Raw genomic sequence first — 436,754 nt, forward strand, 5'->3', positions numbered from 1 at the left:
CGAACCGGATGGCCTGGTGGGGGCCGACGGTGACGGTCTCGCTCTCCTCGGTTGGCTCGGACCGGTACTCGAAGGTCGCCTCGCCCTCGACGACGTAGAACACCTCCTCCTGGTCGAGGTGAGCGTGCAGGCCCCCGGAGAAGGCCTCGCCGGGGTCCAGCACGTAGCGGTTGAGGGCCACGTCGGTCGTCCCGAGCGGGTCCGCGAGGCCGCGGCGGTCGACGTCGCCGCCCATCGACTGCGGTTCGACATCGTCGACGGAGACTCGCTCCATATCGATCCCCACGGACACGCGCGGCAAAAGCGCGGTCCCGAAACAGTTCCGCCCGTACGCCGAAACCGGATCGTTTGAGACCCCCGCCGCGCAATCCCCGCGTGATGCTGATCGCGTTCGACTTCGACGGGACGCTCTCGGACTCCGAGATGACGGTGCTGCTGGGCCGGCAGAACGGCACCGCGGAGGACATGGCCGACATCACGGAGCGGGCGATGAACGACGAGATCGAGTACGCGGAGAGCCTGCGCCAGCGGTGTGCGCTGCTGGAGGGACTCCCCGACGAGCAGGCACGGGCCGCCTTCGACCAGGTCGAACTGCGTCCCGGGGCCGCCGAGGTCGTCGCGGCGCTGCGGGAGGCGGGCCACTTCGTCGCCGTCCTCACCGGCGGGTTCGAGCGGGGCGTCGAGGCGGCGCTGGCGAAGGCGGGGGTCGAGGTCGACGCCGTCGTCGCGAACCGCCTGCCCGTCGCCGACGGCCGCCTCACCGGCGACGTCGAGGGGCCGCTCATCGAGGGGACGAAAGACGACGCGCTGGAGGTCGCCACGGCCGTCGTCGGCGAGGACCGCGCGGACACGGTCGCCGTCGGCGACGGCGCGAACGACCTGCCGATGCTGGAGGTCGCCGGGCTGGCGGTCGGCTTCGACCCGAAGCCGGCCGTCGAGCCGGCGTGTGACGCGACCGTCTCGACGATGGCTGAACTGCAGGAGCTGCTGGAGACCGAGGGCGTCCTGTGACCTAGTTCGGTCCCGGGTCGGCGTCGTCGCGGGTGTACAGCGAGTGGACGAGCAGCGCGAACCCGACCGCCGTCAGCGCCCGCTGGAGGAGGACGCCGTCGGCGAAGCGCCACCCCAGCAGCTGGTGGACGCCCCCGCCGAACAGGAGCCCGAGGGTGACGAGGCCGAACCCGAGCGCGAACCGGTGCATCACGCGCGATCCGGTGCGGCGGGCCGCCCGGTAGGCGAGGTGGGTGATCACGCCGCCGAGCGCGAGCACGACGGCGCTGGCGATCACCACGAGCATCGTCACGAGTGCGGGGTCCATACTCTCTGTGTCTCTCGATAGCGGTTCGGCGTCGGCGGGTCCGACGCCGGGCGGTGCGGTCGGTGCGGCGCTCAGCCGAGGACGGTGCGCAGCCACGCGTTGTTCTTCACGACGTCGAGTTTCTCGATGTAGGCGTCGACGCCGAGGATGCGGCCCGCGCCGATGGCCCCGAGGCCGAACAGCAGCGCCGCGTAGACGACGTGGTCGTCGATGACCCAGCCGTGGGCCAGCGGGAGGCCGGCCAGCAGGCCGCCCTGAAGCGCCGCCGCCCAGAACATCATCATCATGACCGCGCCCCAGAACGCGTTCCAGCGCACGAAGGCACCGATCATCAGTCCGATGCCGGTCAGGGTGAGCCCCCACATCACGAGGATGTCGACGATCGGGCTCCCGGCCATCGCGCCCCACATCCCCATGAAGGGGTTCCCCTCGGGGATGGCGTTGGCGAGGTAACCGGCCGCCGTCCAGTTGTTCTCCGGGTTGGCGTCGAGGTAGGTGATGAGCTTCGTGAGCCCGCCCTGGAGCAGGACCCAGCCCATCGTCAGGCGCAGCGAGAGGATGGCGTAGCCGATCCAGCGCTCGGAGTATTCGAAGTCGGTCTCGCGACCGAACAGTGCGGCTTCGAGTTGTCGGGTGGTGGTTGACATAGGCGTTCCCTCACACGTAGTAGTCGGTGTGGACACCTATTGAAACGACGACAGTATTCCCGTAAACCGAGAATCGAACGTGTTCGGGGCCGTCGGCGTTCTCGGGGGGTGAGAAACGCCCGCCGGGACGGTCCGTCGGCCCTACCGGGGTGGGGTCGTGTGCGGATCGGTCGTGAGCCGCGACTCAGTTCGTCGCCCGCTCGATAGCCTGGTCGAGGTCCGCCACGATGTCCTCGACGGCCTCGGTCCCGACCGAGAGCCGGACCATGTCGTCGGTGACGCCGGCGGCGGCCTGCTCCTCGTCGGTGAGCTGCTGGTGGGTCGTCGAGGCGGGGTGGATGACCAGCGTCTTCGCGTCGCCGACGTTCGCGAGCAGGCTGGCGATCTCCGTGGACTCGACGGTCGTGCGGGCGGCGTCGTACCCCTCCGCCAGCCCGAACGTGATCATCCCGCCGTAGCCGCCGTCGAGGTACTCGCTGGCGACGTCGTGGGTCTCGTGGTCGTCGAGGCCGGGGTAGGTGACCCAGGAGACCTCGGGGTGGTCCGCGAGGTGCTCCGCGACGGCCATCGCGTTCTCGCAGTGGCGGTCCATCCGCGAGGGCAGCGTCTCCAGGCCCTGCATCGTCTGCCAGGCGTCGAAGGGGGACTGCTGGCAGCCGAGGTCGCGGAGCCCGCGGGCGATGGCGGCGTAGGTGAACGCGGCCTCGCCGAACCGCTCGCGGAAGTTCACGCCGTGGTAGGCGGGGTTGTCGCCGCCGATCTCGGGGTACTTCTCGGCGTACTCGTCCCAGGGGAAGGAACCGCCGTCGACCAGCACCCCGCCGACGGTCGTCCCGTGGCCGTGGATCCACTTCGTCGTGGAGTTCCAGACCAGGTCCGCGCCGTGCTCGATGGGGTTACAGAGGTACGGCGTCGCGAACGTGTTGTCGACGAAGAGGGGAGCCCCGTTCTCGTGGGCGATGTCGGCCAGCCGTTCGAGGTCCGGGGTCACCAGCGCGGGATTGCCGATGGTCTCGCAGTGGACGTAGGCGGTGTCCTCGTCGATGGCCTCCTCGTAGGCCTCGTAGTCCAGCGTGTCGACGAAGCGGGTCTCGACGCCGTTCCGGGGCGCGGTGTGGGTGTAGTAGGTGTAGGTCCCGCCGTACAGCGAGGAGGCGGTGACGACGTTGTCGCCCACGTCCGCGAGCAGGAAGGTGGCGAGGTTCAGCGACGCCATCCCGGAGGCGGTCGCGACCGCGCCGACCCCGCCCTCCAGGGCCGCCAGCCGCTCCTGTAGCTGGGCGACGGTGGGGTTCATCAGCCGCGAGTAGATGTGCCCGGGCTTCTCCAGGGCGAACTGGGCGGCGGCGTCTTCGGCGTCCTCGAAGACGTAGGAGGTGGTCTGGTAGATGGGCGGTGCGCGGGCGCGGGCCTCCGCGTCCGGCTGTTCCTGTCCGACGTGGAGCGCGTCCGTCTCGAATCCGTGGTCGTCGCTCATACGTCCGGCCCGTGGCGCGCCGACGCCTTAACTCTCGGTCACACCGGCGAAGGCGGCCCGGGGTCCGGGATAGCGGCGAATATCGGGTGCGCTCCCGAACGGGTTCGGGTCGAGGTCACGCCTCCCTGGACCCGGCGAACGACTGGTCCCGGGCGACCACCGTCTCGGGGTCGAACCGGATCAGCCCGTAGCCGTCGCCGTCGACCGCCCGGAACCGCTCGTCCCAGGCCTCGCGGTCCGGGCCGAGGTACTCGGTCAGGAGCCGCCCGGCGCGCGCGGGGTCGTACGGCTCCAGCGACGCGGTCCCGCGCATCCCGACGTGTTCGACCCGCCCCGTCGCCGGGTCGAAGTCGACGACGCCCAGCGCCGACCGCGGGAACTCGCGGACCCGGTCGGGGTACGACCGGTCGGCCTCCTGGGCGATGAGCCACACCTGCTCGTCTTCCCACAGGAACCACAGCGGCGACAGCCGCGGGCCGGCGTCCGAGGTCTGACCGAGGAAGCAAAACAGCGGCCGCGCGAGGAACTCGTCCAGCGACGGGTCGAGCGTGTTCTCGACGACGTGCATAGCGGGCGGTCGATCGCCGGGAAGAAATAGGTTCCAGTCGAAACTGGGGGAGAGATGGCACGTAACCGGTATTCCGCACTCGAAACAGAGGGGCAAGCGGTACGTACCGGGCGAGCAGTCGTGGTCCCGGCTACGTGAACTTCCGGACGGTCATGTCCAGCGTGTCGAGGTCGAGGATCGGCGCGTAGCCGGCGTCGGGGTCGATGTTGACCGACTTCTGGAACTCCGTCTGGGCCTGCCAGCAGCCCGAGTTCAGCGCCAGGACGTTGTGGTACTTCCCCCAGCCGAGCTTGTGGACGTGGCCCGTGTGGAACACGTCGGGGACCTCCTCCATCACGAGGTAGTCCCGGTCCTCCGGGGCCAGGCGGGTGTGGCCGCCGTACTGCGGGGCGACGTGGCGTTTCTTCAGGAGCTGGTACATCGCCTTGTGCGGCTCGTCGTAGCTCGCCTCCTCGTCCGGGAGCTCGGCGATGACCTCGTCCAGCGAGACGCCGTGGTACATCAGGATGGTGACGCCCTCGACGGTCACCCGGGCGGGGTTCGAGTGGACCTGCGCGTCGTGGGCGGTCATGATGTCCCGGAGCTCCTCGTCGAAGCCGGGCTGGGGCTCGGCCAGCCTGACGGCGTCGTGGTTGCCCGGGATCATCCGGATCTCCATGTCGCCCGGGACCTCCTTGAGGAACTCGGAGAACGCCTCGTACTGCTCGTAGATGTCGACGATGTCCAGCTCCTCGTCCTGGTCCGGGTAGACGCCGACGCCCTCGACCATGTCGCCGGCGACGAGGAGGTACTCGACGGCCTCGGCCTCGGGCGTGTGGAGCCAGTCGGCGAAGCGGTGCCAGGCCGCCTCCATGAACTCCTGGCTGCCGACGTGGACGTCCGAGATGAGCGCGGCCTGGACGTGGCGGTCGGCCGTCGACGGCGAGTGGGTCCGGGGGACGTCCGGGAAGTACAGCGAGTCGACGAACAGGATGCCGCCGTCGTCGGCCAGGGTCCCGTCGACGGCGATCACCTCGTCCAGCAGGAGCAGCTGGACGAGGTCCGCGATGGGGCGGTCCTTCATCACCAGACAGGGGAAGGTCCCGTTGGTGTCCTCCAGTTCGACGAGCCAGTGGCCGCCGGCCGTCGACCGGATGTCCGAGACCATCCCGATCAGCGCCGCCTCGCTGCCGCCGCCCATCGCCTCGATGGCGTCGGTCGGCCGGTGGTTCACCCGTCCCCGCAGGGTCTTCGAGAGCTTCTCGTAGCGGTCCCGGAACACGGAGACGAAGTCGCTGTACTCCCCGGTCCCCGTCGAGTGGCCGGTCATGTCGTTGGCCACCTCGATGGCCCGCTTCGAGGGATCGGTGTCGCGAGACCCCCCTGTTTCGACTGGAACGCCCCCGTCCACGTCCCCCGAGTTGTGGTCGCTCGTTCCAGGTGAAACAGAGGGGTCTCGGTCCGCGTCCGGCTCCGGGCCAGCGGCAGTCGCCGTCCGGCCGTTCCCGGCCGTCGACCCGGCTCCGGCACGGGGTTCGCCGTCGTCCAGGGCCGAGTCGACGTGGTCGGCGGTGAGCTTCAGCGCCGACTCGGGCATCGTTTCCAGTGCGCGCTCCAGCGCCGCCGCCGGGTCCGGCGCGTCGGCCAGCCGAGTCACCGCGGCACGTTCGGCGTTGTAGCCGCGGCTGGCGAGTTCGCGGACGATACGAGCCGGCGTCTCCAGCGGCACGTTCGATACTCCGCCCCGGCGGGCAAAAGGATAGCGAACCCGGGCGCTCGCCACGGGGAGCCGACAGCACAACGTTGATTGGCCGGCTCCGACTAATCGGGGTAGGAATGTCGGGCGACGATCGCGAGCCGGGCCGCGACGACGACGGGCCGGGTCTCCTCGTGTACGTGACGGACGTGGTGGGCAGTGCCGGTGCGGTTGTGCTCGTCGGGCTCCTGCTGTTCTCGGTCAGCGGCGTCTGGCCCCCGCTGGTCGCCATCGAGAGCCCGAGTATGGACCCGCACATCGAGAAGGGCGACCTCGTGTTCGTGATGGAAGAGGAGCGGTTCCCCGGCCGGAACGCGACCCACGGCGTCGTCACCGCCCATCGGGGCGGGCAGTACGTGCGGTTCAGCCAGCCCGGGGACGTGATCGTCTACGCCCCCGACGGGATGCGACAGCGGACACCGATCATCCACCGCGCGATGTTCTACGTCGAGGACGGCGAGAACTGGGTCGACCGCGCGAACCCCGAGTACCTGGGCGCGGCCGAGAGCTGTGAGGCGGTCCGGACGTGTCCGGCTCCCCACGCCGGCTTCATCACCAAGGGGGACAACAACGGGAACTACGATCAGGTCGGTTCTAACCCGATCAGCGGGGTCGTCCGCCCCGCCTGGGTCGTCGGCACCGCCGAGTGGCGCGTCCCCGTCCTCGGTCAGATCCGCCTCGGGTGGAACCGAGCCGCCGCTGAACCGACCGGACAGTCGACCGAGAGTGTGAACTCGACGGGCGAAAACGCGACCGCGCCCTAGTTGTCGAAGCGGGCCTGGACGAACGGCTGGACATCGTCGATGTCGCCGAGTCTGGAGTCCGACAGCAGGACTGCCTCGGTCTCCTCGGTCGGGACCGACAGCGAGATCTCCTTGGTCCGGCCGTACCGGCCCTTCGAGACGACGACGGCGTTGACGATGCCCAGCATATCCAGCTCCGAGATCAGGTCGGTGACCCGGCGCTGGGTCAACACGTCGGCGTCGATCTCCTCACAGAGGTTCTTGTAGATGTTGTACACCTCGCCGGTGTTGATGTTGCGCACGCCGTTTTTCTCCAGGAGGATGATCGCGAACAGGACGATCTTCGACTGTGTGGGGAGGGTGCGGACCACCTCGACCACCCGATCGAGCTCGATCTTCTCCTGGGCCTGCCGGACGTGGTCCTCCTGGACCTGTTCTGTCTGGTCGCGCTCGGCGAGTTCGCCGGCGGTCCGGAGGAGGTCAAGCGCCCGGCGCGCGTCCCCGTGTTCCTGTGCGGCGAAGGCCGCACACAGCGGGATGACGTCCTCGGAGAGGGCCTCCCCCTTGAACGCCACGTCCGAGCGGGCCTGCAGGATGTCCCGGAGCTGGTTCGCGTCGTAGGGCGGGAAGACGATCTCCTCCTCGCCGAGGCTGGACTTGACCCGGGGATCGAGGAAGTCGGTGAACTTCAGGTCGTTGGAGATCCCCATAATCGACACCCGGGAGTTCTCCAGCTCGGAGTTCATCCGCGAGAGGTTGTACAGCGTGTCGTCACCCGACTTCTCGACGAGCTTGTCGATCTCGTCGAGCATGATGACGACGACGCGCTCGTGGTAGTCGACGGCGTCGAAGAAGGAGGAGTACACCCGGTCGGTCGGCCACCCGGTCATCGGAACCTCCTCGAAGTCGGCCTTGTCCGCCTCCAGCGAGTCGATCTCGTCCTCGACGGCCGCGATCGAGTCGAACTCCGCGTCGTCGAGCGCGCTCGCGTCCTCGCGTGCGCGGGAGAGCAGGTCCTCGAGTTCGGCGACGCGCTCGTCGATGACCTCGGCGTTCTTGTCGATGAACTTGTTCGCGAGCTGCGCGAGGACGCGGTACTGGGTGTCGGTCACCTCGCAGTTGATGTACTCGACCTCGCAGGGGACCTCGTACTTCTGGGAGGTCGTCTCCAGTTCCTCGCTGACGAACTTCGCGCTGGCCGTCTTCCCCGTCCCGGTCTTCCCGTAGATGAGGATGTTCGAGGGGGTGTCCCCGCGGAGGGCGGTGACGAGGATGGTGGCCATATTGTTGATCTGCTCCTCGCGGTGGGGGAGCTTGCGTGGCGTGTAGGAGGGTCGGAGCACCTCCTTGTTCTCGAAGATCGGCTCCCCTTCGAGGAGGTCGTCGAACAGCCCCCGAGAGGCCTCGTCGGACTCCCCGCTGTCGCCGGTGTCCAGGTTGTCGAGGACGACGTCGTCGAGCCCCGGCGAGGTATCCGAGTCGACACGCCCGTCGGTCGAGAGGTCGTAGCTCTCGCTCTCTCGCGCGTCTCTCCCGCCGCCGTCGTCGTCGCTTGGGTCTGTCATGTTCGGATGGCAACCCCCCCGTTTCGAGTGGAGCGAAGCGAACGCACCGGAAGAGCGGGCCCGAGCACTGCGTTCGTGCCGTCGCTGACGGGCAACGACGCTCACCGGTGCGTCCAGTTGAACCACATGAACCCGTGGGTGATTCGATATTAAGTATTTCGGTCGTCCAGCGACGCGTCGACCCGAACCGGAGGTGGGGAGCCCGTCACACCCGTCCGGTCACACCGCCGGGGAGTCGCGCCGAGTCGGACACGGCGGGGGAGTGGTGCGTGACGAGTGGGGAGTGTCCCGTTCGACGGGAACTGGGGGTGGGTTCGTCGAGAGGTGGGGACGAGCGAGCGGGGTGGAGCGGGATCGTCGCCGCGACGATACGGTTCGAGGGGCGAGTCTGACCCCCGGACCGGGTGGACCCCCCACCCCCTTCGTTTCGGGTGGAACGACACAAGAGGGTGGGCGGGGGGTCGACAGCGATGCGGTGTCGCGTCTAGTAGCGGAATCTTTATTACCCGATACGTTAAACCAAAGCCGCACTAGATAAAACCAATATTTTGTGGTGTGTACTGTACGCTAGTCTAGCGAGAGGACAGCTCTAGACGGACTACACTCTAGTTTCGCTCGCGCTATCCGGTCGGTCCGGACACCGCTCGACGGGGGATCCACGCCCCTCGACTCCCGTGGGTGGTCCGACTCCAGTTGAAACGAAGGGGTGGGGGGCATCCCGTCCGTCCGCGACCCAACGAGATGATCCCCAACCGGAGAGGGGTCACGCCTCATCCACCGACGGGGACGACCCCTCCCTCGCGGGCCGGAACGGGGGCCGATGTTCCACGCCCCGGCTCCCCAGTCTCCGTCAGGTAGCGACACGGCCCCGGTTTCGACTCGACGCGAATCGGTCCGACCGGCCCCACGCTCGCCGGCTCGCGGCTCGTCGCCACTTCCTCTCACGACAGAAACATAATGAAAAAGATAGGTGTCTGACGTACGCTTAAGTGAATTCGCCTATCTTCTACGGGCAGAAGCCGCCACACCGGAAATCGGCGGCTGGAGGATAGGATGGGACTGCTCACAAACCTCAAAGATAGCATTTCGCGGGCAGCATCGACGCTGTTCTCCGAGGACGATCCCAAGCGGATCGGCATCTACGGGCCGCCCAACGCGGGCAAGACGACGCTGGCGAACCGTATCGCGCGTGACTGGACGGGCGACGCCGTCGGCCCGGAGAGTCACGTGCCCCACGAGACGCGCCGCGCACGTCGGAAGGAGAACGTCGAGATCGAACGCGACGGGAAGACCGTTACCATCGACATCGTCGACACTCCCGGGGTGACGACGAAGGTCGACTACACCGAGTTCCTCGACCACGACATGGAGAAAGACGACGCCGTTCGGCGGTCGCGCGAGGCCACCGAGGGGGTCGCGGAGGCGATGCACTGGCTCCGCGAGGACGTCGACGGCGTCATCTACGTCCTGGACTCGGCGAACGACCCGTTCACCCAGGTCAACACGATGCTCATCGGCATCATCGAGAGTCAGGACCTCCCGGTGTTGATCCTCGCCAACAAGATCGACCTGGAGGACTCGTCGGTCCAGCGCATCCGCAACGCCTTCCCACAGCACGAGACCATCCCGCTCTCCGCGCTCGAGGGCGACAACATGGACGAGGTCTACGACAAGATCGCGGAGTACTTCGGGTGAACCATGGCTGAAGTCAAAGGACCAGACGACGGCGTCCAGATCGACCTCATCAGCGGTGCCCGGATGGACGGGATGACCTCGATGGAGAAGATCCGGATGATCCTCGACGGGGTCCGGGACGGCGACATCGTCATCCTCGAGGAGGGCCTCTCGCCGGACGAGGAGTCGAAGCTCATCGAGGTGACGATGACCGAGATCAGCCCCGACGAGTTCAACGGCATCGAGATCGAGACCTACCCGCGGTCCGAGACCTCGGACACGAGCATCCTCGACCGCATTATGGGCACGGAGTCGACCAAGAAGCTCACCGTGATCGGGCCGGCGAACCAGATCGAGACCCTCCACAAGGACGAGAACCTCATCAGCGCCCTCGTCTCCCGGAAATAATGCCCCACCAGTGTACGAACTGCGGTCGCGCGTTCGACGACGGGTCCAAGGAGATGCTGTCGGGCTGCCCGGACTGTGGCGGCAACAAGTTCCAGTTCCAGCCCGACGGCGTCGACGAGACGCCGGACCCGGACGCGGAACCGCCCGAGCCACCGGAGCCACCGGGTGGCGACAGCACCGTCGCCCGGACCGTCGGCAAGACGGCCGCGACGGTCCGTGACATCGTCGGCGGCGGCGACGACCCGACGGCCGGCGTCGACGCCGATCCCGGCCAGGCCGGCGAGACCGCGACAGCCGAGGGAGTCGAGGCAGGCACGGCCGACACCGAGGACGCCGCACAGGCCAGCGCTCGCGGTGAGATGGTCGGGCCGGAGGAACTCCCCACCGACGTGTCGACGGACGCGGACCACAGCTTCCAGCCGGTCGAGTCGACCGACGTGGACGAGGCCCCCGACGCCCCCGACGCCGACACGCCCGACGGGGCGGACGGGACCGCCGAGGCCGACCGCCCCGACCTCCAGGAACTCCGCGAGGAGCTCAACGACCAGTTCGAGTCGATCAAGGTGGTCGAACCGGGCCAGTACGAACTGAACCTGATGGAGCTGTACGACCGCGAGGAGTACATCGTCGCGCTGGAGGAGGACGGCCGCTACTCCATCCAGGTGCCCGAGACCATCCGGGAGTAGCGCCCGCCCGTTCCCGCTCCGAGAGAAGCCGGCACAACCGTTATATAACACGCCGTAGATGATTCGCGTAGAACGATGTCTCGCCGAGACTCATCTTCGCACGCACGGCTGGAAGAGTGGGCGTCGCTGCTCGGCGACAGCATCGCCGACGAGCGCGTCGAGACGGGCGACGGGTTCGACTGGAACGCACAGTCGGAGAACAACTGAGGCGGACCGACGCACGGGACTCCGTCCGGCGGGAGCGCCCGCCGTTGGAGCCGCTCACTCGATCTCGTCGTACTGCTCGGAGAGCTTCTCGGCGGCCTCGGCCATCAGCTCCTGCTCGTAGTCGTCGAGGTCCCACTCGACGATCTCCTCGACGCCGTCGGAGCCGAGTTTCACGGGGACGCCGAAGGCGGTGTCCTCGTGGCCGAACTCGCCCTGGAGCTTGACGGAGGCGGGCAGCACCTCGCCCGTGTCCCGGACGATGGCCTCGACCATGTGTGCGACCCCGCGAGCGGGGCCCCACTCGGTCGCGCCCTTGCGCTCGATGACGTCCATCGCCGACTCCTGGAGGTCGCCGAGGATCTCCTCGCGCTCGTCCTCGGAGAACGCGGGGTCGCGGCCGTCGACGCGGACCTTCGAGAAGACGGGCACCTGTGCGTCGCCGTGCTCGCCGAGGATGGTCGCCTCGACGTTCTGGGTCGGGGCGTCGAACCGCTCGGAGAGGACGTAGCGGAACCGCGCGGAGTCCAGCCGGCCGCCGAAGCCGATGACCTGCTCTCGCGAGCGGTCGCCGGCCTCGTAGAGGTGGCGGTTCAGCAGGTCGACGGGGTTGGACGTGGTCAGCGAGACGTAGTCGTCGTTGTGCTCGTCCAGCGAGGACTGGATGTCCTCCATGATGGGCGCGTTGTCGCCCGCGAGGTCGATGCGGGTCTGTCCGGGCTGGCGGGGGATGCCGGCCGTGATGACGACGACGTCCGAGCCGGCGGTGTCCTCGTAGCCGCCCTGGCGGACCGTCGTGTTCGAGTCGTAGGCGACGCCGTGGTTGGTGTCGGCGGCCTGTCCGACGGTGTCTTCCTCCTTGTCGGGGATGTCGACGAAGACGACCTCGTCGGCGATGTCCCGGAGCGCGATGTTGTAGCCTGCGGCGGCACCGACCGTTCCGGCGGCACCGACCACGCTTACCTTTGTCATAGCGTTCGCAACGGGACCCGCGCGAACGTTAAACGTGTCGAAACCCCACACACCGGGCCTGGCGTGGTCGGCCCGATACCCGTAAACGGTTTTCGCGGCGACGGCGTTTGGACGGATATGAGCGACTTCGACAAGGAGGCCGAACGCGAGAAACTCCGCGAGAAGTTCGAGAAAGAGGAGGACAAGCGCGCCGCCACCGAGCAGATGAGCGAGCTGCTCCTGAAGGGGGCGACGATGACCAACGCCCACTGCTCGGACTGTGGCGACCCGGTCTTCCGGTACGACGGCCAGGAGTTCTGCCCGTCCTGTCAGAAACCGGTCGCCCGCGATCAGGGGGAGTCGGGCGACGCCGACGACGAGAGCTCGGACGACGCCGACGACGAGCAGATCCAGGTCGCCGACCCAAGCGACCAGGCCCGCGTCCAGTTCGGCGGGCAGGACCAGTCGGCCGACGCCGAGGCGGGCGGCCCGGCCGACGACGACACAGGACAGGTCGACGCGAACGCCGATCGCTCCGACGAGCAGGCGACGGCCCCCGACCCCTCCACCGGGGCCGACCCGTCCCGGCAGGTCCCGTCGGCGGACCCCGAACACACTCCAGACGAAATTAGGGGTGGAGAGACGAACCAACGACCCGAGCGCGAGCGACAGCCCGATCGACGGTCCGAAACCGCCGATCGAGCGTCCGAACCGCGTCGTGAGACCGAACCCGCTCCCGAACGCACCCCCTCTGTTTCACCTCGAACGTCCGACGACGCCGACGCGGCGCTGGCGGAGGCGGAGTCGCTGCTCGCCGAGACGGTCCGCCGGTTCGCCGAGCGGGCGGCGGCCACGGACGACCCCCGTCGGGCGCGCGAACACCTCGCCGCGGCACGCGAGGCGGCGGACGCGCTGGACGCGACCCGGTTCTAGCTGTCAGCGCCGATCTCCCCGGACGGGTCGGCGGTCTCGCCGTCCCGCCGTGCGTCAACGCGGGCCAGCAGCGAGTCGATCGTCGGGGCGTCCCGTGGGGTCGGCTCGTCGTGGCGGGGGACGATCCGGAGCCGATCGTCCACGCACTCGAAGACGGCGACGCCGGGGAGCCGCGGGAGCGTCCGCCGGACCGACCGGAAGGCGTCGAACTCGTCCGGCGTGCCGCCGTCGGCGATCTCGACCCGGGGGTCGGCGAGCATCGGGAACGGGAGATCGTACCGCCGGTTCCAGACGAGCGCCCGCCCGCGGACGTCGGGCAGGACGGGGACGACCTCGATCCCGCGGGCCGCGAACTCGTCGTAGCGATCCGACAGGTCCTCGACGAGCGCGCGGGAGCGCGGACAGTAGTGGTTCCGTAGCAGGACCGCGATCACGTGGTCGTGCTCCCGCGCGAGGTCCGCCGACCCGAGGACCTCGCGGCCGGCTCCGACGTTGTGCAGGTCGAACTCGACGCCTCGATCGGTCTCTGGTTCCCGCTCGTCCACGTCGGCCACCCGGCGAAAACTCAGTTGTACCACTTCATCAAACTTTCCGTCGGCCCGCGTCAGGGCTCGTAGTCCGACCCGACGACCGATCGGATGCGGTCGGCGGTCACCTCGCCGATCCCCTCGACGCCGAGCAGGTCCGCCTCGTCCGCGGTCATCACCGCCTCGACGCTGCCGAAGTGGTCGAGCAGACTGCGTGCGGTGACGGGACCGACCTCCGCGACGCTCGCCACCACGTACTCCTGTTGTTCGGCCAGGGTCTTGGACTGTTTCTCCCCGTGGACGCTGACCTCCCGGTCCCCCTCGTCCTGTTCGCGCTCGGCGATGACCGCGAGGAGGTCGGCCGTCTCGGCCTCGCCCTCGGTCCGGAGGACGCTGGCGCCGAAATCGACCGACAGGGCGGCCAGCGCACCGTCGATGGCCTTCCGGTGGACGTTCCGGCGGCCGTAGAGGTCCCCGCCCTCGACGACGACGACGGGGCGGGCGTAGTGGCGGGTGGCGTCGCCGACCTGCTCGAACATCGACCGGTCGCCGCCGGTCAGCGTGTCGAGGAAGTCCGCGACCGTCTTCCGCTCGACGACCACCCGGTCCGAGAGGACGTAGTCGCCCACCGCCAGCGTCTCCAGTCGGGTCTCGATCCCCTCGCGGGTCGAGAGGTCCCGGGCGATCGTCGAGTCCAGCTCCCGCTGGTCGGCGACGATCTCGACGGCGTCCGCGCCGTCACCGGCGGTCGCGACGGTGCCGTCGGACTCGTCGCCGCCCCCGGCGGCCACGTCCTCGCCGGCGAAGTCGGCGAGCCCGGCCTGCCCGTCGTCGCCCCCGGTTTCAACTGGAGCGGCGGCCGACCCACCGGTGTCGCCGCCGTCCCCGCCACCCTCGCCGCCCGCCGATCCGGACCCGGCTCCACCGGAACCGGTCCCCTGGCCGTCCTCGTACTCGGCGAGGCCGGTCTGTTCCAGCCGCGCTTCGAGGTCGCCGGCGACGCTCTTGAGGTTCTGGAGCTCCTGTCGCATCCGCTTCTGGTCGTTGCGGGCCTTCCAGAAGTAGGCCTCGTCGCGGGTGTCCTCGGCCAGCAGGACCACCACGCGGCCCTCGGCCTGGCGGCCGGTCCGGCCCTTCCGCTGGATGGCCCGGATCGCGGTGGGGACGGGCTCGTAGAACAGCACGAGGTCGACCTCGGGGACGTCCAGCCCCTCCTCGGCGACCGAGGTCGAGACCAGCACCTCGAACTCCCCGTTCCGGAACCGATCCAGGGTCTCCTGTTGCTCGGTCTGGGTCATCCCCTCGCTGCCCTCGGTGTCGCTCTGGCCGACGAACTTCTCCGTGTCGAAGTGCCCGTCCAGGAAGTCCACCAGCGTCTCGGCGGTGTCCCGGGATTCGGTGAAGACGATGACCCGCTCGCCGTTCTCGATGCCCAGCGTCTCCGCGAGCAACATCCTGGTCTGCCGGAACTTCGGGTGGAGGTCGTCGTACTCCTCGGCGCGACGCATCGCCTCCCGGATCTTCGGTTCGCTGACGAGCCGCTGGTCGGCCTTCGAGGCCCCCGACGAGCGGGCGGCCTCCTTCAGGCGCTCGAAGTACCGCCGCAGGGACTCGACGCTCTGGGTCTCGACGTACGTCACCGCAGTCCGGAGTTTGCGGATCTCCGCCAGCAGGCTCATCCCCTGGTAGCCCTCGCTCTGGTCGTTGTCCATCAGCTGCCGGAGGTCGGCCTGGATGCGCTGGATCTCCCGCTCGGAGAGGTCCGGCGAGGACTTGTTCGTCACGCCCAGCTCGCGCAACTGGTCCAGCCGGTCCGCGACGACCTCGTTGATCGCGTCCCGGATCTCCAGGACCACCTCGGGCAGTTCGACGCGCTTCCAGTCGACGCTGGTGTCGTGGGTGTACTCGGCCACGTCGGCGTCGTCCTCGGTCATCACCGCCACCTCCGAGAGGCCGAGGTTCTCACAGACCTCCAGGATGGCCTCCTCGTCGTCGCCCGGCGAGGCGCTCATCCCCGTCGCCAGCGGGTCCGCGGCGTCGGCGTGGTAGCGGTCGGCGATGTAGTTGTAGGCGTAGTCGCCGGTCGCGCGGTGACACTCGTCGAAGGTGCAGTGGGTCACCTCGGCGAGGTCGATCCGGTTGCCCACGAGGTCGTTCTCGACGACCTGGGGCGTCGCCATCACGATCCTCGCGTCGTCCCACAGTTCCGCCCGGTCGTCCGGTCGGACCTCGCCGGTGAACACCACGACGTCGTCGTCGGGGACCTCCAGGGCCGCGCGGTAGAACTCGGCGTGTTGCTGGACGAGCGGCTTCGTCGGCGCGAGCAGCAGGGACTTGCCCCCGACGGCGTCCAGTCGCCGGGCGGTCACGAGCAGCGAGACGGTCGTCTTGCCCAGTCCCGTCGGGAGACAGACCAGCGTGTGCCCGCCGGCGGCGGTGTCGGCGAGTTCGACCTGGTAGCGGCGGTCCTCGAGGAACCCTTCGGTCAGCAGGGGGTGGTCGAGCGCGTCGCCGCTCCCGGTGTCAGTCGTCGCCATCGGCGTGTCGTTGGCCCCGCCGGCGGTTAAGGGTTCAGGTACCACGGCGGAACTGAAACGGCGGGCCTCGGCCCCGCTCAGACGCGGTCGTCGGCTCGCGGGCGACCGGCTACGCCGGGGCCGTCACGTTCGCCAGCACGGTCACGCCGACCCACATCGCGACCGCGGAGAACACCGGGATCGAGAAGTTGTCGTCGACCACGAACCCGCGCACCGTCGGCTTGACGCCGTCGGCGAAGGTGGCCGCCACGCCCCCGAGGACCGCCGCGGCGGGCGGGACGAACGGCGCGGCCAAAAGCGTACAGACGCCGAACATCGCGAGCAACACCCACGTCTGCTTGACCGCGCTGGCGTCCGCGGACCCCAGCAGGCCGCTGATGGGGTCCCCGATCGCGAGCATCAGCATCGCGGGGACCGCGATCGCCGTGTCGAACCCCGGCAACCCGACGGCGGCGGCGACCAGCCCCATCCCGACCATGTACAGCGCGTAGCCGGCGGGGTTGTCCTGTTCGTACTCGCGGGTCAGCCGGTCGTAGATGGCCCAGTCGAGCCCGACGAAGAGGCGGGCGTACTCGAGGGCGACGGCCACGACGACACACACGAACATGAACCACTGGACGACCCGCCAGGTGACGAGGTCGGGGGCGAGCAGGTGCGAGAGGGGGACCGTCGCCCCCGTGGCGTGGACGAGTCGCCGCGCGACCTCGTCGGCCATCTTACAGGTCGTCGAAGGTTGTGTCGCCCTCGGTCAGGCCCTCGATGGTCTCGGCCAGCCCGTCGATGGAGACCCGTCGCTGGTCGGTCGAGTCACGCTCCCGGAGCGTGACCGTGTCCTCCTCCAAGCTCTCGTAGTCGACGGTCACGCAGTAGGGGGTCCCGATCTCGTCCTGCCGGCGGTAGCGCCGGCCGATCGCACCGGAGTCGTCGTAGGTGACCGCGTGGCCGGCCGTCCGGAGTGCCTCGGCGATCTCCCGTGCGTAGTCGTCCAGCCCGTCCTTGTCCATCAGCGGGAAGACGCCGACGGTGGTGGGGGCCTGCTCGGGCGGCAGGTCGAGGTAGGTCCGCTCCTCGCCGTCGACCTCGTCGACGGTGTAGGCGTGGGCGAGCACGGTGTAGACCAGCCGGCCGACGCCGAAGGAGGGTTCGACGACGTGGGGCCGGACGTGCTCGCCGCTCTCGGTGACCTCCTCGACGGCGAAGTTCGTCTGCTCGACGGGGACGGTGTAGGGCTCGCCGTCGACCTCGACGGTCACCTCGTTGGCGTCGAAGGCTCCCGGCTCGCGCTCGGCCAGCGCTTCGAGCGCGTCGGCCACGTCCCCGGCCGCGCCGCCGAACTCCGGGCCGAGGTAGCTCATGTCCGGATCGACGGTCGGCCGCTCGACGGTGACCGGCTCGTCGTACTGCTTGAAGACGGTGTAGTCCTCGCCGGAGTGGGCGGCGTGCTTGTCGAGGTCGTAGCTCCCCCGGTAGGCAAAGCCCGTCACCTCGATCCAGTCGCCGTCGACCTCGCTCTCGGCGTCCCAGCAGTCGGAGGCGTAGTGGGAGAGTTCGCCCGGCAGGTGCTGGCGGAAGCGGAACCGGTCCATGTCGACGCCGATCCGCTCGTACCACCCCTTCGCGACGCCCAGGTAGTAGGCGACCCAGTCGCTGGCGACGACGCCCTCGTCGACCGCCTCGCGGACCGTCAGGTGCCGGACTCCCTCCCCGTCGGCCTGCTGGGCCTCGCCGGAGTACAGCGGCAGGGTCACGTCGGCCACCTCCGCCAGCGGCGGCTCGTCGTCCTCGGGGTCGACGAAGTGCTCCAGCTCGGCCTGTGTGAACTCGCGCACGCGCACGAGGGACTTCCGCGGGGAGATCTCGTTGCGGTAGGCCTTCCCGATCTGGGCGACGCCGAAGGGCAGTTGGTTGCGGGCGTACTCCGAGAGCTGCGGGAACTCGACGAAGATCCCCTGTGCGGTCTCGGGCCGCAGGTAGCCCGGCGAGGAGGTGCCCGGGCCGATGTTCGTCTCGAACATGAGGTTGAAGTTGTCCACCGGTTCGCCGGCCAGCGACGCGCCACAGGAGGGACAGCCGACGTCGTGCTCGGCGATGATCTCCATCACCTCCTCGTTGGGCAGGGACTCGGCCTCCTCGACGTCGGTGTTGTCCTCGACGACGTGGTCGGCGCGGTGGGTCGCGCCACACTCGCCGCACTCGATTATCATGTCGTCGAAGGTGTCGAGGTGGCCCGACGCCTCGAAGACGGGCTCGGGCATCACGTCCGGGGCGGAGATCTCCTGGTGGCCCTCGCGGACGACGAAGCGGTCGCGCCAGGCCTCCTCGACGTTGTCCTTCAGCGCCGCGCCCTGTGGGCCGTAGGTCCAGAAGCCGGCGGCACCGCCGTAGGCCTCCGCGGCGGGGAAGTAGAAGCCCCGCCGCTTGGCGAGTTCGGTGAGCCGCTCGCCCTCGCTCATAGGGCCTCCAGCAGGTCCACGTCCCGGACGATGCCGTCGAGTTCGTCGCCCGCGACCAGCGGGATCTGTTCGATGTCGTGCTCGATCATCAGCTGGGCGGCCTCCTTGGCGGTGCGGCGCTTGCTGACGGTCACGACCTCGTCGGTCATGAACTCGCCGACCGGTTCCACGGGGATCTCGACGTTGCGCGTGGGCATGTAGCGGCCGCCGACGGCCTTGATCCCCTCCCACGCCCAGTCGTCGTCCTCGCCGGCGATGGAGTCGCCGGTGTCGTCCTCGCCCTCGACGACGCGGGCCACCTCGATGATGTCGACCTCGGTGAGCATCCCCGTCATCTCGCCGTGGTCGTCCAGGACGACGCCGTAGGGGACCTCGGCGTGGGCCAGTTCCCGCTCGGCGACGGGCAGGGGCGTCCCGCTGTACGTACAGTTGATGTCGCTGCGGGCGAGTCCGCCGACCTCGCTGTCGCCGTTGACCTCCCCGTTGGCGATCGCCAGCACGACGTCGGTGACGGTGACGATCCCGTCCAGCTCGTCGTTCACGACCGGGAGCCGGCGCTCGTTCTCGGACAGCATCAGCTGAGCGGCCTCCTGGATGGAGGCGTCCTCGCCGATGGTCGGGACCTCCTCGACGAGCAGGGCGAGCTGGTCCTCGTCGGGCTGGTCGATCAGCGCGTCCCGGGAGATGAGTCCCCGGAACTCCTCGCCGTCGTCGGTCCGCTTGATAACGGGGACGGAGGAGAACGCCCGCTCTTGGAGGTACTCCAGCACGTCGTCGCGGGTGCCCGGAATCTCGACGGTGACGACTTCCGAGCGCGGCGTCATAGCGTCTGCGACGTTCATATTGGCAGAACGTCCTGCCCGCACCTACTAAGTCCTTAACATCCGGCCCCCGAAGCCGACTGCGCGCGGACGGACGGCCAGCCGCTGGGGTCGCCGGATCTGTCACTCACTTCCTCACAAATCGTATAAGTGACTTCACATTTTAATGCGTCCGGCGGCCGACGCGAAACTTGCCACCGTCTGCGGATTCCGCTATTTTTATATTGGGGTGATACATATTGTCAAGCATGGAGCCGGACAGTGTCGCCCCAGTGGAGATCGGCACGGACGCCGAAGTCATGGCGTCCGTCGAAGAAGGCGAGACGGACACCCTCATCATCGCGGACGTGTCCACCGACGACGCCTATCTCACACTCCCGCTCTCGGAGGCGGCCGCGCTGCCGGAGTGGCGCTAGTGGGTCTCGACCCACAGTCGGCCTAGCTTGGTCAGTCGCGTCTCGTACTGCCCACCGGAGTCCTCGCGGCGGAGGAACCCCTTCGCCTCCAGCCGCTCGACGTTGTACTGGACCTTGCTCCGGAGGGACTCGTCCGGGTCGTCGCCGCGCGCCCGGGCGAGTTCGCGGGCCAGCGCCGACGTCGACTCGGTCGCGCCCGCCTCGCCCAGCACCGCGAGCAGTTCCCGCTCGAACGGCCGGAGCTCCGCCAGCGGGGCCGCCGGCAGTTCGACGTAGCGCTGGCCGTCGATCTCGCGAGCGCCCGCGGTGATCCCGCGCTCCCGCACCGTCTCCAGCAGGGCCTCGATCTCGTCGGCCCGCTCGGCGGGGTCCCCGCCCTCGCCCCGGAGGAACTCCAGTTCCGCCTCCAGTTCCCGGAGCATATTGGTCGTGAGGTACGCCTCCGGCGGGACGTAGTAGACGTGGACCCGATCCCGTAGCTCGGGGCGCTCGTTGACGATGGTGTTTGCCGCCGTCGCGAACGCGAAGGAGACGGTCCGGGGCATCGAGGAGATGTTGATCCACACCTCGGCGTCGTCGACGTGCTTTCGGACCGCCCGGTAGGCGGTCTTGTAGGCGTTCTCGTAGTCGTGGACGCTCTCGATGAACGCCGTCTCGACCTCCGCGCCCAGCACCGTCTCGAACGTGTACTCCAGCCGGTGGAACATCCGCTCGGCGAGGTCCGCCACCGCCCGGTCGTCGCTGTGGCGACGCGCCCGGTACAGCACGACGCCGTCGGCCGCCAGGTCCCCCTGCGTGATGGGCAGGAACAGTCGCTCGACGTCGATGCCGACCGGGATGAGGTGGACCGTCTCGCTCACGGGCGGAGGTCGACCCCCGGCCGCAAATCGGTTTCCCATCGTCGGTCACCGGCGACGAGTGTGCAAAACAGTTTGCACATAGCTGCTGAGCGCTCCACAAATCTTAATCATACCTGGGCCGTGGCACTGACCATGACCACCGACCAGAGCCTCGACCCGTCGGCGGCCGTGATGAACACGGTCAGCGGCGAGGAGTTCCGGCCGTTCGACCCCCGGCCGGCGGACGTGTCGCTGTCGGACGTGGCCCACGGCCTCTCGCACATCTGCCGCTGCTCGGGACAGACCCGCGAGTTCTACAGCGTCGGCCTCCACTCGCTGTACGTCAGCCGCGACCTGCGCGAGCGCGGGGCCGACGAGCGCGTCCAGCTGTACGGGCTGCTCCACGACGCCCCGGAGGCGTACGTCTCCGATCTCGTCTCGCCGGTCAAGCGGCACCTGGACTGCTACCGCGACCTCGAAGACGGGATTCTCTCGGCCGTCTGGGACGCCTTCGCCCTCCCGGAGCCGACCGACGCCGAGTGGCAGCGGGTCCACGAGAGCGACGTGCGCCTGCGCCGCTACGAGATGGACACCCTGCTTCCGGAGATCGTCGACGGCGAGGTGCCGGACCTGGGGTACGACCTCCACGCCGACGGCGAGCGCGACGTGGCGGCGGCCTTCGAGGCCCGCGCCGAGGAGCTGGTCGCCGGGACGACGGCCTCGCTCCCCTGAGTTCCCGTCCGGACAGCGATCTATCGACCGCTCTCGAACTCCAGGAACGGAATCTCGGCCCGGCCGTCCGGCGCGGACAGCGCCGCGGCCTGTGAGACGCCCGCCGGCGTCAGCAGGTCGATCACGTTCGGCTGGCTCTCGGACTCGCGGCCGCCGAAGTCCAGCACGCCGCCCTCTTCTTGCACCTGCGCGACGCCGCCCTCGCCGGTCAGGGAGTTGCCCAGCACCAGCGGGACGAGGTCGGTCCCGGCGAGGTCGCCGACGGCGTCTTTCGGCACGGACACCCAGAGGCCGGGCAGGCCCTCGACCGTCTCGACGATCACGTCGTCGGTGACGACGGTGCCGTCCGCCCGCTCGACCGCGGCCGTGGTGTCGCCGGCGACGACCCGGTAGTGGTAGGGGGCCGCGAGGTCCGCGCCGACGCCCGCCCGGGCCGCCGTCGCCCCGCCGCCGGCGTCGGGGTCCCGGAGGTACACCTGGACGTGCTGGGGGAAGCCACCGCCGCCGTCTGCCTCGACGCCGCCGGCGAACCGCGCTTGGAAGCGGTAGCGGTCCCCGCTCTCGTAGACGGCGAACTCGGTGAGGTCCAGCACGCCCTCGGGCCACTGCGAGGACTCGGGGTAGGTGTAGCCGCCGGGGCCGCCGTCGTCGCCGGTCGGGTCGGCCCACGTCGCCCGGAGATCCGCGCCCAGCCGGCGACTGGCGATACCGGTCGAGAGGTCGACCAGCGGCAGCGTCGCCCCCGCGCCCGACCGGACCGTCGACTCGTCGTCGAGCGGCCCGACCAGCAGGTCCGCGACGTTCGACCCGCCGACCCGTGCCACCCCGCCGGGGGCGTCCGGGTCGTGGCCGGCCACGAGCGCGGCGAACCGGAGGTCCCGGGCGTCCGCCGGCAGGAACTCGTCGGGCACGTCCACCCGTATCTGGTCGCCGACGACCCGGGGTTCGAGGCCGCGCAGGCGCTCGCCGTCGGCCGCCTCGACGGCGGCGTCCCCGGGCGTGACGACGACGCGCCGGTGGTACGGTTCGGCGAGGGCCGCGTCGACCCCCTCGCGGGCGGCCGTCGCGCCCCCGTCGGCGTCGGGGTCCCGCAGGTAGAGCTGGAGGTGCTGGCGGGCTCCGTCCTCGGGCAGGTCGGCGAACGACCAGACGAACTGGTGGGTCCCCTCGCCCTCGTAGACGTCGAGGGAACGGAGGTCAAGCGCCGGCTCCGGGACGCCCTCGGGGACGGCCGCGTCGCCGGCGGCGTCGGGGAACGTCGCCAGCGGCGCACCGCGGCCCACGAGCGGGTCGGCCCGGAGGACCGCCGCGCTGTCGACGGTCACGCGGCCGTCGTCGGTCCCGACGGGCTCGCCGCTCACGCGGTCGGTCCGGTCGACGGCGGGGTGCTGGTCGACCGTCGCGCTCCCCTCGCCGAAGTTCAGCAGGACGTGGACGCGCTCGCCGCCGGCCTCGCGGGCGTAGCCGGTCACGCGCTCGTCCCCCGGCGCGACCGACAGCGGCGTCACGCTCCCGTCGGACTGCAGCGCCCGCTCGGCGTGGCGGGTCTCGGCCAGCGCACGGTAGAAGGCCCGCAGGTCCTCGTCGGCGTCGTCCCAGTTCATCCGCTCGCGCATCCCGGTCAGGCCCGTCTCCTGGCCGTAGTAGACCATCGGCGCGCCGGGGAGGGTGAACGTCGCCGCGCCCGCCGCTCGCTGGGCGGCCTCGCTGGCCCCGGCGAGGTAGCGGTCGGTGTCGTGGTTCTCGACGTAGTTCAACAGCCCGACGTGGCCGGGGTAGCCGGCGTCCCGCCGCCACGAGACCACGTCCCGCAGTGCGTCGGCGGGTTCCTCGTCCGCGCCGACGGCCCCGAGGGTCTCGTACAGTCCCTCGCCGTAGTGGAGGCCGAACTCGTCCTCGGCGAAGTCGGCGTAGTCGTCCTGCCACGGGACGCACTCGCCCAGCAGGAGGAAGTCGGGGTGGTCGGCCCTGATCCGCCGGCGGAACTCCTTCCAGAACGAGTGGGGGACACCCCACGCCACGTCACAGCGGAACCCGTCGACCACGTCGGCCCACTCCTCGGCGACGGCGAACACCCACGACCGCACCGCGGGGTTCGAGAAGTCCAGGACGGGGATGCCTCGCCAGCCGAAGTAGTACTGGGCCTGCCCGCCCTCCCACCGGTACCAGTCCCGGAACGGGGCGTCCTCGCCCGCGGCGGCGGACTGGAAGTAGCGGTGTTCGCGGGCGGTGTGGTTCACCACGAGGTCGAAGATCACCCTGATGTCCCGCTCGTGGCAGGCCTCGACGAACGACTCGAACTCCGCCCGGGTTCCGAGCGCGTCCGCCGTCTCGAAGTAGTCGATCACGTCGTAGCCGTGGGGCCCCCCCGGCTGAGTCTCGTCGCGGTGGCTGTGGGCGTCCAGGATCGGCGTGAGCCACACCGCGTCCGCGCCCATCGACGCGACGTAGTCGACCTTCGATTCGAGGAACTCGAAGTCGACGTCCGCGCCGAACCGCCGGACGAAGATCTCGTAGACGACGGCGTCCTCGGCCCACGCCGGCGGCTCGGTCGGGTGGGCGACGCCGCCGTCCGGGTCGACCCGGACGGTGTCGGCGACGCTGCGGCCCTCGGCCCCGGCGGCGGCCGCGTGGACCCGGACCGGGCCGGAGAGGGCGTCCGCCGACAGGGTCGCCTCGTGCCCGTCGACCGACAGCGAGCCGTCGAGGTTCCCGCGGTCGCGGTCGTCGACGAGGAACTCGACGGTGAGGTCCGCCGGCGCGAGGTCGGTCTCGGTGGCCGGCCGGACGTCCGCTTCGAGGGTCACCTCGTCGGTCATCGTCTCGCTCGCCCCCGAGAGCGTCAGCGTCGGCCGTGGCTCGCCGGCGGTCCGCTCCGGAAACGCCCGGACCGTCAGCTCGTGGGTCCCGTCGGGGGCGGTGAGTTCGAGTCGATAGGTCCCCGGCTCGTCGGGTTCGAACTGGACGGCCGGGCCGTCGCCGACGCCGGCGGTGCTCCCGTCGGGGGCGTCCGTCACGGTCCAGCCGTACTCCCCCTCCCGGTCGGGGTTCCACGGCGCGAGGTTGCTCTCGACGCCCGAGAACTCCGGGGCGCGGATGGCCTCGCCGACGCTGGTGAACACCGGCGGACCGGGGGCGTGCGGGCCGCGGATCTCGGCCTGTGGCGCGTCGCTCTCCGTCAGATCGGGACCGGTGTCGGTCGGCGTCGCTCCGACCGTGGTCTCGTCCGTGCCACCGTCCGTCGCGGTCCTCGGGTCCGGGGTCCGACCGTCCGACGGGCAGCCGGCCAGCCCCGACAGTCCCGCAAGCGCCGACGCCGCGAGGAGTCGCCGTCGGCTGAGTCCCGTGTCCTCGTCTGCCATAGCCCCGGCTTGGGCCAACGCTGAGATAAGCCTTGAGGTATTTCAACACACTTCGAAACTCAGTGGGGCTCCGCGATGCCCTGCATCCAGACGATGCCGATGTGGATGGCGATGAGCGCCGTCGTGACGAACGGCATTACGAAGACGTGCATGATGTACATCCGCACCAGCGTCGCCTGGCTGAGGCTGAACCCGCCGAACAGCAACTGCGCGAGCCACTCGCCGACGAGCGGCACCGAGAGGAACAGCTCGATGCCGATCTGCCCGGCCCAGTAGGAGAGCTGGCTCCAGGGCAGCAGGTAGCCCGAGTAGCCGAACCACAGCGTCAGCGAGACGAGGACGACGCCGATGAGCCAGTTCAGCTCGCGGGGTTCCTTGTACGCGCCGGTGAAGTAGACCCGGAGCATGTGGAGGAAGACGGCCGCGACCATCACCTGGGCGGCCCAGCGGTGGACCGACCGCAGGAAGTACCCCAGGTTGAGTTGGCCCATAACGAGCAACACCGAGTCGTACGCGACGGTGGGCTGGCCGCTGGCACTGGCCGCCGCGGGGGCGTAGTAGAACCCAAGCAACGCCCCCGTGACGGCCGCGACGACGTAGGCGACGACGGAGAACGACCCCAGCGTGTACAGCGGGTACCAGTACCAGAACTTGTTGTCGAGGTTGTACTGCTCGGTGTGGCTCTTGGGCAGCTGCATGTTGACCTTGTAGTACAGCGTCTCGACGAACTCGAGGTAGTCGACGACCCGGAGCCGCCTGTCGAGCCAGATCAGCGCGGTCAGGTACGCCCGTTCGAGCAGCGTCAGCTCCCGCGTCCGCAGCCACTCGCGGTGGTCGTGCGGGTCGGGCCGGTCGAGGCTCATCGCCCACCACCGGAGTGCCGCCCAGTCACGGGGTCGCCGGCGACCCGCCGCTCGCATCGCGGTCGGACGCGTTTCGCGTGCATAGAGCTGTGATGTTCGATACCACCGAACAAATACATTCTAGCTGATATCTAAAGGAGCGGCCGGCGTCGTCGGCGTAAGAACCCCGTGGTTCCTCTCTCCGGGTGTTTATCCGTCTGCCCGCGTCGGACGGCCGCCGACCGCGACGAGAAAACAAATGTTATACCCGCTGACTCGGTTGCTCCCGGTATGAAGGTACTCGTCACGGACCCCATCGCCGACGCGGGCCTCGCACGCCTGCGCGAGGCGGGCTACGAGGTCGAGACAGCCTACGACGTCGAGGGCGACGCGCTGCTCGACGCGGTCGCCGACGCCCACGGCCTCATCGTCCGCTCGGGGACGGAGGTCACGGAGGAGGTACTTGCCGCCGCCGAGAACCTCGTCATCGTCGGCCGGGCCGGCATCGGCGTCGACAACATCGACATCGAGGCCGCCACGGACCACGGCGTCATCGTCGCCAACGCCCCGGAGGGCAACGTCCGGGCCGCCGCGGAACACAGCGTCGCGATGGCCTTCGCCACCGCCCGTTCCATCCCGCAGGCCCACAACCTGCTGAAACAGGGCCAGTGGGCGAAGAGTGAGTTCCTCGGCACCGAGGTCAACAACAAGACTCTCGGCGTGGTGGGCTTCGGCCGCGTCGGCCAGGAGGTGGCCAAGCGGCTGGGCAACCTGGGGATGGACATCGTCACGTTCGACCCCTACATCAGCGAGGAGCGCGCGAAGCAGTTCGGTGCCGACCTCGTCGACGACCTCGAGGACTGTCTCGCGAGAGCGGACTTCGTCACCATCCACACGCCGCTGACCTCGGAGACCGAGAACATGATCGGCGAGGAGGAGCTCGCCCAGCTCGAGGGCGGCTACGTCGTCAACTGCGCCCGCGGCGGCATCGTCGACGAGCCGGCGCTGGCCGAGGCCGTCGAGGACGGCATCCTCAAGGGCGCGGCCCTGGACGTCTTCGGCGAGGAGCCCCTGCCCGAGGACAGCCCGCTGCTCGACGTCGAGGACGTCATCGTCACGCCCCACCTGGGCGCGTCCACGGAGGCCGCCCAGGAGAACGTCGCCACGTCGACGGCCGATCAGGTGGTCGCCGCGTTCAACGGCGAGCCGGTCGCAAACGCCCTGAACGCCCCGTCGCTGGACGAGGCGACCTTCGACCGCGTCGCCCCGTACCTCGACCTGGCCGACACCGCCGGCCGCATCGCGGTCCAGCTGTTCGACGGCCACATGTCCTCCGTCGAGGTGACCTACGCCGGCGACATCGCACAGGAGGACGTCGAGTACGTCACCGCGAGCGCGCTGAAGGGCGTGTTCGCGCCGTCGGAACTGCAGGTCAACGCCGTCAACGCCCCCCAGATCGCCGAGGAGCGGGGCATCGACGTCACCGAGTCCAAGACCAGCACCGCGCGGGACTACCAGAGCCTCATCACCGTCACCGTCTCGGACGGCGCGGAGTCGGTCTCGGTCCGCGGGACCCAGTTCGGCGACGACGAGGCCCGCATCGTCAGCATCGACGACCACCGCATCGAGGCCGTCCCGCACGGGCACATGCTCGTCGTCCGCAACAAGGACGAGCCGGGCACCATCGGCTTCGTGGGGACGGTGCTTGGCGAACACGACATCAACATCGCCGGGATGTTCAACAGCCGGGAGGTCGTCGGCGGGGAGGCCCTGTCGGTGTACAACCTCGACGAGCCCCCGACCGCCGAGGTGACCGAGCGGCTGAACGCCGACGACCGCATCATCTCGACGACCTACGTCGCACTCGGCGACGAGTAGGCGACCGTTCTCGGCGGCGGTCCTCCGATGGGAACCGTTATCCGTGGGGATAGACAGCATCCAGTAACTGGTGGTGGTATGGGAGACGCCGACACCCGCTACCGGGTCCTGTTCGCCGACGGTGATCGGCGACTGGACGACCTGGGCGGGGCACTGACAGAGCACGGATTCGACGTGACCCGTGGCCCCGGCGCGGACACGCTCGCCGGGACCGATACCGACGGGTACGACCTTGTGGTCGTCCCGCACGACGAGACGACGGAGCCGTCCGTCGACGGCGTGGCCGGCGTCCGGGCGGCGCTGTCGGCCGTCGACTGTCCGGTGGTCCTGTACGCCGTCGGCTACCCGGGGGCCGACGTCGCGGCCGACGCGATGGACGCCGGCGCGGCGGACGCGGTGTTCGTCCCGCCACGCCGGGGGGAGCTGCTGGCGACGCGGTTCCGCCGTGTGGCGGCGGACGACGAGGCGCTCGGCGACCGCGAACGCGCCCTCGACGACTTCTTCGAACACTTCCCCGAGGACGTGTTCGTCAAGGACGCCGCCGGGCGGTTCGCCGTCGGGAGCCACGAGACGACCGAGCCACAGGGGTACGACCGCGAGCAGCTGCGGGGACTGACCGACTACGAGATGTTCCCGCCCGACCTCGCCGACGCCCTCTACGAACAGGAGCGGCGCATCCGCGAGGAGGAAGACCCCGAGATCAACGTCGTCGAGCACTACACGGAAGACGGCGAGGAGCGGTGGGTCTCCTCGACGAAGGTCCCCCGGTACGACGACGACGGCGAGGTGGTCGGGATCGTCGGCAACGCCCGCGACGTGACGCGACTGCGCCGGCGCGAGCGGCTGGTCGCCCGCCTCCACGAGGCCAGTCGGGACCTGATGCACGCCGCGACCAGGCCCGACGTCGCCCGCGAGGCGACGGCGCTGTCGGCGGACCTCTCGGGCCTCCCGACCGGGCAGGTGGTGCTGTACGACGGGACCACGCTCCGACCGACCGACGGCCGGGCACCGGACGTGTTCGAGCGCCACGAGCGGTGGTTCTGGCGGGCCTTCGAGACCGGCGAGGCACAGTACGTCGCGACCGACGCCGACGGCCGGGCGACACAGACCGACACCGCCGACCCGGAGGAGATCGACGCGGTCGTGCTCCCGCTCGGGGACCACGGGGCGCTGGGGATGCGCGTCGTCGACGCCGTCGACGAGTTCACGCTGGACCTCGCCAACATCCTCGCGGCGACGGTGGCGGCGGCGCTGGACCGGGCCGGCCGCGAGCAGGAACTCCGCGAGCGCGAACGGGAGCTGCAGCGACAGAACGAGCGGTTAGAGGAGTTCGCGACGATGGTGAGCCACGACCTCCGGAACCCGCTGCAGGTGGCGCTCGGTGCCGTCGAGATGCTCGACGGCGACCCGGACCACGCCGAGCGCATCGAGACCGCCCTGGAACACATGGACCGGCTCGTCGACGAACTGCTGACGCTGGCTCGCCAGGGCGAGATCGTCGGCGAGCGGGTCCCGGTCGACCTGACCGAGCTGGCGGAGACGGCGTGGGCGAACGTCGACGCGGGCGAGGCCACCCTGGAACTCGACGACCCCGGGCGGGTGGTCGCGGACGAGGATCGGCTCCGGGAACTGTTCGAGAACCTCTTCTGTGTCGTCCTGCGCAAGACCGACCGGGACGCGGTGACGGTCCGCGTCGGCCGGCTCGGGACCGACGGCATCTACATCGAACACGTCCACGGCTCGATCCCCACCGACGTCCACGACCCGCTCCCGACCCAGCCGCTGGACACCGACGACTGGTCCGAGTACGGTCGCTACATCGTCTCGACCATCGCGGAGGCGTACGGGTGGGACGTGACCACGACCCACGGCGACCACGCCCGGTTCGAGATAACGGGGGTCGACGTGCGGTGACGGACGACCTCGCCGTCACCTGCGTCGACCCGGACGGGCGGCTCGCCCCCGTGGTCGGGGCGCTCCGGGACCGGCCGGCGATCACCGTCGCCGTCGTCGACGACGTGGGCGGCGTCGCCGGCACCGACCCCGACTGCTGTGTCCTGTTGCACGCGCCCTCGACGGCGTCGCTGTCGGCCGTCGACGGCCTCGCGGCCCTCGATCGGCTGCGGACCGCCCACCCGGACTGTCCCGCGGCGGTGTACGCACCCGACCCGGACTCGATGCCGACCACGACCCGGGCGTTCACCCACGAGGTCCTCGACCGCGGCGGCGACGCGGCGATGGCGATGGCTCCCGAACGCGAGGACCTCATCGTCCGGCGAATCGAGCAGGTCGCGGGCCGCGAGCGGCACTTCCAGTCCGACGACGACCTGCTGGAGTCGCTGCTGGAGTCGTTCCCCCACCAGATCTTCATCAAGGACGACGCCGGCCGGTTCGCCGACGTCAGCGCCGTCACCGCCGACGAGTACGGGTTCGACCGCGAGCAGCTGCGCGGCCTGACCGACTACGAACTGCTCCCGCGGACGCTGGCCGCGGAGCTCTACGAGGAGGAACAGGAGATCATGGCCTCCGGCGAACCGGTGCTCAACAAGGTCGAGCACTTCGTCGACGAGTCGGGCCACAGCCGCTGGGTCTCGACGACGAAGGCCCCCCGGTACGACGAGGCGGGCGCGGTCGCCGGTATCGTCGGCGGGACCCGCGAGGTGACGGCGGAGAAGCGCCACGAACACATGGTCAGGGCCGTCCACGAGGCCAGCCGGGACCTCGTCCACGCGAAAGACCGGACGGAGGTCGGCGAGGTGACCGTCGCCATCGCCGAGAACGTCCCGGCCCTGCCCCGCGTCCAGATCGCGCTGGCCGACGAGGCCGGCGACGGGCTCGACCCCGTCGACAGCGTCGAGGACCGCGACGTCTACCGCCAGTACGCCGAGTGGTACGACGCCGCCTACGAGCGGGGCACCGACCTGTTCGTCGTCGACGGCGGCGACGACGCCGTCGCGTCCTTCGACGCAGCCCAGCGCCCGGTGGCGGCCCTGCTCCCGGTCGGCGACCACGGCGTCTTCGGCGTGACGACCGGCGAGGGGACCGTCGACGAGTTCACGCTGGACCTGTCGCGCATCCTCGCCGCCAACGTCGAGGGGGCGCTGGACCGGGCGGCCCGCGAGCGGGAACTGGAGCGGCAAAACGAGCGGTTGGAGGAGTTCGCCAGCATCGTCAGTCACGATCTCCGAAACCCCCTGTCGGTCGCCAGCGCCTACGTCGAACTCGCGAAGGACGACCCACAGCGGATCTACCTGGAGAAGGCCGACGACGCCCTCGACCGGATGGGTCAGCTCACCGACGAACTGCTCACCCTCGCGAAGAAGGGGCAGGCCGTCGGCGACACCGAGCCGGTCCGGCTGTCGGCCGCGCTCCGGGAGGCCCGCGAGACCGTCGCGGACCCGGCGCTGACCGTCCGGACGGGCGACCTCGGCACCGTCGTCGCCGACCGCTCGCGGCTGGTCGAGCTGCTGGAGAACCTCCTCCGGAACTGCCTCGACCACGCCGCGACCGACGGCGAGGTGACGGTCACGGTCGAACCGCTGCCGGAGGGGTTCGCCGTCGCCGACGACGGCCCGGGGGTCCCCGAGTCCGAGCGCGAGGCGGTCTTCGAGATGGGGTACACCGACAGCGACGACGGCACCGGCTACGGGCTGTACATCGTCGAGACCATCGCCCGGGCGCACGGCTGGTCGGTCCGGGTCACGGAGAGCGAGGCGGGCGGCGCGCGCTTCGAGTTCACCGGCGTCGACGCGACCTAGCGCTCCGCCAGCAGTCGCTCGTAGCGGTCCACGACCGCCTGCCGACGCTCGCGTTCGCGTTCCAGCTCCGCCTCCAGCGCGGCGACCCGACAGCGCAACGCGGCGACCCGGAGGCGGGTCACGGTGACCGACGGGCGGGTCCGCGGGCTGGGATCGATCGACGGCGACGGGGGCGTCGCCACTGGCGTGGTTCGAGTGGGCATACCACACACCAGCGCCCACACCGACAAAAGCACCCATCGGACGACCGTCTGACGCCCGTCGTCCGCGCGCCGACTACATGAAGTCCGCGATGCCGGACTGCTTGTTGTGGTCGTTCTCGAAGACGGACTCGATGGACCGCTCGAGGATCTTCAGCCGCTGTTTCGTGTAGTCGCGGGCCCCGAACTCCTCGGCGACGCGGATGGCCGTGTCGATGTACTTGTTGACCGACCCCTCGTGGACGGTGAGGTTCACGCGGCCGCCACACTCCCGGCAGTCGCCGGTCAGGGGCATCCGCCGGTAGGACTCCCCGCAGTCCAGACAGCGCACCTCCTGGCGGGAGAACGCCCGGAGGTTCCCGATCAGGTCCGGCAGGAAGTGGTACTCGATGATGCGCTCGGCGACGTCGGACTCGACGACGGCCCGCAGCTTCCGGGAGATCGACAGCTGGGCGTCCATCTTGTCCTCCATCGACCCCAGCGTCTTGTACGCCGAGAGGTCCGGCCCGGCCGCGATGTCCGTCGTGTCGTGGGTGTGCCGGAAGTCCGTGTACTCCCGGTCGGTCCCCAGCGTCTCCTCGGCGATGGTCATGATCTCCTCGACCTCGGCGGGGTCGGTCAGCTCCCGGGTCGCCTCGTAGAAATCCCGGGGGTACCGCTCCATAATGTCCATATTGTGGGCCTCGTCGTCGATCTCGCTGGGGTCGATGCGCGAGGACATCACCAGCGGCGCGTCCATCTGACCGCCGCGCTTGTCGGGGAGGTACTTCTTGCTGAAGTTGAGCAGGCCGTCCATCAGGAGCATCACGCAGTCCTCGTCGCCGTCGCAGTTGCGCCGTTTCGCGGCGTGAAAGTACGGATGCGCGTAGCCGACCGCCGCCGTCGTGAACCCGACGACTCTGCCGACCGTCGCCGCGCTGGTGTGTGGGGCCATCCCGAAGACGAGTTCCCCGACCAGGTCCTCGCGGTCGTCGAGGTCGTAGTACGGCTCCAGCCCGTAGTACTGCTCGAGCAGGTCGTCGACGAAGGCGGCGGTCTTGAGCATGTGCTCGGCCGCGCCGTCCGAGAGCACCACGTCCTGGACCTTCAGCTCGACCAGCTGGTCGTCGTGGCGCAGCGGGTCGCCGTGGACGTCCGTCTCGTAGCCGAGGTGGCGCAGGCGCTCGGGCTCGACGTCGAGTTCGGCGGGCCGGACCGCCGTCACGGGGAGGTCGGTCATATCGTAGCGGACGGTGCCGTCCTTGAACGACGAGACGCCGTGTTTCGCCCGGAGGACGCCCTTCTCCATCGGCTCGGGCAGTTTCTCCTCGGAGGAGAGCCCCTTGACCGCTTTCAGCGTGTCGAAGGCCGTCTCGCGCTCGCCGACGGCCTGCAGGGCCTCCCGGTAGGTCCGCTGGAGGTCCAGCTCCTTCGTCTGGGTCGGGGAGGCCAGCGTCTCGCAGCGGTCACACTCCGCGCGGCCGGACTCGTCGGGCTCGACCTCCGCCTCGCAGTCCGGACAGACGTACACCGTCTCGGCGACGGCGTCGCAGTCGGGACAGCGGGCCTCGTGGGTCTCGGTCCCGCAGTCGGGACAGCGGCGGCGGGCCACCTCGGCGTCGACCCGGCCCGGCGTCTCGCTCATCGAGTCCGCGTGCTTGGTGGCCTCGGCGACCGACCGCTGGGCACCGCCGGCCTCGCCGATGGGGTAGAGCGTGTGGACCGCCGGCGAGAGGTCCCGGCGTTCCGACTTCTCCGGGCGGCCCATCCGGTTGCCGATCCGCGTGGGAGCCCGCTCGCGGACCTCGAACGGCGCGATCTCGTTGACGGCCTCGACGGCGTTGCGGCCCGCCGTCTCGCCCAGTTCGTCGTCGACGTAGCCGATGGCGTCGCTGGCCTCCTGCTCGCCGTAGGTGCGGGCGTGGTCAGAGAGGTCCTCGGGGTCCCAGTCCCGGTCGAGGGACCGATCGAACCCGAGCGTCCGGACCAGCGGCACCCAGTCGGGGACGATCAGCCGGTCGTCGGCCCGGGTGTGCTCGACGAGGAGGTGTTCGAGCGCGGTCTCGACCGGTCCGGTCCGCGGGAGGACGAGCTCGCCGTCGGGAACCGCCGCGTCGTCGCCGCCCTCCACCACGGCCCCGTCCGCGGCGGCGACCTCCCCCCGCTCGACCGCGTCGGCCAGCGCCGTGAACTGCTCGACGGTCACGTCGTGCCAGAGGTAGGTGTACGCCGGGTGCAGCGGCGCGTCGTACTCCGTGGCCCAGTGCAACGCCTCGTCGGCGCTGGGGTCGGCGAGGTCGACGGCCGGGTCGTCCCGCATCGCCTGCACGTCCGCGCCAGCGGCGGCGAGGTCCTGCTCCCACCACTCGACGGTGTAGGAGGCCGGCGCGAGCGGGTGGTTGTTCTCGACGAACTCCCCGTAGTTGACGAGGTACTCGCCCAGATCGAGGATCTTCTCGACGCCGTTCCTGACTTCGAGGGCCTCTTCGGGGTCGTCGATGCGGCGGACCTCGCCGTTGGCGAGGCGCACGGTGGGCCCCTCGATGGTGTCGACGGGGACGACGCCGGCGGCCTTCCCGGGCCGCTCGGTCTTGATCTGGGTGCCGGTCGCGAGGAAGTCGTCGACGAGGTGCATCGTCGCCGGGTGGACTCCCGCGGTCGCGAACCCGTGGTTGCGCGCCCGGCCGTACCGCAGGCGGAAGCCGCCCGGCTTCGAGGGGTGGGAGAACACCGGCCGGCCGGCGATGAGGTCCCGGAGGTACTTCTTGGCGGGGTCGACGCGGGGCGGCCCCGACCGCTCGGGTTCGTCCGCCGTGTCGTCGCTGTCCGCGTCCCCGGCGTCCTCGTCCTCGCCGTCTTCGCCGCCCTCGTCGTCCTCGGCCTCGCTCTCACCGATGGTCCCGTCGATGAGGTCCTGGAGCCACGGCCAGTCGACCTCCTCGAGGTCGCGGGTGTACCGCTGGATCTTCGGGGCCTTCAGCGCGATCCCCTCCGCGAGAACGAGGCACATCCCTCCGCGGGCGGCGTTGGAGTCGACCCGTTCGAGGTCCCGGTAGCCCGACACCTCCTCGTCGCCGGTCGCCTCCCCGTCCAGCATGATCGGCATGTGCTCGGCGATGAACTTCGACTCCTTCTCCTTGGGCGTGTACTGGAGCCCGGTCTCCTGGTCGTAGAGGTCGATCTCCTCCGCGTAGCGGCCGATCTCGTCGTCGCGGGCCTTGTACTGGTCGATGCCAAGCAGTGCGCGGGCGTAGTCCGCGACCAGCACGGAGAGGGCCTGTGCGGTCCCGCCGGCCGAGCGGATCGGGCCGGCGTAGTAGACGTTGATGAACTCCGTCCCGTCGTCGTTCTGAAGCAGCTCCACGCGGTCGATCCCCTCGATGGGGGCGGCGACCACGCCCTCGGTCAGCAGGGCGACGGCGGTCCTGACCGCGCCCTCGACCTTCCCCTCGCGGGTGTCGTAGTCGCCGACGCTGCCGTCGACGAAGTCCTCGACCAGCTCCAACGCGGCCTCCTCGCGGGACATCTCCCCCTCCAGCTCCCGCACCCGCTCGGCGACCCCCTCGATCCCGAGGATGTTCTCGACGCGGTCGGCCATGTCCCGAGCGGTCGGGATCTCGACCTCGGGCTCGGGGTCGCCGCCGCGCTTGCGAGCCCGCCCGGCGACGTCCATCGCTCGGTCGAGTTCCGTCTCCAGCCGGTCGAAGTACTGTTCGTCGGCCTCCCGCATCTACGGCTCCCAGAGGTCCAGGTCCGTCGCGTCGTCGTGGTCGCGTTCGAGGCGCGTGTCGAACGCCCGGACGTACACCTCGCCGGCCCACACCGTCGCCGCGTTCAGGTGGCCCGCCAGCGCGGTCCCGTCGGGCCGCGAGCAGACGGCGTGGGTGTGGGCGAACCGCTCGCCGTCCAGCCAGGCGACGTTGCCGACGCAGGCCGCGACCTCCAGGGGCTCGTCGAAGGTGACGGCGTCGTACTCACAGCGGTCCTGGTCGTAGAACCACACCTCCGCGTCCTGCACCGCGCCGAGTCCGTAGAAGAAGGCCGCGTCGATGTCCTCGTCGTCGGCGAGTCCCTCGATCTCGCTCCGCCAGTCCGCGCCGTGGGCCAGTCGGCAGACGTACTCCGAGGCGGTGTCGACCTCCCGATAATCCATACAGGATGGCGACGGCAGGCGGCGGCAAAAGCGTGTCGCCCTCCCCGGGGGAGACCGGTAGTCGCGCGGCTCCGTCCCGCGATCGCACACGCCCGCCACCGTCGGCAGGTACTTGCCGCGCAAGGCCGTCCGTGGGACTATGTGGCGACCCCTGCTCGTCGTCGCCGTCGTCGCGCTCGCGGGCTGTTCGGGACTGCTGGCGAGCGGCGGCGCGTCCCCGCCGGACGGGCAGGCGGTGACGCCGGCACCGGTCCCCGAGCGGACCGAGCGGCCGGTGGCTCTGCCGCGGGTCGCGGGTGACGTCGCCGTCGACCGCGTGCTCGAACGCCACGACGCCGCGCTGGCCGGGCGGAGCTTCCACCGGCACACCGAGTTCGCCGGCCCGGAGAGCACCCGCGACGTGTGGGTCGACCGGGACGCGGACGTGGTGCGGGTGCAACGCCGGTTCGGACCGCTGGCCGACGACGCCATCGTGACGAACGGGACGCTGTACCGGAGCGTCAGTGACGACCCTCGGACCGACTACGCCACGCTCGAAGCGACCGGGACGCCCTACGTCGCCACGCGCTCCGGGGTCGCGACCCTCGACCGGCTGTTCGGCGTCGTAGAGGGGTACGACCGCGTCGGGACGGTCCGACGGGACGGCCGGCCGCTGGCGGTCGTCGCCTCCAACGACACGGAGGTCCCGCTCAGCGGCGCGGACCCTGATCAGACCGTCGCCGTGGAGTCGCGGTTCTACGTCGATCGGCAGGGGATCGTCCGCTACGTCGACCACTGGGCGCGTCGCTCCGACGGATCGACGGTCCACGTCCGGATGCGGATCACGACCGGGCTGGACCGGGTGCCGATCCCGTGGTGGGCCGAGGGGATCGGCGTCTACGACTGAGCCTCCGTCTGTGTCTCGGGCTCGATGTACACCGTCCGGATGTCGCCGTTCGTCGCCTTGAGCGCGTCCTCGATCTCGGTGATGGCGGCGTCCAGCTCGCTCGTCGACAGGCCCGGGACGAAGGCCACGTCGGCGGAGACGATCACCTCGTTGGGCCCGAAGTAGACGGTCCGGAAGTCGACGATGCCGGCGACCTGCTCGTGGTCGGTGACGACCTGCCTGAGGCGGCGCGTCTCGTCTCTCGGCAGGCTCTCGCCCAGCAGCAGCCGCTTGTTCTGCCAGGCCAGCGCCAGGGCAAAGCCCATCAGCATGATCCCGATCAGCAGCGCGGAGATCCGGTCGAAGAAGGGGTTGCCGGTGAACTGTTCGAGGAACAGGCCCACGAGGGCGATGACGATGCCGGCCAGCGCGATGGTGTCCTCCGTCAGCGCGGTCAGGGTCGTCACGTCGCTGGTCTTGCGGAACGCCTCGCGGTAGCCCGACCAGTCGTTGCGCTCGATCTGTCGCTGCATCTCGGCGCGGGCCTTGTACAGCGCCCACGTCTCGAAGGCGAACGCGCCCAGCAGGACGGTGTAGTTGACCGACAGCGGGTCCAGCCACGCCGGCGGCTGGAAGCTGAAAAAGAGGAACTCGACGGCCTCGCCGGCGTGGCCGCCCCCGCCGTGCCCGCCGCTCGTCAGTTCGCTCCACCCGTGTTTGGCGCTCTCCCAGCCGGCGATGCCGAACAGGAACACGGAGACGAGGAAGCTGTAGAAGAACTGTGCCTTCCCGTAGCCGAAGGGGTGTCGACGGTCGGCCTCCCGACCGCTGTACCGGATGCCGATGAGGAGGAACACCTGGTTGCCGGTGTCGGAGATGCTGTGGTACGTCTCCGACAGCATCGCGGCGCTGCCCGTCAGGAGGAACCCGAAGAACTTCAGGACGGCGATGGCCCCGTTGGCGACGAGGGCGGCGAGGACGACCGATTTGCTGCCAGCCATACGGTCACCTCTCGTGCGTTCCGGAAATGGGTTCGGGATTTAGTGGCCCGGGGCCGAAGCGGTCGTATGCTCACCGTCGTCGCGGACACGCACGGGAGAGACGACCACCGACTGGCGGGCCGGACGCTCGCCGCCGTCGCGGCGGCCGACCGCGTCGTCCACGCCGGCGACTTCACCACAGAGACTGTCCTCGACGCCGTCGCGAGCGAGGCCGAGAGCCTCACCGCGGTCCACGGCAACAACGACCCGCCCGCGGTGCGCGAGCGCCTGCCCGACACCGCGACACTGCGCTGGCGGGACCAGACCGTCGTCGTCGCCCACGGCCACGAGCACTCGGAGACGGCACTGGGGATGCTCGCGCGACAGGAGGCGGCCGACCTCGTCGTGGTCGGCCACTCACACCGGCCCGAGATCCGCGACCTCGACGGGGCAGTGCTGCTGAATCCGGGGAGCTACGCCGAGCCACGCCGGTACCGCCCGGCCCACGCCGAACTCGACGCGGACGACGAACGGGTGCGTGCACGGCTGCGGTCCCCGGACGGGACCACCTTCTCGACGGTCACCTGGGAACGGTGAGCCGACGCGTGTGGCGTCGGCCCCCGGAGTGTCAGTCGGAGATGTCAGTCTGCGGGTCGAGACGCGCCTATCGCCCGGCGCGTGTGTCACGTTGACACGGGCAAAGTAAGGGCCTACCGGAGAGTGAAACCGCCGTTTGACACTACCGGTCCGCGTACCAGACGACGGCCAGCGCGGCGAGGACGAACGCGCCCCCGGCGAAGAAGGCCAGGCCGGGCGCGAGGCCCGCGACCTCGCTCCCGCCCCGTGTGGCCGCCTCGGCCGTCCTGAGTGCGACCTCGGTCCCACCGTCGACCGCGGTCCCGTTCCCGGGGTAGTAGTTCGGGTCCACGCCCGTGGTGTCGGCGCTCCCCGAGCGGACCGTCGGACCGAACAGCGATCCCAGTCCGGCTCCGAACAGCTGCTGGACGAGCAGGCTCGCCAGCGCGACGATCCCCAGTCCCCCGAGGAAGTTCGAGAGCGCGGCCCGCAGGCCGGAGGTCTCCTGTTCGTCGCCGGCACAGATGACCAGCGGCTGGTTCGCGGGCGCGAACACGTCCATCTCGCGGCCCTTCTCCGAGTACGCGGTGTCGACGACCTCGACGGCACCGGCGTCCTGGAGCTTGTTCAGGTGGTACTGGGTGTTCTGGAGTGAGGTCCCGACACGGTCTGCGAGTTCCCCGGGCGGGGCCGGCTCGCGATTGAGCGCGGCCAACAGCTCGCGCGCCGTCTCCGAGGAGAGTGCCGACAGGACGTCGTCCGCGTCCTCGCTGTCGACCCCGATGACCCGCGGCTCCGCGTCGGGTGCCGCCGGGTCTCGAGAGGGCAGCAACGACATACACTTCGGTATGTTCTATGGGATTATGAGTGTTCCCCAAGGTACGGCGGTCGTTGCACATATGGCTCAAAATCGGATTTTACAGACCGAAATCGGGCGCTTCCGGCCCGCTGAGGCGGGTGCCGAAACATCTTTGTCTCGGCGGGGGAAACGCCACCCCATGACCGGCCCGTTCGCCCTCGCGCTCCAGTTCGGCGGCCTCGAGACGAACGACCTGTTCATCTACGGCATCCTGGCCGCGGTCCTGGGCTTCTTCTTCTTTATGTATCTGATGCTCCGGCGGACGCTGCTTGGGTTCAAAGAGGGCTACCAGCAGAACAAGAAGTAGCGGGCGAAACTGGTATGTGAGCGTCGCCGGACCATCGGATATGGACCCGCGTATCCGCGAACACGCAGCGGTCGTCGTCGACCACTCGATCGACCTGAGCGAGGGCGACGACGTCGTCATCGACGCCCACCCCGTCGCCGAGGACTTCGTCGTCGCGCTCCACGAACTGGCCGCCGACCGCGGCGCGAACCCGCTGGTGATCCAGGAGCGCCTGGGCGAGCGCTACCAGCGGGCGTTCCTGCGCAACCGCGAGGAGTTCGAGACGCCGGGGCACCTCGAAGCGCTGTACGACGCGATGGACGCCTACATCGCCGTCCGGGGCAACGCCAACGTCACCGAGACCAGCGACGTGGACCCGGAGACGACCGCCGCCTTCCAGCAGGCCCAGCAGCCGCTGCTGGAGGAGCGGCTCTCGAAGACGTGGTGTCTCACCCAGTACCCCGCGGCCGCCAACGCCCAGCTGGCACAGATGTCGACCGAGGGCTACGAGGACTTCGTCTGGGACGCGGTCAACAAGGACTGGGACGCCGTCCGGGAGCACCAGGCCCAGATGGTGGAGATCCTGGACCCCGCCGACGAGGTCCGCATCGTCTCCGGGGACACCACCGACGTGACGATGTCGGTCGCCGGCAACGAGACGCTCAACGACTACGGCGAGAAGAACCTCCCCGGCGGCGAGGTGTTCACCGCGCCCGTCCCCGACAGCGTCGAGGGCGAGGTGCTGTTCGACAAGCCGCTGTACCACCAGGGCCGGGAGGTGACCGGCGTCCGCCTCGTCTTCGCGGACGGCGAGGTCGTCGAGCACAGCGCCGACAAGAACGAGGCCCTGCTGACGGAGGTGCTGAACACCGACGACGGCGCGCGCCGCCTCGGCGAGCTGGGCATCGGGATGAACCGCGACATCGACCGGTTCACCTACAACATGCTGTTCGACGAGAAGATGGGCGACACCGTCCATATGGCCGTCGGCCGCGCCTACGACGAGACCGTCGGCGAGGACGTCGAACACAACGACTCGGCGGTCCACGTCGACATGATCGTGGATATGAGCGAGGACTCGTTCATCGAGGTGGACGGTGAGGTGGTCCAGCGGGACGGGACGTTCCGGTTCGAAGACGGGTTCGAGGGCTGAGCACCGCGCCGAGCGACGCGAGGCGCGGCTTTTTCATCGACGTTTTTCGAGGAGCGGTGGGCGAGCGAAGCGAGCGCACCCGACGAGGAAAAAGGTCGGTGGACACGAGCGAGGACTCGTTCATCGAGGTGGACGGTGAGGTGGTCCAGCGGGACGGGACGTTCCGGTTCGAAGACGGGTTCGAGGGCTGAGCACCGCGCCGAGCGACGCGAGGCGCGGCTTTTTCATCGACGTTTTTCGAGGAGCGGTGGGCGAGCGAAGCGAGCGCACCCGACGAGGAAAAAGGTCGGTGGACACGAGCGAGGACTCGTTCATCGAGGTGGACGGTGAAGTGGTCCAGCGGGACGGGACGTTCCGGTTCGAAGACGGGTTCGAGGCGTAGCGAGAGTCCGACCGCCAGCGAGGACTCTCCGAGACCGACGCGGCGACCAGCGGGAGCCGCGGAGGCGTAGCGAGGACTCTCGGAGTCCGAAACGCCGACCGTCGCTACGCCGTCTTCGCCAGCCGCGCCGCGTACAGCGGCCCGTCGCGTTCCACCTCGGCGACCGACCAGGGGGTGTCGGCCACCAGCTCCCCCATCGTGTCGGGCGCGACGTGGAGGTAGTCGTGCCACTCGCCGGTGTAGCGTCGGTAGCGGGTCCGGATGCGGAGGCGACCGGGGAGCCAGCCCCGCTCGCGGTTGCGCTCGTGGTAGTCGAGGTGAGCGGGGTCGTCGGTGTCGAGCGGGTCCAGGCTGGACGCCACCAGCGTCGCGTCGTCTGTCGTCGCGTCGGCCAGCGCACCCAGGACCTCGGGTGCGCGCTCGGCGCTCCCGACAAGACCGAAGTTGTTGCCCAGCATAATCGCCGAGTCGAACGTCTCCTCGAGGCCGTCGACGGCGGCCACGTCACACTCCCGGACGTCGGCCACGCCGCGGTCCCGCGCGACCGCCATCGCGCCCGGCGAGCGGTCGATCCCGGTCACGTCGTGGCCCCGATCCTGCAGTTCGAGGGCGTGGCGGCCCGGGCCACAGCCCACGTCGAGGACGTGACCCTCGGCCCACTCGAGGGCGGCGTGTTCGCGGTCGGACCACTCGTCGGGCGTCGAGAAGTACACCTCCGGCCCGGCGGGGCTGTCCACGAACCCGTCGTCGCGCTCGATCACCTCGAAGGCGTCGCCGCGCTCGTGGTAGTCCCGACACATCGCGCCGAAGGCGTCCGTCTCCGGGAGATCCATACGGTCGGGTCACGCGGGCCGAGAAAAAGCCTTCCTCCGCCCTGTGAACGGGTCGCACCCGCGGATTCTGTCGGACAGGAAGCTTATCCCGCCCGGCGGAGTACGGTCGCGTATGAGCGACTCCCCGTCCCTGGTGGTCCGGGCGCTGTGGTTCGTCTTCGTCGGCTGGTGGCTGACCGGCCTCTGGCTGTCGGTCGCGTGGCTGTTGAACGTCACCGTCGTCGGCATCCCGCTGGGGATCAAGATGATCAACCGCGTCCCCTACGTCCTCTCGCTGAAGTCACGGGACCCGCTCGTGACCGAGGGCGAGGGCCGGACACAGCACTCGCTGGTCGTCCGGGCGGTGTGGTTCCTGCTGGTCGGCTGGTGGGCCAGCGGGCTCTGGACCGGCGTCGCGTACGCGCTCACGCTGACCGTCGTCGGCATCCCGCTGGCGATCTGGATGTACAACAAGCTCCCCTACGTCGTCTCGCTGTACGAGTACTGACGCCGCCGAAGGGTTCTCGGGGTTCCAGCCCCTCGTGAAGGTATGGCACTCAGCCAGCTCGAGCTGGCCGCCCGGGTCGCCGCGGGCGTGTTCGTCATCGTCGCGCCGACGCTGCTGTTCCTGCTGCTGTGGCGCGGGCTGGAGTCGATGCGGGACGACGAACTCATCGCCCGAGCGCGAGAGCGGGCCGAGGCGATGGAGGAGGCCGACGGCGACGGCGCGTGGGACGTCGACGCCGCGGCGCTGCGAGCGACCGTGACCGGCGGGGACCCGGTGCCGGCGGACGCCGTCGCCTGCTCGAACTGCGGGACGCACAACCGCACCGGCGTGACCTACTGTCAGCAGTGTCTCGCCGAGCTGGACTGACCTCACTCCTCGCCGAGCTGGACGAGTAGCGTCGGCGACGCGCGGTCGGCGTCACAGTCGCTCCCCCGCTCGACCGCGTAGGTCATACTACGGGTCTCGTTGAGGTCCACCGGCAGGCTCGCGCGGATCGTGAGCTGGCGGGTCGCGCCGCCGGCGATGGTGTCGGCCTGGTCGTACCGGTTCTCGTAGGAGAGCCACACGTCCTCGCGGAACCCGGCGTCGGTGCCGACGAGACAGCCGCTCAGTTCCGGCAGCGACAGCGCGCGGGTGAACACCGGTCCGTTGGTCGCGGTCAGCCTCCCGACGCGGACGTCCCGCTCGAAGTACTGCTGGTCGTCGGGGACGGAGTCGGGTGCCGTGACGGTCACCGACGACTCGAAGTCGCTGGCGTAGGTCACGCCGCCGACGGCGACGTCCGCGCCGACGAGCGCGATACCGAGGACGAGCACCACGCCCACGCTCGCCGCCACGGTCCGGCGCGGCAGCGACAGGTCTCGCTCTCGCAGCAGGTAGCCCAGCGCGAGCGTCAGCGCCGCCGAGATCGCCAACACGAGGAATGTGGCGGTCCCGCCGGGCTGGTAGCGGACGACGACGTACCCGACGAAGACGACGTAGGTCACGGCCGCGAGGACGAATCCGACGGCGTCGAGGACGTCCCGCTCGGCCGCGAGACCACCGAGGAAGAACCCGACGGCCGCCAGCAGCAGGAGGACGGCCTTGACCGTGATCGAGAGGCCGAACACGACGTCCCGGACGAAGTACAGGAGGGCCGCCGCGGCGAAGGCGATGCCGAGGGCGTACAGCAGCTTGCCGCTGTCGATGTCGAACTTCATGGAGGGCGTTACCGGAACGACGCGCCCCCCGCACATCAAACCCACTCCCGTCAACGATTTGTCGCGGTCCGTGTAAACGCCCCTCTATGAGCGAACCGCGACTGACCGAGACGGCCGACCCCGACGAGGCGTTCGGGGCGCTGTCGAACGCCACTCGCGTGGCAATCCTCCGGGCACTCTGGGACGCGGACGGGCAGACGGCCACGTTCTCGGAGCTCCGCGACGCCGTCGGGATGGCCGACTCGGGCCAGTTCAACTACCACCTGGACAAGCTCACCGGCCGCTTCGTCACGAAGACCGACGACGGGTACGAACTGACGCTGGCCGGGATGGCCGTCAACGGGGCGATCCACGCGGGCGCGTACACGATGGCGGGCTCGACGGAGCCGCTCACCCTCGAGGAGCCGTGTCCGACCTGCGGCGGCGAACGGACGTTCCACTACGAGGACGAGCGGGTCCGCGTCACCTGCGACGGGTGTGAACTGACCGTCAACGCCCCGGTTCCGCCGGGGGTCTTCGCCGGCTACGACCGGGACGCGATGCCGGAGGTGGCGGCGCAGTACTTCCGCACGATCTTCCAGCAGCTCCGCAACGGCTTCTGCTGGGTCTGTGAGGGGCGGGTGGTGCCGACCGTCAGCCCGATGCGAGCGGTCGTCGACGACCCCGACTCCATCTCCGAGGAGCGCGGCGACGTCCCGTTCGTCGAGTACGAGTGCCAGCGCTGTGGGGCGGGCTCTTCGGCGGACGTCCAGTCGGCGTTACAGGACCACCCCGCCGTCGTCGCCTTCCACCACGACCACGGCGTCGACGTCCGCGAACGGCCGCCCCTGACGCTGAGCTCCGTCGACACCGACCACGGGGTCGTCGAGTCCACCGACCCGCTCCGGGCGCGCGTCAGCTACGAGGCCGACGGGGCCACGCTCGAACTGGTCGTCGACGGGGACCTCACCGTCGTCGGGACCGACCGCGACGACGGGTGAAGGAATCTTCAGTAACTCCGCGAACAGAAGTATCCTTCAGATTACACTTATCGGGGTGTGGGGCCTCTGTCCAACTGTGATGAACCGACCCACCGACACCCCGAACGCCGCTGCACGGACCGTCCCCGCACCCGAGGCCGCCCTGACGCTGCGCGGTCTGCTGGCCTACCTCGGCGTCCTGGTCGTCGCCGTCGCGTTCCTGACCGCGCCGCTGGCTACCGCCACGGCCGTCACGGCCGTCGGTCTGTGCCTGCTCGCCGACGACACCGTCCGCCGACTGCGCGCGTCAGGCAACCGTCGGTCGGCCGACGGCCGACGGCGACCCGCCGAACCGACCGCCGACTGACCGTCCCCCGCTTCGGCCCTCCACACGCGCCGCTCCCGATCGGTGCAACCACGCCGTCGCGCGGGAGACTCAGTCGCCGGCCGCGGCCTGCCCGCTCGCGCCGCCGCCCGCGACCGGCGTCCGCTCGACGACCGTCCCGTCGTAGGTCGGGTACTGCTCGACGATCTCGCCCTTCTCGACGTCGCCGTCCTCGACCATCTCCTCCAGGAGCCACCACGCCAGCTCGACGTGGTCGGACTTGACGCTGTAGTACTCCTCGGGGACGCCCAGCTCGCTCAGTCGCCGTTCGCTGGCCCAGGTCTTCCCGTAGACGAGCGTGCCGTCCTCGGTCACCTCGTCGAAGGGGCGACGGATGTTCCGGGCCATCCGTTTCAGCCGCGAGCGGTGCTGGGCGGCGTCCTTGAAGACGCTCGTACAGAAGTACACCTTCTCGTGGTCGCCCATCCGTTCGAGGATGTCGTGCGACCCCTCGACGGCGCTCATGTGGTCCTCCTTGAGCTCGAAGCCTTCCTCCTGCATCCGGCGGTAGTTGCCGTCGGACATCTCGAACTCGTTGATGTTACAGAAGTCTGCCGCGCCCTCGTCCAAGAACTCCAGGAACTCCTCCTCCGCGCGGATGCCCGGGATCTCGAAGGCCGGCGTCAGTCCTTCCTCGCGGGCGATATAGAGGATCTCCTCCCACTCGGTGCCGTGCATGTCGCCCCACAGCTCCAGGGGCGGGTGGAAGCGGATCTCGTCGAGCCCGGCCTCGCTGAGCCGGCGCATGTTCTCCCGGCCGCCGGTGATGCCGGTGTAGAGGTGGACGTGGTGGTCCTCGCCGAACTCCTCCTTGAGGAGCTCGATGTAGTGACAGGTCCGGTCGAGCACCTCCTGGGGCTCGCCGCCGGTGATCGAGGAGCCCAGCGCGCTCATCCGCTTGGCCTCGTCGATGACGTCCTGGTCGGACTCGACGGGCCGCTCGTTGGCGTACATCTGGGTGACGTTCTTGCGGTTCTCCCCGAGGGGGCAGTAGAAGCAGTCCCGCTGGTCGCAGTAGCCGTAGACGAACAGCACCATCTTCCCGCCCTTGGCGCACTGTTCGCAGCCCTCGGAGATCATCGTATACGGCTAGGACCGCATCCAGCGGGAAAAAGCGTGCGCATCGACCCCGGCGTGGCACGGGTCGGCACGCCGTCGGCCTTATCTCTGCACCCGACGCAGGAAAGCTATGGCCGGCAGTTCGCGACGACGCTCGCTCGCCATCGTCCTCGCCGTCGTCTTCCTCGACTTGGTGGGCTTCGGCATCGTGATCCCGATCCTCCCGTACTACACGCGCTCGTTCCCCGGCGGGACGGAGTTCGTCATCGGGCTGCTGGCGGCCTCCTACTCGGCGATGCAGTTCCTCTTCGCGCCGCTGCTTGGCTCGCTGTCGGACCGGGTCGGCCGCCGGCCCGTCCTCGTGGTCTCGCTGTGTGGCTCCGTCCTCGCCTGGACGGTGTTCGGGCTGGCCGACGCGCTGTGGCTGCTGTTCGCCTCGCGGATGCTCGCGGGCGCGATGGGCGGGAACCTCTCGACGGCACAGGCCTACGTCGCCGACGTGACCCCGCCCGAGCGCCGGGCCGCGGCGCTGGGCTACGTCGGGGCCGCCTTCGGCCTGGGGTTCATCTTCGGACCGGGCATCGGCGCGGTCCTCTCCTTCGACGCCACCGTCGCCGCCGTCGACGGCCTCGTCCCGGCGGCGGTCCCGATCACGCGGTTCTCGCTCCCGAGCTTCGCCGCGGCGGCGTTCAGCCTCGCCGGCGTCGTCGTCGCGCTCCTGTTCCTCCCGGAGTCCCGGCCCCGCGAGGGCGCGGCTCCGGAGGGGGCGACCGACGAGGGCGGCACGACGCCCCCGTCGGCCGTCGCACAGCTCCGGGCCGCCGTCGCCACGCCGGGGCTCCGGGAACTGCTGGCCGCGTTCTTCCTCGTCTCCTTCGCCTTCTCGGGCGTCCAGATCATGTTCGTTCCCTACGTCGCCGACGTCTACGGCTACACCGCCGCACAGAGCGCCCTGCTGTTGACCTACGTCGGCCTGTTGGCGGTCGTCACCCAGGGCGTCCTCGTCGGACGGCTGACCGCCCGGTACGACCCGGTGACCCTCTCGCTGGCCGGCACCGTCGTGCTCGTGGCCAGCGTCGGCGCGCTCCCGTTCTCCCGGACGCTCGGCGGTGTCCTCCCGCCGCTCACGGGCCTGGCCCCCTTCCTCACGCCCGATCTGCTTGGGCTGCTCGCGGTGCTGACGCTGCTCCCGGTCGGCAACGGCGTCCTGTCGGTGACGCTGACGGCGCTGGTCTCCCGGCGGGCCAGCGCCGACCTCCAGGGCAGCGCCTTCGGGATCACGCAGGGCGCTGGCAGTCTCGCCCGGACCGTCGGCCCGCCGGTGATGGGCGGGCTCTACTTCGCCGTCGGCTTCTGGTCGCCGTTCGTCGTCGGCGCGCTCCTGCTGGTCCCCGTCGGCGTGCTTGTGCTCCGGCTGGGCGGCGACGAGGAGCCACCGACGCCCCGGCCGGCCGATCCCGGCCACATCAGATAGGGGCCGCGTTGATACGTGTCGACGCCCTATCCGGACGTATGAGCGAGGACGACGGCTCGCACCGTTCGGAGCCCGTCGGCGGGTCGCTCCCGTCCGAGGCGTCGGCCGACGAACGGGTGCTGGCGCTCAGCGAGGAACTCATCCGCTACGTCGAGGTCGTCGCCGCCCTCGTGCTCGTCGTCCTGTTCGCCATCGGCGTGTTCGACCTCGGCCTCCAGATCTTCCAGACCGCACTCGAGGGCTCCATCACCGACCCGCTGGTCGTCGTCGGCTTCATCGACACCGCCCTCCTCCTCTTTATCATCGTCGAGGTGTACCAGACGGTCGTCGCCTACACCCAGGAGGGCGAGACGCGCCGCATCGTCCGCCTGGTGATCTACACCGGCGTCATCGCGATGGTGCGGAAGGCCATCATCTTCCGGACCGGCGAGTACGCCAGCGAGCAGGCGGCCCTGTTCGCGGCGGCCGCCTACACGCTCATCATCTTCGGCCTGGTGGCGCTGCTCGTCGTCGAGCGGCGCACCCGCGAGGAGGCCGCCGAGCCGATCTAGCCGCGACGAGCGGGTCCCGAAAGCAGTTAAACGCCGCCGGCGTACCCCCCGGCGATGCTGCTGGTGCTCTGTGTCGATCTCGACGACGACCTCGGCCGCAAGACGGACGTGGAGACGCCCGTCGTCGGCCGGGAGAACGTGGTCGACGCAGCCGTCGCACTGGCCCAGGCCGACCCCGAGGACTCCGACGTGAACGTCCTCTTCGAGGGGGTCCACATCGCCGACGACGTCGACGACGAACCCGTCGAGGTGGCCGCCGTCACCGGGGTCGACGGGAGCGACGTGGCCGCCAACCGCGCCGTCGGCGAGGAGGTCGACACCGTACTGGCGTCGCTCTCGACCGGCGAGGACGTGCGCGCGCTGGTCGTCACCGACGGCGCACAGGACGAGTCGGTCATCCCCGTCATCCGCTCGCGGGTCCGCATCGACGGCGTCCAGCGGGTCGTCGTCCGGCAGGCCCAGGACCTCGAATCGATGTACTACACCTTCAAGCAGGTGCTCGACGACCCCGAGACCCGCGGGACCATCCTCGTCCCGCTCGGGATCTTGCTGCTCATCTACCCGATGACCATCGCCGTCGAGGCGCTGGGCTACCCCGGCTCCGCGCTGGGGGTCATCTCCGGGCTGCTCGGCCTGTACGTCCTCGCCAGGGGGCTGGGTGCCGAGCGCCTGCTCGACGAGGCCGCCGACCGCGTCACATCCGGCCTCTACGCCGGTCGCGTCTCCATCGTCACCTACGTCGTCGCCGCCGCCCTGCTGGTGATCGGCGGTGTCAGCGGCGTCGCGACGATGGAGGCCCAGCCCGGGACGCTGTCGCCCCTGGAGGTGGTCGCGGCGCTGGTCTACGGCGCGGTCCAGTGGTTCGTCGTCGCCGGCGTCACTTCCAGCCTGGGCCGGGTCACCGACGAGTACCTCAACGACGCCTTCGAGTGGCGCTACCTCAACGCGCCCTTCTACGTGCTGGCCATCGGCGCGATCCTCCACGGCCTGAGCGCCTTCTTCCTCGGTATCCGGGACCTCGAGTACGTGGCGTTCGCGCTGACCGGCGGCACGCTGCTGGGCCTGGCGAGCACGCTGGCGTTCGCCGTCGCCGAGTCCCGCCGGGAACGCGCCGAACGGCACAACCAAGGCCCCGGCGGCCCCTCCTCGGAGTGATGTACGTCTCCCGCGCCGTCGAGTCCATCCGTGCCGACCCGATCGAGGGCGAACCCGTGGCGCTGGCCCTGACCACGGCCGACGACGCCGACCCCGACGCCGTCGCCGCGGCCGTCGAAGGGGCCGGTGGGACCGTCGAGCGACGCCTCCAGTTCGACGACCTGGCCGTCTCGGTGCCCCAGGAGCGGGTCGACGACGTCTGCGGGGTCGACGGGCTGGCCGCCGTCGAGACCACCGACGCCATCGCAATAACGACCGCCGAGGCGACCGACGAGGACGTCGAGTTCGACCCGTGACCACACGGCTTTTGAGACTCGCTGCCGACCCTCCGGTGAGGGCACGTAGCTCAGTCCGGAGAGAGCGTCGGACTTCTAATCCGACGGTCGTGGGTTCGAATCCCACCGTGCCCGCTCTCTGCGAACGACAGTGAGCAGGAGCGGCTGCTGAGATTCGAACCACGGCAGACCGAGCGAAGCGAGGTCTGGCATCGGGTGAGAATCCCCACCGTGCCCGTCGACCTTTTTCGTCGTCGCCCTTCCTCGCGCCTGCAGCACTGCCGAGACGGTGTGGCGGCTCCGCCGCCACGTCGTCCGGTTGCGGGCCGTCGGCCCGCTGCCCCTCCTCGAAACACGTCGATGAAAAAGACCGGAATCCCGGCCAACGACCGCGATTCCGGCGAATCGCGCTCGCTTCCCCCCCTCCGGACGGCCCTCTCCGGCCGAGCCCACGCGCTTTTCCCCGTCGCAGCGCTACGCCGGGCCATGATCGACCTTCGCAGCGACACGGTCACGCGGCCGAGCGACGCGATGCGGGCGGCCGCCCGCGACGCCGAGGTCGGCGACGACGTCTACCGGGAGGACCCGACGGTCAACGAACTCCAGGAGCGCGCCGCGGACGTGCTCGGCACGGAGGCGGCGCTGCTGGTGCCGTCGGGGACGATGGGCAACCAGGTCGCCGCCCGGACCCACACCGAGCGCGGCCAGGAGGTCCTCTGTGAGGTGGAGAGCCACATCTACAAGTGGGAGCTGGCGGGGCTGGCCCAGCACGCCGAGGTCCAGACGCGGACGATCGACGGCGACGAGCGCGGCGTCGTCGCGCCCGAGCAGGTCCGCGAGGGGTACGTCGCCGCCGACGGCCACCGCCCGGGGACCGGCCTGCTGACGCTTGAGAACACCCACAACAGCAAGGGCGGGACCGCCATCGCCCCCGAGCGGATCGCCGACGCGGCCGCGGCGGCCCACGACCGCGACGTCCCGGTCCACCTCGACGGGGCACGGCTGTTCAACGCCGCCGCGGCCCGCGGGGTCCCGGCCAGCGACTTCGTCGAGCCGGTCGACACGGTGATGTGCTGTCTCTCGAAGGGACTGGGCGCGCCCGTCGGGTCGGTGCTGGCCGGGCCCGAGTCCTTCGTCGAGGCCGCGCGCCGCAACCGGAAGCTGCTGGGCGGCGGGATGCGGCAGGCGGGGATGCTCGCCGCGCCGGGGATCGAGGCGCTGGACAACCGCGAGCGACTGGCCGAGGACCACCGCCGGGCCGAGCGGCTGGCGGCCGGACTCGACCGGGTCGAGGGGCTGTCGGTCCCGACGCCGGAGACGAACATCGTCCTCGCCGAGACCGACGACCCGGCCGAGCGGTTCCTCGACGCCTGCGAGGCAGAGGGCGTGCTGGGCGTCCCGTTCGACGACCACGTCGTCCGCTTCTGTACGCACTGGGACGTCGACGACGGGGACGTCGACGCGGCGGTCGACGCCGTCGAGCGGGCCGCGTAGGCTCCCGTTCCGCTACCGTCTGCGCAAGAGCACCGCCAGCGACGCGATCGCGACCGCTCCCGTGACCCCCGTGCCCGACGCGCCGGTCTCGACGCCGGTCGGCCGTGCGGCGTCGCCCTCGGCCGCGCGGCTGACGCCGACCCGGTCGGCGCTGGCCTGTCGCTCGGAGCCGTCGGGCGTCGCCGCGTCGCCGCCCGCCGATCCGCCCGTCGCATCGGGTGCCGGCAGCCCGGTCCCACCAGGCCCGGCGAGGGCCGTCGGGACCGGCGGCGCGCGGCCGGTGACGGCCGCCCGGACGTACGCCCGGAGGTCGACGCCGGCGACGGCCGAGACCGTCTCGGCGAAGACGGCAAGCGAGACACGGCGGTCGGCCTGCGTGAACCGGACGAGCACGTCCCTGAACGTCCGCTCGCCGCCGGTGGCCTGCCGGACGCGGGCGTCGACGGCCGCGACGACGCGGACGCCCTTCTCGTACTGTACCGCCGCGGCGGGCCAGGCGTCCGGCTCGGTCAGGTCGACCGCCCGGTAGTCGTCGGTCGTCACCCGAGCTCGGTACGCCCGGCGGTCGATTCGCCCCTGGCGGAGCGTCGCGCGGGCGGCGTAGTAGTCGGCGCTGCCCTCGTCGAGCCACGCCATCCCCGCGGTGGTCCGGTAGGCCTGTCGGGTGTGACGGGCCTCGTGGACCCAGACGTTGGTGGGGGCGGCGACCGGCTGGCCGGCGTCGACCAGCACCGTCGGGTGGCCGTCGGCGGGCGTGTAGCCGCCGCCGGCCAGCCCGTTGGGCGTCGCGATGACGGTGAGACGGTCGTGGGTCGGGCCGGCACGTGCCCGCCGCTGTGCCTCGCCGATCGTGTGGAAGACCGCCGCCGGATCGGGACCGAGGGTGGCCGCCTCGGGGACGACGAGCCTGACGGTGCCGCCGGCCGTCTCCCGGGTCAGCGTCCGGTGGGGGCCGACGTAGGCGGCCGTATCGGTGGCGACGCCGTCGTGCCCGTCGGCGACGGCCAACCGCTCGTCCCAGTGGGGGTCGGGTCCCTCGTCCCACCGCCAGCGGGCCCGCAACGCCACCTCGCGGCGGACCACCAGCGTCCAGTCGTCGGTTGCGGCGGTCCGTTTGCCGTGGGCGGTGTCGAGCCCCACCGGGACGGTGTAGGTGAGGCCGGGTGCGCGGCCGGTCTCCGGAGCCCACTGCCAGCGGTGGCCCGTCGACACCAGGCCGTCGGCGCTCGTGACCGTCGCGTCCTCGGGCGGCCGGAGCGCCAGCCCCGTCACTCGCTCGGGGACGGTGACGTCGGCCGTGACGCGGACCCGCCCCGGCCGCTCGGGCACCGGGTCGACGGTGTAGGTGACGCCGAGGCTGCCCCCGGCGTCGGCCGTCGCCGGGCCACGTTGTGGCACCGTCGCCGCGGGCGCGGCGACCGCCGCCGGGACGCTCCCGAGGACGAGCAGCACGCACAGACAGACGACGGCTGGGACTCGTGTGGCAACCATTCACTCGCTGGCTTGCAAATCGTTCACACCCGAAACGCAAAAGCGTTCGCCGGCCGAGTGCCGTCGAGGGGCGTTCCGACGCCGTCTGGCGTGTCGCAAGCGTTTTGCCGGCGGGTACGCTATCGCTGCTATGGCCGACTGTCCGCTCGCAGACGACTGCCCCAGCTTCACGGAACGCATCGAGGGGATGGGGTGTACGCACTACGGGGACCGCGGCGGAGCCGAGTGGTGCAACCACTACAACCAGCCGATCTCCGACCTGAAGAGCCAGCCGGTCAAGCCGGGCGAGGAGGTCGTCGTCGAGGTGGACGACATCCACGAGAGCGGGGCCGGCGTCGGGCGGACGGAGGACGGGTTCATCGTGATGGTCGACGGCGTGCTCCCGCCGGCCAAGTCGAAGGTGAAGATCACGAAGGTCCGCTCCAACCACGCGCGGGCGGAGGAACTCGAACGGCTCGAACTCGACGAGGACGCGGACGACGACGAGACGACCGACGACGAGGGCGGCTACGAGGGCGACGACGAGGACGAGGACGACGAACGGCTCGGCAGCCGTGACAACTTCTGGGGCAGCTAGATCCGTCACCGCGACTCGCCGGCGAGGGTGCGGACGCGGCTGTCTGCGGGGTGACGCCCGGCCATATCGACCGACCGCGCGACGCGGAGCCGAAGCTCAGTCCCCGAGCCGCTCCATCTCGTCGGGGCCAGACCGGGCACCGACCGCGAGCCGCCAGACGACGAGGCTCAGCGAGACGAGCGCGACCGCCGCCGTCGCGATGTACCCCCGACTCCCCACCGCGAACAGCTGGTCGGGGAAAAACGCCGCCAGGACCAACAGCCCGACCGCGGAGAACCCCACCAGTACCGGGACGACGGTGAGCCAGAACTGTCGCGCCAGCCCGCTCATACGGGCGGCGTCGGCGGCGGTCCGGAAGGACCTTTCCCAACGTGACAACAGACCGAGCGGTACGCGGCGCTCACCACGTCTCGACGCTCCCGTCCCGGATGTCCTCGACACAGCCCCGGCAGTCCGGGTGGTCGGCGTCGAAACAGTCGGGCCGGGCCTGCGGGTCCAGTGAGACGGCGCGGCGCTCGGCGTGCCGGCGACAGACGACCCGCGCGCGTCCGTCCTCGTCCCGTGGGAGGCCGGCGAGTGCCGCCCGCTTCCCGTCGGCGTAGGCCCGCTTGGCCTCCGAGAGTTGCGTCCCCACCGACCGGACCGCGTCCCGGAGGAACCGCTCGACCCGGTCGTCGTCGTCGTTGCCCATACGCGTGATTGCAGCCACCGACGGATCAATCTTCCCGCACGCCCCGCGAGACCCGCCGCGTCGCGAGGGTGCTCGTTCCCCCGGCTCCGGCCGGCTCGGGACGTTCAACCCGAATTAAAACGGCGGTTAGACGCGCCAAGTCGGCGAAAAACGAGTTAATCCGCCTTTTCCGCTTGCCCCCTTCAAGTGATCCCGGTCCAGAGGGGCGAGTGGAGGCAACGCACGATGAAGCTCACCAAGATCGCCGGCGTGCTGCTGGCCGTGCTCGTCGTCACGGGCTCGGCGGCGGCGCTGCCCGGCGCGGCGGAGACCCACGCCAACGACAACGCGGACGACGCACAGGCCGACGACTACGCGAACGAGAACGCCACCGAGGCGGCCAACGAGAGCGAGGACGACACTGCGGACGACTCGGCGGCCACGCAGGGCCCGCCGGCCGACGCGGGCCCCGACGGCGAGCGCGGTCCGCCCACGGACCTGCCCGCACAGGTGCCCGACTTCGTGAGCGAGATCCACTCGCTCGTCGACACGCACATCGCCGGCGACCTCGACGGCACCCTCGGCGAGCAGATCAGCGACGTAACGCCCGACGATAGCGAGACCGACGACGCGGACGACGGCGATAGCGACGCGGACGACAGCGACGCCGAGGAAGACACCGACAGCGACGACCAGACTGGGCAGTAACGCGCCGTTCTCACCCCGTTCCGACCGACCCGGTTCTTCTCGTGCGACCCGATCGGTAGCGGTGCCGCCGTCGGGCGTTCGCCGCTCAGAACTCGATACGCCCGCTCTGACGGCGCGTTCCACTTTCACCTCGGTGGCCGAGTGTTTATGTACGATGGCGACCAAGCGTCGAGTGTCTCCCATCGAAAACAAGGCGGAGACAGTGACAGCACATGACTCAGTCAGATTTGCGTACCCAAGCGGAAGAGATACACGAGCAGTTCGACGACCGGCTGGACCTCGACGTCGCGGACGTCGAGGAACGACTCGACACGCTGGTCAACGAGTACAAGGTCCCCCTCAGCGAGGCGCGCCGCAGCGTCGTCAACACGTACCTCGACGAGGCCGGGATGGACCGCGACGAACTCGGCGGTGGCGGCGGCAACGAGCAGGTCCAGGTCGCCGACGTCGATTCCCCCGAGGAGTGGGTCGATATGCGCGTCCAGGTGGCGGAGCTGTGGGACCCCCGCGCCGACGCCGTCGCACAGGTCGGCCTGCTGGGCGACGAGACGGGCACCATCAAGTTCACCAAGTGGTCCAAGTCCGACCTCCCCGAGCTCGAGGAGGGGAAGTCCTACGCCCTCCGCAACGTCGTCACCGACGAGTACCAGGGCCGCTTCTCCGTGAAGCTCAACCGGACGACCACCATCGAGGAACTCGACGAGGAGGTCGAGGTCGGCAGCGACGACGTCGAGGTCGAGGGCGCGCTGGTCGACATCCAGTCGGGCTCGGGCCTCATCAAGCGCTGTCCCGAGGACGACTGCACCCGCGTCCTCCAGAACGGCCGCTGTAGCGAGCACGGCGAGGTCGAGGGCGAGTTCGACCTCCGGATCAAGGGCGTGCTGGACGACGGCGAGGAGGTCACCGAGGTCATCTTCGACGAGGAAGCGACGGAGGCCCTCACCGGCATCACCCTCGAGGAGGCCAAGGAGATGGCGATGGACGCGCTCGACACGACCGTCGTCGCCGACGAGATGCGCGACGACATCCTCGGGCGCTACTACCGGGTCCGGGGCCCGACGCTGGGCCGGTACGTCCTCGCGAACGAACAGGAGCGACTGACCGAGACCGTGGATGCAGACGAGGTCCTCATCAAAGCGAGGTCGATCTGAGATGGCCAGCACCCCCACCCGCGAAGTCGCGCGCCGCGTCTTCGCACGCGAGTTCAACGACGCGAGTTACACGTTCAAGGAATCCGACGACGACCGCGCGCCGGTGTACGTCCTGCTGCCGACGGGTCAGCGCGCCAACCGCGTGTTCCTCGTCGGCACGCTGACCGAGACCGAGGACGTCGGCGAGGACAGCGAGTACTGGCAGGGCCGTGTCGTCGACCCCAACGGCGACACGTTCTTCATGTACGCCGGGCAGTACCAGCCCGACGCGGCCTCGATGCTGCGGGAGCTGGAGCCGCCGGCGTACGTCGCCGTGGTCGGCAAGCCCCGAACCTACGAGACCGACGAGGGCGACGTGAACGTCTCCGTGCGGCCGGAGTCCATCTCCCAGGTCGACGAGGCCACCCGCGACCGCTGGGTCGTCGAGACGGCCGAGCGCACCATCGAGCGGGTCAAGCGGTTCACCGAGACCGACCCCGACGATCCCGCGGCCGACGAGTACGTCGCGATGGCCCACGAGGAGTACGGCGACGACGTGTCGGCCTACACCAGCTCGGTCACCGGCGCGCTGGAGAGCCTGCAGGACGAGCAGGCCGAGGCCAGCGCCGACTGACGGCGGATCGGGCTTCCCCCGCGTCCCTCGCTCAGGGTTCCAGCAGTTCCACCAGCGTCCCGTCCGGGTCGCGCAGGAAGCAGATCGTCGTTCCGCTCTCGGTCGTCCGCGGTTCGCTCAGCGTCTCGACGTCGTCGGGCAGCCCCTCGTAGACCGTCGCCAGGTCGTCGACCGCCAGCCCGATGTGGGTCCCGCCCGGCTGGTGCAGGTCGCTCTCCGTCCGAGCGTCGCCCTGCGGGTCGTACTCGACGAGTTCGATCCGCGCGCCGCCGGCGTCCAGGTGGACGAAGTCGGCGCTCGCGTCCTCGACGCCGACGCCGGTGGCGAACGCCTCGCCGCCGACGGAAAAGTCAGTCAGCACCTCCAGACCGAGTACGTCCCGGTAGAACTCGACGGCCCGGTCCAGGTCGGCGACGGTGACGGCGTAGTGGTGTGCGGTCGCGTCCATACCCACGCCCCGGTCGGCCGGGGCTAAACCGCTTCGCTCTCGCCTGCCCTTTCTTTCGCCCGCTGGCCGCTCGTGCCAGCGTCTGACAAACGATTAAATACGATGCGTCACCATAGGGACACGAGAATGGGCAACAAGAACAAGACCATCTCCTTCCGCGTGAGCGAGGACAAGTTCGAGACGCTCCGCGAGATCGCGGAGGAGCGGGACATCTCGCTGTCCGCGGTCTTCCGTGACTACGTCGACACGCTCGTCGCCCACGACGGACAGGTGAAGGTCGCCCCCGAACACGAACTCGAGGAGGCCGCCGAGGAGTCCAGTACGGAGAGCTTCCCGCCGAAGGTCGAGGTCCCCAAGAGCTTCGTCCGCGAGCACGAGCGGCTGGAACTCGAGGCCGAACACCTCCGCGAGCAACTGGAGGAGCACAAGCGCTACGTCACGAAGCTCCGCCAGCAACTCGACGAGATGGACCAGGACGAGGTCATCCACCTCGAGGACTTAGACGAGGGCGACGAGGAGGACGCCTCCTACCGCATCGGGAGCTTCGACGAGCTATAACAGGCGCTGCCGGCGCTCGCGGGTCTCTTCTGCGACGTCTTCCCGTCCGTCGACGTCGGCCAGCGTCTCGACCGCCTCCAGCGTCCGCACCGAGTCGTCGAGGAAGGAGAGCACGTCGCCGGGGTAGGCGTACAAGAGGTAGTCGTCGCTCATCACGTCGACGATGGCGTCCGGGCCCAGCCCCTGCTCGCGCAGTTCCAGCAGGTAGGCGACGAACTTCCGCTCGGGACAGCCACAGTGGGGGTTGGCCTCGCAGTCACAGTCGAGGAAGTCCTCGGCGAAGTCCAGCACCCGCTCGCGGGAGGCGTCGTCGAGCTTCGCCAGCCCCTCCCCCTGGAAGAGGACGTCCAGCGTCGCCCCCTTGAACGCGCCCTTCGGGAAGCTCGTCTCCAGCTGGGAGGCGAGCTGCCGGTGGTTCTTGACGTAGATCTTGTCCGTGATGGCCACGCGTGTCTCACCGTAGCCGCTGCCCGTGTAAAAGCGTCTCGAAGCGGCGGAGGAGTCGTAACGTATATGAGTTCCAGCGGGATAGATTGAGGTGCCTCAGCGCGTCCGGGTTGGGGTAGTGGTATCCTTCAGCCTTGTGGTGGCTGAGACGTGGGTTCAATTCCCGCACCCGGACTCAGACGTTCTACGTCCCGATTTCGGAACTTTCACGGGCACGCGATCACTTCCGCTCCGGTCTGATCGAGTTTAATATTCTCTCCCTATTGTGTGAATATATGGGCGACCACGAGTGTCCCACGTGCAACCGAGAGTTCGACTCCCGGCGCGGCCTCGGAGTCCACCACAGCAGCGTTCACGACGAGCGACTCCCGAACAGGGAGTGTGACGAGTGTGGGGACCAGTTCTACGCCGAGTACGAGAAACGATACTGTTCGGACGACTGCCGTCGGGCGGCGGTGTCGATGGAAGGGACCGACAATCCGAACTACGACGGCGGCAAGTCGGAGACGATCTGTGACATCTGCGGAACGAGATTCGAGTACTATCCGTCCGAGAAGGAGGGGCTGTACTGCGGTGATTGCGTCGAGACCGCCTCGTGGCGGGATCCACCAGAGTTGTCCGGGACCGAACACCCGGCCTGGGAGGGGGGAACGCTGACACTCTCGTGTGACGTCTGCGACGACCCGGTCGAACGATACCCGAGTCAGATCTCCGGCGAGGTCACGCTCTGTTCGCGGGACTGTCACGCCGAGTGGCTCTCCGAGGCGTTCACCGGCGACGGCCACCCGAACTGGCGAGGCGGCGGGATCGACGACTACGGGCCGGGGTGGCGCGAGACGCGGGAGCGAGCGCTCGAACGCGACGGGCACGCCTGCGTGGTCTGTGGTACCGACGCCGACGACCTCGGCCGGAACCCGGACGTCCACCACGTGGTGCCGGTGCGGTTGTTCGCGGCGTCGCCGGTCCTGTCGGTCCGGGACGCCCACACGGCGGACAACGTCGTCTCGCTGTGTCCGGGCTGTCACCGGCGGGCGGAGTTCGGCCGCCTCTCGCGGGCGGAGTTGCGCTGGCGGGCGGGTGTCGCGCCGCCGGCCGACCGGGTCCGGGCGTAGTCACGGCTCCGGCCGCATCGCTCGTCGGTCGGACCCGGCGGCGTACTTCCCGCCGGACTTGATGATCGAGAGGGCGGTCATGATGTCCGAACGGGTGAGCAGCCCCTCGAACTCCCCGTCGGCGTCGGTCACGAGCAGGCGGCCGACGGAGTTCTCCTGCAGGTCGTTCAGCGCGTCCATCACCGGCGTGTCGGGATCGACGGTGACCAGGTCGGTCGTCATCACGTCGCCGACGGTGTAGGCGTCGCGTTCGACCTCCCGCACCGCGCGGGCGTCCTCCAGCGTCACGAGGCCGACGACCTCGCCGTCCCGCTCGACGGGGTAGCCGGTGTGGCGCTCCTCGAACATCGTCCGGATGAGGTCGCTGACCGACATCTCGCGGGTGACGCTGGTGACGTGGTCGGCGGGGGTCATCACGTCCCGGACCGTCACTCCCTCGAAGGCGGCCCGCATCGTGGTCTGGCGGGACTCGCCGGCCGCGCCGATGTAGATGAAGAACGCGAGGCCGGCGATGAAGAGGTTCCCGAGGACGAACAGGCCAAAGAGGCCAAGCAGGACGGCGAAGCCCTTGCCGACCTCGGCGGCGATCTCGGTCGCGCGGGCGTACGGGCGGGTGCGGGCGAGCAGCGCCCGGAGGACGCGGCCGCCGTCCATCGGGAACCCGGGGAGCATGTTGAACGCGGCCAGCGCGACGTTCATCACGGCGAGGTAGGCGAGTACGAACCGCGCGGACTCGAGGGCGGTCGCCCCGGTGGCCGGGAGAACGAGGAAGGCGACGTAGGAGAGCACGCCGACGGCGACGCTGACGAGGGGGCCGGCGACGGCGATGACCAGTTCCTGCTTCCAGTTCTCGGGCATCTCGTCGAACTGCGCGATGCCGCCGAACAGCCAGAGCGTGATGGAGTCGATGGGGTAGCCGTAGCGGATGGCGACCAGCGAGTGGCCGAGTTCGTGGAGGACGATGCCGACGAACAGGCCGACGGCCGCGGCGACGCCCAGCAGCCAGACGAGGGTGCCGCCGGTCAGCGCGGCGGCGTCCAGCCCCGCCCCCAGCGAGTCGTTCAGCACCGCCGCCGTCTGTCCGACCTGCGTGCCGATGATCCAGGCGAACAGCGGCAGGACGAGCAGGAAGGTCAGGTCGAGCTTGATGGGGATGCCGAACGCGCTCCCGATGCGAAACCGACGCATACGTACCCGTACTCCGGGGACCGTCTTAAACGCCCCGCGGGGCCGCGGTCGTCGCTAGCCGTTCGACGGACCCGTGTCGAGTGACTGAAGTAGCCCCCGCGACGTACGTACAGCCGTGTCTCAGCAGGCCGCGAAGGTGGATACGCTGTTCCTCCACGAACAGGGCGAAGACGTGCAGGTGGTCGCCCAGCGCGACGGGGGGCGGCTGTTCCACGGCGTCCTCGAACTCAAGGCGACCGACGCCGGGCCTCGGCCACGGCGGCTCCGCATCAGGGACGGCAAGAGCGAGGACCTCCGCTCGCCCGACCAGTTCGTGGAACTGGCCCGCCGCGCGGCCCGCATCCGCATCTCGGAGCAGACCTCCGCGCACGCCCGCGACCGCATCCGCGAGATGCTCGACGGCTACCAGCTGTCGACGAAGGTGGTCCGGACCTGCCGGTTCTGCGCCTCTGCGGGGCGGTACTCCCCGCTGACGAGCGAGACGGCCATCGAGGCCGACGGCGAGCAGATCTGCCCGGACTGCGCGAAGGAGGAACTGGACCGCGAACTCGCCTTCGAGGGCGGGATCACCGGCGACGCCAAGGAGCGACTCGAGGAGCTCCTGCTGGAGGTCCAGGACCTCGAGCGCATCACGAACCTGCTGTCGGGGCAGTTGGACCCCGACCTGACGAAGTTCGACGAGATCTCCGCGACCGTCGACGACATCGACCTCGTGCCGACGGACTCGCTGTCGCTGCACCCGGGCATCCAGGACCACCTCGAGTCGCGGTTCGACACCCTGCTGCCGGTCCAGAGCCTCGCGGTCGAGCACGGCGCGACCGAGGGCAAGGACCAGCTCATCGTCTCCGCGACGGCGACCGGGAAGACCCTGGTCGGGGAGATGGCCGGGCTCGACCGCGTGCTCAACAACAAGGGGAAGATGCTGTTTCTGGTGCCGCTGGTCGCCCTGGCGAACCAGAAGTACGAGTCCTTCCAGGAGCGCTACGGCGACATAGTCGACGTCTCGCTCAGAGTGGGGGCGAGCCGCATCGCCGACGAGGGGGGTCGCTTCGACCCGGACGCCGACATCATCGTCGGCACCTACGAGGGGATCGACCACGCCCTGCGGACGGGCAAGGACCTCGGCACCGTCGGCACCGTGGTCATCGACGAGGTCCACACCCTGGGCGAGGACGAGCGGGGCCACCGGCTGGACGGGCTCGTCTCGCGGCTGAAACACTACTGCGAGCGCGGGACGACGGAGGCGTCCCGGCACCGGCGAGCGGGCGACGCCCGCGAGCAGGGCGGCGCGCCCGACGGCGGCGACACACAGTGGATCTACCTCTCGGCGACGGTCGGGAACCCGGGCCAGCTGGCCGAGAAGCTCGGTGCCCAGCTCGTCGAGTTCGAGGAGCGTCCGGTCCCGATCGAACGGCACGTCACCTTCGCCGACGGCCAGGAGAAGATCGACATCGAGAACAAGCTGGTCCGGCGGGCCTTCGACACGAAGTCGAGCAAGGGCTACCGGGGACAGACCATCATCTTCACCAACTCCCGGCGGCGCTGTCACCAGATCTCCCGGAAGCTGGAGTACTCCTCGGCCCCGTACCACGCCGGGCTGGACAACAAGCGCCGCAAGCGCGTCGAACAGCAGTTCGCCGACCAGGACCTCGCGGCGGTCGTCACCACGGCGGCGCTGGCGGCCGGCGTCGACTTCCCGGCCTCGCAGGTCGTCTTCGACTCCCTGGCGATGGGGATCGAGTGGCTCACCGTCCAGGAGTTCGAGCAGATGCTCGGTCGGGCGGGCCGGCCGGACTACCACGACAAGGGGACGGTGTACCTGCTCGTCGAGCCGGACTGCTCCTATCACAACAGCGTGGAGATGACCGAGGACGAGGTGGCGTTCAAGCTCCTCAAAGGCGAGATGGAGCCGGTGGTCACCCGCTACGACGAGGGCGCGGCCGTCGAGGAGACGCTTGCGAACGTCACCGTCGCCGGCAAGCGCGCGAAGCTGCTCAACGACCGGATGATCGGCGAGGTGCCGACCAAACACGCCCTCGGGAAGCTGCTGGAGTACGAGTTCATCGACGGCCTGGAGCCGACGCCGCTGGGCCGGGCGATCACCCGGCACTTCCTCGCGCCCGACGAGGCGTTCCAGCTGTTGGACGGCATCCGGAAGGGTGCGGACCCCTACGACATCGTCGCCGAGATGGAGCTCCGAGACGAGGAGTGACGGGCTCGCTCGGGTGCCGTACATTCTTGTAGCAGGACACTGTGCCGGTCCCTATGGGGCTGTTCGACAGCATCCGCCGGGCGGTCGGCGGAAGCGACGACGGTGACGACGGGCCGCCGGACCACGCTGGCGGTGACACCGGCGGCCGGGCCGCCTCGGAGGCGGGACCGCGGGTCGTCGACACCCGCTCGCTCGGGCCGGACGCGTTCCGGGAGCGCGCCCGAGCGGTCGCCGACGCCGCCGACGCCCTCGACGGGTCCCCGGCCTCGCTCGAACGGCTCGACACGGCCCTGCGGACCACGTACGACGGACGGGCGGCCGACACCGACGACCCGGGGGCGTACTCGGCCGACAGCGTCCGCTTCGGCAGCTACCTCGGGACGGTGCTCGTCGACGCCTACGGCGGCGAGTGGGTCGACGACGACGGCTGGGGGGTGCGGGTCGAACGCGACGGGGACTCGGCCACCGTCGCCGTCTTCGACGTGGCGGCCCGCTCGCTCTCGGACGACCCGGTGTTCGCCGCCGTGGCCGACCGGCTGGCGTCGGACGTGGGCCTCGCGAGCCCGGACGGGGAGGCGACTGCCGGGGCCGACGGGGCGGCGACGGCGGGAGCGGCAGACGACGACCCGACGGACGCCCCGTCGGCGACGGAGGCCGCCGAGCCCGACGGCCGGGAGACGGACGCCACGCCGGCAGCGGCGGCGGAGCCGGAACCACGACCCGTCACGGACGCCGAGACGGGCGAGCCGGTCGACCCGGCGACGGACCAACCGGAGTCCGGGTCGCCGGCGGCGGCCGCGACGGACGGGACACCGGCGAGCCCGCCGGCCGAGGGCCTCCGGGCGGAGTACGCCGAGACCGCGACCGACTTCGCGGAGTTCTGGGCCGAGCGGGAGCTGGACTTCTCGCCGGCCTCGCTCGACCGGCTCGACGACCTGGTGGCCGCCGAGTGGGAGGCCGACCGCTTCGAGACGGCCACCTTCGGCAGCGACGCCGACTTCGACGACCGGGCCTTCACCAGCGTCACGACGGAGCTGGGGAGCTACTTCGGCGAGGTCCTGGTCCGACGGGTCGACGGCGAGTGGACCGACGCGACCGACCACGAGGCCGCCGTCGTCGTCGAGGGCGTCGACCGGTCGTACGCAGTCCCGGTGTTCCAGGTGGCGGCCAACTCCCTGCGCGAGCGGCCCGTGTTCGCCCAGAGCTACGAGGCGCTGCTGGCGGACCTCGGCCGCGACGACTGAGGAAATCCGCACGTTTTTGCTCCTCGCCCCTGAGTCTCGGGTGTGTCGCTGCCACCCGTCACGCCGGGGATGGCGTTCGTCTTCGCGCTGATACTCGCCGCGTTGGCGCTGTTCGCCACCGAAGCGCTGCCCGTCGACGTGACCGCGATCAGCGTGATGGTCGCGCTGATGCTCGTCGAGCCGGTCACCGCCGACCTCGCGGCGGCGGGGCTGCTCGCCGACCCGATCTACGTCCTCCGCCGGCCGGGCGACGGCGCGTCGCCGCTGGCGCTTGGGCTCTCGGGCTTCGCCTCGACGGCGACGATCACCGTGCTGGCGATGTTCATCCTCTCGGACGGCGTCCAGCGGACCGGCATCGTCCAGATCCTCGGCGCGAAGCTGGCGAGTCTCACCGGCGACAGCGAGTCCAGACAGCTGGGGGCGACAGTGGGGCTGGTCGCGCCCATCTCGGGGTTCATCAACAACACCGCCGCCGTCGCGATCCTCCTGCCGATGGTGACCGACATCGCCCACGACGGCCGCGTCTCGCCGTCGAAGCTCCTGTTGCCCCTCTCGTACGCCTCGATGTTCGGCGGGATGCTCACGCTCATCGGCACGTCGACGAACATCCTCGCCTCGCAGCTCTCGGCGGAACTGCTGGACCGCCCGTTCGGGATGTTCGAGTTCACCCAACTCGGGCTCGTCGTCACCGTCGTCGGGACCGTCTACCTGCTGACCGTCGGGCGCTGGCTCGTCCCCGCGCGCATCCAGGCCCGCGAGGACCTCACCGAGGAGTTCGAGATGGCCGACTACCTCACCGAGGTCGTCGTCCGCGAGGACTCGCCGATCGTCGGCCAGACGGTCCGGGAGGCCCTGGCCGAGACGGAGTTCGACGTCGACGTGGTCCAGCTGATCCGCGATCGGAAGACGTTCCTCGAACCGCTGGACCCCAAGACCATCCGGGCCGGCGACGTGTTCGCTGTCCGGACCGACCGGGACACGCTGGTCGACCTGCTGGACGCCGAGGGCCTCGATCTCCTGGCGGAGGTGGCGGTCGACGACGCCGAACTCGAACGGGCCAGCGACCGGCAGAACCTCGTGGAGATCGTCGTCGCTCCGGGCTCGTCGCTGGTCGGGGAGACCCTGGCCTCCGCGAACTTCCGCCAGCGCTACGACGCCACGGTGCTGGCGCTGCGCCGCGGGGGCGAGCTCGTCCGCCAGCGGATGGACCGCGTCCGCCTGAAGGTCGGGGACACCCTCCTCGTGCAGGCCACCGCCGACAGCATCGAACGCCTCGACCGCAACCGCGACTTCGTCGTCGCCCAGGAGATCGAGCGGCCGGACTTCCGCCGGGAGAAGATCCCCGTCGCCGTCGGCATCGTCGCCGCCGTCGTCGCCGTCGCCGCGCTCACCGCGGTCCACATCGTCGTCTCGGCGCTGGCCGGCGCGGTCCTGATGGTGTTGACGGGCTGTCTGCGCCCCCAGGAGCTGTACGACGCCGTCCAGTGGGACGTCATCTTCCTGCTGGCCGGGGTCATCCCGCTCGGGATCGCGCTGCAGGCCACCGGCGGCGCGGACCTGCTCGCGGCGCTGTTCCTCTTGGCCGCGCCCGGCCTCCCCGCCGTCGTCGCGCTGGGGCTGATGTACGTCGTCACCGCACTGCTGACGAACGTCATCTCGAACAACGCCTCCGTCGTGCTGATGATCCCCGTCGCCGTCGAGGCCGCCCGGCAACTGGGGGCCAACGCCTTCGCGTTCGTCCTCGCGGTCACGTTCGCCGCCTCGACGGCGTTCATGACGCCGGTGGGCTACCAGACGAACCTGCTCGTCTACGGCCCCGGCGGCTACCGCTTCTCGGACTACCTGAAGGTCGGCGCGCCGCTGCAGGCCGTCTTCGCGGTCGTGACGACGCTGGGGATCGCCTACTTCTGGGGACTGACGCCGGCCTGAACGGCAACGAAACGCTTTACTCCGTGACGGGGAGAGTGGTAGACGCGGGACCGTGGGTTAGTGGTATACTCTGAGCCTTGGGTGCTCATGACCCCGGTTCGAATCCGGGCGGTCCCACTTCTCTGCGACGGAGCAGTCGAGAGACGGTGGTGCGCGAGTGGGAATCAGGCCTCCGTCGCCGTCGCCCCCTCGGTAACGGTGACCGTCGCCGACCGCTGGCCGCCGGGCCACGACAGCACGAGGTCGTAGTCCTCGCCGGCCAGCCGGTCCAGCGGCGCACCCTCGCTCGCGCCCCACGTGATCCGCTCGGTGAAACTCGCGGTCTGTCCGGCCCCGACGTCGCGCTCGATCACCGTCGGCCGCATCGCCATCCTCGGGACGGTCGCTCGGAACGTTCCCGTGCGACGCCCGACGTTGGCGACGGTGAGTTCGGCGACGAGGGCCTCGCCGGGCGAGACGGCGTCCGGGACCGCGAACTCGCGGACTTCGAACGAGGGGTCGCCCGTCAGCCGGTTACGCTGTGCCCGCGAGAGGTCGTGTGTCCAGCTCCCGTCTCCGTACTCGAGCGTCGCGCTCTCGACGGTGTCGCGCACGTCGACGACGAACCCGGTGACCGTCTCGTCGTCGTCGATGCGCTCGGTCGACGCGGCGATCGTCTCGAAGTCGGCGTAGCTGTCGCCGGGCGGCCTCGGCACGTACCGCTCGTCGCCGACGACCAGCGAGAAGGCCTCCGGCTCGATCCGGCTCTCGTCGACGTAGCTCGCGAACACCAGCTGCGTCCCATCGGGCGAACCAGAGACCGTCCGGCTGTCCACCACCGCGGTGTGGACGACGCTGTCGGCGACCCAGAGCGCGCCGAGCCGTGGGGTCACCGCTGGCGTCCGTTCCGTCGTCGTCTCGGTGCGTTCCGCAGTCGTCGCCGCGTCGGTCGTCGGCGCGCTGCCGTCGGTCCCGAGACAGCCACCGCCGGCGACCAGACCACCACAGGCCGCGAGGAGCGATCGGCGAGTGCGTTCGGAGGGCACGCGCCGCGCTACCGAGGGCAGCGATAAATGTCTTCTACCCCTGCTCTCGGGGCCGATCGATCCCGTTCGCCTTTCACCAGCGATTTCCGGGAGCCGGTCGAACGCGGCCGTATGCGACTCGCACGCCTACAGACTCCGGAGGGCGTCGTCACCGGCCGCTACGAGGACGGCGTCGTCACCGCCGGCGACGGGGAGTACGTCGTCGGCCGCGACGGCGAGCTGACCTACCCCTGTGAGCCGTCGGCGCTGTACTGCGTCGGCCGGAATTTCGCCGAGACGCTGGACCAGATGGACTACGAGCGCCCCGCGGAGCCGGACTTCTTCGTCAAGCCGCCGGCCGCGCTGACCGGCCCGGAGCGGCCGATCCGCTACCCCGAGTGGACGGACGAACTCACCTACGCCGGCGAACTGGTCGCGGTCATCGACGAGCGGTGCCGGGACCTCGACGAGCGCGAGGTGCCCGACGTCGTCCGCGGGTACACGGTCCTGAACGACGTCGACGCGCTCGACCAGCAGGGCCGCACGGCCCGGAAGGCCTTCGACACCTCGGCCCCGCTCGGGCCGTGGATCGAGACCGACCTCGACCCGCGCGGCATCGAGATGGAGACGACCGTCAGCGGCGAGACCCGCCAGTCAGCGAACACGGAGCTGATGCTGTTCGACCCCTACGAGGTCGTCGCCTACCTCTCCCGGCGGTTCACCTTCCGGCCCGGCGACGCCGTCGCGTTCGGCAGCCCGGCCAACCCCGGCACCGTCGCGCCGGGCGACACGGTCGAGATCACCTACGAGGGCGTCGGGACGCTCCGGAACGAGGTCGTCGGGGACGAGGCGTAGGAGCCGACGAGCCGGAGGGCCGGCGAGCGGGTGAACCTTCTTGCGCGGCCCGCGTGTAGCGCCGCTATGCCCGACCACGCCGACCCCGAGTGGCTCCGGAGCCACGCCCGGGCCATCCTCGACCACTACCACCCGACCTGTCTCGACGAGCGCCACGGCGGCTTCGTCGCACAGCTGGACCCCGACACCGGCGAGGTGTACGACCCCGACAGCAAGCACCTCGTGGCGACGGCGCGGTTCACGCGGAACTTCGCGCTGGCCGCCGAACTGTTCGGCGACCAGCGGTGGCGCGAGGCCGCCGCCCGCGGCGTCGACTTCCTCCACGAGCGGTTCCGGGACACCGAGCGGGGCGGCTACCACTGGCTGCTGGCGGGGACCGAGCCGGTCGAGTCCCGCCGGGTGTGTTACGGCCACGCCTTCGTGGTCCTCGCGTACGCCCGCGCGGCCGACGCGGGCGTACCGAACGCCGAGGACTACCTCGAGGAGGTGTGGACGCTGCTGGACGAGCGGTTCTACGAGCCCGAGCAGGGCCTGTACCGCAGCGCCTACGACGCCGACTGGACCGACGCGGAGTCGTACCGCGGGCAGAACGCCAATATGCACGCCTGCGAGGCCGCGCTGGTCGCTGGCGAGGTGACCGGCGAGGACCGCTACCTCGACCGGGCGGCCACCGTCGCCGAGCGCCTCTGTGTCGACCTCGCGAGCGAGACCGACGGCCGGCTCTGGGAGCACTACACCGCCGACTGGGACCACGACTTCGACTACAACCGCGAGGAGCCGGCCGACCAGTTCCGCCCGTGGGGGTACCAGCCCGGCCACCACGCCGAGTGGGCGAAGCTGTGCTGCGTGCTGGACCGCCACGTCGACGCCGACTGGCCGCTGGCCCGCGCGCCGGAGCTGTTCGACGCGGCGCTTTCGGGCTGGGACGACGACCGGGGCGGGTTCTACTACTCGCTCGACGAGGAGGGCGACCCCGTGATCGAGGACAAGTACGGCTGGGAGGTGGCCGAGGCGATCGGGGCCGCCGCGGCGCTGGCCGAGCGCACCGGCGACGACCGCTACCGCGAGTGGTACGAGCGCTGCTGGGACTACGCCGTCGAGACGTTCCTCGCGCCGACCGGCGACTGGTACGAGCGCGTCGACGCCGACGGCGACCCCTACCCCGTCGGCGACGGGCCGGCGGTCGAACCGGGCTACCACCCCATCGGGGCCTGCTACGAGACCCTGCGGAGCCTCGACGGCTGACCCGCCCTGCCCCGCCGCAGCCGCGCGACCCACCCCTCCGCTTCGGGACCGAGCCGGCCGCGGTCGGGCGGTGCATCGCCTGCCGACACCACTTCCACCGGGCTTTGCGAACCTTCTTGAGTCAGCCCGCGTAACCTCTGTGCACCCAGATGGCGACCGCCGACAACACCGAACTCATCGACCGTTTCGAGGAGTTCTACCGCAACTACTACCGCAACGAGATCGGTGAGCTCGCCCAGAAGTACCCCAACGACCAGAAGTCCCTGCACGTCGACTGGCAGGACCTCTACCGCTTCGATCCGGACCTGGCCGACGACTACCGGACCAAGCCCGGGCAACTCCAGGAGTACGCCGAGGAGGCCCTGCGCCTCTACGACCTCCCGGTGGACGTCTCGCTGGGCCAGGCCCACGTCCGGATGCGGAACCTCCCCGACGCCGAGGACATCCGCGATCTGCGCCACGAGCACCACGGCAACCTCATCGCTGTCCAGGGCATCGTCCGGAAGGCCACGGACGTCCGCCCGAAGGTCGTCGAGGCGGCCTTCGAGTGCCAGCGCTGTGGTACGCTCACCCGCATCCCGCAGGCCGAGGGCGACTTCCAGGAGCCCCACGAGTGCCAGGGCTGTGAACGCCAGGGCCCGTTCCGCCTCAACACCGAGCAGTCCCAGTTCATCGACGCCCAGAAGCTCCGCGTCCAGGAGTCCCCCGAGGGGCTACGCGGCGGCGAGACCCCACAGTCCATCGACGTCAACATCGAGGACGACATCACCGGCCAGGTCACCGCCGGCGACCACGTCCGCGTGACCGGCGTCCTCAAGCTCGACCAGCGGGGCTCGGACCAGGACAAGTCCCCGATGTTCGACATCTACATGGACGGCGTCAGCGTCGAGATCGAGGACGAGCAGTTCGAGGACATGGAGATCACCGACGCCGACAAGAAGGAGATCATCGAGCTCTCGAACGAACCGGACATCTACGACAAGATGGTCGGTGCCATCGCGCCCTCGATCTACGGCTACGAGAAGGAGAAGCTCGCGATGATGCTCCAGTTGTTCTCGGGGGTGACCAAGGACCTCCCCGACGGCTCGCGGATCCGTGGCGACCTCCACATGCTGCTGATCGGGGACCCGGGAACTGGAAAGTCTCAGATGTTATCATATATCCGAGAAATAGCGCCCCGCTCCGTCTACACCTCCGGGAAGGGATCCTCCAGCGCCGGCCTCACGGCGGCGGCCGTCCGGGACGACTTCGGCGACGGCCAGCAGTGGACTCTGGAGGCCGGGGCCCTGGTGCTTGCCGACCAGGGGATCGCCGCCGTCGACGAACTCGATAAGATGAGCTGCGTGACCGGCGACACGCTCGTCCACGGCGCGGACGGCATCTCGCGCATCCGCGACCTCGCTCACGACGCGGCCGCCGACGGGGCGGTCGAACAGCTCTCGAACGGTCGCATCGTCCGGGACTTCGGCGACCTGCGGGTCTGGACGATGACCGACGACGGGCGGCTGGTCACGCGACCCGTGACGGCGATCCACGAGTACGACGCGCCCGACGATCTCACGCGGGTCACGCTGGAGACCGACGAGCGCCTCACGGCGACGGCTGACCACCCATTCTTCGTCCGCGAGGACGGCGAGCGCGTCGAGCGCGAGGCCGCCGACCTCGCGGCCGGCGACTGGGTGTACGTCCCCCGCGAGCTCTCGGGGCCGGCCGCCGACGGCGGGACTGCGGCGCTGCCGGAAGACACGGCGAACGAGACGGCCGTCGCGAAGGACCCGGTCTCGCCCGCCCTCGCGTCGGTACTGGGCTACCTCGCCGGCGACGGCAACGTCTACTACGACCGCGACGAGGGGGTCTACGGCGTCCGGTTCACCAACGCCGAGGAGCAACTGCTCGCTGACTTCGAGCGAGCGGCCCGGGACCCCTTCGACGCCGACCCGGTCCGGCCGCCGAGCGAGCAGCGCGCCGACGGCGTCGAGACGGTCCGCGTCACCGGGAAGGCGGCCGCCGAGACGGTCCTCGACGCGGGGATGAACCTCGAGACGTACGACGGCAAGCGGCTTCCCGAGGGCGTCACTGCGTCCTCGGATGCGGCGAAGGCGGCGTTCCTGCGGGCGCTGGCTGACAGCGAAGGATCGGTCGACGACCGCACCGTCCGGATCCACTCCTCGAGTTACGACCTGCTGCTGGGGGCGAAACAGCTCCTCCTGGAGTTCTGTGTGTCCAGCCAGCTCCAGACGCGTGAGCGGTCCGACGGCCGGGACCTCCACGTCCTGACGATCACCGACGCGGACTCGCTGGCGGCGTTCGATCGACACGTCGGGTTCACGCTCGACCGGAAACGGCGAGCACTCGCCGAGGCAGTCGAACGCGTCTCCGGCGACCGGACGATTCTCGACGTCGTCCCGTCGTGTGGTGATCTACTTGCGGAGTGCCGCGACTCGCTCCGCCTGCACCAGTCCGAGTGTGGCCTCGACGACGTGACCTACTGCAACTTCGAGAACGAGGACGCGAACGTCTCCATTCGCGCCGCCCGGACGATCCTCGAACGCTTCGAGACTCGCACGTACGAGGCAGCGGCCGACCGCGAGACGGTCGAGGACGCGGACTGGGACCGGCTGTCGACCCTCCGCGAGCGCTACCACGTCCCACAGTCGGAACTCGCCGCGGGGACCGACTACAGCCAGCAGCAAATCTCGCGGCTGTGGGCCGAGGATCCCGCCCTCCGGAAGACCGTCGCAGCCCGGCTCGACACGATACTCGCGTCGGTCGCCGACGCCGACCTCTCGGAACTCCGGAGCCTCGTCCACGGCGACGTGCAGTGGCGACGCGTCGAGCGCGTCGAGACGGTGCCTGCGACGGTCGACGACGACGAGGTCCGCCTGCGCCGGGAGGAACTGGCGGCGCTGCTGGGATGTTCGCCCGCCGACGCCGTCGCGGACGCCAAGGATCTACTGGCGACCGAGCCCGCCCTCGACGACTGGGCGGCGCTCCGGAGCGCGACCGACGAGTACGGAATCTCCTACGCCACCCTCGCCGGGGACGTGGGCGTCGCGCCGTCGACCGTCTCCCGGTGGATGCGCGGCGTCGTCGAGACCGACCGCTTCGAGGCGGTTCGCGGGGCGGCGCTCGACCGGATCGAGTCTATTCGGGACGAGGCGCGGGCCCTCCTCGACGAGATCGAGGCCCGACAGACGCCCAGTGTCTACGACCTCACCGTCGAGGGGACCCACAACTTCGTCGCTAACGGGATGGTCGTCCACAACTCGGAAGATCGTTCGGCGATGCACGAGGCCCTCGAACAGCAGCGCATCAGCGTCTCGAAGGCGGGAATCAACGCCACGCTCAAGTCCCGGTGTTCGCTGCTGGGGGCAGCCAACCCCAAGTACGGCCGCTTCGACCAGTACGAACCCATCGGCGAGCAGATCGACCTCGAACCGGCGCTGATCTCGCGGTTCGACCTCATCTTCACCGTCACCGACAAGCCCGACGAGGAGGAGGACCGGAACCTCGCGGAACACATCATCCAGACCAACTACGCCGGCGAGCTCAACACCCACCGGATGCAGAATCCGACGCCGGACGTCTCCGAGGAGGAGGTCGAGACGGTCACCGAAGAGGTCGCCCCGACCATCGACCCGGAGCTCCTGCGGAAGTACGTCGCCTACGCCAAGCGGGACTGCTTCCCGACGATGACCGAGGAAGCAAAGGAGACCATCGAGGACTTCTACGTCGACCTGCGACTGAAGGGCCAGGACGAGGACGCCCCGGTCCCGGTCACCGCCCGGAAACTGGAGGCGCTGGTCCGGCTCGCGGAGGCGTCGGCGCGCATCCGCCTCTCGGACACCGTCGACGAGGAGGACGCCGACCGGGCCGTCGACATCGCCCACTACTGCCTGAAGGAGATCGGCGTCGACCCCGAGACCGGCGAGTTCGACGCCGACGTGGTCGAGACGGGTACCTCGAAGAGCCAGCGCGACCGCATCCAGAACATCAAGGGGATCATCGCTGACATCGAGGACGAGTACGACGAGGGCGCGCCGATCGACGTGGTGATCGAGCGCGCCGAGGAGGTCGGCATCGACGAGTCCAAGGCCGAACACGAGATCGAGAAGCTCAAACAGAAGGGCGAGGTGTACGAGCCCCGCACCGACCACCTGCGGACGACGTAGGATGGACCGGATCTCCGCCCTGCGGAACATCGAGGACGTGCTCGCGGCCTTCGAGGAGGGCGAGCGCTCGCTGTCGGAGCTGGAACGCGAGGTCAGGGGCATCCTCCGGACCTACGCGGCCGACTTCGAGGGGGACCTGCGGGCCTACCGGGCCAGCGGTGACGGCGCGGCCGACGGACTGGTGGTGCTGGCGGCCTCGGAACCCGACGCGCGGGGCCGCGTCCGCGACCTGGTCGACGATCCGGGGCAGTTCAGCGTCGCGCCCGCCGACGAAGGTTGAAGTGCGAGAGGGGGCGACGCACGGGTATGTGTGACCTCCCCGAGGCCCTCGCCGACGCCCCGGCGACGCTCGTCTGCGCGCCGCCGATGCAGGGCGGCGGGAGCGGTCGCTGTCGAGCGCTTCTGGACGCGGCCGATCCGACGGAGACGGTGGTCTGGGTGACGTACAACCGCTCGCCGGCGGCGTGCGTGGAGCAGTACCGGGAGCGTGGCGGCGACGCGACGGCGGTCGTCGTCGCCGTCGGCGAGACAGCGGTCGGGGCCGACGATACGCTCGCCGACGCCGAAGTCGCGACCGTCTCGACGCCGGCCGATCTCACCGGACTCGGGATCGCGCTGAGCCGAGCGCTGTCGAGCCACGACGACGTGACCTGCTGTTTCGACTCCCTGACGGCGCTGTTGCAGTACGCCGATCGCGAGACTGCCTTCGAGTTCCTCCACGCGGTCACGGCCCAGCTCTACGCGGCCGACGCCACCGCACACGTCCACCTCGACCCGACGGTCCACGACGACCGGACCGTCGACGCGCTGGCCTCGCTGTTCAACGCGCTCGTCGACGTCACCGGGGACACGCGCGAGGTTCGCGTCCGCGAGTCAGTAACGAGCGACTAGATAAATTTTTCAACCTCTACAACGGAATTATCGGCGTGTTGCTCGTCGTCACCTACACGCGAGCCGCGCGGCGGGACCTGCGGAACGTCTGCGCGGCTCACGAGGACTGCGTGGTCCGGGAGCTGGGCCGGGCGGCGCTGCTGTCGGCGACGGAGTTCGGGGCGTTCCAGGCGCTTCGGCTCCAGGAGAAACACGGGCTGGACGTCCAGGTCGAGCGGGTCCGCCCGTTCGAGCCGTCGGACGCGCCGGCCCGTGTCCGCGAGGCGGCCGGGGCCTACGAGGCCCGCGACCAGCCGTCGACGCCGTACGCGCGGTTCGCGGCGGGCCGGGACCTGCCGGACCCGGACGCGATGCGGGGGCGGGAACTGTGAGGGTCGTCGTCGACGGGCGGGTCCGGACCGGGCGGGCCGTCGCCGTCGGGGACCTGCCGGTCGGCGGTGCGGAACTCGCGGCGGCGGTCCGGGGCGAGCGCGACCGGCCGACGGTCGAGGCTCCGTCCCCCACGCCGGTGTACGACTACTGTGGCCGCGTCCGTCCGGAGATGGGCCTCGAGACGCGGACGGCCCTGGCGACGGCCGCGCGGTCGCTGGGAGCGACGACGCCGCGCGACGAGACCATCGCGGCCCTGCGCTCCGAACTGGACGACCTGTCACCGGCACAGCCGTCCCGACCGCCCGCCCTCGATCCGCCGTCGGCGGACCGGCTCGCGGCACTGCGGGAGACGGCCGCGACCGAGCGGGGGCGGCTGGACGCCCGGACCGCGCTGGACGCCGAGACCGACGGGATCGAACAGACCGTCCGGTCGGCCACGCGGGAGCTGACCGAGGCCGAGACCGAGCGGACCGCCGCGGTCGAACAGCGGGTCCGGCGGCGCGAGGCCGCCCGCGAGTACCGGGACCGACTCGACGAGCGGCGGCGGCTCGCGGACCGACTGGCGAACGAGCGACGGGCGGCGCGGGCACACCTCGTCGACTCGTTCACCGACCGCTTCCGGGACGCGCTGGCGGCCGTCCCGGCGTCGGTTCCGCCGGAGCCGTTCGAGGCCCCGCCCGTCGCCGCCGCGCTCGCGGTGCTGCGGCTCGGGCACACGCCGGCTCCGGTCGTCCTCGAAGTCGACCGGTTCGACTCGCCCGCGGCGGCGGCCGACGCGCTCGACGCGCCGGTCCTGCGGTGCTGAGACTTAAACCGGAGCGGGCGGCGACCGCCCGTATGGTGACACTCGACTGCGCGACGAGCCGCCACGACGGGGTGACGCTCGTGACCGTCCGGCTCCGGGACGTCGACCGGCCGACGCGCGTGACCGTCCGGAACCGCCTCGACGGCCCGGTGTGGCCGCCGCGCCGCGAGGGGCGTCCGGCGACCGGCTGGACCGACGAGGGCTTCGAGGGAGTCGTCGAGAGCGAGCGGGCGCTGGGGTACGCGACGCCGGCCCCGGCCGAGACGCCGGCCGCGACGCTCGCCGACGCGACCCCGGTCGCCGCCGAGGGCGGGGTCGCCGACTACGGGAGGGACGCGATGTCCACCGATCCCGACGCTGTCGTCCGCTCGCTGGGCGACCCGTCGCCGCCGCGGGACGCGGTTCCCCGCTCGGGACGAGACGGCGGGACCGACGGAGGAACGAGCGGACGCGACGCCCCGGAGACGCACGACGCTCCGCCCGCGGACGTCCCTGCCCCCGTCGCGGAGTGGCTGGCGACGATGGCCGACAGGGCGGACCGGGCCGAGGCGCTGGTGGCCGCCGAGACGCTCGCGGCGGCCACCGATGCGGTCGACGCCGCCGGCGGGCTGGCCGGCGTCCGCGACCTGGCGACCGGCACGGACGAGCGGCTGCTCCGGGCCGTCGCTCGGCGCGCGGAGACGCTTGCCGACCGGCGGGCGGCGGCGTCCGTTCCGGTCGAGACGCTCGAACGGCTCGCATGATCCTGACCGTCATCGGCGGCAAGGGCGGGGTCGGCAAGTCGACGGTCGCGTTCAACCTCGCCGCGCGGCTGGACGGCGTCGTCGTCGACGGCGACCTCGGGATGGCGGACCTCCCGGCGGGCCGCGGCCCGGACCTCCACGACGTGCTGGCCGGGCGGGCCGATGTCCACGAGGCCGTCCGGCACGGCGGTCCGGTGACGGTGGTCCCGTGTGGCCGGACGCTGGCGGGCGCGCGGGCCGCCGACCCGGCGGCGCTCTCGGACGCGCTGGCGGCGCTGGACCGGACGCACCGCTGGGTCGTCGTCGACTCGCCGGCCGGTCGCCACGCCGACGTGGGGGTGCCGCTGGTCGCCGCCGACGCGGCCCTCGTGGTGACGACCGACACGGCCGCGGCGCTGGCCGACGCGCTCCGGGTCCGGGAGCTCGCACGGGAACTCGGGACTGGGATCTGCCGGGTCGTCCTCAACCGAGTCGGTCCCGACGCCGCAACCCGGCCGGTCGCGGACCGCCTCGGCGCGCCGGTGGTCACGCTGCCCGAGAGCGAGGCACTGGCCGCGGCACAGCGACACGGCCAGCCGGTCGGTCGGACGGCACCGGACTCGGCGGCCGCAGAATCGATCGCCCGACTCGCGGACGCGGTCTACGCCTGCAGGTCGGTGTAGGTCCCCCGGATCGTGACGGGCGTCACGTCCGCCACGTCGGCGGCCTCGGCCTGTGTGAGGCCGCCGTCGAGTTCTCTCGACGCGGTGTAGAGGCAGGCCGCGGCGACGCCGGCGGGGTTGCGACCGCCGACGGCGTCGCGTGCGCGGGCCTCGTCGACCAGTTCCTCCGCTCGGGACCGGACCGCGTCCGGGAGGTCGAGCTCGGAGGCGAAGCGAGGGACGTACTCGCGGGGGTCGATGGGACCGGTCGGCAGCCCCAGGTCGCGGTTCAGGGCGTCGTAGGCGGCCCGGAGCTCGTCGGGGTCGGCGCGGGCGGCCCGACACAGCTCCTCGACGGTCCGGGCGACGCCCTCGGTGCGACAGGTGGCGTACACCGCCGCGGCGGCGAACCCCTCCAGCGAGCGGCCACGGAGCAGGTCGGCCTTCTGTGCGGACTCGAAGAGGACGCAGGCGCGGTCGCGGATCGCGTCCGAGAGGCCCAGCGAGCAGACGATCCGCCGGATGGCGGTGAAGGCGTACACCTGATTTCGGTCCCGCTTCGACCCCACCTGCGCCCGGCGGTGTTCGCGCCGGAGGCGCGCCATCTGTCGTCGCTTGCGCCCCTTCAGCCGGGTCGAGCGACCGATCTCCGTCGAGAGCCCCCGGTCGTGTCGGGACCGGGTCAGCGGCGCGCCGGTCCGGGCGCGGTCCGTGTCCTCGTCCGCGAAGCTCCGCCACTCCGGCCCGCGGTCGATGGCGTCCTCGCCGACGACCAGGCCACAGCTGGCACACACCGTCTCGCAGCCGTCCTGTTCGAGCGTCCCGTCGCACTCGGGGCAGCCAGTCGCAGTCGCACTCATCGTGGTTCGATCTACGCGCCGAGCCGAGGTTAAAAAACCGACGTTCGTGCGGGTGAACGCCGCGATCCGTCGGAAACTACCGACCGGTTATCGGTAGGTACGACCGCGACGCCCGCGTTGTTTTCGGACACCTTCCGACGGTATTAAGGGCCGGCCGCGAGCAGTGACCGACGATGGGACTGGCGGACATCGCGGCCGGGATCGAGGTGACCGACCACCAGCGGGAGCGCGGCGTGGCGGCCGTCGACGACACCGAGGGGTCGCTGGCCGACCGGCTCGCGCCGTTCGCCGACGAGCTGCCGTGTCCCGCCGCCGCGGCGGCCACGGTGGCCGAGCGCTACGCCGCCGGCCGTGCGGTCGACGACGCCGGCCACGCCGCGGGCGTCCCGCCGGTGACGGCCGCGAAGACGCTGCACCTGCTGGGCGAGCAGGTCTCGCCCGTCGGCCCGCGGCAGAGGGAGATCGTCCGGGACTGGCTCGCGGGCGACCTCTCGCGGACGGACGCGCGGGAGCTGGCGGGGGTCGGCGACCGGACGTTCGCGCTGGCGGCCTACGTCGAGAGCCACGACCCGCTGCCGGCGGCCCGGGCCGCCGTCGAGGGAACGCTCGGAGCAGGCGAGGAGCGCGACCCGCTCGGCGACGCGCGCAGCGACGTGGACGACCTGTTCTGACGGCTCGACTGGACCACGCTTAACACTCGCCGCCGCAAACCGGCGGCTATGTCGGCATCGGAACTGGCCGCGGCGGTCGCGGAGGCGCTGGCGGTGGACGCCGAATCCTTCCACGCGAGCGCCCGCGAGGAGGCCGAACGGCTCAAAGAGGAGGTCAGGTCGGGCACGTTCGACAACACGGAGGCCATCGTCGGGATGGAGCTGGAGCTGTACGCCGTCGACGACCAGACCGACGCCCTCCGGCGGGTGCCACGACAGTTGCTGGAGCTCGTCGGCTTCGAGAAGGAGCTCGGCCTGCACAACGCGGAGATGCAGACCAGCCCGCAGCCGCTGAACGAACACGGGCTGGCAACACAGCGCGCCGAACTGAAGGCGTCGTTGCTGCCCGCGGAGCGACGCCTCGGCAACGAGGGGATCCGGCTCGTTGCCGACGGGATGTGGACGGTTCCGCCGAACGGCGAGACCGCCGGGGACTACCTCTCCGACTCCGTCGAACACGACGGCATCCGGCTGGCGACGAACATGTCGGACTCGGTGCGGTACCACACGATGGCGAACACGGACTACCCGGCGAGGTTCGAACTGGACGCCCCACACGTCTTGATGGAAGCCGACACCGTGATGCCCGAGTCGCTGATCACCTCGATCCAACCCCACTACCAGATCCCCCACGCCCCGGACCTGCCGGAGTACTTCAGTTACGCCCTGCGGATCGCCGGCCCCGTGCTCGCGCTGGGGGTGAACTCGCCCTTCTTCCCGCCGGACCTCTACGACGACGCGCCCGACGCCGAGATCGTCGAGGACGCACGGATGGAGAACCGCGTCGGGGTCTTCGAGTCGGTGCTGAACCCGCCCGAGGACGACCCGACGCCGCCGAAGGTCTGTTTCCCGCCGGACTTCGAGACGGTCGAGGACGCCATCGACGACATCGTCGCCGACGACACCATCGTCCCGATGGACCTCCAGTCGGGGACGCGGTTCGACGACGACTTCGTCCACGTCCGGCACAAGCACGGCTCCTACTGGCGGTGGGTCCGGCCCGTCTTCGAGGGGCCGACCCGCTCGGCCGCCAACGCCCGCATCGAGTTCCGGCCGCTGCCGGCCCAGCCGACCGTCGACGACGCCGTCGCGTTCGAGGCGCTGTTCGCCGGCCTGATGGAGAGCCTGCCGCGGCTCGAACACCCGGTCCAGTCGATGGACTGGGCGACCGCCGAGGAGAACTTCTACGCGGCCACGCGCGACGGTCTGCGGGCCGACATCGAGTGGATCACGGTCGACGGCGCGACCACCACGTCGACGGACGAGCTGTACGGGGAGCTGTTCGAACTCGCCCGCGAGGGACTGGAGGCCAGCGGCCTCTCGACCGAGGAGGCCCACGAGTACATCCGCCCGCTGCGCGAGCGGGTCGACCGGCGGCTCACGCCCGCCCGCTGGAAACACGACTACGTCCGCCGGCGCGTCGAGGAGAACGTCCCGCTGGCCCAGGCGATCTGGGGGATGCAGTCGGCGTACATCCGCCACCAGACGGAGACGCTGCTGGACGGGAGCTTCGCCGACTGGTTCGAGTGACGGCTCAGTCGGCCGCCAGCCCGCCGGCCGCCGCCCGCTCCGGGTAGTCCTCGACGCCCGCGTAGGCGGCGACGTCGCCGCCGAGGTCGTCGAGCCGCTCGGCGATCTCCGCGTCGGCGACGGTCCCGTCCTCGAAGGCGGCCCACGACTCCGGGATCGCGACCTGCGTCGGAAGCGGCCACGCCTTCAGTTCGCGACAGGCGGCCCGCAGGTGTTCGAGGGCCGGTGTCGGGAACCCACCGCCGGCGACGGCGAGCAGCCCCACGGTCGTCCCCGCCCAGTCCTCGATGTCGCAGTAGTCCAAGGCGGTCTTCACCGGCGAGGCGTAGGTGCCGTGGTACATCGGCGTCCCGAGGACGACGCCGTCGGCCGCGGCGATCCGGGCGGCCAGTTCGGGGCCGTCCCCGGCGTCGGCCGCGTCGGCGTCGAACAGCGGGAGGTCCCACTCCCGGAGGTCCAGTAACTCGGTCGTCGCACCGGCGGCCGCCGCGGCCGCGAGCGCTCGGTCGACGGCGATCCGCGTTCCGCTGTCGTCGCGCAGGCTGCCACACAGTCCGACGACGTGTGTCCGGTCGGTCATCGGTACCTGATCGTCGGAGCGCCACAAAGGTAAAAATTCTGAGAATTACGTTTCAGTAGTGACGCTGATAGGTCGGGTGCGTTTTTGTGTCCGGTCCGCGAACGCTGCGGTATGACCGACGACGACGGGACGACACGTCCCCCGGAGGCGGCGTTCGCGCTGTTCGGCCACGAGCTCCGGGTCGAGATCCTGTTCGCGCTCTGGGCGGCCGAGCGCCACTCGCTCCCGTTCGCCGAGCTCCAGTCCCGGGTCGGGGAACGGGACAGCGGGAAGTTCAACTACCACCTCTCGAAGCTGGTCGGCCAGTTCGTCGGCAAGAACGGCGACGAGTACGAACTGCGCTACCCCGGCCACCGGGTCATCGACGCCATCAGGACGGGCTTTCTCCACCGGACGGCCGACGTCGGCCCGGTCACCCTCGACACCGACTGTCGGACCTGTGGTGCGGCCCTGACGTTCACCTACGAGGAGTACGTCGCCCGGGTCGGCTGTCTGGACTGCGGGGACATCGTCGTCGCGTTCCCGTTCGACCCCGGCGGCGTCGAGGGCCGCTCCGACGAGGGAGTCGTCGACGCCTTCGACCGCCGGACGCGACTGTGCTGGCGGTTCGCCGTCGCCGGCGTCTGTCCGATGTGTGCCGGCGTCGTCCGCACCGGACTCGCGCCCGAGCCGGGCCCGGAACTGGACAGCCACTACACCGACGACCACCCCGCCGTCCTCGCCGTCGACTGTCGGCAGTGCAGCTTCTACAACTACCCGCCGGCCGGGATCCTCCTCTGCTATCACCCCGCCGTGGCCGGCTGGTTCGCGGACCGGGGGATCGACCTCCGGACGACACCGCTGTGGGCGCTCGACTTCGTCGCCGACCCCGACCGCGTCGCCGTCGAGCGCGAGGACCCGCTCGGGGTGACGGTGACTGCGACCGCCGGTGGCGAGCGCCTGCGGGTCTCCCTCGACGAGAGCGCCCGCGTCACGGCGCTCGAACGCACCCCCGCCGACGGCGAGTCACTGTGAAACTGAGTTCACGACCGGGCCGCCTCCGGGACCGCGGCCGGGAGGGCCGTTTTTCCGGTCGGCCACCTAGGGCCGTCGTGTCTCTCACCGACCGCCGTCTCGCCGTGGCCCTGACCGCCGTCGCCGGCATCTTCCACCTGCTGGCCCCCGACCTGCTGTTGCGGACGGCCCGCTGGGGCTACCGGCGCGTCCTCGCCGTCGAGTTCCACCCGAAGCGGGGGGCCAGCCGCCGGGTCCGCGCGGTCGGCGTGGGGTTCCTCCTGCTGGCGGCGGCGCTCCGTCGCTACACCGCCGACTCGACGTAGTCGACGGCCGCCGCGGGGGTGTCGACGTGTTCGATGCCGTCCAGCCGCTCGACCCGGTGGGTGTCCAGCCCGGCGACCGGCCGGCCCTGGTCCAGCGCGTGGCCCAGCTCCGAGAGGGTCCCGGCCGCGCCGTCGACGGCGACGACGGCCGCGCCGTTCAGCACGACCAGGACGTTGCGCGCGCTCCCGAGTCCGGTGGCGATGGCGGTGTCGACGTGGTCGTTGGCGGCCGCCCGCCGCTCGCCCGGGAGGATGCCGATGGTGTGCCCGTCGGCGGCGCTCGCGCCCTCGCAGACGGCCTCCATCACGCCGGTCAGGCCGCCACAGACGACCTCGTGGTTCCGCTCGCCGAGGCGTCGACCCACCTCGCGTGCCTGCCGGTACTGTTCGTCCGTGACCGTCGACCCGCCGATGACCGAGACGCGCATAGCTCGGCGTTCGGGGAGTGCGGTGAAAAAGTCGCGGTGCGTCGCCCGTCGCCAGCCGGCCGATTACAGCTGGTCGAGCCAGTCCTGTGCGCGGGACTCGCTGGTCTCGGCGATCTCGGCGATCTCGGCGGCGTCGCGGGCCTCGAGCTCGGCGACCGTCTCGATACCGGCCCCGCGCAGGCGGTCGGCGTAGGTCGGGCCGATGCCGTCGACCGTCTCGACGTCCGCGGCCTCCTCGGTGCCGGTCTCCTCGACGGCGGCGGCCTCGTCGGTGGCGTCGACGTCGTCGGCGACGTCCTCGACCGCTTCCTCGGCGGTCTCCTCGACGTCGCCTTCGCCGGGGGACTCGACCTCGATGTCGACCTCCTCGCCGCTGCGCTCGCTGTACCACTCCGCGACCTCGGGCCAGAGCTCCTCGTGGGTCGAGGAGGACACCGACAGACCGATGTGGCCCGTCGAGAACTCGATGGTCTCCGTGTCCTCGCTCGGGATGACGTCGGTGAACGGCTTCGAGGCCGCCGGCGGGATGAGGTGGTCGTACTTGCCCATCAACTGGAGGACCGGCATGTCGAGGTTCTCCAGGTCGACGTGTTTCCCGTCCAGCTCCAGCTCGTTGTTGTAGAGCTTGTTGTCCTGGTAGACGTCCTCGAGGAACTGGACGTAGGTGTCGCCGGCGACGTCGATCCCGTCGCCGAGCCACTTCTCCATCCGGCCGAAGTTCTCGACGAACGCCTCGTTCTCTAAGTTCTCGAACAGCCGGATGTACTTCGAGACGTAGTTGTCGACGGGGTCCATCAGCGCGAAGCCGATGTCGAGCATCTCCGCGGGGACGTTGCCGAAGGTGTCGACGACGTCCTGGGGGTCGTAGTACTCGTCGGAGCCCCACTCCTCTAAGACGCCGCCGGTCTGGTCGAAACAGAGGCCGGCGGCCATCAGGCCGAGCGTGTTGACCTTCTCGCGGTGGAGCGCCGAGTACATCACCGACATCGTCCCGCCCATACAGTAGCCGAGGATGTTGACGGCGTCCTGACCGGATCGTTCCCGGACCACGTCGACGCAGTTGTCCATATAGCGGTTGACGTAGTCGTCGAGCGTCAGGTGCTGGTCGAGCCGCGAGGGCTCGTTCCAGTCGATGAGGTAGACGTCGTGGCCCGCCTCCAGCAGCCGGCGGACGACCGACCGCTCCTCCTGGAGGTCCAGGATGTACGGGCGGTTGATGAGCGCGTAGACGATGAGGATGGGGACCGACTCCTTGTCCTCTTCGTCGACCTCGATGCCGGCGGCCTCGGCGTCGTAGTGGAGGAGCTCGAGCTTGTTCTCCTCGTAGACGACCTCCGAGGGCGTCTGACCGACCTCGACGGACTCCATCAGTTCGAGGCGCTCGTCGGCGACCTGGCTGGTGTCGGCGGCCTCGCTCATCGCCTCCAGCGTCTTGGTCTGCCAGTCGACGGCGGCCTTGAACGGGTTGAACGGGTTACTGGACATGGGTTACTCCTCGAGGTGCTCGAGGACCCGATCGAGCTTCTGTTCGACGGCGTGCTGGCGGCGCTCGACCTCGACGAGGCGTTCGGCGACCTCGTCTATGTCGTCGCGGGTCGGGAAGCCCATCTGGGCGATGGCGTCCTGGCTGAGGTCGTCGGCCTCCTGTTGCATCTCCATCATCGACTCGACGAGCTGGCCGTTCGCGGCCGCGAAGGCCGACGTGCCCATCACGTGCTTGAACGCCTCGTTGGCCGACTGGAGCCAGATGTCGCGGAACTCCGCGGGATCGACGTCCTCGCCCTGTGCCGCCTCGGCGGACCGCTCGACCATCTGTTCGGCCGCGTCGAGCCACTCCTCGTAGGCCTTGTTGTACCCCTGGAACCCCTCGGAGAGCTCGTCCTCCTGGGGGATGGTGTCCTCGACCGCGTCGGCCCACGACTCGACGAAGGCGGCTTGGGCCTTCATGTTCTGCTCCATCGAGTCCGCGACCGCGTCGTTCATCTGCTCGACCATCTCCGCCCATTCGTCCTGCATCTGGTTCGTATCGCTCATTATTGTAGTCTAGGTGTATCTCGCGCGCTCGCGCACAAAAAACGGCTGGTTCGGTCCGTTACGCCTCGACGGCGTCGGCGGCCTGGGCCTGGACTTCCTCGACCTGCTCCTGGATCTCCTCGACCTGCTCCTGGACCTCCTCGAGCTGGTCGCCGAACTGCTCGGCGACCTCGACGGACTGGGACTCGAGTTCCTCGTGGGCCTCGACGAGCATATCGACCTGCTCCTCGACGGCGGCGAGGTAGTCCTCGGTCATGTCGTCGTAGGCGTCGACGCCCTCGACCAGCTCGCTCTCGATGTTGTCGAAGACCTCGGCGTGGTTCTCGAGCAGGAAGTCGTACTGCTCGTCGACGGCACGGCGGATCTCGTCGACGGTGCCGGCCGCCCCGGGGACGGTGGCCTCGACGGCGTCGAGGTAGCTGTGGAAGGCGGTCTTCGACAGCTCGACGCCGCGGCGCTGGGCCGACTCCTGGGTGTCGAGACTGTCGATGACGGCCTCGTTGACGTTCTGCTGGAAGGTGAAGCTCTGTTCGAGGGCCTTCTGGCTCTGTTCGATGGTCGCGCGCTGCATCTCGAAGGCGGTCGTGACGGGGGTGGTGTAGTCTACCATTGTGATCACTCGTTGTTGTGTTTGCTGACCGGGAGGACGACTGTCTGGACGATGTCCCCTTCCTCGATGCCGAGCGCCTCGCGCTCCGCGTCGGGGATGGAGATCCGACCCCCGCTCTGGACGCGGGTCTTGAACGTCGCCATCTGACTCATCGCACCGAGCTGATTCATATCGAAGCCCGGCGTGCTACCGTTCGCGAACAGCTGTCGGAGCATCTGCTGTTGTTGCTCCACCGCGTTCTCGCTCATCTCCTGCATCCCCTTGAACATCGGGGGCCACATCGTCGCGTCGTCTCCGTCGGTCATCGCTACCTACACCTAACGCCCCGGACGACTTAAGCTTTCCGCTGAATACCATCTGATACCATCTGATACCACAGAGTGACACGAGGGAAATTCGCGGCGTCCGGAGCCGAAGACAGACATTCCTCCGATCGACCGCCCGACGACCGGCGGTAGAAGCCGTCTCGACGGCACAGAGATCGGATTAACACCAACGTTTAATAGTTCGGGCAGCAAGGGGAAACTATCAATGAGTTCTGAATCGCATCGGAACCCTCTGCTCGACACGTGGACGGAGACGTCCTCTCATATGTTCAACAGCGTCGTCGCCGCCAACCGGGCCGCGTTCGCCGCCTTCGGCGTCCCGCAGGAGGGCGACGACGTCGCACCGCCGGCCGAGCGCATCGAGGCCGACGAGGACCTCCCCGAGTGGCACGTCTCGATCTCCGAGGACCACGCCGAGCAGCTCGGCGTCGGCGACAAGGTAGAGTTCAGCAAGACCATCTCCGACGACGACGTCCGGCAGTTCGCGGCCGCGAGCGGGGACACGAACCCGCTCCACCTTGACGACGAGTTCGCGGCCGAGACGCGGTTCCGGGGGCGTATCGCCCACGGGACCCTCGTCTCCGGACTCATCAGCGCCGCGCTCGCGCGACTCCCGGGACTGACCATCTATCTCTCCCAGGACCTGGAGTTCCACAACCCCGTCCGCATCGGCGACCGGCTCACCGCCGAGTGCGAGATCGTCGAAGACCTGGGTGACAGCCAGTACCGACTCACAACGCGCGTCCGCGACCGGGAGGACGTCGTCATCGACGGCGAGGCCGTCGTCCTCATCGACGACCTGCCGAACTAACAGAACGACCGCAGCAGGCCGTTGAACCGCTCGGGGCGCTCCCGAGGCGGGCAGTGACCGCAGTTCTCCAGGACCGCCAGTTCGCTCTCGGAGAGCGTCTCGGCGGCCCGCTCGGACCAGGACTTCGGCAGGAGCGGGTCCGCCTCCCCGTGGACCAGCAGCGTCGGCACGTCGAGGCCGTCCAGCCGGTCGGAGTAGTCCGTGCGGAACCCGGTCCGGCGGAACTCGCTGCGCTGCCAGCGCCGCATCGCGCGCACCGTCCGCCGGTCGACGGCGTCGTCGACGTCCGCGACCAGCTGTCGGGACGGTTCGGTCGCGCCCATACTCCGAAGCCCCGTCCTGATCGCCGCCTTCGAGCTACTCACGCCCTGCCACATCATATTTCCCACGACGGGTGCCTGGAACAGCCCGGTCGCTGCCGTCCGCCAGTAGGCGTCCGACCCCAGGCCGTAGCTGTCGACGAGGACGAGCCGCTCGACGCTCCCGCCGTCCAGCGCGTGGCCGAGCGCGAGCGCTCCGCCCATCGACAGCCCCGCCATCGCGGGGTTCTCCAGGTCCAGTTCGTCCAGAAACGCCTCGACGGCCGCCAGGAAGTACGGCGTCGTGTACGCCCGGTCCGGTTTGTCGCTGTCACCGTGGCCCGGCAGATCCAGCGCGTAGACGGTCCGTTCGTCGGCGACGGCGGGGAGCGCGTGTCGCCACGACACCCTGGCGGCGTCCAGTCCGATCCCGTGCAGGAACACGAGCGGTGGGCCCTCGCCGCCCGCGAGGTAGTGGAGGTCGACCGGCTCGCCGTCGACCGGCACCTCGACGTGAGACGACGTGATCTCGGCGGTCATCGACGGGCCTCGGTATCGCAGCCGAATGAGTCTACTGGTCGCGCCCGGAACCTGTCGATCCGTCGTTATCTCTCTCGTAGGCACTGGCCGCCGCGAGCCGGGCCTGCTCGCGCACGACCGACGGCGTCCGGCACCGTCCCGGTTCGCCGGCGACCTGCGGGATCGTGCAGTTGTTGCAGCTCGCACAGAGCGCGTCGCCGCCGTCGAGCAGTCGCGCGCCGAGCCGCGGTTCGGCGTAGAACGGCCGACCGAGGCCGACGGCGTCGGCCGCCGCGGGCGCGTCGCCGGCACCGAGGTACCGGTCACAGTCGGCGCGGGTCCGCAGTCCGCCCTCCAGCAGGACGGGGACGTCGACCCGCTCGCGGACCGCGCGACAGAACTCGGCGTTCCAGCCCGGCTCCCGGTCGAATCGACGGGCCTGCAGGCGGTTGAGCAGCTCGACGGCCCGCGCCCGCAGCCGGCCGCCGAAGGCCGCGGCGTAGTCGTCCCGGAGCTCGCTCGCGGCCCACGCGCGGTCCGGGAACGCCCCCCTCACGATGCTCATGTCCCAGAACGTCGAGACCTCGACGGGCACGAGGGCGTCGTAGCCCACGGCCGCCAGCCGCTCGGCGACGTCGACGGCGTCCTCGAACGAGAGATACCTTCGAACGAAACTCGGAGCCGCGGTCTCGGCCGGCACCTTCGTCACGAGCGGCACGTCGCCGGCGTGGTCCCGGACGGCGTCGTGGATCGCTTCGAGGAACCGGACGCCGTCGGCGAACTCGTCGTCGCGGCGGTTGTAGAACGGGGAGAGGAACTGCTGGATCAGACTCATGTTCGCCGCCGAGAGGTGGACGCCGTCGTAGCCGGCGTCGGCGGCGTCGCCCGCACAGCGGCCGAACCGCTCGGCGAGGTCGTAGACGGCTTCGGTCGAGAGGACGTCGGGCCGGAGCGCGAGCAGGCCGGCCCGGTCCAGCGCCCGCAACTGCCACGGGGGCTCGGACACGGCCAGTTGCCGCTCGTCGGGGTTGCGCCGTCGGTGGCCGGCGTGCCACGTCGCCATACTCCGCAGCCCGCCGTGTGCGAGCTGTATGAATATGTTTCCCTCGTGTGCGTGAACCGCGTCGGTGAGCCGTCCGAGGCGCTCGACGAACGACGGGTCGTGGACCCGCGTCATGTTCGGCGCGGCACAGCCGCCCTCCTCGGTGACGATGCTCGCTCCCTGGAAGACGAGCCCGACGCCGGCGGCCGCCGCGGGCTCGAGCTCGTCGACGAGCGTCTCGACCGCGTCCTCGCCGTTGCCGGCACACTCCAGTAGCGGCGCGCGGTAGAGGCGGTTCGGGAGCGTGACGCCGCCGATCTCCAGCGGCGTCGACAGCGTCGTCACGGTTCCGACCCGGCGCGTGCGCCGCCGGTCAGTCGGGACTCCATAGCGACGATAACGGCGTCGACGGCAAAAGCGCTCGGCTACTTCTCGACCGGCAGCAGCGCGACCCGCTCGCGGACGGCGTCGGCCAGCGTCCCCTCGGTGGCGGCCAGTTCCGTCTCGGTCACGTCGAAGAACGAGCGGACGCGCTCGGGGTCGGACTCCCCGAGCGTCTCCCCGGGGGTGAGCAGACGCTCCACGGACTCGGCCGCCGCTCGTTCCGCGTCCTCGTCGCCGTCCCCGACGACGACGGCGACGACCGGGCACTCGCCCCCGCTGACCCCCATCCTCAGCGCACGGTCGATCTGCCGGCGGCCGGCGGCATACAGCAGGATCTCGACGCCGAAGTCGTCGGCGATGGCGTCGTCCCGGTCCCGGGCGCGCCGGGCCAGTTCGACCGCCCGCTCTAAGTGGCGGCGGTCGACGACGTAGCGGGCGTCGAACGCCTGGACGACGACCCCGTGGTCGTCGGCGACCGCGTCGAGCCGCTCGACGAAGGTCCCGACGTCGTCGACGTCCGCCTGCCCCTCGACGACCCGCATCAGAAGTCACCCAGGCTGGACTGGTCCTCTCCGGGCTCGGCCGTCGGCTCGCTCCCCTCGTCGTCGACCGCCACCGTCACGTCCGGGTCCGGCTCCACGCCCTCCATCGACGGGTCGCGGTGGCCGGCGTTCTCCAGGACGGTCTCGGCGGTCTTCCGACGGCCCCGCAGCGCCGCCAGCACGACCGGTTTGGGGGCGTCCCGCAGTTCGGCGCGATCGGTGATGCCGGCGTCGAACAGCCGGCGGGCGCGCTTGCGGCCGACGCCGCGGACGCCCGCCAGTTCGACCAGTTCCTCCCGCACGCCGTGTTCGACCCGCGTGCGGGCCCTGCTGACGGCGCGGGCGACGTCTGCGTCGAGTTCGCTCGCCAGCGACTCGGCCGCACCCAGCAGCCACTGGGCGGTCTCGACTTTCCCGCGGATGTCGCCCGGCCCGACGCCGTACCGCTCGGTGATGGTGTCCTCGTCGACCTCCTCGGCCCAGTCCTCCAGCAGGCGGCCGGTCTTGAACGCCGCCAGCCAGTCCTCGAAGCGGTCCTCCTCGAACTCCGAGGGGGTCGGCCCGAGCAGTTCCGCCTCGCGCTCGTACAGCGCCATCTCGTACTCCTCGCGGTCGCCCGACCGGAGGTAGAGCTCGTACATGTCGGGGGTGCGCGAGACGAGGTGGTAGAGGCCCAGCGCCGAGATGTCGTCGGGGTCGCCGCCCGCCTCGGCTCCGCCGCCGTTTGCCGCAAGCTCGCTCGCGGTCGTGAACTCGGCGTCGGTGGGGTCGGTCTCGGCCGCAGTCCCCGCCTCGTCGCCGCCGTGGCGGGTCCAGTACTCCAGGCCGTCGATGATCTCGGCGGCGCTCATCGGGTCCAGATACAGGCGCGAGACGGTGTGGCCAAGCGAGGTCGCGTCCAGTTCCACGTCTCGCGGCTCGTCGCCGCTCGACTGTCCCGAGGCGCTTCGCGCCTCGCTCTCGAGGAAGTCGTTGCGCTCCAGATAGGTCAGCACGTCGTCGACGACCCGCTCCAGCCGTCCGCTCTCCTCGGTCTGACTCGCGTACAGCGTCCGTTCGAGGAACTCCAGCAGGCCCGACCGCGAGCGGGCGAACCCGGAGGAGACGGTGGCGAGGATGTGCGTCCGCAGGGCGGGCTCGGCGGCCAGTTTCGAGCGGACCGGTTCGGGGTCGGCCCAGACGTACCGCTCGAACAGCTCGTCGAGTTCGTCGTGGCTGCTGGCGACCAGGACGGCCTCGCCGTAGGGGTCGAGTCCGGGGCGGCCGGCCCGCCCCATCATCTGGTGGACCTCCAGCACGGAGAGGGGCTGCATCCCGCCGGCCGACCCGTCGTAGCGCCGCCAGTCGCGGACGACGACCCGCCGGGAGGGGGTGTTGACCCCGGCCGCCAGCGTCGGGGTCGCGCAGACGACCTTGACCAGGCGGTCCCGGAAGGCGTCCTCGACGAGTTCGCGGTGGTCGCGGGCGAGCCCGGCGTGGTGGAAGGCCGCCCCGTCGGCGACGGCGTCGGCGAGGTCGTCGCTGGTCTCCGCGTCGCTGACCTCGCGGATCTCGGCGGCGATCTCCGCGAGCCGGTCCCGCTCGTCGTCGGTCAGGTGGGGCCGGACGGTGCTGCCCAGCCGCTCGGCGGCGGCCTCGGCGTTGCGTCGGGAGTTGACGAACACGAGCGAAGAGCCGCCCTCCTCGACGACGTTCCCCTCCTCGTCGGTGTCGTCCCGGAGCGTGTCCCGGACGACGGCGGCGGTCTGTTTCTCGCCGCTCTGGACCGCGAGCCGCTGCTGGCTGCCGTCCTCGAGGTGCAGCGCCTGCCCGTAGTGGACCCCCTTCTTCAGGTCGATCGGCCGCCAGTCCGAGTCGACCAGCTCGGCGTCGAGCCAGTCCGCCAGCTCGCCGGCGTTGCCGATCGTCGCCGACAGCGCCACCGTCTGGAGGTCCGGGTTCAGCCGGCGGAGTTTGGCGAGGGTCACCTCCAGGGTGGGGCCCCGTTCCCCGTCGTCGACGAGGTGGACCTCGTCGGTGACGACGCAGGTCAGGTCCTCGATCCACGGGGCGTCGTTCCGGACCAGCGAGTCCACCTTCTCGCTGGTGGCGACGACGACGTCCTTGTCGGCGAGCCAGCCGCCCTCGGACTCGTAGTTGCCAGTCGAGACGCCCACGTCCAGTCCGTACCGCTCGAACTGCTCGAACTCGGCCTGCTTCTCGCTGGCCAGCGCCCGCAGCGGGACGATGTACAGCGCCTTCCCCCCGCGGGCGACCGAGGCGAGCATCGCCAGCTCGGCGACGAGGGTCTTGCCGCTGGCGGTGGGGATAGCCGCGACGAGGTTCTCGCCGGCGGTGACCCCGGCCTCGACGGCCGCGGCCTGTGGCGGGTACAGCTCCTCGATGCCGTCCTCGCGGAGGTGGTCGGGCAGCCAGTCGGGCACGTCCGGCAGGTCCGCAACGTCCATTACGCCCCCGTTCGGTCCCGCTCCGATTTAAACTGTCGTCCCGCGGTCCCCAACCGCTTTGTGAGGTGCCCCCAAACGCCGTCGTATGGCTGAGGAGGTCGGCGACGACGGGACTGGCGGGTCACCGGCGACGGGCACGACGGCGACGGTCTCGGTCCTGCTCGTCGACGACGAACGTGACCTGGCGGACGTGGCGGCGCTGCACCTCGAACGGCGACGCGACCCGTTCGACGTCACGGTCGTGACCACCGGGGAGTCGGCGCTCGATGTCGTCGGGAACGACGACGTCGACTGCGTCGTCAGCGACTACGAGATGCCGGGGATGGACGGACTGGACCTGCTGCGTGCGGTCAGGGAGATCGATCCCTCGGTCCCGTTCATCCTCTACACCGGGCGGGGGAGCGAGGAGATCGCCAGCGAGGCGATCTCGGCCGGGGTCACCGACTACCTCCAGAAGCGCGCGACCACCGACCAGTACGACGTGCTCGCCAACCGCGTCGAGAACGCCGTCGCCCGCCGCCGCTCCGAGCGCGCCCGGCGGGAGACGGAGCTGCGCTACCAGCGGTTGGTCGAGGCCTCGCCCCACGCTATCCTCGTCCACTACGGGGAGGACGTGGTGTACGCCAACGGGACGATGGTCGAACTCCTCGGACTGGACGACCGGTCGGACATCTACCGCAGCGACCCGCTGTCGTTCGTCCACCCCGATGACCGCGATCGGATCCAGGACCGGATGGGGCGGATCGTCGGCGGCGACCGGTCCGCCGGCTGGGTCGCGTGGCGGCTCGTCCGCGACGACGGCGAGGTCCGCCACGTCGAGAGCCGCGGCTCGCCGATCGTCTACGACGGCAAGCAGGCGGTGCTGGGCGTCATCCGGGACGTGACCGAGCAACGAGGCCACGAGCAGCGGCTCGCGGCGCTCAACGAGGCGACCCGCGAGCTGCTGACCGCGGACTCCGCCGACGCCGTCGCCCGGACGACGGTCGAGGTCGCGGCGGACGTGCTCGACGAGCCGTTCGTCGGGGTCTTCGAACACGACGGGGGCGCGCTCGTCCCCGTCGCCGCGACCGAGGCCGCCAGCGACCGAACCCGCGTCTCCCGGACCGATCTGGACTCGCTGGCACTCTCGGAGGGGACCGTCGAACTGACCGCCTTTGAGGCGGGGGAGCCGCGGCTCGTCGAGGACTACGGGGCCCGCCAGGACACGCTGACGGACGTGTTCGAGACGGTGTTCCTGTTCCCGCTTGGCGACCACGGGCTGCTGTCGATCGCCGCGACGGAAACCGATTCCTTCGAAAGAATCGACCGCGATCTGCTGGAGATCCTCGGGCAGTCCGTCGTCGCGGCGCTGGACCGACTCGACGACGAGTGACGACGGCAGCGATGGCTGCGAGGGGAACGCATTTGCCGGTCAGGGGCCAAGCGTGGCTATGCGCATCGAGTACGACCGGGACACCTGTATCGGGATGTTCCAGTGTGTCGCGGAGTGGGACGCCTTCGGGCGCGACGAGGACGCCGGCAAGGCGGTGCTGGCCGACAGCGAGGAACGCGACGAGGACGTGTTCGTCCGGGAGGTCCCCGACGACGCGGAACTCGACGCGAAGTTCGCCGCACGGGCCTGTCCGGTCGACGCCATCGCGGTGTACGACGACGACGGCGAGCAACTGATCCCCTGACGGATGTCGGCGACCGCCACCGAGACACGACCCTCGACCACCCCCTAGATGGTCCGGGACCTCCTCCGCCGGGTCGTCGAGGGCGTCCCCGCCGCCCTCGCGCGACTCGGCCTCGTCGACCGCCAGAAGGCGACCGAGGCGACGGACCTCGCCGCCCCGGTGATGGTCACCGGCGGGCTCCGCATCCTGCTGCGACTGGCCGACTTCCTGATGGTCGGCATCGCGCTCGGGGACGCCGCCATCGCCGGGCTCGAACTGGGCTTCCAGTACTACTTCGTGGGCTTCGGCCTGTCGCTGGCCGTCTCCTCGGGCACCATCAGCGTCGTCTCCCGGCTGCAGGGGGCCGACCGGCCCGACCGGGCCGACCTCGCCGTCAAGCAGTCGCTGTGGATCGCCCTGCTCATCTCTGCGCCGCTGACGGCCGCCTCCTGGCTCTACCCCGAGCTCCTGGTGGGGGTGCTGACCGACGACGCGACGACCATCGACTTCGGGGCGACGTACCTCTCCATCGTGATGCTGTCGATGGCCCCGCGGTTCTGGAGTATGGTCGCCTCGCGGGCGCTGGCCGGCAGCGCCGACACCCGGACGCCGATGTACGTCCGCCTGCTGACGCTGCCGACCAACGTCGTGTTGAACGCCGTCCTCATCTTCGGGCTGGGGCCGTTCCCCCGGCTGGACATCGCGGGGGCGGCAATCGGGACCGCCGCCGCGAACACGCTCGCGGCGGCCATCTTCCTCGGGCTGTTGGTGTCCGGCCGCTACGCCGTCTCGCTCCCGGTTCGGGGCCGGCAGGTCGACCTCTCCCTGCTCGGCGAGATCGTCCGCGTCGCCCTCCCGTTGTCGGGGATGCGACTGCTCCAGACGTTCGCCCGGTTCCCGTTCCTGTTCATCCTCGGGACGCTCGGGACGCCGGTGCTCGCGGCATACGCCATCGGCCGCCGCGTGATGCTGCTCGCGATGATGCCGGCGTGGGGGTACTCCACCGCCGCCTCGACGCTGGTGGGGCAGCACCTCGGGTCGGGCGAGGAGGCCGCCGCGGGCGACTACGGCTGGCAGACGCTGCGGGTGGCCCTGGCCGTCCAGCTGGCGATCGCCGCCGTCATCGTCGCCCTGGCCCGTCCGATCGTCTCGCTGTTCGGCACCGAGTACCCCGGGCTGGCCGCGCAGTTCGTCCGCGTGTTCGGGCTGATCGTCGCCGGCTTCTCCGTCTCCCGGACGATGCGGGGGAGCCTCCGGGGCGCGGGCGACACCCGCTGGCCGCTCTACGGGACGGTCCTGGGCGGCTACTGCTTCCGGCTCCCCGTCGCGGCGCTGGCGCTGTCGCCCGCCGTGACCGTCACCGTCCCGCTGGTCGGCGTCACCCTCGCTCCGGGGATGGGGCTCGGCCTGTCGGCCATCTTCGCCGCGCTGATCGGCGACTTCTACCTGAAGGCGGCGGTCAACACCGGTCGCTTCTGGACCGGCAAGTGGCGGGACGTCGCCCGCCGCTCCGGGGTCGGCGCGGCCGACGACTGACCCCGGTCGGTCGCCGTCGTGCCGCTCCCGACCGTCCGGCAAGCCCCTCGCCGTTTCTCAAGGCTTAATGTCCGGCCTGCGATAGGGAGGCTATGAGCACGGCAACGAAACTCGTCCTCGGCACCATCGTGGTCTCGGCACTGCTCTCGCTGGCGCTCGTCGCAAACCTCGTGCTGTTCTCGGCGTAGATGTTCGAGGAGCGCACGCTGACCGGGGGCCTCGCGGAGGTCGGGGACGCGTACGCCCCGGACGCGCTGGTGCTCGACTGCCAGCGGGACTTCGAGACGCTGGACCCGGCCGTCGCGGAGGAACTGCTCCTCCTGACGGAGACGGTCGACCCGCTCGACTACGACCCCGACTGGGTCCCCGAGGACGCTCCCGAGGAACTCCGGGAGTTCGTCGACGCCGACTTCACCGTCGGCCTGCCCGGGGACGGCGGCGTCGCCTGGACGACCCAGACCGAGCCGCCGTGCGTGTTCGTCAAGCCGCGGCTGGAGACCTCGCCCGAGGCGTTCGTCGACTTCCTGATCGCCGAGGCGCTCGTCGAGGTGAGCCTCGGCGAACCCGAGCAGTTCCTCGGGTTCTTCGGCGCACGCTACCCCGAGTTCGCCGCGACCGCCGGCCAGCGCCTCGACCCGGCGGGAACCTACCAGCTGGCGGTGGCGCTGTACGACGCCTACCTGGGACTCCAGACCCGCCGGGCCTTCGAGACGTGGGCCGATGACTACCCCGCCCTCCACGACTCGTGGGCCGACGCCGGGAGACGGCTGGACCCGCGGCTGTCGGACCTCTCGACCGAGCTGGCCCGCGGGCAGACCACCTTCCCCGCGGCGGCCGAACTGGCCTGTAGCGCGGTCAAACACGGCCGGGACCTGCCCGCGCCGTTCGCGGCGCTTGACACCGACGCCTACCGCCGGCACGGGGCGGACTACGCCATCCGGTGGACGGCCAAGACCTTCGACGCGCTGGAGTGAAGTTTGGTGAGAGTCGTGACCGACTCCAGACGAAACCAGACAGAAGTTCGAAAAACGCCTTTCTGACGACTCTCCGTTGCACTCATCGGGTGCAAACCCGATGGACGAGACACACCTCAGCAGGCGTAGCGTGCTGCGAACGAGCGGTGCCGCGCTGGCGGCCGCGACCGGACTCGGTGCGGCCGGGTCCGCGGCGGCGCGCAACGGTAGACGGCGGGGCACCGAGAACGGCAACGGCAAGCAGTTCGGCCGCGTCTGGGCGAACGACGTCCTCTGGCGGACGAACGTCGTGAACGTCCTCGACGAGGAGCCCGACCCCGCGGACGCCATCTACTTCGTCAACGACGGGACGGCGGCCTCGCTGCCGCCCAACGGCGGGGTCAACGGCGGCGGCTCGCCCTTCGTCTCCGAGTCCGCGCCGGGCGACCGGGACTGGAACGGCGGCCAGTGGGTCCACTACAGCGCACAGTTGGCCGACGACGTGACGCTCGACGAGCCGTTGACCGCCGAGGCCGACGTGCTTGCGGCCGCCGACGCCGGCACGCTGACGATCAGCAAGGGCCGCCCCGACATCGACGGTGCGCCGCCGAACTTCTTCGTCTGCCCGCTGAACGGGCGGGCCTGAGCGGGCGGCCGCTCATCCCTCGGGCGGCCACCGCACCCCGAACTCCGATTCGAGCACCGCCGTCCACTCGGCGGGGTTCACCGACTCCTCGCGGACCGTCTCCCCGCGGCGCTGCTCGGTCAGCGTCCCGTCCCCGAGCCACTTGTGACCGCGCTCGGTCGCGATCGAGACGGTCGGATCGCCGGTGAACCCCGACTCCGGGGCCGTCGTCAGGTGGTCACAGGTCGCCGCGAAGTAGTCGGTCGCCCGGCCGGCGCGGGTGAAGATGTAGCGGTCGCGCCAGTCCTCCTCGTCCGGGTCCCGCAGCTGGACGCAGTGGTCGGCGTCCGGGCGGTCGCTCTCGACGGCCCGCCAGTCGACGCCGGCGGCGTCCGTGACGACGCGCCCGTCCAGCGGCGTCGGTCGACGCATCGTCGGCACGCCCAGCCCCACGTCGACGACGTACTCGCGGTCCAGGGCGGCGACGTGGGCCATGTGCGAGGCCGGCGGCGTCAGCTCCCCGTCGTCGACGACCCGGGCCGCCACGCGGGTCACGTCGACGCCGAGCGCGTCCAGCAGCGGCCCGAACGCCCCGTTGAGTTCGTAGCAGAACCCGCCCCGCCGGCGCGCGACGACCTTCGCGTAGCAGTCCGCCGGGGCGAGCGAGACGCCTCCGCCCCCGCGCTCGCCGTGCGGGTCGCCCGTGATGGCCAGTGTCTCGAACGGGACGGCCGTGACGTGGGCCGTCTGGAGGCGGGCCAGCGCGTCCGCGTCGAACGGCCGGACGTCGCCGGGAGCGAGGCCGACGCGGGCGAGGTACCGCTCCACGTCCATGCCCCTAGTCTGGTGGGGCGGGGGCAAAACGGTTCGGCGTCGCGCGAAGCGCGCCCCGACGAGTATACGACGTAATACGAAGCAAACGCTACAGCCGGTCCAGCACCGCGTCGGCGTCGTAGTTCAGCGTCAGCTCCCGCGAGCGGCCCCGCCCGTCGACCTCGGCGTAGTCGGCGTCGATGATCCCGAGCTGGTCGAGCTTGTTGATGATCTCCGAGTAGCGGGTGTAGCCCAGGTCCGTCGCGTCGTTGAACGCGTCGTAGATCTCGCCGGCCCGCTTGCCGTCGTGGTCGGCGATGACCTCCACCAGCGCCCGCTCGGACTCGGACAGCTCCTGGAGCCGCCGGGAGAGGTGGACGTACTTGGACTTGTCGTAGGCCGCCTCCACGTCCTCACGTTCGACGGTCCGGGAGGCCCGCATCTCGGCGTTCATCCCGGCCCGCCGGAGGAGGTCGATCCCGACCCGCAGGTCCCCGCCCTGTTCCTCGGTGAGCTCCGCGACGCGGTCGAGGACGGTCGGCCCGACGACGTCGTCGTGGAACCCGCGCTCGACGCGCTCGTCGAGGATGTCGACGATCTCGGGCTGGTCGTACTTGTTGAAGTAGACCTCCTCGGGCCGGAACACCGACTGGACGCGGGTGTCCAGCGCCTCGATGACGTCCAGGTCGAGGTCCGAGGAGATGCAGATGACGCCGATCTTCGCGCCGGAGTGGGCCTCGTGGGCGCGCAACAGCGAGTAGAGGGTGTCGCTGGCCTCGTTCTCGTAGAAGAGGTAGTTCACGTCGTCCAGCGCCACCACCAGCACCTCGTCCTCCTCGACGAGCTTGTCCGTGATCTGGGAGAACAGCTTCTTGAACGAGATGCCCGAGGAGGGCGGCTCGTAGTCGAAGATCTCCGCGAACAGCCGCGAGAACACCGCGTACCGCGTCGAGTCCACCTGGCAGTTGACCCGGACCGCCTGCACGTCCGTCTGGGCGGCCAGCTCGTCGAAGAGGATCTGGGCCGCGGTGGTCTTGCCCGTCCCGGGCGGCCCCCGCGCGATGACGTTCAGCGGCCGCGACCCGCGGACGGCGGGCCGGAGCGCGTACTTCAGCGTCTCCATCTGACTCGACCGGTGGCGGAACGTCTCCGGCAGCCAGTCGATCTCGAAGACGTGCTCGTCCCGGAACACGGACTCGTCCCAGCCGAGCATCCCCTCCTCCGGGTCCTCGCTCATCACTTTCACCGAGCTTCGCTGCCCACTTAACCATTCCCCAGGGACGGCGAAAGTGGAGCCGGCGGCGGGCGAGCGGCCCCGCTACTCGAACTTCGCCAGCAGGTCGTCGTAGAACTCGGCCTCGCCGTCGTCGGCCAGCTTCTCGACGATGAGCTCCGGCGTCGACCGGGCGAGTTTCCCCTTGACCGGCGAGCGGTTCACCCGGAGCTCGCCGTCGACGAGTCCCTCGGCCTGGATGCCGTCGACCGAGAGGTCGGCGTCGGCCGCGGCCAGGACGTCCTCGGCGAGGTGGGAGACGAACACGCCGGTGGCCTGCCGGTCGGCCAGCGACTCGAGGATGCCGGCGACGATGGTCGCCGCAGCCCCCGGCTCCGTGATCGACTCGAGCTCGTCGACCAGCACCAGCACCGGGCGGTCAGCCGTGACGTCGGTGACAAGCTCCCCGAACTCCCGAAGCGTCGACTCGAACGCGCCCGCGTCCAGCGTCCCCTGGGTCTTGGCGTGGTAGTGGAGCTCGCTCACGCGGCCTACCCGCGCGGAGTCGGCGGGGACGGGCAGGCCCATGTGGGCCAGCACCGTCACGAGCGCCACCAGGTCCAGCGTCGAGGTCTTCCCGCCGGAGTTGACCCCCGAGAGGACCGTCACGCCCTCGACGCCGTAGTCGACCGGTTCCACGTCCTCGAAGGGGACGTCCAGCAGCGGCGAGCGGCTCCCGCGGATGTCGAACCCGCCCTCCTCGGTCACCTCGGGCATCGTGCAGTCGAAGTCGTCGGCGAAGCGGGCCACCGCCAGCTCGACGTCCAGGTCCAGCGCCCCCGTCACCAGCTCTTCGGCGTCGTCGCGCAGGCCCGCCAGCTCGTCGGCGAGCGCCCGCTTCTGCCGGGTCGCCCGCCGGTCCCGCGCGGCGGTCAGCTCCTCGCGCAGGCGGCTCACCACGTCCTCGTTGCGCTCGACCGGGTAGGTGGGCTCGTCGGGGAACGCCCGCCGGGCGGTCGCCTCCGTGTCGCGCAACCGCAGCGCGTCGACGAGGTGGTCGCGGGCCTTCTCGACGGCGGCGGCGTACTCGTCGGCCAGCTCCCGCTCCAGCAGCGAGTCGACGCCGGCCCCGCGCTCGACCAGCGACAGCAGGTCCGTCCCCTCGATGGTGACGTCCCGCTCCTCGATGGCGTCCCGGAGGTGGTCGTTTGCGGCGCTCTCGGCCGTCGAGACGGCGGCGTCGAGGTCGTCGACGGCCGTCGCCAGCCGGTCGAGCTCCTCGTCGCCCCGCACCTCCCCGTCGTCGTCCAGGCGGTCCAGGGCCGCCAGCAGGGCGTCCAGGTCACAGGGGGCGTCCAGCCCGGCGACCCGGTGGACCTCGGCGGCGGCCCGCACCCGGTCGCGGTTGCGCGCGAAGAAGGTCAGGACCCGCTCGGGGACGACCGACGCCGGTTCGTCCAGCGCGTCGGGCTCGACCCGGACGTCGCCCTCCACGTCGACGCCGGCGAAGGCCTCGTCCAGCGCGACCACCGTCGAGTACGAGCGGGCCAGCTCCGCGAGCTGGCGGGCGTCGTCGACCACCTCGACGCTGACCTCGGGGACGGCCTCCTGGGCCTCCGCGTAGCGCTCGGCGTCGCTGGTCGCGAGACAGCGGTCCCGGACGCGGACGTCGCCCGGCTCCGCGAGGGGTTCGACGCCGGTCAGGGCCTCGCGAACGTCGGCGTCCGGATCCCGGGCCATCGCCCGCTCGCTGAACGCCCGGACCTCCTCGATCCGCGAGCGGACGCCGCTGGGGTACAGCGTCTCCAGTCGCCTGGCGGCGTAGTCGGTGACGGTCCGTTCCTGGAGCAGGCCCAGCGCGTCCTCGAACACTTCGCTGGCCCGCGGCGTGGCGGCGAACCCGCCCGGGTCGCCGTGGTCCGCTCGAATCGCGCCGCGGGCGATGCGGGCCGCCCGCCCCTCGCTGACGCCCGGGGCCCGCGCGAGCGCCGCCACGTCCCCCTCGGCCAGCGCCCGTTCGGGGTCGTCGAGTTCCCGGAGCGCCGCGGCCGTCTTGGCCCCGACGCCCGGCACCGATTCGAGTTCCATCTGCCGGCTCATTCGGGACGCGTCGGAAAAAACCCCCCGTCGCTCGGGCGGCTCGGGGCCGCGTGCCCGGCCGCGCGACCGGTGCCCAACGTGTTGGGCAAACGCTGACCCCCGCAGCCGCCTACGTACTGGTATGGCGATCGAAGACAGACTGCCGGCGGACGTCGCGGACGAGGGATCGAACCTGACGCGGCTGTTCTACCTGTTCGTCGCGCTCCCGACGGTGCTGGGCCTGGCCCACCACGTCGACCACGTCGTCCGGGGGAACCACGTCGGCTGGCCGCTCACCCCCGAGGTGAACCCGTTCACGTACAGCCTCGCCATCTACCCGCTGCTGGCGATCAGCCTCTACCTGACGCTGACCGACCGCGTCGACGCGGGCTACTGGGCGGGCTTCCTGGCGTTCAGCGCCGGGATGCTCGCGTACTTCCACGTCAGTCCCTGGGCGGTCGAGCCACCGCAGGACGTCATCGGCCCCTACGCGAACCCGCTCGCGGGCTACCTCGCCTTCGCCGTGTTGCTCGCGCTCATCGGCTCCGTGGTCGCGGGGTCGCTCTACGGGGCGGTCCTGTGGTCCCGCGGCCGGTCGTGACGGACCGCCGACGCGACGCCTTTATCGACGCGGGCTGCGAGCGTGTCGCGTATGCGCTCGCGGCGACGAACGCGGAGGGAGCCGGCGTGATCCGCGCTCGCTTCCGGATGGCGCTGCCCGAGGACCTCTGGGTCAGGGCCGTCTCGACGTCGTTTCCCGAGGCGACGCTGCGCCTGCTCACCGGCGTCCCGAGGGGCGACCGCGCGCTGGAACTGGGCGAGGTCCGGGCCGAGGACCCGGTCGCGGTCGCCGACGCGATCCGGACACACCCCGACATCACCGAGTACGACCCCCTGCACACGGGCGACGATCGGGTCGTCGCCCAGTACGAGGCCGTCGAGCAGGCCCTCTACGAGTTCCTCTGGTCGTCGTCGCTGCCGCCGGAGTTCCCCGTCGTCGTGACGGACGGCGAGATGACGTTCGACCTGACGGCCACCCGGGCGCAGTTCGAGGCGTTCGGCGACGCGCTCGACGAGCGCGACCGGCCGTACGAACTGCTCAGCGTCGTCCACACGGACGCGGACGGGGGCCTCCTCACCGAGCGCCAGCGCGAGTGCCTGCGGGTCGCCCAGCGCCGGGGCTACTTCGCGGTGCCCCGCGAGTGTACGCTGGCGACGGTGGCCGCCGAGCTGGGGGTCGACAAATCCACCGCGAGCGAGACCATCCGCCGCGGGACGGCCCGGGTCGTCTCGCAGTTCCTCGCCGGCCCCGGGTGAGCGGCCGGCGGGCGAGCGACGCCGTAGTTTCAATACGGTGGCGTCGGTTCGACCGATATGCCCGGACAGGAGGCAGACGACGTCTTCCGCCTGCTGGCGGACGAGACGCGGCTCGACGTCCTCCGGACGGTCGCGCGCCAACAGCGGGACCGGCGACAGACGGGGGTCGCCGGCTTGTCGTTCTCCGAGCTCTACGACCGCGTCGACGTCGACGACACGTCCAAGCTGTCCTACCACCTCGGGGAACTCACCGGGACGTTCCTCCGGAAGCGCGAGGACGGCTACGTCTTCACCCACGCCGGCGAACGGCTGGTCCGCTTCGTCCTCGCCGAGAACTACCGCGCGCCGCCGGACTTTGGCACCATCGACACCGAGGGGACCTGTCTGTTCTGCGGCGAGTCGGCGTTGCGGGCGACCTACCGCGACCGGTACTTCACGGTCGTCTGCGGGGCCTGTGACCGGCCCGCCTTCTCGTATCGAGTCAGGCCGGCACAGGTGCGGTCCCGGGACCCCGAGGACCTGATCGACGCCGTCGTCCGCGAACAGGTCGGCGACCTGTTCAAACTGCGTCAGGGTGTGTGTCCGGAGTGTGCCGGCCGGCTCGACACCGCGGTGGTCGACGCCGAGACGCACCCGGTGCCCGACGAGATGCCGATCGACTTCGCGACGGTCAGCGAGTGCACGGAGTGTCTGCAGTGTCTGGGCCTCCCGCTGACACACGCGGCGGCGTACCACCCGGCGTCCGTCGCGTTCCACTGGGTCCACGGGGTCGACGTCCTGAGCAGCGGTCCCTGGGCGTTCCACCGCCACGTCGCCGACGGGCGCTGGCGGGCTGAGCGCGTCGACGCAGACGAGTACCGCGTCGAGTTCCGGCGGGACGACGCCTCGCTGCGCCTGTTCCTCGACGACGCCGCGTCGGTCACGCGAACCGAGCGTGTGCGGTACAGCGGCGGTCGCGACGGCCAGTCGTGACAGCGTGCTTTCAAAACGTCGGTTCAGCGAGCCGGTGCGACCGGCGACGCCACGCGCGGCAGAGCGACGAGGTCGGCCGATTCCGCTCGGATTCACTCAAATCGGCTTTTGAAACGACGCTGAAAATACATCAAAAGTTCGATAATTGTTATGTGGGCGGACGACGACGGCTCACCCACGGATGCGACAGCGAACGGCTCCGCCCACTGGTCCCGCCGTCTCGAACCGCCAACCACGGGGGCGTGCGAGCGCCGGCCCCCGCCCGCCACGCGCCGAGCGAGAACCGCACCAGCCCGTCACGGACGGGGGTGAAGCCGGTGCCGACGACTGACGAACCGGCGCGAGCGGGCCGACGCGGGGAGGACGGTCCGGCGTCGCGGCGGCCGATGTCGGTCGACGAGATCCGGGCGTCGTACGCGGAGTACGCCGACTGGATGCACCGCTTCGAGTGGGCCGACCGGCTCGTCACCGGCCGGTACCGGCGCGAGCGGTTCGGCGACGTCGGGAGCCGGGTCCTCGACGTGGCCTGCGGGGCGGGGACGAACTTCCGGTACGTCCCCCGGTCGGCCGACCTCGTCGGCGTCGACATCAGTCCGGCGATGCTCGAGAACGCCCGCGAGACGCTGTCGGCGCTCGACCGCGAGGGGACCGTCCGGGAGATGGACGCCCAGGACCTCGACTTCGAGGACGACGGCTTCGACGCCGTGATCTCGGCGCTGTCGACCTGTACGTTCCCCGACCCCGTCGCCGCCCTCCGGGAGATGGAGCGGGTCTGTGCTCCCGACGGGACGATCCGCCTCGTCGAGCACGGTCGGAGCGACGTCGGGCCGATCGCGGCGTTCCAGGAGTGGCGCGCCGACGCCCACTACGAGCAGGTCGGCTGCCGCTGGACGCAGGAGCCACGCGAGGTCGTCGACGAGGCCGGGCTGTCGGTGGTCGACAGCACGACCGGGCTGTTCGGGATGGTCACCACGTTCGAGATCGACCCGAGGTGAGACGCGGTGGCAGAGACGCCAGCCGCCAGCGAGGCGGCACACCCCGACGCGGCCACCAGACGGGAGGTGCTCTCGACGTTCGGGGCCGCGACCGCGAGCGCGCTCGCCGGCTGTTCGACCGCCGACGGCGGGCGACTCGACGTGAGCGAGACGGCGCTGCGCGACGAGGTGACGCCGGTCCGGCTCCGGGGGTTCCCCGCCGACACCTCCGTGACGGTCGCGGCGACCGGCACCTACGAGGGGACGCCGGTCGCCTCGGCGACGACGGTCACGACGGGTTCGGACGGCACCGCGACGGTCGGTGACGCCGACGACCCGGCCGCGGCGATGCGGTGGCTCTGGTCGATGTCGCCGTCGGAGACGGCGAGTCCGACGGCCACCGAGGGGACGCCCCCGTCGCTCACCGTCGACCTCGCGGCCCGCGTGGACGGCGAGCGGGTCGCGACGGCGACCCAGACCCGTCGGTACGTCGCCCCGGACGTGACCCGGCGGTCGATCGACCGCGAGGACCTGGTCGGCGAACTGTTCCTGCCGGCGGGGTCGGGACCGCACCCGGGCGTGCTGGTCCTCCACGGGTCCGGCGGCGTGCCGCTCGTCTCGTGGGGACGGCTGCTCGCCGCCCACGGGCTGGCCGCGCTGGCCGTCGACTACTTCGGGCCCGCGTCGGGGAACCCGGGGTCTTTCGTCTCGGTCCCGCTGTCGTACTTCGACCGGGCCGCCCGCCTGCTCCGGGACCGGGACGCGGTCCGGGACGGGGCGGTCGGGGTCGTCGGCGCGTCCCGCGGGACCGAGGCGGCGCTGCTGTCGGGCGTCCACTTCGACTGGGTGGGTGCGGTCGCCGCCCTCGCGCCCAGTTGCTACGTCTGGCGCGGGGAGGAGCCGACCGTCCCGGCCTGGCGTCTGGACGGGGAGCCGGTGCCGTACCTTGACTTCCCGAGAGACGACGGGGATCGAGTCCTCGCACCGGCGTTCCGGGGCACTCTCCGGGAGGCGAGCGACGAGGCGGTCGCCGCGGCGACGATCCCGGTCGAGGAGGTCGGGGCCCCCCTCCTGTTCGTCTCCGGCGGGGACGACCGCCTCTGGCCGTCGGGGACCTTCGCGAATCGGGCCGTCCGACGGCTGGAACGGCACGGGGACGCCTCTCGGGCCCGCCACCTGCACTACGAGGACGCCGGCCACGCGGTCTCGCTCCCGCCGTACATCCCGACCTGGTGGACGACCGAGACGGAGCGGTACGTCCTCGGCGGGACGCCCGCGGCGAACGCCCGAGCGACCGCGGACGCGTGGCCGTCGACGCTCTCCGTCCTCCGGGACGCGCTCGGGGCCGACGGCTGAACCGCGACCGACGGCCCCGGAGACAGAAGACCTATGCAGCTGATGGACGGGGTACCGGTAGATGGCGACCGACACCGCCGACGCCCGCGGCCCGCTGCGGACCTTCGCGGAGGACTACGGTCTGCTGGTGGTCGCGGCGCTGTTCGCCCTGCTGGGCGTCGCGGGCATCGCGCTGTACGTCTTCGGCGACACCGCCTACGCCGAGACGCTGCTGCGCCGGTACGGGCTGGCGGCCCTGTTCTTCGTCTTCGTACTGGAGGGGGCGATGCTGCTGTACTTCGCCCCGAGCGAGGCGCTGGTCCCGGTCGCTGTGGCCGTCCTCGCGCGGGTCGGCGGCGGCTACGACCTGCCGGCGGTGGCGGCCATCCTCGCCGTCGCCGTCGCCGGCGCGACCGTGGGTCAGACCGCCCTCTTCCTGCTGGCCAAGCGCGGCGGTCGCGAGTGGCTGCTGGCCCGGCCCTGGTTCCGGGTCAGCGAGGCCCGCCTCGACCGCTTCGGGGCGATGTTCGACCGGTACGGGATCTTCGCGGTGCCGCTGTCGAACACGCTGCTTTTCACCCGCGGGATGCTGACGGTGCCGGCCGGCGTCGCCGGGATGACGACCCGGCGGTTCGTCGCCCTCTCGGCGCTGGGGACCCTCTCCTTCGAGGTGCTGCTCGCGGCGGCGGCGATGGGCGTCCTGAACGTCCTCTAGTCGACGGTCTCGATGCGCTCCCGGACCCACGCCGCCGCCTCGCGGACGGCGTCGGGCTCCTCGCCCGAGACCTTCACCCGGCCCGGCGTGTCGTCCTTCCGGGGGTAACTCCCCACGGCCACGCCGAACCGCTCGCGGGCCTCCGAGATGGTACCTACGACGGCACCTTCCGGTGCGGGCGTGTGAATCGTCTCGGTCGTCCGGTCGCCGCCGAAGTCGTCGGCCACCGTGGCGAACATCGCCTCCAGCTCCTCGGGGATGCCCGGGAAGACGTACACGCTCTCGACGACGCAGCCGGCGGCGAAGCTCTCGTCGGTCAGCAGCGGCTCGGCCCCCTCGGGGACGCCGGCCCAGGCGTCCAGGTCCAGCTCCATCTCGTAGCGGTCGACCAGCTCGGGGTTGTTCTCGGCGAACCGCTCGGCCTTCGCTTCGAGGTGGGCGCGCACGTCCTCGGGGACGACCACCTCGCGGTCGAAGGCGCGGGCGACGGCGGCCTTCGTCACGTCGTCGGGCGTCCCGCCGATGCCGCCGGTCACGAGGACCGCGTCGAAGGCGTCGTGGTAGCGGGCGACGGCGTCGGCGATGACCGCCTCGTCGTCCGGGACGGTCAGCATCCGCGTCACCGTCGCGCCGGCGTCGGTCAGCTGCCGGGCCAGCCACGTCGCGTTCGTGTTCTCGGTGTCCCCCGACAGCAGTTCGTCGCCGACGGTGACCAGTGCGACCTGCATACCGGAGTCGGAGGGGGCTCCGACGGGTAAGGGTTCGGGCGGGAGTCAGCTCTCGTTCGCGACCGCCTCGGCCAGCAGTTCGGTGATGCCGACGATCTCGATCTCGTCCTCGAAGCCGCCGGTCTTGCGGCCGTCCTCGTACATCGTCATACACATCGGGCAGGCGACGACGAACTTCTCGACGCTCTCCCCGGCGTCGGTGTCCTCCAGGGCCTCGCGCAGACGCTCCTCGCTGGGTTTGGGCTCCTCGTCGAAGTCCATCCAGAGGCCGCCCCCGCCGCCGCCACAGCAGAACGAGTCCGCGCGGTTGCGCGGCATCTCGTAGCGGTCACAGCCGGTGGCGTCCACGAGGTCCCGCGGGGCCTCGAAGACGTCGTTGTACCGCCCGAGGTGGCAGGGGTCGTGGTAGGTGACCGTGTAGTCGAGCTCGTCGCCCGACAGGCCCAGCGCGCCCGACTCGGCGAGGTCGGCGACGACCTGCGTGTAGTGGGCGACGTCGTCGGCCGTCCACTCGCAGGCCTCGAACTCCGGGTACTCGTTCATAAACGTGTTGTAGGAGTGGGGGTCGGTCGTGACGATGGTCTCGAACTCGCAGTCCCCGATGGCGGCGGCGTTGTCCTCGACGAGCATCTCGTAGAGGCCCTCCTCGCCGACCCGGCGCACGTCGTTGCCGTCGGTCTGCTCGTCCTCGTAGAGGATGCCGTAGTCGACGCCGGCGGCCTCGAAGACCCGCGCGAGGGCCTTCGCCACCTTCCGGTTGCGCTCGTCGTAGCTGGGGTAGTCGCCGACGTACCAGAGGTACTCGACGGGGTCCTCGCGGGCGTCGGGGACCTCGAAGTCGAGGTCGTCGGTCCAGTCCGGGCGCTTGCGCTCGGGCTCGCCGAAGGTGTTGCCCTGCTGGAAGACGTTCATCATCGCGTCCTGGACGTGCTCGTCCATCTCGCCGGACTCGGTGAGCCGGCGGTTCATCTCGGTGAACTGCGTGACGTGCTCGATGTCGACCGGGCAGGCGTCCATACAGGCCAGACAGGACATACACGACTCCATCGTGCGGGCGTCGATGACCGAGGTGCCGCCGTCGGCGACGATGGGCACGTCCTCGCCGCCGGCGTCGCGCTCCTCGCGGTACCGCTTCAGGTCCAGGATGACGTTGCGCGGGTCGAGCGGTCGGCCCGACGCCTTCGCGGGACAGGCGTCGGAGCAGCGGCCACACTTCGTGCAGGCGTCGTGGTCGAGCAGCTGCTTCCAGGAGAAGTCGTCGATCTCGCTGGGACCGATCTCCTCGGGGCTGGCGTCTTCGGGCACGCCCGGCAGCCGGACCCCGGCGTCCTCGTCGCGGGCGACGAGGTTGGCAAACGAGGAGAGCATGTGGAACGGCTTGGCGTAGGGGACCCAGGCGACGAACCACAGCGCCACCAGCGCGTGAGACCACCAGACGACCGGGTAGGCCGCGGCGGCCTGCCCGGCGGAGACGCCGGCGGCCACGAGCAGGTCCTTCACGAACCAGCCGACGAAGCTCACCGTCTCGAAGGAGACGTCCCGGACCGTCGAGGTCCCGAGGATGCGGACACCCTCGGTGAGGTAGCCGCCGATGCCCAGCACGAACAGCGCTCCCAGAAACAGGTCGTCCTCGCGGGACGTGTGGCGGTCGTGGAGCCGGTCCATCCGCCGGCCGTAGCGTCGCCACATCGCCACGCCGACGCCGACGACGAACAGCAGCCCCATCGCGTCCATCACGAACGAGTACGAGAGGTAGAACCGCCCGACGAAGAAGGACTCCCCGGTCAGCGGCCGGTAGAGGTCCATGTCGATCCCGAGGATCGTGGTCCCGATGAGCAGCGTGAGAAAGCCCCAGACGACGAACGCGTGCATCACGCCGGCGACGGCGTCCCGGTCCAGTTGCTTGCGGTTCGAGAGCGCCAGCCGCGCCGCCGCCAGCACGCGGCCCGGCAGGTCGTCCAGTCGGTCGAACGGGTCGTCGCTCCCCTGGGCGTACCGGCGCACTCGCTCGTAGACGCCGTACAGGAAGACCAGGACGGCCAGCGCGGCCAGGTAGTAGAAGACGGCCTTCCCCACGGGACCGATGCGCCAGAACGTCGGCCGCGTGGTCGCCTGCAGCGGCACTGTCATACTGTCTCACGGGGTACGCTGGCACTTCAAACTTCGGACGAACCGTCGCCGTCCCCGAGAACTGATGAACCGTTGTTCGGTTCCGAGGTGACTGGTAGCTCACCCAACACCTATATGCCGCGGGGACGGACGGTAGCGTCCGATGGACGAGAAGACCGAACAGCTCCGCGATATCTTCGTCGACGTCTCCGGCGAGGAGACGGTGACGGAGTCCCAGGAGGCCGCCCGCGGGTCGCTGACCGACGTCGACGAGGCGACGGTCGACGAGCGGCTGGCCGCGGTGGTCGACCGGATGCGCGAGCGCTACGAGTTCGACACCACCCTCGACGACGAGGCGCTGGTGACGGTGGTCCGTGGGTTCTACGAGGGGCGCACAGACGCCGACCTCGCCGACGACCTGGGGGTCGACGAGGAGGCGGTCTTTACCGCACGGCTGTGCCTCCACCTCGTGCGGGACGACGACACCGACGGCGAGTTCGACACCGCCGCGTTCCGCCGGCGCGTGACCGAGGACGACCCGAGCGACGCCGCCCTCGCCGACGAGTTCGCCCTCGACGAGGACGCGGCCGGGCGGTACCGCCGCGTCGTCGCGGCACAGGCGGCCGCCCGGCGGGTGAGTCACCGCTTCCAGAGCGAGTTCGAGGACGTCCTCTCGGAGGCGGGCCTCTCGACGCGGATGACCGAGGGGATGCGCGAGGACGGGCTGGGCGAGGCCACCGAGGACATCGACTCGCTGGACTCCGACGCCGACGTGTCGCTGTAGCGCGAAGGTTCTTGTCGGGAGCCGCGGCCAGCGGCGCTATGGCCGACCACAGTTTCCGCGACCTGGAGACGGCCGCGTACTGCCCGCGCAAGCTCTACTACCGCCGCCGCGACGGCCCGCCCGACGTGCCCGAGGGCGTCGACGCGGTCCGGGACCTCGCGTTCGACTACGAGCGGCTGCTGACCGACGACGCGGCGCTGCTGGCCGCGCCGATCGAACCCGACCCCGCGACCGTCCGCGAGCGCCTGCGGGCCGCGCGCACCCGACTCGACGACTGGGACGCCCTCGCCGACCCCGCCGGACGGGACGTCTACCTCGCGGGCAAGGACGCCCACGGCGTCGCGCACAAACTGGTCGCCACCGCCGACGGGCCGGTCCCGTCGCTGGTCTTCGCCGGGTCCCCGCCCGACCAGGGGATCTGGGAGCCACAGACGGTCCGGCTGGTCGCGGCGGCGAAGGCACTCGCCTGGGAGCGCGAGCGGCCGGTCGAGCGGGCGTTCGCGGAGTACCCGGCCCACGGCGTCGTCCGCGAGGTCGAACTGACGACCCGGCGAGCCGGCGTCTACCGGCGCGCGCTCCGGGCCGCCGAGTCCGTCGACGGCCCGCCGGCGCGGGTCGACAACGACGCGAAGTGCGAGCCCTGCGACTACCGCGAGGACTGCGGGGTCAGGACCCGCTCGCTGCGCTCGCTGCTGTGACCGCTACGCCGACTCGTCGAGCCAGCGCTCGACGGCGTCGACGGCGGCTCCCCGCCGGTGGATCGTCCCGGCTGCCACGTCGACGACCGTCGATCCGGTTCCGCCCGGCGTCTCCCCGGCGTCGAGGACGACCGCCGCCCGCTCGCGGATCTCGTCCAGCGCGTCGACGGTACGGGCGCTGGGCTGGCCGGAGACGTTCGCGCTCGTCGCGGTCAGCGGCGGCGTCTCGGCGAGCAGCCGCCGCGCCACCTCGCAGTCGGGGACCCGGACCCCGACCCCGGACGCGCCGGCGGTCAGGACGTCCGGAACCTCGTCGCCGCGCTCGACGACCACCGTCACGGGGCCGGGGAGGAACTCGCGCATGAACCGCTCCTCGCGCTCGGTGGGTTCGGTGTACTCCAGTGCGGCGTCGACGTCCGCCACCGCCAGCGAGACCGGCTTGTCCCGGTCCCGGCCCTTCGCCGCGAACACCCCCTCGACGGCGTGGGGGTCGGTGGCGTCCGCGCCCAGCCCGTACACCGTCTCGGTCGGGTAGACGACCAGTTCGCCCTCTCGGGCGGCCGGGGCCGCCGCCTCGATCGCCGTCCGGTCGACGCGGTCCCCGCTCACAGCTGTGCTTCGACGGCGTCGTAGTCCGGGAACGAGGGCCACTGCTCGCCGACCCACGCGTACTCGACGGTCCGGTCGCCGTCGAGTACGAACACGGCCGGCCGCGGCTCGGCGAGGCCGGTCATCCCGTCGAGGTCCATCGCGATCCCGTACGCCTCGGCGACCCCGTTGGCCGGGTCGGAGTACAGGCGGTAGTCCCCCTCGATGTCGCGCTCTTCGAGCAGGTCCTTGTGCGCGTACGGCGTCGAGATCGAGAGGCCGACGACGGTCGCGTCCTCGTGCCACCCGCGGTCCCGGATCTCGTTCCAGACGTAGGTGGCGGGGAACGCGCCGTCCATCGCGTGGAAGACGAGCACCACGGGGTCGTCGCTCTCGGCACACAGCTCCGAGAGCGCCACGTCCTCCCAGTACTCGTCGGTGACCAGCGGCCGCTCGAAGTCCGGGGCCCGATCGCCCTCCCGCGGGTGGTCGGCCTCGCCCAGGTCGACCACGTCGAACGACAGCTCCATCAGGCCTCCACCCCCTGTTCCGGGCCGTAGGTCCGTTCGAGGTACTCGACGATGTTGGCGCTCTCGCTCATCGTGACGCCGGTGTTCTCGTCGACGATGGCCGGGACGGTTCGCTTGCCCGACAGTCGCTTGACCACGTCGCGTTCGGAGTGCATCGGTTCGACGAACCGCGACCGGTAGTCGAGGTCGTACGCCTGGAGCTTGCGGACGACGCGCTCGCAGAACGGACAGGCCTGCAGCCGGTAGAGTGTGATGGCTGGCTCGCTCATACGCCGACCGTACGCGCGAGTCGCTGGTAAGGGCTTCGGCGCGGGGGTATGACAAGTCTTAATCCGCGCCCATCACAACGTCAACCGTCGATGGCCCTGGTACCCGAGACGTCCGAGCTGTCCGTCGCGGCGCTACAGACCGTCGAGGTCGTCGGCGTCGCGGTCCCCCAGAACCTCGTGTTGGTGGGTGGCATCGTGACCATCCTGATCCTCATCGTGCTCTCGGCCTTTTTCTCCAGCAGCGAGATCGCGATGTTCTCGCTGCCGGCCCACCGGACCGAGGCGCTCGTCGACGACGAGGTCCCCGGCGCTCGGACGCTCAAGGCGCTCAAGGCCGACCCCCACCGCCTGCTCGTCACCATCCTGGTGGGAAACAACCTCGTCAACATCGCGATGTCCTCGATCGCGACGGGGCTGCTGGGCTACTACATGAGCCGCGGGCAGGCAGTGCTCGCGGCGACGTTCGGCATCACCGCGATCGTCCTGCTGTTCGGCGAGAGCGCCCCCAAGAGCTACGCCGTCGAGAACACCGAGTCGTGGGCGCTGACCATCGCCAAGCCCCTGAAGGTCGCCGAGAAGGCGCTGTTGCCGCTGATCCTCCTGTTCGACTACCTCACCCGCATCGTCAACAAGATCACCGGCGGGCGCTCGGCGATCGAGACGTCCTACGTCACCCGCGAGGAGATCCAGGACATCATCGAGACGGGCGAACGCGAGGGGGTCTTAGACGAGGAGGAACGCGAGATGCTCCAGCGGACCCTGCGGTTCAACGACACCATCGCCAAGGAGGTGATGACGCCGCGACTGGACATGACCGCCGTCGCGAAGTCCTCCTCGGTCCGGGAGGCCCTGGAGACGTGTATCCAGAGCGGCCACGCTCGCCTGCCGGTCTACGAGGGCAGCCTGGACAACGTCATCGGGGTCGTCCACATCCGCGACCTGGTGCGGGACCTCAACTACGGCGAGGCCATCCCCGAGGACATCACCTTAGAGGACCTCATCGAACCCACCCTGCACGTCCCCGAGTCGAAGAACGTCGACGACCTGCTGACCGAGATGCGCAAAGAGCGGATGCATATGGTCATCGTCATCGACGAGTTCGGGACCACCGAGGGGCTCGTGACGATGGAGGACCTCACCGAGGAGATCGTCGGCGAGATCCTCGAGGGCGAGGAGGAGGAACCCATCGAGCGCATCGACGACGAGACCGTCTCGGTCAAGGGCGAGGTCAACATCGAGGAGGTCAACGAGGTGCTCGATCTGGACCTCCCGGAGGGCGAGGAGTTCGAGACCATCGCCGGCTTCATCTTCAACCGCGCCGGCCGCCTCGTCGAGGAGGGCGAGACGATCACCTTCGACGGGGTCGAGATCCGCGTCGAGCAGGTCGAGAACACCCGCATCATGAAGGCTCGGGTCGTCCGGCTCGACGAGGACGGGGACGACGGCGAGCCCGAGACGGCCGCCGCGGACGCCGACGCCGAAGAGGCCCAGCCAGAGTAGCGCGGGTCACCGCAGCGCCGCCACGGCGACGAAGGCCCCGTAGCTGACGGCGAACGCGAGCGCCAGCGACCCGACCCAGGCCAGCACCGTCTTCCCCATCTTCCCGCGGCTCACCTCGCCGTCGCCGGCGGCCGCGCCGGAGCCGACGATCGCCGAGACGATGATCTCGTTGAACGAGACGGGGATGCCGAAGAACACGGCCGTCTGGGCGATGACGAAACTCGGGATGAGCGCCGCGATCGAGCGGCGCGGCCCGAGCGAGGAGTAGTCCTGTGCCAGCGCCTTGATCATCCGCGGCGCGCCGGTCCAGGAACCGACCAACAGGCCGATCCCGCCGAACAGGAGGACACCCACCAGCGGGACGCCGGCGGCCGGGCCGGTGTCCAGCAGCGGGAGCAACGGACCGAGCGCCAGCCCGACCTGACTGCCGCCGGCGGAGAAGGCGACCAGGCCGCCCAACACCAGCAGGAAGTGCCGCTGCCCCGCGTCCTCGTCCGCCCGCACGTCCCGGTACAGCAGCGCGGTCCCGGTCAGGGCGAAGACCGCCGTGACGGCCACCGTCGTCGTCAGGACGGGCGTGCCGGCGGCGTCGGCGACGGCGCGGGCGAGCGAGGCCTGCTCGTCCCCGGGGGCCAGCAGGACGAACTTGACGTTCGCGAGGATGGCTGCGACCACACCGGCCAGCAGCGGCACCAGCACCGCCTCGTCGACCGACTCGTGGCGCAGCGACCACGCCGTCGCGAACGCGATGCCGCCGCCGACGAACGGGACGGCGACCCACAGCGCGAGGATCTCGACGTACTGTGCGGTCGCGGGCTGTCCGCCCATCGCCAGGCCGACGCCGACGACCGCGCCGGTGACGGTGAACGCCGTCGCGATGGGGTAGCCGGTGAAGATGCCGACGGCGACGAGGACCGCCGCCATCACCAGTGCGATGATGGCCGCGGTCGCCGACAGGCCGCCCCCGTCGGGGAAGAGGACCAGTCCGCTGCCGACCGTCTCGGTGACGTTCGCGCCCTGCAACACCGCCCCGGCCAGCCCCAGGATGCCGACGAAGAAGCCGGCCCGCATCACGGAGATTGCGTTGGCCCCGACCGCCGGCGCGAACGGCGTCGACCCCGAGGAGCCGGCCCCGATAGTCCACGCCATGAACAGGCTCGCCGCGGACGCCACCACCAGCGTCACCAGCACGCTCGTCGCTACCATCTGGTCCCCCGTTTGCCCCTCCGACGGATTAGCCTACCGCTCGCCGCGTCGCGACGCCGGCCGGAACCCGGCCGCCTAAACCGCTCGCCCGGCGAGGTGCCCGTGTGACGACGCGCGAGGAGCGGCTGTTCGCGGGCCACGGCGGACGGATGCTGGCGACGCTCAGCGTCGCGTGGGCGACCCTGCAGTTCGGGCGGTTCCTGCTGCCGCCGCTGTTGCCGGCCATCATCGCCGACCTCGGGATGACGACGCTGACCGCCGGCGTCGCCCTCGGGGGGCTGCAGGCCGTCTACGCGCTCACGCAGTTCCCCAGCGGGCGGCTCTCGGACCGGTTCACGCGGCCGTCGCTCGTCGTCCCGGGACTGGTCGCGCTGGCCGGTGCCTTCCTGTTGCTGTCGGCGGCGACGACGATGTGGCTGTTCGTCGCGGCGACGGTACTGGTCGGCGTCGGGAAGGGACTGTTCGCCGTCCCCTCGCGGGCGCAGCTGTCGGACCTGTTCGTCGAGAAGCGCGGCCGGGCGCTGGGGCTGTACGCCGCCGGGACGGACCTCGGCGGGCTGTTCGCCGCGGTCGGCGGCGTCGTGGTGACGGGCAGCGGCGCGCTGCTGGCGCTCCCCGGGGTCGACCTGAGGCCGCCGGCGCTGGGCTGGCGCGACCCGTTCGCGCCCGTCGCCGTCGTGCTGGCGCTGGTCGCCGTCGCCTACGTCGCGTGGAACCGCGACCCCTACCGGCTCGGCCGGACGGACGTGGAGCTGGTCGCGACGCTCCGCCGGCTGGCGACCACCCGCGCCCAGCGGGACGCGCTGGTCGCGTTCGCGCTGTTCTACTTCGTCGTCGGCGCGTGGGTGAACTTCCTGCCGACCTACCTCACGCGGGCAAAGGGGTTCTCCGAGCCGGTGGCCGCCGGGCTGTTCGCCGTCGTCTTCGTCGTCGGGCTCGTCGTCAAGCCCGTCGCCGGCCTCGCCTCCGACCGGGTACCCCGCAGAGCGGTCGCCGGTGCGGGCCTGCTGTTCGGCGTCGGCGCGCTGGCGGGGGTCGTCCTCGCGGCGTCGGTGGCGCTGGTCGCCGCGGCCATCGCCGTCTACGCCGTCGGCTACAAGACCGTCTTCCCCGTCGCCGACGCGCTCCTGTTGGACGCCGCCCCCGACGAGAACGTCGGCGGCGACCTCGGGGCCGCCCGGGCCGTCTTCATCGGCGTCGGCGCGCTCGGTCCCGTCTACATGGGTCTGCTCGCCGACCTCGCGAGCTTCGAGGTCGCCTTCCTCGGCCTCGGGGCCTGTCTGCTCGCCGCGGCGGCGCTGTTGCTCCGGGGACTGTGGGACGCGTGACCGTCCGGCCGCTCCCGCCGCTCACTCGTTGGGACACCAGTTCGGGATGCCGTCGCCGTCGTCGTCGTGGGACGAGGACGGCGGCAACTGCGGGTCGGTCGGGGCGGTCCACTCGTTCAGCAGGAGCGTCCGGCCGTCCCCGTCGGTCACGATGATCCGATAGGTCTGCCCGGCCTCGCAGATCGGGTCGAGAGCGCCGTCGCTCTGGAACCCGTCGATGTGGACGTACTCGCCGGCGTGGACCTCCGGCCCGCCGGTCCAGACGTTGTCCCACCGGACCGTGTTGCCCGACTCGTCTCTGATGTACACCCGTTCCGCCTCGACCGTCCGGCCGAGTTCGTGAGTGACGACGACGTAGGGGCGGTCGTTCGTGTTGTCCGCGCCCGTCGCGACGAACGCCCGCTCGAAGCTTCCCGTCGGCGCTGGCTCGCGTAGCTCCCCCTCGAACCCGACCGCGAGGCTACCGACGACGGCGGCGAGGACGACGACGATGCCGGCCATCAACACGACGCCGACGACGGGCGAGACGGCTCGGCGACGGTCCGGCGGGCCGGGGATGGGGAAGGGGAACATCGGGGTCGGACGTACCGACTCGTCGCCCTCACATAAACCGTCACGAGCGGTTTCGCGGCCTGAAACCGCCGGTTCGGACGTACGCGACTCGCCCGCCTCCGCCGCTCGGCGGTCGAACCGCACGGAGGCCGCCTCAGTTCGTTTTGGCGTCGGCGATGCTGGAAGACGCGATCGGCGGGCCGAGCCCCGCCTCAGTTCGTCTTCGCATCGGTCTCCTCCCCCGGCTCGACCGCGTCCACACCCTCCGCGGCCTCGACGGCCTCGGTCACCTTCTCGGTGTCGACGTGCCAGCGCTCGACGTCCTGCTCGTAGTCGGCCAGGCGGTTCGAGACCCGCATCTTCAGGTCGTCGTCGTTGACGTTGACCTCGAAGACGTACTCCGGGTCCTCGCCGCTGATCCGCTGGAGGTTCGCGCTGACGAGTTCGTTGTCGAAGTAGTAGGGAGCGATCTGGGTCATCACGTTCCGGTAGACGGCGTCCTCCACCCGGCGCAGGGCCTTCCGGCTGGCCGAGTCGGCCGCCCGCGTGACGTAGTCGACGGACTCGCTCCACTTGTCGATGGCCTCGTCGGGCTCGTCGAGGTTCTCGTAGGACTCGCTGAGCTTCTCCCCGGCGGTCTGGAGGTCCTCGTCCGGGTCTTTCCCGGCCTGTTCGCCTTTCCCTTCGCCGACGCTCGCCTGCTCGGCGGTCTTCTCGTTGACGTCCTCGTCCAGTCGCTCGTGGCTCTTGGGTCGCCACTCGTCGAACTCCGCCAGCGCATCCCGATCGGCGTCGGCCTCGCCCTCGTCGAAGATGTCCTTCAGTGCCCGTGTGATCCGCTCGCCGTGTTCGACGACGTCGACCCAGCCGCCACGCGTCTTGAATCCCGAGACGCTCTCTTCCATATCTGCCATTGTAGAATTACGTACCAGCGACGGCGTCCTGTCGTGGTCGGCCGATACTTCCCGCTGCAACCGAATAACGCTTCCGCCCGCCGGCTCCCCGCCCGATCGGTGACCTGCTGCTAGCCGCCACTTATCAGGCTCGCCCGTGTACGTCCGGGTGATGACATCCGCACTGTTCGTCGTCAGCGAGCACGGCTACTGGGGAGAGGAGTGCATCGAGCCGCTGACCACGCTCTCGGAGGCCGGCGTCGACGTCACCGTCGCGACGCCGACGGGCGACCCGCCGGAGGTCGACGAGCGCTCGGTCGACCCCGACGAGGTCGGCGAGGAGACGGCCGAACACGTGATGGACGTCCACGAGAACGACGAGCGGCTGAACGACCCGACGCCCGTCGCCCGCGTCGAGGCCGGCGACTACGACGCCGTCGTCTTCCCGGGCGGCCACGGCACCGAGTGGGACGTCAACCAGGACAGCGACGCGCGCCGCCTGCTGCGGGACGCCGTCGAGGGCGACAGCGGGAAGGCGCTGGTCGTCTGTCACGCCGTCGGCATCCTCGCGTTCACCCGAGCGACGAACGGCGGCTTCCTCGTCGAGGGCCGTTCGGTCACCGGCTTCCCCAACGAGTGGGAGGAGGGCATCGTCGACGACGACGACCTGATGCCCGACGGCCGGAAGCTCCCATACTGGGTCGAGGACGAGGTAAAGGCCGCCGGCGGCGTCTGGGACGCCGAGCTCGACGCCGACGCGAGCGTCACCGTCGACGGCGATCTGGTGACGGCGCGGGGGCCGGGCTCGTCCAGCGCGGCCGCGACGACGCTGCTGGAGGAGCTGGGCGTCGAAAGACCGGCCTAACTACCGCTCGTCACGGGCGGTGTCCTGCGGTTTCTGTCGCCGTCTCCTGACACGCCAACAGCTAACATACGCCGCCGGAAGGCGGTAGATAATCTGTGTATAGCTTAGTCTCGGGGACGGGCATATCCGGGGGATATGTCGAACCGAAAGACTCGACGACGGTTCCTCCGTACCGCGGGACTGACCGGTGCCGTCGCACTCGCCGGCTGTGGCGGCGACGGCGGGGGCGGCGGCGACGGTGGCGACGGGAACGGCAGCGACGGTGGCGACGGGAACGGCGGCGGTGACGGGAACGGCGGCGGTGACGGGAACGGCGGCGACGGCGGGGGCGGCGGTGACGGCGGCGACGGCGGGACCGAGACCCGCCTCTCGTGGCACGCCGGCGGCACCGGCGGGACGTACTTCCCGCTCTCGAACGAGTTCAAGACCGTCGTCGAGGACAACACCGACTTCACGCTGAACGTCCAGTCGACCGGGGCCAGCGTCGAGAACGTGGGCAACCTCGCCAGCGGCGACGCCGACTTCGCGCTGATCCAGAACGACATCGCCTACTTCGCGAAGAACGGCACCGGGATCGAGGCGTTCCAGGACAACGCGGTCGAGAACCTGATGGGCGTGGCGACGCTGTACCCGGAGACGATCACCGTCGTCACGCTGGCGAACACGGGCATCACCCAACTGTCGGACCTCTCGGGCGCGGTCATCAACACCGGCGACCTCGGGTCGGGGACGCAGGTCAACGCCCTCCAGATCCTGGAGGCGGTCGGCATCAGCGACTTCACCGAGCAGAACGCCTCGTTCTCGCAGGCGGCCGACCAGCTCCGGAACGGCGACATCGACGCGGCGTTCGTGGTCGGCGGCTGGCCCGTCGGCGCGATCGAGGACCTCGCGAACACGAACGACCTCGTCATCGTCCCCATCCGGGGGGACAACCGCGAGGCGGTCAAGGAGGCGGCGTCGTGGTTCGCCGACGACACGATCCCGGCGGGCACCTACACCGGCGTCGACCAGGCCGTCGAGACCGTGGCCGTCCAGGCGATGATCGCGACCCGGTCGGAGATGGAGGCGTCGACGGTCGAGACGGTGACTGCGGCGATCTTCGACAACGTCGACGACCTCACGATCAAGACGGACTTCATCAGCCGGGACTCGGCACAGGACGGGATGTCCATCGAGCTCCACCCCGGCGCGGCGACCTACTTCGAGGGCTGACCCGGCCCGTGGTCGCACCGCCCGCCAACCGACTTCGCCGACGAGCCAGATGAACCGGAGCCACGCCGTCACGGTCGCCATACTCGTGGTCGTGTGCGTCGGGAGCGCCGGCGCGGTCCCGACCGAGCGCGTCCTCGTCGCCGCGGACGCGGAGACCGGCGAGACCTATCTGACCGCGCCGGTCGAGAACGGGACGACGGTCGCGCTGACCTACACCCACAGCGTCGAGCAGACCCCCGTCGTCGACGAGTACGCGGTCCGCGGCGACCGGCTCGTGATGACTCGGATGGTCTTCGAGTCCTACGGCTGGGGGCTGCCCAGCGGCGCGGACGTCGCCCGCGAGAACGGCTCGTTCGTCTTCGATCCCGACCGCTCGTACACCCGCCTCACCGTCGCGCCCGGCGAGGTGGCCGGGCACACGCTGCGGGTCGGCGACCGGCGCTACGACCTCGTGGCCCTGACCGACGGCCGCTCGGTGACGCTGCGACTGGAGCGTCGGCCGCCGCTCGCGACTGTACTGGAGACAATCCTATGAGTGTCTCAGACGACGACCGCGACCCGTCGACGGACCGGGACGTGACCGACGACGCCATCTCCGACGAGGAGGTCGACGAGGTGTTACAGGAGATCGAGCGCAAGCGCTCGCTCGCGGGCCCGGCGGCGGTGGCCGTCGCCGTCGTCGGTATCAGCTTCTCGGTGTTCCAGATGTGGCTGGCCGCTCGGGGGTTCGTCCTCTCGGTGACGCTCCCGGGGCTGGGGACGTTCACGCTCGCTGCCCTGCAGCTGCTCCAGATCAACGCCATCCACGTCGCGTTCGCGCTCGTGCTCACCTTCCTGCTGTACCCGTCGGTGACCGGCGACGGGGTAGTGTGGTCCCGGGCGCGCTCGCTGTCGGCGCGACAGGACGAGCTGCTCGGACGCGGCCACCCGGTGGCGCGGGCGACCCGGGCGGTCGGGGCCGGCGCGTCGTGGCTGCTCGTCGACCGGGAGATGGAACGGGTGACGCCGCTGGATCTGGTGTTGTCCGGCATCGCCGTGCTGGCGGCGGCGTACTTCGTCACCGACTTCCAGGAGATCCAGCGGATGCGCGCGCTGGGCCTGGAGGCCGGCCGGCCGATACAGGAGGTGTTCACCTTCCTCGACCCGCTGACGCCCCTGCTCGGCCCGCTGGCAGAGACCTCCTACGCGTTCGTGCTCGGCGTGATCGGCGTCCTCCTCGTCCTGGAGGCGACCCGGCGGGCCATCAGCCTCTACCTGATGATCATCGTCGCCTCGTTCGTCGTCTACGCCCGATTCGGCTTCCTCATCCCGCAGGACGCGGCCTACGTCGGCGTCCTCTCGATCCCGCCGCTCGACTGGACCTCCATCGTCCAGAACCTCTGGTACAACACGGAGAACGGCGTGTTCGGCATCCCGGTCACCGTCTCCGTGCAGTTCATCTACATCTTCATCCTCTTTGGCGCGTTCCTGGAGATGTCCGGCGCGGGCCAGTGGTTCATCGACCTGGCCTACGGCGTGACCGGGACCCGACAGGGCGGCCCGGCCAAGGCCTCCATCCTCGCCAGCGGCTTCATGGGGACCATCTCCGGCTCCTCGATCGCCAACACCGTCACCACGGGCGCGTTCACGATCCCGCTGATGAAGCGGTCGGGCTACCGCCCGGAGTTCGCGGGCGGCGTCGAGGCCTCCGCCTCCTCTGGCGGGCAGATCCTCCCGCCGGTGATGGGCGCGGCCGCCTTCCTCATCGTCCAGTACACCGTGACGCCGTTCCGGGACGTCATCGTCGCGGCGACGATCCCCGCCATCGTCTTCTTCTTCGGCGTCTGGGTGATGGTCCACTTCGAGGCGAGCAAGGAGGGGATCGGTGGCCTCGATCCCTCGGAACTGGTGGACGTGCGCGACCACCTCCGGAGCGGGTGGTTCTACCTCGTCCCCATCGGGCTCCTCCTCTTCTATCTCATCGTCGAACGCCTGTCGGTCGCCCGCTCGGCGTGGTTCACGCTCATCGCCATCGGGGCGCTCATCACGCTCGTCGCGGCCTACAGCGACGAGACGCGGGGGCGACTCGGCGCGATCTTCGGGGTCCTGTTCGTCGGCACGCTCCTCGCGGAGCTGCTCGCCGGCGCGGGCGTCCTCGGGGCCATCGCCGGCGAGGGAGAGGGTCCCCAGTCCCTCGGGGCGGCCTTCGCCGCGACGGTCGGCGAACTGGGCGGGATCGCCATCGTCGCGGGCGTCCTCACGCTGGCCACGCGGCCGTACCTCGACTCGCCCATCCTCGCCTACGACGACGCCGTCGACGACGCCGCCGAGACGACGGCCGCGGCCATCGGCCGCAGCGAGTGGGCCAGCAACGGGCTCTACCGCCTGGGGACCTTCCTCGGCACCTCGATGGAGAGCGGTGCCCGCACCGCCGTCCCGGTGGTCGTCGCCGTCGCCGCCGCCGGCATCATCCCCGGCGTCATCAGCGTCTCCGGCCTCGGCCCGAACCTGGTCGCGCTCATCCGGGCCGTCGCCGGCGGCTCGCTCGTGCTCCTGTTGCTCGTGACCGCCGTCGCCTCCATCATCCTCGGGATGGGGATGCCGACGACGGTCACCTACATCATCCTCGTCTCGCTGCTGGCCCCGGCGCTGGTCGGCTTCGGCGTCCCCGAACTGGCCGCCCACCTGTTCATCCTCTACTTCGGGGTGATCGCCGACATCACGCCGCCGGTGGCGGTGGCCGCCTACGCCGCCTCCGGCGTCGCCAAGTCCGACGCCTTCCAGACGGGGATCGAGGCGTTCTCCCTGTCGCTGAACAAGGCCATCGTGCCCTTCGCGTTCATCCTCACCCCCGGGATCGTCCTCCTACGGCGCAAGGAGAACGCGAGCGAACTGCCGCTGGGCGAGCAGTACCGCGTCGTCCAGTTCTCGGATTTCCTCGACCCCGCCTTCGCCGTCTTCGAGGTGGCGATCCCCGTGCTGGCGGTGTTCGTCGGCGTCGTCGCGCTGGCGGCGACGGTCATCGGCCACGTCTCGGCCCCGCTGTCCCGCGGCCGGCGGGCCGCCTTCGCGGCAAGCTCCGTCCTGTTGATGGCCCCCGGGCTGGCCGTCTCGGGGCTGTTCGACCTGCTGGGGCTGGTCGGCGTCCCCGGGGTCGAGGTGACGCTGGTGCTGGACATCGGCCTGCGGGCCGTCGGCCTCGCGCTCTTCCTGGCGCTGGTCGTCGAGGACCGACGCCGTGCGGACCCGACGACCGATCCGACGCCGGATCCGGGGCCGGCCTGACCCGCGGGCCGCTGTCGTCAGGGTTTACTCGGCGCGCGACACACGGGCGGGTATGCCGATCGAACAGCGCGGCGACGCCTCCGTCGTCACGCACGCGCTCGCCAAGGACGAACTGACGAAACTGCGGGACGTGGACACGGAACAGGTCGCGTTCCGGAAGGGGCTGGTCCGGCTCGGTCGCATCTGCGGCTACGAGATCATCGACGGCCGCTTCGAGACGGAGTACGCCGAGGTCCAGACGCCGCTGACGACGACGATGGGCGAGCGGGTGAAGGGCCTGGACGACGTCGTCATCGTCAACATCCTGCGGGCCGCGACGCCGTTCGTCGAGGGCCTGCTCAAGGCCTTCCCCCGCGCCCGACAGGGCGTCATCTCGGCCTCCCGCGACGAGTCCGCGGGGATGGACGACGACGGGGAGTTCCCCATCTCCGTCGAGTACGAGAAGATGCCCGACCTCGGCCCCGAGGACACGGTCATCGTCGCCGACCCGATGCTCGCCACCGGGTCGACGATGTGTACCGTGTTAGAGCACATCCGGAGCCAGGACGTCGACCCCGAGCGGCTCGTCGTCCTCTCGGCGGTGGCCGCGCCGCCGGGCGTCGTCCGGGTCGCCGAGCAGTTCCCCGACGTCGACCTGCTGACCGTCGCCATCGACGAGGAACTCGACGACGACGGCTACATCGTCCCCGGACTGGGCGACGCCGGCGACCGGGCGTTCCGCACCAACTGAGCGGGACACGAAACGCCTTTCCGTGGCGTCGGTATAGAGGCAGGTCCCGCCAGTCCCGCCGAGTACGTCGCCCGTCGAACCCCTTCTCTTCAGTTGGAAAACCACTAGGCAGCGATCGGTTTCCACTTCCACAGGAAACGGCGTCAGACGCACGCACGACGTATCAGGGTCGCCCGAGTCTCGTCGCCTGTCGAACCGTCAGCCGTCCGACTCGTCGGCCGACCCCTCGTCGTCGGGGTCCTCGCCCGCCGAGAGGCCCGCCTCGTCGGGCCGGTCCAGCGCCCGTGCTGCGTCGCGGTGGTCGGAGTAGCCGTCGAACCACCGCGCGATGCGCTCGATGCGGTCGACGACGTGGCCCGGCTCGCCCGACCGCGAGAGTTCGTGGCCCTCGCGGGGGTAGCGGACCAGCCGGGTGTCGACGCCGTGTTTGCGGAGGCCCCGGTGGAACAGCTCGGCCGTGTTGGCCGGCGTGCGGTAGTCCCGGTCCGAATGTAGAAGCAGGGTCGGCGTGTCGACGGCGTCGGCGTGGGCGACCGGCGAGTGGTCCCAGAGGAACTCGGGGTCGTCCCACGGCGTCGCATCGAAGTCCCCCTCGACGAGCTTGTACGCGCCGTCGGTCGATCCGTAGAACCCCGTCAGGTCGTACACGCCACGCTGGGCGACGGCCGCCCGGAAGCGGTCGGTGTGGCCGACGGCCCAGGAGGTGAGGTAGCCCCCGAAGGAGCCGCCGGTGAGGAACACCTCGTCGGCGTCGACGCTCTCGCGGTCGGCGACGGCCTCGGCGACCGCCAGTACGTCGGTCAGGGTCACCTCGCCCCAGTCGCGCTCGATGGCCTGCATGAACGCCTCGCCGTAGCCCGTCGAGCCCCGCGGATTGGCCCAGGCGACGACGTACCCGCGGGCGGCCAGCGTCTGGAACTCGTGCCACATCGTCCCGCTCGCGGTCCACATCGCGTGGGGACCGCCGTGGACCTCGACGACCAGCGGGTGCTCGCCGTCGTCGCCGTCCTCGAACCCGGGCGGGGTGAGCACCCACCCCTCGACGCGGCCCTGTTCTGACTCGACGGTCAGCGGTTCGGGCTCGCCGACGGCCACCTCCTCGAGGTAGTCGGCGTTGAGGTGGGTCAGCCGTCGGTCCCCGTCGTCGCCGACCAGGAACACGTCGCCGGGGTGGTCGGCCTCGCTGCGGGTGACCGCGACGGCGTCCTCTCCGGCGTCGAGACCGTCGACGCTCCCCCCTCGGAACAGGCGCTCGGGCTCGCCGCTCCCGTCGCCCGTCGCTTCCCAGACGGCCGTCGCGCCCTCGTCGGGCGTCGTGAAGTAGAGCGTCTCCCCGTCGGGTCCCCAGACCGGCGCGGCGTCCAGGCCCAGCGTGCGGTCGAGGGGTGCGGTCACGTCGTGGACCGTCTCGCTCGTCCGGTCGTAGACGTGCAACTCGACGGGCTGCATCGAGACGCGCTCGCGCTCGCTGTGGAGGTGGGCGACCCGGCCGTCTTCGGTCGCGGTCAGCGCCGCGGCCCACCCCGACGAGCGGTGGACCTGCTCGCTGTCCCCGGCCGCGAGGTCGTGGGCCACGATGTCGTAGCGCACGTCGTCGTCGGGGTCCTCGCCGACCCGGTGGGCGGCGACGTACAGCGTCTCGGCGTCCCCGAAGGTCGGGCTCGCGTGGTCGTGGTCGCAGTCGGTGACCCGTTCCACCTCGTCGTCGGCCAGCGAGACGACGTACGCCTGCGGGCGCGCGCCGTCGAAGTACCGCTCGGCGGTCCGGTAGACGGTGCGGTCGATCACGCGGGGGTCCGGCTCCTCTGGCTCGTACTCCTGGGGGACCGCGCGGTCCCGGTCGTTCTCGCGGTCCTCGGGTGTGACCCGCTGGAGGAAGGCGATTTGTGTCCCGTCGGGGCTCCACTCGATGCTCGAGACGCCGCCGACCACGTCGGTCACCTGCCGGGCCTCGCCGCCGTCGGTCGGCAGGACCCAGAGCTGCTGGCGGTCGTCGTCGGCCCCGCGGGTTGAGGTGAACGCCAGGCGGTCGCCGGAGGGCGACCAGCGCGGTTCGGCGTCCTCGCCCTCGGCCAGCGTGAACCGCCGCGTCGCGCCGCCGTCGCTCGGGACGACGTGGACGGTGCGCTCGTAGGACTCCTCGTCCGTCGGGACTCGCTTCACGAACGCCACCCGGTCGCCGTCCGGCGAGAGCCGGGGGTCCTCGGGGACGGCGACGTCGTGGAAGTCCGCTGCCTCGATGGGTCGGCCGGTCATACCGCCTCCTGTGGGGCGTCACTCAAAGCAGTTCGGGCCTCAGCGGTTCGTGCCGCCGTCGATGTCGGCCCGACCGCTGGTGGCGCTCCGGATGCGGTCCCGCAGGGCCGCGCCGTCGGCCTCGGGGACCCGGACCGCGAAGGCCACGTCTTCGGCGTAGTCGGCCTCGAACTCGACGCCGGCCGATTCGAGCAGGCCGCGGACGCTGCCCGAGTCGTCGTAGGCGACGGTGACGGTGAACCGCTCGTGGGGGACCGTCTCGACGACGCCGGCGGCGTCGACGCCCTCCTTGACCGCCCGCGAGTACGCCCGGGCCAGCCCGCCGACGCCGAGGTTCGTCCCGCCGTAGTAGCGGGTGACGACGGCGACGACGTTCTCTAAGTCCCGCTGTTGCAGGACGTTCAGCGCGGGCTTGCCGGCGCTGCCGCCGGGCTCGCCGTCGTCGCTGGAATACTCCCGGAACGGCGAGGCCCGCACCCGGTAGGCCGGGACGTTGTGGGTCGCGTCGTCGTACTCCGTCCGGACCCGCTCGACGAACTCCTCGGCGGCGTCGACGGACTCGGCGGGGGCGACGTGGCCGACGAACTCCGAGCCCCGGACTTCGAACGCCGCGCTGGCGCGCTCGCCGACGGTACGGTAGGACTCGCTCACTCCCCGCCCTCACCCCCGCTCCCGGCCCCGCCGCTCGATTCTCGCCCGCCCCACACCCGCTTGTCCAGCAGTTCGACGCGCATCCCGTCGCGGACGGCGAGCTGGCAGGCCAGCCGCGGGTAGCCGAAGCGGTCGGCGAGGTCGTCGTGCCAGTGGTCGGGCTCGGGCGCGTCCAGCAGGCGCACGCCGCAGGTGGCACACAGCCCCCGGCCGCCGCAGTTGAGCCGTCGGGCGTACCGCCCGTGGGGGCTCAGGTCCGCCGCCAGCAGCGCGTCCCGGAGCGGCTGGCCGGCCTCGGCGGTCACCGCGTGGGTCTCGCCGTCGGGCGTCTCGACGGTGATCGTCGCCATCTCAGGCCAGCTCGATGGTGCGGACGAACGGCATCGTCCGGATCTCGTTGATGAGGTCGCCAGGCAGCTCCTCGTCGGTGATGACGTACAGCACCGCCTCGTCGGTGAACTCCGGGTCCTCGGTCAGCACCTGGCGGATTGGGATGTCCCGGTCGGCGATGGCGCTCGTGACCTCGGCGACGATGCCGGACTCGGTGGCCGCCCGGACGCGGACGGTCATCGCCGTCAGGTCGAGCACGGGAGCCAGGTCGAGCAGGCTGGGCACCGCCGAGATGTTCCGGAAGATGCGCCGCAGCTCCTCGTCTTCGAGGATGGCCTCCGTGGTCGCGTTGACCACCCGGCGGTCCACGTCGGCCTCGCGGGCGATGCCGGTGTTGGGGATCTCGATCCCCCCCGAGACCACACGGCCGTCCTCGTTGACCGAGAACCCCCGCTCCAGCAGGAGGCGGACGACGGCCTGCTGGCCCGGCGAGTCCTCGAACTTCCGCATAATCTGGTCGAACATCCGGCTACAGTTCGCCCTTCGTGCTGGCGACGTCGCCGCGGCGCTCGTCGATCCGGGTCGCGTCGTCCAGCGCGCGGGCCAGCCCCTTGAACAGCGCCTCGATCTCGTGGTGGGCGTTCCCGCCCTCGATCTCGCAGTGCAGCGTCAGGCCGGCGTTGGTCGCCAGCGAGCGACAGAAGTGCCGGGCCATCCGGCTCGTCAGCCCGCCGACCCGCCCCTGGGAGAACTCCCCCTCGAAGGCGAAGTACGGGCGGCCCGAGACGTCGACGACGACGCCGGCGACCGCCTCGTCGAGCGGTACCCGCCGGTCGGCGAACCGCTCGATGCCACGCTTCTCGCCCAGCGCCTCGTCGAAGGCCTCGCCCAGCGTGATCGCCACGTCCTCGACGGTGTGGTGGTCGTCGATCTCCAGGTCGCCGTCGCAGTCGACGGTCAGGTCGAACAGGCCGTGGGTGGCGAAGGCGTCGAGCATGTGGTCGAAGAAGCCGATGCCGGTGTCGACGGTCGAGTCGCCGTCCCCGTCGACGTCGAGCGTCACCTCGATGTCCGTCTCGGCCGTCTCGCGGGTGACGGCCGCCGTGCGCGCCTCGCTCATACCGTATCCGTGTCGGCCCGGCTATTTGGTGATTGCGTCCCCGCTGTCGCCACAGCCGCCGTCTGGATCGGCGCGCGGTCGAACTGCTTCCCTCGCCGACCGCTGGCGACACCAATAAGCCCGTCGCCGACAGAGACCCGACCGAATGCACGTGTTCGGGTCCAGCGGCGTTCGGGGCGTCGCTGGCGAGGAGGTGACGGCGGCGTCAGTCCTGCGGGTGGCACAGGCGGCCGGCAGCGTCTGGGCCGGCGACCACGACCGCGTGGCGGTCGCTCGGGACACGCGGACGACGGGACGGACCTTCGCCAACGCGGCGACGGCCGGGCTGACCGGCGCGGGCTTCGACGTCGACCGGCTCGGCGTCGTCCCGACCCCCGGCCTCCAGGCCCACTGCGAGCGGGCGGGGGTCCCCGGGGTGATGGTGACCGCGAGCCACAACCCGCCGGCGTACAACGGGATCAAGCTGATCGGCGGCGAGGGCGTCGAGCTCACCCGCGAGACGCTGGACCGCGTCGAGGCGGCGATGGAGGGCGACGCCCCGACGGTGGCGTGGGACGGGACGGGGACGGACCGCCGGGTCGAGGCGGCCCGGCGGCGCTACCGCGAGGAGCTCCTCGACGCCGTCGACCGCGAGCGCATCGCCGACGCCGACCTCACCGTCGTCGTCGACCCCGGCCACGGCGCGGGGTCGCTGACAAGCCCAGACCTGTTCCGAGAGCTGGGCTGTACGGTCCACACCGTCAACGCACAGCCGGACGGTCACTTCCCCGGGCGGGACCCCGAACCCGTCGCGGCCAACCTCGGGGACCTGCGGGCCTACGTCGCGGCGACCGACGCCGACCTGGGGATCGCCCACGACGGCGACGCCGACCGGGCGATGTTCGTCGACGGCACCGGCGACCACGTCGAGGGCGACGCGGCGCTTGCGGCCCTGGCCGCGGCGGAACTGGACGCTGGCGACGGCGTCGTCTCCGCGGTCAACGCCTCCCAGCGGCTGGTCGACGTCGTCGAGGACGCCGGCGCGACGCTGTCGCTGACGCCCATCGGCTCGACCCACATCGTCAGCCGCATCCGGGCGATGCAGGAGCGGGGCACCCACGTCGCCCTCGCCGGCGAGGGCAACGGCGGGGTCCTGTTCCCGGACTACCGGATCGCCCGCGACGGGGCCTACACCGCCGCGCGGTTCTGCGAACTCGTCGCGGAGACGCCGGCCCGCGACCTGGTCGCGCCCTACGACGACTACTACAACGTCCGCCGGAACCTCAACGTCGCCGGCGACGGCGAGCGGGCGGCGATGCTCGACGGGATCGAGGCCTACGCCGGCGACGCCGCCGCCGACCTCGACACTACCGACGGCTGGCGGCTGGACTACGGCGACGGCTGGGTGCTGGCCCGCCCCTCGGGCACGGAGCCGGTCGTCCGCGTCTACGCCGAGGCGCGGACGCCCGAGCGGGCCGAAGAGCTGGCGGGGGAGATGGTCGACGCGGCCAAGGCCGCGGCCGAGCGGTAGAGCGGTCCCCGAGCGGCGGCTCTCGGAGGCCGACTCGCTACAGCGGGTCGTGTGCCGCGAGCGCGTCCTCGATGGCCGACCGCTCCTCGCGGGCGGCCCGCAGGTCCCGCTCGACCGCGCCGCTTGCCAGTCGCTCGTGCTCCTCGTCGGTCAGCTCCGCCCGCGCGACGGCGCTCTCGCGCAGGCGCTCGTAGTCCTCGCGGTCGGCCAGTGCGCGCACGTCCCGCAGGCGTGCGACGACGGTCTCGTCGGCGAAGCTCGCGACGACGCGGCGGTACTCCCGGGCCAGCCACGGCAGGTGGTCGGCCGGCGGCGGCGGCCAGCCGACCGTCAGCGGCTCGGCGTCGAGGTTCCGGAGGTAGGTCCGCCGGGTGGCGACGGCCCGCTGGAGCGCCGCCGCGTCGTCGACGTAGTGGGCCAGCTTCGAGGCCGAGTAGTCGGCGTACTCCAGCAGCGTCGGCACCGGCTCCGTGCCCGCCTCGTGGTCGCGGACGTACGCGAGCAGGTCGTCGGGCGGCGGCGTGAACTCGACGAGCGGGAACGCCTCCGTCCGCTCGACCAGCGCGAGCAGCTCCCGGGCGGGCGCGTCGCTGCGGAACTCGCGGAACGCCTCGCGGACGGCGTCGTCGTAGGCCCCGACGGGCTCGCGCAGCCGGTCGACCGGGGCGTCGAGGTCGGCGTCGCCGAGCCGCCGGAGCCGCTCGAGCTCGGCGACGCGCTCGTCCAGTTCGTCGAGCCGGCGGCGGGCGGCCCGCCGGGCGTCCGCGTAGTCCTCGCGGGCCCGCTCCCACTCGTCGAGGCGGCCGACGAGGTCGCCGACGGGCTCCAGTTTCCGGCGCGCGGTCTCGAAGTCGGCCTCCGAGAGCCGCCGCTGCTGGAGGTAGTCGTCGACGGCCTCGAACGTCTCCCGCTCGGGCAGGTCCTCGTCGAGGTCCTCCGCCAGCGTGGCGACGGCCCCCTGGAACTCCGTGAACGCCTTGAAGTCGCCGCTGCCGGTCGCCCGGCCCTCGTAGCGGTCCAGCAGGTCGAGCAGTTCGCGGTAGGCCTCCCGGCAGCGACGCAACTGGGTCTCCCCGACCGTCTCGACGCGCTCGCGAGCCCGCTCCAGGTCGTCGGCGGCCGTCCGGAGGTCGCGTGCGGCGTCGGCCATCAGTAGACGTCGTCCGGGTCGAACACCTGCTCGCCGACGGCCTCGCCGTCGACGGTCCGGTAGAAACAGGACTCGTGGCCGGTGTGGCAGGCCCCGCCGGTCTGGTCGACCAGGTAGAGGACGGCGTCGCCGTCGCAGTCGACCCGGATCTCGGACAGCTCCTGCGTGTGGCCGCTGGTCGCGCCCTTCTTCCAGAGTTCGTCGCGGCTCCGGGAGTAGTAGTGCGCGTAGCCCGTCTCCCGGGACCGCTCCAGCGCCCGCTCGGTGACGTACGCGAGCATCAGCACCTCGCCGGAGTCGGCGTCCTGTGCGACCGCCGGGAGGTACTCCTGCTCGTCGAACGCGAGGTCGACCTCGGTCATACCGGAGGGTGGCCCGTCTCGGAGATAGGTCTTTTGTGCGCGAGGGGCGCGAGCGAAGCGAGCGGCCCTCGAGAGCGAGCGGGGAGGAACGACCCGCGAGCCGTGGAGCGGGCGCGAGGGGCGCGAGCGAAGCGAGCGGCCCTCGAAAGCGAGCGGGGAGGAACGACCCGCGAGCCGTGTGGTGGGGGCCGCGGAGCGGGCGCGCCCCTCGTTACGCCAGCCCCGCCAGCACCAGCAGCGCGTACAGCACGTCCCCGACCGTCAACGCGACCACCAGGCCGACGAACGTCGGGACGAGGAACGGGATGCCGGGGGAGATCCACACCACGCGCTCGGTCGCGAGGATGTCCAGCCCGTCACGGAGTTTCGCCGGCGTCGTCCCGTAGGCCGACCCCTCGACGTCGTCGAGGAACCGCCGGGCTCCCCAGGGGTCGTCGGGCGCGCCGCCGTCGGTGGCGACCGCACCGTCCCCGGGGTCCTCGAAGGTCCGGGGCAGCGACTCGGGGTCACGGTAGCGGTCGGGGTCGGTCCGCAGCTCGGCGAGCGTCGCGTCGCGCCACCGGAGGTACATCCGCAGTGCGTCGAGGTCCAGTCCCTGCCGGGTGACGCCGTCCGGGCCTTCGAGCAGGCGGCCGTGTTCGCCGGGGACGTCGTCGACGGCGACGGGCTTCCCGACGAACATCACCGGCGAGAGGTGGCCGCGGAGGAGGTTCCGGCCGGCGACGGCCAGCGGGTACGCCAGCCCCGCCAGCACGGTGTTCGAGAGGACCGTCAGCGAGAACACGCCCAGCGCGGAGGGGAGCAGCGGGAGCGTCACGCCCGCGAGGCGGTAGACGGGGTAGACCGGGAAGAGGACGGCGACGACGCCGAAGGCCTTCGCGTCGGCCAGGCCGTAGCCGCCGACGTACCAGAAGCCGTAGGCCAGCGGGAGGACGAAGCCGACGCTGACGGCCACCCGGACGAAGAACCCGCGACCGCCGACCGCACCGGTCGCGACCTCGTAGCTCTGCCAGAGCAGCAACACGCCGGCGAGCAGTGCCAGCGGCAGCCACGTCCGGTCGGGGACGCGGCGGGTCTCGACGTCGCGGTAGGCGGCCCACCCGAAGACGGGAACCGCGAGCAGGCGCAGCAGGTCCGGTATCGACCCCAGCACGGCCTGTCGTCGCGCGGCGACGCGCCTAACTGTTCCGATGGCCGGTCGGGCGACTGTGGGCGTGGCTGCCGAAGAGAACCGCGAGAACTGCGGGACCGTCTATATGACGCGGTTCTGCAGGTAGTCGAGGTGCTTGGCGTTGTAGACGATCTTGACCTCGTCGGCGTCGGGGCTGCCGATGCAGGTCAGGCGGACGTTCTTGTCCTCGACCTCCTCGTCGGAGAGGATCTGCTGCATGTCCATGTCGATCTCGCCCTCGAGGACGATCGCCGCACAGTTCGCACAGGCACCGGCGCGACACGAGAAGGGCCAGTCGTAGCCCTGGGCCTCGGCCGCCTCGAGGATGTACTCGCCTTCGTTGACGTCCAGGGAGCCGTGGTCCTCGTCCGAGAGATCGAGGTCCGCGGCCTCCGCGAAGACGTCGTCGTCGTACATGTCCCAGCCGTTGTCGTCCACTACTTCGTAGTTAAGGTACTCTACCGTGGGCATCACGGCGAGGTTCGGCCCCCGACTTGTTAGACTTTGCCCTTCGGGACGCGACGGCGACGATTGTGGGGGACGGCGAGGGGCTCAGACCGGGAGATAGCGGAAGACGAGGTAGGCGGCGACCGTCGCGATCCCGGGGACGATGTTCTGGAGGACGATGACGCGGGCGGTGGTCGCGGGCTCGAACAGGTCCGAGGCCTTCGGGAGGTCCTCGCCCGACTCCTCGCCGATGGGATCGTGGCCGGTCCCGGCGGGGGTCCCCTTCTGACCGCCGACCGTCGGCGCGTCGTCGGCGTCGGCCGTCAGCGCCCCGACCGAGACGTCCGGGGCCTTCCCCTGGACGGTCTCGGAGAGGCGGGTCGTCCGGGTGGCCCGGCCCCACCCGAGGCCGACGATGCTCATCGTCGCGATGATGACGAAACTCGCGGGGATACCCAGCGCCGAGAGGAAGGTGACGATGGTGGAACTCACCGCCGCGACGACGATGGCGGCCACGAGCGGCAGGTCGGTGAGGTCGTTGCCGACCGTGTCCATCGTCCGCCGGGCGATGGTGAACGCGCCGAGGCCGATGGCACTGCCACCCAGGAGGATGGCCGGGTACATGTCCAGCGAGCCGTTGCCCACCAGCGGCGCGACGGCGTTGGCGACGTTCGAGGCCCCCGCCGAGAAGGCCATGTAACAGCCGATCCCGACGACCACGGCGGTCCCGACGAACTCGCGGGGGGTGGTGTTCTCCCCGAGGTACGGCCTGGGGACCGCGCCGGAGCGGTCGAACTCCAGCAGCGCGCCCTCGGTCTGTGAGACGGCGAAGGCCTCGACCAGCGTCGGGTAGAAGTACCGCCCGATGACGCCGCTGACCCAGAAGGCGACGATGGGCGAGACGAGCCACCAGGAGACGATCTCCAGCATCAGCCCCTCGTTCAGCGTCTGTCGCGCCAGCCCGAGCCCGGCGATCGCCCCGACGGCGGTCATCGAGGTGGAGGCGGGGACGCCGGCGACGTTCGAGAGGAACAGCGCCCCGCCGATGAAAAAGAGGACGACGATGCTGATCAGCGGCGAGAACGCCGTCGCGACGAGGTCGCTCCCGAGGCTCTCGACGACGGCCGGCCCGACGAGCAGGCCGCCGGCCAGCGCGAAGATCGTCATCAGCACCGCGGCACCGAACTTCGAGATGGTGTCGCTGCCGACGGCCGGGCCGAAGGCGACGCCGGTCGATGAGCCGCCGATGTTGAACCCGACGAAGACGGCGACGAGGAGCCCCAGCGCGAAGAGAAGTTCGACCATACAGACGGCAAGCCAGCCGGCGGCTAAAGGCTACCGACCGCGGTCCGGCGGGGCGATCCGCCGGTCACGCCCCGGACCCGTCGTCGCCGCGGCGGGCGTCACCTTCGCCGTCGTCGCGCCGCCGGTCCGCGCGGCCGGCGTCGACGTCCTCTGGCAACCGCTCGCGCTTCTCGGCGACGGCCTCCTCGACCTCGCTCGCGGTCTCCTTGACCGACTCGGCGGCTTCGGTCACGGACTCGGCGGTCTCCTTGGCCTCGCCGGCCCGCTCGACGGGGTCGTCGCCCCCGTCGTCCGTCTCCTCGACGGACCGGGCCGCCGACTCGACGGACTCGGCGGCGTCCTCGACCTCGTCGGCGGTCCGTTCGAGCTCCTCGGCGGTCGCCTCCAGCTGCTCGGCCGCCGCCTCCAGCTCCGCGGCCGTCTCGACGGCCTCTTCGGTCCCGCGCTGGTACACCCGGCCGAGGACGACGAACTCCACGAGGCCCGAGACGACGAGCACCGCGACGGCGACCCCCGTCGCCGTCCCCAGCAGCGACGTGACGCCGGGGCCGACGCCCAGCAGGCCGGTCCGAGCGACCGCGTAGGCGGCGACCAGTCCGACGGTGACGACGACCGTCGCCCGAACGAACTGCCGGTACAGGCCCGCCCGCTCGCCGAACACGAGCGCCTCGAGCCGTCTGCCCAGTCGACCGAGCGGACTGTCGTCTGTCATCGCTCGCCGATGGAGCGGGCGCGGCCGTAAGCGTTCCCCCCGAACGGAGTCGCCGCGCCGGTTCTCAGGTGTGATACGCTGCCCCTTCGTTTATCAAGGTGTTGGAACAATATGTTCGCGTCTATCAGACAGTATGACTCCCGCCAGCGACACCGTCACCGTGCTCGCCGTCGGCGCGGGCTCGGCCCTCGGAACGACTGTCGCCCAGGCCCTCGAACGGGCGGACGACGACGCCGAGGTGGTCACGGTACCGACGGCGGCCGAGGTGCTCGCCCGACTCGACGACGGGGGCGTCGACTGCGTCGTCTCGGCGTACGAGCTGCCCGAGGCGGACGGGATCGCCCTGCTCGAGGCGGTCCGTGAGGACTACCCGGACCTCCCGTTCGTCATCTACACCGACGCGGGGAGCGAGGCGGTCGCGAGCGAGGCGATCTCCGCCGGCGTCACGGACTACCTCCGGCGGGAGGCGGACACCGACGACCACGCGCTGCTCGCGAAGCGGATCGGGAACGCCGTCGGCCGGACCCGCGCCGAACGCGCTCGTCAGCGGCACCTCGACGCCATCGAGACCGCACAGGAGGGCATCAGCATCCTCGACGAGGACGGCCACTTCGTCTACGTCAACGACGCCTACGCGGACCTCTACGGCTACGACCCGGACGACATCCTCGGCGAGCACTGGGGCCTGCTCTACCGGGACGAGGACGTCGCGGACATCACCGACGAGATCCTGCCGCTGGTCGAGGCTCGGGGCCGGTGGCACGGCCGGACGACCGGGGTCCGGGCCGACGGCACCACGTTCGTCGAGGACCACACCCTGGCGACGACCGACACCGGGGAACTCGTCTGTACGGTCCGGGACGCGAGCGACGCGCCCCGTCACGAGGAGGCCATCGAGGCGCTGCACAGCACGGCGCGGGCGTTCATCGGGGCCGAGACCGTCGACGCGGTCGGCGAGATCGCCGTCGAGGCGGTCCGCGACATCGTCGGGCTCCCGATCGCGGGGTTCTACCGCTACGACGCCGACGCCGACGCCCTGGTGCCGGTGACGAGTACCGCGTCGGCCGACGACTTCGTCGGCACGCCGCCGCCGACGTTCGAGCGCGGCGAGGGGATCGCCTGGGACGTCTACGAGTCGGGCGAGCCCCGCGTCTACGACGACGTCCGCACCGACCCGGACCGGTACAACGAGCGCACGCCGGTCCGGAGCGAACTCGTCCTGCCGCTGGGCGACCACGGGGTCCTGCTCGTCGGGTCGGAGGAGACCGACGCGTTCGACGAGACGGACGTCTCGCTGGCACGGACCGTCACGGCCCACGCGACGGCCACGCTGACGCGGCTGGACCGGGAGCGCGAACTCGCGGCGGAGCGGGCGTTCGTCGCACAGTCGCTGGACGCGCTGCCGGATCTGTTCTACGTCGTCAACACCGACGGGAAGATCTGCCGGTGGAACGACCGGCTGCTGGAGGTGACGGGGTGCGACCCCGACGCGGACGGGGCGCTGTTCATCGACGACGTCCTCGCCGACGAGGACCTCGACCGGGCCCACGACGCGATGCAGCGGGGGCTCGAGACCGGCGAGGTGTCGACCGAGGCCCGCATCCGGACGGCCGACGGCGACCTGGTCCCCTACCAGTTCACCGGAGCACACCTGACCGACACCGAGGGGCAGGTCGTCGGGCTGGTGGGCGTCGGCCGCGACATCAGCGACCTCGCCGAGCACGAGCGGCGGCTCAAGGAACTCCACTCGTTCGCGACCGACCTCCCCTCGTGTGGGTCGGTCGAGGCGATCTGCGAGCGGACCGTCCGGGCCGCCGAGACGGTCCTCTCGTTCGACAACTCCGCGCTCAGTATCGAGCGCGACGGCGTGCTGGAGGTCGCCGCGGTCTCGGCGGAACTGCCGACGGACGGCTCGACGGCGATCCCCGACGACGAGCGACTCGCGGGGGCGACCTACCAGACCGGCGAGTCCCACCTCGTCGACGACCTGACGGCCCACCCCCACGCCGACCCCGTCGGCGACTACCGCTCCGCCATCAGCGTCCCCGTCGGCGACCACGGCGTCTTCCAGACGGTCGCGGACGGGCCCGCCGCCTTCGACGACCGCGACCTCGAACTGGCGGAACTGCTCGTGAGCCACGCCGCGACCGCGCTCAGCCGGCTGGACCGGGAGCGCGAGCTCCGGCGGCAGAACGAGCGCCTCGACGAGTTCGTCAGCATCGTCAGCCACGACCTGCGGAACCCGCTCAACGTCGCCGAAGGCCACCTCGAACTCGCACGCCGGGACGGCGACCTCGACCGGCTCGACGCCGTCGACCGCGCACACGACCGGATGGACGAACTCATCGGGGACCTCCTGACGCTCGCCCGGCAGGGCGAGGCCGCCGGCAGCGTCGAGACGGTCCCCCTCCCGTCGGTGGTCGAGGAGTGCTGGGCGACGGTCGAGACCGACGGCGCGCGGCTCCGTGTCGAGACCGACCAGTCCGTGCGAGCCGACTGCGCGCGGCTCCGGCAACTGTTCGAGAACCTGTTCCGGAACGCCGTGGAACACGGTTCCACAGGCAGTTCGGACGCTCGTGAGGCCGCCGTCGAAATCACCGTCGGCGGTCTGCCCGACGGGTTCTACGTTGCCGACGACGGCCCCGGCGTCCCCGAGGGCGAGCGCGACCGGATCTTCGAGAGCGGCTACTCCACGCGGGAGGAGGGGACCGGGTTCGGCCTGAAGATCGTCTCGGAGATCGCCGACGCCCACGGCTGGGCGGTCGACGTGACGGAGTCGGCGGCCGGTGGCGCGCGCTTCGAGATCACCGGCGTCGACGTGGCCGAGGAGTGAGCGCCCGCTCGGCCGGACCGACACGCTTTCGACCGGCCCAGTCACACACTCGCCCATGTTCCCGGAGTTCGAGGTCGTCCCGGCGGTGGACATGCAGGACGGGCAGGTGGTCCAGTTGGTCGGCGGCGAGCGCGGCACCGGCAAGACCTACGGCGACCCGGTCGACGCGGCCGAGCGCTGGCTCGACGCCGGCGCGCGGACGCTCCACCTCGTCGACCTCGACGGGGCCTTCGAGGGCGAGCGGGTCAACGCCGCGGCCATCGACGCCGTCCTGGAGGCGGTCGGCGACGCGGCCGCCGTCCAACTGGGCGGGGGCATCCGCACCGCCGACGACGCCGTCGCGCTGCTGGAGCGGGGCGTCGACCGCGTCATCCTCGGGACCGCCGCCGTCGAGGACCCCGAGATCGTCGCCGAGATCAGCGACGAGCACCCGGGGAGCGTGCTGGTCAGCCTCGACGCGAAAGACGGGGAGGTCGTCGTCTCGGGCTGGACCGAGGGGACGGGGCTGGACCCGGCCGAGGCCGCGCGGCGCTACGCCGACCTGGGTGCCGGCGGCATCCTGTTCACCGACGTCGACGTCGAGGGACAACTCGGCGGCGTCCGGACCGACCCCGTCCGGCGGGTGGTCGAGGCCGTCGACGTCCCCGTCGTGGCGAGCGGCGGCGTCGCCACCGTCGACGACGTGGTCGCGCTGCGTGACGCGGGCGCGGCCGCCGCCGTCGTCGGGAGCGCGCTCTACGAGGGCGCGTTCACGCTCGCCGAGGCCCAGGCCGCCGTCGACGAGCGGTAGTCGACGGGTCGGAAAGCGGACGTTACTGTGGGTAGCCAGCCGTTACGCCGGTCACCCGCTGTCGCCGTCGTACAGCGTCACGGACTCGGCCCCGTACCCCTCGTAGAACGGCCCGATGCCGCCGCCGGCGTTGCCGGCCGCGATCGGCCCGTCGGGCGTCTCGAAGACGATGCTGTTCTCGAAGGGGAAGTCGTTGGTCGCGTCGCCCACGAGGTTCTGCCGGACCTCGACGACCGGCACCCGCTCGTAGGCCGTCCGCTCGCCGGAGTCGACGGCGACGACCGTCGCGTCGGCCAGCAGGTCGCGGCCGGCCGCGCGGTGGAGGGCGGCGTTGGTCGCCGCGGTCCGCAGGTGGTCGTAGGTGGCCGGGAGCGGGTCCGGGTCGGCGACGTAGTGGTCCGCGCCCATCGGCCAGAAGTTCGCGACGGTGTTGCCGAAGAAGCCGCTGCCGACCTCCCGCTGGGCGAACGACAGCGCGTAGTCGTCGCCGTGACGACCGGTGAGGATGCCGTGTGACCCCATCAGGCCGGTCGTCTCGTCGGCCAGCACCAGCACCGGCGGCGTGGCGTCCCACGTCCGGACCACGTCCGCACAGGCCGCCCAGTCGACGTCGAGTGCCGCCTCCGACAGCGGCGCGACCGCGAGGACGTAGACGAACACGCCGCGGTCGCGGGCGGCCGCGAGCGCGTCGGTGAGGTGCTGTAGCTCCGGTGCGGGGACGACGAGGACGGCCTCGTGGTCGGCCTCCCGGAGGTACCGCTCGGCCCGCTTGCGCACCGTCGCCCGCGAGTGGATCACCTCGACGGTCCCGTCCTCGGCGGCCGGCTCGGTGTACAGCGACTCGACGCTGTCCCGCAGGTCCTCGACGCGGGCCGACAGCGCGCCGACGGCCTCCTCGGGCGGGCGCGCCCGCAACACCGTCGGACTGTTCGTCTCGTCGATGGTCACCAGCCCCCGCTCGGCCAGCGCCGTGGCGATCTCGTAGACGTACCCCTGCGAGACGTCGGCCGCCCGCGACACCTCGTTCGTCGTCGCCTCGCCCGCCCGCAACACCGCGAGGTAGGCGTCGATCTCCTTCTCGGAACACCCGAACGTCGAGAGGGTGTCGCGGAGCGTCTCCGTGACCATATCGAATTTTGTGTGACTATATACAAAATATTTTTCCACCTGGACCACGGCCACGGCGTATGGGCGAGACTGCGACGGGCACCGCCGCGGAGACGGCCCCCGACACCGACGACCAACGGGACAACCGCCGGTGGTGGACCGTCGTCATCTTCGGATACGCCACGCTGGAGGGTGTCGCCCTCCAGGTCCGCGGCGCGGTCATCCCGAACCTGGCCCTGACGTTCGGTGCGCCGGAGTGGCAACTCGGCCTGATCGCACCGGCCGGGACCGTCGGTTTCCTCGTCGTCGTGACCGTCGTCGGGGCCGTCGTCGGCCGCCTGGACACCAGACGGGTGTTGCTGTTCGGCGTCGTCGGGACCGGCGTCGGTGCGCTGGCGATGGGGCTGGCCCCGACGTTCCCGCTGTTCCTCGCGGCGGTGGTCGGTCGGGGGGTCCTCCGCGGGGCGGGACGGGGGACCGACCGCCCGCTGCTGAGCCACCTCTACCCCACCCAGCGGGGCCGGTTCTTCAGCTACTACGACATGATGTGGGCGGCCGGCGCGACCGCCGGACCGCTGCTGGCCGCGGCTGCCATCGCCGTGGCCGACTGGCGGTGGGCGTACTTCGCGCTGGCGGCGGCGTTCGTCCCGCTGGTGGTCCTCATCACCAGGCTCGACACGCCCACGGTCGGTGGCGACGACCCGCTTGACCTCGCAGAACTGCGCCGCATCGGCCGCCGCCCGGAGGTGGGCGCGATGGCGGTCGCCCTGTTCCTCTCGGTCGGTGTCGAGGGCGGCCTGTTCACGTGGCTGACCACCTACGCGGGCACCCAGCTCCCGGACACGCTCGCGACCGTCTCCCTGTCGGTGATGCTGGCGGGCTACGTCCCGGGCCGTCTGCTGTCGGGGTCGGTCGCCGAACGGGTCGGCTACGTCCGGCTGAGCGTCGCGCTCGCTGCCCTGACCGTCCCGGCGATCTGGTACACCTTCTTCGTCGCGGACGGCGTCGCGCTGCTGGCCGGCGCGTTCGCCATCGGTCTCACGCTCTCGGGACTGTACCCGACGCTGCTGGCCTACGGGACCGAGGCCGTCCCCGAGCACAGCGCGCCGGTGAACGCGACGGCGTCGGTCACCGCCTCGGCGGGCATCGCCGTCGTCCCGGCGGCGATGGGCTTCGCGATCAGCGGGGCGGGCGTGGCACGCGCGATGACGCTGCTGGTCGGCCTCGCGGCGCTCCTGCTCGCGGTGCTCGTGACGACGGCGCTGCTGGTCGGGACCGTCCGGGACCGACCGGATTCCAACAGCCATTAGCCACCCCGACGCGGAGGGGTCGGTATGTCCACCGACGACCTCGTGACGGCGCTGCGGGACGCGGACGCCGTCAAGTTCGGCGAGTTCGAGCTCTCACACGGCGGCACCTCGCAGTACTACGTCGACAAGTACCTCTTCGAGACCGACCCGGACTGCCTCGCCGCCGTCGCCGCGGCCTTCGCCGAGCGGGTCGACGACACCAAACTGGCCGGCGTCGCGCTGGGCGGGGTCCCGCTCGTGGCGGTCACCAGCGTCGAGACGGGGCTGCCCTACGTCGTCGCCCGCAAGCAACAGAAGGACTACGGCACCGCCAACCTCGTCGAGGGCGACCTCGCCGAGGGCGAGGAAGTGGTCGTGATCGAGGACATCGCGACGACGGGACAGAGCGCCATCGACGCCGCCGAGGCCCTGCGCGAGGCCGGGGCCGTCGTCGAGCGCGTGCTGGTCGTCGTCGACCGGCAGGAGGGGGCCGCCGAGAACCTGGCCGCACACGACCTCGAACTGGAGTCGCTGGTGACGGCCGCCGACCTGCTGGCCGACGCCCCCGAGGACGTCGACGTCGACGCCTGACCCGGGCCCGTGTCACTCCTCGGCGGACCGACCATTTCTGGCCGCTCTCGCCACGCTTAAGCCACCCTACGCTGAGAGTGGGACAAATGGCGGGGACACTCGAGGAGCTGTTCGAGTTAGACGAGCACGGGACGGACGTACGAACCGAGGTTCTCGCGGGCGTCACCACGTTCCTGACGATGAGCTACATCGTGGTGGTCAACCCGTTCATCCTGACGGCGTTCCCGGACGACGACATCCCGGGCGGTATCGCGATCGACGGGTTCGGCCCCGGCGAGGTGGTCCAGATGCTGGCCGTCGTCACGATCCTCGCGTCGGTGGTGGCGATGCTGGTGATGGCCTTCTACGCGAACAGGCCGTTCGGGCTCGCGCCCGGGCTCGGGCTGAACGCCTTCTTCGCGATCACGGTCGTCGGCATCCTCGGGGTCCCCTGGGAGACGGCGCTCGCGGCCATCGTCGTCGAGGGGGTCGTCTTCATCCTGCTGACCGTGGTGGGTGCCCGTGAGTACGTCATCCGGCTGTTCCCCGAGCCCGTGAAGTTCGCGGTCGGGACCGGGATCGGTCTGTTCCTGGCGATCATCGGCCTGCAGGCGATGGGCGTCGTCGTCAACGACGCGGCGACGCTCATCTCGCTGGGGAACGTCGCCAGCGATCCCGTCGCCATCCTCTCCGTGCTGGGGCTGTTCTTCACGCTCGTGCTCTACGCCGCGGGCGTCCGCGGCTCGATCGTCATCGGCATCGGCGTCACGACGCTCGTCGGGTGGGGGCTGACGCTCGCGGGCTTCTTCGAGCAGGGGACGCTCACGCCGGGGAGCATCCCCTCGGCACAGTACAATATCGCGCCGCTGGCCGGCGCGTTCGTCGAGGGCTTCGCCAACGTCGAGGCGTTCTCCTTTGCCCTCATCGTGTTCACGTTCTTCTTCGTCGACTTCTTCGACACCGCCGGGACGCTGGTCGGCGTCGGTCAGGCCGGCGGCTTCCTCGACGAGGACGGTAACTTCCCGGACATCGACAAGCCGCTGATGGCCGACGCCGTCGGCACGACCGTCGGCGGGATGCTGGGCACGTCGACGGTGACGACGTTCGTCGAGTCCGCCACCGGCGTCGAGGAGGGCGGGCGAACCGGCCTCACCGCGCTGGTCGTCGCCGGGCTCTTCCTGGCGTCGCTCGTGGTCGTTCCGCTGGCGGCCGCGATCCCCCAGTACGCCTCCCACATCGCGCTGGTGGTCGTGGCGGTCCTGCTGATGCGCAACGTCGTCGACATCGACTGGGAGGACTTCTCCCACGCCGTCCCGGCCGGCCTGACGATTATGGTGATGCCCTTCACCTACTCCATCGCCTACGGGATCGCCGCCGGCATCATCTCCTACCCGCTCGTCAAGACCGCGAAAGGCGAGTTCGACGACGTGCTCCTCGGCCAGTGGGCGCTGGCGGCGGCGTTCGTCGTCTACTTCGTCGTCCGCACCGGCGGCGTCCTGCAGGGCGCGGTCTGACGCGCACGGGGTGTACACACCACCGCTGCCCTTTTTCCGCTCGCCCGTCTACCCAACGGCGAGATGACGAACCTGGAACTGTACGAACTGGAGGGCTGCCCGTACTGCGCGAAGGTCAAGACGAAGCTCGACGAACTGGGGCTCGAGTACGAGTCCCACATGGTCCCGCGCTCGCACGACGAGCGCACCGAAGTCGAGGAGGTCTCGGGTCAGACGGGCGTCCCCGTACTGGTCGACGAGGAACACGGCGTCGAGGGGATGGCCGAGTCCGACGACATCGTGGCGTACCTGGAGAAGACCTACGGGTCCGGCGCGGCGTAGCGGCGAACGGAGTGAGCGCGATTCTCCCGCTGGTCCGGGCGTGACCGGCACACAAAACAACATTATCGTCTATGATATTTACGTACTAACCTTTAGTATCCGATAGTTGTGACGTGCTAGCACAGGGGAAGAGTATGTCAGGTTCGCCTCGCCAGCGGGAGACGGTGTCCGAATCGGGGACCGGACCGTCGCTGCACCCGATCATCGACGATCCGTGCGTGGTCGTCTTCGACGAGTCGATCCGCCGGGACCTCTACGAGCGGTGGCTCTCCGACACCGTCACCGTCCACACCCCGACCTCGTGTGCCGAGGCGAAGGCGACGACCGACGAGACGACGGCCGTCGCGCTCGTCCGCCACGAGCTATCGGCGGCGCTTCGCGAACGGATCGGCGACCTGCTGTCGGCGCGTGCCCCCCAGAGCCGCGTCGTGTTCGCGACGACCAGCCACCTCCCCATCTACGACACGACGCCGGCCGCACAGGCTCACCTCTCGGAGCCCGTCGACAGGACGCAGCTGCGCGAGACGGTGCTCCAGCAGGCCCGGATCGCGGTCTACTCCGTGGCGCTGGCCCAGTACTACCAGTGTACGACCCACCTCACTGAGCTCCGACTCGACGCGGCGGTCGACGACCGTGTGAGAGAGCAACTCGAGACGACGGCCGACGCGCTCTCGACCGTCGTCGACGGGATCGGTGCCAAACTGACCCCGGAGGAGCGCCACGAAGTGCTGGACTCGATCGTCGACGAAGACGCGGACGACGCGCTGGAGACCGCCGGCATCGGGTCGAAGTACCGACCCCAGGGGTGTTCCCGATGTGACGACGCTCGGACGGGCACCGACGCGTTCCGGGATCTCGGAGCCTACGTCTGGGAGTGTAAGTCCTGCGGGGCGGTCTACGAGCGGTCGGCCGCGGCCCACCGTCGGGTCGCCAAGCGGTAGGCCCGGCTACGCGACTTCCTCGGGCTCCTCGCCCCGTTCCACGATGAGGTCCCGGAGGTCGTCGGCGTCCTCGATGGCCTCCATCTCCTCTTTCTCGATGAGCGCGGTGCCGTCGACGGACTCGCGACTGAGTTCGTCGACGACGTACACCGACCGGGTGCGAGTGACCTCGCCGACGGAGGACATGATGCGGGCGCGTTTCTCCGCGGCCTCGGTGAACGCGGAGTGGCCCGTCAGCACCTGTTCGCGGCGGCTGGCGTTCTCGTTGACCGTCTTGAACGGCGCGCGGTCGGTCGGGTGGACCTCGAACCCGATCCGGGTGAACACCGTGGCGATCGGTTCGTCCTCCGGGGCCACGTCGGGGTCGTCCGGCGTGGGCTCGTCGTCTCTGACCTCCTCGGCCCCGTCGAGGACGCTGACCGGCGAGGTCAGCGGCTCCTCGAACAGGTCCTCGAGTTCGGCGGCCACCTCGACGGAGGCGTCCATCCCGTCCTCGTACTTCGAGACGGTGCGCCGGGAGACGCCCAGCTCCTTCGCCAGGCGGCCCAGCGACCACTCCTTCTCCTCGCGGGCGTCGGCCAGCACCTCCGAGTCGATGTTGACGTAGAGCCCGCCCGGCGCGGCGTAGATGAGCGGCGGGACCTCCTCGACGAAGAGGTCCATCGCCGTGTCGGGCGACAGCACCGGGACGCCGTGCCGGAAGTAGACCACGCCCGGCTTCAGCTCCTCGTCGCGGGTCCGGAGACCGACGACCATCGGTGTCGCGTTGAGGTAGGTGCCCAGCCGGCGCATCTCCGCGCCGGTCCGGGCGTCGAAGGCGTCGATGTTGCCCAGGATCTTCACGAGCAGCACGTCCTCGCCGCGACGGGCCGCTACGTCGAAGCTCTTGGGCCGAATCGCACACCGGTCGCTCACCAGGAACCCCGCGTCCTCCAGCATCGCGGTGACGTTGCCGACCAGTGCGGACCGTGACATAGTTCTCAGTCCCTCTATGGACGGTAAGCCATTCACCAGTTATATGTATTGTGCCGTTTGCCGGTTCTCGCCGGCCGGTCGACCGCCGGACGAAAGGCGTTTGCCCGCCGGTTCGCTACCGTCGACCGTGACGGTCGTCGGTCTCGACGATACGGACTCCCGGGAGACGGGGATGTGTACGACCTACGCCGCCGCCCGGCTGGCCGACGAGATCCGCGCCGCCGGCGGGGCCGTCGAGCGGCTGCTCCTGGTGCGTCTGAACCCCGCCGTCGAGCACAAGACCCGCGGCAACGCGGCGCTTGCGGTCCACACCGACCTCGACGCCGACCGGGCGACCGAGCTGGTCCGCGAGACGCTCTCGCTGGCCCGGACCGACGACCCGCGGACGAACCCCGGCGCGGTCGTCGCCGACTGCGACCCCGACGCAGTCCCCGAACGCGTCGCCGCGTTCGCGACGGCCGCCGTCCGCGAGATCCGGGACCGCGTCGCCGCGGCGACGCTGGCCGACCGGGTCGGGTTCGCCCGCGTCGAGCGGGGCAACGGCCGCGGCGTCGTGGGCGCGCTGGCGGCCGTCGGCGCGTGGCGCGCGCTCGACGACTGGACCTACGAGCACATCGCCTACCGGGAACGGGAGCGCTGGGGGACCGACCGCGCGGTCGACGCCGACAGCGTCCGCGCCGCCGCCGACGAGCACTACCCGGCGGTCTGGGACACCGTCGACCGCGCCTCGGGCTACCCGGTCTGTGTCCCCCGCACGCCCTGTCCCATCCTCTACGGGATCCGCGGCGACGACCCCGAGGCCTGCCGGGCCGTCGCCGCCGCCATCGAGAGCGAACCGGTCGCCGACGGCGCGACGTTCCTCACGAACCAGGGGACCGACGCCCACCTGCGGGCCGCCCCCGTCGACGCCGTCACCGACGACAGCGCCTACCGCGTGACCGCGACCGTCGTCGACGGCCCCGAGACCCGTCGGGGCGGCCACGTCTTCCTGACCGTCGGCGACGGCGAGGCCACCCTCGACTGTGCGGCCTTCGAGCCGACCAAGCGCTTCCGGGACCGGGTGCGGGCGCTCCGCGAGGGCGACCGCGTCACCGTCTGTGGGGAGGTGAGCGACGGGACGCTGAAACTGGAGAAGTTCGCCGTCCGCGACCCGGTGACGACCGAGCGGGTGACGCCGGACTGCCCCGACTGCGGCCGCTCGATGGCCTCGGCCGGTCGCGGGCAGGGCTACCGCTGCCGGGACTGTGGGACCAGCGCCGACGGGAAGGTCGACCGCCCGCTTGACCGCGAGATCGAGCGCGGGTGGTACGAGGTGCCGCCGGTGGCGCGGCGACACATCGCGAAGCCGCTGGTGCGGGGCGGGTTCGACGGCCGGGTACATCCGGAGCGGTGAGGCGACGTGCCGGCCACGAGCGGAGCGAGTGGCCGCTTTTTCGCCCACGTTTTTCGAGGAGCGGTCGGCGAGCGGAGCGAGCCGACCCGACGCTGAAAAAGGTGGTCGGGGAGCCGCTGGTGCGTGGCGGGTTCGACGGCCGGATACACCTGGCGCGGTGAACGGCTCGGTCCGTGCGATACCGCGAGTGATACTCCGGGTAGGCACGGCGAACCGCTCGCCCGTCGCCGGGTTATGGGCGCTATAACAAGGGTGGTGGCCGGGATAGCGAGGCGTATGGGAGCAGAGTGGTGCCCGGATACCGCGGCTGGCCCGCCGGTACCGACCGACGAGTTCGGCGAGGTGTCGCTGGTCACCGAACTCGAACCGACGGCCGACGGCGAGCGCCGGGCGATGCTGTACCCGAGCGATCAGCCGGGACACGAGATCGCCACCCGCTGGCTCGCGATCTCGGCCGACGCGCTGATCGATCTCGACAGCGTTCGGTAGTCCCTTCTCTCGATAATCGACCGGTAACAATACGCTCACACCGTGAGCCGTCTCGGTATGGGAACCGATCACTCGTCGGCCACGGGCGGAACCCCGTCACCCGACCCCGACGAGGGCGTGCTACCGGCCGTCGTCAGACACCGCTCCGACGGCACCGAGCGGTACATCTGCTACGCCGCCGACGTGGACGCCGAGGACGTCGACTCGCAGTGGTTCTCCGTCGACGCCGACGTCCCGGTGTCGCTGCTCGTCTGGCGCTAGGCGTTCCGGCCGGTGAGCGCCACCACCACGTCGTCCTCGGGAGCGACGACGCCGCGCTCGCGGAACCGTTCGAGCGCCGCCGTCGCCGTCGCGCAGGTCGGCTCGACGTGCAGTCCCGACTCCGAGAGCCGATCGTGGGCGCGCTCGGTCGCCGCGGCGTCGACGGCGATCGCGTCGCCGTCGGTCGCCTCGACCGCCGTCAAGAGCTGCTCCCCGCGGGCGGGGTCGCGGATCTGGATGCCGTCGGCGACGGCGTTGTGCCCGGCGGGCTCGGCCGCGTCGCCGTGCAGGGCGTCGGCGACCGGGCTCGCGCCGGCCGCCTGCGCGCCCAGGAGCCGCGGCACGTCGTCGACCAGCCCCGCCGCTTCGAGCGCGCGAAAGCCCCGGTAGGCACCCAGGAACAGCGTCCCGTGGCCCAGCGGCGTCACGACCGCGTCGGGGCTCTCCCAGCCGCGCTGGGCGGCCAGCTCGTAGGCGACGGTGGCCGTCCCCGCGAAGAAGGCGGGGCTCCAGGCGTGGCTGGCGTAGTAGCCCGCGCCGGCCTCGACGGCGTCGACGCAGGCGTCGGTCACGGCCTGGCGGTCGCCCTCGACGGCCACCACGTCGGCCCCGGTCCGTTCGATGCGACGGCGCTTCTCCGCCTTGGCGTCGGCCGGGACGTAGATCTCGGCGTCCAGCCCCGCCCGGGCGGCGTAACTGGCGACCGCCAGGCCGGCGTTGCCCGAGGAGTCCTCGACGACGCGGTCGGCCCCGACCGCAAGCGCCTCCGCGACGACCGTCGCCGCGCCCCGGTCCTTGAAACTCCCCGTCGGGTGGAGGAACTCCAGCTTGAACGTCGCGTCCCACGCGGGCGCGTCGACCAGCGGCGTCCACCCCTCGCCCAGCGTGACGCGGGTGTCCATCGGCAGGAAGTCGGCGAACGCCCAGATTCCGGCGTCGCGGTCGAACGGCCGCGGGTCCCCATCGGGCAGCGGCCGGTCGCGGTAGTCCAGCGCGTGGCCGCAGTCACAGCGCCACGGCCCGTCGCGGGCGTACTCGCGGCCGCAGGCCTCGCAGTACAGCATACCCCGACCGCCGTGCCGGACGGTCAAAAGGTGAGGGGACGCGACGCGGTGTGTCGCTGTCCGCGCTCTCCGGTCGGTCGCTGCGCCACGGCTCACTCCGTTCGCCGTTCCGCTTCGAGGTTCTTTGCTTCGCTCAGAACCTCGCTAGCCTCAAGTCGCTCCAACCCCACCGTCTGGTAATGAGCGACGCCGGAGGTCCCCTCTCGATCGACCGACCCGACGCCGACAGCGAGTTCCGCGTCGACGCCCCGTTCGACCCCGCCGGCGACCAGCCCGAGGCCATCGAGCAGCTGGCCGAGGGGTTCCGGCAGGGGATGGAGAAACAGACCCTGCTGGGCGTGACGGGGTCGGGCAAGACCAACACCGTCTCCTGGGTCGTCGAGGAGATCCAGCAGCCGACGCTGGTCATCGCCCACAACAAGACGCTGGCGGCCCAGCTCTACGAGGAGTTCCGGGACCTCTTCCCGGACAACGCCGTCGAGTACTTCGTCTCCTACTACGACTACTACCAGCCCGAGGCCTACGTCGAGCAGACGGACACCTTCATCGACAAGGACGCCTCGATCAACGACGAGATCGACCGGCTGCGCCACTCCGCGACCCGGTCGCTGCTGACCCGGGACGACGTCATCGTCGTGGCCTCGGTCTCGGCCATCTACGGGCTGGGCGACCCGCGCAACTACGTCGACATGTCCCTCTCGCTGGAGGTGGGCCAGGAGATCGAACGGGACGAACTGCTCTCGCGGCTGGTGGACCTGAACTACGAGCGCAACGACGTGGACTTCACGCAGGGCACCTTCCGCGTTCGCGGGGACACGCTGGAGATCTACCCGATGTACGGCCGCTACGCCGTCCGCGTGGAGTTCTGGGGCGACGAGATCGACCGGATGCTGAAGGTCGATCCGCTGGAGGGGGAGGTGAAAAGCGAGGAGCCCGCGGCGCTGATCCACCCGGCGGAACACTACTCGATCCCCGAGCAACGGCTGGAACGGGCAATCGAGGAGATCGAGGAACTGCTCGAACAGCGCATCCGCTACTTCGAGCGGCAGGGCGACCACGTCGCCGCCCAGCGCATCGAGGAGCGCACCCGGTTCGACATCGAGATGATGGAGGAGACGGGCTACTGTTCGGGCATCGAGAACTACTCGGTCCACCTCTCGGACCGCGAGAGCGGCGAGGCCCCCTACACGCTGCTGGACTACTTCCCCGAGGACTTCCTCACCGTCGTCGACGAGTCCCACCAGACCCTGCCACAGATCCGCGGGCAGTTCGAGGGCGACAAGTCCCGCAAGGAGAGCCTCGTCGAGAACGGCTTCCGGCTCCCCACGGCGTTCGACAACCGCCCGCTGACCTTCCAGGAGTTCGAGGCGAAGACCGACCAGACGCTGTACGTCTCGGCGACGCCGGGCGACTACGAGCGCGAGGAGTCGGCGCAGGTCGTCGAACAGATCGTCCGCCCGACCCACCTCGTCGACCCGGCCGTCGAGGTCGCGGACGCCACCGGCCAGGTCGAGGACCTGCTGGACCGCATCGACGGCCGGATCGAACGGGACGAGCGCGTGCTCGTCACGACACTCACCAAACGGATGGCCGAGGACCTCACCGAGTACCTGGAGGAGTCCGGCGTCGACGTGGCGTACATGCACGACGAGACGGACACGCTGGAGCGCCACGAACTCATCCGCTCGCTGCGGCTGGGCGAGATCGACGTGCTCGTCGGGATCAACCTCCTGCGGGAGGGGCTGGACATCCCCGAGGTGTCGCTGGTCGCGATCCTCGACGCCGACCAGGAGGGGTTCCTGCGGTCGGAGACGACGCTGGTCCAGACGATGGGGCGGGCGGCCCGCAACGTCAACGGCGAGGTGGTGCTGTACGCCGACGACACCAGTTCGGCGATGGAGTCGGCCATCGAGGAGACCCAGCGCCGCCGGCGCATCCAGCAGGCCTACAACGAGGAGCACGGCTTCGAGCCGACGACCATCGAGAAGGAGGTCGGCGAGACGACCCTCCCCGGGAGCGAGACCGACACCAGCGACGTGGCCGGCGACGGCCCGAGCGACGCCGACGAGGCCGCCCGGCAGGTCGAGCGCCTCGAAGACCGGATGGAAGAGGCCGCCAACAACCTGGAGTTCGAGCTCGCGGCGGACATCCGCGACCGGATCCGCGAACTGCGCGAGGAGTTCGACCTCGTCGGCGGCGAGGACGAGGACGGCGGCGTCCCGGCTCCGGGCCCCGAGTTCTGACGCGCGCGCCGGGAATCGGGGGAACAGTTAACACGAGACCTGTAACTAACTGTAAGTAACCGACGCGGTCGAAACGTCCCGTCGGTGCCACACCATGGACGTCACAGACCTGTCGCGGCGGTTCGCACCCAGCGGCCTCGTCGTCGCCGGCCTGGGGTTTCTCCTGACTCGCTTCACCGTCACGCTGGCGGCCTACGACGACCCCGTCCGGTTCGTCGTGGGCGGACTGGTCCCGCTGGCGCTGGGCCTGGGCCTGTCGGCGTTCGGCGTCGCCCTGGTCGTGGGCGACTTCGACCCTGCGTTCGCCCGGACCGTCGTCGCGTGGTGTGTCGGCGGCGCGACGGCGATGCTGGTCCTGGTCGTCCTGACGCTGGTGGGCAACGGGACGAACTTCGCGATGGAGCCGATGCGCTCCCAGACGTACCTCGCGAACTTCCTCATCGGCGGGAGCGTCGGCGGCGCGCTGACGGGCGTCTACGCCGGGCGGGCCGCCCGCCAGCGCCGCGAACTGGAGCGACAGACCGGCCGCCTGGAGATGGTGACCCGGCTGTTGCGCGACGAGGTCCTCAACGCCGTGACGGTCATCCGCGGCCGGGCGGAGGTGCTGCGGTCGACCCACGACACCGACTCCGCGGCGGCCATCGAGCGACGGACCGACGACGTGGCGACGACCGTCGAGAACGTGAAACACATCACGCGGGACGGGGACGCGCTGGGCGCGCTGGACGCCGTCCGCGTCGTCCCCTGCGTGCGCCGGGCCGTCGAGACCGTCCGGGCGCGGTATCCCGACGCGCGGGTCACGCTGGACGTGGCGGTCGACGACGACGTCACCGTCTGGGCGAACCCGCTGGTCGAGGAGGCCGTCGTCCACCTGGTGGAGAACGCGGTCGTCTACAGCGAGGCGGCGACGCCGCTCGCCGAGGTGCGCGTGACCGCCGGGCGGTCGGCCGTCGCGGTCAGCGTCGCCGACGACGGTCCCGGGCTCCCGGAGCGCCAGCAGGACCTCATCGAGCGCGAGGCGGTGGCGACGTACGCGGACCGCGAGACGGGGTTCGGGCTGAACCTCGTGCGCCTGCTCGCCGGGAGCTACGGCGGGAGCCTGTCGGCGACCGTCGACGACGGGACGACCGTGACGCTGACGCTGCGCCGCGCCGACGCGACGGCCGACGACGGTGCCGACGCGCTGTCCCGGCGACGCCTCGCCCTGGTCGTCGCCGCCTCGCTGGCCGCCGGCGGGGTGATGGGTGGGGTCGTGCAGGCGGCCGGCGGCGGGGTCCCGATCATCGGCGCGCTCTACGGCGCGACAAGCGAGTCCGTGGGCTGGGTGACCCACGAGTTCCACAGCGTCGTCTTCGGGCTGACCTACGCGGCGCTCCTCCGGGCGGTGCCGTCGACGGTCGACGAGCGGGTCCGTGACTACGGCGTCGCCGTCGGGCTGGCCGTCGCACTGTGGCTCGTGGCGGCCGGGCTGGTGATGCCGCTGTGGCTCCGGGCCGTCGGCGTCGCCGCACCGCTGCCGAACCTGACGGTCGCGACCCTCGGGGGCCACCTCTGCTGGGGCGTGACGCTGGCGGGGCTGTACCGCCACGGCTCCCGCTGGCTGTCCGAGTAGTCCCCTCCGACCGCAGCGACAGCCGCGCTCGCCCCGGTCACGCCGCTCCGCCCGTCCGAAGCCGGGTCGACGGTCCGTCGCCGGTGGCGACGAGGCGTGGTCAGCCGGTCCGTGCGACGACGGTCCGGGCGGCGAGGTCGCCCAGCCGCTGGTCGCGCTCCGTCACCAGGACCAGCAGGACGCCGAGCCCGTACAGGAACGCGGCGTCGAGGGGGCGCAACACGTTCCGGACGAGCGCGTCGCCGGCGGTGATCGGCCGCCCGGTCTGCCGAACGACGCGCAGGCCCCGCAGCCGCTTGCCCAGCGTCTGTCCGGTGAGCGTCTCCAGCGCGACGTGGTAGGCCAGCCAGCCGGCGACGGCGGCGGCGAGCGCCGCCAGCCCGAGCGTCGTGTCCCCGACCCCGCTGACCGCCTCGCCGGCCGCGACGGTGGCGACGGCTCCGCCCGCGGCGAAGACGCCGCCGACCACGAGGTCGAGCAGCGCCGCCGCCGCCCGACGGCCCAGCGCCGAGGTCCCGTCGTCGGTCTCGCCCGGGAGGTCGCTGGCCGCGACCCCCTCGTCGGACCCGCCGAGCCCGACCTCCGGGAGCGTCGCCGCCGCCGCGTCCTCGTGGGTCGTCCCCGCACGGAGCCACTTCGAGACGTGGGCCGCCCGGACGGCGAGCCCGCGCTCGCGCGCCAGCCGGGCGAGGCCGCCCAGGTGGCCCTTCCCGGTGACCAGCACCGCGTCCCCGTAGCCGCGCTCGGCCGACAGCCGCTCGATCCGGTCGAGCATCACCTCGTTGCGGTCCTGGACGGTGACGACGACGGCGGCGAGAAACGACAGGACGCCGACGAACACCAGCGGGGCCGAGAGGAGTCCGGCGAGGTGGGCGGCGACGGCACCCGCGAGGCCGAGCAGGGCCAGCGCCACGCCCGGATAGCGGTACCCCTCGCGGCGGGCGAGGACCGGCACCAGCCCGCCGCCCAGCGCCAGCGCCGCCGTGACGGCCGTCGCGACCGGGGCGAGCCACGCGACGCCCGCGAGCAGGAGCCAACTGAGGGCGGCGACGGGGAGCGAGGCGTCCCGCATCTGGAGGTGCGGGTGGTCGTCGACGCGGTGGACCGGGAGGTCGCGCTCGGCGGCGACGGCCCGCGCCGCGACGACTTCCGTCGGCAACAGGTCGCGGACGAACAGGACGTACAGCGGCGCGTACACGAGCAGCTGCAGCAGCATCGCGCCCAGCAGGTACGTCGGGACGCGGGCGAGCAGGCGACCGAACAGCCACGGGTCGTCGAGGTCGCGCGGGTACTCGATGAACAGGGCGTCGGCGTCGTCGACGAACGCCGACAGCTCTCCGGTGACCTTCCCGCGGCGGTCCATGTGGATGACGCCGAACAGGCCGAGCGTGGAGGGCGGCATAGGTGAGGGACCGTCCGACACGGTGGAAGTACTTGCGACTCCGGTCAACAGCGACGCTGCTCGGTCACGTCCTGCTCGACCGAAAGCAGGGCGGTCCGGTTCGGCGCGACGAAGTAGCGCGTCTTCGTCGCCGCCCCGTCCAGCGAGCACTCCCCGTCGAAGGAGACGCTGTATCCGACCGTGGCGTCGACGAACGCGCCGGTCGCGTTCCGGTCGGTGACCGCTGCCTCGGCCGGCCGGAGGATGCCGAACGAGAGGTCCGAGAGGTGCTCGCGGTCCGCGAGCGCGTCCCGGACCCGGGCCTTCTCGGCGTCGATGGCCCGGTCCGCGGCCGTCGCGTTCGACATCGCGGCCGGGGTCCGCGTGGGCGTGTCCGTCGGCGTCGGTTCGGCGGTCGTCGCGGGCTCGCCGGACGGCGACCCGAGGCAGCCGGCGGTCACGAGGAGGACTGCGATCAGCGCGGCGCGGCGCATACCCGGGGGTGCACCCGGTCCGGGTAAGTGTTTTCTCCCGGTGCGCGACGGCGACGGGGGCACGGCGGGACGGCCCACTGCCGCGGACGTGGCCGGCCCCCTCAGTCGCCGTCCGCGGCGAAGCCGACCACGGCGGCGTCCTCGGCGGCGCGCTCGGCGGCCGCGTCGAGGTCGAACTCGCGGACGATCTCGCCGTCACGCACGAGCGGTTCCAGCAGCGAGTCGGCGTCGGCCGGCCCCTCGCGGTCGGCCAGCCCGACGTGGTGGCCGCCGTCGGGGGTCCGGTAGACGGCCTTCGTCCCGGTGAGCTTCCCGCGCTTGGCGGCCGGTTCGCCCTCGACCTCGACGATGTCCAGCGCGAAGTCCAGCGGGTCGGCGTTGGAGACGTGGCTGCCGACGCCGAACCCGTCGGCGACGTCCCGCAGCTCCCGGAGCTGTTCGGGACCGAGGCCGCCGGAGACGAAGATGTCGACGTCCTCGTGGCCGTGGGCGTCCAGCGTCCAGCGCACCTCGCGGGCGATGTGTCGGAAGTCGCCGCGCCGGGAGCCCGTGGTGTCGAGTCGGACGCCGTCGAGGTCGTCGACGGCCGCGACGGCCCGCAGTGCCTCGTCGACCTCGTCCGAGTAGGTGTCGACCAGCGCGATGCGGGGCGTGCCCTCGGGGGCGGACTCGTCGAAGGCCCGCCACGCGGCCTCCTGCTGGCCGCGGCCGAAACAGATGACCAGCGCGTGGGGCATCGTCCCGCCGGCCTCGCGGCCCAGCGCGTCGCCCGCGGCGACGTTCGAGAAGCCGTCCAGCCCGCCCAGCAGCGCCGACCGCTCGACCACCGCGCCCAGGGAGGGGTGGACGTGCCGGGAGCCGAAAGACAGCACCGTCGAGTCGGGGGCGGCACGGCGACACTCAAGCGCCCGCGTCGCCATCCCCGTCGGGTGGGAGAGCAGGCCCAGCAGCGCCGTCTCCAGCCGGCAGAACGCCAGGTACGGCCCCTCGATGCGCATCACCGGCCCGCCGTCGAACAGCTGGCCCTCGGGGAGCGCGTCCGCGTCGAGGTCCCGGCCGGCGAGCAGCTCGGCGGCGTCTTTCAGCCCCGCCAGGACGTGCCACTCGCCGGTCGGGAACTGGTCGGCGGTCACCTCGGCGACGACGTGGGGGTTCCGACCCGCGTGTTCGAGGGCCGCCACGGTCCGGTCGAAGTACGCGTCCGTCGCCCGGCCCTCGCGGATGGCCTCGGGCGGCACGATGTCGAACGAGTCGCTCATACCGGCGTGTTCACCGGCGTCGGGAAAAAGCGCGCCGGTCGGCGACGGTTCCGGCGGTCGAGTCCGCCAGCCACAAGACACTTCGCGGGCCGGGTCTCCCTCCCGGACGATGGGAACGTTCGAGGAGCTCGTGGTGCTGGACGCGACGGTCGGCCTCGCGATCGGCGCGGCGACCGCGGCGTGTGCGGTCGTCTCGGTCGGCCTGGCGACGCTGCTCGGCCCCCCGCTGTGGCTCCCGTTCGGCGTCGGGGGCGTCGTCGGTCTGGGCGTCCTCTGGGGGCTCGCCCGGACAGTCTCCGGGTGAGTCGCCCCACGCGGCCGCCGTCACTCGTGTTCCTCGGCGACCGGGATCCGGATCGTGACGACGGTCCCGCGCGGGCGACCGTCCGCGAACTCGATCGCCCCGCCGAGGTCCCGGAGGACCCACGTGGCCTCCCAGAGGCCGAGCCCGCTGGTGTGTTCTAACTGCGTGCGGTCCCGCTCCCCCTGGAGGAGCTCGATCTCGCGGTCGGGGATCCCCGGGCCGTCGTCGGCCACCCGGAGGGCGACGTAGTCGCCGTCGTCGGTCACCGAGGCGGTGACCTCGACGGCCGGCTCCTCGCTGTCGTTGTGTTCGATCGCGTTCTCGAGGACGTTCTCGACGGCGACGGCGAGCCCGTCGGTGGCTCTGACGGCCGGGAGATCGGGCAGCTCGACCGAGATCGACGCCGTCGGGTGGGCCGTCCGAACCGCGGCGACACACTCCGTCACCGTCGCCGACAGGTCCGCCGGGTGCGCGTCGTACTCGCCGGAGACGACGTGTTCGACCTCGCGGGTCTGTTCGCTGATCCGCTGGAGGTCCGTGACAGCGGTCTGGATCTGCCGGGCCAGCGACTCCTGCTCGTCGTCCAGCTCCGCCTCCAGGACCTCGGCGGTGCCGTGGGCAACGTCCATCCGATTGCGGATGTCGTGTCGGAGCGTCCGCGAGAGGACCTGTAGCCGTTCGCGGCGCTGTTTCCGGTCCGTCACGTCGACGTAGTAGGCGTACTCCTCGGTGTCGGGAGCCTGCTGGGCGGGCGCGGTCACGCGGACGAACTCCCGCTGGCCGTAGGCCGTCTCCAGCGTGATCGCCGTCTCGGTCCACTCGCCGCCGTCGTCGTCGTCGGAGGGGGGGTGCGACCGACCGGACCGGACCCCGCCGTCGACCCGCTCCGGTTCCTCGCCCGGCGGCCGCAGGACCGTCCTGAGGTCGCGCCCGGCGAGGTCCGACGCCGAGTGGTCGAACACCTCCTCGAAGGCGGGGTTGACCATCTCGACGTGGACCTCCTCGCCGACGAACTTCACGCCGATCACGGGGTTCGGGACGTTCTCGAACAGCGCGGCGAACTTGTCCCGCTCGCGCTTGACGATCCGCATGCTGTCGAGCCGTGCGGCGTCGTACCAGCCCACGAGGAGGCCCGCGACGACGGTCAGTCCGGCGATCGTGGTCGCCAGCGGGATCGGCTTGAACCGGGACTGCAGCGACTGGCTGCCGAGGACCAGCAGCGCCGTGAGACCGACGGCGGCGACGGCGACGCCGGCCCACGCCCCCATCCGGCGGGCCTGCCGCTCTGTCGCCCGCGTCCAGAGCCACGCGGCGGTTCCGACCAGCGCCGCCGCGACGCCGAGCGACAGCGTGTTCTCCAGCGCCGTCGTCCAGAGCGGGTCGCCCTGCTGGACGGCGTCGACGTAGACGTCGACCGCGGCCAGGCCCGCGACGGCGAGGCCGACGACCGCGACGACCGCTCCGACGCCGAGCTCCTGTCGATCCGACAAGCTTACGCTCCCGTCACCGCCGGTGACGCGGCGGTCACGCTACCCCGTACGCGCTGGCCAGTAACCGGCGACCGTCGAGCAGGCGACTGGTGTTCCATCGTCTCCACTCGGTGGGGTAGGGGTAAAACACTAGTGCCAAACCGACTCAGTTCCGCTCGAAGCGGTGTTCCCGAGCTAAACGTCTGTCAGCGCCCGGACGGCGGTCCGTCGTCGCCGGCCGCCGCCTCGATGAGCGCCTCGCTCAGTTCGCTCTTCCGGTGGGTCACCTGCAGGTGGACGTACAGGTCCCGCTGTTCCTCCTCGGCGTGGGTACAGAGCGGACAGACGTGGGGCGACTCGCCCTCGGGTGCCCGTCGCTCGGAGACTGGTGTCATTCGTCCGGATAGTGTATTCTGTCCTATATGGCACTGTCTAGTTGAGAGATTGAGGAGCGAGGAGGTTGTAGCGAGAAGTGTCCATGCAACTCGCAAACCTCCTCAAAGAGGAGTTAGAGATAGAGAATCAAGACGCTTGGGAGAACGAGCGCACGCCGACACCCGTGCGCTGTTTCGCGGTTCGACTTCACTCAATGGGGTTGTCGTTGCGTGAAGTCGAGGCTGTTTTGGGCTGGCTGGGTGTCGATCGCTGCCATCAAGCGATTTGGAATTGGAAGGAGACGCTGGCCGAGACACAGAGCGACCCGCCAAGGATTTCGCCGACGTTTGTCGCGGTCGACGAAACACAGATTGAGATCGATGGCGAGAAACACTGGCTGTTCGCTGCGATCGACACCAACTCAAAACTGCTCCTGGACGTCGATGTCTACAGCCGCCGCGGCACCGATCCTGCGGCGGCGTTCCTCCACCGCCTCACCGAGAAACACGATGTCGACGAGACGGTGTTTCTGGTTGATGCTGGCGGCTACCTGACTGCCCTCTCTCGTCACGATTTGAGCGGGTGGCTCGACTACCACGACCGAAACTACATCGAGAAATGGTTTCAGACCCTCGCAATGCGGCTCACCCGCTTCCATTCGTACTGGCGGGGCAGTCAGGCCAGCGCGACACGCTGGCTCAGACGCTTCAGACACTACTACAACCGACATCGGCCGAATCAAGCGTTAGATGGACGCACTCCTGCTGAGGAGGTCCAGAACTAGACAGTGCCTCCTATATGAATCTGTCTATGAGATGTCCGTTCCGCTCCGGAGGCGGACGGAGGGATACCGAGCGTGCTCAGCCGGGCGGCGCGTGGACGCCGTCTAGCTGGTCCACGGTAGGCGCGTTGACGATGCGGACCCGCGTCCCGGAGCGGGTGATCCGGAAGGCGTCCTCGAAGGAACTGGACGCGGGAACCACGTAGACGTTCCCCGCCCGCCGGCTCGCGCCGTGTTCCTCGACCAGCGCGGCCCGGTAGGCGCTCGCGAACTCGCGGGCATCCGTCCCGCTGTCCCACTCGCTGACCCAGACGTAGCCGTAGCCGCCCGACCCGTTCCGGTAGGGGACGACGGAGTCGCCGGCCCACCCCACCGACGGCTCGCTCCGGTAGGAGTACCGCGAGGCGTCCGTCCGGTCGTTGTGGTACATCGTCGCGAAGATCGAGGCCTCGCCGACGGTGTCGGCCACCGGGTCGTGGTCGAACCGCTCCCACTCGCCGTTCGAGCGGTCGGGGACGGTGACGTTCACCGGGTCGTCGTCCGGGTAGCGATCGGGGTGGATGACCTGCTCGCTGCTGTCGGGGAACTGCTCGTGGGCGGCGTCGACGGCCGACCAGCCACCGCTCTCGTACAGGTGGTCGACGAACGCCGGCCCGGTCGCGTAGGGCTGGAGCAGGACGGTGAACAGGCCCGGATACTGGACGGTGCCGCCACCGCCGCCGCTCCGGTCGGGCCGGTCGACGCAGCGCCACTGGTCGCCACACCGCCGCTCGTACAGCGCCTGGACGTAGTTGGCCTCGCCCTCGATCAGCCCGTCGCGGGCGAGCTGTCGGTCCTGCGTCTCGGCGGAGCCGTTGAGCCCGAACTGCTGGTCCTGGAGCGCGTGGACCAGCTCGTGGGCCAGCGTCGCCCGGTCGACCAGCGGCGTCTCCGTCGGGCTGACGACGACGATCTCGTCCCGGCTCGGCGAGTAGTAACCCTGGACGCTCGTCGAGAGCGTGCTGGAGATGGCCTCGCTGCTGCCGGCGTCCTCGCCGATGAGCAACAGCGCCTCCCACACCTGGTCGTTCCAGGGGTCCTGTGGCGGGCCGCCGCTCCCGTTGCTCCCCCGCGAGCGGTTTCGGTACTCCGCCCGCGAGATGACCTCGACCGGGACCGTCTCCGTGAACTCCCGGTCGCGGATGTGCTCGACGCGGGCCATCGTCCGGGCACTGACCGCCTCCCGCTCGCTCTCGTTCAGGCCGTCCTCGGTGGTGACGTTCACCGGGTCGTCGTACCAGTAGCCGTTCTCCCAGCCGATGGCGTCCTCGCCCATCGGCTCCGCCGGGTGGTCGCTCCCGCCGAAGGAGGGCACGGCACAGCCGGCGAGGACGACCAGCGACGCCAACAGTAGTTCCCTACGCATTATGGATCTCCGATAGCCCCCCTTGGGACGGCGCGTTGACGACAGTTACGGTGTCACCCTCGACCCGGACGGCGACGGCACCCGCGTATGGGCTGTCGCCGGCGAGCGTCCAGGTGTGCTCGCCGACCCGCCGGCCGCCCCAGTGACCCAGCACGTCGCCCCACGCCGCGGCGAAGGCCGCCGCCGCGGCCGGCGAGTCCCAGCCGGTCCGCCAGACGGAGGCCGTCGCCGTCCCGTTCGTGTAGACGTGGAGCCGGCCGCCGTCCCAGCCCGCGGTCCCCGGCAGCGTGTAGTCGTAGGGGTCGGTCTCGGCCAGCCCGCCGCCGGCGGCGTAGTCGAACACCGCCCGCCGCTGGACGACGGCCGAGCCGTTGTAGTCGTCGGCGATCGTGTACGCCATCGTCGCCGCGATGGCCGAGGGGCCGACGACGCCGTAGTCGGGGCGACCCGGTGGACGGACCCGCTCCCACTCGTCGCTGGACCGGTCGGACAGTTCGACCTCGCGTGGCTCCCACTCGGGGTAGTCCCCGGGGTTCGTGACCTCCCGAGCGCCGTCTGGCACCTCGCCGTAGGCGTCGTTCACGGCCGCCCACCCGCCGCGGTCGCGGAGGTCGGCCACCAGCCCCGCGCCGTCGCTGTACGGGAAGTACAGGAGGAAAGAGAGCCCGAAGTGGCGGTCGCCGCCGCCCGCGCTCGCGCCGGCCCCGCCCGAGAGACACGACCACGACGCGCCACAGCGCTCGGTGTAGTCGGCCGTCGTCGCCACCGCGTCGCCCTCGACGAGGCCGTTGCGGCCCTGGACCGCGTCGCGGGTCCGGGCGTCGCTCCGCAGGCCGAACCGCTGGTCCTGGAGCGCGTGGACCAGCTCGTGGGCCAGCGTCGACTCGTCGACGCTCGGGGTCTCGGTGTCGGTGACGAGGACGATGGCGTCCCGCCGGGGGCTGTAGTAGCCCAGCACGCTCTCGCCGAGGGTCGACTCCTGGACCGCGACGGCGTCCCGGTCCTCGCCGATCAGGAACAGCGCCTCGAACTTCGCGTCGTCGAACCGCCTGGTCGCCGCGCTCACCGTCCCGCCCCGGTTTTCGCGGAACCGTTCCCGACTGACCGTCTCGACGGGGACTCGCTCCGCGAACTCCAGCCGCCGGACCACCTCGACCCGGGCCATCGCTCGGCTCACGACGGCTCGCCGCTCGCTCTCGTTCAGGCCGTCCTCGGTCGTCACCGACAGCGTCTCGTTGTGCCAGTAGCCGGCCTCCCAGCCCAGTCGGTCCGTGGCGGGGTCCGGCGGCGCGTCCCCGGCCCCCGCCGGCGTCGCCTCCGTCGTGGCCGGCGTCTCGACGTCGAGTTCGACCGTCTCGTCGACGGTCGGCGTCGCTCCGGCGTCGTGGTCGGGCCCCGGTGCGGGGAGGGTCTGACAGCCCGACAGGAGACACAGCGCGGCGACCGCCGCGACGGCCCACTCGTGTCGCATCGCCTCGACGGAGGGGAAGCGCGGGGAAAAGCCCCACGCCGGGAGTAAGGTTCGAGGGGCCCGCGGCCCAACGACCGGATATGGAACTCGACCCCGACCGCACCGCCGTCGTCGTGGTGGACATGCAGAACGGCTTCTGTCACCCCGAGGGGAGCCTCTACGCGCCCGACAGCGAGGCGGCCATCGACCCCGTGAGCGGCCTGGTCGACCGCGCCCGCGACGCCGGCGCGAGCGTCGTCTTCACCCGCGACATCCACCCGCCCGAGCAGTTCGACGACGCCCACTACTACGACGAGTTCGAGCGCTGGGGGGAACACGTCGTCGAGGGCTCCTGGGAGGCCGACCTCGTGGACGAACTGACGCCCCGGGAGGAGGAGCTGGTCGTCGTCAAACACACCTACGACGCCTTCCACGAGACCCAGCTCGACGGCTGGCTCTCGGCCCACGGCATCGACGACCTGGTGGTCTGTGGAACGCTCGCGAACGTCTGCGTACTCCACACCGCCGCCAGCGCCGGCCTGCGGGACTACCGGCCGGTACTGGTCGAGGACGCCGTCGGCTTCATCGAGGGGGACCACAGGGAGTACGCGCTCGACCACGCCGACTGGCTGTTCGGCGAGGTGACCGAGCGCGACGCGATCGGGTTCGCCTGAACGGACCGATGAGCGACCCGGTCCGCGGCGAACTCGACGAGGTCGACGACGGCCCCGAGTACGACCACCTTTTTCGGCGTCGGGTGTCCTCGCTCGCGTCGCTCGCTGCGGGCACCGCTCGCCGAAAAACGTGGGCGAAAAGACGGCCGCTCGCTCCGCTCGCGGCCGGAGGCGAAGGATGAGCGACCCGGTCCGCGGCGAACTCGACGAGGTCGACGACGGCCCCGAGTACGACCACCTTTTTCGGCGTCGGGTGTCCTCGCTCGCGTCGCTCGCTGCGGGCACCGCTCGCCGAAAAACGTGGGCGAAAAGACGGCCGCTCGCTCCGCTCGCGGCCGGAGGCGAAGGATGAGCGACCCGGTCCGCGGCGAACTCGACGAGGTCGACGACGGCCCCGAGTACGACCACCTTTTTCGGCGTCGGGTGTCCTCGCTCGCGTCGCTCGCTGCGGGCACCGCTCGCCGAAAAACGTGGGCGAAAAGACGGCCGCTCGCTCCGCTCGCGGCCGGAGGCGAAGGATGAGCGACCCGGTCCGCGGCGAACTCGACGAGGTCGACGACGGCCCCGAGTACGACCACCTTTTTCGGCGTCGGGTGTCCTCGCTCGCGTCGCTCGCTGCGGGCACCGCTCGCCGAAAAACGTGGGCGAAAAGACGGCCGCTCGCTCCGCTCGCGGCCGGAGGCGAAGGATGAGCGACCCGGTCCGCGGCGAACTCGACGAGGTCGACGACGGCCCCGAGTACGACCTCGACTTCCGCGCCCACCCCGAGCGGTACCGCCACACGCCCGACGAGCGCGGCGCGTTCAAGATCGAGCCCTACAAGGGCGAACTGCTCCCCCACTGGACGGTCTCGGACCCCGAAGCGGCCGCCGAGGGCGCGCAGACCATCCACGACCGCTACCGCGAGTACCGCGCCGACGAGGAGTTCGTCGGGATGGACATGGCCCGGAAGTACCTCCAGATGGGGTGGACGCGGGCGCTGCGGTACGCGAAGTATCCCGGCGGGCAAAAGTACGAGGACGGCGAGGAGCGCGCCCCTCAGCGGTGGTACGACCCGGAGAAGCGCCGTATCTCGCGGATCTACCGGTTCCACCTCGACCGCGTGCGCGCGGACGACGCCTACGACCGCGCGAAGCAGCGCCACCGCGAGCGGTACGGCCAGGGCTAACGCTCGATCGCGACGGTCACGGTCTCGCCGACCGCGAGGTCGACGGCCTCGCCGACGACCTTCACGCCGGCGTCGTCCCGCGAGCAGAACAGCGCCAGCCCCGTCACCGGGTCGCCGTTCGCCCGCACCGTCACGTCGCCCCAGGCGACGGTCCGCCCGTCGGCGGTGCCGACCCGCCGGCCGGCGACGGTGACCGGCCGTCCGGTGGCTCCGCCGCCGTCCCTCCCGCTCCCGCCCAGCAGCCCGCCCCACTCGTAGTGCGGGAGGCCGCCGTCGAGGACGCCTCCGCCGTCGTCGGTCGCCACGCCGGCGAACCGGTCTCCCGGCGCAGGGTGGGCGGGGCTGTCCAGCCGCGCCCAGGTCTCGCCGGTCTCGACGACGGTGCCGGTCCCGTCCCACGACAGCGGCTCGACGTCGACGCCCGGTTCGACGGGGACCGACCCCGCCGCCCGGTAGGGGTTCGCGTCCGGCTCGCGAAAGCCCAGGTGGACGTGGTTGGGGACCCACGGCGCGAAGAAGCCCGCGCGGACCAGCTCGCCCAGGTCGTCGCCGACCGCGACGGCGTCCCCGGGCTCGACCGCCGGATCGACGTGGAGCAGCCGCGCGACGTGGTCGCCGGTGTCGACGAGCAGCAGGTGGTCGTGGTCGGCGGCGTAGGGTCTCGGCGGCGCACGCACCCGCTTCGTGTCGAGCACCTCGCCGGCCACCGGCGACGGCGTCCGATCGCCGGCCGGGTAGAGGTCGATCGCACACCCCTCGTCGTGGGCGTCGAACGGCGAGTTGTACAGGGAGAAGCGGTAGTAGCGGTGGAGCACGTCCCGCGGGACGGTGACTGCCATCGCCGCTCCTTGGTGGCGGTCGGGGATGTGGCTGTCGGCGCGCACAACGCACTTCTCTCTGTCGGCCCTACGCCGGGTATGCGACTCCTCCGTGGCCGGGCGAGCGACCACGAGCGCGACTACGCCCGGACCCGCGAACTGGTCGACCGGGTGGCCGCCGAGGGCGTCCCCGCGTTGCGGGTCTGGACGCCCCACCGACAGGTCGCCTTCGGCCGGCGGGACCGGCGGGCCGACGGCTACGACGACGCCCGGGCCGCAGCGGCCGAACGGGGGTACGCCGTCCTCGAGCGCAGCGTCGGCGGCCGCGCCGTCGCCTACACCGGCTCGACGGTCGCGTTCGCCCTCGCCGAACCCGTCGACGACGGCCGCGACTCCATCGACGCCCGCTACGACCGCGTCGCCGCCGCCGTCGAGGCCGCGCTGGCCGACTGCGGCGTCGACGCCCGCGAGGGCGAACCGCCCGAGTCGTTCTGCCCCGGCACGCACTCGCTGCGGGCCGGCGGCAAGGTCGCCGGTCTCGCACAGCGGGTCCGGCAGGACGCCGCGCTCACCGCCGGGATCGTCCTCGTCCGCGACCACGACGCCGTCGGGGCCGTCCTCGCGCCCGTGTACGACGCGCTGGGGGTCCAGTTCGACCCCGCGACGGTCGGGAGCGTCGCGCGGGCCGGCGGCCCGGACGACCCCGAGCACGTCGTCGACGCCCTCGAACGCGCACTCGTGGGCGAGCGGCCGGTCGAGACGACCGAGACCGTCGGGTGAGGACTCGCCGCTCCGGACCGGTTGATTTACCCCGCTGTCTCCCGAGCGGCTCAGTATGAACGCGCTCACCGACCGCTTCGAGGAACCGTACGAGCCCATCGGCGTCGCTGCCGGCACCTTCCTCGTCCTCGCGGCCCTCGGTACCGTCGTCGGGGCTCCGTGGACGACACAGGCCAGCGTCGTCACCGCCGGTATCGAGGTCGTCGGCTCCGTCCTGATGGCCGTCCTCGGCGCTGCGCTGGCGTACCTGTCCTGGACGGCGAACCAGTAGGAACCGACCGAACGAGACGGATCGCAGAACCACGGCCGCGCACTCCTCGCCGGTCCGCCCGGTGGACCGGACGGTCGACGCCCGAGTTCAGCCGCGCGTCGGCAGGTACGCCATCCCGAGCAGGAGGACGGCCGCGATGCCGCTGAGGATGGAGACGCCCCACAGGCCGTTCACCCGTTCCTGGAAGTAGTCGATGCGGTCGCGCTGTTCCAGGTAGGTGTCGTAGTGGTCGACGCTGACGATCTCGACCGTGTCGTTGGCCGGGAAGTGCGCGAAGAACTGCTGGCCCTGGAGCGTGACGTTCCCGCCCTCGCTCAGCTCGACGGTGCGGTCACGCGGGGCCGTCCACTCGACGGTCGCGCTGGCGTCGCCGACCGAGACGAGCGTGGTCTGCTGGACGCCGCCGTCGGTCTGGTACGGGTAGACGCTCGAGATCGGGTACGTCCGCGTCTCCGGTTCGGGGAGCCACTCGGCCAGCGGGCGCAGCGTGTCGTTCTCGCGGTAGACGACGTACTGCGTGCCGTTCTGCTGGGCCAGCGAGTTCTCGACGGCGCTGTCCTGCTGGAGGAGGCGCGTGACGTTGAACTCCTGGCGGAGCGTCACCGTGTTCGTCGTGTTGTTGGTGCTGATCCGATAGGTAGTGTTCTCCAGCGTCGTCGTGCTGTTGTCCTCCAAGGTCGCCGTGTACCGCGCGGACTCGTTGGTCCAGGAGAGGTCCGCCACCGGCGAGTCACCGCCCGTCCCGACGTTCGAGGCCGTGTAGGTGACGCCGTCGACGGTGAACGTGCTCTCGTTCTCCAGCTCCGCCGTCGCCTCCAGCTGGACCTCGGGCCGCTGACTCTCTGCGACGCCGATGTACGCGTAGGCAGCGGCGCTGATGACGAGGAAGAACGCGAAGTACGCCGCCGCGGCTCGTCGTTGCATATCCTGACGGTCGGTCGTCGCGCGGTTTAATGATTACTTTTCGGCTGTCTGGCCCGGCTTGCGAGGGTTGGCGCTCGGCCGTCGCCCGCCCGACCCCGGTGCTCGCGGCCGGGTCACCGACACGGCCACCACACCGGGCGTCGGCCGCTGGGGGGACGACGCTCCGTCGGACATCCCTCTCGGTCCCGCGATCCGCGCCAGCCGGGCGGTCGAGTGTCGGTCCCCGCCACACCGCTTCGAACGCCCTCGACGGCACGCTCGTATGCGCCTCCGACCGGTGGTGTAGGAGCCATCTAATCTTGTAGTCGGGCCGGGAAGTCGGTGTCGTGATGCGTGTGCCCCGCCCCTCACACAGCGTCGTCCGGGCGACACTCGTGACCGTCTTCCTCGTGTTGCTCGCCGTGCCGGTCGCCGCGTTCGTCTCGGCGCAGGTCGGGGCCACGGAGTCACCCGAGGTCAAGCGGGCGGGCGAGGTGAGCGGTCCGGACCGGGCCGGCTACACGGTGATCACGACCCAGGAGTTCAGCGCGTCGTATCCGAGCGCAGAGCTGATCGTCCTAGCACCGGACGGGACGCCAGTCTACGTCGACGACCGGTGGGACACGTACTTCGACGTCGACCCGGTTCCGGGCCGGTCCGAGACGGTGGAGTACGTCGCGGCCGACTATATCTCGCACCCGGACTGTAACGACAACGGCTCCTGCACGCGAGAGGTCTTCGTCAGGGAGAACTTCACGACTGGAGGGGCACGCGTGCTCTGGTCGCGAGTCACGCCCGGCAAGGCCAACACCCGCGTCCACGACATCGACCGCATCGACGAGTCGCGAATCGTCGTCGCCGACGTGTACCGGGACGAGGTGTTCGTCTACGACACGGAGCGGCAGGTCCGGGTCTGGACCTGGCGGGCCCAGCGGGACTATCCACTCGGCAGCGGCGGTCCCTTCCCGGAGGACTGGACGCACATCAACGACGTGGAGGTGCTCCCGGACGGCAGGCTTATGGTCAGCCTCAGGAACCAGGACAGCGTCGTCTTCCTGGCACGGAACGGCACGCTCCTCGACCGGCAGACCCTCGGGAGCGACGGTCGGCACGACGTGCTCTACGAACAGCACAATCCGGACTACCTCCCCGGAGCGTCGCCGTCGGTCCTCGTCGCGGACTCCGAGAACGACCGCGTCGTCGAGTACCGCCGGCGCGACGGTGAGTGGCGTCGGACCTGGCACTGGCGGGACCAGCGGCTCCGGTGGCCCCGGGACGCCGACCGCCTCCCGAACGGACACACGCTGATCACCGACACCAACGGCGACCGGGTCCTCGAGGTCAACGAGTCGGGGGCCGTCGTCTGGTCCGTCGAGGTGGGGCTACCGTACGAGGCCGAACGCCTCTCGACCGGGCCCGAGAGCGCGGGCGGACCGAATGCCACACGCGCGGGACTCGCATCCCGCGGTCCGGTGCTCGACCGCGCGTCGGACCAGGGCCAGCGGGGCGCACTCGCGACTGCGGGCGCGTTCGTCCGACAGGTCGTTCCCGAGTCGGTGCGGAACGGACTCACCTTCGTGCTCCCACCGGGGCTGTACTGGTGGCACGTCCCGCTGCTCGGGGCGGCGCTGCTCGATCTGGGGGTGCTCGCGCTGCTGGAGTTGCGTCGGTCGAACTGGCGGTTCGTGTGGCCGGTCGCCGCGTCTGACGAACGGGAGTGACCCTTCGACCGGAACGGTCGAGATCCGAGGAGAGCCTAGGCCGGGATTTGAACCCGGGCTCTCGTCCTTACCAAGGACGAATCCTCGACCGTGTCCCAGCGAAGGGAAATTTCGTTGGTTTAAATATGGTCTTGATGGGATCCTGGTATAGGATTCGGCTTCCGTCCCCCGATTAGGGGTTTACAGATCGGCTCTACCTGTTCTACGGATAAGGCGTCTTCTGGGATAAAATACCGGGGAAGCGTCCCCAAAGATTGACCTGTATTACTAATCTGGTGCGGGGCATTGAATCTATTTCACCGAGTTCCAAGTGTGGAAGGACTCTCATAGAAGTTCCTCTAATCCACGGCTTTCCTCAAGTTCTCGGAGTTCTCGGACCAAGCTGCGTTTCTCTTGTAGAAGATTCTGTTTGTCCTGCCACACTGCTTCCTTGGCTTTCCGTTTCTCTTGGTAGAGTTCCTTCAATCGTTGGCGGACCTGGACATCGTCGTTGCCGGGTCTTCTCTCGGCGGTATCCAGGCGTTCTTTCTGTCGGAAGATCTCTGACTCGATTGATTCTATCTTCTCTTCGTGAATCTCTTCCCTTTCGTCGAGCTGCCGGTAGATTTGTTCCAGTTGCTGTTCCAATCGCTCTTTCTCGTTGTGGATGCTTTGTTCGAGGAAGCCGTCAATCTCGTCCCAGGATGACTGTGAGTAGATATCGTAGTCGACAGAGTCTGGGACGTCGTAGTCAAGATAGCCCGGCATACCGAGAATAACCTGAAGAGGAGTTAAGAACCCTATCCCGTCTACCATTTTAAAGTGCTGAAAAGTTAACTATACTTGAGGAGTGGCTTTGTGATAGCTCACCAAAATCCGATCAGCTTCAGATCCTGCTGTAGATGCGACGAAATAGTCCAACTCTCTGTCGACGATCTTCAATCCTGCAATCAGCAAATCCAGTGCTCGGTCTGCAGCTATATCTACGGGTGACTCAGGTATCGCGTTTAGAACCTTTCTCTACTTCCTGCTCAAACTGCTGAAGGGCTTGTTCACTGTTTTCCAGCTTGGGAAGTTTGCAGTGGTGAAGGCCTTCGCACGGACCAGGACCTTGTTTTCCTCGAATATGGGTTTCTGGAGCTGGCTTACACTCGGCTCTGTTCTTGTCTGGGAGCACAGGGCTGCGTTACGTGAAGCAGTTCAAACTGGGGCTGTGAAGCCTGTCGTTGTCTCCTACGCTGTGCAGCTCGGAGAGAGTATTCAAATCTTGGTCTCTGTGCTTCAGCAGGTTCCGATGGCTCACGGATGGGAGTATCTGACCTTGCTGATTACGGCGGTAGGTGCTGCTGCCCACGTTCTCTGGTATTTCAAAGCGGCGTACATCGTGGCTGCGTGGTTCGATCCGGACGTGTCTCCGCTTCTCGTCTGGGGATTGATCGCGATGAATTACTTCGCTATCGTGTTTGCGGTGACGGGCTGGCTTCCCGATGCTGGCACGCTGAAGGCCTTGACCAACGTGGTGGATCTATTCGAGGTTCAGAGATTGAATCCGTTGATGGATCCTGGGAACGCATCTAACGTGACGAACTTTTCGGCTGGGCAGTTGCCGAACTCGACGGGATAGTCCTTTAAAAGTGGTGACTTACCACTAATCTAATAGTAATGGAGGATAGCTTCCTGCTCCCCTTCGAAATAGAAACGATGGAGATTTGGGAGAGAGACTACAACAATCAAAAACTGGTCACAGTCCCAGCAGACTCCGACTTCGAGAAGGGAGAAGAAGTAGCCATCATCCGCAAAGACGATCTGAAAAAGCTACTCAACGGACCTGACGAGGATGATTTCGAATGAAACACAAGACGACAATAGCTGCATCTCTACTTCTACTGCTTTCAGGCCTTGCAGCAGCCACGCATACTAACGAGATTCAAGCAAACCCTGCGAACAAGACTGTGCTGGCCACAAACAGTACAGTCAACGGCTCGAACGTCTCAACTAATACATTCTCGTTCCCGGTCCGTACGGAGAACAATTCCCTCGTATCGGATATCCCTCTCTCAATCCCGGCAGGTGTCTACGACGGAAGGGTAGAGCTGGAGAACAATTACAGTCATAACTTCACAGTCCGCGTACTTCCCTACGTCAACTGGAGCTTGACTCCTGACAAGATCGAGGACACGATCAACGTCGGAACTTCTGGCAAGCTCACCGGACAGACCATCTCCCTCACTGGAAACACCAATACAACAATCGATGTCTCTCTCAACGGTAACGTCTCGAAATATCTCCAGGTAACTGACCAGGTCACGGTCTATCCCGACATCAACTCCTCAGTCGTACTGCAGTACAACGTCCGAGAGACAACAGAATATGGACTGTACAACGGGACACTGCAGTTGAACGGGTCATACAATAATTCTCAGCAGGTACCTGTCCGTCTCCAGTTCAAGGACAACGTCACGCCAGCAATTCAGGACGTGGAGACACCGAGCTTCACCGCGACCTTCCCGGAGAACTTCACGGTGAAGGCCTCGGACAATCTCAACATATCTGCGGTTAAAGCTGAGGTCCTCAACGAAACCCAGGTCCAGTCCGGCAACACGACTGAGACAGTGAACAAGACGATAGAGACCCTGTCCTTCACGAAGATAGAAAATACTCAGAAATGGGCGGCCAGACCTCCCGCAGAGAGTCCGGGGACGTTCTACGTTGACGGCTACGTCGTCGACGGCGCAGGAAACAGAGCCAACTTCACCTCGAAGTACTCAGTTGAGGAGATCGACGCTGTCGAAGTCAATAGCTCCGTTTCGCTTCAGAACTACAGGGTTGAGTCAGAAATCGTCGAGAAGATTGGGAAGGTAGAACGTGAGACTCCGGTCGAGATCACGCTTGAATCCTTCAGTCAGCCACTGCAAAGCCCTAACGAGACGTGGAACCTGGCGATCAAGACCCGGAACGGCGAGAAGTTCCTGAGGAACGAGAACCATTCAGTGACGGTTGAAGGCCCTACTCCAGTCTACCTCAAGGTGTACGGCAACGTGCCGGAGAGATTCGATGGACGGCTCAGCTTCGAGGGCGTCAAACAACACGTACCAATCGACGATGTCCGGTTCAACGGCCAGTACCTGCAGTGCAAGGTTCCAAAGAAAGAGATAATCACAGTGTTCGACCGGAACGTTACTTACAGCCCTGTAAACAGCGACAGCTGTGAGAAAGCAGGGTGGAGAGTCTCTTACTTCATCTCCGCGGATACGGTGCCGATAGGCTCGAATCTCAAGCAGAGTACTCGAGTCTTCATACCGGAACAAGTCCAAGAGGAGACCGAAGACTTCCGGGAGAACGAGAAACAGAGGCTGAAAGAGAAAGCTGCGGACAACGCAGACTGGGGAAAGGTCTTCCTCTTCATCGCCGTACTCGGCTGGGGAGCATTCCTCTGGGAGCGCAGAGTCGCACCTTCCTGGTACTACACACGTCTCAAAACCACAGATCTACTTTCAACAGATTTCCTCGGAGGAGACGATGATGAGGGCGGTATCTTCGGGTGACTAAATTATACTATGGCAAAAGAACCACTGGTAATCGACCTCTTTTTCGGCGAATACTTCGGCGGCCACACCGGTGAAATGGAAAGGCCGGACGAATACCCTGAACGGGTAAAACCTAAAATCAGGCCTATGGGAACCAAGGGCTCAGAAATCTTCTCAAGGCCCAAGACATTCCCCTACGCTCTTGATGAGGAGAAGAACATCGAGGAGTACCGGACAGATGCCGGCTTCCGAGTGATGATCCTCAGGCCTACGAAGGATATCCCTGGCTTGACTGAAGAAGAGTTCAAGCGGACTATCGGATATCGGATGAACGAAGATCTGAAAGATGAGATCAGCAGGCTCGAAGGTGAGATTCAGGAGAAAGAGAAGCTGCTTGGAACTGTTTCGAAAGAAGCTGATGTGCTGCGTGAGGAACGTGAAGAGTTGGAGAAGAAGGAAGCAGCTCAGTCTTCGAGTTCCAGCGGCATCGAGTGCCCTGACTGTAACAGTACGAATCCAAAATCACGGTGGAAGAACAACGACGGCTACTGTCCAAGCTGCAGCGACGTAGCCCTCGAAGATGCAATCTAAAGGTGACCTCCTAAGTGGGACTATTCGACGACGAAGACGACGAGATCACAGATAAGATACTTGAAAAACAGGATCTGGACAAGGCTGCGAAAGACCTAAAGTCGAAGACGGAAAGCGAGCTCGACCAGGGAAGCGTCAACAAGTACAATCTGCGAGATATCCTTGATCGACGTCGAAGCCACGCCAGCCAGATTGAGGACGCGGCGTCGACGAAGGCAGATTTAGCTTTAGAGAAATACGAAGACTTGGAGCAACGGCGGAAAGAAGAAGACTTCCAGACAAACTTGGATAGGAACGCTGTTGACGTGGATGACTGGGAAGATGCGTTAGAAGTTAACCGGCACTATCGGCAGCTGGTTTCCCGCCTTGCGTTGGCGTTGAAGGTCTACAAGGATCAGGATGACCTGCTGAGTGACGCTATCGATCTGCAGCAGATGAGGCAGGACGAGTCCAAAGTTATGGAGATGACCAAGAAGTACGTGAACGAGAGCCAGAATCAGTTCCAGACTATGAGTCGGGACATGGTTGACGAAATAACTGAATCAGTCGAGAGTCTCGAAGAGGAACTGACTGAGAACCACGTCGAGGTCTCTAAGAATATGAAGGAGGCTGCCGAAGCCTTGGAATCTGCTGCCGGTCAGATCAACACGCCTGAGTCGAATCCAGCAACAGGCTCGACGTCAGCTTCGGTAGATACTGAGCAACAGCAGGTGTCGATAAACCAGACTGATACAACCCAGTCTAAGGATCAAACCGAGGATCAGGAGAAGGATCTGAGCGACCTCACCAGTTTACAGGAAGATCTCTACGAACTGGTTGACGAAAACCCGGGACAAGATCTAGAGTGGTATGCGGACGAACTGGGGAAACAGGAGCACATCCTGAAGGGACAGGTCACGAACATCCAGAAGAAAGGCTTCGAAAACTTCGGACAGAGAATCGAGGGCATCTAACCCTCTCTCTCTTCCACTCTGGTGATCTGGTCTGGTACTGATAATTCGAAAGCTGCGGGACAACAGGGCGCAGAAGGACGTCAAATACGACGACCTGCCCGAGAAACTAGTAAAAAGGACAACCACTGTTGATTATACAGACAGCAGCAGCTTCCAGAACCACCGTTACAGGGTAGCGGAATACGAAGCAGGTACGGAACCGGTCCAAGGAAAGTACATCAAGGACGTTACAAAGTACAAGGGACCGGTAGACGAGGCACCTATCCAGATCTACTCGGTAGAGAACGGAAAACCAGTGATAGACGAAGAAAGGCTGGTCCACGAGATATACCAGGAATACGGAGAAGGAAGAGTCAACGTCTACAAATTCGGCGGAAACCCTCCAATCGAATCGATATTCGAGAACAAGTTCATAAAGAAGATACTATGATCGAAATTGCTCAGACCCATCTCCTAATCGCATTTGCAGTCTTCCTAATCGTACAAGCAGCAGGCCTGATCAGAGGCCTCAAGCACGGAGGACCTCTCGTAGGCTACTTCGTCTTCACACTGCTCGGTGCCGGAGCCGGATATTTCATCCTCGTAACACTGCCACAGGTGATATAGCTATCAGACTGAAAGACGCCAAAATCTACGCAGCAGCAATCTTCCTCTTCCTACTCGGCAACTTCTACACAGGGCTGATTCCCTGGAGCTGGATTTTCGGACTATCAACGATAGTCGGAGGGGCTGTAGCTTACTACAACTGGGATCAGGAGGCCTTCGGGTTCGACTCTGATCGGAAGACTGTGAAGGTCAAACCGGTGGAGGCTCCGAAAAAGCTGAACAAGAAAGTGCTGAAGGCCTCTGGTTACAGGCCTCTCAACTTGGATAAGACACACGACGATAACCGGGATTTCCACACTGACTCCAGATGGGTGAGGGTCGACGGTGAGAAACACTTGATGTACGGGATAATCGGAAGGCCGCGAAACACGAAGAAGCGTGAGATACTCGCGTACATCTACGATCTCTCAGACGACCAAATCAGGAAGTACAGCGGAGACATCCACGACCCGGAAGGCAGAATCAACCCGTTCAAAGGAAAATACAGCTGGCTGCAAGCAGAAGGCGTCACAGCGAAGCGGAAGGAGTCTGGTAGAGGGAACAAAATCGAGATTAATCAGGGACCGCCTCGGGAAGAGGCCTCATCCGAGGGAAACTGATATCCTCTTCAAACATCTTTTAAAAGGAGTTAATGGCAATTATTCAATACTAGGGTGATACCTGATAGGACTTTTCGAACATGCGATCCAGGCAGGAGCAGACAAATATCGGAAGTACAGTCAAGAGGAAGAAGAAATCGATGTCGACTACAACGGCAGGCTTCCGATCGCCTACGAGGTCGAGTCTGGAGACACCGTCAATATCGAGTTGACGGATACAACGAGGATACTGCTTGTAGCTCCCACAGGGCGTGGAAAGACAGTAGCGGGGAAACGGATTGTCTCCACAGCTTACGACGACGGCTGGACTCCCATCCACTTCTCTGACGTCAAGAATGACTTCCAGTCAATCTCCTACGCCGGCGGAGCCTCAAAGCAGATGATCGAAACGATGGGCTTGGTAGAAGGTGAGGAACCTCACGCCATCCCCCGGAAACTGTTCCAGCCGAAGTTCCTCGTCGAGGATTACCAGAACGGGAAACCGTCCTACATCGAGCAGTTCACACTCGGTTTCGAGGACATCACGAAATCTGACCTGATGTTCCTGCTCGATTTCAACAGCGAACCACAGAAACAGGTCTTCGACAACCTGCTTGGAGATCTCAACATAGAGGACGAGAACTTCACCTCGCTGAAAGCCAAGCTGGACAACGTTGAGATCGACTACGCGGACAATCTCAAAGGCCCGATCAAGAGGACGTTGAACAGCTTGGAGAACAGCAAGATCCTCGCCTCGCACCTGAGGAAGAACCCGTTCAACTACATCGAGTGCTGGGAATGCCACGACTGCGGCGAATACGTTTGGAAAGAAGACAAGGGCGAACACGAGTTGAAGAACCACGAGCTCGAGGAGAAGAGAGCGGTCGTATCTCTCAGTCTCAAGCATTACGACAACTACACCTACGGCGATGAAGAGAAGTTCCAGTTCTACGTCGCGGTACTGATGAGGAACTTCATTAAGGAAGTCAGGCGGGGGAATATCGAAGGCCCATTCATACTTTATGGGGATGAGTTCCACGAAGTTGCTGGCCGAGACACTGGCGACCTCGTCAAGAGGTACTTCCAGAAAATCCTCGATATCGCTGGACGTCAGGCGGATGTAGCAACGATCCTCAGCACGCAGCGTCCATCCAAACTGCCGTACCCGCAGAGCTCAGATCCCTACGATTTCGTGGGCGACACGACGCATATGTTCATCGGAGAAGGCCTGAACCCGGTGGATTGGAGAAAAGCGTTGAACTCGACTAACCTGTACGGACAGGGCGATAAGGAGAAGTGGAGGAAGAAGATCAACGACCTGAATCAGTACGAGTTCTTGTATGTGAACCCGGAGAAGCACGACGGCGTCGAGGACTGTCCTGTAGTACAGTTCTACAGCCCGTTGGTCAGGCATACCGGGTAGCCGTCTGCCGGTTTTTTAAGTAGTATCTCCACATTCCTAATTAGATAAAATGGCTGAGAAGTATCGATGCCTGGTCCAGTGCAGAGGATGCGGAGAAGAATACAGAACAGATCCAAAGGATGATCGCTCCGCACCTAACCGTCACTACAAAACCCGTGAAGACGGCTGTGGCAGCACCGATACCTCAGTCATAGACTCGTGGCCGGTGAACGACTGAAGTGGTACTCGACTCGATCATACAGCTGGCTTTCCAGAACCCCGAGGCAACAGTTGCAGCTGCCTACATCGTAGCTGCTCTGTTGAGCATCGACAGGGTCCCAGCACGAGTACCGGTCATCCGAAGTCTGTACGTAACAGGTGCATTGGTCCTGGCTGCATCCGGATTCTACTTTTTCGCAGTCCCCACACCAAGTACAGGTCTTCAACGGCTGTTCGCCGCGATCACGAACGGCATCTTCGTCGGATTCGGTCTGGTAGCAGTCAAGAAAATAATCGATATCAAAGCAGGGTGATACAGAATCAATAGTAGACGGAAAGGCTCGACAGCATTCAAGGTAGTTTCAGGGATTGCAGTCTTAGTTCTTGGAGCGTTGGTTATCGGCTCTGCACTCAATCTTGGCCCTCTGAGCAGTGTTGTAACTACAGAGGACGGGTGCTGGCACAAGATCCAGCAGAACAACCAGACCTTCGACTCAGAAAAACAGCTCAGAGACTACGCCTCAGAGAGAGGTGTCTCGATACCTTCCAGTGCCTCCTTCAAAATCATCAACGGCACCCTGTATCAGGAGGCCGAATGCGTAGGTGAAATCACGAGTGGATAACGGTTGGAAGGCCTCAATAGCAGCAGTTTCTCTTCTACTGTTTACTTCGTTAGCAGCTGCGGGTACCACGTCCGTTGACAGTGTTAAGTACAAGAGCAACAGCGAGTTCTTCGACGGAGAAGTTCTCCAGGCCGGTTACGTCTCGAACTTTGCGACCGATGAAATCGACGTATATCTCGGATCCAGTGAAATTGAGAGCAGGACCGGTGCAACCGCAGAAGAAGATCTGACGTTGAGTGTTTCTCACCAGAATACCTACGCTCGATACCCGGCACAGGACACCGGGTTGGACAAGATCTACGGCTGGGACGGAATCAGTACTACAGTCAGTTCCAAAGAAAAACTGTGGAACTGGGTTACCTCGAACTGTGCCGACCTGAACGACGCACAGACCTACACAGTCGACGGATGGGGAACAACCGACGTCGAGGCCTACGGAAACAGGTGGTACGACTACTGGAGTGGAACCTACAAGTATGATATCTACTGTTTCAGGAAGAATGGATACTACGGAGCTGTCGCGGATATAGGTTCACCTGACGAAATCTTCCGCACTGAGTGGAGGCTGCAGGCCGGAAACAAGAATCCGCAGACAGCCATAATTACAAATGGGGACGGCGGATCAGGTGTCGTCTCAAACCTTGGCCGGTATGCGAAGGTGAAGTGGCAAGGCAACCTCGAAACCGGTGAGAACCCTCCGCTCGTCGACGACGAACTGGCCCTCCACGGGAACAACTACGAGAACGGTTGGAGGATCATCAGCGAGAGAAGATACAACAATTACTGGAGCTACGTTGCGAACTCGGGTCCTAATCTTCTACAGGACTGGGCTTCAGGAGCAGCTTCCGAGAGCTACATTGAGAGCCAGATGAACGGGAAGGCTGAGAACGCCCAGCAGAAGTACAGCAGTTCACCTCTTGCCAATGCAGAGGTCTTGGACTCGAGCTTCCAGAGTGGAGCGTTCAAAGTCGATATGGATCGCAGCTTGGCCTACCCCGAGTTCAATGTCTACGTCGATGCAGGCGAGAGCGGATACATCTCCGTCTCGAAGCCTGTCGGAAAGCCGAAGATCATCTCCAGTGACGGAGCAAGTTTCGGAGAGCTCAGCAACGGCAGGATCTCTGTCGATGTGAAGAACGTCGGTCAGGCTGAAGGCAGTTTCTCGGCCCGTGCTGGCAGCTGTAGTCAGTACTTCCAGGCGGATGCTCTTCAGAACACGAAGACGGTTGCTCCTGGTGAGACTGTTTCCTACAGCTTCCGGGTCACATTCACCTCGACAAGTATGACTCAAGCCCAGTACAGTGGGCAGTGCAGTATCACTGTGGAGGATACTGGTGCTGGTAACGAGGTTTCGACCAGTGTCTCGGTTGAGGCCACGCAGCAGTCAGAGTGTACCCAAGGCAAGGAGATTGTGAAGCAGAAGGATGGTAACGACGTCATCTACAGTTGTCCGAACGGTCTCAAAATTCAGAAGCAGGATACCTGTACAGGAGAATTGGAGGCTGTCTACATCAACGACGATGTCCAGTACCAGTGCAGAAAGCCCGGTACGACAACTTCCAGTGGAGGCCTGTTCGGTAAACGGTTCACTGTTCCAGGTACCAGTACTCAGCTGAGTAATCCTCTGAATGCTTTCGGGAATATCCTGAGCGGTGACGCGAATGCGTTGAACTGGTTCCAAGTGTTCGTGACATTCATCACTTTCCTCGGCGGATTCACTTTGGTTGGGATCAAGCTCGGTAAACTTGTTGACGGACTGGCGACAGAGTTCATCCCGGTCAAGGATTCCCACGTTAGGCTGGTGATCGGTCTTCTCGGCGGAGGAATGATCGCGATAGGAGTGTATCAGTTGGTGACGGATCCGTTAGGGCTCGCGGCCACGGTACTGGGATTCCTTGTAGTGGGTTATCTGTATGTGAGTGCCAGTACTCCGGACATCGAACTTTGACCTCTACCGGGTTTTATAAGCAGTAGTTTTCAATTCGTAGATAGGAATGTATCCTTTTTCCCAAAATCCCTCAAAGGCAGGCAGAGAACAAATACGGGATCTGCCTGGAGAAGGTTTCGACCTCAGCTATTCGGATCTGTCACAGGGCCAGTATCACGAACGCTCTGGTTCGATGGCCTGGAGCCGGCCATTTGAGAACCGGAGTGAACCACATACGCCTGGCAGCGGCGACTCCGATAGCACTTCTGAATTATTTGGGTCGGAAGCCTGTTCTCCAGTTGATCCTGTCTCTGTCTGACCCTACACCGCAGGAGGTGACAAATTACACATGGCTACTGGAAAACAGCTTATCGGAGGAATATCCGTAGCATTCGTTCTCGGAGCCCTCGTCGTTGGAGGTGCCACAGGCAACCTGCCGTTTATGAGTTCAGCAAATTCAGATCCAGCAGATAACGGCTCAAACCCTGGTCCTAACGTAGCAACCGGAGATGAAGCAACAGTCTCCATCGCAGCATTCTCCCAGACCTCAGACTCAAACAATCAGGTAGCAACAACTGCCCACGCCTGGAGGATCGGTGACAGCGAAACATACGACTTAGGAAGTGCATCCGCAGGCGCAGACAGCAGAGCAAGCTACACTGAGTTCGTAACAGGAACCACAGCAAAGGTAACTGCATTCGACAGTACCTACGACTACGGAGTTGTCAAGGAGAAATTCGTTGACCAAGTCAGCGAGCTTGTCAACATCAAGGTCTGGCAAGGAGTATCTCCGTCCAACGTCGGCGTGACGTTCTTCGGACCGAACGGGAACACCGTTTCATCCGTAGATCTATCCGCTGATGAGAGAGTAACCCTGGACGGTATGCAGGTCGGCGTCAACGTCGACGACAGAGCATACAACCCAAAGGTTGTCCTCGTCAACAAAGTGGATGGCTCCAACCTGAGCAAGGTCTCAATGCCTAACGCAGAGAAGATAGCAATGCCAAACTCTGCACCTGACAGATTCGACAAGGCCTACGCAGTATATCCAGCAACAGAAGACAAGGAACCACTGCTCACAGCTTACGAGAAAGAGAAGTCAGGCGCTATTGTCTTGAAGGCAGATGCTGACGGTACTTCCGGCGAGAGCCTGGAGTTCGCAGTCCTCGACTCTGCTCCATACATCGAAGGAAACGAAGTCAAGTGGGGCGTCGAGAACGCAGCTACACCTGCTCAGGACACCGGTGTTTCGATGGTCACTTCGAGCATCACGCTCAACTAAAAGTGTCCGTCTCTGAACACCTGCGTCCAAAATAACTTCCCTTTCCTTTTTTCTCCCTTTCTTTCTTAAGTAGTAGATCCTCATTTTCAGTTGTACGAGAGGTCGAAGTAGTTCTGTATGTCTCTAATCGCAAAGCTGCTCGAAGTCACGTTAGAGGACTGGATATACCTCGGATTCGCAGCTGTCCTGGTATCCGGCGGATTCGTCTATACGATGTACACTAACTCTAACTTCGATGCCCAGACCCGTTTTGTGATGCGTGAAGGCCTCGATGCGTTTGATGACGGCCAAGCACCTGTCTTGACATTCCCCGCCGAAGAGATTGAAGAGCTGAATAATGTTGGTGCCGCTAGCATCGGTTACAACGCTGCGGATGAGCGCTTGTTCTGTATGAAGGTGGAGGACAAGGAGGTGACTCGGCTACGGCTTGTGGATGATATCACGAAGTCGAAGCACGATGCTGTCGCTGGCAGATGCTCAACGCTGTTCAGCTCCGCTCCCTTTGACGGTATACTCCACACGCACCCAGATTTCAATCAACGGCTTTCTGAGGAGGACAAGGATTTGGAGTCTGACTTGGATTGGAGTTGTCTGATGTATGATCAGGTGGTGCAGCTTGAGGGAGAGGTTGGAGGCCTGAAGTGTTGGAAGATAGTGGATACGCCTGATGGCCACGAGTTCGAACCCGTAGAGATCGGGATCAAGGCCTCGGGTTGATTCCGTACCTGGCCTTGGATTTTAAAAAGTTCTAGTGGTAAACATGTACTAATACAATGGATCATTCAGGTAGACGCATCACCCACTAAGAGGCGAACCGTATATGACACGAACCAAACTACTTCTCGGACCTCAACTACAATCTTCTAAAACCCGTCAACAGTCCTCAAGACTCAGCAGGGCTTGATACGCCATCAGTCAGGCGAAAAGCCCGGCGATGTACGCCACAATCCTGTCTACGTGGCTTGTATCAATCGTGTTCTTCGGCGGTGAAGCACTGCAGATAGTTGCCTCAATCAACGGATCACTCGGGAAGACTGTGGTCGGATTCCTACTCACCTCGATCTCCATCTTCTGGCTTTACGGGATCTACAACATCGTGGTCCAGCTCTTCGGCTACCTGCCACAGACCACACCAGAGAAACTCGACGAAGAACAGGTGCAGGAGTTGGATGCAGCGATCCTTCTTCCGACGTTCAACGATTTCGACGTCGAGACAGCGAAAGACTGCGTCGAGCAGGGCTTCGACGCACCTCTGTACATCCTGGACGACAGCACCGAGCAGAAGTTTCGTGAAAGGGTTGATGAGTTCGCCCAGCAATACAGCAGTGTCCAGGTTATTCGCAGGGACAACAGGGAAGGCTTCAAAGCCGGTGCATTGAACAACGCCGTCCAGCAGGTCGACGCCGAGTACTTCGCCGTCGTCGACAGCGACGAAAGACTACTGGATACGTTTCTTTCCGAGATCCTCCGGTACTTCTCAACGCCTGACATCGGCTTTGTCCAGGCCAATCACGACACCAACGACCAGGACTCCCGGTTCGCACAGCTGCTCGGCAAAGGCATCGATATTCACTGGGACCGTTATATGCCTCAGCGGAACAGGTACGGCTTCGTTATGTTCCTCGGTCACGGAACCGTTTTCCGACGAAGTGCCTGGGAGGAGATCGGTGGTTTCCCGGAGCTTGTCTCTGAGGACTTGGCGTTTGCCACCCGGATCCGTGAACACGGATTCAAGGGCGTGTTCGCTGCAGACGTGGTCTGTGGCGAGGACTTCCCGGAGGATTACTACGCGATGTGGAAGCGGCATATCAAGTGGAGCGCTGGGACGACAGAGTACATCGTCGAGGAGCTGCCTCGTTTCCTGAAGAGCAAGGCCTCGATCACGGAGAAACTGGATGTCGCCTTCCCGGTTTTGAACCTGCCGTTGTCCACCTTGTTCCTCTCGTACATCCTCGGTGTGACAGCCGTGTTCGGCCTCGGCTTGGAGCTCGAGTTCAGCTCCGGTTTCTATGCGATGACGTTGGCGACCCTTGTCAGCCCGGTCCTCTCCTTCCTCATCGATATGAGGGACAAACCGTTGCAGTTGGCGAAGTTCCTTGCTGTCAGTACAGCTGTGTACTGCAGCTTGGCTCCTACTGCCGTAAAGAAGATCGTGGAGATAGTCCGCGGCGGTGATGCGTTCTTCCATACGACTCCGAAGCAGGAGAACGGAGTCCACGTCTCCCATCAGATCCGGGCGATGCCGTTCACCGTCGCTTCCGGTGTCTTCGTTTCGCTGGTAGGCCTGCTGTATGACTTGCCGTTGCTGGCAGTCGGATCAGCGTTCCTCCTGGCACCAGGTTTGATTCTATGGAACCGTGACTCAGAGAGCTCTCGCGTGGTCCGAGTGTTGGCGTGGATGCCGGTGGCGTTCCTGTTGACCGGTGTGGTCGGGACTGGTTTGTCGATGCTCGGGTTTGGAGAAGTCCTGGCGGCAGCAGGCCTCGCCGGGTTAGCCGGGCTATCCGGAATCCAACTCGCCAGAGTCTAAACCACCTTCTCTCTCTTTCCTTTTCGAGAAGGGCCTGCTAATCCTCTTTCTCGTCCGGTGTAGTGACGTCGATGTTCTCAATCGTCTCAGAATGCTGTTGAGTTTTCTCCATCCGGGTCTGATATTCTTCTCTCGCCTGTTCCCGGAGCTCATCGTTCACCTCTTCCAGCCTGGGTCGGAGGGCGTCAAGGCCTTCCTGCAGCTCCTCGAGCTTCTCCTCGATCTCCCGACTTACCTCGTCCCCAGTCTTCTCTTCAATCGACACCCTCCATTCCAGCCAGTGTCCATCCACATCGTCTACTTCGACTTGGGAGAAATCGGTCTCAGGAGGGTATTCGAGAAGATCGACGTTCCCGCTGACCAGCAATTTCACCCTCAGCCTCTCGTTGCCCGGTGAGCCGTATTCCTCTTTCCGTAGTTTGTCGTAGTCGAAGGATGGGATGTTGAGGCCGACAGCGTTCATCGTCCTTTCTACGAACTCGTCTTCCTCGATATCCGGGATCTCGTCAATAGCAGAGTTCTGGTGGGAGCTGCTGATTTTGTCCATTCGCTCCTCTTTGAGCTCGTCGAGTCCTGTGTAGGGTTCTTCCCTGAATAGGATCCCAGCGGTGATGGTCATATATCGGCTGTTTTGAGCGTGGTTATGAAAAGGATAGGGTATGCAGATTAGGAGTAAGAGAGTAGTACTGCTGAGTGTCCGAGGGAATGCACTTTTTTAAATAACGTTCTACCTATTTTTTATATGTCTGACCGGAAGGCCTTGCTTCTGTTAGCAGCAGCTTTGCTTCTCACAACGTCGGCGTCAGCAGCCGATGTCAAAGTAGCAGGCCTGACCGAAGAAAACGTGAATACCACGTTCGTCAGTGACTCAGCAATCAGGTTTGAAACCAGCTACCTGAATAAGACACTGACGCCTCGGCAAATCTTCGTTCCCAACGCCACAGATCACGCTGTCGTTGACTGGAGCTTTACCAGAGAGTCTTGGGGAGAAAGTAGCGGAGTTTCCACATTGAACTATCAGTACGGACTTGCCTACAACTACGAATACCCCAGTCCAGAGGCCTCAGCACTACTCGGGCAAAACAGCTCCACAGGTACAGGTCTTCCTGCGAACTACTTTCAGTACTCGGACAGCTTCTACAGTAACGAATCGACGGCGAGAGGAACGGTATTCAGTTCTTCCTTTGCGGACGACAAGGCCCGGTGGAACATCACGGTCAACGCTCACTATGAACACCTCATCATCAACTACGACCTGATCTACAACGGCACAATCCAAGACAGCTACCAAGACATCTACAGCGGAGATGATCCTGAACTGATCCCGGTAGATGGTCAGATCAACAAGTACGACGGCCTCAACACACCCTCAGACGACTACATCGACCGCTTCCTGATGCAGTACGACAGAAAGTACGAGTACAATCCACACAACGTCACAATCGTCCTCGCACACCCAAAAGATGAAGAGCTTCTCTCAGTCGACCTCGGAAGAAACACTGAGGAACTCAACGACAATCATTACTCAGAGGTTGTTGACACAGCCCAGGAAGTGAATAAGACAGCCACACTCCTCAACGACACATCGAACTACAGTATCAAGGCCTACAACACCACAATCCCCGGAAACACCACAACCACTCTACAGTACAAGATCGATTCACTGGAGAACGAAACCAACGATCTGCGGATGTGGATTCTCGGATCATTTGCAGGAGGATCAGGAACATCTAGTGATCCTTACGAAATTGAAACTTGTCAGCAGTTGGAAAATATAGATGCTAATAAAACAGCGACTTACGAGCTTGTAAGCGATATAGATTGTACGGGTAGCGATACATGGGATAACGGGAAAGGTTTCGACCCGATATTAGCGACAAAATATGATAGCGGTTGGAACGATACTTGGAATGGCGTACTAGACGGCAACCAGCATATTATCGAAGGTATTTATGTTGATAGGCCTGATAATGCTGGAGCTGGTTTATTCTCTGTTGTAAAAGATGCTATAATCACGGAAGTAGCTATAATAAATGCCAATATAACTGGTAGTCAGCATATCGGAATACTTGCTGGTGCTGAAGGAGGTGGGACTTATTCAGAAACGAAAATAAATGAAGTCTTCACAGGCGGAAGTGTTCGGTCTGTAAGTAGTAGCTCAACACAATACGGTCAAAAATGGGCTGGAGGTATAATAGGACAATGGGGTGGAGGAACACTCAACGACTCCTATACAGATGCCTCAGTAACAGGAGGGAAGAATGTAGGAGGCACTGTCTAGTTGAGAGATTGAGGAGCGAGGAGGTTGTAGCGAGAAGTGTCCATGCAACTCGCAAACCTCCTCAAAGAGGAGTTAGAGATAGAGAATCAAGACGCTTGGGAGAACGAGCGCACGCCGACACCCGTGCGCTGTTTCGCGGTTCGACTTCACTCAATGGGGTTGTCGTTGCGTGAAGTCGAGGCTGTTTTGGGCTGGCTGGGTGTCGATCGCTGCCATCAAGCGATTTGGAATTGGAAGGAGACGCTGGCCGAGACACAGAGCGACCCGCCAAGGATTTCGCCGACGTTTGTCGCGGTCGACGAAACACAGATTGAGATCGATGGCGAGAAACACTGGCTGTTCGCTGCGATCGACACCAACTCAAAACTGCTCCTGGACGTCGATGTCTACAGCCGCCGCGGCACCGATCCTGCGGCGGCGTTCCTCCACCGCCTCACCGAGAAACACGATGTCGACGAGACGGTGTTTCTGGTTGATGCTGGCGGCTACCTGACTGCCCTCTCTCGTCACGATTTGAGCGGGTGGCTCGACTACCACGACCGAAACTACATCGAGAAATGGTTTCAGACCCTCGCAATGCGGCTCACCCGCTTCCATTCGTACTGGCGGGGCAGTCAGGCCAGCGCGACACGCTGGCTCAGACGCTTCAGACACTACTACAACCGACATCGGCCGAATCAAGCGTTAGATGGACGCACTCCTGCTGAGGAGGTCCAGAACTAGACAGTGCCATGTAGGAGGAATAATCGGTTCTGGAAACGGTGATTGGGCTAATATGTTTGCTGTAGGAAGTATATCTGGAGATAGTGAGGTCGGGGGCGTTGTTGGATACGCTTGTTGTTCGAGCTCAGATAGTAGTTATTGGGATACTGAAGCAACTGGAGTGTCTACAAGTGCTGTAGGAACAGGACTTACCACATCTGAAATGACTGGTTTAGACGCTGAAACATATATGTCGAACTTTTCCTTTGATGGAAATTGGAAATTAGGGGATTCGGGGGAATATCCTTACCTCTGTTGGGAGACTAACTCTTGTAACAAGGCCCCTGTATACAATTCTGCTACTTGGAATGACAGCAACATCGAATACGGGGATACTGTAAGGCTGCTTGCGAACGTCTCTGACCCAGATGGCAGTGTAGTTGCGACAAGGTTCACTGGGGAGAACACTTCTGCCACAGTCTTCTCTACGAAGAACGGGACTCAAGTCAATTCCTCGTACTGGGCGTCTCCTCCACTCGTTGCGGACAGTACTGGGAATTACAGTGTTGTCGTGGATAATGCGGAGGACGACGCTGGAGCGGTCACCAGTATCGGGAATAACTACAGCTTTGAGATCACGAATGCCAAGCCGAGGATTACAGGCAGTGAAGTCGTCGTCAACGAATCCAATTACAGGAGGCTGGCTTTCGATCTTGATCCTGTAGGGGTCAAGGATATCAGTGGTTTCCACGGCCTCTCATCTGCTTTCGAGTTCACGAACTCCACGTTGAAATCCGAGATCAATTTCCCATTCACGGGGACGGTGAATGTCAGTGATAGCAAGGGTGCTTACTCTGGAAACAGGGAGGTGGATCTTTCGGAGTCGGATACCGGGCACAGGCAGGACACAGGACAGTCGAGCAGTCTCAGTACTCAGTACCTGAATCAGACCTATACGTTGAGTAATGGGGCCTCGTCTTCGATCAACTACACGGTCGAGCTCTCCATACCTGGCACTCTTGATTCCACGAATCAGTGGACGGGCCTTCTCTCTGGAGGCGGCAGTGTTACTCATACGGTGGAAAGCCACGGAGACTGGATCGTCAACGAAACACTCTCCACAGTCAACCGGGGTCAGAACACTTCGAAGACGAGCTCACTCACAAGCCAGTACGTCTTCAACAGGACAGAGCTCACAGCAGATCTGAAAACCCTCGACATCTCACTCAGTAACGTCGATCTCTCCAGTACCTGCAGCATCGACACACAGGGGAATATCTCGAAGACAGATGCTTTGTTGACGAGGGAGTGCTGGAACCGGACCTTCACCGTCGACCACATCACAGAGAATCTATCGAAAGTTAGACCGGTCAACGACACTGTTCTCATCGGGTCCACGATCAAGGCCACACGGAATGCCCAGGTCAACAACACGGCAGACCTTGACCTCGAGAACCTGTCGACAACGACCGCGTTCAACCAGAGTGCCTGTAGCCAGGAGAATCGGAGCGTTGTCGATCTTCCTGCACAGGCCGAGAAAGAGTTCGTAGTCGATTACAGCTGCAGTACCGGTAGTGTGTATGGTCAGGACTACGAGGTCTTGCTGAATACGCCGAGCAGCTACTACGACACGGTCAAGTTGAACTTCAACGTCAAGGTTCCTTCCAACGTCACCGAGGAATCCACGCTGAAGATCAAGCTGGACAAGGACAACGCGCCGGAGTGGGACGACAGGGAATCCAGTTCAGTAGATGTCAATGCCTCTGGTTCAGGCCTCAACATCAACGAAACACAGGACAGCATCTTCGTCATCGTTCCGGACGACTACGGTAACTCGTCTCTCCATGAAGGCACGTACAACGGCATCCTGAAATACAAATACAGGACGTCAAGCGAGGGAGGAGGAACCGGCGGCGGATCAGCTCCTCCTCCGAAGCCTAAGAACAATACGACGGTGAAGGCCTCTTTCGACACTCAGCAGTACTACAAAGTAGGCTACGGCGGAACCCAGGTGAAGTACATCACTGTCTACAACTTCGACAAGGAACCGAACAGGGTTACCGTTGCCACGCGGAACTCGACCGCCTGCAGTTTCGTCGACGTGAAATCCGCAGTCAACGTCCAGCAGCCGTACCGCAGTAACCTTACTACACTGGTTCCGAGCAAGACTCAGGGAAGCTACAGGCAGTCCTCGAGTATCTTAATAAAGGCTAGATTCAAAATCCCAAGTAAGGAGAAGCTCCGAGAACTCGGCTTAGACGGCAAATTCACCTGCAAATTCGACACCGAAGCCAGTCAAGGAGATGCAGGGCCTCTCTCGGTGACGGTCAAGCCGGTTCAACGATTTGACCCAGTCCAGGAACTGATGAAGCTGGTGCCGCAGCTTCCAGATCAACTGGTCAAGTCCGAAAAGGTGTGCCTGTCCTCCAGTCTTTCCAGCGCTTACAGCTACCAAGACAGTGGAGAGTGCAAGGGACAGGTGGAACAGGTACCGGTACCGACGAGAGATTCCGCAGGACTGCTCGGGACAGCGGTGTTCGGCTTCCTCCTGATAGCTTGGATACGGAAGAGGTGAAATTGACTAAGTGGCAGATCGTACAGCTATACTAAAGAGTACAAAGAATTTAGAGTACGACTACGTCAACCTATTCGTCATTCTATTAGGCACATTCGCCTCTGCAGGAGGATTCATCCTCTACGCTATCCAGGGAACAGTCGGGAGCGGAAACCAGTTCGACGTCTTCGTTCTTGGTGCAGCGTTCTTCCTGTTGACCTTGTTCGGTTGGCTGATGATTTACATCGTCGGCGGAAGCCTGACGAAAAGCGAGGCCTCGTGGCCTCAATCAGCCTTCGCAACAGTACTCCCATTAGTGGTGTTGAACTTTGGAACACTGGTCTCAAACGTCCAATTGAGTGTATTCCGGCTACCAAGTAGGATGTATGCTTCCGCTGCGATGACCGGTGAGCCAGCTTCGGTACGGGATATCGTCAACCTGATTCTCGCACCTGGAGGTGAAAGCATCTCATTGCTCGGTCTCGGTACCGTGATCTCGATCGTTATCTACGAAAAAACGGAGAACGCCCCTCTTGCGATGGTAGCCGGGTCTGTTCCTGCAGGAGTTGTCTTCGCCTACATCCACGGCTTGACCAGTCTCGGATTCAAAGCTGTAGCATTCTCCATTATGTTCATCTCTGCATTGTACCTGTACGGTGCAGATCTCGGAGTCTACCTCCCGTTGAAACGGTACATTCCGATAACCTTCGGATTCTTCTACGGCGTCCACAGAGGTATCAACACGTCAAACGCAGGAGGCCTGGTAGAGTTCTACACCACGATCCTGTCTGCACCAGAACCGCTTCTCTACGTCGGCCAAGCAATCGTGATCTTGGACAGTATTATGTATCTCTTGGCCGGGTACTACGTGGCCGTGAAACTGTTCCAAGGCCTTGTCATCGGAGCAAGCATCACCAAAGAGTTCGCTTAGGCAGTACAGATCCGACTAGTCCATCATCAGCTAGTGGAACTAGCGTACTAGTCTACTAGCGAAATCACGCCCTAGAAGGCCTGAAACGCCTATTTCTGGGAAAAACTCTTTATGTTTAAATCCTGTAGTGAGCGTTGCGGTGTGAGAGGCCTGTTTGAACACTATGACCGACTACTGGAGAGCGAAAAAGCAGTTCCTCGAATGGCTGCAAGGACAAGGAGAGCACCGGGGATACAGCCCTGAAGTCAACTACGGTGCGAAGGTTATCTTGGAACGGCCACGTCTACTGGCCCGGACTCGGGCCTCTGTTGCCCAACGCAGGAAGCTGAAGTTCAAAGTCAACGACGAGGTCGAATACGAGAACGACGAGTTCGAGAAGGTGTACTCTATCATCTTGGATCTGCACGACGGCAGGACCTGGGATGCGGAGCAGGATTCGTTCTACCCGTTATCCTTGAGATTGATAGACAATATTTCGGACAACAAGGACATCAACGGGGATTATCCGGTTACAGTTGACTTGTCTCACCCTGGAGTGAAGCGTCAGAAGAACCGATTGCAGACCCTGTTCCCGGTTGAGGAAGAGGAGGATCAGGAGCCACCGGCGGAGCGGATCACCGATGACCGGACCAAGGAACTCAACGATATCGCGAAGAATCTATAGCACTGGTTTTCCCGGCACATCTTGAGGATCCAGAAGGAAGAAGGAAGAAGGAAGAAGGAAGAGAAGAGGGTTAGTCGAGAACTGTTTCCTGAACTGCGGCCAAGTTGTTCTCGAAAGTGGTGCTGTTCATCCCGGTGATCTCCGCCAACTCGGTGTGCCTAAGCGTGTAGTCGACGCCGGTTTCCTCGACCGCTGCTTCGAGACAGGCTCCGGCGATCGCTACTTTGCTTCGAGACAAACCGCCTTGACTCTGAATGGTCCTGCAGTACTCCTCTGCCAGCTCCACAACTTCATCATTCTCTCTGATTTCGTCGATTTGAGAGACAAGGTAGGGAAGATGCTCGTGGCTCCGGACGAAGGATAACTCGGCATCGATGTGTTCTCTCAGCTTCTTCACCGTCTTCTTGACCTGTCGCCTCAAATCCTTCTCCGTGTACTGGGCCGTCCTCTGGTTGAGGATATGCCGATCGGCCAAAAGCTCGGAGATAATCATTTTCTGAGTTCTGGGCTCGTCGTTGAGTCTTGAGGCGATGTGGAGAGAGGCAGGCGGCAAGTGGTCTTCTTCGACCTCGAGTTGATCCCTATATTTGTCGATGAGTTCAGCTGCCTTGTCCAGGGTTTCCTCACTGACTTCGAGGCCTGCACCGAGCTTGGAAAGCTTGCTCAACAGATCTTGCTCGTCACCCAGGTTCTGGTTGTAGTTGTCGACGAATTTCTCAAGTTCAGTGGCTGACATCGAGATTCACCTCCTCAAACTCTTCTCGGAGCTCTGTTTCCGAGTCTTCGAAGGTTTGGATCGAGTAGTAGATCCCGGCTGAACCGATGATTGAGTAGAACAGGTACTCCGGATTGACGAGTATTGTCCAGTGGAAGAACCGTGGTAACTGGAAAATCGGAGGTGTGACGAATAGTACGGAGATGATGGAGAGGTGGAAGATCAGGAATGAGGCCGTGAAACCGGCCAATTTCTTCAGATACGGTTTCAGATCCACTGGTCACCGACCTCTCGGTTGACGACTTCTTCAACAGTTTCTGGTTTTTTGTGGAATCCGGAGGGAAGGAACGCTGCGATGAAGGAATTGTGCTTCCCGTTGACTTCTTCGTCCTTACGGGTCTCCACCTTGTGATCTTTAGCTCCTTTGTAGTCGAAGAACACGCACTGTTCGGGGTCGGGAGCGCATTCAACGCAGATTATCTTATGCCGGCTCTCGTAGTCAAGTTCATCTAAGGGCCAAGGCCCGCGGTTTTCCTCCACTTCCTTCTCTTCTTCCTGTTTTTCCTCGTTCTCTTCTTTGAAGGCTTCCTCTGAGAATGCGTAAATCGAACTTCCGTCCTCCTTCTCAGTAACAAGTTCATCCTTGAACGACTGGATAGTTGCGTGGACTGTATCATACAGACGGCTCTCCCAGTGCGGTTTGAAACCGAATAATTCCCTGCATATCCCTTCAAATCCCACTGGCTGCTCTTCCTGGATTACGGGCCTGATTTTCTGTCTACGGTCTTCTATTGATAATTCGATGAACCAGTTTTCCTTCTCATCTGCGTCATACTGTTCATCGCCATCATCTTCCTCTGATTCTTCGTTAGAGTCCTCCGTGTCGTCTTCAGATATTTTCTGTCTCAACTCCTCTAAATCGTCATCAAGAGAAGCAGCGTAGTCCTCAACATCGTCAATATCCTCGCTGAGAGAAGAGATCTCGTCTTGGAGTTCCGCAAGGTGCTTGGAGACATCGTCCGGTAGCTCGTCAACAGTTTTGTCGAGATCACGGATCCGGTCTGTAAGGGTATCAAGCTGGCTGTCATCGAAGGTGGACTCCTCTTCGAGCCGGTCGATTCTCTCATCGAGCTCTTGAAGATGCTGCTCGACTTCCCCTATGCTCTCGTCGAGTTGCTGAATCCAGCCGAGAAGATCCTCATCAATGGATTCTGATTCGTGTTCCTGAGCTACCGATCGGGAGAGAAGGCCTTCGTCATCGAAGTCTTGGCGGCGAGCGAGTAACTCAAGATTCGCTAATACTGTTTCCAGGTCTTCCTCTTCCCTCACCTGGATTTCGGCATCAAGGCCTTGAGGTACGTGGATCTCGATAGAAGGTTGTTCAGTAGATTTTGAGTTTTGAGAAGATACGGCGTCTTTGATGTTTCCATGATCATCTGACAATCGTGAATCACCTGTGAGTAGTATAGTCGTGAGAAAGTGCTGAAGACCGGGATATCATATTTTCACCCATAACTTGGCTTGGGCAACTGAGTCAGTATCCTCCTTTTCCACCCTGATTTCTCCCTCCTCTTCGAGTTGATCTCTGAGTTTGGACAGGGCCATCTTGAGGGAGTTCTCTGACCAGCTGTAGGTGTCAGAATCAAGCTCATCTGTAGCTAGTTTCCTGTTGTAGATTTCTCCGTCATTTTCCTCCAGTAGGGTGAGGACATCTTCTTTCAGTTGCTCAATCTTGTCTCTGCTGAAGTCTTTGAGCTCGGTCATCTTATCATCATATTTCACACACTTCTTTTTATTTTTAGGGTAGGGAAATTGGCCTGGGTTATAGCTATAAAATCCTTTTAGCTAAAAGGCAAATCGAGGAAAAACAGCACCCGATAGAGATATATTATCGATTGAAATTCTACCCGGAGAACTGCATCGAAATAGTTGTTTGATTATGTAGTATAATCACACAAAAATAAAAATCTCTCTGACACAACCTACTTATGGAGATACATGTAGACGTCAATTTAGAACGCTTCCTCAGCCACTCAGAGGAAGAAAACACGCCAAACTACCACCGCCAAATCAAGTACACCATCGAGCCCTTCGCAGAGTACTGCAGAGAAAACGACCGAACCCTCCCTATCGAAACAGAGGAGGACCTGTACACCTCTGCAGACCACATAGAAGAGTTCTTCCAGGAATACCCTGACTCACCAAAACTAAGCTCCACTCGTCTAAGCCACATCAGAACCTTCCTCGACTTCTTCAAAGAGGACTTCTCCTTCAGAGGTAGGTCACAGATCGATGACCTCAAGGATATGATGAAGATCGGCAACTTCCAAACAGAGGAAGATGAGGAGAAAGAGAACGTCGAGAAACGCCTCTCTGATGACGAAATTGAGCAGGCCTGTCAAGAGGGAACCGAGTTCCAGGAACTGGTCGTGAGGATTCTTTTCGATACGGGTTGCCGGAAGCAAGAGGTTGCAGCTCTGAAGCCGAAAGATATCGACTTCGATCATAACGAGGTGCCGGCTGCAGTCAAGATTGAGAGAGCCTACGATGGTGCGGATGGAGTGAAAGTCACCAAGACTGAAGCTGGAGAACGTACTGTCGAACTCTCCTCTCGTGCTGCCGAGCTGATGCAGAAGTATATTGATGAGAATGAAATCGGACAAGACGAGTTCATCTTCGAACTGAAGGACTGGAAGATTTACAGGGCGGTCAAGCACGCCTTTACCCAGGCCCAAGTGAGGGTGGAAAACGGGGAAAAGACGAACGTGACTCCTCACTGGATGCGCCACAATAGAAACACTCGAATCAAGGAAGAGCACGGTCCCGTGGTCGCTCAGAAATATATTGGTCACGGGAATGTGGATATGACCGACCACTACACTCAGTTCGATCCTGACGAAGTCCAAGGCCTCATCGCAGGAGAAGGTAATTGAATGTTGATCTCTTCTCTTGCTCTCACGGCTTATCTTTAAAAATAGCTAGTGGTAAATTGGTACTAGAAGCAGTCTCCTGGAACCGATCGGTAACTCACCCGCTTCGGTAGTGACGGGAGCACAGTCTGAAGGCCTACAACTTTGCCTGCCTGCCAGTTCCTGCTGTAGTGGAGCGGCAACTTTCCTCCCCCTGCACTTCACGAACAGTGACTGGAACAGCGGAAGGTTACAGGCCTTTAGTTCTACACGCCCTGGTCTGTGAGACGAGTTTAACAGGGTGTACAGCTGCAACTCTCATAGGTAAGGTAGAACCTGCCGCAGCTTGGCACTCCTAATCACCTTAGAGCCATTCCAGAGGCTCAAAGTCTTGCAGAGAACCAGGGTGGGGACAGAGCCCTAAAGTCATGAAAATCCGAGGCTGCAAGCAGGATCACTTCCTGCCTGTCCTCTTTTGCAGGCTCCTTCGGGGAGCTGCTTCAACAGGAAACCAAGTTCGCACGAGGCCTCCCGCGAGGTCTCGAGCGAGAGCCGAGAACCGGTGTGCGTAGACACCTTGTCTCTAATCGGGGACAAGGGTGGGCAGACACCTCATTCCTCCCTGAAGCAATGTGTTCCCGGAAGGCCCTGCACATTCGCCTCTTAGCTCAGCGGTAGAGCAACCGCCTGTAGAGCGGTGAGTCCCCCGTTCAAATCGGGGAGAGGCGATTTCAGCCGGATAAGAAGCCTCGCAAGGGGCTCATGGCCATGCAGACAGCGCAGTAGGGAAACCTGCTGCGATACGGCCTAAGTCCGGCTGTCTTTCCAAGCCGTCTTAGCTCAGTTGACAGAGCCTCTGGTTGGCAGAGTAGAGAAGGTCTGGCTGACGAGCCTCGACCGATTAATCCTGCTGTATCCATGTCCCGGGTTTGAATCCCGGAGGCGGCATCTACGAGTGTGATGTACAATCGAAAACGACCTTCCAGATCTTGACCGTGATGAGCTGCTTCGCCGGCTCCCAGAAATCAACAAAATCGAAGAAGACAAACTCAGAGAACAGGTTATCAACATCTTCCTGCAGCACTGCCCTGACTACTTCTGGACTATAGCTGCATCTTCCTCAGGCAAGTACCATCCGCCAGATACCAGAGGAAGACACGGTCTCTGGCTGCACACCAAGAGAAGTTTCCAGGCCTTAGAAGATTTAGCACGGACAGAAGTAGAGCTCGGACACATCGAAGAGGAAGATCTCGACTACGGACGTGCTGGTATTCTTCTTCACGACCTGTTCAAGCAAGGTCTCCCACCCCGCGATGAGTATGAGACTCAGGATGATCACGACAGAGTCGCCTCCCGGTACCTTGGAAGGAAAGCAGATCTTCCGGACGAAGTTCTCGGCTGCATCGACAGCCACAACGGTGCCTGGTATGAAGGGAAGGAACCGGAGACTGAGTTAGAGAAATTGCATCACCGTGCGGACTACATCTCCTCCAGAAAGGCCGCGTGGTTCGACGTTCTGGATCCGTGCGAAGAGCTTCAACAGGTTATCCACGAACGGAAAACCGACGAAGAGCAGGCTGTCCTGGGGAGGGTTTCTGCACTCAGTACAGCAGTTGAGGCCTCTGACTTCGTCGACGAGTTCACTCTCCCTGAAGACAGTGTAGATCCCGGCGAACTGTCGAAAGTGATCAAGTTCATCGACAACGGAGGTGAGCAGTAATCGAAATCAAGGACACCAGCCTCCAGGCCTACAACGAATTGAAGAGACAGGGGAAGATATCGGACAGGTACGATTTCGCGTACAAGAAAGTGCTCGAGTTCTACCGTGAGAAAGGATACTGGCCTACATCGAAGGAAATAGATATCTTCGTGCGTATTGAGAAGGACCATGGCAGGGCGACATACAGTGGTGGGAACTACGTGAAGCCACGTATCACTGAGATGGTTCCTGGACGAGAGAAAGGGCCTGACCTCTTGGAGTATGAAGAAGAGAGGGAGCAGAAATACTGTAGGAAGGCTGTTCGTGGCGACGTCGATGGCATAGCTGATGACAAGTTCGAAGAAATGAGCGAGGATGATGTTCCTCCCGCTAACTCAGTAAAACCGTTAGAGGAGAGCGAAGACGAAGGTTCTGATGAATTTAGAGCTGGCCCGGAGGAACGTGGTGAAGAAGACGCTGAGGATTCTGAAGCCTCGGAGTCCGGTGAAGAGCCTGACCCCGAAGACGACGTCGACCAGGAAGAAGAAGGAGAGGACGGAGATTCTGTTATCGTTTCCAACGACAGCTCCGAGCCAAGAAAAAACAGCGAAAGTAGCGACACCGAAGAGGAGACGGAGTCCTTCGATAGTGGTGACGTGATCTTCGGAAGCGAAGACAACAGCGACGACTCATCCGATGACCCCGACAATACCGCAGAAGACTCTGAAGACCGGGAGACAATGACGATGGACGGCGTCGAGTACGTCAAAGACGAAGACGGTGTCTGGATCAGTCAAGAGGAAGGAAAAGAGGACTATCTGTTCCCACCGGACGTCGACGAAGACGAGTACCACGGAGACGAAGACGACGAAGACAGCTCGGAAGGCCTCGACGAAAACCAAGGACAGGAGGACGGCGAAAAACAAGAAAAGCAGCCTTCACTAAACGAGATATAGGTGGCTACAAGATTTCTTTCCACGTCGAACATCCAGAGCGCCTCGGCAACGCGAAAATCTGTACAGAAGCAGGGAAGGGTGCTTTCTGACTTGGCCGCAGAACCAACTGACTCTGATAGACAACCGTTGTGCTCTCCCGTTAACCGAGGTCAGTCCCGCCGAGTTTCCCTGCGAGAGCTAAAGGAGGCCTTCGAAGAAACAGAGAAGCGTATAGAGTACACTGACGATGAATAAGCAGATATCTTCGGCTCCGGGCATCTCTTATTAGGCCTCGGTCAATCCTTTCAAATTAGATGACGTTTGAGGAGCACTCCCGCCTCCCATATCCAAAGCCGGATACCCCTATCTGGAGGTACATTGGATATCCAAAATTCAACTGGATTCTACAGACCAGACAGCTGCATTTCCATCAAGCAGCAGACCAGAAAGACCCCTACGAGGGCGGTATCCCGAAAGCTGTAGAAGAGAAATACAAAGAAGCAGACGACACCGGTTGGTCGTTTGACGAGTACAAGGAAGTAGCCGAATACTCGAGAGAGCTCACCTACCTCAATTGCTGGCATATCAACGACGGAGAGTCTGCCGGGATGTGGGACCTGTACGGTCGATCTGGTCGCTCCATTGCGATTGAGTCCACAGTGGGCAAAATGAACGAGGCATTAGATACAGCGACTGATTACCCGATAGGTGCGGGCCACGTTAGATACGCAGACTACAACTCCTCCTGGGAAGATCTAGATCAGTACTCGAAGGAAGCGATAAACGAGGTAGCCTTCCACGACGGAATCAACTTCAAGGATCTCTTCCACCTGAAGAGAGATAGTTTCCGTCACGAACGAGAATTTCGAGCCTACGTCTTCTTTACCCACTATTTCCGAGAGGAAATCTATGAGATGGATCAACTACGTGACTATGAATTGCCGTTCGGTATCAACCACTCAGACAAATACTCCATATACACTGCTGTCCCTGATGGCACCGGATTCAATGTCCAGGTAGATGTCGATAAGCTAATAGAGAAAATTCACATCGCTCCGGATTCTCCGAGCTGGGTAGTTGATTCGATCAAAGCAACTCTGGCAAACTCCTACGATCTCGAACTTAGCTTTGCGGACGTGAAGTCCTCAGAGCTGTACGACGACCCGTGGGATGGTGGGTAAGATCAATTGATGAGTGAGAACCCTGCTTTCTCCGCGTTGAAATTAGCTCATCAACAGTATTTGGAAGCTGATTCTACGGCCACGTACGTCTTGATGACCTTTGTTGCTGCTGTCTTCCTTGTAGAAGTCGCTATGACTGCGGTGATAGGTCTCAGCAGTATCCAGGTCTTCGCCACTGGGATCTTCGGGGTGTATCCGTGGATTGCCTGGCCGTTCTCCCCTGTCCTTCATCGGGGTATCCTGCATTTTGGTGCATCGCTTGTCGGCCTCACTGTCGTCGGAATCCCGATAGAGAGTCACTGGTCCAGGAAACGATACATCATCTTTCTCGTCGCAACGGGCTACGTCACAGTTGCGCTCGGTGCTGCCTTCATGGCGATATTCTCTGAGAAACAACTGGCGTTCTACGGCACGAGCGGTGTGATCTATGCTCTCGCTGGCTACTCACTTACCCACCTGCCGCGAAGACACGACGATCTCAACCTCACGGAATGGTTCGCAGTATTCATCGGAGCAATGGCCTTGATCACTGTGCTGATAGACCCATTTACTGGTCCGTACTTCGAACCTCGGTGGATTAACGGAGGACATACCTCTGGCCTGATCATCGGAGCCGTTTATGGTTGGTTTGCCAGGAACAGCTGCGGGCGAGAAATTCTATAAGTGTACCTGGAAAGATCGCTGTGCTCTCTAAGTTTGAGAATAGACGGCTGCCTTCTCGAAGTCCTCTTCCCCACACCAGCGACAGTTATCTAGGCTGCAGTCTTCCATAATCAAGGCCTCGCACCTGCAGCATTGTTCCAAGTCTTCGTTTAGGCCGAGGTCAGTTCCTGGTATGACTGTGGAAATTGAGTCCGCGCTTACGAGGAGAACTGCGCCGTACTCTTGGTTCCAGAATCCTCGTTCGTACCCTCCGGAAAGGTTGACCCGGACACTATTATCGATGTGTTCCTCGTTCAATTTCTCGGAGGTGTTGATCCGCATAGTCCACCGAAGCCGAGCGTGCTCCGTGATTCTGTAGTCAGTGCCGTCTATCCTGACGTAGTCGATTGGTTATCTTCCTCCGAGTCTTGTCGAAAAACTCTGTAGTATATTTTCCAGAGCTCGTTTTTATACTTTAGCGGTAGAAAATCTTGTCAGCTCTGATTCCAAAGAGTGGAGGCTACATTCCGTTCATAACTGTGTTCAGAACTCTGTTCCCGGTACGGACAATGATCAAGGCAAGAAAAAATACGATTCCGTACTGGTTGAGGAAGGATTCGAGACTGAACTGCAGCTGTGGTACTTCACCCAGCGCCCAGAAAACGCCGAGATAGGCTCCGAACACCGCGAATGTGACAAAGGCCTCTAACACGAACAGGGCTGTCCATTCGCTCTCCAATAATCCTTCCAGCATAACACCTATTCACCGATTAGTATCTTTAAAGCCGATTGGCCGTTACTGGTTCTCTCTGCGAGACTGTTTGAAGTCTTCCGGACTTACCTGTGAGTACCGGTCAAGGCCTTGCTTCCCAGGACTCTGACTGCGGTACACTGTTACAACAACCCAGACATCGTCCTCAGGCTCGTAATCTGTGACGACGACCGTCTTCTGGTTGATAAACAGGAGTGTGTCCTCTTCCTTGTCGTAGAACTGGTTCCCCGTCCTTCTATGAATCCATTTCTCTATGATGGACTCGGGGAGTTTGCATCGGGATTTTTCGCTGCCATCAACCTTCTCGAATGCGTGGTCTGTAAACTCTACCTCTGAAATACAGTGCTTCACCTACTAACAAAGTTGATGTCAAGTAGTACTGATAAATCCGACCCCGGCATCGATATGGAAACACCAAAATTAGGTAGTTCCATAAATAGTATACGTCAGGGCTTAGACGGGTTCACAACGTAGCATCTATGGCTACTCTTGACAGGCCTTCGAATCATCGAGAGGAACTGGGTATCGTAATCAATTCCGCAGGCTCACGGTTTGCAGCTGTAGCAGCCGTGCTCTTCCTGGGCGCTCCAATCGCTGCATATCTCTCTGGAGATCCCCGGGCCTTGTTCTACGTCCACGTCGGTCTCGGAGCATTCTGGTTCGGCCTCGACTTCTTCTTCAAATTCGTTCTCGGTCCTGCCCTCGACGAGGTACCGGATGACGCAGCAGGAGTGATCAATCAAAAGCTGGTGCCGAAGATGGCTGTCGTGGCGGAACCGTTGAGTGTCGGCGTGATCGCCTCGGGTATCGCACTGGCGGAGATGATGGGTTACTGGGATTCTCCGAGTATCTGGCTGTGGGGAGCTCTCGGTATCGGTGTCACGATGCTGTTGATCGGGTTTGGCCCTCTCCACTACCTGACGACGAAGATGGGTGTGGAGCTGTCGAGACCAGAGCCTGACCCGGAACGCTTGGATGAGTTGTTCGGAGCGACGATGAAGTGGGGCCTGGTTCAGACCGTTTTGATGCTGGCGATCATCGCGATGATGACCGGCATAAGGTGGCAGATCTAACCGAGTTCAATCTTTTCGGTCGACTTGATTACGGATTCGTAGTACTCGTTGAAGTTGGAGAAACGCAGCTCTGCTTCTCGGAATCGGTGGCGAATATCGTTTCTTAGCCGGGAGTATTCCTGAGCGACTTCCTCCGTGGACAGTTGCCTTCTGGCATACGTCATATCCAGATTAAGAGTTCTGCCTGTGTCTCTGTGCTGGACTTGGATATGCACCCACCAGTGCCCGGTCTCACGGTTGACTTGAGGCCCGGCTACCACACCAATATTCTCTGCCTCGAAGCAGTTCTCCCTGATCCAGTTCTCTATCTCCTTGACAGCCTCGGAGCGGTATTCGAGCGTGTCCTCGTCGGTTACATCCGGCGGGTTCATTATTCTAGTCTGTAGGTGGCGATATCCTCTCCGCCGCACTCAGGGCATTCTTCAGCTTCTTCCTCCAGTTTGTAACCGCAGTTCCGGCACTCAAATAGTTCGCTGCCGGAAGGCCTCAGAAACTGTTTCACCTCCTTAAGCAGGTGTGTCATGTTGGGTGTACGACTTCGCCGCAGCCCGGACATTCTGTCCAGGCCTCTTCCTCGCCTGAAGCTGTTTCGTACTGGATCAGGATGTGACGCGGAAGGATCTTCTCACCGCAGAACGGGCAGGCACCGAGCTGTGGTGATTCATGAGCAGACATTGTAACCTCCAAAGAGGGGACGGCATTCGGGATGCGTGTGACTGAGGGCCAGGAACGCCCTCTAACAAGACCTGAACACTGCCAAGGGCATATAGGTCAGGTAACCACAGTGAAAGTAGAGAAAACATAGCCCCTCATTCTTCCAGACAAGCCAACCAAAGAGACGAGAAGAGAGAACAACACTATGCTTTAACCAGTGGATTGAATAATTCCTCAGAAGAGAATGGCCTCCCGAAGACAAATATCCGCTATGAACACGCGATCACTGGGAACCTCAGTGATCCGCTTCGGGAGTTTAGTTGTAATCGTATCTGCCCTGTTCATATTCCTCAACCAGGTTCTGGATGTGAGCTGGCAGATCCTCATATCCGCCGTCATTGCAGTACTCATCGTGATCTTAGGATGGATGTGGAAGCGAGGTTTCTTCCTATCCCCTTGGTCACTGCAACTGCGATCACTTTACCGGAAATACAGCTACTCAGGCTTTCTACCGCTTCTAAGAGTGTTCAAATCTCGGGAACGCCGGAGAGTGGAGATTCTAAAAGGACTAACCCTAGTTGCTGCAGCAGTGATTGTCGGAGGTTCAATCTCTCTCCTTCATTCAACTCTACTAAACGACTTCACACTCAACATCCAGAACAGTGTACTTGGAACAGCATGGCAGGTACACGCAGTCATCATCGGTTTCAGCTTCGTTGCCCTGACTTTTGTCTGGGAACAGATCTACAGCAACTCCCTAAGCGACGAAATAACAAGGTTGTTCGTCGAAGATATTGGATCAATCTGGACAGTTACCTTTGTCTTCGGATCTAACCTGCTTCTTGGAGTAATCGCCTTCACACAATCGTCAGTACAGGACGTAGGGCTTCTACCAGTCTATATAACCGCTGTACTGTTCGTGTCGTCTATCGTGTCTGTAGCTGGGCGATTCTTGGATGCATTAGATCTCTTGTTCTACACAGATCTAGACGAGGAGGTTAAAGAATACGCAAAAGCCGATTTAGAGAAGGACCTCATAAGAGAAAGTTCTACCCCGAACCAACTACTCTCAGAGACGGTACACAACTTCGAACAGGTATCGATAGGTATGCCAAACTTCGGCTTAGAACAGACCACAATATCTTCAAGGGACATCGAAAAACGAGGGGTTATCTCAGATATCAACTTGAAAAGGATGGAAAATGTTTCAGAGATTGTTGACCAAGAGCCTGCTACCAGTATAAGGAAGAACCCGACAATGGGTATGTCTCTCGCTGAAGATACCACAGTTCTCTCTTTAGAAGGAGATATCGATGACGAGACAGTAGAAGAGCTCACGGAACAACTGCGTCGTGGAGTGCGGACACGTAGGGAAAACTGATGCCCAACTACGAAGACTATCTGGAGCACTTCTTCGACAATGCAGAGGCCTCAATCCGGGAGGGAAAAGGACAGGAACTCTCAGATAATCTTTCTCACATTGCAGAGCTGATTCAGGAACTGATCGACAAGGAAACGGACTCAAATGGTCAGTTCCGGTCGAACTATGCTTTCTGCAGACGCCAGTACATCGAGCTGTACGATACAGTGCTTGAGAACGGTGCTGACGAGGATCTTAGAACAAGCATTATCGACTCGATATCAGCGATCGCTAATTACTCCCGTCAAGCAAATGATCTGGAGGCCTTCGATCAACTGCTTAACTCCATCACCGGGTGCTATGTGCAGTCATATCCGAACCCTGGATTTGACGACGCTGTAGGGAATATTTTCGAGAGATTCAGCCATATCCAGTTCGGAACAACTCAGACCTTCGAAGACGTAGACAGTGTCGACAGATTAGCTAAAAGCCAGGAAATCATCGACACTCTTCTCCAGTACTACCGTGAGCTCTGGCGATGCTCTATTGAAAACGGATGTAAGGAGTCTATCAAACGACTTCACCACAACCTGGAGGACGTAAGAGTATTTGAACGAGCCCAGTACCTACCGCTCGGAACCCCGGAAAGCGAGTACAACGAAGACTTCCTTGATCAAAAGCAGGAGATCGCTAACACCTTCCGGAAGCGAATCCAGATACAGAAATTCGCCGGCTACTCCTGGGGATACAACCTCTACGTGAAGGGGATAATTTCTGAGGAAGAATTTATCGAGGAACTGCTTCAGAAATACGCCGAGCAGAACTTCTCCTCCATTAGCTCTCTTACAGAGACCTACTTCGAGATTCAATCCATTCTCGGTGAGGTGCCTTACTGGGAGGATTGGGAGACAAGCAGACAACTGCAGCAGTCACTCGGCCCAGTTATGACCTCTATGGGGGCGAACAGTTGGATACCCTCGTTCTACTTGGCGTTTTCACTGTATCTGTTCGACGAAGACACTCAAGAGAACTTCTCGAACTCTACCCCTGAAGAACTGCCATTCCCCACAGGAAGCAGAGAACGGATTGAGATCAACAGCCTGCTGGATGCAATTGAAGAATTTGAAGACGACTATCCTCTGGACTTTCTCCTAGACGACCAGGTCGATATAAACGAGAGAATAGAGAAACTGTCTGATACCCTGGATAGAGCACTGTCACACGCTGAGAAACAGGATATTATGCGGGTGAGGAACCATCCTATCGAATCAGAGTACGTCGACTCTTGGGAAAAAGAGGTGAACGACCAATTCGATAGCTCGTGCTTGTTGAGGCAAGCTCTGAAAGAAATCGGGTTGCTGAAGCAGAAACCGTTCCCCCCGGATCTTGACGGTATCAAGGTCTCAGTTGGGTATCCACGTAAGCGAAATTTCGTGCCTGAGGAAGCAGTTCATAAATCTCCAACAGGCAACTTCCGGAGTATCTTAGACAGTTATCGAGAGTACGTTTTGAGGCGGCTGACCCTCGAGGAGCACACGGTAGATACTGTCGACGAGTTACTCGATGAAATAGAAGATCAGGTGGAGAAAAGACGTCCTTCAGTAATCCTCTTCAGGGCCGGAGAGCACCGGAGAAAGCTTTTAGAAGACGACCGGTTCACGCACGGAAGCGATTTCCCTAACTCTCATCACACCTTCTTGGACACTCCTGTCCTCACTGAAGCCACGGAAACGTATTCTGCCCTCCTGCTCTTGGAGAATGAAAGCCACGGGGTGGAGTTCGTTGAAGACGACGTAGTATTCAATTTGGAAGCTACGCCAGGAGAGGAAGCTGAGGTAATTGATATGCCGAACAAGCCTCTGGAGTCAATCCCGTATACTAACGCACCTCATGATTTTGTGGAGATGGAAGTCCGGCTCCGGGGATATATACAGAGCGAAGAGCTTGATGGAATACTATTCAAGATGAATACAGAGGAAACAGGATAGGATTCTGCTTGAATAACTTCCGGCCTGGTTCGATAGCTGAGATCTTGATCTCCACCACGAACATACAGCGATAAAAGAAACTATCTAATGAAATACTGGCGACTGCCTATCTCTTACAGCAAAAGGGAATGAGCGAGGAATACTCGGTACTACGGATTTAAACACTGTGATGGATTATCAGGCACTAACAGCTGAATAATGCAGGTCGTAAGCACAATGGGGACCGGAACTCTCGGCCGGGACATCGACTTAGAGGCTCTTGTCACCGAACTCGAGGATCAGCTGCCCTGTGTTGATTCGAACTTTCAGTCATCGAGCATGGTCACGATCCGGATAAAAGAAAACGGGCCTGCGTACACCGTTTATCGGACTGGATCTTTTCAGATACGAGGGGCGGAGAGTGAGGATTCATTGCAGGATGCCTTGGGGAGGTTCCGAGAATGCTTGGCTGATATTGGAGTGGAATCTCCTGGGTTCGAGTTTGAACTCTCCACGCTGGTCTGTATGGAGGACCTCGGGCAAGAACTTGATCTGGAGACTCTGGCAGTTGCACTCGGATTGAACAATATCGAATACGAGCCTGAGCAGTTCCCTGGCCTTGTTTTCCGGCCTGAGGGCCATCAGGTTACTCTGCTGCTCTTTGCAAGTGGAAAGGTGATTATCGGAGGTGCGAAGAAACGAGGCCAGGCTCAAGCAGGTGTAGAACGCCTGAAAGAGGAACTTACAGAGCTGGATCTTCCTGGTTCATGAACCTGCTTCGCCGGTGACATCACCGTACAAAGCCTCAGCCTGGTGGACGATGGGATCAACGAGCGGGCCATAATCGTCATGGGAGAACCCATTCTTCCGTAGCAAGCCTTTGACCCGGATCTTCAGCTTCGATCTCATGGCTTTCCGGTTGGTCCAGTCGATGTTGACGTTCTCCTTCAGCATCTCGCATAGCTCTTCTGCGATTTCGCTGAGCTTGTCCTCGGGTATCTCAGTTTCCGTGTTGGTGCTTATCGCGTCGTAGAAGGCAAGCTCCTCTTCGGTTAGTCCAAGGCGTTCTTTCCGCCGGTCTTCTTGCTGCAGTTCATCGGCGTAATTCCGCAGCTCCTCGATAACCTCGTCTGTCGTCAGGAACTGGTTGTTGTACTCATTCAGCGTGTCCTCCAGTTCCTCTTCGAAGGATTCGTACTTCGCCAGGTTCTGCTGCTTCCGAGTCGAGATCTCGTTCTTCAGCAGTGACTCCAGCATCTTGGCCTGGAGTTCAGGTTCCTCGACTCGGTCGACATCGGAGAGGAACTCGTCGCTGACAATCGGTTCCTCGGACTTCCACTTGTCAAACCCGGCCACAGACACGACGTCGTCTGCAGTGACGCCTTCTGCGATCAGTTTCTTCATGGCCGAGTCCATGTCCTGGTCTTGACGGCTGCCTTCCGCCTCAAGCGACCGGAGACTATCCCGGACTGATTCGAAGAATAGCAGGTCTGATCGGACTTTGTTAGCAGCTTCGTGCGGGGTGACGAGGGCGAAAGCTCGTCTCAATTCGGCGACAGCCTGCATGAACTTCTCTTGCTTCTCCTCGGTTTCGATTACCTCGCTCTCCGCCCGGTGAATTAGCCGGGTCAGATCTACCTCACTGAGGTCCTGCCAGCCCTCGTAGTCGACGTTCGACAAGTACTGAGAGACCAAGTGGTGCTTCTGCTCCATCACTTCCACGGCAGTTTCGATGTCCACCATCGCCGTGTCCTGGATGTCTGCCGTGTACTTGTCCAAGGCTTTCCGCAGATCCTCTGCGATACCGATGTAGTCGACAACCAAGCCGCCGGGCTTGTCCTTGTAGACGCGGTTGACCCGTCCGATGGTCTGAAGCAGGTTGTGGTTCTTCATCGGACGGTCGATGTACAGGGTGTGGAGCGGTGGGCAGTCGAACCCGGTCGTCCACTTGTCGCAGACCACCACGATTTTCAGTGGATCGTCCGGGTCTTTGAACCGGCGTTTCAGTTCGCCTTCTGGCGGCGGATCGTCGATGTACTCTTCAGGTTCAGAGATTACGACTTCGACCTCGGGAGATTCAGGCTGCTCCTCGATGTACCGTTTGTATTTCACTGCTGCCTTCCGACTGATGGCAACAACCATCGCCTTCCCCTCGATTTCACGGTCGTTGTAGTGCTCGACGATGTCTTCGGAGAGCCGTTCTAACCGGTCGTCAGCGTTCTCGATTATCCTGCGGAGGTTTGTCCACTTTTCCACAAGTTCGTCTTCCAGGTCCTCTGAACCGGAGTCCAGCAGCTCCCGAACCGACTCGCTGATTGCCTCTTTGTTGAGCTGGAGTTTTGCGAAACGGGACTCGTAGTAGATCGGGACGGTGGAGCCGTCCTGTTCCGACCGGTCGATGGTGTATTCGCTGACGTGATTACCGAAGGTGGTTCGAGTGGCCTTGTCGCCTTCGTGGATCGGGGTGGCGGTGAATCCGAGGAACGAGGCGTTCGGAAGTGCCTGGCGCAGATTCAAACCGAGCTGCTCGGTCTGCGACCGGTGTGCCTCGTCAGCCATGACGATGATGTCCTCACGCTGGTTCACCACGGGATAGTCCCGTTCGTCGTCCTTGGTCTGGAACTTCTGGATAGTGGTGAAGACCAGGCCGCCTGCTTTCCGGTCTAACTGGTCTCGAAGGTCTTCGATGCTGTCTGCCCAGTCCACGTTGTAACCGGCATCGCTGAACGTGTGAACTATCTGCTCGTCCAGGTCGTTCCGGTCGGTGACGATTACGAAGGTCGGGTTGCCGAAGTCCTCGCTGCGGCGTATCTTCCGGACGAAGTAGACCATTGACAGGGATTTGCCGGATCCCTGTGTATGCCAGTAGACTCCTGCCCTGCCGAGTTCACTGCCCATCGTCTCTTTCGCGCTTTCAACGGCTTCACGGACTCCGTAGAACTGGTGGTACCCGGCAAGAATCTTCGCCAGTTTACCGTCCTTGTCGCTGAAGACGACAAAGTTCTCGATCAGGTCCAAGAGGCGTTCTTTCCCGAAGACTCCTCGAAGCAGGACTTCTTCCTCGGAGTAGTCTGGGTTGTCACCTTCCTCCTCGATGTACCGCCACGGCCTGTACCATTCCCAGCCTGCTTTCAGACCGCCGACCAATGCTTCGTTCATCGACATTAGGCCGACGACCTCATTGTACCGTAGGAGGGTTGGAATGTCGTTCCAGTATCGGTTGTTGACTTGGTCGTAGGCGTTCTCCAGCGTGGCTTTCGGATCGGTAGGATTCTTGAACTCCAGAACCCCGATAGGAAGGCCGTTGACGAAGACAACCATGTCAGGTCGGCGGCGAGGATTGTCTCCGATTTGGACGGTGAACTGTGTGGTGATCAGCCAGTCGTTGTTCTGCGGGTTGTCGAAATCTATAGGGTTGACAAATCTACCGACTTGTTCTCCATTTTGCTCGTACTCTACCTGGACACCGTCTACCAGTTGCTCGTGGAGACGTCGGTTATCGTCCAGTAGGTTCGGGGACTGTGTACTGGTGAGCTGAGTGACTGCCTCTTCTAAGCCTCTTCGGGGGATGTCTGGGTTAATTCTCTGGAGGCTTTCTTCAAGACGTTCGAGTAGTACGACGTCAGAGGTAGAGGTCCGCTCTTCCGCCAGGTCGGCTGGAGAGGCGTACTCGTAGCCAACATCTTGGAGGATATCGATAGCTGGTTTCTCGGCCAGCTGGAGTTCGTCAAGAGCCATTTGGACTAATCGAAGTAGTGACGTAACTTGTGCTTTTACCCAGGTGGAAGGATCGCACCTGACAGCATCTTCGGCAAGAGCTGTTCTTGTGTCGATCTCAAGAGGCTGTTCTCTCTGAGCAGGCTGGATATCAGGTTATAGGCGCTTGAGGAATGTTCCTCGAACTCTTCTCTCTGCTCTACAGGTGGCAGTTTCACATCTATATCTGCAAATCCGCGCTGACTAATCTCCGGGTAGGTACTACCGCTTGCCCGCGACTCAATCACAGCCCGCTTGTCCTTGACCAAATGGGCCAAGAAGTGGGGTGGAATGTCCTCTGCAGGTTTGAGGCCGATGAATCCTTGATTCATTGCCATCGGAAACTTGTTCACGACGACTTCCCCTACTGTGGCCCTGCTTGTCAGGAAGACTGAGTCCTCAGGAAGGAGATCGACCGATGTTTCTTCGAAGGCAAGGTCATTCAATTTCCTCTCTGTCGAATTGATTACTGATAGGCCATTGTCAGTAACGTCTGTCGGGGTCAGCCATTCATGGGTGCCGCCTGTGTACTTATCAGTAGTTTTCCGAGGTCCTCCGCTGTACATCTCGACGATTTCTCCGAACTCGGTTTCTGTCCATTCCTCACTTTCCCCGGATATCATGTCAGAGAAGATAGCATCTGTAAGTGATTCAAGGTCTTCGGCGATATCCAGATTCTTCTCTATTTTGTCGTCGAACTGGCCGAGAGAATCGGCTATCAATCTCTGAACCTCAATCGGTGGGACAGGAATTTCGATATCCTTGAAAGATTTCATAGTTATAGTATCGAAAACGGTTCCGTATGAGACAGCCTGTACCTGCCCGAAAACGTATTGCCAGGCATAGTAGAGATAGTCCTCAAGAAGCTCGTCATTAGTCGCAAGTCCGTAGCAGCTCTGGTTGTAAGTCATCGGCTCTCCCAGCTGAACCACTTCGCCCACCGTCCCCCGAGCAGTAACTACGACCGTTCCCTCAGGCATGACCTTCGCGTTACTCTCTTCTTTGCCCGCCTCCGTCATCCGGTCTTCTGTTTCAAAGACATGTCTGGTTTTTGACTGGGAGATATCCTTAGCGCTCGCCCACTTAATGTCTCCACCTTCCCAAAATTCGTCGTTACCCCGCTTCGGCGTCTTGCCGAGAACCGGTTCGATAAGCTCAGAAAGAGGGCGACGTTCCCATCGCTCGTTACCAGGCCTGTATTCCTCGCCCTCTTCCACCTGTTGCACTTCCTCCATGAAGGTGTGGAGATCTTCCTGTTTCATCAGAATCCCAGCTCCGTGAGATTGCCTTCGATTTCTTCCTGCAGTTCGCTCGATTGCTGGAACTGCTCTCTGAGCTCTGCAGAAAGTTCCTCCATCTTCACCTCGTACGGAACACCATCTCCATCATCCTGTCTTATACCGACATACCGGCCAGGAGTGACCATGTAGTCGTTTTCTGCAATTTCATCCGTAGTTGCGACCTTGCAGAAGCCCGTCTCATCTTCGTATTCGCCTACAGAATCCTCTCCACGGTAAGCACGAACGGTGTCGGCTATCCTCTGGATATGGTCTTCAGTAAGACGGTTCTGGGTGCGATCTATTGACTCAAAGAGCTCTCTTGCGTTTATGAACAGAGTTTCATCGCTTCTGTCTCGGTATTCGTCTGAGTCCTTTCCTTTACTGAGGATCCATAGACAGACAGGTATAGACGTGGTGTAGAAAAGCTCACCAGAAAGCGCGATCACCGCATCCAGCCTGTCGTCTTCGATAATTTTCTTCCTGATTTCGCCTTCTACGCCCTGAACAGACATGGACCCATTCGCCATGACTGTCCCGGCCATACCGTCTCTGTCGAGATGATAGAGCATGTGCTGGATGAAGGCGAAGTTCGCGTTGTTGGAAGGCGGCATTCCGTAATCAAACCGGGGATCTTCATCAGAGACGGTGTTTTTACCCCACTCGCTCATATTGAACGGCGGGTTCGTGATTATTTTGTCAGCACTGAGATTGCCGAACTTGTCGTCCCGGATGCTGTCTCCAAGCTGGATGTTCCCATCAATACCTCGGAGAAAGAGGTTCATCTTACAGATGCGCCAAGTGGCTTCGTTGACCTCTTGTCCGTAGATGGCAATCTGGTCCTCGTCGCCACCCTTTCGTTCCAGGAATTTGTGGCTCTGGACGAACATCCCGCCAGAACCGCAGAACGGGTCAAAGATACGGCCTTCAAATGGCTCTAAGATCTCGACCAGTAGCTCGACGACGTGCTTGGGGGTGTAGAACTCTCCGCCACGGTGTCCCTCTTCACGGGCGAACTCTTTGATGAAGTACTCGTAAACCCGTCCGAAGACGTCTTCGTCCTGTGTATCTTTCCCGTTCCCAAGATCTAGTTCTGAGAACTCGTTTAGAAGTCCCTCGAGAGTATCTTGCGGGATACGGGAGTAGCGCTTTGGGAGCATCCCGTCCAACCGGTCAGGGTTTTTCTCCTCAACAGCTCTCATCGCATCGTCGATCTGGGAGCCGATGTCCGGGTGCGTGGCGCGGCCAACCAGGTTGTCCCACCGGGCCTCCTCGGGGACGTAGAAGACGTTCTCTGCGCGGTAGGCGTCGATGTCCTCTAAGATGAACTGTCGCTCCTGATCGTCGTCACCGACATAATACTCCAGAGAATCCTCATCGTGGGTGAGCTCCCGCAGTTCCTCACGTCGGTCCTCAAAGGCGTCCGACATGTACTTGAGGAAGAGCAGACCGAGGACGATGTGCTTGTACTCAGCAGACTCTACCGGGCCACGAAGGCCTTCTGCCGACTGCCAGAGACTTTTCTCGAACTCGTCAGACTCCCCATTAATACTCATACTTTAACACCTCATGATCGCCACTTCAACTTTGCTGGTTGCCGATTCTTCAGCCGATTTCACACCGATATTGTATAGTTCCATCATATTTTCAGACACCTGTGAATCGCGGGTTACTCGTGCGAGGTCCACTGAAGGTACAAACGCCCCACGTCGGTTACATAGACGTGTTTCGTTCTCCCCTCCATTTCTGTTTCGACTAAGCCCTTCTCCTCCAGTTGGCTGACATGGTAGCTGATTTTCTGGGATGACTCGCTCAGTTCCTCACCGATCTCCCGGAGTATCACGCCTTTCCGTCCTTCTTCGTCCCAACCGCCGAGTGTTTCCAAGACATCGAGTTGCAGCCCTTCGATCTCGAAGTTCAACGGCTGGGTGGGCGACGGCAGCTTCTTTACGAGATCGTCAACTGATTCTTCTCCAGTCTGAGGTTCCAGAACGTAGTACGGAGTTGCCCCGATGAAGAAGGCAGAGGCGGTGGCTGCTCCAGCCATCAGGTTTGTACCGCCTGTAATGTTCACGTAGATTTCCTGGTCGGGGTTTTCTCTCGCCACGCTCACGACTGTATCGACCACATCTCGAAGATCGAATGCGTCTATGAGTTCTATCTCGACGTTGTATCCGAACTCACTGAGTTCTTGTGCGAGCTCTTTCCCGACTGATTGGAATTTTTCGCTGGTCAGTAGCTGGACGTGGTCGGCGGATCCATAGGCTTGTAGTCCACGCTTGATGTGGACTGTCGTTTCTCCGTGAGGGACGATGTGCAGACTCATTATCTGTTGCTCTCCACAAATTTCCGAACCCGGTTGTTGTTCTCGATGACCGGTGTGAGACTGCTGAAGGGCTCGTCGTTGTGGTTGTACTGTTGCTCCGCTTTCAGGATGACCACATCCCCCTCTGATGGGAAGTACTCGACGTACTGCGGCTCTATACGGATGCTTTTGCCTGCTTCACCTTCTTGGAACGAGGTGACGTATCCGACTCGGCCCTCTACGTGGTCGACGAATCCGATATGGAAGTCGTGGTCCTCGTCGAGAAGCCGACGGCGCTCTTCGTATGTATCATCGTCCAGATCCAGGATCCGTCCCCAGGTCCGGATAACTCCTTCTAGCGCATTCCAGATGAGGAGAAGTGAACTCAGGAGTACGGGATCGGCCTGCTGGTCAGGTGAGGGAAGTTCCTTCGGGTGGGCAATCTCGTCTTCCCGGTACTCGTTCAGGTTCTCCAGGGCGAACGTGTATGAAATCTCTATTTCCTCGTCCAGGAGCACTGTAGAGTACGTTTTGAACCAGCGATAGGCGTTGACAACGTTGTCTTCGTTCCGGATTTCTCCGCCGACTTCTCGCTGTAGCTTGTCACGGTATCCTTGTTCATCGGCGAGACCCAGGAAGACGTATCGAAGGTAGTTGTACAGCTGCGCGGTGTTAAACCGATCTTGGAACGAGTCTCGGGTGGATTGCTCTACCCATCCGAAGTACTCGTCTATCTTCTGGTAGACGTCGTCGTCGCTCTCGACGTCGATCCGGGGCTCGATGATGTCTGCCAGCAGATCGAAGCACTTGTCGATCTGCTCTTCGATCATCTCCTCGTTGGTCGGCGGTGCGGAGGACTGGCTCATGTTTATTCACCTCCGAAGAGCCCTTCGAGGTCATCCTGGAGCTGCGACTGTTCTTGTTCCAGGTCAGCGATTTTCTCCAGTCGCTTCCGTATGGCTTCGGCTTTCTCCTGGATCTCTTTCTCTGAGAACTTTGGCACCAGCAGTTCACGCAGTCTCCTGATTGGGATATGCTGTACTGTCGCCCCACCCTGCATCGATTCCAACTGGTTTCTGGCAAGTTCAGTATCCAGGAACTGGGCGTACACCAGTGCTTCCTCCTCTGAACGGAAGCGGACGACAGCCCACATCGAACTTGGAGCTATTTCCCTCTCGGGATGGTGGACGTGAATCTTTGCACCGGTAGCCGAGACCAGGACGTCCGTCTCGTCCGCTCTCACGATATTCTCGTTTACATCGAGGAACTCAGAGTACTGTTCCTGCTGGATATCACGGATATTAACGTACGGCAGCAGGTTCTCACCATCTTCTTCGAACACCTGGTCTGGCTTCTTCGTCCCGCCACGGATTTCCTCGGCGACATCCTGAATCTCACCGACCTCCGCATACTGCTGTTGCAGTTTGCGGCTTGTATTATCCATCTGAATGATCTCACTGGGGAGATAGGAGCCGCCCTCCAGCCTACTCAGCTCCAGCGTATCGGCCTTCCCGAGTCGGATGTCGTCTACGATCTCTGGGATTTTCCGTTCAGGATCTTCATCTTCGTCGACGATGGCGTAAGATATCTTGTCGCTCGGTGAGGACGGTTCGTTTGCTATCTGCAGGATTACGGTAGAGATCCCGGTATGGTCATAGATCGGGGTATCGATCTCGATCAGAGACTCTATCGTGTACTCTGTACGGAGTGTCTCTCGGAAGTCAGAGGACCTTCTCTTGTACAGTTTCCCGGCTGGCAGTATGACTGTTAGGCCGCCGCCAGGCTTGAGCCGTGCCAGTGAGTCCAAGACGAACTTCTCGTCTCCGTTCCGTGCAGGGGTGCCGTCTGGCTTCTCGTAATGTAGGTTGAACGGGGGGTCGATGAAGACCTGGTCAAACTTTGTCGGCAAGCTTTGATCTATCTGTGAGAGTTTCAGATAGTCTCCCGCTGTGTAGGAGATGTTCGTCCCGAACAGTTCGTTGAGGAAGATGGCGCTGTTTACTGCGTTAATATTGATTTCGACACCGTGTGCGTCTGCACCTCGGGCGCTGGCTTCTCGGAGGATGTTTCCGTACCCTGCGGCAGGGTCAAGGACAACGTCTCCTTCACCGGTTTCCGATAGATCGAGAAAGGCTTTGCTCAGCCAAAGAGGAGTGGTTTTGGGTGCGGATCTTTTTGACTTCTCTTCGAGTTCTACGAATGCTTCGGCGAGTTCCGGCGGGGTTTGGTCTAAATCGATGCCGTAGAACGTGTTCAACACTTGTTTCTGGAACTCGACGTCATGCTGGTGGCGTTGAGTCTGGAACGGGGGGTATTTCTCCTCAATCAGTTCGTCTATCTCCGTCAGGTCTTGTTCGGAGAGGTTGTCGATATCCAGGTTGTAGTTGTGTCGTTCAGTGGCCAGTTTTCGGAACAGGCTGTGGTAGAGCTGACTCTCGATCTCTCTGCCGATCTTCCCTCTGAAGTACTCGGCGAGCCGCCAGAACTTCATCTGGACTTCTTCCGCGGATTCTAAAGCTCGTCGTTCCTGACCGTCGTCACTAGGGAACTCGGCGAGTTCGCGTTCCACTTGTTCGCCTTCTTCTCCGGGAACGAGTTTGAAGATGTATTCGAAGGACTCGGAAACCAGTGCGCCGTATGGTGCCCTGGAGTGATTCATCAAGCGGCGGAGCTCTTTCAGGTCTTCTCGCTCCCTGTGCTCCGTGATAACGGTGCTGCATTCAACGACTACAAAGAACTCGTCCAGCTCTTCATCTAAGACGGCAAGGTCGGGACGGAAGCTTAGTTGTCCCTCGATAAACGGCTCAAGTACGACTCGGTCTTCGCCGTAGATGTCTGTGAGCTCGTCGTAAGTGTCCTGAACGAGTTCTTGTTCGTGCATACCTTCCTGTTCCGATGATGACTACAAAGAAGTTTGCTTGGACAGTCAAAACCGAGTTTTAAATTATAATATTTCTAATAATTCTGTAGGGCGTTTTCCGGTAACATCACCGGTGTATAAGTCGACAACACTGGAATTAGGCAGACAGCTAAGATGGTGGCTGTCGTCAACGTTGTTTCTTCTGGCTCTTTGAGCGTGGAACTCGATTTGGAAGCTGTTGCTGAGGAACTTGACGACATCGTTGACTATGACCCTGAGAAATACCCGGGCGCATACGTTCGATTAGAAGACTCTGATCCGCTCATCACCCTCTATCGCACAGGCAAGTACATCATTACTGGTTCATCCTCCGAACAGCAGGCTGTAGAAACAAGGAATAGATTTCTCTCTACGCTCCACGACCGTGGAATCCTGCCTTCTGCCGAGGATGAATGGTTCTCTATCCAGAACTACGTCTGTGTCGCAGATCTCGATGAGTCAGTCAACCTGTCAGCTCTCGCAATCGGATTGGGCCTGGAGAAAAGCGAATATGAACCTGAGCAGTTTCCTGGGCTCGTATACCGCCCTACTGAATACGATTGTGTCCTGCTGATTTTCGGCTCTGGGAAAACCGTGATAACTGGTGCAAAATCCATTGAACAGGCAGAATCAGCCTTTGAACACTTGAGAGTTGAACTCGAATCCCTCTTCTAAAAAAGCATCAACGGCTCTACCGGCCTTAACCGTCACCCGGCTGATTCATCCTCTTCAGGGTCTCGGTGGTACAGTCCTATGGCGAAGAGAAGATATCCTCCAGCGATTACAGTCAGTCCCACCGTTACGTTGATCGTGACCGCTGTTATCGTTCCGAGAACGAAGTAGAACAACCAGAGACTGAATAGAACCAGGTTTGAAGGCGTCCTCTCATCGGAACTCAGCTGCTACCACCCTCTGGTTCACCGCTGGGGAGATCGATGCCTTTCGCTCGTCTCTTCTTCTGGCTGAGACGGGTCATCGATATCTCGTTGATCTCTCCACAGCTGCTGCATACACACTTCACCCAGTCCACGTTAGGCCTCTCTACCGGGTTGATGTACAGAGTTTTCTCGCAGCTTTCGCAGTCGGGGGAGATCTCTTCTCTGTTCACTGGTAGAGATGCACCTCGTCAGAGCCTGACTCGTTGTAATCGACTGTGGCACTGGCAACGTAGCTGTAGTTACCGTGGGTCTGTGAACACTCGAACCGGTACTGATCAGCGTAGGTGTCGTTGGAAACGCTGCTGCAGTCGACGCCGTAGAAAGATTCGACAGCCTGCTTCGACTCAGAGAAATTGAAATCGCCCGGCATACGGTCTTCAGGCCCGGGCGTAGAGATTCCATATATATTGGCTGCTAGGATCCCAAATACAGCTATCATCCAACCCCATTCCATGAGCCAGTCAAAGGCCTTCAACAGTCTTTCTCCGATATCGAGATCACCTTCTCCTATGGGGATTTTTCGTAGTCGCCTTTTTGAAACATGTGGCTGAACAGTAGTTCTTCCTGTGATCCGGCACCGAGTTCCTACACTTCTTCCTCTTACACCCCATCAGGCAGGTTCACCTCGCCGTGGAGGGATGGTGTGGTAGCTGTAGATCAATACAACAACTGTGAGGATTGTGAGGACGAGATGGGTCCAGAACCAGTCTATCGCTGGCATGTAGAGGTTGAACGGGGGCCAGCCCAGCATTTCGTGACTTCCGCTCATCGTGATAGCGTTCACACTGGTCTCCGTCCAAGCAATATTCAGGCCGAGGAAGACGATTAGAACCGCTCTGACTCCCTCGATCTGGCTCTGCCAGTCAACATTCACTGGCTATCACCTTCTTCTGCGAAGGCAGAGAGCTTGGTTTCACGGACCTCTTCGAAGTCGATGTCCGGCGCATCCACCCGTCCTGATTCATCTGGATCCTCCTGAGTTCCTTCGGCGAGATCCTCGTCGACATCGTCCCCCGTGGGTTCTTCACTGACTTCCTGGTCGTAAGGGTTCGTCCACTGGTCGTCGTCAAGTTCGTAGACCGAGCCGCCGAAAACACTGCCTTTCGTCGCCCACACCCTGTGGTAGTCCTGTGTAAGGGAGTCGCCGTGGACGACATAACCATCCATATTGAAGAACGTCAAGTTGAGAGCGGCCATCTTCGCAACAGTACTGTCCTTGTCTACCGCGTAGAACTCGGCCTCTGCTTCATCCGGTAGCTGCTTCGCTGCGGAGATCAGAAGCCGTCCGCTTCCCGCCGCCGGATCCAATACACTGTAGGGATCTTCCCTATCCGGGTCTGGGTCTTCGTCGATCACCATCTCCGCATTCATATCGGACAGGTTGTGAGGTGTGAAGTGCTGGCCGAAGTGATCGCTGCTCTGCCCGAGCTCCTCGTACACCACTCCGAGGACATCGTGGTTCGCGGATTCGGAGGCGTTCAACAGTTCATCGAAGGCCTCACTGTACAGCTCTGCCTCTTCCTCACCGTACTTGTCCATCACGTCAAGATAGGATTCATCGTCTCTCTGCAAGGCATACAACGACAGGTCGAGGAAATCCTCGAACACTTGGTGACGGCTGTACCCGCCGACAAACTGGATCTCTTCCAGCTTGTCGACAACAGGCTGTGCGGCTTCCTGGTACTCAGTACCCGACGCTATCGGTTATCACCCTCTCCAGATTCCTTTCCTGAGTGCCAGAGTCTAATCCAAAATCTGACTATCCTGTTCTCATTGAGTTCAAACCAGATTATAGAGAGGACGCCCAGCACTGCGCCTACAGCTATCGAGATCCCGTTCACTCTAAATCTTCACCTCTGTTCAACCAGCCTTCCAGATCTTCCGGGCCGTAGTCCGCGATCTCGTCCAAGTAGCCTTGGAGGTCGTCGACAGAGTCGTAAGCGGAGACTGTGAGAGATTCTACCTTCTCATCGTCTTCGTTGAATACTGCGTACTCGGTGTGCTCTGGATGCGGCCACTCAGCTTTCTTCACGGTGAGGCCTCTATACTCCAGAGACTCACCGTTCGCCATCATCAAAGCGTTCTCGTAGAGATCTTCGATAGACTCGAGATCCACTACCGATTCTCACCTCTTCGAAATTGTGTGGTGATAGGCAGGAGTGCTGGTGCTACTGCTCCCCCTCCTTGATTCTGCTCCGTAAATTGTAGTGCTATCAAGGCAAGCAGGAAACCGATATTGACGCCGAAGAGAACCAGAAGAAGAGCTCTGCGGTGTCGTAGCAGTCTGCGAAGCATTACTGTCGACCACCTCCGTCTTGTTCAAGCATTTCCGAGACGGGGTCAAGACCTGCGTCTTCCCGTGCCCTGTCCACATTATCCAGACTGGTGGACGGGCTCTTCCCGAGGACCACGTTCCGCTTCACCTGCCCCTCCTCGTGACTTGGGACATCGTACTGGTCGCAGTAGTCCTCGATCACTTCCTCCAGCTCGTCTCCATCGATGAAATGCAGATACGGCACGTTGACGTCATCCGGGTACTCGACTTCCTCATCCTCGATCTCCTCGAGGCCTGGAGTGGCACGGCTGTAGGCCTCTTCGAAGATATCATCATACAGATCTTCGTCCACCACTACTGGTTCTCACCTCTAGTATCTGAGCTAAACCATTCTGCTAACAGGGTTATCCAGGACTGCAGTACAAGATATGTAGCAGCCAATAGGAAGGCTCCAATTAGAACTGAGATAGCGATGAGTACCGGAATCAGTCCTAAGCCTGTGATTATCGGGTCATTCGCAATCCCGATTACCAGCCCTTCAGGAACAAAAGTCGGGGACTTACAGAACCAGAAGTCGACTCTGGGGACGTAATTACACCAGTGGCCTCTAACCCACTTGTGGAACATCCAGTACAGGGATAGATACGCTATGACTGCCCCGAGAAGGATGTTGATGGAGATCGCGTCTTCATACTCCATTTTTGATATCAACGCTGGTTCTCACCTCCTACAGAGATCTCTTGGAAGCCGATGTTCCGGGCCTGATGATACACATCGTCGAGCTGGACGACGTCACCTACACTCATAGAGCGGATGCCGTGAACGTACTCCGGTTCCTCGAACTCGTCCTCAGGATTATAGCCGTGGTTCCTGCTGGCGTGGGTAACGGCTTCGTCGCTGCCTTCGATGTAGCTGTCGCAGTTTTCGCAGTACCTGGCTTCCAAGAACTTGTTCATACTGGGGAAGTCGTTGTGTTGGAAGCCCTGCCAGATATCCTCGAGATCTTGCTCGAAGTACTCGCCGTCGAGAACCGTGACTTCGTCGTACAGGTCGTCAAACCGTTCCTCTGTGAAGGCCTCTGATGGTTTCTCATCCTCATCGAGAACAGATTCCACACTGAGCTTGTGGAACAGCTCCGAAGCAGGACCCATCTCCGGATCTTCCTCGACGGCCATACTCTCCCGATCCCAACCAAGGTAGTGAATCCGTGTTTCCGCCACTAGCGGTTCTCACCTCCAGTTTCAGAGTTCTGGACATCTCTGACTCTGTAGCAGTACAGGATCTCCAATGGGTCGGGCTGGTTCTCGTCCTGAGCGATGTACCTCCAGAGCCGGTGGCGCTGATACAATTCTCTAATGAATAAGAGAATGAGCGCACCAATAGTCACTGCCAGCATCAGTGCTATGAATGGGCCATCTCCAGTTGCTTCAGCCGCCATTACTCGTTCTCACCTTCTGGATCTTGTACCGCGATTTCACCGGTGTTTTCCCAGCGATAGGCCTTCTGTTCTGGGTGGGGTTGTAGGAGGTCTTCGAAGCCACAGTTCAGGCAGCGGTAGTGGGTGTTGTACCTGTTCGGACGGCCCAGTTTCTCCAGGTCTGCTTCGTTGCAGTTGGGGCAGCGTCTCTCGTCTTTCGGAAGTTCGGGGAAGGCCTCCCACGTCTCTTCCTCGACTGGGTAGACTTTGCAGCAACTAGTTTTACCCGAGCTGTCGGTGGTGGATCCTACGTAACCTTCTACGTTGGCCCCGCATTCTCCGCAGATCTGACGTGTAGGACTCACTGCTGGTTTTTCACACCCTGTTTTCTTCGATTTTGATTGAGGTTTTGCAGTCGGGACATGTGGCGTAGACCTCTGCATCGCCTGTGTAGTCCCACTTTCTTCCACATTTCTTACACTTTAGTTCCATACATCATAACTTGCTACTACTATTTTTATACCTTATCCAAGAACCAAATTAAGGAATATGCCTAAATTAGAAGTATCCAGAAATCCAAGATACCAGTAGGAGGGCGAACAGTGACTGAAGTACCCAGCGTCCCCGACGAGTTCAACTCCGAAGAAGAACTCAAACAGTACATCGACCAGCTCCACGACCAAATCGAGTTCCTCGAAGAGGAGCTGGAAAACTCCGAGAAGGACAAGCTCGAACTCAAACAGGAATTAAACGACCTAGAAGAACAGGCTTCCCGCAGAGGTGAACTTTCTGGCGGCTTCCAAGGCATTATGGAGCCGTTGGAGGCGATGCAGCAACGGCTCGAAGAGTTTGAAAAAGGAAAATTGGATGAGATAGGTGGTGGGCCTTCAGGAGAAGCCAAAGAAGAGTTCTTCGACGCCGCCGGATGGCACCCCGACAACAGCTAATTATGAGCGAAGTACCAGAAGTTCCTGACGAGTTCGACAGCCAGGAAGAGCTGAAGCAGTATATCGATCAGCTTCACGACCAGATTGAGTTTCTGGAGGAAGAGTTTGAACAGTCTGAGAAGGAGAAACTGGAGCTGAAGCAAGAGCTCAACGATCTGGAGGAGAAAGCTTCTCGTGGTGGTGACGTCGACGGCTTCCAAGCCATTATGGAGCCGTTGAAGGCGATGCAGCAGCGGCTCGAAGAGTTCGAAGAAGGCTATCTGGATGAAGATAGCGACTACGGTCTGGAAGAATCTCAGGGAGCCAAGGAACTGTCAGAGGTATTTGGTGCGGACATCACCCAAGACCCGGAAGACTTCAAAGAAGAACTCAACGAGGATTGACAATGGGCGAAGTACCTGACATCCCTGACGAGTTCGATTCAGAAGAAGAGGTCAAACAGTACATCGACCGGCTACACGATCAAATCGAGTTTCTGGAAGAAGAACTTGAGAAGTCAGAGAAAAACAAGCTGGAACTGGAGCAAGAGCTTGACGAAATCCAGGGCAAAAAAGAACGACTTCAGACGGTTGAGGACTATCTGGACTACAACGCAGAACACGACCTGGGACAAGTCGAAGCCACCATCAGCAGATTAGAAAAGAAAATCGACGATATCAACCTCAGCAACCGAGGAAACCTCAACGGTTCCGTGGCAGACACCGTCAGCGACATCACCGGAGAGGACTACTCATGACCGAAGTACCTGACATCCCTGACGAGTTCGATTCAGAGGAAGAGCTGAAGGCCTACATCGATAGGCTACATGACCAGATCGAGTTTCTCGAGGAAGAGTTTGAACAGTCTGAGAAGGAGAAACTGGAACTGAAGCAAGAGCTCAACGACCTCGAAGAACAGGCCTCCCAGGGAGGAGGTCTACAGGACATCCACGCTGCCCTGGAGGATTTCATCGAGACAGTGGAGGACGTCGACTCTCACGGAGAACCGAGTGACGTAGGCCTGCACGATAGTCTCCGGAACCCGGACTTCGGGAACGACTGAACTTTTTTAACAGTACTTTCACCGCTGTTTGTCTGTGGTGACGGCTTTATCGAAGATGTAGCACAGCCCCCAGAACAGATCTCAGTCAACGATTCAGAATACCAGTTCATCGGAGTCGACGCAGCAGCAGGACACACCCACTTCGCCCGGTACACCCCGGAACACGCAGAAGTAATCCTCGCCAGCTATGACTCAAGCAGCGACGAATACTGCGAAGATGACCGTTGGAGGCTGGACCACGGCGACCCGGAACAAGCACTGCGGGAATACGCATACCAGAGGCCTTGGGAAGTTGAAGGAGAGCTTCCCAGCCACGACTTCCACTCAGTCGCTGATCCAGAGTATGACCCCGAGTTGAACGAGGCCTTAGATGGGAGCATCCGGCTGGACGACGGCGAGTATGTCCTGCCGTTCAGAGCGCCGTTCAACACCTTGGCGGATATCCTCGAAACAGAAGCGGAGGATTCGAACGATGTCTTCGTGGACTACCGCCCGGATTACCTGGAACTGGCACCGGAAAACGCACTGGAAAAGTATCAGTTAGAACCCGAACTGCGGGGGCACAATGAAATCACAGGCACGAAGATCTTGGACAAGATCCACATACTCAACCGTGGAAGCGAGGAAGTCTACAGCAGTTTCCAAGTCGATGAGCTCGCAGAAGACCGGTTCGTAGAAGAGTTATCCCGGGTTGACGGCGTCGACGAATCCTTGGCCGAACTACTCATCGACGACTACACCAACTTGAGGACGGTCAGCTGGGCAGCAACAAGCGACGTCGAACACCTCGAAAACACATACGACATCGACAGCCACGAGTTCTTCAAATCATTAGGAGACGCCGACGTCTACAGAAACGAACAAAGCCCAGACGCCGGGAAACTACACGTCCCGGACCACAGAGACGATATGCAGGAAGATGATCTCGAAGAAGATGAAGAAACAGATGACAGTGTGCAGGCCGGATTCGACGACTTCTAACAATATTCTTCTACGTCAGGGTAGCCAAGAAAGTCCACTTCGCCGCCGTATTCTTCCTCGAACCGGTTGATGGTCGCTTCGAGAACATCCATGTACTCTTCCACGTCGACGTCGTCGTAGTTGAACCGGAGCTCGAAACTGGCTTCAGCATCGATTTCGTCGTCTTCAAGCCATTCACCGTCAACTCCGTAGATCAAGGTCTCAAAGTACTGCTCCTCCTCAGGCAGTGTCTCCCCGCTGTGGATATCTTCGTACCGGTGTAGCCAGGGATCGATTAGAAGCCGGAGATCCTCGTCGTCAACATCGAATATTGTCTGGAAATTCTCTATCCGGTCGAATGCGTAGGCCGTGGTCTGCCGTTCAATACTGATCCGTGATTCTCACCTCCCTGGGTTACTCTGTGGAGTTGGTGCCGTTCACCGGTTGCTCCGGCTGAGCCTGTTCTTCCGGGCCGCCGATCAAGGGAAGGTTCTCAGAAAGGAATGAACCGATTCCACCGGTCACGTCCCCCACAGAAGTGAATGCGTTTCCGATTGTACTTGTGACTGACTTCGCCACGTCGGAAGCCTGAGATGGGAGATCCGGCATCGACGGAAGAGTACTGTTCCCCATGCCTGGTATCATCGACAGTGGACCCGTCTGATTCTCTGGAGTAACGTTACCCGGCAATTGTTCAGGCCTGTCGCCAGGTAGATCCGATGGTCCATTCGCAGGGTTAGAAGGAGTTGCAGCTGCGGCAGTTGAAACCGCCAGCAGAAGTGCTGATAGAAGTACCGTAATCTTAGTTTTCAAGTTCATCGATTATTCACGCTCCGACGAAGGGGAATCCGTCGACAATTCCAGTATAGATTTTAGCAAGCCTGAGCTGTATCTGCTGTGCAAGGCCTGGCCGTTTCTCCCTGAGTTTGACCACGTCTGAGCCCTTGATCTCTCCGATCTCTATGCTGGAGCACTGGGAACCTCGTTCATTACTGCCGTCGTTGTCACAGTCGACGCTGAGGCCTTCAGCTCTGAAATGCTCCATATCCAAGGCAACTGACCCTCCAAAGTCTGTCTTCAGTTCTCCGGATGCGTTCGGAGTTACACTGATCGTAGTGGCTGAAGTACCGACAGGAACTGAGACATCCTCCTTCTGTACTGTTTTACACAGCCCGTTTCCGACGCAGACCTCGGCTTCAAGATCGGCTTCCATAGGCCTCCACTGGTTGTGGAAGTTGTAGGTCAACGCCACCGGGTTATCAGCCTGAGATTTCTCCGGAGTACTCGTTTCGACGCTGATCTTGTCCCAAGGGATTTCCAATTCGTATGTGTTGAACGCTCCTTCACAGCTGTCAACGCCGTAGAATGTACCGTAGTAAACTACTGAGTCCATATAGAGAGCGTTGCCGAAAGAGGCCTTGATGTCGCCGTAGGTTTTCTCAACACGGCCTGTACCGTCTTTGTCAGTCCAGCCACTGTAGCTCGTGATCTTGTTCTCTTGGAGGTTGAACTGGTCTACTTCGACTCCGTTCTTCTTGACTTTCGGGACAAGGAAGCATCCGTCACTTCCGGAAGTCAATCCACGCATAGAAAGATCGAACCGATACTTCCCCAGCTTCGCTACATCCGTGAACGTTCCCGGATACTTGTTTTTCAATGTTTCGTGAAGTGCCTGAGTTGTTCCTGCGTCATCGGTCAAGTGGTAGAACGAGATCGACTCTTTACGGCTGTCCTGGGCAACAGACATCATAGAAGGGCCGATCAGAAACAGTAGTAGTACGAGGCCTGCGATTCCGGTTGCTGTAGCTGATTGCTTCAGGGAGGGAAGCTTCATAGGAACTAATTCTGAATGGGCGAATACTACTTATAAAATCACTTGGCGAGATGGGTGGCGGTACCTGTCTAAGCCTCGGGACCGGTAGGAGAAGTCGAGGCAGTCGTTGGCGCAGCTGAGCGCCTCCCGCTCGTCAGTGTATTCGCTACCGCAAATCTGGCAGATGTACTTTTGCTGAATGTTGTCGACCAAGTCCTTCAGTCGCCTCGAAATCTGGAACCCACCCTTCTACCACATGATTGTATTAGAAAAGTTATAACTCATATCTTTCCTCACGCCAGTTGACCAAATCCTCATAACCTTCGTCAAGCTGCTCGATAGCCGCATCCCGGTGCCAAGGAGCAAGATATGGTTCCTCGATCTTGAACTGAGGGCCGCCATTCTCGTGGGTGATGTGGATTCCGAACGGCAGATTCTCCTCGCCGTCCTGTAGAAAGTCGTCAGAAACGTACTCTTCACGGATTCTGTGAAGATCTCGGTCAATCCAGTAGTTCCAGACGATGTTGTCCTGCAGTTGTTCTTCCAGAGATCTTCCGAACTCGTCCTCAAGTGGATATTCCTCTTCGAGTTCCTCGAACTCTTCGTGAATCCCTGAACCACCCTACTCCAACGCAGGTTCGATGCCGTGCTTCCGCAGCACCTCAACATCCAAGAGATCCCGGTACTCCTCTTCCGACTCAGCAAACTCCCGGATATTCTGCTGAAAATGCCGGTGAGGGAAATAATCTACAGTGTCGTGATCAACTGGTTTCCCTGGATCTACGTAGCGAGGTGTATGTCTCTTATCGAAGTCTTCGAAGGCCTGCCAGTATTCCTCGACTGGTTCAAACCATTTCCGGCCTCCGTCAGTTGCGAACTGGTCCAATCCGGATTGCTCCGTCAAAACCTCGGTCGCTTCCTCCACTTTCTGATTCCCGCTCTTCCTGAGGACCAGGCCTTCATACCGTTCTTTCCCGTTTCTGTCGGCTTGTCTCTCCAAGTACTGCTCTGCTTCTTCTACTGAGCCGAAGAACGGGTTGACTATGTCTTCTCCAAACTCGGTGTGGTACAGGATTCCGTCTTCTCCGCTCCAGAAATATTCAGTTCTCTGGCCTCCATCGGTTCTCAAGCTTTCCTGTGCTTGCTGCCTGAAGGCCTGGTCTATCGCTTTCTTGTAGTGAGCTTCGGGGAAGACGTTCTCCAGTTCAAATCGGAGTTCACCGGAAAATGCGGTTCCTCCGGTGAGATTCATCCAGTATGGTTTCTCATTTTCTACGTACTCTTTCTTTTCTACGTACTCGTCGATGATCTCGTCTACACTCTGTATCTTGAACCACCCTTTAGGCCTGGACTTCGTGGTACTCCATCAGTTCACGGACGTCTTCGGTTTCGCCCTCATAGTTCTCTTCTGCGTCGGGATCCTCGATCAGTTCATTCGCCCTGTGCTGTACAGCATTCTCACCAAGGATCCGGGCGCTTGGAATACCGTCGCCATACTCGAGGAGTTGTGAGGCCTGCTCGTAGCCGTCGTCCAACTGGTACTGAGGCCTATCTTCCGAGAGATGGGTCAGTGCGTAGGTTGCTGCGTTGAAAGTCTCGTACAGGGAAGGATTGTCTGGATCTTCGACTTCCTCGTTGAGAGCGGTGAGAAGATCAGCGGTCGGGTCTTCCAGGTAACGATCGATACCTACATCCTGCAACACCAGAAGAGCCTCATCCTGGTTACGCAAGGTGCGTTCCTGAGCCTGCTCCAGTCTCTGCTCTACTGTATCTACTCCGTCCATGACGGCGTCGACAGCGTGGTACGCCAGCTGCGGTTGGAACTCTTCACTGTGGGTTTGCTCGTAGCTCTGGTCAGCGATGAACGCCATCATACCGTTGCTGCAGATCTCTCGCATCGCTCCGACGTCGAACTTCAAGCCGTGGTAACCCGAGTGTCCAGAACGGGCACGTAGATCTAGATTGATCGGATCGCCTGGTGCTGCTTCGACTGACTGATCCATCCCGATCCGGGCGCTCATCTTGTGCCGGGTATCGGAGAGAGCGACCTCGCCTTCTGGCTGGATATCTTCGTCTCTGGCTTCGATCCCTTTTGCTACTGCTTCAAGGATGTCGCCGTATTGTATGATGTTGTAGTAGTCGTCTCCGCTGCTGACTTCGCCGGCGAGCTGCGGCTCTTCCTCGTCTGTATATAGAGAATCTCTCCACGGTACTGCGTCTAAACCGTCTTTCTCGGGGTGGGAGGCAAGAACGTCGAACCGGGAGACTTCCGGCATTTCATCTTGAGCGATTTGATAGAGTCCGTCTAAATCCGAGAACCTGAACCTGTCTTCGTTTGCGATACTGAGATCACCACAGAAACGGGTTGAGAGAATAGTATTTATAAAACAACAGTATAGACTGTGGCCTCGTTACCGTACCGTTCCTCGGTTTCTGATTCGACTACGCCCTTCTCTTCCAACTGATCGAGGAGGTCGTTGGTCTTGCTGGAGCCAAACGGGCCTTCCCTCCAACACTTGCTCGTACTGGGTCTCTCGTCGTTCTCTTCGATATAATTTCGGATGTGCTGAACCAGCTGTTCTTCCTCCTCACTCAGGTCATGTGAATTGTTGTCAGTACTTGCAGTGGAAACAGAGGGGGATTGATACTCAGATCCGGATTCCTCACCTGAACTCGTTACTTCTGACTCGAAACTGGGGAGTTGACCCTTGAACATCGAATCCACCTTATCCAGCTCACTCTGGCTGGGTGTTTCCTCCCAGAACCGAGTCAATACATCCCGAATCTCAACGTCCATTCGAGGAAGCTCACGGCTCTCAGGGAAAACAGCCTCACCCGTATCCAAGGAACGAATCACCTCTTCATCATCGAGGAAACGAGCAGCGTACTCGAAGTACTCCCCAGCCATGAACACGTTGTACGTATTCTCCCTGACGTGCTTCTGGTTGTAGGCATAGTCCTTCGGAGACTGACTGACCAACACCAAGTGAACGCCGAACTTCCGACTCTCCCTCACGATCTCCTGGATAGCGTTCGCAGCTTTACCTGAATTGAAGTTGTGAGCCTCGTCAAGGAAAACGAACAGAGGCTTGTTAGTCGAATCAACGTCAGCAAGCTTGCTGAACAGGTCATCGATGAAGTCCTGCTTCTCCGAATCCGTCAGGCCGCGCAGGGAGACAGCGTTTCTCCCTGTGAACAGCTCCGAAAGATCAGCAGGTAGATCAAGAAGCTGGTCGCTGTCCTTCCAGTACTGATTGAATCCTATACTCCTCCCATTTTCACTGGCCTGGTTGGATAGATTCAGACCGACGTTCTGGAGGTCAGATGGATTGATCGACAAGACATGGTAATCCAGAGAGGCAGCATTCTCGATTAGAGCCCTTTTCAGATGAGATTTCCCGCTACCAGTCTCTCCCACGATGTAGAAATGCTCGTACTCTCCAGGATCCACCCCCACGACCACGTCCGTCCCTGTGACCGTACCGAGCATCGGTCCATCCTGAGGTACATCCTGCACCTCACCGACACGCTCTGTTTCCAACTTCTTCAGTATAGAGTCCACAGCCTTCGCAGGCGTTGCATTCGACTCCTGCACGACCGATTCGTCAACTTCCAAGTCCTCGACCGCATATTCTTCAAACTGCTTCACCGCCTCCCTACGGGCGTCTATAAGATCGTCTTCGATACCCGTGTTCTCGTAGCGCCCTTCGAGATCCTCCATAACAGTAGGGTTGAGCAACATTCCATACTCGCTGCGCATCAACGTACCCGGCTCCTCAACTTCCTCCACCACGAGACGGAAATTCTCGCCACGAAGTGTCTGCAAGATCTTTCGTCGATGGTAGTTGAAGGCCTGCTCCAGGTGATCCTCGATGACGGAATCGAGGGTGTCACCGGTCGTGACTTCAGCTTCTGTCGAAAACTGGAATAAGACGGCGGAGAGAACGCCGTTATCCTCCCACTCCTGCAGGATATCTTTTCTCCGTTCCAAGTCTTGGGTGATTTGATCGAGCTCGTCGAGGATACGTTGTCGTTTCTGCTTCTTACCCTCCAGTTTGCGTTTTACCCGGTCCTCCATCGACTCCAAGGAAATCTCAAGGGATTGCTGCAGTTGTTCGATTTCGCCGGATAGCTTTTCGGCCTTGGCAAGCAACTCCTGTGCCTGATCTGCTACCTCTCGTGCCTCATCCTTCACTTGGAGTGCTTCACCGGAGACACGGTCCACGTAGTCAATGCTGAGGCGGAAGTTAGAGAAAGTGGATTCGAGGTACTCGTTGAGTTTGTTGATGTTCCGGCTCCAAGACTCACGGCCTTCCGGATCCTGACGAAGTAAGCGGTAGGCCTTCGTAACACGGACCAGATAGCAGTCGTCTCCAAGGACAGTGGTTTCTACTACTGCGAACGAATCGGTGTCCCAGAGAAAAACGGTGCGCGGAGATGTCTCGGTCCTGCCGATACGCTGCAGGTTCATTCGTCAACGGATTCTACCTAACCTTGGCTCTTAAGTTCCGTCCTCCCTGCCCAAGTTCAGTATCCTGTCTTGTGTGTCACTGTCCACCAGACTTATCTGGAGAAGCCCGAAATTTGGGATGAACTATGGGAAAATGCAAGCACTGCGGTGGTTCGACCCGCCGAGGCGATAAAGAGATCTGCGAGTCGTGCCGGAGGGACAATAGTAGTAGCGGGTGACGACCTGATCAAGAAGACCGTGAGAGGTGTCGCGCCGTAGGGGTGCTCACGATTTTCTTGTTGGCGTCCATAAGTCAGTCACGTCCGTGGACGTAGTCTTGGATGGCTTGCATCGAATCCTTTTCTTCTTCCGTGAACCCGGTCTCTTCAATGTCTCCACTGGCCTCGTCCAGCTTCTTGAGAAGACGATGATTCTCCTCTAAGCACTGTCTGAGAACCTCTATAACTTCCTCAATGGTGACGCCGTATATTTCTTCGAAGCCCTGTCTGACCTGCTCCTCAGTAATCCTGTCCTCACCACCACTGCTGTCGCCGCTCATACACCCATCAATCACCGGGAAATGGAAATAAGTATACCTCAGAAACTGTTGAGCGACACGTCTTATAGAGCCGCCTACTTCCGAGGGTCCCGTACGCCTTCAGCTGGATCTAGGGGCCTCACAGCGAGATATATGCCTCCCCCAACTGCAGCTAAACTACTTATGAGCGTGATCGAGAAGAAGCTTGTCGACGATCACGGAATCCCGAAGGCCTACAGCATGGTCCAACGCTTCTCAACTGAGAAACAGAGAAGCAAAGTAGCTGCACTGCTGAAAAATGCTACTACAACTGCAAAAACAGGTGCGTACAGAGGATTCACAGAGTCAAGATAGAGGATAACAGCAGTTACGAACAGGTTGGCGGTGAAGGCCTTCTGCCAGTATCTCATTTTCCTTCCTCGAACTCTTGCGAGCCACATTTGGGGCAGATATTCATTTCGTCAGACCCCTCGTTTCCGCACTCGCTACAAGTCTTCATATTTCATTCACCGTAGGTCGGAGAGTTTTGTTTGCTCGGTTTCGTCCGGCAGGTTCACAGAACTGAGTTCCGTCTCCTCCTTGATTTTCTCGTGGTCGGGTTCGTTGAGTATCTCCCATTCCCTGTCTTCGATGTACTGCTGGAGGTAGCTGCGGCGGAGGTGTGAAAACCGGTCTATATCGTCCTCTATCTGTTCAAGCTCCCCTTCCAGAGTGTGCTCGTATCTCCTGATTTCGAGGAAGCTCTCCGTGTCTCGCCAATAGTGTGCTAAGGAGTCCGCGGTCTCGCCCAGTAGGTCGTATTCCACGTCTTCGCTCTCCGGATAATTGAAGACCAGTTTGTCTGAAGGCCTCGGCTGACTGGCTTCCCGGAACACCGCCTTTCCAGTGTAATAGTTGATCCCGGAGTCGATCATATCTCTGTGTAGTTGGCCGACGCCGTCGACAGGCAGATCCGGATAACTTCGATCCTCAGTAACAGTGCTGAAATGGAGATCAGTAAAGATCTCACCAGGATAATCGTAGTCCTGGAGAAGATCTTCCGCCGTGCTTTCGTCGACACTGTCGACCTCAGTCAACTGCTGAATGTGCTTATCAAGAGGTTCCTCTAACTCGATCCAGGCATCACCCTATCGAGCGAGGATGTAGAACGGGCTTTCCACGTTTCCGCACCGTAAATCCTCAGATCCTGAATCTGCTTAATAACCCACTCCTCATTCCAGGGCACACCGCCTCCACCGAATCCATAGATAACACTTGAGTAGAAAATCTGCAACTTCTCAAACCGACTACTGGCATTCCATTTTTCTCGGAACTCCTTCTCTTGCTTACTGTATTCAATCTCTGAGTGCTGTCGGATGGCGCTGTGAAGGGCCTCATGTTCGATGATGTATTCGACGGCCTCAGCCTCGGTCGGTGGTTCGTAACCTCTTATATCGCCACGCCAGCCACTCAACGAGTTCAGGTGACTATCAATAGAGCGAAGATTGATGTGGATATCTCCGTCACTCGGGCTGTAGACTCCAAGAGTTGCATACATCGAGACTAGTTTTGAGCCTATTCCCTTCGGGTTATACCAAGAATGGCCTACAACTCTGCAGGCGAACTTCCACCGTGACCGGTAGAACCTGACCTCGGAGAAACCTTCGTAGGAATCTTTCGCAGAGGAGCAGAGATTCTTCCGATTCAAGAAGCCGACGTAACTGTGGAACGTCAGCAAGACGAAGACTACGAAGGCCTCGGAAGGCGAGGGGATGAGAAACGAGATCACGCTGATTTGCCATCACCCTTCTCTTTGAGCTTCGAGTAAAATCTCCTAACCCTCTTTACCAGGTAGCAAAGAGCAGCGATATAGACCGCTGCGTGGAATGGGATAAGTATCCACGCTTCTCGGTAGAAATCAATTAGCGCACTGAATCCGATTCAGGCACCACCCTTTGCTGCCATCTCTTCAGCTGCTTCCATCGGTTTTCCGTGAGTCCGAGAGACGTGGATCTTTAATCCGCTTATGTTGGAGATCGGTTGGCCGCAGATACTGCAGGAGAACTGTTTCTCACCAGTCAAACGCTCTAACGTCTTTTCGCGGCAGGTTTCTGCCCAAGACCCGAGGCCTGGCGATTGGTCCTCCCAGAGGAGTTCGGTAAGTTCCCCGTCTGTCACTGTTTTCTGGGAATCCTTCGCATCGACCTGGCCAGCCGAGTACTTCTTACACAGGCACTCCTCGTCACCTTGCTGGAAGATATGCCAGCGGCATCCCTTTTGCCCGCTGTTCGTCACCAAGAGAAACTTCTTCAACTCTGCTCACCCTCTCCGTCGTCTTCGATTTTTTCCTCCAAGATCTGCCTGCCGTGAGTACCAAGCTGAAGGCCTGCCTGCTCCACCAATTTCCGAGCACCTTCGGCCTCTTCCCTGGAGTCGAAGTCCATCGCCTTCTTCAGATCAGCCAGCCAGAGATGGATATCCTTCTTCGCAGCCAGTTCGTCTCCTTCCTCAAGTGCTGAAGTCTCAGGATCACTGTAGTAATCAGCCAAAATATCGCATCCAGGAGTACCTGTCTCCGTAATGAAAACCTCAGCAACTGATTTGAGATCATCTATGTCTGCCTCACTGGTCTGAAAGAACTCCTCAGGAATCCTATCGGACGCCCAGATCTCCACGGACACCAGCTTACCATCCTCGTCGAAATCCAGATTCACGCCGGTCTCCGTATCTACGGTCTCAACTGCCTCATACTCAGCTACTAAATCCAAGACTGCAGTGCCGTGCTCCGGATCATAGAAACGCCTCACTCACTATCACCTCCTTCCTTGACCTTCTGGAGAAGCTGTTTCTTCACATCCTCGACGTCACTATCACTTGGGTCGTAAGGATTCAACTCATCTCTGACTTTCTGCTCCGTAGCAGGCTTGACGTTCCCGGCTGCATTCTTTTCGACGAACCCTCGCTCTTGTAAGTCGTTCATATCGTTGTAGACGTCGCCGTTCTTGAATCCGAGAGCTCCGTTGGCCCAGTCCTTCTTCGAGGACAAGTTCTTGCCCTTCACTTCGATGAACAGCAGCAGCTTCTTCTGCCGCTGAGACAAGTCCTCAACCTCGTCCATCAGGCTATCCACTGCATCCTCCTGGAAGTCTGAAAGCACGAGGTCCTCGATACCGGAAACCGATCCTCCGGTCGAACCAGTGTCGGCTTCGCTTAGCTTGTCCTCAACAATGCTCTCGACGTCGTCCTCGGAGACACCACCTTCCACAGTGACTTCGCCCTCAGAGGCGAGACCCAGCTGCTGGAACGCTGAACGCAGAGAGTTCAAACCCTGAAGCCTGGACTCAAATTTCTCCTCCAAGGCCTCGTAATCCACCTGAAGCCGGTCACGTTCCTCACGGATCTCCTGAAGCTGGTCTTCTTTCTCTTCCAAACGGTTTCTCAGATCCTCGTTCTCTTCCTCAAGCTCCTCTGCTCTTTCAGAGATTTCTTGGACGTTTTGACTTGAGGAAGAATCTGTCTCATTCAGGCCCTTCAACGCCTTCCGTAGCTCCTCACGGTTCTCCAAGGCCTCCTGCATCTCCTCTTTATCATCCTGTAGCTGTTCTACCTTCTCCTCGAGCTCTTCGACTCGGCTTTTCTCTTCTTCACGTTCTTCCATCCGATCCTCGATCGATTCCTGTATCTCGTTCAGGACTTCCTGCTTCTCTGCACTGGTCTCAGGTATCTCGAACTCTTCCTCACGAGGATCAGGACTGGAACGCTTCCGAACCTTCGTAGGCCCGACCAGCTCTCCACCAGTCAAGTTGTCGCCACGGGCCAGTATCTCTCCGACACCGAGTTCGTCGATCAGATCTCTGTCGATATTCAGTTTCTTCGCTACCTTCGCTGCGTCTTCATTCGCTAAGCCGTGGACAATCCAGTCCTTACACAGGGAGATAACGCCGTTGTGGAGGAACGCCCGCCTTTGGTAGGAGACGATGGTGCTGATTCCTTTGTTTCCTCCTTCAGTGCAGGCCTTGATGATCTGGCCTCTGCACATCTTCACGTTGTCATCCAGCTCCGGCTCAGGGGCGTTGTCCTTCGGAGCCATATAATGCGCCTCGTCGATGACGAGTAGCGACTTGGTCCTGCTCCCTGCCTTGTACTTCTCCTGAGCCCGGTCGTTTAACGAGCGGACAGCTTTTCCAGCTGCCTCGTGGACTCTGCTCTCACTTTGTGTGTAGTCCGAGTAGGTTGAGACGTCGAGAAGGATCTTCATCCCCTTGTCCAGAACCCAGTTTCCGATCTGGTCGAGTTCCTGGAGAGGAACGACAAGATCGACTGCTTCCTCTTCTTTCCCACCGACTACAACGATATCATCGTCTTCGTGCCTGACCGTTGAGAGAGCGCCGACACGCTCCACAATCAGAGTCGGTATACTGACCTCGGAAAGATCCTCGAGAATCACTGCCAAAGTGTTCGTCTTCCCTGTGTCGGATGTTCCTTCTACAGATAATCTGAAATCTTGAATGTCGGTAGGGTCAAAGGATACCTCCCCAAGTTCTATTCTGCCCTCACTCACTCTATATCACCTTCAGGGACAAGCCTGGATTCAGGGAAGCAGTACCACTTCAGACCCTTATCCATCATATCGTAATAGAGATCTTCAGGGTCGTCGACATCCTCCCACTCAGGCCACTGTTCATCCAGATAGTCTTTGAAGCCTACGAGAACTGTGTCCTCGTCCTCATCGTATTCTGGATTAGTATCGTAGACTGTCGTGCCGGATTCGACCTCCCAGTCCTTGATCCGCATATCCGTCTTCCGGACCACAACCGCTTTGTCAGGATTTTCGTCTTCCTTGTCTACAACGATATCGCCAACTCTGTAATCAGATTCAGTCATAGTATCTATACACCGATATTGAAGAATAGAGGGTTCACGGGGTGTTCACCCCGCTTGTCTCGTTGAATGATTTCACGATCGAGAGCTGAGCATCACAGGTGAAGGGACTGACCCAGAGAGGCCTGCTATACGTCACTGTCACCTTCTGCTGGTTCCTGAGGTATTGCTCCGCCTTCTGCTCTTGCTTGTCGCTGACCAGGCAGAACTCTTCGACTGCACTGCTACGTGGGTGAGTCTTCAGATGTACCTGGCTGGTTCTGAAGATGAATCCCTTGTCGATCTCCGTGTCTACCACGTAGCCTGTGTAGGTCGATTCACCTCGTGCTGAGCCGAATCCGAATGTTGTGAATAGAAATGCTCCGATCAGTACTGCTGCAACTGCCGTCCAAAATGCGCCTTCTGTTATCTTGATTGGGTATCACCCGTAGTATCGATTTCAGCATCGTAGTCAGGTTTCTCGGAAAGGAACCTCTGGACGAGTCTCCGGTCGTCTTCCTTGTCCTCCTCACCCAGGTCTTCGTAAGGCATCCACAGCTGTTTCCACCGTTCGAGCCGTTGCTCACTGATGTCTTCCTCCTCAGCGATGTGCTGGCTCCAATGCGTCCAAAGCCGATGGGCGAGTTCAGCAAGGGGCTCAACTTGTTTGTCGAGAACTGCTGCCTCTCCACGCTTCACTAACTCTACGACCTTCCCATCTTCCTCGTAGGCGTAAAGACCAGCATCTGCTTCACTGTGATAGAGTCCTGAGATTAGCTCTCCGTCCTTCTCGACTCCGTAGACGACAGATTGAGGTTCTGTGTCAACGTATTCCTGCTTAATCATCGCTTTTTCTCCCTCTGACGCAACTTCCGGGTCAAACCACTCTGGCCAGTCAACCTCATCTCTCACTGCTGGATCTCACCTCGGAGAACAAGGCCTGAAGCTCACGGACATCCTCAGGCTCTTCATCCAGATTTCTGAGCGTGGCGAATAACCGGTCTAAGGCCTCTGCCTCGTGGTACGGCAGTTCCTGGCCAAGTTCTCTGACCGCCTGAAGCATCTCCTTCTTCTGAGATTGAGCATCGGATTGGAGGAAGTCGTGGATCAGGCCTATGCCTTCCCAGAAATCGTTCGACGGCTCTTCTACCTCGTACTGACCGCCGTTTTTAGCATTTGAATGAGTTTCTGAGAAGTGCCAGGTTTCCACAGCTGCGTGAGTGTAGACCGGGAACTCTCGGACCTCGCCTTCGATCTCCTCCCTGTGGTACAGCATATGGCCCGTCGGATGGATGTAGAAAACCCATTCCTCCTCCGGTAACGGAATAGAGCTCATCAGTAGACAGTCACCTCAACTTCACCGTCGACATCGAGATCCAGGACGTGGACAGAACCGCAGTCAGGGCATTCGTATTCTTTCTTGATGTTGAAACTGAGTTCTCCGATCTGGGCTTCAGTATCTACGAGATCTCCCACTCTACTGTTTCACCTTCTGTTCGCTGATTTTGACTGATGATTTGCAGTTGGGGCAGGTGGCGTAGTAGTCAGAGTCGCCTTGGTAATCCCATTCCCTGCCACAGTTCTGGCATTCTAACTCCATACATTACTACTACCTACTACTTTTTTATAGCTAATCCAAGCGGGCGGTAGTTACAGGTGGCTGACCACTGAATCACTCATCTATGTCTCAGGATCCTATGCAGGCCCTCATCGGCCAATTCTCTCGGTTCGCCGTCGAGAACGATCTCACGCAAAATGACTGGGAGATGGCCGCAACCGAATTTGGCGTCCACAGCAAAGCAACGAACATCGACCGGTTCTACCGGAGCTGGCACTTCGGAGACGAAGACCGACAAGTAACCGCAGCACGTTTCCTACGGTCAGTAGCAAGCGACGACGAAGACGTAGCACTCGGGATTATGCGGCGAATGTACACGATGGCAGATCCCGACCAAGATACGCTTCAACAGTACCCAGCCTTGGAAGTCTTGGAAGACGACGACAGAGAACCAGCCGGGATTACTGCGCCACAGATCTCCATTCACTCTGAACAGTTTCTCGACATCGACAACGTACCGGGCACATTCTACCCGGATCTAGTTGAGGACATCAACCGCTGCTACAGCCTCGGCATATACGACGCCACACTCGTCTTGACCCGGAAACTCTTGGAGAATCTGCTTATCGACATCCTCCGGGACCAGTACGGGAAACAGCAGATAGAACTGTACTACCTTCCCGACAACCACCGGTTCAAGAACTTCAGCACGCTCATCAACAACTTCGAGGAGAACCTCGGCGACTTCCAGCATCTCTCTGGAGGCCTTGACAGCGACTTCATCAACGAACTAAACGCTTTCCGGCAAGACGCCAACGCAGAGGCCCACTCCATCGAAACCAATATTACTGAAAGCGAGATGGAAGACTACCAGGAGCAGGCCCGACACGCCTCTCAGGTCCTCTTTCGTGTCTGGCGAAACATATAGTTGGAGAAGAGTTAACTCCACGCTTCTACCCTTGAGGTCCAAATGGATAGGCTACCACCAGGTGGACAACGATAGCTGCTAAAGACAGGGCTGACACAATTAGTGGTAGGTAGTTCGTTGGTGTCTGATCTTCTTCATCGCTCTCTTCGTCCTCACCGCTTCCATCATCACCTTCACTGTCCCCATCTCTTGAATCCGAAGGACTCCCTCCAAATGGATTCAAGTCAAGTCTATGGTAACTGTACTCGTCGGTCTGTGTATGAGTTCTGTAGGTAATATACGAGCCTGAGAGGAAGAACACTCCTGAGAACGCGACTTGGATAGTGAAGACCTCGTACTGGAGATTAGCGAAGAATACAAACAGTAACCCTGTAAGCAGCAAAACTGCGTGTATCTGTCTGATTTTCCGCCTTGACCACTGCAGCCTCTCATCGGCGTACGAGAGATACTCATCCTTCCGGGTCTCCAGGTCATCGAAATCAAAGGCCTGACCCGTGAAATCCGAAATCAGGTCTTTGTACGTTTCATAGTCTTCCTGACCCTTGGATTTCATCTCCTCCAGTTCCTCGATCCTTCGATCAATAAGTGGGAAATAGAACAGCAGTATCGCACTCACAACAAACAGAGAGAACGGGATAACAGTGTCAAAGTTACTCCAGCGAAGGATCAAGAAAAGATTCGCTATAATAGCACCCAGAAGAGCGAAAACTAACCGTTGAATCTCATCAGAAAGAGCAGTCGTGGTATCCGAAACCTGTGAAGTAATCTCCGTCATGAAGGCATTAGTGTCACGGACCGCGTCACTCAGCTCATCGAAGTTCTTCTCAATCACCTCGCTCTCTATGAACTGGTAGCTCTTCCGTATATCCGCAATCTCATCGATTATGTCGGTGATTCCATCACAGTTCTGTAGCATACTTCGCCGCCAGAACTCCACAAATTTCGCCCGGTCTTCTCTCCGGGCAAAATCCTGATACAAATCAGCTAAATCTGCCAATTGTTCTTCTGAAAGGTTTGAAGAGAACTCCTCAATATTGACTTCGTCTCTATCGATCGTGTTAGGTCCATATTCAGCTGAGAACAAGAAAGAGGAATTTGATACAGCAACTCTATCGGAGAAGACTGCAAAGACAGAGTAGACAAAAGCTGGTTTGAATACGGTCCGTAGCGAAGGCGATTCTGCGAAAAGAGATGGTGAGATCGCCGGTACTTGATGGAAGTAGGAGGTGTTCTCTCGGGTTGAAGACATCTTATTCCTGTAGGAATCATATTGGCTTGAGAGATATTGCGGGGATTCGGAGAGCGCAAACACAGGGAAATACTCAGTTCCATTCAAATCCATCCCAGTGCTATTGCTGTGGTAAACAAGCATCGGCATTTCCTCAGCTGAGAACATCTCAGAAGCGTACTCGACGAGATTTCTGCTGTCCACCCAATTGACGAAGTTCTCAATCTCGAACCAGAACTGCAGATACAACCTCTCAGGATCTACTGACCAACTTGTCGTGCTCGAAATCCAGATATCGAGAATTTCGGACTTATTGATTAGAATTGTAGAATCGACCTCGTAGGGTGTATTCGATATTTCTTGAAGGAGATTAACCAACTCGTATACGACATTACCTTCTCTTCCGCTGCTAGCGTGGGAGTTGATATCTCGACGATATCTGGAAGCGCTGACGTCTGTCTCTTCGTCTAAATACTCAATACCATCTTCCTGCAGGGTTACTCCAGTACTTGTGATGCGGAAAAGATGTTCGCTGAAACCATCCGCATTTATGTCAATACTGCAGTCCTGAATTACGGAAGTATAGTTTAAGATATTCGAAAGGACTGCACCAGTTTCACCTCGTGTAAGTCTATCCGGATCCAATACTGCAGTTATATTCCGAAGACCTTCTTCGATACAGCCTTTCTGCTGAAGGGGTTGTAAATGCTGTAGGAAGTAATCGACTTCCTCAAGATTCATAGATAGTCGCCGAGGGCCTCTTCCAAGTCCTCAAACTCATTTAGATCCGGGAGTTCTTGACTGGTGCTGCCATCGCTAGCTTCCACATCTAAGTCTCCGCCGGTGAAAATCACGAAGTAGCTCCCATCTTTTTCTGCGAGACGGACTCTCCCCTCAGCCAAATCACCGACATCAACATCTAACGAAATACCTGAGATCTCGATGTTTATTCTCCCATCTAAAACACTCTCGTCATCAACGCGGTCAGGTAGATCCGAGAACTCTGAAGACGATTGGATAGCAGCGACTGGGCCACTACCATCTGCTACTGATTTAACCAGCTCCTCATCCTCTACCTTGTTGTCGGCTAAATTCACGAATCCTATCCAGTAGTCTGCGTACTGTTGCCCTCCTCCGCTCTGATAGACTTTAGCTTCCCCAGTGTCAATTTCTCCAACAGAGAAATCATATCGCGGGTGGATGATCCCTTTATGAGTGTCTTCACGGATAACTTGCTGAGCTTCCCGTAGAATATCAGACGGATCCGTTTGGTATGCGTCATCAAGATAGGGCGTCTTTATTATCCCGACGAAATTCTGCTCCTCGTAAGTATAGGGAATGACCAGAATAAGATCAGATCGTGACTGAGTCTCGTCAAGGTACCACTCAGCTATAGCACGAGAATTTTCCGCCAGGTTCGTACTGTGACGCAATTCCTCAAGCACTTCTTTAGTGACATAGCCGTTTTCTCGTTCCACCTCAGCACTCTCTGTGTATTCGTGGATCCGTGCCGATTTACTATCGCCGTAATCAGGAGTGCTTCTTCGACTTCCGATGCTGTGATCTCCGATTAAATCCTTAATTAGACTCTGTGAGACCTCTTTGACCGTTTCATTCTCTTCTTCCTCAATTTGCGTAGAGTCAAGAACAGCTAATTCCACCAACTCATCGTCTTCCTTGATACATCGATAGATAGCAACTCCGTTACACTCTACCATAAAACACCGTTGAGAGGTCTGTAACATAGAACCTACGGTGGTCTTTCTCAACAAGAACAACTGTCCTTAACGGGTTTCTAACTTGACGGATTCAGGGCCTGGATTCTTCTTTCTCCACGATTTTGAACTCGCAGTCAAGCAATTCTCCTACTGAGTCGATATGGCTGTCGCCCGCGAAGAACACCATTCCTGAGTACTGTTTTCCGTACTTCCTCAGGTCTCCGGCCATCTCTTCATCTCGCATCTCCATATGGACTCGGTGCGACCAGAGACCTACAGCTGGAACCAAGGCTATTGATAGAAGCGTCAGGAACGGAAGGAGAATCCATCCCAGAAACAAGCTCAAAAACGCTATCCACGAGGCTGCAGTCAGATACAGAGGTTGACGGTTGAATCGTTGAAGCCAAGACAAGTCGGTGTACTTGATCTCCAGCTCTAACTCCTCAGCCACTTCCTCTGCTACGCTTGTCTGACTGCCCTCTGTAACCCTGTTAGATGACGCTCGCTTCCTCTTCTGCCACCCTGCTACCAGCAACTGTAGAAAGAGCATACTCGGATTCTTCAGCAAGGCCCACTGCGAGGGTTCCTCACCTCCAGTCTTCTTGCTGTGCTCCATCACTAAGGCCTCAGCACTCTCAGGGATGACAGAGTACAGTCGTTGCTCTACTTCTTCACGCTGATCTCTATGATTATCTCCGAAGACGTAGACCGAAGCCTGCTCAGAACCACTCACTCTGTCTACCGATTGCTCTCAAAGAGCCCTTCAGCTTTCTGGTGAACCAAATCGAGGGACCTCTAACCACCAAGTCAGAATTTTATGAAAAACCATAAACGGTGGGGATGCCTAAACAGAAACTACAGGCTACAGATGACTCGCTTCCTGGCGTCCGACCTCCATCTCGGTCACGAGAACATCATCGAGTACTGCAGCAGGCCATTCGACTCGGTCGAGGAGATGAACCAAACCCTGATCGAGAACTGGAACCAAGAAGTCAGGAGCAACGACGACGTCGTATTCTTCCTCGGAGATCTCGGCTTCTTCGCAGAAGAAGACCAACTACGGAACTGGCTCAAACAGTTGAACGGTAGAGTAGTCTTCATCCAAGGGAACCACGACGACCCCGGAAGATACGTTTCTGACCTGAACACGCACCAGTACTACACCTTGTCCCAGGGAGACCAGGAGTACCTGCTGACGCACAGGCCTGAGAACGCGCCTCGTTTCTGGGACGACTGGATCATCCACGGACACCACCACAACAACCATCCCGAACAGTACCCGTTCATCAACCCGGAAGAGCAGCTGGCCAACGTCTCCGTTGAGCTCACTGACTACCGGCCTGTGAAAGTCGACTACGTCCTCAACTCCATCGAACAAGACGAATGGATGGACCAAATCGAAGCAAGAGAGTGATCCCAGATATGAATAAAGAGCTGTACGACGGTTACGGAGTACCGAAGGCCTACAAGATGGTCGAAGCCCTCGAAAAAGCCGCAGAAGACCACAACGTAGACCTGCCGCTATCTGGAGAAACCCAAGGAGAGGAACTATCGTACTTCTCCATCACTGGAACCATTCGAGAGGAGCTCACAGTTTACCTCGGCGTCGACGAAGCAATGCAGGTGCAAGATCTCCTACTGGAGAAAAAGTTCGACGAGGTCTACGACTTGCTCGACCAGCACTGGGAAGACTCAGTGAGAGAAATGGTTCCTGATGAACGAATCGAAGGCTGGGAACCACATACAACCTCATAGATATGCACGACTTCTTCGATAACTGCAGAGTCTGCGGCGACAACCACGACGACAACAGCTGCAACGACAACCACGACGATAACGGAAGCGACTACTGCAGCAACTGCGGAAGCAGGAAAACCTGGAAATCCAGTGGAATCGGAGCTGAGATTCTCAAATGCCCGAACTGCAGCGAATGACCGATGACTGACGAAGAACTCAGGCAAGCAGCACTGGCACAATGACTGAAAAAAGTCCAGATGAGATGACGGACGCAGAGCTCGCACAGGCAATCCTCGATTCCACTGAAAAATACTGCGAGGAAGGGTCCTTGGTCGCCATAGCTCAGACCGCAGTCACTGGAACAGAAAGAAGAGTGGATGTTCCTCGCAAACTGTATTACGACGGCAAAGCCGGGTACCTACCCAGCGAAGGCCTCTGGGTGTTCTGCGAAAAGGAAGATCTCGACGAAACAACGTACAGGTACTACTACATCACCGTCGACGAGGAAACCTTCGAAACCGAGGTACTGACCGGCCAAGATCTCAAGCAGAAGATCCAGGAAGGCTTCCAATTGAAGATGGAAGCACCCCAGAAAATAGAAGAAGCAAGTAAAGAAGTCGATATCTGAACTCACCGCCCGTAACCTAATCGCATACCAATACCTTCTGGAAGACCAGCACGGGCAATCTCCCCTTTCACATCAGAAATATTGTAACGGACTCGGCGCAGATCAGTACTCCAATCACTCGTGTCAACGACGGCGTAACCTGCCCGAAAATCTCCGTCACGAGGCTGGCCAACACTTCCAGGATTCAGGATCAACCGGTTGTCAACAACCTTCTCACCCGGGACATGGGTATGACCGAGGAAACAGGCCTCGTAGTCGTCGAGGTACTGTCTTACGTCTGAGAACTCATCTGGCGTGACGTATCGGTCCACTTGTTCTGGGTGATCGTGAGCCAGGAGAATGTCGCCGTCGAGGAACTCCGTTGTACGGGGAAGATTTTGAAGCCATTCTCTGTACTTTCCTTTGACCTGTTTTTTGCTGTACCTCAGCCCTTCCCGTGCCTGACTATTGCATCTGTAGCCTTCTGGATTAACGAACTCCCGGTCATGATTCCCCTGTAAAACAGTGCTGCAGTGCTGCCACACCTTCCGAACACACTCCAAGGGGTTCGGGCCGTAGCCGACAACGTCGCCCAAGCAAATCGTTTCGTCGATGTCACCAGGAACATCCTCAAGGACAGCCTCCAGAGCGGTGAGGTTGCTATGGATGTCTGAGATAACAGCCAGCTTCATGCATACACCTTATTTAGGCGAGTCCATAAAGATGTATCGTGGAATTATCTCTCAGCAGGAGATCAAATCAACGTTAAAAACAGGGGCTCTAAGAGGCAGAATTATGACTCAGTAGAAATGCCGCCCACAATTCTTTTTATGATGTGGTCCGGCCACGAACGGCTTCGCGCCACATTTGGAACATTCATACTTGTGGGCTAATTCTGTCTCATACGCTGAGTAACTCCAGTTCCGCTTACAATCTGAGTCGTGGTGTGGCCCTTGAGAAAACGGTTTTACCCCACAGTGCTTACACGTCTTTGAATAATCGTAGTCCCCAGTCACGGATCTCTCAATATGCTTCTTAATTCGGCGTGGACAGTCCCTCTGGTGGTGAGCGCCAGCAACGAAAGGTTGGGCTCCACAGTGCGTGCAACTATACCGGTGAGCAAGATCCGTACTGATGGCAAGTTGATCTTGATTCCGAGAGCAACTACTGCTGTGATGAGGGCCCTCAGAGAACGGCTTTGCGCCACAGTTCTTGCACTCTGAATTATAATCGCTAGATGACACGGCGTTAAGTGCTGAATCGGTGTAACGGGCAGCGATGAGAATGTTCGGAAGAGAATCAAAGGCTTGCTGTATTTTCGCCTCCTCTGCAGCTAAGTCTTCCAGCAGTTGTCTCTTTTCGTGCGATTCAAGGTCCATCTGTCGGAGCTCTTCCTCAAGCTTCTCCTGGGCCGCGAGGTCATCTAACCGGCGGAGTTCAGCAGCTGGAAGATCTTCCCATCTCGGCTCTGTTGGTCGTCTTTCATCACGCATAAATATTGATAGCTACTGTCACCCTGTTCAGTTTTACCCTTTACAGAGGCTTAATCCCTGAAACTGGAAGTGTCCCAGAACCTAGGGGTCAGAAGTGATCTAATAACACGTTCTTCACCGCCCTTGGAACTGTTTTGAACTTGTTCCTGCATACCTTCGGCGGCATCTCAATCTGGATCCCCTCACCGTTCTTGGCGAAGTAGTTGATCGAGTTCAAATCACCTCTACCAGTCAACCTGAACTCGCTGTACCTCCAAGCAACATCCGCATAACTACCCAATGCGTCTTGCAGAGACTCCGCCACCAACCTGCGAATATCATCAGAGGCCTGTCCACCAACCATAACCAGATCACGGTGCTTCTTGATACTCTGCAGATGAAACCCGACAACGTAGTCAAAACGCCGGTCGATAATCTTCTGCAGCTGAGGATACGCATCAACAGCCTTCACCGGCTCTTTCAAATGCCACCGGCTGTACGAATCCTTACTGTCGTAATAAGATTCGAAACCGTGGCACATCCACGTCGTCACCGGGACACCAGCCCCCATCAGCATCTTCGCACAATGCGCACCCATCACATCCGTATTCACCTCTGCAGCCCCGCCGTGAGGACAACTGATCAACACCCTGTCGCCGCTGCTCTCCCAAAGCGTCTCAGCTAAACCTCCCTCCATCCAGGCCTCAACGTAATCACCGGATGGAACCGTAGAGTGGAGCTCGACGTCGTCACCAGGACTGGAAAGGATCCTGTCCCAACCGTCACTGCTGGTCTTGAACGCTACAGAACTGTCGCCGTGGATTTTGTCGACGACAGCATAGGCCTTGATCGGCCCGTTCTCAACTCGCACATGGCTTCCAGGCTTCTTCCCCAGCCGGTCAGCTACTTCCTGTGAAATACTACAGTGGTACTTGTCCTCGAGGCCTTTTGTCTTCCCTGTGCTGAGTGTCATAGTTAGATGTCCGGTAGCTGTTCAGCGGATTCGACAACCTCGGACTCGACTTCGACGACGCCGGAATCCTCGTCTTTGTATTCGTCCTGTAGGTCGATCATACCTTCCACCATATCCATCATTTTATCCGCCTTCTCCCAGCGATGCTCGTCTTCTTGGAACTCAAGCTCTTTCCGTTCCCTCTCAATCTCCCAGTCCTGCTGCTCCCACTCCTTATCCAGCCGTCGCTCCTCGATATCCTTCTGCCGCATCGACTCTTCGTGATCCAGACGCATCTCTTCCCGCTGCCGTTCATCCTTCCGCTGGATCTCTTCACGTTTCGTCTCCTGCTCCATCGCCGTCTCCATCAAACCGCGCTGATGCTGCATCTCCTCTTTCTCAAGCTCAGCCTGCTGCTTCATCTGCTGCTTCTTCAACTCCAACTCTTTCTGAAGCTCTGCCTCTTCCAACTGCCGGATATGCTGCACCTGTTCCTGCCACGCCTGGAACTCTTTCTCCCACACCTCCAAACGGCGCTGAAACTCAACCTCTTCCTTAACCTGCTGAAGACAGCTGTCGCAGTACGCAGCCTGGTGAGGACCATAACCAAACCTGTGATCCTGACACAGAATCACTTCGCAGGCCTCGCATCTTCCAGCGCAGTTCTCACAAGTCCGAGTCCGGCAAACAGTGCAGCGCCCGTGAAGCTTGTTCGCACGGCCCTGACCTCCCATCACCGTCCGGCAGCTGGGGCAGACAGGTCTTTTCCGGACCTCAACCTCCCACTGATTATCCCTGACCGTACCACGAAGCGTGATGTTCCCGTGCCTATTGATGTTATCCTCGACAGGCTCGAGCAAAGTCATCTGAGCACTCATCACCTCAGTACCATCCCCCATCTCCTCTACGGACGGAGTGGAAACACCGACATCCTCGACACCATCGAGGTCCATATCGATATCCATCTCGTCGAGCGCTGACTCCATCCGATTCTTGAGCTGCTCACTATTCATAGCAAGTATTTTCTAAATACCTCCGTCTCCCATCCCACCACTGCCCATTCCGCCATCACCCATACCTCCTGAGTCACCAGCATCACCGCCGTCGCCTGAACTTCCTGCATCTCCAGAGCCGTCACCACCGTTTAAAGCCGCTTCAGCGTTCGACTTGACGGTAGGACCGTCCATAGACACATCTCCGTCACCTGCACCGTCAGAACCGTCCTCACCAGCATCACTGCCTTGCCCCGCGTCACCGTCTTCCATCTCAGCTTCAACATCGCTGTTAGAGATATCTGGGTTGATATCAGAGACTTCGACGTTAGAAAGCCAGCCCGGATTCGACTCAGCGATCTGCGCCAAGGCTTCCACCTGAGAATCAGCTTCCACGACCCCAGGATCGTTCATTACGTCGTTGAAGATGTGTCTGTTGTTGGTGGCGCGTTTCGCAGTCTTCTTCGCTGACTCCTGGCTATACTGATTTGACCGGGCCTGTTTCATCCGCTCGTTGCCACGGTTGAACGAGTAGCCGTCTCTGAGGCCGTTCACGTCCTTCTCCTCGTCTTCCTCCGGAGGCTGTTCCCTCAACTCTTCATGGCTCATCTGCCGATGTTTCCCCGTCAAGTACTCTTCTGGTACGTCGGCTCGGTGAACGAGATCGACTTTGTCTTCACCGCGGATCTCAACGTAGTGGTACTGGTCGTATTTTTCGTAGGCCGCTTCGCGTCCGGTCAACAGTTCTAGAATCTTTTCTTTGATTCTCCGCGCAGCAGTTCCCAACATAACTGCTTCTTACCTGAGATATAGACGTCTCTGCCCTGTTAAATGATTGCAGTGTAAAGGTTTCGCGCTGCATCGCAAGAATTGCCGATAAAATACTGAATAATTAATCATTATGAACTGGTGGAGAGTCGAAGCATTGGATCCTCGGTCTCTTCAAAACAAGATAGATAGAGCAGAAGCTTTCTCGGGAAATACTCCGTAGATATAATCATCAGAGGGGGTATGTTATTGCCTGTTTCGAGGTGCCCCATCAACCATAGGATCATATCCTACTGGCTTGATATATTCGGAGATCTTGATTTGGCCAGTTTCAGTATAACCCGTTATCTATCGAGGCTCTGGATCTAGATCAGAGAAGACGGAACACACCCCGTGTTCTACACCCCTGTTCCAGACCTCAAACACCCCGTGTACCAGATGAAAACGATACACCCTAAAATACAGGTTTACACACCGTGTAGAACAGCAAAATCACATAGAACAGGGTTCGTCCAGACTCCGGTAAACCCGAGAAATAGAAAGTAGGTAACAACGTAGAACAGGGGATGAAAATATTCGCTGGAAAATGGAGCTGAAAGAGAAAAAGATGAGGCCTCAGGATAGACTCGATTTGAGGCCTCGAAATACCACAGTCAATCTGCTTACTCGAACAGTTCTTTCAATGGTTGGTTCTCTTCTTCTCTCCTTGTTTTCTCTTTCTTATATTTCTCGTAGTCACTCTCCTTGATGACGTTGGTTCTGCGTCCGTAGCCGTGACCGTATCCGTAGACTGAATCTGTTGATGACCGAGTGATGTTCTCCATCTCAAAGTCGGCTATTTCCTGTATCTCTCCATCTTTGAGGTGGTAAATCTGGTTCTCCTCTGGATACCTGATTTTCAGATTCTCTTCTCCAAAGGCCGTGTAGAGTCGTGATTCTCTTGTTGCTCCTACTAACTCGTTAGAGTCGGGTATTTCTGCGAATGTGAAGTCGCTGCCGTCTCTGAAGTAGTAGAGGTCGTCCTTGTAGTCGTAGAGGAAGACGGACACACTGCCGCTGGTTTTCTCAAGGGATTGCTTGACTGCTTTCACCGTATCGTGTCCCTTCCGTTTGTAGATGTCCCTGAGCATCTGGTAGCTATCTGCTCGTCCTTCCTCGTAGATTGAGGGAGTTGTAACCATACCGTTGTGAACAAGGATGTTGGAGTTATGCCGGAACGGGTGACTGTTCTTCTTAATCACTGCTCCCTCAGTAGCCATGCGAAGATGGAGGACCACAAAACGGCTATCGTTGAATCTCTTATAGACCTCACTCAAATACTCGTAGCTGAACCGCTCTTCTGACTTGTAGACCTCTCCCTCTTCATTGAAAACTCCGAATCCATCTGCGTTACTGGTTGAGGCCTCTTCTATCGCTGTGAGCAGGAAATTTAGGAAATTCTGATTTTGAACTGCTTTGTTCTTACCGTGGATAAAGAAGATTTCACACATCGTGATTCACCTTTTTGTCGACACTGCTTTCTATTGAGATGGTTTTCTCAGGCCTTGGACTGCCTACTGCGTCATTTTTGGTTAATTCTGTCCCGATTGAATCGCTGTAAAGGCCTTCTCTGAGATAGGCATTAATTGAAGTAGTGACTAAATCTACTGCTTCCATTACCTTACTGGGGGACTCCATAGCCGGAAAAAGCCGAAATTCTACTGTGTCATATTTGTGCTTCATATAATTGATTCTGCGGTACTTACCAGAGTGACTATCGAGTTGTTTGTCGATTGTGTAGTTATCCTTAATCGGCTTACAGTAGTGTCCGTAAGTCGCTGATCGGCTAAACGGGTGACTATCCCTGTTTTTCACTCTTTTGCGGAGTCTCGGACATTTACTCCAGAGGTCGCTGTCTCTTACTCGGTCAATAAAGTAGTCGTGGAATTTGAGAGATGTGAGCCGGTAGTAATGCTTGTCCTTGTTCATCGAAACGTGGATATGAAGCCCCATTGAGGCATTTATCTCTCTTATCTTGCCGTAGAGGGTTCTAACAGATGTCTCAAGATCTTCAATCTCTTCTGGATAATCCACTGGGTCGCTGACGTACTCTTTACTCTCTGCCTGTGGCTTTTCTGTAGTTATTGAACTGTCGTACTCTCTCCTGAATCGGGCAACCTCTTTTCTCCGGTTTTGAAGATTCTTGTCTATAGCACATTCAACTTCTATACCTACTTTGTCTATCCATAGGCCTGAAATCCATATCACCTATACCACGATTATGGCTTTACTTTTATAAAAATATCAACATAATCACCATACAGGTGGTTAACCTTGACCGACTACCAAGACTTCAAAGAACAAGACATGGACGAAGGCGACCTATTCAAAGCCATAGTCCACCGACAAGACAACGGAAAAATCCTCTTCTACATGGAAACAACCGAAGACATAGAGGAATTTTTCCAAACAGAAAACACAGGCCAATCCAGCCAATGGAAAAACGGAGACGACAGTTTCCACAACTTCTACAAAAGACAGTACGAGAGAAACGGGCCTTCAGAGATGGCCGAATACTTCACAGGAAAGAACGACAAATTCGGCGGAAGTTACGTAGAACAAGGACAAATCAACATAGGCCTTCTAAGAACCGTAGGAATAAGCGACGGAGTAGAGTTTGAGATTCCAGCGAACTACAGCGAAGAAACCCTCAAAGAATCCGTCGAGACTCTCAAAAACGTTGTAGAGGAGATTTATAAGAAGTTCATCAGGCCTGTAAACGTGAAGACAGTCATAACGGTGGAGGAGCTATAAAGCTCCTCTAACCATCTTTTCCAATAATCCAGCCTTCAGACCTTGAGACAGAGATTTTCTGAGCCATAGAACACTGGTGGCTCCAAATTTGTAGGGAGAACCCTGCCGCCTTCCAGATGCTCTAAACACCTGTCTCTGCTCTCTTCAGAATAGAAGCTGTGGGGAGAAGAACCCCCGCTTGTCGATTCATACGGCCTGGAGGTCGATGCGGCTGCAGCTCAGAGAGATATGCTATCTGAAGATGGAATCCGTGGAATCAATAAACTCTACCAGATCTCCGAGATCGCGGTTGCCCTCGATCATATTCTATCGACGACTCTGCTCGTCTTTTTCTTTTTATGTTTAGTTCTATGTAATAATATTCTGCTCGTTGGTGTTCTGACGCAGAAGCAGTATCGGCATTATGTTTATAAATATCACTTTTGTTAAACAACAGTAAGGTAGATAACATGGTCAAAGAACCCGAGATCGAAGAACTACTCAAAGACTTCCCGTTTAGCAACAAAAACCGCGACAGACAGCTCAAAGTCCTCAGCCAGTATATCATAGAATCACCAGGCCTCAATAAGAGCGAGCTGGCAGAACGACTCAACATAAACAGAGGAACCGTCACCAAAATCGAAGAAACTTGGGAGGACCTTCACCAAGAAGAGAAAGCAGCTCTTACAGATTACCTTCGGCAGAAATATCTCGAAGTCGCAAATCTGCCTGCTGACGCCGCCAGCTACCAAGAGGCCTAACTCAGAGATATTTTATTGACGTCTACCAAAACCTAGTAGAATCTCCACTCAACCCCTATGTACATCAAACAGCTCCACCCATTCCCAATCACCGTTACCGCCGAAGAACTCTACATACCCATCATGCTCTAAATCACTGAGATCACCTACATACTCAGAGAAAATCGGGTCAGCAATCAACCAAAAACCATCCCGACCAGCTTCCTTCTCCCACGCCACATCTCCAATACCCACACCCAACTCCCTACTATAAAACTCCGTCAAAACATCCGCAATCAAATCAGGATCAGAAACAGGACAGTACACCTCTGGCAACACATGAAGCTCACCGACCGGACTATCCACACGAATAAAACGTACCTCAAGGCCTCCCGCCAAATACATAGAAGCCAACAACACACTCTGGTCCTGACAATCACCCTTCAACTTGTGCATCATCTCACCAGGATCAAAAGGAGTCCTCCCAGTACGCTCATACGTAGAGGCCTCAGCCAGCAAATAATGCAGGCCACAAGCCTTCACAACGTACTCAGGGAAACGAGTCGGCTCAAAAAAATCCTTCAACGCAGAATCTACGAACCCAAACCGCTCCGGAGCAGCATATTTAAAAAACTCTTCACGCTGCATCCGTCACCGCTGATTCTTTTCCATCTCTTCCTGGAATCGGTCAACCATCTCATCCACTGACACGCTCGAACCGTCATCACGGCCCTCAGAACGCTCCTCTTGTCCCGGAGAACCATCATCCCGAGGCATATCAACATCCCTACCTCCCAAGATCATCGAGGCCTGATGCTCATCAATCACTCCACGCTGCTGCAACATTATAACCTGCTCAGGGCTTAAATCCGCAACCTCCAATCCCCGGCTATGCATTTTCTGAGCCATTCCATCATCCGAAGAACCCAGATCTATGTCATCAAGGCTCGGAGGGTCAGGAATCTCACGACCGCGCTCTCCCCGTCTATTCTCAACCTGAGTGGCATCAATACCTTCACGCTCCACACCCTCTTTCCGGTCTTCCTCACTGGCTTCAGAAGCCGCTCTCGCTAAGTCAGTGACAAACTTTCCCAGCGACGGAGACTCATCGCTGTCAAAGCCAGTATCATCCATTTCATCATACTGCTCAGCAACATCGTTGAAGAAATCCCCAAACGAGTCGTAGTCCTTACCCATGTGTTGTGAGCCTCTCGCTTACCACGATGTAACCAGTTCCAACACCAAAAGAATCAGGCACTCAGGCGGGATCACACAAGATCCAGCATCGCTGGTCAGAGCGCTCTACACAGTTGTCTACAGAATCGGTTCGAAACGGTAGGGCAAAAGGGCGGTTATAGGCCTTAACGGCCCGAAATATAGGAGCACGTTTCGATCAAAACAGAGAAAATTTCGAACCGCTCTTCGGCCACTAGAGGCGATGTACAGATTCGCTGTAGATCGCCAAGCGACCAGGACCTCGTTTATAAACACCCCTTGGAAATTTTTTGGAGGTGGGGCACCCTTTGGAACCCCTCTTGGGTTCCCTGATAAGGAGTTTCTCCGGAAACGGTGACGGAAAACGGTGGAGAGACAACTTATACTGTGGAAATATAGAAGTAAGTCTCAGAATTTTCTATTTGAGATTTCCGGAGGAACGAGATCTCGACTTTTTACGACTGACAGGTGATGAATCGAGGGTCAAAACTAGGATAAAGGAAGTGACTATGCTAAATTACCTACCGAGCGATTTTTTTAAAGACGTCATGCATCTGTGTGTGACGATTTCCGGAGAAACTAGGTATATAGAGAAACAGAATATAACAGTGTTATATGGTATATTTCATTTATTATATTTCTTAGATAGTCATTTCTTTATAAGGACGATAGTGAGATTCCAGTTCACTCGGAGTCAATCTATGCTTGATCGGAGCTTCTCCGGAAATGGTGTGACACAGGCAACTCTGTTGAAAGCAGTACTTCTGCGGAAATCAAAGAAATGCTTGAAGAAAAGGTATAAAAAGAATTGTTTGAATACTTAATTTATTCCTATGACAGGTGCGGAATCATCAACAATCTTCGGAAACTATTCAGAAAATCCCATATTCAACTCAGAAGTCCCACTCAGCTACGAACATATCCCAGACATAGACGATATTGTAGGGCGAGATGAAGAGATAAAAAAGCTGACCAACACTCTCCAGAGACTACCACAAGGAGAACACGCTGTCCCCTTTATGGTGACTGGCGATACGGGCTATGGCAAGACAACCGTCGTCAAATCAGTTCTTGACGAACTCGAGACTGAGATGACCAACGTAGGTCTCGACTTCGTGTACACATACATCGAGGACAGAGAAAACGAGCGAGAGGTACTCCGAAAACTCACCAAAGATCTCGATTTAGACTACAACGGTAGTGATCTCAGTATGTATTATCAAAGACTGCGGGAGGAAATCAAGGAGAGGGATCTCAACTATACCATAGTTCTGGACGATATAGATGCGCTCTTCAACAAAAACGGGCGAAAGGACCACGGTAACACTGTTCTCAAGAAGCTGTATGAGGCCCGGAAAGACGTTATGAACAACAGCGATGGCAGTCTCCTCATTATCGGTGTCACAAATAACGCGAATATCACTACCCAACTTGATCCAAAAAACAGGTCACGCTATGCTGATGACGCTATCCAGTTCTCTCCTTACAACGCCAACCAGCTAAGACAGATTCTTCGAGTCCGTGCTGAGAAGGCCTTCAAAAGCCATGCCCTGGAAGAAGGTGTTGTAGGCAAGATTGCTGCTCAAGTAGCTCAAGGGCAGGGTGACGCTCGGAAAGCTATCCGGATTCTCCGAAAGGCCGGGAAGATTGCTGAGAACAATGAGTTCGAAAAGGTCAGGAAGAAACACGTCGATGAGGCCAAAGTCCGAGTTGAAAGAGAGTCGGTACTGCAGACAGCTAAAAATCTGCCAAAGCAGAAGAAGATAATGCTGTATTCTATCCTCGAAGAGAAGCGAAAATCTCCGAAGTACAAGCACCTGTTCAGTAAGTATGAGAAAGTCTGTAGGAATGAGGATGTGAATCCTGTGGGTGAACGACAGCGCCGCAACATCATCGAAGATCTGGATATGTTGGGCCTGATTTCAACTGAGACGGTCACTGTGAAGGATGGTAGAGGGAACACTAATGCTGTAAATGTTGAAATCGAGGAAGAAGAAGTCAGAGAGGACTTTGTCGAGTACATGGATGAGGAGGTTTTCGGCTACGAATAGATCCAGGCGGTGCTCATTACTGAGAAAGATTTATAAATAAAATATCATAACTATTTGTTAAGACGATGACAGCAGCAGATCGACGTACAGTTCAGGTCACTCCACAACCTGAGATCAATTCCGTTCCAAAAGCGGTTCAAAACCATCGAGAACAGCAGCAGGAAGACGAAGAGGACGAAGACCTCGGAATAGTGAAACGGGCGAAGAACTCAGACTTTACAGCGATCAGTATGCAGGACCAGGCCTCTGGTACCGATTCTTCTGTTGAAGCTGAATCCTTGAAGAAGTACCTCGACGGTGAGCATCAGCAGTGAGTGACTTAGTTTGTAAGAAATGTGGGACCAAGGTCACCTACAACCAAGCTGAAGCACTCGATAATGCCAGAGATGAAGATGGGGATAATGTAGAACAAGATTGCAACCATAGATTCGAATATCCTGAGACAGAGCTACCGTATGATAGTGACAAATATTCAGTAGTTCGAAGCTCTCCCGTCAAACATACTCGCTTTGGCGAAATCGTGATGACTGGCACGAAAGAGAGAATGAAGGAAGAAGCCTGGGAGAAGGACAAAGTTTCTGATATGATGTATACTGACCACAAAATCGCTGATCTCGAAGAGATGGGATTCAAAGGTGAGAATCGGTAGTGGAGAAGGAGCGTTTGAAGGGCTTCATCATAGCGAAGCTCAACAACTCAGTATTCCACGATAAGGATAGATTCCTGGAGAAGACGAAGAAGCATCTTGAGCCTGTGCATCTGGAAGCTGATGTCGATGAGTGCTTTGAGGAGCTCATCGAGGAAGACTGGATTGAATACCACGAGGAAGGCAACAACGTAGAGCAGGTGCTTCCTGAGTCTGAGAAAAAGCAGAAAACACTACTGGACAGTACAGGGTGATGCCTGAATCGCTGATTACGTAGAGCCACGGTACAATCCAGAATTGAACGAAGGCCTTGGGGGGACAGTCGAGTTCGGAGAAGAAGACGAGGAATACCTGTTTCCTCGTGACCTGCCAGCCGACAAGGTCCGAAAGATCCTCGAGAATCAGGATGCAGATATCTACGGTTCTCAGTTTCCCGGCTTCCGAGTTGAAACCAGTCAGGGAGTCCGGTACGATGTGATCCACCTGGATGAAAGTGAGCCGGTGGATGCGATCGGGATTTACGACGTCGACGAGGGTGAAGTCCTGGAGTTTTACGAGATGGATGAGCTCGTTGAGGAGGTCGGTGCGGTATGAAGCCGTTTGATTCGAGCGTTGTGAAGGGTACGCCGGGGAGCATTCTGTCGGCAGCTGCTGATGAGGAAGAACAGACAGTTTCCGAGATAGCACTGCAGGTTGAGACACCGCAGTCCTACGTCGGGAAGATCCTCAGCGATCTTGAGGACGAAGGATTCGTTGAATCTCGAAGGTCGGAGGATGATGCTAGGAAACGTCTGTACTCTCTGACGCAGTTGGGGAGAGATTTTCTCGATGTATTGGAGAGGGCCTACGAGGAGGGCTGACTCGTTTCCTCCCTCTTTCCAATCTTCTATAAAAATATAGATTTTCCAAGTTGTTCTTGTGTCTCTTCACGACCGGTTGCTGCAGCAGGCGAAGGAAGCAGGTATCGACGATGACGAGGAAGTTCGGAAGTATTTGGAGATCATCGATAACTGTCCGAACGACAAGATCAAACAGCAATTTGCCAAGAAGCTCAGAGCGAAAATCAGGCAACACCGCAGTCATCCTTTCACCGACAACTACCGGACCTCACAACCTCGATCCTCGATTAATGTGGGACGGGGCTGGAATGGGGGTATAATCGACCTGCCGGTAGAGGATCTGACCAAGCACGCCTTAGTTAACGGCCAGTCCGGTTCCGGGAAGACCACTCTCTTCTACAATTTGATGTCTGAGCTCGACGACCTTGATATCCCGTTCTGGGCTTTCGACCTGAAGCAGGACTACCGCCATCTCGTCAAGTCGGACCAGATAGAGAACGTTCTGGTGCTACCTATGGAGAAGTTCCGGTTCAATCCGTTGAGGCCTCCTCCGGGCGTCAAGACCGGTGACTGGCTTTCACGGTTTATGGAAGTCTTCTGCGACAGCCAGGAGCTGCTCGGAGGTTCTGATCGATTCCTGGACGAGCATCTTCACCACTTCGAGAAAAAGTCCGATCAGCCAACCCTGCTAGAACTCAGGAACTACATCCAGAACCTGTCTGTCCATCCACAGAGGCAGGCCTTCCAGAACAGGATTAGAACAAGTATCGGGCGACTGCTTCGGGATGCACCTCACACCTTCAATGTCGAACAAGGCTACAAGCTGGAAGAACTGTTGAAGCGGAATGTTGTCTTCGAGTTTGAGGGCCTGAAGACGTGGACGAAGAACTTCCTGATGGAGATCCTGATCGCGTGGATCTACGAATACAGGAAAGCGCAGAATCATCGTGGCAGCGGTGTCCGGCACGTCACATTCCTTGACGAGGCGAAGACGATTATGTCGGTCTACAAAGAGCAGCAGGCAGCTTCTGGTCTACCAGAGATTGACCGGATGGTTGCGGAATTACGCGAGTTCCAAGAATCGTTGGTAGCGGCCGATCAAGAGGCGAAAAAGCTGACTGATTCGATCAAGGCGAACACGTACACGAAGATCTTGCTGGCTACCGGTGACGCGAAAGAGTTCAAATCGATAGCGGAGTCTCTGAAGATGGATGGCCTGCAGAAGAGATGGGCGAGAAAGTTGGCAGTAGGTGAAGCTGTGGTTCAGCGAGGGGAGCACGAACCTGTCCCGGTGTGTCTACCTGACTTCGACTTGGAGAAGGACGTTACTGACGATGAATTGGTTTCACAGATGAGTGAGGAGTGGCGTTCACTGTCTTTCAAACCGCTTGATTCCTCTACTTCCAAGAGTTTAGAACCTCCCGAAGAACCTGAGTCAAAACCTGATAGCGACTCTAATGCCGGCGAAGAAGCCGAACTGGATGTTTCTGAGCGAGCCGAGCGTTTGCTGCGGGATATCGTTGAGAATCCGTTCAAGTCTGTGACTGACCGGTATCAGAAGTTTTCGAGTCGGTATCAGGGTGACAAGGCGAAGACTGAGTTGCTGGAGAAAGAGTTGGTAGAGGAAGAATCTGCTAAGTTGAAGCAGGGAAGGGTGAAGCTGTTCGAGCTCACGGAGAGAGGAGAAGAGGTTGCGAAAGATCTGGATATTGAGGTTGAAAGAAGTGGCCGTGGAGGTGTGGTCCACCGGTACTGGCAGCACCAAATTTCCGATAAACTCGAAGAGAAAGGCCTCAACCCGGTTATCGAGAAAAGCCACGCAGATGTCTACGTCAACTTCGAAGGAGAAGGGATTGCCATCGAAGTGGCTATGGGACGAAATGAAAGGGAGATTAACCACATCTCAGATCGACTGGAGCAAGGATTCGACCGGGTAGTTACGCTGTGTCGGAACAAATCTGTCAAGGGCTTTCTCGAGGACAAACTGCAGGACGTCGACGTAAGCAGTGATCAAGTAGATGTTCTGCTTCTTCGGGAGTTCTTCGACGAAGACAAGCCGTTTTGACGTGTGTTCGGGTAAGTCGAGCGATCGGAAACTAAGGCCGAACAGTACATAGGTCCGAGATCTCGACCCAGTCGTAGTATCTTCGCTCGCCATCCGTTTTCTTCTCGATCAGGTTCTTCTCTTCGAGGCCTTCGATTCTTCCAGCTCTTCTGCAGTGGCTTGGATCAGCTGGCCTCCAGTACATTTCTGACTGCTTTTCGCTTTCTCTGAATCGGTAGTCCTGCTTTGCGTCGACACCGACTGCTTGGACCTCGGACTCGTTTTCGACGAGTGCCTCAAGAGTATACAGCTGCTCCTGATTGTTGGAAACTTTGAGAATCCTGTATGGGATCTCTCCGGCTCCGAGTAGGTTGGCCAGGAGGATGACGCGGTCAACGTGGCCTCCTTGTTGATCTCGATTGGTCTTACCGGGGCCTTTCAGTCTTCGTTGCTCGGTTTCGTCTATCGCCCTCTTCACATACCAGTGGAGGACCAGTGCGATAGACTGCTTAGTCGTCTCCTCCTCGTGGCCGTAGACGATCATGTCGTACAGGTCCTCAACGACTTCGGAGTTCAGCTTCAACTCTATCTCGTCCATCGTGATTCCGTAACAAGGCATACCGGTCACCTCGACTTCCCGTCGTTCCAGTGCTGTAGACTGGGTTCCGTGTCTTCCACTGCTTTCCGTAGGTGCTGATGAGTAACCGGCTGCAGCTGATCCTGTTCTATTGATTCGATGTGGGCAGTCTGCGCGGCCTCCTCGACCACTTTCTTCAAGTCGGCAGCGGAGAACTCCTCAGTCGACTCTGCCAACTGATCCAGGTCTATCCCGGATCCTGTTTCTCGGCCTCGAAGGTGGACCTCGAGAATCTCTTTCCGGGCTTCTTCATCCGGAGGAGGCACCTCGATTTTCTCGTCAAACCGGCCGCTGCGTCTGATAGCGCCATCAACACTGTTTAAGAGATTTGTCGACGCCATCACCAGGATATCTTCATCCTGTACGTCATGGATGCCCTGAAGCATCTCAGAGACAGCGTTCTGATAGGCCTGACTGTCATGCTCCAATGACTGCCTGTTTGAAGCGACAGAGTCGATTTCGTCGATGAAGATAACGCAGGGCTGAACCTGGCGTGCCTCCTTGAATAGGTCAGCTACGTTCTGCCCGCTTTGCCCGACGAATCTACTGATCAGGTCTGATCCCCGGATTTGTGCGTAGCGGTACCCGAGTTCTCCGGCCAGTGCCTCCGATAGGTAGGTCTTCCCGGTGCCTGGAGGGCCGTACAGCATAATGCCGTTGGTAGGGCTGACACCGAGGTCGTCCCGATACTTTGTTTCCTGGAACTGGTGGATCACCTTCTTTTTCAGTACCTGTTTGAGGTCATCCATTCCGCCGACGTCGTCCAGATCTTTGCTTGGCGGCTCCTCGAAAAACTGGGACTCACTCTTCTTTGACTGACCGAGCTTCTGTTGCTTCGAGCTCCGACCACCACCGCCGCCGTTGTTCCGACCATTAGCTCGGCCTTGCTTCATCTCTTTGTGAGCGACGTCATCCAACGAGTCGCTCATCTTCTCTACCTTCGCGGAGTCCCCGTTCTCCATCTCCTGGGAGACCTTCTGGATGTACTTCTTAGCCTTCAGCAGCTTCTTCACTCGCTCTTCGCTGCTGTCGGCTTGTTCAGCCTCCTCGACGGCCTCCTTGAACTGCTTGGTGTAGTGTGCTTCTTTGGAGGCTCCTTTGCTCATCGTTCATCACTGTGCATTCCCTCGATTTTTTCGAGCTCTTCCTCTATCGCCTGATCGATTTCCTCTTCGGTCTCCAGGCTTCGATCCAACAATTCGCCGCCTTCACTGTTTGCGGTGCCGTTGACCTCTTTTTCAATGTCGGATAGATCGAGGCTTGCCATTCCCGAGTCTGCCATTTCCATAGCTTCATTGATATCTTCCATATTCTCAGCAGACTCCCAGAGCTCGTCGCTGCCGTCTTCGATTGCGTCCTCGATTGCCGAGGCATCCAGTTCTCCAAGATCGATGTCCAGATCGGTGGCGATGCCGTCTCCGACGTTGTTCTGCAGATGCTGTAGCTGCAGCTTTTTCAGAACCAGTTTCTCGTTGCGGAGATGGTCGAGGATTTTCTCCTTCTTCGCCTTCGCCTCCTTGTGCTCTTTCGCCTCGACCATATACCCCTTCTTGTCAGACTGGTCGCCGGACTTTTCGGCCTTCCGAGCTTTGTCGACGGCCCGTTTCTTTTTTCGCTCGTGCCTGTCGACATCTCTCTCCAGTTCGGAGATGGCGTCTTCCCGTCCTTCGATATCTTCCTTCAGTTGTTGGAGATTGTGACCTGATTTCAGGACTTCTCCTTCGCTGTCCAGCTCTAGGCCTCCGACTTCTACTGGTTCGCTTGCCTGTTCTTCTTTACTGCTTTTCAGCCAGTTTCTGAGTTTCATTGTTCTGCTGGTTCAGACTGCTGGGTTTTGTTTTCGGAGTCGATGAAAAGGACGGTGAGCCCGGAGCCAAACGCTGTGACAACGACAACGAAGAGAACTGTGACAGCGTCTGCATTCCTTGGAATATTATGACTCACCACCAGTGAGAACAGGAATCCAGCCAGCAGCGTGCCGCCGACAAGGAACAGAATCCCTCTGTAGATATTCTCTGTTTCTATGCCTTTCAACCCGCTCATTGTGGCGGTTATGCCTGCGACGAGGCAGGCTGCGTATAGTGGTGTGTTCATTGTCCTGCTGCCTCCTGCTGTTCTGGTTTGATCAGGTAGTTCCCGGTAGCTGAGCCGAGGAGAGTGATGTAGAGAATGCCCCAAATCAGGTCACGGCTTGGAATATTCGGGACTGCCTGGAAGTAGAGGAAGATGGGAACGAACGGGGTTGCCCAGAGGATTACAAGGCCTTTGGCCCCCGCTTTCTCGGTTAGGAGAGTTGAGATAGGAATTATTATTCCACCCGCTATGAAGGCGGCTACACCGATTTTTGGTGTGATTGGCACTTCTCCTTGCATCATTGTCCTGATCACGTTTGCTGTCATGATCAGTGAGAACAGTATTGCGGCGAGGGCTGTTCCTTTTATTTCTCTCATAGTTCCTTGTTGCCTCCCACCTACGGTTTATGCTTCCCCAGATTTAATGCTTTTCCATAAACAAGGATTTTTCAGAATCTATGGAGGACAAGCAGTTACCCAAACGCCTTTTTAGGCAGTTCCTCATAGCATTAGAAACGATGGAGCCTGAGCGCTGGGATAAAAACGATTTCGAGGCTGTTTCCGCCCTGTTTCAAGGGTTGGCTCACGAGGTCCGCCTGGCTCTGCTGCTCGGGATTTACCAAGACAAGTCTCTGAATGAGATCGCAGAGTTCATCGATATTACGCGAGGTGCTATGCAAGATCATATTGAGAAACTGGTCGCGACAGATCTCTTGTACCGTCCTGAGGAGTCTGGGAAAACGTACGACTTGACCCCGTTCGGTGAGTTCTTCGTACAGTTCCTGTTGGAGAATGAGGAGACACTAGTTGACGCAATCGACCACTTGAAGATGGAGAAGGAGAAGGTACAGGAAGCGGTCGACGAGGTCCGTAGCCAAGTTGATGAAGCGGACGTTCCGGTATCAGAGAAAGACTGGGAGCGAAAGGTGCATTCGAAAAAATGGCAGCAGGCCTGGGACGGTATCGAGGAGATTCTCGAAGATGAACGGTAGTTAGACCTTGGTCAGGCCTTCGCGGTACTCGATGAACTCTTTCTGTGTCTCGCTCCGGAAGGCCATCTTCCCCTTGTCTTCGTATTCCGAGACGTAGGCCTTCTCCAGTTCTTCGAGCGTGACGATTGGGTCGCCGCCATCATCCATCCAGATCCAGTCATCTGGCTCTCGTACAGCTGGACCGTACAACTCTCGCGGTTCAGTCTCAGGCCACACATCCTTCTCCTGCAGATAATCTTTGATCTCCTGGTAAGACCGACGGGCAGTCTCTCGAGGAGTCATACCTGCATTGTCCTGCCAACCATCAGGAGTCCAGTACTCCCAGTGCGCCATCCTCAGCGGAAGGTTGCAGTCGTATCCAACGACATCGGCAGGAGGCCTTCCATCGATAGTGGGCTGAGTCAGTTTCTCTATAGCACTGTAGGCTTCAACAGGGTTACCGCCGAGAATATGCACGTCCCAGGCGCGGAACTTCGCAGGTCCGATCTCTTCTGCTTGTATCGGACTCTTCCCGTTCGCGTATCCGAGAGTGGTGGTCTCGGGATCAAGGATGTCGAAGGCCTCCTCTGATTTTGGAGCGACAATAAATCTACGGCGAGGGTAGTCTTCGAGAAGATCGTCGATGACCTCTTGGTATTCTTTAGCCTGTTCTGCGTTGTAGGCGTCTCCGATTACTGCGACCTGCGGCTCTCGATTATAGAACTCTTCGAGAAATCTGTCCAGGTCAGGGTCTTCGTAGTCGTTGTCGAGGAAGCCTTGAGGAAGATCGACGTTCGTGTGCTCCGCCGTGAGCTGGTAAGTGCTGTCCTCACGGTTCCCTACAAGAAACCCGGCCTCGAACGCATCGACGACAAATGGATATCTGCCGGTGGTGCAGCAATACTGTAGCTGCTGTGCTTCTTGGAGATCTTCAACGTCGACCTGTCTAACCCGCTATCCACCCTGCCGATAAATCTCATCTCGATTTACAGAATTATAAGATAACCGCCGGAGGGGAGAGGCTCCACGTTTGTTCTTCGCGGACCTCTCCAATCTTCTCGACTGCTTGGAGAAGCTGATTGTCCAGGTCATCTAATGCAATTTTGACGACCGTCTCTAATTCGTCGGATTCAGCTTTCTGTGATGCTCGTTTCAAGTGTTCCACAGCCGCCGCCATTTCCTCTAAAGCCTCTCCATCATTTCCTATATCCCTAAATTATGTACTGTCCTAAAAAGCGATTTCTCTGGTTATGGCTGTTTACTGAATAAGGAACGAGAAGGATATGGGTGGATTTAGTCGATACTGTTGACTGCGTCTTGCTGTCTACCAGTAGAGCTGTGTTCGTACTTTTGAGTTGTCTGCTTCGACTTGTGCCGTACTTGCTCAGCAGCCACAGCAAGGCCTTCCTCATCAGCAACGAAGGTAGCTGTGGAGTGACGGATGCTATACGGAGTCAGATCACGGTTCTCCAAGTCAAGACCTGCCTCCTTCGCTATCTTCCTGAATACGTCGCGTCGGAAGCTGTCCTTGTTGTACCTGTTTCCATACTGGGTCAGCCAGAGGGCGTCCCGACCGTCGTACTTCTCTCGGCTGTTTCTTTCTTCGATCCATTTCCTCACGATTGACGCAGTCTCGGACTTGAGAGCCACTACCCAGTTCTCACGGCTCTTGCTGGAATCCTCTTCCGGGATCCGTAGTACGCCGTTGTCTCGATCGAACCATTGTACGTTAGCCCGCTCGACCTCACATGGACGTAGGCCTGCGTCCAAGGCCACGTAGATCATAGATGGATACTTGAAGGAGTTCGCTTGGAGGAAGTCCTTCTTACCGACTTCGTCCTTTGGCTTCTGTAGGCGTTGGGAGAGCAGGGTTTTCCAGCGGTCACGTTCCTCCGGCGACAGGCTGTTGTAGTGTGGGACAGCTCCGTATTCCATCGCCGCTTCCCGCATTTTCCGCCGGTCTTCCTTTGACAGGTATTCGCGGGGCTGGTAGGTGGTGGAGGGATCGCTGTACTCTATCTCGGGATCCCATTCGATGTCCCGACCTTTCTCTTCACGCTGGAATTTGAAGAGGGTCTTCACTGATTTCTGATAGTGGCACTTTGTGGATTCTTTGTAGTCTTGGCGGGCGAGCCACTGCATCCAGTCGTCCGCGTGGTCGGTTTTGATGTCCTGGATGTAGCGCTGGTTTTCGTCCCAGACCCATCGGTAGAATAGGTCGAGTTTGTTCATCCGGTTTTTCGCGGTTGATGGACTGTATCCCTCAGCTTTGGACGGGTTTTTCCCGAGATGTACCATCCATTCCGCGAGTTCTTTTCTGTGCTCTTTGTATGCGATCCGTTGACGAGGATTCAGGTAGTCCTCGGCTTCTTCGGAGACAAGGACGATGTCCTTGTACTTATTGTCGTCATCGTACGGCAAGAGTCGTCACCTCCTGCCTAGCTTCTAGTGCTAGACTCTTATAACGTTCAATTTCGTTTACATTTGAGCCTGACAGTTCTGCTGAATCGCAAGACGTCGTAGGGGTGCGCGTAGTACACCCGAGGTCGCGTCCTTGAGTACCGTACATTGGTTGATCACGGTAGAGACGCTGAAACCCTTGAAAACGGGAGGAAGAAAGCCTAGGCCGGGATTTGAACCCGGGCTCTCGTCCTTACCAAGGACGCGCTTTACCGCTAAGCTACCCAGGCACGCACTACACCGTTCCCGGCATTTGTCTTTAGGCGTTTCGATTCGGGGGCGGCGTGGCGGCCCTTGTCAGTGGTCGGCGGTCGCCTCGGTGCCGTCCCGGCCCCGGTCGGGGTGGACGCGGCTCGCGACGCCCTCGGAGACCGTCTCGTCGAGGAGTCGCTCGGTCGCCGGGAGGTGGCCGTCGGCCAGCGCCAGCCCGTACTCCCGAAGGGGGTCGGTGGGAGCGACGCCGGCGGCGGTGACGCCGGCGACGACGGCGAGTTCGCAGATGTCGCCCTCCAGTTCGCCCTCGTCGTCGGCCGGCCAGGCGGCCGTCTGGTCGCGGCCGAAGTTCCGGACGACCCGGACCGCCGGCTCGGCGGCCTCGGTGCGGGCCAGCAGGTAGAACCCTCGGGAGACGAGGATGTCGGCGATGAGGATGTCGAGGTCGGCGGCGTCCCGGTCGCCGGTGGTCCAGGGGTCGTCGTGGGCCAGCTGGCGGGTGAGCCGCAGCCCCTCGTAGATGAGCTGGACGCCGGCGGCCCGCTCGGTGTCGCCGTCGGCCGGCGTGGTCGGCGGGTCCCCGGCCGCGGCGGCGCTGACGAGCGTGAGTACGCCGGGGGCCATCGAGGCGTCGTCGAGGCGCGCCGCGATGCGCTCTCGCAGGCGGTCCGGCTCGATGTCGTCGACTGCCGCCAGCGCCGCGCGACGGACGGCCGCCACTTCCTCCATTACCCGCGTCTAGCGGAGCGGGAGGCAAAGACCTTTGGAAACGCCGGGGGCACACCGACCATGATCCGGACGACGGCGGCCGGCGACGTCCGCGTGGTGACGCTCGCCCGCCCGGAGCGGCGCAACGCCTTGGACCGGGACGCCCTGCGAGACCTCGCGGCCAGCGTCGCCGCCGCGACCGAACCGGTGCTGTACCTCCGCGGCGAGGGGGCGGCGTTCTGTGCCGGCGCGGACCTCTCGGTCGTCCGGGACCTCGACGCGGCGGCGGCCGCCGAGTTCGCCGCGCTGGGCCAGCGGGTCGCCGCGACGATCGAGGCCTACGACGGCGCGGTGGTCGCCGGCATCGACGGCCCGGCACGCGGCGGCGGCGTCGAGCTGGCCCTGGCCTGTGACCTGCGGGTGGCCACCCCCGAGGCGACGCTGGCCGAACCCGGCGTGGCGCTGGGCCTGTTCGGTGCCTGGGGCGGGACCCACCGACTGCCCCGCGTCGTCGGCGAGAGCGCGGCGCTGGACCTCGCGCTCTCCGGCCGGGTCGTCGACGCCGACGAGGCCCGTCGGCTGGGACTGGTCTCCCGCGTGGTCGCGGACCCGCGCGCCGCGGCCGACGACCTGGCCGCCGTCGACCACCGTGCCCTCCGGCGGCTGAAACGGCTCTTCCGGGACCGACGGGCCGACCGGGCGGCCCGCCGGCGCGCCGAGGCTCGCGAGCGGGCGGCGTTCGCCGACCTCGCGCCAGCGGCGGACCCCTGAGAGTCCGTGGGTTGAAATCACCCCACCCCCATAGGACGGTACGATGGTGGACTGCGACTACTGCGGCGCGTCGTTCGACGGCGAGGACGCCTACCTCGACCACCTCGCGGCCGACCACGAGGGGGAACTGGGGGCGATCGACCGCCGACGGGTCGAGAACCGGACGGCCGACGAGGGCGGCGACGGCATCGCGCTGGGGCCGGTCGTCATCGGCGTCGTGGTCGCCCTCGGCCTCGGCCTGACGGCCTTCGTCGTCCTCGGCGGTGGTGGGGATGGCCCGTCGGTCGACGGCATCGAGGGCGCGCCGCTGAACGAGTCCGGCGACGCCGACCGGCTCTCGGCCGTCGAGCGGTTCCCGAGCCAGGGGACCGACCACGTCGCCGCCGGTACGGAGATCGACTACGCCCGCGTCCCGCCGCTGTCGGGCACCCACTACGGCGGCACCGTCGACGCTGGGTTCTACGAGACGACGCCGGCGCTTGGCGACCTCGTCCACACGCTCGAACACGGCGCGGTCGTCGTCTACTACGACCCCGCGGCGACCACCGACGCGGCCAACGAGAGCCTGCGGGAGTTCGCCGCCGCCAACACCGGCACCTGGCGCAGCGTCGTCGTCGCCCCCAACCCCAACGCGGACCCGGCGGCCGACTACGTCCTGACGGCGTGGCGACACCGGCTGTATATGGACGGCTACGACGCCCGCACGGTCCACGCCTTCCTCTCCGAGTTCCTCGGCCGCGGCCCGGAGAACCCCGTGCGGTAGCCGTCTCGCCCCGCCGGTCCGGGCGCTCTCGCCGCCGGCGATCCCGCAGTGACCCGGAGACCACGACTGCTAGCCGGGACGGATTTATGTCGCTCACTCCCCTACAGGGAGGCGTGAACCGCACGGCAGCGCTCGACGCCGTCGTCTTCGGGGTGGACGTCCAGAGCGGGGACGTGCGCGGGGACGCGCCCTCCTACGCGCTGGTGGTGTTCGACGGCGACGAGATAGAGCGGGACGTGGTGTCGCGACGGAAGCTCCGCCGGCGCATCGACGACGAGGCACCGGCCATCGTCGCCACGGACAACATGTACGAGCTGGCCGCCGACAAGGACCAGCTCGTCCACTTCCTCGGACAGCTCCCGGACGAGACGAAGCTCGTGCAGGTGACCGGCGACGAGCGGCCGGAACCCCTCTCGCGGGTCGCCAAGCGCCACGGCGTCCCCTACGGGAAGGACCCGATGGAGGAGGCCGAGGCCGCCGCCCGGCTGGCCGCGGCCAACGTCGGCCAGGAGGTGTCGGCCTTCACCGACACGACGGAGGTGAAAGTCTCGCGGGGCCGCTCGACCGGCAAGGGCGGCTGGTCCGAGGACCGCTACACCCGGCGCATCCACGGCGCGGTCAAGAAGCGGGCCCGCGAGGTCGAGTCCGAGCTCGACGCCGCGAACCTGGAGTACGAGCGCGAGGTCACGGAGAAGTACGGCGGCTTCTCGAACGCCGTCTTCGAGGTCCAGGCCCGGCCACAGGACATCCCGGTCTCGGCCAACCGCTCGGGGGACACCCGCGTCGAGATGGAGCGAGTGCGGCGGGACGGCATCGAGTTCCGCCCGCTGGCGAAACGGCGGGACCACGTCGTCGTCGGCGTCGACCCCGGGACGACCACCGCCGTCGCCACCGTCGGCCTCGACGGCGAGGTGCTGGACGTGGTCTCCTCGCGGACCAACGACACCGCCGCCGTCATCGAGTGGATCATCGAGCGCGGCCGGCCCGTCGTCGTCGCCGCCGACGTGACCCCGATGCCCAACACCGTCGAGAAGCTCCGGCGGTCGTTCGACGCCGCCGGCTGGGAGCCCGAGCGGGACCTGCCGGTCGACGAGAAGAAACACCGGACCCGGGACCACCAGTACGACAACGACCACGAGCGGGACGCGATGGCGGCGGCGCTGTACGCCTTCGACGCCCACGAGGACCAGTTCGAGCGGGTCGCCGGGAAGGTGCCGCCACAGCACGAGGTCGGCCCGGTCGTCGCCCGCGTCGTCGCCGGCGAGGAGTCCGTCGAGTCGGTCCTCCGGGACGTCGAGGGCGACGAGGGCGGCGACGACGAGGAGTCGACCCACCAGGCCCGCGAGCTCTCCGACGAGGAGCGGGAGATCAAGCGGCTGGAGGCCCGGGTCGACCGGCTGGAGTCCCACGTCGAGGACCTCAACGACACCATCCAGCGCAAGGACGACCAGCTCCAGGAGAAAGAGAAGCAACTGGAGAAGGCCCGCCAGGAGGGCCGCCGCGAGGTCCGGAAGGACCGCGAAGTCACGCGGCTGGAGCGGCGCAACGACGCCCTCGAACGGCAGGTCGAGGAGGAGCGGGAGAAACGGGAGGAACTGGCCGAGAAGCTCGACCGGCTGAAGTCCCTCTGGAAGCTCGACCACTCGAACTTCGCCGACGTGGCCGAGTCGAAGTCGGGGCTGGTCCCGGTGAAGGTCGTCGAGCAGTTCACCCGCGACGCCATCGAGACCGCCGACGAGGCGTTCGGGCTGGCCGAGGACGACGTGATCCTCCTGCGGGACGGCTCCGGTGCGGGCCGGTCGACGGCCGAACGGCTCGCCGAGGTGGGCCCGCGGGTCGTCCTCCGGAACGGCGGCGGGCTCTCGGAGGCCGCCGACGAGGTGCTGTTCGAGAACGACGTCCCGGTCGCCCCGGCAGAGCTGGTCACCGTCCAGGAGGTGGACGAACTCGCCGTCGCCCGCGAGTCGGAGGTCGAGGCGGCGATCGACGACTGGGAGCGCCGGGCCGAGGAACGCGAGAAGGAACAGCACGAGGAGCTGGTCGACCAGATCATCAGCGAGCACCGCGCCGACCGGACGACGGGCGAGAACTGACCGGCGACGCCGCGCCCGACACGCCCGTTCCCGGCCGGCGCGCGGTCGCCGTCGGGCCGAGGACCGGTTCCACGACTATCGGCGGGAATCGAGAGCGCACGGTCGGACGGCGGCGACCGAGAGCGACGGCGCGGCCCGCGTCCGCGCCTAGGGCATCCCGCCCATCCCGAACGCGCTCAGCAGGCTCGTCAGCATCCCGTAGGCGACCAGCCCCACGCCCGAGAGGACGAGCGCGAGGCCGGCGGCGACGATCGGGGCCTGCCACGCGACCAGTCCGATGCCGGCGGCGACGACCACGAGGCCGGCGACGCCGACCGTACCGAGTTTGTCCAGCATACCCGTGTTCGCCCGGCGACGGGGGAAAAGCGCGTCGGTCCGTCGAACGGGATCAGTACGCGAACGCGGTGTCGACGCCGCGGGCGGCGTCGACCATCTCGCCGATGGCCTCCTGGCGGCGAAGCAGCGTCATCGTGTTCCCGGTCACGTCGAAGGTCCCGTCCATCACCGCCTCGGAGGCGTCCAGGCCGCCGCCCAGCATCGCGCGCCAGGCCTCGTACTCGCCGCGGAGGGCGAACTCGTAGTCGGCGTCGCCGTCGACGACGCTCGTCTCGGTACAGGCACCGTCGTCGACGACGACCCGGAAGCGGAGGGGGTCGCCGTCGTACGTCCCGTCGGCCTGGATCTCGAAGAGGAAGGTGGCCTCGAAGCCGGCGGCGGCGGTGGCGAACCCCTCGCGGTCGTTGATGCGGTCGCGCCACGCCCGGGCCCAGTCCTCGGCGTCGTCGGGCAGCGTGTGGGTCATCAGCGGCCGTTGTGCGGGCCGGACCTTGGGCCTTGCCAAATTCAGCCGCCCGGGCGCTCGCGAACCGTACAAGACTTAACCCTTCCGGGAACGAACCGTCTCGTATGAGCGACAACGACGGCCGAAAGGACCTGCGGATGCCCGACGACGACGAGGTGTTCGCCGTCGTCACGAATATGCTCGGTGCGAACCGCGTGAAGGTACGCTGTATGGACGGGACAGAGCGCACGGCCCGCATCCCGGGCAAGATGCAGAAGCGCATCTGGATCCGCGAGGACGACGTCGTGCTGGTCGAGCCCTGGGACTGGCAGGACGAGAAGGCCGACATCACGTGGCGCTACGAGAAGCAGGAGGCCGACCAGCTCCGCGAGGAGGGCCACATCCAGGAGTGACCGACCCGATGGCGGTCGCGACGGGGGCCGACGCGTGACCGACGAGCGCCGACACGTCAGCGACGAGGAGTACGGCCTGCTCGACACCGACGAGGCCGACGCACCGGGCGACGAGTGGGAGGAACTGGACGTCTCGGACACCGAGGCCGACCGCATCGCCCGGCGGCGCGATCGGGAGTTCGACGAGTTCCGCAAGCGTATCAAGGACGCCGACCAGTTCAAGGTCGAGGCCAGCGTCTTCGACGACGCCACGTTCGGCGCGCTGTACAAGCTCGTCCAGGACGGCCACATCGACGCCTTCGGCGGCCCCATCTCGACGGGCAAGGAGGCCAACGTCTACACGGCGCTTGCTGAAGACGCGGAGGTCGCGGTGAAGGTCTACCGCATCAACGCCTCCGACTTCAAGGACATGCGGGGGTACCTCGACGGCGACCCACGCTTCGAGGGCATCGGCTCGGACAAGAAGAAGGTCGTCACCGCCTGGGTCCGCAAGGAGGCGTCGAACCTCGAACGCGCCCGCCGGGCGGGCGTGCGCACCCCCGAACCCATCGCCGTCGAGCGCAACGTCCTCGTGATGGAGTACCTCGGGACCGACGCCGGACGGGCCAAGCGACTCAGCGAGGTCCACGTCGAGAACCCCGAGACGGCCTACGGCGTCGTCCGGGAGTACGTCCGGCGGCTGTACGACGCCGGGCTCGTCCACGGGGACCTCTCGGAGTACAACGTCGTCTTCCACGAGGGCCAGCTCTACGTCATCGACCTCGGGCAGGCGGTCACGGTCCACCACCCCAACGCCGAGGAGTTCCTCGAGCGGGACTGCCGGAACGTCGCGAACTTCTTCGCCCGCCAGGGGGTCGACGCCGACCCCGACGACCTGCTCGCGTACGTCCGCGACCACGCCACGCCGGCCGACGACGAGGACACGGCCCCGGACGACGAGGACGTCCCCGACAGCGCCACGGACCTGACCGAGGAGTGACTCAGCCGGACATCCCGGTGTCCTGGGTGACCAGCAGGTCGAAGGCGGTGTCTTCGGGTTCGTCGTCGGGCGTGAGGTACCCGGCCGCGAAGGCCGTGTACACCTGCCCGCCGTTCAGGCTCACGTCGAAGTCGGCGACGACCTCGCCGTCGTTGCTCTCGGTGTCGCCGCGGATCTGGAGCGTGTAGTCGTTTGCCGGCACCTCGACGTAGCCGGACTCGCCGAAGGCGACCCCGTCGAACAGCACGTCACCGGTGGAGTCGACGGTGATGTCGACCGCTGGGGCGTCCGGAGAGACGTGCACCGCCCGAACCCGCGCCGTGTCGCCGCCCGGGACGGTGTTGTCGTCTCGGAGGACGAGCGGCTGGAACGGCCGGTCCGCCCCGTCACCGACCTCGCCGGCCGCGGCGATGGTGTAGTCGGCCCCCGCCTCGAGGGAGACGTCCCCCTCGAAGACGGTGGTCTCGGCGTCGCCGGCCGGCGTTATCCTGACGGTGTGGGACCCGGCGGCGAGGTCGAGGTAGCCGCTGGTGGCACCGAAGGGGACGTCCTCCAGCACGGCGCTCCCGTCGACGAGGACGTCGACGTTCGGGGCGTTCGGCGACATGTGTGACACCCGGGCGCGGGCGGTCCCGCCGCCCATTCCGCCGGCGCTGGCCACGTCGCCCCGCGCGAACAGCAGGTCGAAGGGGGTGTCGGCGGGCTCGTCGTCGGGCGTGAGGTAGCCCGCCGCGAACGCGCGGTACACTTCCCCGCCTTCGAGGGCGACGTCGAACGACGCCACCGCGTCGCCGTCGTTGCTCTCGGTGTCGCCACGGATCTGGAGGGTGTAGTCGCCAGCGGGGACCTCGACGGAACCGGACCCGCCGAAGGCGACCCCGTCGAACAGCGCGTTCCCGCCCGCCGTCACGTCGACGGCCGGGGCGTCGGGCGCGGCGTGGAGGAGCTGGACGCGAGCCGTGTCACCGCCGGGGTCGGAGTTGTCGTCCTCGAGGACGACGGGCTGGAACGACTCGTCGGCGTCGTCACCGACCTCTCCGGTGGCCGCGACCGTGTAGTCCGTGTCAGCCTCGACGGGGACCGCCCCGCTGAAGACGGTCGTCTCCCGGTCACCGGTGGGCGTTATCTCGACGGACCGCTCGCCGGCGGGCACCTCCAGGTAGTCACTCGTCGCGCCGAAGGGGACGTCCTCCAGCACGGCGCTCCCGTCGACGAGGACGTCGACGCTCGGGGCGTTGGGAGACAGGTGCGCGACGCGCACTCGCGCCGTGCCCGCCGGCGTGTCGGTCTCGGTTTCGGTCTCCATCCCGGTCGACGTGTCCGTCTCCGTCGAGGTCTCGGTCCCACCGCTGCCGCCGTCGCCGCCCGCACAGCCGGCGACGGCGGCGGTCGTTGCGGTCCCGATTCCGAGGAGGATACGTCGACGCGTCGGTGTCGATCTGTCTGACATCGTCCACTCTGGAGAGGGAGTGACAGATAGTTAATACATTTCGCAACTCCGACTAGAATCTCCCGAGAATCTCCCGAAAAGCGGACTCAAATGGACTGAGGCGGTCGTATCTCGTCGAGTGGGCGAAAGCGTTTTGTCCTGATTCGTCCATACGTCCGACACGATGGACGTGCGCTCGAACGCCGCGGTCGGCGGGTGGTCCGTCCCGGTCCGTCCCGGTCGAACCGTCCGCTCGCGGCGTCCGGTCCCGAGAGCCGACACCCGGCCAGCGGACCGCACGGCGGGTCGCCGGTGGTTTCTTGTCGACCGCTGGAGAACGCAGGAGGTGATGGATACGGTCCTCTGGCAGGTGCTCGCCGGTACCCGCGGGGGACCGAACCGAGCCCGTATCCTGCGTGCACTGGACGAGCGGCCACGGAACGCGAACCGCCTGGCGGATGACCTCGACCTGGCGTACAACACGGTTCGACACCACCTCGACGTACTCGAGGAGAGCGATGTCGTCACCAGCAGCGACGAGGACTACGGGACGGTCTACCTGCCGAGTGACCGGGCACGCGCTCACTGGGAGACGGTCGAACGAATCATCTCACAAGTCGACGAATGAACCACGAACACGAACCCAATCGACGGCCCCGCTCGCTACTCACCACGGCCGGAGGGCCGGGATGAGCCTGATGCTCGACGCCGCCAGGGTCGCGGCGGCACTCAACATCGCGCTGCTGCTCGGCCTGCTGGCCCTCTGGATGCGGACCTACCGGGAGATCCGCGCTCCGCTGACCCTCGGGTCGATGGTGTTCGCCGCGCTCCTGTTGGCCGAGAACGTCGTCGCGCTGGCCTTCTACCTGCGCCCGCCACCGATGCCCGGGTTCGCCGTTCAGGTGATGATGGTGCTGCAGATCCTGGAGACGGCGGGCATCGGCGTCCTCGCGTACGTGACCTGGCAGTGAGACGGGACCGCGACACGCGCCGCGGGGCGAGGGCGGAAAAGGCCGACGGTGGGCGACAGCGGCGGGGGTAACAGAGAGTTTTTATCCGACAGGGTACTTTGTCGGGGCATGAACGGAAACGGGATCGGCGACATCAGCCTCCCCCACGCCGGCGACGCGCAGGTCGACATCACGCAGTCGGAACTCGTCGAACACCCCGGGGACGTCCCCGGCCACGAGGCCGGCGACGTCGAGACGCTGAAGACCGGGACCACCACGGTCGGCCTGAAGGCCGACGACGGCGTCGTGCTGGCGACGGACATGCGGGCCAGCCTCGGCAACATGGTCTCCAGCAAGCAGGCCAAGAAGGTCGAGCAGATCCACCCGACGGCCGCGATCACCATCTCCGGGTCCGTCTCGGCGGCCCAGTCGCTCATCAGCACCATCGAGGCCGAGGCCAAGCTCTACGAGATCCGCCGCGACAAGGAGATGTCGATGAACGCGCTGGCGTCGATGCTGGGCAACCTCCTGCGCTCGGGCGCGTACTTCATCGTCGTCCCCATCCTCGGCGGCGTCGACGACGAGGGCCCCCACATCTACAGTCTGGACGCGCTGGGCGGCCGCACCGAGGAGGAGTACACGGTCTCCGGTTCCGGGTCCCAGTTCGCGCTGGGCCTGCTGGAGAACCGCTTCGAGGAGGACCTCTCGATGGACGAGGCCGAGGACCTGGCCATCGACGCCGTCCTGACGGCCATCGAGCGCGACACCGCCTCCGGCGACGGCCTCTACGTCAGCCGCATCACCGCCGACGGCGTCGAGATCGACGAGTACGACGACCTCGACGAGCTGCGGTAACGCCGCTCCTGGGGTCGGCCGCGTGCGGTCGTGGCGCACACGGCCGGTGAACGCCGAAGTCTTAAACAGGCAGAACCCCGTAGCTCGGGGTATATTATGAAGCACGTGAAGATTCCGCAGGACCGAATCGGTGTGCTGATCGGCGAGGGTGGTGAGACGATGCGCGAGATCGAGGACCGCGCCGAGGTCCGCCTCGACATCGACTCCGAGGACGGCACGGTGAAAGTCGAGACCGTCGGCGACCCGGTGACGGCGCTGAAGGGGCCGGACATCGTGAAGGCCATCGGGCGCGGGTTCGCGCCCGAGGACGCGCTGGGACTGCTGGACGACGATCTGATGATGCTCGAACTCATCGACATCGAGGCCGCCTCCCGGAACAAGAACGACTTCCGCCGGCAGAAGGGGCGGCTCATCGGCGAGGAGGGGCGCACCCGCGAACTGATGCAGGAGCTGACCGGTGCCAGCGTCGTCATCTACGGGTCGACGCTGGGGATCATCGGCGGCCCCGAGCAGGTCGACGCCGTCCGGGAGGCCGCCGAGATGATCCTCGACGGCGCGCCCCACGGCTCGGTCTACTCGTTCCTGGAACGCAAGCACAACGAGATGAAACACAAGGGGCTGGAGTACCACCAGTTCACCGGGTAGCCCCGGTCGTTTTTTCGTCCCCGACCCGAACGTGGGGTATGGAGAAACGCTCGCTCGATCGGGCCTTCGACGGCATCGAGGAGGCGTGGTCGCCCCACGTCGGTGCCGAACTGAACGGGCAGGCGCTCAAGCTCGCACGCGCGGAGGACGAGTTCGTCTGGCACCGCCACGAGGACGCCGACGAGCTGTTCCTCGTCCGCGACGGGCGGTTGCGCATCGAGTTCCGCGAGGCCGCGGACGTGGTGCTGGAACCGGGCGAGCTGGTCGTCGTCCCCGCCGGCGTCGAACACCGCCCGGTGGCGGAGCCGACCGCGGAGCTGCTGCTGTTCGAACCGACACAGACCCGCAACACGGGCGACGTCGAGACCGACCTGACACAGACCGAGCGCCGCGAGGTGGACCCCTGACGCGGTCGGCGTCGGCCTCCCGTGGCCGGTCGTCCACGGTCCCCGTCCGGTCCGTCGAGTGGCTCGTGCCTGCCGCCGCCCGTCCCGACGGGACGCCGCCAGCCGGTTCCCGCGGGCGTAAGGTATAACGCTGCAGACACTCAACAACGGGAGAGAACACCGTGGGCGAGGACACCGACGGCAGCACGGACACCGAGGGCCAGACGGTCGGGGACGTGATGGACCGGCTCGAACGGCTCCGGAGCGAGGACGAGGACCGGGCCGAGAGCGCCTCGCGGGGCGTCCTGCTCGACCAGCTCCGGGAGGTCGAGCAACGGCTGCTGGCGTTCGGCGAGGCGCTGGGCGGCGATCCCGACGACGTGACCGACCTCCCCTTCACCGAGGAGGCGGGGCTGGACCGGATGCCCGAACCGCTGTACGTCCGCCACGACACGGAGATGCTGAATCAGGTCACGTCCTGGCTGCTGCAGGACCAGCACATCGGCCTCGTCAGCCCGTACGGGACCGGGAAGTCCGCGTTCCGGGAGATCGTCCTGCGGGACCTCTCGAAACACGACGACTTCGTCGTCACGCACCTGGACAACCCCCGGGAGACGACGCCGCGGGCGCTGTACCGGGCGGTGCTGGAGGCGGCCTACGCCGCCGGCTTCTCGGTGTCGTTCGGTAACTACTCGCAGGTCCGCAACGGCATCCCGTGGGCGACCGCCGAGGCCAAGGACGCCGTCCACGAAGTGATGGGGCGGGTCCGGGGCCACGGCAAGACCCTGCTCCTGGTCGTCGACGAGATCGAGGTGCTGAAGCCGGATCTGCTGTCGCCCCTGCAGGTGGCCGGCGACGCCGGCGTGCGCCTCTTCCTCACGGGGACCCCCGAGGGGAAGCGCCGCGTCGCCGAGATCCGCGGGACGCTGGACTCGCGGCTGCGCTACTACGAGGGGATCGACCCGTTCTCGCCCGACGACGTGGCCGAGTACGTCGCTCGCTCGCTCGCGTACTTCCGGGACGAGCCCTACGAGGGGCAGGCTCCGGACCTGTTCACGCGGGCGGCCATCGAGGACGTCCACGACCGGACCGAGGGCGTCCCCCGGGAGGTCCGCATCGAGTGCCGCGAACTGTTCACGCGGGCGGCGTTCGTCTGGTACCGGACCGGACAGGACGTCGACCGCGTCCAGGTGACGCCGGAGATGCGCCACCGGCGGTTCGGGATGGGGTACTGAGAACGAGCGACGGCGCTCGTCCGCCGACCGCCGTCGTCACACGTGGTTGATGAACGTGACCGCCGTCGAGCCACAGGTCTCACAGCGCGGGTCGTCGGTACCGGTCTCGACCTGGAACACGGCTCCACAGTCCGCACACTCGTACTTGTCCGCGCCGGCCGACCCGAACAGTTCCGTGATGCTGTCGAGGACGCCCATTCGGGACACCTCCACCGATATGTTCGTGCCACTCGATAACAAAGGTGACCGATAGTTCACGCCTACTCCGCACCGTCCGGCGTCGAGAACGGTATTTAAACTACCCACGTTATACAGTCACACACCGTCACAGGGGCGTGCAGTGTGGCGATGCGTCCGCCGGCACGGAAAGCTTTATATAGAATCACAATCAATCATCGTCTGACTATGGCTCAACAGCAGATGGGCAACCAGCCCATGATCGTACTCTCCGAGGAGTCCCAGCGCACCTCCGGGAAGGACGCACAGTCCATGAACATCACGGCCGGGACGGCCGTGGCGGAGGCCGTTCGGACCACACTCGGTCCGAAGGGGATGGACAAGATGCTCGTCGACAACTCCGGGTCGGTCGTCGTCACCAACGACGGCGTCACCATCCTCGACGAGATGGACATCGAGCACCCGGCCGCCAACATGATCGTCGAGGTCGCCCAGACCCAGGAGGACGAGGTCGGCGACGGCACGACGACGGCGGTCGTCATCGCCGGTGAGCTGCTGTCGAAGGCCGAGGAGCTGCTCGACCAGGACATCCACGCCACCATCCTGGCCCAGGGGTACCGTCAGGCCGCCGAGAAGGCCAAGGAGATCCTCGAGGACATGGCCATCGAGGTCGACGCCGACGACACCGAGACCCTCGAGAAAGTCGCCGGCACCGCGATGACTGGCAAGGGCGCGGAGTCCTCGAAGGACCGCCTCGCCGAACTGGTCGTCCGCGCGGCCCAGTCCGTCGCCGACGACGGCGAGGTCGACACGGACAACATCCAGGTCGAGACGGTCGTCGGTGGAGCCACCGACGAGTCCGAGCTCGTCGAGGGCGTCATCGTGGACAAGGAGCGCGTCCACGACAACATGCCCTTCGCCGTCGAGGACGCCGACATCGCCCTGCTGGACACGGCCATCGAGGTCCCCGAGACCGAGCTCGACACCGAGGTCAACGTCACGGACCCCGACCAGCTCCAGCAGTTCCTCGACCAGGAAGAGGCCCAGCTGAAGGAGTACGTCGACAAGCTCAAGGAGGCCGGCGCGGACGTCGTCTTCTGTCAGAAGGGCATCGACGACATGGCCCAGCACTACCTCGCTCAGGAGGGCATCCTCGCGGTGCGCCGGGCCAAGAAGTCCGACATCGAGGCGCTCTCGCGCTCGACGGGTGCCCGCATCGTCTCCAACATCGACGACATCACCAGCGACGACCTCGGCTTCGCCGGCTCCGTCGCCCAGAAGGACGTCGCGGGCGACGAGCGCATCTTCGTCGAGGAGGTCGAGGACGCCAAGGCCGTCACGCTCATCCTCCGGGGCGGCACCGAACACGTCGTCGACGAGGTCGAGCGCGCCATCGAGGACTCGCTCGGCGTCGTCGCCGCCACGCTGGAGGACGGCAAGGTCCTGCCCGGCGGCGGTGCTCCCGAGACCGAGCTCGCGCTCGGCCTGCGCGACTACGCCGACTCCGTCGGGGGCCGCGAGCAGCTGGCCGTCGAGGCCTTCGCCGACGCCATCGACGTCATCCCGCGCACCCTCGCGGAGAACGCCGGCCTCGACCCGATCGACTCGCTGGTCGACCTCCGCTCGAAGCACGACGGCGGCGACGTGACCAGCGGGCTGGACGCCTACACCGGCGAGGTCGTCGACATGGAGGAAGACGGCGTCGTCGAGCCGCTCCGCGTCAAGACCCAGGCCGTCGAGTCCGCGACGGAGGCCGCCGTGATGATCCTCCGCATCGACGACGTCATCGCCGCCGGCGACCTCAAGGGTGGCCAGGGCGACGACGACGACGAGGACGACGCCCCCGGCGGCCCCGGCGGCGGTATGGGCGGCGGCATGGGCGGTATGGGCGGCATGGGCGGCATGGGCGGCGCGATGTGAGCGCCCCCTTGAGAACGCCACCCACTCCAGCCGTCTGACTCGCCGCACCGCTCACGAACCGACCTTCTCTCTATCTCCACGCCCGGAGCCGACGGCTCGTCGACTCGCTGACGGCCCCTCACACCCGCTCGACGAGCGTCGCGATGCCCTGTCCGAAGCCGATACACATCGTACAGAGCCCGTAGCGGCCGTCACAGGCGTCCAGTTGGGAAGGTAGTTTCCCGAGCAGCGCCGCCCCCGTCGCCCCCAGCGGGTGGCCGTGGGCGATGGCCCCGCCCCAGACGTTCGTCCGGTCCCAGTCCGCGCCCGTCTCGGCGAGCCACGCGGCGACGACGGGCGCGAACGCCTCGTTGACCTCGAAGCGGTCGATCTCGTCGACCGCGAGGTCGTTGCGCTCCAGCACCTCCTCGGTGGCGGGGATGGGGCCGGTGAGCATCGTCGTCGGGTCGACGCCGACGACGGCGGTGTCGACGATCCGGACCAGCGGGTCCCAGCCGCGTGCCTCGCAGGCCGCCCCGGAGGCGACCAGCGTCGCGGCCGCGCCGTCGACGATGCCCGAGGCGTTGCCGGGGTGGACGACCCCGTCGCCCGCTTCGCGGAAGGCCAGCGGCAGCTCCCCGAGCGCCTCGACGGTCGTCTCGGGCCGGGGGTGTTCGTCCTCGGCGACGGTGACGCGCTCGCCCTCCAGCGTCGTCTCGACGGGGACGACCTGCCGGTCGTGTGCGCCCGCCTCGGCGGCCGCGGCCCAGCGGCGCTGTGAGTCGACGGCGAGCTCGTCGAGTTCGGTCCGGGAGAACCCCCACTGCTCGGCGATGCGCTCGGCCCCCTCGCCCTGGGTCGTCAGCTCGTCGAAGTGCTCGAAGTAGGTGTCGGTGACGCCGCCGGGGTCGGCGTAGCTGTGGCCCTCGCCGGGCGTGTCGCTGCCCATCGGCACGCGGGTTATGTGCTCGACGCCGCCGGCGACCAGCAGGTCCGCCAGCCCGCCACGGACCTGGCCGGCGGCGAAGTTCGCCGCCTGCTGGCCGGAGCCACACATCCGGTTCAGCTGCACACCGGGGACGGAGTCGCCCCAGCCGGCGACCATCGGCGCGATCCGGCCGACGTTCAGTCCCTGTTCGCCGACCGGGACGACACAGCCGTAGACGACGTCCTCGATCTCGGGGCCGTCGAAGCCGTTCCGCGCTTCGAGCGCTCGGAGCGGCTCGGCCGCGAGGTCCTGGGGGTGGGTGTCGCGGAACGACCCGTCGCGGGCACCGAACGGCGTCCGGACCGCGTCGACGATGTACGCCTCTCGCATAGGCCGAGTGGAGGAGCGGCGGTCACATCACTGTTCGGCCCGCGCTCAGTCGTCGTCGGCCCCGACGAGCGGCTCGCCCGGCTCCGCCGCGTCGTAGCGGTGACACGAGACCGAACAGCCGTTGACGGCCGTCTCGTCGGGCGACTCGCGCTCGCAGACGGTCGGGACCGCGTCGGCGAGCCGGCCGGCCGCGCGCTCGCGGTCCCCGTCGGCGACGGCCGCCGCGGCGTCGGCGACGGCCGCCTCGACCGGCTCGTCGGGCACCGGCTCCCCGAGACCGAGGGCGGCCCGCACCGCTCCGGGCTCGTCGGCGTCGGTCGCCGCCGGCGGGAGTTCCTCGGTCGCGGCCGCGAACCGGAAGCGGGCGACCGCGCGCCAGACGTCGTCGGGCAGGTCGACGCCGTCGGGCTGGATCAGGTCGGGACAGCGGGTGTGGAACCGACAGCCGCCGGGCGGGTCGGCGGGGTCGGGGACGCTCTCGGTCAGCGGCCGGCCCAGCCCCCGCTCGCCGGGGTCCAGGCTCGGGACGCTGTCGAGCAACAGCCGGGTGTAGGGGTGGGCCGGGCTGGACAGCACCTCGTCGGTCGGTCCGCGCTCGACGATCTCCCCGAGGTACAGCACCGCCACGCGGTCGCAGAACCGCCGGACGGTGTCGAGGTCGTGGCTGATGAACAGCACCGAGACGTCGAAGGACTCGCGGATCTCCGACAGCAGACCCAGGAGCTCGGCCTCCGTGCGGGCGTCCAGCGCGCTCGTGGGTTCGTCGGCCACGACGAGGTCGGGGTCGACGGTCAGCGCGCGGGCGATCGAGAGGCGCTGTTTCTCCCCGTCGGAGAACTCGTGGGGGTAGCGGTCGACGTCGTCGGCCGACAGCCCGACCCGTTCGAGCAGGTCCGCGACGATGGTCTCGCGGCGATCGGCGTCGTCCAGCCCGTGGAGCCGTAGCGGCTCTGCGACGGCCCGGCCGACCCGCGTCCGGGGGTCGAACGCCTCGTTGGGGTCCTGCACCACGAGCTGGACGCGCCGTCGGAACTCCCGCTTGGCGGCCCCCGAGAGCGCCGAGACGGGCGTCCCCTCGAACCGGACCTCGCCGTCGGTCGGCTCCTCCAGGCCGAGGACGGTGTGGGCCGTCGTCGTCTTCCCGCTGCCGGACTCGCCGACGAGGCCGACCGTCTCGCCGCGGCCGACGGCGAACGTGACGCCGTCGACGGCCCGGACGCGGCCGACCTCCCGCCGGAGCAGCCCCTCCGTGACGGGGAAGTGCGTTTTCAGGTCCTCGACGGCAAGCAGCGGCGGGTCCTCAGTCATCGCCCTCACCCCGTGCGAGCGGGCGGGCGTCGCGGGCGGCCGCCCGGACCTCGGCCAGTCGGTCGCCGTCGTCGTAGTGGACACAGGAGGCGCGGTGCGTGTGGTCGCCGTCGACGGAGTGTGCGGGCGGTTGCTCGCCGCCCGCGCAGGCGTCGACGGCGTGGGGACACTCGGCCCGGAAGCGACAGCCGTCGTCGGGTACCTCGCTGCGGGCGGGGCGGTCCGGGCGGCGCGCCACCCCGTCGTAGCTGCCGAACAGCGCCTGGGTGTAGGGGTGGGCCGGACGGTCGAAGACCGCCTCGACGGGGCCGCGCTCGACGATGGTCCCGCCGAACAGCACCAGCACGCGGTCGGCGATCTCCGAGACGACCCGGAGGTCGTGGGTCACGAGCAACAACCCCATCCCGTCGTCGAGCAGGTCCCGGAACAGCCCCAGCAGCCGGGCCTGGACGGTCACGTCGACGGCGGTGGTCGGCTCGTCGGCGATCAGCAGATCGGGGTCGGCCGCCAGCGCGATGGCGATGGCGACCCGCTGGCGCATCCCGCCGGAGAACTCGTGGGGGTAGTCGTCGACTCGGGCCGCGGGGTTGGGGATGCCGACGCGCCGGAGCCGCTCGACGGCGACCCGCCGGGCCGCCTCGTCGTCCACGTCCCGGTGGGTCGTGACGGCCTCGACGAGCTGCTCGCCGACGGTGTAGACCGGGTCCAGCGCGTGCTGTGGGTTCTGGAAGACGTGGCCGATGCGGTCCCCCCGGACCGACCGGAGGTCTCCCTCCCCGAGCGCCTCCCCGTCGAACCGGACGCTGCCGCCGACCCGCTCGGCGGGCGGGGACGGGACCAGGCCCGTCAGGGACTCGCAGGTGACGCTCTTGCCGCTGCCGGACTCGCCGACGAGACAGACCGCCTCCCCGCGGTCGACGCTGAAGCTCACCCCCTCGACGGCCCTGACGAGACCGTCGTCGGTGTGGATGTGGGTCCGGAGGTCGTCGACGGCCAGCAGGGGGTCGGCGTCGGTCACTGCCGGTCCCCCCGTTTCGGGTCCAGCGCGTCCCGCAGCCCGTCGCCAGCCACCTTGCAGGCGACGACGGTGGCGGTCAGCGCAAGCGCCGGGACCGTCGAGATCCACCAGACGTCGTGGGGTGCCATCGGGCTCGTGGTCAGGCCCTCGGCGATGGTCGTCCCCCAGGAGTGCAACTCGGCGTCGCTCAGCCCGAGGAAGGCGACCCCGGCCTCGACGAGCACGAGGATGGCGAACAGGTGAAACACCGCCGGCACCAGCGTGTTGGTGACGTTCGGCAGGATGTGGTGGACCGCGAGGTAGCGGTCCGACGCGCCGAGGCTCCGGGCCACCCGGACGTGGCCGGCCTCCCGGCGCTGGAGCACCTCGCTGCGGACGACCCGTGCGAGCCCGCCCCAGCTCAACAGCCCGAAGGTGACGAGCAACAGCAACAGCGAGGGGCCGACGTACATGTACCCCAGGAAGTAGGCGAACAGCGCCGGCAGGCTGAGCTGGACGTCGACGTAGGTCATCAGCAGGTCGTCGAGCCGGCCGCCCCGCAGGCCGGCCGCGACGCCGACGGCGGCCGCCAGCGGCACGACGAACGCCGCCGTGAACACGAGGACGAACGCGGCGGGCCGGGCACCGCGGATGACGAGGTAGTCGAGCGGCTGCCCCCGCGTGTTCGTCCCGAACGGGTAGTAGAGGCTCCCCTGGCAGTAGCGGGTGATCCCCGATCCCTGGACGATCTCGCCGTAACAGGACGCCCCGTACACCTTCGCGGTGACGCCCAGCGGCGGCTGGTACGCGTACAGGAAGTCGACCGTCGGCGACCCCAGGACCGGACCGCCGACGAGGCCGACCGTGACGACGCCACCGAGCGTCCCGAGCGCGGCGAGGAGCCGCCGGTCGCTCCGTATCCGCCCCCACAGTCGGCGGACGGCGGCGGGCCGGCGCAGCGCCGGCACGACCCCGTAGGCCGCGAGCCCGACCAGGGCGAGCAGGACCCCCCACTCGACGGGTGCGACCTCCCACTCCCCGACGAGGTAGATCCGGGCGACGAAGACGTCGTACAGAAACGCGGCGAGGAGTCCACAGACGCCGACGAGGAGGACGAGCCGTTCCGTCGTCACTCGGCGTCGTCGGGGCGATACGTCGTCCCAGGCCACCCGCTGGAAGGGTGGGCGCTCGTCGTCGTCCATGGAGGGCATCGCAATTCGTGTGAGCCAGTGGCATAAATCCACTTGTCCCGGCATCAGCGCCACGTTTTTGCCGTCGTCGGTCCCAACGGCGAGTGATGCCCTCCGCGCAGTTCGTCACCGAACCGCACAGCCGCCGCGACTCCCCGCCGTCGACTCGCTCGGCGTGGTCGCCGTGAACGTCGTCCGCGTCCTCCTCCGGCGGGCGGCACTTGGCGTGGTCGCCGCCTGGACGGTGCTGACGACGGTGTTCCTGCTGTTCACGGCCACGGACGACTGGGTACTGGCCCGCCGCGTCGGGATCCTCCGCTGGGGCGGTGCCGACGAGGGCACCGTCCAGCAGATGACCCAGGAGTACCTCGCCGGCCGCGGGTACGACCGCCCGCTGTGGGTCCAGTACGTCGACTGGCTGGAGAACATGGTCACGCTCCGGTGGGGCACGTCGTTCCGGCTCGGCGAGCCGGTGCTCCCGCTCCTGGTCGACGCCGTGGTCCGGACGGCCGCCTACGTCCTGCCCGCGCTCGTCCTCGCCGTCGCGCTGGGGGTCGGTCTGGGCCTGTACGTCGCCCGCAACCCCGAGAGCCGCGTCGCCGGCGCGAGCCTCGGGAGCGTCTACCTCGTCTTCGCCGTCCCGAACGTCTGGATCGGGGGGCTGCTCGTATCGCTGGCAAACGGGGGCGTCCTCCCCCACTCGACGCTGGTCTTCGGCTACGTCCTGCCGTGTCTCCTGGCCGCGACGACGCTGCTGGGCGGCGTGACCGCGTACGCGCGGGCCTACGCGGCGGAGTTGACCTCCGCGGAGTTCGTCCGGCTCGTGACCGCCACCGGCGCACCGCCCCGACGGGTCGCCGCCCACATCCTCCGGAACGCCGCCGTCCCCGTCCTCTCGACGGTGGTCGCCGAGGCACTGGCCCTGCTGGTGCTGGCGGTGTTCGTCATCGAGGTGTTGCTGGGGATCGACGGGTTCGGTCGCCTGCTGTACCGCTCGGTCGACGCCCGCGACCTGCCGGTGTTGCTGGGGGGAACGCTGATCGTCGTCACCGTCGGCGTCCTCGCGAACGTCGTCCAGGACCTCGCCTACGGCGTCCTCGACCCCCGTATCGACGCCGCCGATCGCTAGCGCCCGACGAACTGGCACGTACCTGACCCGGAGTCGTGAGGCGACCGCTGCCAAGCCCGTCACTACCGTTTTGGGTTCCCCGGCGGTCTCTCGGCCCGTCCGCACCTGGCGGCGGACGAAGGGGACGGATGTCAGTACGAGACCTACTCCAGCGACTGCTCCGCCGACCGAAGTCGTGTATCGTCTACGAGTGTCGCATCTGCGGGACCACGCTCGGGACCGCGAGCGAGGCCTGTGGCGTCTGCGGATCGTCCGAGATCGCACGCTACGACCTCTGTTGAGACGGGCTGTCGCCCCGTCCAGCGGTCACCGGCCCGGGTCGCCGGACCCGACGGCCGACAGTTCGCGTGCCACGGCCGTCGGAAGTCGAAACGGTTCTGTCCCTCGACGGGCGAGGGGGGGACGTGTCCCTTCTCGGTATCTTCGCAACCGCCATCCTGCCGGTGGTGGGCGTCGCGGCACTCGGCTACCTCCTCGGGCGGTACCGGGGCGTCGAGGCCGACGGTCTGACGACCGTCACGGTCTACGTCCTCGCGCCGGCGCTCGTGTTCCACAGCCTCGCCACCTCGTCGCTGGGCGGGGAGACGATCGCCGCGGTGGTCGCCGCCGTCGTCGGGTTCACCGCGGCGATGCTGGTCGTCGCGGAACTGGTCGGCCGGCTCTCGGGCCACTCCGAGCCGCTGCTGGGCGCGTTCGTCCTCGTCGCCGTCTTCCCGAACACCGGCAACTACGGCATCCCGCTGGCGGACTTCGCGTTCGGGGCGACGGGCCGGAGCGTGGCCGTCCTCGTCACCGCGCTCCAGGGGGTGTTGCTGTACACCGTCGGCATCTACATCGCGGCGCGCGGAACGGACAGCGACCCGCTGGCAGACGTGCGGGAGGTGTTCGGCGTGCCGCTGGTGTACGCCGTCGTCGTCGCGCTGGCGGCCCGCTGGCTCGGCGTCGTTCCGCCGGAGTCGACGACGGTGATGAGCACGCTGGAACTGCTCGGAAACGCCGGCATCCCGCTGATGCTGCTCATCCTCGGCATCCAGCTCTCGGACGTCGACGGCACCGACACGCTCCAGCCCGTCGGGGTCGCCAGCGGCCTGCGGCTGCTGCTGGCTCCCGTCGTCGCCACCGGCGTCGTCCTCCTCGTGGGCGTGGCCGACCCCACCGTCGCGCGCGTGGTCGTCCTCCTCCTGGCGACGCCCACCGGCGTCACGACCATCATCCTCGTGGGGGCGTTCAGCACCGCCGCCGACGGCGTCGCGCCGGGCGAGTTCACCAGCGCGACGGTGCTCGCGACGACGCTCGTCAGCGTCGTGACCGTCACCGGGCTCGTGGCGGCGTTGCAGGCCGGACTGGTCGTCTGAACGGCCGACGCGACGACCGACAGCTACAAGCGGCTCGCGTGACAGTCGCTCGCACGATATGCCGAGTCCGACCACCGCCCTCCGCGTCGTCGTGGGGAGCGCACTCGTCGCCGGCGGACTCCTCGGCACCGCCGGGGCGTTGCTCGGGTTCGAGACGATCTCGCCCGCGTACTTCGCCGCCGCGATCGCCGCCGGGGCCGGCGCTCTCGGGGGCGGCACGCCGGGGCTCTGTGCCGTCCGCCGTCGCCGCCCGGACTGAGCCGGCCGGTTCGTCCCCCGCTGACCGGGCCGCGTCCCGACGGTAGCGTTATGTCAACACGCACCAAACAAGTCGGTATGGAGCGTGGCACGGAGCGCGAACGGACCGCGGTCCGGGACCGCTGGGCGGCGATGGAGCGCCGCCGGGCGCGGACGACGGCGCTGCTCGGCGGGCTCTCGCTTGCCGGGGCGGGGACCGTCGTCCTGGCGCTCGTGGCCGCCGGGGGCGTCTGCGAGACGACGCTCAGGGGCCACGTCCTCGGCTGTTCGCCGCTGGCGGCCGAGCGCAGCGCCGTCCTGCTGGCGGTGCTCGGCGGGCTCTCGCTGGGGATCGGTCTCGCGCGCTGCTGGCGGGCCGTCCGTGCGTGACGCGAGCGGGTCGCCCCGGCGGCCTCACAGCGACTGGACGACCCGCCAGCAGTCCCGGCGGACGGCCGCGGCCGTCTCGTAGCGCCGGAGCTTCTCCTTGGCCGTGGCCTTGGCGACGATGTCGTCGACGGCGCTCGGGAGCTTCGGGTTCACCGTCGTCGGTCGCGGGGGGCGCTCCGAGAGGACGCCCCGCCGCACCTCCTCGTAGTCCCCCGTGAACGGCGGCCGGCCGGTCAGCAGTCGGTAACAGATCGTCCCCAGCGCGTAGACGTCCGTCGCGGCGTCGACGCTCCCGTACTCCCGGGAGAAGTACTCCGGGGCGGCGTAGCGGGGATCGAGGTACTCCGAGGGCGAGAAGTGGTCGCGCACCGGCTCCAGCAGGCCGACGTTGTCGAGCCTGGGGGCCGGGACGCCCGACAGCGACGAGGCCGGGTAGACGACCGTCGCGGGGTCCAGGCCGCCGTGGACGACCCCGTTGCCGTGACAGTTCGCGAGCGCGCCCGCGAGGTGGGTCACCTCGCGGAGGCCCCGCTCGACGCCCGGGCGACCCCGGTCGGCCAGCGACCCGTCGAGGTACGGCGTCGCGACCCACGGCCGGGGGTAGTCCCCCCAGTCGTACACCGCCGCCACGCCGTCGGCGTCGGCGACCCCGTCCCACCGCGCCAGCGCCTCGGCGACCTCGGCGGCGAACTCCCTGCGGGCGTCGGCCCCCTCTGGCAGGTCGAACAGGCGCAGGGCGACGCCGCGCTCCTCGCCGTCCAGGGTCGCCCGGGCCCGCAGGACCGACCCGTAGCGGACCGCCTGCTCCGGCTCGACGACGGCGAGGGACTCGAAGTCGCTCAGCAGGCTGATCGCCCGGAACGCCCGGGAGTCCTCCGCCCGTGCGAGCCGGGCGCGGCGGTCCGCGGCCGCCGGGTCCCCGCCCGCCCGCTCGGCGGCACGGTCCGCGGCGGCCGCCTCGTCCCGCCGGTCGTCGGCCGCGCCGTCGCTCGCCTCGGTGGTCGACTCCCGGTCCTCGACGGTCACTCGATCGCCCGCCGCCGGCGTCGGCGGGTCGTCGTCGGTCTCGACGACGCGCCGGACGGCTCCGGCGACGCTGCCGCCGTCGGCTCGCTCGGCGAACGCCCACGGCTCGCTGTCGGCGACGGCCGCTCGGACCCGCCGGCCGGCGTCGCGGTCGTCGAGGGCCGCTCGGACGGCCGGACGGTGTCTCTCGGCCAGCGTCGCCAGCGTCCGCAGGAGCGGCCGGCGGTCGTCGGCCTCGGGTACCCGGTCCAGCAGGCGGCCCGCGAGCGGCTCCGCGACGCCGTCCCCGGCGTCGGCCAGCAGACACAGCGCCCGGGCGGCCTCGCGCTCGCTCCCGCCGGTCAGCGCGTCCAGCAGGGGCCGCCCGAACACCGAGAGGAGCCGCTGGTCGTCGTCGCTCCCGCGCCGGAGCCCCGTGCTCATCACCCGTGGGTTGTGGCTCCCGAGCCATCAACGTACGTCAGACGGCCGTCACACGCCCGGGACGGGCGGTCGAGCGGACGACCGCCCGCCGCGCCGGTCTCAGTCGTCCGCGACGGCCGTCGCCGCGTCGTCGGTCGGGTCGGCACCGCGCCAGGTGCCACGGAGGAACCACGCGGCGGCGATGCCGGCCGCCAGCACGTTCGAGACGGCGAAGCCCAGCCAGATACCCTGTTCGGCGAGCGACTGCGCGAACAGGTCGACCAGCGTCGGCCCGAACCACGCCGGGACGTCGACGGGTCGGGAGGCCACCCACGCCACCGGCAGGCGGATGACCCCGAGCATCGTCACCGCCAGCGCCGCCGCGGTCATCGTCTTGCCGGACCCGCGGAAGCCCCCGGAGTACGACCGGACGATGCCGATGAACCCGAAGGTGGGCGCGACCCACTGGAGGAACTCCGCGCCCATCTCGACGACGGCGGGGTCGTCGCTGAACACGCTGACCACGCTGGGTGCGGCGAAGATGGTGATCGCGCCCAGGACCGTCAGGACGACGAAGGAGAACCGCGCCGCGAAGTGGTTGGCCGTCGCGGCCCGGTCGGGCCGGCCGGCTCCGAGGTTCTGCCCGGTCATCGTCTCGACGCCGCGGTCCATCGCGATCGCGGGCATGAAGACCAGCGAGAAGATGCGGATGCCGACGCCGAAGGCGGCGACGACGGTCACGGAGAAGCCCCCGACGATGAACAGCATCGCGTTGACCGACAGCGCCCGGCCGGTCCCCTCCAGCGAGGCCGGGACGCCCAGCCGGAGCAGTTTCCGGAAGTACGAGAGGTCGGGGACCATGTCGCGGGGGTTGACCTGGATGCCGCGGTCCCCGCGGAGCATGATGGCGACCCCGACGGCGAAGGCCAGCCCGCGGGAGAAGATGGTGGCGACCGCCGCCCCGACCACGCCCAGCTCCGGGAACGGACCCCAGCCGAAGATGAGGAACGGGTCGAGCAGGATGTTGACGACGACGGTGCCGAACATCACCAGCATCGGCGTGACGGTGTCGCCGGCCCCGCGCATCAGCGAGATGAACACGAAGAACCCGAACATCGTGGACAGGCCCAGCGACACCACCTGTAGGTAGCCCGTCGCGCCCGGCAGCACCTGCTGGGAGGCCCCGAGCAGGCGCAGGAACTCCTCGACGAAGAAGAAGCCGACCGCGCCCAGCACGAGGGAGGCCCCGACGGCGAAGGTCAGCGTCTGCGAGGCGGCGTACTCCGCCTTCTCCGGTTCCTCGGCACCGGTGTGTTGGGCGACCAGCACCGAGCCGGCCACCGACAGCCCCATCCCCAGCGAGATGAGCAGGAAGATCATCGGGAAGGCAAAGGAGATGGCCGCCAGCGCCGTCGTCGAGTACTGGCCCAGCCAGAACGTGTCCGCGAGGTTGTACGCCACCTGGAGGAGGTTCGTCACGACGATGGGAAAGGAGAGGTACAGCAGCGGCTTCGCGATGGGGCCGCTGGTCAGGTCCAGCTCCTCCTTGCTCTTGAACAGCGCACCGACCCGGTCGACGACCCGGTCGACGCCCTCCCGGACGGTCACGCCTCGACCTCCCGTTGTTCGGCGAGGATGTGGGTCCCGACGTACTCCCGGAGCATCCGTCGGGTACACTCGACCGGTCGCCCGGCGGTCACCCGCTCGGTGGCCGCGCCGGTCAGGACCGTGACGAGGAAGCGGGCGGTGTCCTCGGGATCCATCTCCGGATCGAAACTGCCGTCGTCGATCCCCGCCGCGAGGATGCTCTCGAACTCGCCGGCGAGGTACTCGTCGAACTGCGTCAGTCGGTCACGGAACCCGGGCTCGTAGGGAGCCTGGGCGCGGATCTCCAGCACCGCCGTCTCGAACCCCTCGCGCTCGCGGTCGCTCTCGTCGTCGGGCTTGTCCAGCACCGAGTCGACCAGGGCGAGCAGCCGCTCGGGCGGGTCGTCGCCGTCGACGTCCGAGGTCCGGTCGACGAACCGCTCGTAGAGGTAGTCCAGGAACGTACAGAGGAGGTCGTGCTTGCTGTCGTAGTGGTAGTGGAGGGCGGCCTTGCTCTTGTCCGTCTCGTCGGCGATGTCCTGCATCGTCAGATCGGCGTACCCGTGGGTACAGAGCGCGCGGTAGGTCGCTCGCATCGTGGGGTCGTCGGGGGGACCGTCGCTCATACGCGGAACTAACTGACTGGTCAGTCAAGAATCCGTCGGTTCCGCCGACTCGGCGGGACGGGCTGCCGGAGAACGACGGCGAGTCACTCGATGTCCAGGTCGAACTGCTGGTGTTCCGCGGCCGCGTTGAGCACGACCGAGGTGTTGGACTCCTTGATGTCGGGGTCGGTGAGCAGCTCCTTGATCTGGGCGTTCATCCCGTCGGTGTCCTCGAACTTCCCGACGGCGATGATGTCGTAGTCGCCGGTGACCTCGTAGACCGAGATCATCTGCTTGTGCTGTTTGAGCTCCTCTGTCACGTCCGGCAGCGACGACCCCTCGACCTTCAACTGGACGATGGCGGTCACGTCGTAGCCCAGCTTGTCGTAGTCGACCTTCGGCGTGTAGCCGTTGATGATCCCCTCCTCCTCGAGGTTCGAGAGGTGGTTCGAGACGGTCGTGACCGAGACGTCCAGGTCCTCGCCCAGGCTCCGGAGGCTCGCGCGGCCGTCGCCCAGTAGCGCATTCACCAACTTGCGGTCGAGATTTTCGTACGTCATTACATCCCCAAACGCACCCAGGGGTTTAGAATTTTACGAACGTCCAGCTGACTGCGGCGAGTGCAGAATCTTTGCGCAAAACAGTAGGGTTTTAGTGGTGGCAGCATACCTCTCCGGTGTCCAAAGATGACAAGCGAACTCTCAGACGAGGCACAGGCGGTCGTCGACGAGATCGAGGAGAACGACGTCGACTTCCTGCGCCTGCAGTTCACGGACATTCTGGGCACAGTCAAGAACGTCTCCGTCCCGGCCGATCAGGCCGAGAAGGCGTTCACCGAGGGCATCTACTTCGACGGCTCGTCGATCGACGGGTTCGTCCGCATCCAGGAGTCGGACATGCGCCTGGTCCCGGACCCGTCGACGTTCGCCATCCTGCCGTGGCGGAGCCGCGACGACATCGACGGCGGCAACAGCGCCCGCCTCATCTGTGACGTCCACGACACCTCGACCGACGAGCCGTTCGTCGGCGACCCGCGTGGCGTCCTCCAAGACGCGCTCGACCGCGCCGAGGAGATGGGCTACACGGTCAACGCCGCCCCCGAGCCGGAGTTCTTCCTGTTCGAGGAGGACGAGGACGGCCGCGCCACCACCGAGACCAACGACGCCGGCGGCTACTTCGACCTCGCGCCCAAGGACCTCGCGTCCGACGTGCGCCGTGACATCATCTACGGGCTGGAGGACATGGGCTTCGACATCGAGGCCTCCCACCACGAGGTCGCCCAGGGCCAACACGAGATCAACTTCGAGTACGACGACGCCCTCTCGACGGCCGACAACGTCGCCACCTTCCGGTCGGTCGTCCGCGCCATCGCGGCCGAACACGACCTGCACGCGACGTTCATGCCAAAGCCCATCCCGCGCATCAACGGCTCCGGGATGCACACCCACATCTCGCTGTTCACCGAGGGCGGCGAGAACGCCTTCCACGACGAGGACGACGAGTTCAACCTCTCGGAGACGGCCAAGCAGTTCACCGCCGGCATCCTCGAGCACGCCCCGGCGCTGGCCGCCGTCACGAACCCGACCGTGAACTCCTACAAGCGCCTCGTCCCCGGCTACGAGGCACCCGTCTACGTCGCCTGGTCCGACCGGAACCGCTCGGCGCTCATCCGCAAGCCCGCCGCGCGCGTCCCGGCCGCCAGCCGCATCGAGGCTCGCTTCCCCGACCCCTCGTGTAACCCCTACCTCGCCTTCGCGGCGCTCATCCACGCCGGCCTCGACGGCGTCGAGAACGACCTCGACTGCCCGGACCCGGTCCGCGAGAACATCTACGAGTTCGACGAGCAGAAGCGCGAGGAGTACGGCATCGACACCCTGCCGACGAACCTCGGCGAGGCCATCGACGAGCTCGAGGACGACGAGGTCGTGCTCGACGCGCTCGGCCCCCACATCTCCGAGAAGTTCGTCGAGGCCAAGACCGAGGAGTTCCGGGACTACCTCGTCGACGTCTCCCAGTGGGAACTGGACCGCTACCTCGAGAAGTTCTGAGCGACGACCCGCGCCCTTTCTTTCGCGACGCGCCCGCCGGAGAGCGACGGCGATACCCGCGCCGCCGCCTCGATCAGTCCCGCAGGTTCCGTAGCTTCTCGACTGCGCGGCCGGGCAGACCGGTGACCCGGAAGGTGACCCCGACCAGCAGCATCAGGACGTACAGGCCCAGCGTCGACAGCCAGACGACCAGCATCGCCAGCACCGCCCACGGCCCGCGTAGGTAGTAGAACGCACCCAGCGTCATCACCGTCCCGTACAGCAGGACGACGTACGGCCCCCAGCCGCGGGCGTGGCCGCGCCGCATCCGACGGCGGACGTACTCCCGCAGGTCGGTCTCGACGTCGTCCCGGTGGAGGGTCCGGTCCTCGACGTCGTCGCGGAACGACTCGAACTCCGCGCGCAGCTCGGCGACCTCCTCGTCGGTCGGGGCGTCGGCCGGCCCGCTCTCGCCCGGCGACGGCGTCTCACCGCCTCGGTCGGCGTCCTCGCTCATCGCTTGTGACGGTCGTAGCGGCTCCTGTTGTAGTTGCCGGTCCGGGACGCCAAGCAGGACGGCGTTCAGCGCCGCGCCGACCAGCAGTATCTGTCCGGCGAAGTAGAACCACGTGAGGACGAGCAGGACCCCGCCGACGACGCCGTAGAGCTGGAACGTGCCCGCCGTGGCCGCGTACAGGGAGAACCCCGTCGCCAGCACCGTCCAGCCGACGGCCGCGAGCACCGCCCCCGGTGCTGCGCCCCTGACCGAGATCGGCCGGTCGGGAAAGAGGTAGTACAGCGGGAGGAACGCGACGACGAGCAGCGGCACCAGCGCCAGCCCGCTCAGCACGATCCGGACGCCGAACAGCGCCCCCAGCGAGCCGACGACGGCGAACCCGACGAGGGCGATCCCGATACCGGCCAGCGCCGCGGCGGCGTCGCCCACCTGCGCGAGGAAGCCGCTCTCGCCGGTCGTCCCGTAGATGTTCGAGAACGCCACGTCGATGCCGCGGAACACCTTCAGCGAACTCCAGACCATCACGACCAGCCCAAGCACCGTCGCCCCGCCCCGACCCGCGGCGCTGGTCAGCGCGTCCTCCAGCAACACCGCCGCCTGCGGGGACAGCGCCCCGCCGACCGCGCCGACGACGGCGGCGGCGAACGCCTCCCCGCCGACCAGCGACCCGACGACCAGCGCCAGCAACAGCAGCGGCAGCAGGGAGACGAACATGTAGTAGGCGATGCTGGCAGCGAGGAAGGAGACCTGCTGGGCTCGCACGACACCGACCAGGTCGCGACCGACGGCGACGACTCGAGTACGGTCCACGGCGCACACCTCGCACGGGTCGCTTAAATGTCCTCACCCGGCGCGGGGGCGTCGGTGGACCCGGCTCGCCCCGCCGCTACCGCGTGTGGATCGCCTCGTCACGGGCGTCGAGGACGGCCTCGTGGACCGCCTCCGACAGCGTCGGGTGGGTGTGGACGGTCCCGGCGACATCCTCGAGCCGCGCCCCCATCTCGATGGCCAGGCCGACCTCGGCGATCAGCTCGGAGGCCTCGGGGCCGACGATCTGTGCGCCCAGCAGGAACTCGTCGTCGGCGTCGGCGACGACGCGGACGAACCCCTCGCGCTCGTTCACGGTCAGCGCCCGGCCGTTGGCCCGCAGGGGCATCTGCCCGACGACGGTGTCGTAGCCGGCCGACTCGGCCTCGGCCTCGGTCAGCCCGACGGTCCCGATCTCGGGATCGGTGAAGACGGCGGCCGGGATCGCCTGCTGGTCGAGGGCGGCGGGTTCGCCGGCCGCCACCTCGGCGGCCACCTCGCCCTCGGCCATCGCCTTGTGGGCCAGCATCGGCTCGCCGGCCACGTCGCCGACGGCGAAGACGTGATCGAGGTCCGTCCGGGCGCGGTCGTCGGTCGCGAGGAACCCGTCATCGTCGGGGGCGAGGTCGATCGTCTCCAGGCCGAGCGTGTCCGTCACCGGCTCGCGGCCGACCGCCACGAGGCACTTCTCGGTGCGGTACTCCGTCACCTCGTCGTCCTCGTCGGTCGTCCGGACGATGAGGCCGTCCTCGTCGGCCTCCCAGTCGCGGGCGGCCTCGCCGAAGGCGAACTCGATGCCCAGGTCCGCGGCCCGCTCCCGGACCACCGCGGCCACGTCGTCCTCGTAGGTCGGCAGCGCGTCGTCCAGCATCTCGACGACGGTGACGTCCGCCCCGAGCTTGGCGAACACCGTCGACAGCTCCATCCCGATGTAGCCCGCGCCGACCACGAGCAGGTCGTCGGGGACCGACGCCAGTCCGAGGGCGTCCCGCGAGGAGAGGATGTGCTCGCTGTCGAACTCGAACCCGGGGACCTCGACGGGCCGACTCCCAGTCGCCAGGACGGCGTGCTCGAAGGCGATCGACTCCGAACCCTGGCCCTCGCCGCCGTGGGCGACCCGGACGGTCTCCTCGTCGACGAACTGGGCCGTCCCCTCGACCAGTTCGACGCCGGCGTGCTCACACAGCGACTCGACGCCGCGGGTCAGCCGGGTGACGACGCCGTCCTTCCACTCGCTCATCGCCGCCATGTCGACGGCGGGGTCGGCGTAGACGCCCATCTCCTCCGCCCCGCCGGCGTCGTGGGCCACGTCCGTCGCCGAGATGAACGCCTTCGAGGGGATACACCCGTGGTTGAGGCAGGTGCCGCCGTAGGCCTCCCGTTCGACGAGGGTCGTGTCCAGTCCCAGCTGTGCGCCCCGGATGGCGGCCACGTAGCCGCCCGGGCCGCCGCCGACGACGAGCAGGTCCGTCCCGGTCGTGACGTCTCCGACTACCATAGCGGCGTCTCGGCCGGGCGGGTGAAAACCCCACCGCACGCGGCCGGGGGCGACCGGCCGGAGGGCTTCGGGGCAAGCTATGTTACGGTGTCACACGAAGCGCCGGTATGGCGGACGAGACAGCCAGCGACGACCTGCCACCGACCGCGAACCGCTTCGCCGAGGACAACCCCGCGGTGTGGGACGCCTACACCGACCTCGGCCGAGCCTGCTCGGAGGCCGGGCCGCTCGACGACGAGACGAAGCGGCTCGTGAAGCTCGCGCTCGCGGTCGGCTCCCAGTCCGAGGGCGCGGTCCACTCACACGTCCGGCGCGGCCTCGACGAGGGGCTGAGTGCCGAGGAACTCCAGCACGTCGCGACGCTGGCGATCCCGACGGTCGGCTTCCCGAAGGCGATGGCGGCCAGGAGCTGGGTGTCGGACCTGACCGACGAGTAGCGGCCGGCGGCGCTACTCGAGCAGCAGGCGCGTCGGGTCCGCGAGGTACTCCTTCAGGGTGTTGACGAAGCGAGCGGCGTCGGCCCCGTCGACGACCCGGTGGTCGATGGCCAGCGAGAGCGTCAGCGTCGGCTCCGCGACCACCTCGCCGTCCTCGGCTACCGGCCGCTCCTTCAGCGCGCCGACGCCCAGGATCGCCGTCTCGGGGACGTTGATGACGGGGTCGGCGTACTCGCCGCCGATGGCACCGAAGTTGGTGACGGTGAAGACGCCGCCCTGCATCTCCTCGCGGGCGATGTCCCGCGAGCGGGCCCGCTCGACGAGGTCGTTGAGGTCCGTCGCCAGCTCCAGGAGGCCCTTCCCGTCGACGCCCTCGACGACCGGCACGACCAGACCGTGGTCGGTCGCGGTCGCGACGCCCAGATCGCGGTGGTCCTTGTAGACGATCTCCTCGGCCTCCTCGTCGAGTTCGGTCGCCAGCACCGGGTGGTCGTCGAGCGCGGCGGCGACGCACTTCAGCAGGAACGGGGTGTAGGTCAGGTGGACGCCCCGCTCCTCGGCCAGCGGTTCGAGGCGCTCGCGGGCCTCGACGAGGCCCGGGACGGCGACCTTGTCGTGGTGGGTCGCGTGGGGCACCTCCCGCCGGGAGCGGGCCATCTGCTCGCCGATGGAGCGGCGGACCCCGCGGTAGGGCTCGCGGCGCTCGCCGGCGTCGGCCGGGGTCGCCGCCTCGGCACCGGACTCGCGGGCCGCCGCCTCGTCGGCGATCTCGTGCATCTCCGAGACGACCGTCTCCGCGACCTCGCGGACGTCCTCGTCGCTGACCGCGGCGTCGCGCTCGGCGAACGCCCGGACCGCCGCCTCGTCGACGAACGGTTCGCCGTTGCGGGTCTCGTCGGTCGGTACGGCGTCGATGTCGACGTCCAGCTCGCGGGCCAGCCGGCGGGTCGCGGGCGTCGCCAGCGTCCGGTCGCGGCGCTCGCCCCCGCCGGCCTTCCGGACGGCGGACTTGACGGCCGGTTCGTCGGCCGCGGCCCCGTCGTCGTCGTCCACCTTCGAGACCACCGAGGTCGGCCCGTCGTCGCCGTCGTCCTCGCTCACCTTCGAGACGACGGACGTGGGACCGCCGTCGCCCTCGTCGGCTCCCTCCCGTGTCGCCCCCTCGGCGGCGGCCGCCACGTCGGCCTCCGTGACGCGGCCGCCGGGGCCGGACCCCTCGACGGCAGTGACGTCGACGCCCGCCTCGCGGGCCTTCCGGCGGACGCTGGGCGCGGCGAACACGCGGCCGTCGCCGGTCGCGACCTCGGTCGCGTCGTCGCCCGCGTCGCCGTCGGTAGTCCCGGCCGACGCCGCGCCCGCCTCGGCCGCGTCGCCGGCCGCCTCGGCTTCGGTGTCGGCGGCCGCTTCGTCGACACCGGCCTCGCCGGCGGCGTCGGCGTCCTCTTCGATGGAGACCAGCACCTCGCCGGTCGCCACGACGTCGCCGACCTCGGCGTGGAGCTCGCGGACGACGCCGTCGACGGGGGAGGGGACGTCGACGGCGGCCTTGTCCGTCTCGACCTCGGCGAGCACCTGGTCCTCCTCGACGGCGTCGCCGACGGCGACGTGCCACTCGATGACCTCGCCCTCGGCGACCCCCTCGCCGAGGTCCGGCAGTTCGAACTCGAACATGGCTCAGAAGTCCACGGCCTCCCGGATACCGTCTTTGATGCGGGCGGGTTCCGGGAGGTAGTAGTCCTCCAGCGCGTACAGCGGGAAGGGGACGTCGAAGCCGGTGATCCGCTGGATGGGGGCCTCCTGGTAGAGCAACACCTCCTCCTGGATGGTGGCGATGATCTCGCCGGCCAGCCCGCCGGTCTTGGGGGCCTCGTGGACGACGGCCGCCCGGCCGGTCTTCTCGAAGGAGTCGACGATGGCGTCGGTGTCCATCGGGGAGAGCGTGCGCAGGTCGACCACCTCGACGTCGACGCCCTCCTCGGCGAGGTCCTCGGCGGCCGCCACCGTCGGCCGGACCATCGCGCCCCAGGTGAACACGGAGACGTCCTCGCCCTCGCGGCGGACGGCGGCCGTCCCCAGCTCCTCGGTGTAGGGCTCGTCGGGGACGTCCTCCCGGAACGACCGGTAGATGAGCTTCGGTTCGAGGAAGATCACCGGGTCCGGGTCCCGGATCGAGGCGGCCAGCAGTCCCTTCGCCTCGCCCGGCGTCGAGGGCACGACCACCTTCAGGCCGGGCTCGTGGACGTAGAAGGCCTCCTTTGACTCGGAGTGGTGTTCGGGGGCGCGGATGCCGCCGCCGTAGGGGGCCCGGACCGTGATGGGACAGGTGTACCGCCCCCGACTCCGGGTGCGCAGGCGGGCGGCGTGGCTCACGAGCTGGTCGAAGGCTGGGTACATGAACCCGGAGAACTGCATCTCCGGGACCGGCCGCAGGCCGTAGGCGGCCATCCCGATGGCGGTGCCGACGATGCCCGACTCCGCCAGCGGCGTGTCGATCACGCGGTCCTCGCCGAACTCCTCGTAGAGGCCCTGCGTGGCCCGGAAGACGCCGCCGTTCTTGCCGACGTCCTCGCCCATCACCAGCACGTCGTCGTCCCGCTCCATCTCGCCGTAGAGGCCGTCCCGGACCGCCTGGACGAGCGTCAGGCTCTGTGCGCTCATTCGAGTAACACCTCGTCGCCGTGACGGGCTCGCAGGTCGCGCAGGTACTCCAGTTGCCGTTCGAGCCGCTGGGGCATCTCCGCGTACACGTCCGCGAACATCTCCTCGGGGTCGGGCCGCTCGGTGGACTCGGCGGCGTCGATGGCGTCGGCCACCTCGTCCTCGATGGCCGCGTCGATGCGCTCGACGCGCTCGTCGTCGAGCACGCCCCGCTCCCGGAGGAACGTCTCAAGGCGCGGGATGGGGTCTTTCCGCTTCCAGCGCTCGACCTCCTCCTCGTCCCGGTAGACGGAGGGGTCGTCGGCGGTCGTGTGCGCCCCGAAGCGGTACTGGACCGCCTCGATCATCGTCGGGCGCAGGCCGTCCGCCGGCGGGTTCCGGGCCTTCTCGACGGCCTCCGCGGTGACCTGGTACACCGCCAACGGGTCCATCCCGTCGACCTGGACGCCGTCGAACCCGTAGGCGTCGGCCTTCTGTGCCAGCGTCTCGCTGGCGGTCTGTCGCTCCCGCGGGACCGAGATCGCCCACTGGTTGTTGTTGCAGAAGAACACCGCCGGCACATCGAAGACGCCGGCGAAGTTCAGCCCCTCGTGGAAGTCCCCCTCCGACGTCGCGCCGTCGCCGAAGTAGGTCATCACGACGCGGTCGTCGCCTTTCAGTTTCGCCGCCCACGCCGCCCCGGTGGCGTGGGGGATCTGGGTGGCGATGGGGACCGCGAGCGAGAACACCGCGACGTCCGCCGGCGGCGCGTTGCCCCGCTCGTTGCCCATCCAGTACAGCAGGTCGTCGGCGAGGTCCCAGCCCCGGACGTGCAACGCGAGGTGCTCGCGGTAGCTGGGGAACAGCCAGTCCCCCTCCGCGAGCGCCATCGCGCTCCCGACCTGCGAGGCCTCCTGGCCGGCCATCGGCGGGTACGTCCCCATCCGACCCTGGCGCTGGAGACTCACCGCACGCTGGTCGAAGTGCCGGCCCAGCTTTATCTGTCGGTACATCTCGACGAGGGCGTCGTCGGACAGGTCCGGGACCGTCGCCCCGTCGACGACCTGGCCGTCCTCGTCGAGGACCTGTACTCTGTCCTCGGGGTCGCGCTGGAGGACGCTCAGAGGGACCACCTGCCAAGACGTGACATACCGGAGACGTTGGCCCGCGACCGATTTAGCGTTTGTGTGGCGTTATACTGGCTGCGAGAAGATTACCGCTACGAATCTCACACGAGGGAAGGAAAACCGACGGGACGCCGTTCGTAGTTCGCCGCCGTCACCGATCGCCGGCCCGCGCTCGCTCGCGGGCCGCCTCCACGTCCCCGCTCGCGAGCACGCTCTCGACGAACAGCTCGCCGGCCCGGTACGACGAGCGCACCATCGGCCCCGACGCGCAGTACAGGAAGTCGAACTCCTCCTCGGCGACCCGCCGCCAGGTGTCGAAGGCGTCGGGGTGGACGTACTCCGAGACTTCGAGGTGCGAGCGGGAGGGCTGGAGGTACTGGCCGAAGGTGACCACGTCGACGCCGACCTGCCGGAGATCGGAGAGGGTCTCGTACACCTCGTGGGCGTACTCGCCGACCCCGAGCATCAGGCTGGTCTTGGTGTAGACGTCGCTCTCGCGGTCGACCTGCCGGAGCACCGACAGCGACTGCTCGTAGCCGGCCCGGCGGTCCCGGACCGGCCACTGGAGGCGGTCGACCGTCTCGACGTTGTGGGCGATCACGTCCGGCTCGGCGTCGACGATCTTCCGGACCAGCCGCTCTTCGCCCTGGAAGTCCGGGATGAGGCTCTCGACGAGGACGTCCGGGTCACGGTCCTTGATCGCGCGGATGGTAGCGGCGAACTGGCCGGCCCCCTGGTCGGACAGGTCGTCGCGGTCGACGCTGGTCAGGACGACGTAGTCCAGGCCGATGTCGGCGACGGCGTCGGCCACCCGCTCGGGTTCGTCGGGGTCCAGCGGCTCCATCCCGCCGGTCTCGACGTCACAGAAGTTACAGCCCCGCGAGCAGCGGTCCCCCAACAGCATGAACGTCGCCGTCCCCGGCCCGTCGCGGCCGCTCCAACACTCCCCGAGGTTCGGACAGTTGGCCTCCTCACAGACCGTGTTGAGGTCCCGCTCCCGCAGGCTCTCCTTGATGTCGGTGAACCGCTCGCCCGACGGCGGCCGCATCTTGAGCCAGTCGGGCTTGCGCGCACGACTCATTATCCGGTCCTTGGCACGTCCGACAAAAAGCGGTTGGGTTCGGCGGGTCAGTCCAGTTCCGCCAGGTCCTCGGAGCCGCACTCGGGACACTGGAACCAGTAGGAGTCGGCGTCGGCGTCGGAACTGAACTCACGACCGCACTCCTCGCACTCGTGTGTGGGTTCTTCGTCCCCGATACCGACCTTCTGCTTGACGGTTTCGAGTACGGACATCGTTTCCGGTCGACGTGTAGCGGCGGTTGTGCATTATAGATCGGGCTCGGCGTTCAGTCGGCGAAACGCCGCGGTCGGCCGTCGGGTACGGTTCCGGGGCGGTCCGGCTGGATCGGTCCGCTCGGCCGGCCGACCGTCCGACTCCGCCGTCCCGACGGCAGTTTCAGTCAGCGAACCGCCGGTCCCGGACCGCCGGACGGGGCCGATCGGGACCGCCCCACGCCGCTACTCGTCGCCGGTCGAGTCGCCCCGGTCGACCGGTTCGACCTGGTCGACCGTCTCCCGGCGCAACTGGAGGTCGACCTCGAACCCGCCGCCGTCGAGCTCGAAACAGACCCGCTCCAGCGTCGTCTCGTAGGCCTTGTAGTGGTTCCCGTCGGCGTCGACCCGGGTCTCCTCCCGGAGGAGGTCGTACTCCCGACAGACGTCGACCCGACGGTAGACGGTCGCCTCGGAGGCGTCGAGGCTCTCGGCCAGCGTCGGCACCGACACGGGATCGACGTTCGCGACGGCGAGGATGCGACGGACCTCCTCGCTGCCGAGCACCTCGAAGACCGTCTCCGGGTCCCAGTCCTTGCTCACAGACGGTGTGGGACGGCCACCGACAAAAGCCCGTGGCCGGCGACGAGCCACCCCGCGCCGCCGGCATAGAAACGCCTTTGCCGTCGGGGTCCCGCCCAACTGACGTGTCACGCCGAGCCGACAGCGAGCCGACGGTGGCGGTCGAGGAGGTGTTGCCGGCGTTCGCCGACGCCTTCCCCTTCGAGCGGTTCAACGAGATGCAGTCGGCCGCGCTGCCGGCGCTGCTGAACCGCGAGGACAACGTCGTCGTCAGCGCGCCCACCGCCAGCGGCAAGACCGCGCTGGCGGAGCTTGCCATCTGCGAGACGCTGGCCGACGACGGCACCGCCCTCTTCCTCGCGCCGCTACGCGCGCTCACGAACGAGAAGGAGAGCGAGTGGGAGCGCTTCGAGGACCTGGGCTACTCGGTGTACGTCGTCACCGGCGAGCGCGACCTGAACCCCCGCCGGGCCGAGCGGGCCGACATCCTCGTGATGACTCCCGAGAAGGCCGACTCCGCGACCCGGAAACACGACACGCCCCGCTACTCCTTCATCACGGACGTGGACTGCTGTGTCATCGACGAGGTCCACCTGCTGGACTCGGACCGCCGCGGGGCCGTACTGGAGGTCACCGTCTCCCGCCTGCGCCGGCTCTGTGACCCCCGCGTGGTCGCGCTGTCGGCGACGATGCCCAACATCGACGACGTCGCCGACTGGCTGGACGCCCCCGAGGAGACCACCTTCGCCTTCGGCGACGACTACCGGCCGGTGCCGCTGAACGCCGACGTGAAGACCTACTCCCACGGCGAGAACGCTTTCGCGGACAAGTACCGGCGGCTCTACCGGGCGCTGGACCTCGCGGAGCCACACATCCGCGACGAGGGCCAGTGTCTCGTGTTCGTCTCCTCGCGCCAGGACACCGTCCAGGCCGCCAAGAAGGCCCGCGACGAACTGGCCGAGCGGGACATCCCGATGGGAGCCCGCGGCGACTACGACTTCCACAACGACGCGGCCGAGCTCTCGAACGACACGCTCCGGCAGTCCGTGCTGGACGGGGTGGGCTTTCACCACGCCGGGCTCGCCCGCGAGGACAAGAACCGCGTCGAGGCGTGGTTCAAGGAGGGCAAGATCCAGCTCCTCTTTTCGACCTCGACGCTGGCCTGGGGGGTGAACCTCCCCGCGCGGTGTGTCGTCATCCGGGACACCAAACTCCACGACCCGCTGGAGGGCGAGGTCGACATGAGCCCGCTGGACGTCCTCCAGATGCTCGGGCGCGCCGGGCGGCCGGGCTACGACGACACGGGCTACGCCTGGGTCGTCTGTGACCGCTCGGAGGCCGACAAGTACCGCCGCCTGCTGCGGGACGGCAAGGAGATCGAGTCCCGCCTCGCCGGGGAACTGGACGCCCACCTCAACGCCGAGATCGCGCTGGGGACGATCGGCGACGTCGACGACGTGATGGACTGGCTGGCGACGACGTTCTACTACGCCCGCGCCCAGTCGGCCCCCGACGAGTACGCCGCCGGCAGCGCGCTCCGAGAGCGGGTCAGCGACACCCTCTCGGAGCTGGTCGCGGACGGCTTCGTCGAGCAGGACGGCCTCCGGGTGGAGTCGACGCGGCTGGGCCACCTCGCATCGAAGTTCTACCTCCGGCTGTCGACGGCCCGCCGGTTCGCCGACCTCGCCGAGCGGTGTGCCGACGCCGACCGCGCCGCCGACGTCGGGGTCGACGACCTGCTGGAGACCGTCGCGGGCGCGACGGAGTTCGACAGCGTCAGCGCCCGTTCGGACGAACAGGACGCGGTCAGCGCCGTCGTCACGGACGCCCCCGACGACCTCGACGCCGGCCAGCGGAAGGTGCTGGCCATCCTCCGGTCTGGGATGACCGGGACGACGCCGACCGAGCTCAAGAGCGACGCGTGGGTCATCCGGCAGAACGCGCTGCGCCTGCTGGCCGCGCTGCGTGAGTTCCTCGACACGCTCGGGACCGCCCGCGCCGCGAACCTCGCCTGCCGGGTCGAGGCCCGCGTCGAACACGGCGTCAGCGCCGACGCCGTCGGGCTGACCGCCATCGACGGCGTCGGCTCGGGCCGGGCGGGCAAACTGGCCGCCGCGGGGTTTCAGTCGCCCGCCGACGTGTTGCGCGCGGGCGTCTCCGGTCTCGTCTCGGCCGGGCTCTCCGAGGGCGTCGCCGAACAGGTCGTCGAGAACGCGAAGGACCAGCCGGTCGTGGTGGTCGACTGGGCGTCGTTCCCGGAGACGATCGGCACCGGCGAGAACCAGCTCTGTGAGGTGACCGTCGCCAACAACGGCGGCGGCGTCCGCGCGGGCCTGCGCGTGACGGTCAACGGCCGCGAGATGACCGCCAAGCCGTCGTACCTCGGGCAGACGACGCTCCCGGTGGCCGTCTTCGGGGCCGACGCGGACGAGCTGACCTACACCGTAGAGGTCGCCTTCCCCGACGAGCCTCTCCCGCCGGTCACCCGCTCCCGGACCGTCGAGGTCCGGTGACGCGAGACGCTCCCCCGATACCACGAGACGCGCTTAGAATCGGAGATAAAATTTTAACGGCCAGCTGAAACCGTCGTATGGTGACCGACCCCTCCAGCTAAAACGGGGTGAAACCACTCAAACGGCCACTACCGACGCGAATTCGAACCAACCGTCTCTCGTTTATATGGGGTAAGGGTGCGTTACGTGAGACTGAGGAGGTCACCTATGTCAAGCGCCTCGCCCTTCCGGTCACCCACCGACGTCGTCCCGTCCCAGAGCACCGACCTGCGAACGCTCGCCGTCCGGCCCGTCCAGTTCGCCGGCTTCTGGACCGCCGTGTTCGCGCCCCTCGCGTACCCGGTCCTGCTGTTCGGCGGGCTCGCGGAGTCGCAGGTCCTCCTGCTGGCCGGCGTCTTCCTCGCGAACGTCCTCGGCCTCGTGCTCGGCCGGGGCTACCGCGCCGAGGAGTAGCCGGCCCCGGTCCCCGCGACCTCCTCGCGCGGTCCCCGTTCGGGCCGTCCCCGCCACTCCGGCCTACCCACCCCGCTTCCGTTCCGCCTCCCCCGTTCTCGCGCCTCTCGCGTCCGACGGCCTCACCCCTCCAGTAGCAACGCCCGCAGGTCGTCGGCGCTGGCCGCGCGGTGGTGGGTCATCGAGAGGTCCGTCGCGTCGCCGTCGGCCTCGAAGCCCACGGTGGTCATCCCCGCGGCCACGGCCGCCCGTGCGCCCGCCGTCGAGTCCTCGACGGCCCACGACTCCCCGGGGGCGACGCCCAGCTCCGCCGCGCCGCGCTCGTAGATGCCCGGGTCCGGCTTCCCGGGGCCGTCGACGTCCTGTGCGCTGACGGCGGCGTCGAAGTGCCGCAGGATGTCGAACCGGTCGTCGATGACCTCGATCCAGTCCCACGGGGCCGACGTGGTCAGGGCCAGCGGCACGCCGGCCGCCGAGAGGTCGGCGAGCAGGTCGTGTGCGCCGGGCAGCAGCGTCGCGCGCTCCCCGTAGATCTCGCGACCGGCCTCCTCGAACAGCGCCTCGTACTCCTCGCGGCTGACGACGAGGTCGTACTCCGCGTCGAGTTCCGGGTACACCTCGGAGTAGTCCCGGCCGGTGATCGCCGACAGCGGGATGTCGTCGTCGGGCGCGACCGTCGGGAGGATGTGCTCGCGCTCGATCTCGTGCCAGTGGTCCTCGGACATGATCAGGACGCCGTCCATGTCGAAACAGATCGCGGGGGGCGTGTCGCGCATCGTCTCTCCCAACTGGCCCGAGGGGTTTGCCTGTTTCCCTCCGAGGGTTTAGGTACCGGAACGCGCCCACCCCGGCCCATGCACGACGGAACGCGCGTGATGGCCGGCGAGTGTACGACCGTCTTCGAGGGGTCCCGCGAGCGCGAACAGCGGGGCGACGTGCTGGTGGTGGTCAAGCCCGACAACACCGTCCTCGTCCACGACGCCGAGGGGTACCAGCCGGTGGCGTGGCTCACCCGCGCCGAGAGCGTCGCCGTCGAGGACGGCGTCGTCACCGCCCGCGACGGCGGGGAACTGCTGCGGGTGGTCGCCCACGAGGAACACGGCAGCGCCCGGTTCCCCGCCTCGAACGCGGGCGTGCCGGTCGCGGACTGTCCCGACTGTGCGGGGACGCTCGTCCGCACGCGGGGGAGCGTCGCCTGCACGGCGTGTGACGCCGACTACGGCATCCCCTCGGACGCGACGGTCACCGGCGGCCGCTGCGGGGACTGTGGCCTCCCGACGATGCGCGTCGAGCGCGGCGAGGCCTTCGAGCTCTGTCTCGACCGGGACTGCGACTCGCTGGACGACCGCGTGCGGGCGGCCTTCGACCGCGAGTGGGAGTGTCCCGACTGCGACGGCGACCTGCGGGTCATCCGCCGCGGCGGTCTGCTGGCCGGCTGTGAGCACTACCCGGACTGCGACACCGGTTTCTCGTTCCCGTCGGGACTCGTCGACGGCGAGTGCGCCTGCGGCCTCCCAGCCTTCGAGACGGCCGGGGGCCGGCGCTGTCTCGACGGCACCTGCGGGCGAACCTGACTCGCAGGGGCTATGTCCCCCGCCCGACCACACGCCGGTATGGAACTCGAACTCGACGGCGACGTGGTCCGCGGGGGCAACCGGGCCCGCGAGCGGTTCTACGACTCGCGTGGGTACGGCCGCGCCCGCGACGGCGAGGTGGACCTCGCCCCGGTCGAGGCAGCCCACCTGCTGTTCCGGGGCGACGTCGAGGCGGTCGGCGGGATGGACTTCCGCGAACTGCTGGCCTCGGCGGCGGTCTCCGCGGTCGACTTCTTCGTCTACCGGGACCTCCGAGACCGGGGGTTCTACCTCACGCCCGCCCGCGAGGGCTGGGTCGACGACCCTGACGGGGTCGACTTCGTCGTCTACCCGCGCGGCCAGGGGCCGTGGGACGACGCCGTCGCTCACCGCGTCCGAGCCGTCGGCGAGCGCGACAGCGTCCCCGTCGCGTCGCTGGGGAACTGTACGCTGGCCGTCGTCGACGAGGAGAGCGAGATCACGTACCTCGGCACCGACCACGCGCCGGTCACCGGCGACAGCCACGCCGACGTCCCGCCCGTCGACGGGGAACTGCTCGACGAGCGGGTGCTGTGCTGGGACCCGCCCGGCGCGCTGTACGAGCGGGCGTTCTACGGCCAGCGGGTCGACGACGACGCCGTCCAGCTGTCGCTCGTCGAGGCGGCCCACCTCGCCCGTGCGGGGACGCTGTCGGTCGCCGGCGGTGCCGACGCCGTCGTCGCCCGCGGCCGCGCGGTCGAGGGCGAGCGGTTCGACCGCCGGCTGACCGTCTACGCGGCCCTGCGCGAGGCCGGCGTCGTCCCCAAGACCGGCTTCAAGTTCGGCGCGGACTTCCGGACCTACGCCGACGTCGACGGCGTCGACGATCTGGGCCACTCGGAGCTGCTGGTCCGGGTGCTGTCGGCCGACCACACCTTCGACCCGCGGGACCTCGCGCTGGACGTCCGGCTGGCCCACGGCGTCCGGAAGACGATGGCCTTCGCGCTCGTGGCGGGCGGCGACGTCGAGTGGCTCCGGGTCGAGCGGCTGACGCCGTAGCCGCCGGCAACACCGCGGGTCGTCGGTGTCCGGAAACGAACCCTTTTTGCGCCGACCGGGACCAAGAGAGGGTGTACGATGTCCGACCGCGACGCGACTCCCGAGAACGCATCGCCCGACGAGGACCGCCGCCAGTCGGGGCGAGCGTGGCGCGGGTCGGACGACACGCCCGGTTCCCCCCTGCCGATTCGGACGGACGGGGGCGGCACCGACGCCGAGGGGGCCGACGAGGTGGCCCTCGACCCGTGGGGCTCGGCGACCGTCGACGACTACCGCAAGCTGTTCGAGCAGTTCGGCATCGAGGAGTTCGACGACGTGCTCCCCGCCGTCCCGGACCCCCACTACCTGATGCGCCGGGGTGTCATCTTCGGCCACCGCGACTATCGCCCGGTCGCCGACGCGATGCGCGAGGGCGAGGAGTTCGCGGCGCTGTCGGGGTTCATGCCGACGGGCGACCCCCACATCGGCCACAAGATGGTGTTCGACGAGATCATCTGGCACCAGCAGCAGGGCGGCGACGCCTACGGCCTCATCGCCGATATGGAGGCCCACGCCGCCCGCGGGCTGTCCTGGGAAGAGATCGACGAGCACGCCCGCAGTTACGTCCTCTCGCTGCTGGCGCTGGGGTTCGACCCCGAGGAGGGGGAACTGTACCGCCAGTCCGACAACCGCGAGTTACAGGACCTCGCGTTCGAACTCGGCACCGAGGCCAACTACTCCGAACTGCAGGCAATCTACGACTTCGGCGGCGAGACCAACGTCTCGTACATGCAGTCGGTCGTCACCCAGATGGCCGACATCCTCTACCCGCAACTGGACGAACCGAAGCCGACGGTCATCCCCGTCGGCCCCGACCAGGACCCGCACATGCGGCTGGCGCGGGACCTCGCCGCGCGGATGCGCTACTTCGGCGTGACGGAGGCATATTCAAGCTACGAGGTAACTGACAATATGCGGAGGTGTCTTGCTTGGTTTTACGATGAAATCGAGAGGGCATTTGAGCAGGGCCTTGGGATAGAAAGATATGGCTCAAAAGCAAACTGCAATAATGCTCAGGCTGCGGTTATATTCGAAGGAATAGAAGAGCCTCTACTCAAATCAGATGTAAAAGCACAGAACGTTGAGTCAATTGATGTTGAACAGCTTGCGGACTTGGACAATTATAATCACACTCAAAACGAGTGGAAATCTGTAATAAAATCACTATTACCGTTCAAAAACAGCCCACCCGAAATCCTATCCAAAAATTTATTTAATGCTCTAATTCGGAGATTCCAATCTGCTGGACGCGAGCCGCTGCGGCCCCGCGTGCGCTTCCTCGACCGCAACGCCACCGAGGAGGCCTTCGACGCACTCGTCGAGGCCGTCGACGGCGAGAAGCGGGTCTACGACGAGCACGTCGACGCCTTCGACCTCGACCGCGCGGCGGCCGAGGAACTGTCCCGCGAGGTGGAACTGGACCACGGGGGCCACGGGTTCGTCCCGCCGTCGTCGATCTACCACCGCTTCATGACGGGCCTGACCGGCGGGAAGATGTCCTCGTCGGTGCCCGCCTCCCACATCTCCCTGCTGGACGACCCCGAGGACGGCTACGACAAGGTCAAGGCCGCGACCACGGGCGGCCGCGAGACCGCGGAGAAACAGCGCGAGCTCGGCGGGGAGGCCGACGAGTGTCCGGTCTACGAGCTGTACGCCTACCTGCTGGCCGGCGAGGACGACGACTTCGCGGAGGAGGTCTACGAGGAGTGCGTCGGCGGCGAGCGCCTCTGTGGTGGCTGCAAGGAGCAGGCCGCCGAACTGATGGCGGAGTTCCTCGAAGACCACCAGGAGAAACGCGAGGAGTGGGCGGATCGACTGGACGAACTCGACATCGACTTCGACACGGACCGGAAACGGGCCTGAGCGGGACCCTCGGCGGCCGATCAGCGGAACGTTTTTGCGAGGCCGCGACGTTGCGACGGGTATGGCGTCCGAATCCCACCGCGCCGGCGTCGCTCGCCAGCCGAATCGTAGCCCGGGATTCGGTTTCTTCTTCGCGGCCTGACGAGCGGTGGACTCGGTCCCGGCGTGGGAGCCGGGGCCGACGAAACCGCTTGGCGGGAAGTGAGAACCGTTAACTGAGCGAGCCGCGGTACTGCCGACAACGACCGACACACGCTATGAAACGACCACAGGCACAGGTGGCCGTCCTGCAGGCCGCCGACGCACAGGAGGACAGACGGATCGACGAGGTGGCCGAGGCGGCCGGCATCAAGCCGGAGGCCGCGACACGCGCGGCCTTCGAGCTCGAAGACGACGGGCTCGTCGTCGTCAGCGAGGAGGCGGTCGCCCACTACGACCTGACCGACGAGGGCCGCGAGTACGTCCGGGAGAGCCTCCCCGAACAGGACCTCTACGAGGCCGCACTCGACGCCGGGGCCGACGAGTCGCCCGTCTCGATGGGCGACGTCATCGGCGCGGCCGGCCTCGACGGCGGGGCCGTCGACATCGCGCTGTCGAACTACGCCCGGAAGGGGTACGGGACCATCGACAGCGGCGCGATCACGGCCGACCCCGACGCCGACGCCGGCCGCGACCCGGAGATGCACGCGCTGGAGGCCGTCGCCGACGGCCGGGTCGCGGACGCCGACGACGACGCGCTGGACCAGTTGGAGCGGCGCGGGCTGGTCGACGTCCGCGAGGAGACGGTCCGGTCGGTGCGGCTGACCGACGACGGCGTCACGGCGCTGATGGAGGGCGTCGAGGCCGCCGAGACGGTCGACCAGCTCACGCCCGAACTGCTGACCAGCGGCGAGTGGGACGACGTCGAGTTCACCGAGTACAACGTCGAGGCCGACGCCGAGGACGTCCCCCACGGGAAAGAGCACATCCTCCGGCAGACCGCCAACCGGGTGAAGGACACGCTGGTCGGGATGGGGTTCCAGGAGATGGCGGGTCCCCACGTCGACGCGCAGTTCTGGATCAACGACTGTCTCTTCATGCCCCAGGACCACCCGGCCCGGACCCACTGGGACCAGTTCGCGCTCTCCCAGCCCGACGAGATCAAGGAGCTCCCCGAGGACCTGGTCGAACGGGTCCGCTCGGCCCACCGGGACGGGGTCGGCCCCGACGGCGAGGGGTACCACTCGCCGTGGACCGAGGAGGTCGCGCGGGGGCTGGACCTGCGGGGCCACACCACCTCGCTGTCGATGCGGTACCTCTCGGGCCACGAGATCGGCGAACTGGAGCCGCCACAGCGGTTCTTCAGCGTCGAGAAGGTGTACCGCAACGACACGCTGGACCCGACCCACCTGCTGGAGTTCTTCCAGATCGAGGGGTGGGTGATGGCCGAGGACCTCTCCGTGCGTGACCTGATGGGGACGTTCACGGAGTTCTACGAGCAGTTCGGCATCACCGACCTGGAGTTCAAACCGCACTACAACCCCTACACCGAACCGAGCTTCGAGCTGTTCGGCACCCACCCGGAGACCGGCGAGGTCGTCGAGGTCGGCAACTCCGGCATCTTCCGCGACGAGGTGCTGGAGCCGCTCGGCGTCGACTGCGACGTGATGGCGTGGGGGCTCTCGCTGGAGCGGCTACTGATGCTCATGTACGGCTTCGAGGACATCCGCGACGTGCACGGGACGCTGTGTGACCTGGAACTGCTTCGCGAGACGGAGGTGATGCACTGATGCCCGTCGTCGACGTCGATCCCGACGAGCTGCGCCACCTGACCGGTCACGACGAGAAGAGCGACGAGGAACTGCGCTCGGACCTGTTCGACCTCGGCCTGGAGTTCGAGGGCTGGACCGAGGACGACGAGTTCCAGCTGGAGTTCGCGCCCGACCGACTCGACCGCCTCTCCGTCGAGGGCGTCGCCCGGTCGCTGCGGTACCACTACGGCGACGACCGCGGGGTGTACGTCCCCTCGACCAACGACGCCGAGTGGACCATCGAGGTCGAGGACCAGCCCGAGGGCCGCCCCTACGTCACCGGGGCCGTCGTCCGCGGGCTCGATATGGACGAGGAGGCCCTGGAGTCGCTCATCCAACTGCAGGAGAAGCTCCACGCGACGATGGGCCGCCAGCGCGCGAAGGGAGCAATCGGCGTCCACGACCTGACGATGCTGAAAGGCGAGGCGCGCACGGGGGCGGTCGACTCGTCGGACGACGAGGTCGGCGACGTCGACGCCGGGACGACCGGCAAGTCCATCACCTACACAAGCGTCGACCCCGACGAGGCGCGGTTCGTGCCGCTGGACGCCGACGCCGAGATGACGCCGGCCGAGGTGATGGCGTCCCACGAGACCGGCCAGACCTACGGCGACCTCGTGGCCGAGTTCGACCGGGTACCGGCGATCTACGACGCCATCGGCCTGTTCTCGTTCCCGCCGGTGATCAACGGCCGCCGCACCGAGGTCAGCGAGGACTCCCGGGACCTGTTCGTCGAGATGACCGGCACCGATCAGTGGACGATCGACCGGATGCTCACGATCGTCTGCTACGCGCTGGCGGCCCGCGGCGGCACGGTCGAGCGCGTGAACGTCGAGTACGCCGACGACGCTCCCGGGGAGTACGCCGGCCGCACGCTCGACCGGCCGGACTTCGCCGTCCGGACGAAGACGGTCACCCACGCCCGCATCGAGTCGATCCTCGGCGTGGAACTGGCCGCCAGCGAGGTGGTCGACTACGCCGAGCGGGCCGGTCTCGACGCCACGGAGACGGAGACCGACGACGGCGACCCCGCATACGAGGTGGAGATCCCGCCCTACCGCGTCGACGTGCTCCACCCGCTGGACGTCGTCGACGACATCGGTCGCGCCCTGGGGTTCAACAGCCTCGAACCGACCTACCCGGACGTCTCGACGGTCGGGGGCCGCCACGAGCGCTCCCGGCTGGAGGACGCCGCCCGCGACACGCTCGTCGGGCTGGGCTTCGAGGACCTGCTGAACTTCCACATGACAAACGAGGAAGAGAACTTCGAGCGGATGGGGCTGTCGGCCCCGGAGACCGACGACGCCGTCGGCGCGGCCGATCCGGTCACCATCCGGGAGCCCTACAGCGAGGACTACACGATCCTCCGGACGTGGGCGCTCCCCTCGCTGCTGATGGTCCTGGAGAACAACACCCACCGCAGCTACCCGCAGGACCTCGCCGAGATCGGGCTGGCCGCCCACCTCGACGACGACGAGAACACCGGCGTCGCCGAGCGCCGGACCGTCGCCGGCGTCCTCGCGCGCACCGACGCCTCCTACGAGGACGCGAAGGCCCGCCTGCAGGCCATCGCCGAGGCCTTCGACGTCGACCTGCACACCCCCGCGACGACCCACCCGTCGTTCATCGACGGCCGCGCGGCCGAGGTCGTCCTCGACGGCGAGTCGGTCGGCGTCGTCGGCGAGATCCACCCCAAGGTCCTCGTCGAGCACGACCTGGAGCTGCCGGTCGCGGCCTTCGAGTTCCGGCTGGACGCCCTGTCGTAGTCACCGCTCGCTGGGGTAGACGTACTCCACGTCGTCCGGCCGGTGCTCGTCGTCGTCGGTCTCGACGACGATGGTCCCGGAGAGCCTGTTGAACAGGCGCAGCCCCTCCTCCTCGTACGCGAGCCAGCCGACGAGCACGTCCAGCGGCAGCAGGAACGCCTTCCCGAAGCTCTCGATGGCGGCCGTCCCGTAGCCGATCGGGTCGCCGCGCTCGTCGGCCACCGCGATGTCCATCACGATCTTGCCCGCCGACTGGCCGCGCGCCCCCTCCAGGGCGGTCCAGTACACGAACAGTGCGACGCCGTTCAGCCCGGTGAACGACGCGGTCAGCGAGAGGCTGCCGGTCACCAGGGCGAACACGCCGGCGGTCTGCTGGAGCCCCGCCAGGATCGCGCCGACGAGGACGACGTCGAGGAGCCACGCGAGGAAGCGGTCGTCCCAGGACGCGACGTGGAGGGTTCGGGTCGACTCTGCCATACCCCGGCTTCTCGGGGGGTGGGCTTCAAGATTGGCCGGTCACAGGTCCGCGCCGACCGCGTCCGCGACGCCGTCGAACCCGTCCCGCTCCAGCAGGTCGAGCAACCCCTCGTTGATCTCCCGGGCGATGCCCGGCCCGCGGTAGACCAGCCCGGTGTACAGCTGGACGAGCGACGCGCCGGCGCGGATCTTCCGGTAGGCGTCCTCCGCGGTGAAGACGCCACCGACACCGACCACGGGGACGTCGACGCGCTCGGCGACGAACCGGACCATCTCCGTCGCCCGGCGCTCGATGGGCTTGCCCGAGAGCCCGCCCCGTTCGCTGGCGTTGGGCGAGCGCAGCCCCTCGGGGCGGTCGGTGGTCGTGTTCGTCGCGACGACGCCGTCGAGCCCGAGTTCGGTCACGAGGTCCAGCGCGTCCTCGACGGCGGGAGCCGGGAGGTCCGGCGAGAGCTTGACGAGCAGCGGGGCTGCACCGGCGTCCTGCAGTTCACCGAGGATGGCCGCCATCGCGTCGCGGTTCTGGAGCTCCTCGAACCCCTCCGAGTTGGGGCAGGAGACGTTCACGACGAAGAAGTCGCCGCCGGCGGCGACCCGCTCGTAGGTCTCGCGGTAGTCCGCCGGCGCGCCGGCCGTGTCGACGTGTTCGGTCTTTGCGATGTTGACGCCGACGGGGAACGGCGGGTCGGCGGCCGCGAGCCGCTCGCCGACGACCGCCGCGCCGTCGTTGTTCAGTCCCATCCGGTTGACGATCCCCTCGTCCTCGCGCAGGCGGAACATCCGCGGCCGCGCGTTGCCCGTCTGTGGCTCGGCGGTGACGCCGCCGACCTCGGCGAAACCGAAGCCGAGCGCGGCCAGCGCGGACGGGACGGTCGCGTTCTTGTCGAACCCGGCGGCGACGCCGACGGGATTGTCGAAGGTGTGCCCGAACGCGTCGACGGCCAGCCGGTCGTCCGCGACGGTGTATCGGCGCGCCATCGCGTCGGCGATCGCCGTGCCGTCGACCGCCCGGAGCAGCGCGTGGACGCCGCCGTGGGCGGTCTCCGCCGGTAGCGAGAACAGGAGCGGCTTCGTGATGTCGTAGAGTCTCATTCGTGTCGGCCGCGTCTCCGCCGTGAGGGCACGTCAGAAGTCGTGTTCGACCTCTTCGGGGTCGGCCTTCTGGATGATGATCTTGTTGTCCCTGACCCGGACGAACACCTCGTCGCCGATCTCCATCCCGGCGACGGCCAGTTCGTCTTCGTGGATGTTGACGTGGACGTTGTGATACTCGCCGTCTTCGTCTTTCGCGCCACTCGGGCTGAGCTTCTTCTTTCGCACCATCGCGCTATCCTATTCGATGCATCGCCGTAGGATATACTTAAGTCTACCGTGCTGGCGACCCCGCGACGGCGCGGGATCGGGCGCGCGCCAGCGTTCCAGCGGGCGTCACGCCCCGACTGACGGCCCGATACCGAGCCGTTCCGCGCGCTGCTTATAAAGACACCCGGTGACGGGAGCCGGATTTGGGGGTATATTTATGTCCCACCATGTGCTGACTTGACATGGAGCGGTGAGAACTATGGCACGCGACAGCGACAAGCGCAACTTCGCGCTCCGTGAGGATGACGACGAATCGAGCGTCTTCTCGGGCGGGACTCCACGACAGGCCGCACTGAAGGCGGCCCGGCGGCTGGAGCCGGCCGACAGCGAAGACGACGCCGACCGACAGGAGATCCGTCTCCGGGAGAAGGGGACCCACAAGGTCCACATCTACGAGGCGTGGGCGTGGGTCGAGGAGGCTCCCGACGACAAACCCGACTGGATGCCCGGCGACATCACCAAGGGGAACGTCTCCAAGCAGGGCGTCGAACATCTCGACGAGATCTGACTCGGCGGCGAGCACGGGATTTTTCGGCGACGCTCGACCGTAAGTGGCTTCGCTCGCGTACGCGCCGACACCAGCGGCGGATGTCCGGCCCCGGTCGTGCTGGTCTCTCTCACCCGTGTAATCACCTGACGGGGCGGCTCCGGTCCGACGAGGTTAAGTGTGGGACTCCCATCGGCTGTGATGCGAACGCGGCGCGGGGCGGCGTCCCCGGCCGAGCCGACGACGCGACCGACGCCCTTATCCGTGAACGGGCGTTCGGTCACGACACAGAGCTGGTTCGCGTCGTGCGATTCGACGCGGACTCGGTCCGATGCCCTTAAGTGTAACAGGGCGTTCGGACGTGATGTGAACGCGGCTCGGTCGGGGCGTCAGCGCCCGGCCGAACGGACGACGACGGCGGGGCGACTCGCCAACGGAAACCGAAGCCTTCAAGACGGCTTCGGGAAAACATACAGGTCCGGAGTAAATGAGGATTCCACCCCTGCGGTCCGCCGTACAGATGGGATCTGATGTTAGCCCTGATAGTTCGGTGACACCCGGTCGACGGGTGTCCTCGAACGCCCTTCGATAGCGATCACACCCCTCGTGGGTGTGTTCCCGCCTAACCCCCTGGCATCACGCCAGGACCATTCCGGTTGATCCTGCCGGAGGCCATTGCTATCGGAGTCCGATTTAGCCATGCTAGTCGCACGGGTTAGACCCGTGGCAGATAGCTCAGTAACACGTGGCCAAACTGCCCTATGGACAGGGACAACCTCGGGAAACTGAGGCTAATCCCTGATACAGCTCTCAGACTGGAGTGTCGAGAGCTGGAAACGCTCCGGCGCCATAGGATGTGGCTGCGGCCGATTAGGTAGATGGTGGGGTAACGGCCCACCATGCCGATAATCGGTACGGGTTGTGAGAGCAAGAGCCCGGAGACGGAATCTGAGACAAGATTCCGGGCCCTACGGGGCGCAGCAGGCGCGAAACCTTTACACTGCACGACAGTGCGATAGGGGGACTCCGAGTGCGAGGGCATATAGTCCTCGCTTTTCTGTACCGTAAGGTGGTACAGGAACAAGTGCTGGGCAAGACCGGTGCCAGCCGCCGCGGTAATACCGGCAGCACGAGTGATGGCCGATCTTATTGGGCCTAAAGCGTCCGTAGCCGGCCGGACAAGTCCGTTGGGAAATCGACGCGCTCAACGCGTCGGCGTCCAGCGGAAACTGTTCGGCTTGGGGCCGGAAGACCTGAGGGGTACGTCCGGGGTAGGAGTGAAATCCCGTAATCCTGGACGGACCGCCGGTGGCGAAAGCGCCTCAGGAAGACGGACCCGACGGTGAGGGACGAAAGCTAGGGTCTCGAACCGGATTAGATACCCGGGTAGTCCTAGCCGTAAACAATGCTCGCTAGGTGTGCCGCAGGCTACGAGCCTGCGCTGTGCCCTAGGGAAGCCGAGAAGCGAGCCGCCTGGGAAGTACGTCCGCAAGGATGAAACTTAAAGGAATTGGCGGGGGAGCACTACAACCGGAGGAGCCTGCGGTTTAATTGGACTCAACGCCGGACATCTCACCGGCACCGACAGCAGTAACGACGGTCAGGTTGACGACCTTACTCGAGCTGCTGAGAGGAGGTGCATGGCCGCCGTCAGCTCGTACCGTGAGGCGTCCTGTTAAGTCAGGCAACGAGCGAGACCCGCACTTCTAGTTGCCAGCAACACCCTCGTGGTGGTTGGGTACACTAGGAGGACTGCCGCTGCTAAAGCGGAGGAAGGAACGGGCAACGGTAGGTCAGTATGCCCCGAATGTGCCGGGCAACACGCGGGCTACAATGGCCGGGACAGTGGGACGCGACACCGAGAGGTGATGCTAATCCCCTAAACCCGGTCGTAGTTCGGATTGCGGGCTGAAACCCGCCCGCATGAAGCTGGATTCGGTAGTAATCGCGTGTCAGAAGCGCGCGGTGAATACGTCCCTGCTCCTTGCACACACCGCCCGTCAAAGCACCCGAGTGAGGTCCGGATGAGGCCTGATACCCAGGTCGAATCTGGGCTTCGCAAGGGGGCTTAAGTCGTAACAAGGTAGCCGTAGGGGAATCTGCGGCTGGATCACCTCCTACTGACCGGGACTGGGGCCTCGCCCCAGCCCACCTTTCGTGGCGTTCGCGGACACCCGTCGTCCGGGCACCTATGAACTATCAGGGCTAACACCTGCGGATCTGCCGGGCCCATAGCTCAGCGGCAGAGCGCCGCCTTTGCAAGGCGGAGGCCCTGGGTTCAAATCCCAGTGGGTCCATGTCACGTGCCAGCCCCGAACCGTGCCCCTTAAGTGTGGGACGGCGATGGGATATGGTACGAAGACCGGTGCACCATCCCGCGTGAAAGCGAGGATGGGAAGGGTCGATGCGCACACCGTCACCCACCTTCGGGTGCGCAGATGAAACCGTGTGTACGTGCGATCCAGGCGTCCACTGGACTCGTGCAGTTCAAACGAGTCACAACGACGTTGGCTACTATGCCAGCTGGTGGATGGCTCGGCTCGAGAGCTGAAGAAGGACGTGCCAAGCTGCGATAAGCCTGAGGGAGCCGCACGGAGGCGAAGAACTCAGGATCTCCGAATGGGAATCCCCATCGCAATTGCTCCGCGCAATGAGCAACCCCGAGAACTGAAACATCTCAGTATCGGGCGGAACAGAAAACGCAACGTGATGTCGTCAGTAACCGCGAGTGAACGCGACACAGCCCAAACCGAAGGTCCCACGACCAATGTGGTGTACGGACCGACACTCATCGCTTGACCGTCTCGAAGAAGTCCCTTGGAACAGGGCGTGACACAGGGTGACAACCCCGTATTCGAGACCACTACAGCGTGCGTCGGCTCCAGAGTAGCGGGGGTTGGATATCCCTCGCGAACGTGGCAGGCATCGACTGCCAAGGCTAAATACTCCTCGAGACCGATAGTGAACAAGTAGCGTGAGCGAACGCTGCAAAGTACCCTCAGACGGGAGGCGAAATAGAGCCTGAACTCAGTTGGCGATCGAGCGACGGGGCACGAAAGGTCCTGTCCAGAATGACACAGCCGCGAGGCTGCAGTAAGACGGACAGGAAGCCGGTGTTCCGTCGTACGTTTTGAAAAACGAGCCAGGGAGTGTGTCTGTATGGCGAGTCTAACCCGAGCATCGGGGAAGGCACAGGGAAACCGACATGGCCGCAGTATTACGAGGGCCGCCGTGTTCAAGCGCGGGGAGCCATTCGGACACGACCCGAATCCGGACGATCTACTCCTGGGCAAGGTGAAGCGTGCCGAAAGGCACGTGGAAGCCTGTTAGCGTTGGTGTCCTACAATACCCTCGCGTGACCTTGGAGTAGGGGTGAAAGGCCCATCGAGTCCGGCAACAGCTGGTTCCAATCGAAACATGTCGAAGCATGACCTCTCCCGAGGTAGTGTGCGGGGTAGAGCCACCGATTAGCGTGACCGCCTCCGAGAGGAGTCGGCACGCTTGTCGAACTCCAAACCTGCACACGCCGTCGACGGAGGGATTCCGGTGCGCGGGGTAAGCCTGTGCACCAGGAGGGGAACAACCCAGAGAAAGGTTAAGGTCCCCAAGTGTGGATTAAGTGTAATCCTCTGAAGGTGGTCTCGAGCCCTAGACAGCCGGGAGGTGAGCTTAGAAGCAGCTACCCTCTAAGAAAAGCGTAACAGCTTACCGGCCGAGGTTTGAGGCGCCCAAAATGATCGGGACTCAAATCCACCACCGAGACCTTTCCGTGCCCGTAACACGGCAACCGAGTAGATTGGCGCTCTGATTGGATGGAAGCCCGGGCGAGAGCTCGCGTGGACCGATCAGTGACGAAAATCCTGGTCATAGTAGCAGCGATAGTCGGGTGAAAACCCCGACGGCCTACTGGACAAGGGTTCCTCAGCACTGCTGATCAGCTGAGGGTTAGTCGGTCCTAAGTCTCACCGTAACTCGACTGAGACGAACTGGGAAGCTGGTTAATATTCCAGCACCACCACACAGTGAAAGCTGACGCCTCGGGGTCGATCACGCCGGGCCATCGCCCGGTCGAATCGTCCAACTCCGTGGAAGCCGTAACGGCAAGAAGCGGACGAACGGCGAGACAGGGCAACGTGATTCAACCTGGGGCCCGTGAAAAGGCGAGTGTGGTGTCCGTACCGAGAACCGACACAGGTGTCCATGGCGGCGAAAGCCAAGGCCTGTCGGGAGCAACCGACGTTAGGGAATTCGGCAAGTTAGTCCCGTACGTTCGCAATAAGGGATGCCTGCTCCGGAACGGAGCAGGTCGCAGTGACTCGGAGGCTCGGACTGTCTAGTAACAACATAGGTGACTGCAAATCCGCAAGGACTCGTACAGTCACTGAATCCTGCCCAGTGCGGGTATCTGAACACCTCGTACAAGAGGACGAAGGACCCGTCAACGGCGGGGGTAACTATGACCCTCTTAAGGTAGCGTAGTACCTTGCCGCATCAGTAGCGGCTTGCATGAATGGATTAACCAGAGCCTCACTGTCCCAACGTTGGGCCCGGTGAACTGTACATTCCAGTGCGGAGTCTGGAGACACCCAGGGGGAAGCGAAGACCCTATGGAGCTTTACTGCAGGCTGTCGCTGGGACGTGGTCGCCGATGTGCAGCATAGGTAGGAGCCATTACACAGGTACCCGCGCTAGCGGGCCACCGAGGCATCAGTGAAATACTACCCGTCGGTGACTGCGACCCTCACTCCGGGAGGAGGACACCGATAGCCGGGCAGTTTGACTGGGGCGGTACGCGCTCGAAAAGATATCGAGCGCGCCCCAAGATCGTCTCAGCCGGGACAGAGACCCGGCGAAGAGTGCAAGAGCAAAAGACGATTTGACAGTGTTCTTCCCAACGAGGAACGCTGACGCGAAAGCGTGGTCTAGCGAACCAATTGGCCTGCTTGATGCGGGCAATTGATGACAGAAAAGCTACCCTAGGGATAACAGAGTCGTCACGCGCAAGAGCACATATCGACCGCGTGGCTTGCTACCTCGATGTCGGTTCCCCTCCATCCTGCCCGTGCAGAAGCGGGCAAGGGTGAGGTTGTTCGCCTATTAAAGGAGGTCGTGAGCTGGGTTTAGACCGTCGTGAGACAGGTCGGCTGCTATCTACTGGGTGTGTCATGGTATCTGACGGGAACAATCGTATAGTACGAGAGGAACTACGATTGGTCGCCACTGGTGTACCGGTTGTTCGAGAGAGCACCGCCGGGCAGCCACGCGACACGGGGTAAGAGCTGAACGCATCTAAGCTCGAAACCCACCTGGAAAAGAGATACCGCCGAGAGCCCTCCTACAAGAGGAGGTCGATAGACTCGGGGTGTACGCGTCGAGGTAACGAGACGTTGAGCCCGCGAGCACTAACCGCTCGAAGCCACAATCATACGCACTGTGACTCGTCATCTTCACCGACGAACCTCGTCGGACTGCACGAGTCCAGGCGCAATCTGGATCGCACGTACGGACGGTTCGAACGACCACCGAGATCGGTGTATCACGGTTCGACTCCGTGACTCGGCGTTAGGCGGCCACAGCGGCGGGGTTGCCTCCCGTACCCATCCCGAACACGGAAGATAAGCCCGCCAGCGTTCCGGCAAGTACTGGAGTGCGCGAGCCTCTGGGACCGCCGGTTCGCCGCCACCACTCATACTCACCACAGCCCGCAGGGGAGCGACCCCCGCGGGCTATTTACATATCTTGCGCGGAGAGGCATCACCGGCCCCTTCACGTGATCGCCGGTGGGGGTACCGCGCAGCCGAGGCTGGGCGAATCCGCTAGCCTTAAGCGGTCCACGCGGATAGTGAGAGGTGCGCCAAGGTGGCAGAGTCCGGCCTAACGCAGCGGCCTGCAGAGCCGCCTACCGCCGGTTCAAATCCGGCCCTTGGCTCTCTCTGTCGTCACTCTCGGTCGGGTTCCTGAGCGAGTGCACGGTCACGGAGTTCCCGACACCGGTCCCCCTCCACTTCGAGTTCGGGGACCGGCGTGGGTTTGCCGTCGTCGACCGCGACGAAGGTGGCGAAGGCGCTGGTGGTCTGTTCGGTCTGGCCGGTTTTCGGATCCTCGCGGGCCACTTCGATGTGGACGCGCACGCTGGTTCGGCCGGTGGCGTAGGCGTACGACTCGACGAGAGCGGTGTCGCCGATGGGGATGGGGCGCTCGAAGTCCACGCGGGACATCTGGGCCGTGACGCAGGCCTCCTGTGCGGCTCGCATCGCCGACATCGCGCCGACCTCGTCCATCCACTTCATCACGATGCCGCCGTGGGCGGTCTCGTAGTTGTTGGCGTGGGTCGGTTGGACGCGCTCGCGGTTCTCGATGTACGTGTCTGCGATGTTTGGCACAGTCCGGCATTCCACGGGTGGAGGGAAAACTGTGTGGTCGGCGGGGGCGACTGGCGCGTCAACACCGGGCGTCGTGCAGCGATGGTTCCCGTGGCCCCGTCTATGCCGTGGTCCGACTCGGGAGCGACCGCAAGTCACGGCCGACGACTCGGTATCCAATTATTTTTCATAAAGATATTAGTTCCGTGCGCTCCCGTCGGATCGTGCTATGTCTCAGCACACTAGGCGGACGTTCCTCACGACGACGGGTACCGTCCTCGGTGGTATCGCGGTCGGATCGACGGTCACGGCGGCGACGCGGACGGAGCGGTTCATCGTGCGGACACGGGAGAGGCGGACGCCGTCGGCGGTCGAGGTCGTCCACGAGATGCCCGGGGTCGACGTGGCGGTGGTACGCGGGTCGGAGTCGGCAGTCGCGGAGTCGGCGGCGGTCGAGGCGTACGCGCCGGACGTGGAGGTGGACGTAGACCTGCCGGCCCCGAGTGACGCCGCCCCGACCGTCGAGGAGACGTCGGTGGGTGACGAGCCCGGGTACGGCCTGCAGTGGGACAAGCAGGATCTCGACGTCGCCGACGCCCACCGAGTCACGGAGGGCGAGGGGTCGAGGGTCACGGTCATCGACACGGGCGTGGCCGCGGGCCACCCCGACCTGACGGTCAACGAGGAGCTGTCCCGGAACTTCACCGGCGACGGGTTCGGGGCCGCCACACCCGCAGGCGGGTACCACGGCACTCACGTCGCCGGTATCGTCGGTGCCAGCGACGACGGGGGCGGCGTGATCGGCACCGCGCCCGCGACGGAGCTGGTCGACTGCCGTGTCTTCTCGCCGGCGTCGTCGGCGTCGTTCGGGGACATCCTCGCGGCGGTCGTCTACAGCGCTGCGATCGGGGCCGACGCGGCGAACCTCTCGCTCGGGGCATACCCGGTCCCGCGACGGGGGTTCGGGAGCTTCTACGGGAAGGTGCTCAACAGCGTGATGACGTACGCGAACAGCCGGGGGACGCTGCTGGTCGCCGCCGCCGGCAACGACGGTGCCGATCTCCAGCACGACGGGAACGTCGTCAGCCTCCCGAACGAGGGCGCACAGGGGTTCAGCGTCGCCGCGACCGGCCCAATCGGGTTCGGATGGGACGCCGCCGACGAGTCGCCACCACAGAGCCCGGCGTTCTACACCAACTACGGGACGAACGCGGTCGACCTCGCTGCACCGGGCGGTGACGCCCACCTCGGCGCGATCGGGAGTGGTGTCCCGTACTATCTCGACCTCGTGTTCAACACCATCGCAGAGCCGATCTACGAGACCGACGAGGACGGGGACGTAACCGGTATCGATGACGTCGAGTACACCTACTCGTGGCTCGCGGGCACCTCGATGGCGGCCCCGCAGGTCGCGGGCGCGGTCGCACTGCTCAGGAGTGAGTACCCCGATCTGAACGCCAATCAGGTGGCGTCGCGGCTGCGACGGGTCGCCGAGGTCCCGGACGGGTACGACAAGTCCTACTACGGGGCGGGCTACCTGAACGTCGTCGACGCGCTGTAGCGGGCGAGGCGAAAAGCCATTATTCGGGCCGCTGTCAGGGGGCGTATGCGCATCGCCGTCCCCAACAAGGGCCGCCTGCACGACCCGAGCGTCGAACTCCTCGAACGGGCCGGCCTCCACCTCGTCGACGGGGCCGACCGCCAGCTGTACGCCCAGACGGTCGACCCCGACGTGACCGTCCTCTACGCCCGCGCCGCCGACATCCCGGAGTACGTCGCCGACGGCGCGGCCGACGTCGGGATCACCGGCCTCGACCAGGTCCGGGAGGCCGGGGTCGACCTCGTGGATCTGCGGGATCTGGACTTCGGCCGCTGTCGGCTGGTACTGGCCGCCCCCGAGGCCGACGGCGTCGAGTCCGTCGCGGCCTTCGACGGGGGCCGGGTCGCCACGGAGTTCCCGAACGTCACCCGGCGGTTCTTCGACGAGCAGGGGGTCGACGTCGACATCACGGAGGTCTCCGGCGCGACGGAACTGACGCCCCACGTGGACATCGCGGACGGCATCGTCGACATCACCTCGACCGGGACGACCCTGCGGATGAACCGCCTCGAGGTCGTCGCCGAGGTCCTCCAGAGCTCCGTCCACCTGTTCGCCCGCGCGGACACCGCCGACGACGAGAAGGTCGACCAGATCGACACGGCGCTGGGATCGGTCCTGTCGGCGGACGACAAGCGCTACCTGATGATGAACGTCCCCGAGGACGCCTTGGACGACGTGAAGGACGTCCTCCCGGGGATGGGCGGGCCGACCGTGATGGACATCGCCGGTGCCGACGACGTGGCCGTCCACGCGGTCGTCGAGGAGAGCGAGGTCTTCGAGACGATCAACGATCTCAAGGGCGTCGGCGCGTCGGACGTGCTGGTGACCGAGATCGAGCGGCTCGTAGAGTGAGCGCTCAGAAGACGTCGGCGGTCCCGTCCTTCCGGGGTTCGGTCGCGCCCGACAGCGTCCCATCCGTCCACCGGGCGATCTGTGCACCGCCGAACCGCGGGGGCAGGTCCACGCCCACGTCGTGGCCCCGCCGGACCAGCTTCGAGGTGACGTCGGCGTCGAAGCGAGCCTCGACGGCCAGCGTCCCGTCCTCGCGGTAGCGCCACCGCGGTTCGTCCAGCGCCGCCTGCAGCGGCAGGTCCCGGTCCAGCAGGTGCGAGAGCACCTGGACGTGGCCCTGCGGTTGCATGTAGCCACCCATCACGCCGAAGGCCGCCCAGTCGTCCTCGCCGAAGCGGGCCAGGCCGGGGATGAGCGTGTGGAAGGGGCGCTTGCCGGGTTCGACGCGGTTGGGGTGGGCGGCGTCGAGTTCGAACGAAGCCCCGCGGTTCTGGAGCGTGAGGCCGGTCGAGCCGGCCGCGAGGCCGCTCCCGAAGCCCATAAACAGGGAGTTGATGAACGAGACGACGTTGCCCTCGCCGTCGGCGACGGTCAGCAGGACCGTGTCGGCGTCCTCGGCGGCGGAGTCGAGCATCCCGACCTCGGGGTCGTCGATGGCCTCCGGGCCGACCTCCTCGGCGCGCTCGGCGGCCCACTCCTTCGATTCGAGCGGCGGCACGTCCTCGTACTCGGGGTCGGTGATGTAGTGGTGGCCGTCGGTGAAGGCCAGTTTCGTCGCCTCCGCGAGCAGGTGGGTCCGCTCGACGTCGTCCTCGGCGTCGGGGACGCCGACCGCCTCGGCGACGTTCAGGGCCTCCAGGGCGATGAGGCCCTGGTTGTTCGGCGGCAGCTCGTACACCTCCGCCCCGTCGTAGGTCGTCGAGACGGGGTCGGGGAACTCCACCTCGAAGCCGGCGAGGTCGCCGTGGTCCAGCAGACCCCCGGCGTCCTGCACCGTCGCGACGATCTCGTCGGCGATCGCCCCCTCGTAGAACGGGTCGGCCCCCGCCTCGGCCAGCGTCGCTAGGGTGTCGCCCAGCTGGGGCAGGGCCATCCGCTCGCCCACCTCGGGGGCACGCTCGCCGTCGACGAGGTACTGCTCGCGGGCGGCGTCGTTGCGCAGGGTCGGCTCGCAGGCCGCCCACGCCGACGCGATGACCTCGCTGACGGGGAACCCCTCTCTCGCGTAGTGGATGGCGTCGGCCAGCACCCGTTCCAGCGAGAGGTCCCCGAACCGCTCGACGGTGGCCTCCCAGCCCCGGGGCGCGCCGGGGACGGTGACGGCGAGGGGGCCGCGCTCGGGCATCTCGGCCGCCGCCGGGTCGACGCCCTCGCGCTCGGCGACGGCCTCTCGCATCCGTTCCAGCGTCGCGGCCTCGGGCGCGCCCCCGCAGGCCCGCATCGCGCCCACGTCGCCGTCCGCGGTCCGGTACATCGCGAAGGCGTCCCCGCCCAGGCCCGTACTCATCGGTTCGACGACGTTCAGCGCCGCCGCGGTCGCCACCGCGGCGTCGAAGGCGTTGCCCCCGTCGCGGAGCACGTCGACGCCCGCTTGGGCGGCGAGCGGCTGGCTGGTCGCGACGACGCCGCGGGTCCCGTAGGCCGTCGAACGCCGGGAACTGAATCGGTCCAGGTTCGGTGTCCCGTCCATACGTTCCCGTCCGGCGGGTGTCGGTGAAAACCCTTCCGCCGCCGGCAGAGCCGGCGTCCGGGCCGTCGCGGTCGTCGACCACTCGCCCTACTCGTCCAGCCGCCACAGCGCCACCGCGAAGCCGACGCCGAGCAGGGGGAAGACGGCGAGGCCGAGGAAGGCACCGTCGGGCCCCGCCGCCGAGAGCAGGATCCCCGAGACGGCGGCCCCGGCGGCCCCGACGCCGAAGTTCGTCAGGTAGGTGTACCCGTAGGAGAGCCCCCGGTCGCCGGGCGGGCTGTACTCGGCGATGGTCGCCTGATAGATGGGCTGGAGGGTGAACAGGAGGAAGCCGAGCACCGCGCTGGCGGCCAGTAGCGGGCCGACCCCGGCCTCGGCGGCGGGGACGAACAGCACCGAGATGGCTGCGAGGCCGCCGAACACCGCCGTCAGTCCCACGGGCGTCCGGATGCGGTCGGTGAGCTTCCCGCCGACGTACTGGCCGCCGATCCCGACCGCGAGCAGACCGACGTAGAGGTAGTAGGCCACGTCGAACTCCTGGGCCAGCCGGCTGTCGGCGGCGAACAGTCGGACGTACTCGGAGACCGGGGGGAGGAAGCCGCCGAGCACTTCCGGGAGGAAGGTGGTCGCCCCGCGGTAGAACAGCCCGTTCATCATCACGACCAGCATCGCGACGGTGAAGCCGGTCGTGAACAGCCCGCGGCTGTCGGCGAGGAACTCCCGGACGGAGCTCGGCGGTCCCGACTCGTCGACCTCGCCCCCGTCCGTGCTGACGGCGGCGGTCTCGTCGAACTCCACGGAGAGGGCGTAGGCGACGGCGGCGGCCGCCGGGAGGACGAGCAGGGCCGCGACCACGCGCCAGTCGAACGCCAGCAGGAGCAGGGCGGTCACGAGCGGCCCGCCGGCGATGCCGGCGTTGCCGGCCATCCCGTGGTAGGCGAAGCCGGTGCCCCGCTCCTCGACGCCGGTCGAGATGAGCGCGAGTCCGGCGGGGTGGTAGACGCTGGCCCAGAGGCCCCACAGCGCCAGTGCGAGCGTGAGCGTGGGGATGCCGGGCGCGACGCTCAGAAGCAGGAAGGACGCCCCCATCCCGACCAGACAGGCGGTGACGACCCGGTTCGCCCCGTAGCGGTCGGCCAGCATCCCGCCCGGGAGCGCCCCCGCGCCGAACAGCGCGAAGCCGACGGCGGTGACGGTCCCCAACAGCGCCGTCGTCACCGGGAACTCGGTGAGCCAGACGGTGACGAAGATCGGGATGGACAGTTCGTACGTGTGGACGAGCGCGTGTGCGACACCGGTGAAGGAGACGATGGCGCGGTCGTTGGCCTTCATGTTGGTCCGAAGATGTTGAACAGAGCTATTCCCAGCACCGATGCGAACGCGAAGTGCAACAGCACCAGTGGGGCGGTCGAGCGCGTCGAGAGACGGTACGTGTAGCTGATGGCGATACCGTCGGCGACGAGCGTCACCAGGAGGAGGACGGCGACCCCGAGGCTGGGGCTGACGGGGCCGACGCCGGTGGTCCCCCAGCGCTGGAGCAGAATGGAGACGACGGCCGGGACCAGCGCCGCCTTCGCGGCCAGCTGGCTGGGCGTGTCACCGATGAAAAACGTCGCCGCGAGGTGGAGCGTGACGGCGTAGAAGAGCCACGCGACTAACAGCGTGACGGCGACGGCGAGGAGCCCCCCGCCCGTCAGACTCGGCGACGCGGCCTGGAGCATAGCGGCCGTAGCGGCCGACGGCGCTTGGGCGTTGCGTTACCGGTCGAACGGGGCTCAGTCCAGCAGGCCCAGCTCCTCGAGCCGGGAGACGATCTTGTCGACGGCCTCCTCGGCGTCCTCGGGCTTCTTGCCGCCGGTGATGACGAGCTTCCCGGAGCCGAACAGCAGGGCCACCACGTCGGGTTCGTCGAGGCGGTAGACCAGCCCGGGGAACTGCTCGGGCTCGTACTCGATGTTCTCCAGGCCCAGGCCGATGGCGATGGCGTTGAGGTTGAGGTTGCGGCCCAGGTCCGCGCTCGTGACGATGTTCTGGACGACGATCTCGGGGTCGTCGTCCACCTGGATGTTGAGGTCGCGGAGCTTGTCGAAGACGATGCGCAGGCTCTGGTGGACGTCGTCGGTGGACTTCGCGCCCGTACAGACGATCTTGCCCGAACGGAAGATCAGCGCCGCGGACTTGGGGTCCTGGGTGCGGTAGACGAGGCCGGGGAACTGTTCGGGGTCGTAGTCGGCACCCTCGAGGTCCATCGCCACGCTCTGGAGGTCGAGCTCCTGTCCGATACCAGTCGAGGCGACGACGTTTTCGATGTTGATGGTCTCCTTGGGGTCAACCATATCTCGACTTAAATCACGTATTTAAGGTTTATAAAGGTTGATGGCGTTCGGTGACAGGTCGGTCAGGGGAAACGTCATCTCGGTGACCGAAGCCCCCTAAATCGGGGCGGAAATCCGGCCGTCGACCGGCACCCTCATACCCGCTCGGCCGCACGCTCGGGGCGTGTACGTCCTCGAACTGGCCGGACAGGACGACCCGTTCGCGGGCCGCGAGGCCGCCAGCGCCGCCAGCGACGTGACGCCGCTCGCGCCCGGACTCGCGACGGCCCGGGGCGTGACCGAGCGCGCGCGCCACCTCGCGTTCACCCGGCGGGCCTGCGCGCTGGTCGGGACCGGCGACCCGACGATCGAGAGCGCCCGGACGGTACTCGACGCGGCGACCGTCGATCGGACGGGGACGGTGGCGGTCCGCGCGGTCGACGTGCGGGCCAGCACCCGGATCGACACCCAACGAGCCGAGCGGGCGCTGGGCGGCGTCCTCACCGACCGGGGGTTCGCCGTCGACCTCGACGACCCCGACCACACGCTGTACGCCTACTTCGCCGACCCCGCGGGCGACGAGGAGGGGGGTCGCGGCGAGGCCTGCTGTGCGCTCGGCTGGGCGGCCGTCGAGACGGTCCGGGACTTCGGCGACCGCCGGCCGACCGACCGGCCGTTCTTCCAGCCCGGGAGTATGGACCCGCTGGAGGCCCGCGCGCTGGTCAACGTCGCGGGCGCTCGCCCCGGTGCGACCGTCGTCGACCCGATGTGTGGGACCGGCGGACTCCTGTTGGAGGCCGGCCTCGTCGGTGCCCGCGTCGTCGGCGGCGACGCACAGGCGAAGATGGTCCGGGGGAGCCGGCGGAACCTCGCGTCCGGACTGGACGGCGACGGCCACCCGGACCGGGCCGCCTACCCCGAACCCGGTCGGTGGGACGTCTGCCGGTCCGACGCCGCCCGTCTGCCGATCGCGGGCGACGCGGCCGACGCGGTCGTCTTCGACGCGCCCTACGGCCGCCAGTCGCGCATCGAGGGGGAACTCCGCCCCCTCGTCGCCGGCGCGCTCGCGGAGGCCCGCCGGATCGCCCCGCGCTGTGTCCTCGTCGCCGACCGCGAGTGGACCGACGCCGCCCGCGAGGCCGGTTGGTCGGTGGCCGACCGCTTCGAGCGCCGGGTCCACCGCTCGCTCGTCAGACACGTCCACGTGCTGGAGTGACCGTTCGTCCAGTTTTTCTGGACGGTTGCCCACCGTATTTCGACGGGCGACAATCTTTATGCGGCCGCGTGTGTTAGCCGTTCCCACGAATGCCTCGATGGTCCGATCCAGCACCGTGTGACGACGACGAACAACTGTTCGAATGTCCGTCCTGTGGCACCCGGCTCTGTAGCGAACTCTCCTCGGTGGACTGCGAGCGGTGCGGGCGTGAGATGCAGAACCTCAGCGTCCCCCGACCGGAGTAGCCGGCCGAGAACGGCCGCTACCGGAGTTCCGACAGCGCCGCTTCCGTGTCCCCGTCCATCCGTTCCAGTAGCGACCGCGCTCGCTCGCGGGCCGTCCCCTCGGGGGTCACGAGCACCATCCCCTCGTCCGGCTGGCCGTAGACGACGCTCGCGCCCTCGGGGACCGCAAGCACCGCCGGGAGCGTCGCCAGGTCCTCCTCGCCGTCGACGTCGACGAGCGTCGTCTCGCCGGCGGCCAGTCCCTCGCGCATCGCGGCCAGCAGGTCCCGAGTGAGCGTCCCCGCGGGGTTCTCGACCGAGACCGTGCGCTCGAACCCCCCGATGGCGGCGGTGACCTCCTCGTCGACGGCCGAGCGCTTGGTCCGCTCGTCGACCAGCGCCAGCGCCGGGACGTAGCCCGCCTCCAGCAGGTGGTAGGTGACGATGTCGCCGACGGCGACGATCGGGTCGCCGGCGTCGGCCAGCAGTGCGTCGGCGTCGGTGTAGATCGGCCCCAGCGGCTCCTTGAGTTCCGCGCGCAGCGCCGCCGGGAGTTCGAGGAGAACGCTCACGTCGTCAGCGGACCTTCAGCGCGTACTGGCCCGGTTCGGTCACTTCCATCTCCTTGGCGATGTCTGACTGCTCGGGGTGGGCGATGACGACGTAGCCCGCCCAGTCCTCCGTCAGCGAGGTGCTCCCACAGGCCTGACACTGGCTCTCGACCTCGGCGTCCTGCACGCGGTGACAGTCGCGACAGACGAGTCGGTCCGCCATCAGCTCTCACCGGCTTCCGCCGTGCTGGCCTCTCGCTTCTCCCGTTCCTCCTGGAGCCAGCCGTGCTTGCCCAGGCCGACCTGCTTGGCCGTCAGGCCGATCTTCGAGTCCCGGGGGTTGCGCTCGTCGATGCTCTTGGTGACGATGCGGGCCCGGACGGCGTCGCCGGTCCCCAGCGTCCGGTTGGACTCCCGGGAGGCGAGCTGCTGGTTCTCCTCGTCGTAGGCGAGGTACTCGTCGGAGATCTGCGAGACGTGCAACAGGCCGTCGACCGGCCCGATGCCGACGAAGGCCCCGAAGTTGACGACCTCGACGACCTCCCCGTCGACGACCTCCTGCATCTGGGGGTCGAAGGTCAGCGCGTCGAACTCGGCCTCGTAGTAGACGCCGGGCTCGTTGGGCAGGACCGCCCCGTCGCCGATGTCGTGGACCTCGATGACGGAGACGACGCTGCCGACGTCCTCGTCCATCCGGCCCTCGAGCTTGTCCTGCAGGAGCTTCTTGACCATCCCCGGACTCACGTCCGCAAGGTGGCGTGGCGGCACTTCGACCGTATCGCGGAGACGTACCCGTTTGTACATGTTATGGTTGAGTGATACCCAATTTGTCCTGGCCCCTTAAACTAATTACCGGAACGCCCGCGTTGAGCAGGCGGCGTTTCAGGGGCTTGTCGTTCGTGACGGCGTGTGTCGCGTCCGCCTCTGTCGCCAGTTCCAGCACCGCGTCGTCGGCGTAGTCGGCCTCGGTCGCCCGGACCGAACACCGGTCCAGCAGGTCCCGGCCGACCGAGGCGGCGGTGGCCTCGACGCCACTGCCGTCGGCCAACTTCTCCAGTTCGTCGCGGACGGCCGCGGGGGCGACGTAGTCGCGCTCGACCGACAGCAGCCTGTCCAGTTCCTCGAACAGCCGCACGTCGCACTCGACCGGCATCATCAGGGCGTTCGTGTCCAGCACGATCATCCACGCAGCGTGCCGACGCCGATGAGCCGCCAGCGCGCGCCGACCCGGCGGTTGATGGCGATCTTCGCGCCGTCCTCGGCACAGACCGGGCGCTTGAGCGCCACCTCGCACTCGCCGTCGCGGGCGCTGGTGACCGAGCCGACGGTGGTGGCGGTGCCGATGGTCAGCATCAGCGGCTCGCCCGTCGAGATCTCCTCGACCTCGCCGCCGTCGTCGCCGACGATCCGTTCCAGCAGGTCCACGTCCATCGTGAACTGCTCGTGGGTCGGCGGGAGGCTGCCGGGCGGGCCGGCGACCTGTCCAGCGAGCGCGTCGCCCTTCGTGATCGAGGGGTCGAGGCCGGTGCCGACGCCGAGCAGCCCGCCCGGCGTCACCTGGTCGACGAAGTCGCCGCCGGCCTGGAGCGACCGCACCGTCGTGGTGACGGGCCGCCACTCGGTCTGGCCGCCCTCCTCGACCTCGCGGCCGGGGCGCAGCTCGACCTCGTCGTCGGTCTCCAGCTGTCCCTGGACGAGCGAGCCGCCGAGGACGCCGCCCAGCAGGTCCTCCCAGGTGGTGCCGGGACGGTTGATGTCGAAGGAGCGAGCGACCATCATCCGGGCGTCAGCCTCGGGGTCCCGGTCCGGGGTGGGGATCTCGCGCTCGATGGCGTCGATGAGCAGGTCGACGTTGGCCTCCTGCTGTGCGCTGATCGGGACGATGGGGGCGTCCTCGGCGACGGTGCCCTCGACGAACTCCTGGATCTGGCGGTAGTTCTCGCGGGCGCGCTCCTGGTCGACGAGGTCGACCTTGTTCTGTGCGACGACGATGTTGTCGATGCCGATGATGTCCAGCGCCGAGAGGTGTTCCTCGGTCTGGGCCTGTGGCACCGGCTCGGTCGCCGAGACCACCAGCACCGCGCCGTCCATGATGGCCGCGCCCGAGAGCATCGTCGCCATCAGCGTCTCGTGGCCGGGCGCGTCGACGAACGACACCGTACGGAGGTGGTCGGTGTCGACGTCGTGGTCCTCGCAGTGCTCTTCGACGGTGAAGGCGTCCGGTTCGTCCTCCTCGGGACAGCGACGGAACGTGGCGTCGGCGTAGCCGAGCCGGATGGAGATCCCGCGCTTCATCTCCTCGGAGTGCTGGTCGGTCCACTCGCCGGACAGGGCCTGCACCAGCGTCGTCTTCCCGTGGTCGACGTGGCCGACGAGTCCGATGTTCACCTCCGGTTGTTTGTTCGATGTCATCTCGAGAGTAATCTTGGTGGAGATTCGCCCCGTGGGACTGATAAGCCTACTGTTTGCGCCGCGTCGCGGCCGCTCGGACGACTGCCGTCCCCGGGTCGCGGTCGCGAACGGGCCGCCGGTGTGGCGGCCCCGACCCGCCTCAGTGCGTGGGATCGTTGACGTACATCGCCATCACGTAGGCGTCCGCGGCCGCGGCGACGGGCAACAGATACGCCAGGAACGTCAGCGACGGGACGGCGACGACGAGGACCGCGGCGAACGCGACGGCCCCGCCCAGCCACGCCAGCCCGCGCCGGACCTTGCCGACGTACAGCTGGCCGGCACCGGTGAGCAACACCGACAGCACCACCGCCAGCCACGGGCGCTTGTGCGGGGTCGGCTCGTGGCCACACTCGCGACACTCGTCGGACAGCGCCGGCAACTGCGCACCACAGGCGCTGCAGTACTCGCGGTCGGAGGGCATCGTCGGCTGTCTCGGCGGGGCCGCGAATATGTCTTCTGGGGCCGTCCTCAGCCGCCCGCCAGTTCGCGGATCAGCGCGGCGAGTTCCTCGTACTGGGCCGTGTCGGTCCGTTTCTGCATGTACGACGCGCCGGCCTCCCGGGCGGCCCCGGCGACCTCCTCCCCGCCGGCCTGCGTGAACAGCACGAACTCGGCGTCGGTCTCGGCCCGCTCTATGAGCGACAGCCCGTCCAGCATCGGCATCTCGTAGTCCGTGACCACACAGTCGAACGACCCGTCCAGCCGCTCGATCGCCGTCGTCGGCGCGGCGGTGTGTGACACGTCCAGACGCCCGTCGACGTGTTCGAGGTACTCCGCGACCAGCGCTCCCATCGTCGGCTCGTCGTCCACCACCAGCACTCGATACTCCGTCCCCTCGTCCACCTCGACGCCTGCCGTGACCGTCCCCATACGCGCTCGGCTACGGACACCTCGGACATAAATCGCCGACAGCTCTTTCACGGCCTGAAACCGCGCTCGGTAAGGGTCACATCTCTCACAGATACGCAGTTCTGCGAACCCTTTTGGCCCCCGCACCGGACACTAGTCGTATGGCGCGTGCAGACGACCAGTCCGGCGGCGTGGTCGACCCGGCCGAGGCGTTCGGCGTCGTCGCCAGCGAGACGCGGCTGGACATCCTCGAGGCGCTCTGGCGGGTCGACGAGACGCCCGTATCGTTCTCCGCGCTCTTCGACGAGGTCCCCCTGTCGGACAGCGGCCAGTTCAACTACCACCTCCAGCAGCTCACCGGCCAGTTCGTCGCCGACGGCTCGGACGGCTACCGCCTCCGACGGGCCGGCGCGCAGGTGATCCGGGCGCTGCGTGCCGGGACGTTCACCCACCGGCCCGACGTCGACCCGATCCCGGTGGCCGGGGCCTGTACCCGCTGCGGGGGCGAACTGGCGGCCGTCTACGCGGACGAGCAGTTCGCCATCGACTGCCGGGACTGCGGGACGGCCCACGGCGAGTACCCGTTCCCGCCCGGCGGGCTCGTCGACCGCGACCCCGAGGAGATCGCGCAGGCGTTCGCCGAGCGGGTCCGGCACCTCCACTGCCTGGCCGCCGACGGCGTCTGCCCGGAGTGTGCCGGCCGGATGGCGACCGAGATCACGCGCGAGGGCGACTGCTGTCTGGACGTGGCCGTCCGCGCGGAGTTCACCTGCCAGCGGTGTCGCCACCGACTCTGTTCGCCCGTCGGCCTCTCGCTGCTGGACGACTCGACGGTCGCCGCCTTCTACGACGACCACGGCGTCGACCTGGCCGCCCGCCCGTACTGGACGCTCCCGTGGTGTGTCGACGACGAGTACACCACCGTCGCCTCGACCGACCCCTGGCGGGTCCGGGTCCGGGTCCCCGTCGCCGACGAGGAGCTCCGCGTCACGCTGGACGGCGACCTGCAGGTGGTCGACCACGAGCGGCGGGGCTGCTGACCGACGACGGACCTTTCTCCCTGCACCACCACCGTCCGCCCGTGCGGGAGTTCGGCTTCGAACTGGCGCTGTGTGCCCACCTCGAACGCGAGGGCCGCCTCGTCAGCCGACAGCTCGGCGGCGCGGTCCACGGCCGACGCGTCCTCGACACCGTCGTCGTCGAGCCCAGCGACGCCTTCCCCGACCGCGCCGCCATCACCCCCGAGCGCATCCCCGCGGCGGCCGTCGAGGCGGACGTGGGACCGGGGCGGGCCCGGTACTGGAAGGACGCCTTCGACTGCCACCCGGACCGCGCCGAGCGGGCCGTCGAGACCGCCGTCGAACGCGGGTTCTTCGAGCGCGAACGCCGCGGCGGCCGGACCTACGTCCGGCAGACGGCCCGCTACCCCGACTGGGTCGAGGGCATCACCGCCGTCGAGAACAAGCCCGACCTCGACCGGCCGGGCGACCTCCAGCGGCAACTCCGGACCGACGTCTCGCTGGGGCTGGTCGACCGGGTCGTGCTGGCGACGAGCGACTACGTCACCCGGGCGCACCTGAACCGCATCCCCGACGCGGTCGGCGTCTGGCGGTTCGACCCCGAGACCGACGACCGCGAGGTGGTCCGGGAGCCGACGCCGCTGGGGACCGACGAGGCGGGCGTCGAGCTGCTGGAGCGGTCGCCGTCGCGGGCAGAGATCCGGACCGTCGACGCCGAGACCAAGGCCCGGGCGCGCCGCCGGCTCGCCGAGCGGGCCTACGGCAAGGGGTGGCGGAGCTTCGACTACCCGGCCTGCCAGCGGTGCGAACCGGACGGCGACGGCCTACCACGCTGCGCGTGGAAGGGTCGACCGGTCCGGGCCAGCGACGAGTGCGGCCCGGACTGCGAGGGATACGACCCGGCGGACCCGCCCGCTGTCGACGGCGACGCCCTGCGGGCAGAGCGGACGCCCTGGGACCCCGACCCGCCGGGGCGGCAGCGCCGGCAGTCGGGGCTGGACCGCTTCGGCTGAGCCGGCGGGTCAGCGAGACCGCTGGTCCCCGGCGTCGCGCCCGCCGTCACGGGCGCTCGGGTCTCCCCCCCGCTCCGTCCCGGGTGCCTCCGCGGCCACTCGCTCGGCGTGGCCCGTCCGCGCGCGGTAGTTCGCGGCCGTGGCGATCGTGACGCCGGCGACCACCCCGACGACGAGGAGCCAGTCGACCCGGCCGACGAACAGCCGGAGGCCGACTGCCGCGAGCGCGCCGGCGACCAGCGCCGACCCACCGGTCTCCGCGAGGCCGCGCCTGTCCATGGGGACAGCGTGTGTGGCCATCCGACAAAGGTGTACCGTCGGTTTTGCGACGTGATACGGATCGTCGTAGATTATGCCCGGATAGCGCCGACCCCGGGGTCGGCGCGGACCGGGACATCGCTACACGTATGAGTCACAGCGAGAACCGCTCGCCGTCGACGGCGACGTCGTCGGCGAAGGCCCGCTCGGGCGGGACGAAGTGGGCGGTGTGGACGATCCGGTAGTCGTCGGCGTCGATCCCGGCGGCGAAGTCCCGCGCGCCGGAGAGGGTCATGTGCTTGGTGCCGAACGTCCGCGGGACCCCCTCGTCGTCGTGGTGTGTGCCGCCCTTCGGGTGGTGCTCGCAGGCCTCGGCGTGGACGATCCCCTCGACCAGCGCGAGGTCGGCCCCCGACAGCGCCGCCGTCGAGCGCTCGGGGATCTCGTAGGCGGTGTCGCCGGAGACGGCCAGGACGGCTCCCGTCTCGACGTCCTCGACGCGGAGGCCGTAACACAGCAGCGGCGGGTGTTCGACGGGGACGAGCGTCACCTCGAAGCCGGCGACCTCGAAGGGCTCGTACGGCGTCCGGGGGTGGACCGAGACGGTGTCGAGGTAGTCGTACCGGCTCCGGATCCCCGCGGCGACGCTCTCCCCGGTGACCGGGTCGGTCTCGTCGGCGGCGGACACCGGCAGGTCGTCGAACAGGCGGTAGGCGTTGCCCAGGCCGTCGAGGTGGTCGAAGTGGACGTGGGTGACGACCGCGGCGTCGGGCAGCGGGACGCCCTCCCGGAGGAACTGGTGGCGGAAGTCCGGGCTGGCGTCGACGAGCAGGGACCCGCCGGCCGCACTCTCCAGGTACAGCGAGAACCGGGAGCGCTCGACGCCGCCCGAGGGGTCGACGCCCCGTTCGCGCAACCGCTCGCGGAGTTCCGCGTCCGGGTCGCGGGCGCGCTCGCAGGTGGCACAGTCACAGCCGACCGTCGGCGTCCCCGTCGTGTCGCCGGTCCCCAGCAGCGTGACCTCCATCACCCGACGGTGCGGGACGGAGGTGGGTAAGCCCCTCGCTTCCCGTCGACCGGCCGGTCAGGCGTCGTCGCCGTCCGAGCGGTCCGGTTCGTCCCGGCCACCGGCGGGCGTCCCGTCGTCGCCCGTACCGTCCGCACCGTCGCCGGCGGACTCGAACTCCGAGACGGCGATGAGCAGGCGTCCGTCGTCCAGCGCGGTCACCAGCTTCGACTCGGTGAACGTCGATCCGTCGGCACGCTCGCCCTCGCTGCGGCCGCTCCACTGCCCGCCGGACTCGACGACCGGCAGGACGTGCGTGCGGATGTGTTCGACCTCGGCGTCGGGGTGGAGTTCCGTCCAGTGTTCGCCCGTCAGTTCCTCGGCGTCGTAGTCGTACAGCGAGGCGTAGTGGTCGTCGACCTCGTCGAACCGCTCGTCGCGGCCGACGACGGCCACCCCGTCCAGTTCCGTCTCCGCCTCGGGGTCGAACTGCCCGTCGCCGTCGACCGCGTGCTCGACGCGCCGGAGCAGCATCGTGTAGCCGTCGACGCCCCGCCCTTTCGCGAGGTAGTCGGTGACGCCGGCCTCGACGATGGCCGGCGCGATGTCGTCGGTCGCGGTCCCGGTGAACAGCAGGACCGGCAGTTCGGGGCGGGTCTCGCGGACGGCCTCGACCAGTTCGATGCCGTCCATCGCCGGCATGTCGTAGTCGCTGACCACGCAGTCGACCGTCCAGTCGTCCGACCGGACCCGGTCGATGGCCCGCTCCGGGTCGGTCTCCGTCAGGACGGTGCAGTCGAGGCGGCTGGTCGGCCGTTCGAGGTACTCCTTCGTGACCGAACACAGCGCCGGGTCGTCGTCAACGTAGAGGATCGAGAGCGGGTCCTCGGGGGGCACTCCCGTAGCCAGGTCGTCGCCCGGTATCAATCACTCGCCCCGGTCATCAGCGTTGAGAACGCCGCCTTCAGTCGTCAAGGTCGGCGTCGGCCGGGAGCTCTCCGGGGTCGATCCCCTGGCGACTCGCGGCCTCGGCGAGGATCTCGCGGGCGCGCTCGTCGGCGACGTCGTCGACGAGGCAGTCGATGAACCCCGCGAGCAGCGACGGCCGCACGCGGAGGTCGACGAACTCCACCCGGCCGCCGGCGACCACCACGTCGATGTCCCACTCGCCCTCCTCGGGGTCGGTCATCCGCACGTCGACCCAGCTCTCGCTGGGGTCCTCGGGATCGGTGAACACGTCGTCTGCCATACACCTGCGACGACCCGAGGGGAGATAAGCGTGCGGTCGCTCAGTGGTCGTGGTCGTGCCCGCCGTCGCCGCCGAAGTCCCCGCCACCGGCGACCAGCGCGTCGTGGTCACCGTCGATCATGTCCATGTTCTTGAGGTTGTCCCGTTCCTCGAAGTCCTGGATGGCGTCCTCGAGGTCCTGCTGGGTGAGCGTCGTCCGCTCCTCGGTCAGCGCCTCCAGGACGGCCTCCCGGAGGACCAGCCGGAGGTCGCTGCCGGTCAGGCCCTCCGTCATCTCCGCGAGCGTGCTCGGGTCGAAGTCGACGATGTCCATCTCCCGGGTGACGATCCGCAGGATGTCGGCCCGCATGTCGTGGTCGGGCTTGGGGAAGTTGACGATCTCGTCGAAGCGCCGCCAGGCGGCGGCGTCCAGTTGGTCGGGGTGGTTGGTCGCGCCGATGAGCAACACCTCGTCCTGGATGAGCGAGATCTCGTCGATGCTCTTCAGCAGGGTGTTGACCGCCCGCTTGATGGCGGCGTGTTCGTCCGACGAGCGGGTCTTGGCGACGAAGTCGAACTCGTCCATGAAGAGGATACACGGCGAGAGCCGCTTGGCCACCTCGAACACCTTCTCGACGTTCTTGGCCGTCTCGCCGAGGTACTGGCTGGTGATCATCGACAGCTTCACCTCGACGAACGGGAGGTCCAGGTCGTGGGCCAGCGCCCGCGCGACGCTGGTCTTGCCGGTGCCCGGCGGCCCGACGAACAGGAGCTTCCCGATCTCCCGCAGGCCGATCCGGGCGAGGTAGTCGCGGTGTTCGATGGCCTTGACGATCTTCTGGATCTCCCCCTCCTGGTCGGGGGTCAACACGAGGTCGTCGAGCGTCATCTCTACCTCGGCCGGCGCGCGGACGTCGACGAGGTCGAGCATCTCCTCCTCCTCCTCGTCGTCGGTGTCGAACGACTCCTCCAGCATCGCGTCGATGAACGCGCGGTCCGCCCGCGCGGGGCGGTTCTCGGCCCGCGCGCGCTCGTGGTCGACGCCCTCGAACTCGTCGCCGTAGGCCGCCGCCAGCACCGGATTGTCGGCGACGCGGTCGGCGTCGGCTCGGCCGAGGAACCACTCCTCGGCCATGTCCCGGTCCGTGAAGGAGATGGTCCCGGAGAAGTCGTCGCGGTCGGTGAACATCAACCCCGAGATGGCGTTCCAGGGTCGTTCGACGCCCGTCGCGTCGGTCGCCGTGGTGGTCGTCGCCGACAGGGGCCGTTCGATCTCGCCGTCGCTCCAGAACGCGGCCCGGTAGGCCGGGGGGAGGTCGTCGGGGTCGAGGTCCCGCCGCTCGCCGTAGACGACGGTCGTCAGCAGGAACTCGACGACGTCCAGTTCCGGGTCACTCATTCCCACCCAGGTTGGCCCGCGACGTGCATAAGTCACTCGAAGCGGGCCGAACGGAGCAAGTGGTATGTAGTACCCACGCGAACACGTCTCTATGCCGTCTGACAGCGCACTCACACGATGGTACGAAGGTCGAATCGGCGAACCATCGACGGCGGACGAGGTACGGGGATACTACCTGTTCGTCGCTGGCCTCCTGCTCGGCATCTTCGGGCTACTGCTCTTTTTCTTCTCGCCGGCGAACTCCGGGCCGCGAGAGGCGGGGTACGTGCTCGGTGGACTCGGGCTCGTGCTCCTCGTGGTGGGGCCGACCATCCGGCTCCCACTGTCGCGGATCGGGACGACCGTCTCGTACGCCGGCGGCGTCGTCTGCCTGGTGGCACTTCTCTGGTTCACGACGGTGTACCCGGCCAACTGGGAGCGGCCGACCGGCAACGCCGGGGTCGTCACGCTCTACGTCGTCGGCCTGTTCCTGACCGTGGTCGGCGCACTCGTCGCCCCGGCCCTGCGGGACCCGAGCGGCGAGATCGCGGCCGCACAGGAGGAGACCCGGGCCGCAGCACAGCGTGCCGACGAGGCCGAGACGGAAACCGAACGCGCGACCGCGGAACGTGACGAACTCGCCGAGGAGCTGGCCACGAGCGAGTCCGCCCGGGGGGACCTCACGGCGTCGCTGGAGGCGACGGAGGGGGAACTGGCCGCTGCACAGGCCACCATCGCCGCCGCGATGGACAGCAAGGGCACCTTCGAGGTGTACGCGGACCGCGGCGGGAAGCACCGCTGGCGGCTGCGCCACCGCAACGGGAACGTCATCGCCGACAGCGCGCAGGGGTACGCCTCGCGACAGAAGGCGATGCAGGGGCTGCGAAGCGTCCAGGCGAACGCCGCCGGCGGGGCCGTCGTCGTCCTCGAGGACGCCGCCGAGGACGACGAGGCCGCGGAGGTCCCAGAGGTGCCGGCACCGGAGAGCCAGGCGACCTTCGAGGTGTACGAGGACAACGCCGGGGAGTACCGCTGGCGGTTGCGCCACGACAACGGCGAGATCATCGCCGACGGCGGCGAGGGGTACGCCTCGAAGTCCAACGTCCGGCGGGCGCTCGACGGCGTCCGCGCACACGCCGCCGGCGCGGCCTATCTCCGGATCGACCCGACCGCCTTCGAGGTGTTCGTCGACGCCGCCGGGGAGTACCGCTGGCGGTTGCTCCACCGGAACGGCGAGATCCTGGCCGACAGCGGCGACGGCTACGCCTCCCGATCGAACGCCCGCCGTGCCGCCGCGCGGGTCGCGGAACTGGCCGCCGAGAGCGAGGTCGACGACGGCTTCGAGGTGTACGAGGACAACGCCGGGGAGTACCGCTGGCGGCTCAGGGCGGGCAACGGCGAACTCGTCGCCGACGGCGGCGAGGGGTACACCGAGCGCAACAAGGCCCTCCGGGCGGTCGAGCGCGTCCGGAGCTACGCGCCCGAAGCCGACACGCTGACCATCGGGTCGGCGGCCTTCGAGATCTACGAGGACAGCGCCGACGAGTGGCGCTGGCGGCTGCGCCACCGGAACGGCGAGATCGTCGCCGACAGCGGCGAGGGGTACCCGAAGCGGAGCCGCGCGGTGGCGGCGATCGAGCGGGTCAAGCGACACGCGCCGGGGGCCGAGCAGAGCGGGGACTGACCGGCGGCGAACGCTTATCTCCGGGCCGCTCGAAGTCACAGCTGTATGACAGTCGACGCCCTCGCGGAGTTCGGGCTGGACCGCCTGTCGGACGACGAGGTCCGGGACTTCCTGGCGACACAGCGGATGGGCGTGCTGGGACTCGACGCCGACGACGTGCCGTACCTGGTGCCGCTGTCTTTCGGCTACGACGGGGACCGGACGCTGTACTTCACCTTCGTCGGTGGCCCCGAGAGCCGGAAGCGGACGCTGATCGAGACCGCCCGGCGCGCTCGCTTCCTCACCTACGCCGCCCAGTCGCCGTTCAACTGGGAGAGCGTGTTGCTGACCGGCACCGTCGACGAGGTGCCCGAGTCGGACTGGGACGACCTCGCGGCCGTCTTCGAGACGGCCTGGCGACCCGCGGTCGTCAAGGAGGCCGGCGCGGCCGGCGACGTCAGCGTCGTCCGGTTCGACGTCGACGAGTGGACGGGGATCAAGCACACCGGCCTGCCGCCGGGACTCGACGCCGAGTGAGCGAGCAACTCCCCGCCCGGGGTTCGGAGTTTGTGAGCTTTTAACACGAGCCGTCGCGTTGACGCGGCCATGGCAACACCGGTCATCGTCGACGCGGTCCGGACACCACAGGGGAAAGAGGACGGCGCGCTCGCCGGCGTCCGCAGCGAGGACCTCTCGATCCCGCTCGTGAACCAACTGCTGGCCAGCACGGGCGTCGAGAGCGAGGAGGTCGACGACCTGCTGTGGGGGTGTGCCCAGCAGCGCGACGAGCAGGGCAACAACCTGGCGCGGGTGATCGCCCTGCTGTCCGATCTCGGGGAGTCGGTCCCGGGGGCGACGATCAACCGCTGGTGTGCCTCCTCGGCGGAGGCGCTGATGCGGGCGGCCGACGCCATCGCGGCCGGCCAGCGCGACGTGCTGATCGCGGGCGGCGTCGAGTCGATGTCCCGCGTCGAGATGGGGGCGAACACCCACAACGTCCACCCGCGGCTCGCCGAACACTACAACATCGGCGAACTCCAGATGGGGATGACCGCCGAGAAGGTCGCCGAGGAGCAGGGCGTCGGCCGCGAGGAACAGGACGAGTACGCCCTGCGGAGCCACCAACGGGCCGCCGACGCCACCGACTCCGGTCGGTTCGACGACGAACTGGTCCCGATCGAGACCGACGAGGGCACGGTGGAGGAAGACGAGGGCATCCGCCGCGACACCGACCTGGAGACGCTGTCGGGCCTCCCGACCGTGTTCAAGTCCGACGGCACCGTCACGCCGGGCAACGCCTCGCAGGTCTCCGACGGCGCGGCGGGCCTGCTGGTCACCTCCCGCGAGTACGCCGAGGAGCGGGACCTCGACGTGCTGGCCGAGATCGGGGCCCACGAGGTCGCCGGCGTCGACCCGACCGTGATGGGCATCGGGCCGGTCCCCGCCGTCCGCCAGCTCACCGAGCGGGTCGGCCGCGACACCGACGCCTACGACCTGGTCGAACTCAACGAGGCCTTCGCCTCCCAGTGTCTCTACTGCCAGCGCGAACTCGGCTTCGACGACGACAGCTACAACGTCAACGGCGGCGCGATCGCCATCGGCCACCCGCTGGGGGCCTCCGGCGCTCGCCTCCCGGTGACGCTGGTCCACGAGATGGCGAGACGGGACGCGGAGCTGGGGCTGGCGACGGAGTGTGTCGGGTTCGGGCAGGGCGCGGCGATCGAGTTCCACCGGCCGTAGGCCCGGCGCGGCCGTCCCTCACCGCTCGCTGATCGTCAGCGACCGCGCGGAGTAGTCCTCGACGAAGGCACCGGGTCCGCCGACGGTGACCCGCTCCCCGTCGGCCTCGACGACGAGCGTGTTCTGGACCGGGAAGTCGTACGTCACCGGCTCGACCAGGCCCTGCTTGACCTCGACGAGCGGTGCGGTGATGCGCTCGCGGTCCTGGCCGGGGAAGAGGTCGGCCGTCACCTGCAGGTCGCGGTCGGCACCGTGCTCGACGGCGGTGAACAGGCCGAACCGGAACGGGAGCTCCTCGGCCGGGAGGGCGGGGGGCTCGCCGGTGGCCACCTCGTCGGCCGCGGCCCAGAAGTTGAACCACTGGGAGGCGACCGCCCCGGCGACCTTGGGGCTCTGTTCGAGCACCAGCCCGTAGTGGCCCTCGCGGTGCTCGCCGTGCAACAGCGAGGAGTCGCTGGTGACGGCCGCCTCGTTGTCGACCATCACCAGGCTCTCGACCGGCGGGTCCCACGACCGCGCCACGTGGGCGGCCCCGTCCGCCGCCCGGGCGGCCTCGCCGTCGTCGCCCCCGAGCAACAGCGCCACGAACACGCCGCGGTCGCGGGCGTCGGTCAGCGCCTCCGCGACGCGGGCGGCGACCGGTGTCGGGACCATCACGAACACCTCGTCGTCGGCCGTCTCGACGAGGTGTTCGAGGCGGTCGTAGAGGGTCTGCCGGGAGCGGACGACCTCGACCGCCGGGTAGTCGGGTTCGGTCTCCGTGTACCGCTCCGAGAGGTCCGCCTCCAGATCGGTCAGCACCGCCGTCATCGACTCGACGGCCGACTCCGGATCGACCGCCCGGATCTGGGTCGGCGTGTGGTGGTCGTCGACGACCACCAGGCCGCGGTCGGCGAGGTTCTCGGCGATGTCGTAGACGTAGCCCGTCGAGATGTCGGTCTCGTCGCTGACCGCCGCGACCGTCGCCGTCCCACGCTCTAAGACGGCGAGGTACGCCGCCGCTTCCGTCTCCGAGAGTCCGAACTGCGCCAGCGTGTCGACGGTACTGCCCATCACCTCGAAGCAGGACGCCGACGCTCTTTACTGCACCGCCGTCGCGACCGTCTGCCCCGTGACCGACCTTCTGCGTCGGACACCGCGTGCCGTCGGTCGCACCACGGCGACCACGGCGGACCCGTTTCCGACGGTTCGCCGCCGCTTATGTCTCCCGAGTGTGAGGTGGGGGTATGAGCTTACGCGCCCTGTTCAACGACATCCCCTTCGTCAGGGAACTCGGCGTCGAACTGACCGAGGTCGGCGACGGCCACGCGGTCGCCGAACTCCCCCTGCGCGAAGAGCACTCCTCGAACCCGCACTCGATGATCGCCCACGGCGGGGTCACCTACTCGCTGGCCGACACGGTCGGCGGTGCGGCCGTCGTCTCCGAGTCCGGCAGCGTCTCGCCGACGGTCGACATGCGGATGGACTACCTCGCCCCCGCGACCGCCGACCTCCGGGCCGAGGCCGAGGTGGTCCGGTCGGGCGGCCACGTCGCCGTCGTCGACGTGGAGGTGTACGACGACGACGGCCACCACGTCGCCAGCGCTCGCGGCACGTACAAGACCGGTGGCGAAGAGGGCGACTCCCCGTGGACCGCCGGCGTCGAGGACCCGCCCGCGGACCTCGATTAGTCCCCGCCGACCAGCGTCATCCCCTCGCGGACGGACTCGCGTTTCCCCAGCAGCGTGACGGTGTCGCCCAGCTGGAGCTCGTAGTCGGCGGTCGGCACTTCGGCGTGCTCGTGGTTCTCGCCGCTGACCAGCGCGATGAGGCAGGCCTCGGGCAGCATCGGCCCGACCTCCCGGACCGTCTTGCCCGCCAGCGACTCGTTTTTCAGCTCGACCTCCTGGACGTCGCCGGTCCGGCCCACGTCGGTCATCCAGTGGGCGATGGCCGGCCGCTCGATCTGGTTGTCGATCGCCCACGCCGTCGCCATCGCCGAGGAGATGGTCCGGACGCCGAGGTCCTCGAACGCCTCGACGTTGTCGGGGTTGTTCGCCCGGGCGATGATCCGGTCGATGTCGAACTTCGAGCTGGCCAGCTGCGACACGAGGAGGTTCACGTCGTCGTCGCCGGTGGCGGCCACGACGGTCTTTGCGTTCTCGGCCCCGGCCGACCGCAACACGTCGGTGTCGGTCCCGTCGCCGATCTCGACGGTGTAGCCCGCGTTGCGCGCTCGTTCGACGATCTGTTCGTCCCGTTCGATGATGACGACGTTCTCGCCCCGGTCTTCGAGGCGCTCGGCGAGCGCTCGGCCCACCTGTCCGCCGCCGACGATGATGACTCGCATTGGTATCACGTCCAGTTTCTCCGCGATGGTTCGGGCCAGGCCGCCCTCCAGGAGGGCGGTGACGAAGATCACCAGGAACACGGTCCCGAGCAGTAGCTCCGCCTGCCCGGCCAGCAGGTCCGCCTGCGCCAGCAGCTCCTGGGCCTCCTGGCCGCTCGCCTCGCCGGCCTCCGTCCGCAGCTCCTCGGCGACGCTGTTGAGTTCGACGGCGAACAGCGTCGCGACCGACGCGGGGATGATCCCCCGCGGGCCGACGAAGCTCATGAACAGCTTCTCCTCCCGGGTGAAGCGGTCGCCCCGCGCCGAGAGGAAGACGAGCGCGGGCCGGATGACGAACATCACCGCCGCCACGACGGCGATGCCGGCCAGTCCCACGTCGATCAGGGCGTCGGGGCTGAGCTGGGCCGCCAGCGCGATGAACACGAACGACAGCACCAGCAGCGTGATGTCGCCCTTGAACTCGGTGATGTCGGCCTCGTAGGGGTGGTCGACGTTGCCCAGTGCGATCCCGGCGGTGGCGACGGCGGCGACGCCGGCCTCCGTCGCGATGGTGTTGGCGGCGGCGTACGCGACCAGCGCGCCCGCCAGCACCAGCAGCCGGGAGTTCCGCGGGGCGTCGCCCGGCGAGAGGTCGATGTACTGCAGGAGGTAGTACAGCAGGCCGGCGACGAGCAGGCCGACGAGCAGTCCGGTCCCCAGCCGCAGGGCGAAGGCCTGCAACAGCCCCTCGCTCGTCGCGCCGGGGTTGACCGTCTCGAAGACGACGACGGCGATGATGGCCGCGGTCACGTCGTTGACGATGCCCTCCGTCTCCAGCGCCGTCGCCACCCGGTCCCGGACGGGGACGACGTTGAGGATGGGCGTGATGACCGTCGGCCCGGTCGCGACCAGCAGCGCCCCGATGAGAAACGAGATGTCCCAGGCGACGCCGAAGGCGAACTTGACGGCGACGGCCGTCCCGACGAGGGCGATGCCGGCTCCCAGCGTCACCAGCCGGAACGTCGCCGTCGGTGCCTCACGGATGCGCTCGAAGCGGAGGTGGTACGCCCCCTCGAAGACGATGATGGCGACGGCGAGCCCGACGATGGCCGACAGCGCCCCGCCGAACGTCTCGCTGGTGACGATCCCCAGCCCCGGCTGGCCGATGACGACCCCGACCAGCAGGTAGAAGATGATGCTCGGGACCCGGATCCGGGCGGCGAGTACCTGCGCGACGACGCCGAGCCCGATGATGCCGGCCACCAGCGGGATCAGCAGTCCGGAACTACCAGCCACGGCTGTCCTCCATCTATGCCGGACAAAGGTACCCCCCGGTATAAACGCACTCACTCGCGCCCACGAGCGGCGGCTCGCTCGGTCGTTCGCGGCGTTTCCGCGGCCCCGGCGGGTCGTTTCCCCGCTCGCTCTCCTCGCTGACCTCGCGGCTTCGCCGCTCGGGCGTTATCGAGGGTCTTCGCTGGCGCTCGGAACCGCGCTAGTCGTCGGTCGCCGCCCGCCCACTCACCCGCTCCTCGTCGGCGAACGCCGCCTCGTCGTAGATGCGGTCGATGCGGTCGGCGTGGACCGACTTGATGTCCGGCCGGATCTTCTTCATCGTCGGCGTCAGCAGGCCGTTCTCCTCGGTGAACCCCTCCGGGAGCACCTCGAAGCGCTTGACCGTCTCGTGGGACTCCAGGGACCCGTTGGCCGCCTCGACGGCCCGGTCGATCAGCGTCCGGACGTTCTCGTCGTCGGGCCACGCCGCGGGGTCGGCGGGGACGGACAGCCCCTTCTGTCGGGCGGCCGCGTCGAGTTCGTCCCCGTCGGGGAACACGAGCGCCCCGACGTACTTCTCCCCGTCGCCAAGCACCAGCGCCTGGTCGACGATGGGCCGGTCCTCCAGGGCCTCCTCGACGGCCTGTGGCGCGACGTTCTTGCCAGTCGAGAGGACGAGCAGCTGCTTGGCCCGCTCGCGGAACACGAAGTAGCCGTCCGGTCGCCGGGTGACGATGTCGCCGGTCCGGAAGTAGCCGTCGTCGGTGAAGGCGTCCTCGGTCGCCTGGTCGAGGTTCCAGTAGCCGTCGGTGACGTTCGGCCCCTTCACGAGTAACTCGCCGGTGTCGCCCATCACGCCCCCGAGGTTCTCCTCGGGCAGGACGTGCGTGTCGAGTTCGATGTCCATCGCCTCGACGGGGGTCCCGATGGTACCGACCTTCGGCTCCGGGATGGGGTTGTTCGTCACGACGGGCGCGGCCTCGGTCAGGCCGTACCCCTCGTAGATTGGCAGCCCCATCCCGTGGTACAGCTCCGCCAGCCCCTTCGAGAGCGTGCCGCCGCCGCTGACGAGCATCTCGACGTTGCCCCCCAGCGCCTGCCTGACGTTCGAGAACACCAGCCTGTCCGCGACGGCGTACTTCGCCCGCAGCGGGACGCCGGGCAGCTCCTCGCGGTGGTAGCGCCGGCCCACGTCGACGGCCCACTCGAAGATGCGCTCGCCGACGGCCGACTCCTCGGCCTCCTCGCGGATGGCGTCGTAGATCTTCTCGTACACCCGCGGGACGCTGGTGGCGACGGTCGGCTCGACGAGCTGGAAGTCCTCCTTCAGGGTGTCGACGCTCTCGGCGTAGGCGACACAGCCGCCGACCGCGAAGATGAAGAAGTGGCCGGTGAGCCGCTCGAAGACGTGGGCGAGCGGGAGGTACGACACGGTCTGTGCGGTGTCGTCGACCCGCGGCGCGTCCGCCGGCAGGTCCGCGCCCGGCCCGTAGCCGTCGTCACACTGCTCGACGTTGGCGGCGAAGTTCCGGTGAGTGAGCCGGACCCCCTTGGGCTGGCCGGTCGTCCCCGAGGTGTAGACCAGACTGGCGAGCTCCTCGGGATCGCGCTCGGCGAGCAGGACGTTGTAGGTCCCCTCGTCGTAGGCCGCGTCGCCGAGCTCGTACACGTCCGCCAGCGTGTGGACGTCCGCGCGGTCGGTGTCGGTCTCGTCGATCACCACGATCTCCTCGACCGGGACCTCGTCCTCCACGGCCAGCACCCGCTCCAGCAGCTCGTCGTTCTCGCAGACGACGGCCGTCGCGCCCGGGTCCGACAGGAGGTGCCGGACCTGGTCCGGCGAGGAGCTCTTGTAGACGGTCGAGACGACCGCGCCGTTGGCCAGCAGCGCGAAGTCCGACTGGGCCCACTCCATCCGCGTGTCCGAGAACAGGCCGACCCGGTCGCCCGGCTGGACGCCGAGCTCCCGGAACCCCAGGGCCAGCCGGCGGACGACGTCGCGCATCTCCCCGTAGGTCAGCGCCGCGTACTCGCCCTGCGGTGCGGCGTCGAACGCGACGCCGGCCAGCGAGCGGTCGTGGGTCCCGCCCTTGTACTTCTGTGCCGGCCGGGTCGCGTGCTCCTCGGCGCTCGCCTCGAAGAGTTCCGGGAGCGTCCTGTCGCCGACCCCGCCCTCGGAAGGTTCAGCTTCGACCATTAGGGATGCATTTGGTAACATCCCTGAAAACTGTGCCGACCGTATCAGCGGACGACACCGCGGCGCTCACGCCGCCGTTCGTCGCCCCGCGCCGGAGGCTATCGGTCCAGCGACACCAACACGCCCCGGACGTTCATCGCGACCTCCGCGCGGGCCTTGCGGTCCCCCCAGATCTCGGGCGTCTCGACGGTCTCGACGAAGTGGTCGACGACCGCGTCGTCGTCGCCCAGCTCCGCGCGCTTGGTCTCGACGTCGGCGACCCAGGCTTCCAGCTTCGCCGCGTACTCGTCCAGGCGGTCGGCGGTCGGGGCCGGCCCGAAGTGGCCGTACAGCAGCGTCGCCGGATCGAGGTCCCGCAGCCGCTCGACGTCGGCGAGCGCCCCGTCGAGATCGAAGTTCACCGGCGGGGTGGTGACGTGGACCTCGTCGGTCGAGGGCGCGTAGATGCCGGCGGCGTCGGCCGTGAACACGCCGTCGATCGCGGGGTCGTGGAAGACGACCTGGTGGGGGGCGTGGCCCGGCGCGTGGATCGCCGCCAGCGTGTGGTCGCCCAGGTCGATCTCGTCGCCGTCGCTCAGCTCGACGATTCGGTCCTCGGGGACCGGCTCGGGTTCGACGTAGTACTCGATCTGGTCGCCGACGGCCTGCTTGGTGCCCGCCCAGAGCCGCGAGGGGTCGGCGAGGTGGGGCACGCCGATCTCGTGGACGTACGCGGTCGCCGACGGACACTCTTCGAGGAGGAGGCCCGCGCCGCCGGCGTGGTCGAGGTGGACGTGCGTGAGCGCGATCACTTCGAGGTCCTCGGGGGCGACCCCGACCTCGGCCATCGCGTCGAGGATCCGCTCGTAGTTGGTCCCGATGCCGGTGTCGACCAGCGCCGGCCGCTCGGCGTCGACGATGTACACCGAGCCGTACTCGGGCACGTCGTACATCCCGGTGTCGACGTAGTGGACGTCCGGGCAGTGCTCGGCGTCGTAAACGTCACCGATTGCCATACCGTGAGACCGACCGGGAGCGAGAAAACCGTTGTGCCGGCGGCGCGCGGCGAGGCACGCGCGACCGACACGACTAATTTCCGCCGCCGAGAAGCCGCGGGTATGTTATCGAGACAGTTCGTCCGGGAGAACCCCGAGACGGTCCGGGACGCCATCGAGCGCAAGGGCGTCACGGGCGTCGATCTCGACGAGATCCTCGACATCGACGAGGAGTGGCGCGAGCTGAAGGCGGAGGGCGACGGGCTCCGCCAGCAGCGCAACGAGGTCTCCAGCGAGATCGGCGCTCTCAAACAGGAGGGCAAGGAGGAGGAGGCCCAGGCGGCGATCGAACGCTCCCAGGAGCTCAAGGCGGAACTCCAGGCCGTCGAGGAGCGGGCCGACGAGCTGGAGACCGAACTCGAAGAGCGGCTGCTGGAACTGCCGAACGTCCCCCACGAGTCGGTCCCGACCGGCGACGACGAGAGCGACAACGTCGAGCGCTACCGGCGCGGCTTCGAGGACCTGCGGGACCTGCCCGACGAGGTGGTCCCCCACTACGACCTGGGCGAGGAACTTGACATCCTGGACTTCGAGCGGGGCGCGAAGGTCACGGGCGGCGGCTTCCAGTTCGTGAAAGGCGAGGGTGCCCGCCTCGAGCACGCGCTGGTGCAGTTCATGCTGGACGTCCACCGCGAGCAAGGGTACGACGACGTGCTCCCGCCGATCCCGGTCAACTCCGCGTCGATGCGGGGCACCGGCCAGCTCCCGAAGTTCGACGAGGACGCCTACCGCGTCGGGGCGCGCCAGGACGACGACTACGACGACGACGACCTCTGGCTGCTGCCGACGGCGGAGGTCCCCGTGACGAACATGTACCGCGACGAGATCCTGCTGGACGGCGACCTCCCGGTCAAACACCAGGCGTTCTCGCCGAACTTCCGGCGGGAGGCCGGCGAACACGGGACCGAGACCCGTGGCTACGTCCGCGTCCACCAGTTCCACAAGGTCGAACTCGTCAACTTCGTCCGGCCCGAGGACAGCTACGACCGCCTCGAGGGGCTGCTCTCGGAGGCCGAGGAAGTGCTGGACCGGCTCGGGCTCCCCTACCGCGTGCTGGACATGTGCACCGGCGACATGGGGTTCACCCAGGCGAAGAAGTACGACATCGAGGTGTGGGCACCCGGCGACGACATGGCGGACGGCCCCGAGGTCGGCGGCCGCTGGCTCGAGGTCTCCTCCGTGTCGAACTTCGAGGACTTCCAGGCCCGGCGGGCCGGCCTGCGCTACCGGCCCGAGCGCCACGAGTCCGCGGAGTACCTCCACACGCTCAACGGCTCCGGGCTGGCGGTCCCGCGGGTGCTGGTCGCCATCCTGGAGTACTACCAGAACGAGGACGGCACGGTGACCGTGCCCGAGGCGCTCCGGCCGTACATGGGCGGACGGGAGGCCATCGAGGGGTCGGAGAAGCTGGGCGAGAGCGCGCTCGGCGCGGGCGAGAAGGACTAGTCGCCGGCGGACGCCGCCGCCGGGACCGCCGTCTCGTGCCGGCAGACGTGGCGGACCTGCGGGAGCGTCGTCGGGGGGACCGCCGACGGCCGGACCCACCGGGCGTCGAGGATCCCCTCCGTCGCGTCGGGGGTCACCGGCGACAGCAGGTCGCAGTCGAAGACGGTGTAGGCCGACACCGTGGCGTCGAGGCTCTCGTGGGCGTACCAGAACTCCGTCACCGGCCGCCCGACCCGGGCCCGGCAGTGGAGTTCCTCGTCGAGCTCCCGTCGCAGTCCCTCGCCCAGCGTCTCGCCGTCGTGGACGCCACCCCCGGGGAGTGTCCAGAACGGCGTCCCGTCGGCGTGGCGCTCCTTGACCAGCAGCACCGTCGACCCGGTGGTCACGAGTGCCTTCGCGCCGGGCCGGAGTCGGTACTCGCCGTCGGTCGTCGCGTCGTGGGTGGGGGGCTCTCGAGGGCGGTTCGCCATGTACCAGTCACATACCGTGTTGGGGCATAAACAAATGGTGGCTACCCGGACGGCGACGGCGGCGCTTCGGCGAGAGTAGCGGGCGGTTACGCGGGTAGGCGCTCTGTTACCGATCCCCACTCCCGGGTCGACGCGGGGACCGACGTCGCCCCCGCTCGACCGGTCGGCCGTTCGGTCCCGGCGTCGCTACCGGGTGTAGGTCTCGATCCGGTCGACGCGGCCGTCGGCGAAGGTGAACACGTCGACGAACCGGACGATGGGGTCGCCGTCGGCGTCGAGCAGGCGACCCCGGACCGCAACGGCGTCGTCCCGCCGGAAGACGCCGTCGATCGGGTGCGTGGTGTCGGTCCGGGGCCGCCCCTCGCGCATGAACCGGACGAACCGCTCGCGGCCCTCGATGGTCCGGTCGGGCCGGTCGTGGACGAACGACTCGGCGAGCAATCCTCGCAGCCGGTCGTAGTCGCCGCCGTCCAGCGCGCGGTAGTAGGCCCGCGCGGTGGCGGCTCGGTCGCCGTCACTCATCGCGGTCGTCCGCCGCGGGGTCGGTCAGTTCCAGTTCGCCGTCGGCGGCTGGCTCGTCGTCCGCTCCCGCGTCCGGCCCGTCGGCCGCCGCGTCGTCGGCGTCGGTCCCGTCCGTGTCGGGCGTGTCCGGCCCGTCGTCCCGGCGGTCGGGCGCGGCGGGTCCCGACGCGTCGCCGGCGGCAGTCGACCCGCCGTTTCCGCCCTCGGCGTCGTCGGGGGTCGGCGGCGCGTCGACCATCGAGGTCGGCTCCTCGGTGACCGCCTCGGGCGTCGGCTCCGGGTCGGTCGCCTCCAGTTCCGCCTGTATCTCGGCGATCTCGTCGTCGCCGATCGCGTCGTGGTCGCCGTCGTCCGCACCGGCGACGGACGGGTCCCCCTCCGCCGGCCCGTCCTCGGCCACCGCCCCGGTCGCGCCGTCGTCGCGTCGCTCCGACTGGTCGCCCCCGACCGTCTCCGACGCGTCGTCGATGTCCACGTCCAGCGTGGCGTCGGGGGCGGGCTCCTCAGCGGGGAGGATGCCGTCGCCGTCGTCCGGCGCGGACGTGGTCAGGTCGTCCACCGCCGGGGGCCAGGGGCCGTCCGGGTCCGGCGGCTCCTCGTAGTCGCGGGCGGTCCCGAGCGGTCGCTCGGCGTCGTCGCGGAGCTCCTGGCCGCGGGCACCGCTGCCGCTGGAGTAGGCGCTGGCCGACCCCGCCAGCCAGTCGGCGGCCTGCCAGAGGGCGCTGGCCTTCGTCTTGGCCCCCTCGTAGACCGGCGATAGGGAGTCGTCGTCGCCGAACCGGACGGCGGTGTCGAACTGTGACTCGGCCTCCGCGAACTCCTCGCGGGCCCGCTGGAAGTCCGACTGGGCCAGCATCCACTCGGAGTCGCCGAAGGCGTCCATCGCCGACGTGAACGCTCGACGACCCTCCGTGTAGTGGGCGTGGCCGACCCGGTAGCGGGCGAAGGCCGTGTCGTCGCCGCCGGTGTCGGCGATGGCGTCCTTGATCGGCTCCACGTCCGGGAGTACGGTCGGATCGTCGGTGTGCCAGGCGTAGCGGACGACGCCGTCGTGGTCGACGACGGCGACGGCCCGTTCGAGCAGGTGCTGGCCGATGTCGTCGACGAACCCGAGGTCGTACGCCTCGGCCACCGCGCCGTCGGTGTCGGCCAGCAGCGGCACCTTGAGGTCGTAGCGGTCGGCGAACGCCCGGTGGCTGTGGACGGAGTCCGGGCTGATCCCGAGGATGGTCACGTCCTTCTGCATCGTGAAGAGGTCGAGCTCGTCCAGACCGCAGGACGTCTCGTCGCAGGCGGGGTTGAAGTCGGCGGGGTAGAACGCGAGGATGACCACGTCATCGCCGAGGAACTCCCCCAGCGACACGCGGCGTCGCTCGCCGTCGACGAGGCCCGGGAGCTCGAACGCCGGTGCCTCCGTCCCCTCCGAGAGCATACCGACCGTCCGGCCTGTCGCCACTTAACGGTGTTCAGTCCCGAACGCGGAGCGGGGCGCTTTTGCCGCCGCGAGCGGTACGCTCGGGCGTGGAACTGCACGTCAGGTACGAGGGCGACGACGACCCCGAGAAGTGTAGCGCCCGGAAGCTCGCGCGGTTCGACCTCGCGGAGCTGCACCGCGCGACCCGGTCGACGCCGCCGGGGATCGTCCTCAACCCCTTCGCCGAGCGGGCGCTGTCCCCGGCCGACGCCCCGCGGGCCGGCGACGGCGCGCGCCACGAGCGGCTGGTCGCGCTGGACTGCTCGTGGGAGACCGCCGAGCGGGAGGCGTTCGATCTGGAGGGGGTCCACCGGTCGCTGCCCTTCCTCGTGGCCGGCAACCCCGTCAACTACGGGACGGCGTTCCAGCTCAACACCGTCGAGGCCTTCGCCGGCGCGCTGTGTATCCTCGGGGAGCGCGACCGGGCCGAGGAGCTCCTCGCGAAGTTCTCGTGGGGTCACACGTTCCTCGAACTGAACGAGGAGCCGCTGCGGCGCTACGCCGACTGCGAGGACTCGGCGGACGTGGTCGCCGTCCAGGACGACTACCTCGCCGAGGAGTGACTACCGGACGCTCGGTTCGCGCAGCGGCGCGTCGCAGTGCGGACAGGCCTGCCGGGCTTCGGCCTCGAAGACGTCCTCGATACGCTCGCCGCAGGCGCGACATCGCAGGTGGGATGTCATGCGAGTCGATACCACGCCGCCGGACTTGTAAACACGCCATCAGCTATCAGGGTCGCCGAAGCCGACGCCGATCCCGCGGGGGTCGGTCGGGGGCGCGAGCGGACTCGCCGGCAGGTCGCCCGAGAGGCCGGGGTCGTTGTACCCGCCGGGGGCCACGTCGTTCGGGGCGTCGGGGTAGCACAGCGACGCCAGCGCCTGGACGTGGTCGCGGCCGACGCCGAGTTCGAACTGGCCGCCGCCGTACAGCCGGATGCCCTCGCGCTCGCAGTGGGCGATCGTGTCGAGGACGGACTCGACGGTGCCACACCGCGAGGGTTTCATGTTGAGCCAGTCGGGCTCGAACGGCAGCGCCTCGATGCTCTCGACGCCCGTGATCGGCACGTCCCAGGTCACCCGCTCCTCGCGCCCCTCGAAGACGGGCCGGGTCTCGTCGGTCAGGCCGGGGTCCTCGACCAGCGCGTCGGGGAGGGCGTCGACCACCCGGCGGTAGAAGTCGGCGTCGACGGTCACCTCGACGCCCTCCGTGTCGTAGAGCCCCTTCAGGTCGAGCACGCGGACGTCGTAGTCGGCCAGTTCGCTCAGCAGATCGTCGTCCCACTCGGGCGTGGGGTCGAGCTTGAACGCGAGGTCGCCGTGGACCGCCAGCAGGTCGTCCAGCCGGTCGGTGGTCGGGGGCTCGTTCTCGCCGCCCAGGCGGGTCGAGACGACGAACTCGACGGGGTCGTAGTCGCGGTCCAGCGCCGCCCCGAGGCTGGTGTCGGCCTGCTTCAGCGCCAGGTCGAGCGCGGCGCTCTCGAAGGCCCAGCGCCGGTAGTGGTGGAAGCGGTCCTCGTCGGGCGGCTCCGGCCACAGGTCGGCGTCGTCGAGCGCCGCCGAGAACGAGTCGACGGTGTACTCGCCCGCGAGGTCGACGCTGTGGTCGGCCAGCGCCTCGTGGGCCTCGTTGGTGTAGGTCACGTCCTCGCCCCGGCCCGTCTCCCCCGCACCCGAGAGCTCGACGGTGGTCGTCGCGCGGTCGAACCCGCTTGAGGTCGCCCGCTCGCGGGTCTCGAAGGTGCAGTCCTCGACGGTCAGCGACAGGTCCGCCACGCGGTCGTACATACCCCGACGGAGGTGCCCCCGCCCCAAAACCGGCCCGGTCGGAAACTGAAAGCTTAAACGGCCCGACTGGCAACCCGGACGTATGGCTAGCTTCGAGGAAGCGTCAGACCGACTCCTGAACAAGCAGATCTGTATGCGCTGTAACGCCCGCAACCCCCAGCGCGCCCAGCAGTGCCGGAAGTGCGGCTACGGGAAGCTCCGCCCGAAGGCCAGCGAGCCCCGCAGCGCCTGAGGCGGCCCCGCTCGACTTCTCCGCACTCCCGCCCCGCCAGCGGCGCTACTCGTCGGGGTACTTCGGCTCGCGGCGCTCGGCCCGCTCCAGCGCCCGCTCGACGACCGCGCGCACGTCGCCGTGGAAGACGCCGCCGTGGCCGGCGTACATGTGCTCGACGCCGTCGGGCAGCCGGTCCAGCAGGTCCCGGATGCTCTCGATGAGCCGCTCGCGGGACTGGCCCGGGTAGTCGGTCCGGCCGAACGAGCCGTCGTCGAACGCGCCGTCGTCGTGGACGACCACGTCCCCGGAGAACAGCGACGCCTCCGAGACCAGCGAGACGTGGTCGTCGGCGTGGCCCGGCGTGTACGCCACCTCGCAGGCCTCCTCGCCGACGACGATCTCGTCGCCGTCCCGGAGGGCGGTGTCCCGGCGCGCGTGGTCGCCGTAGGCGTACAGGTCGGCGTCGAACGCGTCCAGCACGGCGTCGAGCTGCTCGACGTGGTCCCCGTGCTGGTGGGTCAGGACGACGCGGTCCAGCGCGTCGGTGTGCTCGCGGATCGCCTCGACGACGCCGTCCATCGCGCCCGCGTCGACGAGCGTCGGGGCCTCGCCGAGCGCGAGGTAGGCGTTGCAGGTGAACGTCTCGGCGTCGGCGGTGACGTTGTGGACCTCCATAGCCGGGGTGTGGGGCGCGACGGGTTTGAGTGTACGGCCCGTAGCGACAGAAGACACTTGTCGCGGCCCGCAGGAGCCTCGGCCGTGCAACGCCCGCCCGCTCCCGCCGCCTCCTCGCCGCCGGTGCGCCCCTCCCGCCGCGCCCTCCTCGGCACGGTCGCCGCCCTCGCCAGCGCCGCCCTCGCCGGCTGTGGCGGGGGCGGGAAGCGGACGGAGCTCGTGCTCAGGCGCGCGGACGAGGCGGACGAACTCGTCGCCGCGCCGGCGCGTCGCCTGCGCGAGGACCAGGTCGCGCTCGTCCGGACGGCGGCGTCCGACGACGGCGCGGCGACCGCCTACGGCTACGAGCCGTTCGCCGGGACGGCGTTCGTCCGCGTCGACGGCACGTACTACCGGGTCCGGACCGAGACCGCCGGCACCGCGACCGTGGCGAAGCCGGTCCTGTCGGTCGAGCCGAACCCCGACGCCGCCGACGCCGTCCCGCTGGACCGCTACGGCGGCCACGTCGCCGAACTGGTCGCTCCGCTGACCGAGCGGGACCAGACCCGGGTCCTCCACCCGACGCCCAGCGGCGGGGCGGCGCTCCTGCCGGAGCCGCGGTACGGCAACGTCACGTGGGAGAACGGGACCTACCGCCTCAGGGTCGAACAGCGACGGGTCGAGCAGCGGGTCCACCGGGTCCGGGCGACCGCCGCGGGCGACGACCGCGAGGCGTTCCTGGCCCACCTCCGCGAGGCGGTCGTCACGGACCACCTCTCGCCGGCGGCGTTCGATCCGGAGGCACGCGAGATCCTCCGGACGGCGATCGACGACGCGTACAGCGAGGAGCGGGCTCACGACGAGTCGTTCAGCGAGCCCTTTCGGACCGTACTCGAGGCCGTCCGGGACAGCGGAGTGGCGGTCGGCGGGAGGAGCGACCCGGCGACGTACCTGGTCGTCTACGACGGGCTGCTCTACCGGGCCGAACTGTCCGCCTCGGTCTCGGAGTTCTGACGCCCCCACTCGCAACCGCGGCCCCTATGTGTCGGGCCGCGAATCACGACCCATGGTCTCAGTCACCGTCTGGAACGAGTACGTCCACGAGCGGGAGGACGACGCCGTCGCCGAGGTCTACCCCGACGGCATCCACGCCACCATCGCCGACGCGCTGGCCGAACGGGGCCACGAGACGCGGACGGCGACCCTCCAGGAACCGGAGCACGGCCTCACGGAGTCGGTGCTGGACGACACCGAGGTCTTGACCTGGTGGGGCCACGCCGCCCACGACGAGGTCCGCGACGACGTGGTCGAGCGGGTCGCCGAGCGGGTCCAGGACGGGATGGGGCTGCTCGTCCTCCACTCGGCACACGCCTCGAAGCCGTTCAAGCGGCTGCTCGGGACGCCCTGTGACCTCACCTGGCGGGAGGTCGGCGAGCGCGAGCGGCTGTGGGTCGTCGACCCCGGCCACCCCATCACCGACGGGCTGGACGACTCCCTGACCGTCGAGGAGGCCGAGATGTACGGCGAACCGTTCGGCGTCCCCGAACCCGACCGGCTGGTGTTCACGTCGTGGTTCGAGGGCGGCGAGGTGTTCCGATCGGGGTGTTGCTACCGCCGAGGCCGCGGCCGGCTCTTCTACTTCCGGCCGGGCCACGAGACCTACCCCATCTACCACCGCGACGACGTCCAGCGCGTGCTGGACAACGCCGTCCGGTGGGCGCGCCCCCGCGAGGGAGCCGACGCCCACGCCGGCAACCGCAACGTCGAGCCCCGCGAGTCGCTCTAGGCGGAGCCTACGACGGTTGTCGTGGTATCACGTCCCAAGAATCAAATCCTGTAATCCGCCGAGCCATTTTTCAACCCGAATTGCATAGTTGTACACGTACTATGGGGTTCGGGAGCTACGACGAGTCAGAACAAGAGAACCAGGAGTACGACACGGACTTCGAAGACGAGGACGGGCACGACGCGGAGGACAACGCCCACGAGGGCGACGTGGAGTACGAGTTCACCGCGTCGAACGACGAACTTCTGGACACGCTCAAAGACATCAAAGACCAGTCGAACACGTGAGCCCGGCTGCCGTCCCCGTGTCCCGGGACGACCGCACGCAGCCGTGCGGTCGGGTCGGGCCGGACCCGCGGCAGCTCGTATGAAAGCCGGGGCGCGGGCCCTCGGCGTGGCCGAGTCGTATCGGGACGAGACCAGCCGGCTCGCGGGGACGGTCGTCCGCGCGAGCAGAGTCGTCGACGGCTTCGTCTTCGGCCGGTGTACGGTCGGCGGGACCGACGCGACCGACGCCGTCTGTGAGATGGTCGCGCGGCTCGACCGCGAGGACGTGCGCTGGCTGTTGCTTGCCGGAATCGCCCCCGCGTGGTTCAACGTCCTGGACCTCCGGCGCATCCACGACCGGACGGGGCTGCCGACCCTCTCGGTGAGCTTCGAGGCCTCGCCGGGGCTGGGCCCGGCCATCCGCGAGGCGTTCGACGACCCCGCGACCGTCCGGGACCGGCTCGACACCTACCGCGCCCAGCCCGACCGCCGCCCGGTGTCGGTCGGCGACGACACGCTCTACGTGCGCGCGGTCGGCGTCGACGACGATCGGGCCGCCGAAGTCGTTCGCGCGTTCACGCCGGAGGGCGGCCGGCCGGAGCCGCTCCGCGTGGCCCGGCTCGCGGCCCGCGGCCTGCTCGACGCCGACTGATCGGCCGCCGTCCCGCGGCCCGCGACCGACGGGGTTGATACGGCCGGCCGCCCACCGTCGGGTATGGGACAGATGGACGGGCTCGACGTGGTCGCCTGCGAGCGCTGCGAGGAACTCTGTGACTCGCGCTCGCGCATCGTCAACGGCGTCGGTCCCGCCGACGCGGACCTCCTGTTCGTCGGCGAGGCCCCGGGTGCCAACGAGGACGAGCAGGGCGAACCGTTCGTCGGCCGCAGCGGCGACGTACTGGACGAGACGCTCCGCGAAGCCGGGCTGGACCGCGGGGACGTGCGCATCACCAACTGCGTGCGCTGCCGGCCGCCGGACAACCGCGATCCGCGCGAGGCGGAACTGGCGAACTGCCGGGAGTACCTGGAGACGGAGGTCGACCGCGTCGACCCCGAACTCGTCGTCACGCTGGGGAAGGTGCCCGCCGAGCACCTGCTGGAGCGGGACGTGGCCGTCACCGGCGCGGCCGGCGACGTGTTCGACGCGACGCTCGCGGGCGAACCCCGCCGGGTGATGGTCTGTGTCCACCCGGCGGCGACGCTGTACGACCCCAGTCAGCAGGAGACGTTCGAGGCGACCCTGCGGGCGGCCGCGGAGTTCACCGACGACGAGAGCGGCCAGCGGCGGCTCGGCGACTTCTGAGCACCGCCACGGCCAAGACGGTGGCTACCCCACCGACACCTATGCGGAAACTCCACCTCGGCCCCGGGCTGGGCGAACTCGACGACGGGACGGACCCGGCGATGTCCGTCGGCGTCGCGACCGAGCGGGCGACCGGCACCGACCTCCGGCTGTCGGGGCTCGTCCACCCGGACGGGACGCCGGTCGAGCAGGCCCGGCACGTCTTCGAGACCGTCGCGGACGTGGTCGTGAACGACCTGGGCGGGGCGACGGGCGACGTGACGATGCTGCGGTTCTACGTGCGAAGCGACCGGCTCACCGACGCCCTCAGACGGGAGCTGCACGCGGTCCGTCGGGAGTTCTTCGACGCGCCCGAGTTCCCGGCCGCGACGATGGTGGGCGTCGACGAGCTGGTCCACGACGACGCGGCCGTCGAGATCGAGGCGGCGGCGTTCGTCCCGGACGGGGAGTGGACCGTCGAGACGGTCCGGCCCGACTAGGCGTCCTTCGAGCGGCCGACCCACTTGTCGGCGTTCAGCAGGTCCTTCAGGCCCTCGACGAAGCCCTTGCTCTCGTGTTCGCTGGGGCGCAGGCGCGCCCGGATGCGCGAGGAGAGCAGCTCGATGGAGAGGACGACGATGAACACCATCACGATCCCGGCGGCGGTGTTCTGGAACTGCAGGAGGTCCTGCTGGTTCCGGATGTAGAGGCCGAGGCCGCCGGCACCGACGACGCCCAGCGAGATGGCGATGCGGGTGTTGATCTCCAGGATGTACAGCGTCCACGCGATGAACGACCGGGAGACCTGGCTCAACATCCCGAAGCCGACGGTCTGGGTCCGGGAGGCACCCGTCGAGCGGATGGCCTCGATCGGCCCCTCGTCGACCTCCTCCAGCTCGTCGGTGAAGAGGCGACCGAGGTTCCCGATCGTGTCGGTGGCGATGGCCAGCACGGCCGTCGCCTGGCTCGGCGGGCCGAAGGGGATGAACAGGAAGATCCAGACGATGGCGGGGATGGCGCGGATGGCGCTCATCGTCCCGCGGAAGATGAAGTTGAACGGGAACGGCGTCACCTGCTCGCTGCCCAGCACGCCGAAGACGAGCGCCGGCAGGAAGCCCAGCACGGTCCCGAGGAAGCCGAGCAACAGCGTGACGATGCTCGCCTTCACGAGCGTCAGCCGCGGGGAGGCCAGCGTCTCGGCGAGGCGCGAGGGCACGAGGCTCGCCGGGATCGCCTGCAGGCCGGTGATGCCCTGGTTCTTCGTGTAGACGGTCATCGCGCCGAAGTTCGGCGGGAAGAACGCGCCGATGAAATCGACGAAGCCGGGGATACCGGCGCGGATCTCGCCGAGGTCGAAGCCGATGAACCCGAGGCCGAAGACCGTCGTGGCGACGATGCCGAGGATCAGCAGGACCGCCGCCACCTGCCTGATGACCCGCGTGCGACGGAGGTTGTTGAGCTGTGCGGAGACCGCGTCGTCGCTCACGCGGACTCACCTCCGTCGGCCGACGCCGGCGGGGTGTCGCCCAGCTGCTCGCCGTCCTCGACGCCGATACTGGTCTGCGTGTCGCCGTCGCCACCCTCGCCGTAGTAGATGCGGTCGACGACGTCCATCGTCAGGTCCTCGCGGTCGCCCTCGAAGACGACCTCGCCGTCCCGGACGCCGATGAAGCGGTCGCCGAACTCGCGGGCGATGTTGACCTGGTGGAGGCTCGTGATGGCGGTCAGGTCGCGCTCGTCGGCGGCCTGCTTCATGTAGTCCATCACGTCGCGGGCGGCCTTCGGGTCGAGGCTGGCGACGGGTTCGTCGGCCAGCAGCAGACTCGGCTGCTGGACCAGCGCGCGGGCGATGCCGACGCGCTGTTTCTGACCGCCGCTCATCGAGCCGGCGCGCTGGCCGGCCTCCTCCAGGAGACCGACGGTGTCCAGCGCCTCCAGGGCGGTTCGCTTGTCCGACTCCCCGTGCCAGGTGAGGACGCTCCGGAGCAGGCCGTTGCGAGCGAGCGCGCCGGTCAGCGCGTTCTGGAATGCGCTGCGGCTCTCGATGAGGTAGTGTTCCTGGAACACCATCCCGACGTCGTCGCGAGCGCCCGTCGCGGACTGGCCCTCGATGGTGACTGCCCCCTCCGTCGGGTTGGTGAGCCCGTTCAGGACACGGAGGAACGTCGACTTCCCCGCCCCGGAGGGACCGAGCAACACGACGAACTCACCGGCCTCGATGTCGATGTCGATGTCGTCGAGGGCGACGGTGTCCTCCCCGTACACCTTGGTCACGCTGTCGAAACTAACTGCGGGCATATGTGTGGTGAGAAAATCCTTGGTGATAAACCAGGTGGGTTACTGCTCGAAGAAGTCCGCACCGACGCCGAGGGTCTCGGCCTTGTCGATGACGTCCTGGTAGGTGTCGACGTCCGCCTCGCGGACGGCGCTGAACCAGAGATCGTCGTCGGTCCCGTCCTCGCCGTCGGCACCCTGGTAGACGCGGTCCGGGGCCTCGAGGAAGGCCGTCTGGATGGCGTCCTGTGCGTCGTCGTCGAGCGCGCTACTGACGACGATGGGGGCCCGCGGCAGCCCGGTGTCCTCGTGGAGCGTCGTCGCGACCTCCTGCCACTTCTCGGGGGTCGGGCCGGTCTTGGTGTCGCGGACGAACCCGCCCATCGCGGCGGCGTCGACCTGCCCCTGCTTCAGCAGGGTGTACGACTGGACGTGACCCCCGGCGAAGGTGGGCGTGAAGTTGGCCTGCGACCCGTTGCCCTCCGGGAGGTTGCCGACGTCGATGCCGGCCTCTTTCATCGTCGCCGTCGGGTAGAGGAAGCCGCTGGTCGAGAGCGGGTCGCTGAACGCGACGTTCTTGCCCTCGAGGTCCTCGACGCTGCCGATGTCGCTGCCGTTGCGGACGGCGATGAGGCTCTTGTAGGTCCAGGTGCCGTACCCCTTCCGCTGGAGGATGACCTCGGAGTTGCCGGTCTGGTGGCCGACCGCGGCGGCGAACGGGCCGGTCTCGGCGATGTCGGCGGTGCCCTGGCCGAGCGCCTGGATGACGGCGCTGTAGTTGCTCCCGATGTTCATCTTCGCGTCCAGCGCCTCGGGCACGTCGTAGTTCTCCGTGACGTAGCGCTCCAGGTAGTCCCGGAGCGGCGCGTACTGGACGTAGAGGTTCGACTGCGGGACGCTCGGCGAGAGGTTGAAGTTCAGTTCCTCGTTCCCGCCGAAGGTCACTTCGGGCCCCGACGGCGTCGAGGTCGCGGTGTCTTCGCTCTCGGAACCCCCGTCCGAATCGCTCTCGGTCGAACCGCCGTCGCCGCCCGAACCCCCGTCACCGGAACAGCCAGCCAGTAGTCCAGCGGTACCGAGCGCGCCCACGCCTTTGATAAAGCTTCTCCGCTTACGCATATGCACGCGTTCAGAGTTGAGTGAGTAAAGCGTTCCTATGTCTTTTGTATCGTGGTATGAACCGGTATATTTCTTCCGCACGTCTATATAGCGAACACTCCGGGGGGAGTGACCGCCTGTGACGGGCCGGTCACAGGGGGTGCGTCCACCGGGCGATCACGAGCCGTCGTCCCCGAGGCCGCGTCGCGGCGAGTCGCTCGACGCCGCCGTCGGCCGGTGACGCGGGTGTTGCACGAAGGGGAAGCCACTTGACGGCCCTGCGCGTACGTCCGGGTATGAACGTGAGACAGACGACCGCCGACGTGGTGGTCGTCGACTACGGGCTGGGGAACCTCCGGAGCGTCACGCGCGGCCTCGAACGCGCGGGCGCGGACGTGACCCTCTCCGAGGACCCCGCCGAGTTCGACGCCGCCGACGGCATCGTCCTCCCCGGCGTCGGTGCCTTCTCCGAGGGGATGGACAACGCCGGGCCGTTCCGGGACGCGCTGGTCGAGCAGGCGGAGTCGGGGACGCCCCTCTTCGGCATCTGTCTCGGGATGCAGATGCTCCTGACCACCAGCGAGGAGGCCGACCACGCCGGCCAGGGCGACGCCGAGGGCCTGGACCTGATCCCGGGGGAGAACGTCCGGTTCAGCCGCGACCAGACCGTCCCGCACATGGGCTGGAACGAACTCGACGTCCGGCGCGAGCACCCGCTCGTCGAGGGCGTCGACGGCCAGTACGCCTACTTCGTCCACTCCTACTACGCCGTCCCCGACGAGGAGGACGCCGTCGTCGCGACCACCGACTACGGGACCGACTTCGCCTCCATCGTGGCCGACGAGACCGGCACCGTCTTCGGCACGCAGTTCCACCCCGAGAAGTCCGGGGAGACGGGGCTGCGCATCCTCCGGAACTACGTCGACTACTGCGTCGAGCAGCGGTAGATAGGGGTCGCAGTGCGGAGGCGGTTGGGATGCGGTGGCGGCCACAGTGCGGAGGCGGTTGGGATGCGGTGGCGGCCACAGTGCGGAGGCGGTTGGGATGCGGTGGCCGGGAGTCGCCTCCGTGCGACGACCCGGGGGAGGGCAGGTCAGCCCGAGTACATACCGCGCCGGAGGCGCGGTTTCACGCGAATCGCGGAGCGATTCGCGCTTTTTCGCCCACGTTTTTCGAGGAGGGTACCCGCAGCGAGCGAAGCGAGCGAGGACACCCGACGACGAAAAAGGTGGTTCAGTAGCGCTCGGTGAACCGGTTCACGTCCCCGTCGGTGCCGGCGATGACGAGCTTGTCGCCGCGCTGGACCGCGACGTCGGGGCCGAGGTCGGTGAGGACGGTGCCGTCGCGCTCGATGGCGACGACGGTACACCCGGTCCGGGAGCGCACGTCGGCCTGGCCGAGCGTCGTCCCCGCGAGGCGGCCGGCGTCGGTCCGGACGATCTCGACCTGCTGGTCCATCGAGATGACGTCCTCGTCCTCCAAGATGGTGGAGGCGAGCATCCGGCCGCTGACGGTCGCCAGCGAGAGGACGTAGTCGGCCCCGGCGCGGTACATCTTGGTGACGTTCTCGGTCTCCTCGGCGCGGGCGATGACCTCGACCTCCGGGTTGAGGTCCCGGACGACCAGGGTCGCGAACTCCGTGTCGGTGTCCTCCGAGAGCGCGAGGATGACCGTGCGGGCGTCGGCGACGCCGGCCGCCGAGAGGTCGTCGGGTTCGGTGGCGTCGCCGACGACGTCGACCCCGGCCTTGTCGGTCCTGTCGAGGACGGTGTAGGGGACGCCGGCGTCCTCGAGGTCGGCGGTGATCGACTGGCCCACCTCGCCGTGGCCGACGACGATGGTCTCGCCGCGGCGGAACCCCCGGACGCTGGAGAGGGTCTTCTGCTTGAGCGCCTGCAGCTGTGCGGCGGTGCCCGAGACCAGCAGGACGGTGCTGCCGTCGAGCTCGGCGTCGGGCGAGGGCGGACTGACGAACTCGCCGCGGAACCACGCGCCGATGACGTTGACCCCGGTCTCCTCGCGGATACCGCTCTCGGCCAGCGTCGTGCCGATGAGCTCGCTCCCGCGGTGGACGGGCAGCTCGGCGATGTCGAAGTCCTCGCCGATCTCGAAGTCCTCGCCCAGCGTCGTCGAGACGCCCGTCGTGACCTTGCTGGCGAGGCTCTCGCCCAGCAGACCCCGCGGGGAGAGCACGTCGTCGGCACCCGCGAGGTCGTGGTACCGCGCTCTGCCGGGCTCCTCGACGACGCTGACGGTGTGGACGGACTCGTCGACCTCGCGTGCCGTCAACACGATGCTGGTGTTGACCTGGTCGGCCGCGTCGGCGACCAGCGCCCGGGCGGCCGAGAGCCGGGCGCGCTCCAGCCCGTCGACGGACTGGGGGTCGGCGTTGACGACCCGGTACCCCTCGTCGTAGAGGTCGTCGGCCCGGTCGTCGTCGGGTTCGACGACGACGTAGTCGACGTCCCAGGACTCCAGTTCGGTGACGAGCGTCTCGCCACGCGGCGTGAAGTGACAGATGACGACGTGGTCGGAGAGGCCGTCCTCGACGGTGGTGGGGGCGCGGGTCTCCATGGCCTCCTCGAACAGGGGGAACAGCAACACGGGCAGCGCGAGGAAGATGAGGACGACGCCGACGACGTCCATCGTGATGACCAGCAGGCGCATCCCGGTGCTCTCCCAGGGGGCGTCCGAGCCGAAGCCGGTGGTGGTGAACGTCTCGACGACGACCTGCAGCGAGTGGAGGAACTCGCGGGGGCGGTTCTCGAAGACCGACATCCCGTAGTCGTACGCGACGGCGAACACGAGGACGATGCCCGTGAGGCCGACCACGTACCCGAGCGTCCGCCGCTGCCACGTGTCCATCTATCCCTAGCTTGCAGAGGCCGTGTAAAACAGTTCCCCACCGGCTCCCCGGCCGCGGCGGTACGTGCCCGTTGCCGGGCGTCCGACGGCGGTCTGACGGCGTCGCGACGCGGTTCCCGTCTCCCGGTTACACTTTCACTCCGGTTCGCGTGGGTTTAAGTACCTCCGACGGTTCGGTTCGACTGCAGTCACACGCTCTCCCCTACGTTTTCACCGGGCCGAACCGACAGCGACGTCGCCGGACAGTTAACACCCCCCAGCGAGTAAGGCCGGCTATGCTCTCGTTCGAGGACGTTCTCGCGGCGCGCGACCGGGTCGCCGAGACGGCTCGGCACACACCGCTCGACTACTCGCACACCTTCTCGGCGATGACCGGCGCGGCGGTCCACCTGAAACTCGAGCTGTTCCAGCGGACGGGGTCGTTCAAGATCCGCGGTGCGACCAACCGCATCGCCACGCTCTCAGACGAGGAGCGGGCACGCGGCGTCGTCACCGCCAGCGCGGGCAACCACGCCCAGGGCGTGGCGCTGGCGGCGACCCGCATCGGCGTCGACTCGACCATCGTGATGCCGGAACACGCCCCCATCTCGAAGGTGAAGGCGACCCGGAGCTACGGCGGCGAGGTGGTCCTCCACGGCGAGGACTACGACACCGCCGCCGAGAAGGCCCACGAGATCGAGCGCGAGGAGAGACGGACGTACGTCCACGCCTTCGACGACGACCACGTGATGGCCGGCCAGGGGACCATCGGGCTGGAGATCTACGAGGACCTGCCGGGCGTCGACACCGTCGTCGTCCCCATCGGCGGCGGCGGTCTCGTCAGCGGGATCGCGACGGCGCTGAAGGGGAAAGACGAGGACATCCGCATCGTCGGCGTCCAGGCCGAGGGGGCCGCGAGCGTCGCCGAGTCGCTGCGGCGGGGCGAGCGCGTCGAGCGCGACAGCGTCGAGACCATCGCGGACGGGATCGCCACCCGCACGGTCGGCGAGCGCACGTTCGAGGTCATCCGGGAGCGCGTCGACGAGGTGGTGACGGTCTCGGACTCGGAGATCGCCGTGGCCCTGACGACGCTGCTGGAGCGGTCGAAGACCCTGACGGAGGGCGCGGGGGCCGTCGCGCTGGCGGCGGTCACCGAAGAGAAGTTCGACTACGCCGACGACGAGACGATCGTCCCGGCGCTCTGTGGCGGCAACATCGACATGAACACGCTGACCAACGTCGTGATGCGGGGCCTCGTCGAGACGGGTCGATACCTCAAGATCAAGACCGTGCTCAAGGACCGCCCCGGCGCGCTTGAGCGGCTGGTCGAGATCCTCTCGGAGGAGCAGGTCAACATCTACGGCATCGAGCACGACCGCACGAGCCGCGACGTGGCGATGAACGACGCCGAGGTGGAGCTGGACCTGGAGACGCGGGGGCCGGACCACGTCGACGACCTGCTGGCGTCGCTGCGGGCCCACGGCTACGAGGTCGAGGTGCTGGTCTGACGGCGGTTTTTTGTCCGTGGGGCCCCGCTCCGGTGGTATGAGCGAGAGATACGTCGTCCGCACCGACTCCCCGTCGAAGGGTGTCGCCGCCGAACTCGGAGCGGCAACGGTCGCGTGATGGACCCCGCCACCAAGTCCAGCCTGCTGTGGGGCGTCGTCGGGGCGCTGTCCTTCCTCGTGCTCGTCCAGGGGTACGAACTGTTCGCCGGGGTCGGCGTCGCCGTGACCGCGAAGGCCGGCGTCGCCCTGGCCGTCGGGGCCGCTGCGGCCCTGTTGACCCACGTCGCTCGGGATCGCCTGCCGGGAAACGAAAGCCCTTAACCGACTCACCCCACACTCCCACCTGCGAGCCAGGATGGCCGAACGGTAAGGCGCACGCCTGGAAAGCGTGTTCCCTTCCGGGATTCTGGGTTCAAATCCCAGTCCTGGCGCTTCTCCCGAGTCCGACCCGCCAGCGGCGCGTCCCGCACATACTCACAGCTGTCCGGCACACTCCCGACAGTAGCGGAACGCGGCGTCGTTCTCGGTCCCGCAGTTCGGACAGCGACGACGGCCCGTCGCCGGGTCGGGTGGCGTCCCGTCGCGACCCTCGGCCGGTGGCTCGGACGCGCCCTCGCGCAGGCGGTCGCGGCCGTCACGAAGGATGCCCAGCAACACCGGGACGGCGGCCGCCAGCGCGGCGACGAGGACGAGGGCCATCCCGAGGACGTAGAGTTCGACGGCCGAGACCATACCGTGTCTACGGTTCTCACACGGGTAGCTCCTGTGGCCCCGTCTCGGGCGACGACACGACCGCCAGACTGCGGGCGGTCGATGCGGAGCGGACGTCCGGCGATCTCCCTCAGCCGGTCCGATAGAACTCCAGGGTGTACCCCTCGGGGTCCTCGACGAAGGCCGCGTAGGCGTCGGCGGCGTCGATCTCGACCGGCTCGACCACGGGTGCAGCGCCGGCCTCGACGGCGGCCTCGTAGGTCGCGTCCACGTCGTCGACGGTGAACGCGACGTGGTCGGTGTCGGCCCGCGACGGGGCGATCGGCGTCGTCCGATCGGGGTCGTGGCGCAGTTGCAGGTCGCCGTCGCCGCCCCCGGCGGCGACGTAGACGTTCTCGACCCCGTCGAGCGTGAACCGGTTCGTCTCCTCGAACCCGAGCGCCCCGTAGAACTCCAGCGCGCGGTCGAGGTCCGACACCCAGATGGCGACGTGTGCGAGGTCCATACGCGTGCTGTGGGGCGTCCCCGCGGATCACTGTACCGGTCGGAGCGTCGCTGATTTACAACTGGAGTATAAATAGCATCGTAGATGAAGGCGACCGCACCCACCGAGTTGCTCCTCGAGTACACGCAGGACAAGCTCGCGGTGGTCGACGAGTCGGGGACCTACACCTACGTGAACGCGGCCGCCGAGCGGCTCCTGGGGTTCGACCGCGAGGCGCTCCTGGGGACGAACGCGTTCGACTACGTCCACCCGGCGGATCGGTCGAGCGTGCTCGCGGACTTCGAGTCGGTCGTCGGGACCACGTCGTCGTTCGCCGCGGAGACGGCGACCTACCGCCACCGGACCGCCGACGGCGACTGGGTGTGGCTCGAGAGCCGCCTGTCGAACCTGACCGACCAGCAACTGGAGGGGTACGTCGTCAGTTCCCGGGAGGTCACGGACCGGATCGAGGCCGAACGCGAACGGGCGGCGACGGATCAGCGGCTCCGGGAACTGGCCGACACGACCGACGACGTCCTGTGGATGTTCGACGGGGACTGGTCGGAACTGCTGTTCTGTAACCCCGCGTACGAGGCAGTGTACGGCCGCCCGATCGGCGATCTCGAGGCCGACCCGACGGAGTTTCTGGAGTGCATCTACCCGCCGGACCGACCGGCCGTCGAGGCGGCGATGGACCGGCTCGCCGCCGGCGAACAGGTCGACGTGGAGTACCGAACCAACCCCGAGCGGGACTACGGCACCTGGGTGTGGGTACAGGGACAGCCGATCGTCGAGGACGGCGAGGTCGTCCGTATCGTCGGGTTCTCCCGCGACGTGACCGACCGGCGACGCCGGGAACGACAGCTCGTGGTGCTGGACAACTTCCTCCGGCACAACATCCGCAACAGCCTGAACGTCGTCAACGGGAGCGCAGAGGCGCTCGAAACGCACGCGGACGACGACGTCGCCCACCGGGCGCGGCTGATCCGGCGTGCGGGCGAGGGGCTCCTGCGGACGGCCGAGAAACAGCGCGAGATCACGCGGGTCATCAGCGAGCAACCGCAGGTGACGGCGGCGGACCTCGCGACGGTCGTCCCCGAGGCGGTCCGGCCGCTCCGGGAGCGGTACCCGGACGCACGCATCGAGGTGATCGCGCCCGACAGCGCCGTCGTCGACGGGCCGAAGGAACTGGGCTGTGCCGTCGCCGAACTGGTCGAGAACGGGGTCCGTCACGACAGCTCCGGGGAGCTCCAGGTCCGTGTGACGGTCGAACCCGCCGGCGACGGCGTCGAACTGACCGTCCGGGACACCGCGCCGCCGATCCCCGAGATCGACCGCCAGGTCCTCCTCGGCGACCACGATATGTCATCGGTCAACCACAGCCGCGGCCTGGGCCTGTGGCTCGTCTACTGGGTGGTCGACGTCGCCGGCGGGACCATCGACCACGACAGCGACGAGACGGGCAACGTCGTGACCATCCGGCTCCCCCGACCCGACTGAGCCGGCACGCGCCGCCGCGGGGCGTGCGTATTTGTCTCCTCGGCCGCTGGCGTCCGTATGGAGTACACGACCCTCGGCTCGACCGGGATGGAGGTCAGCAAGGTCTGTCTGGGCTGTATGAGCTTCGGGAGCGACCGCGAGTGGATGCTCGACGCCGACGAGGGCCGGGACCTCGTCGAGCGGGCCATCGAACTCGGCGTGAACTTCTTCGACACCGCCAACGTCTACTCGGGCGGCGAGAGCGAGGCGATCCTCGGGGACGTGCTGTCGGAGTACGACCGCGACGAGCAGGTCGTGGCGACGAAGGTCCGGTTCCCGGGGGCCAGCGACCACCGGAACGCCCGCGGCCTCTCGCGGAAGACCGTCGAGCAGGAGCTGTCGAACTCCCTCGATCGACTGGGGATGGACACCGTCGACCTCTACCAGATCCACCGCTGGGACCCCGACACGCCCATCGAGACGACGCTGCGGGCACTCGACGACGCCGTCCGGCGCGGCCAGGTCCGGCACATCGGGGCTTCCTCGATGTGGGCCAGGCAGTTCCAGCGCGCGCTGCACGTCAGCGACCGCGAGGGCCTGGCCCGCTTCGAGACGATGCAGAACCTCTACCACCTCGCCTACCGCGAGGAGGAACGCGAGATGCTGCCGCTCTGTGACCGCGAGAACGTCGGCGTCGTGCCGTGGAGCCCGCTGGGTGCTGGCTACCTCGCCCGGCCACACGACGAGTTCGACGCGACGACCCGGGGGGTCCACGAGAACGAGAACGCCGAGGTGCCCTACGACGAGGGACCGGGCAGCGAGGCGATCAACGAACGCGTCGGCGAACTCGCCGCCGAGTACGGCGTCACTCGCGCCCAGATCGCGCTGGCCTGGCACTTCGAGAACGAGTACACCACCGCGCCCATCGTCGGCACCTCAAGCGTCGAGCACCTGGAGGAGGCCGTCGAGGCGCTGGAGATCGACCTCTCGGCGTCCGATATGGAGTACCTCGAGGAGCCGTACGAGCCGGTGCCGGTGTACGGGCACGAGTAGGGAGGGGCCGAGCGTCAGCGAGGGCCCTCCGAAAGCGAGCGGCGACAGCCGCGAGCGCGACGACCCGCGGAACGGGAGCGGAGTATCGGCCGCCCGGTCAGAGCAGTTCGCCGCGCGCCACCGGCACCACGTTCCCGCCGACCTCGACGTCGACCGCGTCGCCGCCGGCGTCGGCCCGGAGGTGCAACAGCGACGGCCGCCCCATCTCGTGGCCCTGCTCGACGCGGGCCTCGACGGTCGCGTCGCCGAAGTACTCGTGGCGGGCCAGGTAGGCCGCGAGACAGCCGTTCGAGGAGCCGGTCGCGGGGTCCTCGGGCACGTCGTAGAAGGGCGCGAACACGCGGTCGGCGAGGTCGTTGGCGTCCTCGCGGGGGTCCGGACAGAACGCCAGCACGTTCTTGGCCGCGCGGTCGCCGGTCACGCGGTCGTACGCCGCGGGGTCGAGGTCGATGCCCGTCACCGCCGCCCGGTCGACCAGCGGGACGACGACCGTCGGCAGGCCCGTCGAGACGACCTGGACCGGCCAGTCGGGGTCGACGGCGTCCTCGGGCAGCCCGAGCACCTCGGCGAGGTCGGCGTGGGGGAGTTCCTCGCCGAACTCGGGCGGCTGCTGGGTCATCCACAGCGTCTCGTCGCCGTCGACGGTGCGGACCTCGACCGGCACCTCGCCGACGCCGAGGTCCAGCACCACGTCATCGGGGCGGCCGTCGGCGAGGTGCGTCCGGATCACGTGGGCCGTCCCCAGCGTCGGGTGGCCGGCGAAGGGGATCTCCTCGACGGGGGTGAAGATGCGGACCGGCCAGGCCCCGTCCTCGGGCGGTCCCGTGACGAACGTGGTCTCGGAGTAGTCCATCTCCGCGGCGACGGCCTGCATCTCCTCGGTCGACAGCCCGCCGGCGTCGGCCACGACGGCCAGCTGGTTCCCGGCGTACCGCTGGCGGGCGAACACGTCGACGAGGTGGAGGGGGCGGGACATACCGGCGGCTCGGCCGCGGGGTCAAAGAGCGTACCGGGACAGTGTGACGACACCGCACGGTCCGGGAACGCCACACAGTTTAGGCCACCGGGTCCCACGATCGGCTATGGAGACGGTCGCCATCGCCTGCTACGACGGGTTCGACGAACTGGACGCGATCGGTCCCTTCGAGGTGTTCGAAAACGCCGCCCGGTTCGGGGCCGACTGGGACGTGACCCTGCGTGGAGTCCGGGACGCCGGAGACGTGACCGCGAGCCACGGCCTGTCGGTCGGCGTGGACGGCCCGCTCGCGGACGCGGAGCCCGACCTGCTGGTGGTCCCCGGCGGCGGGTGGAACTCGGGGGCCGACGCCGGCGCTCGGGCCGAGGCGGAACGCGGGACGCTCCCGGACGCCGTCGCGGCGGCCCACGACCGCGGGGCCACCGTCGCGGGCGTCTGTACCGGCGGGATGCTCCTGGCTCGTGCCGGGGTGCTGGACGGACGCCCCGCCGTCACGCACCACGGCGCGCTCGACGACCTCCGGGCGACCGCCGCCGAGGTGGTCGAGGCCCGCGTCGTCGACGACGGCGACGTGCTGACCGCGGGCGGCGTCACCTCGGGGCTGGACCTGGCGGTCCACCTCGTCGCCCGCGAGTGGGGCGAGGAGGTCGCCGACCGCGTCACGGCGGAGATGGAGTACGAGCCCCGCGGGCGCGTCCACGTCGCGGGCGAGCGGTGAGCCGACGAGCAGGGGGAACCGAGCGGTAGATTTAAGCTGCTGTGTAAAGCACGTTTTACACGTAAAGCGAGCTTTACGGAAAACGCGCTTTACGTGGTTCCCGATGACGACAGCCCAACACCGAACGACGACGTATCGACGCGCCTTCGCCGGCCTCTGGGCCGGCGCGGGCCTGCTGCTCGCACTGCTCATCGCCGCCGGCTACCCGCTGGTCGGGGTCGCCGCCTTCGCCGTCTGCGCGCTGGCGGCGATCGGCGTCCAGTACCGGTCACAGGCGGTCCTGTTCGACGAGCGCGACACCAGCGTCTTCGAGGCGGCCGGCGCGAACACCGTCGCCGCGGTCGGGATGAGTTCGGCGGTCGTCTTCCCGACGATGACCGCGCTCCGGGCGCTCGGCCTCGTCGAGTGGCCGCTGTGGTTCGCTCACCTCGCGTGGTTCGTCGCCGGCCTGTTCGCCCTCTGGGGGGTCCTGCTCGGCGTCGCCCGGGCCAAGCGATGAACAACCGGCTGCCGGAACTGCGGGGGGAGCGCGGCGAGAGCCAGGCGGACCTCGCCGCCGCCGTCGACGTGACCCGTCAGACCATCAACGCCCTGGAGCGGGGCCGCTACGACCCCTCGCTGGAACTGGCGTTCGCGCTCGCCGACCACTACGACTGCGCCATCGAGGACATCTTCGACCCCTCGGGCTAGAAACGGCTCCGCCACTGCCGCGACGGACGCGGTGTTGACAGCCTTCTCCGGCTCTCGGCGGTCGCGGCGCGGGTGAGCCAGCGGCCTCCCGCGTACGCGTCTACGCCTCCTGCCGGGCTTCCTCCAGCAGCGCCTGCACGTCGACGGCCTCGCCGGTCCGGCTGCTCTCGATGGCGGCGAAGACGATGGCCATCGACTGGAGGTTGTCTTCGACGCGGGTGGCCATCGGCTCGCCGCCGTCGAGCCAGTCACAGAACTGCTCGATGAGCCAGGCGTTCTCCCAGAGGGGGCGCTCGGCCATCGGGACCGCCTCGCCGTCGCCCTTCCCGACGCCGGTCCAGTCGCCGACGGCGTCGGGGTCGTGGGGGAACCGCTCGACCTCGCGGCGGTCGAGCACGAGCGTCTCCTCGCGACACTCCGCCCGGAAGTACTCGTGGCCCCAGCCGTTCAGCGTCGTGGCGTTGGCGTAGCTGCCCTCGTACTGGGCGCGGGTCCCGTCGGCGAAGTGCAGCGTCACCAGCCCGGTGCAGTCGCCGTCGTAGTCGGCCCCGTCGGGGACCCAGGTGTCGGCGTAGACCCGCTCGCAGGGGGCGTCGGCGAAGGAGGCCAGCATATCGAGGTGGTGGACCGCGCCGTCGAGCAAGAGCATGTCCGCCATCTCGTGGACGTAGTCGGAGTAGTACCCGCGCTCGCGGACGTTGCCGGTGTAGCGGGCGGTGAGGTAGTCGACGGGGCTGGCCTCCCGCAGCGCCCGGCGGAAGGTGGTCTTGTCCCGGTCGTAGCGGTGGCTCATCGTGATCCCCATCTTCGCGTCGGCGGCGGCGACCTTCTCGGCGATGCGGACCGACCCTGCCAGCGTGTCGGCGATGGGCTTCTCCGAGAGGATGTCGACGCCGTGGGCCAGCGCGGTGTCGACGACGGCCTCGTGGGTCGAGGGCGGCGTCACGACCGAACAGCAGTCGGCGTCCTGCTCGGTCAGGGCGGCGTCGAGGTCGGTGTAACAGCGGTCCGAATCGAGGTCGAGCGCGCTCTCGGCGCGGCGCAGTCGGTCGGGGTCGGTGTCGACGGCGGCGACGACTTCGAGGCGGTCCGCGTCGACGTTCGGCGGGATGGACTCGTGGATCCAGTGCTGCCCGCGGCCGCCGAGGCCGACGTGTACCATCCGGTGTGTCATTGGGCGCGGTATCGTATCCAACGGTAAAGGTGCATCCATTCGCCGGCCGGCACGGCGCTACCCGGCGTCGGGGTACTCGACGTGGCGCTGCTGGCCGTCCTCGGCGACGAACACCTCGCCGTCGAACCGCTCGCGGGCCTCGCTGGCGAGCCGGTCCGCCTGGCCGGCGTAGCGCGTCGAGACGTGTGTCAGCGCGAGCGCCCGGACGCCGGCCCGCCGGGCCACGTCGGCGGCCTCTCTCGCCGTGGAGTGGGCCGTCGCCTCGGCTCGCTCCTTGCGGTCCTCGGCGAAGGTGGCGTCGTGGACGAGCAGGTCCGCGCCCTCGGCGGCCTCGACGACCGACCCCGTGGGGAGCGTGTCGCCGGTGTAGACGAACGTCCGACCGGGCCGGGGCGGCCCGACCACCTCGTCGGGCCGGATCGTCCGGCCGTCGTGCTCGACCGGCTCGCCGCGGTGGAGCTTCGAGTACTTCGGCCCCGGCGGGATCCCCAGTTCCTCCTCGGCCTTCTCGCGGTCGAACTCGCCCTTGCGGTCGTCCTCCGCCAGGACGTAGCCGACCGAGGCACACCGGTGCTCCGTCGCGACGGCCCGGACCTCGTACTCCGGGCGGTCCAGGACGGTGTCGCCGGCCGACACCTCGCTGATGCGGACGGGGTAGGACGGCGTCGTCCCGTTGGCCTCGATGAGCTGCCTGAGGTTCCCGCGGGTGCCGGCCGGCGTGTGGAGGGCGACCGGCTCCTCGCGGTCGTTGAAGTCGAAGGTCTGCAACAGACCGGGGATCCCGAGGACGTGGTCGCCGTGGAGGTGCGTGACGAAGAGGTGGTCGACGGCGAAGCCGGTGCCGTAGCGCATCATCTGCCGCTGGGTCCCCTCCCCGCAGTCGAACAGGAGGTAGTCCCCCTCGCGGTTGACGAAGATACTGCTCGTGTTGCGCTGGGTCGTCGGGATGGCACCGCTCGTCCCGAGGAACGTCACTCGCATCGGTTCCACGTGGGCCGCCGGCGCGTAAACGGGTGTCGAAACGGGAGTGGGTGGGGTCCTCACCGGTATCTGACAAGGGTCGACTTTCGGTTTCGTTGCCGTCCCCTTCGAATCTGAACTGTCTGACCGGTTTATCGACACACATCCTCTCGCCACGAGTGCGTCGCCCGCAACGGGCGACAAGAGATCGCTATCTATGACACGACGACGAAAGACACTTGCACTCCTCTTGACCGCACTGGCCGTCACCGCCGTCGCCGCGCAGGCGGGCGCGGTGATGGCACAGGGGAGTGCCCAGACGGAGAACGGAACGAGCAACCAGACAGCGACCGCCGCGACCGAGACCGTCGGGAACCAGACGGACGACGCGGCTGTCGCCGATAGCACGACTGTCGCCGATAACACGACTGTCGCCGATAACACGACTGCCGCCGGTAACGCGACTGCCGCCGGCAATATGACTGCTGCCGGCAACGAGACGCTGGCCGCCGATCCGTCGATCACCGTCGAGGAGCAGACGAGCGACGGGACGACGGTCACCGTCTCGAACGTCACGCTCCCCGAGGGCGGCTACGTCGTCATCCACGACGAGCTCGCACGGGAGGGTGACCTGCTCAACAGCGTCATCGGGACATCGGAGTACCGCCCGCCGGGACAGTACGACAACGTCACCGTGACGCTGTTCGCCGAGTCCGGCACCGACGACACCGAGGACGCCGCAGACGGGAACGAGACCGCCGACGACGAGACCAGCAGCGCTGTCGTCGACGAGGGCACGCAGAACGCCACCGTCGACGACGCGTCTGCAGGTAGCGACACCGTCTCGAACGGGAGCGCCGACACCGCCACGACGGCCGACAACGGTACGACGGCTGCCAACGGCACGATGACCGACGGGAACGCTACGACGGCCGACAACGGCACAACCGCCGACGATGCGACGGCGGCCGACGGGAACACCGACAACGGTACGATGGCCGAGAACGCCACCGCCGATACCGGCAGGACGACGGACGCGGCCGCCAGCAACGACACGACGGCCGAGTCCGCCGCACGACTCTCCGAGGACAAGACGCTGACCGCCATCGTCTACCGGGACACGAACGAGAACCAGGTGTTCGACTACGTCGACACGTTCAGCCTGGAAGACGGTCCGTACACCGTCGACGGTGAGCCGGTCGCCGACAGCGCGAACGTGACGGTCGGCGACGAGGCGGACGACGCGACCGACGGGGACGCGACCGCAGAGGGTAACGCGACCGACGGCACCGACACCGCCGACGGCAACGCGACAGCCGGCGACGAGGCCGCCGACGGTAACGCGACCGAGGGCGACACCACCGGCGGCACCGACACCGCCGAGGGTACCGAGACGACGGAGACCGGTACCGCGACGGAGTCTTCCGCCTGAAACCGGGGTCGTCCGACCGGACTCTTATCCGCCGACCCGTTCGACGCCGGAGCCGCGACCGGACAGCTCGTGAACCGCCGGCCGCAACGAGGCAGACCGCGACGAGCTGGCCCGCCGAACAGCGCTGCTTACTGGGCCACCCGGATCACTAACTACGACTTGTCCCCTCGGCGCGCACTCGATAAGCGGGCGTTATCGTCGGTCGGATGAACTAAACCGACGTTATCCGGCGGATGGGTGATCCTTCGCGTCTGAAACGTCGGAGCGGTTTATTCGGTCTTGGCCCTCACCCATATCCGGATCGGACCGCACGAGCGGCCCGCCACCGGCTCCCCTATGACACAGACAAAGCTCATCGCCCTCGCCCTCGCTCTCGTCGCCGTCGGCGGCGTCACCGGGGTCACGGGCACGCAGGTCGCGCCGGTCGCCGGCAACGACGAGGAACCGTTGCCCGGCGCAGGAAACCAACCGACAGCGACCGCCTTCGAGGTATCGAATCTGAGCGCACCGGACAGCGTCGCAGCCAACGGAACCGTCACCGCCGTCGCGACGGTCTCGAACCCGACCGACGGCGAACGCACTGAGTCCGTCGCCTTCCGGATCGGCGGCGCTGTCGCCGACCAGAAGCCGGTCCGACTCGCCGCGGGTGAGAGTCGGACCGTGTCGTTCACTGCGAACACCAGCGGCCTCGAGGCCGGCGAGTACGTCCACGGCGTCTTCGCCGCCGAGGACGGTGCCGTCGGCACCATCACCGTCTCCGAGTCGTTCACGCTCGACTCGCTCGAGGCCCCGGCCAACGCCACCGTCGGTGACACCGTCACCGTCAACGCGACGGTGTCGAACCCGAACGACTTCACGGCCAACCAGTCCGTGGAGTTCCGGGTCGGCGGCACCCTGGTCGCGGAGCAGCCGCTCTCGCTCGCCGCCGGCGAGTCGGCCAGCGTCACCCTCGACCTCTCGACGGAGGGCGCGGCACCGGGCGAGTACGTCCACGGCGCGTTCACCCGTGACGGTGGCGAGTTCGCGACGCTGACGCTCGAACCGGCACCGCCCGAGACGGCCACCGTGACCTTCGACGACCAGGCCTCGAACGGGACGACAGTCGTCGTGCGGAACGTCTCGCTCCCCGCCGACGGCTACGTCGCGATCCACGACGAGACGCTGCTCCAGGGCGAGACCGTCGACAGCGTCGTCGGCGTCTCGGGGTACCTCGAGGCCGGCGTCCACGAGAACGTCACCGTGACCCTGTTCGAGGTCCCCGGGACCGAGTTCGACGACCCGGGCCTGACCAGCTCGCAGGCGCTCATCGCGATGCCCCACGTCGAGAGCGGTGACAACCAGACCTACGACTTCGTCCGCACCAACGGCACCGAGGACGGACCGTTCACCGTCGACGGCCAGGCCGTCGTCGACACCGCCATCGTGACCGTCGCGGACGACGGCGGCGAGGAGCCGACCGAGACGGCGACCGAGGAGCCGACCGAGACGGCGACCGAGGAGCCGACCGAGACGGCGACTCCCGGCGAAACCGACACAGAGACGCCGGAGGAGACGGCCGCGCCCACCGGTACCGAGACGGGGACGCCCGCCTGACGGCGGCCCTGTCACACGTTCACATTTTTGTACCCCGGTGCCGTACGCCAGTCTATGAAGTTCCTCATCGTCGGCTACGGTCGCGTCGGGACCCGGACGGCTCACATCCTCCAGAGCGAGGGCCACGAGGTCGTCATCGTCGAGCGCGACCAGGACAAGGTCGAGCGTGCCCGAAAAGAGGGATTCACGGTCGTCCAGGGGGACGGCAGCGAGGAGTCGGTCCTCCGGGAAGCGGGCGTCGAGTCGGCCGACGCCATCGGCGGCCTGACCGGCGATCTGAACACCAACTTCACGGCCTGTATGGTCGGCAAGGAGCACGGCTGTCGGACCGTGTTGCGCATCGACGCCGACTACCGCGAGGAGATCTACGAGAAGTACGCCGCCGACGTCGACGAGATCATCTACCCCGAACGGCTGGGGGCCGCCGGCGCGAAGACGGCGCTGCTGGGCGGGGACTTCAACGTCCTCGCGGACCTCACCGAACGGCTCTCCATCGCCAGCGTCACCGTCCCGGAGGGGTCGCCGTTCATCGGCAAGCGCGTCGTCGAGGTGGACCTGCCCGGGGACGCCCACATCTACGCACACGGCCGCGGCCACCAGGCGATGACGATCCCGCTGCCACAGACCACCATCGAGGCCGGCGACAGCGTCGCGGTGATGGCCGCGCCCGACGGGCTCGAGAACGTCCGGGCGTCGCTCAAGGGCGAGGCGTGAGACCGGAAAGGGGTGCGGTGTCCGGGCGCGCGATGGGAGGATAGGATAAGTGGTCGCCGGTGCGCGCCCGTGTCGAAGCGAGCACACCGGCGGACATAAACACCCGTCAGACAGACGGCAGACGGCCCGGCTTTTTGCCGCTCGGTCCCGTCCGTTCGACCATGACCTGGGCCGACCTGTTCGAGCGGGGCGAGGAGTACGAGACGACCGTCGCGGCCGTCCGGGAGCGCCTCCGCGACCGCCGGGAGACCGATGCCTGAGGCGTCGCCGGCCCGCGTCGTCGCCGACGCCGACGTGCTCGCGGCGGACCTGCTCTGTGGCGACGGCCCGGCCCGGGCGGCGCTGGACCACGTCCGTCGGCACTCCTGGGTCCGGCTGGTCGCCAGCGACCCGCTGCTGGACGACGCCGAGGCGGTGATCCGTGGCCTCTCGACGGCCGCGCTGGCGGGCGACTGGCGCGAGCGCGTCGAACGGGAGCGCGACCCCGTCGACCATCCCGAGGGGGACCACCCGGCGCTCGCCTCGGCCTACCGGGGCGGGGCCGCGCACCTCCTGAGCTACGACGAGGGCCTGCGCAGCGCGGAGACGGGTCTGTCGCTCCAGCCGCATATGCAGGTGAGCGTCCGGCCGCCGGACGCCTTCGCGCGGTTGTTCGACCCCGAGTCGCTGTACGAGGCCGTCGAGGGCGGCGCGTACCCGGGGCCGGACCGGGACCCGCGGGCCTAGTCGTCGGCGCTTGCGGCCTCGGCCGTGCCGACCGGCCCCGAGTCCGCCCCCTCGCGATCGACCTCGAACCGGGCGAGCCGATCGTGGAGGCCGTCCGTCCGGTCGGCGACGGCCCGGATCTCGCGGGTCACCTCGGAGATCGTCGCGGTCTGTTCCTCCGTCGCCGCCGCCACCGACTCGGCCTCGGCCTCGGTCTGGTCGCTGACCGACGCCAGCGCGTCGACGGCCTCGACGACCTCCTGGGTGCTCTCGGCCCCCTCGCTCGTGGCCGCGGAGATCTCCTGGATGGCGTCGTCGACCTCCTCCAGCACGTCGACGATGTCCTCGAAGTCACGCAGCGCCGCCTCGATGGTGTCGGTACTCTCGTCGACCTGTTCGTTGGTCGCCTCGACCTCGGCGACGGTGTCGGCGGCCGCGGTCTGGACGGCGTCGATGCGCTCGGAGACGTCGGCCGCGGCGTCGCGGGTCTCCTCGGCCAGGGCCTTCACCTCGTCGGCGACGACGGCGAACCCGTCGCCGCCGGCGTCGGCCCGCGCGGCCTCGATGGAGGCGTTCAGCGCGAGCATGTTCGTCTGCTCGGCGACCTCCGTGATGACCTCGACCACCTCGTCGATCTCGGCCACCTGCGCGCTCAGGTCCTCGACGGCGTCGGCGATGCCGTCGATGCGGGCGGCCATCGCCTCCAGTTCGTCGATGGCCTCGGCGGCGGCCTCGCGGCCCTCCCGCCCTCGGTCGGCCCCGCGGTCGGCGGTCGCCGCGGCGTCCTCGGCGGTGGCGGCGATCTCCTCGACCGTCGCCGAGAGCCGCTCCATCTCGCCGGCCACGTCGTCGTGGCGCTCGGCCTGCCGGCTGGCCCCGGCCGAGATCTCCTGGACCGACCGGGCGATGTCGTCGCTGGCGTCGTCGACCTCCGCGACGCTCTCGGTGACGCGGTCGGTCGTCTCGCTGACCTCGTCGGCGAAGGCGGCGACCTCGCCGACCGTCTCGCCCAGCGTCGTCACGAGGTCGTTGTAGTCGGCGACGACCCGCTGGAACTCCGGATCGACGTCCTCGAACTCGGCGTCGATGGTGGCGGTGAGGTCGCCCCGTTTCGCTCGCTCGGCGGCGTCGCCGAACGCCGTCACGAGGGCCGACAGCGCCTCGGAGCGCCGTTCGAGGTCCTCGGTCAGCGTCTCCAGTTCGGTCGTGTACTCGGTCATGTTCGTCGCCATCCGGTCCAGCGACTCGCCGAAGTCCCCGGGCACCTCCTTGTCGAGGACCTCGGCGTCGAACTCCTGGCGGGCCAGCGCGTCGGCCTGCCGGGAGACGGTCGACAGCGAGTCCTGCATCGCGGCGAAGGAGGCGACCAGGCTCGCCACCTCGTCGTCGCGGTCGCTCTCGGGGACGTCGACGGCAACCTCGCCGGCGGCGATGCGGTCGGCCCGTCCCGCGAGGTCGACCACCGGGTCGACGAGGTCCTCGCGGGTGATGAACACGGTGTTTGCGAAGGCGACGGTCGCGCCGGCCAGCAGCAGGCCGGTCAGGACGAACTGCGCGGTCCCGTCCAGCAGGAAGGCGACGGCGGCCAGCGCCACCGAGACCCCGAACTGGATGCCGACGGCGGCGAGGACCTTCCGCTCGATGGAGCCGGCGACGCCGAACAGCTCCAGCGACGCGCGTATCGATCGCTTGTACCGGGCGAGCAGGGGCGATGTCATACCGAACACTTTCGCAGGTCGGTACTTAAACGGAGAATCGCGTTCCCGACGAGTGAAAACGTCGACCCGGCCGAGACACGCGTCTCGGAGGCCCAACGGAGCGATCCGGTCGCCGTTCTCGCCGACGAGAACTACCGGTCGCTGTTGACCCACCCGGCGACGCGGCGGACCACGGGTCGGGGCATCACTCGCCCGAGGAGGTCGACGGCCCGCATCGCTTTGCTCGGGATCACGACGGTCTCGCCGGCCAGCAGCCCCTCGTAGGCGGCCTCGGCGACCGCCGCCGGCGCGTTCGACGTGAGGCTGCCGACCGTCGAGTCGCCCATCCCCGCCCGGTCCTGGAACTCCGTGTCGACCGGCCCGGGACAGAGGACGGTGACGGTGACCTCGTCCCGCAGTTCCTCCGCGATGGCCTCGCTGAAGCTGTTGACGTAGGCCTTGCTCGCGTAGTAGGTCGCGAGGTTCGGGCCGGGCTGGAAGCCGGCGACGGAGCCGACGTTCAAGACCTTCCCGCCGCCGTCGAACTCGTCGAGGAACAGCCGCGTCAGCTCGACGGGGAGCACGACGTTCAGGCGCAGCTGCGTGCGTTCGGCGTCGAGGTCGCTGTCGGCGAAGGGACCGTAGGTACCGACGCCGACGTTGTTGACCAGGATCGAGACTGAGAGTCCCCGCTCTGTGACCGCCTCGTGGAGGTCCCCGGCCGCCGTCGCGCGGTCGAGGTCCATCGCGATCGGCGTGGCGGCGACGCCCTCGCCGTCGAGGTCGTCGGCCAGCGCGTCCAGCCGGTCCTCGCGCCGCGCGACCAGCACCACGTCGTGGCCGTGGGCCGCGAACTCGCGGGCCAGCGCTGCGCCGATGCCCGAGGACGCGCCCGTGATCAGGGCCGTCCCGGCGTCGTCGCTCATCGGTCGGCGTCCGCGTGCCAGGCCGCGAACTTCGAGAGCGCGCGGCCGCGGTGGGAGACGGCGTTCTTCTCCTCGGTGCTCATCTCGGCGAAGGTGCGGCCGTCGTGCTCGAAGATGGGGTCGAAGCCGAAGCCGCCGTCCCCCCGCGGGGCGACGATCTCGCCCGGGACCCGCCCCTCGAACAGCTTGACCGGGACGGCGTCCTCGCCGCCCCGGACCTGCGCGTCGGTGGTCGCGGCGTCGCGGTCGTCGGCCGCGAGGTCCTGGCCGCGGCGGTCTTCCCGGTCCACCGGTTCCGGGGTCGCCGCGAAGTCCGCCCCGTCGCAGTAGGCGATGACCGTCTTGAACGCCGCGCCGCGGTCCGGTTCGGGTTCGGTCATCCGCCAGACGCGCTCGACGCCGACGGTGTCCTCGACGTACGAGGAGTACGGCCCCGGGAAGCCGTCGAAGGCGTCGACGAACAGCCCCGCGTCGTCGACGATGACCGGCCCGTCGGCCGCCCGGTACGCCGCCCGAGCGCCGTGGGCCGCCACCGCTCGGAGGCTGTCGGCCTGGATCTCGGGGTAGTCGAAGTCGAACTGCACCACCTCGTCGTCGAGGTAGTCGGTCGCCTCCCGGACCTTCCCGGGGTTGGTCGTCACGAAGTTGAGCATACCGGCACCCGGGCGGCCCGGGAGAAAGAGGCGTCGAAACGCGGCCCGCTTAGTCGACGACGACCTCGACCGGCTCGTCTTCCTCGTCCTCGTCGGCGAAGTCCTCGCCGCCGCCGTTCCGTTCGAGGTACAGCATCGCGCCGGCGACCAGCAGGACGACCCACGACCGCCAGTTCGCGAGGTTCAGCGTGTAGCCGATGCCGAAGGGCTTCTCGACGAGCATCCCGTCGCCTGGCTGCCAGTACGAGGAGACCAGCCGCTTCAGGCTCGGTCGCTCGAAGTTGTACGGCACGCCGAACAGCGTTCCGGACTGGGGCTTGTCTGCCATACCCGCCCCTTCACGTGCAGTCGTTAAGTCAGTTGTCCACCACCTCTTTCGACGGGGGCTCGGCGAGCGCGGTGCGCTCGCCTCAACCCCGTCCAAAAACGTGGTCTTGCTGAGCGGAGTCGTTCGAGGGGCGCAAGCGCCCCTCGTGATGACGAGAGAGCTTTGCTCTCTCGAACCACGAAGCAAGGCTCGAAAGACGAACGCAGTGAGTCTTTCGGTGGCGAAAAACCGGGACCTCGCTTCGCTCGGTCCCGCGAAACTGCGGCCTGGGGCCGCAGTACGCTCTCCGCCGATTCGCGATGGCCCTACTCTTCGACCCGCTCCAGCGCGACCCCGTCCTCGAAGCGGCCGCGCTCGTCGGCCTTCCGCTCGCGGATCGCCTGCAGTTCCCCGTCGCCGATGTTCCGGGCGTCCCGTATCGCGTCGACGACCTCGAGGACGTCGGCCAGCGCCTCGGTGGCCCGGCTCTCGCGGTACTCCGCGGCCTCCTCGACCAGTTTGGCGGCGAGTCGCTCGTCGTACGCCTCGCCTGCGACCTCGTGACAGACGGGCGTCTCGCCGTCGGCCTCGATGACCTCCGGAATCCGGTCCCTGACCAGCTTGTCGTACTCGCGTGGCACGGTCGTGGGACGGCCGCCGGGGTGTTCGATCCCCCGTTCGGTCGCCGCTACTCCACCGACGTCAGGTACACCGCCAGCACCGCGAAGCCGATGCCGGCGACCTTCCGGGCCGTCAGGGACTCCTCCAGGAACAGGATGCCGACGATCGAGCTGGTGGCGATGAACATCCCGAAGACCGGGACGACGACGCTGATCGGGCCGGCCGCCAGCGCCCGGTAGTAGGCGATGATCCCGACGGCGAGCGCGATCCCGGCCCCGTAGGCGTAGATCGCCCGGTCGCTGGTGAGGTAAGGAGTGACCGAGACGTCCGTGGCGACGACGAGCGTGCTGGCGGCGACGACGAGGATGCCGTTCGAGATGAGGACGACGACGTCGCTGGGGATCTCGGCCGTCGCGAGCTTCGCCAGCGGCGGGACCAGCGTGTAGCCGGCGAGCGCGACGACCGCCCAGACGAGATAGTTCATGGCCGGGCCAAGGCCCGCCGGGGCCGTGTGCGTTCCGGTTACTGGTACCGGCCCCGCCCCTCGATGTCGGCGAGGCTTGCGAAGACCGCGTCGGCGTGGTCGCTCTCGGCGCGGTAGGCGTCGCTCGCGGCCTCGAACAGCGCCGCGGGGTCGTCGGCGGTGCCGGCCAGCGACTGGGCCAGCACGTGCAGGTCCATCGCGTGGTCCTCCGGTTCGTCCGTGTAGTAGCCCAGCCCGAAGTCGACGAGGAAGGTCCGGTCCCCGCCCTCGCGGGCGTCGTCGGCTCGCTCGTCCGGCGACGGATCGGGCCGCCCGACCCTGACGTTTCGGGTCGTGGGATCGCCGTGGACGAACCCGGCGTCGTGGATCCGCGCGAGGTGCCGGCCCACGTCGGCGACGGCCGCGGCCGAGAGGCGGTCCCGGAGGTCCGCGGTCCCGACGTGCTGGACGACCAGTCGCGCCTCGTCGGGGTCGACGTCCAGCACCAGCGGCGTCGGGACGCCGTGCCGGCGGGCGTCGCTGATCAGCCGCGCCTCCTGGCGGGTGCGCTGGACCCGCAGGCGGTCGTCCAGCGTCGGGTGCCGGTAGCTCCGCGGGACCCGCTCCTTGACCACGCGGTCCGGGCCGATGGTGACCGTCGCCTCCGCGCCCTGGACCTCGTTCTCGCGCTTGACGGCACGGTCGACCGACTCGGCCGCGCCCGCTCGCGGGCGCTGCCCGCTCGCCCCTCCGGCGGGACCCACGGGCTCCCGCCCGCGCCAGGTGACGTCGACCTCGTCGGGCCGGAAGTCCGAGTCGATGCCCGACTCCTCGATGGCGAGGGTGTCGCCGGCGGCGTACATCTTCGCGCCCAGCACCGCGATCATCCCGGCGTTGTCACGGAGGAACCGGTCCTCGGGGGCGTGGAACTCCGCCCCGCGCTGCTCGCACATCTCCCGGAGCATCCCCTGGAGACGGTCGTTCTGCCCGACGCCGCCGCCCAGTACGAGCTCGTCGGCCCCGGTCAGCGACAGCGCCCGCTCGGAGACCTCCGTCAGCATCGCGAAGACGGTCTCCTCCAGGCCGCGACAGACGTCCTCGACCGGCACGCCGTCGTCGTATGCCTGTTTCGCGGCCGACATAATACCCGAGAAGGAGAAGTCCATCCCCTTGACCACGTACGGGAGGGGGTGGTACTCCCCCTCCTTCGCGTGGGCCTCGACCTTCGGCCCGCCGGGGTGTTGCCAGCCGACGTGGCGCGTGAACTTGTCGATGGCGTTGCCGACGCCGGTGTCCATCGTCTCGCCGAGCACCCGGTACCGGCCGTTGCGATAGCCCAAGACGTGGGCGTTCGCGCCGGAGGCGTTCAGACAGACCGGCGAGTCGAACCCGGAGCGGTGGCGACCGATCTCCAGGTGGGCGACCATGTGGTTCACCCCGACCAGGGGCACGTCGAACCGCTGGGCGACGGCGCGGGCCGCGGTCCCGACGATGCGCAGACACGGGCCGAGGCCGGGGCCACGCGAGAAGGCGACGGCGTCAATCGGCGATGCCGATTGGCCCGAGGAGGTCCCCTCCTCGACGTCGATCGGCGGCCCGTCCGCTCCGTCGGCTCGCTCGCGCGCGTGCAAGAGTGCTGTCTCGACGACCCGGGGGACGGCCTCGCTCATGTGTTCGGCGGCCTCGCGTGGGTGGATGCCGCCGCTCTCGGGCTGGTAGGCGTCGGTCTCGATGAAGACGTGATCGTCGCCGGCGCTACTGGGATCGTCGGTCTCGTAGACGCCGGGAGCCCGCTCCCGAGCCTCCGAGACCGACAGATGGTCGGTCTCGTAGACCGCAGCGCTGGCTGCCCACGCGGTACCTTCGATGCCGAGAATCCGCATCGCGCCCTACTTCCACTCGGTGTAGCCGCACTTGCCGCAGTGCTTGCGGTCGTCGTGGTCGGCCAGCACCGTGTCGCCACAGCGGGGGCAGGTCTCGCGCTCCAGTTCGCCCTCGTCGTTGTAGTACTCGTGGTGGGCCATTATGCCTCCTCGGCCTCCTCGTCGGTCTCGGCACCGATCTTGTTCCGTTCGAGCATGTGGTCCTGCTCGACGTCGCGGGCGTACTCGGGGCTGTCGTAGACCTTCGCGTAGCCGACCGTCTTGCGCATCCCGAACTTCGTGTCGAGTTCGTGGATGACGACCTCGTCCGAGTCCTTGTTCAGCGTCGCGGCCAGCGAGTCGCGCACGGAGAGCCGGGACGGCGTGGCCTCGTCGTGGACGACCTCGAAGCGGACGTCCGTTCGGTGCAACATCGGATTGTCTTCTTCCTCGACGATGTCGATATCCATAGTTCGTTGCCTCTATGTCCCGTCGAAGCGCCTAAAAGGATTTCGAAGCCGCCACTCGGCCGTCTCAGGGTCGCTCGGCGCGTCTCCGCGGCGAGAGGGGACCGGCCCGACCGCGCGACCGTCCCGTCTCACCCGAGGAACAGGTCGAGTATCGCGCTCGGGCTGGTCCCCTTGTAGAACTCCGTGTAGCCGCAGTTCGTACAGGAGACTGCCCTGAACTGTCGGTTCTGGATGTCGAGCAGCCGCGTCGGGCCGCTGCCGGTCACGGCGACCTCGTCGACCTCGGCGTCGTCGTGGCCGCACTTCGGACAGCCCGCCGCCAGGCCCGGCGTCGCCACGTCCACGCCCTCCTCGGCCGGCTCCGCGTCCGCCAGCGACGCCTCGCAGCTCCGGCAGAACGACCAGTCCGGCGACGCTCGGGTGCCACACTCGGGGCACTCGACGTAGGTGGCGTCACGGTCGTCGTCTGTGGGGACCATACGCGAGGGGTGGACCGCCGGCGGCAAAGGTCTTGGCCGCCCGCTCCGCGACGCCGACCGCGGCGGGTCGCCCCCTCAGAGCTCGCCCAGCTGCGCGAGCAGCCGCGAGAGGTGGATGCGCTCGTTGGCGGCGTCGGTCAGGGCCATGTCCGTGTCGCCGGCCAGCCGGTGGACCTCCGCCAGCTTCCACCCGGAGTACCGCGACCGGGCGACCGACAGCAGTTCGTCCAGGACGTCCTCGGCACCGTAGCCCTCGTCGACAAGTAGGTCGTCGAGCGTCGAGCGCGCGTCGGTGAACCGCCCCTCCTCGGCGGCCGCGACCATCCCCTCGACGGCGTCGTCGGCCTCCAGCGCGTTCAGCGCCTCGTAGGCCGTCTCCATCGTCACCTCGCCGTGGTCCTCGTAGGTGGTCTGGGCCGACAGCACCGCTTTCCGCAGGTCCCCCTCCGCGTAGCCGGCGACGTACTCCAGTCCCTCGTCGTCGTGGGCGACGCCCTCCGCGGTCACGACGTCTCGCAACACGCCGACCGTCTCCTCGTGGCTGGGGGCTCGCATCACGACCGGGAAACACCGCGAGCGGATGGGGGGGATCAGCGCCGAGGGCTGGCGCGTCGCGACGACGAACTGCGTGGCCTCGTAGTACTGCTCCATCACCCGGCGCAGGGCCTGCTGGAAGTCCTCGCGCATCCCCTCGGCGTTGTCCAGCAGGATCGTCTTGTAGGTCCCCGAGACCGGGGAGTAGCTTGCCGACTCCTTCAGGACGTGGTTGATGAGGTCGGCCTTCGAGGACTCCCGGCGGCGCTTGCTGTCGATGAACGACGAGAAGCGGGGGTCGTTTGCGACCTCCTTCTTCGTCATGTCGAAGACGTCGGCGACGTTGAGCTCGGTGAAGTCGGCGTCGGGGTTGTCGTGGACCTCGTCGGCCAGCGCCCGAACCGCGGCGGTCTTGCCGGCCCCCTTCGGGCCGTGGACCAGCAGGTTCATCGGTTCCTCGACGGCCCCTCGCAGGTGGTCGCGAGCCTGCGGCTGCGGGATGTCGGACAGCGTCGGAGCGTGGGTCTCGGTCCACAGCGGCGCGTCCATCTGTCGGCCGGGGGTACGCGAGGCCGCGACAAGTATCCCGCGGTCCCAACCCGGTCGCGGTCACAGCAGCGAGAAGAGCGTCACCGTCTTCGGGTCGACACCGGACGCGTCGCTCGGGTCGCCGGGCGTCTCCGGGACCGACACCGTCTCCGCCGCCAGCGGGACGGACAGTTCGACCGCGGCCCCGCCGAGATCGGCCTCCCGGATGTCGATCTCCCCGCCGTACTGCCGGAGGACCGACGCCGCCAGGAACAGGCCGAGCCCGTCCCCGTCGCTCTGGAGGCCCCGTTCGTTGGCCTCCAGCACGCGCTCGCGTGCGGCCGCCGGGATCCCGGGACCGTCGTCGGCGACGGTCACCACGGCGGTTCCGGCGGTCACGGTGGCGCTCACCTCGACCGTCGGTCGGTCGCGATCGTTGTGCTCGACGGCGTTCTCCAGCACGCTCGCCAGCGCCCGTCCGAACAGGTCGTCGGCCCGGACCGTCCGGTCGGGCAGCGACTCGACTCGGACCGTCGCCTCGGGGTAGCGCTCCCGTGTCTCCGCGACCCGGGCCGGGACGACGGCCGGCAGCGCGACGGGTTCGAGGTCCGGCTCTCCGGTCAGCGTCCGCGTCAGCTCGCCGATGTTCTCGACCGTCTCCGCCATCCGGTCGGTTCGGTCGAGGACGGTCCGGGCCCACTCCTGCGGGTCGTCCTCGGTCCGCGTCGCGAGCAGTTCCGCCCGTCCCCGGACGACCGTGAGGCTGTTGAGCAGCTGGTGTCGCAGCGTCCGGTTCAACAGCTCGGTCGTCTCTCGCTGCCGTTCGAGGAGCTCCTGCTCGACCCGGGCCGCCGCCGCCGTCTCGGCGGAACGGCGCGCCTGTACGCTGTAGACCCCGACCAACAGACCGAACAGCCCGCCGGCGATGATCTCGGTCAGCAGTCGGACCCCGACCGGGACGGTCGGCTGTCCGACCGCGCGCAACAGAACGGGCCAGAGCCCGAGACAGGCCATCACGACCAGTCCGCCGGTGAACCACTGGATCACCGTGTCGCGGTCGCCGAACCCGTCGGTCCGGCGGAGCTTCAGTCCCTGCCACACTGCGACGCCGGTGAACGCCGCCGGCAGCATAACGTCCAGCAGGGCGTAGGCCGGCACCGCGACCTGCAACCAGACGACGACCGTCAGCGTCCCCAGAGCCATCAGACTCACCGTCGGGACCCACCACTCGCGGATCTGGCGCGCAGGTCCCAACCCCTCGCGTTCGTCCATCTTCGTTGATATATAAACGAACTATAATATATGTGTTTTCCCTGCTTCACCCGTCGAAACGGCGGGGACCGTGGTCCGTCCCTCAGCCTGGGACCTGGCTCCCGCTCCACGGCTCGCTGGTGCTCGCCGTTCCGCGCCGAGGCGCTTCGCTGACGCTCAGCGCCTCGCTACCCCTCGAACAGCTCCTCGAACACCTTCTGCTGGGCGGCCCGCAGGTGCTGGTGGTAGGTCGGCCGCGAGATGTCCATCGCGCCGGCGAGTTCGTCCCCGTCGACCTCGCGGGGCCACTCGAAGAACCCGCCCAGATACGCCGTCCGCAGGGCCGTCTCCTGGCGGTCGGTGAACCGGTCCGACAGCGAGGCCCGGAACTCCTGGCGGGTCTGGACCGGCCGCTCGTGTTCGTGGTAGCCGGCCAGGTCGGTGCCGTCGTAGTTGTCTTCGACCAGCGAGAACACCTCGCGGGCGTCGGCCTCGTAGGGGAGTTCGATCGTGTAGCTGGCCACGCCGTTCTCGCCGCCGATGTCCCGCGGGACGGCCCCGTGGTCGACCAGCCTCGCCAGCAGCGACGTCTCGACGGTGACGTCGAACAGCGCCTCGCCCTCGTGTTCGACCACGAGCGTCGCGTCGGTCACGGTGTCCTCGTCGGCGAGCGCGTCCAGTACCGCCTCGCTGTCGGCCCCCTCGGCGGTGAGGTACACCCGCAGCGACCCGTCGTCGTTCATCACCAGTTCGTTGGCCGACAGCGTCGCGCCGGTGCCGGCCGACAGCCGGCTGGCCAGCAGGTCCCGGTCGTCGACGGTGAAGGAGAGTTCGATGACCTTGTCGGCCGAGAGGATCTTGCCGCTCTCGATGGCGTTGATGGCGTTCGCGACCGCCCGGCCCAGCGACTCCAGGACCACCCGCTCTCGGTCGTCGAAGGCGTCGGGCCGGTCGCTACAGACGTAGAGCACGCCGTACGTCGAGTCCGTGTACGACAGCGGGATCGCCATCAGCGACGCGACGCCGGCCTCGGCGGCCCGCTGGCCCCACTCGCCGGCGTCGGCGACGTCGCCGACCACCTCGGCCGTGTGGTCGGTCAGCGCCCTCGCCCCGGGGTCGCCGTCGGCGACCGACAGCGAGACGCCGTCCATCGACACCGGGGCCTCCCCGGCCCACGCCCGCGCCTCGATGGACTCGCCCCGGACGTCCGGTCGGCCGACGAAGGCGAAGGTGTACGGCTCGGTCGCGGCGACCTCCTCGCAGACCCCGGTCTCGACCGCCTCGCGGGTGGTCGCGGCGACCAGCATCTCGATGGTGTTCTCGACGAGCCCGTTGATGCGTTCGAGGATGGTCGCGATGCGCTCGCGGGTCTCGCGGACCTCCTGCTCGCGTTTGGCGCGGTTGCAGGCCGCGGCGGCGTTGGTCGCCAGCAGCTCGACGACCTGGCGGTCGATGTCGTCGAGCGCCCCCGCCTCGGCCGCCATCACGCTCAGGGTCCCGTGGACGCCGATGGGCACGTACAGTCCCGACGCGACCGTCGTCCCGTCGGCGAGGTCGTGGGGGGCGTCGCGGGCGACGCCCTCGCCGGAGGCGAACACCGTCCCGACGGGTTCCTCGTCCAGTTCGTAGACGCGCCCCTCGCCCAGCGTCTCGACCGCGGCGTCGGTGGCCGCCGCGGGGCGGAGTCGCTTCGCGTCGGCGTCGTACAGGTGGACCGCCGCGATCTCCAGGCCGAGGACGCGCTCGGCCGCGCTCGCGACGACGTCCGCGACCTCCTCGCGGCTGGGTGCCTGCATCAGCGACTGGGAGGTCTCCTGGAGCGCCGACAGCATCTCCTCGCGGCGCTTCCGCTCGGTCACGTCGCGGATGACGCCCGCCGTCCCGCGAAACGTGCCGTCGGGACCGTACAGCACCGTCATGTGGTCCTCACAGGGGACCGTCTCGCCGTCGGCCCGGCGCAGTTCGAGTTCGAACGTCGTCTCCACGTCGTCCGGTCCCTCGGCCGAGAGCAGTTGCCGGAGCTTGTCCTCGGCGAGTTCGACGGTCCCGCGGTCCTTGATGACCGCCGTGTGTTCGCCCAGCAGCTCGTCCACGTCGTGGCCGGTCAGGTCCGCCATCGCGTCGTTGACGAACACGAACTCCCCCTCGTCGTCGAGCGCGTAGACCCCGTCGTCGAGCGCGCCGACGACCTCGGCGTAGCGATCGAACCCCCCGAGGCTCGCCGTCCGGCCGGCCCCGCTCGTGACCGCTCGCTCGATTCGATGTGCGAGCACGGCGTGGTCCCCCTCGCCGCCCCGCCGGACGTAGTCCGTCGCGCCGTCGGCCAGCACGCCACTCGGGTCCCCGTCGTCGAAGACGACGACGGGGAGCGCCCCGTCCCCGTCGCGCGGTCGCGTCACGGCTTCCGGCGAGTCCCCGTCGAGCGTGACGACGCAGTCGACGTCGGGGGCCTCCGACTGCAGGTCGGCCCCGGTCAGTACGTCGAACCCGTCGCGCTCCGCCCGGAGCGCCTCCGCCGTCGCACTGACAGTCTCGTCGTCGCCCCCACAGACCAGGACGCGTGACACCGTACGCATCACCTAACTGGTTAGCAAGTCGGCGGTACAAAGGTGTTGTCCTGCCCGGCGGGCGGCACCGCGAACGCGCTCGCAGTCGCGTCGCGAGCCACCAAGAACTATCCACCGTCGGCTGTAGTAGGGTGTATGGAAAGCGGCTGGTCGTCTACGGGCGTCCCCGAGAGCCTCACCGCGCCGCTCCGACGCGTCTCCTCGCTGCTCCCCGCGTCCGAACTCGGCGGGCCGGTCCTCCTCGCGGGGCTCGGGCTCGGTCACGCCGCCGTCGCCGTCTGGAACGCCGCCCGGGAACTCTCGCGGTTCGGGATCGAGCTGGGTCCGGCGATCGCGTTCGTGCTCGTGGCCGGTCCGGGGGTCGGCCTCTGTCTCGCGGGGGCACGACTGTCCAGCAGTCCGCTCGACACGGACGACCGCTGGCTCGTCGGCTGGAGCGCCACCGGCGGCGCGGTCCTGCTGGGCACGATCGTCTACCTCTCGATGCTGGTCCGGCTCGCCGAGGGCCGCCCGATCTCCGAGCCGGTCTTCGTGCTCGGGATGACCAGCGGGATGGGCGGCGTCGCCGGTGCCGCGGTCGGCACCCTCTACGCCCGGGCGCTCCGGGCTGCAAACGAGGCCGAGCAGCGACGCACGCAGCTGGAGCTGCTGAGCAGCGTCTTCCGGCACGACGTGCTCAACAGTATGATCATCATCCGCGGGCGGGCGGACGTCCTCGCCGAGGAGGCGGAGGGACGCGAACGGGAGTTCGCCGAGTCGATCCACGAGCACAGTCAGACGGTGATCGAGCTCGCCGAGCGGGTCAAGGACGTGATCGCCACCATCAGCGACTCCGGTGCCCTCGAACTGACCCCCACCCGGCTCGAACCGATCGTCGAGCGCCAGCTCGCGCCGTTCCGGAGCAGCCACGACGACGTGCGGTTCGAGACCGACGTCGACGACGTGGCCGTCCTCGCCGACGACATCCTCGAAGAGGTCGTCGGGAACCTGCTTGACAACGCCGTCGAGCACGGCACCGACGGCGGCGGCGACGTGATCAGCGTCACGACGGAGCGCCGGGACGGTCGGGTCCGGCTCAGGATCGCCGACACCGGCCCCGGCGTCCCCGACGAGCTGAAAGACCGGCTGTTCGAGCGCGGGACGTCCGAGACCGGGAGCGGGTTCGGGCTCTTCTTCGTCGCGACGATGGTCGACCACTACGGCGGCGACGTGTGGGTCGAGGACGCCGACGACGGCGGTGCCGCCTTCGTCGTCGAACTCGACGCGGCGTAGCCGGCTCCGAGCGCCGCCCGGGCGGCTCGATCCCTCGCCGTGGCGAGCGGCCGCCGATCCGACGACGGGACCCGCTTCGCGCGTCTCCCGTGGCTATCGACCGACAGAACACTCCTCACGTCCGCTCGCCGCAGGATGCGCCGGCCGGGAATTGAACCCGGGCTATTGGCTTGGGAAGCCAATGTCCTACCACTGGACCACCGGCGCACTTCGCTCACTCTGTTCGCTCGCGCGCCGAGGCTCGCGATTCCGCCGGAATCGCTCACCACCGGCGCACTTCGCTCGCGTCCGCCACGGACGCGCCGCGTACCACCAACTACCTCGACGGGCGCACTTGAACGTAGCGTTTCCGGCGGGCGGGACGGGGTCGCCGGCCCGTGATAGGACTGGACGGCCGTCCGGAAATGCTGCGCCTATGGGTGAGTATTAGTGTCGGCCGTCCTACCCTCCGGTATGGCCGAAGCCGACACTGTCGTGCGGGCGGAGGACCCGCTCGACCTCACCTTCTCGGAGGCCGAACTCGACGCGCACCGCGAGCACATCACCGACTTCGTCGCGGGGCAGTTAGACGCCGCGGGCGTCGACCGGGCGGTCATCGGACTCTCCGGTGGCATCGACAGCACGCTGACGAGCCACCTCGCCGTCGAGGCGCTGGGCGAGGACGCGGTCCACGGCCTGGTGATGCCCAGCGAGGTCAACCGCGCGGAGAATATGAGCGACGCCGAGCGGGTGGCCGACGAGCTGCTGGGCATCGAGTACGACGTCGTCGAGATCAACCCCCTCGTCGACGCCTTCCTGAAGGCCTACCCCGACGCCGACGGCGACCAGATGGCCGTCGGGAACCTCCGGGTGCGCTGTCGGGCCGTGCTGAACTACCTCGTCGCGAACCACGAGGACGCGCTGGTGCTGGGGACCGGCAACCGCAGCGAGGCGCTGGTCGGCTACTACACGAAGTACGGCGACGGGGCCGTCGACTGCCACCCCATCGCGCCCCTGTACAAACAGCAGGTCCGGCAGCTCGCGAGCCACGTCGGCGTTCCCGACGACCTCGCCGAGAAGACCGCGAGCGCCGAGATGTGGAGCGGGCAGACCGACGCCGCCGAGATGGGGATGGACTACGACACGCTGGACTCGATCCTGGCCCTGCACGTCGACGGCGGCGTCCCGAAGTCGGCCACGGCCGCCCACATCGGCGTCCCCGAACGGGTCGTCGAGCAGGTCGTCGAGATGCACGAGACCAGCGCGCACAAGCGACAGATGCCGCCCGGGCCCGACCCGCTGTACTGAACCGGGACGCCGCGTCCGCCCGGCCGTCCCGCGTCGTCGGTCCCGACTCATCGTTTTATTGTCACTCCGGCCGTCGTCGGAGTATGTCACACCGCGCCAACTACGCGCGCTGTCAGTTCCTCCAGCACCTCGGTCCCGACGCCGACTCGCTGGCCGTGCCGTGGGCCGAGTTCACCGGCGACCGGACCGACCCCGTCGCGTTCGAGGTGCCGACGGCGACGCCGACCGACCCCTACGTCGAGGTGCAGGTCTACGACGTCGGCGACTACGACCACGACATCCTGCTCAACGGGCGGGCGCTCTCGGGGTTCGACCTCCCGCCGGCGGAGGGGTGGCAGTACTGGATGGACGCCGTCGCCGACACCCACCTCCAGGGCGGCGAGAACACGCTGGCCTTCGAGCGGGCGGACACCGGCGAGGACGCGTTCGTCGTCGGGGTCGCCGTCGTCAACTGGAAGGAGCCGGTCGAGTGACTACTTAAAACACCGGCTCGTGGGTTCGAATCGCGTGCGAAGCTGTCACACGATACGGGTCGGTATCGGTCGCAGTGGCGCGGTTTCGGCGCTCGGGGTCGGCGTCGGCTCCCCCGCCCCGCTCGCCGCTTACCCGCACTTTTATATAGAACCACATACAATCTTCGCCCGACTATGAGCCAGCGTCAGATGCAGGGCCAGCCCATGATCATTCTGGGCGAGGACGCCCAGCGGATGAAGGACAAGTCCGCACAGGAACACAACATCTCGGCCGCTCGCGCGGTCGCGGAGTCCGTACGCTCCACACTCGGGCCGAAGGGAATGGACAAGATGCTCGTCTCCTCGATGGGCGACGTCACCGTCACGAACGACGGCGTCACCATCCTCTCGGAGATGGACATCGACAACCCCACGGCCTCGATGATCGTCGAGGTCGCGGAGACCCAAGAGGACGAGGCCGGCGACGGCACCACCTCCGCCGTCGCCATCGCCGGCGAGCTCCTGAAGAACGCCGAGGACCTGCTCGACCAGGACATCCACCCGACGGCGATCATCAAGGGCTTCGACATGGCCGCCACGCAGGCCAAACAGGAGATCGAGGACATCGCGACCGACGTCGACCCCGACGACGAGGAGCTGCTGAAGAAGGTCGCCGAGACCTCGATGACCGGGAAGGGGGCCGAGCAGAACAAGGAACTGCTCGCTCAGATCATCGTCGACGCCGTCAACGCCGTCACCGTCGAGGCCGACGACGGCTCCGTCGTCGCCGACCTCGAGTACCTCAACATCGAGACCCAGACCGGTAGCTCCGCCGGCAACTCCGAGCTGCTGGAGGGCGCGGTCGTCGACAAGGACCCCGTCCACGAGGAGATGCCCACCGACGTCGACGACGCCGACGTCCTCCTGATGGACACCGCCATCGAGCTGGAGGAGACCGAGGTCGACGCCCAGCTCTCCGTCGACGACCCGAGCCAGCTCCAGAACTTCCTCGACCAGGAGGAACAGCAGCTCAAGGACCTCGTCGACAAGATCGAGGCCACGGGCGCGAACGTCGTCTTCTGTCAGAAGAATATCGACGACATGGCCCAGCACTACCTCGCCCAGAAGGGCATCCTCGCGGTCAAGCGGGCCAAGAAGTCCGACATCGAGTTCCTCAAGGAGGTCCTCGGTGCCAGCGTCGTCTCGGACCTCGACTCCGCGAGCGAGGCCGACCTCGGCCACGGCTCTGTCTCCCGTGACGCGAGCGAGGGCCTGTTCTACGTCGAGGGCGGCGAGGACGCCCACGGCGTGACGCTGCTCCTGCGCGGCTCGACCGACCACGTCGTCGACGAGCTCGAACGCGGCGTCCAGGACGCGCTGGACGTCGTCGCCTCCACCGTCGCCAACGGCGCGGTGCTGGGCGGCGGCGGTGCCCCCGAGGTCGAGGTGGCCTCGCGCCTGCGCGACTACGCCGACGGCGTCGAGGGCCGCGAGCAGCTGGCCGTCGAGGCCTTCGCCGACGCGCTGGAGATCATCCCGCGCACCCTCGCGGAGAACGCCGGCCTGGACTCCATCGACACGCTGGTCGACCTCCGGGCGGCCCACGAGGACGGCGACGTCAGCGCCGGGCTGGACGTGTTCACCGGCGACGTCGAGAACACGCTCGACGCCGGCGTCGTCGAGCCGGCCCACGCCAAGCGCCAGGCCGTCTCCTCGGCCGCCGAGGCCGCGACCCTCGTGCTGAAGATCGACGACATCATCTCCGCCGGCGACCTCTCGACCTCCGGTGACGGGGACGAGGGCGGCCCCGGCGGCCCCGGCGGTGCCCCCGGCGGTATGGGCGGTATGGGCGGCGGCATGGGCGGCATGATGTAAGCGAGGGTCCGCAGGACCCTCGATGCCGAGCGGGGAACGCAGTGACCCGCGAGGCGAGACCACTTTCTGCACCTCACTCGCGCGGCTTTCAGTCCCGTCGCGCGCCTCCGGCCCGCGGTGATCGCTCGCCGCCGTCGAACCGGCGCGCTCCGCGCGCCGGACGCTCACCGTGATCGATTCCCGCTTTCGCGTTCGGCGAGTCCCTACTGCTTCGCGTCTGCCGCTCGGCACAAGACTTCACCAGCGGTACGGCAGTGGGTCGGTACGTGGCGGACCGCGCTCCTCGTCGCCGTCGCTCCCGCCTCCGCCGGCTGTTCGGGACAGATCGGCTCCTCGGGGACGGCCACCCCGACGGCAACCGTATCTCCGACGGCCACACCCGCGGCGACCCCGGAGCGGACCGGTGGGTCGACGCGACCACTGTCGACAGTGAGCCGGCGACTACCCTGACCGACGGGAGGGGGAGCTTGACCTCGTAGTCGAGACCGCTCTCGCCGGTCCGGCGGGTCACGGTTCGACGCACCCCTATCTGTCGGCGACGAATGCAAATTGAACAAAACTTAAGTGTAAGTGAAGATATTCGGGAAAACGACCATGACAAAGGCGCTCAAGGCGTCCGGATTCCTCGGACTCGCGACGATGATGACCGTCGGGCTCTACCAGTTCGTCCGGCTCGCGGGCGGACAGGGCGTCCCGGGGTGGATGATCGGCGGGCACGCACACCTCGGGGTGCTGTCGATCCTGGCGATCGTGCTGGGCTTTGCCGTCCCGGCGGTGGGCGTGACCGGCCGACTTCGGACCGCCGTGACGGGGTTGTTCGTCGCTGGCCAGTGGGGCATCCCCGGGATCGTCTGGCTCGGCGAGGGGTTCGGGCTGGGGTTCCTGATGCCGACGGGGTTCCTCTGGGGCGGGGCCCTCGTCGTCTCGATGCTGATCATGTTCTACAAGACGATCACCCAGCCGAGCGACGCCGGCGGCGGGCAGCCCGGCTTCTCGCCGGCCGACGACTGACGGCGGCCGTCAGTCCGCGCTGGGGAACGTGAGCCGGATGCCGCTCCCGTCGTCGACGACGTCCATCCGGCCGCCGCTGTTGTCGACAGCCCACTTCACCAGCCAGAGCTCGACGCCCGGTGCGTGGTCGAGCTGGCGTTCGGACCCGCGCTGGAGGACCCGCTGTTCGATGTCCGAGAGGTTGCCGGTGGCCGTCCGGACGGTCAGCTCGACGGTGTCCTCGTCCGACGGGCCGGCGACGGCGATCGTGATCCCGCCCTCGTCCGACCCGCGCTCGATGGCCCGCTCGACCAGCTGCTCGACGCAGGCGTGGATCGTGCCCGGACACCGCCCGCGGGCGGTCTCGGGGGCCGACACCGCGACCGGGACGTCCGGATACGTGGCACGAGCGTGTGCCGCCACCTCCTCGGCGACCGCGGCGAGGTCGCTCGGGTGACTGTCCGTCTCCGTCGGGTCGATGCTCCGGTTGAACTGCCGGGCGGCGTCGCTGATGTCGAGCAGGTCCGTGGCGGCCACCTCGATGCGGGACGCGAGCTCGCGCAGCTCGTCGGCGCTGATCTCCTCGGCCACCCTCGTGATGTGGTCGGCGGTGCCGGCGACGACGGTCATCTTGTTGCGGATGTTGTGTCGGAGGACCCGGTCCAGCACGGAGAGCCGGTTCTGGTGTTCGGCGATGTCGGAGATGTCGCGGCCCACCAGGATGACGCGGCGAGCGAGCCCCTCCGACTCGAAGTCCGCCCGCTGTGCGCGGAACTGGAAGACAGCGCGGCCCCGGCCGAGCGTGTCGAGCGCCAGTTCGAACGACTCGGGACCGCCCGTGTCGGCCACGTCGGCCAGCGCGGACTGGACCGCCGCGGCGTCGCGGGGCTCGAACACCGCCGTCAGCTCCCGCTCGACGAGCTGGTCGGGGCCGAACGCCGCCACCGCGGCCCGGTTCGCGTACTGGATGCGCTCCTCGTCGTCGAGGACCAGCACCGGGTCGTCGATGGACTGGACGATGCGCTCGTACTGCTCCAGCAGGGTCGTCCGGGTCTTCCGATCGGTGATGTCGCGCTGGAACCCGAGGAAGTGGGTCACGTCGCCGTCCGGGCCGCGGATCGGCTCGATGTCCAACGCGTTCCAGAACGGCTCGCCGCTGGCCCGGTAGTTCAGGATCTCGACCGACACCGGCTCCTCGGCCTCCAGCGCCGCGCGGATCTCGTCGACGGTGGCCTCGTCGGTCCCCTCGCCCTGGAGGAACCGGCAGTTCCGCCCGAGCGCCTCGTCACGGTCGTAACCGGTCAGCTCGACGAACCCGTCGTTGACGTAGGTGAGCGGCAGCTCCGGATCGGTCGCGTCCGCCATACTGATGCCGATGCTCGCGCCGTCCATCGCCCGCTCGGACCGCTCGAGCTGTTCGAGCCGCTCCTGGGCGGTGACGGAGTAGGATCGCGTCTCCAACAGCCCCTCGACCTGCGACCGGAGCGCCTGTTCCGAGGTCGGCAGCGGCTGGATCGCGTCGACGGTGTCCCCGAGCGCGTCGCCGTACCGACGCCACGGGTTCCCGGCATCCCTCGCGAGCAACAGCACCGGGGCGTACACCGCTCCCTCGCTGTCCTTCCAGGTTCCCAGCGCGTCCCGGAGCTGTTCCAGGCGGGTCTCGTCGACGAGGCAGACGTCCGTCTCGGGCGGGACGGACCCGTCCGCCCCGACCGTCTCGAACGACGCGAGCGACTCCCGCAGGAGCTCGCGGTTCCGCTCGCCGCTTACCGCCAGAGCCACCCGAGGCCGCTCGTCGTCCGGTGCGACCATCGAACTATCAGGCATCCCGTGTCCTCTGAACGGTCGCGCCGCTGCCGTGACAGAGTGACCGGTCCTGGGTGGTGTACGGGTGATCGTTCATCGATCGGCTGTCCTCCGGCGGGTGGAACGCTCCGGTACCGACTGCCACCGGCCGCGATCAGCCACACGGCACCGCTCGATGGGCCGTGTCGCTGGCGTCTGTGTCCCGCGGTTCTGATTACGGAAGTTTCGTGTCGGTCCACTAAAGCACACCGGCAGTTCACACCGCGCCCCGACGCCTGGACCGTGGCGGCACCGGGCCACTGCGAGACCGACCCGACGCCCGCTCACCCGCCGACGGCCGGCGTCGTCCGGCCGACCCGGCTGAACCGCAGCGACTCCGTCACCCGGAGCCGCGCCCCGTCCCGGACCACCGTGTACTGCGTGCTGTAGCTGTAGACGAGGCCGCCGGGACCGACGACGGCGGTGAACCGCACGTCGCCGACCCGATCCGCGGGGGCGACCGGGAACCGCGACCGGTCGACGGCCCCGTCGGCCCGCACGCGGGCGACCGGTGCGCGGTAGGTCTGCATCACCTCCTCGCGGGTCCGGCGCACCTCGGTCACGTCCGCGCCGGAAAACAGCGCGGCGACCCGGCGGTTGAACGTCGGGTCGAAGAACAGCGCCGCGCGCGGGGGCAGCGGGGGCGCGCCGATCCCCTCCCCGTCGGCGACGACCTGCCGGCGCGTCGTCCCGTTGACCGTCGTCCACTGCACCGCCCGGTCCTCGACCCAGCGGGTGCGGACCGTCCGGTCGGTGACGCCGGTCCCCGTGACCGTCCGCCGGGCGACGTACGTCCGGTAGTTGGCCGCGAACGCGCCCGTCGTCACCTGCCGGAGGCGGACCGTCCCGTCGGCGGTCCGGACGGTCCGGCTGTGCCGCAGCGTGTACGACGCGTTCGAGAGTCGTCCGACGTGGGCCCGCGCCAGCGCGTTCACGTCGGTGACGCCGGCGGCGCTGAGTCCGGGTGCGACCTGTCGCGGCGGCTCCGTCGGGACCGGTGCCGGCGTCACACCCGCCTCCGGCCTGTCGGGTCCGCCGCCGCCGACGAAGCCGGTACAGCCGGCGGTGACGAGACACAGCGCCAGCGCGACCAGTCCCGCCCGGTGCATACACGACGGTCGGCCCGCGGCGGCATAACGCCCGGGGAGAGTACACACGAGGGAACCGAATCGGACAGTTAAGTGCCGCGACGTGTGAGCGGTAGGTATGCAGACGCTGCTGCTCGGCCCCGACGACGTGGCTGAACACGCGGACCTGCCCGCGGTCATCGACGCCGTCGCGTCGGCCTTCGCGGCCGACGCCCGCGGCGACACCATCATGCCCGCCAAGTCCTACATCGACCTCCCGCAGTACAACGGCGACTTCCGGTCGATGCCGGCGTACGTCCACGCCGGCGACTGGGACGCCGCGGCGGTCAAGTGGGTCAACGTCCACCCGGACAACCCCGCCGACCACGACCTGCCGACGGTGCTGGGGACGCTCATCTACTCGGACCCCGAGACCGCGTTCCCGCTCGCGGTGATGGACGGGACCGTCCTCACGCGCCTGCGGACCGGCGCGGCCGCCGCCGTCGCCACCGACCACCTCGCGGTCGCGGACGCGGATTCGCTGGGGCTGGTCGGCGCGGGCACGCAGGCCTACACCCAGCTGGAGGCCATCGCGGCCGTCCGGGACATCGAGACGGTGGTCGTCGCCGACCGCGACCGGGCGAAACAGACCGCCTTCGCCGAGCACTTCGGCGATCGGTTCGCGGTCCACGCCGGCAGCATCGAGGAGGCAGCCGGCTGTGACGTCCTCTCGACGATCACCCCGGTCGAGTCCCCCATCGTCGACCGCGAGTGGCTCGGCGAGCATACCCACGTCAACGCCATCGGGGCCGACGCCGCCGGCAAACACGAACACGACGACCGGACCCTGCTGGACGCGAAACTGGTCATCGACGACTACGAGCAGTGCACCCACTCCGGGGAGATCAACGTCCCCTGGAGCGAGGGGACCCTCTCGGAGGCGGACATCTACGGCGAACTCGGCAGCATCGTCGCCGGCGACCTCGACGGCCGGATCGACGACGACGGGATCACGCTGTTCGACTCGACGGGCCTCGCCATCCAGGACGTGGCGACGGCCCACGTCGCCTACCAGGGGGCGCGCCTGGCCGACGCGGGGACCGAGTTCGAACTGGTCGGGACGTCGACGAGCGGCCGGCCCTGACTACTCGCCCCCGGTCAGCAGTTCGCCCACGCGAGCCAGCGCCCACGCGATGAGGATGAACGGCAACAGCGGCACCAGCAGGATCAGCAGACCGAGAAACAGGCTCCAGCCGATGGCGTCCATCTCGGTGTCGGGCCGGTAGCCGGTCGGCGGCGTCACGCTGCGAAGCGGTTCGGGGAGGATGCCGGCGTCCGTCGGTTCCTGGCCGTCACTCATACTCAGTGATAGGTTCGCCAGCGGCTTAAGCGTACACCGGACGCCGACGGCGAACGCTTTTGCGACCCGGCCACGAAGCGGGCGCTATGGAGCCGACGGGGCCCGTCGACTACGAGCCGGTCAGCGTGAAGGCGGTGCTGGCGGAGATGAAGGACACCGCCGAGTTGCTCATCGACCTCTCGTACTCGGCGGTGTTGCTGGGCAGCGACGACGTGGCGGGGGAGGTGCTGGAACTGGAGGCGAAGATGGACGTCCTCCAGTTGCGCGCCCGGATGAGCCTGCTGATGGCCTGCCGATCGCCCGACGACGCCGAGGCGCTGGCCCCGGTGCTGGGGATGGTCGGAGCCGCCGAGAAGATCAGCGACGCCGCCGGGGACATCGCGAAAGTCGTGCTCGAAGACATCGGCCTCCCGGACACGATGCGGGCGGCGCTCCCCGAGGCCGTCGAGACGCTGGTGCGGGCGACGATCGCCCCGGACTCGCGGCTGGCCGGGCAGACGCTGGGCGACCTCAATCTGGAGACGGAGACGGGCGTCCGGGCCATCGCCGTCCGCCGACAGGGGTCGTGGCTGCTCAACCCCGACCGGGACACGCGGCTGACGGCCGACGACGTGGTCCTGTTCCGGGGGCCGGAGGACGGCGTCGGCGAGGTGTACGCCGACGCCACCGGCGAGGCCTACGAACCGCCCGAACCACCGCAGGGCGAGGGCCGGGACCTCGAACGCGCGGTCGACTCGATCGTCGTGATGAAGGACATGGGCGAACTCGCCGTCGACCTGGCCTACGGCGCGGTGCTGTTCGACAGCGAGACGGTCGCCGAGGAGGTGGTCGAACTGGAGGCCGAGGTCGACGCCCTCCAGTCCCGGTTCGAGGCCTGGACGCTGCGGGCCGCGAAAGACGTCGACGATCCGGTCTCGCTGCGGGGGCTGGTCCACCTCGCGCGCTCGACGGAGGTCATCTCCGACGCCGCCCTGGAGATCAGCGAGGGCGTCCTGCGGGGGCTGTCGACCCACCGGGTCGTCGCCGAGGCCGTCCGGGAGTCAGACGAGATCATCGTCCGGGCGACCGTCGCCGAGGCGAGCGGCCTCGCCGGGCGGACCATCGGCGAGGCCGCCGTGAAGACGGCGACGGGGATGCGCATCATCGCCGTCAGACGGGGCGAGGGCGAGAGCGCACGCACCGGGCGCGAGGGCGGCGACTGGGTGGTCTCGCCGGGACCGGAGACGCCGCTGCGGGCCGGGGACGTGCTCCTGGCGAAGGGGACCCGGTCGGGGGCCGAACGGTTCACCGAACTGGCGGAGGGCACCGCCGACTGACGGGCCGACCGCGTGCCGGCGGGTGGTCAGTCCGGGCCGCCCCGGAGCGCCAGCACCAGCACCGAGCCGGCCGTGAAAAACGCCGTCAGCAGCCCGCCCAGGGAGACGAGCAACACGAACGCCAGCGCGAGGTACAGCGCCTCGGGCCGGTTCGTGCCGGGGAGGACGACGAACAGGACGAGGATCGCGACCGTCAGGACGGCCGACAGCCCGAACCCCACCTTCGCGTTCCGCGGGACGTTCAGCGCCGTCACCAGCGCCGCGACGCCGCTCTCTGACTCGCTGTCTGACACACCGTCCGGTAGGGGGTGCCGGCCCAAGACTCCCCCGGTCCCGGCCGCAAGACCGTGGGGAATCCGAACCAGTAAAGGCCGACAGTCCGAACACGCGGGTAATGGTAACTTTCGGTACGGCGACGGCCGCCCCCGGCGAGGTCGACACGGGGCGGTTGGAGGTCGGCGAAACCCGCGACGGCAGCCCGGTGGGGCTTCCGGTGGCCGTGGTCAACGGTGCCGCCGACGGCAAGACGCTCTACCTGCAGGCGGCCAGCGACGGCGACGAACTGAACGGCGTGGGGGTCATCCAGCGGGTCCTCCCGCGACTGGACCCGGCGGAACTCTCCGGGACCGTCCTCGTCTGTGGGGTCGTCAACTACCACGCCTTCCAGGTCGCCGAGCACCGCAACCCCATCGACGACACGAAGATGAACCGTGCGTACCCCGGCGACGAGACGGGCACCTCCAGCGAGCGCATCGCCGCCGCCACCTTCGACGCCGCCGTCGGCGCGGACCTCGTGCTGGACCTCCACCAGGGGTCGACCTCGCGGATGTTAGAGGAGTGTCGGGTGCGCTGTGGCTCCCGGCACCGCCTCCACGACGACTGCCTCGAACTCGCGAAGGTCTTCGGCTGCGGGTACATCCTCGATCAGAAGGGTCCCGACGGCCAACTGGCCCGTGCGGCCCCCGACGAGGGCGTCCCGACCGTCGACCCCGAACTGGGCGGCTGTGTCGGCTGGGACGAGGGCTCCATCCAGAAGGGCGTCGAGGGCGTGTTCAACGTCCTGGAGTACTACGGCTTCCTGACGGGCCGCCACAGTCCCCGCCCGCAGACCCGCGCGACCGGCTTCGAGCAGTACGGCTCGCCCGCCGGCGGCCTGGTCGACTTCCAGGTGGAGCTGGGCGACCGCGTCTCGCGGGGCGAGACGCTGTTCGAGATCACCGACGTGTTCGGCGGGCAGAAGGCCGAGGTGACCGCCGACTCCTCGGGCGTGTTCTGGCGGTCCCGACGGCTCCCGCAGGTCGCGACCGGCGAGTACGTCTGCTCGGTCGGGACGAACCTCGACACGTACTGACCGCGCCGCGGTCCCCCGCGAACCGACCGCGCCGCTCGCCGCCTCAGCAGACGGGCTTGGGGTTGACGCCCAGCTCCTCCAGCGTCTCGAAGTAGTGGTCGTAGGCGGCGGCGATCACGTCCGCGGCCGCGTTCTCGGCGGTCTCCCAGTCCCCGTCGCTCTCGCAGGCGGCGTCCAGCAGGTCGGCGGCGTCCTCGCGGAGCGCCTCGACCCCGTCGCGGGCGCTGCGGAACGTGCTCGCCGTCCCCGGGTCGGCCTGCCCGGTGAAGAAGCCGGTCAGCTGTTCCTTGACCTTCCCGTCGACCAGGGTCCAGCCGACCAGCCCGCCCAGCCGCTCGACGGTCGCGTCGTAGCCGTCCAGTTTCGCGTGCATCCCCAGCTCGCGGTCCTCGGCGTGAGCCGCCAGGTCGTCGAGCCGCTCGGCGGCGTCGTCGGCGGCGCGGGCGAACAGGTCGGCGGCGTCGCCGTCGGCGTCGTCGGCCCACGCGGAGAACGTGTCGACGGCGGCCTGCTCGCGGGTGGCGGCGGCCGCCCGGACGGCGGCTTCCTCCATCTCGCCGCGTGTGTCGGCGTACAGGGTCTTCGAGGAACCGAGCCGGGAGAGCTCGGTCTGCTTGTCGTCGCGGACGGACGCGAGGAGGTCGTCTGCGGTCATACACGACGGTGGACCCGGCGCGGGCTTGAAACCGTCGGACCAGTCCGCCGCCGACGGCCGCGGTCAGTCGAGCGGCCTGACGAGGCAGGTCGCCGTCGCCGGGCACAGGTCGGCGAACTGGCTCGTCGCCCGGATCGACGGCGGGACCCGCTCTCGCTCGACCGGGTCGTACCCTCGCGCGCGGAAGAACGCCGCGGCGGTCGTCGTCAGCAGGTAGAGCCGCTCGACGCCCTCCCGCCGGGCCGCCCGTTCGAGGTGGGCACAGAGCGCGCTCCCGTACCCCTCGCCGCGATACGCCTCGGGGACGGCCAGCGAGCGCAGCAGGGCGTCCGATCCCTCGACCCGCAGGCCGCCGACCGCGACCAGGTCCCCCTCGGCGACCGCCAGGCGGAACCGCTCGGGCGCGTCGCGGACGTCCGAGGAGGGGAGGCCGCTCTCCTCGAGGAGTCGCTCGACGCGTCCGACGGTGTCCGCGTCGGCGCGCTCGACGGTGAGCTCCGGCGTCGCGGTCACGACTACCGGCCGTACGCCCGCGTCGTCCCTAACCGTTCGGGTCGCCGCCCTCACCCGTGCCACTCGCCGCGGCGCTCCGCGTAGGTGGCGTCGGCCATCGGTTCGGGGAGCTCGTCGGCGGGGACGCCGAAGGCGACCAGCGTCTGCCGGGCGACGTGCCAGCTCGCGGCCTCGCGGTCGAGGTCGACGAGCACCACCTCGACGCGGGTGTACGTCTCGATGGCGCGGTCCTGGTCGGGGTCGATCCCCTCCACCAGCACGCAGGAACCGGCGCTGTCACGACAGTCGGCCTCGTCGACGGCTCGGACGACGAGGTCCGCCGACTCGGGGTCGGCCGCCCACTCGACGGTGACGTTGCCCGGGACGGTGCCGTCGGCCCCCTCGGCGACGTAGGCCATCGCGTAGCCCACCTCGCGGCGGTAGGCCGCCCGCTCGTCGGCCGGCAGACTCCCGTTGTCGACGGCGACGGTCAGCGTCGCGTCGGGCCACGGGACCGGCCGCTCGGTGGCGTTGGGCTCGGGAAGCCTCGCCAGCTCGCGCCGGTGGCGCATCACGTCCCGGGGCTCGTCGTCGTGGGACAGGCCCAGGACGTGGCCGAGTTCGTGCTCGACGACGAGCCGCGTCGACTCGTTGGCCAGCCCTCGCTGGATCGACACCGACGCGGGGCGGTCGAACCGCGTCGAGGCGTTGATCTGGGGCGCACAGCCCGCCGAGTAGTCGGCCCCGCCGCAGTCGGTGACCTCGTCGACGAACCGAACCCGGACGTCCAGCGGGCCGTCGGTCGGCGTCTCGCCGGGGCCGACCAGCCGGAAGGCGACGTCGAACCCGGCGTGGGTCGGTGCCTCGCGCTCCCAGTAGGCCAGCGCGTCGGCGACGAGCGCGCGCTCGCGGTCGGTCCCGTCGACGGCGACGGTGGCGGTCTCGCCCGCGAGGGGGTGGCTGTCGGTCCCCGCCAACGACTCGGCCCCGTCGACGACGGCTCCACAGCCGGCCAGGCCGACCGCAAGCACCACCAGCGCCGCGGCCGCGGCTCGTCTGTCCATCGTCTACCCGTTGCCGTGGGCGCATTTGTGCGTTGTGGCAGAACGCGGCTGCGGGGAGTAAGCCCCCTTCTGTTCGGGCCGGCATTCGGCTCAGCGGCCGCGTCCAGCGCTCGCGCGCGGTGTCGGACTACCTGTCGACGCGGCCTTGCACCGGTGAGGATTCGCCGTTCCATCGGTCCGCCGTGAGCGAGGGGCACCGGACGGTGGCCCTCGATGGCCCTCGGTGGGTTAGCTTGCCCTCGCTTCCGGGCCACGAGACGGTCCGCCTCGTGACCCGTCGCTCGGGCGTCGCGCACCTCATCGGTCTCACAGCGACGTGTCGTTGCTGTTCCATCGCCGACGGTCTCCCGCCCCGGACTTGCGCCCGGTCACCCGTCCGACGGGTGGGGGGACTTTCCTCATGCCTCTCGGCACGGGAGCCGGCCTCCCGCTGCCGGACGGGGGTAGACGACTGCCGCCGATAAGGTTTGCTCTCCGGTGGTTCGTCCGGTCGAGTGGCCGGCGGCAGAATCGCGTCCGAGTGCCGAGCAGGCGTGCCCTAGTCGTCCGAGGGGAGCGGCTCGCCCTGGCCGTTCGTCGGCGCGGGCGAGGCGTCCATGTCGTCGTCCTCGGCGTAGGGGTACCACGTCTGCTTGGTGTTGTGCATATACGGGTCGTGGTAGTCGGTCTCCTCGGGTTCGACCAGCTCCGAGAGGGTCTCCTCGTCGCGGTCGGCGACGAAGTCACGGAACGTCTCGCCGTCCTCGCGGCGGTCCTTGAAGGAGTTCACGAGGTTCTTGATCGCCCCGGGCACCTCGTCGGCGGGGACGCGCATCTCCACCCAGTCGGCGAAGCGCGGGTCCTCGCCGAGGCCGCCGCCCAGGCCGATGTCAAGCGCCTCGACGGGCTCGCCGTCCTTGCGGGTCTTCATCCCGCGCAGGGAGACGTCGGCGATCTGGGGCTGGGCACAGGAGGCGGTACAGCCCGAGAGGTGGACGTGGAAGTCCTCGTGGTCGTCGGGGAGCTCGACGTTGTCGCGCAGCCAGCGGGCGTACCGCACCTGGCGGTTCTTCGTCTCGACGATCGAGAGCGAGCAGTACTCAGTGCCCGTACAGGCGATGGAGCCGCGCATGAACGGCGACGGCTCGGGCGAGTAGTCCTCCAGCAGCGGCTCGCTGGTGAACGCGTCGAGGTTCTCCTCGGGCACGTCCGTGACGATGACGTTCTGTCGCTGGGTCAGCCGGACCTCGCCGGAGCCGTACTCGTCGGCGAGCTCGGCCAGTTCGATGACGTCCTCCGCTCCCATCCGGCCGACGAGGACGTTCAGGCCGACGTAGTAGTCGCCGTTCTTCTGCTCGTGGATGCCGACGTGGTCGTCGTGGCCCTCGTTGCCGCCGGAGTTGTACGTGTACTGGTCGCGCATGTCGTCCCCGGCGGTCTCGAGTTCCCAGTCGACGAACTCGTCCTGGAGGACCTGGCGCATCTTCTCGGGCCCCCACTCGTCGACGAGGAACTTGATGCGGGCGTTGAAGCGGTCGTCGCGGTCGCCGTACTCGCGGAACAGCGCGGACATCCCGTGGGCGAGGTCCGCGGCCTTCTCCTCGGGGACCCAGACGTCGATGTCGCGGGCCAGCCGGGCCTCCTTCCGGGAGAGGCCGCCGCCGACGCGGACGTTGTAGCCGATCTCGCCGTCCTTCTCGGCGGGCTCGAAGGCGAGGTCGTTGATGTCGCCCTGCCCACAGCCCTCGTCACAGCCCGTCACGGCGACCTTCCACTTGCGCGGGAGGTTGGCGTAGTCGTCGTTGCCCTTGAACGTCTCGTGGAGCTCCTCGGCGGTGCCCCAGGCGTCGATGTGCTCGTGCTTGTCCTTGCCGGCGACCGGGCAGCCGACGATGTTGCGCCAGGAGTCGCCACAGGCCTGCTGGGTCGTCAGCCCGACCGACTCCAGTTTCTCGAAGATCTCCGGGATGTCCTCCAGCTTGATCCAGTGCAGCTGGATGGACTGGCGGGTCGTCCAGTCACAGTAGGCCTCGCCGAACTCGGGGTTGTCGGCGGGACCGGTGGCGTAGTCGCGGGCGACCTCGCCGATGACCTCCAGTTGCCCGGGCTCGATGACGCCGTTGGGCGTCCCGATCCGCATCATGAAGTACGACTCCTGGCCGGAGCGCTGGTGGTACAGGCCCCACCACTTGAAGCGCTCGAACCACGCGTCGTGTTCGTCGTCGGGGATGGCGTCCCACCCCTCCTCCGCGAACTCCATCAGGTGCTCGCGGATCTCGTTACCGTAGACCTCGCTCTTCCACTTCTCTACCTTGCTCGGCATAGTTGGTCGTGTACCGTCACTAGAGCTCCAGCCTTAAACGAGACGCTTTGCCGTCAACCGTCTCCCCCGCTCCCCGAAACAGGAGTATGTTGCCTATTCGTCCCCGTCGGCCAGCCGGGTGCGCTTCGCCGGGATGTGGACGCTCTCGTGGACGACGCCGTAGAAGTCGCCGCTCTCGGGATCTACGACGCGGCCGACGGTGAGCCAGTCGGTGACGCCGCTCTCGCCACACGCGATGCACTGGCCCGCGATGCGCGCCTGGATGTCGGGGTGGTCGACGCCGACCTCGACGAACCCCTCGGCGAGGAAATCGGTCGTCTCACAGCCACAGAAGTCACTCTCCGCCAACAGCCACAGGTCAGAGACGTTCACTTCCCGGGAGTCGTTGACCGAGATCCAGGCCCCGTCGTCGAGCTGGTGAACGTCGGTCGTCATTACATCTCATTAGATCCCCGAGGACCGTGAGGGCGTCGCCGCTCGCAAGTTTCGCCGGGGCCGAACACGTTCGACCGCCTTCGGGCGGTGAGTGGGTCGCGCTCACACGGGGGAAACAGACACGCCCGACCGTCCGTGGTAGCGGCAACATAACCCTACAGACGGCAGCGCGGGTGAAGCTTACAGGAGAGTGCGGCCTTATGGTGGGTGGGCCGTTACGGGGTAGTAGCGACACGCGGCGAGCCGTCGCCGCTCCACACGAAACGATGACCGACGCACAACAGACCCACGACGACTCCGACGCCCGAGCGGACGAACTGGACGACGAACCGGCGACCGATCACCTCGACGACGTCGAGGACGGCTGTGGCTGCACCGAGATCTGGGAACACATGAGCGAGACGCGCGAGAGCGCTGCGGACGACTGATTCTCCCGGACGAGACCCTTTTGTGCCGCGACCGCTAACGATGGTGTGATGCCTGAGCGTTCGCCGTCGACGGACCGCGAGTCTCCCGTCGGCAAACCCGTCATCCGTGGCGACCCCGACCTCACCGGGCAGCGCGCCGACGAGGCCGTCGAGTTCGACCCCGAGGACGCCGAGAGCCTCGAACTCGCGGCCCGGACGGTGCGACAGTTCTCCGAGAACACGGCCGGGGCCGACGACAACGTCTTCATGTTGCGGGGCGCGGCGGCGTGTGCGGCGCTGGTCCGCGGCGAGGGGTCGTACAAGGCCGCCGCCGAGCGCGCGGGCGGGGACGCCACGGTGTCGTTCATCCGCAAGTGGTCCCGCGTCCACGACCTGCCGCGCTCCGTCCGCATCCACGTGGCGAAAGGCGAGATCGCGCCCACCGCCGCCAAGCACATCGCGCGCCTCTCCGGGAAGGCCCGGCTGCTGCTGGCGTGGGCGGCGCTGGACCACGACCTCACCGTCCGCGAGATCCGCGCCGTCGCCAGCGGCACCAACGAGGGGACCTCCGTCGAGCAGGCGCTGGCCGATGTCGGCTACCGACTCGGCGAGCTCACCGTCACCGTCGACGTCGACGCGTACTGCGAGCTCCGCCGCCAGGCCGCGCTCGACGCCGCCTCCCCCAGCGAGGTCGTCAGCGAGGCGCTGGCGTCGGAACTCGGCGACGGACCGTAAGATCTTAGCCTCGGGTCCCCCCAGCCGTTACCGAGGGCCGGTAGCTCAGTCAGGCAGAGCGTCTGGCTTTTAACCAGATGGTCGGGGGTTCAACTCCCTCCCGGCCCGTTGTCCTGCCAACGACAGTGAGCAGTGACAACGCCACGGAGGGCGTTGAATCAGGGAGGTCGCGCGCAGCGCAGCGAGCACGTCCGACCGTGGTTCAACTCCCTCCCGGCCCGTCCCCCCGTCACGACCGTTTCGCTCCCCCGTTCCGAGACACTTAGGGGCGCGCCGGCAGGAGGGGAGGTATGCTCGTACGCAACGCGACGCTCGCGGACGGTCGGCAACGGGACGTCCGCGTCCGGGGCGAGACCATCGCCGAGGTCGGCCGGGACCTCGACGGCGAGGACGAGGCCGTCGACGCCGGCGGCAAGCGGCTGTTCCCGGGGATGATCGACGCGCACGTCCACTTCCGACAGCCGGGCTACCCCCACAAGGAGACGTGGGCCGACGGCTCCCGGGCGGCGGCGGCCGGCGGCGTGACGACGGTGGTCGACCAGCCAAACACGGACCCGCCGACGGTCGACGGCGCGGCCTTCGACCGGAAGGCGGAGTTCGCGGCCGACTCGGTGATCGACTGGGGGATCAACGGCGGCGTCACCGCCGACTGGGGCCCCGAGAGCCTCCTCTCGCGACGGCTGTTCGCGCTGGGTGAGGTGTTCCTCGCGGACTCGACGGGCGACATGGGCATCGAGACGGACCTGTTCGAGGACGCGCTGGCGGCCGCGACCGACGCCGGCGTCACCGTCACCGTCCACGCGGAGGACGCCGACTACTTCAACGAGGACGCCCGGGCCCGCGACGACGCCGACGCCTGGAGCGCCTACCGCACGGCCGAGGCGGAGGCGACGGCGGTCCGGCGGGCCTGCGAGGCCGCCCAGCGGGTCGGCGCGCGCGTCCACATCGCCCACACGTCGACGCCCGAGGGGATCGACGCGGCCGCCGAGGCCGGGATGACGACGGAGGTGACGCCCCACCACCTGCTGCTCTCGCGGCGGGACCTCTCGGAGCTGGGGACGTTCGGGCGGATGAACCCGCCGCTGCGACGCGAGAAGCGCCGCCGGGAGGTGTACGAGCGGGTCGCCGACGGCACCGTGGACATGATCGCGACCGACCACGCGCCCCACACCCGCGCGGAGAAGGACGCGGACATCTGGGACGCCCCCTCCGGCGTGCCGGGCGTCGAGACGGCGCTGCCGCTCCTGCTGGCCGAGGCCGCCGACCCGGAGACGCCGCTGACCTACGAGCGGGTACGGGACCTCACCGCCGCCAACCCCGCCGAGGTGTTCGACGTGCCACAGAAGGGCCGGATCGAGGCCGGCCGGGACGCCGACCTGGTGCTGGTCGACACCACGGAGACGACCGAGATCCGGGGCGGGGACCTGCACACCGACTGTGGCTGGACGCCCTTCGAGGGGTTCGACGCGGTCTTCCCCGAGTGGACGATGGTCCGCGGGTCGGTGGTCTACGAGGCCGATCCCGCGGAGGACGTGTTCTACCCCGCTCGCGGACGGAACGTCAGGGACGCGGACGGGGAAGTCGTCGAGTGAGTTCGGGTGTGTGAATATTTCTCACAGTCGCGCTGACACCTTCTCCTTCGCTCCCGTCTGTGCGGTATGCCAACGTGTGAGAACTGCGGCGCGACGCTGGAGACGACCGACGACCTCGACCACGACGAGGTCGAGGAACTGGAACTGGTCGAGCAGGAGGACGGCCCGCCGCGTATCCGGCTCGGCGTCGACATCAGGGACGTCTGGCGCTGCAAGCAGTGCGGGAAGGTACTCGGCGTGAGCTAAGGGCGGCGTGCCCGCGCGACCCGCCGATCCGGGACCGGGCGAACGAGCCCGAAGTAGGTGCGGTAGCAGAGCATCCCGGCACCGAGTCCCGCCAGCCCGGCCAGCAGGATCGCGGTGATGCGGTCCGGACCGAGCGCGAGTCCGCCCCCCAGGATCGCCGCGCCGCCGACCGCGACCGCCGCGACGAGGCGCTGGAGGCGCGTCCCCGGCAGCCGGTCGAACCGTCCGTGCTCGCTCGCCCAGGTGGCTCCGACGGTCGCGACGCCGAACAGCGCGGCCAGCGGCCAGGACACGCCGTCGTCGAGGTTCAGCCACACCTGCGCGAGCGCGAGCACGGCGATACCGCCGTCGGTGAGGAGGGCCTTCCTGCGGGGGTCCATCGGTCGCTCACTCGGTCACGTCGCCGGCATCGAACTCGTGGCCGCACTCGGGACAGCAGACCTCGTCGTGGCGCAGCGCCGCCGAGTGCTCCCGGACCTCGCGCATCACCGAGGAGATGCGGTCCTCCGCGGCCATCTCCTCCTCGACGGCGAGGTCGACCCCCTCCACCTCCAGCAGGAACTTCGCGACCTCGGTGGACTCGTACATCACGTCGTCCAGTTCCTCGGCGGTGAAGAAGTCCGACATCGCGCCGTAGAGGAACGTCGCGCCGGCCTTCCGGACCTTCTCCTCGAAGGCGGCCCGGGCCTGGTTGACCGCCTGGGGCGTGTAGGTGTCGGTCATGAACGGCACCAGCTCGGGGAGGTTCTCGCCGATCTTCGTCATCTCGACGCCGGTCTCGGTCCGGAAGTCCGCACAGAGGCGGGCGATGGCCCACTCCCGGGCGGTGATGTAGGTCCGCTCGCGCAGGAACTCGTTGGCGCGGTCGTAGGTCCCGCCCTCGATCTTCGTGAACCGTTCGTACTTGCGCACGTCGGCGGGCACGTCCGCCTCGCCGTCGGTCGCGTCCGCCGGCGAGGCCGGTTCGGTCCCGTCCGGCTCCCCGTCGGCAGTCTCCTCCTCGCCGCCCTCGTGTGGCTGGACGACGCGGGTGGGCTCGTCGTCGCCCGGCGGTCCGTCGGTCATGGCCGTGTCTGCGTGGCCCCGGCGAAAAAGGGTATCGCCCGCCGGCAGCGACCGTGGCGCGCTCTCCCACGACGGGGTCGTGGGGGTGGCTTTTTGACCACTGACGGCGATTCGTCGGGTATGCACATCCTGCTCGGTGTCGGGGGGAGCGATCTCTCCTACGAGGCACTCGAACAGACAGTATCGCGAGCCGCGGAGACGGGCGACGAGGTGACCGTCGCCATCTTCGACAACGAGGAGGTCGACACCGACGCCGAGGCCGTCCGCGAGCGCGTCGAGGCGACCCTCGCCGACCACGACCTCGAGGCGGAGATCCGGCTGATCGAGGGGGACTCGCCGGGGAGCGAGCTCGTCGACATCGCCGAGAGCGAGGACTTCGACCGCATCGTGCTGGGCGGCGGCGAGCGGTCCCCGCTGGGGAAGATCCAGCTCGGCTCCGTCGTCGAGTTCGTCCTGTTGAACGCCCAGACCCCGGTCACGCTCGTCAGATGACCCGGGACTTCCCCGACGAAGCGGCCGGCGAGTTCCCCCGTCCGCCCCGGACGTTCACCGACGCCGAGGGCCGCGACGTCGAACTGGTGGCGGCCAGCGAGGCCGACCGCGAGGCGCTGGTGTCGATGTACCTCGACTTCGACCCCGCCGACCGCGCACAGGGCATCCCGCCGGTCCGGGAGGAGGCCATCGAGCGGTGGCTCGACACCATCCTCGACGACAACTGTGTCAACCTCCTCGCCCGCCACGACGGCGCGGTCGTGGGCCACGCGACGCTGGTCCCGGACCAGCACGACGAACACGAGCTGGCCATCTTCGTCCTCCAGTCCCACCAGGGGGCCGGCATCGGGACGGCGCTGGTCGAGACGCTGCTCGGGCAGGGACAGGCCGCGGGGATCGGGCGGGTGTGGCTGACCGTCGAGCGCTGGAACGACGCGGCGATGGCCGTCTACCGCTCGGTCGGCTTCGAGACGAGCAACGCCGAGAGCTTCGAGGTCGAGATGGCGATCCAGCTCTAGACGGAGAGGACGGGCTGGCTGGCGTACTCCAGGACGTACAGCGCGGCGCGACCGACGGCCGCCTCGCCGCCCTCGCCCTCGCGCGGGACGACGATGAAGTCCGCGTCCACGTCCTCGGCGGCGTCGAGGACGACGCTGCCGGGCGTCTGCATCAGCCGGTGCTCGGAGAACGCCGCGGCCGTGGAGCTGTCGAGGCTCCCGCCGGTCCCGCCGAACGAAGACCGGACGCGCTCCGTGTACGTCCGGTGGTCCTCGGCGACGGCCTCGGGGTCGACGCGGCCGGCGTCGATGTCCCGCTGGAGGCGCTCGTCGACGACGAACAGCAGGTGGAGATCGGCACCGTAGCGCTCGGCGACGGCCACAGCGCAGTCGGCCGCCCGCTCGGCCCGCTCGCTCCCGTCGACGGGCACGAGCACGAGGTCGATGTCCATCACGCCCATCTGGAACCCCGGCGGGCAAAAAGCCACCTCCTCGCGGCGGCCGATGGGGCGGCTTTTTGGTCGTCCCGGGGGAACTCGATCGTATGTTCGAGACGGTGGTCATCGCGACGGACGGATCCGGGAGCGCCGAGCGGGCCGTCGAGGCCGCCCTCGACCTCGCCGACCGCTTCGACGCGACGGTCCACGCGCTGTACGTCGTCGACGCCGGCGAGGTCGAGGCCACGCCGGCGGAGGTCCGCGAGGAACTGGAGCGGGCGCTTGCGACGACCGGCGGCCGGGCGCTGTCGTTCGTCCGCGAGGCGGCCGACGCCGACTCCGCCGAGGACGTCGTCACCGCCGTCCGAGAGGGCGACCCGGCCGACGAGATCTGCCGGTACGCCGAGGAACACGACGCCGACCTCGTCGCCACCGGCACACGCGGTCGGCACGGCGAACACGCGTTCCTGCTTGGCAGCGTCGCCGAGGAGATCGTCCGCCGGGCCCCGATGCCGGTGCTGACGGTCCGACAGCTCGAGGGCGAGGCGAACCCGGAGCGACGGGCACGCTGACCGGACCACAAGATACAGGCCGCGACCGGCCGAAGCCGGGGCGATGCCCTCCCGCCGCTCCTTCCTCGCAGCCGCCACCAGCGGCACGTTCGCCGCCCTGACCGGCTGTTCCGCCCTCTCGACAGGATCGCCCGACGACAGCGTCCCCGACGGCCCCACGCTCGCCGGCGAGACGGTCTTCGCCGCCGCCGACGTCTCGCTCCCCGACACCGAGGCCGACCGGACCGACGACCCCGCCGAGGCGACCCTGGCCGTCTACCCGCCCGGCACGACCGACCGTGTCCGTCGCCGCCTCGCCGCGGGGACGCCGACCGCCGTCGCCGGCCCGGACGCACAGGGGACGCTCCTGCGCGCCTGCCGGCGGCTCGACGCCCGGTGTGGCTTCGTCCAGGAGGGGTGGGAACCCGACCTCCGGATCGCCGCCGCGGTGCCGCGGGGCGGCCGCCTCGACACGCACCTGTTCGTCGGCACCGAGCTCCCGGGCGACCTCCCGTGGACGCTGGCGGAGACGCTCGACCCGCCCGAACGGCGCTGTGTCGTCCCGTTCCGCCACGTCGGGCGTCGCGGCGAACACGTCCCCGCCGGCATCGCCCGGATCCGCGGGCGCGGCCCGGTCGGGAACCTCGACAGGCGGGACTTCCTGAGCTACCGCCGGGACGACGACGGGGACCCGGCCGTGGTCGTCGACACGACCGCGACGATCACGGGCGGGGCCGCGGCCGGCGCGGACGAGCGGTACCGCGCCGACCGGGTCGTCCTCGCGGCGGACTTCGACGCTCGCCTCGACGACGTCGGCCCCGGCGCTCGGGCGACCGACGAGGTGACGGTCCGGGACCTGAGCGACGACACGGAGAACGCCGCCCGCCAGGTGTTCACGCCGGCGGCCGAGGCGACCCGCCGCTCCTTGACCGCCTGCTCGCGCTGTCGCGTGGTCCCGGACGCCCTCGACGACGGCTTCTCCTACGTAGGCAACGTCCGGTTCCGGTGGCGGAACCCCCGATTCCTCCGGAGCGACGAGACCTGGGTCCACCACACGCCCGGCCGAGCGGTCTGGTCGCTGTGAACGCGCCCCCGGCGGCCGGACCGCCGGCTTCATAGCCCGTCGGCGGTATCTCCGGCTATGGACGACTGGCTCATCGACGACGAACGGCTCTCGGTCGGGCGCAAGTCCCTCCTGCCCGGCGAGGGCTTCTTCGTCCCCGACTCCCACGAGGAAGAACAGGCCGAGGCGGAGGCCGCCGAGACGCTCGACGGCGCGGGGGTCGTGGTGATCGCCGACCCGGACGCCGACGGGCTGGCCTGTACCGCGCTGATCCGCGAGGCCCACGGCGAGGGCGCGCTGCTGCCGGCCGGCCCGCACGAACTCCAGGAGGCGCTGGCCTGGACCGCCGAGTACGCCGAACCCGACGCGACCGTCTTCGTCTGTGACCTCTGTCCCGACGGCGAGGACGACCTCGGCGCGCTGGACGACCTCGTCGAAGCCGTCGCCCGGGTCGTCTGGTACGACCACCACCAGTGGGAGTCCGACCTGGCCGACGCCGTCGACGACGCCGGCGTCGAGCGGACCGTCGGCGACTCCGAGGAGGTCTGTACCGCCGACGTGGCGCTGTCGGAACTCGACCACGAGTTCGGCGAGCAGTGGGCGGAACTGGCCGCCGTCACCCGGGACCACGACCTCTGGATCCGGGACGACGAGCGCAGCGACGACCTGGCGGACTTCGCACACTGGAGCGAGCCCGAGGAGTACATCGAGGCCGTCACCGAGCACGGGCCCGACCTCTCGCCGGCGCTCCACGAGTACATCGCCGACAAGCGCGTCGAGAAGGAGGCGCTGATCGAGAAGGCCGTCGACCGCGCCGAGCTGCGGGAGGTCGCGGGCTGGACCGTCGGCGTCACCTACGGCCGCTGCTCGCAGAACGAGGTCGCCGAGGCGCTGCGCGAGCGGGGGGCCGACGCCGCCGTAATCGTCAAACCGGCCGGATCGGCCTCCATCCGCGGGACCGAGAACTTCGAGCGCGCCCACGAGGTCGCCCAGCAGGTCAACGGCGGCGGCCACCCCAAGGCCGCCGGCTGCAAGCCCGACATCTACGACGACATGATGGACTACGCGCACCACTGGACGACGCAGGGCGCGGTGGCGAAGCAGGCCATCGTCGACGCGTTCCGGCGGCTCCCCGACGAGGACGCGGGGGTCGAGACGGAGCGATGACCGGGACCGCGGCGGCCGAGAGGCTCGACGCGGGACGGTAGCGGTGGTGAACGCCCTCCTCCTCTCGCTCGGTGTCGTCGCCGTCGCCGGCGGCGTCTACTCGGTCGCCCGTCCGCTGTCGGTCCGCAACTGGGTGGCCGCCGAGGAGTGGGACCGGAACCCCGAGCAGGCCCGCGAGAAGCAGCGGCAGTACGCCCGGCTGATGGGGACCTTCCTCGTCGGGTTGGGGATCGCGCTCGCGTTGCTCGGTCTGTTCCCGGGATAGCGCGAAAGGCTCACGTTCCCGGCGGCGGAACGCCACGACGATGTCTCCCGCCCTCCCCGCGTGGGTTCCCGACCGCGAGACGGCGGCCGGCGAACTCCTGACGGCCACGATCGTCGGCGCGACGCTCTACGTCCTCGACCGATCGCTCCCGTTCGCCGCCGCGGCCGCGGCGCTGTTCCTCTGTCTGCGACTGCTGACCGACGCCGCGGCCGCGGCCGTCGGCGACTACGCCGACAACGCCCTGTTCGGCCTGCTCGTGCTCGCGGCGGCCGGCTACGCCGCCGCCCTCACTGCTCCGGTCTGGATTCCGCTCAGCGGCGCGCTCGTCGGCGGGTGGCTGTTCGTCGACGGCGTCCAACACCTCCGCCACGGTGTCGGGAGAGACGAGGTCGGACACACCGTCTCCCACGACGGAAGTGTCCTCGCCGGCCTCCCGCGGGCGTTGCTTGCCCGCCTCGTCGAACCGTTCAGACTGTAGTCAGTCGTCGGTCTCGCCGGCGACCCACTTGTCGCTGTACCGCTGGCCGCACTCGCAGACGGCGTAGGCGTGGATCACGTCGCCGTCGGCGTAGATGCCGCCCACGTCCTCGTTCTGTTCCTCGGCGAACGCGAAGACGAAGCGCGTCCCGTGAGTCTCGCCCTCGCCGGCGGCGGGACACGCCCCGCCGGTCAGGTCGTCGTGGACGTCGCCCTCGGTGTCCATCGCCTCCTGTGCCAACGCCATCGGGTCGATCCCGGTCGCGGACTGGAAGGCGCTCCGGCCGTCGTCCCCCGGCAGGACGAGGACGTGGCCGTCCCCGACCGCGTCGGCGTACTCCGCCAGCGCGCCCGGGTTCGAGACGGCGTCCTCGTGGAGGAAAAAGAGGACGTCCTCGGGCCGCTCGCCGGCGAGAAACTCCGTGTGCGTGCTCATACCCGACCGGAGTCGTCGGGCGGGCAAAAGCCCCGCGCTCTCGCCGCCCGGGAACGGCCGGCTAGCTTTTTCACACCAGTTGCCGAACTGTCACGTATGCCGACCCACCACCCGGACAAGGGCGTCGAACTGTACCGCGAGGACGACGCGTTCGTCGTCCTGGTCGAACTCGCCGGCTACGACCGCGACGACGTCGACCTGCGCTGGCGGGACCGCCGGCTCCACGTTGAGGCCGAACACCGCGAACCGGGTGAACGGACGAAGGTGTTCCACCGTAGCGTCGGCCTCCCGCGGGCGGTCCGGGAGGACGAGATCTCGGCGACGCTCGCGGACGGGGTGTTGACGGTCCGGCTCCCGGTCGACGACGACCGGCCCGAGGGCCGCCACATCGACATCTCGTAGCCCCGGTCTCGCCGCGCCCCCAGGGTTTTGCCGCCGGCGTCCGACACGACCGACGTGACCGACCTCACCGACTACGTCACCGACCTGGTCCACGAACCGACACAGACCGAGAGCGACGGCGTCGATCTCACCGTCGCCGCCGTCCACGAGGTCGTCGAGCCCGGTCGGGTCGACTTCGGCGGCGGCGAACTCGAATCCGCCGGGACCGCGCCCCACGCGAGCGCGAAGCGGAACCCCGACGACGACTACGAGTGGTGGACGCTGCGGGCGGGCCAGTACCTCCTTGAGTTCAACGAGTCCCTGACCGGCGAGGCGACGGTGACGCTCCAGCCCCGGACGGAACTGCTGGAACGCGGCGGCTCCCACCCGACGCTGCACGTCGACGAACTGCCCCGGGTGCCGCTGTCGGTCGGCGGCGCGGGCCTGCGGCTCAAGGAGAACGCCCGGGTCAGTACGGTCGTCGCCGCCGACGAGTAGCCCGGTCTCGCCCCGCTGTGGGGCCGGCACCGACCGCCCTCGCTTCGATGCGCTTTTGAAGCGCGGTCGATACCTCTCGGGTATGGCTGAATTCACCGTCGCCGTCTCCGACCCGGAGGACGGCCACACGTACCAGATCGACGTGGACGGACAGGACGCGAACCGATTCATCGGCCGCGAGCTCGGCGACGAGGTCGACGGCAGCGCCGTCGGCCTCGACGGCTACACGCTCGAACTCACCGGCGGCACCGACGCCGCCGGCCGCCCGATGCGGTCGGACCTCCGCGGCACCGGCACCGAGGAGATCCTCACCGACGGCGGCGTCGGCTTCAACCCGACCCGCGACGGCGAGCGCAAGCGCATCACCGTCCGCGGCCGCGAGGTCAGCGACCAGACGCGCCAGATCAACGCCCGCATCGCCGACCGCGGCGGCGACGCCGTCGCGGACCTGCTGGGCGACGACGAGTAACGAGTGCCAGAGCGCCTCCCCAGCGACCACGAGACCGTCGAGACGCATCGCGTGGCCGTCGAGCAGGTGGGCCGCTCGGGCCGCCCGCAGGTCGTCCTGCCCGACGCCGTCGGCCTCGACGACGGCGACGTGGTCGGCCTCGCCCTCGACGGCGACGACGGCTTCGCGGCCGTCGAGACCAGCCTCGACGGGGACACCGTCGTCCGTCACGTCGCCGACAACCGCCGGCAGGCCCGCGAGCGCGACGGGCCGAACCGCCTCGCCGAGTGGATCGCCGACGCAGCCGTCCAGCTGGGCGGGTCGGCTCACTTAGACGTCGTCACCGCCGACCACGAGTACGGCCTCCGGACCCCCGGCAAGCGCGTCGTCTACACCGCTACCGACGACCCCGACGACTCGCTGTCGGACATCGCGCGGGACCTCGACGGGTAGCTCCCGTTCTCCCGACTGATACTCGCGCGAAACCCTCAATATCCGCGGGACTGTACCACCGGTGACAGCCGTATGTCGGAGTCAGTCATCGCCGACTTCGTCGGCCAGTTCAACTCCGAGGCCTCGTCCCGCGGGGACCCCATCAAGGGACGCGTGGTCCTCTCCCAGAAGCGGCTGGTGCTGGCCGCAAGCGAGGACGACAAACTGACGATCCCGCTGGACGCCATCTTCGACATCGCCATCGGCCAGGTGCCGCCGGACCTGGGCGACTTCTTCGACTCGACGGTGACCGTCGCCTTCGAGCGCAACGGCCGGCGACTGGTCGCGGCCGTCGAGGCCGACGCCGAGAAGATCGAGAAGTTCGGCACCGTCCTGTTCAAGGCCATCGTCAACGGCACGGAGACCACGGTCAAGGAACGCGCCCGGGTCGGCGGCCGCGTCACCGACGCCGAGTTCCGCACTGCCCGGCTGTTCCTCACGCCGGGCACGGTCGAGTTCCGGCGCGACGACGGGACCTTCACGGTCGACCTGGAGACGGTCTCGGACTTCAGCCGCTCCAGCCGGGAGGTCGCCGGCGGGACCCGGCCCGTGCTGGAGGTCCGGCACATGAAGGGCGGTACCGCCGTCACGACGATGGCGGCGTTGGCCTCCGCCCGGAAGATGTCCATCCTCGGGCGCTACCTCCGGCGGGAGTACTCCGAGCTGATGGAACAGCTCCAGGACGTCGAGCTCACGCAGGACAAGACCGAGGTGCTGGTGGCGATGTACTCCACCGGCGATATGGAGGGGATGCCGCTGGCGAGCATCCTCGGCAAGGACTCCTCGGCGGTGTCGATGCTCCTCCAGGACCTCGAGGCCGACGGCCTCATCCAGGACTCCCCGGACGGCCCGGCGCTCACCCCGAAGGGGAAGGTGGTCGCGAGTCGGCACCTGGAGGACGTCAACGCATAGCTACCACCTTTCTCTGCGTCGGGTGTCCTCGCGCGGCGAAGCCGCACTGCGGGCACCCTCCTCGAAAAACGTGGTCTTGCTGAGCGGAGTCGTTCGAGGGGCGCAAGCGCCCCTCGTGATGACGAGAGAGCTTTGCTCTCTCGAACCACGAAGCCAGGCTCGAAAGACGAGGCAGCGAGTCTTTCGGTGGCGAAAAAGCCGGAAGCGCGCCGACGGCGCGCTTCCGGTGTCCTGCGTGAGCATCGCGAACGCAGGGCTCGTCGGTGCCCGCTCTGACGGTGGGTCGTCACGCGGCGGCGACTCCCGGGCACCGCGACCGCTCGGTCCCGCTCGGCGTTCTCGTCCCCGTCACTCCGCCGTCTCCACCAACTCGACTGCCAGCCGCGCCGCCGCCGCGCCGGTCTCGCCCAGCACGTACGTGATCGGCTCGATGCCGAACGCGCCGCGGTGGAACAGGACGTCCGGGACCACCCCCCGATCGGCGAACCGCTCGCGCAGACGCTCGCCGCGGTCCTCGTAGCCGGCGTCGAACTCCAGGACGTCCAGTCCGCGGTCCCGGGCCGCGGCCAGCAGCGCGTCGTCGGTCGCGAGGTTCAGCGCCCCTCGGCGGTCGGGGTCGACGGCCGTCGCCGCAAGCACCGTGGTCGCGACGTGTTCCGAGGCCCCGAACTCGGGGTTGGCTGGCACCTCGACGCTGCCGTTCATCACGTAGATCCGGCCCGGGACGGCGGCCACGTCCGCCGGCCCGTCGGCGTCGGGCAGCGCGGTGCCGACGTTGGTGCCGACGTTGGGGACGTGGTCGACGACCGCGGGCGTCGTCGCCAGCAGCCGGCTGGCCTCCCGCACGCTGTCGAGCACCGCCCGCTCGGTTCGCAGTTCCGGGTTCGCGCCCCGGACACAGAGGTCACAGCCCAGCCCCTGCAGTCCGGGCATCGCCTCCTCGTGGAGCTCGCAGATCGGCCCGCGGTCCTCGAACGACCGGATCAGTTCCAGTACAGCCGACAGCGCGTCGTAGCCGTCCATCTCCCCCTCAGCGAGCCCCGCCGCCACCCGCTCGACGGTCGCGGCCGTCTCCGGGTGGTCGGCGATGCGGGGTTCCAGCTCCGGGTCGCCGTTGAGGTAGGTGGAGACGGCCGCCTGCGTCACGCCGAGGTGGGCCGCGACTTCGCGCTGCGTGAGGCCGTGCTCGGCCAGCTCGCGGGCCAGCAGGACCCGCAGCGTCGGCAGCACGTCCTCGACGACGATCTCGCTCGGCAGACGCAGCGACATACCCCGCCGTTGGGCGAGAGCCCGCTTAATGGTTCGACATCCCCACACCGCGGTAAAAGCCAATTGTATCACTAGGTTATATCACCGGCGAGCGTCCACGGTCGGGTATGGCCTTCACCGACGAACTGGCCGAGGTGGGCGACCCGGTCTGGGATGCCGTCCTCGACCACCCGATGGTCGAACAGCTCGGCGAGGGGACCCTGGACGAGGCCCCGTTCCGGTACTGGGTCCGCCAGGACTACGTCTACCTCGTCGAGTACGCCCGCGTGTTCGCCTTCGGGGCCGCCAACGCGCCCGATCTGGCGCGGATGGGCACCTTCGCCGAGCTGCTGGACGCGACGATCAACACCGAGATGGATCTCCACCGGGAGTACGCCGCCGAGTTCGGGATCGGCGAGGCCGAGCTGGCGGCGACCGATCCCTCGCCGACGACGCGGGGGTACACGGACTTCCTCGTGCGCGTGGCGGCGACGGGCACCTTCGGCGAGCTCGTGGCCGCGCTGTTGCCCTGTATGTGGGGGTTCAACGAGACCGCCCGCCGGCTCGACGAGCGCGGCCGTCCCGACCACGAGCAGTACGCCGCCTGGATCGAGATGTACGCCGGCGCGGAGTTCACCGACCTCGCCGAGTGGTGCAGGGACCTGCTTGACGACGTGGCCGCCGACGCAACTCCCGACGAGCGCGAGCGCTACCGGGACCTGTTCGAGACCTCCGCGAAGTACGAGTACCGCTTCTGGGACGCCGCCTGGCGACAGGAGGGGTGGTCGGTGTGAGCGACGCCGCCACGGGCGACGACGCCACGGTCTCTGCCGCCTACGCCGACTACGCGGCCGACCGCGCGGACCCGCGGTTCACCGACTGGTGCCGCGAGCGGACCGGCGAGTCGTGGACGGCGGCGACGGACCACCGCTTCACCCGCGAGCTCCACGCCGACACGCTCGACGACGACGTCTTCCGCCGCTATCTCGTCCAGGACTACGCCGTCGTCGAGTCGCTGGTGGGCGCGTTCGGCCACGCCGTCGGCGAAGCCCCATCGATGGCCGCGAAGTCCCGGCTGGTCGAGTTCCTCGGGACCGTCACCGGCGACGAGGACGACTACTTCGAGCGCTCCTTCGACGCGCTGGGCGTGCCCGAGTCGACCCACGCGGACCCGCCGCTTGCCGAGCCGACGGCGGCGTTTCAGGACCTCATCGGTCGGGCGACCGGCCGGGGCGGCTACGCGGAGACGCTGGCCGTCCTCGTGCCCGCCGAGTGGGTGTACCTGACCTGGGCCAGCGGCCACGACGAGCGGCCCGACCGCTTCTACCTCGCGGAGTGGGTCGACCTCCACGCCGTCGACGCCTTCGCCGAGTTCGTCGGTTGGCTCCGCCGGGAACTGGACCGCGAGGGCGCGGCCGCGAACCCGCGCCGGCAGGCCCGCATCGCCGACCTATTCGCCCGGACCGTCGACCTCGAAGCCGCCTTCTTCGACGCGGCCTACGACGGGGATCGCTCGCTGGTCCCGGAGCAGGCCACGGAAGGTGACGCCTGATGGTCGACACTGCCCTCGCGCTCGGACTGACCGTCCTCGCGCTCGTCGCGTTCGCGGCGCTGGGCGTCTGGACCACCCGCGGCGGCGACCGCTCGACGGACGACTTCCTCACGGCGCGGAACTCCGTCGGCCGGGGCCGCCTGACGGCGACGCTCGTGGCCTCGTCGATGGGCGTCTGGATCCTCCTCTCCGCGCCCGAGGCCGGGGCCGGGTTCGGGATCGCCGCCGCCGTCGGCTACGCCGTCGGGACGGCGGTCCCGATGGCCGCCTACGCGAGACTCGGGCCGCGCGTGCGGGAGTTGCTCCCCGAGGGCCACTCGCTGACCGAGTACGCCCACGCCCGCTTCGGGTCGGCGATGTACGCCTTCGTCGTCCTCGTGAGCGCGCTGTACATGTTCGTCTTCGTCGCCGCCGAGCTGACGGGCATCGCCAGCGCGCTCGCGCTGGTCGCCGGCGTCCCGCAGTGGCAGACCGCCGTCCTCGTCGGCGGGTTCGTCCTGCTGTACACGGGCTACGGCGGCCTGCGGGCGACCATCGTCACCGACACGGTCCAGGCGGTGCTCGTGCTCCCGCTGCTGGCCGTCGTCGTCGGCGCGGTCCTGCTGGCGCTGGGCGGGCCAGCGGCCGTCTACGCCGGCGTCGCCGGGGCGAACCCGTCTCTGGTCGACCCCGGCTTCCTCCCCGGCCTCCAGTTCGGGCTCGCGCTGGCGTTCGCCATCCTCGGGGCCGAACTGGTGAACCAGACCTGGTGGCAGCGCCTCTACGCCGGCGAGAGCGACGCGGCGGTCGCCGGGAGCTTCCGCCGGGCGACGCTGCTGAACGGCGCGCTCGTCTTCGTGGCCGCCCTGCTGGGGCTGGTCGCCGTCGGCCACGCCGACGTCGTGACCGACGTGACCAGCTCGGCGTACAACGCCGACGTGGCGTTCTTCGTCCTCGTCGAGAGCGTGCTGGGCGAGGGCGTCCTGCTGGCGGTGGTCCTGCTGGCGCTGCTGCTGGTGGTCAGCTCCGTCGACTCGCTGTTCTCGGCGCTGGCGAGTCTCGTCACCGCCGACCTCCCGCGGCTGCTGGCCGACCCCGACGACCGGACGCTCCGGCTGGGGGCGCGGGCGCTGACCGCCGTCGTCGCCGTCGCTGCCGTCGCCGTCAGCCTGCGCGCCCGCAGCGTCCTCCGGCTGTTCTTCTTCGCGGACCTGCTCGGGGCCGCCGTCGGCTTCCCGCTGGTCTACGGGCTCTACTCCCGGTCGCTCACCGGTCCGGGTGCGCTGGCGAGCAGCCTCGGCGGGCTGGCGGTCGGGCTGGCGTTCTTCCCCGACTTCCGGGGCGTCCTGACCGCCGTTCCGGTCGTCGGCGACGCCCTGCCCGCCGCGGACCCGCTGTACCTGTCCTCGTTCGCGGGCGCGTTCCTCGTCTCGACGGGGCTGGCGCTCGCCGCCGCCCGCGTCTCCGACGCCGAGGTCGACCTGACCCGGCTGTCGGAGACAGGGCCGCTCGCGACGGACGGCGGTGAGCCGAGCGGAGCGAGGCGAGGCTCGTCGGGACCGTGCTCCGACGGTAGTGAGCCGAGCGGAGCGAGGCGCGGCTCGTCAGAACCCAGTTCCGACGGCAGTCGCCAGGAGTGACGCTCACGCCGTCGGTCGCCAGAGCCGCCGCCAGGCCCGGGCGGCCGCCGTCCACGCCGCGACGTTCCGCGACCAGAGGTCGGACGCCGTCGGGCCGCGACACCGGTGGACGGCGAGGTCGGTCCCGCAGGCCGGACACCGCAGGCGGACCCGGCGGCCGCGCCGGACCGTCCGCCAGTCGCCGCTCGCGTGAGCCCGGCGGTCACACGACGGGCAGAACAGCGTCGCCTTCGCCGGGGGGTCGTCGGATCGAGGGCTCATTCCACCTGCGATCCGGGGCCGAGGGTAAAAGCACCTACCTATGAGGTCTCTATAGGTCTCGATACTCCTTCCATTATGCTCCCGCCGTTATCCCGGCCGATAATCGCCCCCCTACACACTTGTAGACCCCTCGCAAAGTGCCGACAGCTATGGCGACGCGCGTGTTCGCGGCGTTCCTGGGCCTCGTCCTCGTCGCCAGCGTCGCCGCGGGCCCACTCGGCATCGGGGCGGCGGACGGCCCCACCGCCGAGCCAGCCGCCGACGTCTCGCTCGTCTCGGCCCCGACGGAGACGGTCACTCTCGAACGCGGTCGGTTCGGGAGCGGCCGCTACCACCTCGACGCCGCGCCGGCCGTCGTCGACGTCGGAACCGTGTCGGGCGACCCGATGGTGCGCTACGTCGTCGACGTGCCCGGCCTGTGGCTCACCGCGACCACCCGGCGGGACCTCTCGGACGGCGAAGGGCGGCGCTCGCTGTCGGTCAGTCCCGTCACGGTCAGTCCCCACCGGGTCGACCAGCGCCGCTACGACGCCATCGTCGCGGTGTGGGTCCGCGAGGGGTCCCGCGACCGGGCGGTGCTCCAGCGCCGCGTGACGGTGGTGGTCGAGCGGTGAGCGTCGCCGACCGACTGCTCGCCGGCGAGACGGTCGAGCCCGTCGAACTCCGGCGGGCGACGGTCCGGGGGATCTTCGGCGATCGCGTCGGGGTCGCGCTCGCCCTCGGGTCGCTCGTCTGGTTCGGTCTGACCTGGCGGCTCGGCTTCGCCTCGAACGACCAGTACACGTTCGCCAACACGCTGCTGGCGCTCGTCGACGGACACCTCCACATCACGTCGCCGGTGTACGGTCCGGCGTCGGGGGCGACGCCCGGGACCCACCTCGTGGACGGCCGCGTCTACGGTCGGAACTACGGGATCGTCGCGGTCTCGGCGCTGTGGTACGTCCCGCTCCGGGCGCTGGCGGTCGTCCTCGACGTCCGCGTCCTGCTGACCGGCTGCTGGGGGCTGGCGGTCGCCGGCCTCGGGACGGCCGCGGGATCGCTGTTCGGCCGCCGACGCACCGGCCTGTGGCTGGGGACGGCCGTCGGGGGCGTCGCGTTCGCCGCGTCGGTTCCGCTCGCCGAGCCGCTGTCGACGTACTGGCTGCCGCTGGTGGCGCTGCAGCTGACGACCGCCCTCGCGGCGGCGCTGCTGGCCGTCGTCGCCTACCGCCTCCTCGGTCGCGTGGCCGAGCGACCGGTCGCCGTCGCCGGAGGCGTCGCCGTCGCCGCGGCGACGCCGGTCGGCTTCTGGGCGACGCTCCCGAAGCGCCACAGCGTGACCGCGCTGTTGGTCGTCTGTGCGGCCCACGCGCTGCTCCGGAGCCGCGAGGCCGGCGACCGACGGACCGCGACCCGGTTCCGGGCGCTGGCGTACGTCCCGCCGGCGCTCGCCGCCTGGGTCCACGCGCCCGAGGGGTTCGTCCTGCTGGTCGCGCTCGCCGTTGCCGACCTGCCGACCGCCCGGTGGAACGGACCGCGGGAGTTGCTGACGGTCGGGACCGCCTTCTGCGTCGCGTTGCTGCCCTTCCTGCTCACGAACTACGTCGTCTCCGGGAACCCGGTGGCCCCGCCGCGGTTCCTCGCGGACTACACGGGCGGCGTGCTCGGGCCCGAGGGCGACGTGAGCGGGGCGGTCGGAACTGACCCGAGCGGACGTGACGGCGGTCCGGTCTCCCTCCCCGTCCCCGGCAGCCGAGTGCTCGGTCGGTTCGCCGCCTCCTACGCCGTCCTGCTCGACCCCGACCGTCTGTTTCGCGTGTTCGTCCGCACCGGCTACGTCCCCTCGCTCCGTCCGGACCAGGACGCCGCGATCAACCTCAGCGTACTGGCGTCGATGCCGCTGCTGGGCGCGGCCGTCGCGTATCCGGTGCTGGTCGCTCGCCGGATCGGCCGCGACGAGTGGCCGTCCCGGCCCCGCGAGTGGTCGCCAGCGAGGGTCGTCGACGCCTTCACCGCGGTGTACGCCGTCCTCCTGCTCGGGCTCTTCCTCGCCTCGCTCCCGCTCCATCACATGCTCACGGTCCGGTATCTCCACCCGCTGTACCCGCTCGGCGTGTACTGGCTGGCACGCCTGCCGGCCGTTCGCGGAGTCGTCACCGGCCAGCGACGGCGGCTCGCCGCGAGCTACGGGGCGACCATCGTCGCCGGCGTCCCCGCCTTCCTCGGTGCCGTCGTCGTCGGCCACCTCGTCCTGCCGGAGGCGGTCCAGGCGTACGCGCTGGCGGCCCTGGCCGTCGCGGCCGTCGTCGCCTGCTGGAGCGTCGTGGCGACGGTCACGGGCCGCGGTGCACGGGCCGGCGCGGTCGTGCTGGGCCTCGCCGCCGGCGCGACGACGACGTACCTGCTGGTCGCCGGGCTCTCGCTGTTCCCGTCGACCGGCGAGTTCCTCCTCCCGCTGTCGCGGGCCGCCGCCGAGCACGTCCACTACGCGGAACTGCTCGGCAGTTCGCCCCCGGCGTAGCTACTGGTCGGCGATGGCGTCGCCGGCGATCGACCGGCCGCGGGCCTCCAGTTGGACCTCGCGGCGGGTGCGGACCGGTTCGAGGATGTCGGCCTCGACGAGGCGGTCGTAGACGTCCTCGACCTCGTCGACGTCCATGTCGACGAACTCGGGGATCTTGAACGGGGAGATGCCGGAGTACAGCGCCATCAACACCTGCACCTCGTCGTCCGAGAGGTCGACATCGTCGGCCGCGTTGCGCTGCTCGCCCTGCCGTACCAGTCCCTCCAACAGGGAGACGTGGCGGGGGTTGCCCGTGACGTACGTCTCGACGCTGGTGGTCTCGACGGTGTGTTCCACCTCGAGGACTGGCCGCTCCCGGCCGCGGATCTCCCGCTCCGCGGCCTCGACGGTCCCCACGTCGTCGATGTCGAGCTCGACGAAGGTGCCGCTGGCGGTGGCGAGATCGATCGTCTCCTCGTGTTCGTCGTCGAGCTTGAGCCGGGCCTTCTCCCACTCGGTGTCCCGGACGACGCCGCCCTCCACCGCGGGATGTTTCGCGAGGACGACGATCTGGTCCAGCAGCGCCCGGTAGAGCTCCCCCTCGAACGTCTCGTCGCTGGTCGAGATCAGCCAGACGTCCCGGCCGCTCTGGACCTTGACGTAGCTGTCGACCTGCGCGAGCGGCTGGTTCATCTGACTGGCGGTGACGCTCGTGAGCTTCGACAGCGCGATGGTCCGCTTGCCGTCGCTGGTCGCCAGCACCAGCCGCTTGTTCGACAGCAGGATCCGACCCGGGACCCACTCGATGTCGTTGCGCTTGCGGCCCTCCGAGACCACCTGCACGAACGTCCCCTGCGTGTCGACCAGCGCGCGCTCGCCGTCGCTCATCCCTGTTCTCGCCCCGGTGGATCGGTCGCCTGCCCCTTAACCGCCTCGGCCACGGCGGCGCTCACCGCCGCCCACCCAGTTTCGAGATGGCCGAGAAGGCCTTCTTGCGGACGATCTCGTGGTCGGTCTCGTCGATGAGCTGGTCAAGGACCGCCCGGGACCGCTCGCCGCCGACCTTCCCGAGCGTGAAGATGGCCTGCCCGCGGACCTCCGGGTCGACGGTGTCGTCCTCGACCAGTCGGAGGAGGCGGCGCTCGACCGTCCCGCCCCCGTCGCCCAGCTCTGCGAGGCTGGTGGCGGCGAACTGCCGGAGCATCGTGTCGTCGTCGCCCAGCGCCTCGACCAGCGCGTCGACGACGCGCTCGCGCTCGGCGTCGCCCGCCACTCGGCCCAGCAGCCACGCGGTGTTGCGCCGCTGGGAGGGTTGGGTGCTCTCCTCGAGGATCTCGGCCAGCGGGACCACGACCGTCCGGTCGTCCGTGTTCGAGAGCCGGTCGACGACCGTCTCGCGGATGTCGTGGCTCCGCTCGGTCGGGACGTTCGCGAGCAGCTCGACCAGCGAGTAGACGGCCGTCCGGCGCACGGCCGGAGCGTCGTCGCCCAGCGCCTCGACCAGGTACTCGACCGGCCGGTCGTTCTCGAAGTTGCCGAACGCGCCGACGGCGATCCGGCGGACCCGCTCGTCGTCGTCCTCGTACAGCGGGAGCAGGGCCTGTAACGCACGCCTGCTACCGATCGCGCCCAGCGCGTCGGCGGCCTCGCGCCGGACCGCCCCCTTCGGGTCCGTCAGCAGCGACGCCAGGGGTTCGGTCGCCCGCGAGTCGGCGACCTTGCCCGCGGCACGCGCCGCCCGCGCCCGGACGCGGGGGTCGGGGTCCTCGAACCGCTCGGTCAGCTTCGGGACGGCGTCCGCCTCGCCGAGCCGTCCGAGCCCGTTCGCGGCGGCCATCCGAAGCTCGGGCACGTCGGCGTCGAGCGCCCGCACGAACGCCTTCGCGGCCACCCAGTCGGCCGCGTCGTCGTCGATGTCGACCCCCGCTATGTCGCCGATGAGCTGCTGGATGGCGTCGCCGCCCAGTTCGTCCAGCGAGTCGATGGCGGCCGCGGTGACGGCGTCGCTGTCCCGTTGAGCCGCCGTGACCAGGGCGCTGACGACGTCCCGGCGGTCGTCGTGGTCGCCGAAGTTGCCCAGCAGTTCGGCCGCCCGCCGCTGGACCCGCTCGTTGTCGCTCTCGCGCAGGACCCGGATGAGCTCCTGCACGTCGCCGTCGCGTTCCAGTTCGTAGAGGCTCATACGCGCTCGTAGATGCGGTGTTGCTTGTCGACGGGATCGAAGTCGTCCCGGCACGCCGCCGGAAGCGTCTCGGTCATCCCGATCATCAGGTTCCCGCCGGCCCGCAGGGACCCCCGGATGGTCTCGAAGATGGGGACCTTGTACTCCGTGTCGATGTAGATGAGGAGGTTCCGGCAGAAGACGAGGTCGAAGTCCCGCTTGGCCTCGCCCCGGATGAGGTCGTGCTGCTCGAAGGTGACCATCTCCTTCACCTCGTCCCGGACCCGGAAGGTCGTCCCCTCCTCGTCGACGTAGTCGGCGTAGTCGTCGAGCGGTGCCAGCTCCTCCGCGATGTCGGTCGTCTGTGAGGTCTCGTAGACGCCGCGGCGGGCCTCCGCGAGGACGTCGGCGTTGATGTCGGTGGCGGTGATCTCGACCCGACCGGCGTCGACCTCGGGGTCGTCGAGCGCCAGCATCGCCGCCGAGTACGGTTCCCGGCCGTCGGCACTGGGGGCCGACCACACCCGGACCCGGCGGTTCTCGGCGGTCAGCTCCCGCAGGACCGGCCGCAGCGCCTCCCAGGCCTCGGGGTTGCGGAAGAAGCCGGTGACGTTGATCGACAGCGAGTCCAGCAGCTGCTCGCGCTCGCCGTCGTCGCGTTCGAGCAGCCGCCGGTACTGCCGGTAGTCGTCGGTGTCGGTCCGGCGCATCCGGGCGCTGATGCGGCGGTCGAGGTAGGCGTCGTTGTAGAACTCCGACTCGAAGTCCATCTCCGACCCGATGAACGAAAGCAGCTGCCGGAACTGCCGGTCCTCGGTCCGGTTCATAGCGTCACCACGTCGAGGATGTGGACGATGTTGCCGTCCCCCAGCACCGCCGTCCCGGAGAGGCCGGCGGTCCCCGAGAGGATCCCCTCCAGGGGCTTGACGACGACCTCCTCCTGGCTGTTGACCGAGTCACAGTGCAGGGCGACCTGCCGCTCGGACTCGCGGATACGGACCAGCATCCCGTCACCGTTTTCCGTCTCGCCGGGCACGTCGAACGTCTCGTCGAGGTGGATGACGGGGTAGATGTCGTCGTTGTGCTTGATGACCTGCTTGCCGTTGACCTGCTTGACGGCGTCGGTCGAGGTGATCTCGTCGACGTTCTTGATGGGGACGCCGTACTCCTCGTCGCCGACCTGCACGAACAGCACCTTCACGATGGCCATCGTCACCGGCAGGCGCAGCGCGACGGTGGTCCCCTCCCCCGGCGTCGACTCGACGTTGACCGACCCGTCCAGTTGCGAGACGGTGTCGTGGACGACGTCCATCCCGACCCCGCGGCCACTGGTGTCGGTCACCTCGTCGGCCGTCGAGAAGCCGGGGTGGAACACGAGGTCGTAGACCGCGGAGTCGTCCATCGCCTCCAGCTCCTCCGGCGAGCGGACGCCCTTCTCGATCGCCTTCTCGCGGATGCCCTCGACGTCGAGCCCCGCGCCGTCGTCCTCGACCTCGATGATGACGTGGTCTCGCTCCCGGGAGGCCCGCAGCGTGATGTGGCCGGTCCGCGGTTTCCCCTTCCGCTCGCGCTCCGCCGGGGGCTCGATCCCGTGGTCGACGGCGTTGCGCAGGATGTGCATCAGCGGGTCCGAGATCTCGGTGAGGATGGTCCGGTCGAGCTCGATGTCCTCGCCTTCGATCTCGAAGTCGACCTCCTTGTCGAGCTCGCGAGCGAGGTCACGGACCAGCCGCGGGAACTTCCCGACGACCTTCTTCAGCGGGATGAGCCGCATGTCCATCACCGTGTTCTGGAGGTTCGCCGTGATCTTGTCCAGCTCGTTCAGCGTCTCACCCGCCGAGTCCAGGTCCTCCTGCTCGACGGCCCGGCGGAGCTTGATCCGGCTGGTGACCAGCTGCTCGACCTGTCCGTGCAGGTCGTCCAGCCGGTCGACGTCGACGCGGACCGACTTGATCTCGTCGACGCTGTGTTCGGCGTCCCCGCCGTTCGCGTCCGTGTCGTCGGTCTCCGTGGTGCCGGCCACACGGGGGCCGCCGCCCGCCGCGTCCGATCCGCCGCCAGCGTCCCCGTCGCCGTCGAGTTCGGCCGTCACGTCGTCGGCCTCGAACGCCGCGATCTTCCCGACGGAACCGAGTTCGGCGTCGACGGTGGCGGCGTCCGGGGCGTCGAGATAGAGCTCGAAGGCGTCTTCGAAGGCCCCGTCCTCGATGTCGGTCCGGGCCGGGTCGCTGTCGAGGACGTCGAACACGTCCTCGACGCCCTCCAGAGCGAGCATCGCGTCGACGCCCGGCATATCCGACTCGCCGACGTCGACGACGGCATGGACGACCCGGCCGTCGGCGTCGGCGGCGGTCACGTCCGTCTCGATCGAGCCGGCGGCGAGGCCGCTCCCGGCTCCGCCGCGCTCGGCTCCGTCGTCCTCGCCGGCGGCTCCCTCGTGCCCGTCGCCGTCGGCGGCCGCGGCGTCGGCCCCCTCCTCCAGGACCGTCCGCAGCTCGTCGACCATCTCGTCGGTGTCGGTCCGCGCCTCGCCGTGGTCCTCGATCTCGCCGACGATGACCTCGATCCGGTCGACGCCGGCGAAGATCAGGTCCATCACTGCCGGCGTGACGTCCATCTCCCCCTGTCGCATCGCGTCGAGCAGGTCCTCCATCGCGTGTGCGAGGTTCGCCGCGTCGTCGAACCCCATCGCGCCGAAGTTCCCCTTCAGCGTGTGGGCGGTCCGGAAGATGGAGTCCATCGCCTCCCGGTCGGTGGGGTCCGACTCCAGCGCCAACAGCGAGTTGTTCAGTTCCGTGATCGCCTCCTCGCTCTCGCGGATGAACGCGTCGAGATACTGGTCGTCCATTATGAGCTCACCTCGGTCGTGATCGTGTCCAAGATACCGTTCGCAACCTCGTCGATGGGCAACACGTCGTCGACACACCCCGTCTCCACGGCCCGTCGGGGCATCCCGTAGACGGCCGACGTGGCCTCGTCCTGTGCCAGCGTGTGACCGCCGGCGGCCTTGATACGTCGGATGCCGTCGGCACCGTCCTCGCCCATCCCGGTGAGGATGACTCCCACCAGCGGGTCGTCGACGACGTCGGCGGCGGTCCGCATCGTCACGTCGACGGCCGGGCGGACACTGTTGACGGGGGCGTCGTCGGTCAGCTTCACCCGGAGCCGCCCGTTCCGGTAGTTCTTGACCGCCATATGGCTGTCACCGGCGGCCACGAGCGCCTCGCCGCCGCCGATGCGGGCCCCGTCGGTCGCCTCCCGCACGTCGTAGTCGCTGCGGGCGTCGATCCGCTCCGCGAACCGGCCGGTGAACCCGTCCGGCATGTGCTGGACGATCAGCACGCGGCAGTCCGCCGCCAGCGGCAGGTCCGACAGGACCTGCTCGACCATCTTCGGCCCTCCCGTCGAGGAGCCGACGATCAGCGTCGGGTTCGCCGCGTAACTGGTCTCGCCGCTCGGCTCCGCGGCCGACGGCGACGCGGTGCCGCGGGTGACCCCACCGGCGCTGTGGCCGGTCGCCCCGCCCACGTCGACCTCCGCGACGGAGGTGACGATCTCGACCAGCTGGTCTTTCAGGCGGGACATCTCCATCGACACCTCGCCGCCGGGCTTCCGGAAGAAGTCGACAGCGCCCCTGTCCAGGGCCTCGAAGGTCACGTCGGCGTCTTCGTCGGTGTGGGCCGACAGCATCAGGACCGGCGTCGGGTGCTCGGCCATGATGCGTTCCGTCGCCTCGATCCCGTCGAGTTCCGGCATCTCGACGTCCATCGTCACCACGTCGGGATCCTCGCGGCCGACGGCCTCGACGGCCTCCCGGCCGTTTCGCGCCTGCGCGACGACGTCGATTCCCCCCTCCTCCAGCATATCGGAGATGACGCTGCGCATGAAGTGAGAGTCGTCGGCGACGACGGCACGCGGCCTCCCGCCGGCCATCGTCAGGTGCGCCCTCGCGACGCGGTGGTCGTTCGCGGGCGGAGCATCTGCATAGCTACGCCGTACTCCCGTTCGACCGAAAATAAAGACACCGCCCGCGGTATCAAGGATGATAGCACAGCAGGCAGCTTTATGCCGCCGTCCCGCCCTACCTCCGGTACCCAGCGAGTCATGTCCACCCAGTCAGCCCAGTCGACGACCGGCCAGGTCCTCGAGTTCGAACTCGGGGCGGAGACCTACTGTGTCAGCATCGACTACGTGACCGAGATCGTCGACGTCGGCGACCTGACACAGGTCCCCAACGCCCCGCCGTACGTCGAGGGCGTGATGGATCTCCGGGGTCGGACCACGTCGATCGTCGACCCGAAGACCATCTTCGGCATCGACGGGGACGCGGACGGCAAGCGCATCATCGTCTTCGATCCCGAGATCGTCCAGACACAGGGGGCGGCCGGCTGGCTCGTCGACGAGGTGTTCCAGGTCGTCCAGATCACGCCCGACCAGGTCGATCGCTCGCCCGCCAACGACTCCGGCTCGATCCGTGGCGTGGTCAAACGCGACGACGACTTCGTCATCTGGGTCGACCCGGCGGTCGTCCACAGCGAGGGCTGATCGGCGTCTACGGGCCGTGAACAAGACTTTTCACGGCCCACGACTCACCGTAGGGTAACCCCGAGGATATTCAACCAGATGATAGAACTAACGAAGACGGGCATCGACGGCCTCGACGAGATTCTCAACGGCGGCATCGTGAACAACTCGACGACACTCATCAGCGGCAATCCCGGGGCCGGGAAGTCCATCCTCTGTCTGCAGTACATCTACAACGGCGTCGAGCAGTTCGACGAGAAGGGGATCTACCTCTCCTTCGAGGAGAACGAGGCCGACCTCCGGGAGGCGGCCGAGTCCATCGGCTTCGACAAGTGGCCCGAGTACGTCGACAACGGCGACATCAAGGTGTACGACAAGCAGGTCCTGCTGCGGGAGAACGACTTCTCCTCCTCGCTCGAGATCCTCCTCGAGGACCTCGAGGACGAGAAGTACGACCGACTGGTGCTGGACTCGCTGGCGATGTTCGAGCTGTTCTTCGAGGACGAGCGCGAGAAGCGCACCTACCTGCTGAAGTTCACCGACATCCTCCGGGAGAACGGACTGACGACGCTGATGACGAACGAACAGGGGGCGGTCTTCCCGGACACGGAGATCGGGCTGGAGAACTACCTCACCGACGGGAACATCTACCTCATCCAGACGCCGACCGACTCCGGGGTCAGCCGGTACGTCTGGGTCGCGAAGATGCGCAAACAGAACATCGAGACCGACATCTATCCGATGGAGATCGACTGGGGGGGTATCAAGATCCACGAGAGCGCGAGCGCGTTCTCGATGATGAGCGAGGAGGAGTCGCCGATATAGCGCTTTGACGCCGTTATTATCCGGGAGAACAACCGCTGTAGCATCCGTACCCCGATTCTGTACCGTCTGGCTCTGATCCCCGCCTCGTCCGGCTCCTCACTTGGTATCATCGTCGATAGCTTTAAGCGAGGCAGTATTCATGTTCTGATAACGATGGCATCGGCGGAGATATTGCAAACGCTGGGGAACAAATACAGCGCGGAGATCCTGGACGCCACCGACGAACCCGCGTCCGCACAGGAGCTGAGCGACGAACTCGGGATCCCGATTGCCACCTGTTACCGACGCATCGACGAGCTCACCGAACACGACCTGTTGGAACTACACGACAACATCCTCTCGGACGACCGCCGACGCATCAAGGTGTACCGACGGAACGTCGACGAGGTCCGCGTCGACTTCGACGAGGAGCTCACCGTCCACGTCGAGGAACGCACCGAGGTCACGAACAAGCTCGACGAGGCGTGGCGGACCCTCTCGTCGGACAACTGACCGGCGAGCCGTACAGTTATCAGGACAGATATTCACGGGGGTGGGTTTAATATGGGGTTTCTCGTAGCCCCTGCCAGTGCCGATGATAGAACTCCTCTACGCCATCACCACCCTGGTGTTCGTCGTCGCGGGGCTCACCATGGTCGGGATGGCGATGCGGGCGTACGTGCAGACGTCCCGGCAGGCGATGCTCCACCTCTCGCTCGGGTTCGCGCTGGCGGTCGCGGGAGCGGCAGCGACGATGATCAGCGCGTTCGTCAACGACTTTCAGGGCGTCCGCTCGCTGTTGCTGGTCAACAGCGGCCTCACCACGTTCGGCTACCTGTTCGTGATGTACAGTCTCGTCACCTACGAGTGACGAACCACCGATCGCTCTCGGACCACGCCGGGTCTCCCGACCGCGTGTTCGTCTCGACTTCCTCTCGGCGTGTTCCTCCGGTCCGCCCGGACGGTACGTTCCGGCTCCGCGTCAGCCTCACTCGACGACGAAACCGGTTCCGGTGAGCGCTCCGGAAATACCACCACGCTGCCCCGTACGAGACCGAGAGGTGACGATAGAGTGCCTGAAATGCGCGTTATCAGAGCAGATAATCTAGTGGGAGCTATTATTACTGGTGAAACACTCGACTGGGGTAGGGTCAGCACGGCCCGGACATACAATGTTCACGGAACACACGGACGACGACCGCGGGCAGGTCGGGATCGGCACGCTCATCGTGTTCATCGCGATGGTGCTGGTCGCGGCGATCGCCGCGGGCGTCCTGATCAACACGGCTGGGTTCCTCCAGTCCAGCGCAGAGGAAACGGGACAACAGAGCAGCGACCAGGTCACCAACCGGCTCGAAGTGGTGAGCGCCGTCGGCACCGACATCGACCAGAGCGAGAAGAAAGTCGACACGGTGGAGGTGACGGTGAAGAAGGCACCGGGTGCCGGTAACATCGACCTGGGGAGCACGATCGCGCAGTGGGTCGACTCTTCGGGCTCGTACGACCTCACGTACGGCGAACCCGGCACGACCAAGGCCCCGAACAGCACGACGTTCTCCGTGACCACGGTCCAGGACGACGACTCCTCGATCGACAGCAGTCAGGTCCTCAACGATCCCGCTGACCGCGCGACGATCCGGTTCGACATCGACGACATCCGGGCCGACGAGAACGACGACAGCAACACCGCTTCCGCGGGTCTCGACGAGGGTGGAACGGCGACGATCCAGCTGAACACCCAGTCCGGCGGGACGACGACCGTCCGTCTGGTCGTCCCCGAGACGCTGTCCGGGAACTCCGCCGTCTCGCTGTAGCCCGTCCGCTCTCTTCTCTGTTTTCTCCGCCGTGCCACAGCGGCGGTGCCGTCGTCCCCGGGGTTCGGTCCGAATCGGCCCGCCGGCACCACCGGCTGGCGACGCCGACCGTCGGGTCGCACCGAACCCCGACGATCCCGCCGTCATCGTCACGCTTCTACCCGCTGAACCGATGTAGAACCGCTGAAGAGATCGTTATCAGCCGAGATAATTCGGGCAGAGGTATTATTACTGGTGGAAGAAACCGTTCTGGTAGGGTCAGCACGGCCCGGACATACAATGTTCACGGAACACACGGACGACGACCGCGGGCAGGTCGGGATCGGCACGCTCATCGTGTTCATCGCGATGGTGCTGGTCGCGGCGATCGCCGCGGGCGTCCTGATCAACACGGCTGGGTTCCTCCAGTCCAGCGCAGAGGAAACGGGACAACAGAGCAGCGACCAGGTCACCAACCGGCTCGAAGTGGTGAGCGCCGTCGGCACCGACATCGACTCCTCGAACAGCGAGGTCGACACGGTGGAGGTGACGGTGAAGAAGGCACCGGGTGCGGCCAACATCGACCTGGGGAGCACGATCGCGCAGTGGGTCGACTCCTCGGGCTCGTACGACCTCACCCAGGACTCGTCGACCGCACAGGATCACTTCACGGTGTCGACGGTGCAGGACGACGACTCCTCGATCACGGACAGTAACGTCCTGAACGACCCGGCCGACCGCGCGACGCTGACGTTCGACGTGACCGCTATCCACGGGACCACCGGTCTCGGCGAGGGTGCGACGGCGACGATCCAGCTGAACACCCAGTCCGGCGGGACGACGACCGTCCGTCTGGTCGTCCCCGAGACGCTGTCCGGGAACTCCGCCGTCACGCTGTAACCCGCCCGTTCTCTTCTCTTCTCGCCGATCGTACCCCACCAGCGACGGAGTTATACCGCTCGGTGTTCACGTCCCTCGTATGGCGGACGGGCCGGACGAACCGAACCCCGACGAGGGGAAGATCCTCTCGCCCGAGGAACTCGACATCGCCGAGGACGAACACGTCACGGAGATCGACGAGGGCCGCTACGTCGTCTCCTCGGACGCCCGCACCGACGACGACTACGGGAACCAGGTCTCCTCGGAGCCCCAGCAGCCCGCGCCCGACCCGGAGCCGGCCCGCGAGTTCTCCGACGCCGACGTCCACGAGTGGCTCGCCGAGCGGATGGCCGACTCCAGCACCCGCTACGGCTTCGACGTGACCGCGAAGTTCGACGGCGAGGTCGACCAGCAGCAACTGGGTTCCAACGACATCGTCACCGTCTTCGAGAGCTTTATGCTCTGGTACGGGCGGCAACTGGACGGCGACACGCCCGTCGAGGACGTGCTGGGTATCCTGCTCTCGGAGTCGAACGTCCCGGTGAAGTACCCGCCTGGCAACGTCAAGTCGCTGGCGCGGTCGCTGGGACTGTCGCCCGACGACTCCATCGCGGAGCTCGTGGCGGCCGTCGAGGAGCGCGACGGCGCGGAGTTCTGAGCGAGGCCCCGGTCCCAGACGTGATACTGGCGACGGTACGTTTATCGGTCGGTGCTATCGTTGGTAGCATAGGTGATGGGACGACGCTCCGTGCTCGCCGGTGTCGCCGTGTTCGTGGTGGTCGTCGCGATCGCGACGGGGCCACTCGTCGGCGTCGACGCGACCCGGAAACCGGTGACACAGTTCGGGGAGGGGACGGCGACGGTCGAGGGAGTGACGACCGACACGACGGCCTTCCGCGTAACCGACGGCCGGTTCGGCACCGGCGTGGCGTACGTCCGCGTCCCGACGGCGACGGTGCGGGTGTCGGCGGTCGAGGACCGACCGCGACTGCTGTATCTCGTCTCGGTCCCGGCACTCGGCGTCGAGCTGACGGCGTCGACTGTCGTGACCACGCCCGGGAGTTACAGGCTCGCGCCGGACGACCGCGGACTCGCCCGCGACGCCCCCGACGCGTCGTCCTACAGCGGTCGGCTGACGGTGAGGGTCCAGAGCTTCGAGGCCGACCGGACCGTCTACGACAGGAACCTGACGGTGGAGGTGGCGGCGTGACGAGCCGCGACCCGTCGGCGACGGGGGGGTGGCGCTCGGTCGCCGACGAGTTCACCCGGGACCGGCACGGCCTCGCGCTCTGGCTCGGCCTGCTCTGCTGGTTCGGGCTGACCTGGCGAGTCGGGTTTTTCATCCAGGACAGCTACGCGGTCGCCAACGCGCTGGTCGCGCTGGCCGACGGCCACCTCTACCTCACGGAGCTCCGCTACTCGCTGACGGTCGGCTCACAGCCCGGGCTCCACCGCGTCGACGGTCTGCTGTACGGCCGCAACTACGGGCAGGTCGCGCTGGCGGTCCCGCTCGTGTGGCTGCTGGAGGGGCTGTCGGTGGCCGTCGCGCCCCGCATCCTCCTCGCGGCGGTCTGGTCCGGTCTCGGGCTCGGTCTGGTGGCGACGGTGAGCCGCCTGCCGTCCGTCGACACGGAGCGGACGCGACGGGTCGGTGGGCTCGTCGTCGCCCTCCTGTTCGTCGGGAGCGTCCTGACGGCGACGGACCTCCCGCGGGAGCGACTCGCCCTCGCGGCGCTCCAGCTCTCGACGATGGCGGTGGCGGCGGCGGGCTGTGTCGGCCTCTACCGCCTCGTTCGGCTGTGGCACGGTCGCCGCGTCGGCCTCGCCGCGGGTGCCGTGCTCGGCCTCGCCACGCCGGTCGGCTTCTGGGCGACGATCCCGAAGCGACACGCGCTGGTCGGCACCCTGGTGGTCTGGGCGGTGTACGCCTTCGCGGTCAGCAGGCGAGCGAGCGGGACGAAGGCCCGGCGGGCACGGGCCGCGGCGTACGCGCTGGGCGGCCTCGTCGCCTGGGTCCACGCCTTCGAGGCGTTCTTCCTCGTGACCACGCTGGGGGCCGTGGATCTCCTGACGGCACGGTCGACCGGTCCCCGGACGGTCGCCGCCGTCGGCGTGGCGCTCCTCGTGGTGGCGACCCCGATGCTCGCGACGAACTACGCGATCTCGGGGAACCCGGTCGAGCCGCCGCGGCTGTTGCCCGACGCCGAGGCCGGGTCGGAGGTCCCGACGCCACGCGGCGGGGACGGAGGTACCGGCGGCGGTACCGACGGCGGCGCGACGGGCACGCCGGGCGGTGGGGGCACCGAAGCGCCGGCGAGCGGCGACACCGCGACACCGGGGAGCGGCGACACTGGCCCTCCGGGCGGTGGCTCGGACCCGTCGCTGCTGGACTCGGTCCGTGAGGCCGCGGGTCCGGCCACGGCGATCGCGGAGGAGTCCGTGATCGAGGGCGTCGGCGTGCTGGGTCAGCCCGAGCGGGTCTGGCACATCTTCGTCCGGAGCGGACACGTCCCGGGTCTGCGGTACGAACTGAACGACCACGCGGTCATCGACCTCGCGCTGCTCGAGGCGACCCCACTGCTCGGCGCACTCGCGGTGTTTCCCGTGCTCGCCGGCCGTCGCGTCTCTCGCTCGGGTGACGAACTCCTCGGCACGCTCGACCCGCGGTCGTGGCCGGCACGCCGGCAGACGGACCTGCTGGTCGCCGCGGTGGCGGTCGTCCTGGCGGTGGTCTACCTCCCGCGACTGCCGCTGTTCAGCCAGCTCACGGTGCGGTACATCCACCCGGTCGTGCCGCTCGCGGTGTACGGCGTCGCCCGACTGCCGGCCGTCCGTCGAGCCGCCGACCGGCGACCGCGCTCACTGGCCGCGGCGTTCCTCGCGGCGGTCGGAGCGGCGCTGGCGGTCGTGCTGGCCGGGATCGTCGGTCTCGACCTCGCGCTCGGCGAGGCTGTCCAGTACCACGCGCTGTTGAACCTCGCGACGGCGACCGTCTGTGCGGTGGTCGTGACCGGACGGAGCGTCGTCCCCGATCGGGTGTCCGGACGGGCGGTCCCGGTCGCGCTCGCACTCCCGGCGGGGTTCGGGACCGCGTACGTCCTGCTGGCGGGGCTGGTGTACTTCCGCTACGGGAGCTACGCCTTCGATCTGGTCCGGATCGTCGCCGGGACCCTCCCCGGGCTGTGACCGGGCCGGCGGGACCGACAACCCCGTCGCCTCTTGCGGTATCACAGGCGATAATTTACGGGACACCTTTATTTGGGCTTTCACGGTACTCACTGTCGATAGGTTATGTCAGACGTACTGATCGCCGACGATTCGGAGTTTATGCGGAACCTCCTCCGCGAGATCCTGGAAGAGGACCACACGATCGTGGGAGAGGTCGAGAACGGTGTCGAGGCGGTCGAGGTGTACAACGAGAAGTCGCCGGACCTCGTGATGATGGACATCGTGATGCCCATCCGGGACGGGATCGAGGCCACCGACGAGATCAAGTCCGCGAACCCGGACGCCAACGTCATAATGTGTACGAGCGTCGGCCAGGAGGAGAAGATGAAAGAGGCCGTCAAAGCCGGTGCCGACGGCTACATCACCAAACCGTTCCAGAAGCCCAGCGTGATGGAGGCCATCGAGGACGTCGTCCCGTCATAGATGCACGTCGACATCCAGTCGCTCGGTACGTTCAACCAACTGGCACACGAGGGGGCGGAGGAGGCGACGCGGTCGCTGACCCAGATGACGGGGATCGACGCCGTCGTCGACGTCACCAAGATCACCCTCCTGGACCGGGACGACGTGGGCGAGGGGCTCGCCGGCCAGGAGTTCGTCGGCGTCCAGTTCGACTTCGAGGGCGTCCTCGAGGGCGAGACGGTGCTGGTCTTCGACACGGCGTCGGCCGACACGATCGCGGAGGCGCTGATGCCCGGGGCCTCCGAGGACCCGGCGATGGCACAGAGCAGCGTCGAGGAGGTCGGCAACATCATGATGAGCGGGTTCATCGACGGCTGGGCCGACTACCTCGGTGCGACCATCGACCACTCGCCGCCGGAGTACATCGAGCGGTCCGGCGCGAACGTCCTGCCCGAGGCCCCCGACCCCGACGGCGGGGACCACCAGCAGGTGTTCGTCTTCAAGTCCCAGATCGAGTGGGTCGGCGAGTCGGTGAACTTCTACATCTACATGCTCCCGGAGTACGAGTCCCTCGCGGACGCGATGACGGAGCACGCCGACACGGAAGCCGACGCCATCCCCATCGACAAGCTGGAGACGTTCAACGAGATGACCACGAGCGGGACCAAGCAGGCCGCCGACAACGTCGAGATGATGACCGGTATCCCGACGGAGGCGGAGGTGACACAGATCAGCTTCGCGCCGATCGAGGACGTCCCCAAGCAGATCGGGACCGACACCTACGTCGGGACCGTCGTGGAGTTC

General features: G+C 66.4%; 472 protein-coding genes, 11 tRNA genes, 3 rRNA genes, 1 other RNA gene and 2 pseudogenes (2 of these 489 only partly in view). 255 read left to right on the plus strand and 234 right to left on the minus strand.

The annotated features are described in order from the left end of the window. Positions 1-274: the 5' portion of a cupin domain-containing protein gene (locus tag P0592_RS06090; protein ID WP_276273390.1), read on the minus strand. Its footprint begins 206 nt before the window's first position; only the first 274 of its 480 coding nucleotides appear in the window; its start codon is at positions 272-274; its stop codon lies beyond the left edge, outside the window. Positions 275-378: 104 nt separating this feature from the next. On the opposite strand from P0592_RS06090, the gene serB reads away from it, so the two are divergent. Next, a complete protein-coding gene (gene serB / locus P0592_RS06095) occupies positions 379-1,011 on the plus strand; it encodes a phosphoserine phosphatase SerB (protein ID WP_276273391.1) in 633 nt (210 codons plus the stop codon). Position 1,012: 1 nt separating this feature from the next. On the opposite strand, the gene P0592_RS06100 is transcribed toward serB, so the two are convergent. The 5 genes from P0592_RS06100 to P0592_RS06120 form a co-directional block, all read right to left on the minus strand. Beyond that, complete coding sequence (locus P0592_RS06100) at positions 1,013-1,318, minus strand: DUF7521 family protein (protein ID WP_276273392.1); 306 nt, start codon at positions 1,316-1,318, stop codon at positions 1,013-1,015. 71 nt (positions 1,319-1,389) lie between these two features. Further along, on the minus strand, positions 1,390-1,965 hold the full coding sequence (locus P0592_RS06105; RefSeq protein ID WP_276273393.1) for a DoxX family protein: 576 nt from the start codon (positions 1,963-1,965) through the stop codon (positions 1,390-1,392). 184 nt (positions 1,966-2,149) lie between these two features. After that, the gene (locus P0592_RS06110) at positions 2,150-3,442 is read right to left on the minus strand and encodes an O-acetylhomoserine aminocarboxypropyltransferase/cysteine synthase family protein (RefSeq protein ID WP_276273394.1); all 1,293 of its coding nucleotides are present in this window, start codon (positions 3,440-3,442) and stop codon (positions 2,150-2,152) included. A gap of 115 nt (positions 3,443-3,557) precedes the next feature. Next, positions 3,558-4,010, minus strand: coding sequence for a pyridoxamine 5'-phosphate oxidase family protein (locus tag P0592_RS06115; protein ID WP_276273395.1), 453 nt, complete (start codon positions 4,008-4,010; stop codon positions 3,558-3,560). Positions 4,011-4,140: 130 nt separating this feature from the next. Further along, positions 4,141-5,718: a DNA-directed DNA polymerase II small subunit gene (locus tag P0592_RS06120; RefSeq protein ID WP_276273396.1), complete on the minus strand. Its 1,578-nt coding sequence runs from the start codon at positions 5,716-5,718 to the stop codon at positions 4,141-4,143. 107 nt (positions 5,719-5,825) lie between these two features. On the opposite strand from P0592_RS06120, the gene P0592_RS06125 reads away from it, so the two are divergent. After that, the gene (locus P0592_RS06125; RefSeq protein ID WP_276273397.1) at positions 5,826-6,509 is read left to right on the plus strand and encodes a S26 family signal peptidase; all 684 of its coding nucleotides are present in this window, start codon (positions 5,826-5,828) and stop codon (positions 6,507-6,509) included. On the opposite strand, the gene P0592_RS06130 is transcribed toward P0592_RS06125, so the two are convergent. Then, a complete protein-coding gene (locus P0592_RS06130) occupies positions 6,506-8,053 on the minus strand; it encodes a Cdc6/Cdc18 family protein (RefSeq protein WP_276273398.1) in 1,548 nt (515 codons plus the stop codon). The genes P0592_RS06125 and P0592_RS06130 overlap by 4 nt on opposite strands. 1,053 nt (positions 8,054-9,106) lie before the next feature. On the opposite strand from P0592_RS06130, the gene P0592_RS06135 reads away from it, so the two are divergent. The 4 genes from P0592_RS06135 (at position 9,107) to P0592_RS06150 (ending at position 11,028) form a co-directional block, all read left to right on the plus strand. Next, complete coding sequence (locus P0592_RS06135; protein ID WP_276273399.1) at positions 9,107-9,748, plus strand: Era-like GTP-binding protein; 642 nt, start codon at positions 9,107-9,109, stop codon at positions 9,746-9,748. Positions 9,749-9,751: 3 nt separating this feature from the next. Next, positions 9,752-10,135: a DUF2073 domain-containing protein gene (locus P0592_RS06140; protein ID WP_276273400.1), complete on the plus strand. Its 384-nt coding sequence runs from the start codon at positions 9,752-9,754 to the stop codon at positions 10,133-10,135. Next, positions 10,135-10,821 carry a Zn-ribbon domain-containing protein gene (locus P0592_RS06145; RefSeq protein ID WP_276273401.1) on the plus strand — a complete coding sequence of 229 codons (687 nt, stop codon included), beginning with the start codon at positions 10,135-10,137 and terminating at the stop codon, positions 10,819-10,821. The genes P0592_RS06140 and P0592_RS06145 overlap by 1 nt, the downstream gene beginning before the upstream one ends. 75 nt (positions 10,822-10,896) lie before the next feature. Further along, entirely contained in the window at positions 10,897-11,028 is a 132-nt protein-coding gene (locus P0592_RS06150) for a hypothetical protein (protein WP_276273402.1), read from the plus strand. Positions 11,029-11,082: 54 nt separating this feature from the next. Here P0592_RS06150 and mdh read toward each other — a convergent pair whose 3' ends face one another. Continuing rightward, positions 11,083-11,997, minus strand: coding sequence for a malate dehydrogenase (mdh, locus tag P0592_RS06155; RefSeq protein WP_276273403.1), 915 nt, complete (start codon positions 11,995-11,997; stop codon positions 11,083-11,085). Between the two features lie 117 nt (positions 11,998-12,114). Between mdh and P0592_RS06160 the strand changes: the two genes are divergently transcribed. Beyond that, positions 12,115-12,909 (plus strand): Sjogren's syndrome/scleroderma autoantigen 1 family protein, encoded by a 795-nt coding sequence (locus P0592_RS06160; protein WP_276273404.1) that lies wholly within the window; start codon positions 12,115-12,117, stop codon positions 12,907-12,909. Here P0592_RS06160 and P0592_RS06165 read toward each other — a convergent pair. The 5 genes from P0592_RS06165 to P0592_RS06185 form a co-directional block, all read right to left on the minus strand. After that, entirely contained in the window at positions 12,906-13,463 is a 558-nt protein-coding gene (locus P0592_RS06165; RefSeq protein WP_276273405.1) for a redoxin domain-containing protein, read from the minus strand. The genes P0592_RS06160 and P0592_RS06165 overlap by 4 nt on opposite strands. A 50-nt stretch (positions 13,464-13,513) precedes the next feature. Next, entirely contained in the window at positions 13,514-15,973 is a 2,460-nt protein-coding gene (locus tag P0592_RS06170) for a DEAD/DEAH box helicase (RefSeq protein ID WP_276273406.1), read from the minus strand. A 109-nt stretch (positions 15,974-16,082) separates the two neighbouring features. Further along, positions 16,083-16,688, minus strand: a complete 606-nt coding sequence (locus tag P0592_RS06175; RefSeq protein ID WP_276273407.1) for a diacylglycerol/polyprenol kinase family protein — start codon at positions 16,686-16,688, stop codon at positions 16,083-16,085. 1 nt (position 16,689) lies between these two features. Beyond that, on the minus strand, positions 16,690-18,426 hold the full coding sequence (gene glyS / locus P0592_RS06180; RefSeq protein ID WP_276273408.1) for a glycine--tRNA ligase: 1,737 nt from the start codon (positions 18,424-18,426) through the stop codon (positions 16,690-16,692). Beyond that, a complete protein-coding gene (locus tag P0592_RS06185; protein WP_276273409.1) occupies positions 18,423-19,268 on the minus strand; it encodes a CBS domain-containing protein in 846 nt (281 codons plus the stop codon). The genes glyS and P0592_RS06185 overlap by 4 nt, the downstream gene beginning before the upstream one ends. Before the next feature lie 227 nt (positions 19,269-19,495). Between P0592_RS06185 and P0592_RS06190 the strand changes: the two genes are divergently transcribed. Next, a complete protein-coding gene (locus tag P0592_RS06190) occupies positions 19,496-19,663 on the plus strand; it encodes a DUF7556 family protein (RefSeq protein WP_276273410.1) in 168 nt (55 codons plus the stop codon). Here the strand turns inward: P0592_RS06190 and P0592_RS06195 are convergent. Beyond that, positions 19,660-20,523 (minus strand): HFX_2341 family transcriptional regulator domain-containing protein, encoded by an 864-nt coding sequence (locus P0592_RS06195; protein ID WP_276273411.1) that lies wholly within the window; start codon positions 20,521-20,523, stop codon positions 19,660-19,662. The two genes, P0592_RS06190 and P0592_RS06195, sit on opposite strands and share 4 nt — an antisense overlap. A gap of 132 nt (positions 20,524-20,655) precedes the next feature. On the opposite strand from P0592_RS06195, the gene P0592_RS06200 reads away from it, so the two are divergent. Continuing rightward, positions 20,656-21,234, plus strand: coding sequence for a hypothetical protein (locus P0592_RS06200; RefSeq protein ID WP_276273412.1), 579 nt, complete (start codon positions 20,656-20,658; stop codon positions 21,232-21,234). Between the two features lie 20 nt (positions 21,235-21,254). Here the strand turns inward: P0592_RS06200 and P0592_RS06205 are convergent, their stop codons facing one another. Further along, positions 21,255-24,596, minus strand: coding sequence for an alpha-amylase family glycosyl hydrolase (locus tag P0592_RS06205; RefSeq protein WP_276273413.1), 3,342 nt, complete (start codon positions 24,594-24,596; stop codon positions 21,255-21,257). A gap of 59 nt (positions 24,597-24,655) precedes the next feature. Next, positions 24,656-25,459 (minus strand): cytochrome b, encoded by an 804-nt coding sequence (locus tag P0592_RS06210; protein ID WP_276273913.1) that lies wholly within the window; start codon positions 25,457-25,459, stop codon positions 24,656-24,658. 270 nt (positions 25,460-25,729) lie between these two features. Here P0592_RS06210 and serA point away from each other — a divergent pair, with 270 nt between their 5' ends. The 3 genes from serA to P0592_RS06225 all read left to right on the plus strand — a co-directional run bounded on the left by serA (position 25,730) and on the right by P0592_RS06225 (position 31,074). Beyond that, on the plus strand, positions 25,730-27,316 hold the full coding sequence (serA, locus tag P0592_RS06215) for a phosphoglycerate dehydrogenase (RefSeq protein ID WP_276273414.1): 1,587 nt from the start codon (positions 25,730-25,732) through the stop codon (positions 27,314-27,316). Between the two features lie 78 nt (positions 27,317-27,394). Further along, positions 27,395-29,230: a PAS domain-containing sensor histidine kinase gene (locus P0592_RS06220; RefSeq protein ID WP_276273415.1), complete on the plus strand. Its 1,836-nt coding sequence runs from the start codon at positions 27,395-27,397 to the stop codon at positions 29,228-29,230. Beyond that, the gene (locus P0592_RS06225; protein ID WP_276273416.1) at positions 29,227-31,074 is read left to right on the plus strand and encodes a PAS domain-containing sensor histidine kinase; all 1,848 of its coding nucleotides are present in this window, start codon (positions 29,227-29,229) and stop codon (positions 31,072-31,074) included. Before P0592_RS06220 ends, P0592_RS06225 begins: the two co-directional genes overlap by 4 nt. Here the strand turns inward: P0592_RS06225 and P0592_RS06230 are convergent. From P0592_RS06230 to P0592_RS06240, 3 genes are all read right to left on the minus strand, one after another. Then, a complete protein-coding gene (locus tag P0592_RS06230; RefSeq protein WP_276273417.1) occupies positions 31,071-31,277 on the minus strand; it encodes a hypothetical protein in 207 nt (68 codons plus the stop codon). The two genes, P0592_RS06225 and P0592_RS06230, sit on opposite strands and share 4 nt — an antisense overlap. Before the next feature lie 73 nt (positions 31,278-31,350). Continuing rightward, the gene (locus tag P0592_RS06235) at positions 31,351-34,983 is read right to left on the minus strand and encodes a DNA polymerase II large subunit (protein WP_276273418.1); all 3,633 of its coding nucleotides are present in this window, start codon (positions 34,981-34,983) and stop codon (positions 31,351-31,353) included. Further along, positions 34,984-35,406 (minus strand): PPC domain-containing DNA-binding protein, encoded by a 423-nt coding sequence (locus tag P0592_RS06240; RefSeq protein ID WP_276273419.1) that lies wholly within the window; start codon positions 35,404-35,406, stop codon positions 34,984-34,986. A gap of 139 nt (positions 35,407-35,545) precedes the next feature. Here P0592_RS06240 and P0592_RS06245 point away from each other — a divergent pair, with 139 nt between their 5' ends. Then, positions 35,546-36,292, plus strand: coding sequence for a hypothetical protein (locus P0592_RS06245; RefSeq protein ID WP_276273420.1), 747 nt, complete (start codon positions 35,546-35,548; stop codon positions 36,290-36,292). Here P0592_RS06245 and P0592_RS06250 read toward each other — a convergent pair. Then, positions 36,283-37,272 (minus strand): cation diffusion facilitator family transporter, encoded by a 990-nt coding sequence (locus tag P0592_RS06250; RefSeq protein ID WP_276273421.1) that lies wholly within the window; start codon positions 37,270-37,272, stop codon positions 36,283-36,285. The two genes, P0592_RS06245 and P0592_RS06250, sit on opposite strands and share 10 nt — an antisense overlap. A 66-nt stretch (positions 37,273-37,338) precedes the next feature. Here P0592_RS06250 and P0592_RS06255 point away from each other — a divergent pair, with 66 nt between their 5' ends. Beyond that, positions 37,339-37,848 carry a metallophosphoesterase gene (locus tag P0592_RS06255; RefSeq protein WP_276273422.1) on the plus strand — a complete coding sequence of 170 codons (510 nt, stop codon included), beginning with the start codon at positions 37,339-37,341 and terminating at the stop codon, positions 37,846-37,848. 142 nt (positions 37,849-37,990) lie between these two features. Here P0592_RS06255 and P0592_RS06260 read toward each other — a convergent pair whose 3' ends face one another. After that, positions 37,991-38,665: an ArsR/SmtB family transcription factor gene (locus tag P0592_RS06260; protein ID WP_276273423.1), complete on the minus strand. Its 675-nt coding sequence runs from the start codon at positions 38,663-38,665 to the stop codon at positions 37,991-37,993. 160 nt (positions 38,666-38,825) lie between these two features. On the opposite strand from P0592_RS06260, the gene P0592_RS06265 reads away from it, so the two are divergent. Next, positions 38,826-38,993, plus strand: a complete 168-nt coding sequence (locus P0592_RS06265; protein WP_276273424.1) for a DUF7859 family protein — start codon at positions 38,826-38,828, stop codon at positions 38,991-38,993. A 40-nt stretch (positions 38,994-39,033) separates the two neighbouring features. Then, entirely contained in the window at positions 39,034-40,125 is a 1,092-nt protein-coding gene (locus P0592_RS06270) for an aminopeptidase (protein WP_276273425.1), read from the plus strand. Positions 40,126-40,611: 486 nt separating this feature from the next. Here P0592_RS06270 and P0592_RS06275 read toward each other — a convergent pair whose 3' ends face one another. Next, positions 40,612-41,340 (minus strand): class I SAM-dependent methyltransferase, encoded by a 729-nt coding sequence (locus P0592_RS06275; RefSeq protein ID WP_276273426.1) that lies wholly within the window; start codon positions 41,338-41,340, stop codon positions 40,612-40,614. A 112-nt stretch (positions 41,341-41,452) separates the two neighbouring features. Between P0592_RS06275 and P0592_RS06280 the strand changes: the two genes are divergently transcribed. Both P0592_RS06280 and P0592_RS06285 read left to right on the plus strand, forming a co-directional pair. Continuing rightward, positions 41,453-41,827: a YccF domain-containing protein gene (locus tag P0592_RS06280; RefSeq protein WP_276273427.1), complete on the plus strand. Its 375-nt coding sequence runs from the start codon at positions 41,453-41,455 to the stop codon at positions 41,825-41,827. 42 nt (positions 41,828-41,869) lie between these two features. Beyond that, complete coding sequence (locus P0592_RS06285; protein WP_276273428.1) at positions 41,870-42,193, plus strand: DUF7577 domain-containing protein; 324 nt, start codon at positions 41,870-41,872, stop codon at positions 42,191-42,193. 2 nt (positions 42,194-42,195) lie between these two features. On the opposite strand, the gene P0592_RS06290 is transcribed toward P0592_RS06285, so the two are convergent. Beyond that, positions 42,196-43,026, minus strand: a complete 831-nt coding sequence (locus tag P0592_RS06290) for a DUF1109 domain-containing protein (protein ID WP_276273429.1) — start codon at positions 43,024-43,026, stop codon at positions 42,196-42,198. An 86-nt stretch (positions 43,027-43,112) separates the two neighbouring features. On the opposite strand from P0592_RS06290, the gene P0592_RS06295 reads away from it, so the two are divergent. Beyond that, positions 43,113-44,006: an ArsR/SmtB family transcription factor gene (locus tag P0592_RS06295; protein WP_276273430.1), complete on the plus strand. Its 894-nt coding sequence runs from the start codon at positions 43,113-43,115 to the stop codon at positions 44,004-44,006. Positions 44,007-44,085: 79 nt separating this feature from the next. Then, the gene (locus P0592_RS06300) at positions 44,086-44,352 is read left to right on the plus strand and encodes a hypothetical protein (RefSeq protein WP_276273431.1); all 267 of its coding nucleotides are present in this window, start codon (positions 44,086-44,088) and stop codon (positions 44,350-44,352) included. Between the two features lie 69 nt (positions 44,353-44,421). Here P0592_RS06300 and P0592_RS06305 read toward each other — a convergent pair whose 3' ends face one another. Further along, positions 44,422-45,450, minus strand: coding sequence for a radical SAM protein (locus tag P0592_RS06305; protein ID WP_276273432.1), 1,029 nt, complete (start codon positions 45,448-45,450; stop codon positions 44,422-44,424). A gap of 19 nt (positions 45,451-45,469) precedes the next feature. Between P0592_RS06305 and P0592_RS06310 the strand changes: the two genes are divergently transcribed. From P0592_RS06310 to P0592_RS06335, 6 genes are all read left to right on the plus strand, one after another. After that, complete coding sequence (locus P0592_RS06310) at positions 45,470-46,903, plus strand: MFS transporter (RefSeq protein WP_336406672.1); 1,434 nt, start codon at positions 45,470-45,472, stop codon at positions 46,901-46,903. A gap of 38 nt (positions 46,904-46,941) precedes the next feature. Then, positions 46,942-47,454, plus strand: coding sequence for a phosphate-starvation-inducible PsiE family protein (locus tag P0592_RS06315; RefSeq protein ID WP_276273434.1), 513 nt, complete (start codon positions 46,942-46,944; stop codon positions 47,452-47,454). Positions 47,455-47,508: 54 nt separating this feature from the next. Beyond that, positions 47,509-48,609: a DUF373 family protein gene (locus P0592_RS06320; RefSeq protein WP_276273435.1), complete on the plus strand. Its 1,101-nt coding sequence runs from the start codon at positions 47,509-47,511 to the stop codon at positions 48,607-48,609. Then, positions 48,609-48,905 (plus strand): hypothetical protein, encoded by a 297-nt coding sequence (locus P0592_RS06325; RefSeq protein WP_276273436.1) that lies wholly within the window; start codon positions 48,609-48,611, stop codon positions 48,903-48,905. The genes P0592_RS06320 and P0592_RS06325 overlap by 1 nt, the downstream gene beginning before the upstream one ends. A 39-nt stretch (positions 48,906-48,944) precedes the next feature. Beyond that, a tRNA-Arg gene (locus tag P0592_RS06330) sits at positions 48,945-49,019 on the plus strand. Between the two features lie 351 nt (positions 49,020-49,370). Further along, entirely contained in the window at positions 49,371-50,378 is a 1,008-nt protein-coding gene (locus P0592_RS06335) for a threonine aldolase family protein (protein WP_276273437.1), read from the plus strand. Between the two features lie 12 nt (positions 50,379-50,390). Here the strand turns inward: P0592_RS06335 and P0592_RS06340 are convergent, their stop codons facing one another. After that, complete coding sequence (locus P0592_RS06340) at positions 50,391-51,869, minus strand: M61 metallopeptidase family protein (RefSeq protein ID WP_276273438.1); 1,479 nt, start codon at positions 51,867-51,869, stop codon at positions 50,391-50,393. Between the two features lie 130 nt (positions 51,870-51,999). On the opposite strand from P0592_RS06340, the gene P0592_RS06345 reads away from it, so the two are divergent. Further along, a complete protein-coding gene (locus P0592_RS06345) occupies positions 52,000-52,446 on the plus strand; it encodes a TRAM domain-containing protein (RefSeq protein ID WP_276273439.1) in 447 nt (148 codons plus the stop codon). A gap of 96 nt (positions 52,447-52,542) precedes the next feature. Here P0592_RS06345 and P0592_RS06350 read toward each other — a convergent pair whose 3' ends face one another. Next, positions 52,543-52,776 (minus strand): hypothetical protein, encoded by a 234-nt coding sequence (locus tag P0592_RS06350; RefSeq protein ID WP_276273440.1) that lies wholly within the window; start codon positions 52,774-52,776, stop codon positions 52,543-52,545. Positions 52,777-52,846: 70 nt separating this feature from the next. After that, positions 52,847-53,137, minus strand: a complete 291-nt coding sequence (locus tag P0592_RS06355; protein ID WP_276273441.1) for a DUF7091 family protein — start codon at positions 53,135-53,137, stop codon at positions 52,847-52,849. Between the two features lie 225 nt (positions 53,138-53,362). Between P0592_RS06355 and P0592_RS06360 the strand changes: the two genes are divergently transcribed. The 3 genes from P0592_RS06360 (at position 53,363) to P0592_RS06370 (ending at position 55,588) form a co-directional block, all read left to right on the plus strand. Next, positions 53,363-53,824, plus strand: coding sequence for a hypothetical protein (locus P0592_RS06360; protein ID WP_276273442.1), 462 nt, complete (start codon positions 53,363-53,365; stop codon positions 53,822-53,824). A gap of 212 nt (positions 53,825-54,036) precedes the next feature. Then, positions 54,037-54,975, plus strand: coding sequence for a replication factor A (locus P0592_RS06365; protein WP_276273443.1), 939 nt, complete (start codon positions 54,037-54,039; stop codon positions 54,973-54,975). Position 54,976: 1 nt separating this feature from the next. Next, positions 54,977-55,588, plus strand: coding sequence for an RPA family protein (locus P0592_RS06370; RefSeq protein WP_276273444.1), 612 nt, complete (start codon positions 54,977-54,979; stop codon positions 55,586-55,588). Between the two features lie 31 nt (positions 55,589-55,619). Here P0592_RS06370 and P0592_RS06375 read toward each other — a convergent pair whose 3' ends face one another. Continuing rightward, entirely contained in the window at positions 55,620-56,036 is a 417-nt protein-coding gene (locus P0592_RS06375) for a VOC family protein (protein ID WP_276273445.1), read from the minus strand. Between the two features lie 126 nt (positions 56,037-56,162). Between P0592_RS06375 and P0592_RS06380 the strand changes: the two genes are divergently transcribed. Beyond that, positions 56,163-56,594, plus strand: coding sequence for a DUF8146 domain-containing protein (locus P0592_RS06380; RefSeq protein ID WP_276273446.1), 432 nt, complete (start codon positions 56,163-56,165; stop codon positions 56,592-56,594). Here P0592_RS06380 and P0592_RS06385 read toward each other — a convergent pair. Continuing rightward, on the minus strand, positions 56,589-57,041 hold the full coding sequence (locus P0592_RS06385; protein WP_276273447.1) for a DUF5814 domain-containing protein: 453 nt from the start codon (positions 57,039-57,041) through the stop codon (positions 56,589-56,591). The genes P0592_RS06380 and P0592_RS06385 overlap by 6 nt on opposite strands. 104 nt (positions 57,042-57,145) lie before the next feature. On the opposite strand from P0592_RS06385, the gene P0592_RS06390 reads away from it, so the two are divergent. Together P0592_RS06390 and P0592_RS06395 are read left to right on the plus strand one after the other, a co-directional pair. Next, positions 57,146-57,216 (plus strand) — tRNA-His (locus P0592_RS06390). Between the two features lie 100 nt (positions 57,217-57,316). Beyond that, positions 57,317-58,153 (plus strand): HNH endonuclease, encoded by an 837-nt coding sequence (locus P0592_RS06395; RefSeq protein WP_276273448.1) that lies wholly within the window; start codon positions 57,317-57,319, stop codon positions 58,151-58,153. Here P0592_RS06395 and P0592_RS06400 read toward each other — a convergent pair whose 3' ends face one another. Further along, the gene (locus P0592_RS06400; RefSeq protein WP_276273449.1) at positions 58,154-59,341 is read right to left on the minus strand and encodes a CBS domain-containing protein; all 1,188 of its coding nucleotides are present in this window, start codon (positions 59,339-59,341) and stop codon (positions 58,154-58,156) included. A 115-nt stretch (positions 59,342-59,456) separates the two neighbouring features. Here P0592_RS06400 and P0592_RS06405 point away from each other — a divergent pair, with 115 nt between their 5' ends. The 4 genes from P0592_RS06405 (at position 59,457) to P0592_RS06420 (ending at position 64,843) form a co-directional block, all read left to right on the plus strand. Next, positions 59,457-61,553 carry a DEAD/DEAH box helicase gene (locus P0592_RS06405; protein ID WP_276273450.1) on the plus strand — a complete coding sequence of 699 codons (2,097 nt, stop codon included), beginning with the start codon at positions 59,457-59,459 and terminating at the stop codon, positions 61,551-61,553. 53 nt (positions 61,554-61,606) lie between these two features. Then, positions 61,607-62,797 (plus strand): hypothetical protein, encoded by a 1,191-nt coding sequence (locus P0592_RS06410; RefSeq protein WP_276273451.1) that lies wholly within the window; start codon positions 61,607-61,609, stop codon positions 62,795-62,797. A 69-nt stretch (positions 62,798-62,866) separates the two neighbouring features. Continuing rightward, on the plus strand, positions 62,867-64,726 hold the full coding sequence (locus P0592_RS06415; protein WP_276273914.1) for an SLC13 family permease: 1,860 nt from the start codon (positions 62,867-62,869) through the stop codon (positions 64,724-64,726). Positions 64,727-64,772: 46 nt separating this feature from the next. After that, positions 64,773-64,843: transfer RNA gene (locus P0592_RS06420), tRNA-Pro, on the plus strand. A gap of 47 nt (positions 64,844-64,890) precedes the next feature. Here the strand turns inward: P0592_RS06420 and P0592_RS06425 are convergent. Continuing rightward, complete coding sequence (locus P0592_RS06425; protein WP_276273452.1) at positions 64,891-65,751, minus strand: hypothetical protein; 861 nt, start codon at positions 65,749-65,751, stop codon at positions 64,891-64,893. Between the two features lie 111 nt (positions 65,752-65,862). On the opposite strand from P0592_RS06425, the gene P0592_RS06430 reads away from it, so the two are divergent. The 9 genes from P0592_RS06430 (at position 65,863) to P0592_RS06470 (ending at position 75,475) form a co-directional block, all read left to right on the plus strand. Beyond that, positions 65,863-66,585, plus strand: a complete 723-nt coding sequence (locus tag P0592_RS06430) for a fumarylacetoacetate hydrolase family protein (protein ID WP_276273453.1) — start codon at positions 65,863-65,865, stop codon at positions 66,583-66,585. Positions 66,586-66,651: 66 nt separating this feature from the next. Next, on the plus strand, positions 66,652-67,830 hold the full coding sequence (locus tag P0592_RS06435) for an AGE family epimerase/isomerase (protein WP_276273454.1): 1,179 nt from the start codon (positions 66,652-66,654) through the stop codon (positions 67,828-67,830). 149 nt (positions 67,831-67,979) lie between these two features. Then, positions 67,980-72,002 carry an LAGLIDADG family homing endonuclease gene (locus P0592_RS06440; protein WP_276273455.1) on the plus strand — a complete coding sequence of 1,341 codons (4,023 nt, stop codon included), beginning with the start codon at positions 67,980-67,982 and terminating at the stop codon, positions 72,000-72,002. 1 nt (position 72,003) lies between these two features. Next, positions 72,004-72,282, plus strand: coding sequence for a DUF7854 family protein (locus P0592_RS06445; protein ID WP_276273456.1), 279 nt, complete (start codon positions 72,004-72,006; stop codon positions 72,280-72,282). Between the two features lie 26 nt (positions 72,283-72,308). Next, positions 72,309-72,893 (plus strand): DUF7504 family protein, encoded by a 585-nt coding sequence (locus tag P0592_RS06450; protein WP_276273457.1) that lies wholly within the window; start codon positions 72,309-72,311, stop codon positions 72,891-72,893. 35 nt (positions 72,894-72,928) lie between these two features. Continuing rightward, the gene (locus P0592_RS06455; protein ID WP_276273458.1) at positions 72,929-73,264 is read left to right on the plus strand and encodes a DUF7855 family protein; all 336 of its coding nucleotides are present in this window, start codon (positions 72,929-72,931) and stop codon (positions 73,262-73,264) included. After that, complete coding sequence (locus tag P0592_RS06460) at positions 73,261-74,070, plus strand: DUF7856 family protein (protein ID WP_276273459.1); 810 nt, start codon at positions 73,261-73,263, stop codon at positions 74,068-74,070. Before P0592_RS06455 ends, P0592_RS06460 begins: the two co-directional genes overlap by 4 nt. A gap of 32 nt (positions 74,071-74,102) precedes the next feature. Next, positions 74,103-74,813 (plus strand): DUF7857 domain-containing protein, encoded by a 711-nt coding sequence (locus P0592_RS06465; RefSeq protein WP_276273460.1) that lies wholly within the window; start codon positions 74,103-74,105, stop codon positions 74,811-74,813. Further along, positions 74,810-75,475 carry a MinD/ParA family ATP-binding protein gene (locus P0592_RS06470; protein WP_276273461.1) on the plus strand — a complete coding sequence of 222 codons (666 nt, stop codon included), beginning with the start codon at positions 74,810-74,812 and terminating at the stop codon, positions 75,473-75,475. Before P0592_RS06465 ends, P0592_RS06470 begins: the two co-directional genes overlap by 4 nt. On the opposite strand, the gene P0592_RS06475 is transcribed toward P0592_RS06470, so the two are convergent. Beyond that, positions 75,454-76,314, minus strand: coding sequence for a transcription initiation factor IIB (locus P0592_RS06475; RefSeq protein ID WP_276273462.1), 861 nt, complete (start codon positions 76,312-76,314; stop codon positions 75,454-75,456). The two genes, P0592_RS06470 and P0592_RS06475, sit on opposite strands and share 22 nt — an antisense overlap. A gap of 173 nt (positions 76,315-76,487) precedes the next feature. Between P0592_RS06475 and P0592_RS06480 the strand changes: the two genes are divergently transcribed. Both P0592_RS06480 and P0592_RS06485 read left to right on the plus strand, forming a co-directional pair. Next, a complete protein-coding gene (locus P0592_RS06480) occupies positions 76,488-76,985 on the plus strand; it encodes a DUF7858 family protein (protein WP_276273463.1) in 498 nt (165 codons plus the stop codon). 48 nt (positions 76,986-77,033) lie between these two features. Next, the gene (locus tag P0592_RS06485) at positions 77,034-78,554 is read left to right on the plus strand and encodes a glutamate-cysteine ligase family protein (protein WP_276273464.1); all 1,521 of its coding nucleotides are present in this window, start codon (positions 77,034-77,036) and stop codon (positions 78,552-78,554) included. Positions 78,555-78,558: 4 nt separating this feature from the next. On the opposite strand, the gene P0592_RS06490 is transcribed toward P0592_RS06485, so the two are convergent. Further along, a complete protein-coding gene (locus tag P0592_RS06490; protein ID WP_276273465.1) occupies positions 78,559-79,134 on the minus strand; it encodes an NADPH-dependent FMN reductase in 576 nt (191 codons plus the stop codon). 111 nt (positions 79,135-79,245) lie between these two features. Here P0592_RS06490 and P0592_RS06495 point away from each other — a divergent pair, with 111 nt between their 5' ends. Together P0592_RS06495 and P0592_RS06500 are read left to right on the plus strand one after the other, a co-directional pair. Then, positions 79,246-80,148, plus strand: a complete 903-nt coding sequence (locus P0592_RS06495) for a DUF7351 domain-containing protein (protein ID WP_276273466.1) — start codon at positions 79,246-79,248, stop codon at positions 80,146-80,148. A gap of 77 nt (positions 80,149-80,225) precedes the next feature. Next, positions 80,226-80,453 (plus strand): hypothetical protein, encoded by a 228-nt coding sequence (locus tag P0592_RS06500; RefSeq protein ID WP_276273467.1) that lies wholly within the window; start codon positions 80,226-80,228, stop codon positions 80,451-80,453. Here P0592_RS06500 and P0592_RS06505 read toward each other — a convergent pair. The 5 genes from P0592_RS06505 to P0592_RS06525 all read right to left on the minus strand — a co-directional run bounded on the left by P0592_RS06505 (position 80,432) and on the right by P0592_RS06525 (position 83,830). After that, positions 80,432-80,881 carry a TIGR00725 family protein gene (locus P0592_RS06505; protein ID WP_276273468.1) on the minus strand — a complete coding sequence of 150 codons (450 nt, stop codon included), beginning with the start codon at positions 80,879-80,881 and terminating at the stop codon, positions 80,432-80,434. The two genes, P0592_RS06500 and P0592_RS06505, sit on opposite strands and share 22 nt — an antisense overlap. A gap of 63 nt (positions 80,882-80,944) precedes the next feature. Next, the gene (gene phaC, locus P0592_RS06510; RefSeq protein ID WP_276273469.1) at positions 80,945-82,366 is read right to left on the minus strand and encodes a poly(3-hydroxyalkanoate) polymerase subunit PhaC; all 1,422 of its coding nucleotides are present in this window, start codon (positions 82,364-82,366) and stop codon (positions 80,945-80,947) included. Between the two features lie 3 nt (positions 82,367-82,369). Further along, entirely contained in the window at positions 82,370-82,915 is a 546-nt protein-coding gene (locus P0592_RS06515; RefSeq protein ID WP_276273470.1) for a poly(R)-hydroxyalkanoic acid synthase subunit PhaE, read from the minus strand. 58 nt (positions 82,916-82,973) lie between these two features. Beyond that, positions 82,974-83,525 (minus strand): hypothetical protein, encoded by a 552-nt coding sequence (locus tag P0592_RS06520; protein WP_276273471.1) that lies wholly within the window; start codon positions 83,523-83,525, stop codon positions 82,974-82,976. A 5-nt stretch (positions 83,526-83,530) separates the two neighbouring features. Then, positions 83,531-83,830 carry an AbrB/MazE/SpoVT family DNA-binding domain-containing protein gene (locus P0592_RS06525; protein WP_276273472.1) on the minus strand — a complete coding sequence of 100 codons (300 nt, stop codon included), beginning with the start codon at positions 83,828-83,830 and terminating at the stop codon, positions 83,531-83,533. Positions 83,831-84,116: 286 nt separating this feature from the next. On the opposite strand from P0592_RS06525, the gene P0592_RS06530 reads away from it, so the two are divergent. Continuing rightward, positions 84,117-84,662 carry a MaoC family dehydratase gene (locus P0592_RS06530; protein WP_276273473.1) on the plus strand — a complete coding sequence of 182 codons (546 nt, stop codon included), beginning with the start codon at positions 84,117-84,119 and terminating at the stop codon, positions 84,660-84,662. Here P0592_RS06530 and P0592_RS06535 read toward each other — a convergent pair. From P0592_RS06535 to P0592_RS06550, 4 genes are all read right to left on the minus strand, one after another. Next, the gene (locus P0592_RS06535; RefSeq protein ID WP_276273474.1) at positions 84,659-85,501 is read right to left on the minus strand and encodes an alpha/beta fold hydrolase; all 843 of its coding nucleotides are present in this window, start codon (positions 85,499-85,501) and stop codon (positions 84,659-84,661) included. The genes P0592_RS06530 and P0592_RS06535 overlap by 4 nt on opposite strands. Before the next feature lie 31 nt (positions 85,502-85,532). Then, the gene (locus P0592_RS06540) at positions 85,533-86,867 is read right to left on the minus strand and encodes an oxidoreductase (RefSeq protein ID WP_276273475.1); all 1,335 of its coding nucleotides are present in this window, start codon (positions 86,865-86,867) and stop codon (positions 85,533-85,535) included. 80 nt (positions 86,868-86,947) lie between these two features. Continuing rightward, positions 86,948-87,448 carry a KEOPS complex subunit Cgi121 gene (gene cgi121 / locus P0592_RS06545; protein WP_276273476.1) on the minus strand — a complete coding sequence of 167 codons (501 nt, stop codon included), beginning with the start codon at positions 87,446-87,448 and terminating at the stop codon, positions 86,948-86,950. Then, positions 87,448-89,895, minus strand: coding sequence for an ATP-dependent DNA helicase (locus P0592_RS06550; protein ID WP_276273477.1), 2,448 nt, complete (start codon positions 89,893-89,895; stop codon positions 87,448-87,450). The genes cgi121 and P0592_RS06550 overlap by 1 nt, the downstream gene beginning before the upstream one ends. Positions 89,896-89,980: 85 nt before the next feature. Here P0592_RS06550 and P0592_RS06555 point away from each other — a divergent pair, with 85 nt between their 5' ends. The 6 genes from P0592_RS06555 (at position 89,981) to P0592_RS06575 (ending at position 94,685) form a co-directional block, all read left to right on the plus strand. Then, positions 89,981-91,267 (plus strand): response regulator, encoded by a 1,287-nt coding sequence (locus tag P0592_RS06555; RefSeq protein WP_276273478.1) that lies wholly within the window; start codon positions 89,981-89,983, stop codon positions 91,265-91,267. Positions 91,268-91,325: 58 nt separating this feature from the next. Continuing rightward, entirely contained in the window at positions 91,326-91,571 is a 246-nt protein-coding gene (locus P0592_RS06560) for a ferredoxin (protein ID WP_276273479.1), read from the plus strand. Between the two features lie 48 nt (positions 91,572-91,619). After that, positions 91,620-93,086, plus strand: coding sequence for an MATE family efflux transporter (locus tag P0592_RS06565; protein WP_276273480.1), 1,467 nt, complete (start codon positions 91,620-91,622; stop codon positions 93,084-93,086). Between the two features lie 92 nt (positions 93,087-93,178). After that, complete coding sequence (locus P0592_RS20225; RefSeq protein ID WP_419181117.1) at positions 93,179-93,274, plus strand: hypothetical protein; 96 nt, start codon at positions 93,179-93,181, stop codon at positions 93,272-93,274. After that, complete coding sequence (locus P0592_RS06570) at positions 93,275-94,060, plus strand: DUF7089 family protein (RefSeq protein WP_276273481.1); 786 nt, start codon at positions 93,275-93,277, stop codon at positions 94,058-94,060. It abuts the gene before it with no gap. A gap of 100 nt (positions 94,061-94,160) precedes the next feature. Beyond that, on the plus strand, positions 94,161-94,685 hold the full coding sequence (locus P0592_RS06575) for a hypothetical protein (protein WP_276273482.1): 525 nt from the start codon (positions 94,161-94,163) through the stop codon (positions 94,683-94,685). Between the two features lie 12 nt (positions 94,686-94,697). On the opposite strand, the gene P0592_RS06580 is transcribed toward P0592_RS06575, so the two are convergent. From P0592_RS06580 to P0592_RS06590, 3 genes are all read right to left on the minus strand, one after another. Beyond that, on the minus strand, positions 94,698-95,498 hold the full coding sequence (locus tag P0592_RS06580) for an arylamine N-acetyltransferase family protein (protein ID WP_276273483.1): 801 nt from the start codon (positions 95,496-95,498) through the stop codon (positions 94,698-94,700). A gap of 88 nt (positions 95,499-95,586) precedes the next feature. Further along, positions 95,587-96,714, minus strand: a complete 1,128-nt coding sequence (locus P0592_RS06585; protein ID WP_276273484.1) for an ORC1-type DNA replication protein — start codon at positions 96,712-96,714, stop codon at positions 95,587-95,589. A gap of 81 nt (positions 96,715-96,795) precedes the next feature. After that, a complete protein-coding gene (locus P0592_RS06590) occupies positions 96,796-98,778 on the minus strand; it encodes a MutS-related protein (RefSeq protein WP_276273485.1) in 1,983 nt (660 codons plus the stop codon). Positions 98,779-98,911: 133 nt separating this feature from the next. Here P0592_RS06590 and P0592_RS06595 point away from each other — a divergent pair, with 133 nt between their 5' ends. The 6 genes from P0592_RS06595 (at position 98,912) to P0592_RS06620 (ending at position 104,082) form a co-directional block, all read left to right on the plus strand. Further along, positions 98,912-99,370 (plus strand): hypothetical protein, encoded by a 459-nt coding sequence (locus P0592_RS06595; protein WP_276273486.1) that lies wholly within the window; start codon positions 98,912-98,914, stop codon positions 99,368-99,370. Further along, a complete protein-coding gene (locus P0592_RS06600) occupies positions 99,349-100,086 on the plus strand; it encodes a helix-turn-helix domain-containing protein (RefSeq protein WP_276273487.1) in 738 nt (245 codons plus the stop codon). Before P0592_RS06595 ends, P0592_RS06600 begins: the two co-directional genes overlap by 22 nt. Positions 100,087-100,143: 57 nt before the next feature. Continuing rightward, a complete protein-coding gene (locus P0592_RS06605) occupies positions 100,144-101,058 on the plus strand; it encodes an ArsR/SmtB family transcription factor (RefSeq protein WP_276273488.1) in 915 nt (304 codons plus the stop codon). A 317-nt stretch (positions 101,059-101,375) separates the two neighbouring features. Beyond that, positions 101,376-102,053: a class I SAM-dependent methyltransferase gene (locus tag P0592_RS06610; protein WP_276273489.1), complete on the plus strand. Its 678-nt coding sequence runs from the start codon at positions 101,376-101,378 to the stop codon at positions 102,051-102,053. A gap of 6 nt (positions 102,054-102,059) precedes the next feature. Beyond that, positions 102,060-103,388 (plus strand): acyl-CoA thioester hydrolase/BAAT C-terminal domain-containing protein, encoded by a 1,329-nt coding sequence (locus tag P0592_RS06615; protein WP_276273490.1) that lies wholly within the window; start codon positions 102,060-102,062, stop codon positions 103,386-103,388. Between the two features lie 61 nt (positions 103,389-103,449). Further along, positions 103,450-104,082, plus strand: a complete 633-nt coding sequence (locus P0592_RS06620; protein ID WP_276273491.1) for a DedA family protein — start codon at positions 103,450-103,452, stop codon at positions 104,080-104,082. On the opposite strand, the gene P0592_RS06625 is transcribed toward P0592_RS06620, so the two are convergent. Further along, positions 104,079-104,810 (minus strand): competence/damage-inducible protein A, encoded by a 732-nt coding sequence (locus P0592_RS06625; protein WP_276273492.1) that lies wholly within the window; start codon positions 104,808-104,810, stop codon positions 104,079-104,081. The genes P0592_RS06620 and P0592_RS06625 overlap by 4 nt on opposite strands. 45 nt (positions 104,811-104,855) lie before the next feature. Further along, positions 104,856-106,940 carry a 4Fe-4S dicluster domain-containing protein gene (locus P0592_RS06630; protein WP_276273493.1) on the minus strand — a complete coding sequence of 695 codons (2,085 nt, stop codon included), beginning with the start codon at positions 106,938-106,940 and terminating at the stop codon, positions 104,856-104,858. Between the two features lie 142 nt (positions 106,941-107,082). On the opposite strand from P0592_RS06630, the gene P0592_RS06635 reads away from it, so the two are divergent. Then, positions 107,083-107,703 (plus strand): conditioned medium-induced protein 4, encoded by a 621-nt coding sequence (locus P0592_RS06635; protein ID WP_276273494.1) that lies wholly within the window; start codon positions 107,083-107,085, stop codon positions 107,701-107,703. A gap of 38 nt (positions 107,704-107,741) precedes the next feature. After that, on the plus strand, positions 107,742-108,401 hold the full coding sequence (locus P0592_RS06640) for a CRISPR-associated protein Cas4 (RefSeq protein WP_276273495.1): 660 nt from the start codon (positions 107,742-107,744) through the stop codon (positions 108,399-108,401). A 3-nt stretch (positions 108,402-108,404) separates the two neighbouring features. Here P0592_RS06640 and P0592_RS06645 read toward each other — a convergent pair whose 3' ends face one another. The 3 genes from P0592_RS06645 to P0592_RS06655 are packed head-to-tail and all read right to left on the minus strand — an operon-like array spanning position 108,405 to position 109,788. After that, entirely contained in the window at positions 108,405-109,010 is a 606-nt protein-coding gene (locus P0592_RS06645; protein WP_276273496.1) for an L-threonylcarbamoyladenylate synthase, read from the minus strand. Then, positions 109,007-109,519, minus strand: coding sequence for a redoxin domain-containing protein (locus P0592_RS06650; RefSeq protein ID WP_276273497.1), 513 nt, complete (start codon positions 109,517-109,519; stop codon positions 109,007-109,009). The genes P0592_RS06645 and P0592_RS06650 overlap by 4 nt, the downstream gene beginning before the upstream one ends. Then, positions 109,519-109,788, minus strand: a complete 270-nt coding sequence (locus P0592_RS06655) for a glutathione S-transferase N-terminal domain-containing protein (RefSeq protein WP_276273498.1) — start codon at positions 109,786-109,788, stop codon at positions 109,519-109,521. The genes P0592_RS06650 and P0592_RS06655 overlap by 1 nt, the downstream gene beginning before the upstream one ends. Before the next feature lie 90 nt (positions 109,789-109,878). Here P0592_RS06655 and P0592_RS06660 point away from each other — a divergent pair, with 90 nt between their 5' ends. Next, entirely contained in the window at positions 109,879-111,288 is a 1,410-nt protein-coding gene (locus tag P0592_RS06660) for a hemolysin family protein (RefSeq protein ID WP_276273499.1), read from the plus strand. Between the two features lie 6 nt (positions 111,289-111,294). Here P0592_RS06660 and P0592_RS06665 read toward each other — a convergent pair whose 3' ends face one another. Then, the gene (locus tag P0592_RS06665; protein ID WP_276273500.1) at positions 111,295-112,494 is read right to left on the minus strand and encodes an inorganic phosphate transporter; all 1,200 of its coding nucleotides are present in this window, start codon (positions 112,492-112,494) and stop codon (positions 111,295-111,297) included. Between the two features lie 149 nt (positions 112,495-112,643). Between P0592_RS06665 and P0592_RS06670 the strand changes: the two genes are divergently transcribed. Then, positions 112,644-113,822: an MFS transporter gene (locus P0592_RS06670; RefSeq protein WP_419181130.1), complete on the plus strand. Its 1,179-nt coding sequence runs from the start codon at positions 112,644-112,646 to the stop codon at positions 113,820-113,822. 21 nt (positions 113,823-113,843) lie between these two features. On the opposite strand, the gene P0592_RS06675 is transcribed toward P0592_RS06670, so the two are convergent. Further along, complete coding sequence (locus P0592_RS06675; protein ID WP_276273502.1) at positions 113,844-114,395, minus strand: type IV pilin N-terminal domain-containing protein; 552 nt, start codon at positions 114,393-114,395, stop codon at positions 113,844-113,846. A gap of 191 nt (positions 114,396-114,586) precedes the next feature. Then, a complete protein-coding gene (locus tag P0592_RS06680; protein WP_276273503.1) occupies positions 114,587-115,288 on the minus strand; it encodes a DUF5828 family protein in 702 nt (233 codons plus the stop codon). 151 nt (positions 115,289-115,439) lie between these two features. On the opposite strand from P0592_RS06680, the gene P0592_RS06685 reads away from it, so the two are divergent. From P0592_RS06685 to upp, 5 genes are all read left to right on the plus strand, one after another. Beyond that, complete coding sequence (locus P0592_RS06685) at positions 115,440-116,132, plus strand: type 1 glutamine amidotransferase domain-containing protein (RefSeq protein ID WP_276273504.1); 693 nt, start codon at positions 115,440-115,442, stop codon at positions 116,130-116,132. 135 nt (positions 116,133-116,267) lie between these two features. Then, a complete protein-coding gene (locus P0592_RS06690; RefSeq protein WP_276273505.1) occupies positions 116,268-117,344 on the plus strand; it encodes a TAXI family TRAP transporter solute-binding subunit in 1,077 nt (358 codons plus the stop codon). Positions 117,345-117,393: 49 nt separating this feature from the next. After that, positions 117,394-117,879, plus strand: coding sequence for a DUF1850 domain-containing protein (locus P0592_RS06695; RefSeq protein WP_276273506.1), 486 nt, complete (start codon positions 117,394-117,396; stop codon positions 117,877-117,879). After that, positions 117,876-120,608 carry a TRAP transporter permease gene (locus P0592_RS06700; RefSeq protein ID WP_276273507.1) on the plus strand — a complete coding sequence of 911 codons (2,733 nt, stop codon included), beginning with the start codon at positions 117,876-117,878 and terminating at the stop codon, positions 120,606-120,608. The genes P0592_RS06695 and P0592_RS06700 overlap by 4 nt, the downstream gene beginning before the upstream one ends. A 52-nt stretch (positions 120,609-120,660) precedes the next feature. Next, positions 120,661-121,338 (plus strand): uracil phosphoribosyltransferase, encoded by a 678-nt coding sequence (gene upp / locus P0592_RS06705; protein ID WP_276273508.1) that lies wholly within the window; start codon positions 120,661-120,663, stop codon positions 121,336-121,338. Between the two features lie 198 nt (positions 121,339-121,536). Here upp and P0592_RS06710 read toward each other — a convergent pair whose 3' ends face one another. The 5 genes from P0592_RS06710 to hisB are packed head-to-tail and all read right to left on the minus strand — an operon-like array spanning position 121,537 to position 125,695. Beyond that, positions 121,537-123,594, minus strand: a complete 2,058-nt coding sequence (locus P0592_RS06710) for a S9 family peptidase (RefSeq protein WP_276273509.1) — start codon at positions 123,592-123,594, stop codon at positions 121,537-121,539. A gap of 39 nt (positions 123,595-123,633) precedes the next feature. Beyond that, entirely contained in the window at positions 123,634-124,245 is a 612-nt protein-coding gene (locus P0592_RS06715) for an IMPACT family protein (protein WP_276273510.1), read from the minus strand. Beyond that, on the minus strand, positions 124,242-124,595 hold the full coding sequence (locus P0592_RS06720; RefSeq protein ID WP_276273511.1) for a 2Fe-2S iron-sulfur cluster-binding protein: 354 nt from the start codon (positions 124,593-124,595) through the stop codon (positions 124,242-124,244). Before P0592_RS06720 ends, P0592_RS06715 begins: the two co-directional genes overlap by 4 nt. Before the next feature lies 1 nt (position 124,596). Continuing rightward, positions 124,597-125,100 (minus strand): TrpY family transcription regulator, encoded by a 504-nt coding sequence (locus tag P0592_RS06725; RefSeq protein ID WP_276273512.1) that lies wholly within the window; start codon positions 125,098-125,100, stop codon positions 124,597-124,599. A gap of 4 nt (positions 125,101-125,104) precedes the next feature. Next, positions 125,105-125,695, minus strand: a complete 591-nt coding sequence (hisB, locus tag P0592_RS06730) for an imidazoleglycerol-phosphate dehydratase HisB (protein ID WP_276273513.1) — start codon at positions 125,693-125,695, stop codon at positions 125,105-125,107. A 145-nt stretch (positions 125,696-125,840) separates the two neighbouring features. Here hisB and glmM point away from each other — a divergent pair, with 145 nt between their 5' ends. Then, a complete protein-coding gene (glmM, locus tag P0592_RS06735; RefSeq protein ID WP_276273514.1) occupies positions 125,841-127,205 on the plus strand; it encodes a phosphoglucosamine mutase in 1,365 nt (454 codons plus the stop codon). Positions 127,206-127,242: 37 nt separating this feature from the next. Here the strand turns inward: glmM and P0592_RS06740 are convergent, their stop codons facing one another. The 6 genes from P0592_RS06740 to P0592_RS06765 all read right to left on the minus strand — a co-directional run bounded on the left by P0592_RS06740 (position 127,243) and on the right by P0592_RS06765 (position 132,352). Next, positions 127,243-128,355, minus strand: a complete 1,113-nt coding sequence (locus tag P0592_RS06740; protein ID WP_276273515.1) for a DUF7118 family protein — start codon at positions 128,353-128,355, stop codon at positions 127,243-127,245. After that, positions 128,355-128,717: a phosphoribosyl-AMP cyclohydrolase gene (gene hisI, locus P0592_RS06745; protein ID WP_276273516.1), complete on the minus strand. Its 363-nt coding sequence runs from the start codon at positions 128,715-128,717 to the stop codon at positions 128,355-128,357. The genes P0592_RS06740 and hisI overlap by 1 nt, the downstream gene beginning before the upstream one ends. A gap of 211 nt (positions 128,718-128,928) precedes the next feature. After that, positions 128,929-129,870 carry a prepilin peptidase gene (locus P0592_RS06750; protein ID WP_276273517.1) on the minus strand — a complete coding sequence of 314 codons (942 nt, stop codon included), beginning with the start codon at positions 129,868-129,870 and terminating at the stop codon, positions 128,929-128,931. A gap of 99 nt (positions 129,871-129,969) precedes the next feature. Further along, entirely contained in the window at positions 129,970-130,359 is a 390-nt protein-coding gene (gene fer1, locus P0592_RS06755) for a ferredoxin Fer1 (RefSeq protein ID WP_276273518.1), read from the minus strand. Positions 130,360-130,440: 81 nt separating this feature from the next. Continuing rightward, positions 130,441-131,640 (minus strand): inorganic phosphate transporter, encoded by a 1,200-nt coding sequence (locus P0592_RS06760; RefSeq protein WP_276273519.1) that lies wholly within the window; start codon positions 131,638-131,640, stop codon positions 130,441-130,443. Positions 131,641-131,704: 64 nt separating this feature from the next. Further along, positions 131,705-132,352, minus strand: coding sequence for a hypothetical protein (locus tag P0592_RS06765; protein WP_276273520.1), 648 nt, complete (start codon positions 132,350-132,352; stop codon positions 131,705-131,707). A gap of 133 nt (positions 132,353-132,485) precedes the next feature. Between P0592_RS06765 and P0592_RS06770 the strand changes: the two genes are divergently transcribed. Together P0592_RS06770 and hisA are read left to right on the plus strand one after the other, a co-directional pair. Continuing rightward, positions 132,486-135,185: a GAF domain-containing protein gene (locus tag P0592_RS06770; RefSeq protein WP_276273521.1), complete on the plus strand. Its 2,700-nt coding sequence runs from the start codon at positions 132,486-132,488 to the stop codon at positions 135,183-135,185. A 55-nt stretch (positions 135,186-135,240) separates the two neighbouring features. Continuing rightward, positions 135,241-135,975 (plus strand): 1-(5-phosphoribosyl)-5-[(5-phosphoribosylamino)methylideneamino]imidazole-4-carboxamide isomerase, encoded by a 735-nt coding sequence (gene hisA / locus P0592_RS06775; protein ID WP_276273522.1) that lies wholly within the window; start codon positions 135,241-135,243, stop codon positions 135,973-135,975. A gap of 51 nt (positions 135,976-136,026) precedes the next feature. On the opposite strand, the gene P0592_RS06780 is transcribed toward hisA, so the two are convergent. Then, positions 136,027-137,103 carry a TrmB family transcriptional regulator gene (locus P0592_RS06780; RefSeq protein WP_276273523.1) on the minus strand — a complete coding sequence of 359 codons (1,077 nt, stop codon included), beginning with the start codon at positions 137,101-137,103 and terminating at the stop codon, positions 136,027-136,029. A gap of 59 nt (positions 137,104-137,162) precedes the next feature. Here P0592_RS06780 and P0592_RS06785 point away from each other — a divergent pair, with 59 nt between their 5' ends. From P0592_RS06785 to P0592_RS06805, 5 genes are all read left to right on the plus strand, one after another. After that, positions 137,163-138,392, plus strand: coding sequence for an MFS transporter (locus P0592_RS06785; protein ID WP_276273524.1), 1,230 nt, complete (start codon positions 137,163-137,165; stop codon positions 138,390-138,392). Between the two features lie 24 nt (positions 138,393-138,416). Then, entirely contained in the window at positions 138,417-138,962 is a 546-nt protein-coding gene (pyrE, locus tag P0592_RS06790; RefSeq protein WP_276273525.1) for an orotate phosphoribosyltransferase, read from the plus strand. Between the two features lie 86 nt (positions 138,963-139,048). Next, positions 139,049-140,455, plus strand: coding sequence for an NCS2 family permease (locus P0592_RS06795; RefSeq protein WP_276273526.1), 1,407 nt, complete (start codon positions 139,049-139,051; stop codon positions 140,453-140,455). 63 nt (positions 140,456-140,518) lie between these two features. Next, the gene (locus tag P0592_RS06800) at positions 140,519-140,776 is read left to right on the plus strand and encodes a glutathione S-transferase N-terminal domain-containing protein (RefSeq protein ID WP_276273527.1); all 258 of its coding nucleotides are present in this window, start codon (positions 140,519-140,521) and stop codon (positions 140,774-140,776) included. A 134-nt stretch (positions 140,777-140,910) separates the two neighbouring features. Then, a complete protein-coding gene (locus P0592_RS06805; protein WP_276273528.1) occupies positions 140,911-141,717 on the plus strand; it encodes a hypothetical protein in 807 nt (268 codons plus the stop codon). A gap of 6 nt (positions 141,718-141,723) precedes the next feature. Here P0592_RS06805 and P0592_RS06810 read toward each other — a convergent pair whose 3' ends face one another. Next, positions 141,724-142,692: a transcriptional regulator gene (locus tag P0592_RS06810; RefSeq protein ID WP_276273529.1), complete on the minus strand. Its 969-nt coding sequence runs from the start codon at positions 142,690-142,692 to the stop codon at positions 141,724-141,726. A 127-nt stretch (positions 142,693-142,819) separates the two neighbouring features. On the opposite strand from P0592_RS06810, the gene P0592_RS06815 reads away from it, so the two are divergent. From P0592_RS06815 to P0592_RS06825, 3 genes are all read left to right on the plus strand, one after another. After that, a complete protein-coding gene (locus P0592_RS06815) occupies positions 142,820-144,085 on the plus strand; it encodes a tRNA(Ile)(2)-agmatinylcytidine synthase (protein WP_276273530.1) in 1,266 nt (421 codons plus the stop codon). A 276-nt stretch (positions 144,086-144,361) separates the two neighbouring features. Next, a complete protein-coding gene (locus tag P0592_RS06820; protein ID WP_276273531.1) occupies positions 144,362-144,574 on the plus strand; it encodes a DUF7511 domain-containing protein in 213 nt (70 codons plus the stop codon). Positions 144,575-144,631: 57 nt separating this feature from the next. Beyond that, the gene (locus P0592_RS06825; RefSeq protein WP_276273532.1) at positions 144,632-144,835 is read left to right on the plus strand and encodes a hypothetical protein; all 204 of its coding nucleotides are present in this window, start codon (positions 144,632-144,634) and stop codon (positions 144,833-144,835) included. Here P0592_RS06825 and P0592_RS06830 read toward each other — a convergent pair. Beyond that, the gene (locus P0592_RS06830) at positions 144,832-145,899 is read right to left on the minus strand and encodes a threonine synthase (protein ID WP_276273533.1); all 1,068 of its coding nucleotides are present in this window, start codon (positions 145,897-145,899) and stop codon (positions 144,832-144,834) included. The two genes, P0592_RS06825 and P0592_RS06830, sit on opposite strands and share 4 nt — an antisense overlap. A gap of 179 nt (positions 145,900-146,078) precedes the next feature. On the opposite strand from P0592_RS06830, the gene uvrB reads away from it, so the two are divergent. Both uvrB and P0592_RS06840 read left to right on the plus strand, forming a co-directional pair. Next, a complete protein-coding gene (uvrB, locus tag P0592_RS06835) occupies positions 146,079-148,142 on the plus strand; it encodes an excinuclease ABC subunit UvrB (RefSeq protein WP_276273534.1) in 2,064 nt (687 codons plus the stop codon). Between the two features lie 94 nt (positions 148,143-148,236). Continuing rightward, complete coding sequence (locus P0592_RS06840; protein WP_276273535.1) at positions 148,237-149,754, plus strand: ATP-binding protein; 1,518 nt, start codon at positions 148,237-148,239, stop codon at positions 149,752-149,754. A gap of 100 nt (positions 149,755-149,854) precedes the next feature. On the opposite strand, the gene P0592_RS06845 is transcribed toward P0592_RS06840, so the two are convergent. From P0592_RS06845 to P0592_RS06855, 3 genes are all read right to left on the minus strand, one after another. Further along, positions 149,855-151,156, minus strand: a complete 1,302-nt coding sequence (locus tag P0592_RS06845) for an RDD family protein (RefSeq protein ID WP_276273536.1) — start codon at positions 151,154-151,156, stop codon at positions 149,855-149,857. A gap of 44 nt (positions 151,157-151,200) precedes the next feature. After that, positions 151,201-151,629, minus strand: a complete 429-nt coding sequence (locus P0592_RS06850) for a hypothetical protein (RefSeq protein WP_276273537.1) — start codon at positions 151,627-151,629, stop codon at positions 151,201-151,203. 101 nt (positions 151,630-151,730) lie between these two features. Then, positions 151,731-152,888, minus strand: coding sequence for a nicotinate phosphoribosyltransferase (locus P0592_RS06855; protein WP_276273538.1), 1,158 nt, complete (start codon positions 152,886-152,888; stop codon positions 151,731-151,733). 109 nt (positions 152,889-152,997) lie between these two features. Here P0592_RS06855 and P0592_RS06860 point away from each other — a divergent pair, with 109 nt between their 5' ends. Beyond that, on the plus strand, positions 152,998-153,192 hold the full coding sequence (locus P0592_RS06860; RefSeq protein ID WP_276273539.1) for a hypothetical protein: 195 nt from the start codon (positions 152,998-153,000) through the stop codon (positions 153,190-153,192). 20 nt (positions 153,193-153,212) lie between these two features. On the opposite strand, the gene P0592_RS06865 is transcribed toward P0592_RS06860, so the two are convergent. Together P0592_RS06865 and P0592_RS06870 are read right to left on the minus strand one after the other, a co-directional pair. After that, positions 153,213-154,682, minus strand: a complete 1,470-nt coding sequence (locus P0592_RS06865; protein ID WP_276273540.1) for an ATP-binding protein — start codon at positions 154,680-154,682, stop codon at positions 153,213-153,215. 185 nt (positions 154,683-154,867) lie between these two features. Beyond that, a complete protein-coding gene (locus P0592_RS06870) occupies positions 154,868-155,056 on the minus strand; it encodes a hypothetical protein (RefSeq protein ID WP_276273541.1) in 189 nt (62 codons plus the stop codon). A gap of 83 nt (positions 155,057-155,139) precedes the next feature. Here P0592_RS06870 and P0592_RS06875 point away from each other — a divergent pair, with 83 nt between their 5' ends. Next, entirely contained in the window at positions 155,140-155,820 is a 681-nt protein-coding gene (locus tag P0592_RS06875) for an IS6 family transposase (RefSeq protein WP_276272933.1), read from the plus strand. A gap of 76 nt (positions 155,821-155,896) precedes the next feature. Here P0592_RS06875 and P0592_RS06880 read toward each other — a convergent pair whose 3' ends face one another. Continuing rightward, positions 155,897-157,222 carry an Hvo_1808 family surface protein gene (locus P0592_RS06880; RefSeq protein WP_276273542.1) on the minus strand — a complete coding sequence of 442 codons (1,326 nt, stop codon included), beginning with the start codon at positions 157,220-157,222 and terminating at the stop codon, positions 155,897-155,899. Continuing rightward, on the minus strand, positions 157,215-158,693 hold the full coding sequence (locus P0592_RS06885) for an Hvo_1808 family surface protein (protein WP_276273543.1): 1,479 nt from the start codon (positions 158,691-158,693) through the stop codon (positions 157,215-157,217). The genes P0592_RS06880 and P0592_RS06885 overlap by 8 nt, the downstream gene beginning before the upstream one ends. Positions 158,694-158,773: 80 nt before the next feature. On the opposite strand from P0592_RS06885, the gene P0592_RS06890 reads away from it, so the two are divergent. Genes P0592_RS06890 through P0592_RS06915 form a run of 6 tightly spaced genes read left to right on the plus strand, consistent with a single transcriptional unit; the run spans position 158,774 to position 160,514 of the window. Next, positions 158,774-159,346: a cysteine hydrolase family protein gene (locus P0592_RS06890; RefSeq protein ID WP_276273544.1), complete on the plus strand. Its 573-nt coding sequence runs from the start codon at positions 158,774-158,776 to the stop codon at positions 159,344-159,346. An 8-nt stretch (positions 159,347-159,354) separates the two neighbouring features. Continuing rightward, complete coding sequence (locus P0592_RS06895) at positions 159,355-159,528, plus strand: hypothetical protein (RefSeq protein ID WP_276273545.1); 174 nt, start codon at positions 159,355-159,357, stop codon at positions 159,526-159,528. Beyond that, entirely contained in the window at positions 159,525-159,698 is a 174-nt protein-coding gene (locus P0592_RS06900; RefSeq protein WP_276273545.1) for a hypothetical protein, read from the plus strand. The genes P0592_RS06895 and P0592_RS06900 overlap by 4 nt, the downstream gene beginning before the upstream one ends. Continuing rightward, entirely contained in the window at positions 159,695-159,868 is a 174-nt protein-coding gene (locus P0592_RS06905) for a hypothetical protein (RefSeq protein WP_276273545.1), read from the plus strand. The genes P0592_RS06900 and P0592_RS06905 overlap by 4 nt, the downstream gene beginning before the upstream one ends. Further along, positions 159,865-160,038 carry a hypothetical protein gene (locus P0592_RS06910; protein ID WP_276273545.1) on the plus strand — a complete coding sequence of 58 codons (174 nt, stop codon included), beginning with the start codon at positions 159,865-159,867 and terminating at the stop codon, positions 160,036-160,038. Before P0592_RS06905 ends, P0592_RS06910 begins: the two co-directional genes overlap by 4 nt. After that, complete coding sequence (locus tag P0592_RS06915) at positions 160,035-160,514, plus strand: DUF4385 family protein (RefSeq protein ID WP_276273546.1); 480 nt, start codon at positions 160,035-160,037, stop codon at positions 160,512-160,514. Before P0592_RS06910 ends, P0592_RS06915 begins: the two co-directional genes overlap by 4 nt. Here the strand turns inward: P0592_RS06915 and P0592_RS06920 are convergent. Continuing rightward, positions 160,511-161,353 (minus strand): DUF8155 domain-containing protein, encoded by an 843-nt coding sequence (locus P0592_RS06920; RefSeq protein WP_276273547.1) that lies wholly within the window; start codon positions 161,351-161,353, stop codon positions 160,511-160,513. The two genes, P0592_RS06915 and P0592_RS06920, sit on opposite strands and share 4 nt — an antisense overlap. 78 nt (positions 161,354-161,431) lie before the next feature. Here P0592_RS06920 and P0592_RS06925 point away from each other — a divergent pair, with 78 nt between their 5' ends. Both P0592_RS06925 and P0592_RS06930 read left to right on the plus strand, forming a co-directional pair. Beyond that, positions 161,432-162,112: a lipoyl protein ligase domain-containing protein gene (locus P0592_RS06925; protein WP_276273548.1), complete on the plus strand. Its 681-nt coding sequence runs from the start codon at positions 161,432-161,434 to the stop codon at positions 162,110-162,112. A 55-nt stretch (positions 162,113-162,167) separates the two neighbouring features. Next, positions 162,168-162,383 (plus strand): DUF8123 family protein, encoded by a 216-nt coding sequence (locus tag P0592_RS06930; RefSeq protein ID WP_276273549.1) that lies wholly within the window; start codon positions 162,168-162,170, stop codon positions 162,381-162,383. An 87-nt stretch (positions 162,384-162,470) separates the two neighbouring features. On the opposite strand, the gene P0592_RS06935 is transcribed toward P0592_RS06930, so the two are convergent. Continuing rightward, positions 162,471-163,307 carry a hypothetical protein gene (locus P0592_RS06935; RefSeq protein WP_276273550.1) on the minus strand — a complete coding sequence of 279 codons (837 nt, stop codon included), beginning with the start codon at positions 163,305-163,307 and terminating at the stop codon, positions 162,471-162,473. A gap of 329 nt (positions 163,308-163,636) precedes the next feature. Here P0592_RS06935 and P0592_RS06940 point away from each other — a divergent pair, with 329 nt between their 5' ends. Beyond that, positions 163,637-165,007: an aryl-sulfate sulfotransferase gene (locus tag P0592_RS06940; protein WP_276273551.1), complete on the plus strand. Its 1,371-nt coding sequence runs from the start codon at positions 163,637-163,639 to the stop codon at positions 165,005-165,007. 324 nt (positions 165,008-165,331) lie between these two features. Here P0592_RS06940 and P0592_RS06945 read toward each other — a convergent pair whose 3' ends face one another. After that, positions 165,332-165,802 carry a DUF8104 domain-containing protein gene (locus tag P0592_RS06945; protein ID WP_276273552.1) on the minus strand — a complete coding sequence of 157 codons (471 nt, stop codon included), beginning with the start codon at positions 165,800-165,802 and terminating at the stop codon, positions 165,332-165,334. 268 nt (positions 165,803-166,070) lie between these two features. Here P0592_RS06945 and P0592_RS06950 point away from each other — a divergent pair, with 268 nt between their 5' ends. The 14 genes from P0592_RS06950 (at position 166,071) to P0592_RS07015 (ending at position 179,224) form a co-directional block, all read left to right on the plus strand. After that, positions 166,071-166,610: a hypothetical protein gene (locus P0592_RS06950; RefSeq protein WP_276273553.1), complete on the plus strand. Its 540-nt coding sequence runs from the start codon at positions 166,071-166,073 to the stop codon at positions 166,608-166,610. A 38-nt stretch (positions 166,611-166,648) separates the two neighbouring features. Continuing rightward, a complete protein-coding gene (locus tag P0592_RS06955; RefSeq protein WP_276273554.1) occupies positions 166,649-166,837 on the plus strand; it encodes a hypothetical protein in 189 nt (62 codons plus the stop codon). After that, complete coding sequence (locus P0592_RS06960) at positions 166,834-168,531, plus strand: hypothetical protein (RefSeq protein WP_276273555.1); 1,698 nt, start codon at positions 166,834-166,836, stop codon at positions 168,529-168,531. Before P0592_RS06955 ends, P0592_RS06960 begins: the two co-directional genes overlap by 4 nt. A gap of 12 nt (positions 168,532-168,543) precedes the next feature. After that, a complete protein-coding gene (locus tag P0592_RS06965; protein ID WP_276273556.1) occupies positions 168,544-169,104 on the plus strand; it encodes a hypothetical protein in 561 nt (186 codons plus the stop codon). Positions 169,105-169,118: 14 nt separating this feature from the next. After that, the gene (locus P0592_RS06970; RefSeq protein WP_276273557.1) at positions 169,119-170,057 is read left to right on the plus strand and encodes a hypothetical protein; all 939 of its coding nucleotides are present in this window, start codon (positions 169,119-169,121) and stop codon (positions 170,055-170,057) included. A 295-nt stretch (positions 170,058-170,352) separates the two neighbouring features. Then, a complete protein-coding gene (locus tag P0592_RS06975; protein ID WP_276273558.1) occupies positions 170,353-170,487 on the plus strand; it encodes a hypothetical protein in 135 nt (44 codons plus the stop codon). After that, the gene (locus P0592_RS06980) at positions 170,484-170,663 is read left to right on the plus strand and encodes a hypothetical protein (protein ID WP_276273559.1); all 180 of its coding nucleotides are present in this window, start codon (positions 170,484-170,486) and stop codon (positions 170,661-170,663) included. Before P0592_RS06975 ends, P0592_RS06980 begins: the two co-directional genes overlap by 4 nt. A gap of 182 nt (positions 170,664-170,845) precedes the next feature. Then, positions 170,846-171,262: a hypothetical protein gene (locus tag P0592_RS06985; protein WP_276273560.1), complete on the plus strand. Its 417-nt coding sequence runs from the start codon at positions 170,846-170,848 to the stop codon at positions 171,260-171,262. Between the two features lie 208 nt (positions 171,263-171,470). Beyond that, complete coding sequence (locus P0592_RS06990) at positions 171,471-172,664, plus strand: ATP-binding protein (RefSeq protein ID WP_276273561.1); 1,194 nt, start codon at positions 171,471-171,473, stop codon at positions 172,662-172,664. A 218-nt stretch (positions 172,665-172,882) separates the two neighbouring features. After that, positions 172,883-173,176: a hypothetical protein gene (locus tag P0592_RS06995; protein ID WP_276273562.1), complete on the plus strand. Its 294-nt coding sequence runs from the start codon at positions 172,883-172,885 to the stop codon at positions 173,174-173,176. Positions 173,177-173,465: 289 nt separating this feature from the next. Continuing rightward, positions 173,466-175,433: a fusexin 1 gene (gene fsx1 / locus P0592_RS07000; protein ID WP_276273563.1), complete on the plus strand. Its 1,968-nt coding sequence runs from the start codon at positions 173,466-173,468 to the stop codon at positions 175,431-175,433. Between the two features lie 328 nt (positions 175,434-175,761). Then, a complete protein-coding gene (locus tag P0592_RS07005; RefSeq protein ID WP_276273564.1) occupies positions 175,762-176,694 on the plus strand; it encodes a hypothetical protein in 933 nt (310 codons plus the stop codon). A gap of 117 nt (positions 176,695-176,811) precedes the next feature. Next, positions 176,812-177,411 (plus strand): MPN domain-containing protein, encoded by a 600-nt coding sequence (locus P0592_RS07010; RefSeq protein ID WP_276273565.1) that lies wholly within the window; start codon positions 176,812-176,814, stop codon positions 177,409-177,411. Between the two features lie 217 nt (positions 177,412-177,628). Then, positions 177,629-179,224: a glycosyltransferase family 2 protein gene (locus tag P0592_RS07015; RefSeq protein WP_276273566.1), complete on the plus strand. Its 1,596-nt coding sequence runs from the start codon at positions 177,629-177,631 to the stop codon at positions 179,222-179,224. A 37-nt stretch (positions 179,225-179,261) separates the two neighbouring features. Here P0592_RS07015 and P0592_RS07020 read toward each other — a convergent pair whose 3' ends face one another. After that, positions 179,262-179,843 (minus strand): hypothetical protein, encoded by a 582-nt coding sequence (locus tag P0592_RS07020; protein WP_276273567.1) that lies wholly within the window; start codon positions 179,841-179,843, stop codon positions 179,262-179,264. A 123-nt stretch (positions 179,844-179,966) separates the two neighbouring features. Between P0592_RS07020 and P0592_RS07025 the strand changes: the two genes are divergently transcribed. The 5 genes from P0592_RS07025 to P0592_RS07045 all read left to right on the plus strand — a co-directional run bounded on the left by P0592_RS07025 (position 179,967) and on the right by P0592_RS07045 (position 186,356). Then, on the plus strand, positions 179,967-181,505 hold the full coding sequence (locus P0592_RS07025; protein WP_276273568.1) for a hypothetical protein: 1,539 nt from the start codon (positions 179,967-179,969) through the stop codon (positions 181,503-181,505). A gap of 42 nt (positions 181,506-181,547) precedes the next feature. Further along, a complete protein-coding gene (locus tag P0592_RS07030) occupies positions 181,548-182,228 on the plus strand; it encodes an IS6 family transposase (protein ID WP_276272933.1) in 681 nt (226 codons plus the stop codon). After that, a complete protein-coding gene (locus P0592_RS07035) occupies positions 182,194-184,782 on the plus strand; it encodes a hypothetical protein (protein WP_276273569.1) in 2,589 nt (862 codons plus the stop codon). Before P0592_RS07030 ends, P0592_RS07035 begins: the two co-directional genes overlap by 35 nt. A gap of 10 nt (positions 184,783-184,792) precedes the next feature. Further along, positions 184,793-185,692 carry a hypothetical protein gene (locus P0592_RS07040; RefSeq protein ID WP_276273570.1) on the plus strand — a complete coding sequence of 300 codons (900 nt, stop codon included), beginning with the start codon at positions 184,793-184,795 and terminating at the stop codon, positions 185,690-185,692. Between the two features lie 163 nt (positions 185,693-185,855). Further along, positions 185,856-186,356 carry a hypothetical protein gene (locus P0592_RS07045; RefSeq protein WP_276273571.1) on the plus strand — a complete coding sequence of 167 codons (501 nt, stop codon included), beginning with the start codon at positions 185,856-185,858 and terminating at the stop codon, positions 186,354-186,356. A 70-nt stretch (positions 186,357-186,426) separates the two neighbouring features. Here P0592_RS07045 and P0592_RS07050 read toward each other — a convergent pair whose 3' ends face one another. Genes P0592_RS07050 through P0592_RS07065 form a run of 4 tightly spaced genes read right to left on the minus strand, consistent with a single transcriptional unit; the run spans position 186,427 to position 188,835 of the window. Continuing rightward, positions 186,427-187,092 (minus strand): cyclin family protein, encoded by a 666-nt coding sequence (locus tag P0592_RS07050; protein WP_276273572.1) that lies wholly within the window; start codon positions 187,090-187,092, stop codon positions 186,427-186,429. Continuing rightward, positions 187,079-187,348 (minus strand): hypothetical protein, encoded by a 270-nt coding sequence (locus P0592_RS07055; RefSeq protein ID WP_276273573.1) that lies wholly within the window; start codon positions 187,346-187,348, stop codon positions 187,079-187,081. Before P0592_RS07055 ends, P0592_RS07050 begins: the two co-directional genes overlap by 14 nt. Then, positions 187,339-188,514 carry a hypothetical protein gene (locus P0592_RS07060; RefSeq protein WP_276273574.1) on the minus strand — a complete coding sequence of 392 codons (1,176 nt, stop codon included), beginning with the start codon at positions 188,512-188,514 and terminating at the stop codon, positions 187,339-187,341. Before P0592_RS07060 ends, P0592_RS07055 begins: the two co-directional genes overlap by 10 nt. Positions 188,515-188,568: 54 nt before the next feature. Next, entirely contained in the window at positions 188,569-188,835 is a 267-nt protein-coding gene (locus tag P0592_RS07065) for a hypothetical protein (protein ID WP_276273575.1), read from the minus strand. A 224-nt stretch (positions 188,836-189,059) separates the two neighbouring features. Between P0592_RS07065 and P0592_RS07070 the strand changes: the two genes are divergently transcribed. The 8 genes and pseudogenes from P0592_RS07070 (at position 189,060) to P0592_RS07105 (ending at position 194,458) form a co-directional block, all read left to right on the plus strand. Then, a complete protein-coding gene (locus P0592_RS07070; protein ID WP_276273576.1) occupies positions 189,060-190,004 on the plus strand; it encodes a tyrosine-type recombinase/integrase in 945 nt (314 codons plus the stop codon). A 633-nt stretch (positions 190,005-190,637) separates the two neighbouring features. Continuing rightward, positions 190,638-190,709, plus strand: a tRNA-Tyr gene (locus P0592_RS07075). 100 nt (positions 190,710-190,809) lie between these two features. Then, positions 190,810-190,928 (plus strand) — tRNA-OTHER (locus P0592_RS07080). A gap of 220 nt (positions 190,929-191,148) precedes the next feature. Next, a pseudogene (locus P0592_RS20230) lies at positions 191,149-191,409 on the plus strand (HD domain-containing protein); the annotation flags it as partial. Positions 191,410-191,442: 33 nt separating this feature from the next. Continuing rightward, entirely contained in the window at positions 191,443-191,700 is a 258-nt protein-coding gene (locus P0592_RS07090) for a hypothetical protein (protein ID WP_276273578.1), read from the plus strand. A gap of 89 nt (positions 191,701-191,789) precedes the next feature. Then, positions 191,790-192,635 carry a hypothetical protein gene (locus P0592_RS07095; RefSeq protein WP_276273579.1) on the plus strand — a complete coding sequence of 282 codons (846 nt, stop codon included), beginning with the start codon at positions 191,790-191,792 and terminating at the stop codon, positions 192,633-192,635. A gap of 293 nt (positions 192,636-192,928) precedes the next feature. Continuing rightward, the gene (locus P0592_RS07100; protein WP_276273580.1) at positions 192,929-193,795 is read left to right on the plus strand and encodes a DUF2971 domain-containing protein; all 867 of its coding nucleotides are present in this window, start codon (positions 192,929-192,931) and stop codon (positions 193,793-193,795) included. Between the two features lie 9 nt (positions 193,796-193,804). Next, positions 193,805-194,458, plus strand: a complete 654-nt coding sequence (locus P0592_RS07105; RefSeq protein ID WP_276273581.1) for a rhomboid family intramembrane serine protease — start codon at positions 193,805-193,807, stop codon at positions 194,456-194,458. Positions 194,459-194,485: 27 nt separating this feature from the next. On the opposite strand, the gene P0592_RS07110 is transcribed toward P0592_RS07105, so the two are convergent. From P0592_RS07110 to P0592_RS07120, 3 genes are all read right to left on the minus strand, one after another. Beyond that, positions 194,486-194,779, minus strand: coding sequence for a hypothetical protein (locus P0592_RS07110; RefSeq protein WP_276273582.1), 294 nt, complete (start codon positions 194,777-194,779; stop codon positions 194,486-194,488). A 178-nt stretch (positions 194,780-194,957) separates the two neighbouring features. Continuing rightward, entirely contained in the window at positions 194,958-195,191 is a 234-nt protein-coding gene (locus P0592_RS07115; protein ID WP_276273583.1) for a hypothetical protein, read from the minus strand. A 42-nt stretch (positions 195,192-195,233) separates the two neighbouring features. Continuing rightward, positions 195,234-195,560, minus strand: a complete 327-nt coding sequence (locus P0592_RS07120) for a hypothetical protein (RefSeq protein ID WP_276273584.1) — start codon at positions 195,558-195,560, stop codon at positions 195,234-195,236. Positions 195,561-195,688: 128 nt separating this feature from the next. Here P0592_RS07120 and P0592_RS07125 point away from each other — a divergent pair, with 128 nt between their 5' ends. Beyond that, positions 195,689-196,282, plus strand: a complete 594-nt coding sequence (locus P0592_RS07125) for a hypothetical protein (protein WP_276273585.1) — start codon at positions 195,689-195,691, stop codon at positions 196,280-196,282. On the opposite strand, the gene P0592_RS07130 is transcribed toward P0592_RS07125, so the two are convergent. Further along, positions 196,279-196,653 carry a hypothetical protein gene (locus P0592_RS07130; protein ID WP_276273586.1) on the minus strand — a complete coding sequence of 125 codons (375 nt, stop codon included), beginning with the start codon at positions 196,651-196,653 and terminating at the stop codon, positions 196,279-196,281. The genes P0592_RS07125 and P0592_RS07130 overlap by 4 nt on opposite strands. Positions 196,654-196,801: 148 nt before the next feature. Further along, positions 196,802-196,957 carry a DUF7837 family putative zinc-binding protein gene (locus tag P0592_RS20280; RefSeq protein ID WP_473092229.1) on the minus strand — a complete coding sequence of 52 codons (156 nt, stop codon included), beginning with the start codon at positions 196,955-196,957 and terminating at the stop codon, positions 196,802-196,804. A gap of 250 nt (positions 196,958-197,207) precedes the next feature. Between P0592_RS20280 and P0592_RS07135 the strand changes: the two genes are divergently transcribed. The 3 genes from P0592_RS07135 (at position 197,208) to P0592_RS07145 (ending at position 201,034) form a co-directional block, all read left to right on the plus strand. Beyond that, the gene (locus tag P0592_RS07135) at positions 197,208-198,317 is read left to right on the plus strand and encodes a hypothetical protein (protein WP_276273587.1); all 1,110 of its coding nucleotides are present in this window, start codon (positions 197,208-197,210) and stop codon (positions 198,315-198,317) included. Beyond that, positions 198,317-200,284, plus strand: a complete 1,968-nt coding sequence (locus P0592_RS07140) for a hypothetical protein (RefSeq protein WP_276273588.1) — start codon at positions 198,317-198,319, stop codon at positions 200,282-200,284. The genes P0592_RS07135 and P0592_RS07140 overlap by 1 nt, the downstream gene beginning before the upstream one ends. Before the next feature lie 198 nt (positions 200,285-200,482). Then, a complete protein-coding gene (locus tag P0592_RS07145; protein WP_276273589.1) occupies positions 200,483-201,034 on the plus strand; it encodes a TATA-box-binding protein in 552 nt (183 codons plus the stop codon). On the opposite strand, the gene P0592_RS07150 is transcribed toward P0592_RS07145, so the two are convergent. The 6 genes from P0592_RS07150 to P0592_RS07175 form a co-directional block, all read right to left on the minus strand. Continuing rightward, positions 201,029-204,001 carry a type I restriction endonuclease subunit R gene (locus P0592_RS07150; RefSeq protein WP_276273590.1) on the minus strand — a complete coding sequence of 991 codons (2,973 nt, stop codon included), beginning with the start codon at positions 203,999-204,001 and terminating at the stop codon, positions 201,029-201,031. The genes P0592_RS07145 and P0592_RS07150 overlap by 6 nt on opposite strands. 35 nt (positions 204,002-204,036) lie before the next feature. Next, positions 204,037-205,281, minus strand: coding sequence for a restriction endonuclease subunit S (locus P0592_RS07155; protein ID WP_276273591.1), 1,245 nt, complete (start codon positions 205,279-205,281; stop codon positions 204,037-204,039). After that, a complete protein-coding gene (locus P0592_RS07160; RefSeq protein WP_276273592.1) occupies positions 205,281-206,852 on the minus strand; it encodes a type I restriction-modification system subunit M in 1,572 nt (523 codons plus the stop codon). The genes P0592_RS07155 and P0592_RS07160 overlap by 1 nt, the downstream gene beginning before the upstream one ends. Positions 206,853-206,965: 113 nt before the next feature. Next, the gene (locus P0592_RS07165; RefSeq protein ID WP_276273593.1) at positions 206,966-207,622 is read right to left on the minus strand and encodes an HFX_2341 family transcriptional regulator domain-containing protein; all 657 of its coding nucleotides are present in this window, start codon (positions 207,620-207,622) and stop codon (positions 206,966-206,968) included. Next, complete coding sequence (locus P0592_RS07170; RefSeq protein WP_276273594.1) at positions 207,622-208,467, minus strand: hypothetical protein; 846 nt, start codon at positions 208,465-208,467, stop codon at positions 207,622-207,624. The genes P0592_RS07165 and P0592_RS07170 overlap by 1 nt, the downstream gene beginning before the upstream one ends. A 2-nt stretch (positions 208,468-208,469) precedes the next feature. After that, positions 208,470-210,482, minus strand: coding sequence for an N-6 DNA methylase (locus P0592_RS07175; RefSeq protein ID WP_276273595.1), 2,013 nt, complete (start codon positions 210,480-210,482; stop codon positions 208,470-208,472). 153 nt (positions 210,483-210,635) lie between these two features. On the opposite strand from P0592_RS07175, the gene P0592_RS07180 reads away from it, so the two are divergent. Beyond that, positions 210,636-211,175, plus strand: a complete 540-nt coding sequence (locus P0592_RS07180) for a TATA-box-binding protein (RefSeq protein WP_276273596.1) — start codon at positions 210,636-210,638, stop codon at positions 211,173-211,175. A 220-nt stretch (positions 211,176-211,395) separates the two neighbouring features. Here the strand turns inward: P0592_RS07180 and P0592_RS07185 are convergent, their stop codons facing one another. From P0592_RS07185 to P0592_RS07230, 10 genes are all read right to left on the minus strand, one after another. Further along, a complete protein-coding gene (locus tag P0592_RS07185) occupies positions 211,396-211,608 on the minus strand; it encodes a hypothetical protein (protein WP_276273597.1) in 213 nt (70 codons plus the stop codon). Beyond that, positions 211,605-211,913 carry a hypothetical protein gene (locus P0592_RS07190; protein WP_276273598.1) on the minus strand — a complete coding sequence of 103 codons (309 nt, stop codon included), beginning with the start codon at positions 211,911-211,913 and terminating at the stop codon, positions 211,605-211,607. Before P0592_RS07190 ends, P0592_RS07185 begins: the two co-directional genes overlap by 4 nt. A 135-nt stretch (positions 211,914-212,048) precedes the next feature. Continuing rightward, entirely contained in the window at positions 212,049-212,312 is a 264-nt protein-coding gene (locus P0592_RS07195) for a hypothetical protein (protein ID WP_276273599.1), read from the minus strand. Then, positions 212,309-213,046 (minus strand): N-6 DNA methylase, encoded by a 738-nt coding sequence (locus P0592_RS07200; RefSeq protein ID WP_276273600.1) that lies wholly within the window; start codon positions 213,044-213,046, stop codon positions 212,309-212,311. Before P0592_RS07200 ends, P0592_RS07195 begins: the two co-directional genes overlap by 4 nt. 229 nt (positions 213,047-213,275) lie before the next feature. Further along, entirely contained in the window at positions 213,276-213,554 is a 279-nt protein-coding gene (locus tag P0592_RS07205) for a hypothetical protein (protein ID WP_276273601.1), read from the minus strand. 178 nt (positions 213,555-213,732) lie between these two features. Further along, the gene (locus P0592_RS07210) at positions 213,733-214,068 is read right to left on the minus strand and encodes a hypothetical protein (protein WP_276273602.1); all 336 of its coding nucleotides are present in this window, start codon (positions 214,066-214,068) and stop codon (positions 213,733-213,735) included. Next, positions 214,068-214,412, minus strand: coding sequence for a hypothetical protein (locus P0592_RS07215; RefSeq protein WP_276273603.1), 345 nt, complete (start codon positions 214,410-214,412; stop codon positions 214,068-214,070). The genes P0592_RS07210 and P0592_RS07215 overlap by 1 nt, the downstream gene beginning before the upstream one ends. Before the next feature lie 8 nt (positions 214,413-214,420). Further along, positions 214,421-214,888: a hypothetical protein gene (locus tag P0592_RS07220; protein ID WP_276273604.1), complete on the minus strand. Its 468-nt coding sequence runs from the start codon at positions 214,886-214,888 to the stop codon at positions 214,421-214,423. 44 nt (positions 214,889-214,932) lie between these two features. Continuing rightward, complete coding sequence (locus tag P0592_RS07225; RefSeq protein ID WP_276273605.1) at positions 214,933-215,151, minus strand: hypothetical protein; 219 nt, start codon at positions 215,149-215,151, stop codon at positions 214,933-214,935. Then, the gene (locus tag P0592_RS07230; protein WP_276273606.1) at positions 215,151-215,573 is read right to left on the minus strand and encodes a hypothetical protein; all 423 of its coding nucleotides are present in this window, start codon (positions 215,571-215,573) and stop codon (positions 215,151-215,153) included. Before P0592_RS07230 ends, P0592_RS07225 begins: the two co-directional genes overlap by 1 nt. Positions 215,574-215,732: 159 nt before the next feature. Between P0592_RS07230 and P0592_RS07235 the strand changes: the two genes are divergently transcribed. The 5 genes from P0592_RS07235 (at position 215,733) to P0592_RS07255 (ending at position 218,099) form a co-directional block, all read left to right on the plus strand. Beyond that, positions 215,733-216,077 (plus strand): hypothetical protein, encoded by a 345-nt coding sequence (locus tag P0592_RS07235; RefSeq protein ID WP_276273607.1) that lies wholly within the window; start codon positions 215,733-215,735, stop codon positions 216,075-216,077. Positions 216,078-216,079: 2 nt separating this feature from the next. Further along, positions 216,080-216,460 carry a hypothetical protein gene (locus P0592_RS07240; protein WP_276273608.1) on the plus strand — a complete coding sequence of 127 codons (381 nt, stop codon included), beginning with the start codon at positions 216,080-216,082 and terminating at the stop codon, positions 216,458-216,460. Positions 216,461-216,462: 2 nt separating this feature from the next. Further along, positions 216,463-216,813, plus strand: a complete 351-nt coding sequence (locus tag P0592_RS07245) for a hypothetical protein (protein WP_276273609.1) — start codon at positions 216,463-216,465, stop codon at positions 216,811-216,813. Next, positions 216,810-217,118, plus strand: coding sequence for a hypothetical protein (locus P0592_RS07250; RefSeq protein WP_276273610.1), 309 nt, complete (start codon positions 216,810-216,812; stop codon positions 217,116-217,118). The genes P0592_RS07245 and P0592_RS07250 overlap by 4 nt, the downstream gene beginning before the upstream one ends. Positions 217,119-217,472: 354 nt before the next feature. Beyond that, a complete protein-coding gene (locus P0592_RS07255) occupies positions 217,473-218,099 on the plus strand; it encodes a hypothetical protein (RefSeq protein ID WP_276273611.1) in 627 nt (208 codons plus the stop codon). Here P0592_RS07255 and P0592_RS07260 read toward each other — a convergent pair. Continuing rightward, positions 218,096-218,296, minus strand: a complete 201-nt coding sequence (locus tag P0592_RS07260; RefSeq protein ID WP_276273612.1) for a hypothetical protein — start codon at positions 218,294-218,296, stop codon at positions 218,096-218,098. The two genes, P0592_RS07255 and P0592_RS07260, sit on opposite strands and share 4 nt — an antisense overlap. A 608-nt stretch (positions 218,297-218,904) precedes the next feature. Continuing rightward, positions 218,905-219,912, minus strand: coding sequence for a hypothetical protein (locus P0592_RS07265; protein ID WP_276273613.1), 1,008 nt, complete (start codon positions 219,910-219,912; stop codon positions 218,905-218,907). A 466-nt stretch (positions 219,913-220,378) separates the two neighbouring features. Here P0592_RS07265 and P0592_RS07270 point away from each other — a divergent pair, with 466 nt between their 5' ends. After that, positions 220,379-220,507, plus strand: coding sequence for a hypothetical protein (locus P0592_RS07270; RefSeq protein ID WP_276273614.1), 129 nt, complete (start codon positions 220,379-220,381; stop codon positions 220,505-220,507). Positions 220,508-220,513: 6 nt separating this feature from the next. Here P0592_RS07270 and P0592_RS07275 read toward each other — a convergent pair whose 3' ends face one another. The 4 genes from P0592_RS07275 to P0592_RS07290 all read right to left on the minus strand — a co-directional run bounded on the left by P0592_RS07275 (position 220,514) and on the right by P0592_RS07290 (position 224,900). Further along, positions 220,514-221,143 carry a hypothetical protein gene (locus P0592_RS07275; RefSeq protein WP_276273615.1) on the minus strand — a complete coding sequence of 210 codons (630 nt, stop codon included), beginning with the start codon at positions 221,141-221,143 and terminating at the stop codon, positions 220,514-220,516. An 88-nt stretch (positions 221,144-221,231) separates the two neighbouring features. Continuing rightward, entirely contained in the window at positions 221,232-222,167 is a 936-nt protein-coding gene (locus P0592_RS07280) for a DUF932 domain-containing protein (protein ID WP_276273616.1), read from the minus strand. Positions 222,168-222,271: 104 nt separating this feature from the next. Continuing rightward, on the minus strand, positions 222,272-224,362 hold the full coding sequence (locus P0592_RS07285; RefSeq protein WP_276273617.1) for a helicase HerA domain-containing protein: 2,091 nt from the start codon (positions 224,360-224,362) through the stop codon (positions 222,272-222,274). Positions 224,363-224,654: 292 nt separating this feature from the next. Next, entirely contained in the window at positions 224,655-224,900 is a 246-nt protein-coding gene (locus tag P0592_RS07290; RefSeq protein ID WP_276273618.1) for a hypothetical protein, read from the minus strand. Positions 224,901-225,062: 162 nt separating this feature from the next. Here P0592_RS07290 and P0592_RS07295 point away from each other — a divergent pair, with 162 nt between their 5' ends. Beyond that, positions 225,063-225,233, plus strand: a complete 171-nt coding sequence (locus tag P0592_RS07295) for a hypothetical protein (RefSeq protein ID WP_276273619.1) — start codon at positions 225,063-225,065, stop codon at positions 225,231-225,233. A gap of 52 nt (positions 225,234-225,285) precedes the next feature. On the opposite strand, the gene P0592_RS20235 is transcribed toward P0592_RS07295, so the two are convergent. The 11 genes from P0592_RS20235 to P0592_RS07345 all read right to left on the minus strand — a co-directional run bounded on the left by P0592_RS20235 (position 225,286) and on the right by P0592_RS07345 (position 231,194). Further along, positions 225,286-225,378 (minus strand): zinc-ribbon domain-containing protein, encoded by a 93-nt coding sequence (locus P0592_RS20235; RefSeq protein WP_419181118.1) that lies wholly within the window; start codon positions 225,376-225,378, stop codon positions 225,286-225,288. A 7-nt stretch (positions 225,379-225,385) separates the two neighbouring features. Beyond that, complete coding sequence (locus P0592_RS07300) at positions 225,386-225,955, minus strand: hypothetical protein (RefSeq protein WP_276273620.1); 570 nt, start codon at positions 225,953-225,955, stop codon at positions 225,386-225,388. Positions 225,956-225,984: 29 nt separating this feature from the next. Further along, entirely contained in the window at positions 225,985-226,647 is a 663-nt protein-coding gene (locus tag P0592_RS07305) for a hypothetical protein (RefSeq protein ID WP_276273621.1), read from the minus strand. 152 nt (positions 226,648-226,799) lie between these two features. Further along, the gene (locus P0592_RS07310; RefSeq protein ID WP_276273622.1) at positions 226,800-227,171 is read right to left on the minus strand and encodes a hypothetical protein; all 372 of its coding nucleotides are present in this window, start codon (positions 227,169-227,171) and stop codon (positions 226,800-226,802) included. Continuing rightward, positions 227,168-227,665 carry a DUF2283 domain-containing protein gene (locus tag P0592_RS07315; RefSeq protein ID WP_276273623.1) on the minus strand — a complete coding sequence of 166 codons (498 nt, stop codon included), beginning with the start codon at positions 227,663-227,665 and terminating at the stop codon, positions 227,168-227,170. The genes P0592_RS07310 and P0592_RS07315 overlap by 4 nt, the downstream gene beginning before the upstream one ends. After that, complete coding sequence (locus tag P0592_RS07320; RefSeq protein WP_276273624.1) at positions 227,662-229,419, minus strand: coiled-coil domain-containing protein; 1,758 nt, start codon at positions 229,417-229,419, stop codon at positions 227,662-227,664. The genes P0592_RS07315 and P0592_RS07320 overlap by 4 nt, the downstream gene beginning before the upstream one ends. Then, the gene (locus P0592_RS07325) at positions 229,416-229,742 is read right to left on the minus strand and encodes a hypothetical protein (protein ID WP_276273625.1); all 327 of its coding nucleotides are present in this window, start codon (positions 229,740-229,742) and stop codon (positions 229,416-229,418) included. Before P0592_RS07325 ends, P0592_RS07320 begins: the two co-directional genes overlap by 4 nt. A 34-nt stretch (positions 229,743-229,776) precedes the next feature. Then, positions 229,777-230,037 (minus strand): hypothetical protein, encoded by a 261-nt coding sequence (locus P0592_RS07330; protein ID WP_276273626.1) that lies wholly within the window; start codon positions 230,035-230,037, stop codon positions 229,777-229,779. 107 nt (positions 230,038-230,144) lie between these two features. Further along, entirely contained in the window at positions 230,145-230,630 is a 486-nt protein-coding gene (locus P0592_RS07335) for a hypothetical protein (protein WP_276273627.1), read from the minus strand. Then, a complete protein-coding gene (locus P0592_RS07340) occupies positions 230,620-231,054 on the minus strand; it encodes a hypothetical protein (RefSeq protein ID WP_276273628.1) in 435 nt (144 codons plus the stop codon). Before P0592_RS07340 ends, P0592_RS07335 begins: the two co-directional genes overlap by 11 nt. Continuing rightward, positions 231,054-231,194: a hypothetical protein gene (locus P0592_RS07345; RefSeq protein WP_276273629.1), complete on the minus strand. Its 141-nt coding sequence runs from the start codon at positions 231,192-231,194 to the stop codon at positions 231,054-231,056. The genes P0592_RS07340 and P0592_RS07345 overlap by 1 nt, the downstream gene beginning before the upstream one ends. A 221-nt stretch (positions 231,195-231,415) precedes the next feature. On the opposite strand from P0592_RS07345, the gene P0592_RS07350 reads away from it, so the two are divergent. After that, complete coding sequence (locus P0592_RS07350) at positions 231,416-232,204, plus strand: hypothetical protein (protein ID WP_276273630.1); 789 nt, start codon at positions 231,416-231,418, stop codon at positions 232,202-232,204. Positions 232,205-232,229: 25 nt separating this feature from the next. Here the strand turns inward: P0592_RS07350 and P0592_RS07355 are convergent, their stop codons facing one another. From P0592_RS07355 to P0592_RS07365, 3 genes are all read right to left on the minus strand, one after another. Continuing rightward, the gene (locus P0592_RS07355) at positions 232,230-234,173 is read right to left on the minus strand and encodes a hypothetical protein (protein ID WP_276273631.1); all 1,944 of its coding nucleotides are present in this window, start codon (positions 234,171-234,173) and stop codon (positions 232,230-232,232) included. After that, positions 234,170-235,150: a hypothetical protein gene (locus P0592_RS07360; protein WP_276273632.1), complete on the minus strand. Its 981-nt coding sequence runs from the start codon at positions 235,148-235,150 to the stop codon at positions 234,170-234,172. The genes P0592_RS07355 and P0592_RS07360 overlap by 4 nt, the downstream gene beginning before the upstream one ends. 91 nt (positions 235,151-235,241) lie before the next feature. After that, a complete protein-coding gene (locus tag P0592_RS07365) occupies positions 235,242-235,883 on the minus strand; it encodes a hypothetical protein (protein WP_276273633.1) in 642 nt (213 codons plus the stop codon). Between the two features lie 135 nt (positions 235,884-236,018). Between P0592_RS07365 and P0592_RS07370 the strand changes: the two genes are divergently transcribed. The 4 genes from P0592_RS07370 (at position 236,019) to P0592_RS07385 (ending at position 237,515) form a co-directional block, all read left to right on the plus strand. Then, positions 236,019-236,564 (plus strand): metallophosphoesterase family protein, encoded by a 546-nt coding sequence (locus P0592_RS07370; protein WP_276273634.1) that lies wholly within the window; start codon positions 236,019-236,021, stop codon positions 236,562-236,564. Between the two features lie 8 nt (positions 236,565-236,572). Continuing rightward, entirely contained in the window at positions 236,573-236,905 is a 333-nt protein-coding gene (locus tag P0592_RS07375) for a hypothetical protein (RefSeq protein WP_276273635.1), read from the plus strand. A 2-nt stretch (positions 236,906-236,907) separates the two neighbouring features. Beyond that, entirely contained in the window at positions 236,908-237,084 is a 177-nt protein-coding gene (locus P0592_RS07380) for a hypothetical protein (protein WP_276273636.1), read from the plus strand. 65 nt (positions 237,085-237,149) lie between these two features. Continuing rightward, positions 237,150-237,515 carry a hypothetical protein gene (locus P0592_RS07385; RefSeq protein ID WP_276273637.1) on the plus strand — a complete coding sequence of 122 codons (366 nt, stop codon included), beginning with the start codon at positions 237,150-237,152 and terminating at the stop codon, positions 237,513-237,515. Positions 237,516-237,517: 2 nt separating this feature from the next. Here P0592_RS07385 and P0592_RS07390 read toward each other — a convergent pair whose 3' ends face one another. The 6 genes from P0592_RS07390 to P0592_RS07415 form a co-directional block, all read right to left on the minus strand. Continuing rightward, positions 237,518-238,186: a metallophosphoesterase family protein gene (locus P0592_RS07390; RefSeq protein ID WP_276273638.1), complete on the minus strand. Its 669-nt coding sequence runs from the start codon at positions 238,184-238,186 to the stop codon at positions 237,518-237,520. Positions 238,187-239,075: 889 nt separating this feature from the next. After that, complete coding sequence (locus P0592_RS07395; protein ID WP_276273639.1) at positions 239,076-239,939, minus strand: poly-gamma-glutamate hydrolase family protein; 864 nt, start codon at positions 239,937-239,939, stop codon at positions 239,076-239,078. A gap of 2 nt (positions 239,940-239,941) precedes the next feature. Next, positions 239,942-240,904 (minus strand): hypothetical protein, encoded by a 963-nt coding sequence (locus P0592_RS07400; RefSeq protein WP_276273640.1) that lies wholly within the window; start codon positions 240,902-240,904, stop codon positions 239,942-239,944. 39 nt (positions 240,905-240,943) lie between these two features. Continuing rightward, positions 240,944-241,699, minus strand: a complete 756-nt coding sequence (locus P0592_RS07405) for a hypothetical protein (RefSeq protein WP_276273641.1) — start codon at positions 241,697-241,699, stop codon at positions 240,944-240,946. 641 nt (positions 241,700-242,340) lie between these two features. Beyond that, on the minus strand, positions 242,341-243,168 hold the full coding sequence (locus P0592_RS07410) for a class II glutamine amidotransferase (protein ID WP_276273642.1): 828 nt from the start codon (positions 243,166-243,168) through the stop codon (positions 242,341-242,343). Then, positions 243,161-243,925 (minus strand): amidoligase family protein, encoded by a 765-nt coding sequence (locus P0592_RS07415; protein WP_276273643.1) that lies wholly within the window; start codon positions 243,923-243,925, stop codon positions 243,161-243,163. Before P0592_RS07415 ends, P0592_RS07410 begins: the two co-directional genes overlap by 8 nt. A gap of 99 nt (positions 243,926-244,024) precedes the next feature. Here P0592_RS07415 and P0592_RS07420 point away from each other — a divergent pair, with 99 nt between their 5' ends. Both P0592_RS07420 and P0592_RS07425 read left to right on the plus strand, forming a co-directional pair. Next, the gene (locus tag P0592_RS07420) at positions 244,025-244,471 is read left to right on the plus strand and encodes a hypothetical protein (RefSeq protein ID WP_276273644.1); all 447 of its coding nucleotides are present in this window, start codon (positions 244,025-244,027) and stop codon (positions 244,469-244,471) included. A 449-nt stretch (positions 244,472-244,920) separates the two neighbouring features. Then, positions 244,921-245,211 (plus strand): winged helix-turn-helix transcriptional regulator, encoded by a 291-nt coding sequence (locus P0592_RS07425; protein ID WP_276273645.1) that lies wholly within the window; start codon positions 244,921-244,923, stop codon positions 245,209-245,211. A 48-nt stretch (positions 245,212-245,259) separates the two neighbouring features. Here P0592_RS07425 and P0592_RS07430 read toward each other — a convergent pair whose 3' ends face one another. Both P0592_RS07430 and P0592_RS07435 read right to left on the minus strand, forming a co-directional pair. After that, positions 245,260-245,838, minus strand: a complete 579-nt coding sequence (locus P0592_RS07430; protein ID WP_276273646.1) for a transglutaminase-like domain-containing protein — start codon at positions 245,836-245,838, stop codon at positions 245,260-245,262. Between the two features lie 3 nt (positions 245,839-245,841). Then, on the minus strand, positions 245,842-246,387 hold the full coding sequence (locus tag P0592_RS07435) for a hypothetical protein (RefSeq protein ID WP_276273647.1): 546 nt from the start codon (positions 246,385-246,387) through the stop codon (positions 245,842-245,844). 851 nt (positions 246,388-247,238) lie between these two features. Between P0592_RS07435 and P0592_RS07440 the strand changes: the two genes are divergently transcribed. The 7 genes from P0592_RS07440 (at position 247,239) to P0592_RS07470 (ending at position 252,006) form a co-directional block, all read left to right on the plus strand. Further along, positions 247,239-248,456, plus strand: coding sequence for a Cdc6/Cdc18 family protein (locus P0592_RS07440; RefSeq protein ID WP_276273648.1), 1,218 nt, complete (start codon positions 247,239-247,241; stop codon positions 248,454-248,456). Between the two features lie 65 nt (positions 248,457-248,521). Continuing rightward, on the plus strand, positions 248,522-248,770 hold the full coding sequence (locus P0592_RS07445; RefSeq protein ID WP_276273649.1) for a hypothetical protein: 249 nt from the start codon (positions 248,522-248,524) through the stop codon (positions 248,768-248,770). Beyond that, entirely contained in the window at positions 248,767-249,105 is a 339-nt protein-coding gene (locus tag P0592_RS07450) for a hypothetical protein (RefSeq protein WP_276273650.1), read from the plus strand. Before P0592_RS07445 ends, P0592_RS07450 begins: the two co-directional genes overlap by 4 nt. Beyond that, on the plus strand, positions 249,105-249,356 hold the full coding sequence (locus P0592_RS07455) for a hypothetical protein (protein ID WP_276273651.1): 252 nt from the start codon (positions 249,105-249,107) through the stop codon (positions 249,354-249,356). The genes P0592_RS07450 and P0592_RS07455 overlap by 1 nt, the downstream gene beginning before the upstream one ends. Before the next feature lie 43 nt (positions 249,357-249,399). After that, a complete protein-coding gene (locus P0592_RS07460; RefSeq protein ID WP_276273652.1) occupies positions 249,400-249,696 on the plus strand; it encodes a hypothetical protein in 297 nt (98 codons plus the stop codon). Then, positions 249,693-249,962 carry a MarR family winged helix-turn-helix transcriptional regulator gene (locus P0592_RS07465; protein WP_276273653.1) on the plus strand — a complete coding sequence of 90 codons (270 nt, stop codon included), beginning with the start codon at positions 249,693-249,695 and terminating at the stop codon, positions 249,960-249,962. Before P0592_RS07460 ends, P0592_RS07465 begins: the two co-directional genes overlap by 4 nt. A gap of 58 nt (positions 249,963-250,020) precedes the next feature. Then, positions 250,021-252,006, plus strand: coding sequence for a VirB4 family type IV secretion/conjugal transfer ATPase (locus P0592_RS07470; protein ID WP_276273654.1), 1,986 nt, complete (start codon positions 250,021-250,023; stop codon positions 252,004-252,006). A 31-nt stretch (positions 252,007-252,037) separates the two neighbouring features. On the opposite strand, the gene P0592_RS07475 is transcribed toward P0592_RS07470, so the two are convergent. Genes P0592_RS07475 through P0592_RS07495 form a run of 5 tightly spaced genes read right to left on the minus strand, consistent with a single transcriptional unit; the run spans position 252,038 to position 255,072 of the window. Then, complete coding sequence (locus P0592_RS07475; RefSeq protein WP_276273655.1) at positions 252,038-252,583, minus strand: hypothetical protein; 546 nt, start codon at positions 252,581-252,583, stop codon at positions 252,038-252,040. A 26-nt stretch (positions 252,584-252,609) separates the two neighbouring features. Then, the gene (locus P0592_RS07480) at positions 252,610-253,728 is read right to left on the minus strand and encodes an ATP-binding protein (RefSeq protein WP_276273656.1); all 1,119 of its coding nucleotides are present in this window, start codon (positions 253,726-253,728) and stop codon (positions 252,610-252,612) included. Next, positions 253,725-254,429 carry a hypothetical protein gene (locus P0592_RS07485; protein ID WP_276273657.1) on the minus strand — a complete coding sequence of 235 codons (705 nt, stop codon included), beginning with the start codon at positions 254,427-254,429 and terminating at the stop codon, positions 253,725-253,727. Before P0592_RS07485 ends, P0592_RS07480 begins: the two co-directional genes overlap by 4 nt. Beyond that, on the minus strand, positions 254,426-254,716 hold the full coding sequence (locus tag P0592_RS07490) for a hypothetical protein (RefSeq protein WP_276273658.1): 291 nt from the start codon (positions 254,714-254,716) through the stop codon (positions 254,426-254,428). The genes P0592_RS07485 and P0592_RS07490 overlap by 4 nt, the downstream gene beginning before the upstream one ends. Next, on the minus strand, positions 254,713-255,072 hold the full coding sequence (locus P0592_RS07495) for a hypothetical protein (protein ID WP_276273659.1): 360 nt from the start codon (positions 255,070-255,072) through the stop codon (positions 254,713-254,715). Before P0592_RS07495 ends, P0592_RS07490 begins: the two co-directional genes overlap by 4 nt. Positions 255,073-255,152: 80 nt before the next feature. Between P0592_RS07495 and P0592_RS07500 the strand changes: the two genes are divergently transcribed. Next, a complete protein-coding gene (locus P0592_RS07500) occupies positions 255,153-255,686 on the plus strand; it encodes a winged helix-turn-helix domain-containing protein (protein WP_276273660.1) in 534 nt (177 codons plus the stop codon). On the opposite strand, the pseudogene P0592_RS20155 reads toward P0592_RS07500, so the two are convergent. The 4 genes and pseudogenes from P0592_RS20155 to P0592_RS07525 all read right to left on the minus strand — a co-directional run. After that, positions 255,687-256,469, minus strand: a pseudogene (locus tag P0592_RS20155) (DUF6610 family protein); the annotation flags it as partial. A 489-nt stretch (positions 256,470-256,958) separates the two neighbouring features. Next, positions 256,959-258,086 (minus strand): tyrosine-type recombinase/integrase, encoded by a 1,128-nt coding sequence (locus P0592_RS07515; RefSeq protein WP_276273663.1) that lies wholly within the window; start codon positions 258,084-258,086, stop codon positions 256,959-256,961. A 197-nt stretch (positions 258,087-258,283) separates the two neighbouring features. Beyond that, a tRNA-Thr gene (locus P0592_RS07520) sits at positions 258,284-258,355 on the minus strand. A 67-nt stretch (positions 258,356-258,422) separates the two neighbouring features. Beyond that, positions 258,423-259,067 carry a DUF7114 family protein gene (locus P0592_RS07525; protein WP_276273664.1) on the minus strand — a complete coding sequence of 215 codons (645 nt, stop codon included), beginning with the start codon at positions 259,065-259,067 and terminating at the stop codon, positions 258,423-258,425. Positions 259,068-259,127: 60 nt separating this feature from the next. On the opposite strand from P0592_RS07525, the gene P0592_RS07530 reads away from it, so the two are divergent. The 3 genes from P0592_RS07530 (at position 259,128) to P0592_RS07540 (ending at position 262,673) form a co-directional block, all read left to right on the plus strand. Continuing rightward, complete coding sequence (locus tag P0592_RS07530; RefSeq protein ID WP_276273665.1) at positions 259,128-259,817, plus strand: enoyl-CoA hydratase/isomerase family protein; 690 nt, start codon at positions 259,128-259,130, stop codon at positions 259,815-259,817. Between the two features lie 43 nt (positions 259,818-259,860). Beyond that, entirely contained in the window at positions 259,861-260,580 is a 720-nt protein-coding gene (locus tag P0592_RS07535; protein WP_276273666.1) for a DUF3105 domain-containing protein, read from the plus strand. An 86-nt stretch (positions 260,581-260,666) separates the two neighbouring features. Next, positions 260,667-262,673: a DUF460 domain-containing protein gene (locus P0592_RS07540; RefSeq protein WP_419181119.1), complete on the plus strand. Its 2,007-nt coding sequence runs from the start codon at positions 260,667-260,669 to the stop codon at positions 262,671-262,673. A 147-nt stretch (positions 262,674-262,820) separates the two neighbouring features. Here P0592_RS07540 and P0592_RS07545 read toward each other — a convergent pair whose 3' ends face one another. Both P0592_RS07545 and P0592_RS07550 read right to left on the minus strand, forming a co-directional pair. After that, a complete protein-coding gene (locus P0592_RS07545; RefSeq protein WP_276273668.1) occupies positions 262,821-263,009 on the minus strand; it encodes a DUF7470 family protein in 189 nt (62 codons plus the stop codon). 52 nt (positions 263,010-263,061) lie between these two features. Continuing rightward, positions 263,062-263,475, minus strand: a complete 414-nt coding sequence (locus tag P0592_RS07550) for an SCP2 sterol-binding domain-containing protein (protein WP_276273669.1) — start codon at positions 263,473-263,475, stop codon at positions 263,062-263,064. A gap of 104 nt (positions 263,476-263,579) precedes the next feature. On the opposite strand from P0592_RS07550, the gene eif1A reads away from it, so the two are divergent. Further along, positions 263,580-263,867, plus strand: a complete 288-nt coding sequence (eif1A, locus tag P0592_RS07555; protein ID WP_276273670.1) for a translation initiation factor eIF-1A — start codon at positions 263,580-263,582, stop codon at positions 263,865-263,867. A gap of 34 nt (positions 263,868-263,901) precedes the next feature. Next, positions 263,902-264,846, plus strand: a complete 945-nt coding sequence (gene rio1 / locus P0592_RS07560) for a serine/threonine-protein kinase Rio1 (protein WP_276273671.1) — start codon at positions 263,902-263,904, stop codon at positions 264,844-264,846. A gap of 1 nt (position 264,847) precedes the next feature. Here rio1 and P0592_RS07565 read toward each other — a convergent pair whose 3' ends face one another. Continuing rightward, a complete protein-coding gene (locus tag P0592_RS07565) occupies positions 264,848-266,296 on the minus strand; it encodes a DUF4397 domain-containing protein (protein WP_276273672.1) in 1,449 nt (482 codons plus the stop codon). A gap of 328 nt (positions 266,297-266,624) precedes the next feature. Here P0592_RS07565 and P0592_RS07570 point away from each other — a divergent pair, with 328 nt between their 5' ends. The 6 genes from P0592_RS07570 (at position 266,625) to P0592_RS07595 (ending at position 270,346) form a co-directional block, all read left to right on the plus strand. Beyond that, positions 266,625-266,903 (plus strand): ArsR/SmtB family transcription factor, encoded by a 279-nt coding sequence (locus tag P0592_RS07570; RefSeq protein ID WP_276273915.1) that lies wholly within the window; start codon positions 266,625-266,627, stop codon positions 266,901-266,903. A gap of 61 nt (positions 266,904-266,964) precedes the next feature. Beyond that, the gene (locus P0592_RS07575; RefSeq protein WP_276273673.1) at positions 266,965-267,246 is read left to right on the plus strand and encodes a DUF8036 family membrane protein; all 282 of its coding nucleotides are present in this window, start codon (positions 266,965-266,967) and stop codon (positions 267,244-267,246) included. 108 nt (positions 267,247-267,354) lie between these two features. Further along, complete coding sequence (gene psmB, locus P0592_RS07580) at positions 267,355-268,080, plus strand: archaeal proteasome endopeptidase complex subunit beta (RefSeq protein ID WP_276273674.1); 726 nt, start codon at positions 267,355-267,357, stop codon at positions 268,078-268,080. A gap of 96 nt (positions 268,081-268,176) precedes the next feature. Next, positions 268,177-268,725, plus strand: coding sequence for a KH domain-containing protein (locus tag P0592_RS07585; protein WP_276273675.1), 549 nt, complete (start codon positions 268,177-268,179; stop codon positions 268,723-268,725). A gap of 38 nt (positions 268,726-268,763) precedes the next feature. After that, positions 268,764-269,132, plus strand: a complete 369-nt coding sequence (locus P0592_RS07590; RefSeq protein WP_276273676.1) for a cupin domain-containing protein — start codon at positions 268,764-268,766, stop codon at positions 269,130-269,132. Between the two features lie 218 nt (positions 269,133-269,350). Next, a complete protein-coding gene (locus P0592_RS07595) occupies positions 269,351-270,346 on the plus strand; it encodes an ATP-binding protein (protein ID WP_336406673.1) in 996 nt (331 codons plus the stop codon). A 36-nt stretch (positions 270,347-270,382) separates the two neighbouring features. On the opposite strand, the gene P0592_RS07600 is transcribed toward P0592_RS07595, so the two are convergent. Then, positions 270,383-270,544 (minus strand): TFIIB-type zinc ribbon-containing protein, encoded by a 162-nt coding sequence (locus P0592_RS07600; RefSeq protein ID WP_276273678.1) that lies wholly within the window; start codon positions 270,542-270,544, stop codon positions 270,383-270,385. Positions 270,545-270,766: 222 nt separating this feature from the next. Between P0592_RS07600 and thsA the strand changes: the two genes are divergently transcribed. Continuing rightward, positions 270,767-272,443 carry a thermosome subunit alpha gene (gene thsA, locus P0592_RS07605; protein ID WP_276273916.1) on the plus strand — a complete coding sequence of 559 codons (1,677 nt, stop codon included), beginning with the start codon at positions 270,767-270,769 and terminating at the stop codon, positions 272,441-272,443. Positions 272,444-272,561: 118 nt separating this feature from the next. Here thsA and P0592_RS07610 read toward each other — a convergent pair whose 3' ends face one another. Genes P0592_RS07610 through P0592_RS07625 form a run of 4 tightly spaced genes read right to left on the minus strand, consistent with a single transcriptional unit; the run spans position 272,562 to position 277,256 of the window. Continuing rightward, entirely contained in the window at positions 272,562-273,740 is a 1,179-nt protein-coding gene (locus P0592_RS07610; protein WP_276273679.1) for a thiolase family protein, read from the minus strand. 45 nt (positions 273,741-273,785) lie between these two features. After that, positions 273,786-275,048 (minus strand): oligopeptide/dipeptide ABC transporter ATP-binding protein, encoded by a 1,263-nt coding sequence (locus P0592_RS07615; protein ID WP_276273680.1) that lies wholly within the window; start codon positions 275,046-275,048, stop codon positions 273,786-273,788. Then, the gene (locus P0592_RS07620; protein WP_276273681.1) at positions 275,041-276,066 is read right to left on the minus strand and encodes an ABC transporter ATP-binding protein; all 1,026 of its coding nucleotides are present in this window, start codon (positions 276,064-276,066) and stop codon (positions 275,041-275,043) included. The genes P0592_RS07615 and P0592_RS07620 overlap by 8 nt, the downstream gene beginning before the upstream one ends. Then, positions 276,063-277,256 (minus strand): ABC transporter permease, encoded by a 1,194-nt coding sequence (locus tag P0592_RS07625; protein WP_276273682.1) that lies wholly within the window; start codon positions 277,254-277,256, stop codon positions 276,063-276,065. The genes P0592_RS07620 and P0592_RS07625 overlap by 4 nt, the downstream gene beginning before the upstream one ends. A 163-nt stretch (positions 277,257-277,419) precedes the next feature. On the opposite strand from P0592_RS07625, the gene P0592_RS07630 reads away from it, so the two are divergent. From P0592_RS07630 to P0592_RS07650, 5 genes are all read left to right on the plus strand, one after another. Continuing rightward, complete coding sequence (locus P0592_RS07630; RefSeq protein WP_276273683.1) at positions 277,420-278,364, plus strand: ABC transporter permease; 945 nt, start codon at positions 277,420-277,422, stop codon at positions 278,362-278,364. Between the two features lie 128 nt (positions 278,365-278,492). Further along, positions 278,493-278,645 carry a hypothetical protein gene (locus P0592_RS07635; RefSeq protein ID WP_276273684.1) on the plus strand — a complete coding sequence of 51 codons (153 nt, stop codon included), beginning with the start codon at positions 278,493-278,495 and terminating at the stop codon, positions 278,643-278,645. Positions 278,646-278,768: 123 nt separating this feature from the next. Further along, complete coding sequence (locus P0592_RS07640; protein WP_276273685.1) at positions 278,769-279,719, plus strand: AEC family transporter; 951 nt, start codon at positions 278,769-278,771, stop codon at positions 279,717-279,719. Between the two features lie 58 nt (positions 279,720-279,777). Next, the gene (locus tag P0592_RS07645; RefSeq protein WP_276273686.1) at positions 279,778-279,978 is read left to right on the plus strand and encodes a hypothetical protein; all 201 of its coding nucleotides are present in this window, start codon (positions 279,778-279,780) and stop codon (positions 279,976-279,978) included. Positions 279,979-280,055: 77 nt separating this feature from the next. Then, positions 280,056-280,346 (plus strand): hypothetical protein, encoded by a 291-nt coding sequence (locus tag P0592_RS07650; protein ID WP_276273687.1) that lies wholly within the window; start codon positions 280,056-280,058, stop codon positions 280,344-280,346. Positions 280,347-280,370: 24 nt separating this feature from the next. On the opposite strand, the gene P0592_RS07655 is transcribed toward P0592_RS07650, so the two are convergent. From P0592_RS07655 to lrp, 4 genes are all read right to left on the minus strand, one after another. Further along, positions 280,371-281,795 (minus strand): protein kinase domain-containing protein, encoded by a 1,425-nt coding sequence (locus P0592_RS07655; protein WP_276273688.1) that lies wholly within the window; start codon positions 281,793-281,795, stop codon positions 280,371-280,373. A 99-nt stretch (positions 281,796-281,894) separates the two neighbouring features. Beyond that, positions 281,895-283,382, minus strand: coding sequence for an MATE family efflux transporter (locus P0592_RS07660; protein WP_276273689.1), 1,488 nt, complete (start codon positions 283,380-283,382; stop codon positions 281,895-281,897). Next, a complete protein-coding gene (locus P0592_RS07665; protein ID WP_276273690.1) occupies positions 283,379-283,987 on the minus strand; it encodes a TetR/AcrR family transcriptional regulator in 609 nt (202 codons plus the stop codon). The genes P0592_RS07660 and P0592_RS07665 overlap by 4 nt, the downstream gene beginning before the upstream one ends. Positions 283,988-284,070: 83 nt before the next feature. Then, complete coding sequence (gene lrp, locus P0592_RS07670) at positions 284,071-284,526, minus strand: HTH-type transcriptional regulator Lrp (RefSeq protein ID WP_276273691.1); 456 nt, start codon at positions 284,524-284,526, stop codon at positions 284,071-284,073. A 126-nt stretch (positions 284,527-284,652) separates the two neighbouring features. On the opposite strand from lrp, the gene glnA reads away from it, so the two are divergent. After that, positions 284,653-286,014, plus strand: a complete 1,362-nt coding sequence (glnA, locus tag P0592_RS07675) for a type I glutamate--ammonia ligase (RefSeq protein WP_276273692.1) — start codon at positions 284,653-284,655, stop codon at positions 286,012-286,014. A gap of 73 nt (positions 286,015-286,087) precedes the next feature. On the opposite strand, the gene P0592_RS07680 is transcribed toward glnA, so the two are convergent. Then, complete coding sequence (locus P0592_RS07680) at positions 286,088-287,320, minus strand: YihY/virulence factor BrkB family protein (RefSeq protein WP_276273693.1); 1,233 nt, start codon at positions 287,318-287,320, stop codon at positions 286,088-286,090. A 76-nt stretch (positions 287,321-287,396) separates the two neighbouring features. Continuing rightward, positions 287,397-288,815, minus strand: a complete 1,419-nt coding sequence (gene lpdA / locus P0592_RS07685) for a dihydrolipoyl dehydrogenase (RefSeq protein ID WP_276273694.1) — start codon at positions 288,813-288,815, stop codon at positions 287,397-287,399. 107 nt (positions 288,816-288,922) lie between these two features. On the opposite strand from lpdA, the gene P0592_RS07690 reads away from it, so the two are divergent. Next, positions 288,923-289,252: a carboxymuconolactone decarboxylase family protein gene (locus tag P0592_RS07690; protein WP_276273695.1), complete on the plus strand. Its 330-nt coding sequence runs from the start codon at positions 288,923-288,925 to the stop codon at positions 289,250-289,252. A 12-nt stretch (positions 289,253-289,264) separates the two neighbouring features. Here the strand turns inward: P0592_RS07690 and P0592_RS07695 are convergent, their stop codons facing one another. The 6 genes from P0592_RS07695 to P0592_RS07720 form a co-directional block, all read right to left on the minus strand. Further along, positions 289,265-290,923 carry a 2-oxo acid dehydrogenase subunit E2 gene (locus tag P0592_RS07695; RefSeq protein WP_276273696.1) on the minus strand — a complete coding sequence of 553 codons (1,659 nt, stop codon included), beginning with the start codon at positions 290,921-290,923 and terminating at the stop codon, positions 289,265-289,267. Between the two features lie 3 nt (positions 290,924-290,926). Continuing rightward, the gene (locus P0592_RS07700; protein ID WP_276273697.1) at positions 290,927-291,910 is read right to left on the minus strand and encodes an alpha-ketoacid dehydrogenase subunit beta; all 984 of its coding nucleotides are present in this window, start codon (positions 291,908-291,910) and stop codon (positions 290,927-290,929) included. Next, on the minus strand, positions 291,907-293,013 hold the full coding sequence (gene pdhA / locus P0592_RS07705; protein WP_276273917.1) for a pyruvate dehydrogenase (acetyl-transferring) E1 component subunit alpha: 1,107 nt from the start codon (positions 293,011-293,013) through the stop codon (positions 291,907-291,909). The genes P0592_RS07700 and pdhA overlap by 4 nt, the downstream gene beginning before the upstream one ends. Before the next feature lie 154 nt (positions 293,014-293,167). Next, positions 293,168-294,148: a lipoyl synthase gene (gene lipA / locus P0592_RS07710; RefSeq protein WP_276273918.1), complete on the minus strand. Its 981-nt coding sequence runs from the start codon at positions 294,146-294,148 to the stop codon at positions 293,168-293,170. After that, the gene (locus P0592_RS07715) at positions 294,145-294,309 is read right to left on the minus strand and encodes a hypothetical protein (protein WP_276273698.1); all 165 of its coding nucleotides are present in this window, start codon (positions 294,307-294,309) and stop codon (positions 294,145-294,147) included. Before P0592_RS07715 ends, lipA begins: the two co-directional genes overlap by 4 nt. A 225-nt stretch (positions 294,310-294,534) precedes the next feature. Beyond that, positions 294,535-294,891: a winged helix-turn-helix domain-containing protein gene (locus P0592_RS07720; RefSeq protein ID WP_276273699.1), complete on the minus strand. Its 357-nt coding sequence runs from the start codon at positions 294,889-294,891 to the stop codon at positions 294,535-294,537. Between the two features lie 134 nt (positions 294,892-295,025). Here P0592_RS07720 and P0592_RS07725 point away from each other — a divergent pair, with 134 nt between their 5' ends. Continuing rightward, positions 295,026-297,383: a DEAD/DEAH box helicase gene (locus P0592_RS07725; RefSeq protein ID WP_276273919.1), complete on the plus strand. Its 2,358-nt coding sequence runs from the start codon at positions 295,026-295,028 to the stop codon at positions 297,381-297,383. A gap of 207 nt (positions 297,384-297,590) precedes the next feature. After that, positions 297,591-297,836 carry a DUF8028 family protein gene (locus tag P0592_RS07730; RefSeq protein WP_276273700.1) on the plus strand — a complete coding sequence of 82 codons (246 nt, stop codon included), beginning with the start codon at positions 297,591-297,593 and terminating at the stop codon, positions 297,834-297,836. Between the two features lie 122 nt (positions 297,837-297,958). Here P0592_RS07730 and P0592_RS07735 read toward each other — a convergent pair whose 3' ends face one another. Further along, the gene (locus tag P0592_RS07735) at positions 297,959-298,612 is read right to left on the minus strand and encodes an HAD family hydrolase (RefSeq protein ID WP_276273701.1); all 654 of its coding nucleotides are present in this window, start codon (positions 298,610-298,612) and stop codon (positions 297,959-297,961) included. Between the two features lie 78 nt (positions 298,613-298,690). On the opposite strand from P0592_RS07735, the gene P0592_RS07740 reads away from it, so the two are divergent. The 5 genes from P0592_RS07740 to pheT all read left to right on the plus strand — a co-directional run bounded on the left by P0592_RS07740 (position 298,691) and on the right by pheT (position 305,906). After that, positions 298,691-299,410 carry a PDDEXK family nuclease gene (locus P0592_RS07740; protein WP_276273702.1) on the plus strand — a complete coding sequence of 240 codons (720 nt, stop codon included), beginning with the start codon at positions 298,691-298,693 and terminating at the stop codon, positions 299,408-299,410. A gap of 39 nt (positions 299,411-299,449) precedes the next feature. Further along, positions 299,450-300,448, plus strand: a complete 999-nt coding sequence (gene endA, locus P0592_RS07745; protein WP_276273703.1) for a tRNA-intron lyase — start codon at positions 299,450-299,452, stop codon at positions 300,446-300,448. 78 nt (positions 300,449-300,526) lie between these two features. After that, positions 300,527-302,350: a tryptophan--tRNA ligase gene (locus P0592_RS07750; protein ID WP_276273704.1), complete on the plus strand. Its 1,824-nt coding sequence runs from the start codon at positions 300,527-300,529 to the stop codon at positions 302,348-302,350. A gap of 257 nt (positions 302,351-302,607) precedes the next feature. After that, the gene (pheS, locus tag P0592_RS07755; RefSeq protein WP_276273705.1) at positions 302,608-304,119 is read left to right on the plus strand and encodes a phenylalanine--tRNA ligase subunit alpha; all 1,512 of its coding nucleotides are present in this window, start codon (positions 302,608-302,610) and stop codon (positions 304,117-304,119) included. Next, positions 304,119-305,906: a phenylalanine--tRNA ligase subunit beta gene (gene pheT / locus P0592_RS07760; protein WP_276273706.1), complete on the plus strand. Its 1,788-nt coding sequence runs from the start codon at positions 304,119-304,121 to the stop codon at positions 305,904-305,906. Before pheS ends, pheT begins: the two co-directional genes overlap by 1 nt. Here pheT and P0592_RS07765 read toward each other — a convergent pair whose 3' ends face one another. The 3 genes from P0592_RS07765 to P0592_RS07775 are packed head-to-tail and all read right to left on the minus strand — an operon-like array spanning position 305,907 to position 307,706. Next, entirely contained in the window at positions 305,907-306,383 is a 477-nt protein-coding gene (locus tag P0592_RS07765; protein ID WP_276273707.1) for an RDD family protein, read from the minus strand. It lies immediately after the preceding gene. 39 nt (positions 306,384-306,422) lie between these two features. Next, the gene (locus tag P0592_RS07770) at positions 306,423-307,475 is read right to left on the minus strand and encodes a quinone-dependent dihydroorotate dehydrogenase (protein WP_276273708.1); all 1,053 of its coding nucleotides are present in this window, start codon (positions 307,473-307,475) and stop codon (positions 306,423-306,425) included. Between the two features lie 33 nt (positions 307,476-307,508). Then, complete coding sequence (locus tag P0592_RS07775; RefSeq protein ID WP_276273709.1) at positions 307,509-307,706, minus strand: hypothetical protein; 198 nt, start codon at positions 307,704-307,706, stop codon at positions 307,509-307,511. 238 nt (positions 307,707-307,944) lie between these two features. Between P0592_RS07775 and P0592_RS07780 the strand changes: the two genes are divergently transcribed. The 6 genes from P0592_RS07780 to P0592_RS07805 all read left to right on the plus strand — a co-directional run bounded on the left by P0592_RS07780 (position 307,945) and on the right by P0592_RS07805 (position 314,161). Beyond that, positions 307,945-308,253 (plus strand): non-histone chromosomal MC1 family protein, encoded by a 309-nt coding sequence (locus tag P0592_RS07780; protein ID WP_276273710.1) that lies wholly within the window; start codon positions 307,945-307,947, stop codon positions 308,251-308,253. 628 nt (positions 308,254-308,881) lie between these two features. Beyond that, positions 308,882-310,351 (plus strand): 16S ribosomal RNA (locus P0592_RS07785). A gap of 106 nt (positions 310,352-310,457) precedes the next feature. Then, positions 310,458-310,529, plus strand: a tRNA-Ala gene (locus tag P0592_RS07790). Positions 310,530-310,734: 205 nt separating this feature from the next. After that, positions 310,735-313,657: ribosomal RNA gene (locus P0592_RS07795) — 23S ribosomal RNA — on the plus strand. Between the two features lie 137 nt (positions 313,658-313,794). Further along, a 5S ribosomal RNA gene (rrf, locus tag P0592_RS07800) occupies positions 313,795-313,917 on the plus strand. Together the 16S, 23S and 5S rRNA genes with 2 tRNA genes alongside form the textbook arrangement of a ribosomal RNA operon. 168 nt (positions 313,918-314,085) lie before the next feature. Continuing rightward, positions 314,086-314,161: transfer RNA gene (locus P0592_RS07805), tRNA-Cys, on the plus strand. Between the two features lie 10 nt (positions 314,162-314,171). Here the strand turns inward: P0592_RS07805 and P0592_RS07810 are convergent. Continuing rightward, on the minus strand, positions 314,172-314,615 hold the full coding sequence (locus P0592_RS07810; RefSeq protein WP_276273711.1) for an acyl-CoA thioesterase: 444 nt from the start codon (positions 314,613-314,615) through the stop codon (positions 314,172-314,174). Positions 314,616-314,823: 208 nt separating this feature from the next. Between P0592_RS07810 and P0592_RS07815 the strand changes: the two genes are divergently transcribed. Both P0592_RS07815 and hisG read left to right on the plus strand, forming a co-directional pair. After that, entirely contained in the window at positions 314,824-316,155 is a 1,332-nt protein-coding gene (locus P0592_RS07815; protein ID WP_276273712.1) for a S8 family peptidase, read from the plus strand. A gap of 45 nt (positions 316,156-316,200) precedes the next feature. Beyond that, complete coding sequence (gene hisG, locus P0592_RS07820) at positions 316,201-317,046, plus strand: ATP phosphoribosyltransferase (RefSeq protein ID WP_276273713.1); 846 nt, start codon at positions 316,201-316,203, stop codon at positions 317,044-317,046. 4 nt (positions 317,047-317,050) lie between these two features. On the opposite strand, the gene P0592_RS07825 is transcribed toward hisG, so the two are convergent. The 4 genes from P0592_RS07825 to P0592_RS07840 all read right to left on the minus strand — a co-directional run bounded on the left by P0592_RS07825 (position 317,051) and on the right by P0592_RS07840 (position 321,012). After that, complete coding sequence (locus P0592_RS07825; RefSeq protein ID WP_276273714.1) at positions 317,051-318,676, minus strand: gamma-glutamyltransferase family protein; 1,626 nt, start codon at positions 318,674-318,676, stop codon at positions 317,051-317,053. Positions 318,677-318,763: 87 nt separating this feature from the next. After that, positions 318,764-320,008, minus strand: coding sequence for an MFS transporter (locus P0592_RS07830; RefSeq protein WP_276273715.1), 1,245 nt, complete (start codon positions 320,006-320,008; stop codon positions 318,764-318,766). Further along, the gene (locus P0592_RS07835; protein ID WP_276273716.1) at positions 320,005-320,397 is read right to left on the minus strand and encodes a DUF7473 family protein; all 393 of its coding nucleotides are present in this window, start codon (positions 320,395-320,397) and stop codon (positions 320,005-320,007) included. Before P0592_RS07835 ends, P0592_RS07830 begins: the two co-directional genes overlap by 4 nt. Positions 320,398-320,451: 54 nt before the next feature. Then, positions 320,452-321,012: a TATA-box-binding protein gene (locus tag P0592_RS07840; protein WP_166967082.1), complete on the minus strand. Its 561-nt coding sequence runs from the start codon at positions 321,010-321,012 to the stop codon at positions 320,452-320,454. Positions 321,013-321,175: 163 nt separating this feature from the next. On the opposite strand from P0592_RS07840, the gene P0592_RS07845 reads away from it, so the two are divergent. Together P0592_RS07845 and P0592_RS07850 are read left to right on the plus strand one after the other, a co-directional pair. Further along, the gene (locus P0592_RS07845; protein ID WP_276273717.1) at positions 321,176-322,207 is read left to right on the plus strand and encodes a TIGR01177 family methyltransferase; all 1,032 of its coding nucleotides are present in this window, start codon (positions 321,176-321,178) and stop codon (positions 322,205-322,207) included. A gap of 89 nt (positions 322,208-322,296) precedes the next feature. Next, the gene (locus P0592_RS07850) at positions 322,297-322,452 is read left to right on the plus strand and encodes a rubrerythrin-like domain-containing protein (protein ID WP_276273718.1); all 156 of its coding nucleotides are present in this window, start codon (positions 322,297-322,299) and stop codon (positions 322,450-322,452) included. Positions 322,453-322,469: 17 nt separating this feature from the next. On the opposite strand, the gene P0592_RS07855 is transcribed toward P0592_RS07850, so the two are convergent. From P0592_RS07855 to P0592_RS07885, 7 genes are all read right to left on the minus strand, one after another. Next, positions 322,470-323,003 (minus strand): GTP-dependent dephospho-CoA kinase family protein, encoded by a 534-nt coding sequence (locus P0592_RS07855; protein ID WP_276273719.1) that lies wholly within the window; start codon positions 323,001-323,003, stop codon positions 322,470-322,472. Between the two features lie 4 nt (positions 323,004-323,007). After that, positions 323,008-323,205 carry a transcription elongation factor subunit Spt4 gene (spt4, locus tag P0592_RS07860; RefSeq protein ID WP_276273720.1) on the minus strand — a complete coding sequence of 66 codons (198 nt, stop codon included), beginning with the start codon at positions 323,203-323,205 and terminating at the stop codon, positions 323,008-323,010. Next, positions 323,205-323,786: a DNA-directed RNA polymerase gene (locus P0592_RS07865; RefSeq protein ID WP_276273721.1), complete on the minus strand. Its 582-nt coding sequence runs from the start codon at positions 323,784-323,786 to the stop codon at positions 323,205-323,207. The genes spt4 and P0592_RS07865 overlap by 1 nt, the downstream gene beginning before the upstream one ends. A 1-nt stretch (position 323,787) precedes the next feature. Continuing rightward, the gene (locus P0592_RS07870; protein ID WP_276273722.1) at positions 323,788-324,165 is read right to left on the minus strand and encodes a twitching motility protein PilT; all 378 of its coding nucleotides are present in this window, start codon (positions 324,163-324,165) and stop codon (positions 323,788-323,790) included. After that, positions 324,162-325,394, minus strand: coding sequence for a translation initiation factor IF-2 subunit gamma (locus P0592_RS07875; RefSeq protein WP_276273723.1), 1,233 nt, complete (start codon positions 325,392-325,394; stop codon positions 324,162-324,164). The genes P0592_RS07870 and P0592_RS07875 overlap by 4 nt, the downstream gene beginning before the upstream one ends. A gap of 139 nt (positions 325,395-325,533) precedes the next feature. Then, positions 325,534-325,857: a hypothetical protein gene (locus P0592_RS07880; RefSeq protein WP_276273724.1), complete on the minus strand. Its 324-nt coding sequence runs from the start codon at positions 325,855-325,857 to the stop codon at positions 325,534-325,536. A gap of 47 nt (positions 325,858-325,904) precedes the next feature. Beyond that, positions 325,905-326,306 carry a response regulator gene (locus P0592_RS07885; RefSeq protein ID WP_276273725.1) on the minus strand — a complete coding sequence of 134 codons (402 nt, stop codon included), beginning with the start codon at positions 326,304-326,306 and terminating at the stop codon, positions 325,905-325,907. Between the two features lie 140 nt (positions 326,307-326,446). On the opposite strand from P0592_RS07885, the gene P0592_RS07890 reads away from it, so the two are divergent. Both P0592_RS07890 and P0592_RS07895 read left to right on the plus strand, forming a co-directional pair. Continuing rightward, a complete protein-coding gene (locus P0592_RS07890; RefSeq protein WP_276273726.1) occupies positions 326,447-327,325 on the plus strand; it encodes a DUF7351 domain-containing protein in 879 nt (292 codons plus the stop codon). 41 nt (positions 327,326-327,366) lie between these two features. After that, positions 327,367-328,317: a DUF5787 family protein gene (locus tag P0592_RS07895; RefSeq protein WP_276273727.1), complete on the plus strand. Its 951-nt coding sequence runs from the start codon at positions 327,367-327,369 to the stop codon at positions 328,315-328,317. A gap of 9 nt (positions 328,318-328,326) precedes the next feature. On the opposite strand, the gene P0592_RS07900 is transcribed toward P0592_RS07895, so the two are convergent. The 5 genes from P0592_RS07900 to P0592_RS07920 all read right to left on the minus strand — a co-directional run bounded on the left by P0592_RS07900 (position 328,327) and on the right by P0592_RS07920 (position 332,208). Beyond that, positions 328,327-328,596, minus strand: coding sequence for a hypothetical protein (locus P0592_RS07900; RefSeq protein ID WP_276273728.1), 270 nt, complete (start codon positions 328,594-328,596; stop codon positions 328,327-328,329). 133 nt (positions 328,597-328,729) lie between these two features. Beyond that, on the minus strand, positions 328,730-329,602 hold the full coding sequence (locus tag P0592_RS07905) for an MBL fold metallo-hydrolase (RefSeq protein ID WP_276273729.1): 873 nt from the start codon (positions 329,600-329,602) through the stop codon (positions 328,730-328,732). A gap of 57 nt (positions 329,603-329,659) precedes the next feature. After that, the gene (locus P0592_RS07910) at positions 329,660-330,478 is read right to left on the minus strand and encodes a response regulator (RefSeq protein WP_276273730.1); all 819 of its coding nucleotides are present in this window, start codon (positions 330,476-330,478) and stop codon (positions 329,660-329,662) included. Between the two features lie 67 nt (positions 330,479-330,545). Continuing rightward, on the minus strand, positions 330,546-330,830 hold the full coding sequence (locus P0592_RS07915) for a hypothetical protein (protein WP_276273731.1): 285 nt from the start codon (positions 330,828-330,830) through the stop codon (positions 330,546-330,548). Positions 330,831-330,870: 40 nt separating this feature from the next. Beyond that, positions 330,871-332,208, minus strand: a complete 1,338-nt coding sequence (locus P0592_RS07920) for an ATP-binding protein (RefSeq protein WP_276273732.1) — start codon at positions 332,206-332,208, stop codon at positions 330,871-330,873. 91 nt (positions 332,209-332,299) lie between these two features. Between P0592_RS07920 and P0592_RS07925 the strand changes: the two genes are divergently transcribed. From P0592_RS07925 to P0592_RS07935, 3 genes are all read left to right on the plus strand, one after another. Continuing rightward, positions 332,300-333,871 carry a YegP family protein gene (locus P0592_RS07925; protein ID WP_276273733.1) on the plus strand — a complete coding sequence of 524 codons (1,572 nt, stop codon included), beginning with the start codon at positions 332,300-332,302 and terminating at the stop codon, positions 333,869-333,871. 45 nt (positions 333,872-333,916) lie between these two features. Next, positions 333,917-334,387, plus strand: a complete 471-nt coding sequence (locus tag P0592_RS07930; RefSeq protein WP_276273734.1) for a pyridoxamine 5'-phosphate oxidase family protein — start codon at positions 333,917-333,919, stop codon at positions 334,385-334,387. A 69-nt stretch (positions 334,388-334,456) separates the two neighbouring features. After that, complete coding sequence (locus tag P0592_RS07935; protein WP_276273735.1) at positions 334,457-335,590, plus strand: thiolase family protein; 1,134 nt, start codon at positions 334,457-334,459, stop codon at positions 335,588-335,590. An 18-nt stretch (positions 335,591-335,608) separates the two neighbouring features. On the opposite strand, the gene P0592_RS07940 is transcribed toward P0592_RS07935, so the two are convergent. Continuing rightward, positions 335,609-336,643, minus strand: a complete 1,035-nt coding sequence (locus tag P0592_RS07940) for a TrmB family transcriptional regulator (RefSeq protein ID WP_276273736.1) — start codon at positions 336,641-336,643, stop codon at positions 335,609-335,611. 173 nt (positions 336,644-336,816) lie between these two features. On the opposite strand from P0592_RS07940, the gene P0592_RS07945 reads away from it, so the two are divergent. Beyond that, entirely contained in the window at positions 336,817-337,260 is a 444-nt protein-coding gene (locus P0592_RS07945; protein WP_276273737.1) for a PaaI family thioesterase, read from the plus strand. Here the strand turns inward: P0592_RS07945 and P0592_RS07950 are convergent. The 3 genes from P0592_RS07950 to P0592_RS07960 form a co-directional block, all read right to left on the minus strand. Next, on the minus strand, positions 337,257-339,194 hold the full coding sequence (locus P0592_RS07950; RefSeq protein WP_276273738.1) for a cation:proton antiporter domain-containing protein: 1,938 nt from the start codon (positions 339,192-339,194) through the stop codon (positions 337,257-337,259). The genes P0592_RS07945 and P0592_RS07950 overlap by 4 nt on opposite strands. Before the next feature lie 199 nt (positions 339,195-339,393). Continuing rightward, complete coding sequence (locus P0592_RS07955; RefSeq protein WP_276273739.1) at positions 339,394-341,370, minus strand: AMP-dependent synthetase/ligase; 1,977 nt, start codon at positions 341,368-341,370, stop codon at positions 339,394-339,396. Positions 341,371-341,468: 98 nt separating this feature from the next. Then, positions 341,469-342,365 carry an MBL fold metallo-hydrolase gene (locus tag P0592_RS07960; protein WP_276273740.1) on the minus strand — a complete coding sequence of 299 codons (897 nt, stop codon included), beginning with the start codon at positions 342,363-342,365 and terminating at the stop codon, positions 341,469-341,471. Positions 342,366-342,467: 102 nt separating this feature from the next. Here P0592_RS07960 and serS point away from each other — a divergent pair, with 102 nt between their 5' ends. Further along, a complete protein-coding gene (gene serS / locus P0592_RS07965; RefSeq protein WP_276273741.1) occupies positions 342,468-343,850 on the plus strand; it encodes a serine--tRNA ligase in 1,383 nt (460 codons plus the stop codon). On the opposite strand, the gene P0592_RS07970 is transcribed toward serS, so the two are convergent. The 3 genes from P0592_RS07970 to P0592_RS07980 form a co-directional block, all read right to left on the minus strand. Continuing rightward, positions 343,847-344,320 carry an NUDIX hydrolase gene (locus P0592_RS07970; protein ID WP_276273742.1) on the minus strand — a complete coding sequence of 158 codons (474 nt, stop codon included), beginning with the start codon at positions 344,318-344,320 and terminating at the stop codon, positions 343,847-343,849. The genes serS and P0592_RS07970 overlap by 4 nt on opposite strands. Before the next feature lie 186 nt (positions 344,321-344,506). Continuing rightward, positions 344,507-344,842, minus strand: a complete 336-nt coding sequence (locus P0592_RS07975; protein WP_276273743.1) for a nuclear transport factor 2 family protein — start codon at positions 344,840-344,842, stop codon at positions 344,507-344,509. Beyond that, positions 344,835-346,274, minus strand: coding sequence for a redoxin domain-containing protein (locus P0592_RS07980; RefSeq protein WP_276273744.1), 1,440 nt, complete (start codon positions 346,272-346,274; stop codon positions 344,835-344,837). The genes P0592_RS07975 and P0592_RS07980 overlap by 8 nt, the downstream gene beginning before the upstream one ends. 89 nt (positions 346,275-346,363) lie before the next feature. On the opposite strand from P0592_RS07980, the gene P0592_RS07985 reads away from it, so the two are divergent. Beyond that, the gene (locus tag P0592_RS07985; RefSeq protein WP_276273745.1) at positions 346,364-346,879 is read left to right on the plus strand and encodes a DUF367 family protein; all 516 of its coding nucleotides are present in this window, start codon (positions 346,364-346,366) and stop codon (positions 346,877-346,879) included. 159 nt (positions 346,880-347,038) lie between these two features. Here P0592_RS07985 and P0592_RS07990 read toward each other — a convergent pair whose 3' ends face one another. After that, positions 347,039-348,100, minus strand: coding sequence for an enolase-like domain-containing protein (locus P0592_RS07990; RefSeq protein WP_276273746.1), 1,062 nt, complete (start codon positions 348,098-348,100; stop codon positions 347,039-347,041). An 82-nt stretch (positions 348,101-348,182) separates the two neighbouring features. On the opposite strand from P0592_RS07990, the gene P0592_RS07995 reads away from it, so the two are divergent. Further along, positions 348,183-348,332: a 50S ribosomal protein L40e gene (locus P0592_RS07995; protein WP_276273747.1), complete on the plus strand. Its 150-nt coding sequence runs from the start codon at positions 348,183-348,185 to the stop codon at positions 348,330-348,332. Between the two features lie 45 nt (positions 348,333-348,377). On the opposite strand, the gene P0592_RS08000 is transcribed toward P0592_RS07995, so the two are convergent. After that, a complete protein-coding gene (locus tag P0592_RS08000; protein ID WP_276273748.1) occupies positions 348,378-348,989 on the minus strand; it encodes an MBL fold metallo-hydrolase in 612 nt (203 codons plus the stop codon). An 84-nt stretch (positions 348,990-349,073) separates the two neighbouring features. Between P0592_RS08000 and P0592_RS08005 the strand changes: the two genes are divergently transcribed. The 6 genes from P0592_RS08005 (at position 349,074) to P0592_RS08030 (ending at position 352,802) form a co-directional block, all read left to right on the plus strand. Further along, entirely contained in the window at positions 349,074-349,982 is a 909-nt protein-coding gene (locus tag P0592_RS08005) for a hypothetical protein (RefSeq protein WP_276273749.1), read from the plus strand. Positions 349,983-350,034: 52 nt separating this feature from the next. Next, on the plus strand, positions 350,035-350,754 hold the full coding sequence (locus P0592_RS08010) for a ThuA domain-containing protein (protein ID WP_276273750.1): 720 nt from the start codon (positions 350,035-350,037) through the stop codon (positions 350,752-350,754). A gap of 101 nt (positions 350,755-350,855) precedes the next feature. Continuing rightward, the gene (locus P0592_RS08015; RefSeq protein WP_276273751.1) at positions 350,856-351,041 is read left to right on the plus strand and encodes a DUF5786 family protein; all 186 of its coding nucleotides are present in this window, start codon (positions 350,856-350,858) and stop codon (positions 351,039-351,041) included. Positions 351,042-351,120: 79 nt separating this feature from the next. Beyond that, the gene (locus P0592_RS08020) at positions 351,121-351,672 is read left to right on the plus strand and encodes an endonuclease dU (protein WP_276273752.1); all 552 of its coding nucleotides are present in this window, start codon (positions 351,121-351,123) and stop codon (positions 351,670-351,672) included. Positions 351,673-351,735: 63 nt separating this feature from the next. Further along, positions 351,736-352,323, plus strand: coding sequence for a uracil-DNA glycosylase (locus P0592_RS08025; protein WP_276273753.1), 588 nt, complete (start codon positions 351,736-351,738; stop codon positions 352,321-352,323). A gap of 41 nt (positions 352,324-352,364) precedes the next feature. Further along, a complete protein-coding gene (locus P0592_RS08030; RefSeq protein WP_276273754.1) occupies positions 352,365-352,802 on the plus strand; it encodes a RidA family protein in 438 nt (145 codons plus the stop codon). On the opposite strand, the gene P0592_RS08035 is transcribed toward P0592_RS08030, so the two are convergent. The 3 genes from P0592_RS08035 to P0592_RS08045 are packed head-to-tail and all read right to left on the minus strand — an operon-like array spanning position 352,799 to position 355,695. Next, entirely contained in the window at positions 352,799-353,788 is a 990-nt protein-coding gene (locus tag P0592_RS08035; RefSeq protein WP_276273755.1) for a PhnE/PtxC family ABC transporter permease, read from the minus strand. The two genes, P0592_RS08030 and P0592_RS08035, sit on opposite strands and share 4 nt — an antisense overlap. After that, a complete protein-coding gene (gene phnC, locus P0592_RS08040) occupies positions 353,785-354,600 on the minus strand; it encodes a phosphonate ABC transporter ATP-binding protein (RefSeq protein WP_276273756.1) in 816 nt (271 codons plus the stop codon). The genes P0592_RS08035 and phnC overlap by 4 nt, the downstream gene beginning before the upstream one ends. A 39-nt stretch (positions 354,601-354,639) precedes the next feature. Continuing rightward, entirely contained in the window at positions 354,640-355,695 is a 1,056-nt protein-coding gene (locus P0592_RS08045; RefSeq protein ID WP_276273757.1) for a phosphate/phosphite/phosphonate ABC transporter substrate-binding protein, read from the minus strand. A gap of 275 nt (positions 355,696-355,970) precedes the next feature. On the opposite strand from P0592_RS08045, the gene hisH reads away from it, so the two are divergent. Beyond that, complete coding sequence (gene hisH, locus P0592_RS08050; protein WP_276273758.1) at positions 355,971-356,621, plus strand: imidazole glycerol phosphate synthase subunit HisH; 651 nt, start codon at positions 355,971-355,973, stop codon at positions 356,619-356,621. A gap of 286 nt (positions 356,622-356,907) precedes the next feature. Here the strand turns inward: hisH and P0592_RS08055 are convergent, their stop codons facing one another. Next, entirely contained in the window at positions 356,908-358,539 is a 1,632-nt protein-coding gene (locus P0592_RS08055) for a potassium channel family protein (protein WP_276273759.1), read from the minus strand. Between the two features lie 275 nt (positions 358,540-358,814). Between P0592_RS08055 and ilvA the strand changes: the two genes are divergently transcribed. From ilvA to P0592_RS08070, 3 genes are all read left to right on the plus strand, one after another. Continuing rightward, positions 358,815-360,026 (plus strand): threonine ammonia-lyase, encoded by a 1,212-nt coding sequence (gene ilvA / locus P0592_RS08060; protein WP_276273760.1) that lies wholly within the window; start codon positions 358,815-358,817, stop codon positions 360,024-360,026. A gap of 117 nt (positions 360,027-360,143) precedes the next feature. After that, positions 360,144-360,347 carry a DUF7981 family protein gene (locus P0592_RS08065; RefSeq protein ID WP_276273761.1) on the plus strand — a complete coding sequence of 68 codons (204 nt, stop codon included), beginning with the start codon at positions 360,144-360,146 and terminating at the stop codon, positions 360,345-360,347. 28 nt (positions 360,348-360,375) lie between these two features. Beyond that, positions 360,376-360,457: transfer RNA gene (locus tag P0592_RS08070), tRNA-Ser, on the plus strand. Between the two features lie 43 nt (positions 360,458-360,500). Here the strand turns inward: P0592_RS08070 and P0592_RS08075 are convergent. Both P0592_RS08075 and P0592_RS08080 read right to left on the minus strand, forming a co-directional pair. After that, positions 360,501-360,758 carry a DUF7577 domain-containing protein gene (locus tag P0592_RS08075; RefSeq protein WP_276273762.1) on the minus strand — a complete coding sequence of 86 codons (258 nt, stop codon included), beginning with the start codon at positions 360,756-360,758 and terminating at the stop codon, positions 360,501-360,503. Positions 360,759-360,867: 109 nt separating this feature from the next. After that, positions 360,868-361,242 (minus strand): VOC family protein, encoded by a 375-nt coding sequence (locus P0592_RS08080; RefSeq protein ID WP_276273763.1) that lies wholly within the window; start codon positions 361,240-361,242, stop codon positions 360,868-360,870. Positions 361,243-361,326: 84 nt separating this feature from the next. On the opposite strand from P0592_RS08080, the gene P0592_RS08085 reads away from it, so the two are divergent. Next, entirely contained in the window at positions 361,327-362,721 is a 1,395-nt protein-coding gene (locus P0592_RS08085) for a PAS domain-containing sensor histidine kinase (protein ID WP_276273764.1), read from the plus strand. 57 nt (positions 362,722-362,778) lie between these two features. Further along, positions 362,779-363,753, plus strand: coding sequence for an aldo/keto reductase (locus P0592_RS08090; protein WP_276273765.1), 975 nt, complete (start codon positions 362,779-362,781; stop codon positions 363,751-363,753). A gap of 97 nt (positions 363,754-363,850) precedes the next feature. On the opposite strand, the gene P0592_RS08095 is transcribed toward P0592_RS08090, so the two are convergent. After that, positions 363,851-364,729 (minus strand): PhzF family phenazine biosynthesis protein, encoded by an 879-nt coding sequence (locus P0592_RS08095; protein ID WP_276273766.1) that lies wholly within the window; start codon positions 364,727-364,729, stop codon positions 363,851-363,853. A gap of 106 nt (positions 364,730-364,835) precedes the next feature. Here P0592_RS08095 and P0592_RS08100 point away from each other — a divergent pair, with 106 nt between their 5' ends. From P0592_RS08100 to P0592_RS08110, 3 genes are all read left to right on the plus strand, one after another. Next, positions 364,836-365,447, plus strand: a complete 612-nt coding sequence (locus P0592_RS08100) for a DJ-1/PfpI family protein (RefSeq protein ID WP_276273767.1) — start codon at positions 364,836-364,838, stop codon at positions 365,445-365,447. A 103-nt stretch (positions 365,448-365,550) separates the two neighbouring features. After that, entirely contained in the window at positions 365,551-365,946 is a 396-nt protein-coding gene (locus P0592_RS08105) for a DUF2178 domain-containing protein (protein ID WP_276273768.1), read from the plus strand. After that, entirely contained in the window at positions 365,943-366,137 is a 195-nt protein-coding gene (locus tag P0592_RS08110; RefSeq protein WP_276273769.1) for a helix-turn-helix transcriptional regulator, read from the plus strand. Before P0592_RS08105 ends, P0592_RS08110 begins: the two co-directional genes overlap by 4 nt. Before the next feature lie 100 nt (positions 366,138-366,237). On the opposite strand, the gene P0592_RS08115 is transcribed toward P0592_RS08110, so the two are convergent. Together P0592_RS08115 and rnz are read right to left on the minus strand one after the other, a co-directional pair. Next, on the minus strand, positions 366,238-367,311 hold the full coding sequence (locus P0592_RS08115; RefSeq protein WP_276273770.1) for a Gfo/Idh/MocA family protein: 1,074 nt from the start codon (positions 367,309-367,311) through the stop codon (positions 366,238-366,240). A gap of 57 nt (positions 367,312-367,368) precedes the next feature. Beyond that, positions 367,369-368,292, minus strand: a complete 924-nt coding sequence (rnz, locus tag P0592_RS08120) for a ribonuclease Z (protein ID WP_276273771.1) — start codon at positions 368,290-368,292, stop codon at positions 367,369-367,371. Positions 368,293-368,488: 196 nt separating this feature from the next. Here rnz and P0592_RS08125 point away from each other — a divergent pair, with 196 nt between their 5' ends. From P0592_RS08125 to P0592_RS08140, 4 genes are all read left to right on the plus strand, one after another. Then, positions 368,489-369,703, plus strand: a complete 1,215-nt coding sequence (locus P0592_RS08125) for a DUF7282 domain-containing protein (RefSeq protein WP_276273772.1) — start codon at positions 368,489-368,491, stop codon at positions 369,701-369,703. 336 nt (positions 369,704-370,039) lie between these two features. Beyond that, positions 370,040-371,296: a DUF7282 domain-containing protein gene (locus P0592_RS08130; protein WP_276273773.1), complete on the plus strand. Its 1,257-nt coding sequence runs from the start codon at positions 370,040-370,042 to the stop codon at positions 371,294-371,296. Between the two features lie 54 nt (positions 371,297-371,350). Continuing rightward, on the plus strand, positions 371,351-372,010 hold the full coding sequence (locus tag P0592_RS08135; protein WP_276273774.1) for a potassium channel family protein: 660 nt from the start codon (positions 371,351-371,353) through the stop codon (positions 372,008-372,010). A 252-nt stretch (positions 372,011-372,262) separates the two neighbouring features. Next, a complete protein-coding gene (locus P0592_RS08140) occupies positions 372,263-372,736 on the plus strand; it encodes a DUF7384 family protein (RefSeq protein WP_276273775.1) in 474 nt (157 codons plus the stop codon). On the opposite strand, the gene P0592_RS08145 is transcribed toward P0592_RS08140, so the two are convergent. The 13 genes from P0592_RS08145 to P0592_RS08205 all read right to left on the minus strand — a co-directional run bounded on the left by P0592_RS08145 (position 372,733) and on the right by P0592_RS08205 (position 385,082). Beyond that, positions 372,733-374,433 carry a methyl-accepting chemotaxis protein gene (locus P0592_RS08145; protein ID WP_276273776.1) on the minus strand — a complete coding sequence of 567 codons (1,701 nt, stop codon included), beginning with the start codon at positions 374,431-374,433 and terminating at the stop codon, positions 372,733-372,735. The genes P0592_RS08140 and P0592_RS08145 overlap by 4 nt on opposite strands. A gap of 131 nt (positions 374,434-374,564) precedes the next feature. Continuing rightward, positions 374,565-375,338 (minus strand): SDR family NAD(P)-dependent oxidoreductase, encoded by a 774-nt coding sequence (locus P0592_RS08150; RefSeq protein WP_276273777.1) that lies wholly within the window; start codon positions 375,336-375,338, stop codon positions 374,565-374,567. Continuing rightward, entirely contained in the window at positions 375,335-375,991 is a 657-nt protein-coding gene (locus tag P0592_RS08155) for a non-canonical purine NTP pyrophosphatase (RefSeq protein ID WP_276273778.1), read from the minus strand. Before P0592_RS08155 ends, P0592_RS08150 begins: the two co-directional genes overlap by 4 nt. Positions 375,992-376,040: 49 nt before the next feature. Continuing rightward, positions 376,041-376,319 carry a DUF5808 domain-containing protein gene (locus P0592_RS08160; RefSeq protein WP_276273779.1) on the minus strand — a complete coding sequence of 93 codons (279 nt, stop codon included), beginning with the start codon at positions 376,317-376,319 and terminating at the stop codon, positions 376,041-376,043. Between the two features lie 305 nt (positions 376,320-376,624). Then, positions 376,625-376,939 (minus strand): nucleoside triphosphate pyrophosphohydrolase, encoded by a 315-nt coding sequence (locus tag P0592_RS08165; protein WP_276273780.1) that lies wholly within the window; start codon positions 376,937-376,939, stop codon positions 376,625-376,627. Positions 376,940-376,986: 47 nt separating this feature from the next. Further along, positions 376,987-377,403 (minus strand): EamA family transporter, encoded by a 417-nt coding sequence (locus P0592_RS08170; protein ID WP_276273781.1) that lies wholly within the window; start codon positions 377,401-377,403, stop codon positions 376,987-376,989. Between the two features lie 38 nt (positions 377,404-377,441). Continuing rightward, on the minus strand, positions 377,442-379,265 hold the full coding sequence (locus P0592_RS08175) for a bifunctional N(6)-L-threonylcarbamoyladenine synthase/serine/threonine protein kinase (protein WP_276273782.1): 1,824 nt from the start codon (positions 379,263-379,265) through the stop codon (positions 377,442-377,444). Between the two features lie 6 nt (positions 379,266-379,271). Next, entirely contained in the window at positions 379,272-379,406 is a 135-nt protein-coding gene (locus P0592_RS08180; protein WP_276273783.1) for a 30S ribosomal protein S27ae, read from the minus strand. Further along, positions 379,406-379,714, minus strand: a complete 309-nt coding sequence (locus tag P0592_RS08185; RefSeq protein WP_276273784.1) for a 30S ribosomal protein S24e — start codon at positions 379,712-379,714, stop codon at positions 379,406-379,408. Before P0592_RS08185 ends, P0592_RS08180 begins: the two co-directional genes overlap by 1 nt. A gap of 128 nt (positions 379,715-379,842) precedes the next feature. Next, positions 379,843-380,193, minus strand: coding sequence for a zinc ribbon domain-containing protein (locus P0592_RS08190; protein ID WP_276273785.1), 351 nt, complete (start codon positions 380,191-380,193; stop codon positions 379,843-379,845). Between the two features lie 75 nt (positions 380,194-380,268). Beyond that, complete coding sequence (locus tag P0592_RS08195; protein ID WP_276273786.1) at positions 380,269-381,276, minus strand: AAA family ATPase; 1,008 nt, start codon at positions 381,274-381,276, stop codon at positions 380,269-380,271. 60 nt (positions 381,277-381,336) lie between these two features. Next, entirely contained in the window at positions 381,337-382,527 is a 1,191-nt protein-coding gene (locus tag P0592_RS08200; RefSeq protein WP_276273787.1) for a sensor histidine kinase, read from the minus strand. Positions 382,528-382,694: 167 nt separating this feature from the next. Further along, positions 382,695-385,082 carry a bacterio-opsin activator domain-containing protein gene (locus P0592_RS08205; protein WP_276273788.1) on the minus strand — a complete coding sequence of 796 codons (2,388 nt, stop codon included), beginning with the start codon at positions 385,080-385,082 and terminating at the stop codon, positions 382,695-382,697. A gap of 126 nt (positions 385,083-385,208) precedes the next feature. Here P0592_RS08205 and P0592_RS08210 point away from each other — a divergent pair, with 126 nt between their 5' ends. Beyond that, positions 385,209-386,345 (plus strand): sensor histidine kinase, encoded by a 1,137-nt coding sequence (locus P0592_RS08210; RefSeq protein ID WP_276273789.1) that lies wholly within the window; start codon positions 385,209-385,211, stop codon positions 386,343-386,345. 136 nt (positions 386,346-386,481) lie between these two features. Here the strand turns inward: P0592_RS08210 and P0592_RS08215 are convergent. Beyond that, positions 386,482-386,552 (minus strand) — tRNA-Gly (locus P0592_RS08215). Between the two features lie 246 nt (positions 386,553-386,798). Between P0592_RS08215 and P0592_RS08220 the strand changes: the two genes are divergently transcribed. The 4 genes from P0592_RS08220 to P0592_RS08235 all read left to right on the plus strand — a co-directional run bounded on the left by P0592_RS08220 (position 386,799) and on the right by P0592_RS08235 (position 390,970). Next, positions 386,799-387,632 (plus strand): NAD+ synthase, encoded by an 834-nt coding sequence (locus P0592_RS08220; protein WP_276273790.1) that lies wholly within the window; start codon positions 386,799-386,801, stop codon positions 387,630-387,632. 83 nt (positions 387,633-387,715) lie between these two features. After that, entirely contained in the window at positions 387,716-388,105 is a 390-nt protein-coding gene (locus tag P0592_RS08225; protein ID WP_276273791.1) for a DUF7383 domain-containing protein, read from the plus strand. Between the two features lie 174 nt (positions 388,106-388,279). After that, positions 388,280-389,959 carry a thermosome subunit beta gene (gene thsB, locus P0592_RS08230; protein ID WP_419181120.1) on the plus strand — a complete coding sequence of 560 codons (1,680 nt, stop codon included), beginning with the start codon at positions 388,280-388,282 and terminating at the stop codon, positions 389,957-389,959. A gap of 594 nt (positions 389,960-390,553) precedes the next feature. Then, positions 390,554-390,970, plus strand: coding sequence for a DUF8059 family membrane protein (locus P0592_RS08235; protein ID WP_276273792.1), 417 nt, complete (start codon positions 390,554-390,556; stop codon positions 390,968-390,970). A 9-nt stretch (positions 390,971-390,979) separates the two neighbouring features. On the opposite strand, the gene P0592_RS08240 is transcribed toward P0592_RS08235, so the two are convergent. Both P0592_RS08240 and P0592_RS08245 read right to left on the minus strand, forming a co-directional pair. Beyond that, complete coding sequence (locus P0592_RS08240; protein ID WP_276273793.1) at positions 390,980-392,731, minus strand: PAS domain-containing protein; 1,752 nt, start codon at positions 392,729-392,731, stop codon at positions 390,980-390,982. A 347-nt stretch (positions 392,732-393,078) separates the two neighbouring features. Beyond that, positions 393,079-393,903: a hypothetical protein gene (locus P0592_RS08245; protein WP_276273794.1), complete on the minus strand. Its 825-nt coding sequence runs from the start codon at positions 393,901-393,903 to the stop codon at positions 393,079-393,081. A 97-nt stretch (positions 393,904-394,000) separates the two neighbouring features. On the opposite strand from P0592_RS08245, the gene P0592_RS08250 reads away from it, so the two are divergent. Beyond that, positions 394,001-395,005, plus strand: a complete 1,005-nt coding sequence (locus tag P0592_RS08250) for an ornithine cyclodeaminase family protein (RefSeq protein ID WP_276273795.1) — start codon at positions 394,001-394,003, stop codon at positions 395,003-395,005. Here P0592_RS08250 and P0592_RS08255 read toward each other — a convergent pair whose 3' ends face one another. Then, entirely contained in the window at positions 395,006-395,221 is a 216-nt protein-coding gene (locus tag P0592_RS08255; RefSeq protein WP_276273796.1) for a DUF7535 family protein, read from the minus strand. An 86-nt stretch (positions 395,222-395,307) separates the two neighbouring features. On the opposite strand from P0592_RS08255, the gene P0592_RS08260 reads away from it, so the two are divergent. After that, positions 395,308-396,537 (plus strand): potassium channel family protein, encoded by a 1,230-nt coding sequence (locus P0592_RS08260; RefSeq protein ID WP_276273797.1) that lies wholly within the window; start codon positions 395,308-395,310, stop codon positions 396,535-396,537. 26 nt (positions 396,538-396,563) lie between these two features. On the opposite strand, the gene P0592_RS08265 is transcribed toward P0592_RS08260, so the two are convergent. Further along, positions 396,564-396,830, minus strand: a complete 267-nt coding sequence (locus tag P0592_RS08265) for a DUF7536 family protein (protein ID WP_419181121.1) — start codon at positions 396,828-396,830, stop codon at positions 396,564-396,566. A 101-nt stretch (positions 396,831-396,931) separates the two neighbouring features. Here P0592_RS08265 and P0592_RS08270 point away from each other — a divergent pair, with 101 nt between their 5' ends. Next, positions 396,932-397,888, plus strand: coding sequence for a succinylglutamate desuccinylase/aspartoacylase family protein (locus P0592_RS08270; RefSeq protein ID WP_276273798.1), 957 nt, complete (start codon positions 396,932-396,934; stop codon positions 397,886-397,888). 43 nt (positions 397,889-397,931) lie between these two features. Here P0592_RS08270 and P0592_RS08275 read toward each other — a convergent pair whose 3' ends face one another. The 6 genes from P0592_RS08275 to P0592_RS08300 all read right to left on the minus strand — a co-directional run bounded on the left by P0592_RS08275 (position 397,932) and on the right by P0592_RS08300 (position 402,836). Then, a complete protein-coding gene (locus P0592_RS08275; RefSeq protein ID WP_276273799.1) occupies positions 397,932-398,543 on the minus strand; it encodes a rubrerythrin family protein in 612 nt (203 codons plus the stop codon). 63 nt (positions 398,544-398,606) lie between these two features. After that, complete coding sequence (gene arsN2, locus P0592_RS08280; RefSeq protein WP_276273800.1) at positions 398,607-399,056, minus strand: arsenic resistance N-acetyltransferase ArsN2; 450 nt, start codon at positions 399,054-399,056, stop codon at positions 398,607-398,609. Between the two features lie 50 nt (positions 399,057-399,106). Next, positions 399,107-400,099, minus strand: coding sequence for a matrixin family metalloprotease (locus P0592_RS08285; protein ID WP_276273801.1), 993 nt, complete (start codon positions 400,097-400,099; stop codon positions 399,107-399,109). A 46-nt stretch (positions 400,100-400,145) separates the two neighbouring features. After that, positions 400,146-400,534: RNase P RNA component (gene rnpB, locus P0592_RS08290), an RNA gene on the minus strand. Between the two features lie 103 nt (positions 400,535-400,637). After that, complete coding sequence (locus tag P0592_RS08295) at positions 400,638-402,401, minus strand: nitrite/sulfite reductase (RefSeq protein WP_276273802.1); 1,764 nt, start codon at positions 402,399-402,401, stop codon at positions 400,638-400,640. Positions 402,402-402,494: 93 nt separating this feature from the next. After that, positions 402,495-402,836: a DUF8134 family protein gene (locus P0592_RS08300; RefSeq protein WP_276273803.1), complete on the minus strand. Its 342-nt coding sequence runs from the start codon at positions 402,834-402,836 to the stop codon at positions 402,495-402,497. Between the two features lie 266 nt (positions 402,837-403,102). Between P0592_RS08300 and P0592_RS08305 the strand changes: the two genes are divergently transcribed. From P0592_RS08305 to P0592_RS08325, 5 genes are all read left to right on the plus strand, one after another. Further along, positions 403,103-403,264, plus strand: a complete 162-nt coding sequence (locus P0592_RS08305; RefSeq protein ID WP_276273804.1) for a hypothetical protein — start codon at positions 403,103-403,105, stop codon at positions 403,262-403,264. Between the two features lie 48 nt (positions 403,265-403,312). Further along, on the plus strand, positions 403,313-403,978 hold the full coding sequence (locus P0592_RS08310) for a DUF7119 family protein (RefSeq protein WP_276273805.1): 666 nt from the start codon (positions 403,313-403,315) through the stop codon (positions 403,976-403,978). A 34-nt stretch (positions 403,979-404,012) separates the two neighbouring features. Further along, a tRNA-Lys gene (locus P0592_RS08315) sits at positions 404,013-404,086 on the plus strand. A 182-nt stretch (positions 404,087-404,268) separates the two neighbouring features. Further along, the gene (locus tag P0592_RS08320; protein ID WP_276273806.1) at positions 404,269-405,570 is read left to right on the plus strand and encodes a dihydroorotase; all 1,302 of its coding nucleotides are present in this window, start codon (positions 404,269-404,271) and stop codon (positions 405,568-405,570) included. Positions 405,571-405,636: 66 nt separating this feature from the next. After that, positions 405,637-405,816 carry a hypothetical protein gene (locus P0592_RS08325; RefSeq protein ID WP_276273807.1) on the plus strand — a complete coding sequence of 60 codons (180 nt, stop codon included), beginning with the start codon at positions 405,637-405,639 and terminating at the stop codon, positions 405,814-405,816. Here P0592_RS08325 and P0592_RS08330 read toward each other — a convergent pair. Continuing rightward, positions 405,813-406,196: a hypothetical protein gene (locus tag P0592_RS08330; protein ID WP_276273808.1), complete on the minus strand. Its 384-nt coding sequence runs from the start codon at positions 406,194-406,196 to the stop codon at positions 405,813-405,815. The two genes, P0592_RS08325 and P0592_RS08330, sit on opposite strands and share 4 nt — an antisense overlap. A gap of 7 nt (positions 406,197-406,203) precedes the next feature. Beyond that, positions 406,204-406,881 carry a DUF5806 family protein gene (locus P0592_RS08335; RefSeq protein WP_276273809.1) on the minus strand — a complete coding sequence of 226 codons (678 nt, stop codon included), beginning with the start codon at positions 406,879-406,881 and terminating at the stop codon, positions 406,204-406,206. Positions 406,882-407,001: 120 nt separating this feature from the next. Between P0592_RS08335 and P0592_RS08340 the strand changes: the two genes are divergently transcribed. Together P0592_RS08340 and P0592_RS08345 are read left to right on the plus strand one after the other, a co-directional pair. Continuing rightward, entirely contained in the window at positions 407,002-407,373 is a 372-nt protein-coding gene (locus P0592_RS08340) for a universal stress protein (RefSeq protein ID WP_276273810.1), read from the plus strand. After that, positions 407,370-407,891: a GNAT family N-acetyltransferase gene (locus tag P0592_RS08345; protein WP_276273811.1), complete on the plus strand. Its 522-nt coding sequence runs from the start codon at positions 407,370-407,372 to the stop codon at positions 407,889-407,891. The genes P0592_RS08340 and P0592_RS08345 overlap by 4 nt, the downstream gene beginning before the upstream one ends. Here the strand turns inward: P0592_RS08345 and P0592_RS08350 are convergent. Beyond that, positions 407,888-408,322 (minus strand): universal stress protein, encoded by a 435-nt coding sequence (locus P0592_RS08350; protein WP_276273812.1) that lies wholly within the window; start codon positions 408,320-408,322, stop codon positions 407,888-407,890. The genes P0592_RS08345 and P0592_RS08350 overlap by 4 nt on opposite strands. 92 nt (positions 408,323-408,414) lie before the next feature. Between P0592_RS08350 and P0592_RS08355 the strand changes: the two genes are divergently transcribed. Genes P0592_RS08355 through P0592_RS08375 form a run of 5 tightly spaced genes read left to right on the plus strand, consistent with a single transcriptional unit; the run spans position 408,415 to position 411,831 of the window. Next, the gene (locus tag P0592_RS08355; RefSeq protein ID WP_276273813.1) at positions 408,415-408,879 is read left to right on the plus strand and encodes a universal stress protein; all 465 of its coding nucleotides are present in this window, start codon (positions 408,415-408,417) and stop codon (positions 408,877-408,879) included. Between the two features lie 43 nt (positions 408,880-408,922). Next, positions 408,923-409,942, plus strand: a complete 1,020-nt coding sequence (locus tag P0592_RS08360; RefSeq protein ID WP_276273814.1) for a hypothetical protein — start codon at positions 408,923-408,925, stop codon at positions 409,940-409,942. Between the two features lie 57 nt (positions 409,943-409,999). After that, a complete protein-coding gene (locus tag P0592_RS08365; protein WP_276273815.1) occupies positions 410,000-411,088 on the plus strand; it encodes a DHH family phosphoesterase in 1,089 nt (362 codons plus the stop codon). 46 nt (positions 411,089-411,134) lie between these two features. Next, positions 411,135-411,353: a hypothetical protein gene (locus P0592_RS08370; protein ID WP_276273816.1), complete on the plus strand. Its 219-nt coding sequence runs from the start codon at positions 411,135-411,137 to the stop codon at positions 411,351-411,353. A gap of 40 nt (positions 411,354-411,393) precedes the next feature. Beyond that, on the plus strand, positions 411,394-411,831 hold the full coding sequence (locus tag P0592_RS08375) for a hypothetical protein (protein WP_276273817.1): 438 nt from the start codon (positions 411,394-411,396) through the stop codon (positions 411,829-411,831). On the opposite strand, the gene P0592_RS08380 is transcribed toward P0592_RS08375, so the two are convergent. After that, positions 411,832-412,266 (minus strand): DUF5807 family protein, encoded by a 435-nt coding sequence (locus tag P0592_RS08380; RefSeq protein ID WP_276273818.1) that lies wholly within the window; start codon positions 412,264-412,266, stop codon positions 411,832-411,834. It lies immediately after the preceding gene. Between the two features lie 96 nt (positions 412,267-412,362). On the opposite strand from P0592_RS08380, the gene P0592_RS08385 reads away from it, so the two are divergent. From P0592_RS08385 to P0592_RS08405, 5 genes are all read left to right on the plus strand, one after another. Further along, on the plus strand, positions 412,363-412,668 hold the full coding sequence (locus P0592_RS08385) for an Hsp20/alpha crystallin family protein (RefSeq protein WP_276273819.1): 306 nt from the start codon (positions 412,363-412,365) through the stop codon (positions 412,666-412,668). 54 nt (positions 412,669-412,722) lie between these two features. Next, positions 412,723-413,145 (plus strand): dCTP deaminase/dUTPase family protein, encoded by a 423-nt coding sequence (locus P0592_RS08390; RefSeq protein WP_276273820.1) that lies wholly within the window; start codon positions 412,723-412,725, stop codon positions 413,143-413,145. Positions 413,146-413,227: 82 nt separating this feature from the next. Beyond that, positions 413,228-413,614, plus strand: coding sequence for a 30S ribosomal protein S6e (locus tag P0592_RS08395; protein WP_276273821.1), 387 nt, complete (start codon positions 413,228-413,230; stop codon positions 413,612-413,614). Between the two features lie 3 nt (positions 413,615-413,617). Next, positions 413,618-414,046, plus strand: a complete 429-nt coding sequence (locus tag P0592_RS08400) for a DUF7112 family protein (protein ID WP_276273822.1) — start codon at positions 413,618-413,620, stop codon at positions 414,044-414,046. Between the two features lie 72 nt (positions 414,047-414,118). Continuing rightward, on the plus strand, positions 414,119-414,997 hold the full coding sequence (locus P0592_RS08405; RefSeq protein WP_276273823.1) for a CheF family chemotaxis protein: 879 nt from the start codon (positions 414,119-414,121) through the stop codon (positions 414,995-414,997). Between the two features lie 348 nt (positions 414,998-415,345). On the opposite strand, the gene P0592_RS08410 is transcribed toward P0592_RS08405, so the two are convergent. Then, complete coding sequence (locus P0592_RS08410) at positions 415,346-416,266, minus strand: thiamine-phosphate synthase family protein (protein WP_276273824.1); 921 nt, start codon at positions 416,264-416,266, stop codon at positions 415,346-415,348. 107 nt (positions 416,267-416,373) lie between these two features. Here P0592_RS08410 and tenA point away from each other — a divergent pair, with 107 nt between their 5' ends. The 3 genes from tenA to P0592_RS08425 are packed head-to-tail and all read left to right on the plus strand — an operon-like array spanning position 416,374 to position 419,416. After that, positions 416,374-417,039, plus strand: coding sequence for a thiaminase II (gene tenA / locus P0592_RS08415; RefSeq protein WP_276273825.1), 666 nt, complete (start codon positions 416,374-416,376; stop codon positions 417,037-417,039). After that, positions 417,036-417,797 carry a TenA family protein gene (locus P0592_RS08420; RefSeq protein WP_276273826.1) on the plus strand — a complete coding sequence of 254 codons (762 nt, stop codon included), beginning with the start codon at positions 417,036-417,038 and terminating at the stop codon, positions 417,795-417,797. Before tenA ends, P0592_RS08420 begins: the two co-directional genes overlap by 4 nt. Continuing rightward, a complete protein-coding gene (locus tag P0592_RS08425) occupies positions 417,797-419,416 on the plus strand; it encodes a sodium:solute symporter family transporter (RefSeq protein ID WP_276273827.1) in 1,620 nt (539 codons plus the stop codon). Before P0592_RS08420 ends, P0592_RS08425 begins: the two co-directional genes overlap by 1 nt. Positions 419,417-419,419: 3 nt before the next feature. Here P0592_RS08425 and P0592_RS08430 read toward each other — a convergent pair whose 3' ends face one another. Next, on the minus strand, positions 419,420-419,677 hold the full coding sequence (locus tag P0592_RS08430; protein WP_276273828.1) for a DUF8106 domain-containing protein: 258 nt from the start codon (positions 419,675-419,677) through the stop codon (positions 419,420-419,422). Between the two features lie 149 nt (positions 419,678-419,826). On the opposite strand from P0592_RS08430, the gene P0592_RS08435 reads away from it, so the two are divergent. Continuing rightward, positions 419,827-420,291 (plus strand): hypothetical protein, encoded by a 465-nt coding sequence (locus P0592_RS08435; protein WP_276273829.1) that lies wholly within the window; start codon positions 419,827-419,829, stop codon positions 420,289-420,291. After that, the gene (locus P0592_RS08440; RefSeq protein WP_276273830.1) at positions 420,288-422,177 is read left to right on the plus strand and encodes a hypothetical protein; all 1,890 of its coding nucleotides are present in this window, start codon (positions 420,288-420,290) and stop codon (positions 422,175-422,177) included. Before P0592_RS08435 ends, P0592_RS08440 begins: the two co-directional genes overlap by 4 nt. Here the strand turns inward: P0592_RS08440 and P0592_RS08445 are convergent, their stop codons facing one another. From P0592_RS08445 to cheB, 5 genes are all read right to left on the minus strand, one after another. Beyond that, on the minus strand, positions 422,178-423,047 hold the full coding sequence (locus tag P0592_RS08445; protein WP_276273831.1) for a CheF family chemotaxis protein: 870 nt from the start codon (positions 423,045-423,047) through the stop codon (positions 422,178-422,180). Positions 423,048-423,108: 61 nt separating this feature from the next. Continuing rightward, positions 423,109-424,341 (minus strand): HEAT repeat domain-containing protein, encoded by a 1,233-nt coding sequence (locus P0592_RS08450; RefSeq protein ID WP_276273832.1) that lies wholly within the window; start codon positions 424,339-424,341, stop codon positions 423,109-423,111. Continuing rightward, positions 424,338-425,147, minus strand: a complete 810-nt coding sequence (locus tag P0592_RS08455) for a CheR family methyltransferase (protein WP_276273833.1) — start codon at positions 425,145-425,147, stop codon at positions 424,338-424,340. The genes P0592_RS08450 and P0592_RS08455 overlap by 4 nt, the downstream gene beginning before the upstream one ends. After that, on the minus strand, positions 425,144-427,168 hold the full coding sequence (gene cheA, locus P0592_RS08460; RefSeq protein WP_276273834.1) for a chemotaxis protein CheA: 2,025 nt from the start codon (positions 427,166-427,168) through the stop codon (positions 425,144-425,146). The genes P0592_RS08455 and cheA overlap by 4 nt, the downstream gene beginning before the upstream one ends. Beyond that, positions 427,168-428,253 (minus strand): chemotaxis-specific protein-glutamate methyltransferase CheB, encoded by a 1,086-nt coding sequence (cheB, locus tag P0592_RS08465; protein ID WP_276273835.1) that lies wholly within the window; start codon positions 428,251-428,253, stop codon positions 427,168-427,170. The genes cheA and cheB overlap by 1 nt, the downstream gene beginning before the upstream one ends. 171 nt (positions 428,254-428,424) lie before the next feature. Here cheB and P0592_RS08470 point away from each other — a divergent pair, with 171 nt between their 5' ends. The 11 genes from P0592_RS08470 to P0592_RS08520 all read left to right on the plus strand — a co-directional run. Beyond that, positions 428,425-428,865 (plus strand): chemotaxis protein CheW, encoded by a 441-nt coding sequence (locus tag P0592_RS08470; RefSeq protein ID WP_276273836.1) that lies wholly within the window; start codon positions 428,425-428,427, stop codon positions 428,863-428,865. Between the two features lie 78 nt (positions 428,866-428,943). Next, positions 428,944-429,669, plus strand: coding sequence for an RAD55 family ATPase (locus tag P0592_RS08475; protein WP_276273837.1), 726 nt, complete (start codon positions 428,944-428,946; stop codon positions 429,667-429,669). 153 nt (positions 429,670-429,822) lie between these two features. Next, positions 429,823-430,161, plus strand: coding sequence for an ArsR/SmtB family transcription factor (locus P0592_RS08480; protein WP_276273838.1), 339 nt, complete (start codon positions 429,823-429,825; stop codon positions 430,159-430,161). A gap of 82 nt (positions 430,162-430,243) precedes the next feature. Further along, positions 430,244-430,519 carry a DUF7521 family protein gene (locus P0592_RS08485; protein WP_276273839.1) on the plus strand — a complete coding sequence of 92 codons (276 nt, stop codon included), beginning with the start codon at positions 430,244-430,246 and terminating at the stop codon, positions 430,517-430,519. A 301-nt stretch (positions 430,520-430,820) separates the two neighbouring features. Then, on the plus strand, positions 430,821-431,462 hold the full coding sequence (locus tag P0592_RS08490; protein ID WP_276273840.1) for an archaellin/type IV pilin N-terminal domain-containing protein: 642 nt from the start codon (positions 430,821-430,823) through the stop codon (positions 431,460-431,462). A 279-nt stretch (positions 431,463-431,741) separates the two neighbouring features. Beyond that, positions 431,742-432,341, plus strand: a complete 600-nt coding sequence (locus P0592_RS08495) for an archaellin/type IV pilin N-terminal domain-containing protein (RefSeq protein WP_276273841.1) — start codon at positions 431,742-431,744, stop codon at positions 432,339-432,341. A gap of 79 nt (positions 432,342-432,420) precedes the next feature. Beyond that, on the plus strand, positions 432,421-432,978 hold the full coding sequence (locus P0592_RS08500) for a DUF7500 family protein (RefSeq protein ID WP_276273842.1): 558 nt from the start codon (positions 432,421-432,423) through the stop codon (positions 432,976-432,978). A 75-nt stretch (positions 432,979-433,053) separates the two neighbouring features. Then, a complete protein-coding gene (locus P0592_RS08505; RefSeq protein WP_276273843.1) occupies positions 433,054-433,530 on the plus strand; it encodes a hypothetical protein in 477 nt (158 codons plus the stop codon). Continuing rightward, positions 433,527-435,506, plus strand: a complete 1,980-nt coding sequence (locus P0592_RS08510; protein WP_276273844.1) for a hypothetical protein — start codon at positions 433,527-433,529, stop codon at positions 435,504-435,506. Before P0592_RS08505 ends, P0592_RS08510 begins: the two co-directional genes overlap by 4 nt. A gap of 105 nt (positions 435,507-435,611) precedes the next feature. Next, positions 435,612-435,971 carry a chemotaxis protein CheY gene (cheY, locus tag P0592_RS08515; RefSeq protein ID WP_276273845.1) on the plus strand — a complete coding sequence of 120 codons (360 nt, stop codon included), beginning with the start codon at positions 435,612-435,614 and terminating at the stop codon, positions 435,969-435,971. Beyond that, on the plus strand, positions 435,972-436,754 hold the 5' portion of the coding sequence (locus P0592_RS08520; RefSeq protein WP_276273846.1) for a chemotaxis protein CheC. The gene runs 441 nt beyond the window's last position; 783 of the gene's 1,224 nt are visible here — the first part of the coding sequence; the start codon lies at positions 435,972-435,974; its stop codon lies beyond the right edge, outside the window.

The organism is Haloarcula litorea (genome assembly GCF_029338195.1).
Classification (GTDB): Archaea; Halobacteriota; Halobacteria; order Halobacteriales; family Haloarculaceae; genus Haloarcula; species Haloarcula litorea.

What these genes read in the sequence shown, in the direction of transcription:
- P0592_RS06655 (WP_276273498.1), bottom strand. Translation starts at nt 109,788, where the DNA reads ATGAGCGAGCCAGCCATCACACTCTACCGGCTGCAGGCCTGTCCGTTC.
- P0592_RS06210 (WP_276273913.1), bottom strand. Translation starts at nt 25,459, where the DNA reads ATGAGCCTCGACCGGCCCGACCCGCACGACCACCGCGAGTGGCTGCGG.
- P0592_RS08090 (WP_276273765.1), top strand. Translation starts at nt 362,779, where the DNA reads ATGGAGTACACGACCCTCGGCTCGACCGGGATGGAGGTCAGCAAGGTC.
- P0592_RS08110 (WP_276273769.1), top strand. Translation starts at nt 365,943, where the DNA reads ATGAACAACCGGCTGCCGGAACTGCGGGGGGAGCGCGGCGAGAGCCAG.
- P0592_RS06890 (WP_276273544.1), top strand. Translation starts at nt 158,774, where the DNA reads ATGGAACTCGACCCCGACCGCACCGCCGTCGTCGTGGTGGACATGCAG.
- cheB (WP_276273835.1), bottom strand. Translation starts at nt 428,253, where the DNA reads ATGGCCGGCGGGAGGCCGCGTGCCGTCGTCGCCGACGACTCTCACTTC.
- P0592_RS07980 (WP_276273744.1), bottom strand. Translation starts at nt 346,274, where the DNA reads ATGCTCTCGGAGGGGACGGAGGCACCGGCGTTCGAGCTCCCGGGCCTC.
- P0592_RS06490 (WP_276273465.1), bottom strand. Translation starts at nt 79,134, where the DNA reads ATGACCGACCGGACACACGTCGTCGGACTGTGTGGCAGCCTGCGCGAC.
- P0592_RS06870 (WP_276273541.1), bottom strand. Translation starts at nt 155,056, where the DNA reads ATGACACCAGTCTCCGAGCGACGGGCACCCGAGGGCGAGTCGCCCCAC.
- P0592_RS20225 (WP_419181117.1), top strand. Translation starts at nt 93,179, where the DNA reads ATGAGCACGGCAACGAAACTCGTCCTCGGCACCATCGTGGTCTCGGCA.
- P0592_RS08380 (WP_276273818.1), bottom strand. Translation starts at nt 412,266, where the DNA reads ATGAGCACGCACACGGAGTTTCTCGCCGGCGAGCGGCCCGAGGACGTC.
- P0592_RS07110 (WP_276273582.1), bottom strand. Translation starts at nt 194,779, where the DNA reads ATGCGGATCAACACCTCCGAGAAATTGAACGAGGAACACATCGATAAT.
- P0592_RS06935 (WP_276273550.1), bottom strand. Translation starts at nt 163,307, where the DNA reads ATGCAACGACGAGCCGCGGCGGCGTACTTCGCGTTCTTCCTCGTCATC.
- P0592_RS06635 (WP_276273494.1), top strand. Translation starts at nt 107,083, where the DNA reads ATGGACGAGAAGACCGAACAGCTCCGCGATATCTTCGTCGACGTCTCC.
- P0592_RS06930 (WP_276273549.1), top strand. Translation starts at nt 162,168, where the DNA reads ATGAACGCGCTCACCGACCGCTTCGAGGAACCGTACGAGCCCATCGGC.
- P0592_RS08000 (WP_276273748.1), bottom strand. Translation starts at nt 348,989, where the DNA reads ATGGAGGTCCACAACGTCACCGCCGACGCCGAGACGTTCACCTGCAAC.
- P0592_RS08295 (WP_276273802.1), bottom strand. Translation starts at nt 402,401, where the DNA reads ATGCCGAGCAAGGTAGAGAAGTGGAAGAGCGAGGTCTACGGTAACGAG.
- P0592_RS07920 (WP_276273732.1), bottom strand. Translation starts at nt 332,208, where the DNA reads ATGAGTGACCCGGAACTGGACGTCGTCGAGTTCCTGCTGACGACCGTC.
- P0592_RS08345 (WP_276273811.1), top strand. Translation starts at nt 407,370, where the DNA reads ATGACCCGGGACTTCCCCGACGAAGCGGCCGGCGAGTTCCCCCGTCCG.
- P0592_RS07665 (WP_276273690.1), bottom strand. Translation starts at nt 283,987, where the DNA reads ATGAGCGACGGTCCCCCCGACGACCCCACGATGCGAGCGACCTACCGC.
- P0592_RS07585 (WP_276273675.1), top strand. Translation starts at nt 268,177, where the DNA reads ATGAAGCACGTGAAGATTCCGCAGGACCGAATCGGTGTGCTGATCGGC.
- P0592_RS07570 (WP_276273915.1), top strand. Translation starts at nt 266,625, where the DNA reads ATGGATACGGTCCTCTGGCAGGTGCTCGCCGGTACCCGCGGGGGACCG.
- P0592_RS07420 (WP_276273644.1), top strand. Translation starts at nt 244,025, where the DNA reads ATGGACGAAGGCGACCTATTCAAAGCCATAGTCCACCGACAAGACAAC.
- P0592_RS07225 (WP_276273605.1), bottom strand. Translation starts at nt 215,151, where the DNA reads ATGGCGGCTGAAGCAACTGGAGATGGCCCATTCATAGCACTGATGCTG.
- P0592_RS07500 (WP_276273660.1), top strand. Translation starts at nt 255,153, where the DNA reads ATGGAGGACAAGCAGTTACCCAAACGCCTTTTTAGGCAGTTCCTCATA.
- P0592_RS07375 (WP_276273635.1), top strand. Translation starts at nt 236,573, where the DNA reads ATGAATAAAGAGCTGTACGACGGTTACGGAGTACCGAAGGCCTACAAG.
- P0592_RS08155 (WP_276273778.1), bottom strand. Translation starts at nt 375,991, where the DNA reads ATGCTCAACTTCGTGACGACCAACCCCGGGAAGGTCCGGGAGGCGACC.
- P0592_RS07595 (WP_336406673.1), top strand. Translation starts at nt 269,351, where the DNA reads ATGGACCGGCTCGAACGGCTCCGGAGCGAGGACGAGGACCGGGCCGAG.
- P0592_RS07070 (WP_276273576.1), top strand. Translation starts at nt 189,060, where the DNA reads ATGGAGATACATGTAGACGTCAATTTAGAACGCTTCCTCAGCCACTCA.
- P0592_RS07285 (WP_276273617.1), bottom strand. Translation starts at nt 224,362, where the DNA reads ATGAACCTGCAGCGTATCGGCAGGACCGAGACATCTCCGCGCACCGTT.
- P0592_RS06415 (WP_276273914.1), top strand. Translation starts at nt 62,867, where the DNA reads ATGGCGTTCGTCTTCGCGCTGATACTCGCCGCGTTGGCGCTGTTCGCC.
- P0592_RS06560 (WP_276273479.1), top strand. Translation starts at nt 91,326, where the DNA reads ATGCGCATCGAGTACGACCGGGACACCTGTATCGGGATGTTCCAGTGT.
- P0592_RS07700 (WP_276273697.1), bottom strand. Translation starts at nt 291,910, where the DNA reads ATGAGCGCACAGAGCCTGACGCTCGTCCAGGCGGTCCGGGACGGCCTC.
- P0592_RS07885 (WP_276273725.1), bottom strand. Translation starts at nt 326,306, where the DNA reads ATGGGGACGGTCACGGCAGGCGTCGAGGTGGACGAGGGGACGGAGTAT.
- P0592_RS07600 (WP_276273678.1), bottom strand. Translation starts at nt 270,544, where the DNA reads ATGGGCGTCCTCGACAGCATCACGGAACTGTTCGGGTCGGCCGGCGCG.
- P0592_RS07245 (WP_276273609.1), top strand. Translation starts at nt 216,463, where the DNA reads ATGGGCGAAGTACCTGACATCCCTGACGAGTTCGATTCAGAAGAAGAG.
- P0592_RS08145 (WP_276273776.1), bottom strand. Translation starts at nt 374,433, where the DNA reads ATGACATCGCCCCTGCTCGCCCGGTACAAGCGATCGATACGCGCGTCG.
- pheS (WP_276273705.1), top strand. Translation starts at nt 302,608, where the DNA reads ATGAAACGACCACAGGCACAGGTGGCCGTCCTGCAGGCCGCCGACGCA.
- P0592_RS08160 (WP_276273779.1), bottom strand. Translation starts at nt 376,319, where the DNA reads ATGGCAGACAAGCCCCAGTCCGGAACGCTGTTCGGCGTGCCGTACAAC.
- P0592_RS06145 (WP_276273401.1), top strand. Translation starts at nt 10,135, where the DNA reads ATGCCCCACCAGTGTACGAACTGCGGTCGCGCGTTCGACGACGGGTCC.
- P0592_RS07410 (WP_276273642.1), bottom strand. Translation starts at nt 243,168, where the DNA reads ATGTGTGAAATCTTCTTTATCCACGGTAAGAACAAAGCAGTTCAAAAT.
- P0592_RS07635 (WP_276273684.1), top strand. Translation starts at nt 278,493, where the DNA reads ATGTCAGTACGAGACCTACTCCAGCGACTGCTCCGCCGACCGAAGTCG.
- P0592_RS06880 (WP_276273542.1), bottom strand. Translation starts at nt 157,222, where the DNA reads ATGCGTAGGGAACTACTGTTGGCGTCGCTGGTCGTCCTCGCCGGCTGT.
- P0592_RS06515 (WP_276273470.1), bottom strand. Translation starts at nt 82,915, where the DNA reads ATGAGCGATACGAACCAGATGCAGGACGAATGGGCGGAGATGGTCGAG.
- P0592_RS06650 (WP_276273497.1), bottom strand. Translation starts at nt 109,519, where the DNA reads ATGGAGCTGTCGTTCGACGTGGTCGACCTGGGCGAGGCCGACCACCCG.
- P0592_RS06680 (WP_276273503.1), bottom strand. Translation starts at nt 115,288, where the DNA reads ATGGCAGATATGGAAGAGAGCGTCTCGGGATTCAAGACGCGTGGCGGC.
- P0592_RS08275 (WP_276273799.1), bottom strand. Translation starts at nt 398,543, where the DNA reads ATGACCGCAGACGACCTCCTCGCGTCCGTCCGCGACGACAAGCAGACC.
- P0592_RS07850 (WP_276273718.1), top strand. Translation starts at nt 322,297, where the DNA reads ATGCCTCGATGGTCCGATCCAGCACCGTGTGACGACGACGAACAACTG.
- P0592_RS06135 (WP_276273399.1), top strand. Translation starts at nt 9,107, where the DNA reads ATGGGACTGCTCACAAACCTCAAAGATAGCATTTCGCGGGCAGCATCG.
- P0592_RS08125 (WP_276273772.1), top strand. Translation starts at nt 368,489, where the DNA reads ATGACACGACGACGAAAGACACTTGCACTCCTCTTGACCGCACTGGCC.
- P0592_RS08480 (WP_276273838.1), top strand. Translation starts at nt 429,823, where the DNA reads ATGGCATCGGCGGAGATATTGCAAACGCTGGGGAACAAATACAGCGCG.
- P0592_RS08360 (WP_276273814.1), top strand. Translation starts at nt 408,923, where the DNA reads ATGCCCTCCCGCCGCTCCTTCCTCGCAGCCGCCACCAGCGGCACGTTC.
- cheY (WP_276273845.1), top strand. Translation starts at nt 435,612, where the DNA reads ATGTCAGACGTACTGATCGCCGACGATTCGGAGTTTATGCGGAACCTC.
- P0592_RS08140 (WP_276273775.1), top strand. Translation starts at nt 372,263, where the DNA reads ATGCCTGAGGCGTCGCCGGCCCGCGTCGTCGCCGACGCCGACGTGCTC.
- P0592_RS07115 (WP_276273583.1), bottom strand. Translation starts at nt 195,191, where the DNA reads ATGCTGGAAGGATTATTGGAGAGCGAATGGACAGCCCTGTTCGTGTTA.
- P0592_RS06190 (WP_276273410.1), top strand. Translation starts at nt 19,496, where the DNA reads ATGGAGCCGGACAGTGTCGCCCCAGTGGAGATCGGCACGGACGCCGAA.
- P0592_RS06660 (WP_276273499.1), top strand. Translation starts at nt 109,879, where the DNA reads ATGGCCCTGGTACCCGAGACGTCCGAGCTGTCCGTCGCGGCGCTACAG.
- P0592_RS07405 (WP_276273641.1), bottom strand. Translation starts at nt 241,699, where the DNA reads ATGTTGGGAACTGCTGCGCGGAGAATCAAAGAAAAGATTCTAGAACTG.
- hisI (WP_276273516.1), bottom strand. Translation starts at nt 128,717, where the DNA reads ATGACCGAGGTCGACCTCGCGTTCGACGAGCAGGAGTACCTCCCGGCG.
- P0592_RS06175 (WP_276273407.1), bottom strand. Translation starts at nt 16,688, where the DNA reads ATGGCCGACGAGGTCGCGCGGCGACTCGTCCACGCCACGGGGGCGACG.
- P0592_RS06565 (WP_276273480.1), top strand. Translation starts at nt 91,620, where the DNA reads ATGGTCCGGGACCTCCTCCGCCGGGTCGTCGAGGGCGTCCCCGCCGCC.
- P0592_RS20235 (WP_419181118.1), bottom strand. Translation starts at nt 225,378, where the DNA reads ATGAAGACTTGTAGCGAGTGCGGAAACGAGGGGTCTGACGAAATGAAT.
- P0592_RS08175 (WP_276273782.1), bottom strand. Translation starts at nt 379,265, where the DNA reads ATGCGGATTCTCGGCATCGAAGGTACCGCGTGGGCAGCCAGCGCTGCG.
- P0592_RS08190 (WP_276273785.1), bottom strand. Translation starts at nt 380,193, where the DNA reads ATGGTCCCCACAGACGACGACCGTGACGCCACCTACGTCGAGTGCCCC.
- P0592_RS08455 (WP_276273833.1), bottom strand. Translation starts at nt 425,147, where the DNA reads ATGAACCGGACCGAGGACCGGCAGTTCCGGCAGCTGCTTTCGTTCATC.
- P0592_RS06855 (WP_276273538.1), bottom strand. Translation starts at nt 152,888, where the DNA reads ATGAGCGACTCGTTCGACATCGTGCCGCCCGAGGCCATCCGCGAGGGC.
- P0592_RS07250 (WP_276273610.1), top strand. Translation starts at nt 216,810, where the DNA reads ATGACCGAAGTACCTGACATCCCTGACGAGTTCGATTCAGAGGAAGAG.
- P0592_RS07475 (WP_276273655.1), bottom strand. Translation starts at nt 252,583, where the DNA reads ATGGACGAGATAGAGTTGAAGCTGAACTCCGAAGTCGTTGAGGACCTG.
- P0592_RS07750 (WP_276273704.1), top strand. Translation starts at nt 300,527, where the DNA reads ATGTCCGACCGCGACGCGACTCCCGAGAACGCATCGCCCGACGAGGAC.
- P0592_RS08310 (WP_276273805.1), top strand. Translation starts at nt 403,313, where the DNA reads ATGCCTGAGCGTTCGCCGTCGACGGACCGCGAGTCTCCCGTCGGCAAA.
- P0592_RS07835 (WP_276273716.1), bottom strand. Translation starts at nt 320,397, where the DNA reads ATGCTCCAGGCCGCGTCGCCGAGTCTGACGGGCGGGGGGCTCCTCGCC.
- P0592_RS08010 (WP_276273750.1), top strand. Translation starts at nt 350,035, where the DNA reads ATGGTCTCAGTCACCGTCTGGAACGAGTACGTCCACGAGCGGGAGGAC.
- P0592_RS08135 (WP_276273774.1), top strand. Translation starts at nt 371,351, where the DNA reads ATGAAGTTCCTCATCGTCGGCTACGGTCGCGTCGGGACCCGGACGGCT.
- P0592_RS06520 (WP_276273471.1), bottom strand. Translation starts at nt 83,525, where the DNA reads ATGGTAGACTACACCACCCCCGTCACGACCGCCTTCGAGATGCAGCGC.
- hisB (WP_276273513.1), bottom strand. Translation starts at nt 125,695, where the DNA reads ATGAGCGAGGCGCGCACGGCGGCCGTCACCCGCGAGACGGCCGAGACG.
- P0592_RS07035 (WP_276273569.1), top strand. Translation starts at nt 182,194, where the DNA reads ATGGACGCACTCCTGCTGAGGAGGTCCAGAACTAGACAGTGCCATGTA.
- P0592_RS06810 (WP_276273529.1), bottom strand. Translation starts at nt 142,692, where the DNA reads ATGTCACGGTCCGCACTGGTCGGCAACGTCACCGCGATGCTGGAGGAC.
- P0592_RS07915 (WP_276273731.1), bottom strand. Translation starts at nt 330,830, where the DNA reads ATGGCAGACGACGTGTTCACCGATCCCGAGGACCCCAGCGAGAGCTGG.
- P0592_RS07160 (WP_276273592.1), bottom strand. Translation starts at nt 206,852, where the DNA reads ATGAGTATTAATGGGGAGTCTGACGAGTTCGAGAAAAGTCTCTGGCAG.
- P0592_RS08220 (WP_276273790.1), top strand. Translation starts at nt 386,799, where the DNA reads ATGGCCGAAGCCGACACTGTCGTGCGGGCGGAGGACCCGCTCGACCTC.
- P0592_RS06585 (WP_276273484.1), bottom strand. Translation starts at nt 96,714, where the DNA reads ATGAGCGAGGACCCGGAGGAGGGGATGCTCGGCTGGGACGAGTCCGTG.
- P0592_RS07815 (WP_276273712.1), top strand. Translation starts at nt 314,824, where the DNA reads ATGTCTCAGCACACTAGGCGGACGTTCCTCACGACGACGGGTACCGTC.
- serA (WP_276273414.1), top strand. Translation starts at nt 25,730, where the DNA reads ATGAAGGTACTCGTCACGGACCCCATCGCCGACGCGGGCCTCGCACGC.
- P0592_RS07765 (WP_276273707.1), bottom strand. Translation starts at nt 306,383, where the DNA reads ATGGCAGAGTCGACCCGAACCCTCCACGTCGCGTCCTGGGACGACCGC.
- P0592_RS06355 (WP_276273441.1), bottom strand. Translation starts at nt 53,137, where the DNA reads ATGGGCAACGACGACGACGACCGGGTCGAGCGGTTCCTCCGGGACGCG.
- P0592_RS07180 (WP_276273596.1), top strand. Translation starts at nt 210,636, where the DNA reads ATGGTGGCTGTCGTCAACGTTGTTTCTTCTGGCTCTTTGAGCGTGGAA.
- P0592_RS06125 (WP_276273397.1), top strand. Translation starts at nt 5,826, where the DNA reads ATGTCGGGCGACGATCGCGAGCCGGGCCGCGACGACGACGGGCCGGGT.
- P0592_RS08320 (WP_276273806.1), top strand. Translation starts at nt 404,269, where the DNA reads ATGCTCGTACGCAACGCGACGCTCGCGGACGGTCGGCAACGGGACGTC.
- P0592_RS07535 (WP_276273666.1), top strand. Translation starts at nt 259,861, where the DNA reads ATGGTGGACTGCGACTACTGCGGCGCGTCGTTCGACGGCGAGGACGCC.
- P0592_RS08095 (WP_276273766.1), bottom strand. Translation starts at nt 364,729, where the DNA reads ATGTCCCGCCCCCTCCACCTCGTCGACGTGTTCGCCCGCCAGCGGTAC.
- P0592_RS07955 (WP_276273739.1), bottom strand. Translation starts at nt 341,370, where the DNA reads ATGGTCGAAGCTGAACCTTCCGAGGGCGGGGTCGGCGACAGGACGCTC.
- P0592_RS07145 (WP_276273589.1), top strand. Translation starts at nt 200,483, where the DNA reads ATGCAGGTCGTAAGCACAATGGGGACCGGAACTCTCGGCCGGGACATC.
- P0592_RS08045 (WP_276273757.1), bottom strand. Translation starts at nt 355,695, where the DNA reads ATGCGTAAGCGGAGAAGCTTTATCAAAGGCGTGGGCGCGCTCGGTACC.
- P0592_RS07940 (WP_276273736.1), bottom strand. Translation starts at nt 336,643, where the DNA reads ATGGGCAGTACCGTCGACACGCTGGCGCAGTTCGGACTCTCGGAGACG.
- P0592_RS07655 (WP_276273688.1), bottom strand. Translation starts at nt 281,795, where the DNA reads ATGAGCACGGGGCTCCGGCGCGGGAGCGACGACGACCAGCGGCTCCTC.
- P0592_RS06140 (WP_276273400.1), top strand. Translation starts at nt 9,752, where the DNA reads ATGGCTGAAGTCAAAGGACCAGACGACGGCGTCCAGATCGACCTCATC.
- P0592_RS07730 (WP_276273700.1), top strand. Translation starts at nt 297,591, where the DNA reads ATGTCAAGCGCCTCGCCCTTCCGGTCACCCACCGACGTCGTCCCGTCC.
- P0592_RS07575 (WP_276273673.1), top strand. Translation starts at nt 266,965, where the DNA reads ATGAGCCTGATGCTCGACGCCGCCAGGGTCGCGGCGGCACTCAACATC.
- P0592_RS08200 (WP_276273787.1), bottom strand. Translation starts at nt 382,527, where the DNA reads ATGGACGAACGCGAGGGGTTGGGACCTGCGCGCCAGATCCGCGAGTGG.
- P0592_RS06115 (WP_276273395.1), bottom strand. Translation starts at nt 4,010, where the DNA reads ATGCACGTCGTCGAGAACACGCTCGACCCGTCGCTGGACGAGTTCCTC.
- P0592_RS20280 (WP_473092229.1), bottom strand. Translation starts at nt 196,957, where the DNA reads ATGTCTGCTCATGAATCACCACAGCTCGGTGCCTGCCCGTTCTGCGGT.
- P0592_RS07065 (WP_276273575.1), bottom strand. Translation starts at nt 188,835, where the DNA reads ATGACCGAGCTCAAAGACTTCAGCAGAGACAAGATTGAGCAACTGAAA.
- tenA (WP_276273825.1), top strand. Translation starts at nt 416,374, where the DNA reads ATGGCCTTCACCGACGAACTGGCCGAGGTGGGCGACCCGGTCTGGGAT.
- P0592_RS07890 (WP_276273726.1), top strand. Translation starts at nt 326,447, where the DNA reads ATGGCGCGTGCAGACGACCAGTCCGGCGGCGTGGTCGACCCGGCCGAG.
- P0592_RS06110 (WP_276273394.1), bottom strand. Translation starts at nt 3,442, where the DNA reads ATGAGCGACGACCACGGATTCGAGACGGACGCGCTCCACGTCGGACAG.
- P0592_RS08450 (WP_276273832.1), bottom strand. Translation starts at nt 424,341, where the DNA reads ATGAGCCTCTACGAACTGGAACGCGACGGCGACGTGCAGGAGCTCATC.
- P0592_RS06440 (WP_276273455.1), top strand. Translation starts at nt 67,980, where the DNA reads ATGGCGACCGCCGACAACACCGAACTCATCGACCGTTTCGAGGAGTTC.
- P0592_RS06905 (WP_276273545.1), top strand. Translation starts at nt 159,695, where the DNA reads ATGAGCGACCCGGTCCGCGGCGAACTCGACGAGGTCGACGACGGCCCC.
- P0592_RS08395 (WP_276273821.1), top strand. Translation starts at nt 413,228, where the DNA reads ATGGCTGAATTCACCGTCGCCGTCTCCGACCCGGAGGACGGCCACACG.
- P0592_RS06535 (WP_276273474.1), bottom strand. Translation starts at nt 85,501, where the DNA reads ATGACCGCCGAGATCACGTCGTCTCACGTCGAGGTGCCGGTCGACGGC.
- P0592_RS07525 (WP_276273664.1), bottom strand. Translation starts at nt 259,067, where the DNA reads ATGGAGGAAGTGGCGGCCGTCCGTCGCGCGGCGCTGGCGGCAGTCGAC.
- P0592_RS06325 (WP_276273436.1), top strand. Translation starts at nt 48,609, where the DNA reads ATGTACGTCTCCCGCGCCGTCGAGTCCATCCGTGCCGACCCGATCGAG.
- P0592_RS06925 (WP_276273548.1), top strand. Translation starts at nt 161,432, where the DNA reads ATGCGACTCCTCCGTGGCCGGGCGAGCGACCACGAGCGCGACTACGCC.
- P0592_RS07175 (WP_276273595.1), bottom strand. Translation starts at nt 210,482, where the DNA reads ATGCACGAACAAGAACTCGTTCAGGACACTTACGACGAGCTCACAGAC.
- P0592_RS06630 (WP_276273493.1), bottom strand. Translation starts at nt 106,940, where the DNA reads ATGACAGTGCCGCTGCAGGCGACCACGCGGCCGACGTTCTGGCGCATC.
- P0592_RS06280 (WP_276273427.1), top strand. Translation starts at nt 41,453, where the DNA reads ATGAGCGACTCCCCGTCCCTGGTGGTCCGGGCGCTGTGGTTCGTCTTC.
- P0592_RS07295 (WP_276273619.1), top strand. Translation starts at nt 225,063, where the DNA reads ATGAGCGTGATCGAGAAGAAGCTTGTCGACGATCACGGAATCCCGAAG.
- P0592_RS06400 (WP_276273449.1), bottom strand. Translation starts at nt 59,341, where the DNA reads ATGCGTCGGTTTCGCATCGGGAGCGCGTTCGGCATCCCCATCAAGCTC.
- P0592_RS07830 (WP_276273715.1), bottom strand. Translation starts at nt 320,008, where the DNA reads ATGAAGGCCAACGACCGCGCCATCGTCTCCTTCACCGGTGTCGCACAC.
- P0592_RS06250 (WP_276273421.1), bottom strand. Translation starts at nt 37,272, where the DNA reads ATGGCTGGCAGCAAATCGGTCGTCCTCGCCGCCCTCGTCGCCAACGGG.
- P0592_RS06760 (WP_276273519.1), bottom strand. Translation starts at nt 131,640, where the DNA reads ATGGTCGAACTTCTCTTCGCGCTGGGGCTCCTCGTCGCCGTCTTCGTC.
- P0592_RS07170 (WP_276273594.1), bottom strand. Translation starts at nt 208,467, where the DNA reads ATGAGCCAGTCCTCCGCACCGCCGACCAACGAGGAGATGATCGAAGAG.
- P0592_RS08475 (WP_276273837.1), top strand. Translation starts at nt 428,944, where the DNA reads ATGATAGAACTAACGAAGACGGGCATCGACGGCCTCGACGAGATTCTC.
- P0592_RS08030 (WP_276273754.1), top strand. Translation starts at nt 352,365, where the DNA reads ATGCGGAAACTCCACCTCGGCCCCGGGCTGGGCGAACTCGACGACGGG.
- P0592_RS06475 (WP_276273462.1), bottom strand. Translation starts at nt 76,314, where the DNA reads ATGAGTGCGACTGCGACTGGCTGCCCCGAGTGCGACGGGACGCTCGAA.
- P0592_RS07545 (WP_276273668.1), bottom strand. Translation starts at nt 263,009, where the DNA reads ATGCTGGACAAACTCGGTACGGTCGGCGTCGCCGGCCTCGTGGTCGTC.
- P0592_RS08235 (WP_276273792.1), top strand. Translation starts at nt 390,554, where the DNA reads ATGACAAAGGCGCTCAAGGCGTCCGGATTCCTCGGACTCGCGACGATG.
- P0592_RS08075 (WP_276273762.1), bottom strand. Translation starts at nt 360,758, where the DNA reads ATGGTCTCGGCCGTCGAACTCTACGTCCTCGGGATGGCCCTCGTCCTC.
- P0592_RS07495 (WP_276273659.1), bottom strand. Translation starts at nt 255,072, where the DNA reads ATGAGAGAAATAAAAGGAACAGCCCTCGCCGCAATACTGTTCTCACTG.
- P0592_RS06130 (WP_276273398.1), bottom strand. Translation starts at nt 8,053, where the DNA reads ATGACAGACCCAAGCGACGACGACGGCGGCGGGAGAGACGCGCGAGAG.
- P0592_RS06340 (WP_276273438.1), bottom strand. Translation starts at nt 51,869, where the DNA reads ATGGTTGCCACACGAGTCCCAGCCGTCGTCTGTCTGTGCGTGCTGCTC.
- P0592_RS08170 (WP_276273781.1), bottom strand. Translation starts at nt 377,403, where the DNA reads ATGAACTATCTCGTCTGGGCGGTCGTCGCGCTCGCCGGCTACACGCTG.
- P0592_RS07875 (WP_276273723.1), bottom strand. Translation starts at nt 325,394, where the DNA reads ATGACATCGAACAAACAACCGGAGGTGAACATCGGACTCGTCGGCCAC.
- P0592_RS07995 (WP_276273747.1), top strand. Translation starts at nt 348,183, where the DNA reads ATGGCTAGCTTCGAGGAAGCGTCAGACCGACTCCTGAACAAGCAGATC.
- P0592_RS06320 (WP_276273435.1), top strand. Translation starts at nt 47,509, where the DNA reads ATGCTGCTGGTGCTCTGTGTCGATCTCGACGACGACCTCGGCCGCAAG.
- P0592_RS06265 (WP_276273424.1), top strand. Translation starts at nt 38,826, where the DNA reads ATGACCGGCCCGTTCGCCCTCGCGCTCCAGTTCGGCGGCCTCGAGACG.
- P0592_RS08430 (WP_276273828.1), bottom strand. Translation starts at nt 419,677, where the DNA reads ATGAGCCCTCGATCCGACGACCCCCCGGCGAAGGCGACGCTGTTCTGC.
- P0592_RS06445 (WP_276273456.1), top strand. Translation starts at nt 72,004, where the DNA reads ATGGACCGGATCTCCGCCCTGCGGAACATCGAGGACGTGCTCGCGGCC.
- P0592_RS07045 (WP_276273571.1), top strand. Translation starts at nt 185,856, where the DNA reads ATGACCGACTACTGGAGAGCGAAAAAGCAGTTCCTCGAATGGCTGCAA.
- P0592_RS06765 (WP_276273520.1), bottom strand. Translation starts at nt 132,352, where the DNA reads ATGACAGACGACAGTCCGCTCGGTCGACTGGGCAGACGGCTCGAGGCG.
- P0592_RS08205 (WP_276273788.1), bottom strand. Translation starts at nt 385,082, where the DNA reads ATGCGTACGGTGTCACGCGTCCTGGTCTGTGGGGGCGACGACGAGACT.
- P0592_RS07140 (WP_276273588.1), top strand. Translation starts at nt 198,317, where the DNA reads ATGCCCAACTACGAAGACTATCTGGAGCACTTCTTCGACAATGCAGAG.
- pheT (WP_276273706.1), top strand. Translation starts at nt 304,119, where the DNA reads ATGCCCGTCGTCGACGTCGATCCCGACGAGCTGCGCCACCTGACCGGT.
- P0592_RS06820 (WP_276273531.1), top strand. Translation starts at nt 144,362, where the DNA reads ATGGGAGCAGAGTGGTGCCCGGATACCGCGGCTGGCCCGCCGGTACCG.
- P0592_RS07715 (WP_276273698.1), bottom strand. Translation starts at nt 294,309, where the DNA reads ATGTCCGTACTCGAAACCGTCAAGCAGAAGGTCGGTATCGGGGACGAA.
- P0592_RS06435 (WP_276273454.1), top strand. Translation starts at nt 66,652, where the DNA reads ATGCCCGACCACGCCGACCCCGAGTGGCTCCGGAGCCACGCCCGGGCC.
- thsA (WP_276273916.1), top strand. Translation starts at nt 270,767, where the DNA reads ATGGGCAACCAGCCCATGATCGTACTCTCCGAGGAGTCCCAGCGCACC.
- cheA (WP_276273834.1), bottom strand. Translation starts at nt 427,168, where the DNA reads ATGGACGACCAGTATCTCGACGCGTTCATCCGCGAGAGCGAGGAGGCG.
- P0592_RS07775 (WP_276273709.1), bottom strand. Translation starts at nt 307,706, where the DNA reads ATGGTGCGAAAGAAGAAGCTCAGCCCGAGTGGCGCGAAAGACGAAGAC.
- P0592_RS08505 (WP_276273843.1), top strand. Translation starts at nt 433,054, where the DNA reads ATGGGACGACGCTCCGTGCTCGCCGGTGTCGCCGTGTTCGTGGTGGTC.
- P0592_RS08085 (WP_276273764.1), top strand. Translation starts at nt 361,327, where the DNA reads ATGAAGGCGACCGCACCCACCGAGTTGCTCCTCGAGTACACGCAGGAC.
- serB (WP_276273391.1), top strand. Translation starts at nt 379, where the DNA reads ATGCTGATCGCGTTCGACTTCGACGGGACGCTCTCGGACTCCGAGATG.
- P0592_RS07825 (WP_276273714.1), bottom strand. Translation starts at nt 318,676, where the DNA reads ATGGACGGGACACCGAACCTGGACCGATTCAGTTCCCGGCGTTCGACG.
- P0592_RS06365 (WP_276273443.1), top strand. Translation starts at nt 54,037, where the DNA reads ATGACTCAGTCAGATTTGCGTACCCAAGCGGAAGAGATACACGAGCAG.
- P0592_RS06170 (WP_276273406.1), bottom strand. Translation starts at nt 15,973, where the DNA reads ATGGCGACGACTGACACCGGGAGCGGCGACGCGCTCGACCACCCCCTG.
- P0592_RS06570 (WP_276273481.1), top strand. Translation starts at nt 93,275, where the DNA reads ATGTTCGAGGAGCGCACGCTGACCGGGGGCCTCGCGGAGGTCGGGGAC.
- P0592_RS08495 (WP_276273841.1), top strand. Translation starts at nt 431,742, where the DNA reads ATGTTCACGGAACACACGGACGACGACCGCGGGCAGGTCGGGATCGGC.
- P0592_RS07370 (WP_276273634.1), top strand. Translation starts at nt 236,019, where the DNA reads ATGACTCGCTTCCTGGCGTCCGACCTCCATCTCGGTCACGAGAACATC.
- P0592_RS07380 (WP_276273636.1), top strand. Translation starts at nt 236,908, where the DNA reads ATGCACGACTTCTTCGATAACTGCAGAGTCTGCGGCGACAACCACGAC.
- P0592_RS07615 (WP_276273680.1), bottom strand. Translation starts at nt 275,048, where the DNA reads ATGACTGAGGACCCGCCGCTGCTTGCCGTCGAGGACCTGAAAACGCAC.
- P0592_RS06595 (WP_276273486.1), top strand. Translation starts at nt 98,912, where the DNA reads ATGGCGATCGAAGACAGACTGCCGGCGGACGTCGCGGACGAGGGATCG.
- P0592_RS06770 (WP_276273521.1), top strand. Translation starts at nt 132,486, where the DNA reads ATGACTCCCGCCAGCGACACCGTCACCGTGCTCGCCGTCGGCGCGGGC.
- P0592_RS08330 (WP_276273808.1), bottom strand. Translation starts at nt 406,196, where the DNA reads ATGGACCCCCGCAGGAAGGCCCTCCTCACCGACGGCGGTATCGCCGTG.
- P0592_RS07490 (WP_276273658.1), bottom strand. Translation starts at nt 254,716, where the DNA reads ATGAACACACCACTATACGCAGCCTGCCTCGTCGCAGGCATAACCGCC.
- P0592_RS06915 (WP_276273546.1), top strand. Translation starts at nt 160,035, where the DNA reads ATGAGCGACCCGGTCCGCGGCGAACTCGACGAGGTCGACGACGGCCCC.
- P0592_RS06860 (WP_276273539.1), top strand. Translation starts at nt 152,998, where the DNA reads ATGGGAACGTTCGAGGAGCTCGTGGTGCTGGACGCGACGGTCGGCCTC.
- P0592_RS06160 (WP_276273404.1), top strand. Translation starts at nt 12,115, where the DNA reads ATGAGCGACTTCGACAAGGAGGCCGAACGCGAGAAACTCCGCGAGAAG.
- P0592_RS07325 (WP_276273625.1), bottom strand. Translation starts at nt 229,742, where the DNA reads ATGACTGAATCTGATTACAGAGTTGGCGATATCGTTGTAGACAAGGAA.
- P0592_RS07930 (WP_276273734.1), top strand. Translation starts at nt 333,917, where the DNA reads ATGACAGTCGACGCCCTCGCGGAGTTCGGGCTGGACCGCCTGTCGGAC.
- P0592_RS06335 (WP_276273437.1), top strand. Translation starts at nt 49,371, where the DNA reads ATGATCGACCTTCGCAGCGACACGGTCACGCGGCCGAGCGACGCGATG.
- P0592_RS06100 (WP_276273392.1), bottom strand. Translation starts at nt 1,318, where the DNA reads ATGGACCCCGCACTCGTGACGATGCTCGTGGTGATCGCCAGCGCCGTC.
- P0592_RS08150 (WP_276273777.1), bottom strand. Translation starts at nt 375,338, where the DNA reads ATGAGCGACGACGCCGGGACGGCCCTGATCACGGGCGCGTCCTCGGGC.
- P0592_RS08340 (WP_276273810.1), top strand. Translation starts at nt 407,002, where the DNA reads ATGCACATCCTGCTCGGTGTCGGGGGGAGCGATCTCTCCTACGAGGCA.
- P0592_RS06960 (WP_276273555.1), top strand. Translation starts at nt 166,834, where the DNA reads ATGAAACACAAGACGACAATAGCTGCATCTCTACTTCTACTGCTTTCA.
- P0592_RS08445 (WP_276273831.1), bottom strand. Translation starts at nt 423,047, where the DNA reads ATGAGCGACGGCGAGCGCGCGCTGGTCGACACGCAGGGGACGTTCGTG.
- P0592_RS07840 (WP_166967082.1), bottom strand. Translation starts at nt 321,012, where the DNA reads ATGGTTGACCCCAAGGAGACCATCAACATCGAAAACGTCGTCGCCTCG.
- P0592_RS08100 (WP_276273767.1), top strand. Translation starts at nt 364,836, where the DNA reads ATGGAGACGGTCGCCATCGCCTGCTACGACGGGTTCGACGAACTGGAC.
- P0592_RS06575 (WP_276273482.1), top strand. Translation starts at nt 94,161, where the DNA reads ATGGACGAGACACACCTCAGCAGGCGTAGCGTGCTGCGAACGAGCGGT.
- P0592_RS06220 (WP_276273415.1), top strand. Translation starts at nt 27,395, where the DNA reads ATGGGAGACGCCGACACCCGCTACCGGGTCCTGTTCGCCGACGGTGAT.
- upp (WP_276273508.1), top strand. Translation starts at nt 120,661, where the DNA reads ATGCCGATCGAACAGCGCGGCGACGCCTCCGTCGTCACGCACGCGCTC.
- fer1 (WP_276273518.1), bottom strand. Translation starts at nt 130,359, where the DNA reads ATGCCCACGGTAGAGTACCTTAACTACGAAGTAGTGGACGACAACGGC.
- P0592_RS07020 (WP_276273567.1), bottom strand. Translation starts at nt 179,843, where the DNA reads ATGACCATCACCGCTGGGATCCTATTCAGGGAAGAACCCTACACAGGA.
- P0592_RS06395 (WP_276273448.1), top strand. Translation starts at nt 57,317, where the DNA reads ATGGGCGACCACGAGTGTCCCACGTGCAACCGAGAGTTCGACTCCCGG.
- phaC (WP_276273469.1), bottom strand. Translation starts at nt 82,366, where the DNA reads ATGTCCAGTAACCCGTTCAACCCGTTCAAGGCCGCCGTCGACTGGCAG.
- P0592_RS06740 (WP_276273515.1), bottom strand. Translation starts at nt 128,355, where the DNA reads ATGGCCGACGCCGCACGCGACCTCCGGACGGCCGCCGACGACCTGGAG.
- P0592_RS08250 (WP_276273795.1), top strand. Translation starts at nt 394,001, where the DNA reads ATGCAGACGCTGCTGCTCGGCCCCGACGACGTGGCTGAACACGCGGAC.
- P0592_RS06675 (WP_276273502.1), bottom strand. Translation starts at nt 114,395, where the DNA reads ATGTTCCCCTTCCCCATCCCCGGCCCGCCGGACCGTCGCCGAGCCGTC.
- P0592_RS07100 (WP_276273580.1), top strand. Translation starts at nt 192,929, where the DNA reads ATGACGTTTGAGGAGCACTCCCGCCTCCCATATCCAAAGCCGGATACC.
- P0592_RS06470 (WP_276273461.1), top strand. Translation starts at nt 74,810, where the DNA reads ATGATCCTGACCGTCATCGGCGGCAAGGGCGGGGTCGGCAAGTCGACG.
- P0592_RS06245 (WP_276273420.1), top strand. Translation starts at nt 35,546, where the DNA reads ATGTGGCGACCCCTGCTCGTCGTCGCCGTCGTCGCGCTCGCGGGCTGT.
- P0592_RS06955 (WP_276273554.1), top strand. Translation starts at nt 166,649, where the DNA reads ATGGAGGATAGCTTCCTGCTCCCCTTCGAAATAGAAACGATGGAGATT.
- P0592_RS08245 (WP_276273794.1), bottom strand. Translation starts at nt 393,903, where the DNA reads ATGCACCGGGCGGGACTGGTCGCGCTGGCGCTGTGTCTCGTCACCGCC.
- P0592_RS07905 (WP_276273729.1), bottom strand. Translation starts at nt 329,602, where the DNA reads ATGGAGGTCACGCTGCTGGGGACCGGCGACACGACGGGGACGCCGACG.
- P0592_RS08365 (WP_276273815.1), top strand. Translation starts at nt 410,000, where the DNA reads ATGGACGACTGGCTCATCGACGACGAACGGCTCTCGGTCGGGCGCAAG.
- P0592_RS06700 (WP_276273507.1), top strand. Translation starts at nt 117,876, where the DNA reads ATGAGTGTCTCAGACGACGACCGCGACCCGTCGACGGACCGGGACGTG.
- hisG (WP_276273713.1), top strand. Translation starts at nt 316,201, where the DNA reads ATGCGCATCGCCGTCCCCAACAAGGGCCGCCTGCACGACCCGAGCGTC.
- P0592_RS07610 (WP_276273679.1), bottom strand. Translation starts at nt 273,740, where the DNA reads ATGCGAGAGGCGTACATCGTCGACGCGGTCCGGACGCCGTTCGGTGCC.
- P0592_RS07400 (WP_276273640.1), bottom strand. Translation starts at nt 240,904, where the DNA reads ATGGAGTCAGCGCTCGACGAGATGGATATCGATATGGACCTCGATGGT.
- P0592_RS06370 (WP_276273444.1), top strand. Translation starts at nt 54,977, where the DNA reads ATGGCCAGCACCCCCACCCGCGAAGTCGCGCGCCGCGTCTTCGCACGC.
- P0592_RS06450 (WP_276273457.1), top strand. Translation starts at nt 72,309, where the DNA reads ATGTGTGACCTCCCCGAGGCCCTCGCCGACGCCCCGGCGACGCTCGTC.
- P0592_RS06205 (WP_276273413.1), bottom strand. Translation starts at nt 24,596, where the DNA reads ATGGCAGACGAGGACACGGGACTCAGCCGACGGCGACTCCTCGCGGCG.
- P0592_RS07275 (WP_276273615.1), bottom strand. Translation starts at nt 221,143, where the DNA reads ATGAATCTCACCGGAGGAACCGCATTTTCCGGTGAACTCCGATTTGAA.
- P0592_RS06505 (WP_276273468.1), bottom strand. Translation starts at nt 80,881, where the DNA reads ATGCGCGTCTCGGTCATCGGCGGGTCGACGGTCACGGACGAACAGTAC.
- P0592_RS07970 (WP_276273742.1), bottom strand. Translation starts at nt 344,320, where the DNA reads ATGGCGAACCGCCCTCGAGAGCCCCCCACCCACGACGCGACGACCGAC.
- P0592_RS07355 (WP_276273631.1), bottom strand. Translation starts at nt 234,173, where the DNA reads ATGAATCTTGAGGAAGTCGATTACTTCCTACAGCATTTACAACCCCTT.
- P0592_RS06410 (WP_276273451.1), top strand. Translation starts at nt 61,607, where the DNA reads ATGGGGCTGTTCGACAGCATCCGCCGGGCGGTCGGCGGAAGCGACGAC.
- P0592_RS07865 (WP_276273721.1), bottom strand. Translation starts at nt 323,786, where the DNA reads ATGTACAAACGGGTACGTCTCCGCGATACGGTCGAAGTGCCGCCACGC.
- P0592_RS06315 (WP_276273434.1), top strand. Translation starts at nt 46,942, where the DNA reads ATGAGCGAGGACGACGGCTCGCACCGTTCGGAGCCCGTCGGCGGGTCG.
- P0592_RS08185 (WP_276273784.1), bottom strand. Translation starts at nt 379,714, where the DNA reads ATGGATATCGACATCGTCGAGGAAGAAGACAATCCGATGTTGCACCGA.
- endA (WP_276273703.1), top strand. Translation starts at nt 299,450, where the DNA reads ATGGAACTCGAACTCGACGGCGACGTGGTCCGCGGGGGCAACCGGGCC.
- P0592_RS08065 (WP_276273761.1), top strand. Translation starts at nt 360,144, where the DNA reads ATGGACCCCGCCACCAAGTCCAGCCTGCTGTGGGGCGTCGTCGGGGCG.
- P0592_RS06685 (WP_276273504.1), top strand. Translation starts at nt 115,440, where the DNA reads ATGACATCCGCACTGTTCGTCGTCAGCGAGCACGGCTACTGGGGAGAG.
- P0592_RS06640 (WP_276273495.1), top strand. Translation starts at nt 107,742, where the DNA reads ATGGCCGACCACAGTTTCCGCGACCTGGAGACGGCCGCGTACTGCCCG.
- P0592_RS08270 (WP_276273798.1), top strand. Translation starts at nt 396,932, where the DNA reads ATGGTAACTTTCGGTACGGCGACGGCCGCCCCCGGCGAGGTCGACACG.
- P0592_RS06465 (WP_276273460.1), top strand. Translation starts at nt 74,103, where the DNA reads ATGGTGACACTCGACTGCGCGACGAGCCGCCACGACGGGGTGACGCTC.
- phnC (WP_276273756.1), bottom strand. Translation starts at nt 354,600, where the DNA reads ATGCCCGCAGTTAGTTTCGACAGCGTGACCAAGGTGTACGGGGAGGAC.
- P0592_RS08020 (WP_276273752.1), top strand. Translation starts at nt 351,121, where the DNA reads ATGAAAGCCGGGGCGCGGGCCCTCGGCGTGGCCGAGTCGTATCGGGAC.
- P0592_RS07645 (WP_276273686.1), top strand. Translation starts at nt 279,778, where the DNA reads ATGCCGAGTCCGACCACCGCCCTCCGCGTCGTCGTGGGGAGCGCACTC.
- P0592_RS06485 (WP_276273464.1), top strand. Translation starts at nt 77,034, where the DNA reads ATGTCGGCATCGGAACTGGCCGCGGCGGTCGCGGAGGCGCTGGCGGTG.
- P0592_RS07590 (WP_276273676.1), top strand. Translation starts at nt 268,764, where the DNA reads ATGGAGAAACGCTCGCTCGATCGGGCCTTCGACGGCATCGAGGAGGCG.
- pyrE (WP_276273525.1), top strand. Translation starts at nt 138,417, where the DNA reads ATGTCCACCGACGACCTCGTGACGGCGCTGCGGGACGCGGACGCCGTC.
- P0592_RS06965 (WP_276273556.1), top strand. Translation starts at nt 168,544, where the DNA reads ATGGCAAAAGAACCACTGGTAATCGACCTCTTTTTCGGCGAATACTTC.
- P0592_RS07900 (WP_276273728.1), bottom strand. Translation starts at nt 328,596, where the DNA reads ATGGACAGGCGCGGCCTCGCGGAGACCGGTGGGTCGGCGCTGGTCGCC.
- glyS (WP_276273408.1), bottom strand. Translation starts at nt 18,426, where the DNA reads ATGAGCGAGGGCGAGCGGCTCACCGAACTCGCCAAGCGGCGGGGCTTC.
- P0592_RS07770 (WP_276273708.1), bottom strand. Translation starts at nt 307,475, where the DNA reads ATGAGACTCTACGACATCACGAAGCCGCTCCTGTTCTCGCTACCGGCG.
- lrp (WP_276273691.1), bottom strand. Translation starts at nt 284,526, where the DNA reads ATGACGTACGAAAATCTCGACCGCAAGTTGGTGAATGCGCTACTGGGC.
- P0592_RS08080 (WP_276273763.1), bottom strand. Translation starts at nt 361,242, where the DNA reads ATGGACCTCGCACACGTCGCCATCTGGGTGTCGGACCTCGACCGCGCG.
- P0592_RS06665 (WP_276273500.1), bottom strand. Translation starts at nt 112,494, where the DNA reads ATGGTAGCGACGAGCGTGCTGGTGACGCTGGTGGTGGCGTCCGCGGCG.
- P0592_RS06230 (WP_276273417.1), bottom strand. Translation starts at nt 31,277, where the DNA reads ATGCCCACTCGAACCACGCCAGTGGCGACGCCCCCGTCGCCGTCGATC.
- P0592_RS07925 (WP_276273733.1), top strand. Translation starts at nt 332,300, where the DNA reads ATGCCGTCTGACAGCGCACTCACACGATGGTACGAAGGTCGAATCGGC.
- P0592_RS06980 (WP_276273559.1), top strand. Translation starts at nt 170,484, where the DNA reads ATGATCGAAATTGCTCAGACCCATCTCCTAATCGCATTTGCAGTCTTC.
- P0592_RS06670 (WP_419181130.1), top strand. Translation starts at nt 112,644, where the DNA reads ATGCTGGCGACGCTCAGCGTCGCGTGGGCGACCCTGCAGTTCGGGCGG.
- P0592_RS07390 (WP_276273638.1), bottom strand. Translation starts at nt 238,186, where the DNA reads ATGAAGCTGGCTGTTATCTCAGACATCCATAGCAACCTCACCGCTCTG.
- serS (WP_276273741.1), top strand. Translation starts at nt 342,468, where the DNA reads ATGTTATCGAGACAGTTCGTCCGGGAGAACCCCGAGACGGTCCGGGAC.
- P0592_RS06480 (WP_276273463.1), top strand. Translation starts at nt 76,488, where the DNA reads ATGGGACTGGCGGACATCGCGGCCGGGATCGAGGTGACCGACCACCAG.
- P0592_RS06795 (WP_276273526.1), top strand. Translation starts at nt 139,049, where the DNA reads ATGGCGGGGACACTCGAGGAGCTGTTCGAGTTAGACGAGCACGGGACG.
- P0592_RS07625 (WP_276273682.1), bottom strand. Translation starts at nt 277,256, where the DNA reads ATGCCCTCCATGGACGACGACGAGCGCCCACCCTTCCAGCGGGTGGCC.
- P0592_RS06285 (WP_276273428.1), top strand. Translation starts at nt 41,870, where the DNA reads ATGGCACTCAGCCAGCTCGAGCTGGCCGCCCGGGTCGCCGCGGGCGTG.
- P0592_RS07125 (WP_276273585.1), top strand. Translation starts at nt 195,689, where the DNA reads ATGGCTACTCTTGACAGGCCTTCGAATCATCGAGAGGAACTGGGTATC.
- P0592_RS08335 (WP_276273809.1), bottom strand. Translation starts at nt 406,881, where the DNA reads ATGACCGACGGACCGCCGGGCGACGACGAGCCCACCCGCGTCGTCCAG.
- eif1A (WP_276273670.1), top strand. Translation starts at nt 263,580, where the DNA reads ATGAGCGACAACGACGGCCGAAAGGACCTGCGGATGCCCGACGACGAC.
- P0592_RS06255 (WP_276273422.1), top strand. Translation starts at nt 37,339, where the DNA reads ATGCTCACCGTCGTCGCGGACACGCACGGGAGAGACGACCACCGACTG.
- P0592_RS06710 (WP_276273509.1), bottom strand. Translation starts at nt 123,594, where the DNA reads ATGACCGGCCGACCCATCGAGGCAGCGGACTTCCACGACGTCGCCGTC.
- P0592_RS06840 (WP_276273535.1), top strand. Translation starts at nt 148,237, where the DNA reads ATGGACGTCACAGACCTGTCGCGGCGGTTCGCACCCAGCGGCCTCGTC.
- thsB (WP_419181120.1), top strand. Translation starts at nt 388,280, where the DNA reads ATGAGCCAGCGTCAGATGCAGGGCCAGCCCATGATCATTCTGGGCGAG.
- P0592_RS06150 (WP_276273402.1), top strand. Translation starts at nt 10,897, where the DNA reads ATGTCTCGCCGAGACTCATCTTCGCACGCACGGCTGGAAGAGTGGGCG.
- P0592_RS06260 (WP_276273423.1), bottom strand. Translation starts at nt 38,665, where the DNA reads ATGTCGTTGCTGCCCTCTCGAGACCCGGCGGCACCCGACGCGGAGCCG.
- P0592_RS07230 (WP_276273606.1), bottom strand. Translation starts at nt 215,573, where the DNA reads ATGCAGAGGTCTACGCCACATGTCCCGACTGCAAAACCTCAATCAAAA.
- P0592_RS07960 (WP_276273740.1), bottom strand. Translation starts at nt 342,365, where the DNA reads ATGGCAATCGGTGACGTTTACGACGCCGAGCACTGCCCGGACGTCCAC.
- P0592_RS07135 (WP_276273587.1), top strand. Translation starts at nt 197,208, where the DNA reads ATGAACACGCGATCACTGGGAACCTCAGTGATCCGCTTCGGGAGTTTA.
- P0592_RS07465 (WP_276273653.1), top strand. Translation starts at nt 249,693, where the DNA reads ATGAAGCCGTTTGATTCGAGCGTTGTGAAGGGTACGCCGGGGAGCATT.
- P0592_RS08470 (WP_276273836.1), top strand. Translation starts at nt 428,425, where the DNA reads ATGTCCACCCAGTCAGCCCAGTCGACGACCGGCCAGGTCCTCGAGTTC.
- P0592_RS08255 (WP_276273796.1), bottom strand. Translation starts at nt 395,221, where the DNA reads ATGAGTGACGGCCAGGAACCGACGGACGCCGGCATCCTCCCCGAACCG.
- P0592_RS06295 (WP_276273430.1), top strand. Translation starts at nt 43,113, where the DNA reads ATGAGCGAACCGCGACTGACCGAGACGGCCGACCCCGACGAGGCGTTC.
- P0592_RS08490 (WP_276273840.1), top strand. Translation starts at nt 430,821, where the DNA reads ATGTTCACGGAACACACGGACGACGACCGCGGGCAGGTCGGGATCGGC.
- spt4 (WP_276273720.1), bottom strand. Translation starts at nt 323,205, where the DNA reads ATGGCGGACCGACTCGTCTGTCGCGACTGTCACCGCGTGCAGGACGCC.
- hisA (WP_276273522.1), top strand. Translation starts at nt 135,241, where the DNA reads ATGTTCCCGGAGTTCGAGGTCGTCCCGGCGGTGGACATGCAGGACGGG.
- P0592_RS06590 (WP_276273485.1), bottom strand. Translation starts at nt 98,778, where the DNA reads ATGGAACTCGAATCGGTGCCGGGCGTCGGGGCCAAGACGGCCGCGGCG.
- uvrB (WP_276273534.1), top strand. Translation starts at nt 146,079, where the DNA reads ATGAGCGACGCCGGAGGTCCCCTCTCGATCGACCGACCCGACGCCGAC.
- P0592_RS07425 (WP_276273645.1), top strand. Translation starts at nt 244,921, where the DNA reads ATGGTCAAAGAACCCGAGATCGAAGAACTACTCAAAGACTTCCCGTTT.
- P0592_RS07240 (WP_276273608.1), top strand. Translation starts at nt 216,080, where the DNA reads ATGAGCGAAGTACCAGAAGTTCCTGACGAGTTCGACAGCCAGGAAGAG.
- P0592_RS06375 (WP_276273445.1), bottom strand. Translation starts at nt 56,036, where the DNA reads ATGGACGCGACCGCACACCACTACGCCGTCACCGTCGCCGACCTGGAC.
- P0592_RS08435 (WP_276273829.1), top strand. Translation starts at nt 419,827, where the DNA reads ATGGCGACGCGCGTGTTCGCGGCGTTCCTGGGCCTCGTCCTCGTCGCC.
- P0592_RS07215 (WP_276273603.1), bottom strand. Translation starts at nt 214,412, where the DNA reads ATGGAGTATGAAGACGCGATCTCCATCAACATCCTTCTCGGGGCAGTC.
- P0592_RS07360 (WP_276273632.1), bottom strand. Translation starts at nt 235,150, where the DNA reads ATGGTAGAGTGTAACGGAGTTGCTATCTATCGATGTATCAAGGAAGAC.
- P0592_RS06940 (WP_276273551.1), top strand. Translation starts at nt 163,637, where the DNA reads ATGCGTGTGCCCCGCCCCTCACACAGCGTCGTCCGGGCGACACTCGTG.
- P0592_RS07740 (WP_276273702.1), top strand. Translation starts at nt 298,691, where the DNA reads ATGCACGACGGAACGCGCGTGATGGCCGGCGAGTGTACGACCGTCTTC.
- P0592_RS07005 (WP_276273564.1), top strand. Translation starts at nt 175,762, where the DNA reads ATGGCTACTGGAAAACAGCTTATCGGAGGAATATCCGTAGCATTCGTT.
- P0592_RS06895 (WP_276273545.1), top strand. Translation starts at nt 159,355, where the DNA reads ATGAGCGACCCGGTCCGCGGCGAACTCGACGAGGTCGACGACGGCCCC.
- rnz (WP_276273771.1), bottom strand. Translation starts at nt 368,292, where the DNA reads ATGCGAGTGACGTTCCTCGGGACGAGCGGTGCCATCCCGACGACCCAG.
- mdh (WP_276273403.1), bottom strand. Translation starts at nt 11,997, where the DNA reads ATGACAAAGGTAAGCGTGGTCGGTGCCGCCGGAACGGTCGGTGCCGCC.
- P0592_RS06845 (WP_276273536.1), bottom strand. Translation starts at nt 151,156, where the DNA reads ATGCCGCCCTCCACGCTCGGCCTGTTCGGCGTCATCCACATGGACCGC.
- P0592_RS06240 (WP_276273419.1), bottom strand. Translation starts at nt 35,406, where the DNA reads ATGGATTATCGGGAGGTCGACACCGCCTCGGAGTACGTCTGCCGACTG.
- P0592_RS07010 (WP_276273565.1), top strand. Translation starts at nt 176,812, where the DNA reads ATGTCTCTAATCGCAAAGCTGCTCGAAGTCACGTTAGAGGACTGGATA.
- P0592_RS07435 (WP_276273647.1), bottom strand. Translation starts at nt 246,387, where the DNA reads ATGGGTAAGGACTACGACTCGTTTGGGGATTTCTTCAACGATGTTGCT.
- P0592_RS08355 (WP_276273813.1), top strand. Translation starts at nt 408,415, where the DNA reads ATGTTCGAGACGGTGGTCATCGCGACGGACGGATCCGGGAGCGCCGAG.
- P0592_RS07015 (WP_276273566.1), top strand. Translation starts at nt 177,629, where the DNA reads ATGTACGCCACAATCCTGTCTACGTGGCTTGTATCAATCGTGTTCTTC.
- P0592_RS07565 (WP_276273672.1), bottom strand. Translation starts at nt 266,296, where the DNA reads ATGTCAGACAGATCGACACCGACGCGTCGACGTATCCTCCTCGGAATC.
- P0592_RS06945 (WP_276273552.1), bottom strand. Translation starts at nt 165,802, where the DNA reads ATGGTAGACGGGATAGGGTTCTTAACTCCTCTTCAGGTTATTCTCGGT.
- P0592_RS06270 (WP_276273425.1), top strand. Translation starts at nt 39,034, where the DNA reads ATGGACCCGCGTATCCGCGAACACGCAGCGGTCGTCGTCGACCACTCG.
- P0592_RS07165 (WP_276273593.1), bottom strand. Translation starts at nt 207,622, where the DNA reads ATGAGTCTGCACATCGTCCCTCACGGAGAAACGACAGTCCACATCAAG.
- P0592_RS07550 (WP_276273669.1), bottom strand. Translation starts at nt 263,475, where the DNA reads ATGACCCACACGCTGCCCGACGACGCCGAGGACTGGGCCCGGGCGTGG.
- P0592_RS08405 (WP_276273823.1), top strand. Translation starts at nt 414,119, where the DNA reads ATGTCGGAGTCAGTCATCGCCGACTTCGTCGGCCAGTTCAACTCCGAG.
- P0592_RS07880 (WP_276273724.1), bottom strand. Translation starts at nt 325,857, where the DNA reads ATGCCCTCCGACCGCGAGTACTGCAGCGCCTGTGGTGCGCAGTTGCCG.
- glnA (WP_276273692.1), top strand. Translation starts at nt 284,653, where the DNA reads ATGACAAGCGAACTCTCAGACGAGGCACAGGCGGTCGTCGACGAGATC.
- P0592_RS07935 (WP_276273735.1), top strand. Translation starts at nt 334,457, where the DNA reads ATGGCAACACCGGTCATCGTCGACGCGGTCCGGACACCACAGGGGAAA.
- P0592_RS06620 (WP_276273491.1), top strand. Translation starts at nt 103,450, where the DNA reads ATGGCGACCGACACCGCCGACGCCCGCGGCCCGCTGCGGACCTTCGCG.
- P0592_RS06380 (WP_276273446.1), top strand. Translation starts at nt 56,163, where the DNA reads ATGGGCAACAAGAACAAGACCATCTCCTTCCGCGTGAGCGAGGACAAG.
- ilvA (WP_276273760.1), top strand. Translation starts at nt 358,815, where the DNA reads ATGCTCTCGTTCGAGGACGTTCTCGCGGCGCGCGACCGGGTCGCCGAG.
- P0592_RS06900 (WP_276273545.1), top strand. Translation starts at nt 159,525, where the DNA reads ATGAGCGACCCGGTCCGCGGCGAACTCGACGAGGTCGACGACGGCCCC.
- P0592_RS07350 (WP_276273630.1), top strand. Translation starts at nt 231,416, where the DNA reads ATGCAGGCCCTCATCGGCCAATTCTCTCGGTTCGCCGTCGAGAACGAT.
- P0592_RS07340 (WP_276273628.1), bottom strand. Translation starts at nt 231,054, where the DNA reads ATGAGCTCTATTCCGTTACCGGAGGAGGAATGGGTTTTCTACATCCAT.
- P0592_RS06910 (WP_276273545.1), top strand. Translation starts at nt 159,865, where the DNA reads ATGAGCGACCCGGTCCGCGGCGAACTCGACGAGGTCGACGACGGCCCC.
- P0592_RS07290 (WP_276273618.1), bottom strand. Translation starts at nt 224,900, where the DNA reads ATGAGCGGCGACAGCAGTGGTGGTGAGGACAGGATTACTGAGGAGCAG.
- P0592_RS07130 (WP_276273586.1), bottom strand. Translation starts at nt 196,653, where the DNA reads ATGAACCCGCCGGATGTAACCGACGAGGACACGCTCGAATACCGCTCC.
- P0592_RS06690 (WP_276273505.1), top strand. Translation starts at nt 116,268, where the DNA reads ATGTCGAACCGAAAGACTCGACGACGGTTCCTCCGTACCGCGGGACTG.
- P0592_RS06345 (WP_276273439.1), top strand. Translation starts at nt 52,000, where the DNA reads ATGGCCGACTGTCCGCTCGCAGACGACTGCCCCAGCTTCACGGAACGC.
- P0592_RS07030 (WP_276272933.1), top strand. Translation starts at nt 181,548, where the DNA reads ATGCAACTCGCAAACCTCCTCAAAGAGGAGTTAGAGATAGAGAATCAA.
- P0592_RS08195 (WP_276273786.1), bottom strand. Translation starts at nt 381,276, where the DNA reads ATGGACGCGCCGCTGTGGACCGAGACCCACGCTCCGACGCTGTCCGAC.
- P0592_RS08015 (WP_276273751.1), top strand. Translation starts at nt 350,856, where the DNA reads ATGGGGTTCGGGAGCTACGACGAGTCAGAACAAGAGAACCAGGAGTAC.
- P0592_RS07485 (WP_276273657.1), bottom strand. Translation starts at nt 254,429, where the DNA reads ATGAAACTCAGAAACTGGCTGAAAAGCAGTAAAGAAGAACAGGCAAGC.
- P0592_RS06695 (WP_276273506.1), top strand. Translation starts at nt 117,394, where the DNA reads ATGAACCGGAGCCACGCCGTCACGGTCGCCATACTCGTGGTCGTGTGC.
- P0592_RS07540 (WP_419181119.1), top strand. Translation starts at nt 260,667, where the DNA reads ATGTCGCTCACTCCCCTACAGGGAGGCGTGAACCGCACGGCAGCGCTC.
- P0592_RS06885 (WP_276273543.1), bottom strand. Translation starts at nt 158,693, where the DNA reads ATGCGACACGAGTGGGCCGTCGCGGCGGTCGCCGCGCTGTGTCTCCTG.
- hisH (WP_276273758.1), top strand. Translation starts at nt 355,971, where the DNA reads ATGAACGTGAGACAGACGACCGCCGACGTGGTGGTCGTCGACTACGGG.
- P0592_RS06360 (WP_276273442.1), top strand. Translation starts at nt 53,363, where the DNA reads ATGAAGCTCACCAAGATCGCCGGCGTGCTGCTGGCCGTGCTCGTCGTC.
- P0592_RS08260 (WP_276273797.1), top strand. Translation starts at nt 395,308, where the DNA reads ATGGAGCCGACGGGGCCCGTCGACTACGAGCCGGTCAGCGTGAAGGCG.
- P0592_RS08025 (WP_276273753.1), top strand. Translation starts at nt 351,736, where the DNA reads ATGGGACAGATGGACGGGCTCGACGTGGTCGCCTGCGAGCGCTGCGAG.
- P0592_RS08285 (WP_276273801.1), bottom strand. Translation starts at nt 400,099, where the DNA reads ATGGACAGACGAGCCGCGGCCGCGGCGCTGGTGGTGCTTGCGGTCGGC.
- P0592_RS08115 (WP_276273770.1), bottom strand. Translation starts at nt 367,311, where the DNA reads ATGACACACCGGATGGTACACGTCGGCCTCGGCGGCCGCGGGCAGCAC.
- P0592_RS07395 (WP_276273639.1), bottom strand. Translation starts at nt 239,939, where the DNA reads ATGACACTCAGCACAGGGAAGACAAAAGGCCTCGAGGACAAGTACCAC.
- P0592_RS07650 (WP_276273687.1), top strand. Translation starts at nt 280,056, where the DNA reads ATGGAGCGTGGCACGGAGCGCGAACGGACCGCGGTCCGGGACCGCTGG.
- P0592_RS06875 (WP_276272933.1), top strand. Translation starts at nt 155,140, where the DNA reads ATGCAACTCGCAAACCTCCTCAAAGAGGAGTTAGAGATAGAGAATCAA.
- P0592_RS06850 (WP_276273537.1), bottom strand. Translation starts at nt 151,629, where the DNA reads ATGCGCCGCGCCGCGCTGATCGCAGTCCTCCTCGTGACCGCCGGCTGC.
- P0592_RS07735 (WP_276273701.1), bottom strand. Translation starts at nt 298,612, where the DNA reads ATGCGCGACACGCCCCCCGCGATCTGTTTCGACATGGACGGCGTCCTG.
- P0592_RS06430 (WP_276273453.1), top strand. Translation starts at nt 65,863, where the DNA reads ATGCGACTCGCACGCCTACAGACTCCGGAGGGCGTCGTCACCGGCCGC.
- P0592_RS07150 (WP_276273590.1), bottom strand. Translation starts at nt 204,001, where the DNA reads ATGGCTCTTGACGAACTCCAGCTGGCCGAGAAACCAGCTATCGATATC.
- P0592_RS06785 (WP_276273524.1), top strand. Translation starts at nt 137,163, where the DNA reads ATGGGCGAGACTGCGACGGGCACCGCCGCGGAGACGGCCCCCGACACC.
- P0592_RS08130 (WP_276273773.1), top strand. Translation starts at nt 370,040, where the DNA reads ATGACACAGACAAAGCTCATCGCCCTCGCCCTCGCTCTCGTCGCCGTC.
- P0592_RS07695 (WP_276273696.1), bottom strand. Translation starts at nt 290,923, where the DNA reads ATGTTCGAGTTCGAACTGCCGGACCTCGGCGAGGGGGTCGCCGAGGGC.
- P0592_RS06350 (WP_276273440.1), bottom strand. Translation starts at nt 52,776, where the DNA reads ATGAGCGGGCTGGCGCGACAGTTCTGGCTCACCGTCGTCCCGGTACTG.
- P0592_RS08300 (WP_276273803.1), bottom strand. Translation starts at nt 402,836, where the DNA reads ATGACGACCGACGTTCACCAGCTCGACGACGGGGCCTGGATCTCGGTC.
- P0592_RS07265 (WP_276273613.1), bottom strand. Translation starts at nt 219,912, where the DNA reads ATGAAGCTTCCCTCCCTGAAGCAATCAGCTACAGCAACCGGAATCGCA.
- P0592_RS08210 (WP_276273789.1), top strand. Translation starts at nt 385,209, where the DNA reads ATGGAAAGCGGCTGGTCGTCTACGGGCGTCCCCGAGAGCCTCACCGCG.
- P0592_RS07155 (WP_276273591.1), bottom strand. Translation starts at nt 205,281, where the DNA reads ATGAAACAGGAAGATCTCCACACCTTCATGGAGGAAGTGCAACAGGTG.
- P0592_RS07220 (WP_276273604.1), bottom strand. Translation starts at nt 214,888, where the DNA reads ATGGCCGTCGAGGAAGATCCGGAGATGGGTCCTGCTTCGGAGCTGTTC.
- P0592_RS07990 (WP_276273746.1), bottom strand. Translation starts at nt 348,100, where the DNA reads ATGTACGACCGCGTGGCGGACCTGTCGCTGACCGTCGAGGACTGCACC.
- P0592_RS06580 (WP_276273483.1), bottom strand. Translation starts at nt 95,498, where the DNA reads ATGGACGTGGAGCGGTACCTCGCCCGCGTCGGCCTCGCTCCCGGCGAC.
- P0592_RS06495 (WP_276273466.1), top strand. Translation starts at nt 79,246, where the DNA reads ATGACCGACGACGACGGGACGACACGTCCCCCGGAGGCGGCGTTCGCG.
- P0592_RS06300 (WP_276273431.1), top strand. Translation starts at nt 44,086, where the DNA reads ATGAACCGACCCACCGACACCCCGAACGCCGCTGCACGGACCGTCCCC.
- P0592_RS06805 (WP_276273528.1), top strand. Translation starts at nt 140,911, where the DNA reads ATGTCAGGTTCGCCTCGCCAGCGGGAGACGGTGTCCGAATCGGGGACC.
- P0592_RS07025 (WP_276273568.1), top strand. Translation starts at nt 179,967, where the DNA reads ATGTCTGACCGGAAGGCCTTGCTTCTGTTAGCAGCAGCTTTGCTTCTC.
- P0592_RS07530 (WP_276273665.1), top strand. Translation starts at nt 259,128, where the DNA reads ATGATCCGGACGACGGCGGCCGGCGACGTCCGCGTGGTGACGCTCGCC.
- P0592_RS06550 (WP_276273477.1), bottom strand. Translation starts at nt 89,895, where the DNA reads ATGGACGTTGCGGACCTGCCGGACGTGCCCGACTGGCTGCCCGACCAC.
- P0592_RS06605 (WP_276273488.1), top strand. Translation starts at nt 100,144, where the DNA reads ATGCCCGGACAGGAGGCAGACGACGTCTTCCGCCTGCTGGCGGACGAG.
- P0592_RS06720 (WP_276273511.1), bottom strand. Translation starts at nt 124,595, where the DNA reads ATGGCGACGATCACCGTCGAGACGCCCGACGGCGAGACCCACGCGGTG.
- P0592_RS06780 (WP_276273523.1), bottom strand. Translation starts at nt 137,103, where the DNA reads ATGGTCACGGAGACGCTCCGCGACACCCTCTCGACGTTCGGGTGTTCC.
- P0592_RS08425 (WP_276273827.1), top strand. Translation starts at nt 417,797, where the DNA reads ATGGTCGACACTGCCCTCGCGCTCGGACTGACCGTCCTCGCGCTCGTC.
- P0592_RS07050 (WP_276273572.1), bottom strand. Translation starts at nt 187,092, where the DNA reads ATGTCAGCCACTGAACTTGAGAAATTCGTCGACAACTACAACCAGAAC.
- P0592_RS08225 (WP_276273791.1), top strand. Translation starts at nt 387,716, where the DNA reads ATGTCACACCGCGCCAACTACGCGCGCTGTCAGTTCCTCCAGCACCTC.
- P0592_RS08410 (WP_276273824.1), bottom strand. Translation starts at nt 416,266, where the DNA reads ATGTCGCTGCGTCTGCCGAGCGAGATCGTCGTCGAGGACGTGCTGCCG.
- P0592_RS08105 (WP_276273768.1), top strand. Translation starts at nt 365,551, where the DNA reads ATGACGACAGCCCAACACCGAACGACGACGTATCGACGCGCCTTCGCC.
- P0592_RS08325 (WP_276273807.1), top strand. Translation starts at nt 405,637, where the DNA reads ATGCCAACGTGTGAGAACTGCGGCGCGACGCTGGAGACGACCGACGAC.
- P0592_RS06830 (WP_276273533.1), bottom strand. Translation starts at nt 145,899, where the DNA reads ATGCTGTACTGCGAGGCCTGCGGCCGCGAGTACGCCCGCGACGGGCCG.
- P0592_RS08375 (WP_276273817.1), top strand. Translation starts at nt 411,394, where the DNA reads ATGTCTCCCGCCCTCCCCGCGTGGGTTCCCGACCGCGAGACGGCGGCC.
- lpdA (WP_276273694.1), bottom strand. Translation starts at nt 288,815, where the DNA reads ATGGTAGTCGGAGACGTCACGACCGGGACGGACCTGCTCGTCGTCGGC.
- P0592_RS06555 (WP_276273478.1), top strand. Translation starts at nt 89,981, where the DNA reads ATGGCTGAGGAGGTCGGCGACGACGGGACTGGCGGGTCACCGGCGACG.
- P0592_RS08055 (WP_276273759.1), bottom strand. Translation starts at nt 358,539, where the DNA reads ATGGACACGTGGCAGCGGCGGACGCTCGGGTACGTGGTCGGCCTCACG.
- P0592_RS06920 (WP_276273547.1), bottom strand. Translation starts at nt 161,353, where the DNA reads ATGGCAGTCACCGTCCCGCGGGACGTGCTCCACCGCTACTACCGCTTC.
- P0592_RS06290 (WP_276273429.1), bottom strand. Translation starts at nt 43,026, where the DNA reads ATGAAGTTCGACATCGACAGCGGCAAGCTGCTGTACGCCCTCGGCATC.
- P0592_RS07385 (WP_276273637.1), top strand. Translation starts at nt 237,150, where the DNA reads ATGACGGACGCAGAGCTCGCACAGGCAATCCTCGATTCCACTGAAAAA.
- P0592_RS08305 (WP_276273804.1), top strand. Translation starts at nt 403,103, where the DNA reads ATGACCGACGCACAACAGACCCACGACGACTCCGACGCCCGAGCGGAC.
- P0592_RS08485 (WP_276273839.1), top strand. Translation starts at nt 430,244, where the DNA reads ATGATAGAACTCCTCTACGCCATCACCACCCTGGTGTTCGTCGTCGCG.
- P0592_RS06825 (WP_276273532.1), top strand. Translation starts at nt 144,632, where the DNA reads ATGGGAACCGATCACTCGTCGGCCACGGGCGGAACCCCGTCACCCGAC.
- P0592_RS07480 (WP_276273656.1), bottom strand. Translation starts at nt 253,728, where the DNA reads ATGAGCAAAGGAGCCTCCAAAGAAGCACACTACACCAAGCAGTTCAAG.
- P0592_RS06235 (WP_276273418.1), bottom strand. Translation starts at nt 34,983, where the DNA reads ATGCGGGAGGCCGACGAACAGTACTTCGACCGGCTGGAGACGGAACTC.
- P0592_RS06625 (WP_276273492.1), bottom strand. Translation starts at nt 104,810, where the DNA reads ATGCAGGTCGCACTGGTCACCGTCGGCGACGAACTGCTGTCGGGGGAC.
- P0592_RS07280 (WP_276273616.1), bottom strand. Translation starts at nt 222,167, where the DNA reads ATGCCGGAAGTCTCCCGGTTCGACGTTCTTGCCTCCCACCCCGAGAAA.
- P0592_RS06725 (WP_276273512.1), bottom strand. Translation starts at nt 125,100, where the DNA reads ATGTTCGACCAGATTATGCGGAAGTTCGAGGACTCGCCGGGCCAGCAG.
- P0592_RS06525 (WP_276273472.1), bottom strand. Translation starts at nt 83,830, where the DNA reads ATGACCGACGGAGACGACGCGACGATGTGGCCCCCGATGTTCAAGGGG.
- P0592_RS06185 (WP_276273409.1), bottom strand. Translation starts at nt 19,268, where the DNA reads ATGAACGTCGCAGACGCTATGACGCCGCGCTCGGAAGTCGTCACCGTC.
- P0592_RS06800 (WP_276273527.1), top strand. Translation starts at nt 140,519, where the DNA reads ATGACGAACCTGGAACTGTACGAACTGGAGGGCTGCCCGTACTGCGCG.
- P0592_RS06305 (WP_276273432.1), bottom strand. Translation starts at nt 45,450, where the DNA reads ATGATCTCCGAGGGCTGCGAACAGTGCGCCAAGGGCGGGAAGATGGTG.
- P0592_RS07690 (WP_276273695.1), top strand. Translation starts at nt 288,923, where the DNA reads ATGGCGGACGAGACAGCCAGCGACGACCTGCCACCGACCGCGAACCGC.
- P0592_RS07975 (WP_276273743.1), bottom strand. Translation starts at nt 344,842, where the DNA reads ATGAGTGACGGCGACCGAGCCGCCACCGCGCGGGCCTACTACCGCGCG.
- glmM (WP_276273514.1), top strand. Translation starts at nt 125,841, where the DNA reads ATGCACGTGTTCGGGTCCAGCGGCGTTCGGGGCGTCGCTGGCGAGGAG.
- P0592_RS07945 (WP_276273737.1), top strand. Translation starts at nt 336,817, where the DNA reads ATGAGCTTACGCGCCCTGTTCAACGACATCCCCTTCGTCAGGGAACTC.
- P0592_RS07440 (WP_276273648.1), top strand. Translation starts at nt 247,239, where the DNA reads ATGACAGGTGCGGAATCATCAACAATCTTCGGAAACTATTCAGAAAAT.
- psmB (WP_276273674.1), top strand. Translation starts at nt 267,355, where the DNA reads ATGAACGGAAACGGGATCGGCGACATCAGCCTCCCCCACGCCGGCGAC.
- P0592_RS06200 (WP_276273412.1), top strand. Translation starts at nt 20,656, where the DNA reads ATGACCACCGACCAGAGCCTCGACCCGTCGGCGGCCGTGATGAACACG.
- P0592_RS06275 (WP_276273426.1), bottom strand. Translation starts at nt 41,340, where the DNA reads ATGGATCTCCCGGAGACGGACGCCTTCGGCGCGATGTGTCGGGACTAC.
- P0592_RS06530 (WP_276273473.1), top strand. Translation starts at nt 84,117, where the DNA reads ATGTTCAACAGCGTCGTCGCCGCCAACCGGGCCGCGTTCGCCGCCTTC.
- cgi121 (WP_276273476.1), bottom strand. Translation starts at nt 87,448, where the DNA reads ATGCGGGTCGTCGAGGGGCAGGCGGACGTCGACGACGTCGGGACCTTC.
- P0592_RS08500 (WP_276273842.1), top strand. Translation starts at nt 432,421, where the DNA reads ATGGCGGACGGGCCGGACGAACCGAACCCCGACGAGGGGAAGATCCTC.
- P0592_RS08350 (WP_276273812.1), bottom strand. Translation starts at nt 408,322, where the DNA reads ATGGACATCGACCTCGTGCTCGTGCCCGTCGACGGGAGCGAGCGGGCC.
- P0592_RS07780 (WP_276273710.1), top strand. Translation starts at nt 307,945, where the DNA reads ATGGCACGCGACAGCGACAAGCGCAACTTCGCGCTCCGTGAGGATGAC.
- P0592_RS07105 (WP_276273581.1), top strand. Translation starts at nt 193,805, where the DNA reads ATGAGTGAGAACCCTGCTTTCTCCGCGTTGAAATTAGCTCATCAACAG.
- P0592_RS06105 (WP_276273393.1), bottom strand. Translation starts at nt 1,965, where the DNA reads ATGTCAACCACCACCCGACAACTCGAAGCCGCACTGTTCGGTCGCGAG.
- P0592_RS07870 (WP_276273722.1), bottom strand. Translation starts at nt 324,165, where the DNA reads ATGATCGTGCTGGACACGAACGCCCTGATGATGCCGGTCGAGTGCGAC.
- P0592_RS07430 (WP_276273646.1), bottom strand. Translation starts at nt 245,838, where the DNA reads ATGCAGCGTGAAGAGTTTTTTAAATATGCTGCTCCGGAGCGGTTTGGG.
- P0592_RS08385 (WP_276273819.1), top strand. Translation starts at nt 412,363, where the DNA reads ATGCCGACCCACCACCCGGACAAGGGCGTCGAACTGTACCGCGAGGAC.
- P0592_RS08180 (WP_276273783.1), bottom strand. Translation starts at nt 379,406, where the DNA reads ATGGCCCACCACGAGTACTACAACGACGAGGGCGAACTGGAGCGCGAG.
- P0592_RS07445 (WP_276273649.1), top strand. Translation starts at nt 248,522, where the DNA reads ATGACAGCAGCAGATCGACGTACAGTTCAGGTCACTCCACAACCTGAG.